Source organism: Burkholderia sp. BCC0506 (assembly GCF_902833145.1).
In the GTDB taxonomy this organism is placed as follows: domain Bacteria; phylum Pseudomonadota; class Gammaproteobacteria; order Burkholderiales; family Burkholderiaceae; genus Burkholderia.
In genome coordinates, this window is the sequence record NZ_CADFEN010000001.1 from 341,686 (window position 1) to 801,681 (window position 459,996).

At 67.8% G+C, this 459,996-nt stretch carries 410 protein-coding genes and 5 pseudogenes (2 of these 415 cut by a window edge); 208 read left to right on the plus strand and 207 right to left on the minus strand.

The window, feature by feature from the left end; all coding sequences use genetic code 11:
• On the minus strand, positions 1-990 hold the 5' portion of the coding sequence (locus HWX62_RS01425; protein ID WP_175930782.1) for an ATP-grasp domain-containing protein. Its footprint begins 279 nt before the window's first position; 990 of the gene's 1,269 nt are visible here — the first part of the coding sequence; the start codon lies at positions 988-990; its stop codon lies beyond the left edge, outside the window.
• 53 nt (positions 991-1,043) lie between these two features.
• Positions 1,044-2,486 carry an MFS transporter gene (locus HWX62_RS01430; RefSeq protein WP_175930781.1) on the minus strand — a complete coding sequence of 481 codons (1,443 nt, stop codon included), beginning with the start codon at positions 2,484-2,486 and terminating at the stop codon, positions 1,044-1,046.
• A gap of 407 nt (positions 2,487-2,893) precedes the next feature.
• Here HWX62_RS01430 and HWX62_RS01435 point away from each other — a divergent pair, with 407 nt between their 5' ends.
• Positions 2,894-4,015 carry a TauD/TfdA family dioxygenase gene (locus HWX62_RS01435; protein WP_175930780.1) on the plus strand — a complete coding sequence of 374 codons (1,122 nt, stop codon included), beginning with the start codon at positions 2,894-2,896 and terminating at the stop codon, positions 4,013-4,015.
• A 95-nt stretch (positions 4,016-4,110) separates the two neighbouring features.
• Entirely contained in the window at positions 4,111-5,052 is a 942-nt protein-coding gene (locus HWX62_RS01440; RefSeq protein WP_175930779.1) for an ABC transporter substrate-binding protein, read from the plus strand.
• Between the two features lie 81 nt (positions 5,053-5,133).
• Here HWX62_RS01440 and HWX62_RS01445 read toward each other — a convergent pair whose 3' ends face one another.
• Genes HWX62_RS01445 through HWX62_RS01460 form a run of 4 tightly spaced genes read right to left on the minus strand, consistent with a single transcriptional unit; the run spans position 5,134 to position 9,209 of the window.
• The gene (locus tag HWX62_RS01445; RefSeq protein WP_175930778.1) at positions 5,134-5,517 is read right to left on the minus strand and encodes a GtrA family protein; all 384 of its coding nucleotides are present in this window, start codon (positions 5,515-5,517) and stop codon (positions 5,134-5,136) included.
• A 12-nt stretch (positions 5,518-5,529) separates the two neighbouring features.
• On the minus strand, positions 5,530-6,573 hold the full coding sequence (locus HWX62_RS01450) for a glycosyltransferase family 2 protein (RefSeq protein ID WP_175930777.1): 1,044 nt from the start codon (positions 6,571-6,573) through the stop codon (positions 5,530-5,532).
• Between the two features lie 24 nt (positions 6,574-6,597).
• Positions 6,598-7,974, minus strand: a complete 1,377-nt coding sequence (locus HWX62_RS01455) for a glycosyltransferase family 87 protein (protein WP_175930776.1) — start codon at positions 7,972-7,974, stop codon at positions 6,598-6,600.
• Complete coding sequence (locus HWX62_RS01460; RefSeq protein WP_175930775.1) at positions 7,971-9,209, minus strand: glycosyltransferase family 87 protein; 1,239 nt, start codon at positions 9,207-9,209, stop codon at positions 7,971-7,973. The genes HWX62_RS01455 and HWX62_RS01460 overlap by 4 nt, the downstream gene beginning before the upstream one ends.
• A gap of 1,052 nt (positions 9,210-10,261) precedes the next feature.
• Between HWX62_RS01460 and HWX62_RS01470 the strand changes: the two genes are divergently transcribed.
• The 15 genes from HWX62_RS01470 to HWX62_RS01540 all read left to right on the plus strand — a co-directional run bounded on the left by HWX62_RS01470 (position 10,262) and on the right by HWX62_RS01540 (position 23,239).
• On the plus strand, positions 10,262-10,453 hold the full coding sequence (locus HWX62_RS01470; protein WP_175930773.1) for a Flp family type IVb pilin: 192 nt from the start codon (positions 10,262-10,264) through the stop codon (positions 10,451-10,453).
• A gap of 141 nt (positions 10,454-10,594) precedes the next feature.
• Entirely contained in the window at positions 10,595-10,786 is a 192-nt protein-coding gene (locus HWX62_RS01475; protein WP_175930772.1) for a Flp family type IVb pilin, read from the plus strand.
• 81 nt (positions 10,787-10,867) lie between these two features.
• A complete protein-coding gene (locus HWX62_RS01480; RefSeq protein ID WP_175930771.1) occupies positions 10,868-11,086 on the plus strand; it encodes a Flp family type IVb pilin in 219 nt (72 codons plus the stop codon).
• A gap of 28 nt (positions 11,087-11,114) precedes the next feature.
• Positions 11,115-11,654, plus strand: coding sequence for a prepilin peptidase (locus tag HWX62_RS01485; RefSeq protein ID WP_175930770.1), 540 nt, complete (start codon positions 11,115-11,117; stop codon positions 11,652-11,654).
• A 32-nt stretch (positions 11,655-11,686) separates the two neighbouring features.
• Positions 11,687-13,087: an ATP-binding protein gene (locus tag HWX62_RS01490; protein ID WP_175930769.1), complete on the plus strand. Its 1,401-nt coding sequence runs from the start codon at positions 11,687-11,689 to the stop codon at positions 13,085-13,087.
• A gap of 35 nt (positions 13,088-13,122) precedes the next feature.
• Positions 13,123-13,962: a Flp pilus assembly protein CpaB gene (gene cpaB / locus HWX62_RS01495; RefSeq protein WP_175930768.1), complete on the plus strand. Its 840-nt coding sequence runs from the start codon at positions 13,123-13,125 to the stop codon at positions 13,960-13,962.
• Positions 13,963-14,066: 104 nt separating this feature from the next.
• A complete protein-coding gene (locus HWX62_RS01500) occupies positions 14,067-16,001 on the plus strand; it encodes a type II and III secretion system protein family protein (protein ID WP_175930767.1) in 1,935 nt (644 codons plus the stop codon).
• Positions 16,002-16,021: 20 nt separating this feature from the next.
• Entirely contained in the window at positions 16,022-16,318 is a 297-nt protein-coding gene (locus HWX62_RS01505; RefSeq protein WP_175930766.1) for a hypothetical protein, read from the plus strand.
• A 25-nt stretch (positions 16,319-16,343) separates the two neighbouring features.
• The gene (locus HWX62_RS01510; RefSeq protein WP_175930765.1) at positions 16,344-17,615 is read left to right on the plus strand and encodes a TadE/TadG family type IV pilus assembly protein; all 1,272 of its coding nucleotides are present in this window, start codon (positions 16,344-16,346) and stop codon (positions 17,613-17,615) included.
• Between the two features lie 13 nt (positions 17,616-17,628).
• A complete protein-coding gene (locus HWX62_RS01515) occupies positions 17,629-18,162 on the plus strand; it encodes a TadE/TadG family type IV pilus assembly protein (protein ID WP_175930764.1) in 534 nt (177 codons plus the stop codon).
• Complete coding sequence (locus tag HWX62_RS01520; protein WP_175930763.1) at positions 18,159-18,602, plus strand: TadE family protein; 444 nt, start codon at positions 18,159-18,161, stop codon at positions 18,600-18,602. The genes HWX62_RS01515 and HWX62_RS01520 overlap by 4 nt, the downstream gene beginning before the upstream one ends.
• A gap of 22 nt (positions 18,603-18,624) precedes the next feature.
• The gene (locus HWX62_RS01525) at positions 18,625-19,833 is read left to right on the plus strand and encodes an AAA family ATPase (protein ID WP_175930762.1); all 1,209 of its coding nucleotides are present in this window, start codon (positions 18,625-18,627) and stop codon (positions 19,831-19,833) included.
• Between the two features lie 18 nt (positions 19,834-19,851).
• Complete coding sequence (locus tag HWX62_RS01530) at positions 19,852-21,219, plus strand: CpaF family protein (protein ID WP_175930761.1); 1,368 nt, start codon at positions 19,852-19,854, stop codon at positions 21,217-21,219.
• A 33-nt stretch (positions 21,220-21,252) separates the two neighbouring features.
• The gene (locus HWX62_RS01535; protein WP_175930760.1) at positions 21,253-22,230 is read left to right on the plus strand and encodes a type II secretion system F family protein; all 978 of its coding nucleotides are present in this window, start codon (positions 21,253-21,255) and stop codon (positions 22,228-22,230) included.
• Positions 22,231-22,264: 34 nt separating this feature from the next.
• Complete coding sequence (locus HWX62_RS01540; RefSeq protein WP_175930759.1) at positions 22,265-23,239, plus strand: type II secretion system F family protein; 975 nt, start codon at positions 22,265-22,267, stop codon at positions 23,237-23,239.
• A gap of 276 nt (positions 23,240-23,515) precedes the next feature.
• Here HWX62_RS01540 and HWX62_RS01545 read toward each other — a convergent pair whose 3' ends face one another.
• The gene (locus tag HWX62_RS01545) at positions 23,516-26,011 is read right to left on the minus strand and encodes a xanthine dehydrogenase family protein molybdopterin-binding subunit (RefSeq protein ID WP_175930758.1); all 2,496 of its coding nucleotides are present in this window, start codon (positions 26,009-26,011) and stop codon (positions 23,516-23,518) included.
• A gap of 21 nt (positions 26,012-26,032) precedes the next feature.
• A complete protein-coding gene (locus HWX62_RS01550; protein WP_175930757.1) occupies positions 26,033-26,491 on the minus strand; it encodes a (2Fe-2S)-binding protein in 459 nt (152 codons plus the stop codon).
• 739 nt (positions 26,492-27,230) lie between these two features.
• Between HWX62_RS01550 and HWX62_RS01555 the strand changes: the two genes are divergently transcribed.
• Both HWX62_RS01555 and HWX62_RS01560 read left to right on the plus strand, forming a co-directional pair.
• Positions 27,231-39,950 carry an autotransporter-associated beta strand repeat-containing protein gene (locus HWX62_RS01555; protein ID WP_175930756.1) on the plus strand — a complete coding sequence of 4,240 codons (12,720 nt, stop codon included), beginning with the start codon at positions 27,231-27,233 and terminating at the stop codon, positions 39,948-39,950.
• A gap of 296 nt (positions 39,951-40,246) precedes the next feature.
• A complete protein-coding gene (locus HWX62_RS01560; protein ID WP_175985067.1) occupies positions 40,247-46,702 on the plus strand; it encodes an S-layer family protein in 6,456 nt (2,151 codons plus the stop codon).
• Positions 46,703-47,040: 338 nt separating this feature from the next.
• On the opposite strand, the gene HWX62_RS01565 is transcribed toward HWX62_RS01560, so the two are convergent.
• Entirely contained in the window at positions 47,041-48,054 is a 1,014-nt protein-coding gene (locus tag HWX62_RS01565; protein WP_175930754.1) for a LacI family DNA-binding transcriptional regulator, read from the minus strand.
• 235 nt (positions 48,055-48,289) lie between these two features.
• On the opposite strand from HWX62_RS01565, the gene ugpC (HWX62_RS01570) reads away from it, so the two are divergent.
• From ugpC (HWX62_RS01570) to HWX62_RS01595, 6 genes are all read left to right on the plus strand, one after another.
• Positions 48,290-49,444 carry a sn-glycerol-3-phosphate ABC transporter ATP-binding protein UgpC gene (gene ugpC, locus HWX62_RS01570; protein WP_175930753.1) on the plus strand — a complete coding sequence of 385 codons (1,155 nt, stop codon included), beginning with the start codon at positions 48,290-48,292 and terminating at the stop codon, positions 49,442-49,444.
• A gap of 64 nt (positions 49,445-49,508) precedes the next feature.
• A complete protein-coding gene (locus tag HWX62_RS01575; RefSeq protein WP_175930752.1) occupies positions 49,509-50,747 on the plus strand; it encodes an extracellular solute-binding protein in 1,239 nt (412 codons plus the stop codon).
• 77 nt (positions 50,748-50,824) lie between these two features.
• Complete coding sequence (locus tag HWX62_RS01580) at positions 50,825-51,742, plus strand: sugar ABC transporter permease (protein WP_175930751.1); 918 nt, start codon at positions 50,825-50,827, stop codon at positions 51,740-51,742.
• 23 nt (positions 51,743-51,765) lie between these two features.
• Positions 51,766-52,617, plus strand: coding sequence for a carbohydrate ABC transporter permease (locus HWX62_RS01585; protein ID WP_175930750.1), 852 nt, complete (start codon positions 51,766-51,768; stop codon positions 52,615-52,617).
• Positions 52,618-52,653: 36 nt separating this feature from the next.
• The gene (locus HWX62_RS01590) at positions 52,654-54,624 is read left to right on the plus strand and encodes a beta-galactosidase (protein WP_175930749.1); all 1,971 of its coding nucleotides are present in this window, start codon (positions 52,654-52,656) and stop codon (positions 54,622-54,624) included.
• Positions 54,625-54,628: 4 nt separating this feature from the next.
• A complete protein-coding gene (locus HWX62_RS01595; RefSeq protein WP_175930748.1) occupies positions 54,629-55,918 on the plus strand; it encodes a sugar efflux transporter in 1,290 nt (429 codons plus the stop codon).
• A gap of 43 nt (positions 55,919-55,961) precedes the next feature.
• On the opposite strand, the gene HWX62_RS01600 is transcribed toward HWX62_RS01595, so the two are convergent.
• Complete coding sequence (locus HWX62_RS01600) at positions 55,962-57,125, minus strand: arabinogalactan endo-1,4-beta-galactosidase (RefSeq protein ID WP_175930747.1); 1,164 nt, start codon at positions 57,123-57,125, stop codon at positions 55,962-55,964.
• A 90-nt stretch (positions 57,126-57,215) separates the two neighbouring features.
• On the opposite strand from HWX62_RS01600, the gene HWX62_RS01605 reads away from it, so the two are divergent.
• Positions 57,216-57,431 (plus strand): hypothetical protein, encoded by a 216-nt coding sequence (locus HWX62_RS01605; protein WP_244135918.1) that lies wholly within the window; start codon positions 57,216-57,218, stop codon positions 57,429-57,431.
• On the opposite strand, the gene HWX62_RS01610 is transcribed toward HWX62_RS01605, so the two are convergent.
• Together HWX62_RS01610 and HWX62_RS01615 are read right to left on the minus strand one after the other, a co-directional pair.
• Positions 57,428-57,598, minus strand: coding sequence for a hypothetical protein (locus tag HWX62_RS01610; RefSeq protein WP_006397039.1), 171 nt, complete (start codon positions 57,596-57,598; stop codon positions 57,428-57,430). The genes HWX62_RS01605 and HWX62_RS01610 overlap by 4 nt on opposite strands.
• A 171-nt stretch (positions 57,599-57,769) precedes the next feature.
• Positions 57,770-58,681: a DUF72 domain-containing protein gene (locus tag HWX62_RS01615; RefSeq protein ID WP_175930746.1), complete on the minus strand. Its 912-nt coding sequence runs from the start codon at positions 58,679-58,681 to the stop codon at positions 57,770-57,772.
• A gap of 278 nt (positions 58,682-58,959) precedes the next feature.
• Here HWX62_RS01615 and HWX62_RS01620 point away from each other — a divergent pair, with 278 nt between their 5' ends.
• Positions 58,960-61,134, plus strand: a complete 2,175-nt coding sequence (locus HWX62_RS01620) for a TonB-dependent siderophore receptor (protein ID WP_175930745.1) — start codon at positions 58,960-58,962, stop codon at positions 61,132-61,134.
• 7 nt (positions 61,135-61,141) lie between these two features.
• On the opposite strand, the gene HWX62_RS01625 is transcribed toward HWX62_RS01620, so the two are convergent.
• The gene (locus HWX62_RS01625; RefSeq protein ID WP_175930744.1) at positions 61,142-61,957 is read right to left on the minus strand and encodes a response regulator; all 816 of its coding nucleotides are present in this window, start codon (positions 61,955-61,957) and stop codon (positions 61,142-61,144) included.
• A 1,138-nt stretch (positions 61,958-63,095) separates the two neighbouring features.
• On the opposite strand from HWX62_RS01625, the gene HWX62_RS01630 reads away from it, so the two are divergent.
• Entirely contained in the window at positions 63,096-66,689 is a 3,594-nt protein-coding gene (locus HWX62_RS01630) for a YadA-like family protein (protein ID WP_175930743.1), read from the plus strand.
• Positions 66,690-67,033: 344 nt separating this feature from the next.
• Entirely contained in the window at positions 67,034-67,441 is a 408-nt protein-coding gene (locus HWX62_RS01635) for a VOC family protein (protein ID WP_175930742.1), read from the plus strand.
• 27 nt (positions 67,442-67,468) lie between these two features.
• On the opposite strand, the gene HWX62_RS01640 is transcribed toward HWX62_RS01635, so the two are convergent.
• Together HWX62_RS01640 and HWX62_RS01645 are read right to left on the minus strand one after the other, a co-directional pair.
• Positions 67,469-68,008 carry a toxin gene (locus HWX62_RS01640; protein ID WP_175930741.1) on the minus strand — a complete coding sequence of 180 codons (540 nt, stop codon included), beginning with the start codon at positions 68,006-68,008 and terminating at the stop codon, positions 67,469-67,471.
• Between the two features lie 108 nt (positions 68,009-68,116).
• Positions 68,117-68,503: a MerR family transcriptional regulator gene (locus tag HWX62_RS01645; RefSeq protein ID WP_175930740.1), complete on the minus strand. Its 387-nt coding sequence runs from the start codon at positions 68,501-68,503 to the stop codon at positions 68,117-68,119.
• Positions 68,504-68,589: 86 nt separating this feature from the next.
• Here HWX62_RS01645 and HWX62_RS01650 point away from each other — a divergent pair, with 86 nt between their 5' ends.
• Positions 68,590-69,498, plus strand: a complete 909-nt coding sequence (locus HWX62_RS01650) for an alpha/beta hydrolase (RefSeq protein ID WP_175930739.1) — start codon at positions 68,590-68,592, stop codon at positions 69,496-69,498.
• 10 nt (positions 69,499-69,508) lie between these two features.
• On the opposite strand, the gene HWX62_RS01655 is transcribed toward HWX62_RS01650, so the two are convergent.
• From HWX62_RS01655 to HWX62_RS01665, 3 genes are read right to left on the minus strand one after another with little or no spacing between them, the layout of a single operon-like run.
• A complete protein-coding gene (locus HWX62_RS01655) occupies positions 69,509-70,321 on the minus strand; it encodes an ABC transporter ATP-binding protein (RefSeq protein WP_175930738.1) in 813 nt (270 codons plus the stop codon).
• A complete protein-coding gene (locus tag HWX62_RS01660) occupies positions 70,318-71,175 on the minus strand; it encodes an ABC transporter permease (protein ID WP_175930737.1) in 858 nt (285 codons plus the stop codon). Before HWX62_RS01660 ends, HWX62_RS01655 begins: the two co-directional genes overlap by 4 nt.
• Before the next feature lie 10 nt (positions 71,176-71,185).
• Positions 71,186-72,178: an aliphatic sulfonate ABC transporter substrate-binding protein gene (locus HWX62_RS01665; RefSeq protein WP_175985069.1), complete on the minus strand. Its 993-nt coding sequence runs from the start codon at positions 72,176-72,178 to the stop codon at positions 71,186-71,188.
• Positions 72,179-72,508: 330 nt separating this feature from the next.
• Between HWX62_RS01665 and HWX62_RS01670 the strand changes: the two genes are divergently transcribed.
• Positions 72,509-73,936 carry an MFS transporter gene (locus tag HWX62_RS01670; protein WP_175930735.1) on the plus strand — a complete coding sequence of 476 codons (1,428 nt, stop codon included), beginning with the start codon at positions 72,509-72,511 and terminating at the stop codon, positions 73,934-73,936.
• A gap of 123 nt (positions 73,937-74,059) precedes the next feature.
• Here the strand turns inward: HWX62_RS01670 and HWX62_RS01675 are convergent, their stop codons facing one another.
• On the minus strand, positions 74,060-75,460 hold the full coding sequence (locus tag HWX62_RS01675) for an LLM class flavin-dependent oxidoreductase (protein ID WP_175930734.1): 1,401 nt from the start codon (positions 75,458-75,460) through the stop codon (positions 74,060-74,062).
• On the minus strand, positions 75,457-76,728 hold the full coding sequence (locus HWX62_RS01680; RefSeq protein WP_175930733.1) for an acyl-CoA dehydrogenase family protein: 1,272 nt from the start codon (positions 76,726-76,728) through the stop codon (positions 75,457-75,459). Before HWX62_RS01680 ends, HWX62_RS01675 begins: the two co-directional genes overlap by 4 nt.
• 287 nt (positions 76,729-77,015) lie before the next feature.
• On the opposite strand from HWX62_RS01680, the gene HWX62_RS01685 reads away from it, so the two are divergent.
• Complete coding sequence (locus HWX62_RS01685) at positions 77,016-78,254, plus strand: SfnB family sulfur acquisition oxidoreductase (protein WP_175930732.1); 1,239 nt, start codon at positions 77,016-77,018, stop codon at positions 78,252-78,254.
• A gap of 70 nt (positions 78,255-78,324) precedes the next feature.
• Here HWX62_RS01685 and HWX62_RS01690 read toward each other — a convergent pair whose 3' ends face one another.
• The gene (locus HWX62_RS01690; RefSeq protein WP_175930731.1) at positions 78,325-79,413 is read right to left on the minus strand and encodes an aldose epimerase family protein; all 1,089 of its coding nucleotides are present in this window, start codon (positions 79,411-79,413) and stop codon (positions 78,325-78,327) included.
• A 27-nt stretch (positions 79,414-79,440) separates the two neighbouring features.
• Positions 79,441-80,634: a DNA-binding transcriptional regulator gene (locus HWX62_RS01695; protein WP_175930730.1), complete on the minus strand. Its 1,194-nt coding sequence runs from the start codon at positions 80,632-80,634 to the stop codon at positions 79,441-79,443.
• Positions 80,635-80,905: 271 nt separating this feature from the next.
• Here HWX62_RS01695 and xylA point away from each other — a divergent pair, with 271 nt between their 5' ends.
• The 6 genes from xylA (at position 80,906) to HWX62_RS01725 (ending at position 88,011) form a co-directional block, all read left to right on the plus strand.
• Positions 80,906-82,228, plus strand: coding sequence for a xylose isomerase (xylA, locus tag HWX62_RS01700; protein WP_175930729.1), 1,323 nt, complete (start codon positions 80,906-80,908; stop codon positions 82,226-82,228).
• 4 nt (positions 82,229-82,232) lie between these two features.
• On the plus strand, positions 82,233-83,711 hold the full coding sequence (xylB, locus tag HWX62_RS01705) for a xylulokinase (RefSeq protein WP_175930728.1): 1,479 nt from the start codon (positions 82,233-82,235) through the stop codon (positions 83,709-83,711).
• Positions 83,712-83,799: 88 nt separating this feature from the next.
• A complete protein-coding gene (gene xylF, locus HWX62_RS01710; protein WP_175930727.1) occupies positions 83,800-84,828 on the plus strand; it encodes a D-xylose ABC transporter substrate-binding protein in 1,029 nt (342 codons plus the stop codon).
• Between the two features lie 60 nt (positions 84,829-84,888).
• Positions 84,889-86,448 (plus strand): D-xylose ABC transporter ATP-binding protein, encoded by a 1,560-nt coding sequence (gene xylG / locus HWX62_RS01715; protein WP_175930726.1) that lies wholly within the window; start codon positions 84,889-84,891, stop codon positions 86,446-86,448.
• Entirely contained in the window at positions 86,445-87,656 is a 1,212-nt protein-coding gene (locus HWX62_RS01720; RefSeq protein ID WP_175930725.1) for a sugar ABC transporter permease, read from the plus strand. The genes xylG and HWX62_RS01720 overlap by 4 nt, the downstream gene beginning before the upstream one ends.
• 73 nt (positions 87,657-87,729) lie before the next feature.
• Positions 87,730-88,011 carry a hypothetical protein gene (locus HWX62_RS01725; RefSeq protein ID WP_244135919.1) on the plus strand — a complete coding sequence of 94 codons (282 nt, stop codon included), beginning with the start codon at positions 87,730-87,732 and terminating at the stop codon, positions 88,009-88,011.
• 21 nt (positions 88,012-88,032) lie between these two features.
• Here HWX62_RS01725 and HWX62_RS01730 read toward each other — a convergent pair whose 3' ends face one another.
• A complete protein-coding gene (locus HWX62_RS01730; RefSeq protein ID WP_175930723.1) occupies positions 88,033-88,989 on the minus strand; it encodes a mannuronate-specific alginate lyase in 957 nt (318 codons plus the stop codon).
• A gap of 421 nt (positions 88,990-89,410) precedes the next feature.
• On the opposite strand from HWX62_RS01730, the gene HWX62_RS01735 reads away from it, so the two are divergent.
• Both HWX62_RS01735 and HWX62_RS01740 read left to right on the plus strand, forming a co-directional pair.
• Positions 89,411-89,548, plus strand: a complete 138-nt coding sequence (locus HWX62_RS01735; RefSeq protein WP_175930722.1) for a hypothetical protein — start codon at positions 89,411-89,413, stop codon at positions 89,546-89,548.
• Positions 89,549-90,654: 1,106 nt separating this feature from the next.
• Complete coding sequence (locus HWX62_RS01740) at positions 90,655-91,908, plus strand: arsenic transporter (RefSeq protein ID WP_175930721.1); 1,254 nt, start codon at positions 90,655-90,657, stop codon at positions 91,906-91,908.
• A gap of 30 nt (positions 91,909-91,938) precedes the next feature.
• Here HWX62_RS01740 and HWX62_RS01745 read toward each other — a convergent pair whose 3' ends face one another.
• Entirely contained in the window at positions 91,939-94,044 is a 2,106-nt protein-coding gene (locus HWX62_RS01745; protein WP_175930720.1) for a TonB-dependent receptor, read from the minus strand.
• Between the two features lie 393 nt (positions 94,045-94,437).
• Between HWX62_RS01745 and HWX62_RS01750 the strand changes: the two genes are divergently transcribed.
• From HWX62_RS01750 to HWX62_RS01790, 9 genes are all read left to right on the plus strand, one after another.
• Positions 94,438-96,018 (plus strand): acetolactate synthase large subunit, encoded by a 1,581-nt coding sequence (locus HWX62_RS01750; protein ID WP_175930719.1) that lies wholly within the window; start codon positions 94,438-94,440, stop codon positions 96,016-96,018.
• A gap of 49 nt (positions 96,019-96,067) precedes the next feature.
• Entirely contained in the window at positions 96,068-96,880 is an 813-nt protein-coding gene (locus HWX62_RS01755; protein ID WP_175930718.1) for an SDR family oxidoreductase, read from the plus strand.
• Between the two features lie 15 nt (positions 96,881-96,895).
• Complete coding sequence (locus HWX62_RS01760) at positions 96,896-97,933, plus strand: sialidase family protein (RefSeq protein ID WP_175930717.1); 1,038 nt, start codon at positions 96,896-96,898, stop codon at positions 97,931-97,933.
• Between the two features lie 12 nt (positions 97,934-97,945).
• Positions 97,946-98,461, plus strand: coding sequence for a VOC family protein (locus HWX62_RS01765; RefSeq protein ID WP_175930716.1), 516 nt, complete (start codon positions 97,946-97,948; stop codon positions 98,459-98,461).
• A 48-nt stretch (positions 98,462-98,509) separates the two neighbouring features.
• Complete coding sequence (locus HWX62_RS01770) at positions 98,510-99,115, plus strand: amino acid synthesis family protein (RefSeq protein WP_175930715.1); 606 nt, start codon at positions 98,510-98,512, stop codon at positions 99,113-99,115.
• Between the two features lie 25 nt (positions 99,116-99,140).
• Complete coding sequence (locus HWX62_RS01775; protein WP_175930714.1) at positions 99,141-100,028, plus strand: alpha/beta hydrolase; 888 nt, start codon at positions 99,141-99,143, stop codon at positions 100,026-100,028.
• The gene (locus HWX62_RS01780; RefSeq protein WP_175930713.1) at positions 100,025-101,653 is read left to right on the plus strand and encodes a bifunctional 3-(3-hydroxy-phenyl)propionate/3-hydroxycinnamic acid hydroxylase; all 1,629 of its coding nucleotides are present in this window, start codon (positions 100,025-100,027) and stop codon (positions 101,651-101,653) included. The genes HWX62_RS01775 and HWX62_RS01780 overlap by 4 nt, the downstream gene beginning before the upstream one ends.
• Positions 101,643-101,975 carry an NIPSNAP family protein gene (locus HWX62_RS01785; RefSeq protein ID WP_027809144.1) on the plus strand — a complete coding sequence of 111 codons (333 nt, stop codon included), beginning with the start codon at positions 101,643-101,645 and terminating at the stop codon, positions 101,973-101,975. Before HWX62_RS01780 ends, HWX62_RS01785 begins: the two co-directional genes overlap by 11 nt.
• Positions 101,976-102,060: 85 nt before the next feature.
• A complete protein-coding gene (locus HWX62_RS01790; RefSeq protein WP_175930712.1) occupies positions 102,061-103,512 on the plus strand; it encodes an NAD-dependent succinate-semialdehyde dehydrogenase in 1,452 nt (483 codons plus the stop codon).
• Between the two features lie 42 nt (positions 103,513-103,554).
• On the opposite strand, the gene HWX62_RS01795 is transcribed toward HWX62_RS01790, so the two are convergent.
• The gene (locus tag HWX62_RS01795; RefSeq protein ID WP_175930711.1) at positions 103,555-104,283 is read right to left on the minus strand and encodes an IclR family transcriptional regulator; all 729 of its coding nucleotides are present in this window, start codon (positions 104,281-104,283) and stop codon (positions 103,555-103,557) included.
• Positions 104,284-104,596: 313 nt separating this feature from the next.
• Here HWX62_RS01795 and HWX62_RS01800 point away from each other — a divergent pair, with 313 nt between their 5' ends.
• Positions 104,597-105,652: a porin gene (locus HWX62_RS01800; RefSeq protein WP_175930710.1), complete on the plus strand. Its 1,056-nt coding sequence runs from the start codon at positions 104,597-104,599 to the stop codon at positions 105,650-105,652.
• A 63-nt stretch (positions 105,653-105,715) separates the two neighbouring features.
• Here HWX62_RS01800 and HWX62_RS01805 read toward each other — a convergent pair whose 3' ends face one another.
• The 6 genes from HWX62_RS01805 to HWX62_RS01830 all read right to left on the minus strand — a co-directional run bounded on the left by HWX62_RS01805 (position 105,716) and on the right by HWX62_RS01830 (position 113,581).
• A complete protein-coding gene (locus tag HWX62_RS01805) occupies positions 105,716-106,864 on the minus strand; it encodes a porin (RefSeq protein ID WP_175930709.1) in 1,149 nt (382 codons plus the stop codon).
• 199 nt (positions 106,865-107,063) lie between these two features.
• A complete protein-coding gene (locus tag HWX62_RS01810; RefSeq protein ID WP_175930708.1) occupies positions 107,064-107,627 on the minus strand; it encodes a cytochrome b in 564 nt (187 codons plus the stop codon).
• A gap of 151 nt (positions 107,628-107,778) precedes the next feature.
• Positions 107,779-109,143, minus strand: a complete 1,365-nt coding sequence (locus HWX62_RS01815) for an aspartate aminotransferase family protein (protein ID WP_175930707.1) — start codon at positions 109,141-109,143, stop codon at positions 107,779-107,781.
• Between the two features lie 63 nt (positions 109,144-109,206).
• Complete coding sequence (locus tag HWX62_RS01820; RefSeq protein WP_175930706.1) at positions 109,207-110,649, minus strand: aldehyde dehydrogenase family protein; 1,443 nt, start codon at positions 110,647-110,649, stop codon at positions 109,207-109,209.
• Positions 110,650-110,907: 258 nt separating this feature from the next.
• Positions 110,908-112,347 carry an APC family permease gene (locus HWX62_RS01825; RefSeq protein WP_175930705.1) on the minus strand — a complete coding sequence of 480 codons (1,440 nt, stop codon included), beginning with the start codon at positions 112,345-112,347 and terminating at the stop codon, positions 110,908-110,910.
• A 289-nt stretch (positions 112,348-112,636) separates the two neighbouring features.
• Positions 112,637-113,581 (minus strand): helix-turn-helix domain-containing protein, encoded by a 945-nt coding sequence (locus tag HWX62_RS01830; RefSeq protein WP_050016792.1) that lies wholly within the window; start codon positions 113,579-113,581, stop codon positions 112,637-112,639.
• Between the two features lie 582 nt (positions 113,582-114,163).
• Here HWX62_RS01830 and HWX62_RS01835 point away from each other — a divergent pair.
• Positions 114,164-115,492 (plus strand): MFS transporter, encoded by a 1,329-nt coding sequence (locus HWX62_RS01835; RefSeq protein WP_175930704.1) that lies wholly within the window; start codon positions 114,164-114,166, stop codon positions 115,490-115,492.
• Between the two features lie 33 nt (positions 115,493-115,525).
• Here HWX62_RS01835 and HWX62_RS01840 read toward each other — a convergent pair whose 3' ends face one another.
• Positions 115,526-116,584 carry a LacI family DNA-binding transcriptional regulator gene (locus HWX62_RS01840; RefSeq protein ID WP_175930703.1) on the minus strand — a complete coding sequence of 353 codons (1,059 nt, stop codon included), beginning with the start codon at positions 116,582-116,584 and terminating at the stop codon, positions 115,526-115,528.
• Positions 116,585-116,899: 315 nt separating this feature from the next.
• On the opposite strand from HWX62_RS01840, the gene HWX62_RS01845 reads away from it, so the two are divergent.
• The 6 genes and pseudogenes from HWX62_RS01845 to HWX62_RS32970 all read left to right on the plus strand — a co-directional run bounded on the left by HWX62_RS01845 (position 116,900) and on the right by HWX62_RS32970 (position 123,817).
• Complete coding sequence (locus HWX62_RS01845) at positions 116,900-118,198, plus strand: extracellular solute-binding protein (protein ID WP_175930702.1); 1,299 nt, start codon at positions 116,900-116,902, stop codon at positions 118,196-118,198.
• A 37-nt stretch (positions 118,199-118,235) separates the two neighbouring features.
• Complete coding sequence (locus tag HWX62_RS01850) at positions 118,236-119,153, plus strand: sugar ABC transporter permease (RefSeq protein WP_244135920.1); 918 nt, start codon at positions 118,236-118,238, stop codon at positions 119,151-119,153.
• A gap of 2 nt (positions 119,154-119,155) precedes the next feature.
• Positions 119,156-120,001 (plus strand): carbohydrate ABC transporter permease, encoded by an 846-nt coding sequence (locus HWX62_RS01855; RefSeq protein ID WP_175985070.1) that lies wholly within the window; start codon positions 119,156-119,158, stop codon positions 119,999-120,001.
• A gap of 72 nt (positions 120,002-120,073) precedes the next feature.
• The gene (gene ugpC / locus HWX62_RS01860; RefSeq protein WP_175930700.1) at positions 120,074-121,240 is read left to right on the plus strand and encodes a sn-glycerol-3-phosphate ABC transporter ATP-binding protein UgpC; all 1,167 of its coding nucleotides are present in this window, start codon (positions 120,074-120,076) and stop codon (positions 121,238-121,240) included.
• Positions 121,241-121,483: 243 nt separating this feature from the next.
• Positions 121,484-122,419: pseudogene (locus HWX62_RS32965) on the plus strand (glycoside hydrolase family 3 N-terminal domain-containing protein); the annotation flags it as partial.
• A 51-nt stretch (positions 122,420-122,470) separates the two neighbouring features.
• Positions 122,471-123,817: a glycoside hydrolase family 3 C-terminal domain-containing protein gene (locus tag HWX62_RS32970; RefSeq protein WP_244135952.1), complete on the plus strand. Its 1,347-nt coding sequence runs from the start codon at positions 122,471-122,473 to the stop codon at positions 123,815-123,817.
• A 147-nt stretch (positions 123,818-123,964) separates the two neighbouring features.
• Here the strand turns inward: HWX62_RS32970 and HWX62_RS01870 are convergent, their stop codons facing one another.
• Positions 123,965-124,666, minus strand: a complete 702-nt coding sequence (locus HWX62_RS01870; protein WP_175930858.1) for a FadR/GntR family transcriptional regulator — start codon at positions 124,664-124,666, stop codon at positions 123,965-123,967.
• 233 nt (positions 124,667-124,899) lie between these two features.
• Between HWX62_RS01870 and HWX62_RS01875 the strand changes: the two genes are divergently transcribed.
• Genes HWX62_RS01875 through HWX62_RS01910 form a run of 8 tightly spaced genes read left to right on the plus strand, consistent with a single transcriptional unit; the run spans position 124,900 to position 134,138 of the window.
• Positions 124,900-126,447 carry a sugar ABC transporter ATP-binding protein gene (locus tag HWX62_RS01875; RefSeq protein ID WP_175930698.1) on the plus strand — a complete coding sequence of 516 codons (1,548 nt, stop codon included), beginning with the start codon at positions 124,900-124,902 and terminating at the stop codon, positions 126,445-126,447.
• Complete coding sequence (locus HWX62_RS01880) at positions 126,440-127,471, plus strand: ABC transporter permease (RefSeq protein ID WP_175930697.1); 1,032 nt, start codon at positions 126,440-126,442, stop codon at positions 127,469-127,471. The genes HWX62_RS01875 and HWX62_RS01880 overlap by 8 nt, the downstream gene beginning before the upstream one ends.
• A 42-nt stretch (positions 127,472-127,513) precedes the next feature.
• Entirely contained in the window at positions 127,514-128,461 is a 948-nt protein-coding gene (locus HWX62_RS01885) for an ABC transporter substrate-binding protein (RefSeq protein ID WP_175930696.1), read from the plus strand.
• Between the two features lie 36 nt (positions 128,462-128,497).
• Positions 128,498-129,514 (plus strand): aldo/keto reductase, encoded by a 1,017-nt coding sequence (locus tag HWX62_RS01890; protein ID WP_175930695.1) that lies wholly within the window; start codon positions 128,498-128,500, stop codon positions 129,512-129,514.
• Positions 129,511-130,386, plus strand: coding sequence for an amidohydrolase family protein (locus HWX62_RS01895; RefSeq protein ID WP_175930694.1), 876 nt, complete (start codon positions 129,511-129,513; stop codon positions 130,384-130,386). Before HWX62_RS01890 ends, HWX62_RS01895 begins: the two co-directional genes overlap by 4 nt.
• 23 nt (positions 130,387-130,409) lie before the next feature.
• The gene (locus tag HWX62_RS01900) at positions 130,410-131,420 is read left to right on the plus strand and encodes a zinc-binding alcohol dehydrogenase family protein (protein ID WP_175930693.1); all 1,011 of its coding nucleotides are present in this window, start codon (positions 130,410-130,412) and stop codon (positions 131,418-131,420) included.
• A gap of 31 nt (positions 131,421-131,451) precedes the next feature.
• The gene (locus HWX62_RS01905) at positions 131,452-132,618 is read left to right on the plus strand and encodes a mannitol dehydrogenase family protein (RefSeq protein WP_175930692.1); all 1,167 of its coding nucleotides are present in this window, start codon (positions 131,452-131,454) and stop codon (positions 132,616-132,618) included.
• Positions 132,615-134,138, plus strand: coding sequence for an altronate dehydratase family protein (locus tag HWX62_RS01910; protein WP_175930691.1), 1,524 nt, complete (start codon positions 132,615-132,617; stop codon positions 134,136-134,138). Before HWX62_RS01905 ends, HWX62_RS01910 begins: the two co-directional genes overlap by 4 nt.
• Positions 134,139-134,232: 94 nt before the next feature.
• On the opposite strand, the gene HWX62_RS01915 is transcribed toward HWX62_RS01910, so the two are convergent.
• Both HWX62_RS01915 and HWX62_RS01920 read right to left on the minus strand, forming a co-directional pair.
• Positions 134,233-136,194 (minus strand): phosphatase PAP2 family protein, encoded by a 1,962-nt coding sequence (locus HWX62_RS01915; RefSeq protein WP_175930690.1) that lies wholly within the window; start codon positions 136,192-136,194, stop codon positions 134,233-134,235.
• A gap of 181 nt (positions 136,195-136,375) precedes the next feature.
• Positions 136,376-137,962, minus strand: a complete 1,587-nt coding sequence (locus HWX62_RS01920; protein ID WP_175930689.1) for a methyl-accepting chemotaxis protein — start codon at positions 137,960-137,962, stop codon at positions 136,376-136,378.
• A gap of 252 nt (positions 137,963-138,214) precedes the next feature.
• On the opposite strand from HWX62_RS01920, the gene HWX62_RS01925 reads away from it, so the two are divergent.
• The gene (locus HWX62_RS01925; protein WP_175930688.1) at positions 138,215-140,032 is read left to right on the plus strand and encodes a methyl-accepting chemotaxis protein; all 1,818 of its coding nucleotides are present in this window, start codon (positions 138,215-138,217) and stop codon (positions 140,030-140,032) included.
• 99 nt (positions 140,033-140,131) lie between these two features.
• Here HWX62_RS01925 and HWX62_RS01930 read toward each other — a convergent pair whose 3' ends face one another.
• The 7 genes from HWX62_RS01930 to HWX62_RS01960 form a co-directional block, all read right to left on the minus strand.
• Positions 140,132-141,448 carry an MFS transporter gene (locus HWX62_RS01930; RefSeq protein ID WP_175930687.1) on the minus strand — a complete coding sequence of 439 codons (1,317 nt, stop codon included), beginning with the start codon at positions 141,446-141,448 and terminating at the stop codon, positions 140,132-140,134.
• Positions 141,449-141,514: 66 nt separating this feature from the next.
• Positions 141,515-142,717, minus strand: coding sequence for a tricarballylate utilization 4Fe-4S protein TcuB (gene tcuB, locus HWX62_RS01935; protein WP_279610455.1), 1,203 nt, complete (start codon positions 142,715-142,717; stop codon positions 141,515-141,517).
• Complete coding sequence (gene tcuA / locus HWX62_RS01940) at positions 142,704-144,110, minus strand: FAD-dependent tricarballylate dehydrogenase TcuA (protein ID WP_175930686.1); 1,407 nt, start codon at positions 144,108-144,110, stop codon at positions 142,704-142,706. Before tcuA ends, tcuB begins: the two co-directional genes overlap by 14 nt.
• Positions 144,111-144,184: 74 nt before the next feature.
• A complete protein-coding gene (locus HWX62_RS01945) occupies positions 144,185-145,126 on the minus strand; it encodes a LysR substrate-binding domain-containing protein (RefSeq protein ID WP_175930685.1) in 942 nt (313 codons plus the stop codon).
• Between the two features lie 283 nt (positions 145,127-145,409).
• Positions 145,410-146,591 (minus strand): fumarylacetoacetate hydrolase family protein, encoded by a 1,182-nt coding sequence (locus HWX62_RS01950; protein WP_175930684.1) that lies wholly within the window; start codon positions 146,589-146,591, stop codon positions 145,410-145,412.
• Positions 146,592-146,623: 32 nt separating this feature from the next.
• A complete protein-coding gene (locus tag HWX62_RS01955; protein WP_175930683.1) occupies positions 146,624-148,405 on the minus strand; it encodes an IlvD/Edd family dehydratase in 1,782 nt (593 codons plus the stop codon).
• Positions 148,406-148,592: 187 nt separating this feature from the next.
• Positions 148,593-149,630 carry a LacI family DNA-binding transcriptional regulator gene (locus tag HWX62_RS01960; protein WP_175930682.1) on the minus strand — a complete coding sequence of 346 codons (1,038 nt, stop codon included), beginning with the start codon at positions 149,628-149,630 and terminating at the stop codon, positions 148,593-148,595.
• A 295-nt stretch (positions 149,631-149,925) separates the two neighbouring features.
• Between HWX62_RS01960 and HWX62_RS01965 the strand changes: the two genes are divergently transcribed.
• Positions 149,926-151,272 (plus strand): MFS transporter, encoded by a 1,347-nt coding sequence (locus HWX62_RS01965; RefSeq protein WP_175930681.1) that lies wholly within the window; start codon positions 149,926-149,928, stop codon positions 151,270-151,272.
• A gap of 149 nt (positions 151,273-151,421) precedes the next feature.
• On the opposite strand, the gene HWX62_RS01970 is transcribed toward HWX62_RS01965, so the two are convergent.
• Complete coding sequence (locus HWX62_RS01970) at positions 151,422-152,588, minus strand: pyridoxal phosphate-dependent aminotransferase (protein ID WP_175930680.1); 1,167 nt, start codon at positions 152,586-152,588, stop codon at positions 151,422-151,424.
• 53 nt (positions 152,589-152,641) lie between these two features.
• Between HWX62_RS01970 and HWX62_RS01975 the strand changes: the two genes are divergently transcribed.
• Complete coding sequence (locus HWX62_RS01975; protein ID WP_244135921.1) at positions 152,642-153,292, plus strand: GntR family transcriptional regulator; 651 nt, start codon at positions 152,642-152,644, stop codon at positions 153,290-153,292.
• 187 nt (positions 153,293-153,479) lie between these two features.
• Here HWX62_RS01975 and HWX62_RS01980 read toward each other — a convergent pair whose 3' ends face one another.
• Positions 153,480-154,055: a hypothetical protein gene (locus tag HWX62_RS01980; RefSeq protein WP_244135922.1), complete on the minus strand. Its 576-nt coding sequence runs from the start codon at positions 154,053-154,055 to the stop codon at positions 153,480-153,482.
• 307 nt (positions 154,056-154,362) lie between these two features.
• Here HWX62_RS01980 and HWX62_RS01985 point away from each other — a divergent pair, with 307 nt between their 5' ends.
• The gene (locus HWX62_RS01985) at positions 154,363-154,575 is read left to right on the plus strand and encodes a hypothetical protein (RefSeq protein WP_175930678.1); all 213 of its coding nucleotides are present in this window, start codon (positions 154,363-154,365) and stop codon (positions 154,573-154,575) included.
• Between the two features lie 203 nt (positions 154,576-154,778).
• Positions 154,779-155,663 (plus strand): hypothetical protein, encoded by an 885-nt coding sequence (locus HWX62_RS01990; RefSeq protein WP_175930677.1) that lies wholly within the window; start codon positions 154,779-154,781, stop codon positions 155,661-155,663.
• A gap of 265 nt (positions 155,664-155,928) precedes the next feature.
• Here the strand turns inward: HWX62_RS01990 and HWX62_RS01995 are convergent, their stop codons facing one another.
• Positions 155,929-156,834 (minus strand): hypothetical protein, encoded by a 906-nt coding sequence (locus HWX62_RS01995; protein WP_175985072.1) that lies wholly within the window; start codon positions 156,832-156,834, stop codon positions 155,929-155,931.
• Positions 156,835-157,499: 665 nt separating this feature from the next.
• On the opposite strand from HWX62_RS01995, the gene HWX62_RS02000 reads away from it, so the two are divergent.
• Positions 157,500-158,300 (plus strand): phosphodiesterase, encoded by an 801-nt coding sequence (locus HWX62_RS02000; RefSeq protein WP_175932596.1) that lies wholly within the window; start codon positions 157,500-157,502, stop codon positions 158,298-158,300.
• Between the two features lie 239 nt (positions 158,301-158,539).
• Positions 158,540-159,115: a GNAT family protein gene (locus tag HWX62_RS02005; RefSeq protein WP_175932680.1), complete on the plus strand. Its 576-nt coding sequence runs from the start codon at positions 158,540-158,542 to the stop codon at positions 159,113-159,115.
• 150 nt (positions 159,116-159,265) lie between these two features.
• Here HWX62_RS02005 and HWX62_RS02010 read toward each other — a convergent pair whose 3' ends face one another.
• Positions 159,266-159,859: a DUF308 domain-containing protein gene (locus HWX62_RS02010; RefSeq protein WP_175932597.1), complete on the minus strand. Its 594-nt coding sequence runs from the start codon at positions 159,857-159,859 to the stop codon at positions 159,266-159,268.
• A gap of 131 nt (positions 159,860-159,990) precedes the next feature.
• Positions 159,991-160,251 carry a hypothetical protein gene (locus HWX62_RS02015; RefSeq protein WP_175932595.1) on the minus strand — a complete coding sequence of 87 codons (261 nt, stop codon included), beginning with the start codon at positions 160,249-160,251 and terminating at the stop codon, positions 159,991-159,993.
• Here HWX62_RS02015 and HWX62_RS02020 point away from each other — a divergent pair.
• Complete coding sequence (locus tag HWX62_RS02020) at positions 160,150-161,625, plus strand: HD domain-containing phosphohydrolase (protein WP_175932598.1); 1,476 nt, start codon at positions 160,150-160,152, stop codon at positions 161,623-161,625. The two genes, HWX62_RS02015 and HWX62_RS02020, sit on opposite strands and share 102 nt — an antisense overlap.
• Before the next feature lie 62 nt (positions 161,626-161,687).
• Here HWX62_RS02020 and HWX62_RS02025 read toward each other — a convergent pair whose 3' ends face one another.
• From HWX62_RS02025 to HWX62_RS02045, 5 genes are all read right to left on the minus strand, one after another.
• The gene (locus HWX62_RS02025) at positions 161,688-163,160 is read right to left on the minus strand and encodes an NAD-dependent succinate-semialdehyde dehydrogenase (RefSeq protein ID WP_175932599.1); all 1,473 of its coding nucleotides are present in this window, start codon (positions 163,158-163,160) and stop codon (positions 161,688-161,690) included.
• Between the two features lie 109 nt (positions 163,161-163,269).
• Positions 163,270-163,761: a winged helix-turn-helix transcriptional regulator gene (locus HWX62_RS02030; RefSeq protein ID WP_006749694.1), complete on the minus strand. Its 492-nt coding sequence runs from the start codon at positions 163,759-163,761 to the stop codon at positions 163,270-163,272.
• Between the two features lie 85 nt (positions 163,762-163,846).
• The gene (locus tag HWX62_RS02035) at positions 163,847-165,247 is read right to left on the minus strand and encodes an aspartate aminotransferase family protein (protein ID WP_175932600.1); all 1,401 of its coding nucleotides are present in this window, start codon (positions 165,245-165,247) and stop codon (positions 163,847-163,849) included.
• A 160-nt stretch (positions 165,248-165,407) separates the two neighbouring features.
• Entirely contained in the window at positions 165,408-166,334 is a 927-nt protein-coding gene (locus HWX62_RS02040; RefSeq protein ID WP_175932601.1) for a glyoxylate/hydroxypyruvate reductase A, read from the minus strand.
• A 12-nt stretch (positions 166,335-166,346) separates the two neighbouring features.
• Positions 166,347-167,207, minus strand: a complete 861-nt coding sequence (locus HWX62_RS02045; protein ID WP_175932602.1) for a GNAT family N-acetyltransferase — start codon at positions 167,205-167,207, stop codon at positions 166,347-166,349.
• 310 nt (positions 167,208-167,517) lie between these two features.
• Between HWX62_RS02045 and HWX62_RS02050 the strand changes: the two genes are divergently transcribed.
• From HWX62_RS02050 to HWX62_RS02110, 13 genes and pseudogenes are all read left to right on the plus strand, one after another.
• A complete protein-coding gene (locus HWX62_RS02050) occupies positions 167,518-168,186 on the plus strand; it encodes a haloacid dehalogenase type II (RefSeq protein ID WP_175932603.1) in 669 nt (222 codons plus the stop codon).
• Between the two features lie 178 nt (positions 168,187-168,364).
• Positions 168,365-169,903 carry a methyl-accepting chemotaxis protein gene (locus tag HWX62_RS02055; RefSeq protein ID WP_175932604.1) on the plus strand — a complete coding sequence of 513 codons (1,539 nt, stop codon included), beginning with the start codon at positions 168,365-168,367 and terminating at the stop codon, positions 169,901-169,903.
• A gap of 696 nt (positions 169,904-170,599) precedes the next feature.
• A complete protein-coding gene (locus HWX62_RS02060; RefSeq protein ID WP_175932605.1) occupies positions 170,600-172,183 on the plus strand; it encodes an ABC transporter substrate-binding protein in 1,584 nt (527 codons plus the stop codon).
• Between the two features lie 79 nt (positions 172,184-172,262).
• Positions 172,263-173,216, plus strand: a complete 954-nt coding sequence (locus HWX62_RS02065; protein WP_175932606.1) for an ABC transporter permease — start codon at positions 172,263-172,265, stop codon at positions 173,214-173,216.
• Positions 173,217-173,246: 30 nt separating this feature from the next.
• Positions 173,247-174,203 carry an ABC transporter permease gene (locus tag HWX62_RS02070; RefSeq protein ID WP_175932607.1) on the plus strand — a complete coding sequence of 319 codons (957 nt, stop codon included), beginning with the start codon at positions 173,247-173,249 and terminating at the stop codon, positions 174,201-174,203.
• Complete coding sequence (locus HWX62_RS02075) at positions 174,203-176,071, plus strand: ABC transporter ATP-binding protein (protein ID WP_175932608.1); 1,869 nt, start codon at positions 174,203-174,205, stop codon at positions 176,069-176,071. Before HWX62_RS02070 ends, HWX62_RS02075 begins: the two co-directional genes overlap by 1 nt.
• Before the next feature lie 139 nt (positions 176,072-176,210).
• Positions 176,211-177,542: an FAD-binding oxidoreductase gene (locus HWX62_RS02080; RefSeq protein ID WP_175985073.1), complete on the plus strand. Its 1,332-nt coding sequence runs from the start codon at positions 176,211-176,213 to the stop codon at positions 177,540-177,542.
• 23 nt (positions 177,543-177,565) lie between these two features.
• Positions 177,566-177,997 (plus strand): AraC family transcriptional regulator, encoded by a 432-nt coding sequence (locus HWX62_RS02085; protein WP_175932610.1) that lies wholly within the window; start codon positions 177,566-177,568, stop codon positions 177,995-177,997.
• 118 nt (positions 177,998-178,115) lie between these two features.
• On the plus strand, positions 178,116-178,850 hold the full coding sequence (locus HWX62_RS02090) for a cupin domain-containing protein (protein WP_175932611.1): 735 nt from the start codon (positions 178,116-178,118) through the stop codon (positions 178,848-178,850).
• Between the two features lie 2 nt (positions 178,851-178,852).
• Positions 178,853-180,178 (plus strand): FAD-binding oxidoreductase, encoded by a 1,326-nt coding sequence (locus tag HWX62_RS02095; protein WP_175932612.1) that lies wholly within the window; start codon positions 178,853-178,855, stop codon positions 180,176-180,178.
• Between the two features lie 95 nt (positions 180,179-180,273).
• Positions 180,274-181,743 (plus strand): aldehyde dehydrogenase family protein, encoded by a 1,470-nt coding sequence (locus HWX62_RS02100; RefSeq protein ID WP_175932613.1) that lies wholly within the window; start codon positions 180,274-180,276, stop codon positions 181,741-181,743.
• A 67-nt stretch (positions 181,744-181,810) separates the two neighbouring features.
• Entirely contained in the window at positions 181,811-182,998 is a 1,188-nt protein-coding gene (locus tag HWX62_RS02105) for a M20 aminoacylase family protein (protein ID WP_175932614.1), read from the plus strand.
• Positions 182,992-183,288, plus strand: a pseudogene (locus HWX62_RS02110) (GNAT family N-acetyltransferase); the annotation flags it as partial. The gene HWX62_RS02105 and the pseudogene HWX62_RS02110, both read left to right, overlap by 7 nt.
• Positions 183,289-183,369: 81 nt before the next feature.
• Here HWX62_RS02110 and HWX62_RS02115 read toward each other — a convergent pair.
• On the minus strand, positions 183,370-184,233 hold the full coding sequence (locus tag HWX62_RS02115; protein WP_175932615.1) for an NmrA family NAD(P)-binding protein: 864 nt from the start codon (positions 184,231-184,233) through the stop codon (positions 183,370-183,372).
• 110 nt (positions 184,234-184,343) lie between these two features.
• Between HWX62_RS02115 and HWX62_RS02120 the strand changes: the two genes are divergently transcribed.
• Complete coding sequence (locus tag HWX62_RS02120) at positions 184,344-185,243, plus strand: LysR family transcriptional regulator (RefSeq protein WP_175932616.1); 900 nt, start codon at positions 184,344-184,346, stop codon at positions 185,241-185,243.
• Between the two features lie 109 nt (positions 185,244-185,352).
• Here HWX62_RS02120 and HWX62_RS02125 read toward each other — a convergent pair whose 3' ends face one another.
• Positions 185,353-186,873, minus strand: a complete 1,521-nt coding sequence (locus HWX62_RS02125; RefSeq protein ID WP_175932617.1) for a sensor domain-containing diguanylate cyclase — start codon at positions 186,871-186,873, stop codon at positions 185,353-185,355.
• A gap of 301 nt (positions 186,874-187,174) precedes the next feature.
• Here HWX62_RS02125 and HWX62_RS02130 point away from each other — a divergent pair, with 301 nt between their 5' ends.
• Together HWX62_RS02130 and HWX62_RS02135 are read left to right on the plus strand one after the other, a co-directional pair.
• Positions 187,175-188,470, plus strand: a complete 1,296-nt coding sequence (locus HWX62_RS02130) for an MFS transporter (protein WP_175932618.1) — start codon at positions 187,175-187,177, stop codon at positions 188,468-188,470.
• 58 nt (positions 188,471-188,528) lie between these two features.
• Positions 188,529-189,311: a substrate-binding domain-containing protein gene (locus HWX62_RS02135; protein WP_175932681.1), complete on the plus strand. Its 783-nt coding sequence runs from the start codon at positions 188,529-188,531 to the stop codon at positions 189,309-189,311.
• A gap of 24 nt (positions 189,312-189,335) precedes the next feature.
• Here the strand turns inward: HWX62_RS02135 and dctA are convergent, their stop codons facing one another.
• Complete coding sequence (gene dctA, locus HWX62_RS02140) at positions 189,336-190,670, minus strand: C4-dicarboxylate transporter DctA (protein WP_175932619.1); 1,335 nt, start codon at positions 190,668-190,670, stop codon at positions 189,336-189,338.
• 34 nt (positions 190,671-190,704) lie between these two features.
• Positions 190,705-191,625 carry a LysR family transcriptional regulator gene (locus tag HWX62_RS02145; protein ID WP_175932620.1) on the minus strand — a complete coding sequence of 307 codons (921 nt, stop codon included), beginning with the start codon at positions 191,623-191,625 and terminating at the stop codon, positions 190,705-190,707.
• Between the two features lie 261 nt (positions 191,626-191,886).
• On the opposite strand from HWX62_RS02145, the gene HWX62_RS02150 reads away from it, so the two are divergent.
• From HWX62_RS02150 to HWX62_RS02170, 5 genes are all read left to right on the plus strand, one after another.
• Positions 191,887-192,786, plus strand: a complete 900-nt coding sequence (locus tag HWX62_RS02150) for a LysR substrate-binding domain-containing protein (RefSeq protein ID WP_175932621.1) — start codon at positions 191,887-191,889, stop codon at positions 192,784-192,786.
• Positions 192,787-192,942: 156 nt separating this feature from the next.
• Positions 192,943-193,692 (plus strand): glucose 1-dehydrogenase, encoded by a 750-nt coding sequence (locus HWX62_RS02155; RefSeq protein WP_175932622.1) that lies wholly within the window; start codon positions 192,943-192,945, stop codon positions 193,690-193,692.
• Positions 193,693-193,766: 74 nt separating this feature from the next.
• Positions 193,767-195,092: an MFS transporter gene (locus HWX62_RS02160; protein ID WP_175932623.1), complete on the plus strand. Its 1,326-nt coding sequence runs from the start codon at positions 193,767-193,769 to the stop codon at positions 195,090-195,092.
• Positions 195,093-195,141: 49 nt separating this feature from the next.
• The gene (locus tag HWX62_RS02165) at positions 195,142-195,987 is read left to right on the plus strand and encodes a transketolase (RefSeq protein ID WP_175932624.1); all 846 of its coding nucleotides are present in this window, start codon (positions 195,142-195,144) and stop codon (positions 195,985-195,987) included.
• Positions 195,984-196,982, plus strand: coding sequence for a transketolase family protein (locus tag HWX62_RS02170; protein ID WP_175932625.1), 999 nt, complete (start codon positions 195,984-195,986; stop codon positions 196,980-196,982). Before HWX62_RS02165 ends, HWX62_RS02170 begins: the two co-directional genes overlap by 4 nt.
• Positions 196,983-197,089: 107 nt before the next feature.
• Here the strand turns inward: HWX62_RS02170 and HWX62_RS02175 are convergent, their stop codons facing one another.
• From HWX62_RS02175 to HWX62_RS02235, 13 genes are all read right to left on the minus strand, one after another.
• The gene (locus HWX62_RS02175; protein WP_175932626.1) at positions 197,090-197,380 is read right to left on the minus strand and encodes a hypothetical protein; all 291 of its coding nucleotides are present in this window, start codon (positions 197,378-197,380) and stop codon (positions 197,090-197,092) included.
• 142 nt (positions 197,381-197,522) lie between these two features.
• Entirely contained in the window at positions 197,523-197,948 is a 426-nt protein-coding gene (locus tag HWX62_RS02180) for an Hsp20/alpha crystallin family protein (protein ID WP_175932627.1), read from the minus strand.
• A gap of 36 nt (positions 197,949-197,984) precedes the next feature.
• Positions 197,985-198,428 carry an Hsp20/alpha crystallin family protein gene (locus HWX62_RS02185; RefSeq protein ID WP_175932628.1) on the minus strand — a complete coding sequence of 148 codons (444 nt, stop codon included), beginning with the start codon at positions 198,426-198,428 and terminating at the stop codon, positions 197,985-197,987.
• 251 nt (positions 198,429-198,679) lie between these two features.
• Positions 198,680-199,747, minus strand: coding sequence for a dTDP-glucose 4,6-dehydratase (gene rfbB, locus HWX62_RS02190; RefSeq protein ID WP_175932629.1), 1,068 nt, complete (start codon positions 199,745-199,747; stop codon positions 198,680-198,682).
• Entirely contained in the window at positions 199,744-200,628 is an 885-nt protein-coding gene (gene rfbD / locus HWX62_RS02195) for a dTDP-4-dehydrorhamnose reductase (RefSeq protein WP_175932630.1), read from the minus strand. Before rfbD ends, rfbB begins: the two co-directional genes overlap by 4 nt.
• On the minus strand, positions 200,625-201,206 hold the full coding sequence (rfbC, locus tag HWX62_RS02200; protein WP_175932631.1) for a dTDP-4-dehydrorhamnose 3,5-epimerase: 582 nt from the start codon (positions 201,204-201,206) through the stop codon (positions 200,625-200,627). Before rfbC ends, rfbD begins: the two co-directional genes overlap by 4 nt.
• Entirely contained in the window at positions 201,203-202,129 is a 927-nt protein-coding gene (rfbA, locus tag HWX62_RS02205) for a glucose-1-phosphate thymidylyltransferase RfbA (RefSeq protein ID WP_175985075.1), read from the minus strand. The genes rfbC and rfbA overlap by 4 nt, the downstream gene beginning before the upstream one ends.
• Positions 202,130-202,219: 90 nt before the next feature.
• On the minus strand, positions 202,220-203,617 hold the full coding sequence (locus tag HWX62_RS02210) for an MFS transporter (RefSeq protein ID WP_175932633.1): 1,398 nt from the start codon (positions 203,615-203,617) through the stop codon (positions 202,220-202,222).
• Positions 203,614-204,333, minus strand: coding sequence for an ABC transporter ATP-binding protein (locus HWX62_RS02215; protein WP_175932634.1), 720 nt, complete (start codon positions 204,331-204,333; stop codon positions 203,614-203,616). The genes HWX62_RS02210 and HWX62_RS02215 overlap by 4 nt, the downstream gene beginning before the upstream one ends.
• Positions 204,330-205,115 carry an ABC transporter ATP-binding protein gene (locus tag HWX62_RS02220; RefSeq protein ID WP_175932635.1) on the minus strand — a complete coding sequence of 262 codons (786 nt, stop codon included), beginning with the start codon at positions 205,113-205,115 and terminating at the stop codon, positions 204,330-204,332. The genes HWX62_RS02215 and HWX62_RS02220 overlap by 4 nt, the downstream gene beginning before the upstream one ends.
• On the minus strand, positions 205,112-205,999 hold the full coding sequence (locus HWX62_RS02225; protein ID WP_175932636.1) for a branched-chain amino acid ABC transporter permease: 888 nt from the start codon (positions 205,997-205,999) through the stop codon (positions 205,112-205,114). Before HWX62_RS02225 ends, HWX62_RS02220 begins: the two co-directional genes overlap by 4 nt.
• Complete coding sequence (locus HWX62_RS02230) at positions 205,992-206,885, minus strand: branched-chain amino acid ABC transporter permease (protein WP_175932637.1); 894 nt, start codon at positions 206,883-206,885, stop codon at positions 205,992-205,994. Before HWX62_RS02230 ends, HWX62_RS02225 begins: the two co-directional genes overlap by 8 nt.
• A gap of 36 nt (positions 206,886-206,921) precedes the next feature.
• On the minus strand, positions 206,922-208,022 hold the full coding sequence (locus tag HWX62_RS02235) for an ABC transporter substrate-binding protein (RefSeq protein WP_175932638.1): 1,101 nt from the start codon (positions 208,020-208,022) through the stop codon (positions 206,922-206,924).
• Between the two features lie 318 nt (positions 208,023-208,340).
• Here HWX62_RS02235 and HWX62_RS02240 point away from each other — a divergent pair, with 318 nt between their 5' ends.
• The 10 genes from HWX62_RS02240 (at position 208,341) to HWX62_RS02285 (ending at position 217,022) form a co-directional block, all read left to right on the plus strand.
• Positions 208,341-208,691 (plus strand): RidA family protein, encoded by a 351-nt coding sequence (locus HWX62_RS02240; protein WP_175932639.1) that lies wholly within the window; start codon positions 208,341-208,343, stop codon positions 208,689-208,691.
• Between the two features lie 17 nt (positions 208,692-208,708).
• A complete protein-coding gene (locus HWX62_RS02245) occupies positions 208,709-209,953 on the plus strand; it encodes a D-amino acid dehydrogenase (RefSeq protein WP_244135923.1) in 1,245 nt (414 codons plus the stop codon).
• Complete coding sequence (locus tag HWX62_RS02250; RefSeq protein ID WP_175985077.1) at positions 209,950-210,765, plus strand: aspartate/glutamate racemase family protein; 816 nt, start codon at positions 209,950-209,952, stop codon at positions 210,763-210,765. The genes HWX62_RS02245 and HWX62_RS02250 overlap by 4 nt, the downstream gene beginning before the upstream one ends.
• Before the next feature lie 91 nt (positions 210,766-210,856).
• Positions 210,857-211,558, plus strand: a complete 702-nt coding sequence (locus tag HWX62_RS02255) for a GntR family transcriptional regulator (RefSeq protein WP_175932642.1) — start codon at positions 210,857-210,859, stop codon at positions 211,556-211,558.
• A gap of 119 nt (positions 211,559-211,677) precedes the next feature.
• Entirely contained in the window at positions 211,678-212,562 is an 885-nt protein-coding gene (locus HWX62_RS02260) for a glycosyltransferase family 2 protein (RefSeq protein WP_175932643.1), read from the plus strand.
• Positions 212,563-212,642: 80 nt separating this feature from the next.
• Complete coding sequence (locus tag HWX62_RS02265) at positions 212,643-213,578, plus strand: dihydrodipicolinate synthase family protein (protein WP_175932644.1); 936 nt, start codon at positions 212,643-212,645, stop codon at positions 213,576-213,578.
• A 104-nt stretch (positions 213,579-213,682) separates the two neighbouring features.
• The gene (rhmD, locus tag HWX62_RS02270; RefSeq protein ID WP_175932645.1) at positions 213,683-214,861 is read left to right on the plus strand and encodes an L-rhamnonate dehydratase; all 1,179 of its coding nucleotides are present in this window, start codon (positions 213,683-213,685) and stop codon (positions 214,859-214,861) included.
• Between the two features lie 93 nt (positions 214,862-214,954).
• Complete coding sequence (locus tag HWX62_RS02275) at positions 214,955-215,743, plus strand: SDR family NAD(P)-dependent oxidoreductase (protein WP_175932646.1); 789 nt, start codon at positions 214,955-214,957, stop codon at positions 215,741-215,743.
• 17 nt (positions 215,744-215,760) lie between these two features.
• The gene (gene rhaM, locus HWX62_RS02280; protein WP_175932647.1) at positions 215,761-216,075 is read left to right on the plus strand and encodes an L-rhamnose mutarotase; all 315 of its coding nucleotides are present in this window, start codon (positions 215,761-215,763) and stop codon (positions 216,073-216,075) included.
• A 50-nt stretch (positions 216,076-216,125) separates the two neighbouring features.
• Entirely contained in the window at positions 216,126-217,022 is an 897-nt protein-coding gene (locus HWX62_RS02285; RefSeq protein WP_175932648.1) for an amidohydrolase family protein, read from the plus strand.
• A gap of 99 nt (positions 217,023-217,121) precedes the next feature.
• On the opposite strand, the gene HWX62_RS02290 is transcribed toward HWX62_RS02285, so the two are convergent.
• On the minus strand, positions 217,122-217,976 hold the full coding sequence (locus tag HWX62_RS02290) for an SDR family oxidoreductase (protein WP_175932682.1): 855 nt from the start codon (positions 217,974-217,976) through the stop codon (positions 217,122-217,124).
• A 104-nt stretch (positions 217,977-218,080) separates the two neighbouring features.
• Between HWX62_RS02290 and HWX62_RS02295 the strand changes: the two genes are divergently transcribed.
• Complete coding sequence (locus tag HWX62_RS02295; RefSeq protein WP_244135924.1) at positions 218,081-218,452, plus strand: helix-turn-helix domain-containing protein; 372 nt, start codon at positions 218,081-218,083, stop codon at positions 218,450-218,452.
• Here HWX62_RS02295 and HWX62_RS02300 read toward each other — a convergent pair.
• The 4 genes from HWX62_RS02300 to HWX62_RS02315 all read right to left on the minus strand — a co-directional run bounded on the left by HWX62_RS02300 (position 218,449) and on the right by HWX62_RS02315 (position 222,821).
• Entirely contained in the window at positions 218,449-218,628 is a 180-nt protein-coding gene (locus HWX62_RS02300) for a hypothetical protein (RefSeq protein ID WP_175932649.1), read from the minus strand. The two genes, HWX62_RS02295 and HWX62_RS02300, sit on opposite strands and share 4 nt — an antisense overlap.
• 27 nt (positions 218,629-218,655) lie before the next feature.
• Entirely contained in the window at positions 218,656-218,970 is a 315-nt protein-coding gene (locus tag HWX62_RS02305; RefSeq protein WP_060011064.1) for a hypothetical protein, read from the minus strand.
• 131 nt (positions 218,971-219,101) lie between these two features.
• Positions 219,102-221,147, minus strand: coding sequence for a transketolase (tkt, locus tag HWX62_RS02310; RefSeq protein WP_175932650.1), 2,046 nt, complete (start codon positions 221,145-221,147; stop codon positions 219,102-219,104).
• Positions 221,148-221,405: 258 nt separating this feature from the next.
• Positions 221,406-222,821: an ISNCY family transposase gene (locus HWX62_RS02315; RefSeq protein WP_175932651.1), complete on the minus strand. Its 1,416-nt coding sequence runs from the start codon at positions 222,819-222,821 to the stop codon at positions 221,406-221,408.
• 270 nt (positions 222,822-223,091) lie between these two features.
• On the opposite strand from HWX62_RS02315, the gene HWX62_RS02320 reads away from it, so the two are divergent.
• From HWX62_RS02320 to HWX62_RS02330, 3 genes are all read left to right on the plus strand, one after another.
• Complete coding sequence (locus HWX62_RS02320) at positions 223,092-223,751, plus strand: carbonic anhydrase (RefSeq protein WP_175932652.1); 660 nt, start codon at positions 223,092-223,094, stop codon at positions 223,749-223,751.
• A 573-nt stretch (positions 223,752-224,324) separates the two neighbouring features.
• Positions 224,325-226,022, plus strand: a complete 1,698-nt coding sequence (locus HWX62_RS02325) for a M4 family metallopeptidase (RefSeq protein WP_175932653.1) — start codon at positions 224,325-224,327, stop codon at positions 226,020-226,022.
• A 361-nt stretch (positions 226,023-226,383) separates the two neighbouring features.
• Positions 226,384-227,226 (plus strand): hypothetical protein, encoded by an 843-nt coding sequence (locus HWX62_RS02330; RefSeq protein WP_175932654.1) that lies wholly within the window; start codon positions 226,384-226,386, stop codon positions 227,224-227,226.
• A gap of 126 nt (positions 227,227-227,352) precedes the next feature.
• Here the strand turns inward: HWX62_RS02330 and HWX62_RS02335 are convergent, their stop codons facing one another.
• Positions 227,353-228,342 carry an ABC transporter substrate-binding protein gene (locus HWX62_RS02335; protein ID WP_175932655.1) on the minus strand — a complete coding sequence of 330 codons (990 nt, stop codon included), beginning with the start codon at positions 228,340-228,342 and terminating at the stop codon, positions 227,353-227,355.
• A gap of 51 nt (positions 228,343-228,393) precedes the next feature.
• Entirely contained in the window at positions 228,394-228,738 is a 345-nt protein-coding gene (locus HWX62_RS02340; RefSeq protein WP_175932656.1) for a DUF3088 domain-containing protein, read from the minus strand.
• Between the two features lie 479 nt (positions 228,739-229,217).
• Here HWX62_RS02340 and HWX62_RS02345 point away from each other — a divergent pair, with 479 nt between their 5' ends.
• The 4 genes from HWX62_RS02345 to HWX62_RS02360 all read left to right on the plus strand — a co-directional run bounded on the left by HWX62_RS02345 (position 229,218) and on the right by HWX62_RS02360 (position 233,541).
• The gene (locus HWX62_RS02345) at positions 229,218-230,402 is read left to right on the plus strand and encodes a porin (RefSeq protein ID WP_175932657.1); all 1,185 of its coding nucleotides are present in this window, start codon (positions 229,218-229,220) and stop codon (positions 230,400-230,402) included.
• A gap of 119 nt (positions 230,403-230,521) precedes the next feature.
• Complete coding sequence (gene soxC / locus HWX62_RS02350) at positions 230,522-231,778, plus strand: sulfite dehydrogenase (RefSeq protein ID WP_175932658.1); 1,257 nt, start codon at positions 230,522-230,524, stop codon at positions 231,776-231,778.
• On the plus strand, positions 231,771-232,295 hold the full coding sequence (locus tag HWX62_RS02355; protein WP_175932659.1) for a cytochrome c: 525 nt from the start codon (positions 231,771-231,773) through the stop codon (positions 232,293-232,295). Before soxC ends, HWX62_RS02355 begins: the two co-directional genes overlap by 8 nt.
• A 67-nt stretch (positions 232,296-232,362) precedes the next feature.
• Positions 232,363-233,541 carry an LLM class flavin-dependent oxidoreductase gene (locus HWX62_RS02360; RefSeq protein ID WP_175932660.1) on the plus strand — a complete coding sequence of 393 codons (1,179 nt, stop codon included), beginning with the start codon at positions 232,363-232,365 and terminating at the stop codon, positions 233,539-233,541.
• Between the two features lie 52 nt (positions 233,542-233,593).
• Here HWX62_RS02360 and HWX62_RS02365 read toward each other — a convergent pair whose 3' ends face one another.
• The 7 genes from HWX62_RS02365 to HWX62_RS02395 form a co-directional block, all read right to left on the minus strand.
• Positions 233,594-234,811, minus strand: coding sequence for an acyl-CoA dehydrogenase family protein (locus HWX62_RS02365; RefSeq protein ID WP_175932661.1), 1,218 nt, complete (start codon positions 234,809-234,811; stop codon positions 233,594-233,596).
• Positions 234,812-235,001: 190 nt separating this feature from the next.
• The gene (locus HWX62_RS02370; RefSeq protein ID WP_175932662.1) at positions 235,002-235,889 is read right to left on the minus strand and encodes an ABC transporter permease; all 888 of its coding nucleotides are present in this window, start codon (positions 235,887-235,889) and stop codon (positions 235,002-235,004) included.
• Positions 235,886-236,875: an ABC transporter ATP-binding protein gene (locus HWX62_RS02375; RefSeq protein WP_175932663.1), complete on the minus strand. Its 990-nt coding sequence runs from the start codon at positions 236,873-236,875 to the stop codon at positions 235,886-235,888. Before HWX62_RS02375 ends, HWX62_RS02370 begins: the two co-directional genes overlap by 4 nt.
• A gap of 67 nt (positions 236,876-236,942) precedes the next feature.
• Positions 236,943-237,974, minus strand: coding sequence for an ABC transporter substrate-binding protein (locus tag HWX62_RS02380; protein WP_175932664.1), 1,032 nt, complete (start codon positions 237,972-237,974; stop codon positions 236,943-236,945).
• Between the two features lie 49 nt (positions 237,975-238,023).
• Complete coding sequence (locus HWX62_RS02385) at positions 238,024-238,950, minus strand: TauD/TfdA family dioxygenase (RefSeq protein WP_175932665.1); 927 nt, start codon at positions 238,948-238,950, stop codon at positions 238,024-238,026.
• A 208-nt stretch (positions 238,951-239,158) separates the two neighbouring features.
• Entirely contained in the window at positions 239,159-240,163 is a 1,005-nt protein-coding gene (locus HWX62_RS02390; protein WP_175932666.1) for an SDR family oxidoreductase, read from the minus strand.
• 50 nt (positions 240,164-240,213) lie between these two features.
• Complete coding sequence (locus HWX62_RS02395; protein ID WP_175932667.1) at positions 240,214-240,495, minus strand: hypothetical protein; 282 nt, start codon at positions 240,493-240,495, stop codon at positions 240,214-240,216.
• Between the two features lie 286 nt (positions 240,496-240,781).
• On the opposite strand from HWX62_RS02395, the gene HWX62_RS02400 reads away from it, so the two are divergent.
• Positions 240,782-240,919, plus strand: coding sequence for a hypothetical protein (locus HWX62_RS02400; RefSeq protein ID WP_175932668.1), 138 nt, complete (start codon positions 240,782-240,784; stop codon positions 240,917-240,919).
• Between the two features lie 30 nt (positions 240,920-240,949).
• Here HWX62_RS02400 and HWX62_RS02405 read toward each other — a convergent pair whose 3' ends face one another.
• The 4 genes from HWX62_RS02405 to HWX62_RS02420 all read right to left on the minus strand — a co-directional run bounded on the left by HWX62_RS02405 (position 240,950) and on the right by HWX62_RS02420 (position 242,653).
• Positions 240,950-241,114, minus strand: coding sequence for an alpha helical protein (locus tag HWX62_RS02405; protein ID WP_175932669.1), 165 nt, complete (start codon positions 241,112-241,114; stop codon positions 240,950-240,952).
• Positions 241,115-241,148: 34 nt separating this feature from the next.
• Positions 241,149-241,418: a DUF2934 domain-containing protein gene (locus HWX62_RS02410; RefSeq protein WP_175932670.1), complete on the minus strand. Its 270-nt coding sequence runs from the start codon at positions 241,416-241,418 to the stop codon at positions 241,149-241,151.
• Between the two features lie 27 nt (positions 241,419-241,445).
• Entirely contained in the window at positions 241,446-241,871 is a 426-nt protein-coding gene (locus HWX62_RS02415; RefSeq protein WP_175932671.1) for a CBS domain-containing protein, read from the minus strand.
• Between the two features lie 71 nt (positions 241,872-241,942).
• On the minus strand, positions 241,943-242,653 hold the full coding sequence (locus tag HWX62_RS02420; RefSeq protein ID WP_175932672.1) for an MgtC/SapB family protein: 711 nt from the start codon (positions 242,651-242,653) through the stop codon (positions 241,943-241,945).
• A gap of 233 nt (positions 242,654-242,886) precedes the next feature.
• Between HWX62_RS02420 and hmpA the strand changes: the two genes are divergently transcribed.
• The 3 genes from hmpA to HWX62_RS02435 all read left to right on the plus strand — a co-directional run bounded on the left by hmpA (position 242,887) and on the right by HWX62_RS02435 (position 245,983).
• A complete protein-coding gene (hmpA, locus tag HWX62_RS02425; protein WP_175932673.1) occupies positions 242,887-244,098 on the plus strand; it encodes an NO-inducible flavohemoprotein in 1,212 nt (403 codons plus the stop codon).
• A gap of 306 nt (positions 244,099-244,404) precedes the next feature.
• A complete protein-coding gene (locus HWX62_RS02430; RefSeq protein WP_175932674.1) occupies positions 244,405-244,689 on the plus strand; it encodes a helix-turn-helix domain-containing protein in 285 nt (94 codons plus the stop codon).
• The gene (locus tag HWX62_RS02435) at positions 244,679-245,983 is read left to right on the plus strand and encodes a HipA domain-containing protein (protein WP_175932675.1); all 1,305 of its coding nucleotides are present in this window, start codon (positions 244,679-244,681) and stop codon (positions 245,981-245,983) included. The genes HWX62_RS02430 and HWX62_RS02435 overlap by 11 nt, the downstream gene beginning before the upstream one ends.
• 180 nt (positions 245,984-246,163) lie before the next feature.
• Here the strand turns inward: HWX62_RS02435 and HWX62_RS02440 are convergent, their stop codons facing one another.
• Positions 246,164-246,568 (minus strand): helix-turn-helix domain-containing protein, encoded by a 405-nt coding sequence (locus HWX62_RS02440; RefSeq protein ID WP_175932676.1) that lies wholly within the window; start codon positions 246,566-246,568, stop codon positions 246,164-246,166.
• 90 nt (positions 246,569-246,658) lie between these two features.
• On the opposite strand from HWX62_RS02440, the gene HWX62_RS02445 reads away from it, so the two are divergent.
• The gene (locus HWX62_RS02445) at positions 246,659-247,252 is read left to right on the plus strand and encodes an NAD(P)H-dependent oxidoreductase (RefSeq protein WP_175932677.1); all 594 of its coding nucleotides are present in this window, start codon (positions 246,659-246,661) and stop codon (positions 247,250-247,252) included.
• Between the two features lie 84 nt (positions 247,253-247,336).
• Here HWX62_RS02445 and HWX62_RS02450 read toward each other — a convergent pair whose 3' ends face one another.
• Entirely contained in the window at positions 247,337-247,717 is a 381-nt protein-coding gene (locus HWX62_RS02450) for a nucleoside 2-deoxyribosyltransferase (RefSeq protein WP_244135925.1), read from the minus strand.
• Positions 247,684-247,809: pseudogene (locus HWX62_RS33270) on the minus strand (hypothetical protein); the annotation flags it as partial. The pseudogene HWX62_RS33270 and the gene HWX62_RS02450, both read right to left, overlap by 34 nt.
• Before the next feature lie 108 nt (positions 247,810-247,917).
• On the opposite strand from HWX62_RS33270, the gene HWX62_RS02455 reads away from it, so the two are divergent.
• Together HWX62_RS02455 and HWX62_RS02460 are read left to right on the plus strand one after the other, a co-directional pair.
• A complete protein-coding gene (locus HWX62_RS02455) occupies positions 247,918-248,508 on the plus strand; it encodes a hypothetical protein (RefSeq protein ID WP_175932678.1) in 591 nt (196 codons plus the stop codon).
• Positions 248,509-248,556: 48 nt separating this feature from the next.
• Positions 248,557-250,656 carry a hypothetical protein gene (locus HWX62_RS02460; protein ID WP_175985079.1) on the plus strand — a complete coding sequence of 700 codons (2,100 nt, stop codon included), beginning with the start codon at positions 248,557-248,559 and terminating at the stop codon, positions 250,654-250,656.
• A gap of 539 nt (positions 250,657-251,195) precedes the next feature.
• Here HWX62_RS02460 and HWX62_RS32980 read toward each other — a convergent pair.
• The 4 genes from HWX62_RS32980 to HWX62_RS02475 all read right to left on the minus strand — a co-directional run bounded on the left by HWX62_RS32980 (position 251,196) and on the right by HWX62_RS02475 (position 254,479).
• A complete protein-coding gene (locus HWX62_RS32980; RefSeq protein ID WP_244135926.1) occupies positions 251,196-251,432 on the minus strand; it encodes a hypothetical protein in 237 nt (78 codons plus the stop codon).
• Between the two features lie 240 nt (positions 251,433-251,672).
• A complete protein-coding gene (locus HWX62_RS02465) occupies positions 251,673-252,614 on the minus strand; it encodes an SDR family NAD(P)-dependent oxidoreductase (protein ID WP_244135927.1) in 942 nt (313 codons plus the stop codon).
• 37 nt (positions 252,615-252,651) lie between these two features.
• Positions 252,652-253,521: an SDR family NAD(P)-dependent oxidoreductase gene (locus HWX62_RS02470; protein ID WP_175930005.1), complete on the minus strand. Its 870-nt coding sequence runs from the start codon at positions 253,519-253,521 to the stop codon at positions 252,652-252,654.
• Positions 253,508-254,479, minus strand: coding sequence for an alpha/beta fold hydrolase (locus HWX62_RS02475; RefSeq protein ID WP_244135928.1), 972 nt, complete (start codon positions 254,477-254,479; stop codon positions 253,508-253,510). The genes HWX62_RS02470 and HWX62_RS02475 overlap by 14 nt, the downstream gene beginning before the upstream one ends.
• A 43-nt stretch (positions 254,480-254,522) precedes the next feature.
• Between HWX62_RS02475 and HWX62_RS02480 the strand changes: the two genes are divergently transcribed.
• The 16 genes from HWX62_RS02480 to HWX62_RS02550 all read left to right on the plus strand — a co-directional run bounded on the left by HWX62_RS02480 (position 254,523) and on the right by HWX62_RS02550 (position 269,002).
• Positions 254,523-255,134, plus strand: coding sequence for a TetR/AcrR family transcriptional regulator (locus HWX62_RS02480; protein ID WP_175930004.1), 612 nt, complete (start codon positions 254,523-254,525; stop codon positions 255,132-255,134).
• 11 nt (positions 255,135-255,145) lie between these two features.
• Positions 255,146-255,574 (plus strand): LysR substrate-binding domain-containing protein, encoded by a 429-nt coding sequence (locus tag HWX62_RS02485; protein WP_244135929.1) that lies wholly within the window; start codon positions 255,146-255,148, stop codon positions 255,572-255,574.
• A gap of 185 nt (positions 255,575-255,759) precedes the next feature.
• On the plus strand, positions 255,760-255,951 hold the full coding sequence (locus tag HWX62_RS02490) for a hypothetical protein (protein WP_175930003.1): 192 nt from the start codon (positions 255,760-255,762) through the stop codon (positions 255,949-255,951).
• Between the two features lie 177 nt (positions 255,952-256,128).
• Positions 256,129-257,094 carry a tyrosine-type recombinase/integrase gene (locus tag HWX62_RS02495; RefSeq protein WP_175930002.1) on the plus strand — a complete coding sequence of 322 codons (966 nt, stop codon included), beginning with the start codon at positions 256,129-256,131 and terminating at the stop codon, positions 257,092-257,094.
• A complete protein-coding gene (locus tag HWX62_RS02500; RefSeq protein WP_175930001.1) occupies positions 257,091-258,026 on the plus strand; it encodes a tyrosine-type recombinase/integrase in 936 nt (311 codons plus the stop codon). The genes HWX62_RS02495 and HWX62_RS02500 overlap by 4 nt, the downstream gene beginning before the upstream one ends.
• 2 nt (positions 258,027-258,028) lie before the next feature.
• Positions 258,029-259,033 (plus strand): tyrosine-type recombinase/integrase, encoded by a 1,005-nt coding sequence (locus tag HWX62_RS02505; protein WP_175930000.1) that lies wholly within the window; start codon positions 258,029-258,031, stop codon positions 259,031-259,033.
• 591 nt (positions 259,034-259,624) lie between these two features.
• Entirely contained in the window at positions 259,625-260,518 is an 894-nt protein-coding gene (locus HWX62_RS02510; protein WP_175930169.1) for a transporter, read from the plus strand.
• A gap of 52 nt (positions 260,519-260,570) precedes the next feature.
• Positions 260,571-261,629, plus strand: a complete 1,059-nt coding sequence (locus HWX62_RS02515) for a phenylacetaldoxime dehydratase family protein (RefSeq protein ID WP_175930168.1) — start codon at positions 260,571-260,573, stop codon at positions 261,627-261,629.
• Positions 261,630-261,685: 56 nt separating this feature from the next.
• On the plus strand, positions 261,686-263,212 hold the full coding sequence (locus HWX62_RS02520) for an amidase (protein WP_175929999.1): 1,527 nt from the start codon (positions 261,686-261,688) through the stop codon (positions 263,210-263,212).
• 20 nt (positions 263,213-263,232) lie between these two features.
• A complete protein-coding gene (gene nthA, locus HWX62_RS02525) occupies positions 263,233-263,868 on the plus strand; it encodes a nitrile hydratase subunit alpha (protein WP_175929998.1) in 636 nt (211 codons plus the stop codon).
• Positions 263,868-264,188, plus strand: a complete 321-nt coding sequence (locus HWX62_RS33275; RefSeq protein WP_347879928.1) for a hypothetical protein — start codon at positions 263,868-263,870, stop codon at positions 264,186-264,188. The genes nthA and HWX62_RS33275 overlap by 1 nt, the downstream gene beginning before the upstream one ends.
• A complete protein-coding gene (locus HWX62_RS33280; protein ID WP_347879929.1) occupies positions 264,176-264,526 on the plus strand; it encodes an SH3-like domain-containing protein in 351 nt (116 codons plus the stop codon). The genes HWX62_RS33275 and HWX62_RS33280 overlap by 13 nt, the downstream gene beginning before the upstream one ends.
• Before the next feature lie 13 nt (positions 264,527-264,539).
• On the plus strand, positions 264,540-264,986 hold the full coding sequence (locus HWX62_RS02535) for a nitrile hydratase accessory protein (RefSeq protein ID WP_175929997.1): 447 nt from the start codon (positions 264,540-264,542) through the stop codon (positions 264,984-264,986).
• A 12-nt stretch (positions 264,987-264,998) separates the two neighbouring features.
• Entirely contained in the window at positions 264,999-266,051 is a 1,053-nt protein-coding gene (locus HWX62_RS02540; RefSeq protein ID WP_175985080.1) for a HoxN/HupN/NixA family nickel/cobalt transporter, read from the plus strand.
• A 51-nt stretch (positions 266,052-266,102) separates the two neighbouring features.
• A complete protein-coding gene (locus HWX62_RS02545; protein WP_175929995.1) occupies positions 266,103-267,146 on the plus strand; it encodes a helix-turn-helix domain-containing protein in 1,044 nt (347 codons plus the stop codon).
• Positions 267,147-267,340: 194 nt separating this feature from the next.
• Complete coding sequence (locus HWX62_RS02550; RefSeq protein ID WP_175929994.1) at positions 267,341-269,002, plus strand: phage integrase family protein; 1,662 nt, start codon at positions 267,341-267,343, stop codon at positions 269,000-269,002.
• A 204-nt stretch (positions 269,003-269,206) separates the two neighbouring features.
• On the opposite strand, the gene HWX62_RS33285 is transcribed toward HWX62_RS02550, so the two are convergent.
• Entirely contained in the window at positions 269,207-269,377 is a 171-nt protein-coding gene (locus HWX62_RS33285; RefSeq protein WP_347879930.1) for a DUF6726 family protein, read from the minus strand.
• 239 nt (positions 269,378-269,616) lie between these two features.
• Between HWX62_RS33285 and HWX62_RS02555 the strand changes: the two genes are divergently transcribed.
• Complete coding sequence (locus HWX62_RS02555) at positions 269,617-269,769, plus strand: hypothetical protein (RefSeq protein ID WP_175985082.1); 153 nt, start codon at positions 269,617-269,619, stop codon at positions 269,767-269,769.
• Between the two features lie 48 nt (positions 269,770-269,817).
• Positions 269,818-270,258: a DUF2059 domain-containing protein gene (locus HWX62_RS02560; protein WP_175929993.1), complete on the plus strand. Its 441-nt coding sequence runs from the start codon at positions 269,818-269,820 to the stop codon at positions 270,256-270,258.
• 193 nt (positions 270,259-270,451) lie between these two features.
• On the opposite strand, the gene HWX62_RS02565 is transcribed toward HWX62_RS02560, so the two are convergent.
• Positions 270,452-270,670, minus strand: a complete 219-nt coding sequence (locus HWX62_RS02565; protein ID WP_175929992.1) for a hypothetical protein — start codon at positions 270,668-270,670, stop codon at positions 270,452-270,454.
• An 89-nt stretch (positions 270,671-270,759) separates the two neighbouring features.
• Positions 270,760-271,422, minus strand: coding sequence for a DUF3313 domain-containing protein (locus HWX62_RS02570; RefSeq protein ID WP_175929991.1), 663 nt, complete (start codon positions 271,420-271,422; stop codon positions 270,760-270,762).
• A gap of 234 nt (positions 271,423-271,656) precedes the next feature.
• Here HWX62_RS02570 and HWX62_RS02575 point away from each other — a divergent pair, with 234 nt between their 5' ends.
• A complete protein-coding gene (locus tag HWX62_RS02575) occupies positions 271,657-272,238 on the plus strand; it encodes a TetR/AcrR family transcriptional regulator (RefSeq protein ID WP_077190052.1) in 582 nt (193 codons plus the stop codon).
• A gap of 215 nt (positions 272,239-272,453) precedes the next feature.
• Here HWX62_RS02575 and HWX62_RS02580 read toward each other — a convergent pair whose 3' ends face one another.
• The 8 genes from HWX62_RS02580 to HWX62_RS02615 all read right to left on the minus strand — a co-directional run bounded on the left by HWX62_RS02580 (position 272,454) and on the right by HWX62_RS02615 (position 281,643).
• Positions 272,454-273,668, minus strand: a complete 1,215-nt coding sequence (locus HWX62_RS02580; protein ID WP_175929990.1) for a porin — start codon at positions 273,666-273,668, stop codon at positions 272,454-272,456.
• A gap of 67 nt (positions 273,669-273,735) precedes the next feature.
• Positions 273,736-275,544, minus strand: coding sequence for a tannase/feruloyl esterase family alpha/beta hydrolase (locus tag HWX62_RS02585; RefSeq protein ID WP_175929989.1), 1,809 nt, complete (start codon positions 275,542-275,544; stop codon positions 273,736-273,738).
• Between the two features lie 198 nt (positions 275,545-275,742).
• Entirely contained in the window at positions 275,743-276,450 is a 708-nt protein-coding gene (locus tag HWX62_RS02590; RefSeq protein WP_175929988.1) for a substrate-binding domain-containing protein, read from the minus strand.
• 14 nt (positions 276,451-276,464) lie between these two features.
• Positions 276,465-277,148, minus strand: coding sequence for a 4-carboxy-4-hydroxy-2-oxoadipate aldolase/oxaloacetate decarboxylase (gene ligK, locus HWX62_RS02595; RefSeq protein ID WP_043205974.1), 684 nt, complete (start codon positions 277,146-277,148; stop codon positions 276,465-276,467).
• Between the two features lie 2 nt (positions 277,149-277,150).
• Positions 277,151-278,176 carry an amidohydrolase family protein gene (locus HWX62_RS02600; protein WP_175929987.1) on the minus strand — a complete coding sequence of 342 codons (1,026 nt, stop codon included), beginning with the start codon at positions 278,174-278,176 and terminating at the stop codon, positions 277,151-277,153.
• A 73-nt stretch (positions 278,177-278,249) separates the two neighbouring features.
• Positions 278,250-279,599, minus strand: coding sequence for an aromatic acid/H+ symport family MFS transporter (locus HWX62_RS02605; protein WP_175930167.1), 1,350 nt, complete (start codon positions 279,597-279,599; stop codon positions 278,250-278,252).
• 125 nt (positions 279,600-279,724) lie between these two features.
• Positions 279,725-281,029, minus strand: a complete 1,305-nt coding sequence (locus tag HWX62_RS02610) for a gallate dioxygenase (RefSeq protein WP_175929986.1) — start codon at positions 281,027-281,029, stop codon at positions 279,725-279,727.
• Between the two features lie 74 nt (positions 281,030-281,103).
• Positions 281,104-281,643 carry a hypothetical protein gene (locus HWX62_RS02615; RefSeq protein WP_175929985.1) on the minus strand — a complete coding sequence of 180 codons (540 nt, stop codon included), beginning with the start codon at positions 281,641-281,643 and terminating at the stop codon, positions 281,104-281,106.
• A 473-nt stretch (positions 281,644-282,116) separates the two neighbouring features.
• Between HWX62_RS02615 and HWX62_RS02620 the strand changes: the two genes are divergently transcribed.
• On the plus strand, positions 282,117-283,367 hold the full coding sequence (locus tag HWX62_RS02620; protein ID WP_175929984.1) for a LysR family transcriptional regulator: 1,251 nt from the start codon (positions 282,117-282,119) through the stop codon (positions 283,365-283,367).
• Positions 283,368-283,888: 521 nt separating this feature from the next.
• Here HWX62_RS02620 and HWX62_RS02625 read toward each other — a convergent pair.
• The 10 genes from HWX62_RS02625 to HWX62_RS02670 all read right to left on the minus strand — a co-directional run bounded on the left by HWX62_RS02625 (position 283,889) and on the right by HWX62_RS02670 (position 293,389).
• Positions 283,889-284,758 carry an LD-carboxypeptidase gene (locus HWX62_RS02625; RefSeq protein WP_175929983.1) on the minus strand — a complete coding sequence of 290 codons (870 nt, stop codon included), beginning with the start codon at positions 284,756-284,758 and terminating at the stop codon, positions 283,889-283,891.
• Between the two features lie 67 nt (positions 284,759-284,825).
• Entirely contained in the window at positions 284,826-285,896 is a 1,071-nt protein-coding gene (locus tag HWX62_RS02630; RefSeq protein WP_175929982.1) for a substrate-binding domain-containing protein, read from the minus strand.
• Positions 285,897-286,064: 168 nt separating this feature from the next.
• Positions 286,065-287,123, minus strand: coding sequence for an ABC transporter permease (locus HWX62_RS02635; RefSeq protein ID WP_175929981.1), 1,059 nt, complete (start codon positions 287,121-287,123; stop codon positions 286,065-286,067).
• Positions 287,120-288,700, minus strand: a complete 1,581-nt coding sequence (locus HWX62_RS02640) for a sugar ABC transporter ATP-binding protein (RefSeq protein ID WP_175929980.1) — start codon at positions 288,698-288,700, stop codon at positions 287,120-287,122. Before HWX62_RS02640 ends, HWX62_RS02635 begins: the two co-directional genes overlap by 4 nt.
• A 102-nt stretch (positions 288,701-288,802) precedes the next feature.
• Positions 288,803-290,185, minus strand: coding sequence for an LLM class flavin-dependent oxidoreductase (locus HWX62_RS02645; protein WP_175929979.1), 1,383 nt, complete (start codon positions 290,183-290,185; stop codon positions 288,803-288,805).
• Positions 290,186-290,211: 26 nt separating this feature from the next.
• Positions 290,212-290,979, minus strand: coding sequence for an ABC transporter permease subunit (locus tag HWX62_RS02650; protein WP_175929978.1), 768 nt, complete (start codon positions 290,977-290,979; stop codon positions 290,212-290,214).
• Positions 290,976-291,710 carry an ABC transporter permease subunit gene (locus HWX62_RS02655; RefSeq protein ID WP_175929977.1) on the minus strand — a complete coding sequence of 245 codons (735 nt, stop codon included), beginning with the start codon at positions 291,708-291,710 and terminating at the stop codon, positions 290,976-290,978. Before HWX62_RS02655 ends, HWX62_RS02650 begins: the two co-directional genes overlap by 4 nt.
• A gap of 4 nt (positions 291,711-291,714) precedes the next feature.
• Positions 291,715-292,518 carry a transporter substrate-binding domain-containing protein gene (locus HWX62_RS02660; protein ID WP_175929976.1) on the minus strand — a complete coding sequence of 268 codons (804 nt, stop codon included), beginning with the start codon at positions 292,516-292,518 and terminating at the stop codon, positions 291,715-291,717.
• Between the two features lie 311 nt (positions 292,519-292,829).
• Positions 292,830-293,042 (minus strand): twin transmembrane helix small protein, encoded by a 213-nt coding sequence (locus HWX62_RS02665; RefSeq protein ID WP_006489184.1) that lies wholly within the window; start codon positions 293,040-293,042, stop codon positions 292,830-292,832.
• Positions 293,039-293,389, minus strand: a complete 351-nt coding sequence (locus HWX62_RS02670; protein WP_175929975.1) for a hypothetical protein — start codon at positions 293,387-293,389, stop codon at positions 293,039-293,041. Before HWX62_RS02670 ends, HWX62_RS02665 begins: the two co-directional genes overlap by 4 nt.
• A 243-nt stretch (positions 293,390-293,632) precedes the next feature.
• On the opposite strand from HWX62_RS02670, the gene HWX62_RS02675 reads away from it, so the two are divergent.
• Both HWX62_RS02675 and HWX62_RS02680 read left to right on the plus strand, forming a co-directional pair.
• Positions 293,633-294,391 (plus strand): YoaK family protein, encoded by a 759-nt coding sequence (locus HWX62_RS02675; RefSeq protein WP_175929974.1) that lies wholly within the window; start codon positions 293,633-293,635, stop codon positions 294,389-294,391.
• A gap of 85 nt (positions 294,392-294,476) precedes the next feature.
• A complete protein-coding gene (locus tag HWX62_RS02680) occupies positions 294,477-294,662 on the plus strand; it encodes a ribbon-helix-helix protein, CopG family (protein WP_059575126.1) in 186 nt (61 codons plus the stop codon).
• A 57-nt stretch (positions 294,663-294,719) separates the two neighbouring features.
• On the opposite strand, the gene HWX62_RS02685 is transcribed toward HWX62_RS02680, so the two are convergent.
• Positions 294,720-295,556, minus strand: a complete 837-nt coding sequence (locus HWX62_RS02685) for a spermidine synthase (protein WP_175929973.1) — start codon at positions 295,554-295,556, stop codon at positions 294,720-294,722.
• A gap of 67 nt (positions 295,557-295,623) precedes the next feature.
• The gene (locus HWX62_RS02690) at positions 295,624-295,965 is read right to left on the minus strand and encodes a zinc ribbon domain-containing protein YjdM (protein ID WP_059835106.1); all 342 of its coding nucleotides are present in this window, start codon (positions 295,963-295,965) and stop codon (positions 295,624-295,626) included.
• Between the two features lie 316 nt (positions 295,966-296,281).
• Here HWX62_RS02690 and HWX62_RS02695 point away from each other — a divergent pair, with 316 nt between their 5' ends.
• The 3 genes from HWX62_RS02695 (at position 296,282) to HWX62_RS02705 (ending at position 297,526) form a co-directional block, all read left to right on the plus strand.
• On the plus strand, positions 296,282-296,545 hold the full coding sequence (locus HWX62_RS02695) for an HPr family phosphocarrier protein (protein ID WP_244135931.1): 264 nt from the start codon (positions 296,282-296,284) through the stop codon (positions 296,543-296,545).
• A gap of 68 nt (positions 296,546-296,613) precedes the next feature.
• Positions 296,614-296,835: a hypothetical protein gene (locus HWX62_RS02700; protein ID WP_175929971.1), complete on the plus strand. Its 222-nt coding sequence runs from the start codon at positions 296,614-296,616 to the stop codon at positions 296,833-296,835.
• Between the two features lie 124 nt (positions 296,836-296,959).
• Positions 296,960-297,526, plus strand: coding sequence for a GNAT family N-acetyltransferase (locus tag HWX62_RS02705; protein ID WP_175929970.1), 567 nt, complete (start codon positions 296,960-296,962; stop codon positions 297,524-297,526).
• A gap of 21 nt (positions 297,527-297,547) precedes the next feature.
• Here HWX62_RS02705 and HWX62_RS02710 read toward each other — a convergent pair whose 3' ends face one another.
• Together HWX62_RS02710 and HWX62_RS02715 are read right to left on the minus strand one after the other, a co-directional pair.
• Positions 297,548-297,769, minus strand: a complete 222-nt coding sequence (locus HWX62_RS02710) for a hypothetical protein (RefSeq protein ID WP_175929969.1) — start codon at positions 297,767-297,769, stop codon at positions 297,548-297,550.
• Between the two features lie 24 nt (positions 297,770-297,793).
• Positions 297,794-298,156 carry a hypothetical protein gene (locus HWX62_RS02715; RefSeq protein ID WP_244135932.1) on the minus strand — a complete coding sequence of 121 codons (363 nt, stop codon included), beginning with the start codon at positions 298,154-298,156 and terminating at the stop codon, positions 297,794-297,796.
• 518 nt (positions 298,157-298,674) lie between these two features.
• On the opposite strand from HWX62_RS02715, the gene HWX62_RS02720 reads away from it, so the two are divergent.
• A complete protein-coding gene (locus HWX62_RS02720; RefSeq protein ID WP_175929968.1) occupies positions 298,675-299,385 on the plus strand; it encodes a response regulator in 711 nt (236 codons plus the stop codon).
• Between the two features lie 64 nt (positions 299,386-299,449).
• Here HWX62_RS02720 and HWX62_RS02725 read toward each other — a convergent pair whose 3' ends face one another.
• The 3 genes from HWX62_RS02725 to HWX62_RS02735 form a co-directional block, all read right to left on the minus strand.
• Positions 299,450-301,027, minus strand: a complete 1,578-nt coding sequence (locus tag HWX62_RS02725) for an efflux transporter outer membrane subunit (protein WP_244135953.1) — start codon at positions 301,025-301,027, stop codon at positions 299,450-299,452.
• A 67-nt stretch (positions 301,028-301,094) separates the two neighbouring features.
• Complete coding sequence (locus tag HWX62_RS02730; protein WP_175929967.1) at positions 301,095-302,687, minus strand: DHA2 family efflux MFS transporter permease subunit; 1,593 nt, start codon at positions 302,685-302,687, stop codon at positions 301,095-301,097.
• 85 nt (positions 302,688-302,772) lie between these two features.
• Positions 302,773-304,164: an HlyD family secretion protein gene (locus HWX62_RS02735; protein ID WP_175929966.1), complete on the minus strand. Its 1,392-nt coding sequence runs from the start codon at positions 304,162-304,164 to the stop codon at positions 302,773-302,775.
• A gap of 154 nt (positions 304,165-304,318) precedes the next feature.
• Between HWX62_RS02735 and HWX62_RS02740 the strand changes: the two genes are divergently transcribed.
• Together HWX62_RS02740 and HWX62_RS02745 are read left to right on the plus strand one after the other, a co-directional pair.
• Positions 304,319-304,522: a hypothetical protein gene (locus tag HWX62_RS02740; protein WP_175929965.1), complete on the plus strand. Its 204-nt coding sequence runs from the start codon at positions 304,319-304,321 to the stop codon at positions 304,520-304,522.
• 194 nt (positions 304,523-304,716) lie between these two features.
• On the plus strand, positions 304,717-305,190 hold the full coding sequence (locus HWX62_RS02745) for an NUDIX hydrolase (RefSeq protein ID WP_175929964.1): 474 nt from the start codon (positions 304,717-304,719) through the stop codon (positions 305,188-305,190).
• Here the strand turns inward: HWX62_RS02745 and HWX62_RS02750 are convergent.
• The 9 genes from HWX62_RS02750 to HWX62_RS02790 form a co-directional block, all read right to left on the minus strand.
• Complete coding sequence (locus tag HWX62_RS02750) at positions 305,165-305,647, minus strand: DUF1641 domain-containing protein (RefSeq protein ID WP_175929963.1); 483 nt, start codon at positions 305,645-305,647, stop codon at positions 305,165-305,167. The genes HWX62_RS02745 and HWX62_RS02750 overlap by 26 nt on opposite strands.
• Positions 305,648-305,760: 113 nt before the next feature.
• Complete coding sequence (locus tag HWX62_RS02755; protein ID WP_175929962.1) at positions 305,761-306,240, minus strand: BON domain-containing protein; 480 nt, start codon at positions 306,238-306,240, stop codon at positions 305,761-305,763.
• 166 nt (positions 306,241-306,406) lie between these two features.
• Positions 306,407-306,913 carry a low affinity iron permease family protein gene (locus HWX62_RS02760; RefSeq protein ID WP_175930164.1) on the minus strand — a complete coding sequence of 169 codons (507 nt, stop codon included), beginning with the start codon at positions 306,911-306,913 and terminating at the stop codon, positions 306,407-306,409.
• A gap of 177 nt (positions 306,914-307,090) precedes the next feature.
• Positions 307,091-307,831 carry an FRG domain-containing protein gene (locus HWX62_RS02765; protein ID WP_175929961.1) on the minus strand — a complete coding sequence of 247 codons (741 nt, stop codon included), beginning with the start codon at positions 307,829-307,831 and terminating at the stop codon, positions 307,091-307,093.
• Positions 307,832-307,958: 127 nt separating this feature from the next.
• Positions 307,959-308,342 (minus strand): DUF305 domain-containing protein, encoded by a 384-nt coding sequence (locus tag HWX62_RS02770; RefSeq protein ID WP_175929960.1) that lies wholly within the window; start codon positions 308,340-308,342, stop codon positions 307,959-307,961.
• Between the two features lie 93 nt (positions 308,343-308,435).
• The gene (locus tag HWX62_RS02775) at positions 308,436-310,106 is read right to left on the minus strand and encodes a GMC family oxidoreductase (protein WP_175929959.1); all 1,671 of its coding nucleotides are present in this window, start codon (positions 310,104-310,106) and stop codon (positions 308,436-308,438) included.
• Entirely contained in the window at positions 310,093-310,758 is a 666-nt protein-coding gene (locus HWX62_RS02780) for a gluconate 2-dehydrogenase subunit 3 family protein (protein WP_175929958.1), read from the minus strand. The genes HWX62_RS02775 and HWX62_RS02780 overlap by 14 nt, the downstream gene beginning before the upstream one ends.
• Positions 310,755-311,606, minus strand: coding sequence for a hypothetical protein (locus HWX62_RS02785; RefSeq protein WP_175929957.1), 852 nt, complete (start codon positions 311,604-311,606; stop codon positions 310,755-310,757). Before HWX62_RS02785 ends, HWX62_RS02780 begins: the two co-directional genes overlap by 4 nt.
• A gap of 19 nt (positions 311,607-311,625) precedes the next feature.
• Positions 311,626-312,726: an enolase C-terminal domain-like protein gene (locus HWX62_RS02790; RefSeq protein ID WP_175929956.1), complete on the minus strand. Its 1,101-nt coding sequence runs from the start codon at positions 312,724-312,726 to the stop codon at positions 311,626-311,628.
• 131 nt (positions 312,727-312,857) lie between these two features.
• On the opposite strand from HWX62_RS02790, the gene HWX62_RS02795 reads away from it, so the two are divergent.
• Positions 312,858-314,693, plus strand: a complete 1,836-nt coding sequence (locus HWX62_RS02795) for a thiamine pyrophosphate-requiring protein (RefSeq protein ID WP_175929955.1) — start codon at positions 312,858-312,860, stop codon at positions 314,691-314,693.
• A gap of 30 nt (positions 314,694-314,723) precedes the next feature.
• On the opposite strand, the gene HWX62_RS02800 is transcribed toward HWX62_RS02795, so the two are convergent.
• Both HWX62_RS02800 and HWX62_RS02805 read right to left on the minus strand, forming a co-directional pair.
• Entirely contained in the window at positions 314,724-316,502 is a 1,779-nt protein-coding gene (locus tag HWX62_RS02800) for a glycoside hydrolase family 15 protein (protein WP_175930163.1), read from the minus strand.
• Positions 316,503-316,507: 5 nt separating this feature from the next.
• Positions 316,508-317,503, minus strand: a complete 996-nt coding sequence (locus HWX62_RS02805; RefSeq protein ID WP_175929954.1) for an SDR family oxidoreductase — start codon at positions 317,501-317,503, stop codon at positions 316,508-316,510.
• A gap of 290 nt (positions 317,504-317,793) precedes the next feature.
• On the opposite strand from HWX62_RS02805, the gene coxB reads away from it, so the two are divergent.
• Genes coxB through HWX62_RS02825 form a run of 4 tightly spaced genes read left to right on the plus strand, consistent with a single transcriptional unit; the run spans position 317,794 to position 323,480 of the window.
• Positions 317,794-318,855 carry a cytochrome c oxidase subunit II gene (coxB, locus tag HWX62_RS02810; RefSeq protein WP_175929953.1) on the plus strand — a complete coding sequence of 354 codons (1,062 nt, stop codon included), beginning with the start codon at positions 317,794-317,796 and terminating at the stop codon, positions 318,853-318,855.
• A gap of 13 nt (positions 318,856-318,868) precedes the next feature.
• On the plus strand, positions 318,869-321,508 hold the full coding sequence (gene ctaD / locus HWX62_RS02815; RefSeq protein WP_175929952.1) for a cytochrome c oxidase subunit I: 2,640 nt from the start codon (positions 318,869-318,871) through the stop codon (positions 321,506-321,508).
• Positions 321,505-321,906: a cytochrome C oxidase subunit I gene (locus HWX62_RS02820; RefSeq protein ID WP_175929951.1), complete on the plus strand. Its 402-nt coding sequence runs from the start codon at positions 321,505-321,507 to the stop codon at positions 321,904-321,906. Before ctaD ends, HWX62_RS02820 begins: the two co-directional genes overlap by 4 nt.
• On the plus strand, positions 321,897-323,480 hold the full coding sequence (locus HWX62_RS02825; protein WP_175929950.1) for a cytochrome c: 1,584 nt from the start codon (positions 321,897-321,899) through the stop codon (positions 323,478-323,480). The genes HWX62_RS02820 and HWX62_RS02825 overlap by 10 nt, the downstream gene beginning before the upstream one ends.
• A gap of 82 nt (positions 323,481-323,562) precedes the next feature.
• On the opposite strand, the gene HWX62_RS02830 is transcribed toward HWX62_RS02825, so the two are convergent.
• From HWX62_RS02830 to HWX62_RS02860, 7 genes are all read right to left on the minus strand, one after another.
• Positions 323,563-323,961: a RidA family protein gene (locus HWX62_RS02830; protein WP_175929949.1), complete on the minus strand. Its 399-nt coding sequence runs from the start codon at positions 323,959-323,961 to the stop codon at positions 323,563-323,565.
• An 85-nt stretch (positions 323,962-324,046) separates the two neighbouring features.
• A complete protein-coding gene (benD, locus tag HWX62_RS02835) occupies positions 324,047-324,823 on the minus strand; it encodes a benzoate diol dehydrogenase BenD (RefSeq protein ID WP_175929948.1) in 777 nt (258 codons plus the stop codon).
• Positions 324,820-325,842, minus strand: coding sequence for a benzoate 1,2-dioxygenase electron transfer component BenC (benC, locus tag HWX62_RS02840; protein ID WP_175929947.1), 1,023 nt, complete (start codon positions 325,840-325,842; stop codon positions 324,820-324,822). The genes benD and benC overlap by 4 nt, the downstream gene beginning before the upstream one ends.
• Before the next feature lie 39 nt (positions 325,843-325,881).
• Positions 325,882-326,370: a benzoate 1,2-dioxygenase small subunit gene (gene benB, locus HWX62_RS02845; protein WP_175929946.1), complete on the minus strand. Its 489-nt coding sequence runs from the start codon at positions 326,368-326,370 to the stop codon at positions 325,882-325,884.
• Positions 326,367-327,725, minus strand: a complete 1,359-nt coding sequence (locus tag HWX62_RS02850) for a Rieske 2Fe-2S domain-containing protein (RefSeq protein ID WP_175929945.1) — start codon at positions 327,723-327,725, stop codon at positions 326,367-326,369. The genes benB and HWX62_RS02850 overlap by 4 nt, the downstream gene beginning before the upstream one ends.
• A 115-nt stretch (positions 327,726-327,840) precedes the next feature.
• Positions 327,841-328,800: a catechol 1,2-dioxygenase gene (gene catA / locus HWX62_RS02855; protein ID WP_175929944.1), complete on the minus strand. Its 960-nt coding sequence runs from the start codon at positions 328,798-328,800 to the stop codon at positions 327,841-327,843.
• 51 nt (positions 328,801-328,851) lie between these two features.
• Positions 328,852-329,988 (minus strand): muconate/chloromuconate family cycloisomerase, encoded by a 1,137-nt coding sequence (locus tag HWX62_RS02860; RefSeq protein ID WP_175929943.1) that lies wholly within the window; start codon positions 329,986-329,988, stop codon positions 328,852-328,854.
• 423 nt (positions 329,989-330,411) lie between these two features.
• On the opposite strand from HWX62_RS02860, the gene HWX62_RS02865 reads away from it, so the two are divergent.
• The 7 genes from HWX62_RS02865 (at position 330,412) to HWX62_RS02895 (ending at position 338,247) form a co-directional block, all read left to right on the plus strand.
• A complete protein-coding gene (locus tag HWX62_RS02865) occupies positions 330,412-330,912 on the plus strand; it encodes a hypothetical protein (RefSeq protein WP_175929743.1) in 501 nt (166 codons plus the stop codon).
• 229 nt (positions 330,913-331,141) lie between these two features.
• The gene (locus HWX62_RS02870; protein ID WP_175929942.1) at positions 331,142-331,573 is read left to right on the plus strand and encodes an NUDIX domain-containing protein; all 432 of its coding nucleotides are present in this window, start codon (positions 331,142-331,144) and stop codon (positions 331,571-331,573) included.
• Between the two features lie 146 nt (positions 331,574-331,719).
• A complete protein-coding gene (gene murI / locus HWX62_RS02875) occupies positions 331,720-332,541 on the plus strand; it encodes a glutamate racemase (RefSeq protein WP_175929941.1) in 822 nt (273 codons plus the stop codon).
• Positions 332,542-332,616: 75 nt separating this feature from the next.
• Positions 332,617-334,041: a phosphatidylserine/phosphatidylglycerophosphate/cardiolipin synthase family protein gene (locus HWX62_RS02880; RefSeq protein WP_244135933.1), complete on the plus strand. Its 1,425-nt coding sequence runs from the start codon at positions 332,617-332,619 to the stop codon at positions 334,039-334,041.
• Between the two features lie 277 nt (positions 334,042-334,318).
• Positions 334,319-335,791 (plus strand): benzaldehyde dehydrogenase, encoded by a 1,473-nt coding sequence (locus HWX62_RS02885; protein ID WP_175929940.1) that lies wholly within the window; start codon positions 334,319-334,321, stop codon positions 335,789-335,791.
• Between the two features lie 14 nt (positions 335,792-335,805).
• Positions 335,806-336,933 (plus strand): NAD(P)-dependent alcohol dehydrogenase, encoded by a 1,128-nt coding sequence (locus tag HWX62_RS02890; protein ID WP_175929939.1) that lies wholly within the window; start codon positions 335,806-335,808, stop codon positions 336,931-336,933.
• 150 nt (positions 336,934-337,083) lie between these two features.
• Positions 337,084-338,247, plus strand: coding sequence for a helix-turn-helix domain-containing protein (locus tag HWX62_RS02895; RefSeq protein ID WP_244135954.1), 1,164 nt, complete (start codon positions 337,084-337,086; stop codon positions 338,245-338,247).
• Between the two features lie 225 nt (positions 338,248-338,472).
• On the opposite strand, the gene HWX62_RS02900 is transcribed toward HWX62_RS02895, so the two are convergent.
• On the minus strand, positions 338,473-339,375 hold the full coding sequence (locus HWX62_RS02900) for a LysR family transcriptional regulator (protein ID WP_175929937.1): 903 nt from the start codon (positions 339,373-339,375) through the stop codon (positions 338,473-338,475).
• 158 nt (positions 339,376-339,533) lie between these two features.
• Here HWX62_RS02900 and HWX62_RS02905 point away from each other — a divergent pair, with 158 nt between their 5' ends.
• Positions 339,534-340,310 carry a glucose 1-dehydrogenase gene (locus HWX62_RS02905; RefSeq protein ID WP_175930161.1) on the plus strand — a complete coding sequence of 259 codons (777 nt, stop codon included), beginning with the start codon at positions 339,534-339,536 and terminating at the stop codon, positions 340,308-340,310.
• A 28-nt stretch (positions 340,311-340,338) separates the two neighbouring features.
• Here HWX62_RS02905 and HWX62_RS02910 read toward each other — a convergent pair whose 3' ends face one another.
• Entirely contained in the window at positions 340,339-341,541 is a 1,203-nt protein-coding gene (locus HWX62_RS02910) for a sugar transporter (RefSeq protein ID WP_175929936.1), read from the minus strand.
• Between the two features lie 211 nt (positions 341,542-341,752).
• On the opposite strand from HWX62_RS02910, the gene HWX62_RS02915 reads away from it, so the two are divergent.
• Positions 341,753-342,427: an HAD family hydrolase gene (locus tag HWX62_RS02915; protein ID WP_006498299.1), complete on the plus strand. Its 675-nt coding sequence runs from the start codon at positions 341,753-341,755 to the stop codon at positions 342,425-342,427.
• Positions 342,428-342,430: 3 nt separating this feature from the next.
• Here HWX62_RS02915 and HWX62_RS02920 read toward each other — a convergent pair whose 3' ends face one another.
• The gene (locus HWX62_RS02920) at positions 342,431-343,138 is read right to left on the minus strand and encodes a succinate dehydrogenase/fumarate reductase iron-sulfur subunit (protein ID WP_059500499.1); all 708 of its coding nucleotides are present in this window, start codon (positions 343,136-343,138) and stop codon (positions 342,431-342,433) included.
• Positions 343,139-343,224: 86 nt separating this feature from the next.
• On the minus strand, positions 343,225-343,467 hold the full coding sequence (locus HWX62_RS02925) for a DUF6566 family protein (protein WP_175929935.1): 243 nt from the start codon (positions 343,465-343,467) through the stop codon (positions 343,225-343,227).
• A 176-nt stretch (positions 343,468-343,643) separates the two neighbouring features.
• Here HWX62_RS02925 and HWX62_RS02930 point away from each other — a divergent pair, with 176 nt between their 5' ends.
• The 12 genes from HWX62_RS02930 (at position 343,644) to treY (ending at position 366,338) form a co-directional block, all read left to right on the plus strand.
• On the plus strand, positions 343,644-344,339 hold the full coding sequence (locus HWX62_RS02930) for an MgtC/SapB family protein (protein ID WP_041492325.1): 696 nt from the start codon (positions 343,644-343,646) through the stop codon (positions 344,337-344,339).
• Positions 344,336-344,659 (plus strand): hypothetical protein, encoded by a 324-nt coding sequence (locus HWX62_RS02935; protein WP_175929934.1) that lies wholly within the window; start codon positions 344,336-344,338, stop codon positions 344,657-344,659. The genes HWX62_RS02930 and HWX62_RS02935 overlap by 4 nt, the downstream gene beginning before the upstream one ends.
• 38 nt (positions 344,660-344,697) lie before the next feature.
• Positions 344,698-346,854 carry a VTT domain-containing protein gene (locus tag HWX62_RS02940; protein WP_244135934.1) on the plus strand — a complete coding sequence of 719 codons (2,157 nt, stop codon included), beginning with the start codon at positions 344,698-344,700 and terminating at the stop codon, positions 346,852-346,854.
• Complete coding sequence (locus HWX62_RS02945) at positions 346,845-347,636, plus strand: endonuclease/exonuclease/phosphatase family protein (protein WP_175929932.1); 792 nt, start codon at positions 346,845-346,847, stop codon at positions 347,634-347,636. The genes HWX62_RS02940 and HWX62_RS02945 overlap by 10 nt, the downstream gene beginning before the upstream one ends.
• A gap of 31 nt (positions 347,637-347,667) precedes the next feature.
• Positions 347,668-348,156, plus strand: a complete 489-nt coding sequence (locus HWX62_RS02950) for a phage protein NinX family protein (protein WP_175929931.1) — start codon at positions 347,668-347,670, stop codon at positions 348,154-348,156.
• Positions 348,157-348,306: 150 nt separating this feature from the next.
• A complete protein-coding gene (locus tag HWX62_RS02955) occupies positions 348,307-351,699 on the plus strand; it encodes a maltotransferase domain-containing protein (RefSeq protein WP_175929930.1) in 3,393 nt (1,130 codons plus the stop codon).
• Entirely contained in the window at positions 351,699-355,109 is a 3,411-nt protein-coding gene (gene treS / locus HWX62_RS02960; protein ID WP_175930160.1) for a maltose alpha-D-glucosyltransferase, read from the plus strand. Before HWX62_RS02955 ends, treS begins: the two co-directional genes overlap by 1 nt.
• Positions 355,106-357,316, plus strand: a complete 2,211-nt coding sequence (gene glgB, locus HWX62_RS02965) for a 1,4-alpha-glucan branching protein GlgB (protein WP_175929929.1) — start codon at positions 355,106-355,108, stop codon at positions 357,314-357,316. The genes treS and glgB overlap by 4 nt, the downstream gene beginning before the upstream one ends.
• A gap of 37 nt (positions 357,317-357,353) precedes the next feature.
• Positions 357,354-359,483 (plus strand): glycogen debranching protein GlgX, encoded by a 2,130-nt coding sequence (gene glgX / locus HWX62_RS02970; RefSeq protein WP_175929928.1) that lies wholly within the window; start codon positions 357,354-357,356, stop codon positions 359,481-359,483.
• A complete protein-coding gene (treZ, locus tag HWX62_RS02975) occupies positions 359,480-361,351 on the plus strand; it encodes a malto-oligosyltrehalose trehalohydrolase (protein ID WP_175929927.1) in 1,872 nt (623 codons plus the stop codon). The genes glgX and treZ overlap by 4 nt, the downstream gene beginning before the upstream one ends.
• On the plus strand, positions 361,348-363,576 hold the full coding sequence (gene malQ / locus HWX62_RS02980; protein ID WP_175929926.1) for a 4-alpha-glucanotransferase: 2,229 nt from the start codon (positions 361,348-361,350) through the stop codon (positions 363,574-363,576). The genes treZ and malQ overlap by 4 nt, the downstream gene beginning before the upstream one ends.
• Positions 363,573-366,338 carry a malto-oligosyltrehalose synthase gene (gene treY, locus HWX62_RS02985; protein WP_175929925.1) on the plus strand — a complete coding sequence of 922 codons (2,766 nt, stop codon included), beginning with the start codon at positions 363,573-363,575 and terminating at the stop codon, positions 366,336-366,338. Before malQ ends, treY begins: the two co-directional genes overlap by 4 nt.
• A gap of 149 nt (positions 366,339-366,487) precedes the next feature.
• On the opposite strand, the gene HWX62_RS02990 is transcribed toward treY, so the two are convergent.
• A complete protein-coding gene (locus HWX62_RS02990; protein WP_175929924.1) occupies positions 366,488-366,751 on the minus strand; it encodes a hypothetical protein in 264 nt (87 codons plus the stop codon).
• A 121-nt stretch (positions 366,752-366,872) separates the two neighbouring features.
• On the opposite strand from HWX62_RS02990, the gene HWX62_RS02995 reads away from it, so the two are divergent.
• Positions 366,873-368,123 (plus strand): phosphatidylserine decarboxylase family protein, encoded by a 1,251-nt coding sequence (locus HWX62_RS02995; protein ID WP_175929923.1) that lies wholly within the window; start codon positions 366,873-366,875, stop codon positions 368,121-368,123.
• 21 nt (positions 368,124-368,144) lie between these two features.
• On the opposite strand, the gene HWX62_RS03000 is transcribed toward HWX62_RS02995, so the two are convergent.
• The 5 genes from HWX62_RS03000 to HWX62_RS03020 all read right to left on the minus strand — a co-directional run bounded on the left by HWX62_RS03000 (position 368,145) and on the right by HWX62_RS03020 (position 370,731).
• Complete coding sequence (locus tag HWX62_RS03000) at positions 368,145-368,399, minus strand: hypothetical protein (protein WP_175929922.1); 255 nt, start codon at positions 368,397-368,399, stop codon at positions 368,145-368,147.
• A 277-nt stretch (positions 368,400-368,676) separates the two neighbouring features.
• Positions 368,677-369,006, minus strand: a complete 330-nt coding sequence (locus HWX62_RS03005) for a DUF1488 domain-containing protein (RefSeq protein ID WP_175929921.1) — start codon at positions 369,004-369,006, stop codon at positions 368,677-368,679.
• A 4-nt stretch (positions 369,007-369,010) separates the two neighbouring features.
• Complete coding sequence (locus HWX62_RS03010) at positions 369,011-369,559, minus strand: type 1 glutamine amidotransferase domain-containing protein (RefSeq protein ID WP_175929920.1); 549 nt, start codon at positions 369,557-369,559, stop codon at positions 369,011-369,013.
• A 241-nt stretch (positions 369,560-369,800) separates the two neighbouring features.
• A complete protein-coding gene (locus HWX62_RS03015; protein WP_175929919.1) occupies positions 369,801-370,166 on the minus strand; it encodes a DUF3022 domain-containing protein in 366 nt (121 codons plus the stop codon).
• A gap of 85 nt (positions 370,167-370,251) precedes the next feature.
• On the minus strand, positions 370,252-370,731 hold the full coding sequence (locus HWX62_RS03020; protein WP_175929918.1) for a hypothetical protein: 480 nt from the start codon (positions 370,729-370,731) through the stop codon (positions 370,252-370,254).
• Positions 370,732-370,890: 159 nt separating this feature from the next.
• On the opposite strand from HWX62_RS03020, the gene HWX62_RS03025 reads away from it, so the two are divergent.
• Both HWX62_RS03025 and HWX62_RS03030 read left to right on the plus strand, forming a co-directional pair.
• Positions 370,891-371,247, plus strand: coding sequence for a DUF3175 domain-containing protein (locus HWX62_RS03025; protein WP_175929917.1), 357 nt, complete (start codon positions 370,891-370,893; stop codon positions 371,245-371,247).
• A gap of 42 nt (positions 371,248-371,289) precedes the next feature.
• Positions 371,290-372,612, plus strand: a complete 1,323-nt coding sequence (locus tag HWX62_RS03030) for a cation:proton antiporter (RefSeq protein WP_175929916.1) — start codon at positions 371,290-371,292, stop codon at positions 372,610-372,612.
• A gap of 4 nt (positions 372,613-372,616) precedes the next feature.
• Here HWX62_RS03030 and ligD read toward each other — a convergent pair whose 3' ends face one another.
• From ligD to HWX62_RS03090, 12 genes are all read right to left on the minus strand, one after another.
• Positions 372,617-375,397: a DNA ligase D gene (ligD, locus tag HWX62_RS03035; protein ID WP_175929915.1), complete on the minus strand. Its 2,781-nt coding sequence runs from the start codon at positions 375,395-375,397 to the stop codon at positions 372,617-372,619.
• 39 nt (positions 375,398-375,436) lie between these two features.
• Entirely contained in the window at positions 375,437-376,447 is a 1,011-nt protein-coding gene (locus tag HWX62_RS03040) for a Ku protein (protein ID WP_175929914.1), read from the minus strand.
• 69 nt (positions 376,448-376,516) lie between these two features.
• Positions 376,517-378,622, minus strand: coding sequence for a catalase HPII (gene katE, locus HWX62_RS03045; protein WP_175929913.1), 2,106 nt, complete (start codon positions 378,620-378,622; stop codon positions 376,517-376,519).
• Positions 378,623-378,737: 115 nt separating this feature from the next.
• Positions 378,738-379,124, minus strand: a complete 387-nt coding sequence (locus tag HWX62_RS03050; protein WP_175929912.1) for a DUF3022 domain-containing protein — start codon at positions 379,122-379,124, stop codon at positions 378,738-378,740.
• Complete coding sequence (locus tag HWX62_RS03055; RefSeq protein ID WP_006767422.1) at positions 379,121-379,282, minus strand: DUF1328 family protein; 162 nt, start codon at positions 379,280-379,282, stop codon at positions 379,121-379,123. The genes HWX62_RS03050 and HWX62_RS03055 overlap by 4 nt, the downstream gene beginning before the upstream one ends.
• 46 nt (positions 379,283-379,328) lie before the next feature.
• Positions 379,329-379,517, minus strand: a complete 189-nt coding sequence (locus tag HWX62_RS03060) for a DUF3008 family protein (protein ID WP_011545556.1) — start codon at positions 379,515-379,517, stop codon at positions 379,329-379,331.
• Between the two features lie 73 nt (positions 379,518-379,590).
• A complete protein-coding gene (locus HWX62_RS03065) occupies positions 379,591-381,024 on the minus strand; it encodes an RNA polymerase factor sigma-54 (protein WP_175929911.1) in 1,434 nt (477 codons plus the stop codon).
• A 228-nt stretch (positions 381,025-381,252) separates the two neighbouring features.
• Entirely contained in the window at positions 381,253-381,762 is a 510-nt protein-coding gene (locus tag HWX62_RS03070) for a DUF892 family protein (RefSeq protein ID WP_175929910.1), read from the minus strand.
• A 66-nt stretch (positions 381,763-381,828) separates the two neighbouring features.
• Positions 381,829-382,143, minus strand: a complete 315-nt coding sequence (locus HWX62_RS03075) for a hypothetical protein (protein WP_175929909.1) — start codon at positions 382,141-382,143, stop codon at positions 381,829-381,831.
• 48 nt (positions 382,144-382,191) lie between these two features.
• Positions 382,192-382,503, minus strand: a complete 312-nt coding sequence (locus tag HWX62_RS03080) for a hypothetical protein (RefSeq protein WP_175929908.1) — start codon at positions 382,501-382,503, stop codon at positions 382,192-382,194.
• The gene (locus HWX62_RS03085) at positions 382,500-382,772 is read right to left on the minus strand and encodes a hypothetical protein (protein WP_244135935.1); all 273 of its coding nucleotides are present in this window, start codon (positions 382,770-382,772) and stop codon (positions 382,500-382,502) included. The genes HWX62_RS03080 and HWX62_RS03085 overlap by 4 nt, the downstream gene beginning before the upstream one ends.
• A 192-nt stretch (positions 382,773-382,964) precedes the next feature.
• The gene (locus tag HWX62_RS03090) at positions 382,965-383,267 is read right to left on the minus strand and encodes a hypothetical protein (protein WP_175929907.1); all 303 of its coding nucleotides are present in this window, start codon (positions 383,265-383,267) and stop codon (positions 382,965-382,967) included.
• A 170-nt stretch (positions 383,268-383,437) separates the two neighbouring features.
• Between HWX62_RS03090 and HWX62_RS03095 the strand changes: the two genes are divergently transcribed.
• The 3 genes from HWX62_RS03095 to HWX62_RS03105 all read left to right on the plus strand — a co-directional run bounded on the left by HWX62_RS03095 (position 383,438) and on the right by HWX62_RS03105 (position 384,783).
• Positions 383,438-383,692 carry a hypothetical protein gene (locus HWX62_RS03095; protein WP_175929906.1) on the plus strand — a complete coding sequence of 85 codons (255 nt, stop codon included), beginning with the start codon at positions 383,438-383,440 and terminating at the stop codon, positions 383,690-383,692.
• A 91-nt stretch (positions 383,693-383,783) separates the two neighbouring features.
• Positions 383,784-384,215 (plus strand): CBS domain-containing protein, encoded by a 432-nt coding sequence (locus HWX62_RS03100; RefSeq protein WP_059575027.1) that lies wholly within the window; start codon positions 383,784-383,786, stop codon positions 384,213-384,215.
• A gap of 91 nt (positions 384,216-384,306) precedes the next feature.
• Positions 384,307-384,783, plus strand: a complete 477-nt coding sequence (locus HWX62_RS03105) for a PRC-barrel domain-containing protein (protein ID WP_175929905.1) — start codon at positions 384,307-384,309, stop codon at positions 384,781-384,783.
• Between the two features lie 121 nt (positions 384,784-384,904).
• On the opposite strand, the gene HWX62_RS03110 is transcribed toward HWX62_RS03105, so the two are convergent.
• The gene (locus HWX62_RS03110; RefSeq protein ID WP_175929904.1) at positions 384,905-385,384 is read right to left on the minus strand and encodes a response regulator; all 480 of its coding nucleotides are present in this window, start codon (positions 385,382-385,384) and stop codon (positions 384,905-384,907) included.
• 233 nt (positions 385,385-385,617) lie between these two features.
• Here HWX62_RS03110 and HWX62_RS03115 point away from each other — a divergent pair, with 233 nt between their 5' ends.
• Positions 385,618-386,289 (plus strand): UdgX family uracil-DNA binding protein, encoded by a 672-nt coding sequence (locus HWX62_RS03115; protein WP_175929903.1) that lies wholly within the window; start codon positions 385,618-385,620, stop codon positions 386,287-386,289.
• Positions 386,286-387,578 (plus strand): Nramp family divalent metal transporter, encoded by a 1,293-nt coding sequence (locus HWX62_RS03120; RefSeq protein ID WP_175929902.1) that lies wholly within the window; start codon positions 386,286-386,288, stop codon positions 387,576-387,578. Before HWX62_RS03115 ends, HWX62_RS03120 begins: the two co-directional genes overlap by 4 nt.
• Positions 387,579-387,674: 96 nt before the next feature.
• Here HWX62_RS03120 and HWX62_RS03125 read toward each other — a convergent pair whose 3' ends face one another.
• The 7 genes from HWX62_RS03125 to HWX62_RS03155 form a co-directional block, all read right to left on the minus strand.
• A complete protein-coding gene (locus tag HWX62_RS03125; RefSeq protein WP_175929901.1) occupies positions 387,675-388,286 on the minus strand; it encodes a DUF892 family protein in 612 nt (203 codons plus the stop codon).
• A 59-nt stretch (positions 388,287-388,345) separates the two neighbouring features.
• Complete coding sequence (locus HWX62_RS03130) at positions 388,346-388,960, minus strand: DUF4142 domain-containing protein (protein WP_175929900.1); 615 nt, start codon at positions 388,958-388,960, stop codon at positions 388,346-388,348.
• Between the two features lie 34 nt (positions 388,961-388,994).
• Positions 388,995-389,852, minus strand: a complete 858-nt coding sequence (locus HWX62_RS03135; RefSeq protein ID WP_175929899.1) for an SDR family oxidoreductase — start codon at positions 389,850-389,852, stop codon at positions 388,995-388,997.
• A 127-nt stretch (positions 389,853-389,979) separates the two neighbouring features.
• The gene (locus HWX62_RS03140) at positions 389,980-390,546 is read right to left on the minus strand and encodes a hypothetical protein (protein WP_175929898.1); all 567 of its coding nucleotides are present in this window, start codon (positions 390,544-390,546) and stop codon (positions 389,980-389,982) included.
• 61 nt (positions 390,547-390,607) lie between these two features.
• Positions 390,608-390,907, minus strand: a complete 300-nt coding sequence (locus HWX62_RS03145) for a DUF2795 domain-containing protein (protein ID WP_175929897.1) — start codon at positions 390,905-390,907, stop codon at positions 390,608-390,610.
• A 27-nt stretch (positions 390,908-390,934) separates the two neighbouring features.
• Entirely contained in the window at positions 390,935-391,963 is a 1,029-nt protein-coding gene (locus HWX62_RS03150) for an SDR family oxidoreductase (protein WP_175929896.1), read from the minus strand.
• A 30-nt stretch (positions 391,964-391,993) separates the two neighbouring features.
• Positions 391,994-392,389, minus strand: a complete 396-nt coding sequence (locus HWX62_RS03155; protein WP_175985084.1) for a BON domain-containing protein — start codon at positions 392,387-392,389, stop codon at positions 391,994-391,996.
• Positions 392,390-392,633: 244 nt separating this feature from the next.
• Here HWX62_RS03155 and HWX62_RS03160 point away from each other — a divergent pair, with 244 nt between their 5' ends.
• Together HWX62_RS03160 and HWX62_RS03165 are read left to right on the plus strand one after the other, a co-directional pair.
• Entirely contained in the window at positions 392,634-393,953 is a 1,320-nt protein-coding gene (locus HWX62_RS03160; RefSeq protein WP_175929894.1) for a glycosyltransferase family 1 protein, read from the plus strand.
• Positions 393,953-394,999: a UDP-glucuronic acid decarboxylase family protein gene (locus tag HWX62_RS03165; protein ID WP_175929893.1), complete on the plus strand. Its 1,047-nt coding sequence runs from the start codon at positions 393,953-393,955 to the stop codon at positions 394,997-394,999. Before HWX62_RS03160 ends, HWX62_RS03165 begins: the two co-directional genes overlap by 1 nt.
• A 27-nt stretch (positions 395,000-395,026) precedes the next feature.
• On the opposite strand, the gene HWX62_RS03170 is transcribed toward HWX62_RS03165, so the two are convergent.
• The gene (locus HWX62_RS03170; protein WP_175929892.1) at positions 395,027-397,333 is read right to left on the minus strand and encodes a PAS domain-containing protein; all 2,307 of its coding nucleotides are present in this window, start codon (positions 397,331-397,333) and stop codon (positions 395,027-395,029) included.
• 119 nt (positions 397,334-397,452) lie between these two features.
• Between HWX62_RS03170 and HWX62_RS03175 the strand changes: the two genes are divergently transcribed.
• The gene (locus HWX62_RS03175; RefSeq protein WP_175929891.1) at positions 397,453-398,148 is read left to right on the plus strand and encodes a PIG-L family deacetylase; all 696 of its coding nucleotides are present in this window, start codon (positions 397,453-397,455) and stop codon (positions 398,146-398,148) included.
• Positions 398,127-399,044: a glycosyltransferase family 2 protein gene (locus tag HWX62_RS03180; RefSeq protein WP_175929890.1), complete on the plus strand. Its 918-nt coding sequence runs from the start codon at positions 398,127-398,129 to the stop codon at positions 399,042-399,044. The genes HWX62_RS03175 and HWX62_RS03180 overlap by 22 nt, the downstream gene beginning before the upstream one ends.
• A 29-nt stretch (positions 399,045-399,073) precedes the next feature.
• Here HWX62_RS03180 and HWX62_RS03185 read toward each other — a convergent pair whose 3' ends face one another.
• Positions 399,074-400,441 (minus strand): sigma-54 dependent transcriptional regulator, encoded by a 1,368-nt coding sequence (locus tag HWX62_RS03185; RefSeq protein ID WP_175929889.1) that lies wholly within the window; start codon positions 400,439-400,441, stop codon positions 399,074-399,076.
• Positions 400,442-400,786: 345 nt separating this feature from the next.
• Here HWX62_RS03185 and HWX62_RS03190 point away from each other — a divergent pair, with 345 nt between their 5' ends.
• Positions 400,787-401,824 (plus strand): sigma-54 dependent transcriptional regulator, encoded by a 1,038-nt coding sequence (locus HWX62_RS03190; protein ID WP_175929888.1) that lies wholly within the window; start codon positions 400,787-400,789, stop codon positions 401,822-401,824.
• A 34-nt stretch (positions 401,825-401,858) separates the two neighbouring features.
• Here HWX62_RS03190 and HWX62_RS03195 read toward each other — a convergent pair whose 3' ends face one another.
• Both HWX62_RS03195 and HWX62_RS03200 read right to left on the minus strand, forming a co-directional pair.
• Positions 401,859-402,809, minus strand: a complete 951-nt coding sequence (locus HWX62_RS03195) for a glycosyltransferase family 4 protein (protein ID WP_175929887.1) — start codon at positions 402,807-402,809, stop codon at positions 401,859-401,861.
• Positions 402,799-403,887 (minus strand): glycosyltransferase family 9 protein, encoded by a 1,089-nt coding sequence (locus HWX62_RS03200; RefSeq protein ID WP_175930159.1) that lies wholly within the window; start codon positions 403,885-403,887, stop codon positions 402,799-402,801. The genes HWX62_RS03195 and HWX62_RS03200 overlap by 11 nt, the downstream gene beginning before the upstream one ends.
• A gap of 89 nt (positions 403,888-403,976) precedes the next feature.
• On the opposite strand from HWX62_RS03200, the gene HWX62_RS03205 reads away from it, so the two are divergent.
• The gene (locus HWX62_RS03205; protein WP_175929886.1) at positions 403,977-404,618 is read left to right on the plus strand and encodes an RNA-guided endonuclease TnpB family protein; all 642 of its coding nucleotides are present in this window, start codon (positions 403,977-403,979) and stop codon (positions 404,616-404,618) included.
• A 13-nt stretch (positions 404,619-404,631) separates the two neighbouring features.
• Here the strand turns inward: HWX62_RS03205 and HWX62_RS03210 are convergent, their stop codons facing one another.
• From HWX62_RS03210 to HWX62_RS03250, 9 genes are all read right to left on the minus strand, one after another.
• Complete coding sequence (locus tag HWX62_RS03210; RefSeq protein ID WP_175929885.1) at positions 404,632-405,633, minus strand: glycosyltransferase; 1,002 nt, start codon at positions 405,631-405,633, stop codon at positions 404,632-404,634.
• Positions 405,630-407,375, minus strand: a complete 1,746-nt coding sequence (locus tag HWX62_RS03215; RefSeq protein ID WP_175929884.1) for a carbamoyltransferase C-terminal domain-containing protein — start codon at positions 407,373-407,375, stop codon at positions 405,630-405,632. Before HWX62_RS03215 ends, HWX62_RS03210 begins: the two co-directional genes overlap by 4 nt.
• Positions 407,376-407,378: 3 nt before the next feature.
• The gene (locus tag HWX62_RS03220) at positions 407,379-408,581 is read right to left on the minus strand and encodes a glycosyltransferase family 9 protein (protein WP_175929883.1); all 1,203 of its coding nucleotides are present in this window, start codon (positions 408,579-408,581) and stop codon (positions 407,379-407,381) included.
• Positions 408,578-409,189 (minus strand): HAD-IIIA family hydrolase, encoded by a 612-nt coding sequence (locus HWX62_RS03225; protein ID WP_175929882.1) that lies wholly within the window; start codon positions 409,187-409,189, stop codon positions 408,578-408,580. Before HWX62_RS03225 ends, HWX62_RS03220 begins: the two co-directional genes overlap by 4 nt.
• Entirely contained in the window at positions 409,180-409,929 is a 750-nt protein-coding gene (locus HWX62_RS03230) for an SDR family oxidoreductase (RefSeq protein WP_080331564.1), read from the minus strand. The genes HWX62_RS03225 and HWX62_RS03230 overlap by 10 nt, the downstream gene beginning before the upstream one ends.
• Positions 409,930-410,113: 184 nt before the next feature.
• Positions 410,114-410,641, minus strand: a complete 528-nt coding sequence (locus HWX62_RS03235; RefSeq protein ID WP_034196537.1) for a hypothetical protein — start codon at positions 410,639-410,641, stop codon at positions 410,114-410,116.
• A complete protein-coding gene (locus HWX62_RS03240; RefSeq protein WP_244135936.1) occupies positions 410,583-413,384 on the minus strand; it encodes an ABC transporter transmembrane domain-containing protein in 2,802 nt (933 codons plus the stop codon). Before HWX62_RS03240 ends, HWX62_RS03235 begins: the two co-directional genes overlap by 59 nt.
• 47 nt (positions 413,385-413,431) lie before the next feature.
• Positions 413,432-414,295: a BON domain-containing protein gene (locus HWX62_RS03245; protein ID WP_175929881.1), complete on the minus strand. Its 864-nt coding sequence runs from the start codon at positions 414,293-414,295 to the stop codon at positions 413,432-413,434.
• A 184-nt stretch (positions 414,296-414,479) separates the two neighbouring features.
• Positions 414,480-414,842: a chemotaxis protein gene (locus HWX62_RS03250; protein WP_175929880.1), complete on the minus strand. Its 363-nt coding sequence runs from the start codon at positions 414,840-414,842 to the stop codon at positions 414,480-414,482.
• A gap of 268 nt (positions 414,843-415,110) precedes the next feature.
• Between HWX62_RS03250 and HWX62_RS03255 the strand changes: the two genes are divergently transcribed.
• Positions 415,111-416,703, plus strand: a complete 1,593-nt coding sequence (locus HWX62_RS03255) for an ATP-binding protein (RefSeq protein WP_175929879.1) — start codon at positions 415,111-415,113, stop codon at positions 416,701-416,703.
• Between the two features lie 10 nt (positions 416,704-416,713).
• On the opposite strand, the gene HWX62_RS03260 is transcribed toward HWX62_RS03255, so the two are convergent.
• From HWX62_RS03260 to HWX62_RS03270, 3 genes are all read right to left on the minus strand, one after another.
• Entirely contained in the window at positions 416,714-417,037 is a 324-nt protein-coding gene (locus HWX62_RS03260) for a four-helix bundle copper-binding protein (protein WP_006498383.1), read from the minus strand.
• 32 nt (positions 417,038-417,069) lie between these two features.
• Entirely contained in the window at positions 417,070-418,275 is a 1,206-nt protein-coding gene (locus HWX62_RS03265; protein WP_175929878.1) for a zinc-dependent alcohol dehydrogenase, read from the minus strand.
• A gap of 215 nt (positions 418,276-418,490) precedes the next feature.
• Positions 418,491-420,017, minus strand: a complete 1,527-nt coding sequence (locus HWX62_RS03270; RefSeq protein ID WP_175929877.1) for an FAD-dependent oxidoreductase — start codon at positions 420,015-420,017, stop codon at positions 418,491-418,493.
• A gap of 230 nt (positions 420,018-420,247) precedes the next feature.
• On the opposite strand from HWX62_RS03270, the pseudogene HWX62_RS03275 reads away from it, so the two are divergent.
• Positions 420,248-420,364: pseudogene (locus HWX62_RS03275) on the plus strand (NAD-dependent formate dehydrogenase); the annotation flags it as partial.
• Between the two features lie 74 nt (positions 420,365-420,438).
• Here the strand turns inward: HWX62_RS03275 and HWX62_RS03280 are convergent.
• From HWX62_RS03280 to HWX62_RS03295, 4 genes are all read right to left on the minus strand, one after another.
• Positions 420,439-420,687, minus strand: coding sequence for a hypothetical protein (locus tag HWX62_RS03280; protein WP_175929876.1), 249 nt, complete (start codon positions 420,685-420,687; stop codon positions 420,439-420,441).
• Between the two features lie 34 nt (positions 420,688-420,721).
• On the minus strand, positions 420,722-421,177 hold the full coding sequence (locus HWX62_RS03285) for a DUF1269 domain-containing protein (protein ID WP_175929875.1): 456 nt from the start codon (positions 421,175-421,177) through the stop codon (positions 420,722-420,724).
• 84 nt (positions 421,178-421,261) lie between these two features.
• Positions 421,262-421,714: a phosphate-starvation-inducible PsiE family protein gene (locus HWX62_RS03290; RefSeq protein ID WP_175929874.1), complete on the minus strand. Its 453-nt coding sequence runs from the start codon at positions 421,712-421,714 to the stop codon at positions 421,262-421,264.
• Positions 421,711-422,088 (minus strand): LysR family transcriptional regulator, encoded by a 378-nt coding sequence (locus HWX62_RS03295; RefSeq protein WP_175930157.1) that lies wholly within the window; start codon positions 422,086-422,088, stop codon positions 421,711-421,713. Before HWX62_RS03295 ends, HWX62_RS03290 begins: the two co-directional genes overlap by 4 nt.
• Positions 422,089-422,502: 414 nt before the next feature.
• Between HWX62_RS03295 and HWX62_RS03300 the strand changes: the two genes are divergently transcribed.
• From HWX62_RS03300 to HWX62_RS03325, 6 genes are all read left to right on the plus strand, one after another.
• Positions 422,503-423,582 (plus strand): Dyp-type peroxidase, encoded by a 1,080-nt coding sequence (locus tag HWX62_RS03300; protein WP_175929873.1) that lies wholly within the window; start codon positions 422,503-422,505, stop codon positions 423,580-423,582.
• Positions 423,575-424,390 (plus strand): family 1 encapsulin nanocompartment shell protein, encoded by an 816-nt coding sequence (locus HWX62_RS03305; protein WP_175929872.1) that lies wholly within the window; start codon positions 423,575-423,577, stop codon positions 424,388-424,390. Before HWX62_RS03300 ends, HWX62_RS03305 begins: the two co-directional genes overlap by 8 nt.
• Positions 424,391-424,494: 104 nt before the next feature.
• Positions 424,495-424,764, plus strand: coding sequence for a hypothetical protein (locus HWX62_RS03310; RefSeq protein WP_175929871.1), 270 nt, complete (start codon positions 424,495-424,497; stop codon positions 424,762-424,764).
• Positions 424,765-425,366: 602 nt separating this feature from the next.
• Positions 425,367-428,207: an AAA family ATPase gene (locus HWX62_RS03315; protein WP_175929870.1), complete on the plus strand. Its 2,841-nt coding sequence runs from the start codon at positions 425,367-425,369 to the stop codon at positions 428,205-428,207.
• 124 nt (positions 428,208-428,331) lie between these two features.
• Positions 428,332-430,611, plus strand: coding sequence for an FdhF/YdeP family oxidoreductase (locus HWX62_RS03320; RefSeq protein ID WP_175929869.1), 2,280 nt, complete (start codon positions 428,332-428,334; stop codon positions 430,609-430,611).
• A gap of 195 nt (positions 430,612-430,806) precedes the next feature.
• Complete coding sequence (locus tag HWX62_RS03325; protein WP_175929868.1) at positions 430,807-431,100, plus strand: hypothetical protein; 294 nt, start codon at positions 430,807-430,809, stop codon at positions 431,098-431,100.
• Positions 431,101-431,341: 241 nt separating this feature from the next.
• On the opposite strand, the gene HWX62_RS03330 is transcribed toward HWX62_RS03325, so the two are convergent.
• From HWX62_RS03330 to HWX62_RS03345, 4 genes are all read right to left on the minus strand, one after another.
• Positions 431,342-431,788, minus strand: a complete 447-nt coding sequence (locus HWX62_RS03330; RefSeq protein WP_175929867.1) for a hypothetical protein — start codon at positions 431,786-431,788, stop codon at positions 431,342-431,344.
• 212 nt (positions 431,789-432,000) lie between these two features.
• A complete protein-coding gene (locus HWX62_RS03335) occupies positions 432,001-432,606 on the minus strand; it encodes a hypothetical protein (RefSeq protein ID WP_244135938.1) in 606 nt (201 codons plus the stop codon).
• A 35-nt stretch (positions 432,607-432,641) separates the two neighbouring features.
• Positions 432,642-432,935: a RebB family R body protein gene (locus HWX62_RS03340; protein ID WP_175929865.1), complete on the minus strand. Its 294-nt coding sequence runs from the start codon at positions 432,933-432,935 to the stop codon at positions 432,642-432,644.
• A gap of 114 nt (positions 432,936-433,049) precedes the next feature.
• Entirely contained in the window at positions 433,050-433,607 is a 558-nt protein-coding gene (locus HWX62_RS03345) for a sigma-70 family RNA polymerase sigma factor (protein ID WP_175929864.1), read from the minus strand.
• 243 nt (positions 433,608-433,850) lie between these two features.
• Here HWX62_RS03345 and HWX62_RS03350 point away from each other — a divergent pair, with 243 nt between their 5' ends.
• A complete protein-coding gene (locus HWX62_RS03350; RefSeq protein ID WP_244135939.1) occupies positions 433,851-434,693 on the plus strand; it encodes a Crp/Fnr family transcriptional regulator in 843 nt (280 codons plus the stop codon).
• Between the two features lie 78 nt (positions 434,694-434,771).
• On the opposite strand, the gene HWX62_RS03355 is transcribed toward HWX62_RS03350, so the two are convergent.
• From HWX62_RS03355 to HWX62_RS03370, 4 genes are all read right to left on the minus strand, one after another.
• A complete protein-coding gene (locus tag HWX62_RS03355) occupies positions 434,772-435,095 on the minus strand; it encodes a RebB family R body protein (RefSeq protein WP_175929863.1) in 324 nt (107 codons plus the stop codon).
• A gap of 179 nt (positions 435,096-435,274) precedes the next feature.
• Positions 435,275-435,637 carry a RebB family R body protein gene (locus HWX62_RS03360; RefSeq protein WP_175929862.1) on the minus strand — a complete coding sequence of 121 codons (363 nt, stop codon included), beginning with the start codon at positions 435,635-435,637 and terminating at the stop codon, positions 435,275-435,277.
• Positions 435,638-435,829: 192 nt separating this feature from the next.
• Positions 435,830-436,162, minus strand: a complete 333-nt coding sequence (locus HWX62_RS03365) for a RebB family R body protein (RefSeq protein ID WP_174432906.1) — start codon at positions 436,160-436,162, stop codon at positions 435,830-435,832.
• Positions 436,163-436,253: 91 nt separating this feature from the next.
• Positions 436,254-436,907, minus strand: coding sequence for a hypothetical protein (locus tag HWX62_RS03370; protein ID WP_175929861.1), 654 nt, complete (start codon positions 436,905-436,907; stop codon positions 436,254-436,256).
• A 494-nt stretch (positions 436,908-437,401) separates the two neighbouring features.
• Between HWX62_RS03370 and HWX62_RS03375 the strand changes: the two genes are divergently transcribed.
• A complete protein-coding gene (locus HWX62_RS03375; protein WP_175929860.1) occupies positions 437,402-437,557 on the plus strand; it encodes a hypothetical protein in 156 nt (51 codons plus the stop codon).
• A 209-nt stretch (positions 437,558-437,766) separates the two neighbouring features.
• On the plus strand, positions 437,767-438,780 hold the full coding sequence (gene trpS / locus HWX62_RS03380; RefSeq protein WP_175788911.1) for a tryptophan--tRNA ligase: 1,014 nt from the start codon (positions 437,767-437,769) through the stop codon (positions 438,778-438,780).
• 337 nt (positions 438,781-439,117) lie between these two features.
• Here trpS and HWX62_RS03385 read toward each other — a convergent pair whose 3' ends face one another.
• The 3 genes from HWX62_RS03385 to HWX62_RS03395 are packed head-to-tail and all read right to left on the minus strand — an operon-like array spanning position 439,118 to position 442,278.
• Positions 439,118-440,650: a TolC family protein gene (locus tag HWX62_RS03385; RefSeq protein ID WP_244135940.1), complete on the minus strand. Its 1,533-nt coding sequence runs from the start codon at positions 440,648-440,650 to the stop codon at positions 439,118-439,120.
• Complete coding sequence (locus HWX62_RS03390; RefSeq protein ID WP_347879931.1) at positions 440,640-441,935, minus strand: HlyD family type I secretion periplasmic adaptor subunit; 1,296 nt, start codon at positions 441,933-441,935, stop codon at positions 440,640-440,642. The genes HWX62_RS03385 and HWX62_RS03390 overlap by 11 nt, the downstream gene beginning before the upstream one ends.
• Positions 441,936-441,978: 43 nt before the next feature.
• Positions 441,979-442,278, minus strand: a complete 300-nt coding sequence (locus HWX62_RS03395) for a hypothetical protein (protein ID WP_208458643.1) — start codon at positions 442,276-442,278, stop codon at positions 441,979-441,981.
• Between the two features lie 1,282 nt (positions 442,279-443,560).
• Here HWX62_RS03395 and HWX62_RS03400 point away from each other — a divergent pair.
• Together HWX62_RS03400 and HWX62_RS03405 are read left to right on the plus strand one after the other, a co-directional pair.
• Positions 443,561-443,860, plus strand: a pseudogene (locus tag HWX62_RS03400) (tryptophan--tRNA ligase); the annotation flags it as partial.
• A gap of 340 nt (positions 443,861-444,200) precedes the next feature.
• The gene (locus HWX62_RS03405) at positions 444,201-444,560 is read left to right on the plus strand and encodes a DUF1493 family protein (protein WP_175929858.1); all 360 of its coding nucleotides are present in this window, start codon (positions 444,201-444,203) and stop codon (positions 444,558-444,560) included.
• A 22-nt stretch (positions 444,561-444,582) separates the two neighbouring features.
• Here the strand turns inward: HWX62_RS03405 and HWX62_RS03410 are convergent, their stop codons facing one another.
• The 4 genes from HWX62_RS03410 to HWX62_RS03425 all read right to left on the minus strand — a co-directional run bounded on the left by HWX62_RS03410 (position 444,583) and on the right by HWX62_RS03425 (position 448,521).
• Positions 444,583-444,993 carry a VOC family protein gene (locus HWX62_RS03410; RefSeq protein WP_175929857.1) on the minus strand — a complete coding sequence of 137 codons (411 nt, stop codon included), beginning with the start codon at positions 444,991-444,993 and terminating at the stop codon, positions 444,583-444,585.
• Positions 444,994-445,085: 92 nt separating this feature from the next.
• Positions 445,086-446,006, minus strand: coding sequence for a bestrophin family ion channel (locus HWX62_RS03415; protein WP_175929856.1), 921 nt, complete (start codon positions 446,004-446,006; stop codon positions 445,086-445,088).
• 104 nt (positions 446,007-446,110) lie between these two features.
• A complete protein-coding gene (gene cydB / locus HWX62_RS03420; protein ID WP_175929855.1) occupies positions 446,111-447,118 on the minus strand; it encodes a cytochrome d ubiquinol oxidase subunit II in 1,008 nt (335 codons plus the stop codon).
• Between the two features lie 2 nt (positions 447,119-447,120).
• Positions 447,121-448,521 carry a cytochrome ubiquinol oxidase subunit I gene (locus HWX62_RS03425; protein WP_175929854.1) on the minus strand — a complete coding sequence of 467 codons (1,401 nt, stop codon included), beginning with the start codon at positions 448,519-448,521 and terminating at the stop codon, positions 447,121-447,123.
• 422 nt (positions 448,522-448,943) lie between these two features.
• Here HWX62_RS03425 and fdhD point away from each other — a divergent pair, with 422 nt between their 5' ends.
• The 6 genes from fdhD (at position 448,944) to HWX62_RS03455 (ending at position 454,081) form a co-directional block, all read left to right on the plus strand.
• On the plus strand, positions 448,944-449,801 hold the full coding sequence (gene fdhD, locus HWX62_RS03430; protein ID WP_175929853.1) for a formate dehydrogenase accessory sulfurtransferase FdhD: 858 nt from the start codon (positions 448,944-448,946) through the stop codon (positions 449,799-449,801).
• Positions 449,798-451,012, plus strand: coding sequence for a gephyrin-like molybdotransferase Glp (glp, locus tag HWX62_RS03435; RefSeq protein WP_175929852.1), 1,215 nt, complete (start codon positions 449,798-449,800; stop codon positions 451,010-451,012). Before fdhD ends, glp begins: the two co-directional genes overlap by 4 nt.
• A 229-nt stretch (positions 451,013-451,241) precedes the next feature.
• On the plus strand, positions 451,242-452,363 hold the full coding sequence (gene moaA / locus HWX62_RS03440) for a GTP 3',8-cyclase MoaA (RefSeq protein WP_175929851.1): 1,122 nt from the start codon (positions 451,242-451,244) through the stop codon (positions 452,361-452,363).
• Between the two features lie 47 nt (positions 452,364-452,410).
• Positions 452,411-452,983: a molybdenum cofactor biosynthesis protein MoaE gene (locus HWX62_RS03445; RefSeq protein ID WP_175929850.1), complete on the plus strand. Its 573-nt coding sequence runs from the start codon at positions 452,411-452,413 to the stop codon at positions 452,981-452,983.
• Between the two features lie 51 nt (positions 452,984-453,034).
• Positions 453,035-453,292 carry a molybdopterin converting factor subunit 1 gene (moaD, locus tag HWX62_RS03450; RefSeq protein WP_175929849.1) on the plus strand — a complete coding sequence of 86 codons (258 nt, stop codon included), beginning with the start codon at positions 453,035-453,037 and terminating at the stop codon, positions 453,290-453,292.
• A 222-nt stretch (positions 453,293-453,514) separates the two neighbouring features.
• Entirely contained in the window at positions 453,515-454,081 is a 567-nt protein-coding gene (locus HWX62_RS03455) for a nucleotidyltransferase family protein (RefSeq protein ID WP_080289195.1), read from the plus strand.
• A gap of 232 nt (positions 454,082-454,313) precedes the next feature.
• Here the strand turns inward: HWX62_RS03455 and HWX62_RS03460 are convergent, their stop codons facing one another.
• A complete protein-coding gene (locus HWX62_RS03460; RefSeq protein ID WP_175929848.1) occupies positions 454,314-455,225 on the minus strand; it encodes a LysR family transcriptional regulator in 912 nt (303 codons plus the stop codon).
• A 107-nt stretch (positions 455,226-455,332) separates the two neighbouring features.
• Between HWX62_RS03460 and HWX62_RS03465 the strand changes: the two genes are divergently transcribed.
• Positions 455,333-455,941 carry a short chain dehydrogenase gene (locus HWX62_RS03465; RefSeq protein ID WP_175929847.1) on the plus strand — a complete coding sequence of 203 codons (609 nt, stop codon included), beginning with the start codon at positions 455,333-455,335 and terminating at the stop codon, positions 455,939-455,941.
• A gap of 222 nt (positions 455,942-456,163) precedes the next feature.
• Here HWX62_RS03465 and HWX62_RS03470 read toward each other — a convergent pair whose 3' ends face one another.
• Positions 456,164-457,588, minus strand: coding sequence for a PLP-dependent aminotransferase family protein (locus HWX62_RS03470; protein ID WP_175929846.1), 1,425 nt, complete (start codon positions 457,586-457,588; stop codon positions 456,164-456,166).
• Between the two features lie 564 nt (positions 457,589-458,152).
• Here HWX62_RS03470 and HWX62_RS03475 point away from each other — a divergent pair.
• Positions 458,153-459,996, plus strand: partial view of a DUF4132 domain-containing protein gene (locus tag HWX62_RS03475; RefSeq protein ID WP_175929845.1) — the 5' portion only. It continues 331 nt past the right edge of the window; only the first 1,844 of its 2,175 coding nucleotides appear in the window; it begins with the start codon at positions 458,153-458,155; its stop codon lies beyond the right edge, outside the window.

The following is a 459,996-nucleotide window of genomic DNA, read 5'->3' on the forward strand; positions in this document are numbered from 1 at the left end:
GAAATCCGTCGGCGCGGTGACGTCGCCGAACAGGCGCTCCGGATGCAGCACCGCTTCGACCGTGGCCGACACGTGATTCTCGCCGCTGACCGCGCTCGTCAGCCGCGGATCGAGACTGCCGTGCAGCCGGGCGTTCAGCTCGACGATCGTCGGGCCGTCGGCCGTATCGAACAGCTCCAGATGGGTCGGCCCGAAACGCACGTCCAGCGCGTCGAGCACGTCGGCCGCGTAGTCGAGCAGCGGTGCGTAGCGCGGGTCGGCATGGTTCAGCACCAGCATCTTGTCGAGCCGCGGCGCGTGCGTGCGATCGCGATGCACTTCCCACAGGCTGACCACGCGATGGCGGCCCTCGAACGACACCGAATCGACGATGTATTCCTGCCCCTCGGAATAGTGCTGGATCACGATGTCGTCGTTCGGCTGGTTGTACAGCGACCGGGTGGCCAACACGTCGCGCGCGGCGGCCTCGACCTGCGCGAGCGTCCGGCAGATCTTCACGCCGGCCACACCCGCGCTGCGCGCCGGCTTCACGACGAGCGGCAGCGTGCCCTGCGCGCGCGCCCAATCGAGCGTTTCATCGACCGACGTGCTGTGGAAGTGCGCCGGCGCGCGCAGCCCGGCCTGGCGAATGCGTTCGTTCATCGCGAACTTGTCGCGGCGCGCGGCGGAGGTCGCGAGCGGATTGCGAAACGGCACGTCGAGCCGTTCGGCCAGCGTGTCGGCCAGCTCGAGCGCCGCGTCGAGGCCGTGCAGCACCGCGCCGATCCGCAGGTCGCTCAGCTGCGCGAGCGTCGCGTCGATGTCGCCGCGATGCTGGACCTGGCGGATGTAGTCGGACGGCACGAACTGGTTCCGGTAGATGTCCGGCAGATCGGGATCGCTGATCACATGCGCGCAACGGATGCCGTATGCGCGAAACGCGGGGGCCAGGTAGGCGGCGGTCGACGCGCCGTCGACGATCAGGACGGTATCGATGAAGCGATGCGGCATGGATTCCTCGCTCGGATGGGGGATCGGTTGAAGGATGTCAGGGGGCAGCGTGCTCAGGCCCGCGTGCCGGTAGCAGGTGTGTCGCGAGGCCAGCGCGCGGCCAGCGCGATACAGATCGCGACGAGCGCGGCCGCGACGGCGAACGCGCGCGCCGCGCCGGCCACGATTGCCGCGCCCTCGCCGGCGACCAGCGCGCCGAGTGCCGCGACGCCGATCGCGGCACCGACCTGGCGCGCGGTATTGAGGATCGCGGACGCGGTGGCCGAGCGGCCGGCCTCGACGCTGCCGAGCATCGTCGACGTCAGCGCGGGAATCGCGATCCCGCCGCCGATCGCCATCGCCGCGAGCCCGGGCGCGAGCAGCACGTACGGCGTGTGCGCGGCGAGCGTCTGCCACAGCCACGCGTAGCCGGCGAGCGACACGGCAAGGCCGACGATGACGGTCGCGCGGAATCCGTAGCGAACCGCGAGCCGTGCGCTCGCGATGTTGGCGAGCATGATGATCGTGAGCGGCGCGAGCGCGAGCCCCGATTCGGTCGCCGTGAAGCCGCGCGCATTCTGGAAATAGACGCTGAGCGAGAAGATCAGCCCGTAGAACGCCGCATTCGTGACCGCGCCGATCGCGAGCACCCCCGGCACGCGCGCGATCCGGAAGAACGCGAGCTGCAGCATCGGCGCGGGCACGCGCCGCTCGATCGCGACGAACGACGCGCCGAGTAAGACCGACGCGATCAGCGCGCCGGCCGCATACGGGTCATCCAGTCCGTGCGCGCCGGCCCGGATGATCGCGCCCGTCAGCAGACCGAGCACGAGCACCGCGACGATCTGGCCGGCCGGATCGAACAGCCGCGTGCGCGCGGCGGCCGAATCCCGCACGTGGCGCAGCGTGAGCCAGAGCCCGAGCGCACAGATCGGCAGGTTGATGAAGAAGATCGCGCGCCAGCCGAGCGAATCGATCAGCAGGCCGCCGAGCGTCGGCCCGGCCGCGCTGATCGCGCCGCCCGTCGCGCTCCACCACGCGACGGCCTTCACGCGCGCGGCGGTATCGTCGGCGCAGGCATGCGTGATGAGCGCGAGCGACGTGGGCAGGATCATCGCGGCGCCGACGCCTTGCGCGACCCGCGCGACGATCAGTGCCGCCAGCGACGGTGCGAGCGCGCAGCCGAGCGACGCGAACAGGAACAGCGCAAGACCGTATGCAAACAGCCGGCGGCTGCCGAAGCGGTCGGCCAGCGTGCCCGACGTCAGCAGCAGCGCGGCGAACGACAGCGTGTACGCATCGACGATCCATTGCAGCCCGTGGACGCTCGATCCGAACGCGTGACCGAGGCTCGGGATCGCGACGTTGACGACGGTCACGTCGAGCTGGACGATCGCGAAGCCGAGGCTCGCGGCCGCGACGGTTGGGAAGAGGGCGCGCAGCGACGTGCGGGGCGATTCCGCGGTGGCGGTCGGTGCACGGTCGACGCGGTCGAGGGCCGGGGCGCGATCGCTCATCGCGGCTTCCGGTGCGTGCGGGACGTGCAGGACGTGCGGTGCGGCAGGCGGTATCGATGCATTCTGGCGGGTTCCCGTATGGCGGATGAAGGAAGCCGGCTGCCCGTCGGGCAGCCGGCCGCATCGTCGAATCCGACAGAAAACTAGCATCGACCCGTTGGCGAATACAAATAATAAGCAGCGATTTTTTAACAAGTATTCGTGTTAAAGGGCGGTGCAAGGGACGTGAACCGGTTCCTTCCGCATTGCTGAACATATATCGATAATTTTCGTTTGCAATCGAATTAATATCATTTCGCAATGCAATGACGGTCTCCTAGTCTTGTCGAGCGCTTCGCCCCGAGGACGGCGGCGCGCGGCGGCGATGCCACGCCGCTCTTCGAACCGGATTTTTATACGAGAGACCTATGACCTATCTCGCAGATGCACGCATCGCTTTGACGGCAGCGGAATCCGCTCATATCCGCAAGACGCTCGGCGCGCTGGATTACGACCCGGCCGGCGGCGCAGGCTACATCAGCGCAGTCCGCAAGCTGGCCTACAACGCGTTTCCCGACCGGATCGTCGACGCATTCGACCGGGCGAAGGCGCCGACCGCGGACGCGCACGGCTCGATCGAGATCGACAACCTGCCGATCGACGGCGACGTGAACGGCAGCCCGCGGTTCGAGGAAACCGGCCGCTCGTTCAAGGCCGGCGTGCTGAGCGAGAACGTGCTGGTTGCGCTGAGCACGCTGGCCGGCGAACCGTACTCGATCGCGCACGAGGGCCGCGAGCTGGTGAACAACCTGACGCCGCACAAGGCGACCGCGCGCGACTATACGGGCCTCGGCTCCGAGGTCGAGCTCGACTTCCATATCGAGAACGCCGCGCAGGCGCACATGCCGGAAGGCGACACGTCGCCGTTCGCGCTGCTGCTGCTCGGCGTGCGCAGCGAGGCCGGCGGCGGCCCGTACACACGGCTCGCCGATGCGCGCCGCGCGCTGCAACTGCTGTCGCCAGAGGACATTGCGCAACTCTACGGCGAGCACTACATCATTCGCGTGCCGTACCGGTGGCGCGGCGCGGCGCCGACGCCGCGCGACAACACCGACCTGAGCGCCGTGCTGTCGGGCCCGCTCGACGCGCCGCGCGTGACGGTCGCGTTCTATCCGGACATGGTGCTGGCGGTCAACACGCGCGCGCAGGAAGCCTTGGCTAACCTGTATCGCGCGGTGCGCGAGGTGTCGTTCGGCGTGCAGGTGTCGCCGGGCAAGCTGGTGCTGATCAACAACCACTTCACGCTGCATTCGCGCGACCGCTTCGATCCGCAGTACGACGAAAACGACCGCGCGTTCCGCTGGGTACAGCGCGTGTTCGTCGCGCGCAGCCTGTGGAATTTCCGTGCGTTCACGCCGCTGCAGGCGCGCGTGTTCGATCCGAAGGCGCTGTATGCGGGCGAGTCGGCGCAGGCGAGGCATCCGTCGCATGCCGTGCAACCGGCGCCGCAGCGTGCGGCGGCGGTCGATCTCGAAGCGACGCCTGCGTGATCGCCCCGGCGGGGCGGCGGCCGGCGCCGAACGCTGCCGGCCGCCGCCCGTGCCCGCTTCAAGCATCCTCGAACAAAGACAGGATTCCACAAGACATGAGAAGAACCGCCTTTCCCGCCGCCCGCATGGCCAGCTTGCTGGCCGCCTGGCTGATCGCCGGGAGCGCCGTCGCCGCGCACGCCGCATCGTTCGACCTGAGCCCCGAGCAGCCGGCCCGGCAGCGCGGCACCGTGAACCCGGCGGTCGAGCAGGCGTTGCCGGCCGGCTTCCGGTTTGCCGAAGCGAACACGCTGACGATCGGCATCGCGCCGAACCTGCCGCCGCTCAGCACCTATGCGACCGACGCGCGCACGGTGGTCGGCTTCGATCCCGATCTCGCGCAACTGATCGCGGACAGCATCGGCCGCAAGCTGAAGATCGTGCCGCTCGCATGGGCCGACTGGCCGCTCGCGCTGCAGTCGGGCAAGGTCGATGCGGTGATCTCGAACGTGACGGTGACCGAGCAGCGCAAGGAGAAGTTCGACTTCTCGACCTACCGGAAGGACCAGCTCGGCTTTTACGTGAAGACCAACAGCAAGCTCGCCGCGATCCGCGAGCCGAAGGATGTCGCCGGGCTGCGCGTCGTGACCGATTCGGGCACGAACCAGGAAAAGATCCTGCTCGAATGGAACCGGCAGAACGTCGCGCGCGGCCTCGCGCCGGTCGAGATCCAGTATTACGCGGATGCGGCCGAGCGCTGGGTTGCGCTGCAGTCGGGCCGCGTCGACACGATCTTCAGCGTGAATTCGATGCTCGCGTACCAGGCGTCGCTGCGCGGCGATGCGAAGCTGATCGGCACCGTCAGCGGCGGCTGGCCGCGCACCGCGGATATCGCGATCACGACGCGCAAGGGCAGCGGCCTCGCCGAGCCGCTGACGCTCGCGATCAATGCGCTGATCGCGAACGGCAGCTACCGGAAGGCGCTCGATCACTGGCGGCTGGAGGCCGAGGCGATCGACCGGTCGCAGACCAATCCGCCGGGGCTGCCGCGCACGTGAGTACGGCACGCGAGATCGATCGCGTCGATGCGTTGCATGAACACGGCGGCATCGATCTTCGGCGGGGACGGAAAGGGACGCTTACCGATACGTCCAGAGCCGGTGCAGCACGAACGTCGTCGGCGGGATCAGCAGCGCGATCGCGACGACGCCCATCGCGCGCGACGCACCGAGCGCCTCGGCGGCGCGCGCAAGCAGCATCGTTTCGACGAAGCCGACGAGCGTGACCGCGAGAAAGCGCATCGCGTTGCGGGTGCGTACCGTCGACGAGAAGCTCCACAGCGTATTCGCCAGATACGAGAACGCGGTGGCGCAGAGGAATGCGACGGCATTCGCGGTTACCGGCGTCGCATCGACCAGCGCGAACAGCGCCGCCGCGACCAGCGTGTGGATCGCGGTCGAGCCGAGCCCGGACACGCCGAAGCGCACGAGCCGCGTACGCTCGGCCTGGAGCAGCGCGATCATTTCGACCGGACGTCAGCGTGCGCCGATGCGCGCGCGGACCGGCTGCGCGCGGCGGCGGGCGGGCTGGCGGCGCGCATCGCGCGCGACCGGCAGTTCGATCACCTTGCCGTGCGCCTGGTAGCGGCGACGGATCAGGTAGACGGGCCGTTGCTTCGATTCGTCGTAGATTCGCCCTACGTATTCGCCGACGACGCCGATCCCGATCAGCTCGATGCCGCCGATGAACAGCGTGACCGAGATCAGCGACGCGTAGCCGAGCACCGGATTGCCGAACAGCAGCGTGCGCAGGACGATGAACGCGCCGTACAGGAACGCGAGCGCCGCGATGCCGAGGCCGATGTAGGTCCAGCTGCGCAGCGGCACGGTGCTGAAGCTGGTGATGCCTTCCAGCGCGAAATTCCACAGCTTCCAGCCGGAGAATTTCGAGTGCCCGGCGCTGCGCGGATCGCGCTGGTACTCGACGATCACGGTCTTGTAGCCGACCCACGCGAACAGCCCCTTCATGAAGCGATGCCGCTCGGGCAGATTGCGCAGCGCATTCACGACCTTGCGGTCCATCAGCCGGAAATCGCCGACGTTCTCCGGCAGCTTCACGTCCGACAGCAGGTTGTGCACGCGATAGTAGATCGCGGCGGCCGTGCGCTTCGCGAACGAATCGCATGCGCGGTTGCTGCGTTTCGCCGCGACCACTTCCGCACCGTCGCGCCAGTGTTCGATCAGCACCGGAATCAGGCTCGGCGGGTCCTGCAGGTCGGCGTCGAGCGGGATCACCGCATCGCCGGCCGCTTCGTCGAGGCCGGCCGTCAGCGCGGCCTCCTTGCCGAAGTTGCGGGTGAGATCGATGACGCGCACGCGCGGTTCGGCAGCGCCGATCCGGACCAGGCGTTCCAGCGTGTCGTCGCGGCTGCCGTCGTTCACGCAGACGATCTCGAAGCGGATCGCGTCGATCGAGGTCAGCAACGGAATCACGACGTCGAAGAAGTGTTCGACGGCTTCGCCTTCGTTGTAGAACGGCACGACCAGCGAGACGAGCGGCGTGTAGATGGATTCCCGCATGATGATTCCCCTTGTGTTGTCGCTTTACCGGCCGGCGCCGAGCGTCGGGCGGCCGGTGCGGCGCATGCCGTGCGCCGGGCGGTGGTGCGTTCGGACCGGGTGCGCGAACCCGGTCTCGGTCGACGCGTCGCGCGCGTCGGGCATCGACGGCACGTCGCGTCGTTCCCGGGCGATCCGGCTGACGAGCAGCGCAAGCGACGCGAGCGTCACGAGCGGCATGAACTGGAACGACAGGTGCGGCACGACCGCGAGGCCCGCGAGCGGCGTGAGCCACATCAGCAACAGCCATTCGCGATCGAAGCGGCGCCAGCCGCGCGTCCACGCATAGCGTGCGTACCACGCGATCACGATGCCGTACCACGTCAGGTCGTAGTCGTACAGATAGGGGCTGACGAGCAGGCATGCGCAGGCGAGGGTCGCGGCGCGCAACGCGTACGAACACGCGCCGCGCCAGGCGTAGACGACGGCGATCGCGGCGCTCGCCGCCGACAGCAGCTGAAGGCCGCGCGCGACGAGTGCGGGCCAGCCGGCCATCGTCGCGAGCGCGAACGCGGTCGGCATGCGCGCGAGCTGTGCACGGCCGGCGCCCATGGTCGCATAGACGTCGGCGATCACGTGCGTGAACGCGATCCACGGGCCGACGCCGAACGCGAGCGTCGCGAGCACGGCGCTCACGGCGATCGTCGCGGCCCAGGCGGTCAGTGCGCGCCATTGACCGGCACATAGCAACGCGAGCGGGAACAGCACCGCGATCTGCGGCTTCGTCGTCAGCAGCCCGAAACAGATTCCCGCGCAGACGGGGCGGCGGTTCAGCGTGAGCAGGCCGGCGGCGGCGAGCGTCGCAGTGAAGAGACTCGTCTGCCCGACGATCAGCGTGAGGAATGCACCGGGGAACGCGAGCGCGCACAGCGACGCGGCGTCGCGCTGCACGGTCGCGCGCATCGCCGCCGCGAACAGTGCGATCGCGATGCCGAGCCACAGCACGAGCGCCAGCGTGTACGGCAGCCAGCCGAGCGGCAGCACGAACAGCAGCATCGTCGGCGGATAGAGCCACGGTTGCGTACCGCCCGCGAGCGTCATCGTCGGTGTCGCCGACTTCTGCGCCGCGACCAGCGCGGCGTAATGCCACGCGTCGGCACCGTGCCCGTGCGCGGCGAGCCACGCGGCGCTCCAGATCGGCGAGAAATCCGGTGACAGCGGTTCCGGTGCGTGGTTCGACACGATCATGCGGACCAGGTAGATGCCGATGAACAGCAGCTCCGTCAGCAGCGCGGCGGCCGCATACAGGCGCACGCGGTCGCGATTGAGCCAGTGCGGACGGCGGCGCGGGCCCGCGATCGGCAGTTCCGGATGCACGTCGATGGCGGAATGCGCAGGGCGGGCGAACGAGGGCGCTTTCATTGCTTGCCTCGTGTCGCCAGTGCCGTGCGACGCAGCACGATCAACAGCACCGCGAGCAACACGACCGGCCCGATTTGCGGCAGCTTCATCAACCGGTTGAACATCTCGAAGACCGGCAGCAGCCACGCGATCACGAGGATGCCCTGGTCGCCGGGCAGCCAGCCTTCGTCGAGACCGTGCGCGATCAGACAGAAGAGCGCGATGCCGAGCCAGGTGAGTTCGTAATGCCACAGATAAGGCGTCGTCAGTAGCGTGGCGACAGCCAGCACCGCGCCGCGCAGGCGCATGTCGTGCGTGCGGCGCCACACGCTGACGGCCGCGGCGATCGCGAGCAGCGCGACCGCCGCCTGCGCGGCCAGCGCGGCCGCGACCGATGCGCCCGCGAGCCGCAGTGCGGCGAACGGCGTCGGCGACGCGAGCCAGTACGACGCGAGCATGAAATGCTGCGCGCGTACCGTCGACATCGCATGGCTCAACCCGTGCAGCGCGGCGGGGCCGGCCAGCACGACGCCGGCCGCCGCGAACAGCGTCGCGCTGATCGCCGCCGCCGCGAAGGCGCGCCACGCACGCGTCGCGATCAGCACGAACGGGAACACGACGGCGAGTTGCGGCTTGATCGCGAGCAGTCCGATCAGCACGCCCGCCACGACCGGGCGCTTGCCGAGCAGATGCAGCGCGAGCGCGGCGAGGCCGGCGGTCAGGATGCTGTTCTGGCCGAACAGCGCGGACACGCACGCCGCCGAATACGCGGCGACGACGAGCGCCGCCGCCCGCGGCACGGGAAGATGCGCGCGCAGTCCCGACAAGCGCAAGACGGCGAACGCGTAGCATAAAAGACTGCCCGCGAAAAAGAGGAAGTAAGCGGGCAGGAAAGGCACGAGGGCAACCGGCGCGACGAACAGCAGCATCGTCGGCGGATAGAGCCAGGGAAGCGGCCGGCTTTGCAGCGACGCACCGAAGTGCGCGAACTCGGCCTGCGCGAATGACGAAGGGTCGTAGGCCGATGCGGCATGGCCTTGCAACACGAGATGCGATGCGGTCCAGAAGACCGAGAAGTCGGTGCCGGGGCGGACGGTGGCGTTCGACGTGAAGCCGTCGGTCACGACGCCCCAGACGATCACCAGCGCAACGAAGAGCATCAGCATGATGCAGCTGTACGGAATGATCCGGTCGGCCGTCAGCCATTGAGCACAGCGTATTGCGCGATCGCGCGTTCCACGATTGGCTGTGTACATGATGCCCCGTCTGTCGTGTGACCGCGTGGTCTGTCGCGGCCGTTTGATGTTGTCGTGCCCCTGCGGATCGATCGCTCTGAAATGGCGTTGTCCGGTGAATTCATTGTTGAAGAAAAAATCGCGGGATGCAAACCGCGCACGGCCGACCGACATTGAATGTGTTCAGCGATCCGGATGAAAACCGCCTTTTCTGGTATGAGAAAACGCTGCCGCCGGAATGCGTGTTTCCGGCTTGAAACATTCCGCGATTTTTACCGGCCGTGCATGCCGCCGGACCCGAGCCGCACGAGCGGCTCGCCGCGTTCGGGAAAATCCCGAGAAAATTTTTTACGCCCTTTGTGCAGCGCGACGACGGGGGTTCATGCCGACTGCGCACGCCGAAACCGCATATATCAAAGTTGAAACATTTCGGCCGGCGGGCGTTTGGCGGGCGGCCGGCCGGGGTGCCCAAACCCTTGGTGCGCCTCGATTCCGCCCGGGATGGTCCGCTCTTTGCGTAAGCGTTGGCACGGCAGTCGACGATGTGACGACCGGACGGTTCAGGCGGAAAGCAGCGGAACCGGCTCGCGAATCACCTGCGGAAAAGACAGGCCGGAGCGCGTCGGGGAACACGCCGCTCCAGTTCGGTCACCTGCGGGAACCGTCGTCGAGCGACCCGAGAGACCCGGTTGCTTCAGGGCAATAAGAAATCGGCATGGCAGTACATGGGGAATAAAAATGAAAGACCACAGCGCATCGCGGTTCGCAAGCCGCGTTAAAGACACATTGCAGCTTTGCCGGGAGTTCATCTCTCGTTCAATCGAATTCCATGCATCGAACGGCCGTCGTGCCGTTCCGCTCGCTCGACCTGCGCGGTTCATCCGGCCGGTCGAACCGTACACGCGTCTCTCGTGCTCCGTCTCGCCGATACCCGTTCGCACGGACAGGGGCGGTCCGCCCCGTTTCCGCGACTGATCGTCGGCTTCCGATTTCCAGAGTAGTGCCGGTGGTGCCAGCCCCCGACGTCCTGACCGACGAAGGGTATTTCATAGAAGTCCGAAAGGAGAGTGCTCATGTCGAGAATCATCGAAAAGATCGCCTGGTTCGCCGACGATCAGGACGGTGTGACGGCCATTGAATACGGCCTGATCGCCGCACTGATCGCGATCGGCATCGTCGCCGCGCTGACGACGGTCGGTACGGATCTGAAAACCGTCTTCAACACGGTTGCCGACGATCTGGATTCGATCGTGGCAGCCATTTGACGATCGGTACGGCGAACGGCTCTTCCGAATTGTTCGCCGGCACCACACGGCATCAACAACATGCCTCGACGTATCGATGCCGGATCATTCGATCCTGCCGGCACGCGAGGGCCTTGAAAGTGACTACGCAAGGAGATCATCATGTCCAAGCTCATTCAACACGTCAGCCGTTTCGTCCGCGACGAAGACGGCGTGACGGCCATCGAATACGGCTTGATCGCCGCCCTGATCGCCATCGGCATCATCGGCGCGCTGACGACGGTCGGCAAGGACCTCAAGACCGTGTTCGCCACGATCGCCGACGACCTCGATTCGGCCGTCGCAGCCATCTGATGGAGCGTGCCGCGGACGGCTCGGCTGGTGCAGCGTTCGAGCCGTCCCCGGCGATCCGATCAACCGGAAACGGAGGCCGTCATGCAAGCCATCACGCGTGTCGCACGGCGCTGGATCGCCGACGAACGAGGTGTGACGTCGATCGAATATGCATTGCTCGCGTCGATGTTCGCGATCGCGGTACTGGGCAGCGTCGTCACGCTGAAGGACTCGCTCGGCGACACGTACGAGATGATCGCCGCGGCCGTGACGACCGCCGTGACCACCGCCGTGATCACGGCGTTGTCCATGGCTTCCTGATCCACCGATTCGATCCGCGAGGTTCGCCATGCTTCCCGTTGCGCCGCCTTACCCGGTTCCGTTGTGCGTGACGCTGCTCGCGGTCGCCGCGGCCAGCACCGACATCGCGACCCGTCGCATTCCGAACCGTCTCGTCCTGCTCGGCCTGGCCGGCGCGCTGGTTGCCCAGTGCCTGTTGCACGGCGTGCCGGCGGGCGTGCTCGGGTGGCTCGGCGGGGCCGCGACCGGCTTCGGCCTGCTGCTGCCGTTCTACCTGTTGCGCGGGATGGCGGCGGGCGACGTGAAGCTGATGCTCGCGATCGGCGCATGGGTCGGTGCGGAAATGACGTTTTACATCGTGCTGGCCACTTTTCTGGCCGGCGGAGTCGGCGCCATCGCCTACGCGCTGCTGCGCGGGCGGATGCGCCAGATGTGGGCGAACGTGCGCACGCTGATCGTGCGGCGCTCGCAAGCGGCGCGCGCCGAGGCCGACGACGGCCCTGTCGAGATCGCATCGGTCGGCACGCTGCCGTACGGCGTCGCGATCGCGGCCGGCACGCTGGGCATGCTGTTCGCGTCGTGCGCATAGCGCGGCGGGTCCGCAACGAGGACGCAACGATCATGAACACGAACCACACCGAACCGAGACGCGACGCGCAGGTGGCACGCCTGCCCGATCCGCCGCCGTCGCGGGAGGTCCATACGAAGCTGGGCGCGCAACTGCCGTCGGCGCCGCGCTCGCTCGCCGAAACGGGGCTCGGCATGGCGTTCGTCGCCGGCCTCGTGCTGAAGTCGACGCTGGTGCTCGGCCGCCCGTCATACGGCGACCTGGTCGAGCGGCACTGCCTGCCGCTCGCGGTGCTCGACGAGGTCTTCGCGTTCCTGGTGCGCGAGCATCTCGTCGAGCTGACCCATCGCGGCGCGACCGATCTCGACGTGACGTTCCGCCTGACCGACGCGGGCCGCGTGCTCGCGCTCGAGGAGCGGGAACGCAGCAGCTACAGCGGGCCCGCGCCGGTGACGCTCGATGCGTATCTCGCGAGCGTGGCCGCGCATTCGGTGCGCAAGCTGCACATTGGCCAGAGCGACGTGTGGGCGGCGTTCGAAGGCGTCGTGATCGACACGGCGGTGCTCGATGCCGCGGCCGCCGCGCTGAACGCGGGCCGGCCGCTGCTGATCTACGGCCCGGCCGGCAGCGGCAAGACCTTTCTCGCCGAGCGGCTCGGCGCGCTGATGCACGGCCGCGTGCCGGTGCCGTACGCGATCTGCGCGGCCGGCGAAGTGATCCAGGTCTACGACCCGCTCGTGCATGTCGACGCGGAAGTCGCGGGCGGCGGCCAGTCGGTCGATCGCCGCTGGCGCCTGTGCCAGCGGCCGGTCGTGATGTCGGGCGGCGAGCTGACGCTCGACGAGCTCGACCTGCGTCGAGACGAAGCGGCCGGCTTCTACCAGGCGCCGCCGCACATGAAGGCGAACATGGGCATGTACGTCGTCGACGATCTTGGCCGGCAGCGCGTCGAGCCGCGCGACCTGCTCAACCGCTGGCTGCGTCCGCTCGATCGCGGCGTCGATTTCATGACGCTCGAATCCGGCAACCGCTTCGTGCTGCCGTTCGACGTATGGCCGGTGTTCTCGAGCAACCTGGCGCCGGAGCAGTTCTGCGACGACGCATTCATGCGCCGCCTCGGCTCGAAGCTGCACGTCGGCGCGATGTCGATCGACGACTACCGCGCGGTGTACGACGCGGCCTGCGCGTCGCTCGGGCTCGTCTCGGCGAGCGATGCCTTCGACTTCCTGCTGCATCGGCTGCATCTGCCGACCGGCAAGGCGTTTCTCGCGTGCTTTCCGGCGGACCTGTTGCGCCTCGTGGCCGCCGGCGCGCGTTACCGCGGCGATCCGCCCGAGGTGACGCACGACGCGCTGTACGACGCGTGGGCGAGTTACTTCGGCGCGGCGCCCGAACGGGACGGCAGCCATCCGCCGCCCGTCGAGCGCGGAGGCCGCACGTTCATCACCGGTTGAGCCGTTTCTTTCACGATTCGTCGAGGAGCATTGCCATGAAAAACAGTCGCGCGCTCATGATGCTGGTCGTCGCGATGATCGCGGGTCTCGCCGCGGTCGTGTTCGCGTCCCGCTGGCTGGTACAGACGTCCACGAGCTCGGTCACGCCGGTCGCGGTGGCTTCCACCGACCTGAACCTGGGCGAACCGCTCGGGCCGAACCAGATCCACATGGTCAGCTGGCCGGCCGGCAGCGTGCCGACCGGCGCATTCACCGATACGAAGGCGCTCGAGGGGCGCGTCGTGCGCACCAGCCTCGCGCGCGGCGAGCCGGTGATCGAGTCGAAGCTCGCGCCGGTCGGCACGAAGGGCGGGTTGTCCGCGGTAATCGCCGACGGCAGCCGCGCGATCACGGTCCGCGTGAACGACGTGGTCGGCGTCGCGGGCTTCGCGCTGCCGGGCAACTACGTCGACGTGATCGTCAACACGCAGGAACAACAGGGCAAGACCGACGGGCAGAGCATCTCGAAGATCGTGCTCGAGCACATCCTCGTGCTCGCGGTCGCGCAGCAGGTCAGCCGCGACGACACGGCGCCGAAGGTGGTCAACGCGGTGACGCTGGAAGTCACGCCCGAGCAGGCCGAACGGCTCGACCTCGCGCGCAGCGTCGGCACGCTGTCGCTCGTGCTGCGCAACCAGGTCGACCAGAAGACGCTGAACACCGGCGGCGCGACCAAGCTGACGCTGCTCGGCAAGGAGCCTGCACCCGAAGCGCCGTCGGCGCCCGTCCGCGCGCGGCCGGTCCGAGTGCACGTCGCGTCGCATGCGGCGCCGGAAGCCCGGCGCGATTGCGTCGGCGTGCTGACGGGCGTGAAGGGCAGCGTCGAATGTTTCTGAAGCAGAGCGAATCAGCCACACCAACAAGCCGGCCGCCGGCAACGCGCGGCGGCCCTGGAAGTCGATAACCGGCACGGCGCCGGTCTCTCGGGGGATCAGACGAAATGAAGATCAAACCGCAACGCACAGGTACCGGCCCGCTACGCACACGCGTCGCACGGGGCACGATGATGGCCGCGATCCTCTGTTCGGGATGGCTGACCGTGTATGGCGCACTCGCGCAGGAAGGCATCGAGTCGGCGGTGCTGACGAAGGGCGGCGCCGGCGCGCCGGCCGCGGTCGGCAAGGGGCCGATGCAGATGACGATCAGCATGGCGCCGGTGCCGGCCGCCGCGCCCGCCGCCTCGGCGGGGCCGCTGCGCGGGCCGAACTGCGTCGGCGCCGTGCGCGAATCGACCAGCGTCGCCGTGCCGCTCGGCAAGTCGCTGCTGGTGCCGATGCCGGAGCCGGTGCGCAACCGGACGATCGGCAATCCGGCCGTCGCGCAGGCGACGATGGTGTCGCCGCAGACGCTCTACATCCTCGGGCTCGCGGTCGGTACGACCAACATGATCGTGCAGGGCAGGAGCGGCGCGTGCCGCGTGATCGACGTCGCGGTCGGCGCGGACGCCGGCGGCCTGCAGGCGTCGCTGCTGCAGCTGATGCCGAACGAGCGCGACATTCATGTGTCGACCGCGGCCGGCACGATCGTGCTCGCCGGCACGGTGTCGAGCTCGCAGGCCGCGCAGCAGGCCGTGCAGATCGCCCACGCGTACGGCGACAGCGCGGGCGACGCGGCGGCCGGCGGCAAGCAGGGCGGCGGCGTGCTCAACATGCTGAACGTCACGTCGCCGCAGCAGGTGATGCTCGAGGTGAAGGTGGCCGAGGTGTCGAAGACGCTGATCAACCAGATGGGCAGCGCGTTCAACATCCAGGGCGGGTTCGGTTCGTGGAGCGGCGCGCTGGTCAGCAACCTGCTCGCGGGCGTCGCGAGCGGCGCGGTGTTCAACAAGGCGAACAACAAGCCGTTCAGCATCGCGGCCGACGCGCAGAACACCGACAACCTCGTCAAGATCCTCGCGGAGCCGAATCTCGTGACGATCAGCGGCCAGGAGGCGACGTTCCTCGCGGGCGGCAAGATCTTCATCCCGATCCCGCAGAGCGGCAGCAACGGCGTCTCGTCGATCACGCTGCAGGAAGAGGAGTTCGGCGTCGCGCTGAAGTTCACGCCGACGGTGCTGGCCAACGGCCGGATCAGCCTGAAGGTCGCGCCGGAAGTGTCGGAACTGTCGCAGACGGGCGTCACGCTGAGCGCGTCCAACATCGGCGGCACGTCGATCCTGCCGCTGATCACGACCCGGCGCGCGTCGACGACGGTGCAGATGAGCGACGGCGAATCGTTCGCGATCGGCGGGTTGATCAAGGACAACGCGAGCGGTGCGCTGAAGGCGATTCCGGGCGTCGGCGAAGTGCCGGTGCTCGGCGCGCTGTTCCGCAGCACGTCGTTCCAGCAGGATCGTACCGAGCTGATCTTCCTGATCACGCCGCACCTGGTGAAGCCGCTGCAGACCGCGGACGTCGCGTTGCCGACCGACAGCTTCTCGAAGCCGAACGAAGCCGACGTCTTCGCGACCGGCAACATGGAAGGTCGCGGCGGCGTGCGCAAGGCAGGCGCCCAGCCCATGCACCCCGCAAACGGCGCGGCCGCCGCCCCGCAGACGCCGGCCCAGGCGCCCGCGCCCGCGCCGGCACCGCAATCGGAAGCACCGGTCGCACCGGCCGCGCTGCCCGCACCGCGCGCGCCGCAAGACGCCGACGTGCAGCCGCCGGTACCGGCCGAGCCGCCGAAGGCGCCGGCGCCGGTCGCGGCCGCCGCGCCGCAGTCGGACCCGGCCACCGCGGCGCGTGTCGCGCGCATCGAAGCCGCCGCCGCGCGCCTCGCGGCGGCGGGCCCCGAACCGTCGGCCCAGCCGGCGGCGCGACCGAAGCACCGGATCGCGGCGGCGCCGAAGGCGCAGATCGCGCGCGCCGCCGCGGAACCCCAGTCCACCGATCGTTGAAGCCATCCAAGGGGAAGCTCATGAAATCCGCCTACCTCGTATGCGTGCGCCGTGCGGCGCTCGCCATCCCGCTCGCGTTCGCGCTTGCCGGCTGCATGTCGTCGACCCCGGTGTGGGACAGCCGCTTCGGCGACTCGGTCCGCACCGTGATGCAGGCCCAGATCATCGATCCGCATGCCGGCGAACATCCGGCGTCGGCGCCGGGGGTCGACGGCCGCGCCGCCGCGGCCGCGCTCGACAACTACGACAAGTCGTTCAAGCAGACCCAGCCGCCCGCCAATGCGTTCGTGATCGGCATCGGCAAGTCCACCCAGTAACGACGGCACGCTCAGGGAGAACGCCATGAACAGCGCAGCCCGCTATCCGAAAGTCACGCGTCGCAGCCTGCACCGCCAGCGCGGTGCCGTCGCGATCATCGTCGGCCTTTCGCTGGCGGTGATGATCGGATTCGTCGGGCTCGCGCTGGATCTCGGCAAGCTGTACGTCACGCGCAGCGAACTGCAGAACAGCGCCGATGCATGCGCGCTGTCCGCCGCGCGCGACCTGACTTCGGCGATCAGCCTGTCGGTGGCCGAAGCCGACGGCATCGCGGCCGGCCACCTGAATTTCGTGTTTTTCCAGAAGAAGTCGGTGCAGATGTCGACGAACGCGAACGTCACGTTCAGCGATTCGCTGAGCAACCCGTTCCTGGCGAAGAACGCGGTCACGACGCCGGCGAACATCAAGTATGTACAGTGCACCGCGACGCTCAGCAACATCGCGCACTGGTTCATCGAAGTGCTGAACGTGCTGCCCGGCACGAAGCTCGCGAATGCGGCGGAAGTGTCGGCGAGCGCGATCGCGACCGTCGGCGGCGGGCAGACGACCTGCGCGATTCCCGTGTTCGTGTGCCGTGGTCCGTCCGATCCGGCCTACAAGGTCGGCGACTGGATCTCGTCGCCGTCCGGGTCGTCGTCGAGCTACGGGCCCGGCAATTTCGGCTGGGCGGCGCTCGACGGGTCGACGAACGAGACGACGCTCGCGAGCGAGCTGTCGGGCAATACCTGCAACATCACGAGCCCGCCGGACCTGAGCACCACGGGCCTGAAGTCGGCGTCGCAGCGTGCGTGGAACACGCGCTTCGGCATCTATACGAACGGCGCGAACGGCTCGAGCGGCCAGCCGGATTTCACCGGCTACGCGTATGTCGGGCCGAACTACGGGCCGCCGGGAACGCCAGGCATCAAGGGTGACGCGTACACGCAGTTCGTGGCCGACCGCGCGAGCTTCAAGTCTTACCAGGGCGACGGTGCACCGCCGTCCGGCAGCGGCATCGCCACCAACGGCACGGCGACCGCGAGCAACTACACGACGTACGGCAGCGACCGGCGCCTCGCGCTCGCGCCGGAAGGCGACTGTTCGACGCTGAAGGGCAGCAGCGGCAAGGTCCACGTCACGCAATGGGATTGCGTGCTGATGCTCGATCCGCTCCCGTTCAGCGCCGGCAGCGGCCCGGTCGTCGCGCACCTCGAATACCTCGGCTCGTCGGTCTCCGGCAACAACCCGTGCGCGACGCACGGCTTGCCGGGCAGCGGCAGCGCGTCGGGCACCCAGGTGCCGATGCTCGTTCAATAGCGGAGAGACGATCATGAAGAAGCCGCCGATTCGTCGTTCGCGCACCCGTGGCGCCGTCGCCGTCGAGTTCGCGCTCGTGCTGATGCCGATGATCATGCTGGCGACCGGCGTGGCCGAGTTCGGCCGGGCGATCTACCAGTACGAGACGCTGACCAAGGCGACCCGCGACGCGGCGCGCTACCTGTCGGTCTGGTTGCCGACCGACAGCGCGTATCCGGTGTCGCAGGCGCAGTGTCTGGTCGTGTACGGCAGCACGACGTGCGGCACGTCGGGCACCGAGCTGGTGCCGGGGCTCACGACGTCGATGGTCACGATCTGCGACGCGCAGCGCACGACCGGCTGCAGCGATGCGTCCGACCCGTCGCAGTTCTCGAACCTGCCGACCTACGACTCGGACAACAACGCGGCAAGCGGGACGGCCACCGGCGCGATCAATGTCGTCGAAGTGAAGATCAGCGGCTACAAGTACCAGCCGATTCCCGCGTACCCGGCGCTGCCGTCGATCACCTTCGGCAACATCGTCACCGTGATGAGGCAAGTGTCATGAACGCGCGTCACTTTCCGCGGTCGAGCCGGCGCGCGCAGCGCGGCGCGGCGATCGTCGAATTCGCCCTCATCGCGATGGTGCTGATCATGCTGCTGATCGGCATCTTCGAATTCGGCCGCGTGCTGTTCTACTGGAACACCGCGAGCGAAGCCGTGCGGCTCGGTGCCCGCACGGCGGTGGTCTGCGACGTGAACGCCGCGGGTGTCGTGAAGCGCGTGCGATCGCTGCTGCCGCTGCTGTCGAACGCGAACGTGTCGGTCAGCTACACGCCTTCGAGCTGCGACATCAACACGTGCTCGTTCGTGACGGTGAGCGTCACGAACGTCACCGTCAAGACCATGATCCCGTTCGTGAACGTCACGGTCACGATGCCGCCGTTCACGACGACGCTCCCGCGCGAAAGCCTGAGTTCCGCGACCGGCGGCTCCGCCTGCAACTGATCGAACACACGAGGCACACGACATGATCAACATCCTCGTAGCTTCCGACGATACCGCGCGGCTCACGCAGATCGCGCGTCTCGTGGCCGACTGCGGACGCTATCGCACGACGCGCGCCACCGGCCGTGCGTCGCAGATCGAGCATCGCACCGACGGGCTCGACGCGTTCGACATCCTGCTGGTCGACGGCACGTCGCTCGATCCGTCCGAGCTGTCGGCGATCGAGCGCATCTGCCGCGCGCACGCGAGCCTGACCTGCATCCTCGTGACGCCCGATGCGTCGCCGCACGTGCTGCTCGACGCGATGCGCGCGGGCGCGCGCGACGTGCTGCAGTGGCCGCTCGATCCGCAGGCGCTCGGCCGCGCGCTCGAACGGGCGGCCGCGCAAAGCACGCGGCGCGATAGCGACGACACGCGGATCGTGTCGTTCATGTCCTGCAAGGGCGGGGCCGGCACGAGCTTCGCGGCCGGCAACGTCGCGTTCGAGATCGCCGAGGGCTTCAAGCGCCGCGTGCTGCTGATCGACGTGAACCAGCAGTTCGCCGACGCGGCATTCCTCGTCAGCGACGAAGCCCCGCCGTCGACGCTGCCGCAGCTGTGCGCGCAGATCGAGCGGCTCGACGGCGCGTTCCTCGATGCGAGCGTCGCGCACGTGACGGAAAACTTCCACGTGCTGGCAGGCGCCGGCGACCCGGTCAAGGCCGCCGAGATGCGCGAGGACGCGCTCGAATGGATTCTCGGCGTCGCCGTGCCGCGCTACGACTTCGTGATCTTCGACGTGGGCGTCGGCATCAACCCGCTGTCGATGGTCGCGCTCGATCGCAGCGACCAGATCCAGATCGTGCTGCAGCCCGCGATGCCGCACGTGCGCGCCGGCCGCCGGCTGCTGGAAATCCTCGTGTCGCTCGGCTACTCGACCGACCAGTTGCGGCTGATCGTGAACCGCGCGACGCGCGCGAGCGAGCGGACCCGCACCGCGCTCGAGGAAGTGCTCGGCCTGCACGCGGCCTGCACGATTCCCGACGACGCCGACACCGTGCTCGAAGCGATCAACCAGGGCCACCCGGTGTCGCGGCTCGCGCGCGGCTCGGCGGTCGCGCGTGCGTTGCAGGGGTGCGCGAAGCAACTCGTCGACGGCGAAGTGCGCGCGGGACGCAGCGCGCCGCACAGCGAACCGTTGATGTCCCGGCTGTTCGGTCGCAAGGCCACGCCGAAGCTCAAGTCGATGTAATTCTCTCGGGGAACCATCATGTCATTGCGCGAACAGATGTCCTTGCACCGGGCCCAGCCGCTGGCGGCGGGCAACGAACCGGCCGGCCCGGCGCATTCGTCGGTGCGCGACGCATACCAGAAGCTGCGCCGCGACATTCACCTGGCCGTGCTCGAGCGCGTGGAGCTCGAGCGCCTGTCGCGGCTGCATCAGGATCAGATCCGCATGGAAATCGGCGCGCTGATCGCGCGCATCCTCGACGAGGAGCGGCTGCCGGCGAACGACATCGAGCGGCGCCAGCTCGCGATCGACGTGTACGACGAGATGTTCGGCTTCGGCCCGCTCGAAGCGCTGCTGCGCGACCCCGGCATTTCCGACATCCTCGTGAACACGTACCGGCAGGTCTACGTCGAGCGCTGCGGCCAGCTCGAGCTGACCGACGTGACGTTCTACGACGACGCGCACCTGATGAAGGTGATCGAGAAGATCGTGTCGCGCGTCGGGCGCCGCATCGACGAATCGAGCCCGATGGTCGACGCGCGGCTGCCGGACGGCTCGCGCGTGAACGCGATCATCCCGCCGTCGGCGATCGACGGGCCGCTGATGTCGATCCGGCGCTTCGCGGTCAACCCGCTGAAAATGGACGACCTGGTGCGCTTCCACAGCCTGACGCCGCCGATGGCCGAGCTGCTCGACGCGCTGTCGCGCGCGAAGGTGAACGTGCTGGTGTCGGGCGGCACGGGCAGCGGCAAGACGACGCTGCTCAACATCCTGTCCGGCTTCATTCCGCGCAACGAGCGGATCGTGACGATCGAGGACGCCGCCGAGCTGCAACTGCAGCAGCCGCACGTGCTGCGGCTCGAAACGCGCCCGCCGAACATCGAAGGCAAGGGCGAGATCACGCAGCGTACGCTGGTGCGCAACGCGCTGCGGATGCGCCCCGACCGCATCATCCTCGGCGAAGTGCGCGGCGCCGAAGCGCTCGACATGCTCAACGCGATGAACACCGGCCACGAAGGCTCGCTCGCGACGATCCACGCGAACACGCCGCGCGACGCGCTGACGCGCCTCGAGAACATGGTCAGCGTCGCCGGCCTGACGCTGCCGCCGAAGACGATGCGCCAGCAGATCGCGTCGGCGATCTCGGTGGTCGTGCAGGCGGCGCGCCTCACGGACGGCAAGCGCAAGATCGTCAGCATCCAGGAGCTCACCGGGATGGAGGGCGACATCATCAACATGCAGGAGATCTTCACGTTCAAGCGCACGGGCGTGGATCGCGACGGCGCGGTGCGCGGCCACTTCTGCGCGACCGGCGTGCGGCCGAAGTTCGTCGAGCGGCTGCAGGCGTTCGGCATCAACCTGCCGGATTCGCTGTACGACCCGTCGCTGCGTTACGAGACGGACTGACGCCAGGGCGCCGTGTGCTGCCGGGGAGGCCTCATGAATGCGATCTTTTACGGTTTCGTGATTCTCACCTTCGTCGCGGTCGTGCTGTCGATCGAAGGTATCTACCAATGGTGGAACGCGCGGCACGGCGCCGCCGCGCGCCGGATCGAATCGCGCATTCGCGCGATGTCGGCCGGCGGCAACGTGCAGCAGGAGCGATTGTCGATCCTGAAGAAGCGCATGCTCGACGAGTCGAAACCGTTCGACCGGCTGCTGCTGCGCGTGCCGCGCGTGCATGCGCTCGACCTCGTGATCCAGCAGTCGGGCCTCGACTGGACGCTGCCGAAGCTGATCACGCTCGGCGCGACGTTCGCGGCGCTCACGTGGTGCGCGGCAAGTTTCGCCAGCTTGCCGCAACTCGCCGCGGTGCCGCTCGCGTTGTTCGCCGGCTGGATGCCGATGCTGTACGTGCTGCGCTGCCGCGCGCGGCGCATGCGCAAGCTGGAGCGGCAATTGCCGGACATCTGCGACATGATCGCGCGCGCGCTGCGCTCCGGGCATTCGTTCACGAGCACGCTCGGGATGGTCGGCGACGAGTTTTCCGAGCCGATGGGCGGCGAATTCCGCGTGACGTTCGACGAGGTCAACTACGGCGTGTCGCTGCACGACGCGCTGATGAACCTCGCGACGCGCGTGCCGGTGCAGGATCTGCGCTACTTCGTGATCGCGGTGCTGATCCAGCGCGAGACGGGCGGCAACCTGGCCGAACTGCTCGAGAGCATCGCGGGGCTGATCCGCGAGCGCTTCAAGCTGTTCGACAAGGTGCGCGTGCTGTCGGCGGAAGGGCGGATGTCGGCGTGGATCCTCGGGCTGTTGCCGTTCGGCACTGCCGCGGTGATGGCGCTGCTGAACCGCGAATTCCTGTCGGTGCTCTGGGAGGATCCGGCCGGGATCCGGATGGTCGGCACGATGCTGGTGTCGATGCTGTTCGGTCTTCTCTGGATCCGCCGTATCGTCCGCATCCGCGTCTGACGCGAGCCGAATAACGAACCGTTGCGAGGCTGTCATGCAAAACCTGAGCGTGGTCCAGGCCGTGATGCTGGGCGGCTTGTTCATCTTCGTGGCCGGCGGCGTGCTCGTCGCGATGCTGCTGTTCGCGCCGCGCAGCATCCAGCGCCGGATCCAGCAGGCCGGCGGGGCCGGGGCGGGCACCGTCGCCGGCCCGGGCGACGGCGGCGACACGGCGTCGCGCTGGGTCGCGAAGCTGGTCGAGCTGTCCACCCCGATCTCGAAGCTGTCGGTGCCGAAGGAGGGCTGGGAGAATTCGCCGCTGCGCATCCGGCTGATGAATGCCGGCTGGCGCAACCAGAGCGCGGCCGCGCTGTATTTCACCGCGAAGACGATGCTCGCGCTCGGCCTGCCGTGCGCGGCGCTGCTGTCGCTGATCACCACGTCGCTCGGCGACGAGCGCGCGGTGCTGTCGCTGATCCTCGTGGCGCTCGCCGGCATCGGCTACTACATCCCGAACGTCGTGATGTCGCAGCGGATCAAGGTGCGCCAGCGCAAGATCTTCGAGGATTTCCCGGATGCGCTCGACCTGCTGACGGTATGCGTCGAAGCGGGGCTCGGGCTCGATGCGGCGTTGATGAAGGTGAGCGAGGAGCTGCGGTTTCGCAGCGAGGTGGTCGCGAGCGAACTCGACCTGCTGCTGCTCGAGATGCGCTCCGGCTTCACGAAGGAGGCGGCGCTGCGCAACCTCGCGCTGCGCACCGGCGTGGAGGACATCGAATCGTTCTGCGCGATGCTGATCCAGGCCGACCGGTTCGGGACGAGCATCGGCGAATCGCTGCGCGTGCTGTCGGACATGTTGCGCACGCGGCGCCGGATGCGCGCGGAGGAACGCGCGGCGAAGATCGCGCTGAAGCTGCTGTTTCCGCTGATCTTCTGCATCTTTCCCGCGCTGATGATGGTGCTGCTCGGCCCGGCGATGATTCACGTCTATCGCGTGCTGTTGCCGACCTTCGTCGGCATCGCGCAGTGAGCGGTGCGCGGGTGCGGCTTCGGGCGCATCGATCAACGCTATACGTGCCGGTTTCAACGCGATTCGGCGGCCGGCACGGCAACAGGCTTCATGGAGGCTCCCTCCCCAGGCGGCGCCGCGAGACAGGTCGACCATAGCGGCGTCAACGCATCCTGGACCCATGGTCGGCCATGGAACAAGCCGTAGTCCACCGCCTTCACGGCTGCCCCCTACTGCTAACGACTTGAAGCGGCGGCGCCCGGCACGGTGTACCGGGCGCGGACGCTTGCCGGGCGTCTAGGTCACCGTTCCCTTCTTCAGCTCCTCGATACACGGAATTCCGGCGCGCCGTTTCGGCCGCAGGAATTTCGGCACCGACGGCGCCTGGCCGACGCCCGCATGGCTTTGATCGGCCTTCGGCTTCACCGCGGCCCGCTTGACCTTGTGCGGAATCCGGCAGCCGCCGGCCGGCAGGTCGCCGTACGGTTCCTCGTCGGCGGCCGCCGCGGGGGCCGCCGGCACCGCGGGGGCGGTCGATGCGACCAGCATCGGCGCGAACGGCAACGCACGCATCCGCTCGCCGGTCAGCACGAACGCACCGTTGGCCACGGCCGGCGCGATCGGCGGCACGCCGGCGTCGCTCAACCCGGTCGGCTGGGCGTCCGACGGAACGAAGAACACATCCACCGGCGGCGCTTCCTGCATGCGGATGGGCGAATAGTCGGCGAAACCGGCGTTGCGGACCGCGCCATGGTCGACGTCGATCGCGAAGCCCGGCTTCGTCATCCCGAGGCCGAACAGCGCACCGCCCTGGATCTGCGCTTCCGCGCCGGTCGGGTTGACGATGCGGCCCGCATACACGCCGGCCGTCACGCGGTGCACACGCGGCTGCTGCGCTTCGATCGACACGTCCGTCACGTACGCGACGACCGAGCCGGCCGTTTCGTGCATCGCGACGCCCCATGCATGACCGGCCGGCAGCGTGCGCGTGCCGTAGCCGGACTTGTCGACGGCCAGCGCGAGCGCCTGCCGATGGGGCGCGTGCTCGGGGCCGGTCAGCCGCGCCATCCGATAGGCGACCGGGTCCTGGCGCGCCGCGTGCGCGAGCTCGTCGACCAGCGTTTCCATCACGAACGCCGTATGCGTGTTGCCGCCCGAGCGCCACGTCTGGACCGGCACGTCGACGTCGGTCTGATGAACCGATACCTGCATCGGGAAGCCGTACGGGCTGTTCGCGACGCCGTCGGTCAGGCTGGGATCGGTGCCGCGTCTGAGCATCGCCGTGCGCTCGAGCGGCGAGCCCTTCAGCACCGACTGGCCGACGACGACGTGCTGCCAGTCCCGCACGGCGCCGCTGCCGTCGACACCGATGTCGACGCGATGCAGCACCATCGGGCGGTAATAGCCACCGCGCAGATCGTCCTCGCGCGTCCAGATCGTCTTGACCGGGCCGAGATGGCCGGCCGCGAGGTACGCGGCGGACACGCGGGCGGCTTCGACCACGTAGTCCGACGTGGGCGTCGAGCGCCGGCCGTAGTCGCCGCCCGTCATCATCGTGAAGATCTGGACTTTCTCCGGCGCGACGCCGAGCGCCTTCGCGACGGCCGCGCGGTCGGTGGTCTGCAGCGACGAGCCGCCCCAGATCTTGATCCCGCACGCGCAGCTCGCCGGCCCGACGTCGACCGTGCAGCTGAGCGGTTCCATCGCCGCGTGCGCGAGATACGGAAATTCGTAATCCTTCTGGATTCGCGTCGCCGCCGGCGGCGCGCTGCCGGCGTCGGCCGTGCGCACCACGGTCCCCGGCGTGCCGGCGAGCTGCTTGTACGCCTGCATCTGTTCGGCGGACGTGACGGTCGAGCCGGCGTCCTTCCACGTGACCTTCAGCGCATCGCGGCCGAGCTTGGCCGGCCAGTAGCCGTTCGCGATCACGGCGACGCCGGTGCCGCCGCGATCGGTCGGGATCTCGACGACCTCGACCACGCCCTTGACGGCCCGGGCCGCCGCCGCGTCGTAGCTCGCGACCTTGCCGCCGAAACGCGGCGGACGCGCGACCACGGCCACCATCGTGTCCGGCAGACGCCAGTCCATCCCGTACTTGAGCGTGCCGTCGAGTACCGCGCGCGAATCGACGCGCGGGGTCGGCTTGCCGATCAGGCGGAACTGGTCGGGCGACTTCAGCGGCACGTGTTGCGGCACCGGCATCGCCATCGCGTCCGGTGCGAGCTCGCCGTAGGTCGCGCGGTAGTTGCCGGACGTCACGACGCCATTCGCCGTGCGGCAGGTGGCCGGATCGACGTTCCAGCGCCGCGCGGCGGCGGCGACCAGCATCGCGCGGGCGGAGGCGCCGAGTTCGCGGTATTGCATGAACGAGTGATTGATCGACGTCGAGCCGGCCGTCATCTGGATGCCCGTCACCGGATCCTTGTACGGCTCGCCGGCCGGCGCGAGCACGGTGCGCACGTTGCGCCAGTCAGCATCGAGTTCGTCGGCCAGCGCCATCGGCAGCGCGGTGCTGACGCCCTGGCCGGACTCGGTGCGGTTGACGGCCACGGTCACGGTGTTGTCCGGCGCGATGATAAGGAATGCTTGCGGCGGCGAAGCCGGCGAGGTCTTGCCCGCCTGCGCCGCGGCGCGCGTCGGCGCGATGCCGAGCGCGAGGCAGCCGCCTGCCGCGATCGTGAGCTTCAGGAAGCCGCGCCGGCCGAGCGTCGGAGAACCTGTTCCGGCGAACGGAGAAGCGTCGGAGTGAGGGGCGTCGGCGCTTGCCGGGCGCCCGAAAGTGCGGATACGCATGGTCACAGTCTCCCGGCAGGCTCAGGCCAGCGTGCTGGCCGCATCGTGAATCGCGGCGCGGATGCGCTGGTAGGTCGCGCAACGGCACAGGTTGCCGGCCATCGCGCGGTCGATGTCGGCGTCGGTCGGCGCCTTGTTGCCGCGCAGCAATCCGGCCGCGCTCATCATCTGGCCGCTCTGGCAGTAGCCGCATTGCGCGACGTCGTGCCGGACCCACGCGTCGAGGACGGCCTTGCCGACCGCATCGTCCGCGAGATGTTCGGACGTCGTGATGCGCGCGCTTCCGACCGCCGACAGCGCCAGCGTGCAGCTTCGGGCCGGCCGGCCGTCGACATGCACGGTGCAGGCGCCGCAGTCGCCGGTGCCGCACCCGAACTTGGTGCCGGTCAGCCCGAGGTTGTCGCGCAGCACCCAGAGCACCGGCGTCGACGGATCGGCATCGACCTCCGCCGCCCGGTTGTTGATGTTCAACGTCACCATCGTGAAGTTCTCCCTTGGACACCTCGTTATCGTCCGCGAACCGGAAAGGCAATGCGGCGGATCTGAACCAATTAAAGCAGATCCGCTAAAAAGTCGGCATCTCGGAATTTGATTTTTTTGCCTTTATTAACAGTTGGCGAGATTTATTTAAAGAGAATCGTTTTCATCTCGGCTGATGAATAAGTTAATGCGAATGAAAGAGTATTGAGTTTTGCCAAAAAAATATCCCGCCGATGGGAAACGTTTGCGAGTTGGACCTATATTTGACTCGCGTTCGCACCTGGAAACATGCGGATTGGACGGCAGGCACTGATGAATCGATAAGCGGGGCAAGGGAGGCCGGGGTATCCGGCGAGACTGGACCGGCGTTTGATTGTCGGGCGGAAGGCCCCGTAAATACAGGGTTTCTACGTAGAGGTGCTGTTGGTCTGGACCGGCAAACGTGCGATGAATCGCGGTCGCCGGAGCAGCGCTTCCGGTTTTGCGAAAACAACCATTTATAAAGAGTGGAAAATTTACCGGGTGAAGAAGGGGGTATAAAAGTAAAATATGCCGATTCAATAATTCTCGTCGATTGATTCCTGTTTGTTTTTAATCCGGCCATCCGCTTCGGACTGGTGGCGGGGCGGTGTTTTTTTCAAAAGAACATCGAATTACGTATTCCGGTATTTGCCTCCGGCATTTTGAATGCGTCGAGGAATGCCCGGTGTCGTCGATTCTCTTATGGGAAGGTGTGATTATGCGTATGCGCATGGGTTCCAACAAAAAGCGCGCGGAAGCACGTCCGAAATTCCTCGTTCCGACCGGCATGCTGGTCGCGCTGGTCGGCGCGGGGGTCATTCCCGCCGACGCACTGGCCGCCTGCACCGGGACGCCCACCGTCACCTGTACCGGCGCCACCAACAACTATTCGAACGGCACGAACGGTCTCGACGTCACGGTCGCGCCGGGCGCGACGGTTTCCGTGGCGCCGCTGTTCGGCGGTACCTCGATGTCGCTGACGGGCAGCGGCGTCACGTTGACCAACTACGGGACGATCGATCCCGCGCTGGGCGCACTGAGCGCGTATGCGAGCGGCGCGGTCGTCGGCAACGTCGCATCCGCGAGCACCGTCAACGTCACGAACGCGAGCACCGGCGTGATGAAGGGTGCGACGAGCCTGCTGCTGGGCAACGGGCCCGCACTGACCGTATACAACGGCACGGGCGGCACGACCAACATCACGAATGCCGGCACGATCGGCTCGACCGGCGTGCTCGGCTCCAGCGCCGGCCCGACCACGCAGGTGGTCACGACGGCGGGCGGCGCCCAGGTCAATTTCGACAACGCGAGCGGCGGCACGATCAACGGCTCCGTGACGCTCGCGCCGAGCGGGCTGGTGGGGACCGGCAACACGTTTACCAACGCCGGCACCGTCACGGGCAGCGTGTCGCTCGGCGCGGCGCTTGGCACGGCGAACACGTTCAACGCGATGACGGGGTCGTCGGTCGGGCTCGGCGTCGATGCGGGCCTCGGTGGCAACAACACGCTCAACCTGCAACTGAACACGGCCGCCGGCGGCGCGACGAACGGCGCCATCGCGATCGATACGTTCGGCAATTTCAACAATCTCGCCGTGCAGGGCGGCACGTGGGACATCACCGGCGCATCAACCGCGACGAACGCGTCGCTGACCGGCGGCACCGCGATCGTCCACGGCGCCGGTGCGCTCGGCACCGGCACGATCGTCGCCGGCGGCGGCACGCTCGAGGCCGGCGCGGCCGGCGTGAACCTGCTCAACAACGTGACGCTGAACGGCGGCCTCACGGTGGACGGCGCGAACGGGCTCGGGTTGTCGGGTGCGATCGGCGGCACCGGTGCGCTCAACGTGAGCGGTACCGGCACGCTGGCGCTGAACGGCGCCAATTCATTCACGGGTGGAACGAATCTGACGGGCGGCGGCGGGCTCCTCGTCGGCACCGCGACGGCGCTCGGCGGCGGCGCGCTGAACGTGACGGGCACGGGCGGCACGCTCGGCACGAGCGTCGGCGGCACGGTGCTCGGCAACGCGGTGAATATCGACACGGGCGTCACGCTGGGCCTGAACGGTTCGGCCAATCTCGGGCTGGGCGGCGTGATCGCCGGCAACGGCGGGCTGGCGCAAACCGGCTCGGGCACCACCACGCTGCTCGGCCTGAACACGTTTACGGGCGGCACGACGCTGAGCGGCGGCGGGCTCGTCGCCGGCACTGGCACGGCGCTCGGAACCGGCGCGCTGCACGTGAGCGGCACGGGCGGCACACTCGCGACGAGCGTCGACGGCACGCTGCTCGGCAATGCGGTGAATCTCGATGCGGGGGCCACGCTCGGCCTGAACGGTGCGGCGGGCCTGAGCCTCGGCGGCACGATCGCGGGTAGCGGTGGCCTCGCGCAAAGCGGCACGGGCACGACGACGCTGCTCGGCGCGAATACGTTCTCGGGCGGCACGGCACTGAGCGGCGGCGGGCTGATCGCCGGCAATGGCGCGGCGCTCGGCACGGGGGCGCTGAACGTGTCCGGCGCGGGCGGTACGCTCGCGACGAACGTCGGCGGCACGGTGCTCGGCAATGCCGTCAACCTGGGCGCGGGCGCCACGCTCGGCCTGAACGGCGCGGCCGACCTGAGCCTCGGCGGGACGATCGGCGGGAGCGGCAGCCTCGCGCAATCCGGTGCCGGCACGACGACGCTGCTCGGCACGAACACGTTCACGGGCGGCACGACGCTCGGCGGCGGCGGGCTCATCGCCGGCAACGGCGCGGCATTGGGCACGGGGGCGCTGAACGTGGTCGGCGCGGGCGGCTCGCTCGCGACGAACGCGAGCGGCACGGTACTCGGCAATGCGGTGAATCTCGGCGCGGGCGCGACCCTCGGGCTGAACGGCGCGGCCGATCTCGGCCTGAGCGGCACGATTGCCGGCGCGGGCGGCCTGGCGCTCGGCGGCACCGGCGCCACGACGCTGACCGGCGCGAACACGTTCACCGGCGGCGCGAGCCTGACGGGCGGCGGCAGCCTGATCGTCGACGGCAGCACGGCGCTCGGCGTGGGCGGCGCGTTGAACGTGAGCGGCCTCGGCGGCTCGCTGAGCGCGGATCTGGCGGCCGGCGCGGCGCTCGCGAACGGCATCAACCTGAACGGCGCATCGTTGACGCTGAACGGCGCGAACGACCTCGGCCTGAGCGGCGCGATCGGCGGCACCGGCGGTCTCGTGCTGAGCGGCACGGGCACGACGACGCTGTCGGGCGCGAACACCTTCGGCGGCGGCACGACGCTGAGCGCCGGCACGCTGCTCGCCGGCAGCAATACGGCGCTGGGCACCGGCGCGCTGAACGTCGCGGGCGCGGGCGGCGCGCTCGGCGCGAGCGTGAGCGGCACGACATTGGGCAACGCGGTCAACCTCGGCACGGGCGCGACGCTCGCGTTGACCGGCGCGAACGATCTCGGCCTGAGCGGCACGATCGCCGGTAACGGCGGTCTCGCGCAAATCGGCTCGGGCATCACGACGCTCACCGGCGCGAACACGTTCTCGGGCGGCACGACGCTGAGCGGCGGCGGCCTCCTCGCCGGCAACGGCAGCGCACTCGGCACCGGCGCGCTGAACGTGACGGGCGCGGGCGGCTCGCTCGGTACGACCGTCGGCGGCACGGTGCTCGGCAACGCGATCCAGCTCGGCGCGGGTGCGGCACTGACGGTTGGCGGTGCCAACGATCTCGGGCTGAGCGGGATCATTTCCGGTAGCGGTGGCCTGTCCGTGAACGGGCCGGGCACGACGACGCTCACCGCGGCCGAGACGTTTACCGGCGGCACCACGATCGGCGGCGGCACGCTGGCGATCGGTGCGGGCGGCAGCCTCGCCGCGTCGAGCCCCGTCAACCTGACGGGCGCGGGCGCGCAATTCAGCATCGCCGGCGCGACCACGCCGCAGTCGATCGGCACGCTGTCGGGCGTCGCGGGTTCGGCGATCGACCTCGGCGCGAACAACCTGACGCTGGCCGGCAGCGGCAGCGGCGTGTTCGCCGGCAACATCGGCGGGGCGGGCGGGCTGACGCTGTCCGGCACCGGCTCGCAGGCGCTGACCGGCAACAACACGTATGCGGGCGGCACGGCGCTGACGGGCGGCAGCCTGCTCGTCGGCAGCGGCGCGGCGCTCGGCGTCGGCGCGCTCGACGTCAACGGCTCGGCTTCGCTCGGCGCGAGCGTGCCGGGCGTGACGATCGGCAACGCGGTCAATCTCGGTACCGGCGTCACGCTGGGGCTGAACGGTGCGAACGATCTCGGCCTGAGCGGCACGATCGCCGGCACCGGCAGCCTCGCGCAAACCGGTACCGGCACGACGACGCTCAGCGGCACGAACACGTACACGGGCGGCACGACGTTGAGCGCAGGCGGGCTCATTGCCGACAACGGCAGCGCGCTCGGCACCGGTGCGCTGAACGTGAGCGGCGCGGGCGGCACGCTCGCGACGAACGTCGCCGGCACCGTGCTCGGCAATGCGGTGAACCTCGGCGCCGGCGCGACGCTGGGGCTGAACGGCGCGGCCGACCTGAGCCTCGGCGGCGTGCTGTCGGGCGCGGGCGGTCTTGCGCAAACCGGCACCGGCACGACGACGCTGCTCGGTGCGAACACGTTCACGGGCGGCACGACGCTGAGCGGCGGCGGCCTCATCGCGGGCAACGGCAGCGCACTCGGCACCGGCGCGCTGAACGTGACGGGCACCGGCGGCTCGCTCGGCACGAGCGTCGGCGGCACCGTGCTCGGCAATGCGGTGAACCTGGGCACGGGCGCGACGCTGACGGTTGGCGGTGCGAACGATCTCGGCTTGGGCGGCGCGATATCGGGCGGCGGCAATTTGTCGGTGAGCGGCCCGTCGACGACGACGCTGACCGGCGCGAGCTCGTACACGGGCGGCACGACGATCGGCACCGGCAGCACGCTCGCGGTCGGCGCGGGCGGCAGCCTGTCGGGCGGCAGTTTGTTCGACCTGGCCGGCGCGGGCGCGACGCTCGACCTGAGCGCGGCCACGTCGCCGCAGACGACCGGCGGGCTCGTCGGCGCGGCCGGCTCGGCGGTGAATCTCGGCGGCACCAACCTGACGCTCGGCGGTTCCGCTAACGGCACCTTCGGCGGCACGATCGGCGGGGCGGGCGGGCTGACGCTGTCCGGCACCGGGATCGAGACGCTGACCGGCGCGAACACGTACACGGGCGGCACGACGATCAACAGCGGCACGCTGGCGATCGGCGCGGGCGGCAGCCTGTCGGCGGGCGGCGCCGTGAATCTGGGTGGGGCCGGCGCAACGTTCGACCTGAGCGGTGCCACGACGCCGCAGACGGCCGGCGCGCTGTCGGGCGTGGCCGGTTCGACGGTGAACCTGGGCGGCAACAACCTGACGTTGGGCGGCACGGGCAGCGGCACGTATGACGGCACGATCGGCGGCGCGGGCGGCAGCCTGACGCTGGGCGGCACGGGCACCGAAACGCTGAACGGCACGAACACGTACACGGGCGGCACGAACCTGACCGGCGGCGGCACGCTGATCGCGGGCAACGGCTCGGCGCTCGGCACCGGCGCACTGAACATCGGCGGCGCGGGCGGCACGCTGGCCGCGAGCGTCGCCGGGACGACGCTCACCAACGCGGTGAACCTCGGCACGGGTTCGGCGCTGACGCTCGGCGGCACGAACGACCTCGGCCTGGCCGGGATCGTGTCGGGCGGCGGCGCGCTCGCGCAAACCGGCAGCGGCACGACGACGCTGTCCGGCGCGAACACGTACACGGGCGGCACCACGCTGAGCGCCGGCGGACTGTCCGTCGGCAACAACACCGCGCTCGGCACGGGCACGCTGAGCGTCACCGGCAACGGCGGCGCGCTCAATGCGAGCACGGCCAACCTCCTGCTTGCGAACGCGGTCGATCTGGGCGCCGGCTCGTCACTGAATCTCGGCGGTCTGTACGACTTCGGCCTGAACGGCATCATTTCCGGTGCGGGCGGCGTGGTGCAGTCCGGCACGGGCACGACGACGCTCGGCGGCGCGAACACCTACAGCGGCGGGACGACGTTGAGCAGCGGCGGATTGAGCGTCGGCAGCAACACGGCGCTCGGTTCCGGCGCATTGAACGTGACCGGCAACGGCACGCTGAACGCGAGCGTGAGCGGCACGACGCTCGGCAATGCGGTGACGCTCGGCGCGGGCGCGACGCTCGGGCTGAACGGCGCGAACGACCTCGGCCTGAGCGGCACGATTTCCGGTAGCGGCGGCTTGGCGCAGACCGGCGCGGGTACCACGACGCTCACCGGCACGAACACGTACACGGGCGGCACGACGTTGAGCGGCGGCGGGCTCATCGCCGGCAACGGCAGCGCGCTCGGCACGGGCGCGCTGAACGTCACCGGCGCGGGCGGCTCGCTCGGCACGAACACGGCCGGCACGACGCTCGGCAATGCGGTGAATCTCGGCGCGGGGTCGACGCTGACCGTTGGCGGTGCGAACGATCTCGGGCTGGGCGGCGGGATCTCGGGCAGCGGCGGCCTGTCGGTCAGCGGCCCGTCGACGACCACGCTCACGGGCGTGAACACCTATACCGGCAACACGACGATCGGCGGCGGCAGCACGCTGGCGGTCGGTGCGGGCGGCAGCCTGTCGTCGGGCAGCGCGCTCGATCTCGCCGGCACGGGCGCGACGCTCGACATCAGCGGGGCGACCACGCCGCAGACGAGCGGCATGCTGTCCGGCGTAGCGGGCACGAACGTGAACCTCGGCGGCAACACGCTCACGCTGGCCGGTACCGGCAACGGCAGCTATGCGGGGACGATCGGCGGTACCGGCGGGCTGACGATGTCGGGCACCGGCACCGAAACGCTGACGGGCACCAATACATATACCGGCGCGACGACGATCAACAGCGGCACGCTGGCGATCGGCGCGGGCGGCAGCCTGTCGGCGAGCAGCCCGGTGAACCTGGCCGGCGCGGGCGCGACCTTCGACGTCAGCGGCGCGACCACGCCGCTGACGACGGGCACGTTGTCGGGCGTGTCGGGCTCGACGGTGAACCTGGGCGGCAACAACCTGACGTTGGGCGGTTCGGGCAGCGGCACGTACGGCGGCACGATCGCCGGCGCGGGCGGCAGCCTCACGTTGTCGGGCACCGGTACCGAAACGCTGACCGGCAACAACACGTACACGGGCGGCACGAATCTGACCGGTGGCGGCACGCTGATCGCGGGCAGCGGCTCGGCGCTCGGCACGGGCGCGCTGAACACGAGCGGGGCGGGCGGCACGCTCGGCACGAGCGTCGCGGGCACGACGCTGACCAATGCGATCAATCTCGGTTCGGGTTCGACGCTGACGGTGGGTGGCGCGAACAACCTCGGGCTCGGCGGTGCGATCTCGGGCAGCGGCAACCTCGCGGTGACCGGCCCGTCGACGACGACGCTCACCGGCGCCGGCACGTACACCGGCAACACGACGATCGGCGGCGGCAGCACGCTGGCGGTCGGCGCGGGCGGCAGCCTGTCGTCGGGCAGTGCGATCGATCTGGCCGGCGCGGGCTCGACCCTGGACGTGAGCGCGGCCACGTCGCCGCAGACGACCGGTACGCTGTCCGGCGCAGCGGGTTCGGCGGTGAACCTCGGCGGCAATACGCTGACCCTCGGCGGGTCGGGCAGCGGCACGTTCGGCGGGACGGTCGGCGGCACGGGCGGGCTGACGCTGTCGGGCACCGGCACCGAAACGCTGACGGGCACCAACACATACACCGGCGCGACGACGATCAACAGCGGCACGCTGGCGATCGGCGCCGGCGGCAGCCTGTCGGCGAGCAGCCCGGTGAACCTCGCCGGCGCGGGTGCCACCTTCGACGTCAGCGGCGCGACCACGCCGCAGACGACGGGCACGTTGTCGGGCGTGTCGGGTTCGACGGTGAACCTGGGCGGCAACAACCTGACGCTCGGCGGCACGGGCAACGGCACGTACGGCGGCACGATCGCCGGCACGGGCGGCAGCCTCACGCTGTCGGGCACGGGTACCGAAACGCTGACCGGCAACAACACGTACACGGGCGGCACGAACCTGACCGGCGGCGGCACGCTGATCGCGGGCAGCGGCTCGGCGCTCGGCACGGGTGCGCTGAACACCAGCGGCGCAGGCGGTACGCTGGCCGCGAGCACGCCGGGCACGACGCTGACCAATGCGGTGAACCTCGGCAGCGGCTCGACGCTGACGGTGGGCGGCGCGAACGACCTCGGGCTCGGCGGTGCGATCGGCGGCAGCGGCAATCTCGCGGTGACCGGTCCGTCCACGACGACGCTGTCGGGCGCGAACACCTACACGGGCAGCACGACGATCGGCGGCGGCAGCACGCTGGCGGTCGGCGCGGGCGGCAGCCTGTCGTCGGGCAGCGCGATCGACCTGTCCGGCACCGGCGCCACGCTCGACCTGAGCGCGGCCACGTCGCCGCAGACGAGCGGCGCGCTGTCCGGCGGCACGGGCACGAACGTCAACCTGGGCGGCAATACGCTGACGCTCGGCGGGTCGGGCAGCGGCACCTATGCGGGCGTGATCGGCGGCACGGGCGGGCTGACGCTGTCGGGCACCGGCACCGAAACGCTGACGGGCACCAACACGTACACCGGCGCGACGACGATCAACAGCGGCACGCTCGCGATCGGCGGCAACGGCAGCCTGTCGTCGAGCAGCCCGGTCAGCCTGACGGCGGCCGGCGCGACGCTCGACCTGAGCGGCGCGTCGTCGCCGCAATCGACGGGCGCGATCTCGGGCGTGGCGGGTTCGACCGTGAACCTGGGCAACAACAACCTGACGCTCGGCGGGTCGGCCAGCGGCACGTACGCGGGCAACATCGCCGGCACGGGCGGCGTGACGATGTCGGGCACCGGCACGGAAACGCTGACGGGCAGCAATACGTACACCGGCGCGACGACGATCAACAGCGGCACGCTGGCGATCGGCGCGGGCGGCAGCCTGTCGGGAACGACGCCGGTGAACCTGGCGGGCGCGGGCGCCACCTTCGACCTGAGCGGCGCGACCACGCCGCAGACGACGGGCACGCTGTCGGGCGTGGCCGGCTCGACGGTGAATCTCGGCGGCAACAACCTGACGCTCGGCGGCACGGGCAGCGGCACGTATGACGGCACGATTGCCGGTGCAGGCGGCAGCCTGACGCTGGGCGGCACGGGCACCGAAACGTTGAACGGCACCAACACGTACACGGGCGGCACGAGCCTGACCGGCGGCGGTACGTTGATCGCCGGCAACGGCTCGGCGCTCGGCACGGGCGCGCTGAACACGAGCGGCGCGGGCGGCACGCTCGGCACCAGCACGGCCGGCACGACGCTGACCAACGCGGTGAATCTGGGTTCGGGCTCGACGCTGACGGTCGGCGGCGCGAACAACCTGGGCCTCGGTGGCGCGATCAGCGGCAGCGGCAATCTCGCGGTGACCGGTCCGTCGACGACGACGCTGACCGGCGCGAGCTCGTACACCGGCAACACGACGATCGGCAACGGCAGCACGCTGGCGGTCGGCGCGGGCGGCAGCCTGTCGTCGGGCAGCGCGGTCGATCTGGCAGGCGCGGGCTCGACGCTGGATCTGAGCGGCGCGACCTCGCCGCAGTCGACGGGCGCGTTGTCGGGCGTGTCGGGTTCGACGGTGAACCTCGGCGGCAATGCACTGACGCTGGGCGGTTCGGGCAGCGGCACGTACGACGGCACGATCGCCGGCACGGGCGGCAGCCTGACGCTGGCGGGCACGGGCACCGAAACGCTGAACGGGACCAACACGTACACGGGCGGCACGAACCTGACCGGCGGCGGCACGCTGCTTGCCGGCAATGGCTCGGCGCTCGGCACCGGTGCGTTGAACACGAGCGGCGCGGGCGGTACGCTCGGCACGAGCACGGCCGGCACGACGCTGACCAACGCGATCAATCTCGGTTCGGGCTCGACGCTGACGGTCGGCGGCGCGAACAACCTGGGCCTCGGCGGTCCGATCTCGGGCAGCGGCAACCTGGCGGTGAGCGGCCCGTCGACGACGACGCTCAGCGGCATCGGCACGTACACCGGCAACACGACGATCGGCGGCGGCAGCACGCTGGCGGTCGGCGCGGGCGGCAGCCTGTCGTCGGGCAGCGCGGTCGATCTGGCGGGCAGCGGCGCGACGCTCGACCTGAGTGCCGCCACGACACCGCAGACGACGGGCGTGCTGTCGGGCGTTTCGGGTTCGGCGGTGAACCTCGGCGGCAACACGCTGACGCTCGGCGGGTCGGGCAACGGCACGTTCGGCGGGACGGTCGGCGGCACGGGCGGGCTGACGCTGTCGGGCACCGGCACGGAAACGCTGACCGGCGCGAACACATACACCGGCGCGACGACGATCAACAGCGGTACGCTGGCGATCGGCGCGGGCGGCAGCCTGTCGTCGAGCAGCCCGGTGAACCTGGCGGGTGCGGGCGCCACCTTCGACGTCAGCGGCGCGACCACGCCGCAAACGACGAGCTCGCTGTCGGGCGTGTCGGGTTCGACGGTGAACCTGGGCGGCAACAACCTGACGCTGGGCGGCACGGGCAGCGGCACGTACGGCGGCACGATCGCCGGCACGGGCGGCAGCCTCACGCTGGCCGGCCCGGGCACCGAAACGCTGACCGGCAACAACACGTACACGGGCGGCACGAACCTGACCGGCGGCGGCACGCTGGTCGCGGGCAGCAACACGGCGCTCGGCACCGGCGCGCTGAACACCGGCGGCGCAGGCGGCACGCTGGCCGCGAGCACGCCGGGCACGACGCTCGGCAACGCGGTGAACCTCGGCAGCGGTTCGACGCTGACGGTCGGCGGGTCGAACGATCTCGGCCTGAGCGGCCCGATCTCGGGCAGCGGCACGCTTGCACTCAACGGTCCGGCGACGACGACGCTGTCGGGTGCCAACACCTACACCGGCGGCACGAGCGTTACCGGCGGCGGCACGCTGGTGGCCGGCACGCCGACCGCACTCGGCAGCGGCACGCTGAGCGTCGGCGGCAGCGGCGGCACGCTCGGCACCAGCGTGCCCGGCACGACGCTCGGCAACGCGGTGAATCTCGGCACGGGTTCGACGCTGACGGTCGGCGGCGCCAACAACCTCGGCCTGAGCGGCCCGATCTCGGGCGGCGGCAACCTGGCGGTGAGCGGCCCGTCGACGACGACGCTCAGCGGCGCGAACTCGTACACGGGCGGCACGACGATCGGTAGCGGCAGCACGCTGGCGGTCGGCGGCAACGGCGGCCTGTCGGCGGGCAGCGCACTGACGCTGGCCGGCAGCGGCGCGACGCTCGACGTCAGCGGCACGACCACGCCGCAGACGGCCAGCGCGCTGTCGGGCGCGGCGGGTTCGACCGTGAACCTCGGCGGCAACACGCTGACCGTGGCCGGTCCGACGGGCGGCACCTTCGGCGGCACGATCGCGGGCACCGGCGGCTTCGCGGTGCAGGGCGGCGGCACGCAGACGCTGACCGGCGCGAACACGTACACCGGCGGCACGACGATCGGCAGCGGCAGCATGCTCGCGCTTGCCGGCGCAGGCAGCCTTGCGCCGACGAGCCCGGTGATGCTCGCGGGCAGCGGCGCGACGCTGGACCTCACGGGTTCGGCCGCACCGCAGTCGATCGGCACGCTGTCGGGCACGACGGGTTCGAACGTGAACCTCGGCGCGACGCCGCTGACCGTCAATACCGCCGGCACCAGCTCGTTCGCGGGCACGCTGTCGGGTACCGGCCCGCTGACGCTGGCCGGCACGGGTGCACAGGTGCTGAGCGGCACGAACACGCTGTCCGGGCCGACCACCGTGACGGGCGGCACGCTCGCGGTCACCGGTTCGCTGGCCAACTCGCCGGTGACCGTCGGCAACGGCGCGACCGTCACCGGGACGGGCACGATCGGCGGCCTGGTCGTGTCGGGCGGCGGCACCGCATCGGTCCTCCAGCTCGGGCAGCCGCTGAAGGTCGCGGGCAACGCGACCTTCCAGCCGGGCTCGACGCTACAGGTCGGTGCGACGCCGCAACAGAGCGGCGGCCTCGACGTGACCGGCTCCGCCACGCTCAACGGCGGGTCGGTACAGGTCGTCGCGGCGACCGGGCAATACCAGCCGGGCAAGCTCTACACCATCGTGAATGCCGGCGCGGGCGTGCAAGGGCAGTTCAGCGCGGTGAACTCGACGTATGCGTTCCTCACGCCGACGCTCACGTACAACCCGGCGCAGGTGCTGATGTCGCTGACGCCGAACGGCACGCCGTTCTCGTCGGTTGCGACGACGCCCGACGGGCAGGCGGTGGCGGGCGCGGTCGGCACGCTCGGTGCCGGCAACCCGCTGTTCGACACGGTGCTGACGTCGGATTCGAAGACCGCGAACCGCGCATTCACGCAGCTCGCCGGCGATCTGTATCCGAGTACGCGAAGCGTGCTGCTGTCGGATAGCCGCTACGTGCGCGACGCGGTGCTCGATCGTGCGCGGCTCGGGTCGCAGCCTGGCGGGGCGCTGTGCGGATGCGAGGCACCGGTGTCGGCGGACGATCACTCGGCGGCGCTCGATCGGCGCATGGCCGCGGAGAACGGCTGCACGCCGGCCAAGTCGTTCAAGCCGGCGGTGTGGGGCCGGCTGTACGGCTCGCATAGCCGGTTCGACGGCGATGGCGTCGCGTCGATCGATCGCAACCTGTATGGCTTCGTCGTCGGCACGGATGCGGAAGTCAGCAGCCACTGGCGCGTCGGTATCGCGGGCGGTGCGTCGCGCAGCCAGCTCAATACCGACCAGAACGAGTCGGCGAAGGTCAACGGCGAGACGATCGCGCTGTACGCGAGCGGCCGGTACAACGCGTGGAACGTGCGCGGTGGCGTGTCGCAGTCGTGGTACCGCGTGCATAGCGAGCGCAATCCGTCGTTCGGCAGCTTCTCCGATCACGATACCGCCAGCTACGACGCGAACGCGACGCAGGTGTTCACCGAACTCGGCTACTCGACGGCGTTCCGCAATGTCGCGCTCGAACCGTTCGTCGGCCTCGCGTACGCCAGCCTGCACACCGACGGCTTCAAGGAGAACGGCGGCGCGGCGGCGCTGCAGGGCGATTCCGATACGACGGGCCTCGGCTTCTCGACACTCGGCGTGCGGGCCTCGACCGACGTCGCGGTCACGACGAAGGGCAAGGTCACGGCGTTCGGCACCGTCGGCTGGCGGCACGCGTTCGGCAATACGCAGCCGGCGTCGAGGCTGTCGTTCGCGAGCGGCGGCTCGCCGTTCAGCGTGACCGGCGTGCCGGTCGCGCGTGATGCCGCGGTGCTCGAGGTTGGTGTCGATGCGGCCATCACGAAGAACCTGTCGCTCGGGTTGTCCTACAGCGGCCAGATCGGCGGCAGCATCAGCGACCACGCGCTGTACGGCAATCTGTTGTGGAAGTTCTGAGGGGAGGGGCGGCGGCCGCTTGCGATGGAATCGTCGTGAGCGGCCGATCGTTTGACGATCGTTCGATGATCGTCAGATTGTTGATTCGTCTTGCAGAAGTTTCGTGATGCAGATCGATTTTCATGAAGTGCGTCACGCGGTGTCTGGTATCCCGTTGTATCGGCGTGTTTAGACCTGTTTCAACGCTTTGCCATATCGGGCAATCCGCGAACGATTCGCGCCCCCTTCGCGGCGGCAGGGTCCACGCGTCATCGCTCGAGCTGTTCCGCGGCTGTCCAACCGAAATGAGGTTATTCATGAAAACGAAAGCGAAAGCGAACGTGAAATTGACAGGCATCGCCTTGTCGGTCGCGGCTTTGTTCAGCCTGGCCGCCTCGGCGTCCCAGGCGGGGGTACTGGCTTCCCCGCTGGGAAGTGTCAGCAAATCCGACGGCCTGATCGTCGCAGGCGGATCTCCCGCGCCCGGGGAACTCGTCGGCACCGTGGCGGGATGGGGGAACGGGGTGGTGACGGTCGGCAGCCCGAATGCAGGCGGTATCTCGATCGGGCTGGCAGGGACGGGGACGGGAAGCGCGACCATCGATATCGGTAGCGGATTGCTCGAGCCGGTCGCAGGCGTGGCCGGTACGGTGACGGGTGCGTTGGGTGGGGTCGGCGGTATCGGCGGTGGTGGTGGCGGGACCGGTGGTCTCGGTGGTGTGGTTGGCACGGTGACGGGTGCGCTGGGCGGCCTTGGCGGAAGTGGTGGCGGGACGGGTGGCCTTGGCGATGTCGTCGGAACGGTGGGCAACGCGGCAAGCGGTGCAGTCGGTACGGTGACGGGCGCCTTGGGTGGTGTCGGCGGTGGGGCCGGTGGTCTCGGTGGTGTGGTTGGCACGGTGACCGGTGCACTCGGTGGCATCGGTGGTGGTAACCCGACAGGTGGCCTTGGTGGCGTCGTCGGGACGGTTGGCAACGTGGCAAGCGGTGCAGTCGGTACGGTGACGGGTGCTCTGGGTGGTGTCGGGGATCCGACCGGCGGTCTCGGTGGCGTGGTTGGCACGGTAACCGGTGCACTGGGTGGCATCGGTGGCGGTAACCCGACGGGCGGCCTTGGTGGCGTTGTCGGAACGGTGGGCAACGTGGCAAGCGGTGCAGTCGGAACGGTGACGGGCGCTTTGGGTGGTGTCGGGGATCCGACCGGCGGTCTTGGTGGCGTGGTTGGCACGGTAACCGGTGCACTGGGTGGCATCGGTGGTGGTAACCCGACGGGTGGCCTTGGTGGCGTCGTCGGAACGGTGGGCAACGTGGCAAGCGGTGCAGTCGGTACGGTGACGGGTGCCCTGGGTGGCGTCGGTGATCCGACCGGTGGCCTTGGTGGCGTTGTCGGAACGGTGGGCAACGTGGCAAGCGGTGCAGTCGGTACGGTGACGGGTGCCCTGGGTGGCGTCGGTGATCCGACCGGTGGCCTTGGTGGCGTTGTCGGAACGGTGGGCAACGCCGCAAGCGGCGCAGTCGGTACGGTGACGGGTGCTCTGGGTGGCGTCGGTGATCCGACCGGCGGTCTCGGTGGTGTGGTCGGTACGGTAACCGGTGCACTGGGTGGCATCGGTGGCGGCAACCCGACGGGTGGCCTTGGTGGCGTTGTCGGCACGGTCGCGAATACGGCGACGGGCGCAGTCGGAGCACTGACTGGCGCACTGGGCGGTGTCGGCGGCGGGGCCGGTGGTCTCGGCGGCGTTGTCGGGACAGTGGGTAACGCGGCAAGCGGTGCAGTGGGTACGGTGACGGGTGCCTTGGGTGGCGTCGGGGATCCGACCGGTGGTCTTGGTGGTGTGGTCGGTACGGTAACCGGTGCACTGGGTGGCATCGGTGGCGGTAACCCGACGGGCGGCCTTGGTGGCGTTGTCGGCACGGTAGCGAACACGGCAACGGGTGCAGTCGGAACACTGACTGGCGCACTGGGCGGTGTCGGCGGCGGGACCGGTGGTCTCGGCGGCGTTGTCGGGACAGTGGGTAACGCGGCAAGCGGTGCAGTGGGTACGGTGACGGGTGCCTTGGGTGGCGTCGGCGATCCGACCGGTGGTCTTGGTGGTGTGGTCGGTACGGTAACTGGTGCACTGGGCGGTGTCGGCGGCGGGACCGGTGGTCTCGATGGTGTCGTCGGCACGGTGGCGAACACGGCAACCGGTGCAGTCGGAACACTGACTGGCGCACTGGGTGGTGTCGGCGGCGGGACCGGCGGTCTCGGCGGCGTCGTCGGGACGGTGGGCAACGCGGCAAGCGGCGCAGTGGGTACGGTGACGGGTGCTTTGGGTGGCGTCGGTGATCCGACCGGCGGTCTTGGTGGCGTGGTTGGCACGGTAACCGGTGCACTGGGTGGCATCGGTGGCGGTAACCCGACGGGCGGCCTTGGTGGCGTTGTCGGCACGGTAGCGAACACGGCAACGGGTGCAGTCGGAACACTGACTGGCGCACTGGGCGGTGTCGGCGGCGGGACCGGTGGTCTCGGCGGCGTTGTCGGGACAGTGGGTAACGCCGCAAGCGGCGCAGTCGGTACGGTGACGGGTGCACTGGGTGGTATCGGCGGCGGGACTGGCGGTCTCGGCGGTGTTGTCGGCACGGTAGCGAACACGGCGACGGGTGCAGTCGGAACGCTGACTGGCGCACTGGGTGGTGTTGGCGGCGGGACCGGCGGTCTCGGCGGCGTCGTCGGGACGGTGGGCAACGCGGCAAGCGGCGCAGTGGGTACGGTGACGGGTGCCTTGGGTGGCGTCGGGGATCCGACCGGTGGTCTTGGTGGTGTGGTCGGTACGGTAACCGGTGCACTGGGTGGCATCGGTGGCGGTAACCCGACGGGCGGCCTTGGTGGCGTTGTCGGCACGGTAGCGAATACGGTCACCGGTGCAGTCGGAACGGTGACTGGCGCACTGGGTGGTGTCGGCGGCGGGACCGGCGGTCTCGGCGGTGTTGTCGGGACGGTGGGCAACGCGGCAAGCGGTGCAGTGGGTACGGTGACGGGTGCCTTGGGTGGCGTCGGCGATCCGACCGGCGGTCTCGGTGGCGTGGTTGGCACGGTAACCGGTGCTCTGGGTGGTATCGGCGGCGGGACTGGCGGTCTCGGCGGTGTTGTCGGCACGGTAGCGAACACGGCGACGGGAGCAGTTGGAACGCTGACTGGGGCGCTGGGCAGTGTTGGCGGCGGGACCGGCGGTCTCGGCGGCGTCGTCGGGACGGTGGGCAACGCGGCAAGCGGCGCAGTGGGTACGGTGACGGGTGCCTTGGGTGGCGTCGGGGATCCGACCGGTGGTCTTGGTGGTGTGGTCGGTACGGTAACCGGTGCACTGGGTGGCATCGGTGGCGGTAACCCGACGGGCGGCCTTGGTGGCGTTGTCGGCACGGTAGCGAACACGGCAACGGGCGCAGTCGGAACGCTGACTGGCGCACTGGGCGGTGTCGGCGGCGGGACCGGTGGTCTCGGCGGTGTTGTCGGAACGGTGGGCAACGCCGCAAGCGGCGCAGTCGGTACGGTGACGGGCGCTCTGGGTGGCGTCGGCGATCCGACCGGTGGTCTCGGCGGTGTTGTCGGAACGGTGGCGAACACGGCAACGGGCGCAGTCGGAGCACTGACTGGCGCACTGGGCGGTGTCGGCGGTGGGACCGGCGGCCTCGGCGGTGTTGTCGGCACGGTAGCGAACACGGCGACGGGTGCAGTCGGAACGCTGACTGGCGCGCTGGGCAGTGTTGGTGGCGGGACCGGTGGTCTCGGCGGCGTTGTCGGGACAGTGGGCAACGCGGCAAGCGGTGCAGTCGGGACGGTGACGGGGGCCTTGGGCGGCGTCGGCGATCCGACTGGTGGGCTTGGTGGTGTGGTCGGTACGGTAACCGGCGCACTGGGTGGTCTCGGTGGCGGGACGGGTGGCCTCGGTGGTGTCGTCGGCACGGTAGCGAACACGGCAACCGGTGCGGTTGGAACACTGACTGGCGCACTGGGTGGTGTCGGCGGCGGGACCGGTGGTCTCGGCGGTGTTGTCGGCACGGTAGCGAACACAGCGACGGGAGCAGTTGGAACGCTGACTGGGGCGCTGGGCGGTGTCGGCGGTGGCGGGACCGGTGGTCTCGGCGGCGTTGTCGGAACGGTGGCGAACACGGCAACGGGTGCAGTCGGAACATTGACCGGTGCACTGGGTGGCGTTGGCGGCGGGACCGGCGGTCTCGGCGGTGTTGTCGGCACGGTAGCGAACACGGCGACGGGAGCAGTTGGAACGCTGACTGGGGCGCTGGGCGGTGTCGGCGGTGGCGGGACCGGTGGTCTCGGTGGTGTCGTCGGCACGGTGGCGAACACGGCAACCGGTGCAGTCGGAACACTGACTGGCGCGCTGGGTGGTGTTGGCGGCGGGACCGGCGGTCTCGGCGGTGTTGTCGGCACGGTAGCGAACACGGCGACGGGTGCAGTCGGAACATTGACCGGTGCACTGGGTGGCGTTGGCGGCGGGACCGGTGGTCTGGGTGGCGTCGTCGGAACGGTGGGCAACGCGGCAAGCGGCGCAGTCGGTACGGTGACGGGTGCTCTGGGCGGGGTTGGCGATCCGACTGGTGGGCTTGGTGGTGTGGTCGGTACGGTAACAGGTGCACTGGGTGGTATCGGCGGCGGGACCGGCGGTCTCGGCGGCGTTGTCGGAACGGTGGCGAACACGGCAACGGGAGCAGTCGGAACACTGACTGGCGCGCTGGGTGGTGTTGGCGGCGGGACCGGCGGCCTCGGCGGCGTTGTCGGAACGGTGGCGAACACGGCAACGGGAGCAGTCGGAACACTGACTGGTGCGCTGGGTGGTGTTGGCGGCGGGACCGGTGGTCTCGGCGGTGTTGTCGGAACGGTGGCGAACACGGCAACGGGTGCAGTCGGCACGCTGACTGGTGCACTGGGTGGCGTCGGCGGCGGGACCGGTGGTCTCGGCGGTGTTGTCGGGACAGTGGGCAACGCGGCAAGCGGCGCAGTCGGTACGGTAACGGGTGCCCTGGGCGGCGCCGGCGGTGCGACTGGCGGCCTCGGTGGCATCGTTGGCACGGTAGCTAACTCGGCAACGGGTGCAGTCGGAACATTGGCCGGCGCAGCGGGCGGTCTCGGCGGCGTCGTTGGCGCGGTCGGCAACTCGGCAACCGGCGCAGTCGGGACGTTGGCCGGTGCAGTGAGCGGTGTCGGCGGCGGCGCGACCGGTGGCCTTGGCGGTCTCGGTGGCGTCGTTGGCGCGGTCGGCAACACGGCAACTGGCGCAGCGGGAACGCTGGTCGGCGCGCTGGGCGGTGCTGGCGGCGTGACCGGCGGTCTCGGCGGCGTCGTTGGCGCGGTCGGCAACTCGGCAACCGGCGCAGTCGGGACGTTGGCTGGCGCAGTTGGCGGTGTTGGCGGAGGCGCGACTGGTGGCCTCGGCAGTCTCGGTGGCGTCGTTGGCACGGTGGGTAACACGGCAACCGGTGCACTCGGGACGTTGGCTGGTGCAGTAGGCGGTGCCGGCGGCGCGACGGGCGGCCTCGGTGGCATCGTTGGCACGGTAGCCAACTCGGCAACTGGCGCAGCCGGGACGTTGGCCGGTGCGGCGAGTGGTCTCGGCGGCGTCGTTGGCGCGGTCGGCAACACGGCAACCGGAGCAGTCGGGACGTTGGTTGGCGCAGCGGGCGGTGCCGGCGGCGCGACTGGCGGCCTCGGTGGCATCGTTGGCACGGTAGCCAACTCGGCAACCGGCGCAGTCGGAACGCTGGCCGGCGCCGTGGGCGGTGCAGGCGGCGCGGCGGGCGGCCTCGGTGGCATCGTGGGCACGGTCGCCAACTCGGCAACCGGCGCAGTCGGAACGCTGGCCGGCGCCGTGGGTGGTGCAGGCGGCGCGGCGGGCGGCCTCGGTGGCATCGTCGGCACGGTAGCCAACTCGGCAACCGGCGCAGTCGGAACGCTGGCCGGTGCAGCGGGTGGTGTCGGCGGCGCGACCGGCGGTCTCGGCGGCATCGTCGGCACGGTAGCCAACTCGGCAACGGGTGCAGTCGGAACGCTGGCCGGTGCAGCGGGTGGTGTCGGCGGCGCGACCGGCGGTCTCGGCGGCATCGTCGGCACGGTAGCCAACGCCGGCCCGGGCGTCATCAACGCCGTCACCGGTGTCGCGGGCAATAGCGGCGCGCTGATCACGCCGATCACGAGCATCGTCGGCAATCTCGGCGGCGCGTTGCCGGTCGGTGCAGCCACCGGTGCGATCGGTGCAGCGTCCGGTGCGATAACCGGTCTCGCCGGCAGCGGCACCGCGGCGATCGCACCGATCGCATCGACCGTCACGTCGGTGATCGGATCCGCCGCGAGCGGCGCCGGCAACGTCGTCGGCTCGGGATCCGGCGCGCTCTCCGGCGCAACCGGTGCGGCGGGCTCGCTCGCGACGGTCGCCACTGGCCTGACGGGCTCGCTCGCGCACACCGTGACCGGCACCGCCGGCGCGGTCGCCGGAACCCTTCCGGCACTGAGCGTCGCGCTCAACGGCGGCACGGCAGCCGGTGCGGTCGGCGGGGTGACGAACGCCGCGGGGGCGCTCATCTCCGGCGGCGCGACGATCGCCAACGCGGCGGTGCAATCGGTCGGTTCGGCCGTCGGGTCGGTGGCCGGCGTCGTTCCCGCGCTGGCGGTCTCGCTGAACGGCAATTCCGCGCAAGGGGGCGGTAGCGCGTCGGGCGGTCTGTTGGCACCCGTGACGTCGCTCGTCACTTCGCTCACCGTTCCGGTGATCAAGAAGTAGGCGACGTCGATACCGCGGCCGCCGCATGCTCCGGGCGGCCGCGAATCTTCACGCGTCAGGCGCGTCACCCGTGACGCCCGCGGAACGACGAACCATGTCGAATCGCGCGGCGTTGCCTCGGTGAACGCGCCATTTTGCATTTGGGGAGTCGCGGCATCGGATGCCGCCGTCCCGGACTTCCCGATCGCTTCCCGCCTGCATCGATTCGCCGTGCCTCGAAGGTGGCGATGTGCCGCTTTGCGTCGTGGTTCAACGAGAAAACCGAAACCTCGCGACCGACGCCATGCGATCCATTCCGACGCATACGCCGCACCCGCAAACGTGAGCACACCGAAGCGTCAGTCCGGCGCCGTCCCGGTCGATTCGCGCACGACCAGCTCCGGTGCGCCGATCGTATGCACGGCCGTGCTCGGCTCGATCCCGTCGATCATGTCGAGCGTCAGCGCGATCGCCCGCGCGGCGATCTGCGACGTCGGGAACCGCACGGTCGTCAGCGCGGGGCGGAACTGGTGCGCGAGCTGGATATCGGTCATGCCGACCACCGACAGATCGGCCGGCACGCGCAGCCCGAGATCGGCGGCGGCCTGCATCGCGCCGATCGCCATCAGGTCGTTGGTCGCGAACAGCGCGGTGAGGCCGGGCTTCTCGCGCAACAGCGCGGCGGCGGCTTCGTAGCCGCCTTCGATCGAGTCGTGCGTCGACGCGGTCGTCAGCGCGCCGGCGGGATGGCCGCGCGCCGCGAGTTCGTCGGCGAACCCGCGCAGCCGCACCGACTGCGGGCCACCCGAGCCCTTGCCGACGAGCGCGCCGAACGCGCGATGGCGCAGCCCGGACAGATGCGCGGCCGCCAGCGCCCCCGTCGCCGCGAAATCGACGGTCACGCACGGCAGCGTGCGCGACGCATGCACGTGTTCCCACATGCACAGCACGATCGATGCGCCGTGACGCGCGATGTCGGCGAGTTCGGCCTCGGCGAGATCGGTGTTCATCACGATCGCACCGGCCGCGAGCGTGCCCGCGATCCGCTCGAGGTAGTTGCGCGTGATCGCCGGATCGTCGTCGGTATTGGACACGAGCAGGTAATGGCCGCGCTTGCGCGCCTCGCGTTCGGCGGCCAGCACGAACTCCGGATAGAACGGGTTCGTGATGTTCGACAGCATCAGCGCGAGCGTCGACGTGCGGCCCTCGGCGAGCGCCCGCGCGGTCAGGTTCGGCCGATAGCCGAGTTCGCGGATCGCCGCCATCACGCGTTCGACGGTCGCCGGCTTCACCTTCTGCGGATTGCGCAGCACGTTCGAGACGGTCGCCGCCGTGACGTTCGCGCGCTGCGCGACTTGCGCGAGCGTCACCATGCGCGGCCTCCGATCGGCCGGTTGGCGGGGTGTACCTGACGTGAAGCGGGGTAGTGTCTGCTCATATTCTGGGAGTGCGTCCCACAAGTTGCACAGGGACGGCCGATACGCTAATTTCTCGACACATCAGAGGAAGGAGACGACATGGTACGGCGAACCGGGCGAATCGCGCCACCAAAATTTAAGCGTTTAAATTTTCCGGTCCGATGCGTGTGACCGGCGAGAGGAGAGCGCGATGACCGCCATTTCAATGAAGGATGTCTCGAAGCGCTACGGCGACCATGCGCCGGTGCTGCGCGACGTGAACCTCGAGATCGCATCGCATGAATTCTGCGTGTTTCTCGGTCCGTCGGGCTGCGGAAAATCCACGCTGTTGCGGATGATCGCCGGGCTCGAGGACGTGACCGAGGGCGAGCTGCGGATCGGCGGCGCACGGATGAACGACACGCCGCCCGCGGAGCGCGGCGTCGCGATGGTGTTCCAGAGCTATGCGCTGTTTCCGCACATGACCGTGTTCGACAACATCGGTTTCGGACTGCGAATCGCCGGCACGCCGAAGGACGAAATCCGCCGCCGCGTGACCGAGGCCGCGCGCGTGCTGCAGCTCGAAGCGCTGCTCGATCGCAAGCCGAAGGCGTTGTCCGGCGGGCAGCGCCAGCGCGTCGCGATCGGCCGCGCGATCGTGCGCGAGCCGCGCGTGTTCCTGTTCGACGAGCCGCTGTCGAACCTCGACGCGACGCTGCGCGGCCAGACGCGCGTCGAAATCGCGCGGCTGCACGCGCGCTTCACGCAATCGAGTTCGGTCTACGTCACGCACGACCAGATCGAGGCGATGACGCTCGCCGACCGGATCGTGCTGCTGCATGCGGGCGACGACGTCGCGCGCTTCGGCAGCATCGCGCAGGCCGGTGCGCCGCTCGAGCTGTATCACCGGCCGGCGAACCGCTTCGTCGCGGGCTTCATCGGCTCGCCGCGGATGAACTTCCTGCCGGCCGTCGTCGACGCGGGCGATGCGCACGGCTGCCGGCTGACGCTGGAAGGCACCGGCGAGACGCTGACGCTGCGCGATCGCGCGTTGCCGCGCCACGTCGGCCGCGGCGCGCGCGTGACGCTCGGCATTCGCCCCGAGCACCTGACGATCGGGGTGCCCGGCGACACCGACCTGCCGGCGCTCGTGCGCGACGTCGCGCTCGTCGAGCAGCTCGGCGAAGCCGCATACGTCCACCTCGACCAGCCCGGCGGCGTGCCGCTGCTCGCGAAACTGCCGGGGCAGGCGGCGTTGCGGCGCGGCGAGCGGCATGCGTTCCACGTGCCGCCTTCGCGCTGCCATCTGTTCGACGAAGCCGGCATCGCGGTGCCGGCGCTTCACGCCGAAGCGGCGTTCGCCTAGCGGGCGCGGCGCAGACCGGCCGCGCGCGACGCGGCACCCATCACACCAATACCAGGAGACAACGATGAGACTTCGTGCGAGCCGACTGCTGCTTGCCCTGACGACCGCCGCGGCGTGCGCCGCGGGTATGGCCGACGCGGGCACGCTGAAAGTGAACGTCGCGGCGCGCGGCAACCAGCGCGCGACGTGGCAGGCCGTGTTCGACCAGTTCCACAAGGCGAATCCCGACGTGGACCTGAAGGTCAGCTACGTCGGCGAGGAGGCGTACAAGGTGCAGATGTCCGGCTGGCTCGCGACCGATCCGCCCGACGTGCTGAGCTGGAACAACGGCGAGCGGCTCGCGTATTTCGCGAAGCGCGGGCTGATCGAGGACCTGGGCGCGGACTGGCAGAAGAACGGCTGGAACGACACGTATGCGTCCGTGAAGCAGTCGTCGACGTATGGCGGCAAGGTTTACAGCCTGCCGCTCGGCTACGACGCGTACGGCCTGTTCTACCGCAAGGACCTGTTCGAGAAGGCCGGCATCCACGGCGAGCCGGCCGACTGGCCGCAGTTTCTCGACGCGTGCCGCAAGCTGAAGGCGGCCGGCATCGCGCCGATCGCGGTGGCCGCGCGGGATGCGTGGACGCTCGCCGCGTGGTTCGACTATCTCGACCTGCGGATCAACGGCTACGCGTTCCACCAGAAGCTGATGGCCGGCGACGTCGCGTACACCGATCCGCGCGTGCGGGCCGTGTATACGGCCTGGAAGAAGCTGATCGACGACAAGTATTTCATCGACAACGCGCTGTCCTACGACGTCGATTCGCTGAGCCCGCTGATCGTGAACGGCCAGGCCGCGATGACGCTGATGGGCACCTGGTATTCGGCAGGACTGCTGAGCGCGGCGCGCAACCCGATCGGCTTCTTCCGCTTCCCGGTGATCGACGCATCGGTGCCGCTCGCCGAGGACGGCCCGGTCAACGTGCTGATCGTTCCGGCGAAAGCGCACAACAAGGCCGATGCGCGGCGCTTCCTCGCGTTCATGGGGCAGCCGGTGGTCAACGGCGAGTTCGCGAAGGGGATGGGGCAACTGCCGTCGAACAACAAGGCGCCCGAGCCGCAGGACCCGATCTCGAAGATCGGCTTCCGCACGCTCGCGACGACGCCCGGCGGCATCGCGCAGTTCTACGACCGCGACATGACGAAGGAAATGGCCGACGAGGGGATGAAGGCGATGCAGCAGTTCCTGTCCGACCCGACGCAGCTCGACGCGATCCTGCAGCGCCTCGAACAGACCCGCAAGCGCATCTACCGCAAGTAGCGCGCGGCCGGGCCGGCGTGGGTGCCGGCCCGGTGCGTCGTCGTCATCGTCACGTTCGTTTCATCGAAGGCCATCTCATGTCGACCAGCCTGTCCGAAAGCGCCGCGCGCCGCGATGCCGGCCCGCGGCGGCCTGCGCGCGCGTCGCTCGCGCGGCGGCGCAACCGCGCGGCCCTGTGGTTCGTGCTGCCGGGTTTCGCGCTCTTCACCGTGTTCGTGCTGTATCCGATCGTCAGCAGCATCTGGCTGAGCTTCCATCACTGGGACGGGATGACGCCGATGACGTTCGCCGGGCTCGACAACTATCGCGAGCTGCTGCAGTCGGACACGTTCACCGTCGCGCTGAAGAACAACGTGCTGTGGCTCGTGCTGTTCCTCGCCGCGCCGCCGCTCGGCCTCGCGCTCGCGCTGTACCTGAACCAGAACGTGTTCGGCATCCGGCTCGTGAAGTCGCTGTTCTTCGCGCCGTTCGTGCTGCCGGGTGTGGTGGTCGGCCTCGTGTTCTCGTGGTTCTACGACCCGACGTTCGGGCTGCTGAAGCTGATCGTCGGGCACGGAATCCCGGTGCTCGGCGATCCGCGCTATGCGACCTACGGCGTGATCGCCGCCGCGCTGTGGCCGCAGATTCCGTTCTGCATGATTCTGTACCTGACCGGGCTGACCGGCATCAACGGCGAGATCGTCGAGGCGGCGCGAATGGAAGGCGCGCGCGGCTTCACGCTGCTGTGGCACGTGATCCTGCCGCAACTGCGGCCCGCGACCTTCATGGCCGTCGTGCTGACCGTGATCGGCGCGCTGCGCAGCTTCGACCTGATCTCGTTGATGACGGGCGGCGGCCCGTTCGACAGCTCGACCGTGCTCGCGTATTTCATGGTCGACCAGGCGATCAAGTACTACCGCGAAGGCTATTCGGCCGCGATCGCCGTCGTGCTGTTCGCGATCATGCTCGTCTATATCGTGTGGCAGCTGCGCAAGCTGGTGCGCGTCGAGTCGTAAGGACCACAGCAAGGACCACCAACATGTACCCGATGCCCGTGTCCCGCTGGGGACGTCCCGCCCGCCTGCTGTACCGGTTGTCGTTGCCGTGCGCGCTCGCGCTGTGGCTCGTGCCGCTGCTCGCGGTGCTCGTCACGTCGATCCGCTCGACCGACGAGATCGTGGCCGGCGATTACTGGCGCTGGCCGAAGCAGTTCGCGCTCGTCGACAACTACGGCGCCGCGCTCACGCAAACGCCGATGCTCCATTACTTCGCAAACAGCCTCCTGATCACGGTGCCGTCGGTCGCCGCGTCGATCCTGCTCGCGTCGCTCGCCGGGCATGCGCTCGCGAACTACCGGTTCCGCGGCAATCTCGTGCTGCTCGGCCTGTTCGTCGCCGGCAATTTCGTGCCGATCCAGATCCTGATGATTCCGGTGCGGCAGATCATGCTCGGCGTCGGCCTGTACAACACCGTGTGGGCGCTCGTGCTGTTCCACACCGCGTTCCAGACCGGCTTCTGCACGCTGTTCCTGCGCAACTTCATCCGCGAGCTGCCGTTCGAGCTGATCGAGGCCGCGCGCGTCGAAGGCGCGTCCGAGTGGGCGATCTACTGGCGCGTCGTGCTGCCGCTCGTGCGGCCCGCGCTCGCGGCGCTCGCGATCCTCGTGTTCACGTTCGTGTGGAACGACTACTTCTGGGCACTGTGCCTCACGCAAGGCGACGACGCGGCACCGATCACCGTCGGCGTCGCCGCGCTCAAAGGGCAGTGGACGACCGCCTGGAACATCGTGTCGGCCGGCTCCGTGCTCGCGGCGCTGCCGTCGGTCGCGATGTTCTTCGCGATGCAGAAGCACTTCGTCGCGGGGCTCACGTTCGGCGCGACGAAGGGCTGATCCGTCCCATCCTCTTTCTTCAGCAAGGAATCCACGATGCATCTCGGCGTTTGCTATTACCCCGAACACTGGCCGCGCGAGCAATGGGCGCGCGATGCGCGGCGGATGGCCGAACTCGGCCTGACGCGCGTGCGGATCGCCGAATTCGCGTGGAGCCGGATGGAGCCGGAGCCCGGCCGCTACGACTGGGCGTGGCTCGACGAAGCGATCGACACGCTCGCCGGCCGGCACCTGAAGATCGTGCTCGGCACGCCGACCGCCGCACCGCCGAAATGGCTCGTCGATCGCCATCCGGAGATCCTGCCGGTGGGCGCGGACGGCGCGGTGCGGCAGTTCGGTTCGCGTCGCCATTACGACATCGCGAGCCCGGTGTATCGCGCGCATTGCGTGCGCATCGTCGATGCGATGGCGCGGCGCTACGGCGCGCATCCGGCCGTGATCGCGTGGCAGACGGACAACGAAATCGGCTGTCACAACACGCTGCCGAGCTATACGCGTGCGGCGCTCCACGGCTTTCGTGCGTGGCTCGCCGCGCGTTACGGCGATATCGGCGCGCTGAACCGCGCGTGGGGCAACGTGTTCTGGAGCATGGAGTATCGCGGCTTCGACGAGATCGAGCTGCCGCGCCATACGCCGACCGACGCGAATCCCGCGCACCTGCTCGACTTCCGGCGCTATCAGTCGGACGAGGTCGCGCGGTTCCATGCGGTGCAGGTCGACGCGATCCGTCCGCACGCACCAGGCCGCGACGTGCTGCACAACTTCATGGGGTTTTTCACCGAGTTCGATCATTACGCATTCGCGCGAAGCGGGCTCGACGTCGCCGCATGGGACAGTTATCCGGTGCCGCGTACCGAAGTGCTGCCGCTCGACGAAGCGGACAAGCAACGCTGGGCCCGCACCGGGCATCCGGACGTCTCCGCGTTCTCGCACGACCTGTATCGCGGCGTCGGCAACGGCCGGATGTGGGTGATGGAGCAACAGGCGGGGCCGGTCAACTGGGGGCCGTACAACCCGGTGCCGCAAGCCGGCGCGGTGCGGCTTTGGACGTGGGAAGCGTTCGCGCATGGCGCGGAGCTCGTGTCGTATTTTCGCTGGCGGCAGTATCCGCACGCGCAGGAGCAACTGCACTCGGGGCTCAACGCGCCGGACGACCGGCTGGCGCCGGGCGGCCACGAAGTGGCGCGCGTCGCACGCGAAATCGCCGCGCTGGATTCCGCGCTCGTCGCCGGCGAGTGTGATGCGGCCCGTGTCGCGCTGCTGTTCGACTACGAGGCCGACTGGATGATCCGGATCCAGCCGCACGGCGCCGATTTCGACTATCAGCAGCATGCGTTCGACTGGTATCGCGCGCTGCGCGAGCTGGGCCTCGACGTCGACATCGTCGCGGCCGGCGCCGACGTGTCGCGTTACGCGCTCGTCGTCGCGCCGACGCTGCCGGTCGTCACGGACCGCATCGTCGAGCAGGTCGCGAGCGGGCACGCACACTGGCTGTTCGGGCCGCGCACGGGTTCGCGCACCGCTGAATTCGCGATCGCGCCGGGTCTCGCACCGGGCAAGCTGCGCGATGTGCTGCCGGTGCGGATCGGCCAGGTCGAGTCGCTGCGGCCGTCGCTCGCGCCGCGTGTGTCGTTCGACGGCGTCGACGGCCATGCGCTGAAATGGCGCGATCACGTCGAGATGGAGGCGGCGCGCGGCGCAGACGTGCTGGCCGCCTGCGACGACGGCGTGCCCGCACTCGTGCGGCGCGGTCGCGTGACGATGGCGACGGCCTGTTTCGACCGCACGCTGTTGCGCGCGACCGTTGCCCGCTGTGCGAGCGATGCCGGCCTGTCGGTGCGCGCGATGCCGGACGGTGTGCGGTTGCGCCGACGCGGGCGCGTGACGTTCGCGTTCAACTACGGCGACACGCCGTGCATGCTGCCCGCGCCGGGCGGCGCCACGTTCGTGCTCGGCAATCGCGACCTCGGCGCGGTGGACGTCGCCGCCTGGGTCGAGCCGGACTGACGCGATGCAGTCGTTGCGGCCGCTGCTGTCGCATTTCGCGCGCCTGGCGGGAATCGCGCACTTCGTGCCGCTGTCCGCGGCGGCGTTGATGCTCGGCGTCGCGATGTCGTTCACGGCGCCGTACCTGTCGCTGTTCGGCGTCGAGGCGGCGGGCATGTCGCCGTTTCTGGCCGGCATCTTCATGACGTCGATCGCGGCGAGCGGCGTCGTCGCGAGCACGTGGGCCGGGCGCTGGTCGGATCGACGCGAGCGGCACCGGCCGCTGCTCGTGGTGTCGCTCGGGGCGGCCGCGCTCGGCTTCGCGCTGCTGTGCGTGCTGCGCGCGCATGGGCCGGTGATCGCCGCCGGCACGATCCTGCTCGGCGCGGGCGCCGTGTCGCTGTCGCAGATCTTCTCGTTCGCGCGTGCGGTGCTGCCCGTCGCCGACGATGCGCAGCGCGAACTCGCGTCGGCCGCGCTGCGCACGATGCTGTCGATCGCGTGGGTGTTCGGCCCCGCGCTCGGTGCGCTGATTCTCGCGCAGACGGGTTTTACCGGACTCTTTCTGGCGGCTGCCGCGGGCTTCGTCGCGTGCGCGGCGATCGTCGCGCGGATTCCGGAGCCGGCGCGGCGGCCCGTGGCGGCTCACGTGCAAGCCGCGGACCGCGTTGCACTGCCGCCTGACGCTGCGCGTGCAGCGGTTGTCGTCGTCGCAACGCGTGCAAGCGTGCTGCGCACGCTCGTCGCGCTGACGCTGATCGGGCTCGCGGCGAACGCGACGATGATCGTGCTGCCGCTCTACATCGTGCGCGCGCTCGGCGGCACGCCGGCGAACGTGTCGGCCGCGCTCGGGCTCGCCGCGTTGCTCGAGATTCCGATGATGCTGTGGCTCGGCATCCGTTCGACGCGCCTCGACAAGGCGCGCTGGCTGACCGCGTGCGCACTCGTGCATGCGGCGTATTTCGTCGGCCTCGCGGCGGTGGCGCGCGTGAACCTGATCCTGCCGCTGCAACTGCTGAGCGCATGCGTGGTCGCGATCACGTCGTGTCTCGGGATGACGCGCGTGTGCGACCTGATGCCCACGCGCCCCGGCACCGCGACCGCGATGTTCTTCAGCACCGCGCGGGTCGGCTCGATCGCATCCGGTGTGCTGTCGGGCGCGTGCGTCGATCTGTTCGGCTATCGCGCGACGTTCGCCGGATGCGGCGGGCTCGCGCTCGTGGCGTGCGTGCTGCTCGCCGTGGATGCGTACGGCGAGCGGGGCAGCGCACGCCGCACGAGCGGGGCGCGCCGCGGCTTCGATTCACCGCACTGACGCGGCATGCGCCGGTGCGGTGAAGCCGCGACGCGGTGACGCGTCAGCGCTGCCGGAACGCGTCGAGCGACGGCAGCGCGCGACCGTGGAAATCGAACAGCGTGTTGTTGTCCCACTGGTCGCCCGCGCCGAGCTTCCAGCCGACACCGGGCGTCGGGATCCATTCCGGTTCCCACCAGAACACGCCCTTGCCGCGATTGCCGGGCACGCCCTTCACGATATCGACGACCGCCGCGAGAAATTGCGCCTGGCCGGCCGGCGACGGCGGGAAGGTCGTCGAGCCGGTGTTCGTCATCGCGTTCGGCTCCGAATCGCCGTCGCTCGTGGTCCACGGGTAGGCGGTCTCGACGACGATCAATTCCTTGTCATAGCGCACCGCGAGATCGTTCGCGTTGTTGCGCAGATCGTCGAGCGCGCCTTGCCATTGCGGGTAGTACGACAGGCCGATCACGTCGAACGCGACGCCGCGCTGCGTCGCGCTGTCGAACCACCAGCGGCTCTTGCCGTTGTCGCCGCCGCTGTCGATATGCAGCATCACCTTGATGCGCGGATCGACCGCCTTCACCGCGTCGTGACCGGTTTTCAGCAACTGCGCGAGGTTGTCCCACTGATCGTAGCGGCCGAGCGGCCACAGCATGCCGCCCGTGATCTCGTTGCCGATCTGCACCCACTCGGGCCGTACGCCGGCGCGCTGCAACTGGCGCAGCACGTCGGTCGTATAGGCCGACAGCAGCGCGCACGTCTCGGCGAGATTCTTGCCGGCCCACGCATGCGGCGGGTATTGCTTGCCGGGGTCGGCCCACCAGTCGCTGTAGTGGAAATCGATCAGGATGCGCATCCCGAGCGCGGCCGCGCGCTGCGCGAGTGCCACGACATGCGCGGCATTGTTGTAGCCTGCCGCCGCGCTCTGGTTCGCGGGGAAGAAATCCGGATTGCCGGGATCGTTCCACACCTTGATCCGGATCGAATCGACGCCGTGCGCGCGAAGAATCTTCAAGCAGTCGCGCGGCGCGCCGCCGCCGTCGAAGAAGGCCGCGCCATGCGCTTCGAGTTCGGGCAGCGTCGAGATGTCGGCCCCCATCGCGAAGCCGCCGGCCGTCGCACTGCGCGGCGCGGGTCGTGCGAAGGCAGGCAGCGGGCCGGCCAGGTCGAGGCACGCAAGCGCCGCGCTCGAGATGCTCCAGCGCAGCATCGATCGTCTGTTCATCGTCATCCTCCATGTCATGGACCCCGTCGGGCGTGGGGTCGGCTTCGGTATGTTTAAGCGCTTAAATTTCGGCCTGCGAGACGAGGCCGAATGGAGCGTAGCGCACCTGTCGCCAACGATGCAAAGAACCTGCGCGTTGCCTACTATCTGGCGAGCGCCGTCACGCGTTGCGCGTCGTCGCAGTGCGGCTCGACGGACGGCACGATTGGCGCGGACGGCGCTCGCGTGGCCGTCGGCGGACTCCGGCGCTGTGTCGCGGTCGGCACGCTCGCGGCGTACGCGCTCGCAGCATGCGCGCCGCGCTAGGACCGGTCGCGATTGCGAGCGCGCGTCGCTCCGGTGATGACCGCGATGCCGAACAGGATGACGGCCACGATCTCGATGATGTGCTGGGAGACGTGCAGCGTCATCAAACCCCAGGCGACGCCACCGATGAAAATGATCCATCCGACCAGGTAGATGAGCAGGGTCATCGTTCTTCTCCTTGCAGTGTTGGCCCGTGACGCCGATTGCCGGTCGTGCAAAATTTACCGCTCGCGCGGCGAGGCGCGATGAAAGGCGCGATCCGCGTGTGCGCGAGCATATTGCGAGCCTGGCTTGGCCACGCCGGCGGCATTTCTCGGCTACGCAGCTTGCCGAGTGTTTCACTCCGCCGCCGCATCCTGCGCATGCAGCCCCAGCCGCGCCATCAGCCGCCCGGCATCGAACGGCGCCTGCGTTTTCGTGTCGTTGTCGAAATAGCAGTACACGTCGCGCGTCCGCGCACGCGGCGGTTGCAGCGCGGGTGCGGCGAGGCGCGCATCGTCCGGCTGCGTGCCGCGGCTCCACGCGTCGATTCGGCGCGCCCATCGTTCGAGCGCCGAATCGGCGTATTCACCCGAATACTTCGTTTCGGTGCCGTGCAGCCGGATGTAGACGAACCGCGCGCTCAGATCCTCGAGCTGCGGCCACGCCTCGGTCGAATCCGACACGACGAGCGCGACCTTGTGGCGGCGCAGCAGATTCACGAACGCCGGATCCACGAAGCTGTCGTGCCGCACTTCCACCGCATGACGCAACGCGCGCTTGCGGTCGATCTGCAGATACGGTTCGCGCACGCGCGCATCGTGCCGGCGGGCGAGCGCGAGCGCGGCTTCCGTATCGTGCGGCAGCAGGCTCAGGAAGCGCTCCATGTGCGCCGGATCGAAACGCAGCGACGGCGGAAATTGCCACAGCAGCGGCCCGAGCTTGTCCTTCAGCGCGAACAGCCCCTGCGCGAAAAAATTCGCGCACGCGATCGTGGCCGTTTCGTCGCGAAAGCGCAGCATGTGCGTCAGGTAACGCGAGCCTTTCACGCTGAACACGAACCCGGGCGGCGTGTCGGCGTACCAGCGCCGCCAGCTGTCGGGTGCTTGCAGGCTGTAGTGCGTGCCGTTGATTTCGATCGTGTGCATGCGCCCCGATGCATACCGCAGTTCGCCGGCCTGCTTCAGGTCGGCCGGGTAGAAGGTCCCCCGCCAGCCTGCGTAGCGCCAGCCCGAAATGCCGATGTGGATCCTGCCGGATGTGCGTGTCACGTCGATGCCCGGCCGCGCCGGGTTCCTGATGCGGTTCCGGCGACGAGCAATCTGCGTGCCGCGAGCGTCGCCGATTTGTTTTTTTAAAGACCGCGCCACGTTCGGCCGGTATGATCGCTGCGCTCGCGAACGACGCAATCGGCCGGTGCGTACCGATCCACGCGTCACAGCCTTCGCCGGCACGGCAAACACGACACCACCGGACGGGCCGTGGCGACACGCCACGGTCCGCCGATCCGGCCGAACGGGCCAACGCAGCACGACGGAGTATCGAAACGATGTGGACGGAGACAGGGGCGCGGCGGTGCGCGTGGGCGATCGCGGCCGGCGGGGCAATGTGCGTGGCCGCCGCGGGCGGGGCGTATGCGCAGGCAACGGCGCCGGGCGCGGCGGCAGTCGCGCTGCCGCCGATCGACGTGCGAGGGCCGGCCGACGCTTCGTCCGTCGGGCTCGTCGGGCGGCGCACCGCTACCGGCACCAAGACCGACACGCCGATCGACGAGATTCCGCAAACGGTCGACATCGTGACCGCGCAACGGATCGAGATGACCGGCGCGGCCGACCTGAACCAGGCGTTGCGCTACGTGCCGGGCTTCGCGACGTTCGGCGCCGACAGCCGCACCGACTGGTATGCGGCGCTGCGCGGCTTCACGCCGACGCTGTACGTCGACGGCCTGCCGGCGCCGAATACGGCCGTGATCGCGAACTGGCGCGTCGATCCGTACACGATCGACTCGATCGCGGTGCTGCGCGGGCCGACGTCGGTGCTGTACGGCGCGGGCGAGCCCGGCGCGATCGTCGACGCGCACACGAAGCTGGCCGATGGCGAGCGCGTGCGCGAAGCCGGCGTGCAGATCGGCAACGATGCGCGCAAGCAGGCGATGCTCGATGTCGGCGACCGGCTCGATCCGGATGGCAAGTACGCGTACCGGTTCGTCGGCGTCGCGCGCGACGGCAACGCGGTGACCGGCCCGAACGGCGACCGGCGCGTCGCATTCGCGCCTTCGTTCCGGTGGCGGCCGACCGCCGACACGTCGCTGACGCTTTCCGCGACGTTCCTGCAGGACAGCGGCGACATCTCGTCGAACTTCCTGCCCGCGTCGGGCACGGTGTTGCCGAACCCGAACGGCCGCCTGTCGCAGGACCGCTACATGGGCGATCCGTCGTTCAACGACTACCGCAAGAAGCAATGGTCGCTCGGCTATGCACTGGAACACCGCGTGAATGCGATCTGGACGCTGCATCAGGACGTGCGCTGGTCGCACCTGTCGCTCGACGATGCGACGGTGTTCGGCAATGGCCTCGTACCCCGCAGCACGACGAACATGATGCGCTTCGCGGGGCTGTTCCAGCTCAACTACAGCCGGCTCGACATCGACAACCACGCGCAGGCGCGCGTCGGCACGGGGCCGCTCGAACACACGCTGCTGTTCGGCCTGCAGTTCGACCGGCAGACGACGACCGACAGCGTATGGCTCGCGCTCGCGCCGTCGCTCGACCTGTACCATCCCGTCTATCGGCCCGTGACGGCGGCGATCTTCTCCGGCCCGATGTCGCTGGGCCACGTCGATCAGTACACCGCGATGAACACGTTCGGCGTGTACGCGCAGGACCAGATTCGCTGGCAGCGCTGGACACTCACGCTCGGCGGCCGCGAGGATGTCGTGAATGCGCGGTTCGACGACCGGGCCGCCGGCACGCACGCGCAGCAGGACGTCAGTGCGTTCTCCGGCCGCGTCGGGCTCACCTATCGCGGCGACGCTGGGTTCTCGCCATACGTCAGCTATTCGACGTCGTTCGACCCGGTCATCGGCGTGCGGATGTTCGGCGGCGGCTTGCCGAAACCGACGCGCGGCGCGCAGACGGAGGCCGGGCTGCGCTGGGAGCCGCCCGGCCGGAACCTGATGTTCAACGCGGCCGTGTATCAGATCGACCAGACCAACGTCGTGACGCCGACGCCGGTCGCTCTCGACCCGACCGGCACGACGTCGGTGCAGACCGGCAAGGTGCGCTCGCGCGGCATCGAGCTGAGTGCGCTCGGCAAGCTGACGCGCGAGCTGTCGATCGTCGCGTCGTACGCATATCAGGACGTCAAGAACGTGCAGGCGAACGACGCGTCGCTGAACCACTGGCCGGTGTCCGTGCCGCTGCCGCGGCAGATGGCGTCGCTATGGGCCGACTGGACCTGGCGCACGGGTGCGCTGGCGGGCCTCGGGATCGGCGGCGGCGTGCGCTACCAGAGCGCGCTGGCCGGCGCGCCCGACAATTCGCTGACGGTGCCGAGCGCGACGCTTTACGACCTCGCGCTCCATTACGACCTGCCGCGCTGGCGTTTCGCGTTGAACATCGCGAACCTGTTCGACCGGCGCTATGTCAGCGGCTGCCAGTCGTACGCCGTGTGCGTGTTCGGCAACGAGCGGACCGTGCTGGCCAGCGCGAAATACGACTGGTAAGCGCGGCCTACGTGCGACGTTGCGGCTCGCGGGCGGCGGCGCGCGCGCCCGCATGGCCCTGGCGCCGCCATTCGGTCGGCGTGATGCCGAAACGCTCGCGAAAGGCGGTCGCGAAATTGGCCGGCGTGGAAAAGCCGATTTCCTTCGCGATGCTGGCGATGCTGAGCGAGGTGGAATCCAGCAGATCCTGCGCGATCCGCAGCCGCTCGTCGCGCAGATACTCGAACACCGTCTGACCGAGATTGTCGCGAAACGCGCGCGATAGGCGCTTTTCGTGCGTGCCGACCGCGCGCGCCAGTTCCTCCACCGTCGGCGGATCGTTCAGCGTGCGCGACAGGTGGCGGATGGCCGCGCGCACGATGATGTCGTCGTCCTTGCCGCTCGCCAGCGGGCTTTCCGGCGATTCCGTCCCGGCCGGCCGTTCGCGTGTCGTCCGCGACAGCTGCACGCGAATCCGCGCGATCACCTCCGCCGGTTCGAACGGCTTCACCACGTAGTCGACGCCGCCGATCTCGAGCCCCTCGAGCCGTTCGTGCAACGCGTCGGCCACGGTCAGGAAGATGACCGGGATCGCGCTCGTCAGCGGATCGGCGGCGAGCAGGCGGCATGCGGTGAAGCCATCCATGCGCGGCATGCGCACGTCCATCAGGATCAGGTCGGGCATCAGCGCCTGCGCGCGCTGGCACGCTTGCGTGCCGTCGAATGCGATGCTGATCCGGCATCCCGTGCCGCGCAGGATGTCGATCAGCAAGCGCAGCTGGTCGGGTTGATCGTCGACGATCAGGATATGTGCGTCGCTCAATGCGGAGATCGATGAAGGCATCGTGCACCTGTGGTGAAAAGGCGGTTGGCTGCGTTTCCGCGGGTGGCCTGCCCGGTGCGGTGGGAAACGTCGGAAGCCGCTCTGTGGCGATGCATCCATTGCATCGCACGCTCGCATCGATCCGCGGCAACGCGGAACTGCGCGGCAGGCAAACCGTTCGGCGAGCATGGCTCGGCGTTCGTTGTTTGCCTCATCGAGCCGGTCAAGACGCGAGGGATTGCCGCGCTCGCGGGGTGAACGATCGCGACTGCCGGAATCGATGCGAGCGGAATTGTAGGAGCATATTTCGAATCCGGCCAGACATGACGGCGCCATTCTCGTCATTCCATCTTCTCGATTATTGAAAATGGCGGTTTGCGACAGGAACGTGAAGCGCCGGTATGCGTCGATACTTGTGGTTTACGCGTATATCCGGAGCAAAGTCGCGGAGTCGGCCGGTTTCTCGATTGTCTTTTTCGGAAAAAATATTAATCGAATCCGCTTTGGCAAAGTATTTATCCGCTCGGTAAAAGATTTTGAATAACGGTGCTGGCGCGAAATCGTTTGCGCATTGGGCTTGTTTTGCGTAAGTTATTGAATATTTTAGATTTTACAATCTATAAAGAATGCCGGCTTTAATAATTCAAGCTCGTGTCTCATAATTCGTCCGAACTTTGAATGACGGGTGGAGCAGGGCAGCGGAAGCACCGCAAGCGGTGCCGCACGTTGCCAGGCCCGGGGTCGGCGCATCGATCGATGACTGTCCGGGCACGTGCTCGCTGCACGGAAAGAAAACTCCGGGTGCCGGAGATGAAATAAAAGAAGCGGGGTTGGTCGCGGTCAGCGCGGCGACAAATCGGGAATGACCATGACGACGGGTTGAATCTCGCGATTCAGTCGGGGAAAGACACGTCCATGGTAATCAATACGTATTCCTAATGTCATTGCCGGATGAGCGGAACGGGACGTCGAGCCGACGACATGCCCCGGGCTTTCGAACGCCCTGTCGAAACGGGTGCGCGGTGCCGCGTCGTCTCGCCACGGCTGGCCCAGGCAGTGGAATCCGCATCCGAACCGAAGTCGTAATCGAAGTCGAAGCTGTCAATAAAAGTAAGCAGCCCGTATTCAAACCAGACGCTACACAACGGAGCAGAAGACCATGAAGAGAAAGCAGATTTCGGCGCTCGCCGCCGCGATGTTCACGGGCGCGGGCGTGCTGATCGCCGGCGCCGCCCACGCGGACAATTTCGTCGACCGCGGCAACCCGGACAACGCACTGAACGGCCAGTGCATCGACGGCACCAACCCGCTGTGCGTGGCAACGAAGAACGGCAGCTACGTCGTAGTCAGCAGCACCAACGTGACGCAGGGCACCAATGCGAAGGCCGGCGCCAGCGGGATCGCGATCGGTGATCAGTCGAATGCGAGCAGCAAGGGCGGCAGCGGCAGCGGCGGTGCGATCGCGATCGGGGTCGGCTCGCAGGCACTGGCGAACTCGGCCACCGCGATCGGCACGGTGGCGGTGGCACAAGGCAATACGTCGCTGGCGGTCGGTCGCCAGTCGGCGGCGGTCGGCGATTTCTCGATGGCGCTCGGCAACGTCGCGGACGCGCACGGCACGAGCTCGATCGCGCTCGGCCACTCGGCGCTCGCCAGCGGCGACCGCTCGGTCGCGATCGGCGGCGCGAACCCGACGTCGAGCGACGGCGTATCGGCCGGCGCATCGTACGACGCGGCCACGCAGACGCGTGCCGCCGGCACGCAGTCGGTGGCGATCGGCGCGGGCGCGCAGACGAACGACAACAACCAGGTGGCGATCGGCTCGGGCAGCGTCGGCGCGAACAACGGCGGCACACCGGTGTTCGGCGGCACGGCCGCGCCGGTCGGCGGCGCGGTATCGTTCGGCGCACCCGGCAGCGAACGCCAGCTCAAGAACGTCGCGGCGGGCGCGGCCGATACGGACGCCGTCAACGTCCAGCAACTGAAGAACGTGAACAGTACGCTGAGCACCGGCATCGGCAATGTCGACGCACGCGTGACGTCGGTCGGCAATTCGCTGTCGACCACGATCTCGAACGTCGACCAGCGCGTGACCAGCGTCGGCAACAGCCTCAGCACGAGCATCGTCACGGCGACGCAGAACGTCGTCAAATACACCGACGACTCGCATGCGGCGATCGCGCTCGACGGCGCGAACGGCACGACGATCGGCGGCGTGGCCGCCGGCGTCGCCGATACCGATGCGGTGAACGTCGGCCAGTTGAAGGGCAGCATCGCCCCGCTGCAGACCTCCATTTCGACGGCGGCGTCGAACATCACGAACCTGCAGAACAGCGTGACCGGCATCAGCGGCTCGCTGAGCACCGCGGCGTCGAACATCGTCAACCTGCAGGCGGCCGATACGCGCAACGTCAAATACGACGGCGCGAGCGGGTTCGACTCGGTGACGTTCGCCGGCCCCAACGGCACGACGCTGCACAACGTCGCGGACGGCAAGGACGCGCACGACGCCGTCAACGTCGGCCAGTTGACCGGCGGCCTCGCATCGCTGAGCACGAGCGTGACGAACAACCTCGGCACGACGCTCGGCAGCCTGAGCACGTCGATCGCCAGCCAGATCGGCAACGCGACGAAGAACGCGGTGCAGTACGACGACGATGCACACGGCGGCGTGACGCTCGGCGGCACGGGCGCATCGACACCGGTCGGCCTGCACAACGTCGCGGACGGCGTGGCCGCGAACGACGCGGTGAACGTGGGCCAGCTCGGCAAGGCGACCGACTCGCTCAACCAGTCGATCACGACGGTCGGCAACCAGGTGACGGCCAATACCGGCAACATCGCGGCGCTTCAGCAGGACGCGCTGCAGTGGAACCCGGGCCTCGGCGCGTACGACGCGAGCCACGGCGGCCACGGCCCGCAACTGATCAGCAACGTCGCGGCCGGCAAGAGCGGCACGGATGCCGTCAACGTCGATCAGCTGACCGCGGCGATTCACGACGGGACGAGCCAGCTCGATGCGCTCGCCGTGAAGTACGACGATGCGAGCAAGCGGCAGGTGTCGCTCGGCGCAGGCAACGGCGGCAGCCCGGTGCGCGTGACCAACGTCGCCGAAGGCAACGTGGCGGCCGGCAGCACCGATGCGGTGAACGGCGCACAACTGCGTCGCGCGACCGACGGCGCCGCGGCCGCGCTCGGCGGCGGCGCGACCGCGAACCCGGACGGCTCGCTCGGCGCACCGAACTACAAGATCGGCGGCAGCGCATTCAACAACGTCGGCGATGCGCTGACGAACCTCGATGGCCGCGTCGGCAGCAACACGACGACGCTCGAGAATCACGAAACGCGCCTCGGCAACGCCGAAACGAATATCGCGGGCAACACGGCGGCGATCGCGGGGCTGCAGCAGGACGCGCTGCAATTCGACCCGACGCTCGGCGCGTTCAACGCCGCGCGCGGCGGCGCGCCGACGAAGCTGACCAACGTGGCCGACGGCAACGTCGCCGCGGGCAGCACGGATGCAGTCAACGGCGGCCAGTTGTCGGGCGTGAAGACCGCGCTCGAACAGCAGATCACGAACGTGTCGAACCAGGCCGGCGAAGCGGTGAAGAACGTCGTCAAGTACGACGTCGACGCGAGCGGCAACCGGCTGAATTCGGTGTCGCTCGTCGGCGGCGACGCCGCGTCGGCGGTCGTGCTGAAGAACGTCGCGGCGGGCACCCGCGATACCGACGCGGTGAACGTGAAGCAGCTGAAGGACGTGCAGTCGAACCTGAATCAGCTCGGCGCGCTCGCGGTGCAGTACGACGACGGCTCGAAGAGCACGATCACGCTCGGCGGTGCGGGCGGCACGCGCATCACCAACGTGCAGGCCGGCACGTTGAGCGCGACCAGCACCGACGCGGTGAACGGCTCGCAGCTCTACGCGACCAACCAGCAGGTGGCGAAGAACACCACCGACATCTCGAACCTGCAAGGCAGCGTCACCAACATCGCGAACGGCAAGGCCGGCCTCGTGCAGCAGCAGGATCCGAACGGCGCGATCACGGTCGGCAAGGATTCGGGCGGCAGCAGCGTGAACTTCTCCGGCACCGCGGGCGACCGCGTGCTGACGGGCGTCGCGGCGGGCGTGAACGCCAACGACGCGGTCAACATGGGCCAGTTCAACGCGGCGCTGCAGAACGTGGCGGCGAACGACAAGATCCGTGCGGCCGCGACCGACGCGAACACCACGTGGATCGCGCGTGCCGATGCGGGTGCGATCGGCTCGACGGCGACGGCGACCGGCAAGAACGCGGTGGCGGTCGGCCAGGGCTCGGTTGCCGATCGCGACAACTCGTTCTCGGTCGGCGCGAAGGGCAGCGAGCGCCAGATCACGAACGTCGCGGCCGGCACGGCGCCGACCGACGCGGTGAACGTGCAGCAGCTGAACGACAACCTCGCGGCGGCGTCGACGCAGGCGAACGGCTACACCGACCAGCGCATCGGGCAGGTGTACAACTCGTTCAACGACCTGAAGAAGGACATGTACGGCGGCGTCGCGTCGGCGATGGCGGTGGCCGGCCTGCCGCAGCCGACCGGCGCGGGGCGCTCGATGGTGTCGGCGGCGACGTCGAACTATCACGGCCAGCAGGGCTTCGCGGCAGGCTACTCGTACGTGACGGAGAGCAACCGCTGGGTCGTCAAGGCATCGGTGACGGGCAACACGCGGTCGGACTTCGGCGCGGTGGTCGGCGCGGGTTATCAGTTCTGATGCAGGTTGCGTCGTAGCGAGCGACGCATGGTGCCGGGCGAGGCAGGCGCAGCCCGGTACCCGCGGTCGACCGGTGGCCCGGGGTTCGTGTGAGAATCCCGGGCCATCGTCGTTTCGCGCGGCCGGCCGATCGTCCATCGCGTATCGACGATGCCGTCGCGAATGCGAGTGGCGCCGTCCGCCGCGATCGTCCTCATCCGTCGGCCGGCGGCCCCGCAAGGGTTTCGCGCATGTCCGGCGGAGCGTCCAATGCGAGTTGTGGAATGCGAGCATCCGCTCGTATTCTGAAGTCCTCGGGCGGCACGGCATGGGGCCTGCGCCCATCACCGCATCGGAGTGCGACCATGATCGAAACGACTCCCACGATGAGGCTCAACCACCTGAGCTTCCCCTCCGCCGACACGCTGGCGACGGCCCGATTCTTCGAGCGATACCTCGGCTTCACGATCGCGGGAAGCTGGGAGAAATCCTGGATCCTCAAGCGTCCGGGCTTCGACGTCGTGATCGATCACGTCGGCGACGGCGTGCCCGCGTGGCCCGTCAATTTCCATGTGGGCTTCGAACTGCCGAGCCTCGATGCCGTGCATGCGCTGTTCGCGCGCTTCAAGGAAGAAGGCGTCGCGATGGAAACGGACGTCTTCAACAACGGGCGCGGCTCGCGCTTCTTTTGCCGCGCGCCGGGCGGCCTGATGTTCGAACTGAACACGCGCGCGGACGCCGCGCCGGAATATCAGGGCACCTTCGACGATTGACGCGAGATGGTCCGTGCCGTGCCCAGCTCAGTCGCAACGGCCGGCGCGGGCGAGCGTCTCGATGACCTCGCGGGTACGCGATGGCGCGGTGATCTCCGTCCAGTGCAGATGCGCGTATTTCGGGTCGTCGCGCAAGCCGGCGAACTTCACGCGGTTTTTCTCGAAGGTCGTGTACGACCACAGCAGCACCGAGTCTCGCGAGCAGAACGCCATCCGCAGCGATTCCCGGTTACCGTGGAAGAGCTCGGTGCGTATCAGGCCGCGGCCGAGCGTGCGCCGCAGCACGCGGGAAAACACCGTCCAGCGCCCGAAGTTGAGCCAGACGACGTGCGTGGCGCTCGACCACAGCACGTCCCGCACCGCGCTGTAATTGCCGTCGGCGACCCACCGGTCGCCGGCCGTCGCCGCCAGCACGTCGTGCTCGAACTGCTTGGGCGGCACGGCGGTCCAGCCCGGGCCCCAGTAGAGCCGATCGAGTTCGACGTGTGCGCAGCCCGCGGCGGCTGCCAGTGCGCGGGAGAAGGTGGATTTCCCCGCTCCGCTTGTTCCGACGACGATGACGCGCATGTGTGGGACCACGGGCAAAAAGGTGAGGGCGCGTATTGTGCCCGATGCGGCCGGGCGGAGGGAGATACGTAGCGCGAATCGGAGGCCGCGGCCGAATGCCGCTCGCGTTCAATCGAGCGGCGGCACCGCGCCATCGCGCAACATCCTGACGAGCCGCGCGCGCCGCTTCTCGAGATCGGCGATCTGACGGTCGATCGCTTCGAGGCGTGCGCGCTGGACGTCGGTGATCCGATCGCACGAACGCGCGCCCTCGATCAGCAGCATGCAGTCCGGAAAGCCGCGAATGTCGTCGAGGGTGAACCCGGTCGCGATCATGCGCTGAATCTGTTTGACCTGCGTCACCGCATTGTCGGCGAACAGGCGATAGCCGTTGGCCGCACGTACCGACGCGAGCAGGCCGTGTTCGTCGTAGTGCCGGATCGAACGCACGCTCGCGCCGGTGAGCTGCGCGAGCTTGCCGATGGTCAGCAGCGGCTGCGGAGGTGGTTTTTTCATGGACGGGAGGTTAGCACGATCCGCTTGACTCTCACATCAGTGTGAGGGTTGAGACTGGGCGTCCATTCATGCCTGGAGGAAAAATCGTGACTACCCGAGTGCTGATCCGCTGGCTGATCGCCATGATCTGGTGGGCGACGCCGTTCGCATTGGCGAACCACGTGGCGGCGGCGCCGCTGAGCTACACCGTGACGTCGTCGGACGGCGTGAAGCTGGCCGTTCAGGAAAGCGGCGACCCGGACGGCGTACCGGTCATCCTGATTCACGGCCTGCTCGGCAGCCGCCTGAACTGGGACGCGCAGGTCCGGAGCCCCGAACTGCGCGGATTCCGGATCATCACGTACGACTTGCGCGGCCACGGGCTGTCGGACAAGCCGTCCGGCGCGCGGCCGTATCGCGATGGAACCCGCTGGGGCGACGATCTCGCGGCGGTCATCGAAGGCGCGCATGCGCGCAAACCCGTCGTGGTCGGCTGGTCGCTCGGCGGCGTGGTGATCTCGAACTACCTCGCCAAATACGGCGACCGCGCGATCGCGGGCGCGGTGTACGTCGACGGCGTGGTCGAGCTTGCTGCGGGCCAGATCGTCGATCATCCGGACGTGTACCGCGACATGAATGCGCCGGACCTCAAAACGCATCTCGACGGCGAGCGGACTTTCGTCGGTCTGTGCTTCAACCGCCGGCCGGATGCCGCCACGTTCGAGCGCTTGCTCGCCAACGCCGCGATGGCGTCGTGGGACATGCAAAAGGCCACCCCGACGATGTCGGTTTTCGCCGCCGAGGGGCTCGGCCACGCGCGCGTGCCGTTGCTGTTCATCTACGGCGGCCGCGACGCGCTGGTCGATACGCCGGCGACGCTGGCTCGTGCGGCCGAACTGAACGCGCGTGTGGTCAGCCAGGTGTACTCGGAGTCGGGGCACGCGCCGTTCATCGAGGAAGCCGAGCGGTTCAATCGCGATCTGGCCGCGTTCGTCCGGTCGGCGTCCGCTCGATGAAGCAGCGATGTCAGGCCGGCGTGACCGGGATGCCGGCCGTGTCGGCCGCCGCGCGATCGTGAAAGCGCTGGAACGCATCGAGCAGCCGCGCGCGTTGTACGGCCAGCGCCGGATCGCGCCGATCGCGTGGCCGTGCGACGTCGACCCGGATTTCTTCATCGACGCGCCCCGGGTTCGGCGCGAGCACCAGCACGCGATCGCCGAGATACAGCGCTTCGTCGAGATCGTGCGTGACGACGATCGCGGCCATCCGGTGTCGATGGACGACATCGAGCAGCAGCGTCTGCAAGCGCATCCGGGTGATCGCGTCGACCGCGCTGAACGGCTCGTCGAGCAGCAGCAGATCCGGCTCGCCGAACAGCCCGCGCGCGATCGCGGCGCGTTGCGCCATCCCGCCCGACAGCGTCGCCGGCAGTTGCCGCGCGACGCCCGCCAGGCCGACTTCGTCGAGCAATCGCGCGACGCTCGGATCGCGTCCGCCCCGCGGGCCGGACGCGAAGCCGACGTTGTCGGCGATCGACAGCCACGGCAGCAGCCGCGGCTCCTGAAAGATCACGCCCATGCGCGCGGACGGTCCGGCCAGCGCGCTGCCGTCGAGCGTCACGCTGCCGCGGAAGTCCGGGTCGAGGCCCGCGACGATCCGCAGCAGCGTGCTCTTGCCGCAACCGCTTGGGCCGACCACGCAAACGATCTCGCCGCGCGCGACCTGCAACGCGATGTCGGCGAGGATCGTGCGATCGCCGTACAGCTTGCGGGCGATCCGCAGGTCGAGCAGCGACGGGGCGACGCCGGCGGTCGGGCGCACGGAAGGGTAGGCGCTCATTTCCCGCCCTCGCGCGACGCGCCGTCGAACGCATCGCGCCAGCCGAGCCAGCGTGCCTCGATGCGCCGCATCGCGCCGTCGGTCAGCTTGCCGAGCAGCGCGAGCAGGAGGATCGCGCCGAACACGAGATCGGGGCGCCCGGTCTCGCGGCCGTCGCTCAGCAGGAAGCCGAGGCCGCGCGTGGCCGCGATCAGCTCCGCGGCGACCATGAACATCCACGCGAGACTGAGGCCGGTGCGCAGGCCGGTGACGATCTGCGGCAGCGCGGCCGGCAGCAGGATCCGGCGGAACAGCGCGAGCGGGCCGAGCCGGTATACGGCGCCGAGCTCGACGAGCTTGCGGTCGACGTCGCGAATGCCGGCGACCACCGCGAGATGAACCGGAAAGAACGCGCCGATCGCGATCAGCGTGACCTTCGGCGCTTCGTCGATGCCGAGCCACAGCAACAGCACCGGCACCCACGCGAGCGACGGAATCGCGCGCAGCGCCTGAAACGTCGGCTCGAACAGCGCATCGATCCGGCGGCTCAGGCCCATCGCCGCGCCCACGACGAGCGCGAGCCCGGCGCCCGCTGCGAACCCGGCCGCGACGCGCAGCGTGCTCGCGCCAACGTGACGTGCGACTCGCGTGACGCCCATGCGCGCCAGCGTATCGAGAATCTCGCTCGGCGCCGGCACGAGGTGATCCGGCAGCCAGCCGCGCCGCACCACGACCTCCAGCAGCACGAGCGCGGCGAACGGCAGCGCAAGGCCCGCGATACGCCACGCGCGCAGCGGGTCGCGCCGGGCCGCATGCGGCGGCGAAGCAGGCGGGTGCGATGCGAGCGCGTCGCCGCGTGCGGTGGTATCCGTCATCGGCGGCAGCTCAGTGCGATGCGGCGACGATCGGGCGCGCGAACGACGGATCGATCAGCGTATCGACGATCTTCGCGGGATCGACGCCCGGCCTGGTCAGTTGCTCGGCCGTCAGCACCGGCGCCGCGGCTTTCAGCGCCGCGCGCTGCGTGTCGCCCGGCACCGGGTCGCTGAAATCGTTGCGCTGAAGCTGCAGCTTCGCGACCGGCAGCGACACCTTCGATTCGTCGGCGACGATCTGCGCGGTCTCGGCCGGATGCGCGACGATCCACTGACGCGCACGGTCGTAGACTTTCAGCACGCGCGCCACCGCCTGCGGATACTGGCTGGCGAACGCATCGCGCACGTTCAGGAACCCATAGGTATTGAAGGCGACGTTGCGGTACAGCAGGCGCGCGCCGTCGTCGAGCTGGGCGGCGGCCATGTGCGGATCGAGCCCGGCCCACGCATCGACCTGGCCGTTCGCGAGCGCGGTGAGGCCGTCCGGATGCTGCAGGTTGACGATTTCGACGTCGTCGCGCGTCAGGTCGGCCGTGTGCAGCGCGCGCAGCGTGAACAGGAACGGATCGGTGCCGCGCGTCGCGGCGATCTTCTTGCCCTTCAGGTCGGCGAGCGTGCGGATCGGCGAATCCTTGCGCACCACGAGCGCCGTCCATTCGGGGCGCGAGAACACGTAGACGGTATGGATCGGGTTGCCGTTCGCGCGGGCGAGCACCGACGCGAGCCCCGCGGCCGAGCCGAAATCGACCGCGCCGCTGTTCAGGTATTCGAGCGCGCGATTGCTGCCGAGGCTCAGCACCCAGCGAATCGCCGTCCCGTCGGGCTTGAATTCGTCGTCGAGCCACCCGAAGTGACGGATCACGAGACTCTCGGGCGAGTAGTACGCATAGTCGACGCGGATTTCGGCGGGCGTCGCCGCCTGCGCGTGCATCGATGCGAGGCCGGCAAGCGCGGCAACGGCGAGGGCCGCGGATTGCCACACGCGGGACCAGAACGGCTTCATCGGGATTCTCCGGAAGAGCGGCAACGCGCCGCGAACAGGCAGGGCAGCGGGCTAATGTAACGAAGCGCAGGCGATCCGTTAACGAAGAAATCCGCGATTGAACATACGCGCTGCTGCTAAGCGCGGCGCGCGCAACTTTATGACGCACGCCGATTAATTTATCGCTTTATATCGCTTGGGATTGCAGGACCGGAGGAACAGAATTTCCGCTGCCGGAACCCGGCGACCGCGGGGCTGCATTTGCCCGCCGCCGCGATGGTCGCGCGTACCGACCGGTTTCCGGCTTCACGACGACCTTGCCGTGCATTCGGCATCAAATTAAGGAATCCGATGAGTTCGATCGACCTGAGCCCCGTCACGCCGGTTTCTTCCCCCATTCGCTCGGCCAGCGACGTCGCGCGCCTGATCAACACGGTGGACAGTTCGGTCAGCCATGCGCGGATGATCGTGCTGCTCGCGCTCGGCGGCGTGTTTCTCGACGCGTACGACCTGACGACGCTGTCCTACGGCATCGACGACGTGACGCGCGAGTTCGGGCTGACGCCCGCGCTGACCGGCTTGGTCGGATCGGCGATCATGATCGGCACGATCTTCGGCAGCCTGATCGGCGGCTGGCTGACCGACCGGATCGGTCGCTACCAGGTGTTCATGGCCGACATGCTGTTCTTCGTGGTCGCGGCGATCGCGGCCGGGCTCGCGCCGAACGTGTGGGTGCTGATCGGCGCCCGCTTCGTGATGGGGCTCGGCGTCGGCATCGACCTGCCCGTCGCGATGGCGTTTCTCGCGGAATTCTCGAAGTTCAACGGCCGCGGCAACAAGGCGTCGCGGCTCGCCGCATGGTGCCCGATGTGGTACGTCGCGTCGTCGGTGTGCTTCCTGCTGATCTTCGGCCTGTATTTCCTGCTGCCGGCCGAGCATGCGGGCTGGCTGTGGCGCGCCTCGCTGATCTTCGGCGCGGCGCCGGCGCTCGTCATCATCCTGTTCCGCAACCGCTTCATGAACGAATCGCCGCTGTGGGCCGCGAATCAGGGCGACCTGGCCAACGCCGCGCGCATCCTGCGCAAGTCGTACGGCATTCACGCGCACGAAGCGGAGGACGCGCGACGCGAGCCGAGCCCCCCGCCCGTGCGGATTCGCGTGCTGTTCCAGCGTCCGTATCTCGGGCGCACCATCGTCGCCAGCGTGATGAATCTGTGCATCCCGTTCGAATACACGGCGATCGCGTTCTTCCTGCCGTCGATCCTGTCGCAATTTCTCGGCGCGGGCGTGTTCGAGACGATCGCGGCATCGCTCGCGTTGAACGTGCTGTTCGCGTTTACCGGCGGCTTGCTGGGCATGCGTCTCGCGTATCGCTATCCGTCGCGTCATGTCGCGATCGCGGGGTTCGCGCTGCAAACGGTCGCGCTCGTCGCGCTGGCGCTCGCGGGGCATCCGCACGGCGCACTGGCGGTGGGCGTCGTGCTGCTGATGCTCGGCACGTGGCTGTTCGCCGAAGGCTTCGGGCCGGGCGCGCAGATGATGATCTATCCGACGCTGTCGTATCCGGCCACGATCCGCGGCACCGGCGTCGGCTTCGGGCGGTCGCTGTGCGGCATCGGACAGGCGCTGGCGCTGTTCGTGCTGCCGATCCTGCAGGCCCGCCTCGGCACCGACATGTTCTGGGTGGTCGCGATCAGCGCGGTCACGCCGATCGTATTCCTGCTGATCGTGCGCTACGAACCGACCGCGCGCGACATCGACGACGAAAGCGCGGCGTGAACCCTGACCGGGGCGCTCGCGGTTCCCCGGAAAAACGAACGGCTTCGTCGGACTGCACGAAGCCGTTCGTACCGAAGCCGGTCGCCGCGTGAGTAACGGACGGACCGGCTTCGACGTCGCGCGTCACGCGCCGACCGCTTCCCGCTCGGCCGCGCGCTTGACTTGCTCGATATCGCGAAACCGTGCGGCCGGATGCTCGTCGGGCAACCGCGCCGAGCCGCCGAACAGTTTTTCGCGCAGCGTGCCGGGCGCATATGCGCTCGGGTAGACACCGCGGCGTTGCAGTTCCGGCACGAGATGGCGCACGACGTCCTCGAAGGTTTCGTGCGCGACCGCATACGCGAGGTTGAAGCCGTCCACGTCGGTCGCGGCCACCCATTCCTGCAGGATGTCCGCGACGGTCGATGCGGACCCGACGAACACCGGGCCCATCCCGCCGATACCGCCCCAGGCTGCCAGCGCCTCGATCGTCCACGCGGTGTCGCCGCCCGACAGGTGCTCGACCGCCGACACGATCGCGTTCGTTTCCACGCGCCGGACGGGATCGGTCGGCGCGTACTGGCCGAAGTCGATGCCGGTCCAGCCCGACATGAACACCAGCGAGCCGTCGTACGACACGTAGCGCCGGTATTCGTCGAACTTCGCCTGCGCCTGCTCGTCGGTCTCGTCGACGATCACCGTGACGAGGTTGTAGATCAGCACCTTCGCCGGATCGCGCCCGGCGGCCGCGGCCTGCGCGCGCACGTCGGTCACGTAGCGCGCGAGCTGGTCGCGCGTCGGCGCGGCGACGAACACGCATTCGGCGTGCTGCGCGGCGAACGCCTTGCCGGGGCCCGACGCGCCGGCCTGAAACAGCACCGGCGTGCGCTGCGGCGACGGCTCGCACAGGTGATAGCCGGGCACGTCGAAGAAGCGGCCCTTGTGGCCGATCTCGTGCACTTTCTCGGGATGCGTGAACACGCGGCCGGCGCGATCGCGCACCACCGCGCCATCCTCCCAGCTCCCCTCGAACAGCTTGTACAGCACCTCGACGTATTCGGCCGCGACCGCATAGCGGTCGTCGTGCGTGCGCAGCCCGTGATCGCCGACGTTCTTCGCGCCGCTCTCGAGGTACGACGTGACGATGTTCCATGCGAGCCGGCCCTTCGTGTGATGGTCGGCGGTCGACAGCCGGCGCGCGAACGTGTACGGGTGCTCGAACGTCGTCGACGCGGTGATGCCGATGCCGAGATGCTCGGTCGCCATCGCGATCGGCGCGGCCAGCTGCAGCGGATCGTTGACCGGGATCTGCGCGGCCTGGTGCAGCGCGTGATAGTTGCTGCCCTTGTACACGTCGTAGTAGCCGATCACGTCCGCGATGAAGATCGCATCGAAGATCCCGCGCTCGAGCACGCGCGCGAGGTCGGTCCAGTAGTCGAGATCCTTGTACTGCCACGAGCGGTCGCGCGGATGCGCCCACAGGCCGGGCGACTGGTGGCCCACGCAGTTCATTTCGAACGCGTTGAAGCGGATCGTCTTGCTCATTGCGCGGCTCCGGTTGCCGCGCTGACGGCCGTATCGGCGCCCGCCCCGTTGCCTACGCGCCAGACGAACGGCGGCGTGCGGCCGTTGATGATCCAGTCGCCGACGATGCGCGCCTTGTAGACGAGCGGATTGTGCGACGACACCGTGCGCGCGTTGCGCCAGTGGCGATCGAGCGCGGTCGTGCTGCGGGTTGCGGACGCGCCGAGCGCGTCGAACAGGCGCGTCGCCGCGCGCAGCACGAGTTCGGACACGACGAGCTGGCTTTGCGCGGATTCGATTTCGGCCGCGACGTTCGCGGCCTGCTCGGCCGCTTCGTCGCCGCCGAAGCGCGCTTCGTACGCGTGCTGAAGCGGCTGCGCGGCGCGCAGCGCGATAGCATCGGCCGCGTAGGCCCATGACGCGATTTCGCCGATCACCTGCTGCAACTGCGCATCGTCGCCGGCACGCGGCGCATTGCCGTGGCTGTACACGCGCGTGCGGTTGCGCACGAGCTCGCCCGCGTCGCGCACGATTGCGTGCCCGATGCCGGCCAGCGTCGCGACGTGGAAGAGCTGGTAGAACGCGGTCTGGTACTTGAAGCGGCGTGCGAAATCGATCACGTTGTCCGCGTCGACCGCCGCATTCTCGAAGCGCGTCGTGCCGCTGCCGGTGGTGGTCTGGCCGAAGCCGTCCCAGTCGTCCTCGCGGATCACGCCCGGCTGCGCGGTCGCGACCGCGACGATCACGTCGCTGCCGTCGTGCGCGCGCTGCGCGAACACGTCGATCCAGTCGGCGAACAGGCTGCCGGTACTGTAGAACTTCCGGCCGTTCAGCACGAGCCGGCCGTTTTGCTCCGACACCTTCGTGACGGTCTGGCCGAGCGGCACGTCACCGGCTTCCGACCACGCATTGCCGACGAGCTGGCCGCTCGCGAAGCGGTCGAACCAGGTCGTGCGTTGCGGCCCGGCCGGTGCGTTCAACCAATCCTCGACGAACGCGAAATGCCCGCGCAATGCCTGCGGCAGATTGGAATCGGCGGCGGCCAGTTCGGTCAGCAGCCGGAACAACTGCGGCAGCGATGCGCCGGCGCCGCCGGCGCTCGCCGGCAGACGGATCGCGCCGAAGCCCGCCGCTTTCAGCCAGCCGATCGCCTCGTGCGGCAGTTCGCGGCGGCGTTCGCGCTCGGCGGTGCCGGCGGCGATGCGCGCGAAGATCGGCCGGAACCGGCTCGCGAGCGCATCGTAATCGGTACCGGTGGAAAGGTCGGGAGCTGCGTGCGACGAAGTCATGCGGGTTTCCTCGAAGGGCGTGCGCCGGGAGCCCAGTATAGGAAGCGCGGCGCGCCCGTTCCAATAACGGATTCTCGGATCGTTATCGTCGCTGCGTATTACCGGCCGCGGCTACGCGGCGCGGATCGACGTTCCTGCATCGGTTGCGACGTCAAAGCACGGGGCGATCTCCGTCGATTCGCACACCGTTTGTTCTCCCAAGGAATATCGTTTCGAGAATCGCTCGGTTTTACGGCCGGCGCGGCGCTGCTAGATTGAATGCTTTCGCCATTCGACAGGAGAGCCCGATGTCAGACACGAGCGCGACGATTCAGGAGCGGCCGGCCGATGCCCACCCGCAGGTGGCCCGCGTGATCGCCGACGATGCGCAAGCGATCGAGGTCGCGCATGCGCTGGCGCAACGCCTCGCGCAAGGGGCGGCCGAACGCGATCGCGACCGCCGCCTGCCGCGCGAGGAAATCGAATGGTTTTCTCAGTCGGGGCTGTGGGCGATCACGGTGCCGAAGGCCTACGGCGGCGCAGGCGTATCGCACGTGACGCTCACCGAGGTGATCAAGATCGTCGCCGCGGCCGATGCGTCGCTCGGGCAGCTTCCGCAGAATCACTTCGGGCTGGTCGACGTGATCGCGCTCGTCGGCACCGACGCGCAAAAGCGTCATTTCTTCGCCGAAGTGCTGCGCGGCAAGCGGTTCGGCAACGGCTTCTCGGAGAAGGGCACGAAGCACGTGCTCGACCTGAAGACGCGCGTGCGCCGCGACGGCGACGACTATGTCGTCGACGGCACGAAGTTCTACTCGACCGGTGCGCTGTTCGCGCACTACGTGCCGGTGCTCGGGCTCGACGACGCGCGGCAAGCCTGGCTCGCGTACGTGCCGCAGCCGGCGCCCGGGCTGACCGTGATCGACGACTGGTCGGGCTTCGGCCAGCGCACGACCGCGAGCGGCACGGTCGTGCTCGACGCGGTGCGGATTCCCGCGTCGCACGTGCTGCCCGCGCAGCGCGTGTCGGACGTGCCGACGCTCAACGGTCCGCTGTCGCAGATCATCCAGGCGGCGATCGACGCGGGCATCGCGAAGGCAGCCATCGACGATACGCTCGCGTTCGTGCGGAACCGCGCGCGGCCGTGGGTCGACAGCGGCGTCGAGCGGGCCGCGGACGATCCGCTCACGATTCGCGAAATCGGCCGGCTGCACATCCAGTTGCATGCGGCCGACGCGTTGCTCGAACGTGCGGCGCGTACGCTCGACGAGATTGCGGCGAAGGGCGACGTGACGGAGGACGACGTCGCGCGAGCGTCGGTGGCGGTCGGCGAAGCGAAGGTGCTGACGACCGAGATCGCGCTGCTCGCGGGCGAGAAGCTGTTCGAGCTGGCCGGCACGCAGTCGACGCTCGCCGAGCACAACCTCGACCGCCATTGGCGCAACGCGCGCACGCATACGCTGCACGATCCGGTGCGCTGGAAATATCACCTCGTCGGCAACTACTATTTGAACGGTGCGCGCCCGGCGCGCCATGCGTGGAATTGAGCCGCGAGCGGCAAGCGGCTCGTCCGGCCGCGGCGCATTGGGCGAGCGTGCCGGCGATCCGGCCCGCCCGCTATGCGTGAACGCCGACCCGATACCGCGTGGTCTGCCGATAGACGTCGCCCGGACGAACGATCACGTCGTCGCGCAGGCCGTCCATGTTGACCTGATCCGGAAAGCCGCCGGCCTCGACGCACAGCGCCGCATGTTGCACGCACCGCGTGCCGCCGCTCACGCGCACACCGTCGAGATAGTTGCCCGTATAGAGCTGCAGCCCGCGCTGATCGGTCGACACGATCAACTCGCGGCCGCTTTCCGGATCGTAGACCCGTGCAACGGGCCGGACCTCGCGCGCGCCGTTGCCGACCACGAAGCAATGATCGAAGCCGCGCGCCCGCGCCAGTTGCGCATGCGGCCAGTCGAGGCGCGCGCCGAGCGGCGCGCTGTGCCGGAAATCGAACGCCGTGCCCGTCACGTCGGCCGTGCCGGTCGGGATCAGCGCGTCGTCCACTTCGAGGAACGCGTCCGCGTCGATGTGCAGCAGATGGCCGCGCACGTCGCTGCCCGCGCGCCCGTTCAGGTTGAAGTAGCTGTGATTCGTCAGGTTGAGCGGCGTCGGCGCGTCGGTCCACCCCGTGTAGTCGATCGTCAGCGTGCCGTCGTCGTCGAGCGTGTAGCGCACCTGCACGCGCACGTTGCCGGGGAATCCCGCGTCGCCTTCGGGTGAATCGAGCCGCAGCGTCAGCCCGCCCCCATCGTCGATCACGTCCCACCGCGCGCGATGAAAACCGTTCGCGCCGCCGTGCAGCAGGTTGCCGTTCTCGTTGCGGTCCAGCAGGTAGTCGACGCCGTCGAGCGTGAAGCGCGCGCCGGCGATCCGGTTCGCCCACCGGCCGACCGTCGCGCCGAGATAGACGCCGGAGTCGAGGTATTCGGCCGGCGTGTCGTGCGCGAGCACGATATCGGCGAAGCGCCCTGTGCGGTCGGGCGCGAGCCACGACACGACGGTCGCGCCGAGGTCGCTGACGACGACACGCATCCCGTGCGCGTTGCGCAGCGTGTAGCGCCGCACGGGTTCGCCGTCGGGCAGCGTGCCCCACGGCTCGGCATGCACGCGTGCGGCGCCGGGCGTCAGGTATGAGGAATCGGTTTCGATATGCATGAGTGGAGGTCGGGTGGGCGGCGGGCGTCAGGTCGTGGCGGCCGCGCGTTCCTGATATTCGCGCGGCGTGCAGCCGAGCTCGCGCCTGAACACCGCGTACATGTACTGAAGCGACGTGAACCCGCAACGGATCGCGACTTCGGCGCTCGACGCCTGTCGGCTGGCGAGCAGCGCCTGCGCGGCTTCGAGCTTGTGACGCAGGATTTCCTGATGCACCGTGCGTTGCAGTTCGCGCCGGAAGTGCTCCTCGAGCAGCGAGCGCGACACGCCGACGTAGTCGGCGACCTGTTCGGTCTTGATCCCCTGGCACGCGTACTGGCGGATGAAATGCCGGGCACGCATCACGTGCGGGCTCGCCAGCGGCTGGTGGCGCGTCGATTCGAGCACGTTGATGCCGACCGGCGGCACGAGGATGCGCTGCCCCGGAAAGCGCGCGCCGCGCAGCATCCGGTGCAGCAGGTGCGCGGCGGTGCGGCCCATTTCCTCGGTGCCCTGGATCACCGACGACAGCGGAATGCGCGTCAGCGTGCGCGTGAGCGGATCGTTGTCGATGCCGATGATCGCGACCTGCTCCGGCACCGCGATGCCGGCGATCAGGCACGCCTGCAGCAGGTGCCGCGCACGCGCGTCGGTCACCGCGATCACGCCGACGGGCTTCGGCAGCGCATGCAGCCAGCCGATCAGTTGCTCGATCGCGTGATTCCAGCCCGACGCGCTGGTCGACAGCCCGCGGTAGATCGGCGCGTCGAGCCCGTCTGCACGCGCGAGCCGGTCGAACGCCAGCTCGCGCTGCTGCGCCCAGCGGTTCTCCTGCGCGACCGGCAGGCTGTACATCGCGAAATGCGCGAGCCCGGCACCGATCAGGTGCGTGTACGCGAGCGACACGAGTTTCGCGTTGTCCGTCGCAATATATGGGACGCCGTCCGGGTACTGCGCCGGATCCTCGTACGACGATCCGATCGCGACGATCGGCAGCGGCGAGCCCGCAAGCGCGTCGGCCACGGCCGGGTCGTCGAAATCCGCGATGATGCCGTCGCCGTCGAAACGCTCGATCCCGGTGAGCCGGCAGCGGAAGTCGTCTTCGAGGAACAGGTCCCACACGACGCGCGTCGTGTGCAGGTATTGGCCGATGCCGCTGATGATCTCGCGGTCGTAGACCTTGTTCGCGTTGAACAGCAGCGCGATGCGGTGCGGTGTCTGGGCGGAAGGGGCGCGTGTCATCTCGGTGTCGGGTGAGCGCGTCGGGGCGCCGTGCCGTTGTCTCCGGAGCGCGCCCGGGACGGCGGCGCGCGGTTGTCGGGTTGTCTGGTGTACGGCGATTGTAGGACGGAACGCGCGCCCCACGTAGCGGCTGGCAAGAAACATCAAGCGCGCTGCGCAATTTCGCAATTGCCGGCGGGGATGCGTGCGGGCACGATCCAGCCAACGAATTCGGCCGCGTGCGTCGTCGAGATGCACGTTGCGCTGCAACAAGAACCTGCACGGAGACGCCATGTCGTATTTCGAACACATTCCCGCGATTCGCTACGAAGGTCCGCAGTCGGACAACCCGCTCGCCTATCACCATTACGACCCCGAGAAGCGCGTGCTGGGCAAGACGCTCGCCGAGCACCTGCGGATCGCGGTCTGCTACTGGCACACGTTCGTGTGGCCGGGCCACGACATCTTCGGGCAGGGCGCGTTCCGGCGGCCGTGGCAGCAGCCGGGCGACGCGCTCGAGCGGGCACGGCAGAAGGCCGATGCGGCGTTCGAATTCTTCACGAAGCTCGGCACGCCGTTCTACACGTTCCACGACACCGACGTCGCGCCGGAAGGCGACAGCCTGCGCGAATACGCGGCCAATTTCGCGCGGATGGTCGATTATCTCGGCGAGCGTCAGCAGGCCAGCGGCGTGCGGCTCCTGTGGGGCACCGCGAACCTGTTCTCGCACCCGCGCTTCGCGGCCGGCGCCGCGACGAACCCGAACCCCGACGTGTTCGCATGGGCCGCGACCCAGGTGTGCCATGCACTCGACGCGACCCACCGGCTCGGCGGCGAAAACTACGTGCTGTGGGGCGGACGGGAAGGCTACGAGACGCTGCTCAATACCGACCTGAAGCGCGAGCGCGATCAGTTCGCGCGCTTCCTGTCGATGGTCGTCGAGCACAAGCACCGGATCGGCTTCAAGGGCGCGCTGCTGATCGAGCCGAAGCCGCAGGAGCCGACCAAGCACCAGTACGACTACGACGTCGCGACCGTGCACGGCTTTCTCGTGCAGTACGGGCTGCAGAACGAGATCCGCGTGAACATCGAGGCGAACCACGCGACGCTCGCCGGCCATTCGTTCCATCACGAGATCGCGAACGCCTTCGCGCTCGGCGTGTTCGGCAGCGTCGACGCGAACCGCGGCGATCCGCAGAACGGCTGGGACACCGACCAGTTCCCGAACAGCGTCGAGGAACTGACGCTCGCGTTCTACGAGATCCTGCGCCACGGCGGCTTCACGACCGGCGGGATGAACTTCGACGCGAAGGTGCGGCGCCAGAGCATCGACCCGGAAGACCTGTTCTACGGCCATGTCGGCGCGATCGACGTGCTCGCGCTCGCGCTCGAACGCGCGGCCGTGCTGGTGGAGAACGACCGGCTCGACGCACTGCGCCGGCAGCGCTACGCGCGGTGGGACGACGCGTTCGGCCGCAAGATCCTGTCGGGCGGCTATACGCTGGAATCGCTCGCGGCCGACGCGCTCGCGCGGGGTGTCGACCCGCAGCACGCGAGCGGTGCGCAGGAACGGCTCGAGAACATCGTGAACCAGGCGATCTACGGGCTGCGCTGACGCCATGTACATCGGACTCGATCTCGGTACGTCGGGCGTGAAGGCGGTGCTGCTCGACCGCGAAGGCGCGGTGCGCGCGAGCGCGAGCCGCCCGCTGACGGTGAGCCGGCCGCAGCCGCGCTGGTCCGAGCAGGCGCCGCGCGACTGGTGGGATGCCGCATGCGGCGCGCTTGGCGCACTCGTCGCGGATGCGCGCGCGGCCGGCATCGATCCGCGCGACATCGACGCACTCGGGTTGACCGGGCAGATGCACGGCGCGACGCTGCTCGATGCGCATGGCGACGTGCTGCGCCCGGCGATCTTGTGGAACGACGGCCGGTCCGACGCGGAGTGCGCGGAACTCGAACGCGTCGCGCCCACCTTGCGCACGGTGGCCGGCAACATCGCGATGCCGGGCTTCACCGCGCCCAAACTGTTGTGGGTGCGTAAGCACGAACCCGACGTGTTCGCGCGCATCGCGTACGTGCTGCTGCCGAAGGATTATCTGCGCTACCGGCTGACCGGCGCGTTCGCGACCGATCCGTCGGATGCCGCCGGCACGCTGTGGCTCGACGTCGCGAAGCGCGATTACGACGACACGCTGCTTGCCGCGTGCGGGCTGTCGCGCACGCAGATGCCGACCGTCTTCGAAGGCAACCGCATCACCGGCACGCTGCTGCCGGCCGTCGCGCGCGCGCTCGGCCTGCGCGAGATTCCAGTGGTGGCCGGCGGCGGCGACAACGCGGCCGGCGCGGTGGGCGTCGGAATCGTGCGACCCGGCGACGCGCTGCTGTCGCTCGGCACGTCGGGTGTGTACTTCGCGGTATCGGACGGGTTTCGCGCGAATCCCGAATCGGCGGTGCACAGCTTCTGTCATGCGCTGCCGGATACGTGGCACCTGATGTCCGTGATGCTGAACGCGGCCGGCTGCGTCGACTTCACCGCGCAACTGGCCGGTTACGACGGCGTCGCGGCGCTGCTCGACGATGCCGAGACCCACGCCCGCGCGAACCGCCCGTGGTTCCTGCCGTACCTGAGCGGCGAGCGCACGCCGCACAACGACGTGAACGCGAAGGGTGTCTTTTACGGGCTCACGCCCGACACGCGGCGCGCGGATCTCGCGAATGCGACGCTGGAAGGCGTCGGCTTCGCGCTGCTCGACGGCATCGACGCGCTGCATGCGGCCGGGCTCGCCCCCGACAGCATCACGGTGATCGGCGGCGGCTCGCGCAGCGCGTACTGGACGCAGATGCTCGCCGACCTGAGCGGCCGTGCGCTGACGCTGCGCGAGGGCGGCGAAGTGGGGCCGGCGCTCGGCGCCGCGCGCCTCGCGCATCTCGCGCTCGAACCCGATGCGCGGCTCGGCGACGTGTGCCCGCAGCCGCCCGTCGTCGCGGTGCGCGAGCCCGATCCGGCGCGGCACGCGTGGTATCGCGACATGCGGCGGCCGACGTTTCGCGCGCTGTACCGCGCGCTCGAACCGGTGTTTGCAACGGGCGCGTGACGCGCGTTGCCGTGACTCGATGCGGGCGGCCCATTCCCGCGGCCGCCCGGCGTTCGTGAGGTGGTTCCATAACAAGGAGTTTGGAGACATGAAAACCGTGACGCGTCGTACCGTATTGAGTTCGCTTGCCGGCGCCGCCGCGCTGGCGATGTTCGCGCTGGGCGCCCCGCTTGCGCATGCGAGCAAGGACAAGCCCGAGATCGGCTTCTGCATCGACGATCTGCGCGTCGAGCGCTGGTCGCGCGATCGCGACTATTTCGTTGCAGCCGCAACCAAGCTCGGCGCGAAGGTGTCGGTGCAGTCGGCCGATGCGAGCGAGGAGCGGCAGATTTCCCAGATCGAGAACCTGATTTCGCGCGGCGTCGACGTGATCGTGATCGTGCCGTTCAACTCGAAGACGCTCGGCAACGTCGTCGCCGAAGCGCGCAAGGCCGGCATCAAGGTCGTGTCGTACGACCGCCTGATCCTCGACGCCGATGTCGATGCCTACATCTCCTTCGACAACGAGAAGGTCGGCGAACTGCAGGCGAAGGGCGTCTACGACGCGAAGCCGAAGGGCAACTACTTCCTGCTGGGCGGCGCGCCGACCGACAACAACGCGAAGATGCTGCGCGAAGGGCAACTGAAGGTGCTCAAGCCGGCGATCGACCGCGGCGACATCAAGGTCGTCGGCCAGCAATGGGTGCCCGAATGGAGCGCGTCGACCGCGCTGCGGATCGTCGAGGATGCGCTGACCGCGAACAACAACAAGATCGATGCGATCGTCGCGTCGAACGACGGCACGGCCGGCGGCGCGATCCAGGCGCTTGCCGCGCAGCATCTGGCCGGCAAGGTGCCGGTGTCGGGGCAGGATGCCGATCTGGCGGCCGTGAAGCGCGTGATCGCCGGCACGCAGACGATGACCGTCTACAAGCCGCTGAAGCTGATCGCGAGCGAAGCCGCGAAGCTCGCGGTCGATCTCGCGAAGGGCACGAAGCCCGCGTTCAACGCGCAATACGACAACGGCAAGAAGAAGGTCGACACGGTGCTGCTGCAGCCGACGCTGCTGACCAAGCGCAACGTCGACGTCGTCGTGAAGGACGGCTTCTATACCCAGGCCCAGCTGGCGAGCCAGTAACGGCACGACGCGCGGGCCGCGCACCGGCGCGCCCGCGCGCATCCTGCGAGGCATGAACGAATGACGGAACCCTTGTTGACGATGCGCGGCATCGTCAAGGCATTCGACGGCGTGAAGGCGCTCGACGGCATCGACCTGACCGTGCGGCCCGGCGAATGCGTCGGGCTGTGCGGCGAGAACGGCGCGGGCAAGTCGACGCTGATGAAGGTGCTGTCGGGCGTGTACCCGCACGGCACGTGGGACGGCGAAATCCGCTGGGAAGGCGCGCCGCTCACGGCCTCCGGCGTGCGCGACACCGAGCGCGCGGGCATCGCGATCATCCATCAGGAACTGATGCTCGTGCCCGAACTGTCGGTGGCCGAGAACATCTTCCTCGGCAACGAGATCACGCTGCCGGGCGGACGCATGCACTTCGCGGCGATGGTCCGGCGCGCGGAGGAATTGCTGCGCGAATTGCGGATCGACACGATCAACGTCGCGCAGCCGGTGATGAACTACGGCGGCGGCCACCAGCAGCTGATCGAGATCGCGAAGGCGCTGAACAAGCATGCGAAGCTGCTGATCCTCGATGAGCCGTCGTCGTCGCTGAGCGCGTCGGAGACGCGCATCCTGCTCGACATCGTGCGCGACCTGAAGCGTCGTGGCGTCGCGTGCGTGTACATCTCGCACAAGCTCGACGAGGTGGCGGCCGTGTGCGACACGGTCACCGTGATCCGCGACGGCCGCCATGTCGCGACCGAGCCGATGGCCGCGCTGACCACCGACCGGATCATCGCGATGATGGTCGGCCGCGAGATCCGCGACCTGTATCCGCGCGAGCCGCACGAGATCGGCGACGTCGTGCTCGACGTGCGCCACGTGACCTGCCGCGATGTGACGAATGCACGCCGCAAGCGTGTCGACGACGTGTCGTTCAGCGTGCGGCACGGCGAGATTCTCGGCGTCGCCGGGCTCGTCGGCGCGGGGCGCACCGAATTGATGCAGGCGATCTTCGGCGCGTATCCGGGCGCCTGCACGGCGAGCGTGACGATGAACGGCAGGCCGCTGTCGATCCGCTCGCCGGCCGACGCGATCCGCGCCGGCATCGCGATGGTGCCGGAGGACCGCAAGCGCCATGGCATCGTGCCGCAGCTCGGCGTGGGCCACAACATCACGCTGGCGGTGCTGCGGCGTTTCGCGGCGCGCGGGCGGATCGACGCGGCCGCCGAGCTCGACGCGATCCGCACCGAGATGCAGCGGCTGTCGGTGCGCGCCGCGCATCCGTTCCTGTCGATCGCGAGCCTGTCGGGCGGCAACCAGCAGAAGGCGGTGCTCGCGAAGATGCTGCTGACCGAGCCGCAGGTGCTGATCCTCGACGAGCCGACGCGTGGCGTCGACGTGGGTGCGAAGGCCGAGATCTACCGGCTGATCTTCGCGCTGGCCAAGCGCGGCGTCGCGCTGATCGTCGTGTCGTCGGAACTGCCGGAGGTGCTCGGCCTGGCCGATCGCGTGCTGGTGATCGGCGAGGGCGAGCTGCGCGGCGATTTCGTCAACCAGGGTCTCACGCAGGAACAGATTCTCGGCGCCGCGCTGCAGCCCGCGCGGCTGGCCGCCGAACCCACCGCAACGAGTGCGATATGAATTCCGAACTTTCTTCCTCGACCCCGGCGACGCCGGATGCCGATGCGCGTCGCCCGGACGGCCGCGCGTCGCGGTTGCCATTGCGTCATGTCTTCACGCGCTACAAGGTGCTGGCGCTGCTGTTCGCGGTCGTCGCGATCTGGGCGTTCTTCTCGGTGCTGACGGACGGCGCGTTCGTCACGCCGCGCAACGTGTCGAACCTGCTGCGGCAGATGTCGATCACCGGCATGCTCGCGTGCGGCATGGTGTTCGTGATCATCGCGGGCGAGATCGACCTGTCGGTCGGCTCGCTGCTCGGCCTGCTCGGCGGCGTCGCCGCGATTCTCGACGTCAACCGCCACTGGCCGGTCGCGGCGACGGTCCCGGCCGTGCTCGCGCTCGGCGTGCTGATCGGCCTCTTCAACGGCTGGTGGTCGACCTATCGGCGCGTGCCGTCGTTCATCGTCGGGCTCGGCGGGATGCTCGCGTTTCGCGGCATCCTGCTCGGCGTGACGGGCGGCTCGACGATCGCGCCCGTGTCGGACGGCTTCGTGTTCATCGGGCAGGGCTATCTGCCGCGCGTGGCCGGCGACGGCCTCGCGGTCCTGTTGTTCGTGGTCGCGACGCTGCTGGTGGTGCGGCAGCGCGGCACGCGGCGGCGCTACCGGCTCGCGGTCGCCCCGCTGTGGCAGGACGTCGCGAAGATCGTCGGCGCCGGCGCGGTGCTGTTCGCGTTCGTCGCGACGCTCGACCGCTACGGCGGCATTCCGGTGCCCGTGCTGCTGCTGCTCGTGTTGCTCGGCGTGTTCTCGTGGATCGCGACGCAGACGGTATTCGGCCGGCGCATCTATGCGGTGGGGTCGAACCTGGAGGCGACGCGGCTGTCGGGCGTGGACACCGACCGCGTGAAGCTCGCGATCTTCGCGCTGATGGGGCTGATGTGCGCGTTTGCCGGCCTCGTCAACACGGCGCGCCTGGCGGCCGGGTCGCCGTCCGCCGGCACGATGGGCGAGCTCGATGCGATCGCCGCGTGCTTCATCGGCGGCACGTCGATGCGCGGCGGGTCGGGCACGGTCTACGGCGCGCTGATCGGCGCGCTCGTGATGGCGAGCCTCGACAACGGGATGTCGATGCTCGACGTCGACGCGTACTGGCAGATGATCGTCAAGGGCGCGGTGCTGGTGCTCGCGGTGTGGATCGACGTGGTGTCGCGGTCGAACCGGCGGTGACGCGCCGCTCGGGCGCGAGCCGAAACAGGGGAAGACCATGGAACGAAACACGATGCGCGTGCCCGACGCTTCCGTGCTGGCGGCCGAGCCGTTCGCGATGCCGGATGCCGGGCCCGTGCTCGGCCTGGGTGATCCGCGCGACCGGCAGGTGATCGCGGATGCGCTGCGCGCGCTGCTGCGAGAGCGTTCCGACGCGCTCGCGTTCGCGATGCGCATTGCCGACCAGTGCGGCCGGCCCCGGCCCGATGCGGCCGATTTCGCGCTGACCGACATCATTCGGCTGGCGCGCATCGTCGAGCGGATCGAACGGGACGGCGCGGCGAAGCATGCTGCCGTCCCCGAGGGTGCGCGCTGAAAGGCGGGGCGGCGCCGCGCGTCAGGGCAGCGCCGCGCCCCACGCCGCTGTCACGTCGCCGCCGAGCCGCCATTCGCTGAACGGGCGGCGCGGCGCGACGATCGCCGGCAGGCGGCGATCGTGAAAGCGCGCGTAATACGGCTCGATCCAGCTCAGTTCGTCGCGAAACGTCCACGGAAACAGGTCCTGCTCGATCGGCGTGATCTTCCTGAAACTCGCGGGATCCTCCACTGCGTCGATCACGAGGTTCGCGAGACGGCCGATCGCACCGTCGTTTTCGCGGTAGAGATCGATGGTGCGCCGCTGAACGAGTTCGGCCGCGAACACGAGCGGCAGCAAGGCAAAGGTGTGATAGTGGAGTGCGCGGTTGCCGCGCTTGACCTCGCGTGCGAGCGAACCGTCCGGCCCGATGTCGCGAATGCCTTCGCGTACCCGCAGCAGACCGGAATCGATCAGGCTCGCATTGTCGGTGACGGTGCCGATCGCGATCAGGTCGAGGCCGGCCCAGTACACGAGATTGTTGTGCAGATGGTTGATCGCTTCCGCATTGCGGGTCGCGATCGCAATGCGTTCGAGCCACGGGTCGATCGCGTTGAATGACGCGCGATTCGCTTCGCGCAACCCGCGCGGCATGCGCAGGATCACCATCGCGAAATCGGTGCCGGCCCACGAGCGCTCGTAGTAGCCCTGATAACCGGAGATCGGGCCCATCAGCGCATCCGATTGCGCCCAGCTGTCGAGCAGCGTCAATGCGCACGACCAGTCGCCGCGATCCGCCGCCGTGTTCAGCTTCGCGACGAAGTCGCGCATCGGCTTCACGTCGCGCGCATAACCGGTGGGGTCGTCGTAGTAGCCGGGCGGATCGATCGTCCGCACGGGGGCAGGCACCTCGCACGCGCGGCTGGCGGAGGCCGTGCCGACGAGTGTGCCGACCGCAAGCAAGACGGCGAACAAGGCTCGAACGGAAAGGGTGCGCATGGGGGCTCGACGAGGACGTTTCGGGCTGGCCGCTGGAACGGGGGCAGTCTAGCGCCCGAGGCTTTCGTCCGGCTTTCCCGGGCGAGCCGTTGCTGCTCCGATCCGGCGGGAGGGCGCTGCGTTGCGCGTGCCGGCTTCATATGACAGGCAATACGTTGTTCTGTCGTCCTCGACCGCTTTCTCGATCCGGTGAAGCGTCCACCGGGACCTGGCCCGAAAAGCGTTGCGAGTGCACGGCGTGAACGCTCACGGCACAGCCGTTCTGAAAAGGCGACTGAGATGCGATCCGGTAAGCGAATTTTTTGCCAATCGGCTGTCTTGTCTTATTGGAAGCGTGTGGTGTCGCGCACAATTTGGCGCGAACAGCTACAAGAATTTTGGCACGGTTCGGTTAATAGTCCCGCAATTTGTTGAGTCTTGCGTGAAATATGACAAGAATAATGCAGCCGACGCTCGGGAAATTTGCGAAGTGGTCGCAATACCTGACATGCGTTTCGGTGCGATCAGTAACATCGAGCAACTGGCGGTGTTGGCGCTGCATCGGGCCGACAAGGGGTGATTCAATCACGTACTGTGCAAGCCAATCGGCTCCGCTGGTTGCTTGTCGAGTTCGGATCTATTGTCCACGCTTGCAACGCAAGAACGTTGGAGGCGCATCAAACCATCGATTGCTCTGGCGATCAGACGGTGATGACGAGACAGGCGGGACCGTGGTCAACGCAATCTGTGTAGGCCAACGTGCCGTTGAACACGCGACTTTGCTGAGATATTGACCAGCATATCCGGCAGGAACAGCCGCTTGTGCGGGAATCAAAGTCCGGATGCATGGCGGCAATCCTGACCTTCAAACCGCGGCGAATGAAAGCATGGCAAACCGGGGCGTCCAAGCTTGACCCCAATCCCTTGGACGTCCCATTCAGTCTAGAAAAACACTTTACGGAAGCGTTATAGTTCTTCCTTCCGTGACAACGGCAGACCCCGATGCCCCTGAACTATTCTGCCAAACAATAAAAAGGCACTTGTCGTGACCAGGCGATGGGTCGCCCCAATATTTGTTGTCTGCGGGAAACTCTCTCTTACCGTCCGCATACATTTTCGTTACCTGGCTTGTCACGTCGTATGTGTCAGTATTTACGCCATAACCTGCAAAAGATATCTTAATCATTATTTCACTCCATTAGGTAGTAAGGCGAGTCTTTAATATGATGTAAATATTCATAAATTGTCAATATAAATCTGATGTTTGCCGGTATGAAAAGGCGGTCCGGCAGTCGAAACGACAGGGGAAGTGGTAACCCGCGATCACGTAAGCACCGTTTCTGTCAGGTGCGTTGCTTCAATGACCAAGGAGTCTTTGTAAGATTAAATTTCGGGTCGGATAACTTTTATGACTTGGTTTAACTCCCGGTCTTGTTTTGCCTGGCGGCAAGCGATGCCTAACGTACCGATCGACGACGGCTACTCATCGACCGCTTCTGCCCGAGCGAGCATCGTGCAATCGCCGGAACGTGGGCGCAAACCGACGCCAGACCGGGCAGTGCTGACTGGCATCGTATTCGTGCCGGGCTCGTCCCGGTACGCACCTTGCTGCGTTCGCGCGCGCTCGTCTGTCGGCGACATCATCGTGAAAGCGATATCGATTCCCGTACCTCTATCGGCTTGCCCATGAATCCTGGCTCGCTTGCCTGGCTGATTTCCGCGCTCGCCACCGCGGGCGTCATCGTGCGCCCGTTCGGCTGGCCCGAGGCCATCTGGGCCGTGAGCGGCGCGCTGCTGCTCGTCGTGCTGAACCTGTTGCCCGTCGCGCAGGCGCTGGACGCCGTCGCGAAAGGCGGCGACGTGTACCTCTTTCTGACGGGCATGATGCTGTTGTCCGAGGCGGCCCGTCGCGAGGGGCTGTTCGACTGGGTCGCGACGCACGTCGTCGATCTCGCGCAGGGTTCGCGGCGGCGGCTGTTCGCGCTGATCTACGTGGTCGGTGTCGTCACCACGGTGTTTCTGTCGAACGATGCAACCGCGGTCGTGCTGACGCCCGCGGTCCTTGCCGCCGCGCGCCGCGCGAAGGCCGACCCGATGCCGCTGCTGTACAGCTGCGCGCTCGTCGCGAATGCCGCGAGTTTCGTGCTGCCGATTTCGAATCCGGCGAACCTGGTGCTGTACGGCGCGCACATGCCGTCGCTTGGCCCATGGGTCGCGCACTTCGCGGTGCCGTCCGTCGCGTCGATCGCGTGCACGTTCGTCGTGCTGCGGATCGTGCAGCGACGTGCGCTGGCCGGCCATTGCGAATCCGGGCTCCCGGTGCAGCCGCTGACGCGCGGCGGACGCATCGCGCTGGCGGGCATCGCGGCGACGGCCGTCGCGCTGATGACGGTGTCGGTCCTGGATCGCCCGCTCGGCTTGCCGACCGCGCTGGCGGGTGTCGCCACGGTCGCGTGCGTGGTGATGCGGGATCGCGCGGCGGGCGTGCCGATCGTTCGCGCGATTTCATGGAGCGTGCTGCCGCTCGTCGCGGGGTTGTTCGTCGTCGTCGAGGCGCTCGACCGGACTGGCGCGGTGCGCGTACTGGCGAGAGTGATACACGCACTGACGCAACGCGGCGAGCACGTCGCCGCGGCCGCGGCGGGCGTCGCGGTCGCGCTGGTGTCGAACGGAGTCAACAATTTGCCCGCGGGGCTGATCGCGAGCTCGACGATCCAGGCCGCGCACAGCCCGCAAACGGTGATCGATGCGATTCTGATCGGCGTGGATCTCGGCCCGAACCTGTCGGTCACCGGCTCGCTCGCGACGATTCTCTGGTTGGCGGCGATCCGGCGCGAAGGGCTGCAGGTCGGCTTCCGCGCGTTCCTCGCGGTCGGGGCGTGCGTGATGCCGCCGGCACTGCTGCTCGCGCTGGGCGCGCGGTTCGCGGGCGGCGGCTGACGCGCGATGCGGTCGGCCGCCCGGGCCGCCCTAGAACGAGTAGGCGAGCGACGCGAACAGGCTGCGCGGCGCGCCCGGCGTGACCCACAGGCTGTTGTACGAGCTGACGTAGGTAGTGCGATTGAACAGGTTGTTCAGCACGACCGAGGCACGCAGGTGCTTGTTGACCTGCAGATAGCCGTTGAGCTGCACGGTCGCGTAGGCCGGCAGCTCGAAGCCGTCCTGCGTGTTGGCCGTGTTGCCGGCCCGGCGGCCGACGTAGATCACGCCGGCGCCGGCGCCGGCCTTGTCCGCGAACGGCAGGGTGGTCTCGTACATGAGCAGCGCGCTGCCGCTCAGCCGCGGCACGTCGACGAGGCGCGAGCCGGGCGCCAGCACCGTATCGCGCGTGACTTCGGCGTCGACGTACGCGAAGTTGGCGATGCCGCGCAGGCCGTAGCCGATGTCGCCGCTCCATTCGAATTCGACGCCGCGGCTGCGTACTTCGCCGGCCGCGCGCGAGAAGCCGGCATTCGCGGGATCGGCGGTGAGCACGTTGCGCTTGGTGACGTAGAACGCCGAGACGGTCGTGAGCGAGCGCGCGCCCGCCCATTTCGCGCCGGCTTCGTAGCCGTGGCCTTTCTCGGGATCGAACGCGTTGCCGTTGATGTCGGCGCCGTTGTTCGGCCGGAACGAATACGCGGTGTTCGCATAGAACGACAACGCGGGGCTCATTTCATACACGACGCCGATGCGCGGGCTCACCGCGGTCTGCAACTGGCTTGTCGTCACGCCCTTCAGGCGGTTGTCGATCGACTGGTGGAAGCGATCCCAGCGCAGCCCGGCCAGGATCTTCCAGTGCGGCCCGAACGCGAGCGTGTCCTGCGCGTAGACGCCTTGTCCGTTATCGCGTTCGAGCAGGTTGGTCGCGGTGCGCGGCGTCGGCGCGGGCTGGCCGTAGACCGGATCGAAGATGTCGATCGCATACGGCGCCGCGGCGCTCGGCGTCGAGCGAGCGACGAACTGGTCGTAGTTGAAGCGGTACGCATCGACGCCCATCACGAGCGTATGGCCGATGCCGCCCGTGCGGAACGAGCCGGTGGTTTCGAGGCGACCTTGCAGGTCGTTCGAGTGAAACGCGACTTGCCGGTAGCGGCGCCACAGCGTGCGGCCGTCCGGCTGCAACGCGAAGGCTTCGGACGAGCGTCCCGACAGGTCGGTATTGCGTTGCGCGACGCCCGCGTTGATCGACCAGGCCGAATCGATGCGATGCTCGAGCGTGAACTGGTGGCCCGTGTTGCGCACGTCGTAGTCGCCGTCGCGCGGCTCGCCGAGAAAGCGCGACGCGGGGATCACGCCGAGCTGCCCGTTGACCGCCAGCACGCCGCGATCGAGAGGTGCACGCTGACGCGCGCTCTCGAACTCGTAGTGCAGCGTCGTGTCCGCGCCGATGTCCCACGTGAACGACGGCGAGAACAGGTAGCGTTTGCTCGATACCGTGTCGCGAAAGCTGCCGTTGTTCTCGTTCATCGCGACGAACCGGTACGCCAGCGATTTCGTGACGGGGCCGGTCGAATCGAGTGTCTGGCGCAATGCGCCGTAGCTGCCGGCCGACACGCCGATGGTGTTCGCGCGTGCGAACTGCGGCTGCTTCGTCGTATAGCTGATGATCCCGCCCGGATCGCCGCGACCATACAGCGCGGACGCGGGCCCCTTGAGCACTTCCATGCGCTCGACGTTGACGGTGTCGCGCGGCACGCTCATGCCGCGATTCCACGAAAAGCCGTTGACCAGGTAGTCGGTGCCGGACGTGTTGCCGTCGCCGGCGAAGCCGCGTACCGCGTAGTTGTCCCACAGGCCGCCGAAGTTGTTCTGGCGCGAGACGCCCGCGACCCAGTCGTACAGATCGTCGCCGCGCGTCGCGGCCACGGTCTGGATCAGCTTCGTATCGACGCTGCTGACCGCGAACGGAATCTCCATCACGTCCGCCTCGGTGCGCGTCGCGCTCGTCGATTCGCGCGTGCGAAACGGTGCCGTCGCGCGTTGCGCGGAGATCTCGATGGTGGGCAGCGCCGCTTCCTGCGCGTCGGCCGCGCCCATGCCGGCCGTGCCGACGACGATGGCCATCGGTGCGGCCGCCCAGTTCCTCCTGCTCATACCCGTCCTCTTTTGGTGTGGTTCGCGTTCGGGCACGGCAAGCGGCATCACGCCGGCAACGGTGTTCCAAACAGTACATTTGCGCGGCAATTTAATGCAAATGAGAGGCATTTGCAATCGTAATTTTCACCATCGTTACGGGAAGCGAAACGGTGCGCCGCACGACCACGGTCGAGGGGAGGTGTGGATTTATCGAAATACCGAATGGCGGGAAAGTGATCGTATCGTGACGGTGGTCGAGTAGAACTTCCGTCTCGATCGGGGGAGGATACTCGCTGAATATCGGGTAAACGTGGAAATGCACGGGTCGAGAAAATGAAGTGTGTTGTTTGACAAATCCCGTAATTCGGGATTACAGTGAAAACACTTCAATCAAACCCATCGATCGGCCGCATGAACATCCCACAGCTGGACACCGATACCGGAACACGAAGCGGGGCGAGCGTCGTACTCGCGACGGCGCGAGCTGCCGGCGTCGACGTCTGTTTTGCCAATCCCGGCACGACCGAGATGCCGTTCGTCGGCGCGCTCGACACCGTGGCGGGCATGCGCTCGATCCTCGGGTTGTTCGAGGGCGTGTGCACGGGCGCCGCGGACGGCTATGGCCGCATGGCCGGCAAGCCCGCGATGACACTGCTGCATCTCGGGCCCGGACACGCGAACGGCATTGCGAACCTGCACAATGCGCGCCGCGCCCGTACGCCGATCCTGAACATCGTCGGCGATCACACGCGCGACCATCTGAAGTACGACGCACCGCTGACGTCCGACATCGAATCGCTCGCGCGCCCAGTGTCGGTGTGGTACCGCAGCGTGGCGCGCGACATGGATCTCGCGACCGATACGGCCGACGCGATTTCGGCCGCGATGGGCGCACAACGCGGCGTCGCGACGCTGGTGCTGCCGGTCGATCTCCAGTCGGCCAGGATGCGTGGCGCGGCGTCGCCCGCCGTCGTTCGCCCGGCCGCGGTGTCGTTCGATCCCGCAGGGGTCGAGCGGGTGGCCGATCTGCTGCTCGGCGGCCATCGCGCCGTCCTGCTGATGGGCGGTCGCGCGCTGTCGGCGCGCGGCCAGCGTGCGGCGGCGCGCATCGCGGCGGCCACCGGCGCGACCTGCTTCAGCGAAACCTTTCCCGCGCGTGCCGAACGTGGTGGCGGCCTGCCGGATATCGACCGCCTCCCTTATTTTCCCGAGCCGGCGCTGGCCGCGCTGGCCGGCCGGCGCGTGGTGCTGGCGGGCGCGCTCGCGCCCGTCACCTATTTCGGCTACGAAGGCATTCCGGGCGAACTCGCGCGGCCCGAGGACATCGTAACGCTCGCTACACCGGGCGACGCGGCGGACGACGCGCTGGAGGCGCTCGCCGATCGCATCGGCGCGGCGGGGCATGACGATGGCGTGCGCGTCGAGCGCTGGCACGTGGAGGGCGGGCCGCTCACGCCGCAGGCCGTCGGCCGTGTGCTCGCGAATGCGCTGCCCGACGACGCGATCGTGTCGATCGAAGGCGGCACGTGCGGCTACCCGTTCGTGACCGCATCGGCGCGCGCGCGTCGTCACACCATTTTGACGAACACCGGCGGCGCGATCGGCCAGGGCCTGCCGGTGGCGCTCGGCGCCGCCGTCGCGTGCCCGGACCGCCGCGTGTTCGCGCTGCAGTCCGACGGCAGCGCGCAGTACACGATCCAGTCGCTGTGGACGATGGCGCGCGAGCGTTTGCCGATCGTGATGCTGATCGCATCGAACCGGCGCTACGGGATCCTGCAGACCGAGCTCGCGCGCAGCGGCCTGCCGACCGACACGCCGCACGCGAGCCGCTTGACGCAACTCGACGACCCACCGATCGACTGGCTCGCGCTGTCGCGCGGCTACGGCGTGCCGGCTCGACGCGCGAGCGACACGCATGCGCTGGTGCAAGCGCTCGACGACGCGCTTGCGCATACCGACGGGCCGACGCTCGTCGAAATGCAGTTGTCCTGATCGTGCAACCGGCTCTTTTCTTCAATCCCGACTCTCACCTTTCATCGCTATGGATCTGCAACTCCACGGAAAAGCCGCGTTCATCACCGGCGGCAGCATGGGCATTGGCAAGGCGGTCGCGCTCGAGCTGGCGCGCGAAGGCGTCAATGTGTCGATCGCCGCGCGCCGCATCGAACACCTCGAAATCGCGGCCGCCGAGATCCGCGCGGCGCTCGCGCCGCTCGGCAGCGCGGCCGGCGCAATCCTGCCCGTCACGATGGACACGACCGACATGGCGTCGGTCGAAGCGGCGATGGCCGCGAGCGTCGAGCGCTTCGGCCGGCTCGACATCCTGCTGAACGGCGCCGCGCATCCGGGCGGCCTCGTGCGGACCGAGCTCGAACACGCGGACCCGCAGGGGCTGCTCCAGGACATCGACATCAAGGTGGTCGGCTATCTGCGTTGCGCGAAGGCGGCCGCGCCGTACATGCGGCGCAACGGCTTCGGCCGGATCGTCAATATCGGCGGCCTGACGGGCCGCGGCAGCAAGCAGCTGTCCGGCATGCGCAACGTGGCGATCGTGCATCTGACCAAGACGCTGTCCGACCAGCTCGGCCCGTTCGGCATCACGGTTAACACGATCCACCCCGGCGTCGTCGAGACGCCGCACATCCACGAGCTCTACGAGAAGGAAGCGCAGAAGCAGGGGCTCACGGCCGCCGAGGTCGAGGCCAACTACGTGAAGGTCACGCCGATCCGGCGCGTGCTGCAGCCCGAGGAAATGGGGTGGATCGTCGCGTTTGTCGCGTCGCCGAAATCCGGCTCGATCACAGGCGAATCGATCGGCTGCGATGGCGGGCTCACGCGCGGCATTTTTCTCTGACACAAGGAGCATTTCATGACCGCAACCGTACTGGTCGCCACCGCCGGGCAAGGCATCCTGCGCTCGAACGACGACGGCAAGACATGGCATCGCCTGGGGCTCGCCGAGCCGATCGAATTCGACGGCATCGTGCGTGCGCTCGCGGTGTGCCCCGCGACGCCGTCGCGCATCTACGCCGGCGCCGATTCGGGGCTATGCATCAGCGACGATGGCGGCGCGCACTGGTTTCGGCCCGAGAACCTGCTGAACGGGCAGACGGTCTGGTCGATCGCGACCGATCCTGCGAACCCGGCGGTGCTCTATGCGGGCACCGGCGCGCCGTCGCGCGCGGCGCTTTACAAGTCCAGCGACGCGGGCGCGACCTGGGAGAGAACGGCACCGGAGTTCCCGGAGTTTTGCGCGGGCGTCAATCGTCCGCGGCTGCTGACGATCTGCGTGGACCCGGACGACAGCCGCAACGTCTGGTACGGCGTGGAGGAAGGCGGCGCATGGCGCAGCCGCGATGCCGGCGCGAGCTGGACGCGCGTGGACGGCGCCGGCACCGCGATCCGCAACAGCGACATTCACGCGATCGCCGTCCTCCCGGCCACGCAGGACCGGCCGAAGACCACGGTGCTGCTGACGGTCAACGCGGTGCACGTGAGCGAGGATGACGGTGCGACATGGGATGCCAGGCTGTCGCGCGAGCGTTTCGACGGGCTGTACTACACGCGCACGGTCGTGCAACTGCCGGAGCCGGAAGGCACCCTGCTGATGGCGATCGGCGACGGTACGCCGGGCACCCGCAGCCGCATCTACCGCTCGACCGATCGCGGCCATGCGTGGCACGAGACGGACCTCCACACGCCGCCGAACTCCACGTTCTGGGCGTTCGGCGTACATGCGGCGCGGCCGACGCTCGTCTATGCGGGCACCAAGTACGGGCACCTGTTCCGTTCGCATGACGGCGGCCGGAACTGGACCAAGGAATGGCGCGATTTCAGCGAGATCACGGCGGTTGCGTGGACACCGTTCGACGCGCCGCTCGTCGCCCATGCGCAATCGGCCTACTGAGCGGAGCGAACGATGACACCGTCCGATATCCGCCAACATGCCGAGCGTGCGAACGCGAGCGGCTTGCCGCTGCCGACGCCGCGCGTGCAGCGCACCCATCTGTCGCTGTTCGTGCGCGATCCCGTCCGTTCGAGCACGTGGTATGCCGAGGTGCTCGGCATGACGGAAACCGCGCGCGGTGAGCAGTGGGTGTTCATGTCGTTCGGCCAGAAGCACCACGACATCGCGCTGATTCGCGCGGCGTCCGATGCGGAGCTCGGCACGATCGGCCTGCAGCACTACGGCCTCGAAATCGCCGGCGGCCTGACCGAATTGCGCCGCCTGTACGGGATGCTGATTCGCCGCGACGTGCCGATCGTCAAGATTACCGACCACAAGGTCGGGATCGGCGTGTATTTCACGGACCCGGACGGCAACCGGCTCGAATTCTTCTGCGAAACGGTCATGGACGACGAAGAGGGCAAACGCGTACTGCACCGGTACAACGCGCCGAGCGATCCGTTCCAGCTCGAACCGCTGTTCGACTGAGGCGCCGCCTTTCAATCCGAGGCATCGTCATTTTATAAAGGACTGCAAATGAGCAAGACCGCCAATTTCGAAGGGTTTCATATCCGCAAGTGGTACACGCAAATCGAGGATTCGCTCGCGAACGAATCCGGCCAGCTCGCGGACGGCGAGCCGCTGCGCAAGATCGTGATCGCCGCGGCCGTGCACAACCCGTACGCGGGGCGATTCAGCGAAAACCTCGACGATCTGGTGCGCCCGTCGCCGGCGCTCGGCAAGGAGTTCGCGCGACGCATCGAGGCGCTCTCCGCCGGCCGTGCGATCGAGAGCTACGGCAAGGCGTGCCTGGTCGGCTCGGCCGGCGAATACGAACACGGCAATGCGTTCCTCACGTCGATCTTCGCGGAGCCGATCCGCGCGGCGCTGGGCGGCGGAAAATCGTGGGTGCCGTCGAGCGGCAAGCGCGGCCCGATCAACACGGTGATCGACGTGCCGCTCGCGCACAAGGATGCGCTCTACGTGCGCTCGCACTATGACACGGTAACGTGCCTGTTTCCCGATGCACCGAACGCCGACGAAGTGCTGGTGATCTTCGCGTTCGCGACGCGCGGCCGGCTGCATGCGCGGCTCGGCGGGCTGAAGGCGAGCGAGATCGTCGGCCGCGATGGTCTGGTCTGAGCGCATGCGGGCCGGGGAGCAGATGATGAACAGGGCATCCGTCAAGGATGGATGGATCGACAACGATGGATTGCGGCTGCACTACGTGAGCTGGGGGCGCGACGATGCGCCGACCGTGGTGATGCTGCATGGCTTGCGCAGCTACGCGCATACCTGGGCGCCCGTCGCAGCTGCGCTGGTCGACCGCTACCGGGTCGTCGCGCTCGATCAGCGCGGGCGCGGGTTGAGCGATTGGGACCCGCGGCGCGACTACTACGCGGCCGCCTACGTGCGCGATCTCGACGCATTGGTGCGTGCGCTGGACCTGCGACGATTCGTGCTGGTCGGACACTCGATGGGCGGCGCCAACGCGTTCGTCTACGCGGCGGCGCAGCCGCAACGGCTCGTGGGCCTTGCGATCGAGGACATGGGCCCCGGCGCGTCGGCCGGCTCCGCGGGTTCCGAGCGCATCAAGCGCGAGCTGAAGGAAACGCCGGATGCGTTCGCGTCGTGGGACGACGCCCGCGCGTTCTGGCGGCGCCAGCGGCCGAACATCGCGGAATCCGCGCTCGATTCGCGCATCGCGCATTCGCTGAAAGAAGACGAGCCCGGCCGGATCGTCTGGCGGCACGACGCGCAAGGAATTGCGGCCGCGCGGCTGGCGGCGACGCCAGAGCAACTCGTCCATCTGTGGCCGTTGATCCTCAACCTGCACGTGCCGACGTTGCTGTTGCGCGGCGGCGACTCGGATTTCCTGTCCGCGGACGTGGCGGCTGAAATGGCGGCCGCCAATGCGGAAATCGAGCGGATCGACATTCCCGGCGCGACGCATTACGTGCACGACGATCAACCCGATGCGTTCAATCGCGCATTGCGCGCGTGGCTCGATCGTCTCGAGGATCCTGCATGGCGCAGCGGAGGCGTGGGCGAATGAAAGCGAACAACCGGAACCGAACCTCGATTGCCATCGTCGGCGCGGGGCCGAACGGTGTGGCCATGGCGAACCTGCTCGGCCTGTACGGCGTCGATACGATCGTCGTCGAACGGGCGCCGCAGATCGTCGAGTTCCCGCGGGCGGTTGGCATCGACGACGAGGCGCTGCGGCTGTTTCAAACGGCCGGCCTGGCCGACGAGCTGAGCCGCGACATCATCCAGAACGTGCCGTTGCGCATGTTCAAGGCGAACGGCGAATGTTTCGCCGACATCCGTCCGTCGATACGCGAGTTCGGCTGGTGGCGCCGCAACATCTTCATGCAGCACCTGGCCGAACGCACGCTGCGCGACGCACTGGCACGCTATCCGCACGTGTCGCTGCGTACGGGCGAAGAGGTCGTCGGTCTGGAGCAAGACGACGAATGCGTGACGCTTCAGGTACGCGCCGCCGACGGGCAGCAATACGAACTCGACGCAGACTACGTGGTGGCGGCCGACGGCGGACGCAGCCCCGTCCGCGAGATGCTCGGCATCAAGCTGGCCGGCACGACGCATCCGATGAAGTGGGTCGTGGTCGACGTGAAGAACGCGCGGCTCGACCAGCCGTGTACCGCGCTGAACTGCGATCCGCGCCGCCCGAACGTCTGTATTTATCTACCGTTCAACTACCGACGCTGGGAATTTCTCGTGTTTCGGCACGAGGACGAGGAAGCGATCGCGCAACCGGAGTCGATCCGCGCGCTGATCGCACCGTACGTCGACGACGTCGATCGCATCGAGATCGTGCGTGCGCGGACCTACACGCATCACTCTCGTGTGGCCGAACGTTTCGTCGCCGGCCGGGTGGCGTTCATCGGCGATGCCGCGCACCTGAGCCCGCCGTGGATCGGCCAGGGGCTGAACGCGGGGCTGCGCGACGTGGGCAATCTGGCCTGGAAGCTGGCGGGGGTCGTGAACGGCACGTTGCACCGGAGCGTGATCTCGACGTACGAATCGGAGCGCCGCGACCATGCGAAGGCGATGATCGATCTCGCCGACACGTTCGGCGCCATGCTGATGCCGACCAGCCGTCTGGTCGCGTTCCTGCGCGACCGGTTCCTCGGGCTCGCGCGGTATGCGCCGGGTCTGAAGGACTACGTGCTGCAGATGCGCTTCAAGCCGATGCCCAGCTATACGCACGGGGTCGTGGTCACGGGCACGTCGGACGCCGTCGGGCGCATGATCGCCCAACCCGACGTCGAAACGGCCGACGGCGCCCGTCGCAAGCTCGACGACGTGCTCGGCCCGTGGTTTGCGATCATCGGCTGGCGATGCGATCCACAGGCGTGCCTGAGCGACGACGATCGCGCGTTCTGGACCGCGCTGGGCGCGAAATTCGTGCAGATCGTACGGTCGCGCAGCGGAACGTGCCGTGAGCAGCGCATCGCGAGCGCGCACGACAGCGTGTGCGTCGAGGACGTCGACAACGCGATGGCCGAATGGTTCGACCGGCACGCGGCGCCGCTCGTCGTCGTCCGTCCGGACCGCTATGTGGCGGCGCAGACGGACGCCGCCGGCATGGCCGGCGTGACCGCGGCGTTCCAGGCGTTTGCAGCGCGACAACGGGAGACCGCGGATGTTTGTTGAGCAACGCACCTACACGCTGGTGCCGGGCGGCGTCGCCGAGTATCTGCGGCTGTATGCGGAATGCGGTCGCGCGCCGCAGGAGCACGCACTCGGCACGATGGTCGGCTGTTTTGCAACGGAGATCGGGCCGCTGAACCAGCTCGTCTATCTGTGGGCGTTCGAGTCGCTGGACGATCGCGCCCGGCGTCGCGCGGTGCTGATGGCCGATCCCGAATTCAGGACGTTTCGCGGCAAGGTCCGGCATCTGCTCGTCCGGCAGGACAACCAGATCCTCCGACAGGAAATCGGCGGCCTGTTGCGTGCACCGCCATCGGCCGCGTGATGCGACCGTCACCCTGTCCATCACGCATCGCGCCGTCTCTACCGAGGTATCCGTCTTGATCCCGTTTACGCCCCTGACTTCCCGCATGACGCCCGACGCGCAACGCGATTACGCGTCGCTCCATCTGTATATCGACGGCCGGTTCCTTCGGGCCGATGGCCGGCGCACGCAGCCCGTTGTCGATCCGGGAACCGGCAGCGTGCTCGGCGACTTGCCGCATGCGACGCCGGACGATATCGACGCCGCGGTGCGCGCCGCGCATCGCGCGTTCGCGACATGGCGCAGCGAGTCGCCGCTCGCGCGCTCGAACATCCTGCGCCGCGCGGCTGCGCTGGTGCGCGAGCGTGCGCCGGCGATCGGCCGTCATATCACGATGGACCAGGGCAAGCCGCTTCGCGAGGCGATCGCCGAGGTCGTGTCGTCCGCCGAGCAGCTCGAATGGCATGCGGAGGAGGGGCGCCGCACGTACGGCCGCGTCGTGCCGTCGCGCTCGCCGGATGTCGCGCAGACGGTGTTGCGCGAGCCGATCGGCGTGTGCGCGGCGTTCTCGCCGTGGAATTTTCCGTTCAGCCAAGCGATGCACAAGATCGCGGCCGCGCTTGCGTCGGGCTGCACGCTGGTGCTGAAAGGGCCGGAGGAATCGCCGAGCGCGATCGTCGCGCTCGCGCGGATCTTTCACGACGCCGGCTTGCCCGCGGGCTGCCTGAACATCGTCTGGGGCGTGCCGGCCGACGTGTCGAGGCAACTGATCGAGTCGCCGCTCGTGCGCAAGATCTCGTTCACGGGTTCGGTGCCGGTCGGCAAGCAACTGGCGGCGCTCGCCGCGTCGCACATGAAGCGCATGACCATGGAGCTGGGCGGGCATGCGCCGGTGCTGGTCTGTGCGGATGCGGAGATCGAGCGCGCCGCGACGTTGCTGGCCGCGTACAAGTTTCGCAACGCCGGGCAGGTGTGCGTGTCGCCGACGCGCTTTTTCGTGCAACGCCCGGTGTTCGACCGGTTCGTCGCCGCGTATCTCGACGCGGTCGGCGAGATCCGCGTCGGCTACGGGCTGGACGACGGCGTGACGATGGGCCCGCTCGCGCATGCGCGGCGGGTGGCCGAGATCGAAGCGTTCGTCGCCGACGCCCGCGCGCAAGGTGCGGATATCGCCACCGGCGGGACGCGCGTGACCGGACCAGGGCACTACTTCGCGCCGACGGTCGTGCTGGGCCCGGCGCGCGACACGCGGCTGATGAATGAAGAGCCGTTCGGCCCGATCGTCGGGATCGTGCCGTTCGATGTGCTCGACGATGCGCTCGCCGAGGCCAACCGCTTGCCGTTCGGCCTCGCGTCGTACGCGTTCACGACGTCGGCGCGCGATGCGCACCGGATCGGCCGCGCGCTCGAAGCCGGCATGGTCAACATCAATCACTTCGGGATGGGGCCGGCGGAGATCCCGTTCGGCGGCGTGAAGGACAGCGGCTTCGGCAGCGAGGGCGGAACGGAGACGTTCGACGGTTATCTGGTCACCAAATTCATCACGCAGATGAACTGACCGGATGTCGGTCGACCGTCGCGCGCGACGACGGTCGAATGCTTAGGTCGCGTCGCCGATCTGGGCGGCGGCGTCGATCAGCAGCTTGCCGAGCACGTGCTCGTCGAACAGCGCGAAGTGCTCGGCGCGAAAGACCAGCGACAGGCTGCTGTTGACCTCGCCGCTGCTGGCCGTGCGAATCGGCGCGGCGATGCCGACGAACCCTTCATCGAGTTCGCCGCGCGAGATCCAGTAGCCCGCGTCGACGATCTGCTGGCACGCGCGCCAGAACTGCGTCCAGTCGCTCGCGAACTCGCCGAGCTCGGCGTTGTGCCGTTCGTGCAGGCGCTTCAGCCGCGCACGCGACATCGCGGCGACGATCACTTTCGACGACGCACCCTGGAACAGCGGCATGATGCGGCCGCGGCCGAAACCGAGTTGCAGGTTCTCGGCGCCGGTTTCGTGCATCACGTTGATGATCTGTTCGTCGAACAGCGTCGACACGAGCGCGTCGCCGCCAGTGACCTGAACCAGCTTCTGGATCACGGGCTTCGCGGCGGTGAGCGTCGGGTCCGACTGCCGCATGTTGTAGTCGAGATGGATGATGCGCGGGCCCAGCGTATAGCGGCCGTTGGTGCCGACCAGCAGCCCGACGGATGCCAGTTCCTTCACGTACCGATAGCACGTGGTGCGCGAAAAGCCCATGTGTTCGGCGATTTCCTCGGCCGTCATCGACGTCGCCGACGAAGAGAAGACGTCGAGGATGGACAACATTTTGGTGAGGCTCGACATGACGTGATCCGGGATTCAGACAGCTTGCGGCAATGGAACGGGAAGGCCGAATTCGGTTTCGGGTTGCCGCGCTGCGGCACGGAATGCGGCGCCGCGGGCGACAGGCCGTAGTCTAACTGAAGTCGTGCGGGCGGCAACCGGAACCGCGTCGACGGATGTGCGGGAAGCGCGCCGGCGCGTCGAAGTGGATCGCTTCGACGTCGATTGATATGGATTCCTATTGTGTCGATTGAAATCGCGCTGGATCGATGTCGCTGCCGTGCCGGCCGGTTCGCGCGCGCATCGGTCGGGAAAATTCAATGAGGAGAAGAGGATGAAACGGTGGTTCCGAATGGTGGCATGGTGCGGCTGCGGTGCCGTTGCACCGGCGTTCGCGCAATCGAGCGTGACGCTCTACGGTTCGCTGGACACGGGCGTGACCTATACGAGCGACGTCGCGTCCGCTCCGCGTGGCGGCCGCCAGCTCGCGTTGCAGGCCGGCGTGTCGCGCAACGACGTGTGGGGCCTGACGGGCAGGGAGGATCTCGGCGGCGCCAACTTCGCGGTGTTTCGGCTCGAAAGCCAGTTCCAGACCTCCGACGGCGCGCTGACCGTGCCGGGCTCCGCGTTCAGTTCGCAGGCGTACGTCGGGCTCGGCGGCGACTGGGGGACCGTGACGCTCGGCCGCCAGTTCGATTTCGTCGGCGATCTGCTGCCGGCTTTCGCGATCGGCGCGAACACGCCGGCCGGCCTGCTCGCATGGGGCTTGCCGGCGAACGCGTCGGCGGGCGGCGCGCTCGACAACCGCGTGTGGGGCGTTCAGGTGAACAATGCGGTGAAGTACGTGAGCCCGACGTTCGGCGGCGTCGCGTTCGGCGGCATGTGGGGGTTCGGCAATGTCCCCGGTACGGTCGCGCGCAGCAGCGTGCAAAGCGCGATGCTGTCCTACACGCAGGGCGCATTCAGCGCCGCGCTCGCCTATTTCGGCCAGCACGACGTGACGGCCGGCGGCAATCTGCGCAATGTCTCGGGCGGGGCCGGCTACAACGTCGGGCCGGTTCGCGTCTTCGGCATGGTGTCGGACGTGCGGATCAGCGCCGCCGCCGCGTTGCGTGCCACCACCTATGACGCAGGATTGACCTTTGCAGTCACGCCGGCGTTGCAACTGGGCGGCGGTTTCCAGTACCAGCAGCGCGGCGGCGATATCGGCTCGGCCAACCAGCTCACGTTGAGCGCCGACTATTCGCTGTCGAAACGTACCGGCCTTTACGCGGTAGTCGCACGCGGGCACGACAGTGCGTATGGCGCGCAGGTCGAAGCGGCGCTCGGCGGGGCGGCGTCCGGCTCGACGCAGACCGCGGTTCGGCTCGGGCTGCGGCATCAGTTCTGACGACGCGCGAGGAACACGGGCTGCCGCGTACGTCGCGCGAGAGCCCGTGTTTTCCCACCCGGTTCAGAACCGATGCATCATCCCGACGCGCAACGCCAGCTGGTTGCGGCCCGACGACTGTCCGGCGGTGCCGAGCACGTGCGCGTAGTCGAAATCGCTGCCGGTGTTGCCGGTTGCATGCTGATACGCGCCTTGAATGTACGTCGAGGTGCGCTTGCTGAGATCGTAGTCGAGCATCATCGATAGCTGGTGCCAGCTCGGCGACGCATCTTCCGCCGCCGTCGCGACATGCGCATGCGTGTACGTATAGGCGGCGCCGAGCCAGACGTCCGGCCGGAAGAAGTACTGGCCGTTGACCTCGAAGTTGTCGAATTTCCATGCGTTCTGCGAGCCCGCCGCCGGCTGGTTCGCGAAGTAGAGATTCGACTCGGGGTTGGTCACGTCGACGTGCGAATACGCGGCGGACAGCGTCAGCTTGTCACCGAACTTGTATGATGCGCCGGCATCGATGTTCTGCTGCGAGCGGCCGCTGAAGACCGTATCGTCGCTCGACAACGCACCGCCCGCGGATGCGCCGCCGTTGTTGGCCTTCAGGTACGCGACGGCGGCGGAGAACGCGCCCGCCTGGTACTGCACGGCGGCGCTATAGACGCGATTGCGGGCGAAGCCGCCCGCCTGATTCGCGAGCCCGTAGAGCACTTCGCCCTTGAAGCCGGCGTAGGAGGGCGACACGTACTTGACGCTGTTCTGGATGCGGTAGTCCCAGTCGGCGTTGTCGTTGTCGTACGGGTGGGCGCCGAAGTCGCCGAGCCAGTTGCCGGTGGCCGTGAACGGGCTCCACATGTCGAGCGTCGGGTCGTACTGGCGGCCGAACGTGAGCGTGCCGAACCGGTCGGAGTCGAGGCCGACGTAGGCTTGCCTGCCGAACATGCGCGACGTCACGCCGAGCGCACCGGTGCTCGCGTTGAAGCCGTTCTCGAGCTGGAACAGCGCTCTCAGGCCACCGCCGAGGTCTTCGGTGCCCTTCAGCCCCCAGTTGCTGCCGACGGTATCGCCGCTCACCATCTGGTAAGCCTTGCTGCCCCCTGCGTTGCTCGTGAAATTGACGCCTTCGTCGATCAGGCCGTACAGCGTCACGGTGTTTTGCGCTTGGGCCGTCAGGCCGAATCCCATGGCGCTCGCGGCCGATACGGCCGCCATCATCTTCTTCATCGTCGATCTCCAGGTGGGGGTGGCCAGCGCGGCGAGGCGCGGTGCGGTTTCCGACGGCGTGCGGCGGCACCGGACGCCTGCAGCGGGTCCGCTTGTCGTTAGTAAAACGAAATATGAAAGGCGAAGAAAATCGGCCCGCGCGATCAGGCGGACCGAATGACGAACCTTGCCGGACGCGAGGTCCCGCGCGGCGGCGACGTTACAGCATCCGCCGCAGCACGTCGTTTTCCGGGTTGCGGTCGAAGAACCGGTGTTTCAGCGCGCCGAGCACATGCAGCACGATGAGCGCGAGCAACGTATAGGCGAGCGTTTTGTGCAGCCACTGAAACGCCTCGAACCAATGGTCGTTCTTCGGCAGCAGCTCGGGTACGCGGAAAAAGAAGAACGGCACGCCGTCGCTCTGCGTAAACGTGCTGGACATCGAGTAACCCATCAGCGGCACGATAATCGCGAGCACGTACAGCAGGTAGTGGCCGATCCTGGCGAGCTTGCGGTCGAGCGTCGGCAGCGTGGAAGGCAGCGGCGGCAACGGCTTCATCGAGCGAATCGCCAGTTGCGTGACGACCACCAGCAGCGTGAGCACGCCGAACTCCTTGTGGGTCGGGTAGTACCAGTCGAACTTGGCCGGCAGATTGTCGTCGAGCCGGACCATCGTCCAGCCGGTCCAGAGCTGCGCGCCGATCAGGATTGCCCTGACCCAGTGCAGCAGCCGAAGCGCGAGCGGGTATTTCTCCGCGGGGAATGCAATGGCCTGGTTGTCCATTTGAATTGTCTTCCTTTGAAACGAAACTGCGACAGGCGGAATGCCGATCGTCGACTTCGACGTTCCGCGGCGATTTTCGTCGAACCGAGGCCGAATGGAGATGCGCACGAACCTTCGACGAAAAGTCCGTGCGCCAGGCTGTTTCGGGCGGTCAGGCGATCGCGCGCGAATCCGCGCAGCACTCCTGCAATGCCTCGCGCAGCGTCACGGCCATGAAGTCGGCTTCGCCTGGCTGCAGCGTCAGCGGCGGCGACATCACCACCTTGTTCGCGATCGCCCGCACCAGCACGCCGCGCCGGCGCGCGGCATCGGCCACGCGGGCGGTGAACCCCTTGCCCGGATCGAGCGGCGTGCGGCTGGCCTTGTCGGTCACCAGATCGAGCGCCAGCATCAGCCCCTTGCCGCGGACGTCGCCGACGGTCTCGAAGTCGGCCTTCAGCGGCAGCAATTGCTCGAGCAGGCGCTGGCCGACCCGCGCCGCATTGCCCGGCAGATCCTCGGCCTCGACGATGTCGAGCACCGCGAGCGACGCGGCGCACGCGAGCGGATGCCCGCTGTACGTATAGCCGTGCATGACCACGTGCGAGAAGCCCGGGCCATGTTCGATCGCGTCGGCGATGCGCCCGTTGTACAGCGTCGCGCCGAGCGGCACGTAGCCGGCGGAAATGCCCTTGGCGACGCACAGGATGTCGGCGGCGACGCCCCAGCCGCGGCTGCCGAGCAGGCTGCCGGTGCGGCCGAAGCCGGTGACCACCTCGTCCGCGATCAGCAAGATGCCGTTACGGTCGCACACGGCCCGCACGCGCCCCCAGTAATCGGCCGGCGGGACGATCAGGCCGCCGGCGCCCTGCACCGGTTCGGCGACGAACGCGGCGATAGTCTGCGGGCCGTGGAACGCGATCGTTTCCTCGAGCTGCCGGATGCAGTGCTCGACGAGTTGTTGCGGATCGTCGCAATTCCACGGATTGCGATAGAGCCAGGGCGTGTCGAGCAGCACGCAGCCGGGCAGCAGCGGGCCATGATTGTAATGGTAGACGCCGTTGCCGCCGATCGACGTGCCGCCCATGTGCACGCCGTGATAGCCGTTGCGCAGCGACAGGAATTTCGTGCGCGACGGCTCGCCCGCGGCGACCCAGTACTGGCGCGCCATCTTGAGCGCGGTCTCGATCGCGTCGGAGCCGCCGCTGCCGAACATCACCCGCTGCATGTCTTCCTGCGCGAACATCGCGCACAGGCGGTCGGCCAGATCGTAGACGCGCGGATGGGCGACGCCGTCGAAGGTTTGGTAGTACGAGAGTTCATCCATCTGCCGCGCGATCGCGCTTTTCACTTCCGGCCGGTTGTGGCCGACGTTGACGTTCCACAGTCCGCCGACGCCGTCGAGCATGCGGTGGCCGTCGACGTCGTATACATAGTTGCCGTCGCCGCGCGCGATGATCACGGTGGGGGTCGTATGTCCGGCGGCCGCCGAACTCATCGGATGCCAGAATCGTTTTTGACGCTTTTGATAATCCATGGTGTCTCTCGTCTCTCTTGCGAAGTACTTGAACAGGGTGGCGGCGCGGTGTGCTCCGCCGGATCACAGGGCTGCGGTGACGATCTTTTCCTCGAGGTACGAATCGAGCGCGGCCTTCGACAGGTCGCGCCCGATCCCGCTCTGCTTGGTGCCGCCCCACGGCAGGCGCGCGTCGATCGGGCTCCACGCATTGATCGCGACCGCGCCGACGTCGAGCCGCTCGGCGACGCGGTGCGCGGTGCCGACGTCCTGCGTCCACACCGAAGCGGAGAGACCGAACGGCGTGTCGTTGGCGATGCGAACGGCGTCGTCCTCGGTCTCGAACGGCATCACCATGCCGACCGGGCCGAACACTTCGTCGCGGGCGACCCGCATGCCCGGATGGACACCGCCCAGAATCGTCGGGCGCATGAAGCAGCCGCGCGGCGGCACCTGTTCGTCGCCGGCGAGCATGACCGCTCCTTCGGCGAGCGCACCGTCGACGAGCGCACGCACGCGCGCGAGGTGACGCGGGTTGATCAGCGCACCCATCTGCACGTCGGGCTCCGATGGCGGACCGATGCGCATCGCCCGGGCCGCGTCGGCAAGCCGTTCCTCGAGTGCCTGCGCGATCGAGCGGTGCGCGAGCACGCGCGAGCCGGCCGCGCACGTCTGTCCCTGGTTCGCGAACATGCCGGCCATCAGCGACGGAATCGCACGGTCGAGGTCGGCATCCGCGAAGACGATCTGCGCGGCCTTGCCGCCCAGTTCGAGCGTGACGCGCTTGAAGGTCTTGGCAGCCACGCCCGCGATCGCGCGGCCGACTTCGGTGCTGCCGGTGAAGCTGATCTTGTTCACGAGCGGGTGCGCGACCAGCGCGGCGCCGACTTCCGCGCCCACGCCGTGGACGATGTTGACGACCCCGGCGGGAAGGTCGGCTTCGCAGACGAGCTCACCGAGCCGGGCGATCGCCAGCGGCGTGTCTTCCGACGGCTTGATGACCACCGGGCAGCCGGCCGCCAGCGCCGGCGCGAGCTTCCACACGGCGATCATCAATGGCGCGTTCCACGGGATGATCTGGCCGGCGACGCCCACCGGCGCACGTCGTGTGTAGCTGAGCGTCGGGCGGCCCATGAAGCCGTCGGTCGGAATCGTGCGGCCCTCGAGCTTGTCGGCCCAGCCGGCGAAATAGCGCAGCGTGTCGATGCACATCGGGAGGTCCATCATCCGCATCTCGGCAAGCGGGCGCCCTTGTTCGACGGCCAGGCATTCCGCCAGTGCGTCACGGTCGCGCTCGACCATGTCCGCCAGCCGAAGCAGCCAGCGCGCGCGGGCCGAGCCGCCCGCGCGGGCCCACGCGTCGCCGTGCAGCGCGGCGTGCGCGGCACGCACCGCGCGATCGACGTCTTCGGCGGTCGATGCGGGCACGGCGGCAACATAGTCGCCGGTCGCCGGCGCCAACTTTTCGAAGGTACGGCCGGCCGCTGCGTCGCAATGCCTGCCGTCGATCAGATTCTGAATTTTCATCGTCGTGTTCCGTGTTTCCCAGGGGCGAATCGTCGGGCCGAACGGGTGAGGGCGATATCCGCGGTTCGGCTTCGACGTCCCATTCACTGTATGTCGATGAAAACGCGCGCCTCGTCCGCTATCGGCAATCGTTGCGGCGCGATCGGGATAGGGAATACCCGTGCCGGCGCGACGCGTCGCGCGTCACGTTGGCAGCGTGGAATGCTCGGGGAGTGAACAACGAGACGACGGTGCGGCGCGGCACCGTCCGGTCGGCGGCTACTGGGCGGCGCGCCCGAGTTCGCGATACAGGTCCGGGTCGCTGCGCTTCAACCGCAGCGCGGCGCGGATGCCGAGCGCACCGACGGCGACGAGGAAATACGGAAACATCGCGACGAAGGTCGAATCCGATCCGCTCAGCACGGACAGGTTGCGCACGACGAGCACGAGGCACGCGCCGAGTGCGATCACGCTGACGAGCGGCGCGATCAGGCGGTGCACGACACCGGCGTCGCGGTGATCGCGCGCGAAGAACGCGATCACCGACGCCGCCACCAGGATCTGCACCGCGATGATGCCGATCGTCGCGAGCGCGCTCATCCACGAGAACACGACCGCGAACGGATCGAGGCGGAACGCGGCCGATCCGGCGAGGGCCGCGAGCGCGATCAGCGTCTGCACCTTGCCGGCGACGTCCGGGCAACGATGCACGGGGCACGTATGGCCGAGCTTGCGCCACAGCACGCGTTCGCGGCCCATCGCGTAGAAATAGCGCGTGATCGTGTTGTGGAACGACAGGATGGCCGCGAACAGGCTCGTGACGAGCAGCACGTTCATCGCGTCCGTCGCGATGCTGCCGAGCAGCCGGCCGCTGACGGCAAACCACAGATTGGCCGGATCGCGCGCGGCCTGCGCGGCGATCGCGCGCTCGCCCCACGCCTCGACGATCGCCCACGACGACAGCGCGTAGAACGCCATGATGAGGATCACGGCGAGGTAGGTGGCGCGCGGAATCGTGCGCTTCGGGTCGCGCGCCTCCTCGGAGAAGATCGCGGTCGCCTCGAAGCCCATGTACGAGCCGAGCACGAACACCAGCGCGGTGCCGAGCCCCGGCGCGAACACCATCGCGGGGCTGAACGGTTTCGCGCTGAAGCCGCCGGTGCCCGCGCCGTGCACGACGATCGCGAGATCGAGCAGCATCACGATCGCGATCTCGCCGATCATCAGCATGCCGAGCAGCCGGCCGCTGAACTCGATATGCCGCGCGCCGCAGAAGTGCACCACGGCGACGCAGGCGAGCGCGAACGCCCACCACGGCACGTCGACGCCGTAGTGCCGCTGGATGCTGTCGTTCAGGAAGAAGCCGAACATGCAGTAGATCGCGATCTGCACCGCGTTGTACGCGACGATCGCGACAAACGCGCCGCCCACGCCGGCGGGGCGTCCGAGCCCGTTCGCGATGTATGCATAGAACGCGCCCGCATTGGAGATGTGCCGGCTCATCGCCGCATAGCCGATGCTGAAGATCAGGTACATGACGCCCGCCAGCACGAAAACGCCCGGCACGCCGGGGCCGTTGCCGAGCGAGAATGCCGCGGGTGTCGCGCCGACCATCGCGGTGAGCGGCGCGGCCGCGGCGACGACGAAGAAGACGATGTGTGAGAGTCCGACGGCGTTCCTGCTGAGCCCCGCTTCGGACCGGGATGACGATTCGTTCATGAGTAGTCCCGCTGACCGGCGCGTCCGTCAGGAATCGACACCGGCATGCCTGATCAATATCCCTGCGTCGCGGGCCGGTTCCGACTAACCGGTAACGGATGCCGACGTGCGCCGACGACACAGGTGTGCGCTTGAACGGCCCGTGGATGCGGTGTGGCGCGCATGCGAAGAGGCCGACCACAAAAATTTACGGTGCGGAAAAACCGGGCGTTGTCCGTTATCGGCAATCCGAATGCATCGGGCGGCCGGGGGATTACCCGGATGCGCCGTCACGGCGCGCGGGCGCGGCTCAGCTCAGGCGCGGCGTGTGCGACGGCAGTTCGTGGAAATGCTGCTGGTAGTACGCGGAGAAGCGTCCGAAGTGGCAAAAGCCGAATTGCGCCGCCGCGTCGCCGATCCGCATCGTGTCGGGTGTCGTCATCAGGAAGCGGCGCACGGCGTTCAGCCGGATCGAGCGGAGATAGGCGGTCGGCGTGGTGCCGACCACGTTCTGAAAGCTGTATTGCAGCGTGCGGCGGCTGATCCGCAGGTGATGACAGAGATCGATGACCGTCGGTACGTCGTCGGATTCCAGCGCGATTTCCTGGCTGCGCCGCACGATGTAGCTTTGCGTCGAGGCCGACGGCAGCGCACCGGCATCCGGGTCGTCGGGCTGCACGAGGTCGAGCAGGATGCCGACCAGACTGTGCGCGAGCACGCGTTCGTCGAATGCATCGCGCGCGGTGAGCGAACCGCTGTCGAGCGCCTGGCCGAGCACGCGTTCGAGGCCGTCCAGCGCGTTGCGGTAGCGCGCGGGCGAGATCGGCAGCACCGGCTGCTTCAGGAAACGTGCGGGCAGGTTCGCGAGTTCGTCCACCTCGCGATCGGCCGCGAGCGTGCGGTCGATCGTGAACGCGAGCACCTCGGTGTCGCACGGCAGGTGGGCGACGAATTCCTCGCCGCCGCGCAGCGTCAGCAGGCTCGGCCGCTCGACGGTGCGCCCCTGGACCACGGGCGCGACCGCACTGGCGATCGGCAGCGCGAAGCAGAGCCGGTCGCGCGGCGCGAGGCCGTGCTGCATCACGCGCTGGTTGATGCGTTCGCGAAAGACGTGAAAACGCTGGCCGGCGACCTGGCGCAGCGTGGTCGTCGCGGTGCCCGGACTGATCTGGTCGTAGTGCTGCGACCAGTTCACGATCGCCTGGGAATGGAGGAACACATCCGAGAAGCACAGTGTTTCAGCGCGCAGGTTCATGGCGTGGCGAATGCATCCCGTTTCAAATTCGATGCCGGCCGAAGCCGGCTCATGCTGCCGGCGCGGGCAGCGCGATCGCGCCATACGCGCGCCGCCCGGATGGCTTTCCGAACGCGCGGTGCGACGCGGTCAGTCCTGCGGACGATCATATCCAGAAAAAAACACCGCGTGACGCGATCGAAAAGTCCGGTGGCGCTTGTCGAGCGAGCAGCCCGCGGAAGGTGACCGCGCATAGCCAAACCGAAAGAAATTAGGGGGTGCCGGGCGATATCGACAGACGAATGTCGTTGACAACCCTATTTTTTCAAAATCTCATTATAGGGGATTGAATTTGTTTTTGCGGTGGGGTTTACACATGGCGTCACGCGCTGCCGAGTAACGGGGGCTTCATGGTCAACACGATCGCGTAAAATCGGCCGTTTCTTACAAACGGCCGGGTGTCGATTCACGTCATGGCCCGGGGCTGTGCGCGACGCCTTCTCTCGTGTTAACTACCAATAAATCCCGAAATACGGGATTTGTATAATTACCCCGCAACGCCTCGCCTGTTCGTGACGCCTGTCCACATACCGGGAGCGGTCCATGTCCGAGTCACCCCCTGCCTTGTTGTATCGCCGGATCGCGCTGCGCGTGATTCCGTTTCTATTCGTCTGCTACGTGATCAACTTCGTCGATCGCGTCAACATCGGGTTCGCCAAGCTGCAGTTCCTGCAGGACCTCGGCTTGAGCGAAGCCGTATTCGGCTCCGCGACGGCCATCTTCTTCATCAGTTACGCCGCGTTCGAGGTGCCGAGCAACCTGCTGCTGGCGCGCATCGGCGCGAGCCGCACGCTGATGCGGATCATGGCGCTGTGGGGCCTGTGCACGGTCGCGCAGATGTTCGTGACCGGCAGCGTGTCGCTGTACGTGGTGCGGTTTCTGCTCGGTGCCGCCGAGGCCGGCTTCTTTCCGGGCCTGATCCTGTACCTGTCGTACTGGTTTCCGGATAGGGTGCGCGCCCGCGTCAACAGCGTGCTGCTGCTCGCCGTTCCGGTCGCGGGGATGATCGGCGGACCGCTGTCCGGCTGGATCATGGCGCACCTGCAGGGCACGATGGGGTTGCGCGGATGGCAGTGGCTGTTCCTGATCGAGGGATTGCCGGCCATCGCGCTCGGGCTGGCTGCGCCGCTGATGCTGAGCGACCGGCCGGAACGGGCGGCATGGCTGTCGCCTGCGGACCGGCAGGTGCTCTTGCGCGATCTGGATGCGGAGCGGGCGTCGGCCGTGGTCGGCCATGACCGAACGGGCGTGCTCGACATCGTTCGCCACGCGCGCGTGCTGGGGCTGGCGGCGATCTATTTCTGCGTCTACGTCGGGATGGGGACGGTGACGTTCTGGTCGCCCACGGTGCTGAAGGCGGCCGGGGTCGCGAGCGTCACCGGAATAGGTTGGTTGTCCGGATTGATTTCCGTCTTCACGATGATCGGCAACGTGGCGATCGCGTGGAGTTCCGACCGATACGGCGAGCGCCGCTGGCATACCGTGGCTTGCATGCTCGTCACCGCGTGCAGTCTGCTGCTCCTGCGCTTCTCGGTCGGCCATGTAGGAATCACCGTCGCGTTGCTGGCGATCGCGCAGCTGTGCGCGTTCACCGTGCCGATCGTGTTCTGGACGATTCCGGCTGCCCAACTGACCGGCCGGGCGGCGGCAGCCGGCATCGCGGTGATCAGCATGCTGGGTTCGCTCGGCGGTGCGTTCAGTTCGTGGCTGGTCGGCATCCTGTTCGCACGTACCGGCGCGCCGTATGCCGGGTTCGCGGTGGTCGCGGGGCTGCTGGTGGTCGGCTCGGTGCTGGTGACGAGCCTGGTGCCGCGCACGTTGCCGTCGCGCCGCACGGCGAGCGAACGGGCCGCGTTGCGGGGCGCCGAGTAGCGCGCGGCCCGGGGCGGGTATCGCGTCCGTCGATCAAGTGGCCGAGCGATTGCGCGACGGCGAGGTTTTCGCCGCGACCGCACGGGGCGCGGGGCCGGTGGATTGTCGAATGACGAGTTCGGCGGGCAGCACGATGCGAGGGGCCACCGATTCGGTGCTGCCGATTTGTGCCATCAGCGTGTTGACCGCGGCGCGTCCCATCGGCGCGAACGGTTGGCGTATCGTCGTGAGCGGCGGATGGACCTGGGCAGCCATCGGAATGTCGTCGAAGCCGATCACGGAGACGTCGTGAGGGACTTTCAGGCCCGCTTCCCTTGCCGCCGCGATGACGCCAAACGCGCTCAGGTCGTTCGCCGCGAAGATCGCGGTCGGACGTTGCGGAAGCGCAAGCAATTGCGATGCCGCGTCGAACGCCTTCATCTGTGACAGGTCGCCTTGCGCGATCAGGCCGGGATCGTCGGCCAGACGGAATCGCGCGATCGCATCGAGATAGCCGCGCCGCCGGTCGCGCACGCCTTCGATGGACTCGTCGCCGCTGATGAACGCGACGCGCGTATGCCCGAGTTCCGCCAGATGTTCGACCGCGCGCAATGCGCCGCCATAGTTGTCGACGGAGATGGACGGAAATCCCGCGAGCGCGCCGCGCTGGTCGATGACGACGACCGGGACGTTCGCGGCGGCGAGCGCGTCGAAGTAGATCGAATCGCGCGGCAGGATGGCGACGACGCCGTCGGTGAACTGCTTCATCAACCCCAGCACGGACTGATGCGAGTGACGGTCTTCGTCGAATACCGTGTACACGAAGGTCTCGTACCCGGCTACCCGCGCAGCGCGCCCCACGCCGATGATCAGTTCGCCGACGAATTCGTTGTCGAGCGTGGGCGTCACGATCCCGATGATGCCGTTGCGTCCGCCGGACAGCTTCTGCGCGCTGCGGTTGACGACATACCCGATGTTCGCCGCGACTCTCAATATTTCCTCGCGCGTTTCCTGCGAAACGCCCGGACGGTCGTTGAGCGCCCGCGAGGCGGTCATCTGTGACACGCCCGCGATACGCGCGACATGGGCGAGAGTGGGATTCTGTTTGCTCATTGGCGAGGTCGTGCGGTCGACGGCGGCCATTCGAGCCCCACGTGTTCCGCAATGGATGATAGCGATAACGTCCGGTTTTTCCTGTTCATTCTAACAGGTCGCATGCGGATACGGCATTGAACTGACGCGGCCGATGCCGCTAGAGCCGCTCCACACCTGGCGATCTGGCCATTGTCGTTCGGTTTGACCGGAGCGCCCGGGTGACAAATTCGACGATGGGTATACCCGGATAGCGATGGCGATGAATCAAACCTAACATCGCATAACGTTAACGCTAACTCTCGGTTGGCGATACCAACAACGATGGAGACGTGGATGCTTTCGATCAAGGTTCGAAGGATCTCGCGCGCCGCGACGGCGCTGTTGGCCGCCTCGGCGCTGTGGGCCGGCGTCGGTCATGCGCAGTCGACGAAGAAAGTCATCGTCGAATGGGATCACCAGACGGAGGGCAATGGGCCCAAAACCGTACGCGCAGCCGCCGACCGGTTCGAGAAACAGAACCCCGATTACAAGGTCGAGGATTCCCACGTTCTCAACGATTCATACAAGGCGAAGCTGAAAGTGGCGTTCGGCGCCGGACAGCCGCCCTGCGTGTTCGACACGTGGGGCGGCGGGCCGCTGAGAGAGTATGTGAAGGCAGGCCAGGTCGTGGACCTCACGCCCTATCTGCGGAAGGATCCGGCCTATCGCGATCGCTTCCTGCCGGCGTCATGGAAGGCCGTCACCTACGACGGCAAGATTTATGGTGTTCCGGCGGAAAACACGGCGGCTGCCGTGATCTTTTACAACAAGGATCTGTTCCGGCAATACAACCTCGCGCCGCCCGCGACCTGGGACGACCTGATGAACGTCGTGAAGGTGCTGACGTCGCACGGGGTCGCGCCGTTCGCGCTGGCCAACAAGAACAAGTGGCCCGGGTCGATGTACTACATGTATCTGGTCGACCGGCTCGGTGGCCCGGATGTTTTTCGGCGCGCCGTCGAGCGCGAGAAGGGCGGCGGTTTTGCGGATCCGGTGTTCGTCGGCGCCGGCAAATATCTTCAGCAACTCGTCAAGGCGGGCGCATTCGCGCCCGGCTACAACGGGCTCGACTACGACATCGGCGCGTCCCGTCGCCTGCTGTACGCCGGCCGGGCCGCGATGGAGCTGATGGGAAGCTGGGAAGCGTCGACCATCCAGAAGGAAAATCCCGCGTTCTTCAAGAAGCTCGACTTCTTCCCGTTTCCGGGCATGCCCGGCGGCAAGGGCGATGTTCGCGATCTCGTGGGGACGCTCGGCGACAGTTACCTGAGCGTATCGACGCAGTGTTCGGACCACGACGCGGCGTTTCGTCTGATCAGGACGATGACGGATGACGAATCGATCCGCGCGAAACTGGCCGATGCCCGACTCCCGCCGGTGAAGAATCTGACCATCGCGGATCCGTTGCTGAAGCGCGTGCAGGAACTGGTCGCGCAGGCGCCGAACGTCCAGCTCTGGTACGACCAGGAACTGTCGCCGCGTCTCGGCGAGCGGCACAAGGAGATTTCGCAGGCGCTGCTGGGGCTGTCGGTGACGCCCGAGGCGGCTGCGCAACAGATGGAAGACGCGGCAAAGGCGGAAGCGGGCCGCTAGGCCGGCTGGAATGGAACCGATCGTCAAGGAGGTCAGGGTGGATACAGCGATGATCGCGATGCGCGCGAAAGCGCACCACGTGTCGCCGCACCGGTGGGCCGCGGTGTTGTTGCTGGCGCCGTCGGTCCTGCTGTTGGCCGTTTTCCTGCTCTATCCGCTGGTCGACAGCTTCCGGTTGTCGCTGGTCGACTGGAACGGGCTCGGTAGCGACGCGCGTTACGTCGGCGTCGCGAACTGGCTGCATCTGGCCCGGGACGACGTGTTCTGGAAGGCGCTCGGCAACAATTTGCTGCTCGCCGCGTTCTCCGTGGTGATCCAGCTGCCTGTCGCGCTGGTGCTCGCGGTGCTGCTCGACAAGGCCGGCAAAGGCTCGCGTCTGCTGAAGATCCTGTATTTCCTGCCGCTGCTGATGTCCAGCGTCGCGATCGGCGTGCTGTTCAAGAACGTCTACGATCCGAACTTCGGTCCGCTGAACGCCGGATTGCATGCGCTCGGCCTGCATGCGCTGGCACAGGACTGGCTCGGCGATCCGCGCTTCGCGCTCGCTTCGACGATCGCGGTGATCTGCTGGCAGAACATCCCGTTCTACATGATCCTGTTTCTCGCCGGGCTGTCGTCTTTTCCGGCGGAACTGGGCGAGGCCGCGCGGCTCGACGGCGCGTCGGAATCGACGATCTTCTGGCGCATCAAGCTGCCGCATCTGCAAGGCACGGTACGGACCGCCGCACTGCTCGCGGTACTGGGGTCGCTGCGCTACTTCGACCTGATATTCGTGATGACGGGCGGCGGGCCGGAGAATGCGTCCGAGCTGATGGCCACCTACATGTACCGTCGGGTGTTCAGTTCGTTCCAGCTCGGCTACGGCAGCACGATCGCTTCGGCGATGTTCATCATCGTGGCGCTGGTGGCTGCTGCTGCGTTGCGCGTCACGCAGCGCTACTCACAAAAGGCCTGACCATGTTCGCTCGTTCTGTCCGGCAGGCGGCCAGCCGACGGCATCCCGTGATCTTCCTGCTGGCGCTCATCTGGCTCGCGGTGACCACGCTGCCGTTCCTGTTCGTGGTCGTCACCAGTCTCAAGTCGCAGGAAGAGACCTATTCGGCTTCGGTGTGGGCGCTGCCGTCCCGGCTCGACCTGTCGAACTATCTGGACGTGCTGCATGGCGCGTTCTTCATGTACCTGCGCAACAGCCTCTTCGTGGTCGGCCTGTCGGTGATCGTGATCGTGCTGCTCAGCGCGATGGCCGCCTACGCGTTCGCGCGCCTGCAGTTCCGCTTCAACAAGACGTTGTTCGGGCTTGTCGTTGCATCGATGATCGTGCCGCTTCACGCGACGCGGGTGCCGATCTACCTGATGATTCGCAACATCGGCCTGTACGACACGTCGCTGGCGCTCGTCGGCCCGTACGTCGCGTTCAGCCTGCCGATCTCGATTTTCATTCTCACCGAGTTCATGAAGCAGATCCCGCACGAACTCGAGGAAGCCGCCTGTCTCGACGGATGCGGGCCGCTCGAGATCTTCTGGCGGATCTACTTTCCGCTGTCGATGCCGGGCCTGGCGACGGTGGCCATCTACAACGCGATCGCCCTCTGGAACGAGTTCATCTTCGCGTACGTGCTGACTTCCACGCCGGAACACCGCACGCTGCCGCTCGCGCTGTGGGATTTCCAGGGGCAGTACGCATCGAACATTCCCGCGATGCTGTCGGTCGTCACGCTCACGTCGCTTCCGCTGATCGTCGCCTACGCGTTCGGGCAGGAACGGATCATCAAGGGAATGATGGCGGGATCGTTGAAGGGGTAGCGACCGCCCGGCCGCAGCCCGGCGCACGTCGCGGGACGGCGGGATCCACTTACTTGTTCAGTCGAGCGAATCATGGCAAGCATCAGTCTCAAGAACGTCCAGAAGGCGTACGACGGCAATCCGCCGGTCATTCGGGATGTCGATCTCGAGATCGGCGCCAACGAGTTTTGCGTGTTCCTCGGTCCGTCCGGATGCGGAAAATCGACGCTGCTGCGGATGATCGCCGGACTGGAAACCATCACGGCCGGCGAACTGAGCATCGATGGTACGCGCGTCAATGACGTGCATCCGTCGAAGCGGCGCGTGGCGATGGTGTTCCAGAACTATGCGCTGTATCCGCACATGACCGTCTACGAAAACATGGCTTTCGCGTTGCGGCAGGCGAAGATGGACGCCGCGACGATCGACGGCAAGGTCAGGCAGGCCGCGGCGTCGCTGCAGCTGGAGACGTTGCTCGAGCGGCGGCCGGCGGCGCTGTCGGGCGGGCAGCGCCAGCGTGTCGCGATCGGACGGGCAATCGTGCGCGAGCCCGGCGTATTCCTGTTCGACGAGCCGCTGTCGAATCTCGACGCCGCGCTGCGGGTGCAGACGCGAACGGAGATTGCGCGTCTGCACCGTGAGTTCAACCGGGCGAGCGCGATTTACGTCACGCACGACCAGACCGAAGCGATGGCGCTCGCGGACAAGATCGTGCTGCTGCACGCCGGCGCCGATATGGAACGCCATGGCAGCGTGGCCCAGGTCGGTGCGCCGCTGGATCTTTACCACCACCCGCGAAGCCGGTTCGTTGCGGGCTTCATCGGCTCGCCGCGGATGAATTTCCTGCCGGGTCGCATCGTCGCGGTCGATTCAGGCGGGCTCTCGCTCAGCTTGCGTGGCGGCGCGCTGATTCAGGCCGCGGTCGACGCACGCGGCGTGCAGGTAGGCGCCGACGTCACGCTGGGGGTGCGGCCCGAGCACTTCGTCATTGCCGCAGGCGACGCGCGAAGTCAGGCCGTCAACGCGACGACCGGGCTGATCGAGCGTTTCGGCGAGTGTACCTATCTGCACGCGACCGTTGGCGAAGGTCGTGACGTCGGCGTGATCGCGAAGCTTTCCGGCGATGTCGACATCGGGCGCGGCCGGGCCGTCGCGCTTCATGTGTCGCCCGATGCCTGCCATGTCTTCGATGCCGACGGCATGGCGTTGCCGCGTCTCGCTGCGAAACGGCAACAGGATTACGCGTTGCAATCGGCGTGATCGCACGGCATACCGGGTCGGCTTCGCCGATGTGCGTCGATCGCCCCGGGCATGGATTCGACCAGACGGGCGCGGTGCACGCTGTCGCTTGCGTCGCGCACTGAAACGGGTAGCTGGCCCATTCGTCCATCCATTCAATACTTACTTTGGACTCCTATGTCACTCGATCTTGAAGAACAACCGGCGCTGTACCGCAATCCGGACGCGCCCATTCCCGCGCGCGTGGCCGATTTGCTCGGCCGCATGAACCTGGACGAAAAAATCGCGCAGTTGCATGCCGGCTGGCTGAAATTGTCGTCGGACGGCAACCATGCGTGGCGGCTGGCCGATTTCGCGCAGCGGCAGACGGGGATCACCGTCGATGAGCTGCTGACGCATGGCCTCGGACAGATCACGCGCCCGCTTGGTACGCACTCGGTCGAGGCACGCGAAGGCGTTCGTGCATTGAACGCGCTGCAGCGCAGGATGGTCGAGAACACGCGCCTGGGTATTCCCGTGATGTCGCACGAGGAGTGTCTCGTCGGCCTGATGATCGAAGGCGCGACATTGTTTCCGGCACCGCTCAACTACGCCGCGACGTGGAACCCGGAGCTGGTCGAAGCCGTCGGGCGTGAAATCGGCCGGCAGGCGCGCTCGATCGGCTGCCACCAGGGGCTCGCACCGGTGCTCGACGTATCGCGCGATCCGCGCTGGGGACGCACCGAAGAGACGCTCGGCGAGGATCCGTATCTGGTCGGCGTGCTGGCCTGTCGTTACGTCGACGGCCTGCAGGGCGAGCGCCGCGACTTGCTGGCGACGCTCAAGCATTTCGCCGGGCACTCGGCGAGCGAAGGCGGACGCAACCACGCGCCCGTCCACGTCGGCCCGCGCGAATTCAACGATGTCTTCCTGCTGCCCTTCGAAATGGCGGTCAAGCTGGCCAACGCGGGCGCCGTGATGCCGGCATATCACGACATCGACGGTATCCCGTGTCATGCGGATCCGACGCTGATCGAGGAAACGCTGCGCGCAAAATGGGGATTCGACGGGCTGGTCGTGGCCGACTATGCCGGCGTCAACCTGCTGTTTACGCACCATGGCGTCGCCCATGACGAAGCGCAGGCCGCGGCGCTGACATTCAATGCGGGTCTCGACGTCGAACTGCCGGGGCACGAATGCGCACTGCACCTGAAGACGGCGATCGAGCGCGGCGACATCGAGATGCCGGCAATCGATGCGGCGGTGTCGCGCGTGCTGACCGAGAAATTCCGTCTCGGGCTGTTCGAGCACCCGTACGCGGATCCGGACGGTGTCGATCTGAACGGCGCCGATGCGGCGGTCGTGGCGGATCAGGTCGCACTCGAATCGATCGTCCTGTTGAAGAACGCCGCGGTACTGCCGGTCGAGGCGGACGGCGCGTCGCGTGTGGCGATCATCGGACCCACGGCCGACGATCCGCTCGCGCTTCTCTCCGGATACAGCTTCCCGGTACACCTGATCACGACCGGCGAAGATGCGCGTTCGCCGGTGAAGACGCCGTTGCAGGCGTTCAGGGAGCGCTTCGGCAGCGATCGGGTGCTTTACGCGAAGGGCTGCGAGATTCTGCGCGAGCGCCGCGCGGGAACGCCGGTATTCCCGGGGGATGTCGACATGGCGCGCGCGATCGACGCGGACCGGCAGGCACCCGTCAGCCGCGAAACCGACCAGATCGCCGAGGCCGTGCGGGTGGCGAAATCCGCGGATGTTGCGATCGTCTTCGTCGGCGATCTGGCCGGGCTGTTTCAGTCCGGAACCGTCGGCGAGGGATCGGATACGGACAGCCTCGACTTGCCCGGCGTCCAGCAGGCGCTGCTGGATGCCGTCGTCGCGAGCGGCACGCGGACGGTCGTCGTGCAGACCGGCGGGCGTCCGTACAATCTCGGCGGCCTGGAAGAGGTCGTGGCCGCGCATATCGTCGCGTTCGCGCCGGGCCAGGGCGGCGCCGACGCGCTCGTGAAGCTGATTGCCGGCGCGGCCGACTTCAGCGGCAGATTGCCGTTGTCGATTCCGAAAAGCGCCGGCGCGGTGCCCTACGTGTACAACCACAAGCTGAAAAGCGCCGGCACGCCGATTGCCTACCATTTCGGCTCGCGTTACCCGTTCGGCTTCGGTCTGAGCTACACCGAATTCCGTTATGGCGCGCTCGACTGGATCGACCAAAGGGCGAGCATCGCCGACGGTGTCCTTGAATTCTCGTTCGAGGTCGAGAACGTCGGGGCACGCGACGGGACGGAAGTCGTCCAGATCTACGTGCGGGATCGCGTGGCGTCGGTCGTGCGACCGGTGCGGGAACTCAAGGGCTTCCAGCGCGTTTTCGTGCCGGCCGGTGCGCGCAGAACGGTGAACGTCCGGCTGCCCGTCGATATGCTCAATTTCACCGATGAGCGAGGCGAGCGCATCGTGGAGCCAGGCGAGTTCGACATCATGGTCGGCAGCTCCAGCCGGGACATTCATCTGGCCGGTTGCGCGACCGTGGTCGGTGAAACCGCGCGGACGCTCGATCGCCACTGGCGCATGATCTGCGAGGTCACGGCAGGCAGTCCGGTCGCGGCGGGCTGAGTCTCGGTGACGAAGCGAAGGCCGGTCATTCCGGAGTCGGAATGACCGGCCTTGGGCCAGTGACGGGATCGACAGGCAAGCGGCCAGTTCGAACAGATCCCGGGGAGCGGTGCATTGCGACGCTGACGCATGCCGGCGCTCGCACGGTCAATCCGGATCGGCTTTCAGCCCACCCTCGATCCAGCGCGCTTCGGACGCGCGAAGATGCGCGCGCATGGCCGTCTGCGCCGCGATCGGGTCGCCGGCCTGCAGCGCGAGCAGCACGTCCTCGTGCTCGCGCACGGCGGCGGTCCAGGTCTGCGGATTCTCCGCGTGGCCGCGCATGGCGGTCGCGATCGGGTCGTGGCGGCTGTCGAACAGCTCGCCGACGAAGCGGGTGAGCACCGAATTGCCGGCGGCTTCCGCGATCAGCATGTGGAACTGCCGGTCGGCCTCCACCGGCGATTTGCCGGCCTCCGCGAGCCGCTTCATCCGCTGAACCGTGCGGCGCAGGCGCTCGAGCATCGCGGCCGTCATCCGCGCGGCGGCCAGCGCGGCCACGCTGCCCTCGACGGCCGCGCGGGCCTGCATCAATTCCGACGGACTGTCGCCGAGCGTGGCCATCGGGCCGACGGCGTCGGCCGCCGTATCGCGCACATACACGCCGGAGCCCATCCGGATCTCGATCTGGCCGCCGATTTCCAGCGCGATCAGCGCCTCGCGAAGGGACGGACGCGATACGCCGAGCGTCAGCGCGAGCTCGCGCTCCGGCGGCAGCCGCTCGCCGATCGCGAATTCGCCCTGACGAATCAGCGCGACGATCTGGGCCGCGACCGATTGGTAAAGCCGCTTGGGTTCTGTCGATTTCATCCGATGGAGTGGGGTCAATGCGCTTTCGGCGCAAGCGCGTGTCGCGGAGTCTATCACGCCCGCCGGATCGCCCCGTGGGGCGGCCCGTTCATCCGATGTCCGGGTTTTCACCATTGGTAAGATCGGATGATGATAGTTAAATTGGCTTGACCAAAATTGGTTTGATTGCTGTAATTCATCCAAATTGGACTGACCAGATGGCGCCGAGGCCGGTCCGCCCCAAAGGAGACGCAATGGCAATGCCTCGCACGCTGCCCGGTGGCGAGACCGCACAGGACGAAGCGGACCGGGAGATCCTGCGCCTGGACGGGATTCGCAAGCGCTTCCCGGGCGTCGTGGCGCTCGACGGCATTCGCCTCGACCTGCGCCGCGGCGAGGTGCATGCGGTGTGCGGCGAAAACGGCGCGGGCAAATCCACGCTGATGAAGATCATCAGCGGCCAGTACCTGCCCGACGAGGGCGTCGTCCACTATCGCGGCGCGCCGGTGCAGTTTCGTTCGGTATCCGAAGCGCAGGCGGCCGGCATCGCGATCATTCACCAGGAGCTCAATCTCGTCCCGCACCTGAGCGTGGCGGAGAACCTGTTCCTCGCGCGCGAGCCGCGGCGCGGGCCGTTCGTCGATACGAAACGCATGAATGCGGATGCGGCGCGCTGCATCGCGCGAATCGGCCTGAACGTCGCGCCGACCACGAAGGTCGGCGTGCTGTCCATCGCGCAGCAGCAGATGGTCGAGATCGCGAAGGCGCTGTCGCTCGATGCGCGCGTGCTGATCATGGACGAGCCCACGTCGTCGCTGACCGAAGCGGAGACGGTGCAGCTCTTTCGCATCATCCAGGAACTGCGTGCCGACGGCGTGGCGATCCTGTATATCTCGCACCGGCTCGACGAAATGGCGCAGATCGTCGATCGCGTGACCGTGCTGCGCGATGGGCGTCACATCTCGACGGACGATTTCGCCGACGTGAGCATCGACGACATCGTCGCGCGCATGGTCGGACGCACGCTCGACGACGCCTATCCGTCGCGGCAATCGGTGCCGACGGACGACGTGCTGCTCGACGTGCGGGAACTGCGCCGGGACGGCGTGTTCGGGCCGGTGTCGTTCGCGCTGCGCCGCGGCGAGATTCTCGGTTTTGCTGGATTGATGGGCGCCGGGCGCACCGAGATCGCACGCGCGATCTTCGGCGCGGATCGCGTGGACGGCGGCACGATCGAACTGCACGGCCGGCCCGTGACGATCCGCTCGCCGCGCGAGGCGATCCGGCACGGCATCGCGTATCTGTCGGAGGACCGCAAGAAGGAGGGCCTCGCGCTGCCGATGCCCGTCGCGGCGAACCTCACGCTCGCGAACGTGCGCGGCATCGCGTCGCGCTTCGGGTTCCTGCGCTTCGACGACGAGCTCGACGTGGCGCGCCGCTACGTGCAGGCGCTCGCGATTCGCACGCCGTCCGTGCACCAGCGCGTGCGCAACCTGTCCGGCGGCAATCAGCAGAAGGTCGTCATCGGCAAATGGCTGTACCGCGGCTCGAAGATCCTGTTCTTCGACGAGCCGACGCGCGGGATCGACGTCGGCGCGAAATTCGCGATCTACGGGCTGATGGACCGGCTCGCCGCCGACGGTGTCGGCGTGGTGCTGATCAGTTCGGAACTGCCCGAGCTGCTCGGCATGACCGATCGGATCGCCGTTTTTCACGAAGGTCGAATGACCGCATTGCTCGACACGAAACACACCAGTCAGGAGGAGATCATGCACTACGCGTCGGGGCGTTCCCATGCTTGAAATGACATCCGATCGAAGCCAGGCCGACGAACGGGCGGCGCGACAGCGGCGGCGCGACCTGATCCAGAAGTTCGCGGCGCTGGGCAGCCTGGTCGTGCTCGTGCTCGCGTTCTCGATCTCGAGCGCGGCGTTCTTTTCGGTCGACAACCTGATGACCGTCGGCCTGCAGGTGACCTCGATCGCCTATCTGGGCGTGGCCGCGACCTGCGTGATCATCACGGGCGGCATCGACCTGTCGGTCGGCTCGGTGCTCGCGCTGGCCGGCGTGTGCGCGGCGCTGCTGGTCAAGGCCGGCGTGCCGGTGCCCGCGGCGATGGCGGCCGGCATCCTGGTCGGCGCGCTGTGCGGGCTCGTCAACGGCATTTGCGTGACGCGCATGGGCCTGCCGCCGTTCATCGCGACGCTCGGCATGATGCTCGTCGCACGCGGCATCGCGCTCCAGATCACGGGCGCGCGGCCGGTATCGGATCTCGGCGACGCGTTCGGCGCACTCGGCAACGGCGCGCTGCTGCGGATCTCGCACATCGGGGCGGACGGTTTCCCCGATACGACGTTTCCCGGCATTCCATACCCGGTCGTGATCATGGTCGTGCTGTTCGTCGTGGTGTCCGTGCTGCTGTCGAGAACGTCGCTCGGCCGTCATATCTACGCGGTCGGGTCGAACGCGGAAGCCGCGCGGCTGTCGGGCGTGAACGTGCAGGGCGTGAAGCTGTTCACCTACGTGCTGTCCGGCGCGCTCGCGGGCGTGACCGGCTGCGTGCTGATGTCGCGGCTCGTCACCGGGCAGCCGAACGAAGGCGTGATGTACGAGCTCGACGCGATCGCCAGCTCGGTCATCGGCGGCACGTCGCTGATGGGCGGCGTCGGCACGATTTCCGGCACGGCGATCGGCGCGTTCGTGATCGGCGTGCTGCGCAACGGCCTGAACATGAACGGCGTGTCGAGCTTCATCCAGCAGATCATCATCGGCGTCGTGATCCTGGGCACGGTCTGGATCGACCAGTTGCGCAATCGCCGGCCCTGACCGGCAGCAAGCAGTCCCTACCAACGAGAAGCGGAGCGAGACATGAACAAATCCATCCTGCTGGCGGCATCGGCATGCGTGTTCGCGGTGTGCAACGGCGGCGCGTATGCGGCGGGCGGCGAGATCGCCGTGATCGTCAAGACCGTCAATTCGAACTACTGGCAGAACGTGCAGAAAGGCGCGAAGGCCGCGATCGACGGCGTCAAGGGCTACACGATGACGTTCCAGGGGCCGGCGGCCGAGTCCGACATCAGCGGGCAGGTCAACATGGTCGACAACGCGGTCACGCGCCACGTGGCGGGCATCGTGCTCGCGCCGTCCGATCCCGATGCGCTCGTGCCCGCGATCAAGAAGGCGTGGGAAGCGCACATTCCCGTCGTGCTGATCGATTCGGCCATCTCGGATGCCGGCAAGCCGTACTACCAGGCGTTCCTGTCGACCGACAACGAGAAGGCGGGGGCGTTGTGCGCGAAGGCGCTGATCGACCGCGTCGGGCAGTCGGGCAAGATCGCGATCATGTCGTACGTGCCGGGCGCGGGGTCCGAGATCAGCCGCGTCGGCGGGTTCCGCAAGTACATCGAGAGCCATTCGAAGCTGCAGATCGTCGGCCCGTACTACTCGCAGTCGCAAATGGCGACCGCGCTGAACCAGACGACCGACGTGCTGTCGTCCAACCCCGACCTGAAGGGCATCTTCGGTGCGAACGAGCCGACCGCGGTCGGCATGGGCCGGGCGCTGAAGCAGTCGGGCAAGGCGGGCAAGGTGGTGGCGATCGGCTTCGACGGCAACGAGGATTTGCAGGGCTTCGTGCGCGACGGCACCGTGCAGGCGATCGCCGTGCAGGGCTCGTGGCAGATGGGGAACCAGGGCGTGCGCACGGCGCTCGACGTCGTCGAGCGCAAGCCCGCGCCGAAGCTGATCGATACCGGCGTCGTGATGGTCGACAAGCAGAACCTCGATTCGCAGGCGGCGAAGAACGTCCTGTACTGACCGACCATGCCGCTTCCCCGCATCCAGTCACGCGCCATGAACGCAAACGATACGCGCACGTTGCCGCGCAGCGGGTTGACGGTGTCCGTGCTCGGCCTCGGCTGCTCGCAGCTCGGCGGCCTCTATCGTCCGATGTCGGCCGCCGATGCCGCCGCGCTCGTCGACGCCGCGTGGGCGGCCGGCCTGCGCTACTTCGACACCGCGCCGTATTACGGCTACACGCTGTCGGAGCGGCGCGTGGGGGCAAGCCTCGCCCCGTGCGAGCGCGGCGCCTTCACGCTCAGCACGAAGGTCGGGCGGCTGATGCGCGCCGACGCGAGCGTGCGGCCGGGCGACGACGGCTGGGCCGAGCCGCTGCCGTTCCGGCCGGTCTACGACTACAGCTACGACGGCATCATGCGCTCCTACGAGGACAGCCGGCAACGGCTCGGGCTCGCGCGCGTCGACATGCTGTACGTACACGACATCGGCGCGATGACGCACGGCGATCGTCATGCGCACTACTGGGAACAGTTGACCCGCGGCGGCGGGTTTCGCGCGCTGGAAGCGCTGCGCTCGGGCGGCGAGATCGCCGCGTTCGGTCTCGGCGTGAATGAATGGGAAGTCGCGGTCGACGCGCTGAACGAAGCCGCGCTCGACGCCGTGCTGCTGGCGGGCCGCTATACGCTGCTCGAACAGACGGCGCTCGAACCGCTGCTCGACGCATGCGCCCGGGAAGGGACGGCGATCGTGATCGGCGGCGTATTCAATTCCGGCCTGCTCGCCGGCAACGGCAAGTTCAACTATGCGGACGCGAGCGCCGACGTGATCGACAAGGCGGCGCGGCTCGGCGTGCTGTGCAGCCGCTTCGACGTACCGCTTCCGGCCGCCGCACTGCAGTTTCCGTTCGGCCATCCGGCCGTCGTGTCGTGCGTGATCGGCGCGCGCAGCGTGGCCCAGTTGCAGCAGAACATCGAATGGTTCGAGCGCCCCGTGCCGGCCGAACTGTGGGATGCGCTGCGCGACGAAGGGCTGATCGATGCGCACGCGCCGGTTCCGGGAGCACGCGCATGACCGCGCGCATCGACGCCCATCAGCACTACTGGCGAATCGGCGCGCGGGCCGGCTGCTGGCCGCCGGCCGAGCTCGACGCGATTCACCGGGATTTCGGCCCCGCCGATCTGGCGCCGCTGCTCGACGCCGCGCGCATCGAGACGACCGTCCTCGTGCAATCGCTGCCGAGCGAGGCCGACACGCGGTTTCTGCTCGACGTCGCGGCCGACACCGCGACGGTCGGCGCCGTGGTCGGCTGGGTCGACATGAAGGCCGACGACGCACCGGCGCGGATCGCGGCGTTCGCGGCCGCGCCGAAGGCGCGCGGCTTGCGACCGATGCTGCAGGACTTGCCCGACGACGCATGGATCGACGATCCGCGGCTGGACCGGGTGGTCGCGGCGATGCTCGAGCATGCGCTGGCTTTCGATGCACTGGTGATGCCGCGCCATCTCGATGCGCTGCTTGCGTTCGCGCGACGCCATCCGGATCTGCCGATCGTGATCGACCACGGTGCGAAGCCGTTCATCGCGCAGGGCGAACTGCAGCCGTGGCTGTCGGCGATGCGCCGGCTCGCGAGCCTGCCGAACGTTCATTGCAAGCTCTCCGGGCTCTGGACCGAGGCCGGGCCGTCGGCCGGCCCGGACCTCGTGCGCGCGCGCACGCGGCCGTACGTCCAAGCGCTGGCCGAACTGTTCGGGCCGACGCGCCTGATGTGGGGCAGCGACTGGCCGGTGCTGCGGCTGGCGTCGGGGTGCGGCGGCTACGGCGACTGGCTGGCCGCGTGCGAGGACGATTGCGCACGCTGGCTCGGCTCCGCGGCGCTGGCCGACCTCTTCGGCGGCAACGCGCGCCGCTTCTACCGGATCGACACCGCACGCGACGACGAATGAACCCGAACGAAAGGAAACCCGACATGCTCAGCGTGATTTGCGAATCCCCCGGCGTGCTGCGCGTGCAGCAGCGCGAACTGCCCGTGCGCGGCAGCGGCGAAGTGCTGTTGCGCGTGCAGCGCGTCGGCATCTGCGGCACCGACCTGCACATCTTCACCGGCAACCAGCCGTACCTCGACTATCCGCGCGTGATGGGCCACGAACTTTCCGCGGTCGTCGTCGAGGCGGAACCGGCGTCGGGGCTTGCCGCCGGCGACGCGGTGTACGTGATGCCGTATCTGTCGTGCGGGCACTGCGTCGCCTGCCGTCACGGCAACACGAACTGCTGCGTGAACATCAAGGTGCTCGGCGTGCATCGCGACGGCGCGCTGGCCGAATACCTGAGCGTGCCCGCGCAGTTCGTCCACAAGGCCGACGGCATTTCGCTCGACCAGGCGGCGATGCTCGAATTCCTCGCGATCGGCGCGCATGCGGTGCGGCGCGCGGACATTCGCGCCGGGCAGCGTGCGCTCGTCGTCGGAGCCGGGCCGATCGGCATGGCCGCGATGATCTTCGCGAAGCTGCGCGGCGCCGACGTCACGTGTCTCGACACGCGTGCCGATCGCCTGGCGTTTTGCCGGCAGCATCTCACGGTCGATGCGACGGTGGAAGTGGGCGCGGACGACGCGGCGCGTCTCGCGGAATTGACGAACGGCGAGTATTTCGATGCGGTGTTCGACGCGACGGGCAACCTCGATGCGATGAATCGCGGCTTCGAGTTCGTCGCGCATGGCGGCAAATACACGTTGATTTCGATCGTGCGCGGGCACGTCGCGTTTTCGGATCCGGAATTCCACAAGCGGGAAACCACGCTGCTCGCGAGCCGCAACGCGACGGCCGAGGATTTCGCGACGGTGCTCGACGCGATGCGCGCGGGGCGCATTCCGGACCGCGCGCTGAACACGCACCGGATGCGGCTCGACGAGGTGCCGGACGCGCTGCCGCGGCTGCTGGACGCGGGGCAGACCGTCGTGAAGGCGCTCGTCGAATGCTGAGCGATCGGATCCGGCACGCGGAGCGCGCGCGATGACGCCGCCGATCCTGCAGTTCGGCACGAGCCGCTTCCTGCTGGCGCACGTCGACCTGTTCGTCTCGCAGGCGCTGGACGACGGCCACGCGATCGGCGGCATCGGCATCGTGCAGACGACCGGCAATCCGGCCAGCCGCGCGCGAATCGATGCGCTGCGCGCGGCCGGTCGGTATCCGGTGCGCATTCGCGGGCGCGAGCACGGCATCGTCGTCGACGAACTCGTCGAGTGCCGCGCCGTGCAGCGCGCGTGGGACGCCGAGCGCGACTGGGCGGAGATCCGTCGTGCCGCGATCGAGACGGTGCGCGTGATCGTGTCGAACACCGGCGACGCCGGCTATCGTGCCGATCCGCGCGACGCCGCGGAGTTGCCGGCGCGGCCTGCGCAGGTACCGCATGGCTTTCCGGCGAAGCTGCTCGTGCTGCTGCATGCGCGCTGGCAGGCACGGCCCGACGATGGCGTTTCCATCCTGCCTTGCGAACTGGTGACGAACAACGGCGACACGCTGCGCGACATCGTGCTGGGTCTCGCGCGCGAGTGGCGGCTGCCCGACGCGTTCGCCGACTATCTGTGCAACCGGTGCGTGTGGGTCAATTCGCTTGTCGACCGCATCGTGTCCGAGCCGCTTCACCCGGTCGGCGCGGTGGCGGAGCCCTATGCGCTGTGGGCGGTCGAACGGCGGGCGGGCATGACGCTGCCATGCCGGCACGCGCAGATCGTCGTCACCGACGATTTGCGCCGCCACGAGCGCCTGAAGCTGTTCTTCCTCAATCTCGGCCACAGCTGGCTCGCGGAGCAGTGGCGCGCGGCGGGGCGCGACGCAGCGGAAACGGTGCTGGACGCGATGAACGACGCGCGGCTGCGCGACGGTCTCGAGGCGGTGTGGCGCGATGAGGTGACGCCGGTGTTCGTCGCGCTGGGCTTGCGCGAACCGGCGGAGCGCTACGTCGACCGCGTGCGCGAGCGCTTTCTCAATCCGTTTCTCGCGCATCGCATCGCCGATATCGCGGTCAACCATCGCGAGAAGGTCGCGCGGCGGATCGAGCCGCTGCTCGCGCTCGCGGATTCGCTGGCGCTGCCGGCCGGACAGCCGCGGTTGCGGCAACTCGTCGCCCGCTATGAACCGGCGGCCGGCATCGCAACGACAGGGAGAGAACCATCGTGAAGCAACCGGCAATCGTGATCCTTCACGGCCACGACAACGTCGCCGTCGCACTCGACGCGCTGGCGCCGGACGTGCCGGTCGACGTGCGCGGCGAGCCGCTGCGGCCGGCGGCCGCGGTGCCGGCCGGCCACAAGATCGCCACCGCGCCGATCGCGCGCGGCGACGCGGTCGTCAAATGCGGGCAGCCGATCGGCATCGCGCTGCGCGACATCGCCGCGGGCGAGCACGTGCACGTGCACAACGTCGGGATGCCCGAGCGGCATGCGCACGACGACGGGCGTGCGGGCGGTGCGAGCGACGTTCCGGCGGATCGCGGCGACACCTTCGACGGCTTCGTGCGGCCCGACGGCAGCGTGGGAACCCGCAACTACGTCGGCGTGATCGCGAGCGTCAACTGTTCGGCGAGCGTCTGCCATGCGATCGCCGATGCATACCGGCATGGCGCGCTCGACGCATTCGGTCACGTCGACGGCGTCGTCGCGATCACGCATCAGAGCGGCTGCGGCATGTCGGCGACCGGGGACGGCATCGAACTGCTGCGGCGCACGCTCGTCGGCTATGCGCGCAACCCGAATTTCGCCGGCGTGCTGCTCGTCGGCCTCGGCTGCGAGGTCAACCAGGTCGGGGCGCTCGCGCAACGGCTCGACGCGGCAGCGCCGGGCACCGTGCGCACGCTGGTCATCCAGGACGAGGGCGGGGTGCGCGAAACCGTCGCGCACGGCGTGTCGATCGTGCGCGAGTTGCTGGAGACGGCCGACCGCGCGCGTCGCAGCGCCGTGCCGGCATCGCGGCTGACGGTCGGCCTGCAATGCGGCGGCTCCGACGGCTACTCGGGCATCACGGCGAACCCGGCGCTCGGCGCGGCCGTCGATCTGCTGGTGCGCAACGGCGGCACCGCGATCCTGTCCGAGACGCCCGAGATCTACGGCGCGGAGCATCTGCTGATCGCACGGGCGGCCTCGCACGACGTGGCCGAGCGTTTGCTCGGCAGATTGCAGTGGTGGGAGCGCTACGTCGCCGACAACGGCGGCGAAATGAACAACAACCCGTCGCCCGGCAACCTCGCCGGCGGCATCACGACGATTCTCGAGAAGTCGCTCGGCGCGGTGTCGAAGGGCGGCCGCTCGCCGCTGCGTGCGGTCTACGATTATGCGGAGCCGGTGCGGCAAGCCGGGCTCGTGTTCATGGATACGCCCGGCTACGACCCGGTGTCGGCCACCGGGCAGATCGCTGGCGGCGCGAATCTGGTGTGCTTCACGACAGGCCGCGGTTCGGTGTTCGGCTCGAAGCCGGTGCCGACGATCAAGATCGCGACGACGACCGGCCTGTTCGAGCGGATGCGATCGGACATGGATTTCGACAGCGGCGGGATCGTCGCCGGGTCGCTCACGGTCGACGAAGCGGGGGAGCGGCTGTTCCGGCTGATGCTCGACGTCGCGTCCGGGCGACGATCCCGCAGCGAGGACAACGGCATCGGCGAACGCGAGTTCGTGCCGTGGCTGCGCGGCGCGGTCATGTGACGTGCCTCGCGGCGTCGGGCCCTGCGCGCGATCGGCCGCGAAGCAGAACCCGCGCCGGAAACCGGCATGAGCCGGCCGCCAGCGCCGCTGCCGACTATGCGGCCGACAGCGTGATCGACACGCCCGTCGCGGTGTAGACCGGCGTGGCCTTGAATCCGTCGACCGTCACCGTCGCGAACTTCGCGGCAGCCGCGGCGCCGTCGATCAGCGCGATGGTGTCGCCGGCCTTCGGCGCGTAGCCGTTCACGAATTTCACGTGCAGCGTGCCGCCCGCGACGGTGAGCGGCCCGCCCACGCGCAGGCGTCCGCCGCCGTTGCCGTCGATGTCGAGTTCGAGCGTCGTGTTGTCGAGCTGCGTGTAGCGGGTGGCGATCGTCACCGGCGCGGCGGCCGCGATCCGCACGCTGCCGCCCGGGCCGACGTATACGTCCCCCTTGCCGAACGCCGTCGTCGACGCGGCCGCCAGCGTGCCGCCGTTCACCTGCGTGCCGCCCGTGTAGCCGTTGTTGCCCGCCAGCGTCAGCGTGCCGCTGCCCTCCAGCGTCAGCTTGCCGGCGCCCGCGATGTCGTTGCGCCACGCGTCGGCGGCATTGAGCCCGCCCTGCGACGCATCCATCGACACGATCACGTTGCCGTTGAACGCGCCGTAGCCGTCGGCCGCCGCGAACAGGTTCAGGCGGCCCCAGCCTTCCGCGTCGTCCATGACCGGATAGCCGGACGGCAGCTCGGTCGTCTTCAGCACGACGCGCCGCTGGTCGGCGCTCAGGTACGGGAAGCGCGTCTGCAGCAGGATCTCCGCGCCCTTCGGCACGACCGGCGGTGCGTTCGTCGATTCGATCGCACCGAAGCCGAACGTCATGCGGCGAAGGAACGCGGCCTTGTTCGCCGCGTAGTCGGCGAACCGGTCGGTGGCCGTCGTGCCCGAGTGCGCGAAGGCGGCGAACGTCGTGGCGCTCGTTCCCGTCAGTTGCCGCAGCGTCTGATGGGCTTGCGTGTAGGCCGCCTGCGCATCGCCGGCGTACGCGGTCAGGTTCGCCGCGCTGACGGCCAGCGCGAGCATCCGGCCGCCGATCACGTCGAGCGGCGAATGCATCCCGGCGAGAATCCGGTTCTCGCCGAGTTCGAGGCCGCGGCTGATCATCTCCTGGAAGCGTTCCGGCACGAGCCACGCCATCGTCGTCGCATCGCGCACCGCCTCGGCCGTGTGGCCGCTGATGAAGCCGCCGTCGGTCGCGGGCGTGGCGCTTTCGGCCGGCACGAGCGTCGGCGCGACGACCACGCTCGTGCTCCAGCGGTACGGGCGCGCATATTTGAAGAAGCGCTTGGACGGTTCGGTCGACGCGTTGTTGCCCATTTCATTGAGCAGGTCGACGACCTTCCCGAAACTGGCGTTGCCGCTGCTGCTGCCGACGCCGACGTTGTTGCCCGAGTCGTTGTACAGCACGGTCGTCGCATCGGCCGGCACGCTGGCGATGCTGGTCGTCTGCTGGGCCGCGGTGCGCCATGCGGCGGTAAGCGGGCCCATGCCGTCGGTCACGCTGTATCCCTTGCCGCGCCGGTCGTCGTAGTACGCGGCGTCGGCCTGCTGCGGCGTACGCGCGGTCGTCGCGTTGACCACATACTGCACGTTGGCCGACAGCACCGCGTCGTTCAGGATCGTGCCGCACGGCACGCCGCTGTTCGGCAGACCGGAGCAGGTCGACGGCGAGATGGCCGGGAACGCGCCGCTGGCCGGCGCGCTCACGCCCGCGTCGACCAGCATCGTCGCCGGTTGCCAGAGATCGAGGAAACGGCTCAGCACGCGCACCGCGGCGTTGGTCGACAGCGTCGCATAGCGCGCGTCGCCGCGCTGGTTGGTCGCGACGTTGTCGACGAACGCCGGCGCGCTCGGGATCGGGGCGCTGTCGACGAAGCCGGGGTCGGCGGGCGGCGCCGGAACGGCCGCGGCGATGGTGCCGGTCGACGTGACGTCGTCGCCGCCGCCGCAGGCAGCCAGTACGAGCGCACTCGACAATGCCGCGACGTGCAGCGGGAAACGGCTTCGTGACGCAAACATGCAAGACTCCATCCTGATGGTCGAAGATGGAGGATTGTGGTGAGCGATCGTTACGCGGCCGTTACGGAATTGTTTCGCGTGCTGGTCGTTGCGCGCGAATTCCCACTATCTGGTTAATTTCCGGTGCTGAACATGACGGGCGTCGGAATCGATGCGTCCGTCACCGAAACAGCGCGCCGGCCTACGCGATGGCCGTGCGCGCGTCGAGCCGGAACAGCGATACGGCCTCGGCCAGCCGGCTTCCCTGTTCCTCCAGCGACTTCGATGCGGCCGCGGCCTGCTCGACGAGTGCCGCATTCTGCTGTGTGACTTCGTCCATTTGCGTGATGGCCAGATTGACCTGCTCGATGCCGCGGCTCTGCTCGCTCGACGCCGCGGCGATCTCGCCCATGATGTCGGTCACGCGCGAGATCGCGTGCGTGACCTCGCTCATCGTATCGCCCGCGTCGTTCGCGATCTGCGAGCCGTCCTGGATCTTGCGGACCGATTGCGAGATCAGCTCGCGAATTTCCTTCGCGGCGCTCGACGAACGCTGCGCAAGACTTCTGACTTCGCTGGCCACCACCGCGAAACCGCGGCCCTGTTCGCCGGCGCGGGCGGCTTCCACGGCCGCATTGAGCGCGAGAATGTTGGTCTGGAACGCGATCCCCTCGATGATCGCGGTGATCTCGGCGATCTTGGCGGAACTCGCGCTGATGTCCGACATCGTGTCGACCATCAGGCCGACGGCCGCGCTGCCGCGCCGGGCGACCTCCGATGCGTTGTTCGCCAGGCCGCTTGCCTGCTGCGCATTGTCGGCGTTCAGGCGCACGGTGGACGTCAGTTGCTCCATGCTCGACGCGGTTTCCTGCAACGAGGCGGCCTGCTGTTCGGTGCGGGACGACAGGTCCTGGTTGCCGGACGCGATTTCGCCTGCGCCCGTCGCGACGTTGCCCGATGCGGTACGCACTTCCGAGATCAGGCGGCTCAGGTTCGCCTGCATGTCGCGCATCGAAGCCAGCACGCTGCCGGCCGGCGCGGCGCCGGTCGTGGCTTCGGCGCCGAGATTGCCGGCGGCGATATGGCGAGCGATATCGCTGAGTGCGGCAGGCTCCGTGCCCAGCGCGCGCAGCAGGCCGCGCGTGATGAGAAGGCCCGAGATGGCGGCCGCCGCGGCGGCGGCGATGCAGATCGCGATCAGCATCAGTCGTCGCGACGTATAACGGTCGTTCGATTCCGTCACCAGTTGGTCGGCCCGCGAGCGCGTGTACGTCGCATACGCGTCGGTGGCCGCGACCAGCTGGGCCAGCAGCGGGCGACACTGTTCGTTGATCATCGTGATCGCCTGATCGCGCCGGTTGTTCGCCGCCGCTTCGACGATGGCGCGCGCCACGGGGCCGTACTGCGCCTCGACCGCCCCGATTTGCCGAACCAGTTCGCGCGATTTGTCGGACGCGCCGCTTCCCTCGCGCACCGCATTCGTCAGTTCGCCCAGCAGCGCGCCGACTTCGCGGTCGGCCTGCAGTGCCGCTTCCTTCTCGATGTCCGCATCGCGCGGCCCGGTTGCCAGCACCAGGTTGCGGGCGGCGATCGCGCGCCGGTCGACCGCGACGCGAACCTTGCCTGCCAGCATTGCGCGGGCGTTGGTGCCGTTGACGTATTTGTCGAATGCCGCGTTCGCGTTGCCGAGCGACACGATGCCGACGAGGGAGACGAGCACGACCGTGCACGTAAGCAGCCCGAAAGCCATGGTCAGCTTCGCGCGAACCGTTATCCGTCGATCATTCATGGGAAAAGTCCAGTCGTTGATATCAAATAGCTTTCCTGATTATCGGAATGGTGAATGAACAATTTAGGCGCGCCGCCCGCGGGCAATCGTTTGCGCGCAATTTTCCGCCGAAAAAAATTCAGGTCGCTGCGTGGTACGGCGTCTCGTCCGCATGCTCGGCTCAATTTCCCGCCGCCGGTGCCGTTAAACGAACAAGGGTCGGCTTGTCGATCGATCCGGTTCAATCACGCGGTAACGGAGACCGAAGTCATCATGCTGTCATCAATTCGCGCACGGATCCTTGCGACGTGTGTCGCCATCGTCGTGACGGCGCTGGCCGTCACCGGGGGGCTCGTCTATTACGTCGTCAAGCACCACAACGACGAGGCCATCGACCAGAATCACCAGTCGATCCTGGCCGGCCATGCGCTGGCGATCGACGAATGGGTGGCCAGCCGGGCGCGCGAAACCCAGGCGCTCGCGGACACGATCGCGATCGGCGACGGCGACCCGGTACCGGCGTTGAAGCTGCTCGGCAAGTCGGGCGGCTTCGAGGTGCTGACGCTCGGCCTGCCGGACAAGACGGCGTTTTCGAACGTGCCGCTCGCGCCCGGCTACGATCCGACCGCGCGGCCCTGGTACAAGCAAGCCGTCGGCGCGGGCCATCTGGTCGTGACGGCGCTCTACCGCGATGCGACGAGCGGCAAGCCGGCCGTCGCGTTCGCGGTGCCCGTCGTGCGCGACGGCGCGGTGAAGGGCGTGCTGGCAGCCAGCCTGTTCATGGAGAACGTGAGTTCGATCGTGACCTCCGTCCACCCGACACCGGCCAGCTTCGCCTTCCTGGTGGACAAGGGCGGTCGCGTGATCGCGTCGGCCAAGACCGACCTGATCATGAAGCCGGCCACCGGTCTCTCGCCGGAACTCGATGCCGATCGCCTCGGCGCGCTCCAGACGGCGTCCGCGCCCGTCGCGCTCGACATCGACGGCGCCGCCAAGCTGATGCGGGCCCGGCCGATCGCCGGCACCGACTGGTCGCTGGTGCTCGCGCTCGACAAGGGCGACGTGACGGCCGGCATGCGGGCCGTCGCGACGACGACGCTGCTGGCGATCGTGATCGTCGCCGTCATCGCGGCGGCGCTCGTCGGCGCGATGACGAACGCTGCCTTCAAGCGCATCCTGATGGTGCGCGACGCGCTCACGGACGTCTCGAGCGGCAGCGGCGACCTGACGAAGCGCCTGCCCGCCGACGGCGCGGACGAAGCCGCGCAGATCGCGCAGGCGTTCAACGCGTTCGCCGAGAAGATCAGTGCGATCCTGCTGCAGATCCGCACGTTCAGCGCGTCCGTCAGCCTCGCGAGCGCCGAGATCGCGCAGGGCAACCAGGATCTGTCGGCCCGCACCGAGCATGCGGCGTCGAGCCTGCAGGAAACGGCCGCCGCGCTCGAGGAGATCGCCGGCACGGCCCGCAATTCGGCCGATGCCGCGAGCCAGGTCAACCGTCTGGCGGAATCGGCATCGGATGTCGCGCTGCGGGGCGGCACGGTCGTGCGCGAAGTCGTCTCGACGATGCACGACATCACGCAGGCGTCGGGAGAGATCGCCAACATCGTCGGCGTGATCGACGGCATCGCGTTCCAGACCAACATTCTCGCGTTGAACGCCGCCGTCGAGGCCGCGCGCGCGAACGAGCACGGTCGCGGCTTCGCGGTCGTCGCCGGGGAGGTGCGGGCGCTCGCGCAGCGCAGCGCGCAGGCCGCGCGGGAAATCAAGCAGTTGATCCACTCGTCGGTCGAGAAGATCGAAGGCGGCTCCGGTCTCGTCCAGACGGCCGGCGCGACGATGGACGAGATCGTCGACGGCGTGCGCAACATCACGAGCGTGATCGCCGAGATCAGCGTCGCCGCGAAGGAGCAGAGCACCGGGCTCGAGCAGGTGAATCAGGCGGTGTCGCAGCTCGACGATACGACGCAGCAGAACGCGGCGCTCGTCGAGCAATCGGCGGCGGCCGCGACGTCGCTGCGCGAGCAGGCGGCCCGGCTCGCGCAGACGGTGGGCGAATTCAAGCTGGCGGAGCGACCGGTGCCGGCTTGACGGTCGGCCTGGCGGGGCCGTTGCGCCGCGGCTTCATGCGTCGCACCGCCCGAACATGGCGGCGCCGCGAAGCCGGTCCGTTCAGGCGGGCACCGCGTCTCACACGGGCGACGCCGAACGTCGCACCGTCCCGCCTTTGCGATACAGCGACAGGGTCGCGATGAGCCCGCAGCATGCGGCGAAGCTGAGCCAGTATCCGGGCGCGGCCTTGTCGCCCGTGATCTCGATCAGATAGGTCGACACCGCGGGCGTGAAGCCGCCGAAGACCGCGGTCGCGAGGCTGAATGCCAGCGAGAAGCCGGCCACGCGAACGCTGGCGGGCATGATTTCGGTCAGCGCCGCGACCATCGCGCCGTTGTACATGCCGAAGAAGAACGAGAGCCACAACAGCACGGCGAGCATGCGGCCGAAGCTGGGCGCGGATGAAAGCCACGCGAGCGCGGGATACGACGTCAGGATGGCCGCGACGGCGATGGCCACGAGGATCGGCTTGCGGCCGACGCGGTCCGACAGTGCACCGCCCACGGGCAGCCAGAAGAAATTCGACACGCCCACGCACAGCGTGACGATCAGGCTGTCCGCCGTGGACAGTTTCAGGACGGCCCGGCCGAACGTCGGCGTATAGACCGTGATGAGGTAGAACGTCGTCGTGGTCATGGCGACGAGCAGCATGCCGGCAAGCACGGTGCGCCAGTTCCGCAGCATCGTCGCGAACACCTCGCGTGCACGCGGGTGATGGCTGCGCGCCCTGAATTCATCCGTTTCCTGCAGCGTTCGGCGAAGCACGAAAATGACCGGCACGATCGCGCAACCGATGAAGAACGGGATGCGCCAGCCCCATGCACCGATTTCCTGGCTCGTCAGCAGATGATTCAGCAGATAGCCCAGGGCCGCCGCGATGACGATCGCGACCTGCTGGCTTGCCGACTGCCAGCTCGTATAGAAGCCCCGGTGCCCGGGCGTGGCCATTTCGGCGAGATAGACCGACACGCCGCCCAGCTCCGCGCCGGCGGAGAAGCCCTGCAGCAGGCGCCCGAGCAACACCAGCGCCGGCGCGGCGAGCCCGATCGTCGCGTACCCCGGCACGCACGCGATCAGGATCGTGCCGCTCGCCATGATCGAGAGCGTCACGATCAGGCCTTTGCGTCTGCCCACTTCGTCGATGTAGGCGCCGAGCACGATCGCGCCGAGCGGGCGCATCAGGAAACCGGCGCCGAAGACGGCAAACGTCAGCAGCAGCGATGCGAACTCGCTTGCCGCCGGGAAGAAAACCCGCGAGATGCTCGTCGCATAGAAGCCGAACAGGAAAAAATCGAACTGCTCGAGAAAGTTGCCGCTGGTCACGCGCAGGACCGCGCCGAGCTTCGACGTGCCTGTGGCCGTGGCGTCCGGCGCGGTTGACGGTGAGGGTTGCATGGGGTGTCTCCGTTGAATGTATTGTGCGAAGCGGCCCGGAAGCCGGACCGCTTCGGTTGGCCCGGTTCAGTCCGAGCCGAGCTGCACGCGGTTGGCCTGGCGCTTTTCGATCGACGACTTGAGCAGTGCCGCGCAGCGAAAGATGCCGTGGGCGAATTTTCCGTACGGCAACGTCGCGAAGAGGGCCATCACGATGCCGAGATGAACGGCGAGCAGCATCGCCATCGCGCGGGTGTCGCGCCACGCGAGCAGCGCCAGCCCCGACACGCTCACGAGCATCAGCAGCACGATGAAGCCGCGATCCATCGGGCGTTGTGCCGGATCGGTCCGCGCGGGGTCGCGCCGCAGGTTGAGCCACAGGAGGCCGGCCGGTCCGATCAGCAGACCGATTCCGCCGGCGGTGCCGAGCAGTACGGGCAGGCTCAGGAACGCGTACGGCGCGTGCAGGTCCAGCGCATAGTGATAGAAGGTCGCCACGAGCGTGGCCGCAAAGCACAGCATGAAGCCGTAGAACGTGAAGTGGTGAAACCGGCGCCGCGCGAGCGTGAACGCATCGTCCGACTCGTTGCAGCCGTCACCGTGGCCGCCGTCGAGATAGGTCAGCGCGAGCGCGTGTTTCGCCGCCTCGGCAACCGCGGGCAGGCTCGCCGTACCCGACGACACGTCGCGCCAGAAGCGCGTCACGCCGACCCCGAGCGCCAGAACGGCGAGGCCGAACACCGAGCCGAACATCGCGGCGAGCAGGTTGTGCGGAAAGATCGCATAGAAACGGCCGCCCGACGGGCCATTCAGCAGCGAGCCGTGCATCGCGACGCCGAGCATCAGGAAAAGCGCCAGTCCGATCGCCAGGGCGAGCGCGACGGTCAGGCCGTTGCGCCTGTAGAGCTGGCCCAGCGCGGCGGGCCACGCATACTCGACATACGTATCGACGCGCACCTGCGCCATCGCCTTCGGCACGTTCACCGCGAATTCGTGCGGCGGCGCATATTGGCACGCGTGATAGCACGCGCCGCAGTTGTGGCACAGGTTGGCCAGATAGTTGACGTCCGCCTTCGCGAACTCGAGCCGGCGCGTCATCGCCGGAAAGACCGCGCAAAATCCTTCGCAGTAGCGGCACGCATTGCAGATCTGCATCTGGCGCGCGACTTCCGCTTCGTTGTCGGTGACGGGCACGACGCGAATCACGGCGGCGCCGCTCGCGCGTTTCGACGGCTGGCCGACGGGCGCGAGCGCATGGGCGTCGCGAAGCTGTTCTTCAATATCGTGCACGTTGAACTCCGGTCGTGTGCGCGGACTTCGCCGCCTCGGTGCCCGCGATACGGCCGAACGCGGTGCCGATCGACATCCCGACGCCCGCCGTATAACCCTTGCCCAGCACGTTGCCGGCCATCATCTCGCCGGCAACGAACAGGTTGCCGCTCGGCCGTCCGCCGAAGTGGACCTGCGCGCGCGCGTTGACCTTGAGCCCGAGATACGTAAACGTGATGCCGGGACGCAGCGCGTAGCCGAAGAAGGGTGGTGTATCGATCGGGCGGGCCCAGTGGGTTTTCGCGGGATGGACGCCTTCGGTGCGACAGTCGTCGAGCACGGTGTGATCGAACGTGCCGGCCCGGCATGCGGCGTTGTACGCGCGCAGCGTCTCGACGAACGCATGCTCGGGCAGGTTCAGCCGGCGCGCGAGTTCCGGCAGCGAATCGGCGCGGACCCCCGGAAATACCGGCGGCATGAAGCGTCCGACGGCCTTGGCGTCGATGATCGAGTAGGCGGTCTGCCCCGGCTGCTGCGCGACGAGGCGGCCCCAGATCGCATAACGCTTCGGCCAGAAATCCTCGCCTTCGTCGTAGAAGCGCTGCGCATCGCGGTTGACGACGATGCCGAGCGAGACGCAATCGATTCGCGTGCAGATGCCGCCGTCGTAGAGCGGCGCGCGCGCGTCGATCGCGACGCAATGCGACTGCGACGGGTCGCCGATCGCGTCGGCGCCGGCGTCGAGCATCGCCTTGAGCAGGACGCCCTGGTTGAACCGCGTGCCGCGGATGAGGAAATTGTCGGCGGGCCACTCGCCGCGCTCGTTTTGTCCCCACGCTTCACGCAGCCATTCGCGGTTCGATTCGAAGCCGCCTGCCGCGAGCACGCAACTGCGCGCCTCGAAGCGCTGGCTCCCGCTACGCGCGGCGACGAAGCGTTCGCCGTCGAGTTCGATCGCGTCGACCGGCGTGTCGTAGCGAATCCGTACGCCAAGCGCTTCGGCGCTGCGGTAATACGCGTTCACCAGTGCTTTGCCGCCGCCCATGAAGAATGCATTGGTGCGCGCCACGTGCAGTGCGCCGGACAACGGCGGCTGAAACCGCACGCCGTGAGCGCGCATCCACGGGCGGCAGCTCGCCGACGCGCGGATCGCGAGCCGGGCCAGCGCCTCGTTCGTGATGCCGCCCGTGACCTTCAGCAGGTCTTGCCAGTATTCTTCTTCCGGATAGGCGCCGACCAGCACATCCTGCGGGCCGTCGTGCATGCAGCGCAGGTTGCGGGTGTGCCGGGAGTTTCCGCCGCGCCATTCGCGCGGCGCCGCTTCGAGCAGCAGTACCGAGGCGCCGGCTTCGCGCGCCATCAAGGCGGCGCACAGCGCCGCGTTGCCGCCGCCGATTACGAGGACATCGACCATCTGAGTTGTCTCCTTTGAGACGCACTCTACGGATCGGCCTCGCGTGCCGCCATCAGGGAAGCGGCAACACGTCTTCAGTGTTTGTGAAGAGGCGACGCGCGCAACGTGGCGCCGGGCCACCCGCCCGCCGCGACGATCTCGCGCGCCACGTCGGCGAGGACGACCCGCGCGGCGAGCCCGGCGGGCGACAACTCGTCGTCGGAGACGCTCGCGATCAGGTTGGGCCGCGTCGCCTGGGCGTCCGCGACCGGGACGCTCGCGAGCGCCGCGTTCTCGAACCGCGCGAGTGCCGCGCCCGGCTGGATGGTCGCGCCGAGCCCGCCGCGCACCGCATCCATCAACATCGCGAGGCCGTCGACTTCGGCGGCAATGTGCGGGGTGAAGCCGGTGCGGGCGAATGCGACATCCAGCAGTGCGCGCAGGCCGTGCGGGCCGCTCGGCAGGATCAGCGGCACGGCGCCGAGATTCGCCAGGTGCACGTGCGGCCCGTCGGGCATGCCCGGCAGGCCGGGGGCGCCGATCACGAACAGATGCTCGTCGAGCAACGGCATCACGCTCCAGCGCTGCGCGGGTTCCTCACGAAACAGGATCGCCAGGTCGATTTGCCGCGCACTCAGCATCGCGCCGAGATAGCCCGACAGGCTCTCGACCATGCGCAGCCGGACATCCGGGTAGCGCCGTCGCATCGCCTGCATGAACGCGAGACCGAGTACGCCGGTCGTACTGGGCGCCAGCCCGACGCTGACGTGCCCCGACAGGCGCGCCTGACGCGCGGCCAGCGCCGCATCGTCGACGTGGCGCAACGCGAGCTGCGCCTGTCTCCAGAATGCAAGACCGGCGTCCGTCGGAACGACGCCCGTGGAGGTGCGTTGCAGCAGGCGCGTGGACAGCTCGCTCTCGAGCCGGCTGATCTGCTGGCTCAGTGCGGACGTCACCACGCCCAGTTCCAGCGCGGCCTTGCCCATGCTGCCGTGTTCCACGACGCAGACGAAATAGCGCAGTTGCCTCAGTTCCATCGACACCTCGAATTGACTCAGCCGCGGTATTGTCGCAGCCGGCGAGGCGCCGGTGGGGCCAATTGCGTCCGCCGACCCCGACGAGCGTTGCCGGACAGCCCGTCGGGGTTGCGGGAGCAGCCGGCGGCGGGCTCTGCGCGGCCGTTCCGGCTCGGCGCGTGTTCAGGTCGGGAGGTGACGGCCGGCTACGTGCGTGCCGGCGCGAACGCCCGTTTCATCCCGCTTCGCCCGCTGTTCGTCGCCGTCGTTCGCGAACGGCTTCATGGCGTCGCGTCTTCCGCTTTCATTCGGCAAGCAGCCCGCGCGCGGCCAGATTCGCATACAGCGCGCGCACGCCGAAGGTCCACGGCGCGATCTCCGTGCACAGCCGCACGGTGTTGACGAGTGCGCCGAGCGCGGGCGTGGAGATCGTGACGCGATCGCCGAGGTGATGCGTGAATCCGCCGCCGGGCGCATCGCGATCCTGGATCGGCGAGAACATCGTGCCGAGGAACAGCATGAAGCCGTCCGGATACTGGTGATGCGCGCCGCAGGTCTGCGCGACGAGGTCGGCCGGGTCGCGGCTGATCTCGCGCATGTGGCTGATGCCGTCGAGGACGAAGCCGTCGTCCGCACCCTCGACGCGCAGCGACACGCTGGCCTGTCGGACGCTGTCCAACGTGAAGCCGTCGTCGAACAGCCGCACGAACGGGCCGATCGCGCACGAGCCGTTGTTGTCCTTGCATTTGCCGAGCAGCAGCGCCGAGCGGCCTTCGATGTCGCGCAGATTCACGTCGTTGCCGAGCGTCGCGCCGACCGGCCGGCCGTCGCTGGCGACCGCCAGCACGATCTCGGGTTCCGGGTTGTTCCACACCGACACGGGCAGCAGCCCGACATCCGCGCCGAAGCCGACCGCGGACATCGGCTGCGCCTTCGAGAACACTTCGGCATCCGGACCGATGCCGACTTCCATGTATTGCGACCACGCGCCGCGGCGCTCGAGTTCCGCCTTCAGGCGCATGGCGGCTTCCGAGCCCGGCACGATCTTCGACAGATCGGTGCCGATGGTCGTGGCGATGGTGTCGCGCGCCTCCCGCGCTTTGGCCGGATCGCCGCCGGCCTGTTCCTCGATCACGCGCTCGATCAGGCTGACCGCGAAGGTGACGCCGCACGCCTTGACGGCCTGCACGTCGCACGGCGCGAGCAGGCGCGCGGCGCCGGGCGTGCCGTCGAGCGCCGCCTGCAACAACGGCTCGACGCGGCCGAGCGATTCGCCGGCAGCGGTGCGTGCGACGGCGACTGCATCGGGACGGTCGAACAGGTCCGCGGTGGTCGGCACGGCGCGCGTGATGTCGAACACTTCGCCGCCGCGCACGGCGACGACGCTCGGGCCCGCGTGGGCGCCGTCGTGCCGCCAGACGCGGCCGATCAGCAGCGCGTGGGCGAGGTCGTGCGGCAGGCAATCGGAAACGGAAGGAGTACGCATGATCAGCTCGGCAAGAGTCGTGGACGGTGGAGTCAGTGCGAATGGCGCGGGTTGCCGCGCTGCTCGATCACCTTCAGGTACAGCGTGGCCGGTTCGAGGCAGCCGCCGGTGGACAGCTGGCCGACGAAGCGGCGATAGAGTTCCTGCCACGGCGTTTGCGCCTGCGGCACGGTGAAGCTTGCAGTCTCGCGGCGGCGCGCGAGTTCGTCCTCGTCGACGAGCACGTCGACGCTGCGGCGATTCAGGTCCACGCGCACGCGATCGTTCGTGCGCAGCAGCGCGAGGCCGCCGCCGACCGCCGCCTCCGGCGACACGTTCAGGATCGACGGGCTGGCCGACGTACCGCTCTGGCGGCCGTCGCCCAGGCACGGCAGCGACGTCACGCCGCGCTTCACCAGGTCGGCCGGCGGTGCCATGTTCACGACTTCCGAGCTGCCCGGGTAGCCGACCGTGCCGCAGCCGCGGATCACGAGGATGCAGCGCTCGTCGATGTTCAGCGCCGGATCGTTGATGCGCGCGTGGTAGTCCTCGGGGCCGTCGAACACGATCGCGCGCGCCTCGAACGTATTCTCTGCGCCCGGCTCGGAAAGATAGGTCCGGCGGAACGCGTCGCCCACCACCGACATCTTCATGATCGCGCTGTCGAAGAAGTTGCCCGACAGCACCATGAAGCCGGCGCCGTGCTTGAGCGGCGCGTCGGGCGTACGGATCACGTCGCGGTCGGCGTCCTGCGCGGTGTCGGCGATCTCGCCGATCGCGCGACCGGATACGGTCAGGCAGTCGCGCCGCAGCAGGCCGGCCGCATCGAGCTGACGCAGCACGGCGGGCACGCCGCCCGCGCGGTGGAAGCTTTCGCCGAGGTACTCGCCGGCGGGCATGCAGTTCACGAGCAGCGGCACGGCTTCGCCGAAGCGCTGCCAGTCGTCCAGGCTCAGTTCGACGCCCATGTGGCGCGCAATCGCGATCAGGTGGGGCGGGCAGTTGGTCGATGCGCCCAACGCCGATGCGACGACGATCGCGTTCTCGAACGCCGCGCGCGTCATGATCCTCGACGGGCGCAGGTCTTCGCGAACGAGTTCGACCGCGCGCTTGCCGGTCGCGTAGGCCATCTGGCCGCGCTCGCGATAGGCGGCGGGAATGCTCGCGCACCCCGGCAGCGACATGCCCAGCGCCTCGGCGAGGCTGTTCATCGACAGCGCGGTGCCCATGGTGTTGCAATGGCCGATCGACGGCGACGACGCCGTGGTCAGCTGCATGAAGCCTTCGTAGTCGATCTCGCCGGCCGCGAGCAGGTTGCGCGCATGCCAGATCACCGTGCCCGAGCCGACGCGCTTGCCCTCGTGCCAGCCGTCGAGCATCGGCCCGCCCGACAGCACGATCGCGGGCAGGTCGACGGTGGCGGCCGCCATCAGGCAGGCCGGCGTGGTCTTGTCGCAGCCGGTCGTCAGCACCACACCGTCCAGCGGAAAGCCGTGCAGCACTTCCACCAGCCCGAGGTAGGCGAGGTTGCGGTCGAGCGCGGCGGTCGGCCGGCGGCTCTGCTCGGCCAGCGGATGCACGGGGAATTCCATCGGGATGCCGCCCGCGTCGCGGATGCCGGCCTTGGTGCGTTCGGCCAGTTCGATGTGGTGGCGGTTGCACGGCGCGAGATCGCTGCCCGTCTGCGCGATGCCGATGACAGGGCGGCCCGACTGCAGCTCCTCGCGCGTCAACCCGTAGTTCATGAAACGCTCGACGTAGAGCGCGGTCATGTCCGCGTGCGCGGGGTCGTCGAACCATTCCTGGCTGCGCAGACGGCGAGGGGTATGTGACATGGCAGGCTGTCTCCTAAGGGGCCTTTTTCATTTTGCGTGCCGGATGGTACCGGTAACATAGATTGAATGTTAGCACGGGTTTTTTGCGTGGCGGAAGGGATTTCGTGTGCGTGTGGCGCAGGCGAGGGCAGGGGCCGGTACGAAGCCGCGCGCGTCGCGTCTTGCGATGCGCCCGGCCTTTGGCCCGTCAGGCGCTTTCCCGCGGGATGATCGTGTAGTCGATACGGATGCTTTTCGACTCGGCGCGCTCGCCGCCGTCACGGGCCTGCAGCGCCGCCAGCAACGCTTCGCCGGTGCGCAGCCCGATGCCGTATGCGTCGACCGATACGGTCGTGATGGTCGGGTGGCAGCATGTCGCCACCTCGAAGTTGCCGAAGCCGGCCACGGCGATGTCGGCCGGCACGGCGAGCCCGCGCCGGTGACATTCCATGATCGCGCCGAATGCCGACATGTCGCTCACGCACATCACCGCATCGGTGTCCGGCCATTTCTCCAGCAGCGCCGCCATCGCGGGCCCGCCGTGGCTCATCGTGATCGGCGATTCACCCAGCCGCACGACGCGCGGTTCGCCCAGCTTCAGCGCCTTGATTTCCGCCTGGTAGCCCTTGAGCCGGTCCAGGCCGCGGCGATCCAGTTCGCTCGCGCCGACCAGAAAGCCGATGCGCCGGTAACCGCGCTCGGCCAGGTGGCGCACCATCGCACGGGCGGCGCGCACGTTCGAGAAGCCGACGGCGGTGTCGATCGGGCGCGTGGGCAGGTCCCACATCTCGACCACGGGAATCGCCGAGCGCTCCAGCACCTTGCGCGTCGCATCGGTGTGCTGCGACCCCGTCAGCGCGATGCAGCGCGGCTGGTGTCGCAGCATCGAGCGCACCAGCCGTTCTTCACGTTCGAGGTCGTAGTCGGTGTCGCCGAGCAGCAACTGGAGGCCGTGCGGCTCGAGCGCATCGGTCAGGCCGCGCACGGTGTCCGAGAAGTTGGAACTCGACAGCGACGGCACCAGCACCGCGACGAATTCCGATCGCCCCGACGACAGCGCGCCGGCGGCCGCATCGGCCACGTAGCCGAGCTGCTCGATGGCCTCGCAGACCCGCGCGCGCGTCTCCGCGGCCACGCTGTGGCCGGCGAGCACGCGCGACACCGTCATCTTCGATACGCCGGCGAGGCGCGCTACGTCGGACATGCGGGGCGGCCCGGCGGGCCGGACGGCGGTGGGACTGGGCATCGGAATCGCGATCGGGAGAAAGCCGGAAAGGCTACATCATACCGGTGCGGCGTATCGTTCAGGCCGGCTGACGCGCGCCCGTCGCGGCAGCGTCCGCACTAGGGAAACCACTCGTTCGGCGGGACTTGTACGCGCGTATCGCCGCGTGCTACCTTCGATGTGTTACCGGTATCAGTGTGCCGATCGCTCCCGTCGCCTCGCCGGCTTTTTTTTGCTGCGGAATGTTATCGGTAACATCGATGCATCAACGGACTCGCCGGTACGAAGAAGACCTACACAATCAGGAGACAGACCGATGCCATCCCTTACGCAGGCCGCCGCCGCACCGGCCGCGGCCGACTCGTCCGAGGACGCCCTTTACCGCAAGGTCATGCGGCGCATCCTGCCGTTGCTGCTGCTCTGCTACGTCGTGGCCTACCTCGACCGCGTCAACGTCGGCTTCGCGAAGCTGCAGATGCTCGACGACCTGAGCCTGAGCGACGGCGTCTATGCGCTCGGCGCCAGCATTTTCTTCTGGGGCTATTTCCTGTTCGAGATGCCCAGCAACCTGCTGCTGCATCGTTACGGCGCGCGCTTCTGGATCGCGCGGATCATGATCACGTGGGGCATCGTGTCGTCGTCGATGGCGTTCATCGTGCCGCTCGCGCAGTTCTTCCACGTGCAGACGACCACGATGTTCTACACGCTGCGCTTCCTGCTGGGGCTGTGCGAAGCCGGTTTTTTCCCGGGCGTCATCCTGTACATGAACTACTGGTTTCCGGCGCGGCGCCAGAGCGTGGCGATGTCGGGCTTCCTCGTGGCGATCCCGCTGAGCCTGACGCTGGGCAGCGTGGTGTCCGGCTGGCTGATGGAGCAGACGCACGGCCTGTCGGGCATGAGCGGCTGGCAATGGATGCTGCTGCTCGAAGGGCTGCCGTCGGTCGTGGTGGCGTTCATCGTGCTGGCGTGCCTCGGCGACGGTCCGCAATCGGCGAAGTGGCTGTCCGCCGACGAAAAGGCCGTGCTGTCGCGCAACCTCGAATCCGAGGCCGCGCACAAGTCGCACAGCATCGGCGCCGCGCTGCGCAGCCCGCGTGTCTGGTTGCTCACCTTCATCCTGCTGACCTTCAATACCGGCTTCTACGGGCTGGCGTTCTGGCTGCCGTCGATCATCCGCGCATCGGGTGTGCACAGTCCGCTGCATATCGGTGTGCTGACGGCCATTCCGTACCTGACGGCCATCTTCACGATGGTGTGGAACGCATCGCACTCGCGCAAGACCGGCGAGCGACGCCTGCATGCGGCGATTCCCGCGCTGATCGGCGGCGTCTTCCTGATCCTGAGCGCGGCGTTCGCGCAGAACGTGACGCTGTCGATCGTATTCCTGACCATCGCCACGTGCGGCATTCTCGCATTGATGCCGATCTACTGGACCTTTCCGGGGCAGATCCTGTCCGGCACGGCGGCTGCCGCCGGCATCGCGCTGATCAACTCCGTGGGCAACCTGTCCGGGTTCACGGGCTCGATGATCACCGGCGTCGCCAAGCAAATGACCGGCAACATCAACAACGGGACCTATGCGCTGGGCGCTTGCCTGCTGGTCAGCTGCGTGCTGATCGCGTCGATTCCGCGCGACATCCTGCAGCCGCCGGCGGGGCGGTAGGGCGTTCGCCCGGCGCGACGTCGGGCAGGGGCGGCGACCTCGCGCCGTCCCGGTGCCGGACACATCACGCCACGTGAATCGTCACGAGCGGTACTTTCGCAAAAAAACAGGACGCTCGGCGCGCGACTCGGCTTTCCCGTGAGCAGCCGTCATGCATCCTCCAGTGCGAAGCGGACCTTGTCCCCGAGCGTGCGCAACCGCTCGACAGGTTCGTTCGAGAACACGAACCGGACGTACTGCTCGCCGTGGACGACGCCCCATCCGGTCATCGCCGTCGCACATACGCCGTGGCTCAGTAACCGCTCCGACATCTGCGATCCGGTCAGGCCGAAGTCGGACACGCGCAGCAGCATCGACCAGCCGCCCGCCGGCATGCCGAACGGAAGCCCCGACAGTTCGGCGGCGACCGTGTCCCGCCGCCTCTCGAGTTCGCTCACGTAGCCAGGCAGGTCGGATGCGGAATGTTCGAGCGCCACCGCCGCTGCCTCCTGGGCAATGCCGACCGGCACCACGACATTGGCGAGCGACACGGCCACCAGATCGGGAATCAGCCATGCCGGCGCGACGATCCAGCCGACCCGCCAGCCGATCATGCGGAGTTCCTTCGACGCGGCGCCGACCGTGACCGTGCGCTCGGCCATGCCGGGCAGGCCGGCGGGATGGATGACCGTGCGTCCATCGAACAGCAGCCGCTCCATCGCGCTGTCGAGGATCAGCAGCAGATCGTTCTGCACACACAGGCTCGCGATCAGGTGCCAGTCGGACGCATCGAAGCAACCGCCCGACGGCATCGACGGAGACATCAGCAGCATGACGCGCGTTTGCGGACCGATCGCAGCTCGCAGCGCGGCCTGGTCGAGCTTCCATTCGCCGCCCGGCGTGAAGATGAACGGGACTTGCCGCGGCACGCCTCCCGCCAGGCGGACGCGGTTCAGCAGCCCCGCATACGTCGGATCGGTGACGATGACTTCGTCGCCGGTCTCGACGGTCGCGAGCAGCGTGTTCAGAATGCCGGAGAGCCCGCCCGCCGACACCACCACCTGGTCGGCCGTGAAGTGCTGCCCCGACAGTGCCGACACGTGGGCGGCAGCGCTCGCGCGTAGCCGATCCTGACCGACGAATGGCAAATAGGAGTTGGCCGAGTCTCGCTGGATGGCCGCTCGGGTGAAGGCGAGCGCCTCTGCAGTGGGCGGGATGTCGGTGTCGAGATTTTCGAGTCGCAACAGGTCGACGTCGGCGTGATCGGCGATCGAACCCATGCGATCGACGCCGATGCCGGCAATGTGCTGCAGACGGACAGGGCGGTGGCGGCGCATCGGGGCTCCGTTTCTGTTACAATTTAATAGATAATATATGCATGGTGGTCGGAATGAATTTCGAAGTCAAGGCGGATCGCTCGCTGGCCGATCGGATCGCCGTCGCATTGGCGGACCGCATCATCTCGGGCGCCATCGCGCCGGGAGAGTGGCTGCGTCAGGATCACATCGCCGCGGAATTCGGCGCGAGTCATGTGCCGGTGCGCGAGGCGTTCAGACGGCTGGAAGCGCAGGGGTTGGCCGTGGTGGAGCCGCGCCGAGGCGTGCGTGCAGCGCCGCTCGAGCCGGCGGACGTACTTGAAATGGCAAAGATGCGCGCGGCTTTCGAGGCGCTCGCGCTGCGCGAGGCGATTCCCGCTCTCGACGCACCTGCGCTGGAGGAACTCGATGCGATCCTCGGCCAGGAGTCGGCGGCGCACGGCATAGCCGTGCTCGGCACGCTGAACCTGAGGTTTCATCGCGCATTGACAGCGCGATGCGGGATGCCGCGGCTCATCGACGCGATCGGCGACATGCATCGGGCCAGCTCACGGCATCTGTATGCGACGTGGCAGCAGCTCGACTGGCAGCACCGCTCGAACGACGAGCATCGAAACATCGTGCGGGCGATACGGGACGACGATGTGGACGCAGCGTGTGCGGCGCTGTCCGCGCATATTCTGGCTGCGGGTGATGCACTGGCTCAGGCGTTGCGTAGCCGGTAGGGACGCGGGTCGGGCCGGGGGCATCAAGCGGTCCACAAAGGCCGGTTTTGGGAATGGCTGGCGTTTTCTCCGGGGCGGCTATAGGCACACGCGTCGGGCGGCATCCGGCCATGAACGGTCAGTCGACTTGAGCATCCGAATTGTTCACAATCGCTCGTGTTGACCAAGGTCGACGCACCAATGGCCGTCAGGAGGAGCTACACCATTCGTGGAACCGTTCGAATACCCGAAAACCAACGTAATCGAGTTTTCGCTTGTACAGCCAACGGTAGTAGCAATCCCAATAACTGATCATTCGATCATGCGTGCGTTTCATGAAAACTGGGTTTTCCCTGAAAAAGGCCCCGTAAACGCATTGATCCATGGATGGCAAGTTCGCTTCAATCTCGGCGAGGATTTCAATTACATACTCGCCGCAAAGGTGCACGATGAAAGGCACAATCCAAGGCTCGGGTGAAGTGGCCAGCCGCCCGATTTGGCGCTGGCGCACATGTCCGTCAAGGTGCCTCGTCAGCACGCAAGCATAGATGGCCGCTTGAGCCGAGTTCAGCTGAGGGAATAGCGTGTCATCGCATTCGTGGTGAATTCGATACGGGATGTTGAGTGATTCGCCTCGAACAACGACAGCCGCCCCGGGATGAGTTGCGGTGCTGGGTCGAATCAAATCCGTGACGACGGTCACTTCGGAGCGAAGCACTTCGGGAAAGGCAGTCAGCAAAGAACCGCTTTGAACTCCGTTATTCGCTGCCCGGGTGCTTGCCATAGGGTTTCGCCGTCAACGTAAATCATGCAATTGTGTCATACGTAGACCGACGGTCGGTGGTGCCTGCGAATGTCCGCATTGGGTTTCTGGGAGTGTCCCTTCCGGGTCGATCTGCGTCGGTCGCACGTCGCAGGGCGGTTGCCGGCCGAGTTCGGCTGCCAGGAACGGTCGTTCGACACGATGATTCAAATCGTCCACAATTGCCCTAGCGAGCATCTCAAAGACGCATACCCACAAAGTGGTTCGCTGTCGCTCGATAGCCGTCTATCGACGATACATTGGATGTGGCAGATCGGCCGAGGGATACATGGCTATTCAGAGTGCAATTGTCCGGGTGGCAGCATTGGCTGCTGTGCTTTACGCCATGAATCGCCTTAAAGAGCGGCGCAATGCTGGCGATATCATGCCCGCATCGACGAATGTCACGACCCGGCGCATTGCAGGGATTGTGACAGGGCTAGTCATCTTTGCCTTGATTGCATGCTCTGAGCGACACCTGATAGCGGCGACTTTCGGTTAACTGCGAAGCTCGGGCTTTGACCGAGTGGAATGATCCGTGACACTTTGTACATTCTTTCGAACTGTTCGAAGGTCGGCTCAAGGGTAGCATTTGCTGACTGTGTCGGGTGGTAATCGGCCAGAAGCGGTCGCTCGACGTCAGGGGCTGAATTGTTGGCAATCGATGCGTAATCTAAACAATAAACTCACGACCAAATCTTCAATATGATCAAGCTCACCAAACGGGCGATCCTCGACGGGCCACTGTCTCATCACGAACGGCAATTAATTGCTTCAAAGATTGTGCAACTGGGCGATGCAAAAATGACCATCACCTCACACGGATACCGGCTTGGAGAAGACGAGACGATCCTAGCTGCTGCTACACGAGGTGCCAAAGGCTATACGAAGAAGAGTCGTAACAGTCCGGCTATCGCCATGATGGACGTAATTCTTGCCGCTAATCGTGACTACAATAAAGCCGTCAAGCCTTATGTTGACGATATGCGAAAGCGTTATGGGCGATTGACGATGAAGCAACTGGGAGGAATGGCTGCCGCCGCAGCTAGTGCAAGTGAATTCAAAGTCGTGTGGGGGCACAATGATGCACGGAAGTTCGAAATCCTCAAGGCGTTATTGAAGACTTTCACTCCTCGATTGGGGCAACTCGATACTCCCGATAACGACTTTACGGTCATCTCTGCGTGGGCGAAGACCGCGCATTTGTCAACCAAGGCTACGGATCCCGTAGGGCGGATCAAAGATATCGGCATCGCAACGTTTCAGCATCTGCGAATGACATTTGGGGCAGATACGATCAAGCCCGATCTTCGTGTTAAAAATGTGCTTGAGCGGGAATTTCATCTGCATCTGTCAGATCGGGATGCTATCCTGGCTGTCGAGCAAATGGCAAAAGTCGTCGGGCACACTCCACTTTTGATCGACCAAATATTTGTGAAATATGGTTCGGGGTACTACTATCGGATGGACTCGGATGCTGTCCGAAAGGCGGTCACGCATATCGTCCGCAACCTGAAAACTATGGATTTTCCGATTGAGAAGATCGCCGAAGCTACCGGATGGTCAACCCGCGACGTAGAAGGCGCGTAGCACGATCGGACCGGTCGCATCGAGCTTGCCGACCTACGCGGGCGAACACATGCACGAGGGCTAGATCAGACTACGCTCGAATTCACTTCGAGTTGTCCGTCCCCAACAAATATCGCGAAAGCGAAGGACCGCTATTGGGGAATGCAAACGTCGCGTTCGGATCGATCTGCGCCGGTCGCGAGTCGCAGGGCGGTTGCCGGCCGAGTTCGGCCAGCAACGGCCGGCCGGACCATCTAAGTCTCCGCCCTCCAATAGTTGGGCACGATCATTGCGTCTCGCGGTCGACCGGGCCATTGTCAAACGTGTACTGACCAGACGACGGAAACACAAATACGCTATAGGAAGCTAGAGGCTCTGCGAAAGCGCCCATGTTCTTCGCGCTAACTCGAAGCGATAGGCGGCCAGATTGATTTACTTCAACATCACCGGGCAGGCCAACACCAAGAACTGGAGATTTAACCCACGCAATTTTTCGTTTTGGGAGTGCCCCGCCTTTCAGGTCAAGTTCCAGTTCAGAACGTATCTCAGAATACCCAGCCCTAATAGAAGTCCGATACTGATCTAGCTTCTCATTTGAAAGAGGGCTCTTGAGTGCGTCAAGAGGAAGAGTGTCATTCACAATGTAGCTATAGATTCCAACCCACGCTTTTGAATGCTCTTTCGGCGGAGGCTGGCTTGATTCAACGCGAGCTGATACTACGGTGCTAATCCCGTTATTCTCGTCCGATACATATAGCAAGACAAATGGTTTAACCGTCACCGAGTCAGAAATAACGGATGCATCGTCGGCCGTCAACTTGACCATCGGCCACGCCGCACGGGCCTCCGTCAACGCATCAATCGTGTACAGACTAGAGAGGGTGGCGGACTTCCCCATTAAATCTGTAATGCGATCGGTATTGGCAGCGTTCGCCAAAACCCCGAGCGGACCCAATAGCAATCCAGCCGCCATACTACCCCCGGTGGTCTGTTGAAAAAACATCGACCGACCAGGAACTTCGTATGCGCGTGGTGCAACATTGGCCCTTGATGGACGCTCAGCGCTTAGTTTGATAGTTGAGCCCGACAATTGTGCTGGAATTTGTGCAGGCTTGACAGCTTGCAGGTTTCCGCAAGCACCCACGATGCACGATCCAAAGATCACAGCAATAGATTTAAGTATTTTTTTCATGTTTGTTGGAAAGTAATTTCGTGCAATGCCGCCGGGTGAATAGATGGCAGCAATAATTGCTGCTCCTGCATATGCCCGTCAAGCCATTTCTGCGCTCACTTCCAACAAAAATCTACGCACTTCAATTTCATTTCCGTTGTAGTCGGAATGAATCGAGGCCGGCGCTGATGGCGACCAGCGTCTCGTCGCAATTCGCATGCTACGATCCGCCGTCGTCATAGAGTATATCGGTTGGATTCGCGGCTAATGTGTCCAACTGTGTCAACAATGGAATGCTAGGAACTGTTGAGATGGGCGTTCTGTGCTGTTAACGTGCGTTGCCTAGTGCAGGCTTCGAACGCGCGTGCGTGCTGATGCCCGTGACTGCAATGCAGCGCGCAAATGTCTCCTCTCGGTGAGACAGCAGAATAGCGCCCATGCTGACTGAGTGACTCATATGGCTCGGGTGCGGCCGTGCACGTCGGGCAGCGGTCGGCCAGAAGCGGCCTTTCGTGCTTCGCCACCCAGCGTCTGCTTGTCATCCCGAATCAGCCACTCGGACGCACAATTGGGAGCGCGTGGAGCAAGATCGTTGTCACAGAAGGGTTCTTCCGGTGGGCGAATTTTGTCCGGCCTAGAATCTCTTTGATCCATGTACGGGCAGGACAAAGCCAACGAAGCGCCAAGTGACGGTCATTGCACAACTTTCGGATATTCATGTCCGGCCTCACGGCGCCCTGTATCAAGACGCAGTGGATTCAAATGTAATGTTTTCGGCAGCCGTCGATTCGCTGAACCGCATTCGACCCGAACCAGACCTGGTTGTCATTTCCGGCGACCTGACGGACGAGGGCACCGAAGACGAGTATCGAAAGCTTCGCGAGTTGCTTGTCGCGTTGAGGCGACCGTTCGTGGTTCTGCCGGGTAATCACGACGACCGTGGCAATCTGCGAGCCGCGTTCCCGGATCACACGTGGCTTCCGAACGAGGGGGCACTCTCGTTCGCGCTAGACGTGGGCGAACTACGCCTCGTGGCGTTGGACACCTCCGTTCCTGGACTACATCACGGTGAACTGGACGCCGAAACCTTGGCATGGCTCGACACTGAACTTGCCGAGCATCGCAGTCGGACCGTGGTTATCGTCATGCATCATCCACCGTTCATGACCGGCGTTCCTTATCTGGACATCTACGGGTTGCGAAATGCGAATGCATTTGCCATGGTTCTTGCGCGGCATAGCAACGTCGATCGCATTCTCGCTGGGCACGTCCACCGGTCGATGCAGACGCGTCTTGGGAGCGTTCCGGTATTCACCTGCCCGAGCACGACCACTCAGATTGCGCTGCAAGTGGAAGCGGACGCGCAGCCCGCTTCTTTTCTCGAACCACCTGCATACATGCTGCATCGCTGGACAGATCGAGGTCAGTCAGCGGTCTCCCACTTGTGTTACGTGGGGCATTTCGAAGGCCCGTTCCCCTTCGCGTAAACGCTCCCGTCAAGTACACAGCGGCCGATGACGTACGAGGCATTGGCACTCTATAGACACGTGACCGCTTGTTACCTCAAGGCAGACATCTCAACTTTCGACGTCAAGATCCGCAGCGGGTCGGCTACAACCCACCGCATCGGGTTGAATCCGCAGCCAACACCGGACATTGGATCGGCGGGACTGAATCGGCGACAATTTGTTGAAACCAAGTGAAACATCGACACAGGGGGGCGCTGGTGGCCATCAATGGAAGCGAAACGGAAGGCGCGTTTCCCACGCTGACAACTTCCCGGCTGTCACTGCGGGAGCTTTTGCCCAGCGACGCACCGTCGCTGTTCGCGGTGCATGGCGACGCTGAGGGTATGCGCTGGTTCGGTACCGATCCGATGACCGATATAGCAGAGGCCGACAAGTTGATTCAGGTATTTGCCAACTGGCGGCGCAGTGGCTCTGGCGTCCGTTGGGCCATCGAGAGACTTTCGGACGGCCTGTTACTTGGTACGTGCGGCCTCTTCCGATGGAATCGAAACTGGCGAAGCTGCGCCGTTGGCTATGAGCTGGCGACGTTTGCGCGTGGCAACGGATACATGAACGAAGCGCTTTCTGCCGCGATCGATTACGGTTTCGACATGATGCAGATAAACCGCATCGAAGCCCAGGTTCACCCTCGGAACGCATCGTCTATACAAGTGCTGGAGACGCTGGGCTTCGTTCGTGAAGGCTATCAGCGTCAAGCCGGGTACTGGCGTGGTACCTATCACGATCTCCTGCAGTTTTCGTTGTTACGTTCCGATTGTGGACGTCGCGGCTAACGGGCGGGTCAACGCCCTTGGCTGCGAAATAATCCCTGTTTTCACCACTACGATCGCCTGCGCGAGCTCATGCTTTGTACAACGCATGACCGTGACCGTCAGCACGGCGACGGCGACTTGTAGTGTGACACCTTCGTTTCGATCGACGGCTCACGACACGCTGCGCCGCATCCGCCGCACCTGCAGCCAAATGGCGGATATCAGGAAATAAAGCGCGCCTACTCCCGCGTAGCCCGCGATCTTGACGATCGCGGGCGGCATCGGCGCGTGGCTCTGGATAATGAAGAACAACCCGGCCAGCGCCGATTGCGCGCCGCTCAGGATCATCACCCACTGCGCGCCGGCATGCTTCCAGCGACGCACGGCGGTGCCGAGCTGCATCGCGCCGGAGAGAATCGCCCAGACGGAGAGAATCGCCCAGACGCCGAACACCGTGAGCACCGCGTGCATGCCCGCATTCAACGCCGGTAATACCGCCAGTGTCATGATGGCACTGATCGCGACGTTGACTGCCTGCGTGCGGTTTGCCGCCATCCCGCCGCTGCGCGAAAGGTCGACGAAATTGGCGAGCGCATCCCAGGCCGGATAAACGACCAGCAGGACCGCCGCGCCGGCCGCGCTGTGCCGGCCGACGGAAAACGCCAGCGCGACCCAGATCAACGAGAATATCGCCCGGGAAAAATAGTACCGTTTCAGCCATTGTTCGTCGGCAGCAGCGCGGAAATCGGGGTAGCGGTCAACCATTTGCACTCCTTTCTACATTGAATCGTCGTTCCGGTCGGCGCGCGCGGTGTCCGCCGTGCGGATACTGATGCGGTGCCAGCCGGATCTCCAGTGCGCCGAGTATCGCAATCGCGCGCGCCTGCCGCTATCGGTCAGATGTCCGATGGCGACGTCCGCCGGCTGCGTGCACCGATGCGGACGAACATCGCGCCCGGCCGGCCGCGGCGAGCCCCGATGCGCAGGCTCATGCACGGCGCGACGCGGTCGCGTATGATCGTTTTCCCATCTTCGCGAATGCCTTCCCCCGCCCGATGTCCGACGCCGAAGCCCGTCACGTCCCGCTGCGCATAGTCGACGCCGTACGTGCGCTGGCCTTCATCGGCGACCTCAGCATGGGCCAGCCGACCGATCACTCGCCGCGCACCGGCTGGCTGGCGTCGCGGCTCGCGCACGCGGCACGCTTCGACGCATCGGTATGCGACACGGCTCGCGAGGTGGCGCTACTGCGCTGGTCGGGCTGCACGGCGAACGCGGCGGGTTTCGCGCAGGTATTCGGCGACGATGTCGCGATCCGCGCCGCGATGCTCGAGAACCGGCCCGGCATGGCCGAAGCGATCGGCGGCGCGGGCGTCGCGATGATCCCGCTCGCGCAAATCCATTGCGAAGTCTCGGGCGAGGTGGCGCGAATACTGGGTCTCTCCAACGCGACGGAAACCGCGCTGCGGCATATTTTCGAAAGCTGGGACGGCAACGGGCTGCCCGCACGGCTCGCGCGGGAACAGGTGCCGGCCGCCGTGTCGATCGTCGCGCTTGCGGGCGACCTCGACGTGTTCAGCCGCACGTACGGCATCGAGCGCGCCCTCGAACTGATCCGGCAACGCGCGGGGGCACGTTACCCGACCGTGCTCGTCGAGACGGCTACGCGTGACGCACCGCGCTGGCTGGCGGCGCTCGAACAGATGGCGCCCACCGACCTCGACGCCGCATTGGCCACGCCGGACATGCAGGGCGCGACGTCCGCCGAATTGATCGCGGACGTCATCGACCTGAAACTGCCGTGGATGACGGGTTTTTCGCGTTCGGTCGCCGCGACGGCGGCCGCCTGTTACGGCCGTCTCTCGCCGGACGAGGCCGCGCGCGAACGCGTGTACCGCGCCGGGCTGATTCATGGTATCGGCAGGGCCGCGGTGCCGAACGACGTGTGGAATCTCCCGACGCGGCTGCCTGCGAGCGCCTGGGAAAAGGTGCGGCTCGTGCCGTACTGGACCGAGCGCGCCGGCAGGCAGACCGGCGCGCTCGGCGAAGCCGCGGTGCTGGCGTCGTATGCGTACGAACGGCAGGACGGTTCGGGCTATTTTCGCGGCGTGCGCGACGCGGCGCTGACGCTGGAAGCGCGTGTGCTGGCGGCGTCGCTGGCGTGGGTCGCGTTGCGCTCGGTGCGTCCGTGGCGCGCGGCGCTGAGCGAGGCGGCGGCCGCCGGCCAGTTGCAGGAAGAAGCGGCGTGCGGCCGGCTCTGCGGCGAAGTGGTGGCCGCGCTCGTGACGGGCGGGGCGCCCGCGCTGCGGCGCACCGCCACGCGAGCGTCGCCCGCCGGCCCGCGCCTGTCCGCACGGGAAATCGACGTGCTGCGGGCGATCTCCCGCGGCGCGAGCAACAAGCAGGTCGCGCAAGCGCTCGCGATGAGTCCGAGCACGGTGCGCACCCATGTCGAGAAGGCGTTCCGCAAGCTCGAATGCTCGACACGCGCCGCGGCGACGCTCAAGGCGTCGGCGCTCGGGTTGCTCTGACGCGATCCGCGACGCGGAGTCGTTTTCGTGTGTGCGCGGACGGGCGGCCCGGCGTCACCCGATCAATCGAGCCCGCCCTGGCACAGATACTTGATCGACAGGTAATCGTCGAGCCCGTAGCGCGAGCCTTCGCGCCCATAGCCCGATTCCTTGACCCCGCCGAACGGCGCGGCCTCGCTCGCGAGCGCGCCTTCGTTGATGCCGACGATGCCCGTTTCGAGCCGCGCCGACACGCGTGCGATGCGCCGCACGTCCTGCGTGTAGAAATACGCGGCGAGCCCGAACGGCGTGTCGTTCGCGGCATTGACCGCTTCGTCCTCGGACTCGAAGCGAAACAGCGCGGCGACCGGGCCGAAGGTTTCCTCGCAGGTCAGTTGCATGTCGGCGGAGGCGTCGGCGAGCACCGTCGGCGCGTAATAGTTCGCGCCGAGCTCGGTCAGGCGCTTGCCGCCCGTCAGCACGCGCGCGCCGCGCTCCACCGCATCGCCGACGTGGCGCGCGATCTTGTCGACCGCGCGCGCGTTGATCATCGGGCCGATCTGCGCGGCCGGGTCGGTGGCCGGCGCGACCTTCAGCGCGGCGACGCGCGCGGCGAGCTTCTGCGCGAACGCATCGTAAACACCGGCCTGCACGTATACGCGGTTCGGCGATACGCACGTCTGCCCGCCGTTGCGGAACTTGGCGGCCATCAGCCCATCGACCGCGGCATCGAGTTCCGCATCGTCGAACACGATGAACGGCGCATTGCCGCCCAACTCCAGCGACAGCTTCTTCAGGGTCGCCGCCGATTCGCGCGCGAGCAGCTTGCCGACGGCCGTCGAGCCGGTGAACGTGATCTTGCGCACGCGGGCGTCGGCGAGCCAGTCGGCCGCGGCGTCGATGCCACGCTCGCGCGACGCCGTGATCAGGTTCAGCACGCCGGCCGGCACGCCGGCTTCTTGCGCGAGAAACGCGAGCGCGAGCGCGGTCAGCGGCGTGTCCTCGGCCGGCTTCGCGACCACCGTGCAGCCGGCCGCGAGCGCGGGCGCGATCTTGCGCGCGATCATCGCGAGCGGGAAATTCCACGGCGTGATCGCGGCGACGACGCCGATCGGCTCCTTCACCGCGCTCAGCCGCTTGCCGCGCTGCTGCTGCGGGATCAGGTCGCCGTACGTGCGCGTCGCTTCCTCCGCGAACCACAGCACGTACGACGCGCCGTAGGCGACTTCGCCGCGCGCTTCGGCGAGCGGCTTGCCCTGTTCGCGCGACATCAGTTTCGCGAGATCGTCGGTGTGCGCGACGATCGCCGTATGCCAGGCACGCAGGATCGCGGCGCGGTCGCGCGCGGGCGTCGCGCGCCATGCGGGCAGCGCGCGGGCTGCCGCGTCGGTCGCCGCGCGTGCATCGGCGGCGCCGCTGTCGGGTGCGTGGGCAACGGTCTCGAGCGTGGCGGGATCGGTGACGGCGAAGCGGCGGCCGTCGAGCGCGTCGCGCCAGGCGCCGTCGATCAGGTTGGCGGTGCGAACGAGTTCGGTTCGGGACAGCGTAAGCGGCATGACAGTTCCTTGAATGAAGCGGTTCGGCGATGAACGCGGCACGGCGCGGGCGCGACGCACCCCGCGCGGACAGCGGGCTGCCGCGTTCCGGGGTGACGCACGCCGCGTGTCAGTGACGTTCGCCGAACAGCGATTCGAGCGGGTAGTGCCGTTTGACGAACGGCGACTTGATGATCACGTAACTGAAATACTTCTCGATGCCGATGTTCTGCTCGAGCAGCCCTTCGACGATCGTCTGGTAATGGCTCACGCTGCGCGTGATGAACTTCAGCAGATAGTCGTAGCCGCCGCTCGCGAGATGGCATTCGACGATCTCGTCGACGTTGCGGATCGCCGCGACGAAGCGGTCGAAATCCTCGCGGCGGTGGTCGGCCAGCGTGACCTCGGTAAACACGACCTGCACGTCGCCGAGTTTCTCGAGCTGGATGTGCGCGCCGTAGCCGCCGATGTAGCCGGCCTTCTCCAGCCGCTTCACGCGGATCAGGCACGGGCTGGGCGACAGCCCGACCGCATCGGCCAGCTCGACGTTGGTCATGCGGCCGCGTTTCTGCAACTGGGAGAGGATGCGCAGGTCGATGCGATCCAGCTTGCTGTCCGTCATGTTCACGTGAGAGGGCAAAAATGGAATGTCCGGTTACTTTAGAGTCGAACGATGGCCGCCACAAGCCCGGCTTTCCCTTGGCCGGTCAGGCCGGCAGCGCGTGCGCGGCATCGAGCGCGCGCCGCACGCCCGCATCGGCCAGCACGTCGTCGAGCGTCTTGCGCACGCGTTCGAACATCAGGTCGAACTCGCCCGCGGTGAAGCTCAGCGCCGGCGCGAAACCGAGCACGCCGTCGCCGAACGCGCGGAACACCACGCCGTTCGCGTACGCGGCGGCGGCGATCTTGTCCGGTACGTTCAGCGCCGCGTCGAAGCGCGTCTTGCGCGCCTTGTCGGCCACCAGTTCGAGCGCGCCGAGCAGGCCGACCGAGCGTGCGTCGCCGACGAGCGGATGCGCGCGCAGCGCGTCGAGCCCGGCGGCGAAGCGCGGCGCCATCGCCTGACCGTTCGCGAGCAGCCCGCCTTCGTGATAGAGCTTCAGCACCTCGAGGCCGATCGCCGCGCTCACCGGATGCGCGGAATACGTATAGCCGTGCCCGACCACGGGCGAATCGGCACGATCGCCCGCGATCCCTTCGTAGATTTCGTCGGACATCAGCACCGCGCCCATCGGCGCGTAGCCGGCCGTCAGCCCCTTCGCGACGGTCATCAGGTCCGGATCGACCCGTTCGGCCTCGCACGCGAACAGCGGGCCCGTGCGGCCGAAACCGGTGATCACCTCGTCGGCGACGAACAGGATGCCGAGGCGCCGGCACGCGTCGCGCATCGCCTTCAGCCAGCCGGCCGGCGGCACGATCACGCCGCCGGAACCCTGCACGGGCTCGCAGAAGAATGCGGCGACGTTGTCCGCGCCCAGTTCGGCGACCTTCGCTTCGAGCGCGGCGACCGACGCGGCGATCAGCGCCTGCGGATCGTCGCCGAGCGGATGGCGGTACGGGTAGGGCGACGGGATATGGTGCTGGTCCGCGCGCGGCACATCGAAATGACGGTGGAACGCCGGCAGCGCGGTGAGCCCGGCGCCGAACGACGACGAGCCGTGATAACCGCGCTCCAGCGCGATCATCTGCTTTTTCGCCGGGCGGCCGGTCGCGTTGAAATAGTGCGTGATGAAACGCACCGCGGAATCGACCGCGTCCGAGCCGCCGAGCGTGAAGTACACGCGGTTCAGCGACGGTGGCGCGAGCGCCGCGAGCCGTTCGGCCAGCTCGATCGCGGGCTGCGAGCCGAAATGGAAATAGCCGGTCGCATACGGCAGCTTCGCCATCTGGTCGGCGGCGGCTTTCACGATGCTGTCGCGGCCGTAGCCGACATTCACGCACCACAGGCCCGAGAACGCGTCGAGCAGCGTGTGGCCCGCGGCGTCGCGCAGGAACACGCCGTCCGCGGATTCGAGCACGGTGACGCCGCGCGCCTCGTGCGCACGGTAATTGACGACGGGGTGGATCAGGTGTTGACGATCGGCTTCGATCAGCGCGGCTTGGTTCATGGGAAGGCAGGACTCTCGTCAGGTGTCAGCGGTGAGTTCATGCTAACGGGCGAGAAATCCGCATGCGTCTTCAATTTGCGGCCCGAAACGTATGCGCGCGGCGTTTGCACGGGGCGCTTCGGCATTTTCTGCTGCGCGCCCGGCGGGCCGGGCGCGCACGTCAGTAGCCGCGCGCGCGATCGACGACGCCGATCATCGGCTGGCCCGCGCGATGGCGCGCGAGGTTCGCGAGCACCGCATCGACCGCGGTGTCCGGCCGCGTCGCGCTCGCGATGTGCGGCGTGATGCGAATGCGCGGGTGCGTCCAGAACGGATGGCCGGCCGGCAGCGGTTCCGGGTCCGTCACGTCGAGGATCGCGCTGTCGAGGCGGCCGCTCGCGAGCGCCGCGAGCAGCGCCGCCGAATCCAGTTGCGGGCCGCGCCCGACCTGCACGAGCGACGCGCCGGTCGGCAGCGCATCGAACACGCGCGTGCCGAGCAGGCCGCGCGTGCTGTCGGTGAGCGGCAGCAGGCAGATCAGGATGTCGGTGCGGGCGAGAAATGCGTCGAGCGCCGCGTCGCCCGCGTAGCAGTCGACCCCGTCGAGCGTGCGCGGCGTGCGGCTCCAGCCGGCGCACGGGAAACCGAAGCGCCGCAGCGTGTCGAGCACGGCCTGGCCGAGCGTGCCGAGCCCGAGCACGCCGACGCGCCGCGACGCGGCCGCGCGCACGGGATGCTCGCGCCACACCTGGTCGCGCTGCTGCGCCGCATAGTCGAACAGGTCGCGATGGATCGTCAGCACGGCCTGCGTCACGTATTCGACCATTCCTTCGACGATGCCCGGCTCGATCATCCGCACGACGGGAATGTGCGCTGGCACGCGCGACAGGTCGAACTGGTCGATGCCGGCGCCGACCGAGAACACGACTTCGAGATTCGGCAGCAACGCGACCGGATCGTCGGGCGGCTGCCATGCGGCGAGATAGCGGACGGCCTCGGCGTCGCCGAGGTCCGGCCAGATCCGGAACGGCAGATCGGGCGCCTGTTGCGCGAAGCGCGCCGCCCATTGCGCGCCGCGCACCGGGTCGGCCTTGTAGAGAAAGCTCATCGTGCGCCCCGATCAACCGAGCGCCTGGTTCACGATCGCGAACGCGCGCAGCGCCGGGTCGCGTTCGGGTGCCGTGCCGCGGGCCATCGCGACGACGGTGTCGACGCGCGGCAGCCCGAGCCCTTGCAGCCAGTCGGACAGCCCGCTGTCGCCCGGCATGTCGAGCCGCACGAACATGCCCTCGTGCAGCGCGAGCCAGTGGCTGATCAGCGCCTGCGCGCGCAGCGCATCCGGCGCGACCACCGGGCCGATCACGTGGCCGCGGCCGAAGCGGCGGAACAGCGCGAAGCCGAGCAGTTCGCCGTCGCGATCGAGCGCGATCCCGTTCGCGACGTCGAGCAGCGCATCGATCACCGCGCCGCGTTCGTAGCCGGCCGCGCGCGACGCGAGCGCGGCGAGGCGCGGCCCGTCGTTGTTGCCGAGCGGGCGCAGGCGCTCGCCGGGCGGCAGCGAGATCAGCGGCGGCTGGAACGCGGCGCCCTGGTGCTGGTCGATCGTACCGATCGCGTCGAATCCGAACTTCGCGTACAGCGGCTGGCCGGCCGGCGTCGCATGCAGAAAAATGGTCCGCGCGCCGAGGCTGTCGACCACGCGGGTCATCAGCTCGCGCCCGATGCCGCAGCCCTGGCGTTCGGGAGACACGATGACCATGCCGAGCGAGGCGTGCGATTCGCCGAAGCGCCAGCCGAACGCGGTACCGACGACGCCGGTTTCGTCCTCGGCGACGAAGCCGCTGCCGAGCTGGAACACGAAACGCCAGTCGTCGAGCCGGTGCGGCCACTTGACGGCCTCCGACAGGCGATGGGCGGCGATCAGGTCGGTTTCGGCGAACGGACGATAGGTGAGCGTGCGGGAAGGATTGAGGTCGGACACGCCGGACTCCGGATGGGTGGAAATGACCCGTTCACTCTGCCAGCGCGGTGGCGGCGCGGATAGGACGATTCGCCTGTTTTCCGGCGCCGGCGGGCGAGCCCGCTGCGGGTGGCGCGGCGCCGACCGGCCGGCCCGGCTGCGCGACACGCGATCGCGCCGCAGATCGTGCTGCATGCGCCGCGCAACACGCGGCGATTGTGCGTTTTGAGTGGCGCCGAACGACGCGCACAGGATTTTTTGCCCTGATTCAATTTCGTACAACCCAGCCCGCCCCGGCGCTCCCGGGGCTTCACACCGACAGGACCTCACCATGATCCAGTTTGAACCGAAGTACATCACCTTCGACTGCTACGGCACGCTGACCCATTTCCGGATGGCCGAGACGGCGCGCGAAATCTATGCGGACCGGCTGACGCCGGCGGCGATGGAGGCATTCGTGCGCGCGTTCGCCGCCTATCGGCTCGACGAGGTGCTCGGCGCATGGAAGCCGTACCGCGACGTGGTCGTCAACGCCGTCCGCCGCACCTGCGCGCGGATCGGCGTGAAGTTCGACGAAGCCGAGGCCGAACGCTTCTATCTGGCGGTGCCGACGTGGGGCCCGCACCCGGACGTGCCGGCCGGGCTGTCGCGGCTGGCGTCGAAGTACAAGCTCGTGATCCTGTCGAACGCGATGGACGAGCAGATCATGAGCAACGTCGACAAGCTCGGCGCACCGTTCCATGCGGTGTTCACCGCGCAGCAGGCGCAGTCGTACAAGCCGCGCATGCAGGGCTTCGAATACATGTTCGACAAGCTCGGCTGCAAGCCGGAGGACGTGCTGCACGTGTCGTCGAGCCTGCGCTACGACCTGATGACGGCCGACGATCTCGGGATCAAGCACAAGGCGTTCGTGAACCGCGGCCACGAGCCGGGCACGCCGTTCTACAACTATTACGAAGTGTCGGACATCGGCCAGCTCGCGACGCAGCTCGGGCTGTAAGCCCGCTGCGCCGGCCGATTCATCGATCGTCGCGACGGGGGCGGCCGCGATGCCGCCGGGGCCCGTCGCGCGTTCGATCAGCGCACGAAACGAGGGTAATTACCGATATTGAATCGTTCAAGGCCCGGCCGCCCGGGCCGATATCTGTACCGAACGGTTAATATTGCGAGGCCCCCGCATGAAGTTGTCCACGAAACTGCTGATGCTCGTCGTCGCGGCGCTGCTCGGTATCGTATTGCTCGCCGCGTTGTCGCTGCACACGCTGCGCGACGCGCTGATCGACAGCCGCCGCGAAGAGATCGTGATTCTGCTGACCAAGGCCGAGCATCTGGTCGATTCGTATCGCGCGATGCAGACGAACGGCACGCTCACGCAGGAGCAGGCGCAGCAGCAGGCCAAGGCCGCGCTGGCGGCGCTCAACGCGAATTCGAAGAGCTACTTCTGGGTCACGACGTCCGACGGCGTCAACCTCGTGCACCCGAACGCGAAGTTCATCGGCACGCGCGCGAAAGGCAACCGCACGACCGGCGGCCTGACCGACAGCGAGGCGTATCGCGCGGGGATGGCGCAGGCGCATTTCGCGCTCGTCGACGTGCTGATCAAGCGCAGCCCCGACGCTGACCTGGAGCCGAAGCTCCAGGGCGTGGTCGCGATTCCGGACTGGGACTGGTGGATCGGCACGGGATTCTTCTACGACGACATCAATGCGGCGTTTACCCGGCTCGCGATGGTGCTGGGCGCCGTCACGCTCGTCATCGCCGCGGCGCTCGCGGCGATTGCGTGGGGAGTGCTGCGCAGCGTCAGGCGCACGCTCGGCGGGGAGCCGGCGCATGCGACGCAGATCGCCGCCCGCATCGCCGCCGGCGAACTGGACGTGCAGTTCGATACCGCGCACGCCGCGCCGGGCAGCCTGCTCGTCGCGCTGGGCGACATGAAGGCGCGGCTGACCGAAACCATCGCCGAGATCCAGGCCACGACCCACTCGATCGCCACCGGCACCGGCGAGATCGCGCAAGGCAACCTGGACCTGTCGCAGCGCACGGAGCAGCAGGCCGCGTCGCTGCAGGAAACGGCCGCCAGCATGGAGCAGATCACGTCCACGGTCAAACAGAACGCCGACAACGCGCGCCAGGCGAATGCGCTCGTGAACCAGGCGAAGGATGCGACCGAACTCGGCGGCGCCGCCGTGCAGGCGGTCGTCGAGACGATGCGGCAGATTTCGGACGGATCGGTGCGGATCGCCGACATCACCGTCGTCATCGAAAGCATCGCATTCCAGACCAACATTCTCGCGCTCAACGCCGCGGTGGAAGCCGCGCGGGCCGGCGAGGAGGGGCGCGGGTTCGCCGTCGTCGCGTCGGAGGTGCGCTCGCTCGCGCAACGCAGCGCCGCGGCCGCGAAGGACATCAAGGGGTTGATCGACGCGTCGGTCGAGCGGGCCGGCAGCGGCAGCCGGCTCGTCGAGACGGCCGGTGAGCGCATGACGGAGATCGTCCGGTCGATCGACCGGGTGGCCGACATCATGGGCGAGATTTCGGCGGCATCGGCCGAGCAAAGCACCGGCATCGAACAGATCGGGCTGGCGGTCGCGCAGATGGACGAAGTCACCCAGCAGAACGCCGCGCTCGTCGAGCAGGCAGCCGCCGCCGCATCGTCGCTGGACGAACAGGCGGCGCGCCTGCGGGCCGCCGTATCGGTGTTCCGGCTCGCAGCGTGACGGCTTCGTGCCGTCCGCAGGCAGCCGGCGCATCGTCGCGCCGCCTTCGCGCCGCGTCGGCGCACGCCCGGCGTGCGCGTCGGCATGCCGGTGACGCACGGCGCCCCCATTCCTGACAACTCAACTGCACGACTTGCGTGCGCCCGCTTTCCGGGCAGTTCCGTCATCTTCCTGTTTGTCTCGCCAAGCCGCTCCGATCGAGCGGCATTCCTCTGAGCTTTCATCCGCGACGTGCGGTCGCGACCGCCACCGCTGACACTTGCGCGTGCGGCAATCTGCCGCAACGTGCCGCTCGCTTCAGCCCTCGCCGGCATGCGCACCCGCATTCGACACAAACGTGCGGTTTGCACGAGCCAAACGCGCGCCGGATGCCGAACGGGCAATTTTGTCGGCGCAATCTGCGGCGGCTGCGGCTTTACGATTTCCTGCATCGACACGGGTTCGGCAGCCGCCGCGACACGCCGCCGCGCGAACGGCGATGCGTGCGCGCCCGCAGCAATTCATGCTGCGCGGGCGGCCCAAAACGGTCGATTCGTATCGTGCGGGCGCCTCGAATCGGGACAACCGGCATTTTGGCGATGCTTAAATGAATTGCATGCGTACGACGTCGCGCCCGCCACCAGCAAGCGGGCGCGGCGCGATTGAACAACCACGCTGGACCCTTGGACCCACTTCCCACAGTCAGGAGCAGTTCGGATGAGCGACGATATCGACAAAGACGGCAAGGGCGGCTTCACGCGCCGCGACATGATGAAGGTCATGGCGGCGGGCGGCATGATGGCCGCCGGTGCCGGCGGACTGCTGATGACCCCCGACTCGGCGTTCGCCGCACCCGCGCCGAAGCGCGGCGGCAAGATCCGGGTCGCGAACGAATCCGGCTCGACCGCCGATACGCTCGACCCGGCCAAGGGCTCGACGGGCGCGGACTACACGCGCTTCTTCATGTTCTACAGCGGCCTCACGCAGCTCGATGCGAGCCTCACGCCGCAGATGAACCTCGCCGAGTCGCTGCAGACGACCGATGCGAAGACCTGGATCATCAAGCTGCGCAAGGGCGTCACGTTCCACGACGGCAAGCCGGTCGGCCCGGCCGACGTGGTGTATTCGCTGATGCGCCACAAGAACCCGGCCACCGCGTCGAAGGTCAAGCCGCTTGCCGAACAGTTCGCGGATGCGAAGGCGACCGGCCCCGACGAAGTCACGTTGACGCTCGCGAGCGCGAACGCGGATCTGCCCGTCATCCTCGCGACGCCGCAGCTCGTGATCGTCAAGGACGGCACGACCGACTTCAGCACCGGTATCGGCTGCGGCCCGTACAAGCTGAAGTCGTTCAAGCCGGGCGTGTCGACCGTCGGCGTGCGCAACGACAGCTACTTCAAGCCGGGCCGGCCGTATCTCGACGAGATCGAGCTGATCGGCATCAGCGACAGCGCCGCGCGCCTGAACGCGCTGCTGTCGGGCGACGTGCACCTGATCAACGCGATCGACCCGCGCTCGACGCAGCGGGTTTCGTCGACGCCGGGCTACGCGCTGAAGGAAACCAAGTCGGGCCTCTATACCGACCTGATCATGCGCAGCGACAACCCGATCGTCGCGAATCCCGATTTCGTCGAAGGGATGAAGTACCTGTTCGATCGCGAGCAGATCCGCTCGGCGGTGTTCCGCGGCTACTCGGTGATCGGCAGCGACCAGCCGATTCCGCCGGGGCATCGCTACTTCAACGCGTCGCTGCCGCAGCGGCCGCACGATCCGGACAAGGCGAAATTCCTGCTCCAGAAGGCGGGCGCGCTCGGCGCCACGCTGCCGCCGATCTACGCGACGTCCGACGCGAACGGGTCGATCGAAATGGCCGTGCTGCTGCAGCAGGCCGGCCAGAAGATCGGGCTGAACCTGCAGGTCAACCGCGCGTCGCCCGACGGCTACTGGTCGAACCACTGGATGAAGCACCCGCTCACGTTCGGCAACATCAACCCGCGCTCAAGCGCCGACGTGCTGTTCACGCAGTTCTTCAAGTCGGATGCGCCGTGGAACGAATCGGGCTGGAAGAACGCGAAGTTCGACCAGCTGCTGCTCGCCGCGCGCTCGGAAACCGACGACGCGAAGCGCAAGCAGATGTACGGCGACATGCAGGTGATCGTGTCGCAGCAGGGCCGGCTCGGCATTCCGGCGTTCATCAGCTTCCTCGACGGGTACGACAAGCGGCTCGCGGGCCTCGGTTCGATCCCGACCGGCGGGATGATGGGCTTCATGTTCGCCGAGAACGTGTGGTGGAACGCATGACGTCGTGGCTGGCCGCCGTCGCGCGGCCGGTGCGGGCCACCGCGCCGGCCACGCGCGGCCTTTTCGGGAGTGCCGCTCCATGAACCGGATTCTCATCGGGCTGATCGGCCGGCGCATCGCGGTCACCGCGCTGACGCTGCTGATCGTGTCCGCGATCATCTTCACGATCACGAACCTGCTGCCGGGCGACGCCGCGCAGGCCGCGCTCGGCCAGTCGGCGACACCGGAGACGGTCGCCGCGCTGCGCCAGCAGTTCGGTCTCGACATGCCGGCGCACGTACGGTACGTGCACTGGCTCGGCGGTCTGTTGCACGGCGATTTCGGCCGGTCGCTGTCCGGCGACATGCCGGTGTCGGAGCTGATCGGCGGGCGCCTGCCGAAGTCGCTCGCGCTGGCGGCGATCACGACCGCCGTGTCGGTGCCGATCGCGCTGCTGCTCGGGATCGTCGCGGCGGTCAAGCGCGAGTCGGTGATCGACCGCGCGATCAGCCTCGGCACGCTGTCGCTCGTCGCGACGCCGGAATTCCTGATCGCGACGGTCGCCGTGCTCGTGTTCGCGGTGAAGCTGCGCTGGCTGTCCGCGCTGTCGTACGGCGGCCCGATCGACAGCCTGCACGACTTCCTGCGTGCATATGCGATGCCGGTGCTGACGCTCTGCGCGGTCGTGATCGCGCAGATGGCGCGCATGACGCGCGCCGCGGTGATCGAGCAGTTGAGCGCGTCGTACGTCGAGATGGCCACGTTGAAGGGCGCGAGCCCCGCGCGCGTCGTGCTGCGCCATGCGCTGCCGAACGCGATCGGCCCGATCGCCAATGCGATCGCGTTGAGTCTGTCGTATCTGCTCGGCGGCGTGATCGTCGTCGAGACGATCTTCAACTATCCGGGCCTCGCGAGCCTGATGGTCGACGCCGTCAGCAACCGCGACTTCCCGCTGGTCCAGGCGTGCACGCTGATCTTCTGCGTCGCTTACCTGACGCTCGTGCTGTTCGCCGACCTGTGCTCGATCGTGTCGAACCCGCGACTGCGCACCTGAGTGTTTCGTCTTCCTTCCGAGATGCCGCCCATGCAACCGATCGAACCCGTACAACGCAGCAGCGCGCTGCCGCCCTCCGGCGATCCGCCCCTGGGGCGGGGCAGCGTGCCGCCTGCCGCGCCTGCCCCCGACCGGCCGCGCCAGCGTCGCGCCGCGCGCCTCGCCTTGACGGCCGGCGGCCGCGTCGGCCTGTCGATGGTCGGCCTGATGCTGTTCGTCGCCGTGTTCGCGCCGCTGATCGCGCCGCATGACGTCGGCGCGATCGTCACGCCCGACGTGTTCGCGCCGTTCAGCGCGAAGCTGCCGTTCGGCTCCGACTTCCTCGGCCGCGACATGCTGAGCCGGATCCTGTACGGCACGCGGCTCACCGTGCTGCTCGCGCTGGCCGCGGTGCTGCTCGCCGCGCTGACCGGCACGACGCTCGGGCTGCTCGCGACCGTGTCGGGCCGCGCGGTCGACGAGACGATGAGCCGGTTTCTCGACGCGCTCACGTCGATTCCGTCGAAGATGTTCGCGCTGATGTTCGTCGCCGCGTTCGGCTCGTCGTTGCCGCTGCTGGTCCTCACCGCCGCGGTCAGCTACATGCCGGGCTCGTACCGGATCGCGCGCGCGCTCGCCGTCAACATCAGCACGCTCGAATTCGTGCAGGTGGCCCGCGCGCGCGGCGAGAGCGCGCTGTACATCGCGTGCGTCGAGATGTTGCCGAACATGATCCATCCGATGCTGGCCGACACCGGGCTGCGCTTCACGTTCGTCGTGCTGCTGCTGAGCGGCCTGAGCTTTCTCGGGCTCGGCGTGCAGCCGCCGTATGCGGACCTCGGCTCGCTCGTGCGCGAGAACATCGCGAGCCTCGGCGACGGGTCGGCCGTCGCGATCATGCCCGCGGTCGCGATCGCGATCCTGACGGTGGGCGTCAACCTGTTGATCGACGGTCTGCCGCATCGCGGCCGCCGCAAGGGTGCGGCCGGCGCCGCAGGAGGCCACTGATGCGACACGAATCGAACCCGCTCGTCGAGGTGCGCGGGCTGCGCGTGGTCGGCGGCCGGCCGGGCGGCGACGAAACGACGATCGTCCACGGCGTCGACTTCGACATCGGACGCGGCGAGGTGCTCGCGCTGATCGGCGAATCGGGCTCCGGCAAGACGACGATCGCGCTGTCGCTGATGGGCCATGCGCGCGCCGGATGCCGGATCGCCGGCGGCTCGGTGAAGCTCGACGGCACCGACGTGTGCACGCTTTCCGCCGCGGCACTGACCGCGCTGCGCGGCCGCAAGGTCGCGTATATCGCGCAGAGCGCCGCCGCCGCGTTCAACCCGTCGCGCACGATTCTCGACCAGGTCATCGAGAGCGCGCTGATCCACAAGACGATGACCAAGCGCGACGCGCAGGCGAAGGCGATCGAGCTGTTTCGCGCGCTCGCGCTGCCGGAGCCGGAGACGATCGGCAAGCGCTATCCGCACCAGGTCTCGGGCGGGCAGTTGCAGCGGCTGATGGCCGCGATGGCACTGATTACCGATCCGGAGCTGGTGATCCTCGACGAGCCGACCACCGCGCTCGACGTGACCACGCAGATCGACGTGCTGCAGGCGTTCAAGAGCGTGATCCGACGGTACGGAATGAGTGCGGTGTACGTGTCGCACGACCTGGCCGTGGTCGCGCAGATGGCCGACCGGATCGTCGTGCTGAGCGACGGCGTGATCCGCGAGGCGGGCGCGACCGAACAGATCCTGCATGCGCCGGCGCACCCGTACACGCAGAGCCTGATCGCGGCGGTCACGCCGAACGATGCCGAACGCGACGCGCACGCGCAACGACCGGCCGCGCCCGCGCCGCTGCTCGACGTGCGCGGCGCGATCGCGGGCTATGGCGGCCGCGCCGCGAACGGCTGGCCGGCAAAGGTGATCCTGCATGAAGTCGACCTGCGTATCGGGCGCGGGCAGACGGTCGGCGTGATCGGCGAATCGGGCTCCGGCAAGACGACGCTCGCGAAGGTGATCGCGGGCCTCGTGCCGGCAACCGGCGGCCAGATCCTGCTCGACGGCGAGCCGCTCGCGCGCGATATCGGCAAGCGCACGAAGGAGCAGCATCGCCGCGTGCAGATCGTGTTCCAGAACGCGGATACCGCGCTCAATCCGGTGCATACCGTCGAGCGCACGCTCGCGCGACCGCTCGCGTTCTATCACGGAATCAAGGGCGCGCGTGCGCGCCAGCGCGTCGCCGAGCTGCTCGAACTCGTGCGGCTGCCGCCGGCGGTGGCCTCGCGGCGTACCGGCGAGCTGTCGGGCGGGCAGAAGCAGCGCGTGAACCTCGCGCGTGCGCTCGCGGCCGAGCCCGACCTGATCCTGTGCGACGAGGTGACCTCGGCGCTCGACACCGTCGTCGGCGCCGCGATCATCGAACTGCTGCGCGACTTGCAGGCGAAGCTCGGTGTGTCGTACGTGTTCATCACGCACGACATCGCGAAGGTGCGCGCGATCAGCGACGACATCGTCGTGCTGTATGCGGGGCGCCGCGTGGAGACGGGTAGCCGCGACGCGCTGTGCGCGCCGCCTTATCACCCGTATTCGCATCTGCTCGTGTCGTCCGCGCCGGAGCTGCGTGCGGGCTGGCTCGACGATGCGGCCGAGCGTTGCCACCGGCCGCTGGTGCCGATCGGCGCGCGCGAGAACGAGGCCGAGCTGTGTCCGTTCCTGTCGCGCTGCGCGATGCGCGTGGACGGCGTGTGCAACCGGACGGCCCCGTCGCTGCGCACGCTCGGCAACGGTGCGCAGGTACTGTGCCATCGCAGCGAGGAGGATCTCGCGCGCTTCCAGGCGGAGCCCGTGTCGGCCGGCGTCGCGCCGGTGCAGTTGTAATGCGAGGCGCGCGAGCCGTTCATCGCGTGGCGCGGTGGACGGCCCGCCGCATAGTGTGCTGCGGCGGTCGCGCAAAACGGCGATTTGCACGCGTGCCGTGCGCGAATACGCGGCAACTGCGGTTTTTGACGGTGATTAAATGATTCCCATTGAACGGTCGACGATCGTTGCCGGCATGCAAGAGAAGGACTCGATGAAACTGGAATCGTACTGGCTGGATACCCGCCCCGCGTTTCGCGCCGGTCATGAAGGCCCTGTCGAAGGGCGCGCCGACGTGGTCGTGATCGGCGGCGGTTTCACCGGCTTGTCGGCGGCGCTCGCGCTCGCGCGGCGCGGCGTCTCGGTGGTCGTGCTCGAAGCCGCGCAGGTCGCGGGCGAAGCGTCGGGCCGCAACGGCGGCCAGTGCAATACCGGTGTCGCGCAGGACTTCGCGTCGCTGGCCGCACGCATCGGCGCCACGCAGGCGAAACATTTCTATCGTACGTACGAAAGCGCGGTGAAAAGCGTCGAGGCGATCGTGACCGAACACGCGATCGATTGCGACTTCCGGCGCGCGGGCAAGCTGAAGCTCGCCGCGAAACCGCAGCACTTCGCGGGGCTCGCGAAGACGTTCGACGCGTTGCGGCGCGATGTCGATCCGGACATCGAACTGATCGAGCCGTCGCGGATCCGCGACGAAATCGCGTCCGACGGTTTTTACGGCGGGCTCCTGCAGCGCAACGGCGCGCAGATGCACATGGGCAAGTTCGGCGTCGGCCTCGCGCAGGCGGCCGTGCGTGCGGGCGCACGCGTGTACGAGCACGCGGCCGTCACGCAGCTCGAGCGGCTCGACGGCGAGCGCCACACGGTCACGTGCACACGCGGCACCATCGTCGCCGACCGCGTGCTGGTGGCGACCGGCGCATCGCAGCACGGGCCGTTCGCGTGGTTCCGGCGGCGCATCGCGCCGGTCGGCAGCTTCATCGTCGTGACCGAGCCGCTGCCGGACGCGCAGTTGAACCGGCGGTTTCCGCATCGCCGCGCGTACGTGACGTCGCGCCAGATCGGCAACTACTTCCGCGTGACGCCCGACAACCGGCTGCTGTTCGGCGGCCGCGCGCGTTTCGCGATGTCGAGCCCGCGCTCCGATGCGAAGAGCGGCGACATCCTGCGCGCCGGCATGGCCGGCTATTTTCCCGAGCTGGCCGGCGTGCGGCTCGACTACTGCTGGGGCGGGCTGGTGGACATCACCGCCGACCGGCTGCCGCGCGCGGGCCAGCACGACGGGCTCTATTACTCGATGGGCTACAGCGGCCACGGCGTGCAGATGTCGGTGCACATGGGCCGCGTGATGGCCGACGTGCTGTACGGGGCGGCCGCGTCGAACCCGTGGCGCGAGCTCGACTGGCCCGCGATACCCGGCCATTTCGGGCATGCGTGGTTCCTGCCGTTCGTCGGCGCGTATTACCGGGTGCAGGATTTCCTGCATTGAAGCGAGCGCCGGGAGACTTCGACATGACAGTGCAATTCGTGGGCTCGCCGCGTGTCGCGCGGCCCGTCTCGGCGGCGATCGGCGACGTGCTGCGCACGATCGACGCGTCGTTCGCGCAGCCGCTGAACCTCGACACGCTCGCGGCGGTGGCCGGGTTGAGCGTGTCGCGTTTCACCGCGCGCTTTCGCAGCGAAACCGGACTGTCGCCGCACCGGTATCTGTGCCTCGTGCGGGTGCGGCGGGCGCAGGACCTGTTGCGCGCCGGTCTCGCGCCGTCGATCGTCGCGACCGACGTCGGCTTTTTCGACCAGAGCCATCTGTGCCGGCATTTCCGGCGCGTGCTCGGGATCACGCCGCGCGACTACGTGGTCGCCCGAACCGGCGGTGCGCCGGTGCGGACGTCATCGACGCGCGTGCGCGCCGAATGTCGCGATGCATCGTGTCACGCGGCGTGAGCGCTGCACGGACGGCATGCCGGACGGGAATTTTTTCGCAGGAGCGCCGGCGCACGGCGATTTCCGATTTCGCGCGGCGGCTCTCGAGCAGACCGCCACGCAGTGCACAGGAGCAGAAATGACCGCAGTTTTCGTGTTGCACCGGGCCGACGGCGCACCGTCTTCCACCGCATTCCGCCAGCAGGCGTTCGGCGCGAGCGATCCCTTCGCGGCGCATCGCGAGATCGCGTGGGCGGGCCCCGATGCAATGGCCGCCGGCCGTATCGGCTTCGCGGGCGAGCTGGACGTGGCGAGCTTTCCGCACATCGAAACCCTCGTTGTCGTCGAAGGCGAGCTGACGCTCGAAGCAGCCGGCGCCGCACCGCTGGTGCTCGGCCCGCGACAAGGCGCCGTCATCGGCCGCGGCACCGCGCTGCGCATCGCCGCGCAAGCGCCGGTGCTGCTGACGTTCTGCGCGGCGGCGTGCGAGACACCGACGAAGCAAGGCCTCTTCGCGCTGCGCGCCGACGCGGACTTCAAACCGTCCGCCACGCTGCCGGCCGACGTACTGCTCGGCCCCGCGCCGCAATGCCGCAGCGACAACGTGTTCGCCGACGACGCGGCCGGGTACTGCGCGGGCACGTGGGATTCGACACCGTATCACCGGATCGTCCGGCCGCATCGCGCCAACGAGTTCATGTTCCTGCTGGACGGCGGCGTACGGTTCGCGGCGCCCGACGGCAGCGTGCTGTCGCTCGGCGCCGGCGATGCGCTGTTCGTGCCGCGCGGCGCATCGATCGGGTGGGAAAGCAGCGAACGCGTCGCGAAGTTCTACGTGATGCAGAACGTCAAACCTACCACCGAACGAGACTGAGCATGTCCCCTCCGCTGCGTCATATCGAAACCTTGCCCACGCCGCCGGCCGCGGCCGACGTCGTCGTGATCGGCGGCGGCATCATCGGCGCCTTCACCGCGTACTACCTGGCGCGGCGCGGGATGTCGGTCGCGCTCGTCGAGAAGGGGCGCATCGGCGCCGAACAGTCGAGCCGCAACTGGGGCTGGTGCCGGCAGCAGAACCGCGATGCGCGCGAGTTGCCGATGGCGACCAAGAGCATCGATCTGTGGGAACGATTCGCCGCCGAATCGGGAGAAGACACGGGCTTTCATCGCTGCGGGCTGCTGTACCTGAGCAATGACGACGCCGAACTGTCCCGCTGGGCGAGCTGGGGCGAATTCGCGAAGACCGCGGGCGTGACCACGTACATGCTCGACAGCAAGCAGGCCGCCGAGCGCGGACGGGCGACCGGGCGGCAGTGGAAGGGCGGCGTGTTCTCGCCGACCGACGGCACGGCCGATCCAGGAAAGGCCGCGCCGGCCGTGGCCGCCGCGCTGATCAAGCTGGGCGGCAGCGTCCACCAGCACTGCGCGGCGCGCGGCATCGAGCTCGAGGGCGGCCGGGTCGCCGGCGTCGTCACCGAGGCCGGCGTCATCAAGACGAGGACGGTCGTGATGGCCGGCGGCGCATGGGCGTCGTCGTTCTGCCGGCAGCTCGGCATCCGGTTTCCGCAGGCGTCGATCCGGCAGTCGATCCTGAGCGTATCGCCGGTCGAGCATCCGCTGCCGGATGCGATGTACATGTCCGGCGTGTCCGTGACGCGCCGCAGCGACGGACGCTACGCGTTGGCGATCAGCGGCCGCGCACGCGTGGACCTGACGCCGCAGTTCCTGCGCTTCGCGCCGCAATTCGTGCCGATGTTCGCGAAGCGCTGGCGCAACCTGCTGCCGGGCGGCCTCGAAGGCGTGCGCGGCGGTCATGAAACGTTGAAGCGCTGGCGCCTCGATGCGCCGACGCCGATGGAAGCCGTGCGCATTCTCGATCCGAAGCCCGACATGCCGACGGTCGCCGAGACGTACCGCCGCGTGGCCGAACTGTTGCCCGAGCTTCGCGAAGCGAAGATCACGCACGCATGGGCCGGCTTCGTCGACAGCACGCCGGACGGCGTGCCGGGCATCGGCGAAGTGCCGGGCGTGCCGGGGCTGATCCTCGCGGCGGGCTTTTCGGGGCACGGCTTCGGGATCGGGCCGGGCGCCGGGCACCTGATCGCCGATCTCGCGTCCGGTGCGCAACCGTTCGTGGACCCGACGCCGTACCGGCCCGGCCGGTTCAGCGAGTCCGCATGGGGCAAGGTCGCGGATTTCTAGCGGGCGGCTGCGTCGCCGCGCTCCGCCGCGGCTTCGGCCCATCGTGGCTTTCGCCGTGCGTCGGCGCACGGTATCGACTCAAGGAAATTCCTGCCATGCATTCCCCCGTCAATTCGCCGGTTGGTCGTCTGATGCAAGCCGGCCGGCTGGATCGCTTCTTCATCGACGGCGACTGGGTGTTGCCCGACGACGGCGAGCGGTTCGCCGTCGTCAGCCCGTCCACCGAAGCCACGCTGTGCGAGATTCCGCTCGGCAGCGCACGCGACGCGGACCGCGCGGTGCAGGCCGCGCGCAACGCATTCGAGCGCTGGTCCGCGACGTCACCGCAGGAACGCGCCGCGCTGCTCGACCGCATCCATGCGTTGATGCGGGAACGCGCCGAGTTGTTCGCCACGGCACTCGCGCTGGAGATGGGTGCGCCGCTCGGCTATGCACGCGACGCGCACGTGCCGCTCGCGGCCGAACATATCCGCGTCGCGCGCGACAACCTCGCGAGCTACCCGTTCGTCGAGCGGCGCGGGACGACCGCGGTTGCCCGCGAGCCGATCGGCGTGTGCGCGCTGATCACGCCGTGGAACTGGCCGATCTACCAGATCACCGCGAAGGTCGGGCCGGCGCTTGCCGCAGGCTGTACGGTCGTGCTGAAGCCGAGCGAGCTGTCGCCGCTCAGCGCGCTGCTGTTCGCGGAGGTGGTTGCCGACGCGGGCGTCCCTGCCGGCGTATTCAACCTCGTGAGCGGCAGCGGCGAAACGGTGGGCGCGGCGCTTTCGTCGCATCCGGCGGTCGACATGGTGTCGATCACCGGGTCGACGCGCGCCGGCGTGCTGGTCGCGCAGGCGGCGGCGCCGACCGTCAAGCGCGTCGCGCAGGAGCTGGGCGGCAAGTCGCCGAATATCGTGTTGCCGGATGCGGACCTGGCGCGCGCGATTCCGCCCGGTGTAGCCGCCGCGTTCCGCAACATGGGGCAATCGTGCAGCGCGCCGACCCGCATGATCGTGCCGCGCGCCATGCTCGGCGCGGTCGAGGAACTGGCCGTCGCGGCGGTGCAAACGCTCGTGGTCGGCGATCCGTTCGACGACGCAACCACGCACGGGCCGCTCGCCAATCGTGCGCAGTTCGGGCGGGTCGCGCAGATGATCGACGTGGGCATCGACGAACGCGCGAAGCTGATCGCCGGCGGCCCCGGCCGGCCCGCGGGGCTCGACAAGGGCTTCTACGCGCGGCCGACGATCTTCTCCGAGGTGCATACCGACATGGCGATCGCGCAGCAGGAGATCTTCGGCCCGGTGCTCGCGATCCTGCCGTACGACACCGTGGAAGAAGCCGTCGCCATCGCGAACGACACGGTCTACGGGCTCGGCGCGCACGTGCAGGGCACCGACATGGCGCGCGTGCGCGCGGTGGCCGCCCGCATCCGCTCGGGCCAGGTACACCTGAACTACCCGGCGTGGGATCCCCAGGCACCGTTCGGCGGATACAAGCAGTCGGGCAACGGCCGCGAGTACGGGATCGAAGGGATGGAGGAGTATATGGAGGTCAAGTCCATCCTGGGCTTTTATGATTGATGGGGCTGCCGCGCGACGCGCGCCGGCAGTACAGTTGGACGCCCGCTACATTCCGAAGGTACCGAGATTGGAAAACGCCATCATCCCCGACCAGGCGCTGAATGCGCATCACGCGCACTGGGCGAAGCTGCGCCGCGACCTGCATGCGCATCCCGAGTTGCGATTCGAGGAACACCGGACGGCCGACGTCGTCGCCCGCGAGCTGGAGGCGCTCGGCTACGCGGTGTCGCGCGGGCTCGGCGGCACGGGCGTGGTGGCGAGCCTGCCCGGCGCGGACCCGGGCCGCGGCATCGTGCTGCGCGCCGATCTGGACGCATTGCCGATCCACGAAGCCAACGACTTCGCGCATGCATCGTGCACGCACGGGATCATGCACGCATGCGGCCATGACGGCCATACCGTGATGTTGCTCGGCGCCGCGCGCGTGCTGAAGGAGATGCCGCAATTGCCCGGTACCGTGCATTTCGTGTTCCAGCCGGGCGAGGAGGGCGGCGCGGGCGCGCGCCGGATGATCGACGACGGGCTGTTCGAGCAATATCCGACGGAAGCGGTATTCGGCATGCACAACTGGCCCGGGTTGCCGGCCGGGCATTTCGGGTTGCGCACGGGCCCGATCATGGCCGCGGGCTCGCGCTTCAGGATCACGGTCACGGGCAAGGGCGCGCACGCGGCGCAGCCGCATCTGGGCATCGACCCGGTGCCGCTCGCGTGCTCGATGGTGCTGCAGTGTCAGACCATCGCCGCGCGGCACAAGGACCCGGTGGATCCGGCGGTCATCTCCGTGTGCATGTTCCATGCGGGCACGACGGACAACGTGATTCCCGACACGGCCGAGTTGCGCGGCACGATCCGCACGCTGTCGTCGGCGTTGCAGCAGAAGCTGCAGCGCGACGTGCGGCTCGCGTGCGAAGGGCTCGCGGCGGCCTACGGCGCGCAGGTCGACGTGGAGTTTTTCCAGTACTACCCGGCGACGGTCAACACGCCGGCCGAGACGGCGCTGTGCGAGGCGGTGATTCGCGACACGTTCGGCGACGCCCGCATCGACCGCGACGTGCCGCCGAACATGACGTCGGAAGACTTCGGCTTCATGCTCGAGGAGCGGCCGGGCGCGTACGTGCTGATCGGCAATGCGCAGGACGGCGCGAGCGCCCCGGCGCTGCATCATCCGAAATACGACTTCAACGACGACATCATTCCGGCCGGCGTCCGGTACTGGGTCGCGCTGGCCCAGCGTTACTTCACGCGATCGCCGTGATGCGGCGCTTCGGCCGCGGTGACGTGATCGGCCCGGTGGTCGCGCCGCGTTCGAGCGACGATGCGCGGGCGAAGGCGTTGATCGGCTATTGGCTGACCCGACGCGACGGGGAATTCGTGCGTATCGACGTGCCTTCCGGGTCCAGTCTGCCGGCGTGGCTGGGCGAGCAGGGGTTGAAACAGGTGGACACCTGCTCGAAGATGGTTCGCAACGCGCCGGCCGCGGCACACGAGGGCGCGGCCGACCCGCTAGTCGGACTGTACGGGCTGGTCAGTCAGGCCATGTTGTAGACCGCGGCGGCCGCCGATTCGACCGCCCGGCGGCCGCCTGAACCGCCGCGCCGCGCAGCCCATGAACGCGGCGCATCGCGCTCAACGCACGAGCGCGGCCGCGAAGTCGCGATACGTCCGCAGCGGGCGGCCGAGGATCGCGGTCAGCCGCTCGACGTCGCCGGCCTCCGGCACCATGCCGTCGCTCACGTAGCGTTCGGCCATCAGCCGCATTTCGTAGGCCATCCACTTCGGCATGAACTGCGCCAGATTGCGTTCGAACGGCGCCGGATCGTCGCCGCCGTAGGCAACCGGGCGGCCGAGCGTCTCCGACCAGATCGACGCCAGTTGCGGGCCGGTCAGCGTGTCGGGCCCGACCAGGTTGATCGTTTCGAGCGGCAGCTTGCCGGGTGCGTCGTGGCGGCGAATCAGCTCGATCGCCGCGACTTCCGCGATATCGCGCACGTCGACCATCGCGACGCCCTTGCCGCCGATCGGCATCGGGTAGACGCCGTGCCCGACGATCGCGTCCTTGACCATCGCTTCGTTGTCCATGAAATACGCGGGCCGCAGGATCGTCGCGCTGAAGCCCATCCGTTCGATCATCCGCTCGGCGCCGGATTTCACCGCGAAGTGCGGCACGTTCACGAAGCGGTCGGCGTGCAGGACGGACAGGTAGACGACGCGCTCGATCCCCGTTTCGCGGGCGACGTTCAGCGCGATCAGCGCCTGCGTGAATTCGTCGCCCGCCACGCCGTTGAGCAGAAACAGCGTGCGCACGCCGGAGCAGGCTGCCCGCAGTGCGTCGACGTCGAGCATGTCGCCCTGCACGACGGTCACGGCCGGCGGGAAATCGACCTTGGCCGGATCGCGCGCCAGCACGCGCACGTCGGCGCCGCGATCGACGAGTTGACGGACGACCTGGCGGCCTACGCGGCCGGTGGCGCCGGTAACGAGAAGGGTCATGATGTTCACTCCTGAGGTAACGATGGGGTTGACTGCCCACGTAAGTTAGGTGATCCACACATGGTCCGGAAGATGTGATAAATAGACGTACCGTCTCGCTGGTGGAACACATGGACTTGCTCGCGCTTGCCGATTTCAATCTTGTCGCCCGCCATGGCAGCTTCGGGGAGGCCGCGCGGGTCGCGGATCGCCCGAAGGCGACGCTGTCGCGCCGCGTCGCGGAACTGGAGAACAGCCTGTCGCTGCGTCTGTTCGAGCGCGGCTCGCGCGGGGTGAAACTCACGCAGGAAGGGCGCGCGCTCTACGAGCGCACGGGCGCGCTGCTCGCGGAGCTGGCCGACAGCGCGTCGGCGATTGCAGCGGGGAGCGAGCGGCCGCGCGGCCGGCTGCGCATCAGCGCGCCGATGCTGTTTTCCCAGTTCGCGATGGGGAAGCTGGTGGCGACGTTCGCGCTGCGATACCCGGACGTCCGGCTGGAGGTGACGACGGAAGACCGGCCCGTCGACATGATCGAGGAAGGGTACGACCTCGTGATCCGCGTGAACCCGGACCGTGACGAGAGCCTGATCGGGCGCGTGATCCTGCACGACCGGCTGGTCGTCGTCGCGCCGCCCGGGCTCGCGCGGCCGAGCGGCGATGCACCCGCGCCGGCCGTGGTGCGCGGCGCGAACGACACGCGCACGGCATGGGAGGTCACGGGCCCGGCCGGAACGGCACGCATGCCGGTCGAGCCCGTGGCACGGCTGTCGTCGCTCGTCATGGTGCGCGACACGGTTCGCCTCGACCTGGGCGCCGCGTGCCTGCCCGTATCGCTCGTGAGCCGCGACCTGGCCGCCGGCACGCTCGTCAGTTGGGGCGACGTGCCGGGCTCCGATATCGCCCTGTGGGCGCTGTATCCGTCCAGGCGATTATTGAGCGCGCGCGTTTCCGCGTTTCTCGATCACCTGAAGGATGCGTTCCCGTCCGGAAAGCCGGAAGAACTGGCCGCGTATATCGAACCGGGGCCGTGAACCGGCCGCGGTGCGGCAGCGCACGCGATCACCGCGAGAACCGGAACGGAATGCGGTGGCGAGCGGCCGGCGCGCATGCCGTTGCCCACACCGATTCGAACCGAGGTTTTCACGCCGGCTGCGCGGCCGGCTCCGTCTGCGCGCGGCACACGCGGTTCCGGCCTTCGCGCTTCGCGCGGTAGAGCGCCATGTCCGCCTGATGCGTCAGCGCATGCACCGAAGCATGCCGCGCGCGCCGGCCGGTCGCGCAGCCGATGCTGACGGTGAACGGCGGCACGGTTTCCGCAAACCCGTCGAGCCGGTTGCGTTCGACTTCGCGACGAATCGCGTCGGCGACCCGAGCGGCCCCGTTTTCATCGGTATCCGGCAACACCGCGACGAATTCCTCGCCGCCGTAGCGCGCGGCGAGGTCGCCGCGCCGCCGCGTATGCGCGCGGATGCATTCGGCGAGAAAGCGCAGCGCGGTGTCGCCCCGCGCGTGCCCGTGCCGGTCGTTGTACGCCTTGAAGTGATCGGCATCGATGAAGAGCACCGACAGGCTGCCGCCGCTGCCGCGCTGCAGCCGCTCCCATTCGTCGGCCAGCGCGGTATCGAGCGCGCGACGATTGCGCAGTCCGGTCAACGGATCGGTACGCGTGAGATCGGTCAGCAGCGTCTGCTTGCGGAAGTTGTCGCGCAACGCAAAGGCCAGCAGCCACACCACCGCGCAGAACAATGCGCAGATCACGGATGCCGACACGCCGACCGCCCACGACAGGCGCCGGATGCCGGCCAGCACGTCGCTTTCGGCCGGCGCGACGACCGCGATCAGCGGGGTGCCCGGAATCCGCTGGTACGTATACAGCCGCACGATGCCGTCGATGCTCGAACGCGCGGGATAGAAGCCCGAGTCGCTGTTCACCATCCGCGAGAAGGATTTCGAGCGACGCAGCAGGTTCATCTGGCCGTCGTTCAGCGACGGGTTTCTCGCGAGGATCGTGCCGTCCGCGCGCATGATCGCGCTGACCCCGTTCGGCCCGACGTCGAGGCGGGACAGGAGCTGCTCGAAGTAAGCGAGATCGATGGCGACCACCGCGATCCCGTCGAACGTATGATCCGGACGCTCGATGCGCCGCGACAGCGCGATGGATTCCTTGCCGCTGCGCGAGCGTGCGCGATAGGGCTGGGACACGTAGAGCCCGACGTTGTCCGCATCGCGGTGGACCGTGAAGTAGTCGCGATCGCTGAAGTCCCAGCGATGGGTCGCGCTGCAGCATCCGTCGATCAGCCGGCCGTGCCGGTCGGTCACGCCCATGCCGGTCACGTACTGCGCCGCGGTGCGCTCGAACAGCAGGTCGTGCCGCAACCCGGCATCCATGCGCTGCACGGCCGGCTTGCCGAGATCGATGGCCAGCGCGACCAGCGCGTTGTTCGACGTTTCGACCGTCCTCGCGATCTGGTTCGCCAGCACGGCCGCGACGTTGCGCGACGTTTCATGCGCGTGCTCGACGACTTCGCTGCGCGCGGCCGACAGCGTCACCGCGCTGATCGCGAGCGCCGCGAGCGACATCAGCGTGCCCAACGCGCCGACGACGAACGGATTGCGTCCGGCCCAGTCGGCGATTTTCTCGATCGAAGTGAATGCGGGCATGCGCGCGCTCGTTCTGCGGTGCCGGATGCAATTGCGCCGGCGCGAGTCCAAAACCGGGTTAACGGCACGGTTAACGAAAAATCGAGGCCGGCATGGCGCGGCGACGCAAACGTGTGCGGCCGGCGACGCGATACGCCCGATTGCCGTCCGGACCCGCGCCGATCGCGTGGATTGATAACCTTATTGCATCAATCGTTCCGAAAATCGCACTTATCGTTTGCTCGATACCGCGCCAACATGCCGGAAAACGACAATCGACCATCCCCTCCCGCGTATTCTAGGATTTTCAGGAGACACCCCGATGCACCCCTCGTCCAGCCTTCCGGCCGAACGTTCGAAGGCCGCCGCGATCTTTCGCGTCACGGCCGGCAATTTTCTCGAGCAGTTCGACTTCTTCCTGTTCGGCTTCTACGCCACGCAGATCGCCAACGTCTTCTTCCCCGCGCAAAGCGAATTCGCATCGCTGATGATGACCTTCGCCGTGTTCGGCGCCGGCTTCCTGATGCGCCCGCTGGGCGCCATCGTGCTGGGCGCGTACATCGACGAGGTCGGCCGCCGCAAGGGCCTGATCGTCACGCTGTCCATCATGGCGAGCGGCACCATCCTGATCGCGTTCGTACCGGGCTATGCGACGATCGGGCTGCTGGCGCCCGTGCTCGTGCTGATCGGCCGGCTGCTGCAGGGCTTCTCCGCGGGCGCCGAACTCGGCGGCGTGTCGGTCTATCTCGCCGAGCTGGCGACGCCCGGCCGCAAGGGCTTCTTCACGAGCTGGCAATCGGCGAGCCAGCAGGTGGCGATCGTCATCGCGGCGGCCCTGGGCTTCGCGCTCAACCAGTGGCTGAGCGCGTCGCAGATCGCCGTGTGGGGATGGCGCGTGCCGTTCTTCGTCGGCTGCATGATCGTGCCGTTCATCTTCCTGCTGCGCCGCAACCTGGAGGAAACGCAGGAATTCAAGGCGCGCAAGCATCGCCCGGGCATGAAGGAAGTGTTCGGTACGCTGGCCCAGAACTGGGGTGTCGTGATCGCCGGCATGATGCTGGTCGCGATGACCACCACGAGCTTCTACCTGATCACCGTCTACGCGCCGACCTTCGGCAAGACCGTGCTGCACCTGAGCACCGCCGACAGCCTGCTCGTGACGCTCTGCGTCGGCGTGTCGAACTTCGTGTGGCTGCCGATCGGCGGGGCGTTGTCCGACCGGATCGGCCGCCGGCCGCTGCTGGTCGGCATGACGATGCTCACCGTCGTGACCGCCTACCCGGCGCTGTCGTTCCTCGCTCACGCGCCGTCGTTCGTCAACATGCTGCTCGTCCTGCTGTGGCTCTCGTTCATGTACGGCATCTATAACGGCGCGATGGTCGTCGCGCTCACGGAAGTGATGCCGGTGCAGGTGCGCGTCGCGGGCTTCTCGCTCGCCTACAGCCTCGCGACGGCCGTGTTCGGCGGCTTCACGCCGGCCATCTCGACCGGGCTCATTCACATGACGCACGACAAGGCCGCGCCGGGCTACTGGATGAGCTTCGCCGCGGTGTGCGCGCTGCTTGCGACGTTCGCGCTCTATCGTCGCCGCGCGGCGACGTTGACGCCCGCGCATTGACGTCCGGCTCCTCCGGAACGTTCACCCACCTCCACGAATTCGCATGACCACGACCATGATGAGAAATCTGTTCCTGAAATGCTGCGCGACCGCGCTCGTCGCCACCGCGGCGGTGGCGGCCAACGTGCAGGCCGCCGAACTGCACGTGATGAGCTCGGGCGGTTTCACCGCCGCCTACAAGGTGCTCGGCCCCCGGTTCGCGTCGACCACGGGCAATACGCTCGCGACCGCGCTCGGCCCGTCGATGGGCAAGTCGCCCGAAGCGATTCCGAACCGGCTCGCGCGCGGCGAGCCCGCCGACGCCGTGATCATGGTCGGTTACGCACTCGACGATCTGATCAAGCAAGGCAAGGTGATCCCCGGGTCCCGCGTCGAACTGGCCGACTCGCGCATCGGCATGGTCGTGCGCGACGGCGCGGCAAAGCCCGACATCAGCACTGCCGAAGGCCTCAAGCAGGTGCTGCTGCATGCGAAGTCGATCGCCTATTCGGACAGCGCGAGCGGCGTGTACATCGAACGCGAGCTGTTCAAGAAGCTCGGCATCGAGGAGCAGGTGAAGCCGAAGGCGAAGATGGTCCCGCGGATTCCGGTGGCATCGGTCGTCGCGAACGGCGACTACGAAATCGGCTTCCAGCAGGTGAGCGAGTTGCTGCCCGTCAAGGGGGCGACCTTCGTCGGCAAGATTCCCGAATCGCTGCAGTCCGTCACGCGCTTCGCCGCCGGCATCCCGGTCGGCGCGCAGCATCCGCAGGAGGCGAAGGCGCTGCTCGACTATCTTGCGTCGCCCGACGTGCAGGCCGACGTGAAATCGACCGGCCTGGATTCCGTTTCCGCTCATTGAGCGCGATCGACGGGAAGGCTCGTATCAGGCCGCCTTCCCGTCACCGTTACCGCCGCCGTCTGCCGCGGCACCGTCTTCATCGGCCCCGTTCGGGGCGGCCGGCCCGGCCACCGCGAGCCGCTGCGCAAGACGCGTACGATCGCACGCGCCCTCCCACGACGACACGAAGATCACCGCGCACGCATTGCTGATCACGCTGGTCAGCGCGCGCGCCTCCGACATGAAGCGATCGATGCCGACCAGCAGCGCGACCCCGGCGACGGGCAGGTCGGGCATCACGGCGAGCGTCGCCACCAGCGCGACGAGCCCGCTGCCGGACACGCCGGCCGCCCCCTTCGACGTGAGCAGCATGATCGCGAGCATCGTCGCGATTTGCGGCGCGGACAGCGGCACGTCGCACGCCTGCGCGATGAACAGGGCCGCGAGCGTCAGGTAGATCGCGGTACCGTCCAGATTGAACGAATAGCCGGCCGGCAGCACGAGCCCCACGACGCCCTTGTCGCAGCCGAGCGCTTCCAGCTTGACGATCAGGCGCGGCAGGACCGGCTCCGTGGACGACGTCGCGAGGACGATGAGCAACTCTTCGCGCAGGTAGCGCAACAGTCGCCACAGCGCGAAGCCGTGCAGGCGCGCGAGCGGAGCGAGCACCAGCGCGACGAACAGCACGCAGGCCACGTAGAAGGACACCATCAGCTTCGCCAGCGAGCCGACCGAGCCGATGCCGAAGCGGCCCACCGTGAACGCCATCGCGCCGAACGCGCCGAGCGGCGCGAGCCGCATGATCATCGCGAGCACGCGAAAGACGACCTGGGCGATGCCGTCGATCAACGCAAGCACGGGGCGGCCCGCGCGCGGATGCGCATTCAGCGAGAAGCCGAACAACAGCGACAGCAGCAACACCGGCAGCACCTCGCCTCTCGCGAATGCGCCGAGCATCGTGTCCGGAATCACGCCGAGCGCGAACGCCACGAGGCTGCGTGGCTCCGCATGCTGCGCATACGGCGCCAGGATGCGTGCATCCAGGTGACGGACGTCGATGTGCATGCCGGCGCCCGGTTGCAGCGCGTAGGCGGCGACGAGCCCGAACGCGAGCGCGGCGGCCGTCAACAGATAGAAGAGGGCGAGCGCGCGCACGATCGTGCGGCCGATGGCCCGCCCGTCCGACAACGACGTGATGCCCGACACGATCGTGCAAAAGACGATCGGCGCGATGGTCATCTTCACGAGCCCGACGAACGCGTCGCTGAGCGGCTTGAGCATCGCGCCCGCCGCCGGCCACACGTGACCGATGCCGATGCCGAGCATCATCGCGAGCAGGACCTGCACGTACAGCGATTTGAGCAGCCGGGTCCCCCTCACGATGCGGTCTTCCTTCGTTTCCGTTGCGTCGTCGTCATGCCGATGCGCCGCCGTCGGCGCTGCCGCGCTTCGCGTCGACGATCATCCGGTGAAACGCCTCGGCGGCCGGCGTCAGCGAGCGCCCGCGCCGCTTGACGATGCCCACGCGCCGTTTCACGGCCGGTTCGACGAGCGGCACGCTCGTGAGGACAGGGTGGTCATGGCCCGGCATCGCCATCGACGGCACCGCGGCGACGCCGAGCCCCGCCTCGATCAGCCCGAGCAGGGTCGTGACGTGGCGCGCCTCGCAGACGCTCGGCGTACGCGGCGCGACGGCGGCCAGGGCCTGGTCGAGCAGCAGGCGGTTGCCGGAAGTCTTGTCCACCGATACGTAATCGTGCTCGTAGAGTTCGTTCCAGGTCACGCGCTTCTTGCGTGCGAGCGGGTGGTCGCGGCGACAGGCGGCGACGAACCGTTCCTGCAGCAGCACCTTGAACTCGATCTCCGCCTCCTGGCTGCCGATGAAGCTCACGCCGAAATCCGCCTCGCCGCTGATGACGGCGCCCAGCACCTCGTTGGCGCCGGCATCGAGCAGTTTCACGCGGATGCGCGGAAAGCGCTGATGATAGCGGGCGATGATCGGCGGCAGGAAGTAGTAGGCGACCGACGGCACGCAGGCGATCGTCACATGGCCCAGGCGGCTCGACGACACGTCGCGGATGCCGAGCAGCGCGGCGTCGAGATCGTCGAGCAGTTGTTCGGCGCTCTGCGCGAACACGCGGCCGACGGTGGTGAGCGCGACGCGGCGCGTGGTGCGCTCGAAGAGCCGCACGCCGAGCGCGTCCTCGAGCTTGTCGATCCGGCGGCTCAACGCAGGCTGGGACAGGCTGACCGCATCGGCGGCCTTCCGGAAACTGCCCGTTTCCACGACCGCGCGAAACGCCTGCAAGTCCGTCAAATCGAAATTGATGCCCACCGGTCCGTCTCCGCCATTCAGGATGCGCAGCATTTTGCATGATTCCGGCCGCGTCAGGCGTGTTGCGTCGTCCATGCGGCAGGGATGGCGTAGCGCGGTGTGCGGCCCGACTGGCCAGAATCCCGCCGGTCGCGCACCGCGAATCGATCGTTCCGACGCCGCTTCCTGATGTACCGTATCGCTTTTGGGCGAGCAATGTTCCGGCGCCGGCGCGTGGCGTCGGCCAGCCGGGCGAGCCCGCTCTCTCCAACGGATTCCAGCATGCGCATTCCGCCGCTCAAGGCCATCATCGCGTTCGAAAGCGTCGCCCGGACCAAAAGCGTGAACCGCGCGGCGGAAGAGCTCGGCCTGACCGCGTCCGCCGTCAGTCATCAGCTCAGCAACCTCGAATCGCAGATCGGCCAGCCGCTGTTTCAGCGCTCGGGGCGCGGCCTCGTGCTCACGCCGACCGGCGAACGCTACCTGGCCGACGTCACCGGCTCGCTGGCCGACCTGAGCCGCGCGACCGAGCGCGCGTCGAGCCGCACCGAAGTCGATATCCTGCGCGTGCATTCGAGCCCGAGCTTCGGGCTGATGTGGCTGCTGCCGCGGCTGTCGTCGTTTCAGGAAGCGAACGGCGATATCCAGTTGAATCTCGCATGCTCTTACGAAAACGTGTCGTTCTCGAACGGCTTCTACGATATCGACGTCCGGCACGGCTACGGCAACTGGGACAACCTCGAGGTCCGGACCGTGCGCGGCGAGTTCATCGCGCCGCTCGCGTCGCCGCGCTATCTCGAACGGCATCCGGTGAACGCGCCGGAAGACCTGCTCGCGCACCGGCTGATCTATTCCGAAACGCCGCTGGTCCAGTGGAAGCAGTGGTTCGGCCGCACCGGCGTGCCGCTCGCGGCCCAGAAGACCTTCGATTTTTCGTTCGACCGTTCGTACATGTCGCTCGAAACCGCGGCGCTGGGCCTCGGCATCGCGCTCGAAAGCCTGATGCTCGCGTCGGTGAAGATCCGCGAAGGGCTGCTGGTGCCGGTGTTCGGTGACGCCCATGCGGTCGAAGTCGGCGCGCATCATCTCGTTTACCCGCGGCGGAACGCGGAGCTGCCGCGCGTGAAGCGCTTCCTGGCGTGGATCGAGCGGGAGGTCGCAGCGCACGCGCGAGCGGCTTGAACGCGCGGTCCGGCGACGCGCCCGCGATATTGCGCTGCAGCACCGGCCGCGCGCCGTCATCTGAAATTTTCTCAACTATGGCTGAGCGTTTCCGCGTTGATGCGGGTGTCCGGTAAGCCGACACTCCGGACAACACATCAACACAGGAGACAAGCGATGTTGCTCGACAACAGGACCATCATCGTGACCGGCGCCGCGTCGCCGCGCGGCATCGGCAAGGCCACGGCCCGCGCGCTGGCCGCGCAGGGCGCACGCGTGGCGATCCTCGACCTTCGCCGCGAAGACGCGGAGGCCGCCGCTGCCGAGCTCGGCGGCGGCCATCTCGGCCTCGCGTGCGACGTGACCGACCGCGACGCGTGCGCGGCGGCCGCCCGCGCGACGCTGGAGCACTTCGGCCGCATCGACGGCCTCGTCAACAACGCCGGCATCACGCAGCCCGTGCGCACGCTGGATATCTCGGCGCGCGACTTCGATGCGATCGTCGACGTGAACCTGCGCGGCACGCTGTACATGTCGCAAGCGGTGCTGCCCGCGATGAAAGAGCAGCGCGGCGGCAGCATCGTCTGCATGTCGTCGGTGTCCGCTCAACGCGGCGGCGGCATTTTCGGCGGGCCGCACTACAGCGCCGCCAAGGCCGGCGTGCTCGGCCTCGCGAAGGCGATGGCGCGCGAATTCGGCGCCGACCGCATCCGCGTCAATTCGATTACGCCCGGCCTGATCCAGACCGACATCACCGGCGACAAGCTGACGCCCGACATGCGCGAGGACATCATCAAGGGCATTCCGCTCGGCCGGCTCGGCGAAGCCGCTGATGTCGCCCATGCGTGCCTGTTCCTGCTGAGCGACCTGTCGAGCTACCTGACGGGTATCACGCTCGACGTCAATGGCGGGATGCTGATTCACTGAGAACGGCGCCGCCCGATACGCGGCGCAGACCATCATGCACCCGGGACAACCCGGGGCCATGGCAGGAGACAAAGATGAGAGCAAAGTACCCCGCACCGCCCGTCGAGGGCGAGATGCTGCAACGGGACGACGCGCAGACGTTCGAAGCGGCCACCTACGCGAAGGTCGCGCGGCGGCTGATCCCGTTCCTGATGTTGTGCTACCTCGGCGCGTATCTCGACCGCGTCAACGTCGGCTTCGCGAAACTGCAGATGCTCAACGACCTGCGTTTCAGCGAGACGGTCTACGGGATGGGCGCGGGCATCTTCTTCCTCGGCTATTTCCTGTTCGAGGTGCCGAGCAACCTGATCCTGCATCGCGTCGGCGCGCGCCGCTGGCTCGCACGCATCATGCTGACGTGGGCGGTGATCTCGGCGAGCTTCGTGTTCGTCAAGTCGCCCACCGCGTTCTACGTGCTGCGGTTTGCGCTCGGCGTCGCCGAAGCCGGCTTCGCGCCGGGCGTGATCCTGTACCTCACGTACTGGTTCCCGTCGGCGCGGCGCGCGAAGGCGCTGTCGCTGTTCTTCATGGCGATTCCGCTCGCCGGGATCATCGGCGGCCCGCTGTCGGGCGCGATCATGCATTCGCTGCACGGCGCGATGTCGATGGCCGGCTGGAAGTGGCTGTTCCTGCTCGAGGCGCTGCCTTCGTTCGTGCTGGGCTTCGCCATCCTGCTGTATCTGGACGACGGCATCGCCGGCGCGAAGTGGCTGACCGACGCCGAAAAAGCCTTGCTCGCGCGCAACGTGTCGGCCGATGCCGCACACACCACCGCCCACCTGTCGATTCGGACGTTCGTCGCGGATCGCCGGCTGTGGCTGATGGCGGCGATCTACTTCTGCGTGGTGCTCGGGCAGTACGGCCTCACGTTCTGGCTGCCGACGATCATCCGCAAGGCCGGCGTGGCCGATCCGCTGTGGGTCGGCCTGTTCACCGCGATTCCGTATGCGTGTGCGATCGTCGCGCTGCCGCTGATCGGCATCAGCGCCGATCGTCGCCGCGAGCGCCGCTTCCATCTCGCGGTGCCGATGCTGGTCGCGGCGGCAGGCTTCGCCACGTTGCCGATGCTCGGCAGCGTCGCCGCGTCGATCGTGTGCCTGAGCATCGCGTCCGCCGGCATCCTCGCGTCGTCGTCGCAGTTCTGGTCGCTGCCGACCGCGTTGCTGGGCGGGATGTCGGCGGCGGCGGGCATCGCCGCGGTCAACTGCTTCGCGAACCTGGCGGGCTTCTTCTCGCCGGCGATCGTCGGCTGGCTGAACGACCTGACCGGAAAATCGACAGCCGGCCTCGTGTTCATCTCCGTCGCGATCACGGCCGGTGCGCTGCTGGTGTTCCTCGTGCCCCGATCCGTGAACCGCTGACAACCGCCGATTCATTTGCATTCCTTCCGACCCGATACTGGAGTGATCGATGGCTACCGAAACCATCCATGAAGCGGTCACGCTCGCCGAGCGCGCGTACCGCATCCGAAGAAACGCCGTGCTGATGGGCGAAGTGCAGGGGCAGGGCTATGTCGGCCAGGCGCTCGACATCGCCGACGTGCTGGCCGTCGCGTATTTCGGCGCGATGCGCTATCGCGCCGACGACCCCGACTGGGAAGGGCGCGACCGCTTCCTGCTGTCGAACGGGCACTACGCGATCGCGCTGTACGCGGCGCTGTTCGAAGCCGGCATCCTGCCGGCCGCGGAACTCGACACCTATGGCAGCGACGACAGCCGCTTGCCGATGTCCGGCATGGCGAGCTACACGCCCGGCATGGAAATGTCCGGCGGCTCGCTCGGGCAGGGGCTGACGATCGCGGTCGGCCGGTGTCTCGGCCTGAAGCGCAAGGGCTCGGATGCGTTCGTCTATACGCTGTTCTCGGACGGCGAGCTCGACGAAGGCGCGATCTGGGAAGGGCTGATGTCGGCTGCGCACTGGAAGCTCGACAACCTGATCGCGATCGTCGACGTGAACAACCAGCAGGCCGACGGCCCGTCGACGCAGGTCATGGCGTTCGAGCCGCTGGTCGACAAGCTCGCGGCGTTCGGCTGGTACGTGCAACGTGTGGACGGCAACGACATCGACGCGGTAAAGCGTGCGTTCGACCATGCGCGCCGGCATGACGCCCCGCAGCCGCGGATCATCGTCTGCGACACGAAGATGGGGTGCGGCGTGCCGTTCCTCGAAGCACGCGAGAAAAGCCATTTCATCCGGGTCGATGCGCACGAGTGGCAACTCGCGCTCGACGCACTCGAAGCAGGGAGACACGCATGAGCACCGTCGACAACAAGCCCCGCCTGAAGACCTCGGCGATGATCGCGTCCATCGCGGCGGAAGGGCAGGCGACCCGCGCCGCGCCGTTCGGCCATGCGTTGACCGAACTCGCGCGCACGAACGGCAACGTGATCGGGATGACGGCCGATCTCGGCAAGTACACTGACCTGCACATCTTCGCGAAGGCATTTCCCGAGCGTTACTACCAGATGGGCATGGCCGAGCAACTACTGATGGGGGCCGCCGCCGGATTCGCGCACGAAGGCGCGCAGCCGTTCGTCACGACCTATGCGGTATTTGCCACGCGCCGGGCGTACGACTTCATTCATCAGGCGATCGCCGAGGACAATCTCGACGTGAAGCTGATTTGCGCGTTGCCGGGGCTCACGACCGGCTACGGGCCGAGCCATCAGGCGGCCGAGGATCTCGCGCTGATGCGCGCGATGCCGAACATGACCGTGATCGATCCGTGCGACGCGCTGGACATCGAACAGATGGTGCCGGCCATCGCCGCCCACAAGGGGCCGGTGTATGCACGTCTGCTGCGTGGCAACGTGCCGGCCGTGCTCGACGAATACGATTACCGTTTCGAGCTCGGCAAGGCCAAGCTGCTGCGCGACGGCAACGACGTGCTGCTGATCTCGTCCGGGATCATGACGATGCGTGCGCTCGAGGTGGCGAAGGCGCTCGAAGCCGATCGCGTCGATGTCGCCGTGCTGCACGTGCCGACGATCAAGCCGCTCGATACGGCGACGATCGTCCGCGAGGCCGCGCGGAAGGGGCGCATGGTCATCGTCGCGGAGAACCACACCGTGATCGGCGGACTCGGCGAAGCGGTCGCGACTGCGTTGCTCGGCGCCGGCGTGACGGTGCCGTTCCGGCAGATTGCGCTGCCGGATGCGTATCTCGCCGCGGGCGCGCTACCGACGCTGCACGAGCGGTACGGGATCTCGGCTGGCGCGATGCGAGCCAATATCAGGTCGTGGCTCGGATGATCGGCTGGCCGTCCGATACCCGCGTGTCGACCTGCGAGGAAGCCATGTCGGTCCGCGGTGCGAGGCGGCCGGGCCGTCGCCGGCATCACGCTCGACGGACGGCGCAATCAGCGACGTGCGCGCCGTTCGCGATCCGGATCGCCGCTCGCCCCCGCTCGATATCGTCTGACATACCGGTCCGACACGACGGACCGTCGCTGAATCCATGCGAGCGCGAGTTCGAGCGCCTGGTCGCCTGCTTCGCGGGTATCGGCGAAGTCGCCGTCGACGCCGAGCGTCCGGGTTTCACCGTCGCGATCCGTGAGGATCGCCGTCGCCGAATAGCGGCCCGTCTCCGTGTCGGTCACCACGGCCCGAACCGCATATCCGCCATGTTCGATCGTCCTGTTGGTCTGCATCGGATGCCTCCTGGAGGGAAATGCGACGGGTGCGACGGGTGAGACGACGTGCCGGCGCCGCCGCGCAAGCGGGGCGCCAGCACGTCCTGCCGCGACTGTCGCGGATTGCGCCGGTTCGATGAAACGCGACCGGCGCCTGCACTTATCCGGCCGTCACCTGGATCCGCCGCGGCTTCGCTTCTTCGCGTCGCGGGATGCTCAGCTTCAACACGCCGTCGCGCAGTTGCGCGTCGATCCGCGACACGTCGAAATCCGGGCTGAGCGTGAAGGCGCGCGAGAAGTGCGGATGCTGCACTTCGCCGTGCTGCAGACGCAGCCCCGACGGCGTCGGAATGACGGCTTCCGCTTCGATGGCAAGGCTGCCGTCGTGCACGCGGACGTCGAGCTTTTCGCGCGGCACGCCCGGCAGGTCCGCGTACAACGTGATGCCGTGCGCATCCTCGACGATGTCGACGGCCGGCGCGATCCGCGTGCGCGGCGTGTCGCGCTGAGCCGCCTCACGGTTCGTCACGGCCGTCTGCGTATCGGCCGGATGGGTCGTCAGTTCAGTCGTGTTCGTGTCGTTCATGATGTCCTCCGTCATGCGTTCGTGACGTTGTGCTGTTTACTGGACGGTGATCGCCCGCGGCTTCGATGCTTCCGACTTGCCGACGCTGATCGTCAGGCAGCCGTTCGCATATCGGGCGTCGATCTTGTCCGGGTCCGCATGCTGCGGGAGTTCGACCACGCGGCGGAACGCGCCCATGAACCGCTCGTTCGCGTAGATCCGCCGCTCGTCGTCGGTCGTGCCGTCGTCCGGGGGCGTGCGCTCGCCGCTGATCGTCAGCAGCCGGCGATCGACCGAGATATCGATCTTCGCGGGGTCGAGACCCGGCGCGAACGCGACGATCTCGATCGTGTCGTCGGTACTGCCGATATTGACCGGGGGAAACGCACCGGGCCGCGGCGCGCGCAGACTGGCCGGGAAGCCCGTGAACATGCTGGCCATCTGCCGTTGCAGGCGGTCGAATTCCGCCAGCAGATCGGAGGGGAAGAAGATATCGCTCATGACTCGCTCCTCTTGTACCCCCTGCGAGGAACGAACCGGACCACGCGCTCCAGTTCGTCCGTCCGCGAGAGGGTCGCTGACTAACAAATCGAAACACGCAGCGCGTCAACCGCGACTGCCTTGAGCGATACCTAAAATAGGATACGTCGACTGAATTTCAAGAGGGGGCGCCGTCCCGGCAGCACCGCGGTCGACCTCCGCGGCGATCGCAATCAGCGCTCGAACGAGCGTCGCCGGGTCGCACCCCAAACCTACACATCGAAAGGTTGACGGAGCACCGCCGACTCGACGGGAGCGGCCGCCTGGACATACCAGTCCAGCGTCTTCACGATCCCCGTTTCGAAGCGCTCCGCCGGCCGCCATTGCAGTTCGCGGGCGAGCTTCCCCGCATCGATCGCATACCGCCGGTCGTGACCGGCGCGATCGGTGACGAACCGCACGAGGCGCGCATGCGGTGCGTGTTCGGGCCGTCGCTCGTCGAGCAGCGTGCAGATCAGCGTGACGATGTCGACATTGCGCCATTCGTTGCAACCGCCGACGGTGTACGTCTCGCCGACCGTCCCGCGCCGGATGACCGCGTCGATCGCGCGGCAATGGTCGTCGACGTACAGCCAGTCGCGCACGTTCGCGCCGTCGCCGTAGACGGGAATGTCGGTGCCGTCGATGCAATGACGGATCACGGTCGGAATGAACTTCTCGGCGTGCTGGCGCGGCCCGTAATTGTTCGAGCAGTTCGTCGTGGTGACGGGCAATCCATACGTATGGAAATACGCCCGCACGAGATGGTCCGAGCTCGCCTTGGTGGCCGAGTACGGAGAATTCGGCGCATAAGGCGTCGTTTCGGAAAACGGGGGATCGTCGGGGCCCAGCGAACCGTACACCTCGTCGGTGCCGATATGGTGAAAGCGGCGGCGCGCGTGGGCGTCGGCCCGGCCGAGCTTTTGATCGTCGAACCAAAGCTGGCGGCACGCATCGAGCAGCGTCCAGGTGCCGAGCACGTTCGTGCGGACGAATTCGCCGGGGCCGTCGATCGAGCGGTCGACGTGGCTTTCGGCCGCGAAGTGGACGACGGTGTCGATCGCGTGGTCGCGCAGCAGCGACTCGACGAGCGGTCGGTCGCAGATGTCGCCGAGGACGAACCGATGACGATCGGCGCCCGGCAGGTCGTCGCCGAGATTGTCGAGGCTGCCCGCATAGGTCAGCAGATCCAGCGTGACGACGCTGACCTGCGGATCGCTGGCGAGCAGATGACGCACGAAATTGGCGCCGATGAAGCCGGCGCCGCCCGTGACCAGCACGTGTTTCGGTCGATAGTTCATGAGGTTCGCTTCCAGGTGGCAAACACGTCGGTGAGGCCCGCGAGCCACGATGGCGATTCGATGCCGAAGTGTTCTCGCAGGAGGCTGCAGTCGAGCGCGGAATTCGCCGGCCTCGGTGCAGGCAGCGGATACGCGTCGGTCCGGATCGGCCGCACGAACGGCACACGGTCGATGAGGCCCGTGCGCCGCGCCTCGGCGAAGATCGTCTCCGCGAAGCCGTGCCAGGTGGTCACCGGCGTGCCGCACAGGTGATAGGTGCCCCAGCGCAGCGCTTCACCGGCCCGGTATCGCGCCGCGATCGTCAGCAGGGCATCGGCGATCGCACCGGCATGCGTCGGGCCGCCGTACTGATCGGCGACGACGCCGACCACCTCGCGCTCGCGGCCGACGCGCAGCATGGTGCGCACGAAATTGCCGCCGTGCGCGCCGAACACCCAGGCGACACGCAGCATCAGATGACGGCCGGGCAGGCGCTCGCGCACCGCTTCCTCGCCCGCGAGCTTGCTGCGGCCGTACGCGCCGAGCGGCGCGACGGCGGCGGTTTCCACATACGGGCCGGGCATGCGGCCGTCGAACACATAGTCGGTCGACAGGTGAATCAACGGAATGCCGAGCGCGGCGCAGGCGTCGGCCAGCACGGCCGGCCCGTCGCGGTTCGCCCGCCACGCGGCGTCGGGCTCGGTTTCCGCACGGTCGACGGCGGTCCATCCCGCGGCATTGATCACGAGCGCGGCCCGGTGCGCGTCCAGCGCGCGGCGCACCGCGTCCGCATCGGCGATGTCGAGCGCGGCGCGCGACAGCCCGACGAGCGGCTGCCCGCTCACGCGCAGCACCAGCTCGCGGCCGACCTGGCCGAGTGCGCCGGTCACGACGATCGTCATCGCGCACGCCCGTACGCCGGCAGCGTCGCCGGCGCGCCGGCGGCCAGTTCGGCGAGCGGCGGCTGTCGCCGGTCCTTGTCCGACAACTGGTACGGCGCGCCGGCTTCCGGCCAGTCGATGCCGATCGCCGGATCGTCCCAGCGCACGCCCGCGTCCGAATCGGGATCGTAGTACTGCGTGCACTTGTACGCGAAGTCGGCCTCGTCGGACAACACGCAAAAGCCATGGGCGAAACCGGGCGGTATCCACAGCATCCGGTGCGACACGTCGTCGAGCAGCGCGCCGAACCAGCGGCCGAAGGACGGCGAGCCGCGCCGGATGTCGACGGCCACGTCGTAGACCGTGCCGCGCGCCGCGTGGACGAGCTTGCCCTGCGGGTTCACCCGCTGGTAGTGCAGCCCGCGCAGCACGCCGCGCCGCGAGCGCGACTGGTTGTCCTGGACGAAGGTGGCGTCGACGCCCGCGTCGCGCAGCCAGCTTTCCCGAAAGCTTTCGACGAAAAAGCCGCGCGCATCGCCGAACACGCCGGGCTCGATCACCAGCACGCCCGGCAGCGGCGTTTCGATCACCCGTGTCATGCCGCGACCTCCTTGCTCAGCAGGTCGAGCAGATAGCGGCCGTAACCGCTTTTCGCGAGCTTGTGGGCGAGCGTTTCGAGCTGCTCCGCATCGATCCAGCCGAGCCGGTACGCGATTTCCTCGGGACACGCGATCTGCAGGCCCTGGCGCGCCTGCATCACCTGGATGAAATTGGCCGCGTCGAGCAGCGATTCGTGCGTGCCGGTGTCGAGCCAGGCGTAGCCGCGCCCGAGTATCTCGACGTTCAGCGCGCCGCGCCCGAGTATCTCGACGTTCAGCGCGCCGCGCGCGAGATACGCGAGGTTCAGGTCGGTAATTTCCAGTTCGCCGCGCGCGGACGGCCGCACGGCCTTCGCCAGTTCGACGACGTCGTTGTCGTAGAAATAGAGGCCGGTGACCGCATAGTTCGACTTCGGCTCGCGCGGCTTCTCCTCGAGATCGATCGCGCGGCCATCCGCGTCGAACGACACGACGCCGTAGCGCTCCGGATCGCGCACGTAGTAGCCGAACACGGTCGCGCCGGCGGTCCGTGCGGCGGCCTGTTGCAGCAGCGACGACAGCGCGGGCCCGTGATAGATGTTGTCGCCGAGCACGAGCGCCGCCGCGTCGCGACCGATGAACGGCGCGCCGATCACGAACGCCTGGGCCAGGCCGTCGGGGCTCGGCTGCGCCGCATACGAAAAGTTCATGCCCCACTGGCTGCCGTCGCCGAGCAGTTGCCGGAACGCGTCGAGATCGCGCGGCGTCGAGATGATCAGCACGTCGCGGATGCCCGACAGCATGATCGTGCTGAGCGGGTAATAGATCATCGGTTTGTCGTACACCGGCATCAACTGCTTCGATACCGAATGCGTGAGCGGATGAAGCCGGGTGCCCGAGCCGCCCGCCAGAATCAGTCCTTTACGGCCAATCGCTGTTTGCATGAGGTCCCTCGCTGCCAGAGGAAAAAATGCGTGCGTGATACGCGAAATAGATCGAGTGCTTCGATTGCCGGCGATACCCGCGCGGCCCCACTACGGCTGCTCGGCGCCGCCGGCGTGAATCGCACGAAATACGATCGCGAAACCGAGCGCGTACAGCGCGGCGATCACCGCGAAGCCCGCGGCCGTCGCGCGGTCCGGATCGTCGATTACGTGCAGGATCACCGAGGCGATCGCGATGCCGACGAGCGAACCGATCTGCCGGCTCGCGTTCAGCGACGCGGCGGCGAGGTTCGCGTCGGCCGCATCGGCCGACTGCATCACGACGAGGTTCATCGCCGGAATGGCCTGGCCGGCGCCGAAGTTCGCGAGGCCGACCGCGACGGCCAGCACCGGATACGGCATCGCCGCGACGCCGACGAGCGCCACGCTGCCGAGCGCGGCAAGCGCGAGCCCGGTGAGCAGCGTGCGGCGCGCGCCGAGCCGGGCGCTGACTTTCGCGGACGCGAGATTGCCGATGCCGAACATCGCCATCAGCGGAAACAGTTCGAATCCGGCGACGAGGGCGCTCGCGCCGCGGACGTTCTGCAGATAGAGGCTCAATAAAAAGATCTCGGCGAGAATGCCGAAGTTGATCGCGAGGCCCAGCGTGCTGCCCGCGACGAAGCGCCGGTTCGCGAGCAGCGCCGGCGACAGGATGCGCGAGTTCGCGTAGCGCTCGCGCAGTACGAATGCCGCGGTGGCGGCCAACGTCGCCGCCACGCCGGCGACGATCGACGGCGAGCGCCAGCCGGCGCCGGGCCCTTCGATCAGCGTGAAGCTCAGCGCGGCGAGCGCGAGCGCGCCGAACAGATGGCCGAGCGCATTCAACGGGCCGGGATGACGCGGCGCCCGCGCGATATGCCGGTACGTGAGCCACAGGCCCGCCGCACCGACCGGCAGATTCACCCAGAAGATGCCGCGCCAGCCGATCGCGTCGACCAGCACACCGCCGACGCACGGCCCGAGCGCCATCGCGGCCGACACCAGCGCGCCCCAGATGCCGATCATCCGCGTGCGCATCGGGCCCGGTGGAAACGCGAGCGTGAGCAGGCTCAGCGAACTCGGCATGAAGAGCGCCGCGCCGACACCCTGCGCGAGGCGCGCGGCGACCAGTGCGCCGCTGGACTGCGCGGCCGCGCACAGCACCGACGCGCCGACGAACAGCGCGAGCCCGGCGACGTAGACGGCTTTCGACCCGTAGCGGTTCGCGAGCGCGCCGCCGAGCAGCAGCAGTGCGGCGAAGCTGAGCGTGTACGCATCGACGACCCACACCAGCGCGGTCAGCGACATCGACAGGCTGGTTTCCATGGCCTTCAGCGCGACGTTGACGATCGTCACGTCGAGCATGGCCATCACGAAGCCGCACGCGAGCGCGACCATCACGAGCACGGGGCGCGCCGCGGCGGATGCGTACGCGCCGGCGGCCGGCGTGGCGCTCCCGCCGCTCATGCGGCCCGCCCGCCGAGGTACAGGCGCCGCATCTCGTCGCTGTCGAGCAACTCGGCCGCGGGCCCGTCGAGCGCGACGCGCCCCATCGTCAGCACGATGCCGCGATCGGCGATGCGCAGCGCCTCGATCGCGTTCTGCTCGACCATCAGCACGCCGATGTGCTCGGTGTCGCGCATCCGGACGATCGCGTCGAACACCTCGTCGACCATCTTCGGCGACAGGCCCGCCGACGGCTCGTCGAGCAGCAGCAGCACCGGGCGCGGCATCAGCGCGCGGGCGAGCGACACGATTTGCCGCTCGCCGCCGGACAACGCGCCCGCAAGCGACCGGTAGCGGCGCCGGAGGACCGGATACTGCTCGCACAGCTCCTCGATGCGCGCCTCGCGCGGAAACGCCGACATCGACTGGCCGCCGAGCATCAGGTTGTCCCGCACGGTCAGCGACGCGAACACGTTGTCGGTCTGCGGCACGAAGCCGATGCCGTACTCGCGGATCTTGCGGTGGACCGGCACGCGCGCGACGTCGGTGCCCTGGATCGTCACGCTGCCGGCGCGCGGCAGCACGAAGCCCGCGATCGCCTTCAGCAGCGTCGATTTTCCGCAGCCGTTCGGACCGAGGATCGTCACGATGTCGATGGCGCCGACCGCGAGCGACACGCCATGCAGGATGTCGACTTCCGGCGTGTAGCCGGCGACGAGTTCGCGCACGTCGATCATGACGCCTCCAGCGGGCGAGGGGCGGCATGGGCTCGCCCGAGATATGCGTCCAGTACGCGACGGTTACGCTCCAGCTCGGCCGGGCGGCAGTTCGCGATCGTCACGCCGCGATCCAGTACGACGCAGCGGTCGCATAGCTCGCGGATGAAATGCATGTCGTGCTCGATGACGACCAGCGTGACGCCCTGTTTGCGAATCCGTCGCAGCGCGTCGATCAGCTCGCCGCGCAGGTTCGGGTGCACGCCGGCCGTCGGTTCGTCGAGCAACAGCAGTTTGGGCTCGGTCATCATCGCGCAGGCGATGCCCAGCAGCTTTTTCTGGCCGCCGGAGATCGACGCGGCGGCCAGGTGCGCGACGCCGGACAGTTTCAGCTCGTCCAGCAGCGCGGCGGCGCGCGCACGGGTATCGGCATCGAGCGCGCGCGTCGCACGGCCGCGCCAGAGTGCGGCGGCGATTCCGTGCCGGGCGGACGACGCCGCCATCGCGAGTTCGAGCACCGACATGCGCGCGGGCATCGACGGCAACTGGAACGTGCGGCGCACCCCGAGCCGTGCGATCCGGTGCGCGGAGAGCGCGTCGATCCGCCGACCGTCGAAGCGGATGGCGCCCGCCGCGAGCGGCGCGAAGCCGGTGATCGCGTTGAGCGCGGTGCTCTTGCCGGAGCCGTTCGGGCCGAGCAGCCCGACGATCTCGCCGCCGTCGACCGACAGCGTGACGCCGGACAGGACGACGTTCTCGCCGTAGCGGATCGTCACGCCGTCGAGATCGAGCAGCGCGCTCATGGCCGCACCTCCAGGCGCTCCGGCACGAGCCCGTGCGGGCGCCAGATCACGCACGCGAGCAGCATCAGGCCGACGAGACCCAGCCGCACCGCGCCGGTCAGGTCGCTGCCGACGTCGAGCCAGTCCTTGAGAAACGGCGCCAGCGCGTAGACGGCCTGCACGATCAGCGTGCCGACCAGCACGCCCATGTGGCTGCCGAGGCCGCCGACCATCACGACGGTCCAGAGCGCGAAAGTCTCCGACGCGATCATCGCGTCCGGCCCGACGTAACCGATGTACCACGCGGCAAGCGCCCCGGCGAGCGCGGCCGGAAGCGCCCCCGCGATACAGGCACGCGTCTTCAGCGCGAGCGGATCGTAGCCGAAGCAGACCGCGAGCGCGGGTTCCTCGCGCATCACCTTCAGCGCGCGGCCGAAGCGGCTTGCGGTCAGGCGCCGGTACGTCGCGTAAGTGAGCGCGAGGCAGCCGGCCGTGACCGCGAGGAACGCGAGATCGGCCCACGGCGCCCGCAGCCCCGGGAACAGCGGCGCGATGCCGCCGATGCCTTGCGCGCCGCCGGTGAGCCAGCTTTCGTTGAGCGCGATCGTGCGCAGGATCTCGGCGATCGCGAGCGTCGCGATCCCCCAGTAGTCGGCGGCGAGCTGCCGACCGAGCCGCGCGACGACGAGCGCCAGCGCACCCGCCGCGGCCAAGGCGAGCGCCAGCGCCGACAACAACGGCCAGCCCAGCTGCGACGCGATGCCGGCCGCGTACGCGCCGAGCCCGCTGAACGCAATGAAGCCGAAATTGACGAGCCCCGCATAGCCGGCCTGCAGGTTCAGGCCGAGCGCCATCGTCGCGTACAGGCAGCCGATGGTCAGCAGATGGATGACGAAGCTAGACACGCCGCACCTCCCGATCGAAGATGCCGTAGGGCCGGAAGATCAGCGCGACGAGCAGGATTGCGAACGACACCGCGCCGACGTACTCGACCGGAAAGAACTGCATCGGCCGATCGACGAGCCCGCCGAAATCGACGTTCAACGCGACGGTCTCGGCGAGGGCGATCAGCAGCGCGCCGGCCGCCGCGCCGAGCGGATTGCCGAGGCCGCCCAGGATCGCCGCGGAAAACACCGGAATCAGCAGCCCGTAGCCGAGATTCACGTGCACGCTCTCGGTGGCGCCGAGCATCGTGCCGCCGAGCGCCGCCAGCACGCCGCTCGCGAACGTGATCACGTTGGTCACGCGCGTCGCGTCGATGCCGGTCGCGAGCGCCAGCGCGCGATTCGACGCGAGCGCACGCATCGCCCGCCCGAGGCCGGTGCGGTACAGCAGCGCCGCGAACAGGGCGAGCGCGCCGGCGCCGCAGGCGATCGAACCCAGCTGCGGCACGGACAGCGCGACGCCGGCGATCGCCATCGGCGGATGCACGTCCTGCGCATACTGCAGCGGCCGCGAACCGGCGACGCCGAGCACCAGCGCGACCGCGAGCATCGAGATCGCGAGCGAGCCGATCATCGCCACCGCGCTGCCGGAGCGCAGCAGCCGCGCGAAAACGAACAGGTTCAGCAGCGTCGCGACGGTGCCGATCAGCACGCACGACACGGCCGTCGCGAGCGCGAACGGCAGCCCCGCGCGCTCCAGCCAGAGCGTCGCGAACGCGCCGAGCATCGCGTACTGGACATGCGCGATGTTGGGAAAGCGGATCAGCGAATAGAGCGTCGACAGGCCGACCGACACGAGCAGCAGATCGGCGGTGCGGATCAATACGTCGACAAGGAATGACAGCATGGCGATCTCCTCGGATTCATCCAGGCGGGCGGTCGTTCACTGCTGCGCGACGACCGATTGGCGGTAGATCACCTTCTCGTAGGGCTGGACTTCCCGCTGGCCGTCGGCATCGAACGCGATCGCGCCGGTCACGCCGGTATACGACTTGCCCAATGCCGCGAGCGCCGTGCGGATCTTGGCGGGATCGGTGGACTGTGCACGGCCGATCGCCGCGGCGGACAACAGCGTCGCGTCGTATGCATAGCTGCCGAACGCCGATCGCGGGGCCTCGTTGTACGCGGCCTGATAGGCGCTCGCATACGCTTTCGCGCCCGCGCCGAGCGCGGCGACCTCGAGGCCGATCTGGCCTTGCGCGATCTGCGCAGGCGTGTCGCTCGTGCACATCGTCAGATAGATGCCGTACCACGGATGCTGGTTGAGCTGCATCTCGAATGCCTGCCGGTTCAGCGTCGCGGCCTCCTGGCCATAGGCGCTGTACACATACGCATCGGGCTGCGCGCGCGACGCCTGCTCCAGTTCGCGGCGATAGGTCGACTGCCCTTCGGTATAGAGCACCGTCGACACCACCGTGCCGCCGAGCGCCTCGAAACGCTTCTTGAACTCGCCCGCGATGCCCTGGCCATAGCCGTTGTTCGGCGCGATCAGCGCGATGCGGCGCAGCTTGCGGGCATACACGTCCTGAGCGGCGAAGCGCGCGGACAGGTCGTCCAGCCCGATCACGCTGAACGAGCCCGCGCCGATCTTGCGTACCTGCTGACTCGACGAGCCGATGTTGATGTGCACGTCGCCCTGACGGACCAGGAACTGTCCGACCGGGATCGTCACCGACGACGAGAACTCGCCGAGCACGACCGGCACGTGCTCGACGGTCGCGAGCTTGCGCGCGGCGTCGAGCGCGGTATTGGCCGAGCCGCCCGAATCCTCGATGCGCACGGCGAGTTTCTGGCCCAGCACGCCGCCTTTCGCATTGATCTGCGCGACGGCGAGCTCGATGCCGCGACGCTGGTCTTCGCCGATGGACGCACTCGCGCCGGTCAGCGGCAGCACCGCGCCCACGCTGACGTCGGCCTGCACAGTGCCCGAAGCAAGCGTACCGAGCACGATCCAGATACCGAGACTCCACTGCCTTGCCTTCATCTTCGTTCTCCCGTCGCATGGTCGGCCGTCGTGACGACGGCTTGGTTTGATATACAGAAGTGTCGACAGAATCACAGATCAAAAATCGTTTGCAAATAAATTTTCGAGTCGCTGTGAAGAATCGCGAAGGCGCCGTGGATTTCACAAAAATTGCCCTTTTTTCATGCATTTATGCACGCCGACAAAGAGCGTGGATAGCCGTGGTGCAAGCACGCGCCAATGTGGCGCAACGGAGAATATTTCTGAAAAAAGTGTATACAGATGTGAATTGCAGTGCTTAAATTCGCCCAACTCGACACGACATCGGAGGGCAGTCAGATGGTGGAGATCAAGCGATACGGCGTGGGTGAACGGATGAGCCAACTGGTGGTCGCGGGCGGGCTGGCATTCGTCGCCGGGCAGGTGGCGGACGACACGTCGCTCGACGTGGCCGGGCAGACCCGTCAGATCCTCGACAAGATCGACCAACTGCTCGAACGCGCGGGGCTCGACAAACGCCGGATCGTATCCGCGAGCATCTGGCTGGCCGACTATCGCAGCTTCGCGGAGATGAACCGCGTATGGGATGCGTGGGTGCCGCAGGGCGACCCGCCGGCACGCGCATGCGTCGAATCGAAGCTCGCGTTTCCGCAGTACACGGTCGAGATCGCGGCGATTGCCGCAAGCTAGGGCAGGAGAACCGGACGATGAAGACGATCGTGCTCGGCGGCGGCATCGTCGGCGTGACCACTGCGTATTTCCTCGCGAAGGCGGGCGACGAGGTGACGGTGATCGAACGTCGCGACGGCGTCGCGCTCGAAACGAGCTTCGCGAACGCCGGGCTGATCGCCCCAGGCCATTCGTATACCTGGGCGTCGCCGCGCGCGCCGAAGATTCTCTTCAAGTCGCTGTTTGCCGACGGCCAGGCGCTGCGGCTCAAATGGACGCCCGACTGGCGGATGTGGGCCTGGTGCGCGCTGTTCCTGCAGAACTGCACGGCCGAGCGCTCGCGGCGCAATACGTCGATCAAGGTGCGGCTGTGCCGTTATGCGCAGCAGCGGCTTCAGCAGGCAACGCGCGACGAACTGCTCGAGTACGACCGTACGAGCGGAGGGCTGCTGTACCTGTATCGCGATCCGGCATCGTTCGAGCGCGGCGTCGCGAACATGCGGATCCTGACCGACAACGGCCTGCCGCTCGACATCCTGGATGCGCGGGCCACCGTCGAACGCGAGCCCGCGCTGCGCCACGCGGCGGATGCGATCGCGGGCGCGATCCATTGCCCGAGCGACGAGAGCGGCGACGCGCATCTCTTCACGCGCGCGCTCGCCGAGCGCTGTCGTGCGCTCGGCGTCGAATTCCGCTTCGGCACGTCGATCGACGGCGTGCGCGCAAGCGCCGATGCGATCGACTACGTCGAGACGTCGCAGGGCCGCGTCACCGGCGATCGATACGTGCTCGCGCTCGGCGCGTATTCGCCGTTCGTCGCGCGCGCGCTCGGCTACCGGCTGCCGATCTATCCGGTCAAGGGGTACTCGGTCACGCTGCCGATCGGCGACACGCACGAGCCGCCCGCGCTCGGCGGCGTCGAAGAGAACCAGCTCGTCGCATGGGCGCGCTTCGGCGACCGGCTGCGGCTCACCGCGACCGCCGAATTCAGCGGCTACGACACCACGCATTCGCCGGGCGATTTCGCGCACATGCTGGCGACCGCGCGCGCATTGTTTCCGAACGGCGCCGACTACGCGACGCCGTCGTACTGGGCCGGCCTGCGGCCGATGACGCCGGAAGGCACGCCGATCATCGGTGCATCCCGGCACCGCAACCTGTTTTTCAACACCGGCCACGGCCATATGGGCTGGACCATGTCGTGCGGCACCGCGAAGATCGTGGCGGACCTGATCCACGGCAAGCGGCCCGAGATCGACATCACCGGAATGACACTGCAATGAGCGAACTTCTCTCTTCCTCCCAGGCGCTCGAACCCGGCGTCGGCGCCGGCGCGGTGCACGACGCGTACGCCCGCTTCGATTTCTCGCTCGATGCGGGCATCGCGCGGCGGGCGGCGATCGGCCTCGTCGTGCTCGCGACCGATCACACGATCGAATACGAGTGGCGGCGTCTGCTCACCCTCGACGGCGTCGCGTTCTACGAAAGCCGGATCGCGAATTCGGCCGAGATCACCGCCGAGACGCTCGCGCGGATGGACGGCGGGATCCGCGCCGCGGTCGAACTGATCCGGCCGGGCGAGCGCCTCGACGTCGTCGCGTTCGGCTGCACGTCGGCCTCGATGGTGCTCGGCGAGGAGCGCGTATTCGAGCGCATCCGCGAGGCGCGGCCCGGCGTCGCGTGCACCACACCGATTACCGCCGCGCGGATCGCGCTGACGACGCTCGGCGCGCGCGGCGTCGCGCTGCTGACGCCGTACGAACGCGCGATCAACGATGCGATGGCCGCGTACCTGCGCGCCCGCGGCGTCGATATCGTGCGAGTGGGCTCGTTCGAGCACCGCGACGACAACGAGGTCGCCCGGATCGAGCGCGCGTCGATCGAGCACGCGGTATTGACGCTCGCCGCCGATCCGGCCGTCGATGCGGTATTCGTGTCGTGCACGAGCCTTCGCATCGTCGATGCGCTGGCCGACATCGAAGCGCGGGCGGGCAAACCCGTGCTGTCGAGCAACCATGCGCTCGCGTGGCACGCGTTGCGGCTCGCGGGTATCGACGATCCCGTGCCGGGCTTCGGCAGCCTGCTGATGCGGTGATGCGTGGCGTGTTCATGTAAAAAAGCCGCGCGCAGGCGAATGGCCGATGGATAATGACGCGCGGTGACAACAGGTGGAACCAGGAGACGAGATGTCGACTTCCGTTATGGCTGGCCGGGAGACCGCGGCGCCGACGCGCACGGGCCTCACGGTCAACGAGATTTACGAGCAGCTGAAGCAGATGGCCGTGCTGTACAAGATTCGTCCGGGCGAGCGGTTCAACGAGCTGGAGCTCGCCGAGCGCTTCAACGTGAGTCGCACGCCGATTCGCGAGGCGCTGAACCGGCTCGTTGCCGAAAACCTGCTGGTGTTCGTGCCGAACCGCGGTTTCTTCATTCGGGAACTGGAGGGGAAGGATGTGTTCGATCTGTTCGAATTGCGCCGCTCGATCGAGACGACCGCGGTGACGCTCGCGTGCGAGCGCGCGTCGGACAACGACATCAAGGCGCTGCGCCGCTTCTGGAAGCAGGTGATGAAGAATGCCGCGCGGATGTCGTCGGCCGAGCTGGTCGTCAAGGACGAGCAGTTTCACCTGGAGCTCGCCGCGCTGTCGGGCAATGCCGAGATCGGACGGGTGCTGCAAGGGATCAACGCGCGAATTCATTACGTGCGGTGGGTCGATGTCGATCAGCGGCGCAACGAGGCGTTTACCGAGCATCTCGAGATTCTCGACGCGCTCGCCGAACGCGATGCCGCGCGTTGCGCGACGCTGACCGACACGCATATCCGCTGGCGGATGGAGGAGATCACGCGCGTCGTGCAGGCGAGCGTCGTCAAGCTGTACGCAAAATAACGAAAGGCCGGCGGGCAGGGCAGCGCCGGTCGACGAGACAAGCAGTCGTGCAAAGGAGGACGAGCCGCCCGGATCGACCGGCGCGGCGCATCGCTACTTGATCGTCACGAGGTGCCGTCATGACACACGGTACGTTGGTCACGCTGTACAAGCCTTCCGCGGCGCAGATCGAGCATGTGCTGACCTTGCCCGCGAAAAGCCCCGTCGTCGTCGCGGTCGACAATTCGCCCGTCGCCGATCGCGTGCTGTATGCGCGGCTCGCGGCAGGCGGCGTCGACGTGATCGCGAATCACAATCGAGGCGGCATCGCCGGGGCGTTCAACGCCGGCGTCGAATTCCTGATCGGCCGAGGCTGCGACGTCTTCTTCATCTTCGATCAGGATTCGCACGTTCCGGACGACTATTTCGATCGCATGCTGGCCGGCTGCGCGCGGGTGGGCGACAGCCGCTTCCTGGTCGGCCCGCGGATCTTCAACCGCAATTTTCAGCGCGACCTGCCGTTGTTCACGGTGCGCCGCTGGTCCGCGCAGATCACGCCGATCCACGGCGGCGCGCACGGCCTGCTGTCGTGCTCGATCATCATCTCGTCGGGCACCGCGATTTCGCTCGACGCGTATCGCGCGCTCGGCCGCTTTCGCGAGGACTTCTTCATCGACCACGTCGACGCGGAATACTGCATGCGCGCGCAGGCGCATGGCGTGCCGGTGCGCGTCAACGCCGACGTGTCGCTGCCGCACGAACTCGGCAGCCCGTCCGCGCAGCAGCACTGGCCGCGCGTCGAGATATTCGATCAGAGCGCGCTGCGCCACTACTATGCGGCGCGCAACTGCATCCTCGTCGCGCGCGACTACTGGCGGCGCTATCCGGCCATGCTGCTGATCAATCTCATCACGCTCAAGCACGTCGCGTTCGTGCTGCTGCATGCGCGCAACAAGCGCCTGAAGCTGAAGGCCATCTATTGCGGCGTGACGGACGGGCTGCGGGGCCGGTACGGCCGCGTGTGACGCGCGCGGTATGGCGCCATATCGAGGCACGAGGATTGCACCACATAATTTGGAGTTCTTATCATGAAGAGGAATTCGCGATGACCCAGACCACGCCGATTCACCGCCGCTATACGGGCGCGTTCTCCGTCGCGCCGACGATCTTCACCGAAACGGGCGAGATCGACATGCCGGGCCAGAAGCGCTGTGTCGACTTCATCATCGACGCGGGAGCGGACGGCCTTTGCATCCTGGCCAACTACTCGGAGCAGTTCTCGCTGACCGACGACGAGCGCGAACGGCTCATCGCGGCGATCCTCGAGCACGTGGCGGGGCGCGTACCGGTGATCGTGACGACCACGCACTTCAATCCGACTATCTGCGCGGCGCGCAGCCGCGCCGCGCAGGCGGCCGGTGCGGCGATGGTGATGGTGATGCCGCCGTACCACGGCGCGACGATCCGCTGCGGCGAGGCCGCGATCGAACAGTTCTACGCGACGCTCTCCGACGCGATCGCTATTCCGATCATGTACCAGGACGCGCCGATGAGCGGCACGCAGGTATCGGCCGCGTTTCTGGCGCGCCTCGCGCACACGATTCCGAACCTGCGCTATTTCAAGATCGAGGTACCGCAATCGGCGTCGAAGCTGCGCGAGCTGATCTCGCTGGGCGGCGACGCGATCGAAGGGCCGTTCGACGGCGAGGAAGCGATCACGCTGCTCGCCGATCTCGATGCGGGCGCGACCGGCAGCATCCTCGGCGGCGGCTATCCGGACGGGCTGCGGCCGATTCTCGCCGCGTATCTCGCCGGGCAGCGTGACGAGGCGGTCGCACGCTACGAGCGATGGCTGCCGCTGATCAATTACGAGAACCGTCAGGCCGGCCTGCTCGCGGCGAAGGCGCTGATGAAGGAGGGCGGCGTGATTGCATCGGACGCGCCGCGCCGGCCGCTCGCGCCGCTGCATCCGGCGACGCGCGCGGGCCTGATCGAAATCGCGCGACGGCTCGACGCGCTGGTGCTGCGCTGGGCACGCTGACGCGACGGCCTCGCGGTACGACGTTGAGATATCCGCCGCCACCCGCGCGCACGACGCGTACGAGCGGCCTCCGCACTCGATGACCCAACCAAGGAACCCGAAGAATGAGCATGCCGACGATACGCGCGGTTCGCGCGCTGACGGTGCGCGGTGGCGGCGCCGACTACCACGATCAGGATGCCGGCCACTGGATCGACGACCACATTGCGACGCCGATGTCGCGCTACCCCGAATACCGGCAGAGCCGCCAGTCGTTCGGCATCAACGTGCTCGGCACGCTCGTGATCGAAGTCGAGGCCAGCGACGGTACGGTCGGCTTTGCGGTGACGACCGGCGGTGAGATCGGCGCGTTCATCGTCGAGCGGCATCTCGCGCGCTTCATCGAAGGGCAGCGCGTGACCGACATCGAGAAGATGTGGGATCAGATGTTCCACGCGACGCTGTACTACGGGCGCAAGGGTGTCGTGCTCAATGCGATCTCCGGCGTCGATCTCGCGCTGTGGGATCTGCTCGCGAAGGTCCGGCAGGAGCCCGTGCACCAGTTGCTCGGTGGCAAGGTGCGCGACGAGCTCGAGTTCTACGCGACCGGCGCGCGGCCCGATCTCGCGAAGGAGATGGGCTTCATCGGCGGCAAGCTGCCGTTGCATCACGGTCCGGCCGAGGGCGAGGCCGGCCTGCGCCGCAATCTCGACGCGCTCGCCGACATGCGTTCGCGTGTCGGCGCCGATTTCTGGCTGATGCTCGACTGCTGGATGAGCCTCGACGTGCCGTATGCGACGCGGCTCGCGCACGACGCGCACGCGCTCGGCCTGAAATGGATCGAGGAATGCCTGCCGCCCGACGACTACTGGGGCTATGCGAAGCTGCGCCGCGACGTGCCGCGCGGCATGCTCGTCACGACCGGCGAGCACGAGGCGACCCGCTGGGGCTTCCGGATGCTGCTGGAGATGGAGTGCTGCGACATCATCCAGCCGGACGTGGGCTGGTGCGGCGGGCTCACCGAGCTGATCCGGATCTCGGCGCTCGCCGACGCGCGCGGGGTGCTGGTGATTCCGCACGGGTCGTCGGTCTACAGCTATCACTTCGTCGCGACGCGGCACAACAGCCCGTTCGCCGAATTCCTGATGATGGCGCCGCAGGCCGATCGTGTCGTGCCGATGTTCGATCCGCTGCTGCTCGACGAGCCGGTGCCGGTCGGCGGGCGGATGAAGGTGCCCGACACCCCCGGCTTCGGCGTGCGCCTGAATCCGGACGTGCGCATGCAGCGCCCGTATGAACACTGAGCGCGGATACGTACACCCGCATCGCGATGCGGGCCGGCCGGAACGGCGGCGGCCGCGGCCGACGGTGCGGCGGGAGAAGGAGAGGAGGGCACAATGACGCAGTTGCTCGAAGACAGGATCGTCGTCGTGACGGGCGGGTCGCGCGGAATCGGCCGCGCGATCGCGCTGGCGTGTGCGCGGCACGGCGCCGACATCGTCGTCAACTACTGGACGAACCCGCTGCTGCCTGCGCAGGCCGATCACGAGATCGACGCGCTCGTCGACGCGATCCGCGCGACGGGCCGCGACGCGCTCGCCGTGCCGGGCGACATCGCGCGGCCCGACACGGCAAGCGCGCTGGTCGCGGCGGCGGTCGAGCGATTCGGCCGGATCGACGTGCTCGCGAGCAACGCCGGAATCTGCCCGTTCCACGGCTTCCTGGACTTGCCGCCCGACCTGCTGCAACGAACGATGGAAGTGAACCTGCACGGCGCGTTCTACGTGACCCAGGCCGCCGCCCGACAAATGGCCGCGCAAGGGCACGGCGGCGCGATCGTCGCGACCAGCTCGATCAGCGCGCTCGTCGGCGGCGGCATGCAGACGCACTACACGCCGACCAAGGCCGGCGTCCATGCGCTGATGCAGTCGTGCGCGGTCGCGCTCGCGCCGCATCGGATTCGCTGCAATTCGGTGCTGCCCGGCACGATCCGGACCGAGATCAACGACGACGATCTCGCCGCGCCCGGCAAGACCGAGTACTTCGAGCGCCGGATCCCGCTCGGCCGCCTCGGCGAGCCGGACGACGTCGCCGACTGCGTCGTGTTTCTCGCGTCCGACATGGCGCGCTACGTGAACGGCGCCGCGCTGCTCGTCGACGGCGGCCTGTACGTGAACCTGCAGTGAAACGACGAGGCATGGCCATGGAAACGATCGCTTTCAGGATGCGCCTGCACCCTGGCAAGCAGGACGAATACCGGCGCCGGCACGACGCGATCTGGCCGGAGCTGGCCGACGCGCTTCGCGCGGCGGGCATCTCGGACTACTGGATCTTTCTCGACGACGACACCCATCACCTGTTCGCCGTGCTCAAGCGGCCGGCCGATCACCGGATGGCGCAACTCGCCGAAACGGACGTGATGCGGCGCTGGTGGGCGTACATGGCCGACCTGATGGCGACCGGGCCCGACGGACGTCCGGTCGAGAAATCGCTGGAGCCGATGTTTCATCTGGAATGAGAACGGTCCCTTCGACGGATCGTCGCGTCGTATCGACTCACGGAGCCCCCATGCAGGTTGTCGATCCACATGTTCATTTCTGGGACGCCGACGCGCTGAGCTACGGCTGGCTCGATCGCGCCCGGCCGGCGTTCTCGGGCGCGGTCGCGGACTTGCCTCGCCGGTACCGGCCCGCGGACTTGCGCGCGGACGCCGGCGCCGATATCGACGTGCTGAAGGTCGTGCATGTCGAGGCGATCCACGATGCGTGGACGACACCGAGCGAAGTCGACTGGCTGCAGGCGCTTGCCGATGCGCCGGCGAGCGGCGGGATGCCGGACGGCATCGTCGCGGGCGTCGACCTGTTCGCGCCGGACGCACGCATCCGGCTCGCCGCCGCAGCAGCGCATCCCAACGTGCGCGGCATCCGGCAGGTGCTGAACCGGCATCCGGATCCCTGGTACAACTATGTCGACGTCGACTATCTGGCCGAACCGCGCTGGCGGGAAAACTTCGGGATGCTGAGCGAGTTCGGCTTGTCGTTCGACCTGCAGTTGTACCCTTCGCAGGTCGGTGCCGCGCTCGCCGTCATCGACGCGCACCCCGACACGCCGGTGATCGTCAATCACACCGGCATGTTCGTCGACCGGACCAGCGTGCACGGCTGGCGCGAATGGCGCGACGGACTGCGCGGGCTCGCACGGCGGGCGAACGTGACGATGAAGCTGTCCGGGCTCGCGATGTTCGACCATCGCTGGACGGTCGAAAGCTTCCGCCCGTATGTGCTGGAGGCGATCGACGCGTTCGGCGCGGCGCGCTGCATGTTCGCGTCGAATTTCCCGGTCGATCGGCTCCATGCCGGCTATCCGGCGCTCTGGCACGCTTATGCGGCGATCGTCGCGGGCGCCGGCGACGATGAACGCGATGCGCTTTTCGTTCGCAATGCGCTGCGAACTTACCGATTGTGAGCCGGGCGGCGGGTGTCGTCGCCGCAGCGCCCCGACGGCATCAGCCGTACGCGCACACAGCAGCGGTGCTGGATGATGCCGCCTCGGGGCCTGTTCGCGTCAATCGCGCAATGCGGTTGCGACGAGGTTCGCCAACGGTGTCGTGGGTCGACCGATCAGTCGCGCGAGGGCGCCGCCATCGTCGAACAGCGCACCGCGCGAGGCGGCCACGTCGGCATCGGCCAGCAGGCTGGCAAGCTCGGGCGGCAGCCCCGCGCTCGTCAGCGCATCGGCATACGCGTCCGGCGCAAGATCGTTGTAAACGATGGTTTTTCCGGACTGCCGCGAAACCGCTTCGGCGAGTTGCGCGAGCGTGAACGCATCGTCTGCCGCCAGTTCATACGTTTTGCCGGCGTGGCCCTCCGTCGCCAGTACCACGGCGGCGGCCGCCGCATAGTCCTTGCGCGCGGCGGAAGAGAAGCGCCCGTCCTTCGCGGCCCCGATGAACGCGCCGTGCTCGAGCGCCGCGGGCAGCGCCATCAGATGATTCTCGGTATACCAGCCATTGCGAAGGATGACGGCGGGGAGGCCCGACGCTGCGATGGCTTCTTCCGTCTGCCGGTGCTCGATCGCGAGTCGGGCGGGCGATGTGTCGGCGTGCAGCATGCTCGTATAGGCGAGCAACGAGACGCCGGCCTCCCGTGCTGCGTCGATCACCGCGCGATGCAGTGGCAGACGGCCGGTGACTTCCGTCGACGAGATCAGCAGAAGTTTGTCGACACCGACGAACGCGGTGGCGAGCGTTTCAGGCCGCGTGTAGTCGGCCTCGCGCACCACCACGCCGCGCTCGGCAAGGTCGCGCGCCCTGGCGGGATGCCTGACCGCCGCGACGATCCGCTCGGCCGGAACGGTTTCAAGCAATGCGTCGATCACAAGGCGCCCGAGTTGCCCGGATGCTCCCGTTATTGCATACATGTCCATGCTCTCCCAGAGTCGGTAGGTGAGGCTCCAAGTGTAGAGTCGATGGTTTCCGTTGGAAACCATCTATCTATCGGTTACCATCATTTTCAAGTAACCAAATGGAAACCACCCGTGGGGCGACGATGGGTTTGAGAATGCGAAAGAAGGTGGAGCCGCTTCCCGGCTGTCCGATGTCGAAATGCATGGCGCTGATCGGCGGCCTGTGGACGCCCGAGCTGATCTGGTGCCTGAGCAACGGCCCGCGCCGGTTTTCGGAGCTGCGGCGCGACAACCCGACCATCACCGCGAAGGTGCTGACCGGCCGGTTGCGCGATCTCGAGGAGCGGGGTGTGATCCGGCGGAGTGTGCTGCCGACGTCGCCGCCGTCCGTGGAATACGAGCTGACGTCGCTGGGTCAGGAACTGCTGCCGGCGATTACGTCGATCGTGGAGGTCGGGTCGCGGCTGCTGCTGCGTGACCGGCCGCGCTAGCCATCCGCAACCAGGCCGAGAACCAGCGCTTCACCGAGATTGGTCGAGGCGATGACGGGCGCTGGGGAAACGATTTCACGCGACACGTTGCCCGCCGGGCGAAGCGCACAGCCCACGATCATGGCAAGCGGGTCGCGGCTCGACGGTCCGGCCAGCAGCCCGCTCGCCGCAATCAAGCCGCCCGATCATGCCGGCGCAACGCTTTACGCGTCTTTCAGCCAGGGCATTTCCACCGGCGACACGACCAGTTGCCGGAATTCGCGTTTCAGATCGAAGATGAATCCGACCAGGATCATCGAGTCGGCGTAAGGAATCGGAAAGACCTGCGGATTTTCCGGGGTACGCAGCGGGCGCTCCGGCGTGTCCGCGGTCGCCGCGGCGTTTTCGCGAACGCTTTCCAGGTCGTCTGCCATGGCCGGGCCACCGGCTTTCAGCACGCGGCTACGCAGATCGCTGAAGGGTTCGATGCGCGCGGCGTCTTCGTGGTACTCGGGCACTTCATAAACGAACCAGGACATTGTCGTCTCCCATGAGAAGGGGCGCTATTCTAACGCCCCGCGAGGGTCCACCGAAAATCGAGGCCGTTCGCTTCTCCAGCACATCCACGGACCCGGCGAGGTCACCGTATCTCGAGCGGATCGCAGCGATGTCACACTTCGGACAGCACCTGATGCGCCGCGCGAACGACCGCATCGACCGTAATGTCGAACTTGTCGTAGACGTCCTTGATTTTTCCGGACTCGCCGAAGCCGTGCATTCCGACGAACCGGCCTGCCGGTCCGATGTAGCGCTCCCATCCCAGTTCGACCGCTGCCTCGACCGCGACTCTCGCCGGCGAGGTGCCCAGCACGGCCCGTTGGTAATCGCGCGGCTGCTGCTCGAAGAGCAGGCGGCACGGCATCGATACCACGGTCGTCGGCACGCCTTCCTGCTGCAGGATGTCGCGCGCCTGGACGGCGAGGTCGACCTCCGAACCTGTCGCGATCAGCGTGAGTTGGCGCGGTCCGCCATCCGCCTCCCGCAAGATATAGGCGCCCCGCGCCGACTTGTTTTCGTTTCCCGGCTCGTTGCGCAGCAGCGGCACCGGCTGGCGCGACAATGCGAGGAGTGCGGCCCTGCGGGGCTGTTCGAGAATCAGCTCCCAGCACTCTGCCGTTTCGACCGGATCGGCCGGCCGATAGACGGCGAGTTGGGGAATGGCCCGAAGGGCGGCCAGGTGTTCGACGGGTTGATGGGTCGGGCCGTCTTCGCCGAGACCGATGGAATCGTGCGTCATCACGAAGATGGATCGCACCCGCATCATCGCGCTCAGCCGGATCGCCGGTCGGCAGTAGTCCGAAAAACAAAGGAAGGTGCCACCGTACGGAATGAGGCCTCCATGAAGGGCGATGCCGTTCATGGCCGCGGCCATGCCGTGTTCGCGAACGCCGTAGTGGAGGTATGAACCTTTGAACCGGCCGGGCTCGATCGCGATCTGGTTCTTCGTCCTCGTATTGTTGGACTGCGTCAGATCCGCCGAGCCGCCCAGCAATTCCGGAATCGCGTCGACGAGATGATCGAGCACCGCACCGCTGGCCTTGCGGGTGGCCATTGCACTGCCACTGGCAATGAACGCCTGCCGTGCCGCCGCGATTGCTGCCCTCCAGTTATCCGGAAGCTTTCCGGCATTGCGCCGGTCGAATTCGGTGCGCAGCGCCTGCGGCGCCCGGCGGACACGCTCGTCCCACGCGAGTCTCGTCTTGCGGCCGCGCGCGCCGATCTCCCGCCATGCTTTCAGCAAGTCATCCGGGATTTCGAACGGCGGCGAATGCCAATCGAGGGCCTGGCGTGCGCCCGCGATTTCATCCTCGCCCGGGGCATCGCTATGGGCTTTCTCGGTTCCGGCCTTCGTCGGAAAGCCGAACCCGATGATCGTCCTGCAAGCGATCAAGGTTGGCCGGTCATGCGTTGCCCGGGCCGTCTCGATAGCGTTCCGGATCGCGTCCGTGTCGTGCCCGTCGATTTCCAGGACGTGCCATCCGGCCGAGTGAAAGCGCTCGATCTCGTTGTCCGAGACCGCGAGCCGGGTGGCGCCGTCGATCGAAATCGAATTGTTGTCCCAGAACGCGATCAGTCTGCCCAGCCGGAGGTGACCGGCCAGCGAAATGGCCTCGTGGCTGATGCCTTCCATCAGGCAACCGTCACCGAGAAACACGTATGTGTAGTGATCGACGAGATCGTCGCCGAAGTGAGCATTCATGACGCGCTCGGCCAACGCCATACCGACGGATTCCGCGATGCCTTGTCCGAGGGGGCCGGTAGTCAGTTCGATGCCGTCGGCGTGCGAGTATTCCGGATGCCCCGGCGTCTTGCTGCCGACTTGCCGGAACCGCTTGAGCTCGTCGAGGGTCATGTCGGCATAGCCGGTGAGATAGAGAAGACTGTAGAGGAGCATCGACGCGTGTCCGTTGGAAAGGATCAACCGGTCGCGATCGATCCAGTGGGGCGCCGATGCGTCGAATTGCATGAAGTCCTTGAACAGGACCGTCGCGACGTCAGCCAGCCCCATGGGCGCACCGGGATGACCGCTGTTGGCTTTCTGTACTGCATCCATCGTGAGGAAGCGGATACAGTTCGCCAGCGCGCGAAGATGGGGGTCTCGTGGGGACGGTACCGCCTTTGCAGCCGTCCGGGAATGTGCGGTGGAATCGCTCATCGGTTCTCCTTTCTCCTGTTTGGGTCGGGAAAGATGAGGCTCCGGTGCAATATGCATACCTTCTCGACGGTGGCGAGCCGACGGACGAGTCGAGGTCGGTCCGGTGAACTTGTTGTGGTGTGATCCGGGGATTCGACCCTTTGTCATACCCGGATTCAGATGTCGTAGCGCCAGCTAAATACAGATGTCGCATGTTTCATCGGCCTTTCCGTCCTTTAACGTTGAAGCGCCGAGCCTGAAGCAGCAGGGCGCTGACGCTCACCCGCGGGCCTTGGCAGACCGCCGCTCAGTTTCTGCTTTTGACGCAACTTCCAGAATCGCCGTTTCCATGTCAGCCACCGTGAACCGGCGAGGCTTCTTCGTGCCGGGTTGCGCTTCATTTGCCCGCACCGGCAGCCCGCGATGCGTTCGCGACGGCGCGGTGCCGATCCGCCGGCTGTCCCGCTGCGCCTGAAACGCTTGTGCCAGCTGCAACGCATGGCTCAAGCGCTTGTGATCCACGATCGCGCCTTGATCCACCTCGGCCAGCCGATCATAGGATCGGGCCGACAGAACCTGACCCGCCGCCCTAAGCTCAATGCGTCCGTCCGGGTACTCCCACACCTCGATGTCACGATGTATCCACGCCCGATTCTCCGGCGTATCGTCCAGCAGATACAGCACCCGGTCGTATTGCACCGTCAGCGCCTTCGTGACCCGCCGTGTTTCGCGCCACGTCAGCAAGACATCCAGATCCTCGTCGGACCGCACCGGCCTATGTGCATCGAAGCCGCTGCGCGGCGGCTTCGCGAAGCGCGCGTTATACATGGCGATGAAGGAGGGCGCATAAGCGTTGGCGTCAGCTACCGTGTTGATGCCGCGCAGTCGCATCTCCTTGACCAGCCGATCCTGCAGCGTCAGGTGGGCCCGCTCGACGCGCCCCTTGGCCGAGCTGCTGTTCGCACAGAACGTGTCGATGTTCAGTTCGTACATCGCCCGGCCGAAGTGCGTCACGCTCTGGCCGGTCTTGCTGGCGCTCGTATTGCGGAACACGCTGTACTTGTCGCTGTAGAACGCCACCGGCTTGCCGTAGCGCTCCAGATACATTCGCGTGGCCTCGAAGTAGCTGAAGGTCGATTCGGTCTGCGTGAAGTGCAGCATCATCAGCCGGCTCGTCGCGTCGTCCACGTACACCAGCAGCGTGCAGGCCGGCGCTCGTTCCTCGAACCACCGATGATCGCAACCATCGATCTGGATCAGTTCACCCAGACACGCCCGGCGCGCTCGCGGCTGGTAGACCTTCGGCGGACGCTGCCGGCGCGGAATCCACAAACCTGCGTCTGTCATCAGCTTCCTGAGCGTCTCCTTGGCCAGCCGAATGCCGTGACACTCCCAGAGTTTCTCGCAGGCCAGCGTCGGCCCAAAATCGGCGTAGCGCTCTCGAATAATGGTCAAGGCGCGTAACGCGAGTCCGTCGTCGAGCTTGCGGTTGCCTGGCCGGCCACGACGGCCCGAAGCAACGCCGCCGGGCCCGCGCTCGCGATACCGGATAACCAGCCGTTCCACCTGGCGCACACTCAGGCCCAGTCGTTCAGCTGCACGTCCAGGCTTCAAACCCATATCCACCACAGCCTGGATCACCTTGAGTCGATCAAGCTCTTGCATCGTCAGTGTCACCAATCCGGCTGGCTGCATGGTCGGCTCCCGCGCTTGCTCAACGAGCCGTCCAGCATGCCAGCAGTCAAAAACACGACATCTGTAAATAGCCAGAACACGACATTAGGATATGGCTGCCACACCCTTTCTGAGCGATAAACAGCATTATGTAAAGTTATATAACCCCGAATCTGCACAACTCCACGCACCGTTCCCTCGCTTGCCCGAACTCGGCATAATAGCGCCCGCCGCGCAGCCGTATCCGCCTTCGCTGCGCCGGTGAATCGAATCCGAAGCCCTGGAGCAAGCATGCGAGACATCATCGACGGTTTTCTACGTTTTCAGCGCGACGTCTACCCGCAACGGGTCGAACTGTTCAAGCAACTCGCCACGTCGCAGAACCCCAAGGCACTGTTCGTCACGTGCTCCGACAGCCGCGTCGTACCGGAACTGCTCACGCAGCGCGAACCGGGCGAACTGTTCGTGATCCGCAACGCAGGCAATATCGTGCCGTCGTACGGACCTGAACCCGGCGGCGTGTCGGCCACGGTCGAGTACGCGGTTGCCGTCCTCGGTGTTCGCGACATCGTGATCTGCGGCCATTCGGATTGCGGCGCGATGGGCGCGATTTCCCGTTGCACCTGCCTCGATCATTTGCCCGCCGTCGCGAACTGGTTGCGTCATGCCGACGCCGCGAAAGTCATCAACGCCGCGCATGACTACGATACGCCGCGCGCGAAGCTCGATGGCCTCGTGCGTGAAAACGTGATCGCCCAGCTGGCCAACCTGCGCACCCATCCTTCCGTCGCACTCGCGCTCGAGCAAGGACGCATGAACCTGCACGGCTGGGTGTACGACATCGAGACGGGCGGCATCGACGCGCTGGATGGCGCCACCCGACGCTTCGTCCCGCTGGCCGAATCGCCCACGGTCGTCGCCGTGGACGCGCGCCATCGCGGCCAGGTCTGATTCCGTCCCGCGTACGCGCGCCGCGTCTCGCGCATGCCGGTGGCCGGCGCCACCGGCTCAATTTCAGGCGATCGCGTCTTTCAGATTGCACCCATCGAAGCCGCGGTCGAATTGCCCTGACAAGCCGCTGCCGGACGAATCATTTAATGCCATTGCATAAAAAATAGAAAATACCGGCGACATTGCGAATCCGAATGCAGTCAATCTAATTGGCAACAATCAAGATCAATATTCAATAGAAATACCACTCTGATTTCGATCCGGCTTCACATCGTCTCCTTCACGCATCTGCTCGACTCACGCCCTACTCCTCTCGGCCCGTACGTCCTCGAGCGCCCTCTCCCGACGCAACATCGTCGACACCGTCATCGCAACTGACGCGATCGTTTCATGTTCCTCACCAAATCCCGACTTGATTAACGACGAACACTTAAAAAATTAATCAACAAGAAAATATCTTGTAATTGTAAAAACGACCCTCTAGCATCCCTCTGCTGTTCGCAACACGTCTTATATAAAAGTCATTACTTGATGCATTCCTCGAACAAACCCATTCATAACCTGGGGAATTACATGAAGAAACTGTCTCGACTGCTGCCCATCGCCGCGATTACCGTCGCGAGTCTCAGCGCCTTTGCCCAGGCCGGCGACCAGCCGGCCGCGGTCGACAACGCGCTGCAACTGATCCAGCAGAATCCGTCCGTCTTCAGTCTCGCCAACGGCGGCACGGCACGCACGTTGAAGTTCGCCGGGCCACAAGCAGGCGCACCGACCGACGGCGATCAGTTCCAGGTACGCGACGTGATCGTCGATCCCGACGGCATCGAGCACGTGCGCTTCGACCGCTTTTATGCGGGCCTGCCCGTGATCGGCGGCGACGTGGTCGTCCATTCGAGCAAGGGGCAACTGAAGCAGGCCAGCGTGACGCAGCTCGCGCCGATCAATCTCGCCGGCACGATCGGCAAGGTCGGCAACCGCGCCGTGATCCGCAACGCACCGGACATAGGCGCGACGCGCGCCAGGCACATCGCGGCCGCGCGCTTCAACTCGGACGTGCGGCGCGTCGATGACGCGGAGCTGGTCGTGTTCGCACGCGACGTCACGCCGACGCTGGCCTACGCGGTGCGCGTCCACGGCAAGGCGACCGACACGCACGGCGCGGCCGTGCTGTACTACGTCGACGCACGCACCGGTACCGTGCTCGACGCGCAGGACCTGATCAAGACCGCCGCGGCGACCGGCACCGGCCGCTCGCTGTACTACGGCAACCTGACGCTCACGACGGACCAGACCGGCACGAACGCGTACCGGATGCTCGATCCGAGCCGCGGCGGCGGTTCGGTCTACGACGGCCGCGGCCTGAGTTCGGACGAAGTCGAGCAGGCGAGCGACCTGCCGATCTTCACGAGCAGCACGAACGTATGGGGCAACAATTCGACGACCGACCGGCAGACCGTCGCGGCGGACATCGACTACGGGCTCGCGTTGACCTGGGATTACTACAAGACCACGCACAACCGCAACGGCATCTTCAACGACGGCCGCGGCGTGAAGAGCTACGCTCACGTGGTGTTCGACACCGGTAGCGGCACGACGGGCGCGAACGCCGCATGGCTGTCGTCGCGTGTGATGGCATATGGCGACGGCGAGCCGGGCACCCGCCTGCCGAAACCCGTGGTGTCGGTCGACGTCGCCGGACACGAAATGAGCCACGGCGTGACCGAGGCCACCGCCAACCTGAACTATTCGGGCGACGCGGGCGGCCTGAACGAATCGACATCCGACATTTTCGGCACGCTCGTGAAGTTCTACGCGAACAACCCGAACGATCCCGGCAACTACGTGATCGGTGCGCGCATGGTGAGCGGCGGCCTGCGCAAGATGTACAAGCAGGATCTCGACGGCCGGTCGTTCAGCTGCTACCCGTCCGGCGGCTTCTCGTGGTCGAATCCGCGTCACGATCCGCACTTCACGTCGGGCGTCGGCAATCGCTTCTTCTACCTGCTGTCGGAAGGCCCGGCGGTGCCGTCGACCGACACCGGCCTGTCGAGGACGCAACTGGTCTGCAACGGCGACACGACCTTCAGCGGGCTGGGTCGCGACAAGGCCGGCAAGATCTGGTACCGGACGCTCACCGTGTACCTGAACGCCGGCTCGAGCTACCCGAACGCGCGGCGCGCATCGATCCAGGCGGCGAACGACCTGTACGGCGCGAACTCGGCCGAAAGCGCGACGGTCGCGCGTGCATGGAGCGCGGTCGGGGTGAATTGACGGCGTTCGCATGAACACGTCGAACACCGGCCATTGCGCGGCGTGACTTCGCTTCGGACGCAAGCGATTCGGTTGTGGTCACGCGGCGCCCGGGTGAACGACGGGAACGCGCCGGCCGCCTGCGCATGCGGGCGGCCGGTCGCTGGATGGTGCGTTCTTGCGGTCCAACGGATGAAGAGTCCCTCGATAGGTACGCACGTCATGTACTGCTACGTGTGCCGAGCCGGCTCGGCCTCCGAAGCCGGCTTCCCGAGCGAGCCGACAACGCGTGATATTCTGCGTCCCAGGCAAGATGACGCGGAAGCCTCCCCGCCATCGCGGCCCTTCCCGACGCGCTTCCTCACCCGAGAGAACGAGAACAATGGACCACGCGCAATATTTCAGCCAAAGCTGGATCCAGGCCGCGAATCTGCGCCTGCATTACCTGTCGCAGTTGCTGCGCGAGCAGACGGGCTCGATCGTCCAGTACGGCATCCTGCGCGGGTTTCCGATCGGCTTCAGTCACTGGGCCGAAGTCGCGGTCGGCGGCTATCTGCTGGGCACCTACGAGATCGCCGTGTGCGCGATCCTCGAAGCGCTCGGATCGCCCGACAAGGTGCTGGTCGACCTCGGGGCCGCCGACGGAATTTTCGGCATCGGCCTGGTCAGGAACAACGTCTTTGCCCGCAGCCTGTGTTTCGAGATGGACGAGCAGCGCCGCCACGCGATCCAGCACCGCGCCGCGGAAATGGGGCTGGCGGAGCGCGTCGCGGTCTACGGCAAGGCCGATCGCGACTTGCCCGCGATTCTGTCGGAGCACGGCGGGGAACCGGCCAAACGGGTCATCCTGTGCGATATCGAGGGTGCGGAGTTCGACCTGTTCGACGATGCGCTGCTGGAGCAGCTCTCCGGCAGCCACGTCATCATCGAAATCCACGATTTTCTGCTTTCCGACCCGGAACAAGCCGCGCGCGCATTCGACGAATTGAGTCAGCGCGCGGGCAAGTACTTCAACGTGTACGAGATCCGCGACGGGCTGCGCGACATTCGCCACATCCCGTTGCTGCGACACTGGTCGGACTGGGACGCCTGGCTGATGTGCGTCGAGGCGCGCTACCGGATGATGCGGTGGCTCTGGCTCGAGCCGAAAAGCCAGCCGCGACGCTCCGATCAGGACATCGATCGCCTGATCCTCGACTATCAGCGGCGGATCTTCGCCGTTTGACGGACGGGAACCGGCGCGTATCGAGTCGTTGCAGGCCGACCACGGCGTCACGCGTGACTGACGACGATATCCCGCGCGGTACGGCACGCCGGCCCCGGCACGGCCTGTCCTTTCCGCTTCATCGCATCACCCCGCCACAACCACCGAATTGAACGACGTGTCCCACAACGGCGCGACATGGGCCGGGCCATCCAGCACGCCGATTCGGGTAAATACGTCCGCGACCTGCTGGTGCTGCGCGACCACGTCGGGCGTCACCGGCAGCAGCGCGTAGTCTTCGCTGCGCTGGTCGAACATCGTGACGAGATCGGCGACCGGCACGCGGGTCTCGCGATTCTGCGCGAGCGCATAGTCGCGGAAATGCCCGTTCGCCCACGCATACGCATGGCGAAACCGCAGCAGCAGATCGCCCGTCGCCGCGCGGCGGCGCGCATCGTCTAGCGTGCGCGGATTCGCGTACACCGGAAAATTGCCCGACAGATAGCCCTTCCCCGTCTTCAGCACGCGGGCGCCGTAGCGATTGCGCGCGAGCTGGCCGTTGTAGCCGTAGATCGCCCACGCGTCGATGTCGCCGCGATCGTACGCGGACAGCCCGTCGGTCGGCGACAGGTTGATCGGCTGGATGTCGTCGAAGCTCAGGCCGGCTTCCGTCAGCTGCCGATACAGGAAATAGTGCGACGTCGTCGCGCGCACGTAGCCGACGCGCTTGCCCTTCAGGTCGGCGATGGTGCGAATCGGCGTGTCCTTGCGCGCGAGCGTGACCTGGTTGTTCAGGTCCTCGCGCACGCGCGAGATGAATCTGACGCTCGCCTTCTGGCGTGCGGCGAACACGGCCGGAATTTCGCTGCCCGAACCGATATCGAGCGCATCCGCGTTGAGCGCCTCGATATGCAGCACGCCGTTGTTCAGCTCGCGCCAGTCGATCCGGTACGGCGTGTCGCCGAGCCCGGCCGCCTGCAGCAGCGCGCGCCAGCCGCCCTTGTAGGTCGCGACGCGCAACGTCGTGCCGGCCAGATCGGCGTCGGCGGCCGGCGCGGCGAACGCAGCCAAGGGGTGCGCCGCGAAGGCGGCGCCGGCAAGCAGCAGGCGGCGACGTGCCGCCGATATTGACGACATCGGATGCTCCTGTCGAACGAATGGAATCGGATGGAAGGCAAAACCGCCGCGTCAATGCAGCGCCGGAAAGCCGTGGCGCTCGGCCAGCAGTTCGAGGATGCGTCGCGCGTCGGTGACGAAGCGCACGTCACCGAGCGTCTGCGCGTCGTCCGGCGCGGGCCGGTCGCGGCCCAGCACGAGCACCGGCAGGCCCTGGTGGGCATCGTCGAGCGCGTCGATCACCGCGGGCCGCGGCCGCTCGAAGCCGACGCGCTTCACGTCGAGACGCGCGGCGAGATCGGGCGCGCTCGCCAGCAGCCCTTCGATCGGCAGTCCATGCGGGCAGACGAAGCGCCGGCCCGGATGCTTGGGATCGGCAAAGCCCGGTTCCAGCAGAAACAGTACATCGCGACTCATGTCGAACGGCTCCTTTCTCGTTGATCGCCCCGATCGGAAAACGTACGCACCTGTGCGCCCCGCTGTTCCAGAGACCGGCCGGATGCCAGACTCTACCGTCGCTCGTCTCGCGTCCCTACCAACGTTTTGCGGAATCGATATGCGAGCGCGCATAGCGCATCGTCCGGTCGCCGGCTAGCAGGGCGTTGCGTAAACGCATCGTGGTGCGAACGACACGTATGCGGACATCGAACGATTTCATCGATCGATATGACCGCGCAGGTGCGTTTCCGGCGGGCGACGTCCGCGGTCCGCGCGATGTGTTCGCCGCAGCAGGCGTGCCGGACGCGATCGCGGCGCCCATGCCGGGCCGGCGGCAACGGACATTACAAATCGGCCGCGCAGCGATTTACAAACCACGGATCGGCCGTTCATCGCCGCGTCCGTCGTCAATAGCATCGTGATCCTCGCAAACGTACGGATAACAACAGAGGATGGTCATGATCAAAAAAACGGTGGTACTGGGTTTGGTTTCGATCGGTTCGGTCGGCGCGCACGCGCAAAGTTCGGTGACGTTGTACGGCGTGGTCGACGCCGGTATCGCGTATACGAACAACCAGGGCGGCGCGAGCAACATCCAGCAGACGAGCGGCAAGCTGAGCGGCAGCCGCTGGGGCCTGAAAGGCGCGGAGGACCTCGGCGGCGGCCTGCAGGCGGTCTTCACGCTGGAAGGCGGATTCCGCCCGAGCGACGGCGGGCTCGGCCAGGGCGGCCGCCTGTTCGGCCGGTCCGCCTACGTGGGCCTCGGCAAGAAGGGCCTCGGCACGCTGACGTTCGGCCGTCAATACGAGCCGATCACCGACCTCGTCGCGCAGTATTCGGGTTCCGGTTTCTGGTCGCCGGCCACGCACGTGGGCGACAACGACAACCTGAACCAGAGCTTCCGGTTGAACAACGCGGTGAAGTTCCGCAGCGACACGATTGCCGGCTTCACGGCCGACCTGCTCTATGCATTCAGCAACCAGGCCAATGGCGGTGCGGGTACCGGATTCTCGAACAACAACGCGTGGGGCGCATCGGCGAACTACGTGAACGGCCCGCTGTCGTTCGGCGGCGGCTACGTGCGGCTCAATCACCCGAATGCGACGTCGAACACGAGCGGCGCGGTGGGCGGCGCGACCTCGACCACCGGCAACGACTACAGCGGCGCGTTCTTCTACGGGCTGAACGGCGGCGTACGGAAGCAGCAGATCGGCGCGGTGGGCGCGAACTATTCGCTCGGCCCCGCGACGCTCGGCTTCGCATGGAGCCACACGCAGCTCGACTATCTCGACGGCTCGTCGCGCAAGTTCAACAACTACGATGTGAACGCGCGCTACCAGATCACGCCGGCGGCCACGCTGATCGGGGTCTACACGTTTACCGACGGGCGCGCGAGCGGGCTGCCGGGCACGAGCGGCCAGACGCTGAAGCCGCGCTGGCATCAGTTCACGCTCGGGTTCGACTATGCGCTGTCGAAGCGCACCGATATCTACGTGTCGGGCATCTACCAGCTCGCGGCCGGCGATGCGAGCACCTCGACCGCCGGCGGCTATCGCAAGATCGCGGCGATCTCGAACATCGGCAGCGCGTCGTCGACGAACCGCCAGCTCGCGTTCGTCAGCGGGCTGCGCGTGAAGTTCTGAAGGCACGCGCATCGGGCACGGCGAGATCGGCGCGATAAGCAAAGCGGGAATCGTTGTTTGCCGCGCCGCGCCCGGTTGCCGACAATGATCGTTTCCCCGCACGCACCCCGCGTTCGACCATGACCGATTCCCGTTTTCCTCGCCGCGCTTCGCGCCCCGGCCGGCGCGCGGCGCTGCGCCAGCTCGCCGGCGGCTGGGCGGCCGCGATGCTGCCTGCCGGCGGTGCGCTCGCGAGCCCGCCGCTCGACGTGCCGCCGTGGACACGCACGCCCGGTGCGCCGCTGCTGTCGCCACCGTACGGCATGCCGGGGCAGCACGAGCGCGACGTGATCCGCCGCAGCGCCCGCACGCCTGCGCTGCCCGGCTCCGGCTCGTCGATGACGCCGCTTGCCGACCTGTTCGGCGACATCACGCCGAACGGGCTCGTCTACGAGCGTCATCACGCGGGCGTGCCGGACATCGATGCGCAACGCCATCGGGTCGTCGTGCACGGTCTCGTGCGCGAGCCGCGCATCTTCACGCTCGACGACCTGCTGCGCTTCCCGTCCGAATCGCGCATCCATTTCCTCGAGTGCTCGGGCAACACCGGCAGCGAATGGAACGGCCCGAGCGGGCTGCCGGTTCAGTTCACGCACGGGTTGCTGTCGTGCTGCGAATGGACCGGTGTCCGACTGTCGACGCTGCTCGACGAAACCGGCATCGACGCGGATGCATGCTGGCTGCTCGCCGAAGGCGCCGACGGCGCTGCGATGACGCGCAGCCTGCCGCTCGATCGGATCCTCGAGCGCGCGCTGGTCGTCTATGCACAGAACGGCGAACGGCTGCGCCCGGAGAACGGCTACCCGGTGCGGCTGATCGTGCCGGGGTTCGAAGGCAACACGAACATCAAGTGGCTGCGACGGCTGAAGCTGGTGCGTGCGCCGGAAATGACGCGCGAGGAAACGTCGAAATACACGAATCTGCTGCCCGACGGCTGCGCGCGCCAGTTCGTGTTCGAAATGGACGCGAAATCGGTGATCACGCGGCCGTCGGCCGGCCATCGGCTCGCCGCGCACGGCTATTACCCGATCGGCGGCTACGCGTGGTCGGGCCGCGGCCGGATTCGCACCGTCGACGTGTCGACCGACGGCGGCCGCACGTGGCGACCCGCCCGGCTCGCCGGCGACGTCCGCGACCGCGCGTTGACGCGCTTCGAAGCCGACTGGGTGTGGCGCGGCGAGCCGGCCGACCTGCAAAGCCGCGCGACCGACGAGACCGGCTACGTGCAGCCGACCCGCGACGCGCTCGTCGCCGCGCGCGGCCTGAACACGCAGTACCACTACAACGGCATCCAGAACTGGCGCGTCGGCACGGATGGCGAGGTGCGCAATGCGTAAGCCGCTCGCGTGCCTGCTGGCTGCCTGCGCGATGACGTCGGGCGCGTTCGGCGCCGGCTTCGGCCTCGGGCAGCCGGTCGAGCGCGCTGCGCTCGCCGCGTGGGACATCGACGTCGCGCCGGACGGCAGCGGCCTGCCGCCCGGTGCGGGTACGGTCGCACGCGGCGGCCACGTGTTCGCCGACAAGTGCGCGATGTGCCACGGCGCCGGCGGCGAAGGCGGTGTCGGCGATCCGCTCGTCGGCGGCATCGGCTCGCTCGCGAGCGCGAAGCCCAAGAAGACGGTCGGCAGCTACTGGCCCTACGCGACGACGCTGTTCGACTACATTCGCCGGGCGATGCCGTACAACGCGCCGCAATCGTTGAGCGCGGACGACGTCTATGCGGTCACCGCGTACGTCCTCCACCTGAACGGCATCGTGCCCGGCGATGCCCGGCTCGACGCGCGCACGCTGCCGCGCGTGAAGATGCCGAACCGCGACGGCTTCGTGCCCGACCCGAGGCCTGGCAAGTTATGACGCGCCCCGCCGCATCGGGCAGCGCACCGGCGGAAGTCGCGTCGCCCTCTTCAGCAAGGACTCCGCGATGAGCGATCCCTCCCTCGCCGCCCCGACGCCGTTCGTCGACGTTCGTTCGCCGGCGGAATTTCCCGACAGCCCCGTCTCGCGCACCCTCGCGCAGCCGCTGATGCTCGGGCTGTTCCTGCCGATCCAGGCCGGCGGATGGAGCGCGTCGACGCTGCCGCGCTCGACCGACTGGACGTTCGACTACAACGCCGATCTCGTGGCCCGCGCCGAAGCGCTCGGCTTCGATCTCGTTTTCGCGCTGTCGCAGTGGCTGCCGAAAGGCGGCTACGGCGGCGTATTCGACGGCCAGGCGCTCGACTCGTTCATGACGCTCGCCGCGCTGACCGCGCGCACCGAGCGGATCATCCTCGTCGCGACGAGCCACGTGCTCTACGGGCCGTGGCATCCGCTGCATTTCGCGAAGTTCACCGCGACGCTCGACCACATCTCGCGCGGGCGCTGGGGCATCAACGTGGTGACCGGCCACCGCGCGATCGAGCACGAGATGTTCGGCTGGAACCGGATCGAACACGACCGGCGCTACGAGATGGCCGCGGAATTCCTCGACGCGGTCCAGCAGTTGTGGGCGCAACCGGACAATTTCAGCTACACGCCCAAACTATCGAGCTGGCGGCTGGGCGGCGCATTCGTCACGCCGAAGCCGCGTTACGGCCGCCCGCTGCTGATCAACGCGACGGGCTCCGACGCCGGCATCGCGTTCGCCGCGCGCTATTCGGACATCGTGTTCGTCACGAGCCCGGCCGGCCCCGACGCCGAACGCGCGATCGACGTGCTGCCCGCCCATACCGCCCGCGTAAAGGCAGCCGCCGCCGCGCACGGCCGCACGATCCGCACGCTGCTCAATCCGCTCGTGATCTGCCGCGAGACGGCGGCCGAAGCGCGCGCGTACCGCGACGCGATCGTCGCGCATGCGGACGAAGGCAGCTTCCACCGCTTCGACAGCGACGCACACGCGTGGCGCGGCGGGTTCGAGCAACGTGCGCAGGCCGCCGCGCGCGCGATCGGCGGCAACATCTCGATCACCGGCTCGCCGGAGGAAGTCGCCGACACCATCGTGCGGCTGCACCGCGCGGGCATCGACGGTATCCAGTTGAGTTTCTACGACTTCAAGCCCGATCTCGACTTCTTCGGCGAGCGCGTGCTGCCGCTGCTGCGTGAAGCCGGCTTGCGGCGTTGACGCCCGGGCCGAGACCCGGCGCGACGGCGCCGCAGCCGTCGGCGCCCCGTCGTCAGAACACGCGCCCTTCGGTCAGATGCGTCGTCACGCCGTTCAATTCGTAATCGCCGATCACGCGCGCCTTGTGCAGCAGCGGGTTGTGGCTGAAGATCGTGCGCAGGTTGCGCCAGTGGCGATCGAAGTTGTGTTCGCGCGCCGTCGCCGACGCGCCGCCCACTTCGAACAGCCGCTCGGCCGCGTGCAGCGCGAGCTTGCTGACGACCAGTTGCGTGCGCGCGGTCGCGAGTGCGCTGTCGAGCACGAGCGCATCCGCGTCGGCAGCGCCCGATTCGATCGCGTCGGCGGAGCGGTCGAGCGCGCGTGCGTTTTCTCGTACGAGCGCATCGATTGCATGGCTATGCGCGGACAGCTCGCCGACGATCTGCTGGACGAAATGATCGTCGCGCGCGGTCGGCGCCGGGCTGTGCAGCGCGGGGCGTCCATGTTCGCGCACGTAGCGGCGCGCGTCGGCCACCACGTTGCGCACGATGCCCGCGCCCGTCGCGACGAGATGAAGCTGCCGTAGCGCGCCGCAATGGCGGCCGACGAGCGTCGATCCGTCGCGCGGGGCCACTTCGTCCGCGAACACCTGCACGTCGTCCAGCAACAGGCTGCCGCTCGCGGTCATGCGCTGGCCCATGCCGTCCCAGTCGTCGAGCACCTGCAGGCCGTCGCGCGCGACCGGAATGATCACGGCGAGCGCATCGCCCTGCTCGTTCTCCACGTTGATGCGCGCGAAGTCGGCGAACGCGGTGCCCGTCGAATAGTATTTGCGGCCCGTCACGCGATGGTGCGCGCCGTCGCGGCGCAGCACGGTCGTGTTCTCGCCCGGGCGCGACGTGCCGCGTTCGGTCGACGCGCCGCCAAAGATCGCGCCGGCCAGCACGCGCTCGAGCTGCACGTCGTTGAACGCCGAGCGCGGCGACAGCCGCAGCGTCTCGGTCTGGTCGTAGTGGATGCGCAGTGCATGCGCGAGATTCGAATCGGCGGCCGCCAGCGTCGCGATCGTCTCGAACAGGTCGACCAGCGTGCCGCCCAGGCCGCCGCGCGCGACCGGAATCCGCAGCGCGCCCAGCGCCGAGCGCCGGAAGATCGCGAAGCCCTCGAACGGCAGTTCGCGACGCGCCTCGCGTGGTGCGGCGTCCTGCCCGATCGCCGTCGCGAGATCGGGCAGCGCGGCGAGCGCGTCGCGCAATGCGTCGCGCGGATCGACGGCATCACGGGCAGTCATTCGGCAGGTCCTTGTTCGGGGAGATCGGGAGCGCGACGCCAGTGCGTTACACGTCGTCCGTTACACGTCGTCCGTTACACGTCGTCCGTTACACGTCGTCCACGAAGTATAGGGACGCATGTGGCGCACGTAAAAAACCGATTTCAGCTTACGTTATGCGGACACGGGGATTGATCGCAGACGGGCGACGTCAGTGCTGAATGCCCCAGCGCCGCACGGTCGCGCGTTCGAGCGTATCGAACACGAGGTTCTCGACCAGCAGCCCGATCACGATGACGGCCGCAAGGCCCGCGAACACGCGATCCGTATACAGCTCGTTGCGGTTCTGGAAGATGTACCAGCCGAGCCCGCCCTGCCCCGCGCTCGCGCCGAACACGAGCTCGGCCGCGATCAGCGTGCGCCACGCGAATGCCCAGCCCACGCGCAGCCCCGACAGGATCGACGGCAGCGCGGCCGGCACGAGGATCAGCGCGATCTGGCGCAGGCCCGTGAGCCCGTAGTTGCGCCCGGCCATTTTGAGCGTGGCCGGCACGCCGGCGAAGCCGGTGTACATGCTGAGCGCGAGCGGCCACAGCACCGCATGCACGAGCACGAACAGCAGGCTGCCGGTGCCGAGCCCGAACCACAGCAGCGCGATCGGCAGCAACGCGATCGACGGCAGCGGATTGAACATCGACGTGAGCATCGTCAGCAGATCGCGGCCGATGCGCGTCGAGACCGCGAGCGACGTCAGCGCGAACGCCAGCAGCACGCCCAGCGCATAGCCGCGCAGCAGCACCGACATCGAGATGCCGGTCTTGACCAGCAGTTCGCCCGACTCGATGCCCTGCACGAACGCGGCCAGCGTCGCGCCGAAGGTCGGCACGAGCAGATCGTTCGCGACGATGCGCGCGACGATCTCCCAGGCGGCGATCAGCACGAGCGCGATGACGCCGCGGCGAAACCACGCGGCACCGGCGATGCGCCGCAGCAGCGGCGCGGGCGCCGCGCGCTCGGCGTCGGGCAGCGTGTCGAGCGTGCGCGTGTATTCGGCGCGCACCGGCGGCAGCGGCGGCAGGAGCGGATCGATCGTACTCATGATGCGGCACCCTCCGTCGTCGGCACATGCGGCGCGTCGGTGTCGAACAGCAGGCGGTGGATCCGTGCGACGTTGTCGCGGAAGTCGCCGGTGTCGACGCTCTCGAGCGAATGCTCGTGACTGTTGAGTTCCGCGCGCACGCGGCCCGGATGCGGCGACAGCAGCAGAATCCGGTTGCCGACCACGAGCGCCTCCTCGATCGAGTGCGTGACGAACAACAGCGTGAAGCGGAATTCGTCCCACAGCCGCAGCAGCTCCTCCTGCATCTTGCGGCGCGTGAGCGCGTCGAGCGCGGCGAACGGTTCGTCCATCAGCAGCACGCGCGGCTGCATCGCCAGCGCCCGCGCAATCGCGACGCGCTGCTTCATGCCGCCCGACAGCGTATGCGGATACGCATCGGCAAACGCACCCAGGCCAACCTTGTCGAGATAATGCAGCGCCCGCTCGCGTGCTTCGGCGCGCGACAGCTTCGCGGCGGCGCGCAACGGAAACGCGACGTTCTCGACCACCGTCTTCCACGGCGGCAACTGGTCGAATTCCTGGAACACGACGACGCGGTCGGGCCCCGGCCCGCGCACAGGCCGCCCGTCGAGCGCGATCGAACCGGAAACGGGCTCGATGAACCCGGCGATCGCCTTCAGCAGCGTCGATTTCCCGCACCCCGACGGGCCGAGCAGCACGAAGCGGTCGCTGCCGTACACGTCGAAGCTCACCTGATGCGTCGCGCGCACGATCCGCGCGCCGCTGCGGTATTCGAGGCTGACCTGGTCGATGGCCAGCAGGCGTTCGCTGTGGGTGCCCGCCTGCGCGGCGTGCGCCGCCGGCTGAGCGGCGGCACGTGTATCGGGCGCGGCGGACGCGGCCGGCGACGCGCCGCCACGTGCCGCATACGGCGGCAGCCAGGTTCGGGGAGAAGTGGCGTTCACGATCGAATCTCTTGCGGGAAAAGCATCAACATACGGCCGGGCGTCGTGCGGACCAACCATCGATTGCGCATATCGAAACCGCGCCGACGCATAAGCGTCGATCGCGGCGTCGTAGCATCGACTCCGCTCAACTGCCGCCGGCCGTCGCGGGATCGTCGAAGAAGTAGTCGCGCCACGACTTCGGCTCGTTGCGGATCGCGCCGGTGCGATGCATGAACTGCGCGAGCGGCAGCGTGTTCTGCGGCGCCGTCTTGAACTGCACCTGCGGATTGCGCAGGATCTTCAGCAGCAGCGCGCGATCGATCTTCGACCCGTTCACGCGAATATAGGTATCGGCCGCGCGCTCCTGATCGGCCGAGATCTGCCGAGCGGCGTCGGCCAGCGCGGCGACGAACGCACGGTAGGTCTTCGGGTTGTCGTCGCGGAATTTCTCGGTCGCGTACAGCACCGTCGCCGAGCTCGGGCCGCCGAGCACGTCATACGAATTCAGCACGATGTGCGCGTTCGGGTTGCCGGCGAGCTCCTGCTCCTGGAACGGCGGATTGCCGAAGTGGCCGGTGATCACGTTGCTGTTCGCGAGAATCGCGGCCGTCGCGTCGGGATGCGGAATCGCCTGCGTGAGCGCGTCGAGCTTGTCGAACTGCTTGTCGCCCCACTGCTTCGCGGCCGCGTACTGCAGCACGCGCGACTGCACCGACACGCCGACCGCGGGCACCGCGATGCGGTCCTTCGCACTCAGGTCCGCGATCGTCTTCACGTTCGGGTTGCTGCTCACGAGGTAGTACGGAAAATTGCCGAGCGACGCGACGCCCTTCACGTTCTGCCGGCCGCGCGTGCGGTCCCACACGGTCAGGAGCGGCCCGACGCCCGCGCCCGCGACGTCCACCGCGCCGGACAGCAGCGCGTCGTTCACGGCCGCGCCGCCCGACAGCCGCACCCAGTCGACCTTGATGTCGAGGCCGGCCTTGCGCCCTTCCTTCTCGATCAGTTGCTGGTCGCGCGCGACGTTCAGCATCAGGTAGACGACGCCGAACTGCTCGGCGATGCGGATGCGGCCCTCCGCGTGCGCGGCTTGCGGGACGACCGCGCCCGCGAAGGCGAGCGCGGCGGTGAGCGTGGCCGCCAGCGCGCGACGCGCCGGCAAGAACGAAAACGGCATCGGAACTCCGGTCAGGATGGGGCGGAAATGAATGGGCGCGGCGCGCGGCTCAGAACGGCGCGTCGCCTTCGATCGTCGTGCGGTACAGCTTGCGGCGCAGGTGGTCGGGCGTGCCGGCGGCCAGATGCATCAGCGAACGGTTGTCCCAGAACACCAGATCGTGGTCGCGCCATGCGTGCCGATACAGATGCTCGGCGCGCACGCTGTGCGCGAACAGTTCGTCGAGCAGCGCGCGGCTTTCGTCGTCGGGTAGCCCGACGATGCGCGTCGTGAAATGCTCGCTGACGAAGAGCGCCTTGCGGCCGGTTTCCGGATGCGTGCGCACGACCGGATGCACGACCGCCGCGACCTGCGCGATCTGCTCGGGCGACAGGTTCGGCCGCCAAGGGCTGCGCGCCTGCAGTTCCGCATAGCGCGCGAGATACGTATGCTCGGCGCGCCGCCCTTCGACCGCGCGGCGCAGGTGCGCGGGCAGCGTGTCCCACGCCAGATGCATGTTCGCGAACAGCGTGTCGCCGCCCTCCGCCGGCAGCTCCTGCGCGTGCAGCAGCGAGCCGAGGCTCGGCTTTTCCTTGTACGACAGGTCGGAATGCCAGAAATGGCCGGCATCGCCGAGCCCGATCGGTTTGCCGTTTTCGACGATGTTCGACACGATCAGCACTTCGGGGTGGCCGGCCAGCGCGAACTGGTGCAGCACGTGAATCTGCAGCGGGCCGAAGCGGCGGCTGAACGCGATGTGCTCGTCCGGCGTGATGCGCTGGTCGCGAAACACCAGCACGTGATGATCGAGATGCGCACGATGGATGCGCGCGAAATCGTCCGCGTCGAGCGGTCGCGACAGGTCGAGGCCGACGACTTCCGCGCCGAGCGGCGCGTCGAACGGCACGATGTCGAAATGCTGCGCCGCGCTGTCCGGCCGCAAGGCGGGATGCCCGGCGGAAAGCGTTGCGGCGTCGCGGATGGCGGTAATCGTCACGGCACGGCCCCTGATTCGGTCAAAACGCGAATCTACGAGTGCGCGCCGACATGCGTCAACGAAGCGATTCGGATACGTTTATCTGCTACGGTGATAAAGATCGCTGCTCGCGCATACGGCGCCGATTCGAGGGCGGAATCGCCGCGCCGGCGCCGGTAGCGGAAGATGCGGATCGCATTCAGCCGCGCCGGCCAGCACCGTGAGCCGACTAAGGCTGCCCGGCACCGCCCGACGCGCCATAGATCTGCCCGGTCACATAGCTCGCGCGCGACGAGAGCAGCTCGACGTAGATCGACGCGATCTCGGCCGGCTGCCCCGGCCGCCCCATCGGCACCTGCTCGCCGAACGTCTCGACGTTGTGCGTCGTCTGCCCGCCGCTGACCTGCAGCGGCGTCCAGAACGGCCCCGGCGCGACGCCGTTGACACGGATCCCGCGCTTGATCATCTGCTTCGCGAGCCCCTTCGTGAAATTCGCGATCGCCGCTTTCGTCATCGCGTAGTCCAGCAGGTTCGCCGACGGGTCGTACGCATTGACCGACGTCGTGTTGACGATGGCCGAACCGGGCGGCATGTGCGGAATGGCGGCCCGCGTGATCCAGAACATCGCGTAAAGGTTGGTGCGCAGCGTCCAGTCGAACTGCTCGGTGCTGATGTCGAGGATCGATTCGTGACTCTGCTGGCGGCCCGCGTTGTTCACGAGCATGTCGAGCCCGCCGAGCGCGGCGACTGCCCGCTCGACGAGGCCGTTGCACGCGCTTTCGCTGCGGATGTCGACCGGTAGCGGCACCGCCTTGCGCCCCGCGCTGCGGATGAGTTCCACGACTTCGCGCGCATCGGGCTCTTCGTCGGGCAGATAGACGATCGCGACGTCCGCGCCTTCTCGTGCACAGGCGATCGCGACCGCGCGGCCGATACCCGAGTCGCCGCCGGTGATCAGCGCCTTGCGGCCGTCGAGCCTGCCGCTGCCGCGATAACTGCGCTCGCCGTGATCGGGGCGCGGCGTCATGCGGCCCGCGAGGCCCGGCCACGGCTGCTGCTGTTGCGGAAACGGCGCATGCGGATAGAGCGTGCGCGGATCGCGCGGCGCGGTATCGCCGGGGTCGGGCGCGCCGCCCGTCTGCGCGAGCGTCGGCAGCGCGACGCTCGCGACCAGTCCGGCCGTCGTGCCTTGCACCCATTTGCGGCGCGATTCGGAAACTTCGTCTGATGACATGATGGACTCCGGTGCGGGGATGGCGGAATGGAACGGGACGCGACGCCGCGCTACAGCGGCCGCGGCCGGTTGCCCGAATCGTCGGGCGCGTCGTGCTCGTCCGGCCACGGCTGGCCGGCCGGATCGCGCGCCTCGGTCTCGCGCGGGTCGTCCGGCACGACCTTGCGCGCCTGATCGTCCGGAATCGAATCGAGCTCGCCGCCGCCGGGCGCATGGCCGCGGCGCGCGGTCGATTCGCTGCCGGGCGTCGGGCTGCGCCGGTCCGGCGCGTTGCCCGTCTCGCGTGCCGCGTCGGGCGACGCGGGGTCCTGCCGTTGACTGTCCTGGGTCATGAATTTCTCCCTGTCTGGATGCGGACTGCGTGGCGCCGCCTCGCGTCGCGGCGCGCGGGGCGGCAGCCCGCGACGCTTCCAGCAAGCGACATGCCGTCATCGGGCGGCTTCGTCGTACCGCCTGCGAATGAATCCGCTAAAGAAATTACAAGCGACGCGTCATCGGGCGCGGTATCGGCAGGGGCGCACAGCCGGGCCGGTACGGCAACCGGCGGGGAACGCGCGATGCTCGGAAGCGGCATGCCGGCCGCGCGCCGGCGCCCTTTCGACGCCGAGGAGGACAACCATGAACGGGACGAACGCGACACCGAACGACGACGATATGACCGACACGCCGGACATCCCGCCGCCGGACCGCGACGACGAGCGCCACGACGATCTGCCCGACTTGCCCGACCCGACCGAAGTGGGCGAGGACGGCTAGCCGGTTGCCCGGCGCGCTGGCCACGTGTCCCTAATGCTTGGTGCCCGGTTCGCGCGTACGCTCGCCGTACGTGCCGTTGCCGCAGTGCGGGCACGTCGGGATCGGATGTCCCGCCTGCACATGCGTCGACCGGTGGCATTTCTCGCACCGAAAGTCGCCGGTCTTTTCCGCCTTTTCGCCTGCATGCGCCGTCATCTTCGTCCTCCTTCCGGCTCGCCCCTACCCGTGTTCACCGCGTGCGCCGCCTTTCGTGCGCGACCTCGCCGGTCGGCATCGCATCGGTATCCTCCAGCGGCTCGCCCGGAACGCGGCGCTTCGCGGACTGATCGGCCGGCAAATCCGCCGCCTGCCCGGCGCGCCCGTCCGCGCTGCTGCCCTGCGCATCGAGCTGCTGCTCGGCCCGCTGCCAGTATTCGTCGGCGCGGCCGTCCGGCGCGCCGTCCGCCTGCCACAGCTGGTACGCGCGTTCGCGGATCTGCGTTTCCCTGTCTTCGTTCATGTCGTTCTCCGTGTCTGTCATGGCGATTCACCGGTCCGGGCGCGACGGCGCCGACACCGCGCCGAGCGTCGACGACATCGCGCCGTCCGCGGCGGTTGCCAGATCGCCCAGCGCGACGATGCCGACCAGCCGCTTCTGCCGGTCGACCACCGGCACGCGGCGAATCTGCGCGTCTTCCATCTTCTTTTGCACCGCCGAAACGTCGTCGTCCTCGTAACACCAGTTCGCGGGTCCGCTGACGACGCCCTCGATCGATTCGTCCGGCGGCACGCCCATCGACACCGCGCGCACGACGATGTCCCGGTCCGTCAGCATGCCGATCAGCCGCGTGCCGTCGCATACGGGCAGCGCGCCGACGTTCAGGTCGCTCATCAGCCGGGCCGCGTCGCGCAGGCTCTGCGTCGGGCCGACGGTCGCGGCGTCGCGTGTCATCACTTCCGATACACGTGTCATGTTTCGCTCCTCGGTAAGCCGCCCAGGGCGGCCTGCTGCACGAGCATCGCGCGTTCCGGCCGCCGCGTGCGTCAGTTCTCCGTCGAGCAGCGGACCGACGTCAGCCCGGCCGATTCGACGATCCGCATCAGTTGCTTCAGCATCACGTCGGCGCCGGCCGCTTCGCGCCACTGCACGAACAGTTCCTCCTCGCGCACCGCGCGCGCGGCCGCCTCGCCAAAGCTTTTCGTCCGGCACGTGAAGCCCGCGTCGCGCAGCTTCGCGGCGAGTTGTTCGCGCGCAGCCGAGCCCAGCGGGTATTCGACCGTGACGAGCGCGGTCCTGACACCGCGCAAGCGCCGCTCGACGAGCCGCAGCGGCCAGACGACCAGCAGCGCGAGCACCAGCCCCAGCACGCCGAGCGACAACTGGCCGCCGCCGATGCACAGCCCGATGACCGTCACGAACCACAGCGTCGCGGCCGTCGTGACGCCGGACACCAGGCCGTCGCGATGCAGGATCGCGCCGCCGCCGATGAAGCCCATGCCGGTCAGGATGCCGAGCGGCAGCCGCATCAGGTCGAGCACCGAGAACGCCCCCTGCGGCTTGCCCGCCTGCAGCAGCAGCGCATTGACCTGCAGCATCGACAGGCACGCGGCGAGACAGACGAGGATCGTCGTCCGCAGTCCGGCCGTCTTGCCGGATTCGCTGCGATCGAGGCCGATCACCCCGCCCGCGACGAGCGCCAGCACGATCCTGACGAGAACGTCGTGCCACTGCAGTACGACCGGCATCGGTTCCATGTGCGCCTCCCGTGCAAATCGTCATGTGCCGGGGCGCGAGCGCCGCCGGCGGCGCGTGAAGGGCGCAAGGATCGGGCCTGCTTGCCGGGCACGGCGGCATGTGTAGCGTGGCGGATGAAATTGTAGAAAGGGACGTGCCGCGCACAGCGTGCCGCCGCGCCGCGGGGCGCCGCCATCCCGGCGCGCGGATTGCGCCGGCCGGACGAAATACGCCCTTGCGAAGGAGTTCAACCATGCTCACGCAGAAAACGAAAGACATCGTCAAGGCCACGGCCCCCGTCGTCGCGCAACACGGTTACGACATCATCCAATGCTTCTATGTGCGCCTGTTCGACGCGCATCCGGAACTGAGGAACGTGTTCAACATGGCGCACCAGGAACAGGGGCAACAGCAGCAGGCGCTGGCGCGCGCCGTCCATGCGTATGCGGAAAACATCGAGGATCCGGGCAGCCTCGCCGCCGTGCTGAAGAACATCGCGAACAAGCACGCGAGCCTCGGCGTGCGGCCCGAGCACTACCCGATCGTCGGCGAGCACCTGCTCGCGGCGATCAAGGAAACGCTCGGCGACGCGGCCACCGACGACATCATTTCCGCGTGGGCGCAGGCATACGGCAACCTCGCCGACGTGCTGATGGGCATGGAAAGCGGCCTGTACGAACGGTCGGCCGGGCGGCTCGGCGGCTGGACCGGCTGGCGCACCTTCGTCGTGCGCGAGAAGCGGCCCGAGAGCACGGTGATCACGTCGTTCGTGCTGGAGCCTGCCGACGGCGGGCCGGTCGCGAATTTCGAGCCGGGCCAGTACATCAGCGTCGCGGTGGACGTGCCCGAACTCGGCCTGCAGCAGATCCGCCAGTACAGCCTGTCCGACATGCCGAACGGGCAGACGTACCGGATCTCGGTGAAGCGCGAAAGCGGCGGCGCCTACCCGCCCGGCTATGTGTCGTGCCTGCTGCACGACTACGTGAGCGTCGGCGACGAGATCAAGGTGGCGGCGCCGTACGGCAGCTTCCACATCGACGTCGACGCGAAAACGCCGATCGTGCTGATCAGCGGCGGCGTCGGGCTGACACCGATGATCAGCATGCTCAAGCGCGCGATCCAGGATCCGCAGCGGCAGGTCGTGTTCGTGCACGGCGCACGCAACAGCGGCGTGCATGCGATGCGCGACCGGCTGCGCGAGACGGCCAACACGTATGCGAACTTCAATCTCGTCGTGTTCTACGACGATCCGCTGCCGCAGGATATCGAGGGGACGGATTACGACCTGAAGGGCCTGGTCGACGTGAACGCGATCAAGGGCGCGATTCTGTTGCCCGATGCCGATTACTACATCTGCGGCCCGGTGCCGTTCATGCGGATGCAGCACGATGCGCTGAAGCGACTCGGAATTCACGAGGCGCGGATTCACTACGAGGTGTTCGGGCCGGATCTGTTCGCGGAATGATCGTCGGTCGCTGCTCGTTGCGCGGGACGTCGCGCGGACTGACATCGCCCGCGTAGATCCCGCTGCACCCCTTCATCGACGTGCCCGGCCGGATACGCGCAAGGTCACCCGCCCCATCTCCGTACCCATCCGGATACGAATATTTCCGATATTCCCCGTTGTATCTGATTTGGTTCCCGTTCGGATACGAACTGACGCCCCAAGGATCGCGCTCGCCGGTTCGTTCCCGCACGAATACGAATCGATGCCCGACCCGGCGAATTGTGCAATACTGTTCCCGATCAGATACGAAGCACGGAGAACGTCATGCCGGAGTCCCGGTCCGTCGATACGATCGGCGCGCTCGCCCACCTCATTCGCGCGACGCGAATCCAGCAGGGATTCACGCGGGACGAACTCGCGCACGCGACCGGCCTGTCGCCGAAATTCATCAGCCAGGTGGAAGCCGGGAAGCCGACCGCGCAAATCGGCAAGGTCATGCTGCTGCTGGGCGAGCTCGGCGTACGCCTGTACGCCGAACCGTCGATCGAGATTTCCGAAGCCACCGCGCTGAAGGCCGCGCAACGCCGCAGGAGCACCCATGGCGGCTAGAACGCTGATCGCGTCCGCGAACGGCGTGCGCATGGGCACGCTGACCGACGACAAGGGGATCTGGTCGTTCGCGTACGACCCGCAATGGCTCGCGTCCCCGGCCGCGTATCCGCTGTCGCCGGCATTCCCGCTCCGCGCGGGCGTGTTCACCGACACGTCGACCGATCGCCCGGCCCAGTGGTTCTTCGACAACCTGCTGCCCGAGGAAGGCATGCGCACATCGCTCGCGCGCGAGGCGAAGGTCGATGCGGCCGACGCGTGGGGCCTGCTCGCATACTTCGGCCGCGAATCGGCCGGCGCGCTCACGCTGCTGGCCGATGGCGAGCAGGAAGCGCCCGGCGGCCTGCGGCCGTTGCCGCTCGACGAGCTCGAGCGCCGGATCCAGGCGATGCCCGAACGCGCGCTGACGGCCACCGCGCCCAAGCGCATGTCGGCGGCCGGCGCGCAGCAGAAGCTGCTGCTGGTGCTGCGCGGCGCGGCGCCCGACTACGCGCTGTTCGAGCCGGTCGGCAGCGAACCGTCGATGCACCTGCTCAAACCCGACATGCGCGCGGCCGGCTATCCGCATTCGGCGATCAACGAATTCTTCTGCATGCGGCTCGCGAGGAAGATGGGGCTCGACGTGCCCGACGTGCATTTCCTGCGCGCCCCGTCCGCCTGCTACGTGATCGACCGGTTCGACCGCGACATCGCGTCCGAACCGGCCGCGCGCGTGCATACGATCGACGCGATGCAACTGCTCAACTACGACCGCGGATTCAAGTACCAGCGGGCCAATGCGCAGGCGCTCGCCCGCGCGATCGACCGCACCAGCACGCGCGCACTGACGCGCCTGTCGGTGTTCCGCTGGACCGTCTTCAACGTGGTGGTCGGCAATGCCGACGCGCACCTGAAGAACCTGTCGTTCTTCGTCGACGCGCGTGGCTACCGGCTCGCGCCGTTCTACGACATCGTGAGCACGGTCGTGTATCACACGCCGACGCACCGGCCCGACCATCGCGGCGATCACTGGCCGCACTGCGAGCTGACGATGCCGCTCGGGAATGCGACGCGGTTCGCCGATATCGACGTGGAGGCGCTGGTCGCGTTCGGTCAGGCGCTCGGGCTCAGGGACAAGGCGGCCGCCAGCGAACTGCAGCGCTTTCTCGAACCGCTCGATCGTCACGTCGAGCAGACGCTCGATGAAGTGCGGCACATCGCGCAGCCGGACGCCGGGGAAATGCGGCTGCTGAATTCGATCGTCGCGATGCCGATCGCGGAGATGGGGCGCGCGCTGCGGCAGGCGCGCGACTAGGTTACCGCGCGCGGGGATCGTGCCGCCGCCGATATCCGCGCGCGCCACTCCCTTCATCCAGCATCCAGTGTCTGTCGACGGGAATATTCGGGTCCGGTCCAGCGCGCCGGGCTTTACCGGCACGCTCGCGAACCCGAAGTCATGCCGACAACCGATGCGAGCGCCTCTTCCTGCCGAACGTCAGGCCTGCTCCGAGCCGCCTCGTTTGATACGAGCATGTTTGTCATGATCATAGCGTGCCCGGTTGTTCTCGATCTCTTCGAGATGCTCTCCCGCCCACGCACCCAGCGCGCGAACCGGCACCGCCAGGGCTTGTCCGAGCGGCGTCAGCGCATATTCGACTTGCGGAGGCACCGTCGGGTAAACCGTGCGGCTGACCATGCCGTCACGCTCGAGTGACTTCAGGGTACGCGTGAGCATCTGCTGTGAGATACCGCCGACCGTCCGTTTGATCTCGTTGAAGCGGCGCGGCCGCTCGACCAGCACCCTGACGATCATCACCGTCCATTTGTCGCCGACGATTGCGAGCACCTTGCCGACTTCCTGGCATCGGGTGCTGACCCCGGGTTGGGCAGGCATATCCATCTGACCTAGTCCTAAAAATATGCGTTCTTGGCGGATCGCCACCAGTTACATAGCATAGTGCCGGTCGCAAATCCACACCGGAGGCATCCAGTGAACCTGCTTCATCTCGATTCCAGCATCATGGGCGCAAAGTCCGCCAGTCGCGTGCTCTCTGCCGCCATCGTCGAGCGGATCGTCGAATCAAACGACGCGGTGAACGTCACCTATCGCGATCTTGCCAGCGAAACGCTCCCGCATCTCTCCTTCGACGCGTTCATGGCGCTCGACGCCGGCAAGGACGTGCAGCAGTTTCTCGAAACCGACGTCGTGGTGATCGGGGCGGGCCTCTACAATTTTTCGGTTCCCACCCAGCTCAAGGCCTGGATCGACCATATCGTCGTGCGCGGCAAGACCTTCGCGCGCGGTGAGAACGGGCCGATCGGTCTCGCCCAGGGCAAGCGCGTGTTCGTCGCGCTGGCGCGCGGCAATGTTTACAGCGAGGGTTCCCCGTATCAGGCGTTCGAGCATGCAGAGACCCTGCTTCGCTCGGTGTTCACGTTCATAGGTGTGCCGGATATCGAGTTCATCGTCGCTGAAGGGCTCGGTCGCAGCGAGGAGGTGCGCCGCGCGTCGATCGCGAGTGCACTTGAAAAAGTGCGCCAGCTCTCTCCGAAAGCTGCGGCTTCGGATGCGCCCGGCGCTTGATGGCACGGGCGCGAATACACGACGTATCCGGTTTTCGCGCCCAAGACGAGTGGGATAGCCGCGCGCAATGCCGCGCCCCTGGTTTCAGCTGCGCTTCGGCATGGGGTATGAACATGATAAGCGCTTATGCGCTGCAGAGCATAAACGCTTACCTTGTTCATTCCCCCATTCTGCGCGACCACGCGCGTTCGGCTGCTGCGGCACGCGCTCGATCAGCGGCGCGACGTCGCTCGTATACGCGAAAACCGGTTTGCCCAGGGCCGTCGCGAAACCGATCTCGAACGCGGTGCCGGAATCCGGCTCGCCGGCGCCGCGGAAATCGGCCAGGTTGGCCATCACGACGTCGCAGGCCTGGATCGACGCGAGGTTGCTCTCGTAGATGCGGCGCGCCTGATGGCGGGCGCCAGATCCGCCTCGAACTCGGCGTCCAGCGGGAAGATACCCGTGAACCCGAGCTCGTCGCACAGCACCTTCAGGCTCGCCCCATAGGCGGCCGCATCCGGACGAAACACGTCGAAGCCAGCAAGGTAGACGACAGGGCGCGGATGTCCGACCACCTTAAACCGGTAGTTCTCGTCAGCCGGTTAAAGAAATCGGAATCGCTGTCCGATAATACAATCTAGTGGATTAAGAACCCATAGAAAACCGTCAGGCAAAGAGACCAAATGAGTGCAAAAAAATACCAAGAATCGGTCAGAATCCAGCAACTGCGGAGCGAAGACCATCACTTGCTCGCGCATGCTGCATATTCCGCAGCAGAGCGGCACCTCGGAGTGATCGGGCAATTTTCTGCAGTGCACAGCACCGATAGCGGCCCCGAGTTACATGCGCGAATCCGCTCGTTCTTTTGGGAAATGATGAGCGCCTACGACTTGTTTCATGTCTGGGCGAATACGCACTACAACCTGGGCCTGACCGGCAGAAAATTGACTCCAGAGAATGTACAAAAAGCGATGAAGAATGACTTGCGATGCGCGGACGCATATGACGCGTTCCGGGAGGCCGAGGAGTCGCCATGGCTTTTCGAAGTCCGCACCTATCGCAACTATGCACATCGCTCATATCTCGGTGCAGAAACCATAATTTTGCAACGTGACAATAGCTCAATGACCTTCCTTGTACCTGCACGGCACGGTCAACAGGAGTCGGGAATGCAGCCGGTATTCGACCAACTAAACACGTACCTAGAGGCCATGAACGCCTTAGGAGTTCTTCTCGATGGAATCAAGAAGCAAGCGGGACCGAAAGCGGCGTAAATCATGTAGCAGGCAGCTTTTTCTAACGGAATTTCTTGGGGGAAAGACATGACAAAGTTGTCGAATTCAGAAGCAGAAGTCTCCGGTGATTTGCAGATTCTAGGCGCCGCATACGGGCTGCTAGATGTCACGAATCTCGTTATGAATAGAGTTAATCGCAACACAGTTCCGCAGTCACTTCCCGAAACCGCGGCAAGCAACTCGCTCTTCCCGGACGGATGGCGCGGGGAAGACAAAACACTAACTGTGTTCTACCGGTATGGCTCGAATGGACGAATCGGTGTCGCAACAGCAGTCGAATACGGCAAGGGGCTCAGCATCAAGGGGCCGCCGAGCCCCGCGCCCGTCGAGCTCGGTGAAGAAGCGGCTGAGCCGCCGACGTTGCGCGTGTTAGGAGCAACGTATGGTCCAGCCGATGTGACCGGTAAAGTTGCCATGCTCGTGGATCCGAAAACGCAAAGCCTAAAGTTCACGCCCGACAATGCAACGTTCGGTGATCCGTGGAAGAGAAGAAAGGCTTTCGTCGCACTCCTGAGATATGGAGGCGAGACGCCGTTTCTACAGGTCGTCCGCGAAGGTGATGTCTTCGAGTGCAAATACTCACCGCAAGTAAAAATACTCGCAGCTTACTGGGGCCTCATGGACGTCTCTGCCACAGTATTGAAGCAGGTGGTGCGAGGCTCAGCCACCATCGTCGCTGATAGAGCATTGTTCGGCGATGGTTGGCCGGGCAAGGATAAGACACTCGCGATCGTATATCAGCACGAGCAGCAAGAACCCCAGTTGGCGGTTGTGAAGGAAGGAAAGACACTCAATATCGCGTACGACCCGCAACGTCCGCGTTTTAGTGTCCCAGTTGACTCTCGAAAGCTCAATATCATCCGTGCGGCGTACGGCCCTTCTGATGTCACGGCGAAGGTCAAACAGCTCGTAAAAGCGAATGGCCTTGATATCACCGCCAACAACGCAACTTTCACGGACACGTGGCGAGGAACCGATAAGTCATTCGTTCTGACCTACTCCTGGGGCCCCTCTGTTGCGGAAAGCGTCGTTGTCAGCGAGGGGACTCGGGTGACTATCTCCGATCAACAGATGACTTGGGATCCGTCTTTTTCGGTCCCCCTCGTGAACCTGTTTGGCGATGGCGACCAGATTATGATCCAGGCGACGAACAGTTCGTTCTGGAAGGTTGATGCCCGCAAACAGATCCGGGCAAGTGCTGAGGGCCTTGACGGCGGGGACTGGTTCGTCATGAAAATTGACTCCCAACAACCCCTAGTAATTTCGCTCCAGAGCCCTGCCGACGAATTCGTCGCGGCCGGTGAGGACGGCACTCTGTACGCGAACGCTGAGCGCGCGGGTGCAGCGAAATTCACGCCGTCCCTATGTCGCGATGGTTCGGTCATTTTTGGGTTGATTGGGCGCGATGCACTACCCTTCATTGCCCTTAACCAATTGGAGGCCATCACTGCTGGGGGAAGTCCCGCGACGTCGCCAGGAGCCTCCTTTTACGTCTCGCTCAAATCCACTGAGTTAGGCAATAGGAATCATCTGGCCGCTTTGGGCCTGCTTGAAGGGGACCAGATCAACGACGACCCGGACCTTCTTTTGGCTGAATTTGTCTACGACTTGACTGTTGGCCTCTTCGTCGCATTGGCTTTGGGTCCATTGATAGGACGATCCATAAATAAGCTACAATTACTTCGCCTTGTATGGCGCAATAAACGTACCCAACAACTATTAATAAAGCTTTTGCGGGCAATCAAGTCTGATCCATCCAAAGAGTTTGTCTCGTCTCTTCTCCCATTCCTACGAGCTTGTTGGGAGGAGGGTATTTTGTGGGCGATTGCGAGAATCGTATTTGTCGGCACGGCTTTCTGGGTGTTGGGCTTCGCGCTGGTTAAGATCCTTCAGTTCGTGCTGCTACCAGAACTCGCGGCCGCCGAGTTAGTTGTGTCGTTCGGCTTTTGGGCGTACAGCGTCGTCAACAGTGGGCTTGCCTGGGCAAATTCCCGCAAGGGCAGCGAGATTCTCACGCAGTCCAGCGAAGATGGAAATGAACTGCGACTAGCCGCTGCAAACGCTGCCCCAAAGGAGACGCATCGCGCCGACGAATGGTCGGCCGACGACCCCAACGGGGAACGCTAAGCCGATGCGACACAAGCGCGAGGCCGGCTTGGCGGTCGGTCTCGCGACATCATTGCACGTCACGCTGCAATTGTAGGCGTTCATTACTAGCGCTAGCCGTGTTCAGAAACGTTGCTAGCGGAAATTCTCAAAGAAGCCTCGGCGAACAGGGACTTTTTGAAGTTTTCTGGCGGCTGCTTAGCCGTTGCGTTTCTGCAACAGAAACTTGGTCAATGTTCACTAACGTTGCTAGCACGTTGCACGTGTTCTTTAATACTGCTAGCGCACGTGTCGCGTGGATTGATAGGGATCCATATGGCTTCGATCGAAGAGCGGGCTGCTCGAGCAGCGAAGATTGCGTCCGTGCTTCGACCGCTTGGCAACGGCGTGCTTTCCCGACAGCAGGCTGAACGAGCAGCACAGCTATTAGGCGTTCACTGCACCACCGTATATCGCCTGCGTCGACGTTTCCTCGCAGATCCGGTCGCCAGCACATTGAGGGTCGGCCGGGATTCGCAAATACCCGAAGCTTCAGGTATCCACGAATCCCGGTCGGCCCTCTAATAGGCTCGCATCGCTAATCGTTCGGTCTCAGGCGGAAAAACGCGCCACGAACCATCACCGTGTCGGAAGAAAAACATTCCAACCGGGCCTGTCAGTCGCAGTACCTCGACACGCACATAGCGAGTCAGATTCGAGGGCGCACGACTGAATTCGGTCACCCGAACCTGCGTCGAAGAAGTTGGCGCAAGCCATTTTTCCACCAGCGAACGTAAGGACCTTTCTGCAGCGTTCATCCTGTTCTCCCTCAGAACGGTTCCTATTTTTCGGCCTCGCGTGCACCAAACACTAAAGAGCGCCAACCATAAGGAACCGCAATTTCGTGCAGATACGTACTGGAAGAGATCCGCCGGAACGACCAGGACCAATGTAGGTATTTCAGACCTCTGATCGCGAGCTCTAACGGTGAGTCGACCACAATCGAACTTGCTAATCATTGACTCGGGTGCCTTTCCTACGACGGCGCCGTCGACACGCTAGCTTTGTCGGTCTCGACAGCGCTCGAGCTCGCGCATCAACTGATGCATTTCATGTTGTCGCCCGAGATGCCAGTCGGTCACGATGTTGAACAACCCTCGCGTCCACGAAAACGGTGCCCACCGGAACGGGACGACGATGCGCGGTTGGCGGGCTCGCAGCCCTTTTATGACGGCCTTAGCGACGTCATCCGGTTGTATCGGTCGTCGCAACGGTGCAGGAAACCCTTTTTCAATCAATTTCGTCGCTAGCGCATTTCCGCCAAAGCCGACCTTGGCAATGGCTGTCGCCACCCATCCCGGATAGAGCACGCTCGCCGTGGACCCGGTGCCGCCCAGTTCGGCGCGCAGTGAACGCCCGAGCATCTCGACTGCGGCTTTGGACGCTGCGTAAGGCGCATTCACCATGCCGTTCACGAATGCGTAGGCCGATGAGGTGACCAGGACCTGGCCTCGATTGCGCAGGATCTCCGGCAATGCGGCCTTGACCGTGCGCCAAACCCCGAGCAGATCGACCTCGACGATTCGCTCGAACTCCTGTTCATCGCAGCTGTACATGGTGGCGGGTAGATCGTGCCACGAGATGCCAGCATTGGCGAACGCAATGTCGAGGCGACCGAATCTATCGACGGCGCGTTGCACGACCGCCTTGGTGGCGGCAGCATCGGTGACATCGAGCGCCAAGGCGAGCGTGCGCTCGGAGTCAAACTCCGCGGCGAGGCGGTCCACTGAAGCCTGCGTCACATCGGTTAGAACGAGTCGTGTTCCACATGCATGCAACGCACGCGCGGTCGCAGCGCCAATGCCGCCTGCAGCACCCGTGATAAGCACGACTTTTTCCTGAAGATCGTAAGCCACTTTGTACTGCTCCTCTGCTATTGGTTTTCCATTGCTGCGCAAACAAGGGGCGATGGATGCCGGGTCATCGGCTCCGCTGATCATGCGAAGCCGATCGGTTCCCGCGGCCACCGATTGCCATTCATTTCGCCGGAGCGTTCGCGGCCGAATCGTTCCAGCCAGTTGCCGATGCCAGACTGATGGCGCGTTCAATGTCCCCGCCGCGAAAGCCGGCGCGTTCGACGAAGCGCCTGAAGAAGCCGGGCGCCTTGGCCACGATCGTGTTGATCTTGGGTACGACGATCATGTCCGCGCGGCGCTCGATGCCTGCCACGATGTCCCGCACGACCTGCTCGCGCGGGATCATCTTCCAGAAGCCTCGATCGTTGCCTCCCCACAATGCCCGGCCGGCCGGATCGGCGACGACATCGTCCATCAGCGGCGTCGGGAAGAACGTCGGATGCGCGCTGCCGACCCCGATACCCAGATGACGAAGCTCCAGACGGATGCTGTCGCACATCGCCCACACGCCCGCCTTGCTGGCCGTATAGGACGCCTGTAGCGGCGAATGTACAAACGCGGCCATTGACGAAATCGCCAGCATGTACCCGCGCTGTTGCTGGACGAATGGCAAGCCGGCACGGAACGTGCGCCACACGCCGTTGAGATTGATGTCGATGACACGATCAAACGCGGCCGGGTCGATGGTGGCCATCGGGGCCATGGTGTCAATGCCCGCGTTTGCGATGACCACATCGATCTGACCGAAGTGATACGCCGCCTTGGCCATTGCGGCTTCCAGGCTTTCGAAATCGCGGACGTCGGCGGTCCAGCCAAGAACGTCGGAAGGGTGGCCGAAGCTGCGAGTTTGCGCAGTGAGCGTGTCTGCCTCCAGATCGAAAAGCGCGAGGCGCGCACCCCGTGCGTGCAGCGCTTCGGCCAAGGCCGATCCCAGGCCTCCGGTGGAACCGGTAATGGCCACCACCTTGTTCGCCAGCTTATAAGTCGACATGCGCGCCTCCTTGCTTCGTTGGAACGTGACGGCGGAGAAACGCCAGTTGGTCGGCGATCACCTGTTCGAAGTCCTTGCCCACATAGATGTCGAAGTGGCCTGCCCGATACGCGCGCACTTCGCCTTTGGGTGCGCGGCTGGCATACCGTTTCGTCGGCTCCGCCGGAGCGACGGAGTCGGCTTCGCAAATGCAAAACAGAATCGGGCAGGAAATGTCGGCTGCCTTGCGACCGGGGCGGTACCGAACGATGTTCAGGCCGAAGCGTGCTGCGACCTGATTGCGAAATGCAGTACCGTCAGGTACGAGCGCGAGATAGCCATCCAGGGCATCCGGTGCGGTCATCAACGCGCCGGAACCGGGCGGACCCGCCGTCGGCACCATCACCGGCGCCCTGCCGACGAGGGATAGCAGCACATCGAATAGCGCGAGCGCGGTAACCTTGAGCGCGCTACGCCAGTTCAACGCGAACAACGACGCGACCCCGTCCGTGAACGGGCATTGCGCGATGGCAGCGGCAATAGTTCGGTCGCGTGCTGCGGAGAGAATCACATGACCGCCGCCGAAGGAGGTCCCCCACAGGACTACCTGATCCGGCCGGAGATTGCGGTTCCCGCGTGCAAAAGCGATCGCACCCGACCAGTCCTCCAGTTGCCGATCGATATCGAGCAATTGACGAGGGGAGCCGTCGCTCGCACCGAAATGTCGATAGTCGAACACGAGGCACGCGTAGCCCTCCGCGCAAAAGCGTTGCGCATAGGCATCGAGCCGCATTTCCTTGATTCCACCCAGCCCGTGCGCCATCACGATGACAGGAAACGGGCCCGTCCCGCGAGGCTCGTACAGCCAGCCACGGCAATGTTCTCCGCGGCCGCCTGCTACGAACTCGACATTTTTTCGCCCGGCCATGTGTCCCCCAAGGTGTGCGAGAATAGATTTCGATCCAATGTTGTAAAGCATTCTAACTTTGTAATGCGATCCATCTAGTGAGGTAAACCCCCGTATGGAATCGAGAACTCAGCGTCGGGCTGCCGCGACCCGCCTGGCGATCCTGCAAGCCGCCGAGACTTTGCTGACGGAGGGCGGACTAGCCGCGGTCACGCCTGAATCGGTTGCGACCCGGGCGGATGTCGCAGTGCAGACGCTCTATAACCGTGTCGGTGGCCGTTCCGCGCTGCTCATTGCCGTGGCAGAGCGCGCGTTGGAAGAAAACCGCGAGTACATGGACGCGGCCTATGCATCTGATGGCGATGTGGAGACGAAACTACGTTGTGTGGCAGCTGCGTACGCGCGGTTCGCCAAGGAGCGCCCGCACCAGTTCCGTATCCTTGTCGAACCACCGAATGAGCCGGAAGCGCTCGCGCGCATTGCTGCCCTGATCAGGCAGCAAAACGCCAAACTGGCCGCATTGATCCGCCGAGGTGTCGACGAAGGGTGGGTGCATGCAGACGTCGAGCCGGAACACGCGTCGACGGCGTTGTGGGCAATGATGAATGGCGTTATCAGCCTGATGTGGCGCCCCGATAGCCTTCGACTGGATGTCGATCACATTGACGATCTACTGCATACCGCGATCTCATTGTTGACCGGCGGTATCAAGAGGCGGGGAGATTGACGCGTTGATACGTGGACGCGGTCGTAGGAAACCTGCAGTTTGTCGGAGGCGAGGCGAAAAAAGCGACTCTGTTCAGGGATAGCTACTCTTGTCTGCTGAGCGCATCGCATCCGAGCATCGGCGATACGCTGACCCTGGAGCAGTTTGTGACGGCAAATCACGTTGTGGTGACACCTTTTACGGGCCATCATCTGGTCGAGGATGCGCTGAGTGAGATGGGACTGAAACGAAGGACTGTCCTCCGGGTTCCCCATTTCACCAGCCTTTTTTCTTCGATTGCAACGACAGACCTGGTGCTTGCGCTGCCAACGCGAGTCGCAAGAGCATTCGCGAGTGAAGGGCGCATGAAGGTCCTGCCGCTTCCGTTCGAAATACAGCCAGGTGAATTTGTACTGGTACCCGCATGCCGAGGACTCGGGCGCACAGCAGTGGTTCTGTGACTCGATCACGCGGACATTGAGTGACGTGTGAACGTCCGCTTGCGCCTTGGGCTTCGTTGGCGCACAGCGTCTGTCAGGAAGGCCCTCGCCTCCGGCCAACGATTTGATGGCGAGATGTCTGACACCGTCGTCACTGGCGCCGTTGATACCCGCACATACTGATGCGTTCGCGGACGGGATGTCGAGTGACCTTACTTGATGCCAATCCGCCACCGGCTCGGCTTGGTCAAGTCATGCGATTCCTAACTGTAAAGGCCGGTCCCGAATGCGGTGCGGACATCAACCGGCTCGGCTCCTATCTGCTCGACCTCCAGCGGAAAGTGCCGCCGCTCGATCCGACGATCGACTTTGATTTCTCTTTAAAATCAGCCGCTTAATGCCATTTTGGCGAAAATTTTGCGATTATCCACACCGCTGAATTAGGCGAAGCTCAGTGACGGCGATCGCGCCCTGCATTGCTGAGGCGGAGTTGTGCAAGATCGACTGGGTGGCAAAGGTTCGCATAATGTCCTGAACTTTTCCTACCGGCCATGAGGACCGGCAAGGAGAAGACCATGACGCATCCGGAACCGTTGCGCGGCAAGGAATGCCCAGAAGCGCAATTGCAATCAATTACGTCCGCAGTTCAGTTTCTGAGCGAGTTTGACTCATACCTTGGCGCCGTCAGGGGGCTGGCACAGGAGACCCGAAGGAAGTATGGCCGGTTCGTCCGACGCTTCCTGGATGGGTGGTGTGGCGACAGTCCGCCGAATTGGCAAGACCTTTCAATCGAACATCTTCGCACATACCTGCGTCAAGAATTCTCAAGCAGGAAGCGGCGACCATCGAGTTCACCGATCGTTGCGCTGCGGGCGATGTTGCGCTTTCTCGCCGTCATCGGAATGACGCGACCCGGCTTGGACGAAGCGCTTCCACGAATTCGGCGTTGGCGCCATGCGACGCTTCCACCGCGTTTGTCGTGCGCTGAAGTCGATCGGCTGATCAAATGCGTGGGCAATGCTGCGACGTTTCAACCGTTGCGGAATACGGCGATAGTGCTGCTGCTCGCAAGAACCGGGATGCGTGCTGCTGAAGTCGCTCGCCTCAGTCTGGATGACGTTGACTGGGTTTGCGGCGTCATTCATATCCGTGAAACCAAGACCCGCCACGACCGTGATCTACCGCTATCCCGAGACGTGGGGCGCGCCTTGCTGGCATACCTCAAACGGGAGCGTCCTCCATCATCGTACAGGACGATATTCCTGCAAGCGATTCCGCCGTCGCAGCCATTCACCGACTCCAGCGCGATTTCCAAGATTGTACGGCGAGCCCTAGTTCGATCGGATATCGCTCCCGCGCGCGGCGCAGCACATCTGATACGTCATGCCGTGGCAACAACCATGCTGACGCGCGGATCGAGCTTCAAAAACATCGCCGATGTGCTGGGTCATCAATCCCTACAGTCCACCGCCATTTATGCGAAGCTGGACCTATTGTCGCTATCGCGGATCGCCATGCCGTGGCCGGGAGACAGGTCATGAACGGCGAGGAACTTCAGGAACTGCTGAACCGCTACGTCGAACACCGCAAGTTGCTGGGTTACCGGCAAACCCATAGCGGAATGCTCGCGCGCTTCGTTCACGACATTGTCCGCGATCGCCCTGGTGAATCGATAAAGACCGCTGATGTCCTCGAATGGATCACTCGGGTTCGTCGTGCACCGCAAAGCCAGTGCGCAATCCTCAGTGCCCTGCGTGGATTTCTGCGCTTCGTAAAGGCTGTCGATCCAGCGACCTCGGTACCCGGCAACCATCTGCTGGCAACTCCACGTCGCAATTCGCCGTACGTCCTGAGCGTCGAACAACTGCAATCGATCCTGAATCTTGCGACGACTGCGCGACCGAGAGGTGGTCTGCGATCTGCTGCCTACGTCTCAATATTGGGGCTGCTCGCCAGTTCTGGGTTACGCATCGGCGAAGCTCTACACCTCAGGGCGGTCGACGTGCACCTTGGAGAAGAGCCGCCACATGTCGTTGTTCGTGAAACTAAATTCAAGAAGTCGCGCATCGTAGCCTTGCACCCGACAACCGCAGATCATCTGAGGCAATACGCGGTCCGACGGGGACACAAGTGCCATGCGAGGCGGGCACCGATGTTTTTCGTCACGGATTGGGGGCAACCGCTTGATCATGATTCCCTTGGACGGTGGTTTGCACGTGCAACGGCGAAACTCGGATTGCATCTACCGGATGGACGACGCCCGACCTTGCACTCCCTGCGCCACTCGTTCGCCGTTCGTCGGCTCACACAATGGTACGAAGATGGGGCCTCGGCAGCAGAGCTCGCTCCGACGCTGTCCGTCTACCTCGGCCACGTCAGCCCCAGAGAAAGCTACTGGTACGTCTCTGCAACACCTGAACTACTGGGCAGCGCATCGGACCGCTTCCGCGTGTTCGCCGCCTTGGGAGATTGATCATGAAGTACGCCGATGCACTCGTTGGGCCACTGCTCCAAGAATACTTCATCAAGCATTTGCTGACGCATCGAAACGTCAGCCCACAAACCCTCTCGAGTTACAGCAATGCCTTTCGCCTCCTGCTCCGGTTCATCGCCACCAAGATGAACATCCAGCCGGTTGCGCTTAAGCTCGATCAGCTAAATCCGGCAGTTATTCTGGCCTTCCTCGACAGTCTTGAGGTTGAACGCAACAACACGGTGCGATCTCGCAACGCCAGACTGGCAGCCATCCATTCCTTCTTTCGTTGGGTCGCTATATCCAGACCCGACTATGCCGGACTATCCACGTCAGTGCTGGCTATCCCCAACAAGCGCACTGATCGCCGTTTGATCTGCGCGTTGTCACGCACCGAAATTCAGGCGATTCTTGGTGCCCCCGACCTCTCTACTTCGAGCGGACGACGTGATCACACGATGCTTCTCACGATGTACAACACCGGTGCACGGGTCTCAGAGATTACATCAATGGCGTGCAGCCAGGTCGAACTGGGCATTCGTAGCAGCTTCGTGCATCTCTACGGGAAAGGTCGCAAAGAGCGGTGCATCCCACTCTGGGCTAGGACCGCCGATGCAATCCGGAAGTGGATGCGTGAGCAGGATGCCACGCCCGCGGCGCGTCTGTTCACCAATTATCGCGGCGAGCAACTGACCCGTAACGGCGTCGACTGCATCCTGCAGAAGGCGATTGCGAGCGCGGTGCCCGCCTGTCCAAGCCTGCGCCAAAAACATATCTCGCCTCACGTCATTCGACACGCGACGGCGACCCATCTATTAGAGTCGGGCGTCGACATCAGTGTTATTGCACTGTGGTTAGGCCATGAAAGCATCGACACGACGCACATTTACATGGAGTCCAACCTTGCCCACAAGGAAGAAGCGTTAGGCCACCTGCGGCCTGCCGGACAGCGTACACCACGATTTCACGCGACTGACAAGGTCATGGCGTTCCTCGAAACGCTCTGATTATGCGCATCGCAATGGCCGAGGTTGCCTGCTGGAGGAGGCTCCCCGGTCATCGCTTCGCCTATTTCCCCCGTGTGGATAATCACTCAAAATCCGCCACATCTCAGCCTAAACTGCTGATTTGAATGCAAAATCGATAGCCGGATCGAGTGGTGGAACGGGGCGTTGCAGAACCAGCAGATAGTCCCCGAGCTGGTTGATGTGCCCTGGCGAGTTTCCAGTACAAACTGCCTCAGCTCACAGCACGCAGCGCACATTGTCGTCAGCGCTTCTTCTTCGACCTTGTGGTGATGCAGCACCGTCGGGAGGCTCCGCTCAGGCTGTCACTTGCGACGATAGTAAGCAGCTCACCTGGCACAGAGGAGGTCTGCCGCGGCACATTTTTTGTTCCGCCCGAAAACAGAACCTTCTTTTTTGCCTTCCTATTCTCCCACTCAAGCGATGGCCAGCCAGGTCTTCGCGGTTCGGCGTCGCTCAAATGCGTTGCCAGAAAACAGTCAACTGTCAAGCCACGTAAGCGACAGCCTGCACGCACGCTCGGTGCGCATGCGCAGATTGCAGCCGGGTTTGCACACTACGGTGAGGGGAAGGATGGAAAGCAGAAAGGAAGCGAAGTTGAAACGGATCGCGAGCGTGATCTGCGCGTCGATCCTGCTGGTGGCTTCGCACTATGCGGGCGCCTCCGAAGTCGATCCGGGCGATTATGAGCAATATCCGGCGGGCGCAACGATCGGCGTTCTCTACTACAACTACTCGACGACCAACGCGTTCTACTCGAACGGCAACAAGACGTCGGATTTCGATCTGCAGTCGAACGTCGGCATCGCACGTCTGCTTCACGTGTTCAAGTTGACAGACAGATTGACCATCGATCCTCAGTTCCTCCTGCCGTTCGGCCACGTCAGCGGCTTCGGGGCTGCCAGCGCACTCGGCAGTACGACAGGCGTAGGTGACCTGGTCCTGACCGCGCCGCTGAAGCTGCGTCTGAACGAAGCGAACGACGTCGCGGCCGCTACCGTGTACGTGAATGTGCCGACCGGCACCTACGACCAGAATCGCGGGCTGAATCTTGGTGCGAATCGCTGGTCGCTGGACTTCCAAGCGGCGTATATCAAGCACTTCTCGCCGCATTGGGCGCTCGACCTCGTCGGCGACGCGATCTGGTACGGCGACAACACGTCATACGGCGCGTCCGGAGTTACCCAGCATCAGCGTATGAGCTACAGCGCGCAGGCGATGGTGCGCTACATGCCGGATTCCGGCACGTCGATCGGGCTCGGGCTCACGCAGTTGTGGGGCGGGCAGACCAGCGTCGACGGCGTTGGCAACAACGACGCGCTGCGCACGACGCGCATGCGCCTGACCGCGTCAAAGTTCGTCACCCGCTCCGACCAAGTGCAGCTTCAGGTCGGCACGGATCTGAGCGTCAAGAACGGACCGAAAGACAGTGTGCTCGTCGGCCTGCGGTACGCGCACATCTTCTGAACCGAATCGCAGACATCTCACTTCTTCTCACAGCCTCACAGCGAGATCACTCATGGAATCCGCAATCGACAAACATCTGAAGTGCCCGAGGACGCTGTCCCGGCGCGTCGCCGATGACTATCAACCGCCGTTCCCGATGTACGTTGCCCGCGCCTCGGAAGACCTCAATCAGGTCGTCATGGGCTACTTCGGAATTCAGTTTTCCGGAGACGACAAGAAGGAAAAGGCGCTCGCGGCGCTGAGGCACATCGTCGGCGACTTCGGCGCGGCCGATGGTCCGGTTCACTACGACCTGACCCGCCACACCGACAACCAGGGCCATGAAAACCTGATTGCCCTCGGCTATTGGCGCGATCCGTCCGCGTACCAGCGCTGGATCGCCTCGCCGGCCGTCGACGGTTGGTGGACCTCGGACGACCGGCTCTCCGACGGCATCGGCTATTTCCGCGAAATCGTCGCGCCGCGCGCGGAGCAGTTCGAGACGCTGTATGCGTTCACGAACGATTTCCCGGGTGTCGGCGCCATCATGGACGGCGTCAGCGGCGAGATCGAGGAGCACGGCTACTGGGGGTCGATGCGAGACCGCTTCCCGATATCGCAGACCGATTGGATGCGGGCCAACGGCGAACTGCAGATCCTCCACGGCGACCCGGCGCGGCGCGGCCGCGTCATCGTGCGCGCGCACGACAACATCGCATTGATCCGTTCGGGCCAGGACTGGCGAGCGGCCGAAGGCGACGAGCGCAAGCTCTACCTCGAGGAGATCGAACCGACGCTGCGTGCCGGCATGGACTTCCTGCGCGACAACGGCAAGGACGTCGGCTGCTACAGCAACCGCTATGTGCAGTCGATCGACCTCGACGGCAATCTGCTCGACGAGAGCTACAACATCGGGCACTGGCGCTCGCTCGACCGGCTCGAGCGCTGGGCCGAATCGCACCCGACGCATCTGCGCATCTTCGTCACGTTCTTCCGCGTCGTCGCCGGGCTGTCGAAGCTGCGGCTGTATCACGAAGTGTCGGTCTTCGACGCGCCGCACCAGGTCTACGAATACATCAACTGCCATCCGCAGACCGGCATGATGCGCGACGCCGCGGCAGCGGGCCGTTGAGTTCATCGGGCGCCGCCCGGCGAGGGCGGCGTCTTCTCACCATCAGGAGATTTCCCATGGCAATCAAGCGGCCGACGCTTGCTCAGATTTCGGAGATCGCGGCAGGTTTCGGTTTCCATCTTGATGCGCAGGAACTCGCGAACTATGGCGAGGCGTTGCAAGGCAACTTCGACGCCTATGACGCGGTCGACGCGTTACCCGACTATCTGCCGGCCGTCCGATATCCGCGCACACCCGGCTATCGTCCCGAGGGTGACGAGAACCGCTTCGGCGCGTGGCAGCGCAAGAGCGTCATCGAGGGTGCGCCGGACGGCAAGCTGCGCGGCAAGACCGTCGCCATCAAGGACAACATCTGCGTCGCGGGCGTGCCGATGATGAACGGCGCAAGCACGTTCGAAGGATACGTGCCGGACGTCGACGCGACCGTCGTGACGCGCGTGCTCGACGCCGGCGCGACGATCCTCGGCAAGTCCGTCTGCGAGTACTTCTGCTTTTCGGGCGGCTCGCACACGAGCGCGACGGGACCGGTGCAGAACCCGCGCAAGCCCGGCCACTCGACGGGCGGTTCGTCGTCCGGCAATGGCGCGCTCGTCGCGAGCGGCGAAGTGGACATGGCGATCGGCAGCGACCAGGGCGGGTCGGTGCGGATTCCGTCCGCGTATTGCGGCATCTACGGGATGAAGCCGACCCACGGCCTCGTGCCCTACACCGGCGCCATGCCGATCGAAGCGACGGTCGACCACCTCGGGCCGATGACCGGCAACGTGCTCGACAACGCGTTGCTGCTCGACGTGATCGCCGGCAGCGACGGACTCGATCCGCGCCAGCTGCAGCTGCCGGCGAACACCGACTACTCGGGCGGTATTCGCGGCGGGGTCGCGGGACTGCGGATCGGCATCCTGCGCGAAGGGTTCGGGCTGGCGAACGCCGAGCCGGTGGTCGACGAGGCGGTGCGCGCGGCCGCGCAGGTGCTGCGCAAGCTCGGCGCGAGCGTCGACGAAGTGTCGGTGCCGCTGCATGCGGCCGGCCCCGCGATCTGGACGCCGATCGCGGCCGAGGGCGCGACCCAGCAGATGATGAAGGGCAACAGCCACGGTTTCAATTGGCGCGGCATGTACGTGACGAGCATGGTCGACCACCATGCCGGCTGGCGTGCCCGGGCGGACGAACTGCCCGACACGGTCAAGCTGACCATGGTGCTCGGCGAATACTTCGCGAGCCGCTACAACGGCCGCTACTACGGCAAGAGCCAGAACCTCGCGCGGCGCCTGCGCGCGGACTACGACGCCGTGCTGCAGTCGTACGACCTGCTGCTGCTGCCGACGCTGCCGCTGCGCGCGTCGAAGTTGCCGCCCGCCCGCTGCCCGATGTCCGAGTCGCTGACCCGCGCGTTCGAGATGCTGGCGAACACGGCGCCGTTCGATGTCACCGGCCACCCGGCGATGTCGCTGCCGTGCGGCGTGGCCGAAGACCTGCCGATCGGAATGCAACTGGTCGGACGACGCTTCGACGAAGCCACGATCTATCGCTGCGCGTACGCGTACGAGCAGGCGCTCGACTGGCGGCAGACGACATTCGGCTGACGATCCATACGGAGAACTTTATGCACGCTCACCACCATAGCCATACCGAACCACCATCCGAATCCGAACTGCGGGTGAAGGCGATCGAGTCGCTGCTGATCGACAAGCAATTGGTCGACCCAACCGCACTCGACGAACTGATCGACATCTACGAACACAAAATCGGTCCGCGCAACGGCGCAGCCGTCGTCGCGCGGGCTTGGACCGACGCCGCCTACAAGGAGCGGCTGCTGTCCGACGCGACGACCGCGATCGCCGAGCTGGGTTTTTCCGGCGTACAGGGCGAGGACATGGTCGTCGTCGAGAACACGCCGGACGTGCACAACGTGATCGTCTGCACGCTGTGCTCCTGCTATCCGTGGCCGACGCTCGGCTTGCCCCCGACCTGGTACAAGGCTGCGCCGTACCGCTCGCGCATCGTGATCGAGCCGCGCGCCGTGCTGGCGGAGTTCGGGCTGGACATCGCCGCGCACCGCGAGGTGCGGGTGTGGGACAGCAACGCCGAACTGCGCTACATGGTGCTGCCCGAGCGTCCGGCGGGCACCGAAGGGTGGTCCGAGGCGGACCTCGCCGCCCTGGTGACGCGCGATTCGATGATCGGCACGGGCTTGCCGGCCGATCCGGCCCTGGCGGCAAAACTGAACGGAGGCGCGTGATGAACGGCATTCACGACATGGGCGGCATGCACGGCTTGGGCGCGATCGTCCGCGATCCCGCCGAACCGCTGTTTTCCGCCGACTGGGAGCGGCGCATCTTCGGGCTGTTCTTCGCCGTCTTTGCGGGCGGCTACATGAACGTGGACGAGTTCCGGCACGCCATCGAGCGGATGGACCCCGTCGACTACCTGGAAGGCAGTTACTACGAACACTGGATTCATTCGATCGAAACGATGCTGGTCGAGAAGCGCGTGCTTTCGCACGACGAGATCGAGCGTCGTATCGCACAACTTCGGGAGAACCAAGCATGCCAGTCCTGACGAAAGACATGGTCGACGCGCTCGTGCGCACCGGTGCGTCCGCCCGCTCGCACGGGCCGGTCGCGCCGAGCTTCGGCGTTGGCCAGCAAGTGCGCGCGAAGAACCTCAACCCGGCGACGCATACGCGGCTCGCGCGCTACGTGCGCGGCAAGGTTGGAACGATCGGCCTCGATCATGGGGTTTTCGTGCTGCCCGACACGATGGCGCACGGCGGCGGCGAATGCCCGCAGCACGTCTATAGCGTGACGTTCCGCGCGCAGGAGCTGTGGGGACCCCACGCGTCAGCCGTGGATACGGTCTGCATCGACATGTGGGACGACTATCTTGAACCGGCCTGAGGAGAACCGCGCCATGTCCGGAGCCTTCGAACCATCGACGGAAAAGGAAAAGCTGCCGGCCGACGGCCCGCCTTTCAGCGAGCCGTGGCAGGCGCGCGCGTTCGCGCTGGTCGTCCATCTGTGCCGGTCGGGCCGGTTCGCGTGGGGCGAATGGGTGGCAACGTTCAGCCGGCAGATCACCGCGCATCCGGCCCGCGCGGGCGAGTGCACGAACGACACCTACTACCGCCAATGGCTCGCGGCACTGGAGGAACTCATGGCGGCCAAGGGGCTCGTCGATCCCGCGGCGGCACGTGCGCGGCAGGGTGAGTGGCGCGGCGCTTACCTGAACACGCCGCACGGCCAGCCGGTGAGTCTCGGCAATGCAGCGTGTCCGCCGGAACACGCGCACGAGCATCTGGCGCCGTGCAGGTTGCCGGTGACGGTCAGCGCCGCATCGAACCGTCGCGCATCGATCTGAGGAGAGCACATCATGACCGAGCCAATTCGAGCCGCCCGCGGCCGCCGCAACGTGTTCGTTTCGTCTGGCAGCATCCTGCTGGCAGTCGGCGCGCTGCTGGCCTCCAACGCCGGCGTCTGGTGCTGGGCGGCCGCCAGCCTGCACGGGCGGCCCGTGCTGTTCGGCACGGCGCTGCTCGCGTACGTGCTCGGGCTGCGCCATGCAGTCGACGCCGACCACATCGCGGCGATCGACAACGCGACGCGCAAGCTCATGCAGGCGGGCCAACGCCCACTGTCCGTCGGCTTCTTCTTTTCGGCGGGACACTCCGCGCTCATCGTCGTCTTCTCGGCGGTGGTCGCGTTCGCGACGTCCCATTTTTCGCAGCATTTCGAGGCGTTCCGCGCGGTCGGCGCGCTGATCGGCACCGCGGCGTCGGCGACGGTGCTCCTGCTGCTCGCGGCGGTGAACGTCACGATTCTCATCTCCCTGTACCGGACCTTCCGGCGCGTCAAGGGCGGCGAGCCGCTGAACGAGGCCGACGTGAACGACCTCCTGAACGGCCGCGGGCTGGTCGCGCGCCTGCTCAGGCCGATGTTCCGCATCGTGACGAAGAGCTGGCACATGTTCGTGATCGGCGCGCTGTTCGGGCTCGGCTTCGATACCGCCTCGGAAATCGCGCTCTTCGCGATCGCTGCCGGCCAGACGTCGCACGGCGTGTCGTTCGGGACCGTCATGCTGTTCCCCGCGCTGTTCGCCGTCGGCATGTGTACGGTCGACACCGCCGACGGCATGCTGATGGTCGGCGCGTACGGCTGGGCGCTGGACAACCCCGTTCGCAAGCTCTACTACAACATGGCGATGACCTGCCTGTCGGTCGTTGTCGCCTTGCTGATCGGCGGTGTGGAATTGCTGTCGATTATCGGAGACCGGTTCGATTCGTTCGCTTTTCTGCGGGGCTTCACTGGCGCCGTCGGGGATTATTTTGGTGTCCTCGGGTATGCGATCGTCGCCGTGTTCCTCGCGTGCTGGGCGCTCAGCGTGTTCGCATATCGGAAGCGGGAAGCTTGGACAGGGGATTTTTGAACGGGCACGCTTGAGGGTCATCCGATTGCCCGTCCACGTCGGGGTTCGATCATGTCGAAGAGTCCGGTCGATATCGCCTCAAACTGCGATCACATCGGCGTTGCCTCGGACGGCTCGCCGTTCGAACGGAGCAATATGTCCATCGAGGTCTCGGCCGAAGGATCCATCAGCCAGCGCATCGACTTCTGGCGCGAAATGATCCTTCGGCTGTTTGCGGACGTCCAGATTTCCGCGGTGCAGAAGGCGGATTTCTTCGGCAAGGTCCGGCAGCGCAAGTCCGACAAATTGCGCATCTCGGAGATCCATGCCGCCGAGCAGGCGGTCGACCGGCACTATCGTCAGGCCCGCAGCGAATACGAAGACAAGTATTTCGCGGTGTTGATGCTGGACGGCAACCAGTCCGTCGAACAGGACGGCAAAATCGTGACGTTGCGTCCCGGCGACTTCGCGATTTACGACGCGACACGCCCTCATCATCTTCGCTTTGATCAGTCGTGGCGGGAAATCGTCGTCAGTATTCCGCGCATGACGCTCAACCATCTCGTCGTCGGGATGGAAAATTGCACGGCCCGCCCGATGAACACCTCCGAGGGCGTCGGGAACGTGATGCGGACTTTCCTGGAAGGGATGTCGTCGCAGATCAGTCACGTATCCGAGGACGAGATGCTCAAACTCTCGGATACGGTGATCACGTTGATCGCGATGACGCTAGGGAATCTGCAGCGAAACGATGTCGCCCAATCGCGGCTGAAGGCCATGACGCTGATGCGCGCGAAGAGTTTCGTCCTGGAGCATCTCCAGAATCCCGAACTGAATCCGCTCATGGTCGAACAGGCCATGGGGATTTCGTCCCGGTACCTCAACAAATTGTTCGAAGTGGAAAACACTTCGCTGATGCGCTACGTTTGGCGTATGCGCCTGGAGCGGTGTGCAGAAGAACTCGCAACCCCTCATTTCTCGTTTTTGCGAGTTTCCGACGTAGCGTTAAGGTGGGGGTTTAACGACATGTCGCATTTTAGTCGCGCCTTCAAGGAGCGCTTTAACACATCTCCTCGTGAATGGCGCAACAACGCTTTACAGAAGTCAATTCCTTAGATGTGCCGGACGGGGTGCCGGGCGTGGCAGACCAATTTATGTGATGCAATTGATAAGCGACAACTGAACACGTCTTCCCCGATCTCTGATACGTGGTTAGGGTTAACGGTTGGTACGACGTTGATCCGGAGTGGTTTCCCTATCGCTAACCTATATTATCTGTCCATAGTTGTTTTTAGTCTAAACTGGCAAGTATGAAAACGCGTCAGACCGAACCCATCACCTTCCCTGACGACGCCGAACTGGCCGCACTACGTGCGTGGTATGCCGGGCTCGACGCTCGGGCAGCCGTCGCACGCTATCTGGGCGAGCGCAAAGCGCCCGGGGCCTCCGCACGCGGCGTACTGGGCCGCATCCGGCGCACCTTGGCCGCGTTCGCGACGAGCCGCCACCGGGTCGATCTGGCCGAAATATTCGGCGAGCGGTCCGTCGCGTCGGCCGACACTGTCGCGCGCGCGATTGAGGCGCTGCGCAGTCTGCCGGCATCGGCGCCGAACATCGCCGACACCATCGATCAATGGTTGCCCGCGCGCGTGGTGGCCGCGCTGCAGGCGCACGGCATCCGGACGTTGGCCGACCTGACCGTGCGCATTCCGCGCCGGCGCCGTTGGTGGACGGCGATCGACGGGCTCGGCGTCGCCGGCGCACGCCGCGTGGAGGCATTCTTCGCCGCCCACCCGGCCTTGACCGAACGGGCACGGGCCTTGATTGTCGCGTCGCCCGCTGGCGACGTCGTGCCGTGGGAACAGTTGCGCGTGCCGCACGAAGTCGACGGTTCGCACGGACAGTTTCGGGCGCCGCGGACTGCCTGCTTGCTGAACGCGTCGAACGACTACGAAGCGATCCAGTCCTGGCTGTCACTGCATGAATCGGCGGCCACGCAACGCGCGTACCGCAAGGAAGCAGAACGCCTCATCCTGTGGGCAATCATCGAGCGCGGCCGTGCGCTGTCGTCACTCACCACCGACGACGCGATCGCGTACCGCGCATTCCTGCGTCGCCCCACGCCGCGCGAGCGCTGGATCGGGCCGTCGCGGCCGCGGCATAGTGCCGAATGGCGGCCGTTTACCGGCGCGCTGTCCGCCCGATCAGCGGCCTACACGCTGAACGTCCTGTCGGCGCTGTTCCGCTGGCTGATCGAGCAGCGCTACGTACTCGCGAATCCGTTCGCCGGCGTGAAGGTCAAGAGCCAGGCGCCGCGCACCGGCTTGGACGTGTCGCGCGGTTTTTCTGAGGGCGAGTGGTTGCTGATCCGAACCCTGGCCGACGGCCTCGAGTGGTCCTACGGTTGGAGCGTGCCGGCCGCTCAGCGCCTGCGCTTTCTGCTGGACTTTGGGTACGCAACCGGCCTGCGCGCGAGCGAGCTGGTCGGCGCGACGCTCGCCGACGTCCGCCGCGACGAACACGGCGATCACTGGCTGCACGTGCTCGGCAAGGGCGGGAAGGTGACTTTGCCGGCGCTGGCCCGGACGGCGCTCGACCAATATCTCGTGCAGCGCGGCCTGCCGGTTACGGCCGTACGCTGGAATCCGGCGACGCCGCTCGTTGCGAGTCTCGACGAGGATAGCGCACGCATCGAAAGCACACGGCTCTGGCGTGTGCTGCGGCGATTCTTCGTGCTGGCGGCCGACGCGATTCAGGACGAGCGGCCCGCCACGGCGGAGAAGTTGCGCGGCGCGAGTCCGCATTGGATGCGTCACACGCATGCATCGCATGCGCTGGCTCGGGGCGCCGAGTTGATTATGGTGCGCGACAACCTGCGCCATGCGTCGATCTCGACGACGTCAACCTATCTGCACAGCGATGACGTGCAGCGCGCTCGGCAGTTCGATCAGGCGTTTGCCGCACGAAAGTGAACGGAAGATCGTTTATATCGCTCTACAGATAAGCACCAGATTTTCCATAACTTTGAGGCTTATGATAGGAAATCGCGCTTATCATGTTCGCCCCCCATTCCGGTTACGTCGATGCGCCGCGGTACTGGATACGCCGGTGCACCGCCGCAAGCCCACGCACGCGCGCTACTTCGTGTCGCCGAAATTTGCAGGCCGACTCGATATTCAGGGATCGATCACGGCCGCACACGCGTCCGTCGGCGCCGCAGCCATGTGCCCCACGACCGGCACGATCTTGATCCCAGCGGATGCAATACGACACGGTGCTGCAGCGAGGCCGCAACCGCCAAGGGCGATACAACTAGCAACGCAAACGGCTCGAACGAACCACTTCATAGAAACCTCCAGGTAGCGATCCCACACATCTTCCGAACAGGCCTGACTTGTAGACCTATGCCGGGAACATCATGCTAACATACAAACCGTCTAGACGGTTTGTATGTTAGCATGATGTTCATGTTGCTCTCCGTACTGGCGACGACATGCACTGCCCGATCGATCGCTCAACGCGTAACCAACCCGTGTCGAACGCGCAGCAGCCCGTACTCCCTTCTGTCACTTATCGAACAACGACCATGCGCCACTCCACCACATCCACCGCGAGCCCCAGATTTTCAATCAGCCCGCTGCTCGTGATTGCAGCCCCGCTTGTTGCATCGCTCGTGAGCGTCTTCATCATCGTGACGGTATTTTCAACCGACGTTCCTTACCTGACGAACGGTTTCTAGCATGGGCCCAAAATGAGGATTTCATACGTCGCTCTGATCGTGTCCTGCATGGCAACGACCGGTTGTGTTTCGACGGCACATGCTCAGTTTCGCGGTCTCGACGACTTGAATCGATTTGGCGAGAAGCGCACCCTCTGCCGTCAGGCGCTCTCGTCATCAGGCATGGAAGACGATATGGACCAGCGCATCCGCGACCTCGTCAGAAAACCGTACGAGTCCGCCGGTCGCAAGGGCTGGCCAAAAGGATCGTCGGACGCCAGCACCTATCGCGAGATGGTTGAAGACACCGTCAACGATCTCCGGGACCCGGTACTCAAGCAGTTGACGGATAGCTGCGCAAGGAATTTCTCGATAGACGAACTCCGTAGCGTCAACGATTTCTATACGAGTCCGGCTGGACAGGCATGGCTTAGCAAAGGTCGAACCACAATCATGCCGGAGATGGCCAGAGCCGTTTCCCGAATTCAACTCCGGATAGATGAAAACTGAGGAAGCGTGGCTACATGACGCGCATGTTACGGGCGAAGTCCATGCCCGCCGGACGGCACGCCGAAACGGCCCCGCAGGTCGCCGTGCCGGTGTCCAGTCCGGGTGAGGGCACGTGTCTTCGCCGACGCTCTTTTCCGCGTGGCAACGGGGCGATCAATGTGACGCGGGCGGGTGAACTCCATCGCAGGCGCGATCATTCAAAGAGGCTCTGGATGTCGGTCTGGAAGCCCAGCACGAGCGTCAGATAGAAGAGCGACGCGAAGACACCGGCCATCGTACCGAAAATGTCCCGCGCAAGCGCGCCACGGATCATGTGAGCAGGAATCCCGATCGCCATATAGGCAGCCAGGAACACGATCGAAACCATGAGCGGTGGTGGCGTCGTAAGAATGAGATAGGCGATTTCGCGCATACTCCCGGCTCCTTGTCGAATTCGGTCAGCTCATCCGGGATGTCACGACATCGACCCGCGGCGTTGCGGCGAGCGTGACATCCTCGCCATCACCGGAGCTGGGCAACGAGTGCATCCGCGCCCTTGTCGATACCGGTCCGGGCCGCACTCAGCGAACCGAACGCAGCCGGCAGGTTCATGGCGTTCGGATACTGTCTTGTCACATAAGCCATCAGCAGTTGACCGCTCGTGCTGTCGTAGACTTCGACGGCGTATGAAACTGAGCCGCTGAACGCGCCCTTGCCGCCCCGAATTGCCTGCACGCCGTTATACAGATTGCCGGCGATATCGAAATGCATGGCTTGTCCGACAACCGCCGTGGTCTTCTCCGCGCCCGTGAGCGTGAGCCGCACGCGCAGCGTCGCAGGGGACGGCTTGGCAGCGGCCTGGAAGCGCTTCAAGAGTTTGTCGGCAAACACCTTCCCCATGTAATCGGCAAGCGCCGCCTTGTCCTCGGCCTTCAAGTCGCCGAACTGATTGTCCTGACCGGCATACACGACGACTGGATCCACCATCACCTGCCGGTACTGCGACCAGTCGACGCGTGGCGCATATCGGTACGGCACCTTTGCGGCGTCGTCGCCGCGGTTCGGTGTCAGCTGGGGTGAGGATGCAATGCCCGAATAGGCAGCGGGCTGCACACCGGCGCATGCGGCCAACGTCAACACCGTGACGCCTGAAAAAATAAATGAGCTGAGTTTGGTGGTGAGCATGTCGGATTCCGTGGAAGGTGCCGCGGCCGGCACCAGAGGTGAAATTGCGAAAAGAGTTGACGCGACGGCAGCGTAGCATCGCCTCCGTCACATGTAAACCGTCTATCCGGTTTGTTTTATAGAAGAGGATCGGGAAGGTACAATGTCACGCTTGGCAGCGGGAGAGCTCCCTCGAGCTCATCTCGCGCTACCGCCCCTCACTGCGCATCAGCGCGACGCCATCGTGACAACTCAATGGACAACCAGACCCGCTCGGAAATTTCCCGCAAGAAGGCAATCGATGCAGCACTCAGCATCCTCACCCGCGATGGCGTCGGCGGCTTGACGTTCGACGCGCTCGCGCGTGAAAGCGGCATCAGCAAGGGCGGGTTGCTGCACCAGTTCCGTACCAAGCAGGGTGTACTCTCGGCGTTGCTCGAATTCCAGCAGCAGCAATTCGAACAGTTTGGGCGCGATTACCTGGTGAACGAGGGTGCATCGAAGGCCGAGCCGACCCTCGCTGCCCAGATCGCGATATTCCGGGAAGCCATCAATCAACCGAACTCGGTCGCGCGCGCCGTGCTGGCGGCAATCATCGAAAGCCCGGAACTGCTCGAGGGCCGGGAGAGCGGTGATGCCGACAAGTTGAAAACCATGGACAAGGAGTCGGGCGATTTCGAACTCTCGCTGCTGCGTTACTTCGCGGCGAGCGGCATCGCATTCAACGTGCTGCTTGGCCTGACGCCCCTGACCGGCGCCATGCGAAACCGGCTTTTCGCCCGCCTGCTGGATGAGGAAAGCTGGCAAGCCAAGGCGGTCAAGCCGAAACGGAAGTGATCGGTCGATCTCTCGACTTTGCGGTCTGAGTCAGTATGTGAAGCTCGAAGTCGCATGCGACCCGTCGGTGTACCGGCCGACGGCGCATTGAGCAGGATGCCCCTGCTCGAGCCGATGCCGCCCGCGATTCGCCGGCTGCAGAACCCGATGTGGGCGCACTCTACCTTATGAGCGACATCCGGACGCCGCCGGATGCGCGCGCAATCAGGCTCGGGTCAGAACCGATGAATGATCCCCGCACCGAACGCGAACTGGGTCCCGGTCGACGACGGCGCGGAGTTGAACCCGTCACCCAGCGTTGCGGTCGCGTCGACGATGCTGCCCGCGCCGCTCGTGCCGAGCGTCTTGCCCTTCGCGTGCTGATACGCTTCGAGCAGGTACAGCCCCGTGCGCTTCGACAGTGAGTAATACTGCGACAGGTTGAACTGATGATACTGCGCGCTGTCGGTGATGCCGTTCGCCTCGGTCGCGCGCGTGTACGCATAGCCTGCACCGAAATCCCACACCGCCGACGGCTTCCAGTGCAGCACCGCGCCGGCCGTGTTGAAGATCGCGGTGTTGACGAACTTCGACGCCGCGCCCGGGATGTATTCGGTGTTGGTGTACGTGGCCGTCGCATCCCACGCGTCGCTGAACCGGTAGCTCAGGCCCACCGCGAACCGCTGCTGCGCCTTCGCGGTCTGGTAGCCGTTCGTGAGCGCCGACACGCCCACTTGCGCGCCCCCGTTCGACGTCGTCGAATTCGCACCCCACATGCCGCCGGCCGTATTCGAATTGTTCACGCGCTCGAACGCGAGGCCGACGCCGAGCGGGCCGGCCGCGTACTGGATGCCGGTTGCCCATGTCGAGCCGGCATCGGTGCTGCCGGCCACGCCGCCGAACGAATACGAGCCGCTCAGCGTCAGGCCATACCATTTCGGCGACGTGTATTCGAGCGTGTTGTTCGCGCGATAGATCGTGTCGAGCCCGTCGACGTCGCCCGGGTGCGCGCCGTAGTAGCCGGTGACCCACGTCGTCGGGCTGAATGCCGACATCGTCTGGTAGTACGACGCGTACTGCCGCCCCGCGCTCAGCGTGCCGTAGGTCGCATTGGTCAGGCCGACCCAAGCCTGCCGCCCGAACATCGCATCGGTGTACTGCGTGGCGCCCGTGCCCGAGTTGAAGCCCGATTCGAGCGTGAAGATCGCCTTCGTGCCGCCGCCGAGATCCTCGGCACCCTTCAAGCCGAAGCGGCTGCCGGCCCACACGCCCTGGTTCATCCTGATCACCGACTTGCCGCCGCTCGTCGAGCCGAGCGTCGTCGCGTTGCTCTGGTAGCCGATCCCGTTGTCGACGATCCCGTACAGCGTGACGCTGCTCTGCGCGAACGCCGGTGCGGCCGCCGCCATCGCGATGGCGGTCAGCGCGACCCGTGATGCCTGCTTCTTCATCGATCCGTCTCCTTCCTTGCCTTGTTGAATGCGTGAGTTGTTGTGATCAGTGCGTGCCGCCGTGGGGTCATGGACGATACGCATGCCAGCCGTTGCCGTCCTTGCAGACGAGTTGAGAACCCTGGACTTGGCATTGCGCTTCGTAACCCGGCGAGTACAGCCATTCGCCGGCCCAGTGAAGGTCGACCACCGGGTCGCCCTTCGGCGTATCGGCGGCGAAGTTCGCCGCGTCGTCGGTGCTGCCGGTGCCTGTGTAGCGCGCGGTGGCCGGATACGGGAACACCGGGCGCGTGCGCGTCGTGTTGCCGTTCGCGTCGACGATCGACGCGACGATCCGGCCCGGCGTCGCGCCCGTTTCGGTCCACGCCATCAGGGGCGACAGGATGTCGAATACGTCCGGCCCCTGCCCGCCGCCGCAGTGCGCGACGCCCGGGAACAGGTAGAAGCGCGCGAAGCGGTCGACTCTTGCGTCGCCCATGTAGTGCCTCATCGCTTCGTAGTACGTGATGCTCGAACGCGGCGAGATGTGCTGGTCTTCCAGGCCGTGCCACAGCAGCAGCTTGCCGCCGCGCCCGGCGAACCGGGTCAGGTCAGGATCGGTCGCGGCCAGGTAGTTCGACACCGGCACCGTCTTCGCGAACCCGTCGAGCGTGAATTTCAGGTCGCCGATCGCCGCGGACGGATACGACGCGTTGTAGTAGTCGAGATAGCGCAGGAACGGCAGCACGAAGCCGATCGTGCCGCTCTGTGCGGTCGCGGTCGCCGGGACGAACAGCGTCCAGTTCAGCTCGGAGCCCCATTCGCGCGAGACGAGCGGCTCGAGACGCGTGCCGTCCGCGGTCGTCGCGCCGTCGTGGATCCGACGGACGACGTCGGCTTCCTGCGGCGTCAGGCAGGTCGCGGTGGACTGGCCTTGCGCGCAGACGATCGTCGCGGGATCGAAGCGACACGCGCGCGGGTTGTCGATCACGCCGTCGACCACGCCGTCCAGCCCGTCGCACGCCTTGAGCACGGCCGCGTGCAGCATCGGCAGCTTGCCGGCGAGCAGAATCGCGTTGCCCGTCTTCGGGTCGGTGTTCACCGCGTTCGGCCATGCATGGTGGAACGTGTTCTGCACGATCAGGTCGTTCGCCGGCGCACCGGCGGCGATGCCGTCGAAGTCGTCGGGAAAGCGCTGCGCCTCCATCAGCGCTTCGCGGCCGCCGTCCGAGCAGCCGTCGAAGTACGCGTAGCGCGCGGGCCGTGCATAGAACTTGCCGATGATCGCCTTCGCGACCTGAGCCGTTGCGTGTTCGGCGCGGTATGCGAAGTCGAGCTTCGCCTTCGGATCGAGCGCCCACGAACCGTCGTTGCCGCCTTCGTGGCCCATGTCGGTCGCAGCCATCGCGATCGTGCCGTTCGTCACCGGCACGCACGTCGATGCCATCGGCGCGTTGACGGACAGGTTGCCGCACAGGCCGCCGCAGCCCGTCTGCAGATAACGCTGCGTCCAGCCCTGCGTCGGCAGCTGCAGTTCGAACAGCGACGCGCCCGGGCCGATCGTCCCCTTCACGTCACACACCGGCGCCGGCAACGTGTTGTTACCGACGACCGTGCCGGCCGGCAGCAGCACCGCCGACGTGATCGTGACGGCGCCATCGGTCACGCCGCTCAGGTCGAGCGCCGCGACCGACGGGCACGACATCGCGGGCATCACCGCGGGAAGATTCGCGAGTCCGGCGGTGCTCGCCGCATTCGCGGCATTCGGCCAGCCCGTCAGCGCCGCACTCAGCCACACGACGCCGATCGCCAGCGCCCTGGTCAGTGCATCGCACCTTACGCGTGTCGCGCGATGCCAAGCGCACATCATCCACCCTGCCCTGCAGTTCGTCTGCATGCCTGTCTCCTGTCTTTCTGCTGGATATGCCGCTCGTCCGGGCCGGACGACGCGGCGACGTTGTATTGATTCTTCGATAGATCGTATGAGCTGGATCACCACTCACTGCTTCATCAGCATAACTAATATCGATGCGCGAGCCCGTTGCGAAGAAAGGCGAATCCCATCCGATTCGTTTATCGACCGGCCGCGTCAGCCTTATGCAGGCTCCATCCCGTGTTCGCGCTTGATGTGTGCGACTTGCGGCGACGCCAGGTACACGAGGAACCGCGCCGCGGCCACGCGATCGTGCGCGACGGCGCAGACCGCGGCGGCGAACACCGTCACCGCCTGCACGGCGTCAGGCAGCGCACCGACGATTGCGACGCCCGGCACGTGCATCAGCTCGCTCGTCTGCTGAAAGCCGAGCTCGACGTCGCCGGCTGCGATCAGCGCGCCGACCGGCACGCCCGGTGGGGCCTGCACGATGCGCGGTGCGATCGCGTCGGCGATGCCCCAGCGGGCGAACAGACGCGTCAGGTGCGTGCCGCTCGGCCCGGTCGAATAGCCGATCCGGCCTGCGCCCAGGATCGCATCGCGCAACGCGGCTTCCGTACCGATGTCCGGCCGCCGCGCACCGCTCGCGACCGCGACCGCGATACCCGAGCGCGCAACGTGCACGCGACTGCCCGGCTCGACATGACCGTCCGCCGCAAGCCGCTCGATCGCATCGGACGCGAGCACGACGACATCGAACGGCTCGCCGTCACGCACGCGCCGCGCAGCGTCGACGCCGCCTACCGACGTGATCGCGACGCGCGCGCCGGTGTCGCGCTCGTAATCGGCGGCAAGCCGCGCGAGCACCGGCCGCGTCGCCATCGACGAGATGCCCGTGACGGCCAGCGCCGCTTCCGATGTCTGCATCATCGCGTCCCCCTGAATCAGTCGATGTAGCGCAAGCCGGCCTGACGCAGCGGCTCGCGCATGTCGTACATGTCGAGGCCGAGCACGCCGGACGCGAGTTTCGCGCGCTTCGCCGCTTCGTTCGCTTCGCGGGCCGCCGCCTTCTCGAGCACCTGAGCCGCGCGCGCGGCCGGCACCACGGCCACGCCGTCGTCGTCCGCGACGATCACGTCGCCGGGGTGGACGAGCGTGCCCGCACATACGACGGGCACGTTCACCGAACCGAGCGTCGCCTTGATCGTACCTTTCGCCGAAATCGCCTTGCTCCAGACCGGGAACTGCATCGCCTCGAGCACCGCGACGTCGCGCACGCCGGCATCGATGATCAGCGCGTGCGCGCCGCGTGCCTTGAAGCTCGTCGCGAGCAGGTCGCCGAAATAGCCGTCCGTGCAATCTGCGGTGATTGCCGCGACGACCACGTCGCCCGGCCGGATCTGTTCGGCTGCGACGTGCATCATCCAGTTGTCGCCCGGGTGCAGCAGCACCGTGACAGCCGTGCCGGACGCCTGCGCACGCGGATAGATCGGCCGCATGTAGGGCTTCAGCAGCCCCGTGCGGCCCATCGCCTCGTGCACCGTCGCCGAGCCGAGCGCGCCGAGCCGCGCCGCCACATCCTGGTCCGCACGCTGGATCGTGCGGTACACCACACCGAGTTCAGTCATGATCAAAGCCCCTTCGCCTTCAGTTGCGCATCGAGGCGCGGATACACGCGCCGCGCATTGCCTTCGTAGATCTTGTGACGCGCTTGCTCATCGAGCGACGATGCGTCGATGTAGCGCTTCGTGTCGTCGTAGTAGTGACCGGTCTCCGGATCGATGCCGCGCACCGCGCCGATCATCTCGCTCGCGAACAGGAGGTTGTCGACCGGAATCACGCCGGTCAGCAGGTCGATGCCGGGCTGGTGATACACGCACGTATCGAAGAACACGTTGTTCAGCAGATGGTCCTTCAGCAGCGGCTTCTTCAGCTCCTGCGCGAGCCCGCGGAACCGTCCCCAGTGATACGGCACCGCACCGCCGCCGTGCGGGATCACGAAGCGCAGCGTCGGGAAATCGCGGAACAGGTCGGAGGTCAGGCACTGCATGAACGCCGTGGTGTCGGCGTTCAGGTAGTGCGCGCCCGTCGTATGGAAGCATGCGTTGCAGCTCGTGCTCACGTGGATCATCGCGGGAATGTCGTACTCGACCATCTTCTCGTAGATCCGGTACCAGTAGCGGTCCGACAGCGGCGGGCTCGTCCAGTGGCCGCCAGACGGATCCGGATTCAGGTTGATCGCGACGTTGCCGTATTCCTCGACGCAGCGCACGAGCTCCGGAATGCAGGTCGCGACATCGACGCCCGGGCTTTGCGGCAGCATCGCGGCCGGGACGAAGTGATCGGGAAACAGTCGATGGACGCGATGGCACAGCTCGTTGCACACGGCCGCCCACGTGCTCGACACCGCGAAGTCGCCGATGTGATGCGCCATGAAGCTCGCGCGCGGGCTGAAGATCGTCAGGTCGAGGCCGCGCTCGCGCATCAGCCGCAACTGGTTGTGTTCGATCGATTCGCGAAGTTCGTCGTCGCTGATGTTCAGCTCGGCCACCTTCGGTTGCTCCGACGGACTGCCAAGCGCCGCGATCTGGCGATTGCGCCACGCTTCCAGCGCCTTCGGCGCGGTGGTGTAGTGACCGTGGATATCGATGATCATTGATGCTCCTGCATTGGATAAAGTGTCCGGCACCCTGCCGACCGCCGCGCCGGATGGCGGTGTGCGACGTGCGTCAGTGCGCCGGGTTTTCGAGTTCCTGCGGTTCGGGCACGGCTGCATGCTGCGTCGTCATGATCGCGATGGCCGCCAGCGTGGCCGGCACCGCGAGCATCGACAGGATCGCGTCGAACTTCCAGCCGAAGCCGAGCAGCGCACCACCGATGGCCGAGCCGAAGATGCTGCCGAAGCGGCCCATCCCGAGCATCCAGCTCACGCCTGTTGCGCGTGCCACGGTCGGATAGCGGCCCGGCGCATACGCATTCAGCCCGGTCTGCGCGCCGCTCATGCAGAAGCCGGCCGCGAACACCAGCAGCGCGAGCGACGACGACAACGCACCGGCCCAGGCGAGCACGGCAACGCACAGCCCGCCGCCGAGATACGCGGCGCCGATCACCGGCGCCGGCCGCACGCGATCCATCAACCAGCCCACGCCGATCGCACCGATCGTGCCGCCGATCTGGAACATCGCGGTCACGTTCGCGGCCGTGCTGACGGACAACCCGGCATCCTTGATTAGCGTTGGCAGCCAGCCGGTCAACAGGTAGATCACGAGCAGCCCCATGAAGTACGTAATCCACAGCGACAGCGTCACGCGGCCATAGCCTTGCGAGAACAGCACGCCGATCGGTTTGCGCGTCGGCAGCGCGGGCTCGCTCGACACGAACGTCTCGTCGCCGGTGAACCGGGCACCGCACACGCGGTTCAGCAGCGCACCGATGCGTTGCGGCGGCGCACCGCGCACGGCCAGGAGCCGCGCCGACTCGGGCAACAGCCACAGCTGCAGCGGAATCAGCAGCAGCGGCAGCGCGCCGCCGAACAGCAGCACCGCGCGCCAGCCGTGCAGCGGAACCAGCCAGCCGGCGACGAAGCCGATCAGCGCCGAGCCGAGGTTGAAGCCTGTAAACATCACGGTGATCATCAGCGCCCGCATCCGCTGCGGCGCGTATTCGGACAGCAGCGTCGTCGTGTTGGGCATCGCCGCGCCCAGCCCGATGCCCGTCAGCAGCCGCAGCACCGCCATCTCGAATGGCGAATGCGCGTGCGCGGTCACGATCGTGAACACGCCGAACAGGAACACCGACGCGATCAGCACGCGCTTGCGCCCGAACCGGTCGGCGCTCGGACCGGCCAGCAGCGCGCCGATCACGAGCCCGATCGGCGCCGCGCTCATCACCAGCCCGAACTCGGGACGCGAGATCGCCCAGTCGCGAATCACCGACGGTGCGACGAATCCCATGATCGCGACGTCCATTCCGTCGGCGATCACGACGAGGCAGCACAGCACGACCAGCAGCCACTGGTAGCGCGACACGGGCCGCTCGTCGATGAACGACTTGATGTCGATTGTCTTTCCACCTGCCATCATGACTCTCCTGTCTCCTTGGCGACGATCGATCAGTCGATTCGTCATCCTATTTATATGGCCCGTTGCGCTTCCGGCAGTCCGGTCGCGCAGGCGCGGCGATCTCGCGCGCGCCCTCGTCTTCGCTATGTGTTGACCGACTGGTCCGCGCCGTCCCAGCCGAGCGGCCCCGCGCTCTTGCCGGCCACCGAGTACAGCGCGCCTGGCGCGTTGCGGGTGCGCTGGAAGTCCTCCATCGATTCGCCTCGCATCGCCGCATAGATATGCAGATTCGATACGCCCGTCACCGCGCCGAGCTTCTCCAGCAGGAAGAAGATCACGCCGTAGCGCAGCAGGCCGAGCCAGTCGCGCCGGCGGATCAGGTCGCGCTCCTCCGTGCTGAGGTCCGCGGCCGCGAAGCTCGCTTCGGGGTCGCTCAGAAACTGCGCGCGATGCGCGGGCTCGATCATCCGGTGCAGATAGTCGTTGATCCGGTACGCGCGCACGGCCCGCTCGATCGTGAACGGATAGGTGCCCGGCAGTTGCTCGACGCCGGCGAGTTCGGCCGCGATCCGTTGCCGGTGGCGCTCTGCCGCCGCCTCGTCGACTTCCGTGTCCGCCAGCTCGTACACGGCCGTCGCGATCCCCGTCATCGACGGCAGGTAGTAGCTGCGGTGGCGGCACACGACGCCCGCCGGCAAAGCGCCGCGCATCGTGAGCCACATCACGATCTCGGCGCCTTCGAAGCCGCCGAGCGTCGCGTATTCGCCGAGCGGCATGCCGGCCAGGCGCTCGGGATCGCGCTCGAGCAGATCGAGAAAACGCGCATCCCATTCGGGATTGTTGAAGCCCGAGCGCTCGCCGTGCACCTGATGCGACAACCCGCCGGTCGCGACGATCGCGACGCGCAGGTCCTCCGGATAGCTTTCGATCGCGCGGCGCAGCGCCTGGCCGAGCCGGTAGAAGCGGCGCGCGGACGGCACCGGCAGTTGCAGCACGCCCATCTGCAGCGGCACCAGTTGCACCGGCCAGTCGGGCCGGTGCGGACACAGCACCGACAGCGGCGAGAAGCAGCCATGGTCGAGCGGCTTGCTCTGGAAGAACGACATGTCGAACTCGTCGGCCATCAGCGACCGGCCGATATGCGCGGCCAGCGCCGGGTGGCCGGCGATCGGCGGCAGGTCGCGCGCGCCGCCGCCTTCGTCCGCCGGATGCCACTGCGGTCCGACGCCGAGCGAGAACGCCGAATAGTGATCAAAGAAGAACGACGTCACGTGGTCGTTGTAGATGAACAGCAGCACGTCGGGACGCTTGTCGGCGAGCCACCCGGCCAACGGCGCGAAGTTTTCGAAGATCGGCGCCCAGACGGGATCGTCGCGCTTGTTCTTGTCGAACGCGAACCCGATCGTGGGCGTGTGGGAGGCCGCGATGCCTCCGATAATCCGTGCCATGCCAATGCTCCTTCGTGATGCTCTGATGCGGTCCGGCCACGCCGGCCATTGCGGATTGAATGCGTGCGCGTTCGCTACGCGCGCCCGTGCGGCTGCGGCGCAAGGCTGCGCTTGACGACCAGCGCGAGCGGAACGGCGAACACGAAATGCGACATGAACCCGCCGATGATCACGTTCGGGTCGAAATAGTTCGGATGATTGCTCGACGCGATCATGATCAGCGCGTGCATCACGATCCATGCGACGATCGCGAAGAACAGCGCGACGAACGTCGCCTCGAAGCCGCGCCGGCAGAACCACGGCCAGATCGCCGCGAACACGATGCCCCACGACAGCGCGAACGCGAAATGGATCGCGGTGCCGATGAAGTATGCGCCGATGCCGAGCGCGTCCTGTGCGGCCCTGCCGAACACGAGTCCCGTCGCGTTGCGCGGGATGCCGGCGAGCGGCATCAGATGCTGGGTGCCAACCCACACGAGCGCCTCGTAGACCCAGATCAGCACCGCGCCCGCGAACCCGCCGCGAATACCGGCGCGTACCGTGTAGGAAAGCGGCGTGCTGCCCGCCGATGCGTCCGCCAGTTCGCGTGCTCCGATGATGTGCTGCCGTCCCATTACGCTGCCTCGCTCGTAGTTGGAGGTGCCGCGCCACGCGCCAGCCCCTTTTCGTGATCGGACGAACAATGAATCAGATGGCGGCCCGATGCGCCGGCAACCGCGTGCTTGCGGCTCCCGGGATTGAAATTACTCAGTCGCGGCCGGGGCAATATATTTAGGGTAAACCCTTATAACCCGACGTAACCGCATATCCGGCAAGCGCTCAACCGGCACGCGCACCGCGTCGCCGATGGCCCGGAAGCCCGCCGGATATGGCGCTCGCGCGGCCGCGTCCGGCGGCGAGCGAGCCGCAGCCGGTCGCTCGGCGATTCACATCCGATAAATAAAACAGATGGGCCGATAAGCACGACGCAAGCTCCGCGACCGCCGTTCCGGTAAAGTCGTTCAACCCGCTGCGCCGCCGGCGCAGGCCGCACGGATGCACGTATGCCGTATGCTCGGCCGCCGCGACGCACACCGCCCGAACACCCATGGACAACACCGACCTTCCGAATCTCGCCTGCCTGTACGCGGTGCAGCGCGTTGCCGAAACGGGCAGCGTGAGCCGCGCCGCCGCGACGCTGTTTCGCGCGCAGTCGGCCGTCACGCGCGCGGTGCAGGAACTCGAAGCGGCCGTCGGCGAAGCGCTGTTCGACCGCAAGCCGACCGGCATGCTGGCGACGCCGGTCGGCCGTGCGGTGCTCAAGCGCGCAGAGCGTGTGATCGCCGAACTCGGCGCGCTCGCGAACTGGTGTGCGCTGCGCCAGTCGCGCCGCCGCGCATCGACCGACGGCGGCCTGCCGGCTTACCTGCTCAACACGCGGCGGCTCCTGCTGTTCTCGACGCTCGCGCGGCACCGTCACATGCCGAGCGCCGCGCGTGCGCTCGGCGTCACGCAGCCGGCCGTCAGCAGCGCGATCCGGATTCTCGAGAGCGGCGCGGGTTTCGCGCTGTTCCATCGGCATCCGCGCGGCCTGCTGCTGACGGCCGACGGCGAGACGTTCCTGCTGCACGTGCGGCGCGCGCTGAACGAACTGCGGCACGTCGCCGACGACGTCGCGGCGCTGCACGGCAGCATCCAGGGTGTCGTGACCGTCGGTGCGCTGCCGCTCGGCCGCACGCTGATGCTGCCCGAAGCGGTCGCGCGCGTCGTCACGCGGTTTCCGAAGGTGCACGTGATCACCGACGAAAGCGCGTACGAGGCGCTCGTCGCCGGCGTGCGCGCGGGTGACATCGACTTCATCCTCGGCGCGCTGCGCGCGAGCGATCCGGCGAACGACCTCGAGAACGAACGATTGATGTCCGAGAACCTCGTCGTGCTCGCGCGCCACAATCACCCGCTCGCCGGCGTGCGCAACCTCACGCTCGCGAGCCTCGCCGGTGCGCAATGGATCCTGCCGCGCAGCCACTCGCCTGCGCTCGGGCTGTTCGAGTCGCTGTTCCGGCGCATGAAACTCAAGCCGCCGATGCCGACGGTCGAGAGCGCCGACCTTGCGATAATACGCGGCCTGCTGCTGCACACAGACATGCTCGCGGTGCTGTCCGCGCAGCAGTTGCACTACGAATGCGAAGCGGGGCTGCTGGTCGTGCTCGATGTGCCGCTGCGCGAAACGACTCGGGACATCGGGCTGATGACGCGCGCCGGCAGCCCGCCGTCGCCGGCCGCGCGCGCGTTGATCGACGCGATTCGCGTGGTGGCGACCGAGGTCGCACGCACGCCGCACGCTAAACGTGGACGGTGAACGTGTCTCCGCGCTCGCCGTAAAGTACGCCGGCATCGCACATGAACGGTTTCAGGAACGGGAGATCGCAGGCAAATTGTTGGACGGGGGAGATATCTCTACTGCGGTGATTCGCTTCGCCGACGTAGGCCAAAATAAAGTTGTCACCGTTTGCGAAGTAAAGATGTCACTTCGCCATTTCGCAGTCACCCAAGAGCTGCGAACCCTTGTGAATTCAAGGATTTGCGCGCCGCGAATTAAAGTTGTCACCGAGCGCGGCGTTGCGAAGAGCGATGTCAACTCCCTCGCGACGTCGTTGCAGCGCCGTCGGTCGCGGTAACACGTTGTTCAAAACCTGAGTTTGAGCACGCTATCGTGCCGTCGTGATAAGTATTCTTATCACAATACTCCGATTTCCATTCAAAACTCGTTCGTGCATTACTGCGCCACGGGGGTATGCCGCAACGCCCTTACTTTAACGAACCTTGATCGCTCGGGACAGCCGCCTTTGAATACGTGTGCCTGCCCTTCCAGATTCGACGCTACGCGACGAACCGGATCGCGCTGTTCTCGATGGCAGCCTCGTTGCCGTATTGCCAGGTGATGTTGCGCTGTTCATGTCCGATCGGCAGACCCGAGTAGATCGGCAGGCCGAAGCCGCCCAGCACGTCGACAAGCATCTGCTCGAGCGTGAAATCCGCGCCGTCCGGGATCGGGCAGCGCGTGAATTGCCCGAGCACGAACGCGCGGGCCCCGTCGAACGCGCCGCTCAGACGCAGTTGCGTCAGGCTGCGGTCGAGCCGGTAACCGAATTCCGTCACGTCCTCCAGCAGTACGATCGCATCGCGTGAGCGAAGCGACCAGCGTGTACCCGCGACGCTCGCGAGCACCGTCACGTTGCCGCCGCACAAACGCCCCCGCACCGCACCAGGGGCGCCGGACAAATGCCGCAGGCTCAGCGGGGCGCGTTCGCCACCGGTCAGCACGGTGCGCATGTCGGCGCGCGTCGTGTCGTCGACCTTGGTCGCCAGGCTGTGGAATGTCGGACCATGCAACAAGCGCACGCCGGGCCGGTCTGCGAGCGCGCAGAATAGCGACGTCGCGTCGGAAAAACCGATGATCGTCTTCGGCGTCGCGATCTCGTCGGGCAGGTGCTCGAGCAGATGCGCGCAACCGAATCCCCCTCGCGCGAGCCAGACGATATCGATTGACGGATCCATCAAGGCGCGCCGCAGATCGTCCGCGCGCTCCTCGGCGGTACCGGCGAAATAGCGGTACCGGCTGCCGAGATGTGCGCTCGTCGTGACCTTGAAGCCCCAGCTTTCGACGAGCACGATGCCGCGCTCGATGCCTTGCGGATCGGGCACACCTGCGGGCGCGACGACGCCCACTGTCTTGCGTCTTGATTCCATCGAACGGATACCGTGAGGATAAGAACCCGCCGAATATACCTGATGCCACCCGCGAGCCGCTCACACATCAGTCGATCGCCGGAATCCACGCGGCCGTCGCCGCGTCGCTCGCGCGGAACGCCGGAAATTTCGCGCCGAGTTCGGCCACGGTATGGATGTCGTTCTTCACGAGATCGTCGCGCGTGATCAGCGTCGGCTTGACCGCGATGCGTGCGCCCGGGTTTTGCCCGGCGACCAGCAGCGCCGCGGCCCGCACCGACACGGCGCCGACGACCGCCGGATTGGTCGCGGCCGTCGCGACCCACGCACTGTTCGGTGCACGGATGGCCTCGATGTCGGCCGTCGACACGTCCGCGCTGTAGATGCGCAGCTTCGACGACAGCCGCGCCTCGTCGGCCGCGAGCTTCGCGCCGCGCGCGAATTCGTCGTACGGCGCGAATACGACACGAATGTCCGGATTCGCGCGATACGCGGCGGCCGCCTGGTTCGCGACCGACTGCGCGATCGGATTGTCGACGGTGCCCCAGCGCGCCTTTTCCTGCACCTTCGGATGCGCGCGCTTGAAATCGCGCCACGCGGCATCGCGCCGGTCGAGCGGCGCGAATCCGGCCACGTACACGTACCCTGCCGCGAACGCGTCGCCGTTGTCCTTCAGGGCCTGATCCAGCAGCAGGTTCGCCAGGTCGCGGTCGTTCTGCTCGATCTGCGGCACCTTCGGATTGGCGAGATCGACATCGAACGCGACGACCTTGATGCCTTTGTCCAGCGCACGCTGAACGACGTCCTTCAGCGATTCCGGCAGGCCGTGATTGACGATGATCGCGGACACGCCGATGCTGATCGCCTGCTGGATCTGCTCGCGCTGCTCGGCCGCGTCCTGCCGGCCTTCGTAGATGCGCAGATCGACGCCGAGCGCACGCGCCTGCTTCTGCGCGCCGGCTTCGTAGGCCTGGAAGAAATCGCCGGTCGACAGGTAGTTGACGAGCGCGATCTTCACGCCGCCCTTGTCGAACGGCGCCGGCGCGCCCTTGAGCGGGCCGGCCTGTGCCGCAGGCATACCGAGCACGAGCGCGGCGCCCAGCACGAGTGCACCGAGTTTCGGTTCGAGGCGCGATTTTCGGCGAAGCAACGAGCGCATGGCGTGTCTGTCTCCGTATAAGGACGATATCGGCTCAATCTATCAGCGCCCCGCGCGAATTCAAACCGACCGATTCGGCAATCGATATTACTTTGGATGACAAACGATCCAGGCTGATGATTCCCGGACCCTGTGCGTGCCTGTGCCAACGCCCGGCGACCTCACCCATCACGCCCGGGCGTCCGCGCGGCGACCGATGCCGAACGTAAACGCCAACGCCAGCACGAGCAGCACGCCCTTGATGAAATCCTGCATATAGTACGGTGCGTTGAGCATCGTGAGCCCGTTGAGCAGCACGCCGACGAACACCGCGCCGACGACCGTGCCGAACACGTTGGGCCGCTTCGCGCCCCACACCGCGTAACCGATCAGCGCGGCGGCCACCGCGTCGAGCAGCAGCGAGTGGCCCGCGCTCACGTCGCCGCGGCCGACCCGCGCGGCGATCAGCACGCCGCCGAGCGACGCGATCGCCCCCGACACGACATACGCGGCGACACGGTAGCGCGCGGCCGGCGCACCGGCCAGCCGCGCGGCCGTTTCGTTGCCGCCGATCGCATAAATCACGCGGCCCCAGCGCGTCGCTTCCATCGTCACGCACGCCACCACCGTCACGGCCGCGAGCAGCAGCACCGGCAACGGTACGACATCGAACACGCGCAGCCGGCCGAGCGCGAGAAACGCGTCGGGAAACACCCCCGTCGCATCCGTGCCGTCGGGCAGCACGGAACCGGTCGCGAGCGAACGGCCGCCGGTCGGGATCAGCTGCAGGCCGGCCAGCAGGAACAGCGTGCCGAGCGTCGCGAGCTGGTCGGGCACGCGCAGCCGCGTGATCAGCAAGCCGTTGAACGCCCCGGCGGCCACGCCGAGCACGACGCACGCGATCACGGCCGCCCACGCGCTGCCGTGCCAGACGACCAGCACGTAGCTCGCGGCCATCTGCGCGGTCGCGGCCACGCTGCCGACCGACAGGTCGAAGCCACCAGCCGCGAGCGTGACCGTCACGCCGATGCCGAGCAACGCGACGATCGACACCGCCTGCAGGATGCTGAACAGATTGTCGAGGTTCAGGAACGCGGGCTCCCTGAGCGCGAACACGACCACGAGGGCGGCCAGCACGAGCAGGATGCCTGTCCGTTCGAGCAGGTCGCGCACACGCGCCAACCCGGGGCGCGACGATCGTTCGACGGGAGCAGCATGACGCACTGCGGAGGAAGTGACGGGCTTCATGAGCAGGCATCCTCGATGGAAGAAGTCGGAGGCAGGAAATCGAGCGTCGCGCGATCGAACCGCACGATCCGGTCGGCGATCTCGGCGGCTTCCTCGAGATCGCTGACGAACACGATCGTCGCGCGTTCGTGCGCATGACGCCGCAGCGTATCGACGATATCGGCGCGCGCACCCGCATCGATGCCCTGGAACGGCTCGTCGAGCAGCAACAGGCGCGCCGGCTCGGCATGCCAGCGCGCGAGCACGACCTTCTGCTGGTTGCCGCCGGACAGGTGCGCGACGCGATCGTCCGGCCCGTCGCAGCGAATGCCGAATCGCGCGATCGCCGCCGCGGCCGCCGTGCGCTCGCGCGTTCGCCGCACCGCCCCGCTCGCGAACCAGCGCGACAGGAACGGGAAGCCGATCGTGCCGGCGATCGACGCGAACGGGACGCTGTCGGGAAACAACGACGTGCGCCAGCGATCCTCGCCGGCCAGGAATACGCCGGCGCGAATCGCGTCGGCGGGCGTTCGCGGCCGCCACGGCCGGCCGTCGAGCGTCATCTCGCCGGCCGCCGCCCGCACCGCGCCGAAGATCGTCCGCGCGAGGCGCGACTTGCCGCCGCCGACCGGGCCCGCGATCGCGACGATCTCGCCGCGCCGGACCTCGAGGTCGAACGGCGTACTGGTCGGTGTCAGCCGGATCTGCCGTGCGCTGAAGCCGAAGCCGAAGCCGGAACCGGAACCGGAGTCGGCCAGCCGGGCACGTTCCAGCGCCGGGGCCGGCGCACGCGTACGCGGCAACGGCCGGCCGATCATCGTTTCCACCGCGGCGTCGAAATCGATCGGCGCGGCCAGGTCGGCGACGATCCGGCCATCGCGGACGATCGCCGCGCGATCGGCGATGCGGCGCAAATCGCCGAGCCGATGCGACACCAGCAGGATGGCGACGCCGTCGCGGCGCAACGCGTCCACCAGCACGAACAGCCGCTCGGCCTCCGCTGCCGACAGGCTGGCAGTCGGTTCATCGAGGATCAGCAACGACGGCTGCCCGGCCAGCGCACGGGCCAAGGTCACGCGCTGCTGGTCGGCCAGCGACAGCGATGCGAGCGGCGCCGCCAAGTCGACGTCGAGCCCGACCCGCGCGGCGAGCGTGCGCGCCGCGGCACGCCGGGCGGCCGGCGGCACGTGCCACGGCGAGGCCGGGTCGCACAGCCGGTCGAGCAGCAGGTTGTCGGCGATCGACAGCGTCGGCACGACGGCGTCGGCCACCGACTGGTGCACGGTCGCGACGCCGAGCCGCTTGGCCGCGTGCGGCGACGCCGGCCGATAGGGTTCGCCGCGTAGCGTCAGCGTGCCGCTGTCCGCTTGCAGCGCGCCGCTCAGGATCTTGACGAAGGTCGACTTGCCCGCGCCGTTCGCGCCCATCAGCGCGACGACTTCGCCGGCGCCGATCGACAGGTCGAGCGCCGACAGCGCGACGGTCGCGTCGAAACGCTTCGCGATGCCCGTGGCGCTCAGGACCGGCGGCGACGCCGATCGAGGGGCTCGATCTTCGCGCCGCATCGCGCCCATGGTTTCGTTCGTCGCGCTATTCATGCCGGAAGATGCCGGTCGGCACGATGCGGTTGCGGCAGGAACAGTACGTCATCGATCATGTCACGCCACTCCGATGAAAGTCGTCCGGGATCGATCGGCTGGTCAGCCCGCTTCACGCACGGGAAACCGGAACGACGCGCCATACGCGGTGTCCGGCAGGCGGTCGCGGCCGCCCAGCCGTGAACGGAACGTGCCGCTCGGCGGCGTCGTCCGGTACAGGCCACGTTTTTTCAGTTCCGGCACGATCAGTTCGGCGAAATCGTCGAGCGTGCCCGGGCTGACCAGCGGATTGAGCATGTAGCCGCTCGTCGTCGACTGCCGCGCATGCTCGGCGAGCTGGTCCGCGACTTCGTCGGGCGAGCCGACGAGGATCAGGTCGGTGCCGCGCGTGACGCTCGCGAACTTGCGCCGCACGTCGCCGGCGGTGAGCGGCTTGCCGCTGCCATCGGGCCGCACCACGTAGGACGTGAGCCCTTCCGTCTGCGTCGTCAGCGGTTCGTCGTCCGCATAGCGGTCGATGTCGATGCCGGTGTCGCCCGCATAGCTGACGAGCTGCGCGTGCTGGTGATAATGCTGCTGCAGCGTGTGGTATTTCTCCTTCGCGTCGCTCGACGCGCGCGCGGTCACGATCCGCAGCACCGTCAGCGACTTCACGTCGTCCGCTGCCCGGCCGCGTTCGGCCGCGAGCCGGCGAATCTCGTCAAGGCCCGCGCGAATCTCGTGCGGATTCGACTTCGCGACGAATACCACCTCCGCATGCTTCGCCGCGAACTCGCGCCCGCGCCCCGACCAGCCGGCCTGGATCAGCACGGGCGAGCGCTGCGGCGACGGCGCGCACACGTGCGGCCCCTGCACGCGATAATGCGTGCCTTCGTGCGCGATCGGCCGCACGCGGTCGCCACGCGCATAGCGCGGCGCGTGCTTGTCGGCGACGACCGCGTCGTCCGCCCAGCTCCCTTCCCACAGTTTGTATACGACGTCGAGAAATTCCTCCGCGCGCGCGTAGCGCTCGTCGTGACCGATCATCCGGTCGAGCCCGAAGTTGCGAGCCGCACTCGTCAGGTAGGACGTCACGATGTTCCAGCCGATCCGGCCGTTGCTCAGATGATCGAGCGTGCTGAAGCGACGCGCGAGCGCGAACGGATGCTCGTACGTCGTGCTCGCCGTCACGCCGAACGCAAGCCGCTCGGTCTGCGCGACGAGCGCCGGAATCAGCATCATCGGATCGTTCGCGGGCGCCTCGACCGCCCACTGCAGCGAGGCATCGGCCGACCCGCCATAGACGTCGTACAGGCCGAGCACATCCGCGAAGAACAGCATGTCGAGATCGGCCTGCTCGGCCGTGCGCGCGAGGTTCGACCAGAACGCGAGCGTATTCGCGCGCAGCCGCTCGTCGGCGGGATGGGTCCACAGGCTCGGCGCGCCGCCGCAGCCGACGCTGGCTTGTTCGTACAGGGAAAACAACAACGGGCGAGGATCGGACATCGTGGAATGCGTTACCAGGGCAGGAATCAGTTGGGCGCCGCCCATGCGCCCGACGATGCGCGGCGGTGCCGGGCACGGGGGCGAGCGTCGGGCACGCGCGTCAGGTAGCGATTGACGCGCTGCTCGAGACGGGCGGCGGGAATGGTCAGCAGCGCAACCAGCACGACATAGACGATTGCCGCACCGGCCAGCGGTTCGTACACGCGCAACGTCTCGAAGCGCAGCGTATTGGCCGTGCCCATCACGTCGAACACGGTCACGGTCGATGCGAGGACGGTCGATTTCAGCAGCAGGATCGCCTCGCCGGTGAGCGCGGGCAGCGCGAGCCGCCATGCACGCGGGCCGACGATGCGGCGCAGCACCTGCACGCGCGTCATCCCGTATGCATGGCCGGCCTCGATCTCGCCGGCCGGCACGCCGGCGATCGCGCCGCGCAGGATCGTCGCGACATATGCGCTCTCGTTCACGCTCAAAGCGACGATCGCGTACCAGAACGCGTCGCGCAGCAGCGGCGACGCCCAGCTGTCGCGCATCCATTCGCGCGGAACGATCTGCCCGAATCCGTAGTACAGCAAATAGAGCTGAACGAGCAGCGGCGTGCCTCGGATCAGCATGAGCCAGCCGCGCGCGGACCAGCGCAGCGGCGTATGGCGCGCACCGGCGGCGAGCGCGAGCGGCACGCCCAGCAGCACGCTGGCCGCGCCCGACACAAGCGTCAGCGCGAGCGTCGTCGGCACCGCGGCGAGCAGCTTCGGCATCACCGTGTCGAGCAGGAAAGGCAGCGAGAAGATCATGTCGTCGCGCGCCTCGTGCCGCGATTCGCATGCCGTTCGAGCGCCGCGAAGAGGCCCGCCGACGTGACGCTCAGCAGCAGGAACAGCGCGGCCGTGACCAGATAGAAGAATACGTGGTGCCGCGTCGCGCCGGCCGCGAGCTGGCTCGCCTTCAGCAGATCCGTGAACGAACCGAGCACGCTGATGAACGACGCGTCCTTGGTCGCGTTCAGCCACACGTTGCCGACGCCCGGCAGCGCGAGCCGCGCGGCGGCCGGGAGCCGGATGCGCGTCAATGTCTGCCATGGCGTCATTCCGTATGCGTACGCGGCTTCGATCTGGCCGGCCGGGACGTTGACGAGCGCCGCGCGGAAGATGTCGGTCAGATACGCGCCCTGGATGAAACCGAGCGAAAGAGCGGCCACGACGAACGGATCGAACGAGAAGTCGCCGGACACGATGCCGCTGCCGCGCAGCGCGTGTTCGACGGCGGGCGCAACCGCATAGAACGCCAGCAGCAGGCACAACAGCTCGGGCAGCGCGCGCACGAGCATCGTATAGAGCCGTGCGAGCCATGCAAGCGCCGCGTATCGCGACAGCTTGCCGAGCGCGCCGGCGAGGCCGAGCAGCACGCCGGTGCAGAACGACGCTGCCGCGACGCCGAACGTCAGCGCGAACGCGCTCGCGAACACGCGGCCATACCCGCCGTCGCCGAATGCGAGCAACGCGAGCAGCGAATCGTCCGCAGCCATCGCGTCAGCGGCCCTTCTCGATCGTGCCCTTCAGGTTCGGATAGCGGGCGGTGATCGCATCCCACGTGCCGTCCTGCTGCAGTTGCGCGATCGCGGTCGACAGCTTGCCGCGCAGCCCATCGCCGTGCCGCACGCCCGCGCCGACGCCGAGCCCCAGCACCGGATCGTCCGCGCACGTGGCCTTGACCTCGAAGTCCTTGCCGTCGCGCGACGACAGAAACGCCGTGAACAGCCCCTTGCCTTCCTGCACGTAGTCGACGCGACCGGACACCAGGTCCGCGAGCGCATTGTCGAACTTGTCGAACGACTTGATCTGCGCGTCCTGCTTGAAGCGCGCATCGAGGAACGCCGAGAAGTTGGTGCCGGCCTCGACGCCGATCACGCGGCCCTTGAAGGTCGCGGGCACCGCGCAGTCGACGCGGCGCCGGTCGCTTTTCGCACCGACGAACACCGTCGGCGATTCGTAATACGCGCGGCTGAAATCGATCGCTTTCTGCCGCTCCCCGGTGATCGTCATCGACGACCAGATCACGTCGATCTTGCGGTTCTGCAACGCCGGAATCAGGCCGTCCCATGCAATGTCGGTGAGTTCGCACCGCACGTTCAGCTTGCCGCACGCGGCATCGAGCACGTCGACTTCCCAGCCCTTCCACTTGCCCGAGGCGTCCTTCGAAAAGAACGGCGGATACGATTCGGCGTCGATGCCGACGCGCAACGTCGGCTGGGCCGCATGGGAAACCGGCGCGAGGCCGAGCACGAACAGCGCGGCCGCGGCACGGCGGACCCTGGAACGCATCAAACGATTCATGTGGCACATGTCTGGAATAACGTCGGAACGACCGGCGTCGCAGCCGGCAGGAGGCGAGACTGTAATGCGCGCCGACGCATGTACCAAATGGTTATTTTTGCGATGGATATCTGATCGCGCGATATGCGCGAAACCGCGCACCGTCCCGCGCCCGGACGCGGTGCACGGGTCATCCGCTCATGCCGGCGCGGCGTCGCGCCGCCACGCCGGCAGTCCGGATGCGTGCGGAAATCGCCGCCTGCACAGGCGGTGTCGCAGTTCGCGCCGACGCGCCCGATCGAACCGAGCGGCGCCCGCGCAAAAACGCGGCCTTACCGCCCGATCGGCAACCCGGTCGGCTCGATCCAGCCGAGCTTGTACGCGATCAGCAGCGACAGGAACAGCGTGACCGACAGCCCGACGCGCGCGGCGAGCGACCACGCCATCCGCTTGGACTTGCCGCGATCGTGATTCATGAAGTACAGCGCGAAGATCAGGCTCGCGATGATCATCGCGAATGCCACAGAAACCAGCAGGGTTTTCATTGCCGTTGCCTTTGAAGATCCGAATCGGCCTGAATCAGTTCGGCCAGCTTTTGCCGCTCGTCGGCGACGCCGCCGACGCCCGACGCCGGCCAGTCCAGCGCGACGCCGTTGCCCAGCGAATCGCGCACGAGCGTCTGGTAGCGCCGGTCGTTGATCGTGCCGCGCGCCATCGTGTCCGCGATCTCGCGCCGGAACGGCAGCGGGAAGCTCGCGTATGCACGCGACAGCGCCGCATATTGTCTCGCATCGATCTCTTTCGACGACGGGATGACGGTCCAGATCACCACGGCGACGATGGCCGTGAACGGGATCGCCGTGTAGCGAAGGATGAACTTGATCGGGGTCATGAAGCGGTGGGCAGAAGGGAATCGCACGCGCGCGCCGGGCAGCAGCGAAACAGCCAGCCGGCGGCGCCTTTCATCATTGTACTGAAAGCACCATCCGGCCAACAGGGTATGATAATGACATTATCATGTTCATCACATGATTCGACAGCCCCGGTGTCCGGTGCAAACGGCGTGCCCGTCACGCCGCTTGCACCGCTTGTCCGGCCCGTGCCCGCGAATCCGCGACGATCGAGCGAAGCCCTCATGCCAGCGCAGTACTTTCGAAACCTGACGGGAAAACACCGCAGCGCGGCGGCGAACCGCCAGCTCGGGTTTTCGCTCGCGTTCGTCGCCGGCGCGGCCAATGCCGGCGGCTTTCTCGCGGTCAGGCAATACACGTCGCACATGAGCGGCATCGTGTCGGCGATCGCCGACCAGACGGCGCTCGGCGACGTGCGGCTCGCGCTCGCCGGCATCAGCTCGCTGGGGTCGTTCCTGATCGGCGCCGGCTGCTCGGCGATCCTCGTCAACTGGGGGCGCCGCCGCGGCCTGCACAGCCAGTTCATGCTGCCGCTGCTGGTCGAAGCCGCGCTGCTGTTGCTGTTCGGGCTGCTCGGCAGCCACCTCGCGCTGTGGGAAACGTTCTTCGTGCCGGTGACCGTGACGCTGCTGTGTTTCATCATGGGGCTGCAGAACGCGACGATCACGAAGCTGTCGGGCGCGGAGATCCGCACGACGCACATGACGGGCATCGTGACCGATCTCGGCATCGAGCTCGGGAAACTGTTCTACTGGAACCGCTCGGCCATCGACGTCGACGCGCACGCGGTGATCGCCAACCGGTCGAAACTGAGGATTCACGCGACGATGCTCGCGTCGTTCTTCGTCGGCGGCCTCGCCGGCGCGATCGGCTTCAAGCGCGTGGGCTATGTGTCGACCGTGCCGCTCGCCGCGGTGCTCGTCACGCTCGCCATCGTGCCGGTGATCGACGACCTGCTCGCGCTGCTGCGCAGCAAACGCTGACCGTGCGCCACGGGGCGCTTGCGGCGATCGAGCCGAAAGCGGATCGATTATAATTTGATTAACATATCGACCACCCTCGCCCGTCATGGAAACGAAAACCGCCCGCCTGACCGTCCTGATCGATCCCGCGAAGAAGGAAGCCTTCGAGATGCTCTGCGCGGAGCAGGATCTTACGCCGTCGCAAGTCGTGCGGCAGTTGATCCGCGACTATCTCGACCGGCACGGCGTCACGTACAAGACCCGGAGCGCGATCGGCAAGCGCGTGAAGTAAGCACGGCGGCAAAAGCCGCGCGATACGCAGGCCCGGCCCCCGGCACCCGCACTACCGTTACGCGCCGATCTCCCAACGTTCGTGCGACTGCGCACGCCAGACCAGCCGCCGCGGATCGATTGCCTCGCCGTGCTTCATGCGCCTCGCGGTGGCGGCGAGCTTCAGTTCACCGGCCTGCGGGCAGGCGAGCGCCCGCTCCAGCAGGATGCGCAACGACGGCAGCCGGCTGCCGTCCTTCCATGCGAATGCAACGAAATTGTTGTCGTCGCCGCACGGCACCAGCGCATACGACGAACCGAATACCGACCGCAATTGCTCGAGGTGCTGCGGCAATGCCGGATCGTCGTCCATGAAGTTGATCGCGAGCACGCCGGATTCGCTCAGGCGCGCGCGGCACGCATCGAGGAACGCCGCGCCCGTGCAGCGGCCGCGCATGCCGTCGGCGACGAACGCATCGTGCAGGATCACGTCGGTCCGGACATCCGCCCGCGCCAGATGATCCGCGCCGTCGGCGCATACCACGCGAAAGCGTGCGTCGTCAGCAGGAATCCTGAACACGTCGCGCAGCGCGATCACGTCCGGATCGATCTCGACCGCGTCGATCGTCGTGCCGGGCAGGTGGCGGTAGCAGTACTTCGCGAGCGAACCGCCGCCGAGGCCGAGCATGCAGATATGCGCCGGCTCGGCCCGCAGCAGCAGGAAGCCCATCATCACGCGCGTATAACCCAGTTCCAGACGCAACGGATCGCGCAGCGACATGAAGCTCTGCGTGCCGAAATGATCGAAGTGCAGCGACAGCGCGTGCTGCGTCTCCAGCACGAACGGCCGGCCGTCGTTCAGCGGCGTCGCCAGGAACCTGACGAATGCGTCGTAGGAAGTGCGATCCTCGGCCATGTACGGGTAGTGAGCTGAAAACGCAAGCGAATGAACCGCGGATGCAACGGTCGCCCGGACCGTGCGCTCAGACCTTCTTCAGATAGCACGCCTTCAGCATGAAGCCGCCCATGTCGGTCTTGCAGTCGACTTCGTGATCGCCGCCGACGAGCCGGATGCTCTTGACCTTGGTGCCCATCTTCAGCGTGATCGACGAACCCTTCACGCGCAGGTCCTTGATCAGCACGACCGAATCGCCGTCCGACAGCACGTTGCCGTTCGCGTCCTTGACGACGTCGCCCGCCGGTTCGTCACCGGCCTCGGCGCCGGCGTCGGCCGACCATTCGTGGCCGCAGTCCGCGCACACGGTCAGCGCGCCGTCCGGGTAAGTGTTTTCCATCGCGCATTGCGGGCAGGCGGGGACGTTCATTGCAGCTTCCATTCGGAGAGGAGTTCGGGTCGATCGACGATGCCGGGCGAGCAGGTTACGCGCCCGAACGCGCCGCGACGCCCGGCGGCAGTGCCGCGGGCCGGCATCGGCGCACACGGCATTATAATGCAATTCACATGAACTGGCCGATGCATTATAATCACCCACTTCGCGATGATGTGCGAACTTGAATGCACCTTCGCCACGGAAGTCGGCATGTTGGCGCCGAATGGCGCGCACGATCCGCCCGGCCGGCGCCCCGCGACCGTGTATGTCGTATCCGCTCCGTCAACCTGTCCGGAGGCTTTCCAGCATCGTGGCAACCGTTGTGTACGTTGAAATCGGCCCCGCCTGGAACCGCAATCGCGGCCGCGCCGCGCGCGATGCGACGGTCGATGCGGCGCGCCGTTTCGACAGCGACATCCAGCTGATCGCGAACGGGCAAAGCAGCAACGCAAAAGACGGCGGCGCGATCGCGTCGCTGCAGGTTCACGGCGGCACGTCGGCCCAGGTGCTCGCCACCGGCCCCGACGAGGAAGCGGCGCTGCAGGCGCTGTTGCCGTTGCTGCAAGCACGCTGACGCATGCGCCACCGTCCCGGGCGCAGCCGTGCGCCACCCATCCCGCAACGCCATTTCCCGAGGAAGCGATGAACGACTCTCTTACGTCCAACACCCCCAACCTGTCGGCCTCCGCGATCTGGGCGCTCGAACGCCTCGCCGATGTCCGCTACGGCCGCGATGCGCCGGCGCTCGGCTGGTCGATCGAGCAGGAACTCGTCGGCGCGGGCTTCGTCAGCCATGCGGCGAACGGCCGCTCCGGTGCGTCGATCACCGCGCGCGGCCGCAATTTCCTGAAGAGCCGCAAGTAACGACCGGCCGGCCGCGCGATGCGCTCGCCTGCCCCGATGCCGGCGGGCAATTGCGCTCACGTCGCCATTTACGCGGTATCGTACGGGACCCGAGCGCGGCGCCCTGCGTCGTCGCCTCGTCCTCATGGAACGCCCGATGACATCCAGCCCACTGCCGCCCGTCTCGTCCCCGCCCGTTCTCGACACGCCACGCCTGATTCTCGAAGGCCATCCGCTCGGCGACTTCGACGCACTCGCCGCGATGTGGGCGGAACCGGGCGTCGTCGCGCACATCTTCAACGGCACGCCGTCCACGCCGCGCGACGCGTGGATGCGCATGCTCGCGTATCGCGGGCTGTGGCCGCTGCTCGGCTATGGGTACTGGGCGATTCGCGAAAAAGCGTCGGGCCGCTATGTCGGCGATCTCGGCTTCGCGGATTTCCACCGCAACATCGAGCCGCCGATTCGCGGCGTGCCGGAAGCCGGCTGGGCGCTTGCGACGTGGGCGCAAGGCAAAGGCTATGCGACCGAGGCGCTCGCGGCCGCGCTCGCGTGGCTCGACGCGCAGCAACGGTTCGAGCGCAGCGTGTGCCTGATCGCGCCGACCAATGTCGCATCGATCCGGGTCGCGGAGAAAGCCGGTTACGGCGAGCCGCGGCGCATCCGCTTCAACGACGCCGACTCGTTGATGTTTTCGCGCAAGCGCCGGTAGCGCGGCAAACCGGCGGTCGAATCAGTCGAATACCGGTTCGTAGCAATGCATGAAGAGGCCGTCCTCCATCGGCCAACAGTTGCCGGTTTCGTCGCGCACGATCCAGTCGCCCGGCTTCACCGAGCGCCAGCCTTCCGGCGTCGCGACCGCCCACGTCCCGTGACGGCGCTCGACCCGTTCATGGTCGCCGTCGGCGAACCATCGTGTCGCATCGACCTGACTGGTGCGTTTTCTGAATTTCATGCCAACCATCGAAGGAAACGAATCTCAGTGCCGCGGGGCCGCGGCGCCGGGGTCGAACGACCGCTGCTGCGCCCTGCGTGCGTTCGTTGCCGCGCGGGTCGCATCCAGCGCCGCCCAGTCCCGCGCGACGAGCGCCTCCAGCGCGTCGCGCGCGGCGGTGGAGATCCTGACGTCGATCTCCTGCACTTTCATCAGCGCCGACACGACCTCGTCCGGCTGATCGGGTGCAAGCGCAACGATGAACGCCGAACGCATCTCGGCGGCCCGGACGGCTTCGCTCCAGTGGCCGCCTGCGACCGCGGCTTCGATCGCATGCGTGAGTGCGTCGAGACGCTGGACGACTTGCAAGGGTGTCATTTCGCCTCCGCGTGAATCCCCGTCAGTCATTCGTGCTGTCCGCTCGCCAGCCCGTCGAGCACCGGCGCGACGCGTCGTCGAAGCAGGCAGTCGATACGGCCGGAAAACAGGCGCCCTCGCAGTATGCGATGCGCGCAAGTCAGGTTCGGGAATTGTAGGGAGCAGGACCCGGCAGCGTCGGTAATATTTTGTAATGATATGTCGACTATCCTTGCCTGGCCTGGGTTCGGGCGGGGGCGAGCGGGACGCGCGACGCCGGATTGACGCAAACGTTTCAGTCTGACGAATGCCCGATCGCGCATCGTCGCGCAAGCCGCGCCGGATCTCGCATCGAACCGTTTCGACCCACGCGCGCCGGGTGCCGCCGACCCACCGCACCGTCTGCCCGGCCGCAGCGATTGGCCCGTAGATAAGCTCACCGAACGATCCAGATTTCGTCACATTCCACCGGAATGTTGCGCAGTATCATCCACGTCGCTTCGGCCACGACGCGCTCGGACCGGGCCCGACCGCTCGCCACCTTCCCGTTTTGCCCCCTTCGTTTACCGATGCCCATCCGAATCCTGCTCGTCGAAGACGATGTGCCGCTGTCCGCGCTGATCGCCGACTATCTGCGCAAGCATCATTACCGGGTGGACACGTTGTTCGACGGCGCCGGCGCGGTGCCGGCGATCGTCGCGAACCGCCCCGACCTGGTGCTGCTCGACATCGACCTGCCCGGCAAGGACGGTTTCGAGATCTGCCGCGAGGCGCGCATGCACTACGACGGCATCGTGATCATGGTGACGGGCCGCGACGAACCGTTCGACGAATTGCTCGGCCTGGAACTCGGTGCGGACGACTTCCTGCGCAAGCCGGTCGAGCCGCGCCTGCTGCTCGCGCGGATCAAGGCGCAGTTGCGGCGCACGCGCGTGCCGGCGGGCGACGCCGTGCCGGATTCGCCGCAGCGATACGTGTTCGGCAAGTTCTCGATCGACCGGGCCGATCGCCGCGTGCATCTTCCCGACGGCAGCATGCCGCGCCTGACGTCGACCGAATTCGACCTGCTGTGGGCGCTCGTGTGCCGCGCGGGCGAGGTGGTCAGCCGGGAAGACCTGACGCTGCTGCTGCGCGGCATCGCGTTCGACGGCCTCGATCGGTCGATCGACGGCCGCATCTCGAAGCTGCGCCGCAAGCTGCGCGACGATGCGAACGAACCGAAACGGATCAAGACGATCCGCTCCAAGGGCTATCAGTTCAGCAAGCACGCGTGGGATTGAGGCCGCGCACGGTCAAACGCGCTGCGTTGCCCGCGCGCGGCCCGCGAAGTGCGGCTGCTCGCGGCTATTGCACGCGTGCCGTACCGGTGTCCGGATTCGTATCCGGGCCGGCCTGCCATCCGCCGCCGAGCGCCTTGTACAGCGCGACGAGATCGGTCGTCGTCTGCAACGCGCCCTGCTCGGCCTGCTGCCGCCCCTCCGACCATTGCCGCTCGGCATCCAGCACGTCGAGGAACGGCGACAAGCCTTTCCGGTAGCGATCGCGCGCGAGGTCCAGCGCACCCTGTTCGGCCTTCACCGCATCGTCGAGCGCGGCCGCGCGCGCCTGGTCGGTGCGATACACGGCCAGCGCATTGTCGACGTCGCGCAGCGCGACGAGCACGGCTTGCCGGTAGGCGAGCGCGGCTTCAGCCTGGCGCGCCTGCGACAACCGCAGGTTCGACACGAGCTGCCCGCCGGAGAAGATCGGCAGCGAGACGGCCGGCCCGAACGCATAGAACAGATGCGACCAGTGCGCGAGCTCACGCACATGAGATGCACGCAGCCCGACCTGCCCGGTCAGCGAGATGTCCGGATAGAACTGCGCGACCGCGACGCCGACGTCGGCGGTGGCCGCATGCAGCTCGGCCTCCGCGCGGCGGATGTCGGGGCGCCGGCGCGCGAGCGTCGACGGCAGGCCGACGGGCACGGCCGGCGGCACGTCGGGCAACGCGCGCGGGGCAGCCAGCCAGTCGTCGAGCGCGCCCGGCGCGCCGCCGACCAGATACGCGAGACCGTTGCGCAGCAGCACGATCTGCTGGTCGAACTGCGGCAGTTGCGCGCGGATCTGCGCGAGCCGGGCCTCGGCGCTGCGCACGTCGAGATCGCTCGCGAGACCGTGCGCGGACTGCTCGCGTGTCAGGTCGAGCAGGTCGCGCTGCGCGCGTTGCAGGTCGTCGGCCAGCGCGCGCTGCGCTTGCGCGCCGCGCAGTTGCAGATAGGTCTGCGCGACTTCCGCCTCGAGCGACAGCAGCGCATCGTCGCGGCTCGCGATCGCCGCGCGCGTCTGCGCGCCGGCCGCTTCGACCGAGCGGCGCACGCGCCCGAACAGGTCCAGCTCCCACGATGCGTCGAACCCGGCCTGCCACAGGTTGACCGGCGCTTCCAGCGCGTCGAGCGCGCCACGCGCCCCTTGCCGGACGCTCGCGCCGGTGCCCGGCCCGAACCGGTCGAGCGGCGAGCCCGGCGCGCCGAGACGATCGACGCGCTGGTCGATGCCCTGCTCCTCGACGATCCCTTTCAGGCCGAGCTGTTCGCGCTGGTAGCTCGCGCTCGCGCGCACGTCCGGCAAACCCTGTGCGGCAGCGGCCCGAACCTGTGCGCGTGCCTGCGCGATGCGCAGCACGGCCGCCTGCACGTCGAGGTTGTCGTGCGCGGCGCGCTCGACGAGCCGGTCGAGCAGCGGATCGCCGAACGCGCGCCACCAGCGTGGATCGGGATCGGCGTCGATCGTCGGCGACGACCGGGCGGCCACGCCGGATGCGGGAGCCGCCGCCTGCGCGTTCGCCTGCATCGCATGCCAGGTGTCCGGGACGTCCGCTTGCGGCGGCTTGTAGTCGGGACCGACCGTGCAGCCTGCGACGAGCGCGCCTGCGGTGAACATCGTCACCGCGCGGCACACGAGGCGGCGGATCCGGCGGCGGTTCCGGTTGTGCGGTTGCATGCGCATGTCAGTGCCCTCCGGCGCCGCCCGCGGCCTTCGCCGGCGAGAACAGGAACGTCAGCGGAATGCTGAACGCGCAGAACACCGCGAGGATCGCGAACACGTCGATATACGCGAGGATCGTCGCCTGCGAGACGAACGTTTCGTAGAGCCGGCCCGTCGCGGTCTGCAGCGCGGCCGGCGGCGGCCCGCCCGTCAACGCGCCGATCGCGCGCGCGTTCTCCTGCAACGCCTCCTGGAAGTTCTGCGACAGCGTCGACATGTGCGTGGACAGATGCGCCATGCGCGCCTGCGTGCGCTCGCGGATCAGCGCGGTCGATACCGAGATGCCGATCGAGCCCGCGACGTTGCGGAACATCGTGAACAGCGCGGATGCGTCGTCGTTGAGCCGCTGCGGCACGGTGAGGTACGCGAGCGTCGTGATCGGCACGAACATGAAGCCGATCGCGAGCGACTGCGCGCAGCGGATCATCGTCAGGTGCGTGTAGTCGATGTCCGGCACCAGCGTGCGCGAATAGATCAGCGAAACGCACAGCAGCACGAAGCCGAACCCGACCAGATAGCGCGTCTGCACGTGCGGCATCAGCCGGCTCACGAGCGGAATTTCCATCGTGATCAGCAGCGCGCCGGGCGACAGCACGAGCCCCGCGAGCGTCGCCGTGTAGCCGAGATGCTGCTGCGCGAGTTGCGGCACGATCACCGCGCTGCCGTACAGCACGGACGCGAACGTCGCGATCGTCACGCAGCCGAGCGCGAAATTGCGGTCGCGCAGGCACGACAGGTCGACCACCGGTTTCTTCGTGCGCAGCAGCCACAGCGTCGCGCCGATCAGCCCGAGCGCGGACAGCACGGCGAAGACGCGGATGAAGTTCGAGCCGAACCAGTCCTCGTCCTCGCCGCGATCGAGCATCACCTGCAGGCAGCCGAGCCCGATCGCGATCAGCCCGATGCCGATGTAGTCGATCGAGATCCCGCGTTCGGCGCCGCGCCGCCACGGCGGATCCTCGACGAGCTGCATCACCGCGAGCACGGTCAGCGCGCCGATCGGCACGTTGAGCAGGAACACCCAGCGCCACGAGAAATGGTCGGTGATCCAGCCGCCGAGCGTCGGCCCGAGCACCGGCGCGACGACGATCGCGATCGCCGAGATCGAGAACGCGCGGTTGCGCTGCTCGGGCGGGAACGTATCGAGGATGATCGACTGCTGGTTCGGCTGCAGCCCGCCGCCGAACAGCCCCTGCAGCACGCGGAACACGATCAGTTCGCCGAGATTGGTCGCGACGCCGCACAGGAACGAGCACACGGTAAACGCGGCGATGCACAGCAGGAAGTAACGCTTGCGGCCGAGCAGGCGCCCGAGGAACCCCGAGATCGGCAGCACGATGCCGTTCGCGACGAGATACGACGTGAGCGTCCAGGTCGCCTCGTCGTAGCTCGCCGACATCGTGCCGGCGATGTGCGGCAGCGCGACGTTGACGATTGTCGTGTCGAGCACCTCCATGAACGCCGCGAGCGTGACGACGATCGCGATGAGCCACGGGTTCGCGGCGGGGCGCCACGCGCCGCCGGACGCGCCGTTGCGTTCGGGCGGCCGGTTCATCGGCGGGCCTCGCGAAGCGGGAACGGCATGCGGGTATCGGGCATCGGATCGCTCCGGTCGAAACCGGCCGCGGTGCGGCGGCCGGTCATTTCAGGTGGACGGTCGGCTCGACCGACAGGCCGAGACCGAGCGGCGGACGGCTCGGCAGCGGGCCGTCGAGCACGATCTTCACCGGCACGCGCTGCACGATCTTCACGAAGTTGCCGGTCGCGTTCTCGGCCGGAAACGCGGAGAAGCGCGAGCCGCTGCCGAGCTGGATGCTGTCGACGTGGCCGTGCAGGTCGAGATCGGGATACGCGTCGACCGACACGTCGACGCGATCGCCGATACGCATCCGTTCGAGCTGCGACTCCTTGAAATTCGCGGTGATCCACACGCGCGGCGTGACGATCGAGAAGATCGACGTGCCCGGTTGCAGGAACGAGCCCAGTTGCACGTTGCGCCGCGTGACCCAGCCGTCGGACGGCGCGCGCATCTCGCAGTACGACAGGTTCAGGTTGGCCGTCTCGAGCTGCGCACGCGCCTGCAGCACCTGCTGGCGGCGTTCCTCGACGGTCGTCTCGGCCTGCCGGATCTGCTGCGGCACGAGGCTCGCGGTGCGCGCCTGCGCCTGGGCCATCGCGACGTTCGCATCGGCGCTCGCGCGCTGCGCGTCGGCCGCGTCGATCGCCTGCTGGGACGTTGCGCGCGCATCGACCGCCCGCTGGCGCGACTGCGCGGCAAGCGCCTGCCGGTACGCGGCTTCCGCCGATTCGATCTGCGCGCGCGCCTGCCGGTACTGGGCCGGATACTGCACGCGGGCGATATCGAGCTGCACGCGCGCCGCGTCGAGCTGCGCCTGCGCGAGACCGAGCTGGGCCTGCGCCGCGTCGACCTGCGCGCGGTAGTCGCGCGGATCGATCTCGACGAGCACGTCGCCGCGCCGCACGAAGGTGTTGTCGTCGACCGCCAGCCGCGTCACGTAGCCGGACACGTGCGGCGCAACCGCGATCGCGTTGCCGTCGGTATACGCATCGTCGGTGCTTTCCTGGTTGCGCGTCATGAGCCACCACACGAGCCCCGCGATCACCAGCACGAACACGACCGCGCCGATGACGATCAACGGCTTCTTGCCCGGCCGCTTGCGCTCGCCTGCGCCGTTGCCGCCGTCTCCGTCTCCGTCGCCGCCGGTGCGGCCGCCGCGATCGTCGTGCGGACGATCGTCGCCGCCACCGCCGCCCGGCGCGTCGGTCGGATGCTCGCCGTTGCGGCCCGGTGCGGCCCCCGAGCCGCTGCTGCCGCCGGATTGGCCGTCGCCGGCACGCGCAACCGCGGTCGGCCAGCGGGCATGCAGCGGCGTCGACAGGGCGGCACCGGTCACGGCCGGCGCGAACGCGTCCGGCACACCGGCGCCGCGCCGTCCGGGCATCGACGCGCGCCACACCGCGACGCAAAATCGCTCACGAACGGACAACGGGCACAGGATCGCATCGGGCATGAAACGGGGCTCCAGGCGGCGGCCGCGGGCGTCATTGCACGCGTCGGCCTCAAGCGCGCGATCAAGCAAGCAACGGGCCCGGCAACGAACCCGGTCCGCGGCACGCCCGATGCGCGACGCGTGCGCTCCGATCGCCCGACAGGACCCGCGAACCATGACACGCTCGACCTCACTCGACACCGGCACGCGCGACGAAGATCGCGGCGACAGCACGCCCGGCCCCGAAGGCAAACGCCGCGGCACGGCCACGCCGCCGCCGCGCAGCGCCCGCGATCCCGCCGAGGGCAAGCCGGCCGGAGCGGAAAACGGGACGCCGCAGGACCGCGCACCCGCCAGCCCACGCGACGCTCCCCGATAACCGCATCGCGCCGTACCGCTCGCGGGCCGGCGGCACCAGACGGCGGCAGAAATGACAAGCCGTTGAAAAATCGCGGACGGGCCGCTCGCGGCCACGCGTGAAACGTTCAAGGGGCGGCCGGCGCGGCTGCGAAGCAGGCACGCGCGTTGCGCCACAGGGAGATGGACCCGACAATCGCCCGCCGCCTGCCTTGCATGACGCTACCCGACCCATCCGATTTCCCCGTTCGCGCGGTGCCGCTCGCGCCGCTGGCGAAGGAGCGCGCGACGATCATCTGCCATCGCAACCGGCGCGTGCTGCTGGTCGCGCGCGGGCGGTCGTCGCGCTGGACGCTGCCGGGCGGCGTGATTCGGCGCGGCGAATCGGCGCTCGACGCCGCGCATCGCGAGCTTCGGGAGGAAACGGGGCTCGTCGATCTCGAACTCGCGTATTTCTTCTACGTGGACGGCAGCGTGAAACGCCACCACGTATTCGTCGCGAGCCTGCCACGCGGCGCGCATGCGTGCCCCGGCCGGGAAATCGCGCTGTGCCGCTGGGTCGGCATCGACGCGGTGCCGCACTGGCCGGCGAGCGCGCCGACGCAGCGCATCATCCGTCAGTTCGCGGGCCTGTGCGCCGCGTCCGGCCTGCAGCCGGACGCGCTCACGCGTCTTTCGTCGTCTCGCTGAGCCCGGCGACCGGCGGCTGCGGACCGCGTGCGAGCCCTTGCGCGAAGACCTTCAGTCCTTCGAGCAGCGGCGTCAACGCATCCCACAGCGCCTCGTCGTGCAGCAGCCGATAGACGCCGCGCACGCCGGGCGCGACATGCGGGTGCTGCGCCGGCTGCCACGCGCCCACGTGATGCAGCGCGTCGGCCGCCGCGAATGCGGCGCGGCCGAATTGTTCAGGCGGAATGCGCGACAGCGCCGTCACGAGCATCGCGAGATTCTGCATGCCGCTCTGCATGCCCGGCTTGTCGAGCGCATCGACGAACGTGTCGGCCAGCCGTGCATTCGCGCTGACGACCTCGTTCGCGAAACGCAGGAAACCGTGCCGATGCAGGCTGCCGAGCAGGTGTTCGAGCGCGTCGTGCGCGCCGGGCTCCGGATGCGGAGGCGTCGTGTCGGGGGGCTGGCGGTCGGTCATGGGCTTGCTCCGGTTGGGGCGCCAGGCTGCCGCCGTTGCGGCAGCCGTGCGTGCGCCGAATGCGTGTCGTACGCGTTCGCCGGCCCCCGCCGGGGCGGGCAGCCGCGGCCGCGTCAGTGCGAATGGCCGCCGGGCGGCGCCTTGTATTCACTACGCGCGCCCATCGCGTCCTCGACGCGATGCACGCCATGCAGCGCGGCGACGCCGTCGATCAGCGCCTGCCGTTCGGCCTCCTCGACCTGTCCGGTCAGGCACACGTTGCCGCGCTCGACGCTCACGTCGATGTCGCGCGGGCGGGCGACGAGCCGGCCGAGCGCCGCACGCACGCGCTCGGCGACCTGCGCGTCGTTCGCGTCGCCCGCGAGCCAGTCGGCCCGCAGGCCGGCGATCGCGCCGCGCGCGTGATCGGCCGCCCGCTTCACCTGCGTGTTCGCATAATCGGCCACGTCGTGCCGGCCCGCAACCGCCTTGTCGCGCAGATACGCGCGTCGCCGCCGGCCGGACGACGGGTCGAGGAAGTACATCGCGGCCGCCCCGCAGGCAACGGCCACCGCAAGATTCAACAGCGGATTCGAAGGCGTTCTGGAGTTCATGGAAGCACCGTAGGCAATACCCGGAACGACCGGGCTTCGTTTCGACGTGCAGCACGTGCCGTTCCCCGGTGCGCGCGTCGCATGCAAGCCGTCGCGCCGGGATGGGCCGACAGAAACGACAAGCGTTTGAAAAATCATCGGGCCGCGCACCGCCCGATCAGGGCGCTCAGGATTCGGGCGGCGTGTCGGCCGTTTCCGCGCGCTTGCCGCCCGGCTCGTCGTCGCCGCGCTCGGCCGCGCGCTGCGCCATCTCGACGTAGGTCTGCGCCAGCGCGCGCAACTCTTCCTCCGACGCATCCTCGATCCCGATCAACCGGTCGCTCGCCGCGCGCGTGACGGCGAGCAGCTCGTCGAGCTTCAGGTGCAACGCCACGCTGTCGCGATTCTGGTTGCGCTGCAGCAGGAACACCATCAGGAACGTGACGATCGTGGTGCCGGTATTGATGACGAGTTGCCACGCGTCGGAGTAATGAAACACCGGGCCGCTGACGAGCCACAGCACGGTGATGGCGACCGCGCTGCCGAACGCCACCGGCGAGCCGGCCCAGGTCGTCACGCCCGACGCGAATCGTTCGAACGCGCGGGTGACGGCATGCCCGGCCGGCCGCGGACCGGCGCCGGGCGCGCGCGCCGCGTCAGGACAGTCGCTCGATGGTTCGTCGGGTTCGCGCAGGTCGGGTTCGCGCATGGAAGCCTCCGGAATCGGTGATGGTCTGAATGCGCGCATGAACCGTGTCGCCGCCCGCCGCGAACCGGACGCAAGCGAGGCCGCTCGGGGTTCGGTCCCGCGTGCGCGCCGTCGAGACGAGCACCGCGCGTGCCCGGCCGGCACACTCGTGCGGCTGCGGCTTTACCGTGGCGCGTGCGTGTCCTCGTCGTCCGGGAAATAGCGCGTGTCGGTCAACTGCGCGATGCCGTCGAGATCCGGAAAGATCGTCGCGACGCTCACGCCGACGCCGGCGAGCTCCTGCCGGATCGTCGCGAACCGGTCGCCCGGCACGACGATGCGCACGAGGCGCCCGGCGAGATCCGCGTCCTCGTCGAGCGGCACGAAGCGCTCGGCGCCGGCGTCGTAGCGGTGAATCGTGAACCAGCCGTCCTGCGCGGTGATCCTCGGCATCACGTGGCGCGGCCGGAACACCTTGGTGCGCGTCACCTGCAGCGGCGCGCGCCGCTCGGCGGCGGTCGCGATGTCGTCGGCATCGTGCGACAGGCACCACACCACGCCGTCTCCGCCCGCTTCGCCCGCGCGCCTGACCGCGAACCACAGCGCGGCCAGCGCGTTGCCGGACCAGTCGAGCAGCCGCGTGCGCATCCCGTGCTGCTGCGCGAGCGCGAGCCAGTCGCACGCGTCGAGGTTCTGCCCGGGTTCGAGATGCGGCAACGCGCGCCGCGTGAATTCGTCGAGCATCCGCGCTTCGACGTCGGGCGACGCGTGCTGCCGTGCGATACCCGGCACGAGCGGCCAGCCGGCATTGCACTGACCGCGAAAGAGGCGCAGTGCCATCGTCTGCCGCTGCGCGCCGATCATGGCCATGTAGTCGGCCACGCTGTCGATCGACCGGTCTTGCGCCGCGCGTTCACCGTTCATGCATCGCGTCTCCTGTCGCGCCCGCCCGCACTCGCGGCACGGGTATCGTTGCGTGTCCGCCGTTGCCGCGTGCCGGATGCGGAACCGCCGGCGCGGCCGGCTGCGTGTTGCCGTCTCGCATCGCGGGTCACGGCGTCTTGCCGTGCTCCTTCTGCCAGCGCTCCATCAGCGCGATCTCGTCGCGCTGCGCGGCGACGATCCGGCTCGCGAGCTGACGCAGCGTCGGGTCCTTGCCGTATTTCAGCTCGACCTGCGCCATGTCGATCGCGCCCTGGTGATGCGGCGCCATGTGCGCGACGAAATCGCGATCGGCGTCGCCCGTGTACGGCGCGCTTTCCATCGCTTCCATCATTTTTCGGTCGGCACGCTTGAACGCCTGCGTGGACGTGTCGGGCACGCTGGCCGGATTGGGCGGGCGCAACTGTGCCGCCGCGGGCAGTGCCGATGCGCACGCCGCCAGCAGTGCGCCGGCTGCATGGCGGCGCAGGGATGAACGATTGAATGCAGACATGAGACGATTCCTCGACAAGAGATTGAACGGTTCGCGTACGGCAGTGCCCTCTCGATCGCACGCGTTGAAACGGCGGAGGCGGCGCGAGATGCTTTATCGCCATCGCGCCCGCGCATGCGCGTCGCCGCGTGCGACGAGCGCGCGGATGCGGTCGGCGGTACGGCATGCGATCGCCTGGATCGTCAGCGACGGATTCACGCCGCCCACCGTCGGAAACACCGAGCCGTCGCACACCCACAGGTTCGGGATGTCCCAGCAGCGGCAATCGGCATCGACGACGCTCGTCGCCGGGTCGTCGCCCATCCGCGCGGTGCCGGCGAGATGGCACGTGTCGTCCTCCTCGTGCCAGATGTCGCGCGCGCCGGCCGCTTCCAGCGAACGACCCATCTGCGCGAGCGCGTGGCGGATCATCCGGCGGTCGTTGTCGTCGTACGAATAGGTGACGCGCGCGACCGGCAGCCCGAACGCGTCGCGTTCGTCGGCGAGCGTCACGCGGTTCTCCGCGCGCGGCAGCGTCTCGCCGACGATCTTCAGGCCGGCCTGGAAGTTGTAGCGCGCCATCTCGCGCTTGAGCGCATCGCCCCACAGCCCGCGCGCGGCGACCTTGCGCGCCCATTCGATCGGCAGCGGCCCCTGGCTCATCCAGCAGTAGCCGCCGAAGAAATCCTTGCCCTCGTCCGCGTAGTTCCAGTGCTCGGTGATCGACAGCGACGGCGGCCCCTTGTACCAGCGCACTTCGTCGTCCATCGTCCCCCACGACGCCTGGTTGAGCTGCGCCATCAGGTAGCGGCCGACGAGGCCGGCGCTGTTCGCGAGCCCCTGCGGATGCCGCCCGTTCGCGGACAGCAGCAACAGGCGCGGCGTCTCGATCGCATACCCGGCGACGACGACGTTGCGCGCGCGCTGGAACCGGGTGCGGCCGTCGCGCACGTAGTGCACGCCGGTCACGCGGTCGCCCTCGGCCTCGATGCGCAGCGCCATCGCGAGATCGCGCACTTCGGCACCGGCCGCGACCGCCCGCGGAATCCACGTGACGAGCGCGCTCTGTTTCGCGTTGGTCGCGCAGCCGGCGATGCAGAAGCCGCGATACACGCACGGATGCGCGCGGCCGCGCGGCGCCGACAGTGTCGCGAGCGGCGTCGGCGTCCAGTCGATGCCCATCGCGTCGGCGCCGCGCGCGAGCACGAGCGCGGCCGCGTTCAGTTCGTGCGCGCGATACGGATAGCGCGGACGCGGCGGGCCCCACGGGTAGTTCACCGGCCCGCTGATCTTCAGCGCCTGTTCGACCTCGCGGTAGTAGCGCCACATCTCGCGCCAGTCGAGCGGCCAGTCGACGCCGTAGCCGAGCGCGCTGCGCGAGCGGAACCACTCGGGCCGGAACCGCAGCGACACCATCGCGAAGTGAACCGTGCTGCCGCCGATCGCGCGGCCGCTGTTGTTGGTGCCGAGCGTGAGCGGATCGGCGCCGTCGCAGATCCGCTCGTCGGTCCAGAACAGCTTGTGCTGATGCGTCTCGTCCGACGCGAATTCCTCGAGCGGCCGCCACCATGCGCCCGCGTCGAGCGCGACGACGGAGAAACCGTATTCGGCGAGCTTGCACGCGAGCGTGCCGCCGCCCGCGCCGGTGCCGACGATCACGAAATCGACCGCGTCGTCGTCGCGGAACATCCGCATCGGCGACCAGCCGCCAACCCGCAACGGATCGGGCGCACGGCCGTCGCGGCCGCGCGGCGTCATGGCGGACAGCGGTTCAGCGGCGGTCATCGCGATCGCCCTCCTCCATGCGGACGTCCGCTTCCCACGGGTCGCGCCGATTGAAGTCCATCCGCACGTAGCCGCGCGGGCTCGCGGGGCCGCCGAAGCCGATCTCGTTCCACGCGAACGGATGGCCGTAGTAGGCGCCGCAGATATCCATCAGCACGCGCTTCGTGAAGAACGTGTGCGGGTCCATGCCGGCCCAGGCCGGCGCTATCTGCGGATCGACGCGGCCTTTCCGAACCGCGTGCAGCAACGCGTCGGCGTCGGTCTCGCCGAGCGCCGCGAACGGGCAGCCATGCGCATGCCGCGCCATCGCGTCGAGCGCGGCGAGACCCGTCTGCCACGCGATGCGCAGCGGCGGCAGGCGCGCATCGCGATAGCCGTCGCCGTCGTCGGCCGCGAGGCGCGCGTCGACCAATGCAGCGGTCGGAATCGCGCCCGCGCCGCCCGGCTGTTGCGGCACGATGCGCGCGCACAGCGCACCGAGCGTCGCGAATCGCTCGGGATCCAGATGACGCGGCGCATTGGCCGCCACGCGCAGGCGCGCGTCGATCGCACGCCGCGTCGCGTCGTTCCACGACGGCGTATCGCGCTTGGCGAGCACGTCGTAACCCGGATAGCGCGGCAGCACGGCGGGCTTGCGGTTCGCGTCGCTCATGGCGCCTCCCGTTCGGCGAGCGCGGTCGCGGCGAGCCCCGCGATCGCGAGCGCGGTAAAGCTCGGCGGCGCCGGCAGCGGCGGGCCCGACAGCAGGTTCTGCGACCAGTTGCGCCAGCCTCCCATCTGCCGCGCGATGCCGCGCGCATGGAACGCGACGCCGACGAACCCGAGCACGGCCGTCGCGCGCAGCCACCCGCGGCAGAAGCGCCGGTCGGCGCGCGGGCGCGACAGCGCGAGTTGCGCGGTCGCCAAGGCGGCCACCGGCGGCACGACGACCGGCGCGTACATCGCGCGGTGCTGGAACGCGCCGCGAAAATGCAGCAGACCGACTTCGCCGAGCGTGCCGACGAGCCCTGCCGTCACCAGCCCGGCCAGCGCGCGACCGGCCGGCATTCCGGCGAGCCGCGGCGCGTCGGCCGGGCTCTCGCGCAGCCGCTCGCCGGCCGCGCCCAGCGCGCCCGACAGCAACAGCGCGAACGGCGCGCCGAGCGGCGCGCCATAGAACAGGTTGTGCCAGCTGAACCCGCCCGGCCGCTTCGTCACGTTGTACAGGTGGAACACGGAGCCGGCGACGCCGACCGCGGCGGATGCGACGTGCACCGCGTCGCGCAACCGGTGGCGCGCGGGCGTGTCGTCCGCATGGCCGTGCACGCTCGCGATCACCGACAGCGTCGACATCGCGAGCGGCGCGAGCATCGCGCGATTGTGAAACGTGCCGCGATAGTGCTCGACGCCGCTGTCGGCGAGCACCGAGCCGGCCAGCAGCAGCGCGCTGCGGTTCAGCAGCCGCGCGGCGTCGGCCAGCAACCGGTCGCGCTCGGCGGCGCGATGTCGGGGGTGTCGCATCGTTCCTCCTCGTCGGGATTCAAGGCGCGAGATCCAGCAGATCGGCGGCGCGCAATTCGAGGCCGAGCCCGGCGCGCGTCGCGTCGATCTCGAGCGCGCCGTCGACGAGCCGCGGCGCGCCGTCGAACAGCATCCGCTCGATGCGCACGTGATCGTGAAACCATTCGACGTGGCGCAGGCGCGGCGCCGCGCAACCGACGTGCCGGTGCAGCGCGGGCGCGCAATGCGCGGACAGGTCGACGTGGTGCGCGTCGGCCAGCGCCGCGGCCGCGAGAAAACCGCTGACGCCGCCGCAGCGCGTCGCGTCGGCCTGCAGCACGTCGACCGCGCGGCTTTCGAGCAAGCGGCGGAAATCGTCGGGCGTATACGCGTACTCGCCGGCCGCGACGTCGACGCGCGCGCCGACATGCTCGCGCACGAACCGCAAGCCCGTGACGTCGTCGCTGCTGACGGGCTCCTCGAACCAGCGGATGTCGTAATCGGCGGCGGCCTGCGCGAACGCGAGCGCGGTGCGCGGCGCATACGCACCGTTCGCATCGACGAACAGGTCCACGCCGGGCCCGAGCGCGTCGCGCGCCGCGCGCACGCGCGACGGATCGCGCGCATCCTCCACGCCGATCTTGATCTTGCACGCGCGCACGTTTTCGGCCCGCCAGCCGTCGAGCTGCGCGGCGAGCGTCGGCGCATCGTAAGTCGTGAAGCCGCCGCTGCCGTACACCGGCACGTGCTCGCGCAGGCGGCCCAGCAGCAACGCGAGCGGCACGTCGGCGAGCTTCGCCTTCGCGTCCCACAACGCGACGTCGAGCGCCGAAATCGCGGTCGCGGCGATCCCGCCTCGGCCGACGTTGCGCACCGCGCGCCACAGCGCGTCGACGGCGGCCGGGATGTCCACCACCGGCCGGTTGCGCAGCACGCCGGCCAGCAGCGACGCCACGAGCGGCACGGCGCTCGCGTCGGTGTACGTATAGCCGAGCCCCGTCACGGGCCCCGCGTCGATCTCGACGACGACGACCGTCGTTGCCGTCCATGCGTAGGTGCCGTCGGCTTCGGCCCGGTCGGTCGGCACGCGGTACGCGCGAGCGCGCACGTCGTCGATCGCCGGTGCGGCGGAAAGTGCCATCGTTGCGCTCCGGTCAGTTGGCATGTTGCCTGCCCCTGCCGCGTGCAACCGCTGTGCCCGGCGCATGCGGCGCGGCACGTGCCTTGCGCGGCTGCGTCGCATCGGCTCATTCCGAACCAAGGAGAAACGGCATGGCGACAGTGGCGGATTTCATCGTCGAGCGGCTGTACGACTGGGGCGTGCGCCGCATCTACGGCTACCCGGGCGACGGCATCAACGGCTTTTTCGGCGCGCTGAACCGCGCGGACGGCAAGATCGAATTCATCCAGGCGCGCCACGAGGAGATGGCGGCCTTCATGGCGTCCGCGCATGCAAAATTTACAGGCGAGCTGGGCGTCTGCGTCGCGACGTCGGGCCCCGGCGCCGCGCATCTCGTGACGGGCCTGTACGACGCGCGGCTCGACCACATGCCGGTGCTCGCGATCGTCGGCCAGCAGGCGCGCGCGGCGCTCGGCGGCCACTACCAGCAGGAAGTGGATCTGCCGGCGCTTTACAAGGACGTTGCGGGCGCATTCGTTCAGCTTGCGACGGTGCCCGGCCAGGTGCGCCACCTGGTCGACCGCGCGGTGCGCACCGCGCTCGGTGCGCGCACGGTCACCGCGCTCGTGCTGCCGAACGACCTGCAGGAGCTCGACTACGCGCCGCCGAAGCGCGCGCACGGCACCGTGCATTCGGGGGTCGGCTACACGGCGCCGAAAGTCGTGCCGTATGCGGACGACCTGCGGCGCGCGGCCGACGTGCTGAACGCGGGGTCGAAAGTCGCCATGCTGGTCGGCGCCGGCGCGCTGAAGGCGACCGACGAGGTGATCGCGGTGGCCGACCGGCTCGGCGCGGGCGCCGCGAAAGCGTTGCTGGGCAAGGCCGCGCTGCCGGACGACCTGCCGTGGGTCACCGGCTCGATCGGGCTGCTCGGCACCAAGCCGAGCTACGAGCTGATGACCGAATGCGACACGCTGCTGGTCGTCGGCTCCGGTTTTCCGTATTCGGAATTCCTGCCGAAGGAAGGCCAGGCGCGCGGCGTGCAGATCGACCTGAAGGCCGACATGCTGAGCCTGCGCTACCCGATGGAAGTGAACCTCGTCGGCGACAGCGCCGAGACGCTGCGCGCGCTGCTGCCGCTGCTGAACGAACGTCGCGATACCGCGTGGCGCGACCGGATCGCGACATGGAACCGTGACTGGCACGAGACGCTCGCGGCCCGCGCGGCCGCGAAGGCCAGCGCCGGGCGCGGCGTGAATCCGCAGCGCGCGTTTACCGAGCTGTCGCCGCGCCTGCCCGACGACGTGATCCTGACGAGCGATTCGGGCTCCTGCGCGAACTGGTACGCACGCGACCTGATGATGCGGCGCGGGATGATGGGGTCGCTGTCCGGCGGGCTCGCGTCGATGGGCGCCGCGGTGCCTTACGCGATCGCCGCGAAATTCGCGCATCCGGTGCGCCCGGTGATCGCGATGGTCGGCGACGGCGCGATGCAGATGAACAACATGGCCGAGCTGATCACGGTCGCCAAATACTGGCGCCAGTGGCCCGACCCGCGCTGGATCTGCATGGTGCTGAACAACGAGGACCTGAACCAGGTCACGTGGGAGCAGCGCGTGATGGAAGGCGACCCGAAGTTCGACGCGTCGCAGCAGATCCCGAACGTGCCGTACTACCGCTTCGCGACGCTGCTCGGCCTCAAGGGCATCTACGTCGACGATCCGGAACAGCTCGGCGCCGCGTGGGACGAAGCGCTCGCGTCCGACCGGCCGGTCGTGCTCGAAGTGAAGAGCGACCCCGAGGTGCCGCCGCTGCCGCCGCACGTGACGCTGCAGCAGGCGAAGCATTTCGCCGAAACGCTGGTGAAAGGCGACGCGCGCGAAGCCAACGTGATCGTCGAGACCGCGCGGCAGGTGCTGTCGGCCGTGCTGCCGGGCAGCGGCGAACACGGCGACAAGCGCGGCAACGGAGGGAAAAACGAATCGTGAGGCAAGCGTCGTGCGGGACACGCTCGACACCTAGCCGATGTCGACATCGTCCCGCCCGTCGCCCTGCAGCGCGAGCGCCGCATTCACGAGCCCGACCTGCGCGAGCGTGAACGGGAAATTCCCGCACAGGCGCCGCGCCTTCACGTCGTATTCCTCGGACAGCAGCCCGACGTCGTTACGCAAGCCGAGCAACCGGTCGAACAGCGCGTGGGCGTCGGCGTCGCGCCCCTGCATCCGGTACACCTGCACGAGCCAGAAGCCGGCTGCCAGAAACGCGCCTTCGTCGCCTTCGCAGCCGTCGGCGAAGCGCGGCGGGCGATAGCGGAACGGCAAGCCGTCGTCCATCAGCTCGCGCTCGATCGCGGCGACCGTCGCGACGACGCGCGGGTCGGACGCATCGAGCATCCCCGTCAGCGGAATCAGCAACAGGCTGATGTCGATGCCGTCGCCGTCGAAGCGGTCGACGAAGCGGCCGAGCCGCGCATGGTAGCCGCGCTCCAGCACCTCCGCGCGCACCGCGTCGGCCCAGCGCCGCCACACGTCGAGCGGCGCATGGTGGCCGAATGCGCGCGCGGAACGGTACGCGCTTTCGACCGCAGCCCATACCATCACCTTCGACGACGTGAACGGATGCCGGCCGCTGCGCACCTCCCAGATGCCTTCGTCCGGTGCCTGCCAGATCGTCGCGAGATGTTCGAGCAGGCGCCGCTCGAGCATCCACGCGTCGTCGTCGGGCGGCAGCCCGTGCCGGCGCGCCTGGTACAGCGCGCCGAGCACCTCGCCGTACACGTCGAGCTGCAACTGGTCGGCGGCCGCGTTGCCGAAGCGCACCGGCCGCGCGCCTTCATAGCCGGCCAGATGCGCGGCCTGCCACTCGGCCGCGCGCCGGCCGCCGTCGGCCGCATACAGCACCTGCAGTTGCGACGGATGATCGGCGATCGCACGCACGAGCCAGTCGCGCCAGCGCGCGGCTTCGTCGCGATAGCCGCAGCGCACCAGCGCGCGCAGCGTAAAGCTCGCATCGCGCAACCAGCAGAACCGGTAGTCCCAGTTGCGCTTGCCGCCGAAGCGCTCGGGCAGCGAACTGGTCGGCGCCGCGACGATCCCGCCGGTGCGCAGGCTCGACAGCAGCTTCACCGTGATCAGCGCGCGTTCGATCGCATCGCGATGCGGGCCCTGCGCGGCGTTGCACTTCGACCAGACGCGCCAGAACGCGTGCGTGTCGTGCAGCGACGCGTACGCATCGGGCACGGCCGGCGCCGGGTCGAACGAGCGCGCGTAGCTGATGCAGAATTCCACCCGCTCGCCCGCCGCGATCCGCCGCGTGCCGACCAGCCGGTCGCTCTGCACGTCGAGCCGCGCATCCGTGTCGAGCCACATCGCGTCGCCGCCCGTCATCATCCGCCAGCGCCGGCCGAAACGCCGGCACCACGGCAGCGCGCTGCCGTAGTCGAAGCGCACGCCGAGATCGACGTCGATGTCGACCGTCCCGCGTTCGCCCTTCACGCTGCGGATCAGGCACGGATCGGGCGCGTTCCAGCTCATCCAGTCGGTGATCGAGACGCCACCCGACGAGGTTTCGAACGTCGTTTCGAGGATCGCGGTGCCCGGCAGGTAGCGGCGCGTGACGCGGGTATCGCGCTCGCGCGGCGCGATCCGGAACCGGCCGTTGTCCGGCGTGCCGACGAGCGCGGCGAAGCACGGCGGCGAATCGAAGTCCGGCCAGCACAGCCAGTCGATGCTGCCGTCGCGCGCGACGAGCGCCGCGCCGCGGCCGTCGCCGACGAGCGCGTAGTCCTCGATCCGCATCGCGCTCACCGGTTCCATTTGCGCGCGGCGGCAAACACGGCGGCACACGTGGCCGCGAGCACCGCGACGGCCGCGCCGAACGCGAGCGCGCGCGACGCGCCGAGCCCGGCCGCCACGCCGGTGCGACGCGCTTCGTCGCTGAATGCGCCGCGGGTCGCATGCCGGCCCGGCACGGTCGCCCACAGGTTCGACGGGCGCGGGCCGGCCGGCGCCGCGCGCTGCTGGCCGCGCACGGCGGTACGCGCGAGATACCGGTCGAAGCAGCCCGGCGCGATGCCGTTCGCGACGATCGCCGCGAGCGACGACCAGCCGACCCACCGCTCGCGGCACGGATGCCGGGCGGCGTGCACGATCGCGTCGGCCGCCACCTCCGGCGCATAGACCGGCGCGACCGGACGCGGCGCATGCGGCAGCGTCGATTCGGCCCAGTCGAACTGCGGCGTGTCGATCGCGGGCAGTTGGACCATCGTCACGCGCACGCGGCTGCGTGCATGCAGCAGCTCGCAGCGCAGCGCGTCGGTGAAACCGCGGATCGCGTGCTTCGCGCCGCAGTACGGCGTCTGCAGCGGAATCGACCGGTACGCGAGCGCCGAGCCGACCTGCACGATCGTGCCGCGGTCGCGCGCGGCCATCCGCGCGAGCGCGGCCCGCGTGCCGTAGACGCAGCCGAGATAGGTGACGTTCGTCACGCGCGCGTAGTCTTCGGGCGCAATCGCGCCGAACGGCGCGAACACTGTGACCATCGCATTGTTGACCCATACGTCGAGCGGCCCGAGTTCGTGTTCGATCCGCTCGGCTGCCGCGTCGAGCGCGGCCGCATCGCTGACGTCGACGGCGATCGGCAACGCGCGGACGCCGTACGCGCGCACCTCGCGCGCCGTGTCGTGCAGCGCACGCGGATCGCGCGCGAGCAGCGCGACGTCCGCGCCGCGCCGCGCGAACGCGTGGGCGGTCGCGCGGCCGACGCCGGCACTCGCGCCCGTGATCGCGACGGTCTTCACGGTCGGTTCCTCCCGTTTCGATGAGAGCCGGCGCGCCGCCGACGCTTTCGCGCCGCATCGGGCCGGAACGCGATCGGCTCAGCAAACGGCATGCCGCCGGCCACGCGGTCCGGCGTGCTCCGGCGTGTGCCGCGAACGGTCGCCCAATTTACAAGCCCGCTGTAACGCACCGGCCATCGAAGCGCGCCATTGCGCCGCGTCGCGGCCGCCCCGCGCAAATCGCGCGCGCACGAAGATTGCTCTGCCGCGAACGGTTGTCGTCATGCCGGCGAAGCCGGCAAGGAGCCGCATTGCTCGTCCCGCCGTCCAGGAAATCGCGTCGTATCGCACGCCTCGCGCCGTTCGCGTGGGCGATCGTGCCGATCGCACCGTGCGCGGCCAGCGAGCTTGCGGCGCCCGGCAATCCGGCCGCGCCGCTGCCGCTCGCCTACGTGGCGCAAGCGGCCGGCCCCGCCGCGCAGCCGGTTTTCGTGCTCGGCTGGGCGCTGCTCGCGCTGTGCACGTTCGTCTGCGTCGCGATCGCCGTGCTGCTGCTGATCGCGCTGTTTCGTCGTCGTTCACAGGCGGGCGGCGGCCACGGCAGCGGCCTGACGATCGTGACGATGGGCACCGCGATCTCGATCCTGCTGCTGTTCGGCGCGCTCGTGTACATGCTGCGCGTGCTGGGCGCGGTCGCGGCACCGCCGCGACCGCCCGCGCTGACGATCGTGGTGACCGCGCAAGACTGGTGGTGGGCCGTTCGTTATCCGGACGATGCGGACGGCCCGGGCTTCGTCACGGCGAACGAGATCCACATTCCGGTGGGCGAGCCCGTCGCGATCGAACTGAAGAGCGCCGACGTGATCCACGCGTTCTGGGTGCCGCAACTCGCCGGCAAGACGCAGACGATACCCGGCCAGACGAACCGGCAATGGCTGCAGGCCGACCGGCCGGGCGTCTATCGCGGGCAGTGTTCGCAATACTGCGGCGCGCAGCATGCGCACATGGCGTTCGAGGTGGTGGCCGAACCGCCGGCCGCGTTTCGTGCGTGGCGCGCCGCGCAGCGGCAGCCGGCCCGCGCACCCGCGGCGGCCGCCGGCTCCGAGCGTCGCGGCCAGCGCGTGTTCGCCGCGCGCTGCGCGGGCTGCCACGCGGTGCGCGGCACCGACGCGGCGGGCGACGCCGGCCCCGATCTCACGCACGTCGGCACGCGCCGGCTGCTCGCGGCCGGCACGCTCGACAACACGCCCGACAACCTGCGCCGCTGGATCGCGCATGCGCAGCAGATCAAGCCGCAGTCGCTGATGCCGTCGATCGCGCTCGCGCCGCGCGACGCCGACGATCTCGCCGCGTATCTCGCGACGCTGCACTGAACCGAGGATGCCGATGGCCATTGCCCGCGACACGCCCACCCCGCTCAGCCGCGTACCCGATCTCGGCGAAGCGCCGCCCGGTTCCGCGCACGAGCACGCGCTGGCCGAGCTGTGGGAATCGGAACCCGGCTGGCGCGGCTGGCTCGGCACCGTCGATCACAAGCGCATCGGGCTGCGCTACATCGTCACCGCGTTCGCGTTCCTGCTGCTCGGCGGCGTCGAGGCGCTCGTGATGCGCATCCAGCTCGCGCGCCCGAACGCAACGGTGCTCACGCCCGCGCAATACGACTCGCTGTTCACGATGCACGGCGTCACGATGATCTTCCTGTACGCGCTGCCGGTGCTGTCCGGCTTCGCGAACTACCTGTGGCCGCTGATGCTCGGCTCGCGCGACATGGCGTTTCCGCGCCTGAACGCGTTCTCGTACTGGGCGTTCCTGTTCGCCGGGCTGTTCCTGTACGCGAGCTTTCCGCTCGGCGCGGTGCCGGACGGCGGCTGGTTCAACTACGTGCCGCTCACGTCGCTCGACTACAGCGCCGGCGCGAACATCGACATCTATGCGCTCGGGATGATCCTGCTCGGCATCTCGACGACGGGCGGCGCCGCGAACTTCGTCGTCACGCTGCTGCGCATGCGCGCGCACGGCATGTCGATCGACCGGCTGCCGATCATCGTGTGGGGCACGCTCACCGCGTCGGTCGCGAACCTCGTCGCGGTGCCGTCGGTGAGCCTCGCGTTCCTGCTGCTGTGGCTCGACCGCAATGCCGGCACGCACTTCTTCGACGTCGCGCACGGCGGCCGGCCGCTGTTGTGGCAGCACCTGTTCTGGATGTTCGCGCATCCGTGGGTGTACGTGGTCGTGCTGCCGGCGATGGGGATCGTGTCCGACGCGCTGCCGACCTTCTGCCGGCGGCCGCTCGTCGCGTACGAGGCCGTCGCGGTGTCGACGGTCGCGACGATGCTGATCGGCTTCGAGGTGTGGGTCCACCACATGTTCGCGACGGGCATCGCGCCGCTCGCGCTCGCGTTCTTCGGCGCCGCGAGCATGCTGATCTCGATTCCGAGCGCGGTGGCGGTGTTCGCGTGGATCGCGACGATCTGGACCGGCCGCCCGGTATTCCGCACGCCGTTCCTGTATTTCGCGGGCTTCGTGCTGATGTTCGTGATCGGCGGCGTGTCAGGCGTGATGACTGCCGCCGTGCCGCTCGACTGGCAGTTGACCGATACGTACTTCGTCGTCGCGCACCTGCATTACGTGCTGCTCGGCATCAACGTATTTCCGGTGCTCGGCGGCGTCGCGTACTGGTTCCCGAAGTTCACCGGGCGGATGATGAACGAGCGGTTCGGCCGCTGGACCTTCTGGGTCGTGCTGGTCGGCTTCAACCTCGGCTTCTTCCCGATGCACGTCTCCGGGCTGCTCGGGATGCCGCGCCGCATCTATACCTATCCGTCGGGGATGGGCTGGGATACGTCGAACCTGCTGACGACGATCGGCTCGTTCGTGTTCGGGATCGGCATCGCGATGTTCGTCGTCAACGCACTGGTGAGCGCGCGGCGCGGCGTGCGCGCCGGCGAGAACCCGTGGGGTGCGGCCGGCCTCGAATGGTCGGTCGCGTCGCCCACGCCCGTGTACAACTTCGCGGTGCTGCCGCTCGTCGCGTCGCGGCATCCGCTATGGGAAACCCGCGACGATCCGCAACGCACCAGCCTGCGGGTCGGCTACCGGCTCGCGCACGGGCGCGAGGCGCTCGCGGTCACGCCGCTCGCCGCCGCGCCCAGCGCGATCCTGAAGATGCCCGAGGACAGCTGCGTGCCGTTCGTGCTCGCGCTGCTCGCGACCGCCGTGTTCGCGGCGATGCTCGCGCGCTCGCCTGCGCTCGTCTGCGTGGCCGCAGCCGGTTGCGCGATCGCCACCGCGGCGTGGCTGTGGCCGCGCCGCGAACTCGGCCAACGCGCGCGCCTGCCGGCCCGCGTCGACACGCCGGCGCCCGCCGCGGCCGCCGGGCTTCATCCGGACGAACCGCCGTCGGCGGCGGTGCCGGCCGGCGCGCCGGCTGCGTGCATCGAGCCGCTGCCGGTCGGCAGTTGCGGCGAGCGCGCGGGCGGCTGGTGGGGCGTGCTCACGCTGATCGTGACCGAGGCCGGGCTGTTCGGCTACCTGCTGTTCTGCTATTTCTACCTGCAGTCGCAGTGGTCCGCGCCGTGGCCGCCCGAAGGGCTGCCGAAGATCGGGCTCGCGGCCGCCAACACCGCCGTGCTGCTGTCGAGCAGCGTGTTCGTGTGGCTTGCGGAGCGCGCGGTGCGGGCCGACCGGCACGCGCGCGCGGTCGCGATGCTCGTCGTCGCGCTGGTGCTCGGCACCGCGTTCGCGCTGGTCCAGTTGCACGAATGGCGCGACCATCCGTACGGCCCGACCGCGCATCTGTACGGCAGCCTCTACTTCACGATCACCGGGTTCCACCTCGCGCACGTCGTCGCCGGTCTCGCGATCCTCGCGCTGCTCGCCGGGTGGACGGCCGCCGGCTTCTTCGGCCGCGACCGGCGCGTCGCGCTGACGGTCGGCGGGCTCTACTGGCACTTCGTCGACATCGTGTGGCTGTTCATCTTCACCGCGCTGTACGTCTCGCCGTTCTGGCTGAGGAGCACGGGATGAACGACGCCCGACGCGCATGGACACCGCTGCTCGCGATCGCCGCCGGCCTCGTCGGCGCGCCCGCGCTGTGGTTCGCGCAGATGCTCGTGTCCGAAACGCTCGCGTCCACCGCATGCTATCCGCTCGGTGTCGCGCAGGCCGTGCCGCGCTGGGCCCACGTCGGCGTGTGGCTCGCGCTGATCGCCGCGGGCGCGTTCGCGCTGGCCGCGGCCTGTGCGACATGGCTCGCGCGCGCGTGGCGGCGCCGGCACGATGCCGATGCGCCGGTCGTGACCCGCGACGACAGTACGCGCTTTCTCGCGCGCTGCGGGATGCTCGCCGCGCTCGGCTTCGTGATCGGTCTGGTGTTTACGGGGATCGTCACCGCTTTCGTGGGGCCTTGCAGTCCATGGCGCTGATCTCGCTCGCTTCGTTGCCGTTCCAGGTTCCGGGCCGCCGCGCGCGCGTCGCGTTCGCCGTGTGCGTCGCGCTCTGCGGATGCGACATGCAGCGCGACGACAACGCGGCCGCACCCGGCGATGCGGCAGACGCCGCGTCGGCGGCGGAAGCGCCCGAGCCCGCGTCGGGCTGGCGGTTCGTGCGGATCCGTGCGTCGGCGGCCGATGCAGCGGCGTCGATGTCCGCGCGCGCGAAGGACGACCGGCGGCTGTCACGCGACCGGGACGCGTCGGTGGCCGATGCGCCAACGTCCGCGGCGTCCACCCCGCCGCCGGATGCGGCTTCCGCCTCGACCGCCCGCCGCCCGGTCATCGCCGCGGCGGCCGCGAGCGCCGACGCCGCGACGCTCGCGCGCGGCCGCTATCTCGCGCTCGCCGGCGATTGCGCCGCGTGCCACGACGCGGCCGACCATACGCCGTACGCGGGCGGCCAGCCGGTGAATTCGCCGTTCGGGCCGATCTATGCGCCGAACATCACGCCGGACCCGACGCACGGGATCGGCCACTACACACTGCGTCAGTTCGACGATGCGTTGCGGCGCGGCGTGCGCGCCGACGGCAGCCGGCTGTATCCGGCGATGCCGTACCCGTCGCTCGCGCACCTGACCGACGACGACGTGCGCGCACTGTATGCGTACTTCATGCGCGGCGTCGCGCCCTCCGCGAACGCGGCCAAACTCACGCAACTGCCGTTTCCGTTCAATCAGCGTTGGGCACTCGGGCTCTGGAGCCTCGCGTTCGCGAACCGCGACCGGTTCGTGCCGCAGCCGTCGCGATCGGCACAATGGAATCGCGGTGCGTATCTCGTGCAGGGGCTCGGCCATTGCGGCGCCTGCCATACGCCGCGCGGGCCGGCCTACAACGAACGCGGCTACGACGAGCGCAGCCCCGCGTTCCTGACCGGCGGCATCAACGATCACTGGTTCGCGCCGAACCTGACCGGCGCGGACCCGGACGGCCTCGGCCGCTGGTCGGCCGACGACATCGCCGCGTTCCTGCGCAGCGGCCATGCGGCGCACGGCGCGGTGTTCGGCGCGATGGCGCCGGTCGTCGGCGAAAGCACCGCGTTGCTGACGGATGCCGACCGCCAGGCGATCGCCGTGTACCTGAAGTCGTTGCCCGCGCAACCGACTGCGGCGACGAATCCGCTGGGCGTGGGCGTGCCGCGGCTCACGGCCGCCGGCCCGCGGCCGGAAAGCGGCCAGCAGGCGCCGGGGGCCGGCGTGTATGCGGGGTTCTGTGCGCGTTGCCATGGCGCCGAAGGTCAAGGCGTCCGCGATCGCGGGCCGGCGCTCGCCGGCAGCTCGATCGTGCTGGCGGCCGATCCGACCAGCACGATCCGGATCGTGGTCGAAGGCGCGCGGCCCACACCCGGCAAGCCGGGGCCGGTGCAGCGGATGCCCGCGATGCGCGGTGCGCTGACGAGCAACGAAATCGCCGCGGTGGTCAGCTACGTGCGCGGCGCGTGGGGGAATCGCGCCGCGCCGGTGTCGGAGCGGGAGGTGCGGCGGTTGCGGGGGGCGATACACAGGTAGCGCGTCGAAACCGTTCGGCGATTGCCGATGATTCGATATCGGTTGTCCCGCTACGCGAGCTTGACTTCATCGACGAACCGGATCAGCGCGCCAGCACCGCCACCGCCTTGATCTCGACGATATAGCCCGGCGCGCCGCCGAGCATGTGCGCGCCGACGGCCGTCCACGCCGGCAGCGGATGTGCGTGGAAATAGCGGTCGCGCACCTGCATGAACAGCGGCAGGTCGCGCATGTCGGTGTGAAACGTCGTGAGGTCGACCACGTCGTCGAACGATGCGCCGGCCGCGGCCAGCACGAGCCTCAGGTTCTCGAACGCCTGCACGATCTGCGCTTCGCGATCCGCGACCAGTTGCATCGCCGCGTCGCGGCCGATCTGGCCGGATACGTATAGCGTATCGCCGACCTTCAGCCCCGGCGCATAGCCGATCTTTTCGTACACCGCTTCCATTCCCGCCGGAACGATGGCTTTGCGTTCACGCATGGATGTCTCCGTGGCCGGCGGCGTCGCGCCGGCCGTCTGGTTGTCGATCAACGCTGTCGATGAATAGCGGCAAGCAGTACGCCGTTCAACCCGTATCGCCACCCGCCACCGGCAGCACCGTGCCGGTGATGTAGCTCGCCTCGTCCGACGCGAGGAACAGGATCGGCGCGATCTGCTCGTCGAGGCTCCCGTAGCGCTTGAAGTACGTCGATTCGGTCACCTGCCGCACGGCCTCGCCCATCCATGCCTGTTCCTGCTCGGTGTCGCCGGCCGCATTGCGCGGCACGCGGCGCGGCGGCGCGCTGGTGCCGCCCGGGGCGGCGGCGACGACACGGATGTTGCGTTCCGCATATTCCATCGCGAGCGCCGACGTCAACGCATTCACGCCGCCTTTCGCCGCCGAATACGGCACGCGGCGAATGCCGCGCGTCGCGTTCGACGAGATGTTGACGATCGTGCCGCCGCCGCGCGCGATCAGGTGCGGCAGTACCGCATGGCACGCGTAGAGCGTCGGCATCAGCGAGCGGCGGATTTCCGCGTCGATCTGCGCCGGTTCGAACTCGGCGAACGGCCGCATGCGAATCGCGCCGCCGACGCCGTTGATCAGGACATCGATGCCGCCGAACGTCTGCACCGCGTGCGCCATCGCCGCATGCGCGCCTTCGTACGTTTCGAGATCGGCGACGAAGCCGGCCGCGTCGCCACCCCTCGCTTCGGCCGCCACCTCGGCGACGAAATCCGCACGATCGACGAACAGCACCCTGCCGCCCTCGGCCGCCGCGCGCAGCGCGACGCCGCGACCGATGCCCTGCGCCGCGCCGGTGACGACGACCACCTTGTCGGAGAATCGTTGCATGGTCATGCCGCCTTTGCCGTGACGTTCGGGGTGAACTTCTCGTAGTGGAAGCTGTTCGGCTTCACGCCTGCGTCGTCGAAATACTGGCGCACCGCGTCGACCATCGGCGGTGGCCCGCACAGATACACGTCGACGTCGCCGTCGTTCAGCGCGTCGGCCGGGATGTGCTGCGTGACCCAGCCCTTGCGCGCGTGGTTCGACGCCGCGTCGGCAACGACCGTCGCGAAGCTGAAGTTCGGCAGCTTCGCGGCCAGCGCCTCGATCGCGTCGACCAGCACGAGATCGAGATCGCGCGTCACGCCGTAGACCAGGTGCACCTTCTGCTGCGACCCGTTGCGCGCAAGCACCTCGAGCATCGACAGGAACGGCGCGAGGCCCGTGCCGCCGGCGAGGAACAGCAGCGGCCGCTGCACGTCGCGCAGGTAGAAGCTGCCGAGCGGACCGTGCAGTTCGAGCGTGTCGCCGGGCTCGGCCGATTCGAGCCACGTGCTCATCACGCCGCCTGGAATCTTCTTGATCAGGAAGCCGACCTTCGTGTCGCCCGGCGCGGACGAGAACGAATACGAGCGATGCTGGCCGCTGCCCGGCACGCCGATGTTCACGTACTGGCCCGGCAAGAACGCCGGTGCACTCGCCCCGACGTCGAGTTCGAGCACGACGGCCGCATCGTTGTGCTGCTCGACCTTCGTGACCGTCGCGGCGAAAGCGCTCTGCCCGGTCTTGCACGCGACCGACGACGTCGGCACCGCGATCACGCAATCGCCGTGCGGCACCATCTGGCACGTCAGCACGAGGCCGCCGTCCTTCTCGTCCTCGGTGAGCGCATCGTCGATGTAGTCGTCGCCGAGGTCGTAGCGGCCGCTTTCGGCGCGGCACTTGCAGGTGCCGCACACGCCGTCGGAGCAATCCATCGGCAGGTTGATCTTCGCGCGAAAGGCCGCGTCGAGCACCTTCTCGCCGGCCTTGCAGTCGATGAAGCGGGTTACCCCGTCCTCGAAATTCAATGCAATCTTGTAGCTGGACATCGCGTCACCTCCACTTCCTTTCATGACAAACCAACGGTGTCAGACGTGATAGACGTCGAGCACCTGCCGGATGTAGTCGTTCTTCAGCACGATTTTCTTGCGTGAGATCAGCAGCGCGTCGCCCGCGCGGCGCAGCGTGACGAACATCGTGCCGAAGAAGTGGTCGGTCACGCGGTAGCGGTGGTTCAGCGTGTGGAAGTTGTAGCGCACGTCGACCGCGTCGTCGCGTTCGGCCAGCACCTCGACGTTCGTCACGTTGTGGCTGGTGCGCGGCTCGGGCGTCGATGCGCCGCTGCGCTCGGTCTTGATCCGGAACACGCGATCCTCGAGGCCGCCGCGATCCGCGTAGTACATCAGCGAGATCTGGCTGTGCGGATCGTCGGTCGGCCGGTCGTCGTCGTCCCACGCGGGCATCCAGTACGTGACGTCCTCCGTGTAGCAGGTCAGCCATTCGTCCCACTCGCGATCGTCGAGCAGGCGTGCCTCGCGATACAGCGCCGCGCAAATCGTCCGGTAATCGAAGCTCATGCCGCCACCTCCGCGCGTTCCTTCTTCAGCGCATCGCGCATCACGTTCACCCAGTGTTCGTGCTGGCACACGAACAGCCCTTCGTCCTCGCTGCGCTCGCCCGATATCCTCGGGTTCAGCCCCATCTTCTTCGCGTTCTCGTCCGGACCGTGAATCCACAGCGGCGCGCCGCGCGACAGGTCGTTCCACATCGCCGTGATACCCGCGTAGCCGGCCTGGCACGCACGAAACTCCTCGAGATCGTCGGCCGTGCCCATGCCGGTCACGTTGAAGAAATCCTCGTACTGGCGAATCCGCGTCGTGCGGTCGGCGTCGCTCTCGCCCTTCGGCGCGAAGCAGAAGATGCTGACTTCGGTCCTGTCGACCGCGAGCGGCCGCACCACGCGAATCTGCGTGCTGAACTGGTCCATCAGGAACACGTTCGGGTACACGCACAGGTTGCGCGTCTGGTTCACGATGAAGTCGGCCTGCACGTCGCCCACGCGCGCCTCGATCTCGTCACGATGCCGGTACACGGGCCGCACTTCCGGGTTCATCGTCTTGGTCCACAGCAGGATGTGCCCGTGTTCGAAGCCGTACACGCCCGCGACCGACTTGCTCCAGCTGTTCGCGTCGACGGCCTTCGTGCCGTCTTCCTTGCGGCGGCCCATCGTCGCCGCATAGTTCCAGTGCACGGTGCTCACGTGATAGCCGTCGCAGCCGTTCTCCATCTGCATCTTCCAGTTGCCTTCGTAGATGTAGGACGAATTGCCGCGCAGCACCTCGAGCCCGTTCGGCGCCTGGTCGACGATCTGGTCGATGATCACGCGCGCCTCGCCAAGATAATCCTCGAGCGGCAGCACGTCCGCATTGAGGCTGCCGAACAGGAAGCCGCGATAGTTCGCGAAGCGCGCGACCTTCTTCAGGTCGTGCGAGCCGTGCGTGTTGAACTGCACCGGGTACTCGGTCGTCTTCTCGTCCTTCACCTTCAGCAGCTTGCCCGTGTTCGAGAACGTCCAGCCGTGGAACGGGCACGTGAAGCTGCCCTTGTTGCCGTGCTTGCGGCGGCACAGCATCGCGCCCTTGTGTGCGCATGCATTGATGACCGCATGCAGCTCGCCCGTCTTGTCGCGCGTGATGACGATCGGCTGGCGGCCGATCCAGGTCGTGTAGTAGTCGTTGTTCTCCGGGATCTGGCTTTCGTGCGCCAGGTACACCCAGTTGCCCTCGAAGATGTGCTTCATCTCGAGCTCGTACAGTCGCGCATTCGTGAAGATGTCGCGGCGGCAGCGGAAGATGCCGGCCTCCTTGTCATCCTGCACGGCGGTGTCCAGCAGGTGATCCAGTTCGTTCGCAGGGTCGATGGTGACGGACATGATGGCTCCTTCCATGCGCGTGCCGCGTCCTGCAAGCACGCTCGCATCGTTATCGGTTGAATCTCGGGGACCGGCCGGCAGCGGTGACGCACACGCGCCGCCGTGCCGCCGGCGGTTATGCGGTGGCGGACGCGCGCAGGCGTTCGACGATCTGGTTGTCCTTGCCGTGCACGAGCGGCGTCAGCACGAAGTCGAACTCGATGTCCTGGTACGCGTCGGCCTTCATGCCGAGCGCCGTGCCGCCGGTCTTTTCGGTCACGGGCGGGATCAACGCCTCGCGCGTCGCATATGCGAAGTCGTCCCAGATCAGCGGATCGCCGTCGATGTTGAACTGCGTCGTCAGCTTGCGGTGATCGTCGCTCGTCACGAAGAAGTGCACGTGCGCCGGACGATTGCCGTGGCGGCCGAGGCGGTTCAGCAATTGCTGCGTCGCGCCCTGCGGCGGGCAGCCGTAGCCGACCGGCATCAACGTGCGGAATTCGTACTGGCCGTCGGCGCCCGTTTTCACCGCGCCGCGCAGGTTGAAGTCGCTCTGCTTGCCGGTCGGGTCGAAGTGCGAATAGAAGCCGTGCGAATTCGCGTGCCAGCATTCGACCCGCGCGCCGGCCACCGGCTTGCCGTCGAGATCCTTCACCGTGCCGTGGATCACGAGCGGGCCCGCGCCGTCGTCCGCGTCGAGATCGATCTTCGCGACGCCGTCGCGCACCGGCGCACCCGCCACGTACAGCGGCCCTTCGATCGTGCGCGGCGTGCCGCCATCGAGGCCGAGCGCCTCATCCTCGGCGTCCATCCGGATGTCGAGATACTTCTCGAGACCGAGGCCGGCCGCGAGCAGCGCCGCTTCGCCATCCTGACCAAGCTTGTTCAGGTAGTTCACGCCGGCCCACACTTCGTCGGGCGTGATGTCGAGATCGTCGATCGCCTTGAACAGGTCGCCGAGCAGGCGCAGCACGATCTGCTGCGTCCGTGCGTCGCCCTGCGTGCCCTGTCCGCCACGCCCGCCACTGCCGCCCGCGTTCGAGGCGGCCTGCAGCAGATCCTGCACTTCCTTCGTGTCGAAAACTTTGACGCTCATGATGGTGTCTCCGTGTGTATTTGGGGGGATGACGGTGTTTGCCCGACTCGATTACCGCACGACTTTCGTCAACCCGTCGCGGGTGAAGCGCCTGACCTTCTCCTCGTCGAGCGCGATGCCGAGACCGGGGCCGTCCGGCACGGTCAGCTCGAAGTCGCTGTAGTCCAGCGGCTGCGTCAGGATGTCCTCGGTGATCAGCAGCGGCCCGAACAGCTCGGTGCCCCACTGCAGGTTCGCGACACTCGCGAACAGGTGCGCGGACGCCACCGTGCCGAACGCGCCTTCGAGCATCGTGCCGCCGTACAGCTCGATGCCGGCCGCATCCGCGATCGCGGCCACGCGCTGCGCGGCGAAGAGGCCGCCGCTCTGTTCGATCTTGATCGCGAACACGTCGGCGCCGTGCTGCTTCGCAATCTCGAACGCGCTGTCGGGGCCTTGCAGGATTTCATCGGCCATCAGCGCGACCGGAAAGCGGCGCATCAGGCGCGCGAGCGCAGCGGCGGACGCGACCGGCTGTTCGACCAGCTCGCAGCCCGCCTCGGCGAGCGCCGGAATCGCGCGCGCGGCCTGCGTTTCGCTCCACGCCATGTTCACGTCGACGCGCACCGATGCGCGATCGCCGAGCGCCTGCTTGATCTCGGCCACGTGGCGGATGTCGGTTTCCGGTGCTTTCGCGCCGATCTTCAGCTTGAATACGTTGTGGCGGCGTGCGTCCAGCATGCGCTCGGCTTCGGCGATGTCGGCGGCCGTGTCGCCCGACGCGAGCGTCCACGCGACCGGCAGGCGATCGCGACGGCGGCCGCCGAGCAGTTCGCTGACCGGCACGCCGAGCCGCTTGCCGTGCGCGTCGAGCAGCGCGGTTTCGAGCGCGCTCTTCGCGAAGTGATTGACCTTCGCGAGCTTGCCGACGAACGCCATCAGCGCCTGGATGCGCGTCGCGTCCTTGCCGACGATCGCCGGCGCGAGGTATGCGTCGATCGCGAGCTTCATCGCTTCCGGGCTTTCGGCACCGTAGGCCATCCCGGCGATCGTCGTGCCTTCGCCGATACCGGTCACGCCGTCGCTGCAGAACACCTTCACCAGCATCAGCGTCTGGCCGTGCATCGTGGCCACCGACAGCTTGTGCGGGCGGATCGTCGGCAGGTCAACGAGACGGGTTTCGATGCGTTCGATGGTGGCGGAGGACATGGGGTGCGCTGCGTGGGGGCGGTTCATGGAACGGATTTATACGCGGCGGGGAAAGGGGGCGTCCAATACTTTTGGGCGGGATTTTTGATACCTAATGGGTATTGAAATACGGTTTTTACGCCGGATACTGCGCCGCACCATACCTGATTTGGCTGAATAGGCGGACCGAAAGGCTTGCTGGAGCGCGGTCGCGCAGGTGCGGCATATCGCTTGGGTGGGCGTGCGGCGCAGCTGGTTTCGGCAGGAGGAAAAACAGGCTTCAATCGACGGACGGTCGAGTCGCTCAGGGTTTTCCTGACGGAAAAAAGCGATGAATTGGCCATCCTGCCCCAAGCTTCCGGGTCGATTCTGTGAACGACCGTAACCAAGCCAGTATGCGGGTATCGACGTTCGTCGCCGATGCATCGCGTCCATCAGAAACTGATGGCTATCGCCATATTGAGACGTTCGACAGTGCGGCTTGAATCGCTGACAATTGACGCGTTGACGCCTGAAGGCGCGATGCCCGGACGTGATATGCCAAACAATCTGAACCAGGCGGCCTATTGGGTGACGTTTATCGTCGAGCACTGTCCATTCCCAAATCGAGACGCGCTTGCCGCGCAGTTCTCGAATGCAGAGATAGTCAGACTCTGTGAATGTGGATGTAACACTTTTGGCCTGTCGCTGGCCGCGCCCGCTCAAGTTCCTCCCATAGCCATCGCTTCGAACGGACAGCCTCGTCGCATGGTGTTCGAGGCGGACTTCCGGGATCGGAGGGAGCCGGAAGGTTGGGGGTCGATTGAGATTCTGCTCTTTGCCGACGAGTCAGGTCATCTAGCCGATGTCGAAATCAACTATTGCGGAAACGGCCTGCCCATCCCCGAAAGCCTGGATCTGGAACTCACGCCTTATAACGTCTTCGTCAGCGAATCGCTCATTTAGAATGGGTCGGAAATAGGACATACCAGTCTGAACGGCGAACGACCGCTATTGAGCAGATCGAGCGGCTGCAACCCGTCGATCCGCGCCGGTCGCACGTCACAGGGCGGCGGGCGGCCGCGTTCGGCCATTTTGAGACATTCGACAAAGTTGCTGGGATCCCAGACAATCGGACCGGCCCAATCTCGTTGTGGGGGGGAAGGTGTCACTGCAGATCGATAACGAAAGCTACATGAGTCGGCTGAGAAAGAAGGTTGGAAGCGATCTGATTTTGAGTCCGTCCGTTGCAGCTGTGATTCACGACCATGAAGGCAAATTGCTGCTTCAGGAGAAGTCGTCTGGAGAGGCGTGGAGTCTTCCCGCTGGTGGAGTTGAACTGGGCGAAAGCCCGCAAGAGGCCATCTTCCGTGAGGTCATGGAGGAAACCGGATATGCAATCCGCATTCACGGCATTCTCGGCGTGTTTGGCGGACGACTGTTTCGATACACGTATCCAAGTGGCGACCGCGTCGAATACGTAGTGACTCTGTTCCAATGCAAAATCATTGATGGCTCAGGGATACCAAGCGATCCTGAGACCAAGTCAACTCGATATTTTGGAAGGCATGACATGCCGGAACTGGCGCTCCCGTATCCGAAGGACGACTTGTTTCTCCCTTTCTAAGATCACAGCGGATGCCGTTGCGGTTTCACATGCGGCCAGATTCGGCCAGAAACGGTCAATCGACACGCCTACCTAAATCGTCAACAATCTCGCCTGCCCTCCCACCCTCCAGACCCGGTTACGGCTCAACGCCACTACACGAACTCATGCTCAACGCAATCGCGCCAATCGGGATTTTCGACTCAGGTCTGGGGGGTGTATCGGTCGTCGAGGCGATTCGCCATCGACTACCGTCGGAAGCGATCGTCTATATCGCGGATTCCCGTTACGCGCCATACGGCGAGAAGCCCGACGCATTCATCCGAGCGCGGAGCCTGGCGCTCGCGCAATGGCTGGTACAACGAGGCGCGAAGCTGCTCGTGATCGCGTGCAACACGGCGACGACTCACGCGATCTCGTCTCTCCGCGGTCAACTCGCGATTCCCGTCATCGGCGTTGAACCCGGGATCAAACCGGCCGTACAGGTTTCGGTCTCGAAGGTAGTTGGCGTGCTCGCGACAGCCGCGACCCTACGCAGCCCGAGACTGCAAACGCTCTTGTCGGAACACCGCCATGCGTGTCGCTTCATATGTCAGGCCGGACACGGTCTGGTGGAACGCATCGAACAAGGCGACGCGGCGGGACCGTCGATCGAGGCGCTACTCGATCAGTATCTGACGCCGTTGATCGCGGCCGGCGCCGATACGCTCGTGCTCGGCTCGACGCATTACGCGCTGCTCATCCCCACCATCAAGCGAATTTTCGGCGACCGGTTGAACCTGATCGAAACGGCGGCCGCCATCGCCCGACGCGTCGACGATCAACTCACGGATCACGAGCTACACAACGAAGTGAATCCCGCCGACGCAGTCCTTCAATTGTGCTCGACAGCGATATCGGAGGAGAAACGGGCGCCTCTGGCGACGCTTGCACGGATGCTTGCGCTGGACGCGCATCGCGTGAGCGCCATCGATGTCGAAACGTGCTGATGGCAGGCGCAGCCCGCGGATCACCCGGACTTTCAAGGACGTAGGCCCGACACGCATCGAACCGTTCGCCACATCATGACCACGACGAGAAGCCTGGCGCTCATTCTGGCATGCATGCTTGCCTGGTCTCAGCCCGGCCACGCGCAATGTGTCGACCTGGTCGTCAGTCTCGACGACAGCCAGTTGATGGCGTCGCGGCTTGCGCTGATCGACCGCGCCACGCCTGCCGAGCCGATCCGCATCCTCGCCTACATCTTCGAAATCGATCAGACCGGCGGCCTGCTGTTGCGTCATCTGGTCGAGGCTGCGCGCCGAGGGGTGCCGGTCAAGCTGCTGATCGACGGCATCGGCCCCGAGCCACGCTACCCGTTCGAGGACGAGTTCATCGTCGCCCTGCACGAGGTGGCGCCCGGCATCGAACTCCGAATCTTCCATCCACGATCCGATCTCGCCGAGTTGTCGCATCGCATGCACGACAAGCTGTTCCTGGTCGGCGACACGGCCGTGATCGGCAGTACCTCGATCTGGGATGCGAGTTTCCGCAATTGGCTCAGCGAGCGCGATCTGATGGTGTCGGGCGATGCCGGTCAGGCGGCATCCGCCTTGCACGCCATGTACCGGCATTTCGCGTTGTTCTGGCATAGTCCGGAAGCGGTTCGCCCCGAGCCGGAAAAATTCCTCCCGGTCGCCAGTCCTTATCGCGTCTCCCAGGGTTATGCGACGCTGGACCCGGCGCGCATCCATTATTGGCGCGAATGGCTGCTGGCTCCGCCCGACGCTGCAGCCCGGGCGACAGACCCGGCCGCTGCCGATACACCAGCCGCCGCCGATACGCCTGATGATCCCGCCGCGCCGCCCGCTCCCGCGGCGTATGTCGATCCCGCCTGGATGCCGATCGCCTGCGAGCGCCTGCGCTATGTCCACGACCGCCCCGACAAGCGCCCGCCGGGCACGTTGCAGGACATGCTGCACACGCTCGATACGGCACGGCACGAGATCCTGATCATCAACCCCTACCTGATCCTGGTGCCGGAACTGCGCGAAACGCTCGAGCGCAAGCAGCGCGAAGGCGTCCACGTGATGCTGGTGAGCGCGTCGCTGGCGAGCATCACGCAGGAATTCCCCGCAGTCGGGCGCGCCTATGCCGACGATCTGCCCGGCCTGGTGAATGCCGGGATCGAGGTGCGCGAATATTCCGACCGCGAGAACCGCATGATGCACGCCAAGCTCGTTCGCATCGACGGCCATCGATATTATCTCGGCAGTTTCAATTTTGATTCGCTGTCGGCCCGGTGGAATACCGAAAACGGTCTGTGGATGGATATCCGCGACGACGGACTCGATCCCTTGCGAGACAGCGTGGCCTACTTCCTGCGCAACTCTAGTCCGGTGAGCGACGCCCATGGCCGCCTTCTGGCGGACCCCGATGCGCGCTGCCGGGCCGCCGGATGCGGCGGCGCCTGGCGGTGGGTGACGATGCTGATCAGGAACCTTCTCTGAGCGCGGCGTGCCCTGTGGTTGAACTACGTGGCCGGTTCAGGGTGCTATCCGCATCGGCAACGCCCGCAGCGCCACAGCCCAGCGGGGCAAAATCCGCCCGGCAACTGTTCAATTTCCGCACACTGACTCGCGGACGCCCCCCTGTCCACGCGGCCTCCGCGCGTGGGAACAAACCCGGATACCCCCATTCCGCCGCCCCCGCCTACCCTCGCGCCCATGCCGGTCGACTCCCAAGCACCGCCGATCCGGCCCGATCCGAATTTCCCCTGGAGCGCACATGGATAGCAGCAGCAAGCCCGCACTGTTCGACACCGACATCTGGCGCGGCAAGACCTTCACCGGACGCTGGCACGCCAGCCCGCACGCCGCCGACGTGATCGAACCCGCAACCGGCAACACGCTCGGCCGCATCGGCCTCGCCGACAGCGCGGCCATCGCCGAAGCATCGGCCGCCGCCCACCGCGCACAGCCCGCCTGGTTCGCCCTGCCCTACGACGAGCGCGCGGCAGTCCTGCGCCGCGCGGCGGCCGTCGCCGAAACGCACTTCGACGCGATCGTCGACTGGCTCGTGCGCGAAAGCGGCTCCACGCGTGCGAAGGCGTCGTTCGAAACGTCCGTCACGATCAAGGCGCTGCACGAAGCGGCGGGGCTCCCCTCGCGCGCGGCCGGCGAAGTGCTCCCGTCCGCAGCCGGCCGGCTGTCGCTCGCGCGCCGCCGCCCGCGCGGCGTGGTCGGCGTGATCTCGCCGTTCAATTTCCCGCTGTACCTCGCGATACGCGCGGTCGCGCCGGCGCTCGCGCTCGGCAACGCGGTCGTGCTGAAGCCCGACCCGCGCACCGCCGTGTGCGGCGGCGTCGCGATCGCCCGCGTGTTCGAGCTCGCCGGCTTGCCCGAAGGCGTGCTGCACATGCTGCCGGGCGACGGCGCGGCCGGCGCGGCGCTGGCCGCCGATCCGCATGTCGCGATGATCCAGTTCACCGGCTCCACCGCGGCCGGGCGCAAGGTCGGCGAAGCGGCGGGCCGCCATCTGAAAAAGGTATCGCTCGAACTCGGCGGCAAGAATTCGCTGATCGTGCTCGACGATGCGGACCTCGACCGCGCGGTCGCCAACACCGCGTGGGGCGCGTACCTGCATCAAGGCCAGATCTGCATGGCGACCGGCCGCGTGCTCGTGCAGCGCGCGATTCACGACCGCTTCGTCGCGAAGCTCGTCGAAAAGGCGCGCAGCCTGCGCGTCGGCGACCCGGCCACCGGCGACGTCGGCCTCGGCCCGCTGATCAACGCCGCGCAACGCGACCATGCGGCGAACGTGGTCGACGCGGCCCGCCGCGCGGGTGCCCGCGTCGAGACGGGCGGCAGCCATCGCGATTTGTTCTTCGAGCCGACCGTGCTGAGCGGCGTCGCGCCGGGCAATCCGGCGTTCGACGAGGAAATCTTCGGGCCGGTCGCGATCGTCGTGCCGTTCGAGACCGACGAGGACGCGATCGCGCTCGCGAACCGGACCGAATACGGGTTGTCGATGGCGATCCTGTCCGCCGACGTCGGCCGCGCGCTGAGGATCGGCGAGCGGCTGAACACAGGGCTGCTGCACATCAACGACCAGACGGTCAACGACGAAGTGATCAACCCGTTCGGCGGTGTCGGCGCATCGGGCAATGGCTCGAGCATCGGCGGTGCGGCAAACTGGGAGGAATTCACGCAGTGGCAGTGGCTGACGATCAAGGGCGAAGCGCCGCCATATCCGATTTGACGAGGAGACCGATCATGTACACCGAACACGATACCCGCGCCGTCACCGCGGCCGTCGCGCGCGCGGCCGGCGCACCCTTCTCGATCGAGGCGGCCCGCATCCGCGCGCCGCGCGGCGACGAGGTGCGGGTGCGCGTCGTCGCGACCGGCTTGTGCCATACCGACCTGATCGTGCGCGACCAGTACTATCCGGTGCCGCTGCCGGCCGTGCTCGGTCACGAAGGCGCCGGCGTGGTCGACGCGGTCGGCCCGAACGTGAAGACGCTCGCCGCCGGCGATCACGTCGTGCTCACCTACGGCGCGTGCGGCCACTGCGCGTCGTGCGTCGGCGGTCACGGCGCGTATTGCCGGCAGTTCTTCGCGCTGAATTTCGGCGGCGCCGACGCCGACGGGCAAACGGCCATCCGCGACGAAGCCGGACAACCGCTGCACGATCATTTCTTCGCGCAATCGTCGTTCGCGAGCTACGCACTCGCCCGCGAGAACAACGCGATCAAGGTGCCCAAGGAAGCGCCGCTCGAACTGCTCGGCCCGCTCGGCTGCGGAATCCAGACCGGCGCGGGCGCGGTGATCAACTCGCTCGCGGTGCGCCCGGGCAGCAGCTTCGCGAGCTTCGGCGCGGGCGCGGTCGGCATGAGCGCGGTGATGGCCGCGCGCATCGCGGGCGCCACCACCATCATCGCCGTCGACATCGTGCCGTCGCGGCTCGCGCTGGCGCTCGAGCTCGGCGCGACGCATGCGATCGACAGCCGGGAAGTCGACGTGGTCGATGCGATCCGCGAGATCACCGGCGGCGGTGTCGACTACGCGCTCGAATCGACCGGGCTGCCGGCGGTGCTGTCGCAAGGGATCGACGCGCTCGGCTCGCGCGGCACGATGGGCGTGGTCGGCGCGCCGAAGCTCGGCACCAAGGCCGAATTCGACGTGAACAGCCTGCTGCTCGGCGGCCATACGATCCGCGGCATCGTCGAAGGCGACAGCGTGCCGCAGACGTTCATTCCGCAGCTCGTGCAACTGTATCTGCAAGGGCGATTCCCGTTCGACCGGCTGGTGAAGTTCTATCCGCTCGACCAGATCAACCAGGCGGCGGAAGACAGCGGCAAGGGGATCACGCTCAAGCCGATCCTGCGACTGCCGCATTGAGCGCAACAGGCGCCGCCGGCAGCACGCGGCGGCGCCTCTTCTCGGGACAATACCCGGCTTCAGGCACCGGGCTATATTACGCATTCGCGCAACACGCCAGGCCGCCACAGCTGGCCCGGATATCGACCTTGAATGGAGCGCAGCGTGAACATGGCCCCTGAATCCCCTGCACGGCCGGTCGACCTCGACCGGCTCCGCGCCCGCTTCGCCGCGGGCGAGCCGCTGCCGGAAACGGCGTTGCCGGCCAGCGTCGCGCGCTCGTGGCTGCGCTCGCGCGACGCCGGGCTGCGGCCCTGGCAAACCGCCCGCTATGAAATGCAGCGCGAGCCCGACGAATCGCGCGCGGACCGGCGCCTCACCCGCTGCGTCGCGCAGGAGATCGAGCCGCTGTGGGCCGCATTCGGCGGCAGCGAATGGACGATCATGTGCGTCAATCGGCACGGCACGATCGTCCATGCGCGGCGCAGCCTGCAATGCGACGACGCGCTGCTCACGCCGATCGTCGCCGGGCGCCGGATCGTCGAGCCGAACATCGGCACGACCGCGCCGAGTTGCGTGATTCACGATGGCACCGAGGCCGTCGTCGCGGGTGCGCAGCACTATCTCGACGAGTTGTCGCGGGTGTTCTGTCTCGCGGTGCCGCTGGTGGGCTTCGACGGCGAAGTGATCGGCGCGCTCGACATCACGGGGATCGGCCGGCGCAATGTCGTGCAGCTGCGCGAGCCGTTCCGGCACGCGTCGCTGTCCGCCGAGCAGCGGCTCTATGCGATGCTGCGCGACTGCCATCTGCTGCAGGTGCAGTTCGATCCGCGCTGGCTCGGCACGCCGCTCGCCGGCGTCATCGCGCTAGACGAAGCGGGCCGCGTGCGCGCGGTGAGCCGCCTGGCCCGCCAGATGCTCGACCTCGCGGCTAGCGGGCCGGTGGCGCCGGTCGATCTCCGGCAACTGTTTCCCCGCGCGACGCCCGCGCAGCAGCGCCGTTTGCTGACACCGGCACGCACGCCGCAGCGGATCGCGCGCGACGATGGTAGCCACGTATGGGTGCGCACCGTGCGGGCGCCGCTCGACCGGGCGACGAGGGCGCGCCACGCCGATGTGCTCGAAGACGCCGCCGACGTGTGCCGCGCGGCGCCGGCCGCCCCCCCTCAGGCGAGCCTGCACGAACAGTCGCTCGACGCGGTCCGCCGGGCGCTCGACGAGCACGACGGCAATGTGTCGGCAGCCGCGCGGCAACTCGGCATTTCACGCACGACGCTGTATGCGAAACTTCGGCAGCTCGATGCGGCGGGGATCAGGCACGGCGGGCCGCATTGACGATTCCGGGCGAATCGCGCCGGGCGACGATGGCGCTAGGCCCCTGCCCGCCGCCGACACAGCCGCAACGCAAGCCGCGCGATCGCGGCCGAGAAGATCGCGACCGCGCCTCCGAAGGTATCGCCTCCACGGCGAGCCGAAGTCGCCCGCGCTCACCGAATGCGCGTGCGTCGGCACGATGACGATGCGGCAATGTGTCGGCGGACCGCACCGCGGCGGCGATACCTAGTCGCGCCACGTCGCCTCCGCGAGCTTCTCCACCAGTTCGTCGTACACCACGCGGATACGCCGCGGCATCGGCCCGCGTCGCGGCCGATAGACGTGCAGCTTCCACGGCTCGGGTTCGAGTTTCGGCAGCAAGCGCACGAGGCGCCCCTTCCGGACGGACGGCCGGACCAGATATTCCGAACACTGACCTACCCCCACCCCCGCGCACACGGCCTCGATCTCCACTTCGGTGTCGTCCGTCAGGTAAGCCGGCGACGACGGCACGAACTGCTGCTCGCCGCGAAACGACCACGGCCACGGCCGCCCGCTGGCGCGATCGATCAGGCACGTCGCCGGCATCGCTTCGAGCGCCTTGCGGTTTTTCGGCTCGCCCAGCCGCCTGATCAGCGACGGCGCGGCCACCACCCACATCGGCAACGGCCCGACCATCCGCGCGACGAAGCGGTTGTCGCCGATCGCGCCGACGCGCACGCCGATGTCGATCTGCTCGTCGACCACCGGCGACGGCACGTCGGACAGCCGCAGATCGGGCACGAGCCCCGGATACCGCTGCATGAGGCCGGTGAGAATCGGCTGCACGTAATGCCGCCCCATGCCTGACGGCGCGGTGATCCGGACGACACCGACCGGCTCGTCGCGCTGGCCGGTGGCGGCCCCGAACAGCCCGTCGACGGCGGCCAGCGCGCCCTGCGCGTCGCGCGCGAACGACTGGCCGAACGCGGTGATCCGGAGGCTGCGGGTCGTCCGGTGAAACAGCGTTTCGCCGAGCATCTCCTCCAGCTCGCGCACCGCGCGCGTGACGACCTGCGGCGACACGCCGAGCCGCGCGGCGGCCTCGCGAAACGTCGGCGCCGCGGCGGCCGCGGAAAAGATCTTCAGGAGGTCGAGACGGTTGAGCATGGGAAGCCTCGATGACGCGCATGAAAAAGCGATTTTAATTCCTCAGTGAGGAATTCTGAATGCGCCATTGTTCCATTTTCTTGTCGCCGCCGAGCGACCACAATGGGCATCAGACGTCGCTTCGACGCAACGGATCAACCCTCACGGAGAAACGCATCATGAACGCAAGCACGCATTCTGCCCCGCTCGAAGGCCGCATCGCGGTCGTCACGGGCGCCAGTTCCGGCATCGGTCGCGCATCGGCGATCGAACTCGCGCGCCGCGGCGCGAAGGTCGTCGTTTCCGCCCGACGCAAGGCCGAACTCGACCGGCTGGTCGACGAGATCGCGACCGTCGGCGGCGACGCAAAAGCCTTTGCCGCGGATGTCGCGAACGAAGCCGATCTGCGCAAGCTATTCGATTTCACGTTGTCGACCCACGGACGCCTCGACATCGCGTTCAACAATGCGGGCACGGAAGGCGTGTTCGCGCCGCTGCTCGAGCAGGACGCGGCAAGCTTCGACCGCGTGTTCGAGCCGAACGTGCGCGGCGTATTCAATTCGATGAAGTTCGCGGCCGACATCATGCTGCGCCAGGGCAAGGGCAGCATCATCAACAATGCGTCGATGGGCGGCGTGATCGGCTTCGAGAATGCGTCGGTGTATATCGCGAGCAAGCACGCGGTGATCGGGATGACGAAGACGGCTTCGATCGAATGGTTCAAACGCGGCGTGCGCGTCAACGCGCTGTGCCCGGGGCTGATCGATACGCCGTTCCATCAGCGCGGCATCTGGCCGTCGGAGGACGCACGGCTGGCCTTTGCCGCGTCGACGCCGGCCGGCCGCTGGGCGTCGGCCGACGAAATGGCGACGATCGTCGCGTTCCTCGCGTCGGACGATTCCAGCTATGTGTCGGGGCACGCGCTGGTAGCCGACGGCGGCTATTCGGTCGCGTGATCCACGGAGCGCGAGCCGGGCAGCGGCTTCAACGCGCGGGCGCCGCGACCGCCGCTTCCCGTTTCGCGTGCAGCCGCAACGCGAGCCACGCGATCCCGACCGCGAACGCGCCGACCACGCCGCCGAAGGTGCCGATCCACGGCAGCCCGAAGTCGCCCGCGATATGGTTGCCGAGCAGCGCGCCGGCGCCGATGCCGACGTTGTACAGCCCGGAGTAGATCGACACGGCCAGGTCGGTCGCCTCGGGCGCCAGCTTCAGCACCCATGCCTGCATCGCCAGACCGAAACAGACGATCGCGCCGCCCCACACCAGCGTGTGCACCGACAGCGTGACGATGTTCAGCGCGCACGGGAACAGGATCAGCAGGCAGCCCGACAGCGCGACGATCGACGCCAGCAGAAACCTGTCGGGCTCGCGCGGGTACACGCGGTTGAAGCAGACCGCGGCCGGCAGGCCGGCGATACCGAACAGGATCAGCACGTACGTGATCCGGTTGTTGCTCGCGTGGTTGATGCGCTGCACGAACGGCTCGATGTACGTGTACGACGTGAAGTGCGCGGACACGACGAGTACCGTGATCGCGTATAGCGCGACCAGCGCCGGCTTGCGCAGGAACACGCCGATGCTGCTCAGCGACCCGGCGCCCTGGCTCGGCAGCAATGGCAACGTGGCGCGCAGCAACAGCAGCGCGGCGCCCGCCGTGCCCGCGATGATCAGGAACGTGACGCGCCAGCCGAACGCCTCGCCGATCACGCGCCCGAGCGGAATGCCGGCGACCATCGCGATCGCCGAGCCCATCGCGATCAGGCTGAGCGCGCGGCTTTTGCGGTCGCTCGGCGCGAGCCGCACTGCGAGCGGGATCGAAATCGACCAGAACACCGCATGCGCGCACGCGATGCCGAGCCGGCCGATCATCAGCACCGTGAAATTCCACGCGATGCCGGTCACGACATGACTGCCGACGAACACCAGCAGTGCCACGCTCAATAGCTTGCGGCGCTCGACGTGGCGCGTGACGAACGTGAGCGGCAGCGACACGACGGCAACCGCCCACGCATAGATCGTCAGCATCAGGCCGACGGCAGTCGGCTGCATCTGCAGGCTGTCGCCGATCGCGCTCAGCAGCGCGACGGGCACGAATTCGGTGGTATTGAAGATGAAGGCGGTAAGTGCCAGGGCCAGAACGCCCCACCACGATTGCTCGGAACTGACGGCGTCGGGGGTTGCCATACGGGAATTCGACGAAGGTTGGGCGCACGCGGGCGGCCCGCCTGGCGCATCGGCGCGATTGTACCAGCGGTATTCGACACGCCGCCGCGTCGGGGGCCGGGGCGCCGCGCGTGCGGCGCGGGACATGGCGGTGACACGGCCGCACGCCGATAATGTGGAATATCCGGGTTTTGCCGACGATTTGCCCGCCCCATCGGGCCAGGAGAGTTACATGCGCATTGAAACGTCATTTCTGTTCGATCTCGACGGCACGCTCGTCGACAGCGTCTATCAGCACGTGCTCGCGTGGAAGGAAGCGCTCGATGCCGAAGGCATCGAACTGTCGGTGTGGCGCATCCACCGCAAGATCGGGATGAGCGGCGGCCTGTTCCTGAACCAGTTGCTGCGCGAGACGGCCGGCGACATCGACGCCGAGCGCGTCGAGCGGCTCGCACGGCTGCATGCGGCCGCGTACCAGCGGCTGCGCGCGCAGGTCCGGCCGCTGCCCGGCGCGCGCGAGCTGCTGGCCGCGCTGTCGAATGCCGGCATTCGCTGGGCGATCGCGACCAGCGGGCGGATGGAAACGGCGGCGATCAATCTGGAAGCGCTCGGCGTCGATCCGGCGAAGAACGTGGTCGTCACGCGCGATCAGGTGAAGTACGCAAAGCCGGACCCGGACCTGTTCCTGACCGCCGCCGCGAAGCTGAACGTGCCGATCGAGCATACGGTGGTGGTCGGCGACAGCATCTGGGACATGCTCGCCGCGAGCCGCTGCCGCGCGCTGGGCGTCGGACTGCTGGCGGGCGGGTACGGCAGCGACGAGCTGGAACGGGCGGGGGCGCTGCGCGTGTACGACGATCCGGCGGATCTGCTGTGGCATCTGGACGAGGTGGCTGCGCGGCCGTGAGCGCTACACCGTCCGCCTGACCAGCATCGTCCGGATCTCCGAAATCGCCTTCGTCGGATTCAGCCCCTTCGGGCACACGTCCGTGCAGTTCATGATCGTCCGGCAGCGGAACAGCCGGTACGGATCCTCCAGATCGTCGAGCCGCTCGGCCGTCGCGAGATCGCGCGAATCGGCGATGAAGCGGTACGCCTGCAGCAGCCCGGCCGGGCCGACGAATTTGTCCGGGTTCCACCAGTAGCTCGGGCACGACGTCGAACAGCACGCACACAGGATGCATTCGTACAGCCCGTCGAGCTGGTCGCGCTCTTCCGGCGATTGCAGCCGCTCGCGCGCGGGCGGCGTCGTGTCGTTGATCAGGTATGGCCGGATCGAGTGGTACTGGTTGAAGAAGTCGGTCATGTCGACGATCAGGTCGCGCACCACCGGCAGCCCCGGCAACGGCCGCAGCACGATCTCGCGCGGCAGCGTCTGCATGTTGGTCAGGCACGCGAGGCCGTTCTTGCCGTTGATGTTCATCGCATCGGAACCGCAGATGCCTTCGCGGCACGAACGCCGGTACGCGAGCGTCTCGTCGTCGCGCTTCACGCGGCCGAGCACGTCGAGCAGCATGCGGTCGGCCGGGTCCACGTCGATCTCGTAACGTTGCAAGTATGGCTGCGCGTCGCGATCGGGGTCGTAGCGGTAGATATGCAGGGTGCGCGGGTCGCTCATCGGTTCCTCCCGGCGTGGGCCGGCATCGGTTGACGGGGTACTGCGGGGCGCTGTCGCGGCACACGGCGCCGCAAGCGCCATGCCGGTCAGTCGTCGTCCACGCGCTTGTCGATCAGGTAGCGGCCGCGTTCGAGCCCTGCCCGCAACGCCTCGACCTCGGTCAGCCATTCGGGGCCGGCGGCCTCCGGAACAAACAATTCGATGCGCGCGCCGTTCACGTACACCTGCACCTCGTCGCGCCATGCGCCGCGCTCGTTGGGCCGCGCCCACACGAGAATCTCGTGGCCGCGATACGGGTCCCGAACCTGTGCGTCCTGTTGATGTGCCACGGTGGCCTCCTGTCTTATCTGCGATGGCGATGCAAAAAATGCGCGCCGCATGAGCGCCGCGCGCGCCGTCGGCCTCGCGCGCACGCGCCGTGCCCGGCCGGCACGCTGCTTGCGTCCCTTTTCCGCATCGAAGCACTAGCGGGCCCGCATCGCACCGGCCCGAAAGGATGCACATCATGATCGGCCACCTCGAACTACTCGGACGCCTGCTGCTGGCCGCGCTGCTCGGCAGCGTGATCGGGCTCGAACGCGAACGCCTGAACTGGGCCGCCGGGCTGCGCACGCACATGCTCGTGTGCGTGGGCTCCGCGCTGGTGATGCTGGTATCGACGTTCGGCTTCGAGGACGTGCGCGGGCAAAACGGCGTCGTGCTCGATCCGTCGCGGGTCGCCGCGCAGGTGGTGTCCGGCATCGGCTTTCTCGGCGCCGGCTCGATCCTGCTGCGCGGCGAAGTGGTGCGCGGGCTGACGACGGCCGCGAGCCTGTGGGCGGTGGCCGGCGTCGGGCTCGCGGCGGGCGGCGGCATGGTGGTTGCGTCGGTCGGCGCGACGGCGATCGTGCTCGCGATCCTCGCGGGCGTGAAGCCGCTCGAGCGCCGCTTCATCGCGCAGCGCCAGCAGCGCACGCTGCTGCTCGTGGCCGAGCGCGGCGGCCTGACGCTCGGCACGCTGCACGAGGCGCTCGGCCCCGGCCGCGTGCGCGTGAAACGGTTCATCGTTCAGCAGTCGGACGACGATCCGGACACCGACGACATCTCCGTCTCGTTCTCGCGCACGAGCGGGCCGGAATTCGCGGCGATCTGCGAGACGCTGCAAAACATCGCGTGCGTACGGACCTGTCAACCCGACACCTCGTCAAGGAGTTTCGTGTGACCCAGACCGACCTGCTCTCCTATCTCGTGACGAGCCAGCTCGCCGCGCGCATGCGCACCGGCGCCTGGCTCACGACCAGCCAGCTGGTCGGTGCGCTGCGCGCGTGGCTCGCGTGCCGGCGCGCCGAATGCGACTGGCTCGACCGGATCAGGATCGCATACGCGTCGGCGACGATCGCGCAGGAAATCTACGACGTCGCGGTCGCGCACGGCGAGCATGCGCGGCTCGACGCGCATTCGCCGGAGTGGCAGGCGCTGCGCGCACGCTGCGATGCGCTGCTGCAGCGGATCGACGGCGACCGGGACGTCGGCGCCCGATGATCGCACCGGATCGCGTGACCGGCGCCGAGGATCGGCGCATGGATGCCGCGCCGGCGGACGGCCCGCCGCGGCACGGCCTGCTCGACCGCGGACGCAACTGCGACGCGATCCGCCGCGCGGACCGCTTCGCGATGCTGGTCGACGGCGACGCGTATTTCTCGACGCTGCGCGCCGCGCTGCTGCGCGCGCGCCATACGGTGTTCATCGTCGGCTGGGACGTGGACAGCCGGATGCGGCTCGCACCGGGCGGCGCCAACGACACGCTGCCCGACACGCTCGCGGCCTTCCTCCACGCGCTGGCGTCCGCCCGCCACAACCTGCGCATCTACGTGCTGGCGTGGGATTTCGCGATGATCTACGCGCTGGAGCGCGACTGGCCGCCCGTGTATCGGGCCGGCTGGCGCGCGCATCGCGGCATCCGCTTTCGCCTCGACGACGCGCACCCGCGCGGCGCCTCGCATCACCAGAAGCTCGTCGTGATCGACGACCGGCTCGCGTTCGTCGGCGGCCTCGACCTGACGCGCGCCCGCTGGGACACGCCCGCGCATGCGGCCGACGATCCGCGCCGCCGCGACGAGCACGGCATGCCGTACGGGCCGTTCCACGACGTGCACGCGATGTTCGACGGCGAGGCGGCCGCCGCGATCGGCGAACAGGCACGCGCGCGCTGGCTGCAGGCCTGCGGGCGTCCGATCGCGATCCGCGCGCGGCGGCATCTCGACCGGCCGGACGACGAGGATCCGTGGCCGCCCGGTGCGCGCGTCGACGTGCGCGACGTGCGGCTCGGCATCGCATATACGGCGCCGCGTCACGGCGGCCGCGAGCCGGTCACGCAGGTGCGCGCGCTCGTCGAGGACACGATCCGCGCCGCGCAGCGGCACCTGTATATCGAAAACCAGTATTTCACCGCGGCGGTGGTGCGCGAAGCGTTGTCCGCGCGCCTCGCCGATACGGAAGGGCCGGACGTGACGGTGGTCGCGCCGCGCGTGCAGAGCGGCTGGCTGCAGGAGGCGACGATGGGCGTGCTGCGCGCGCGGCTGCATGCGACGCTCGCGTCGGCCGACCGCTTCGATCGCTACCGGCTGCTGTATCCGCACGTCGACGGGCTCGGCGACGGGTGCGTGAACGTGCACAGCAAGGTCGCGATCGTCGACGACGAATGCATCGTGATCGGCAGCGCGAACCTGAACAACCGCTCGATGCTGCTCGACACCGAATGCTGCATCGCGCTCGTCGCGGCCGGCGATCCGCGCATTCGGGCGGCGATCGCCGGCATGCGCGAACGGCTGCTGGCCGAGCATCTCGACATGCCTCCCGCGGCGGTGGCCGACGCGTTCGCGTGTCGGGAACGGCCGAACGCGGTGCTCGACCGCCTGCGCGCGAAGCCGGGCCGCACGCTGCGCACGCTCGATCCGGCCGTGTCGCCGCAATTGGAGGCGCTCGTGCCGGTCAGCGCGCGGCTCGACCCCGAGCAGCCGATCGAACCCGACCGGTTCGTCCGCGAATTCGTGCCGCACGAGCAGCATCGCTCGCTCACCGCGCGCTTTTTCGTGCTGGGCGCGATCGTGCTCGCGATCGCCGCGCTGGCGCTCGCGTGGCGCTTCACGCCGCTGGGCGCGCACCTGAACGTCGCGTCGCTGTCGCGCGCGGTGGCCGGCATCGCGCGGCTGCCCGCTGCACCGGCGCTGCTGCTCGCCGCCTACGTGGTCGCGGCGACCTTCGCGGTGCCGATCACGCTGCTGATCGCCGCGACGGGGCTCGTGTTCGGCGCGTGGCCGGGTTTTGCCTATGCGGGCGTGGGGTCGATGGCGGCCGCCGCCGCGACCTACGCGCTCGGCCGCTGGCTCGGGCGCGACGCGGTGCGCCGGCTGGCCGGCGCGCGCGCGAACCGGCTCAGCGAGCACATCGGCCGGCGCGGCGTGGTCGCGATGGCCGTGCTGCGGCTGCTGCCGATCGCGCCGTTCACGGTCGTGAACCTCGTCGCCGGCGCGTCGCACATCGGGCTGCGCGACTATTTGATCGGCACCGCGCTCGGGATGCTGCCGGGCATCGTGCTGACCGTCACGTTCGCGCACCAGTTGACCGCGGCGCTCAGCCATCCGGGCCCCGGCGCGTTCGCGTGGCTCGCCGCGATCGGCCTGGCGCTGGTCGGCGTGTCGATCCTGCTCGTGAGGGTGCTGCGACGATGGCGCTGAGCAAGCACCCGGCCCCGCCGCCGCACGTCGTCACGGCCGACGCGGCGCCCGCCGCCGCGCCGGGCGGGCGCGACCTGCGGATCGCGACCTACAACATCCGCGGCGGCTACGGCGCGTGGCCGGCGCGCGCGGCCGACCGGATCGCGGCCGTGATCGACGAACTCGACGCGGACGTAATCGCGCTGCAGGAAGTGCCGCTGGGCGGCACGCGTGCGCCCGACGTGCTCGCGCACCTGCGCGACGCAACCGGCATGCATGCGGTGGCCGGCCCGACGATCGACACGCCCGAGCGCCGCTACGGCAATGCGGTGCTGTCGCGCTGCCCGATCCGCGCGGCGCGTACGCTCGACCTGTCGTTCCACCCGCGCGAGCCGCGCGGCGCGCTCGACGCCGACATCGACTGCAGCGCGGGCCCGATCCGCGTGGTCGCGACGCATCTCGGGCTGTCGGCCAGCGAGCGCAGCGCGCAGGTGCAGCGGCTGCTCGCGGCATTCGACACCGGCACGATGCCGGTGATCCTGCTCGGCGACATCAACGAGTGGTTCGTGCGCGGCCGCGCGTTGCAGGCGCTCGTCACGCGATTCCGGCGCGCGCCGGCGCCGCGCACGTTCCCGACCGTGTGCCCGGTGTTCTCGCTGGACCGGATCTGGATCCATCCGGGCGAGCTGCTGGTCGACGTGGTCGTGCACCGCAGCGCGCGGGCGCGGCACGCGTCGGACCACTATCCGCTCGTGGCCCGGATGCGCTCCACGCCCGCGACGGGCACGGCGCTTGCGCGGTGAGCCATTTCTTTCGATCCGAAGGAGGCCGCCCATGCGAACCGACGCACTCGACGGAAAGGATCTCGACTACTGGTGCGCACGCGCGTTGTGCGCCGACGACGAAGACACGCTGCGCTTCACGGCCGTCGCGCCGACCGTCGTCGTGACGGCCGCCTGCGACGCGTTCCGGCACCTCGATGCGCCGTTCGCGCCTTCGGCGTCGTGGGCCGATGCGGGCGCGGTGCTCGATTGCGTGGAGGACCTGCGGATCGCCCGCCGCGGCGACGATGTCGAATGCGACGCGACCTTCGTCGACGGCCCGTCGACCTGCGCCGCCCACGGCCGCGATGCGCGCGTGGCGCTGCTGCGCGCGTTCGTGCGTGCGCGCTTCAGCGACGAGGTGGACGCGCCGCCGCCGTTCCCGCACCGGATCGAACATGGCGCGGTGGTGCGCTACGACCCGGGCGCGCCGATTCCGACCACGGACGACGATCCCGCGACGGGCGACAGCTCGGATATCCGTTCCATTCCGCGCATGTAGTACATGCGTGGGCCCGGCGCTCATGTAAAAACGACAGGCCCCTTCACACCCGCCTCCCGCACGCGCGCTGCTCCGCGCGCAATCGCGCGGCAGGCACGCCGGTTGCGACGCACCGGCGTTACCGTTCGCCGCCCCCATCCGCGCCACGCCATGGATTCCACACCGCCGTTCGCTCCGCACGTCTACTTCTGCGACGCCCGCCTCGTCGGGCCGCTCGACGCATGGCCGCAGACCTTCGCGCACATCGCCGGGATGGGCTTCGACCACGTGCTCGTCGGCGCGTTCTGGGCCGCGAGCGTCGCCGGCTTCCCGCGCCACGTGGCGGATTTCCGGCGGCCGGCCCAGTCGTTTGAGACGCGCGCGAGCGCGCTCGAAACCTTCTCGCGGCTCGCGCAACTGGCGAAGGGCCACGGGCTGCGCCTGCTGCTCGAAGTCGTGCCCGATCGCATCGCGCGCGAGAATCCGCTGCGCACCGAGCATCCGGACTGGTACGTCGAGCATCCGCACGACGACGCGCTGATCGACCCGCGCGGCACCGCGCACGCGCTGGATATCGCGCACGCGAACACCGGCGACGAAGCGGTGCGCGACGCGCTGTCGGCATGGTGGTGCGCGCATCTCGCGACGTTCGCCGACGCGGGCGCGGCCGGCTTCCTGATCGACGCGCCGCATCATCTGCCGGCCGACTGGTGGCCCGGCTGGCGCGCGGCGCTGCGCCGTGCGCGCCCGGACGTCGCGGCGCTCGCCGGCGTGCCCGGCCATGCGCGCGATGCACTCGCGCAATTGGAGGCCGCCGGGTTCGACGCGGTGTTTTCGTCGGTGCGCTGGTGGGACCTGCGCGCGCCGTGGTTCGCGGACGAGCACCGGCTGCTGCGGCGCATCGGCGCGCCGATCGCGTTTCCCGACGCGCCGGACGGCCCGCGCCTCGCCGACGACTGGCCCGACGCATCGGACGACGCCGTCGCCCGCGCGTATCGCCGCGCACTGTGGACGGCCGCGGCCGTCGGCACCGGCTGGCTCGTGCCGATGGGCTTCGAGCGCGGCGTGACGGTGCCGCTGATGGCGCGCGACGCGGATGCCGCGCGCTACCGCGCCGCATTCGAGCAGGCCCGTTTCGACCTGTCGGGCGCGCTCGCCGATGCGAACGCGTGGCGACGCGCCACGCCGGTCGCGGCGGCGCGCGGCGAAATCGTGCAACTGAGCGCGCCGGGCGCGAGCGCGACCGCGTTGCTGCGCGGCACCGGGCTCTTGCTCGAACACGACGACGCCGCGTTGCTGATCGCATTGAATCCCGATCTCGACGCGCCGGCCACGCTCGACCCCGCGACGATCCTGCCCGGCGTGCCGGGCGGCTTCACGCGCGTGGTCACGCAGGACGGCGCGCACACGCATCCGCCGGCCGCGCTCGAGCCGTTCACGCTCGCGCCCGGTGCCTATGCGCTGCTGCATGCGTGGCGGGCGCCGCCCGTCACGTCGCGTCCCGACGCCGCGCGCGAGCGCACCGTGCTGTCGACGGCGCTCGCGGCCGACCGGATCGCGATCGAGCGCGTCGAGCCGTCGGTCGACGGCGGCCGCTTCGCGATCAAGCGCGTGATCGGCGAGCCGCTCGTCGTGAGTGCGTCGATCTTCACGGATGGCCACGCGCATCTGGCGGCCGTGCTCCAGTGGCGCGCCGCCGACGAAGACGCCTGGCGCGAAATCCCGTTCGACGCCGAGCCGAACGACCGCTGGCATGCGCGCGTCACGCTCGACCGGCTCGGCCGTCACGAATTCCGCGTGGTCGCGTGGCGCGACGACTGGGCGTCGCTCGTCACCGACATCGCGAAGAAGCGCGCGGCCGGCCAGGATGTGGCGCTGGAGGTGCGCGAAGCGCAACTGCTGCTCGCGACCGCGCTGAAGCTCGCCGATCCGGCCGATCCGCGCGCGCTCGCGCGGATGGAACGGCTCGCCGCCGAGCTCAGGGACGCGTCGCCCGACGATCGCCTCGCGCTGATCGGCGCGCCCGCGCTCGCCGACGCGTACGCGGCGCTGCGCTACCGCCCGTTCGTCACGCACGACGCGACGACCTACCCGGTCGACGTCGAACGCCGCAAGGCGCGCTTCTCGAGCTGGTACGAGATGTTTCCGCGCTCGGCGAGCGACGATCCGCACCGGCACGGCACGTTCGACGACGTGATCGCGCATTTGCCGCGCATCCGCGACATGGGTTTCGACGTGCTGTATTTCCCGCCGATCCACCCGATCGGCATGTCCGCGCGCAAGGGCCGCAACAACAGCCTGACCGCGGGCCCCGACGACGTCGGCAGCCCGTATGCGATCGGCTCGCCCGACGGCGGGCACACGGCCGTGCATCCGCAGCTCGGCACGCTCGAATCGTTTCGCGCGCTGGTCGAGGCCGCGCGCGGGCACGGGCTCGAGATCGCGCTCGATTTCGCGATCCAGTGCTCGCCCGACCACCCGTGGCTCGCCGCGCATCCGGGCTGGTTCGCGTGGCGGCCCGACGGCTCGCTGCGTTTCGCGGAGAATCCGCCGAAGCGCTACCAGGACATCGTGAACCCCGATTTCTATGCGCCGGACGCGCTGCCCGGCCTGTGGCTCGCGCTGCGCGACGCGGTGCTGTTCTGGGTCGACGCGGGCGTGCGGATCTTCCGCGTCGACAACCCGCACACGAAGCCGCTGCCGTTCTGGGCATGGATGATCGACGACGTGCGCGGCCGGCATCCGGACGTCGTGTTCCTGTCCGAGGCATTCACGCGCCCGGGGATGATGTACCGCCTCGCGAAAGTCGGCTTCTCGCAGTCGTACACGTACTTCACGTGGCGCGAGTCGAAGCGCGAGTTCATCGACTACCTGACCGAGCTGACGGCCGGCCCGCCGCGCGAATTCTTCCGGCCGAACTTCTTCGTCAACACGCCCGACATCAATCCGCGCCACCTGCAGAACGCGCCGCGTTCGCAGTTCGTGATCCGCGCGGCGCTCGCGGCGACGCTGGCCGGCTCGTGGGGCCTGTACTCGGGCTTCGAGCTCGGCGAATCGGCGCCGCTGCCGGACAGCGAGGAATACGCGGATGCCGAGAAATACGAGCTGCGCGCGCGCGACTGGAGCAAGGCCGCGCACATCGGCACGGAGATCGCGCGGCTGAACCGCGCGCGGCGCGATCACCCGGCGCTGCAGACGCATCTCGGGCTCACGTTCGTCGAGGCCGACAACGATTCGGTGCTCGTGTTCATGAAGGCGACGCCCGCGTTCGACAGCGTGGTGGTGGTCGCGATCAGCCTCGATCCGTGGCATCCGCAGGCCGCGAACTTCACGCTCGATGCGGCGCTGTGGCGCGGCCTCGGGCTGGCCGACGGCGAACCGCTCGATGCGCTCGAACACGATGCCGCGCACGCGCAAGCCTGGCGCGGCCATCGCCAGTACGTGTCGCTCGATCCGCACGTGCGGCCGTACGCCATCTGGCGGCTCACGCCGTCTCCGGGCGCCGCGCGGGCGGCAGCGCCCGCACCGGACGACGCCCGACCTGTCTCGGGAGCCCACGGATGATGAAACGCGAAGATTCCCTCGACGACGTGCGCCGCGCGCAGTTCCCGTCGCTCGCGCCGGCCGGCACGCCGCGCCGGCGCCGCGCGCGCCGCCGCGAACCCGCGCTCTGTGCGGACGATCCGCTGTGGTACAAGGACGCGATCATCTACCAGGTGCACGTGAAATCGTTCTTCGACTCGAACAACGACGGCATCGGCGATTTCCCCGGCCTGATCGCGAAGCTCGACTACATCGCCGAACTCGGCGTCGACACGATCTGGCTGCTGCCGTTCTATCCGTCGCCGCGCCGCGACGACGGCTACGACATCGCCGACTACCGCGACGTGCATCCCGACTACGGCACGCTGGCCGACGTGCGGCGCTTCATCCGCGAGGCGCATGCGCGCGGCATCCGCGTGATCGCCGAGCTCGTGATCAACCACACGTCGGACCAGCATCCGTGGTTCCAGCGCGCGCGCCGCGCGAAGCCGGGCTCCACGTACCGCGACTACTACGTGTGGTCCGACACCGACACGAAATACGCGGGCACGCGGATCATCTTTCTGGATACCGAAACGTCGAACTGGACGCACGATCCGGTCGCCGGCCAGTACTACTGGCACCGCTTCTACTCGCACCAGCCGGACCTGAACTTCGACAACCCGGCCGTCGTGCGCGAAGTGATCCAGGTGATGCGCTTCTGGCTCGACCTCGGGATCGACGGGCTGCGGCTCGACGCGGTGCCGTACCTGGTCGAGCGCGAAGGCACCAACAACGAGAACCTGCCGGAAACGCATGCGATCCTGAAGCGGATCCGCGCGACGATCGACGCCGAGTACCCGAACCGGATGCTGCTCGCGGAAGCGAACCAGTGGCCGGAAGACGTGCAGGAATACTTCGGCGACGAGGACGAATGCCACATGGCGTTCCACTTCCCGCTGATGCCGCGCATCTACATGTCGATCGCGAGCGAGGACCGCTTCCCGATCGTCGACATCATGCGGCAGACGCCGGCGCTCGCGCCGAGCAACCAGTGGGCCGTGTTCCTGCGCAACCACGACGAGCTGACGCTCGAGATGGTCACCGATTCGGAGCGCGACCTGCTGTGGCAGACCTACGCGAGCGACCGGCGCGCGCGGCTCAATCTCGGCATCCGGCGCCGGCTCGCGCCGCTGATGGAGCGCGACCGGCGCCGCATCGAGCTGATCAATTCGCTGCTGCTGTCGATGCCCGGCACGCCGGTGATCTACTACGGCGACGAGCTCGGCATGGGCGACAACATCCACCTGGGCGACCGCGACGGCGTGCGCACGCCGATGCAATGGTCGTCGGACCGCAACGGCGGCTTCTCGCGCGCCGACCCGGAAATGCTCGTGCTGCCGCCGGTGATGGGCTCGCTGTACGGCTACGACGCGATCAACGTCGAGGCGCAGACGCGCGATCCGCATTCGCTGCTGAACTGGATGCGCCGCATCCTCGCGACGCGGCGCGCGTCGCAGGCGTTCGGGCGCGGCACGATCCGCTTCCTGCGCCCGGACAACCGCAAGGTGCTTGCGTACCTGCGCGAGCTGGACGGCCACGAGCCGGTGCTGTGCGTCGCGAACCTGTCGCGCGCGTCGCAGGCGGTCGAACTCGACCTGTCCGAATTCGCGGGCCGCGTGCCGATCGAGATGACGTCCGATTCGCCGTTTCCGCCGATCGGCCAGCTCCCGTATCTCCTCACCTTCCCGCCGTACGGGTTCCTGTGGTTCGTGCTCGCCGAGCACGGCCGCGAGCCGTCGTGGCGGCAACCGCACGCGGAGCCGCTGCCCGAATACGTGACGCTCGTGATGCGGCGCGGCGACACGCGGCCGGACGTGTCGCAACTGCACGCGCTCGCGCACGACGCGCTCGCGTCGTGGCTCGCGCGGCGGCGTTGGTTCGCATCGAAGGATCGCAAGATCGGCGACGCGCGGCTGAGCGTCGTCACGCCGATCCCGGACGAGCCGTTCCAGTACGCGGAGGCGTGGGTGTCCGCGAGCGACGGCGGCGTCGAACGCTACGTGGTGCCGCTCGCGGCCGCGTGGGGCGGCGAGACGTCGCATCCGCTGTTCGCGCAGCTCGCGCTGGCGCGCGTGCGGCGCGGCCATACGGTCGGCTATCTGACCGACGCGTTCGCGCTGCCGGTGTTCGCGCGCGGGATGCTGCGCAAGCTGCGCGACGGCGCGACGGTGCCCACGTCCGACGGCGGCCGGCTCGCGTTTCTGCCGGAAGACGCGCTCGCCGGGCTCGATCCGGGCGACGACGCGGAAGTGCGCTGGCTCGCGGCCGAGCAGAGCAACAGCTCGCTCGTGATCGGCGACGCGATCGTGCTGAAGCTGGTGCGCAAGGTCGCGCACGGCATTCATCCGGAAGCGGAAATGAGCCGGCACCTGACGCGCATCGGCTATGCGAACACCGCGACGCTGGCCGGCGAAGTCGTGCACGTCGATGCGGACGGCACGCCGCACACGGTCGCGATCCTGCAGCGCTACGTCGACAACCAGGGCGACGCGTGGACGCGCTCGTTCGACTTCCTGCGGCGCGCGATCGACGAACTGGCGCTGCCGGCCGCGGACGAAGGCGAGACGGCCGAAACGGGCGAAGAGCCCTATGCGCTGCTCGGTTACGCGGCGTTCGCGGGCCTCATCGGCACGCGGCTCGGCCAGTTGCACGTCGCGCTCGCGCAGCCGTCCGACGATCCCGCGTTCGCGCCGGAGCGCGCGACGCCCGAGCACGTCGACGGCTGGTGCGTGGACGCGATCGCGTCGTTCGAGCATGCGCTCGACGTGCTGCGCACGCGGCTCGACGCGCTCGACGCGGCCACCCGCGCGTCGGCCGACGCGCTGCTCGCATCGCGCGACGCGGCCGTGCAGGCGCTCGGCGAACTCGTGCCGCGCACGCTGGATGCGCAATGCACGCGGATTCACGGCGATTTCCATCTGGGCCAGGTGCTCGACGTGCAGGGCGACGCGCTGCTGATCGACTTCGAAGGCGAGCCGGCGCGCCCGCTCGAGCGGCGGCGCGCGAAATCGCATCCGCTGCGCGACGTGGCCGGCCTGCTGCGCTCGCTGTCGTACGTGAGCGCGACCGCGCAGTTCGCGATCGAAAAAGCGCCGCCGCAAGCGGCCGGCCGCAAGCGTGCGCTGTTCGACCGTTTCGGGCAGGCCGCCGCCGACCGCTTCGTCGAATGCTATCGCGCGGCCGCCGAGCTCGCGCCCGCGCGCTTCGTCGATCCGCACTACGCGGACCGCCTGCTCGCGCTGTTCCTGATCGACAAGGCGTCGTACGAGCTGTGCTACGAAGCCGCGAACCGGCCCGACTGGCTGAGCGTGCCGGTCGGCGGGCTCGCGGCGCTGGTCGACCGGCTGCTCGGCGACGGCGTGCTGCCCGACGACGGAGGACACCCATGACCGACACGCTGTTCGAACGCGCCGATATCGATGCGCTGCTCGCCGGCCGCCATCCCGACCCGTTCGCGTGCCTCGGCCCGCACGAGCAGGCCGACTGGGTCGTCGTGCGGGCGCTGCTGCCCGGCGCCGAACGCGTACGCGCGCTGTCGCCGGACGGCGCCGAACTCGGCACGCTCGCCTGCGTCGACCGCGCCGGCTGCTTCGCCGGGACGATCGCGCACGACGGCGGCGCGCCGCACTATCTGCTCGCGATCGACTGGCCGAACGCGCATCAGGTGACCGACGACGCATACGCATTCGGCACGCTGCTCGACGAAGCGGCGCTCGCGCGCTTCTCGGCCGGCGATCCCGAAGCCGTGCTCGACTGCCTCGGCGCGACACCGGTGCGCGTCGACGATACCGACGGCGTGCGTTTCGCGGTGTGGGCGCCGAACGCGCAGCGCGTGTCGGTGGTCGGCGATTTCAACGCATGGGACGGCCGCCGCCATCCGATGCGGCTGCGGCGGCCGTCGGGCGTGTGGGAGCTGTTCGTGCCGGGCATCGGCCCGGGCGAGCGCTACAAGTACGAGCTGCGCGCGGCCGACGGGCACGTGCTGCCGCACAAGGCCGACCCGTGCGCGCGGGCGACCGAGGCGCCGCCGCACACGGCGTCGGTGGTCGCCGACGTCGCGGCGCTGCACGCGTTCGCGTGGCACGACGACGGCTGGATGCATGCGCGGCCGCGCCACGACGACCGCTACCGCGTGCCATGGTCGATCTACGAGGTCCATCCGGAATCGTGGCAACGCATCCCCGAGCAGATGGAGCGCAGCGCGACGTGGGACGAACTGGCCGAGCGGCTGATTCCTTACGTGAAGGGAATGGGTTTCACGCACGTCGAGTTCATGCCGATCGCCGAATACCCATTCGGCGGCTCGTGGGGCTACCAGCCGCTCGCCCAGTTCGCGCCGTCCGCGCGCTTCGGGCCGGTCGAAGGTTTCGCGCGGTTCGTCGATCGCGCGCATGCGGCCGGCATCGGCGTGATCGTCGACTGGGTGCCCGCGCATTTTCCGAACGACGCGCACGGGCTCGCGCAATTCGACGGCAGCGCGCTGTACGAGCATGCCGATCCGCGCGAGGGGATGCATCCCGACTGGAACACCTGCGTGTTCAACGTCGGGCGCACCGAGGTCGGCGCGTTCCTCGTCGCGTCGGCGCTCGCGTGGGCGCGCCGCTATCACGTCGACGGCATCCGCGTCGACGCGGTCGCGTCGATGCTGTACCGCGACTATTCGCGCAAGGAAGGCGAATGGGTGCCGAACGTGCACGGCGGCCGCGAGAACCTCGAATCGGTCGCGTTCCTGCGCCGGCTCAACGATACGCTGCACGGTGCGACCGCGCCGGCCGGCGTCGTCACCGTCGCGGAGGAATCGACCGCGTGGCCGGGCGTCACCGCGCCGACCGCCGACGGCGGGCTCGGCTTCGACTTCAAGTGGAACATGGGCTGGATGCACGACACGCTCGCGTACCTGCACGAGGACCCGATCCACCGCCGCTATCACCACGACCGGATGACGTTCGGGCTCGTGTACGCGTTCTCCGAGCGCTTCGTGCTGCCGCTGTCGCACGACGAGGTCGTGCACGGCAAGGGCTCGCTCGTCGCGAAGATGCCCGGCGACGCGTGGCAGCGGCTCGCGACGCTGCGCGCGTATTTCGGCTTCATGTGGGCGCATCCCGGCAAGAAGCTGCTGTTCATGGGCAGCGAATTCGCGCAGTGGAGCGAGTTCGCGCACGATGCGACGCCGCACTGGGACTTGCTCGACGCGCCCGCCCATCGCGGCGTGCAGCGGCTGGTTCGCGACCTGAACCGCGCGTATGCGGCCGAACCGGCGCTGCATGCGCTCGACTGCCACGCGGCCGGGTTCTCCTGGCTGATCGGCGACGACCGCGACAACAGCGTGTTCGCGTTCGCGCGCCGCGACGATACGGGGCGCCTCGTCGTCGCCGTCTGCAACTTCACGCCCGTGCCGCGCGCCGGTTACCGGCTCGGCCTGCCCGCGCCCGGCCACTGGCGCGAACTGATGAACACCGATGCCGCGCCGTACGGCGGCACCAACGCCGGCAACGACGGCGCCGTGTGGGCCGAAGCCGTGCCCGCGCACGGCGAGGCGTGGTCGGCGACCTTGCGGCTGCCGCCGCTCGCGACGCTGTGGCTGACCCCCGCCTGATTGCCCACGCCCTGCCCTCGACACGGAGACCCGCCCCATGCCGACCGCCCTGCCCGACCGTCTCGAACCCGGCCGCAGCTATCCGCTCGGCGCGACCTGGGACGGCCTCGGGACCAACTTCGCGGTATTTTCCGCGCACGCGCAGCGCATCCAGCTGTGCGTGTTCGATCCGACCGGCCGCAAGGAACTCGCGCGCCTCGACCTGCCCGAATGCACCGACGAGGTGTGGCACGGCTACCTGCCGAACGCGCATCCGGGCACCGTGTACGGGTTTCGCGCGGACGGCCCGTACCAGCCGCAGCACGGCCATCGCTTCAATCCGACCAAGCTGCTGCTCGACCCGTACGCGCGCAAGCTGGTCGGCCAGTTCCGCTGGTCCGACGCGCTGTTCGGCTATCGCGTGCATTCGAACCGGGCCGACCTGTCGATGGACCGCCGCGATTCGGCGCCCGCGATGCCGAAAGCCGTGGTCGTCGACGAAGCGTTCGACTGGAGCAACGACCGCCGCCCGAACGTGCCGTGGCGCAGCACCGTGATCTACGAAACCCACGTGCGCGGCGCGTCGATGCGCCGCGCCGGGCTGCGCCCACCGGAGCGCGGCACGTTCGCGTCGCTCGCGCATCCGGCGTTCGTCGATCACCTGCTGTCGATCGGCGTGACGACGGTCGAGCTGCTGCCGATCCATGCGTTCCTGCAGCAGCGCGAACTCGTGAAACGCGGGCTGCGCAACTACTGGGGCTACGACACGGCCGCGTTCTTCGCGCCGGAACCGTCGTATCTGACGACGCGGCGGCTCGACGAAATGCGCATCGCGGTGCGCCAGCTGCATGCGGCCGGCATCGAGGTCGTGCTCGACGTGGTCTACAACCACACGTGCGAAGGCAACCAGCTCGGGCCCACGCTGTCGTGGCGCGGCCTCGACAACGCGAGCTACTACCGGCTGCTGCCCGACGACCCGCGTTACCACGTCGACGAAACCGGCTGCGGCAACACGCTGAACATGTCGCATCCGCGCGTCGTGCAGATGGTGATGGATTCGCTGCGCTACTGGGCCACCGCGTTCAACATCGACGGCTTCCGCTTCGATCTCGGCGTGACGCTCGGCCGCGAGGATCACGGCTTCGAGCCCGGTGCGGGGTTCTTCGACGCGTTGCGGCAGGACCCGGTGCTCGCGCAGCGCAAGCTGATCACCGAGCCGTGGGATCTCGGCCCCGGCGGCTATCAGCTCGGCCGCCATCCGCCCGGCTTCGCCGAATGGAACGACCGGTTTCGCGACACCGTGCGGCGCTTCTGGCGCGGCGACGCGGGCCAGCGGCCGGAGCTGGCCGCGCGCCTGTCGGGCTCGGCCGACCTGTTCAACCACGGCCGGCGCCGCACGTGGGCATCGGTCAATTTCGTCACCGCGCACGACGGCTTCACGCTGGCCGACCTCGTGTCGTATGCGGGCAAGCACAACGACGCGAACGGCGAGGACAACCGCGACGGCCGCGACGACAACTGCAGCGCGAACTGGGGCGTCGAAGGCGCGACCGACGACGCGGCGATTCGCGACGTGCGCGCGCGCGTCGCCCGCTCGATGCTCGCGACGCTGTTCACCGCGCTCGGCACGCCGATGCTCGTGGCCGGCGACGAATTCTGCCGCACGCAGCAGGGCAACAACAACGCGTATTGCCAGGATAACGAACTATCGTGGCTCGACTGGGATCTGGCCGGCAGCGAGGAAGGCGTGCAGATGACCCGTTTCGTGTCGCGGCTCGCCGCGCTGCGGCGCATGTATCCGGTGATGTCGGCGCCGCGCTACCCGTCGGGCGACCGCGACGGCGCGCCGGGCATGCGCGAGATCGAGTGGTTCGACGAACGCGGCGACGCGCTCAGCGTGCCCGCGTGGGAAGACGGCGAACGCCGCGCGCTGACGATGCGGCGCGTCGGCACCGGCCGCACCGGCCGCACCGAGGCGTTGCTCGTGATGCTGAACGCGTCGGCCGGCACGATCAGGTTCAAGCCGCCCGCGCCCGTGCTCGATTACCGGATCCTGCTCGACACCGCGACACCCGACGCCGGCCCGCGCTCGTGGCCGGAAGCCGGTCTCGACGTCGCCGCGCATGCGGCCGCGATCGCGGTCGCGGCCGTGCCGCCGCCCGATCAGTCTTCCGGAGGACCGCCATGACTTCCCGTTCCGCCCGCCCCACCGGCACGCATGCATTCGAATCGTCGTTCGGCGCGACCTGCGTCGATGCCGACCACACGCGCTTCCGGCTGTGGGCGCCCGCGTGCCGCACCGCCGCCGTCGAGCTGCAGGACGAAGGCGGTCGCGCGACGCCGATGACGCCGGCCGGCGACGGCTGGTTCGAGACGGTCGCGCCGTGCGGCGCCGGCACGCTGTACCGCTACGTGCTCGACGGCACGCTTGCGGTGCCCGATCCCGCGTCGCGCTTCCAGCCGTACGACGTGCACGGCCCGAGCCAGGTCGTCGATCCCGGCGCGTACCGCTGGCGCCACGACACGTGGCGCGGCCGCCCGTGGCACGAGACGGTGCTGTACGAACTGCACGTCGGCGCCTGCGGCGGCTACGCGGCCGTCGAGCGGCGGCTGCCGGCGATCGCCGAACTCGGCGTGACCGCCGTCGAGCTGATGCCCGTCAACGCATTCCCCGGCGCGCGCAACTGGGGCTACGACGGCGTGCTGCCGTTCGCGCCCGATGCGTCGTACGGGCGGCCCGAGGAACTGAAATCGCTGGTCGACACCGCGCACGGGCTCGGGCTGCAGGTGTTCCTCGACGTCGTGTACAACCACTTCGGCCCCGACGGCAACCTGCTGCCGCGCTACGCGCCCGGATTCTTCCGCGCGGACCGGCAGACCGCGTGGGGGCCGGCGATCGACTTCTCCCGCCCGCAGACGAGCGCGTTCTTCCTCGACAACGCGCTGTACTGGCTCGACGAATACCGTTTCGACGGGCTGCGCATCGACGCCGCGCACGCGATCGACGACGACGCGTGGCTGCGCGCGCTCGCACGCCGCGTGCGGGCATACGCGGGCGACGCGCGCCACGTGCATCTCGTGCTGGAAAACGAGCGCAATACCGCGAGCCTGCTCGGCCCCGGCGGCTTCGACGCGCAATGGAACGACGACTTCCACAACAGCGCGCACGTGCTGCTGACCGGCGAGCGCGACGGCTACTACCGCGCGTACGCCGATGCGCCGCTGCGCCATTTCGCGCGCACGCTCGGCGAAGGCTTCGCGTACCAGGGCGAACCGTCGCCGCTGCACGACGGCGCGCCACGCGGCGAGCCGAGCGCGCACCTGCCGCCGAGCGCGTTCGTCGTGTTCCTGCAGAACCACGACCAGATCGGCAACCGCGCGTTCGGCGAGCGGCTGCGCGCGCTCGCGAACGACGACGCGGTGCGCGCGGCCACCGCGCTGATGCTGCTCGCGCCGTCGATCCCGCTGCTGTTCATGGGCGAGGAAGACGGCAGCACGCAGCCGTTCCAGTTCTTCACCGACTATCGCGGCGCGCTCGCCGACGCGGTGCGCGAAGGCCGGCGCCGCGAGTTCGCCGCGTTTCCCGCGTTCGCCGACGCCACGCATCGCGACGCGATTCCCGACCCGAACGAGATCGCGACCTTCGTGCGCTCGTCGTCGCACCATCCGCCCGACGAGTCGTGGCCCGACGCGGCCGCCTGGCGGCGCTTCTACCGCAGCGCGCTGGCCGTGCGCGCGGCGCTCGTGACGCCACACCTGGCCGGCGCACGCGCGCTCGGCGTCGACCTGCTCGCGGGCGACGGCGATCCGCCGGCACTGGTCGCGCGCTGGCGCCTCGGCGACGGCAGCACGCTGACGATCGCGCTGAATCTCGGCTCGCACGACGCGACGCTGCCCGCGCTGCCGGCCGGCAAGATCGTGTTCGAGACGCCGCCGCGAGCGCGCGACCGGCTGCCCGGCGGGCACGTGCCGCCGCGTGCGTGCATCGCGTGGCGCGACGGCGCGGTCAACCAGGATGCGCGGCATCACCGCGCGAACGGACGGAGCAACGGATGACAACCGACGTCCCGATCGCGGTGCTCGCCCGTGCGGCCGGCCTGGAACCCGAATGGACCGACGCGGGCGGCGGCGCGCGGCGCGTGGACGACGACGCGCTCGTCGCGCTCGTCGACGCGCTCGGCTGGCCGTGCGGCACGGCGATCCAGCGGGTCGACAGCGCGGCGGCGCTCGCCGATGCGAACGCGTCGCCGCCGCGTACCGTGACCGGCGACGCCGGCCTGCCGCTGACGCTGCCCGCGAGCGTCGCGTCGCCGGGCGCGCGCTTCCGGATCTCGCTCGAAAGCGGCGGGCACGTCGATGGTCGCGTGGGCGGCGCGGGCGAACACGGCACGCTGCCGCCGCTCGCGATGCCCGGCTATCACGCGCTCGACGTCGGCGAGCAGCGCATCGGGCTCGCGATCGCGCCGCCGCGGGCGCAGCCGTTCGACGCGCTCGCCCGCACCCGCGACGCGAGCCGCCGCTGGGGCATCGCGGCGCAGCTCTACAGCCTGCGCCGCAGCGGCGACGACGGCGCGGGCGATTACACGGCGCTCGCGCGGCTCGCCGCGCACGCGGCGCGACACGGCGCGCAGGCGGTGGCGATCAGCCCGACGCACGCCGGCTATCCGGCGCTTCCCGCGCACGACAGCCCGTATTCGCCGTCGTCGCGCCGCTGGCACAACGTCGCGTATCTCGACTGCGATGCGGTGCCGGGCGCCGGCGCCGCGTCTCGCGCATCCGCCGCCGCGGACGACGCCGCGCTGATCGACTGGCCCCGCGTGCTGCCGATGAAGCTGCGCCGCCTGCGCGCATGCTTCGACGCATGGCGCGCCAGCGACGATCCGTCGCGCGACACGTTCCAGCGGTTTCGCGCGGCGGGCGGTGCCGCGCTCGACGCGCATGCGCGCTTCGATGCGCTGCAGGCGTTCTGCATCGAGCACGGGATCGGCGCGGACTGGCGGCAGTGGCCCGCGCCGTGGCGCATGCCGGGATCGGCGGAAGTCGACGCGTTCGCGCACGCGCATGCCGACACGATCGCGTTCCACACCTTCCTGCAATGGTGCGCGTCGCGCGCGCTAGGCGATACGCAGCACGCGGCGCGCGGCGCCGGCATGGCGACCGGCCTGATCGCCGATCTCGCGGTCGGCTCGGATCGCGCCGGCAGCGACGCGTGGGCGCACGGCACGACGCTGCTGCGCGGCGTGTCGCTCGGCGCGCCGCCCGACCTGTTCAATGCCGCCGGCCAGGCGTGGGGCGTGACGACCTGGACGCCCGCCGCGCTGCGCGCCGACGGCTTCGTGCCGTTCATCGAGCTGCTGCGCGCGGCGTTCGCGCACGCGGGCGGCATCCGCATCGATCACGTGCTCGGCTTCGCGCGGATGTGGATCGTGCCGGACGGCGGCTCGCCGCGCAGCGGCGCGTACCTGCGCTATCCGCTCGACGATCTGGTGCGGCTCGTCGCGCTCGAAGCCGCCCGCCATCGCGCGATCGCGATCGGCGAGGATCTCGGCACCGTGCCGCCCGGGTTGCGCGAGCGGCTCGGCGCGCAGGGCATCGCGGGCATGCGCGTGCTGTGGTTCGAGCGCGATGCGGATGGCGCGTTCCGGCCGCCGTCCGCGTGGGATCGCGACGCGATCGCGACGACCTCGACGCACGATTTGCCGACCGTGGCCGGCTGGTGGCGCGGCGTCGATCTCGCGTGGCGGCGCGTCGCGGCCGAGGCCGAAGCCGCGAAGCGGCGCGACGACACGCCGCCGCGCGACGTGGCCGCACCGGCGCCGGACGACGCGAGCGCGCACGATTCGGACGAGATCGTGCAAAGCATGGCGTACGGCCACGACACCGTGCAGGGCCCCGAACCGAATCGCTCGACGCCTCCGCCGGCGTCGCCGCCCGAGTTGCTCGCCGCTCACGCGGAACGCGCCACCGAGCGCGCGGCGCTGTGGCGCGCGCTGCAGCAGGCCGGGTGCGTGCCGGCCGGCGCCGCGGTGCCGCCGGCCGACATGCCGCCGGTGAACGCCGTCCTGGAATACGTCGCGGGCAGCCCGTCGCCGCTCGCGCTGCTGCCGCTCGAGGATCTGCTCGCGCTCGACGCGCAGCCGAACCTGCCTGGGCCGCCGTGCGGCCACCCGAACTGGCGGCAGCGACTGCCGCGCGCGATCGACGCGCTGTTCGACGCCGACGTACGCACGCGCATCGCCGCCGTCGTGCAGGCGCGCCGCTCGCGGGAGCGCCGCCCATGACCCCGCGCGCGACGCTGCGTCTGCAGCTGCATGCGGGCTTCACGTTCGACGACGCGGCCGCGCACGCCGACTACTTCGCGCGGCTCGGCGTGAGCCACCTGTACCTGTCGCCGGTCACGACGGCCGAGCCCGGCTCGCTGCACGGCTACGACACCGTCGACTACGGCACGCTCGGCGCGGAACTCGGCGGCGAAGCCGGCTTCATGCGGCTCGTCGACGCGCTGCGCGCGCGCGGCCTCGGCATCATCGTCGACGTCGTGCCGAACCACATGGGCGTCGGCGGGTCGTCGAACGCCTGGTGGAACGACGTGCTCGAATGGGGGCCGGCGAGCCCGTACGCGCGCAGCTTCGACATCGACTGGCATCCGCCCGATCCCGCGCTCGACGGCAAGGTGCTGCTGCCGTGCCTCGGCGCGCCGTACGGCGATGCGCTCGCGGCCGGCGACATCACGCTGCGCGCCGATCCGGCCACGGGCCGCTTCACGATCGCGTGCCCCGGGCGGCAACTGCCGGTCGCCGCCGCCACCTACGCGGAGATCCTGCGCATCGCGAACCGCGCGGACCTGAACGCGCTCGCCGAGCGCTTCGACGCCGCGCCCGCACGCGGCAGCGCGCGGCTCGCCGCCGCCCACGCGGCGCTGCGCGATCATGCGGCCGCGCACGGCCCGCACGCGCTCGACGCGGTATTGCGCGGCGCCGATCCGCGCCGCGCCCGCTCGCGCGCGTGCCTGCACCGGCTGCTCGAACGCCAGCACTACCGGCTCGCGTGGTGGCGCACGGCCGCCGACGAGCTGAACTGGCGGCGCTTCTTCGACATCGCGACGCTCGCGGCCGTGCGCGTCGAAGACGACGCGGTGTTCGACGCCGTGCATGCGCTGCCGCTGCGCCTCCATGCGGCCGGGCTCGTCGACGGCGTGCGCGTCGATCACGTCGACGGGCTCGCCGATCCGCGCGCGTACTGCCGGCGGCTGCATGCGCGGCTCGCCGCGCAACGCGACGCGCGGCCGTTCATCGTCGTCGAGAAGATCCTCGCACCCGGCGAGGCGCTGCGCGCCGACTGGGGCGTCGACGGCACGACCGGCTACGACTTCATGAACGACGTCGGCGCGCTGCTGCACGACCCGGCCGGCGCCGAACCGCTCGCCGCGCACTGGGCGGCCGTATCGGGCTCGTCGCGCACGTTCGCGCAGGAAGCGCTCGACGGCAAGCGGCGCGTGCTGATGCGCCAGCTCGCCGTCGAGCATGCGCGGGTCGCACGGTTGCTGCACGGAATTGCACGGGCATCGCCCGCGACGCGCGACGTGAGCCTGGTCGCGATCCGGCGCGTGCTCGGCGAACTCGCGGTGCGGCTGCCCGTGTACCGGATGTATCCGGCGCGGGGCGAGGAGCCGGCCGACGCCGATCGCCGCGTGCTCGCGCATGCCTACGACGGCGCGTACGCGGCGGTCGATCCGGCCGACCGGTTCGCGCTCGAACGCGTCGCCGCATGGCTCGGCTTGCCGGTCGTGCGCGTGCCGCGCGCGAACGCCGATGCGCTCGTCGCGGCGCGCATCGCGTTCGCGCAGCTCACCGCGCCGCTCGCCGCGAAGGGCGTCGAGGATACGGCCAACTACCGCTACGGCCGGGTGCTGTCGCGCAACGAGGTCGGCGCCGACGCCGGCGACTTCAGCCTGTCGCGCGGCGCGTTCCATGCGCGCAACCGGCGCCGCGCGCGCACCGTGCCGCACGGGCTCGTTGCCACGGCCACGCACGATCACAAGCGCGGCGAGGACGCGCGAGCGCGACTCGCGGTATTGAGCGAAGTGCCCGATGCATGGCGCGCGGTGTCGCTCGACTGGTCGGCGCTGAACGGGCCGCATCGCGGCGGCGCGCACCGCGACCTCGCGTGGACGCCCGGGCCGGCCGCCGAGGCGATGCTGGTCCAGACGCTCGTCGGCTGCTGGCCGCCGACGCTCGCGCCCGACGACGCGGCCGGGCTCGACGCGCTCGCGACGCGCGTCGTGCAGTGGCAGACGAAGGCGCTGCGCGAAGCGAAGCAGTACACCGACTGGCTCGCGCCCGAACCGGATTACGAGCGCGGCTGCGAAGCGTTCGTCCGCGCGATCCTGACGCCGCGCGGCGCGGGCGATTTTCCGCATCGGTTGCATGCGTTCGTCGCGCGGATCGCGCCGGCCGGCGTCGTCAACAGCCTCACGCAGACGACGCTGCGGATCGCGTCGCCCGGCGTGCCCGATCTGTATCAAGGTACCGAGTCGTGGGATCACTCGCTCGTCGATCCGGACAACCGGCGCGACGTGCCGTTCGCGACGCTGGCGGCCGAACCGGTCGACGGGCCCGTTGCGTCGTATCTGCCGACGTGGCCCGATGCGCGCGTGAAGCGCGCGCTGATCGAGCGGATGCTGGCGCTGCGGGCGCGGTGGCCGGCGACGTTTGCGGACGGCGCGTACGTTCCGCTGCGGGTGCGCGGCAAGCTGGCGCGGCACGCGGTGGCGTTCGCGCGGTGCGACGACGCGGCGACCGTGGTGGTGGTCGCGACGCGCCTCGCGTGCCGGTTGCTGGGCGACGCGCCCGGGCTGCCGCGCGTCGAGCCGGCGCAATGGGGCGATACGGCGGTGGTGCTGCCGCGCGGGGTTGAAGGGCCGTGGGACGACTGGCTGAATGCGAGCGACGCGATCGACGCGCCGGACGGTGCGCTGCCGCTCGATCGCTGTCTGGCCGAATTACCTGTGGCGGTGCTCGTCGCGGCGCGGCGCGGGAATTGACGCCGACGTCCGGCGGCCACACGCCCCGCGTCACCGAAATCGATTGTGTGCAAAACGTAAATGATCGATCTTGCCCACGCGTAATCGAATTTTCACGAAAACGGCCGATCGAAAACGATCCTGCGCAGTCGACGAAAGGCGTCGACACCTCACGACCACTCCTCCGGCGGCATCTCGCCGCGGTCGTCTTCCCACAGCGGTTTTCCTGCCTCTTCCCCGCGGCTCGGCGTCACCGGGCCGTTTCCGCTCGAGCCGCCGTCGCCCCGCCCGGCCCGCCGCGCGCCGTCGCGCGGCACCGCCGCATGCGCACGGGCCCGCGTGCGCGTCGGCGTCACGGTCCGCTGCCCGCTGCTGCTGCGCTCGTCCATCGCTTCCGCGTCGTTCGTCTGTCGTCCGTTCGAAGCTGTCGCCATTCTGTTCTCCTGAGTCATCTCATCGAAACAAACCGGTCGCCCGAAGGCAGCAATTTCGATACCGTGCGGCGGGCAAGCGTCTTGCTACCCCGACTGGACCGAAACCGCTCCGGAGGTGACGATGCCGACGAACCGCAACACGCCGCCCGCCACACGCCGCCGTCTCGGCGGCTGGATGGCCAGCGAGGAATCGCACATGGCCGCGTTCCGCGAAAAAATCGCGAACGAAGCGCGCGCGCAGGCCGGCGACCGGCTGCGCACGCCGGCCGTGCAGGACCTCGCGCGGCTGTTCGACGACAACGCGGTGCTGCGCATGAACCTGACCCGCGCGATCGACGAAGCGCGCGAAGCGGGATACCGGCTCGGCTACGCGTCGATCGGCGAATTGATGACCGTGCTCGACCATCTGATGACGTACACGCCGCCGTTCAGCGAGGAAAGCCTGATCGTGTGCCCGCTGAACGCGTTCTTCGACTGGCCGATGTGCATGCCGTCGGGCCACGCGGTGTTTCGCGACGCGGCCGTCAACGCGCAATTGAAGCGCGTGCTGAACGTGTGGTGCGACTTCCTCGGCGGCCCGCATTCGCGCGCGCATCTCGACACGGCCGCGCCCGACGGCTGGTTCTGCGACGCAGCGCGCCAGCGCCTCGGGCTGTCGCAGTTCCAGTATCGCGAGGACCAGCCGCACTGGGGCTTCGATTCGTGGAACGACTTCTTCACGCGGCGCTTTCGCGACGGCGCGCGGCCCGTCGCGGCGCCCGACGATCCGCACGTGATCGTCAGCGCGTGCGAAGCCGCGCCCTATCACACCGAATCCAACGTGAAGCTGCGCGACACGTTCTGGATCAAGTCGCAGCCGTACTCGCTGCGCGACCTGTTCACGCCCGCATCGCTGTCGCTCGCCGAGCGCTTCGTCGGCGGCGACGTCTACCAGGCCTACCTCAGCGCGTACAACTACCACCGCTGGCACGCGCCGGTGCGCGGCGTCGTCACGCATGCGTACCGGGTGGACGGCACCTACTACTCGGTCGCCGAAGCGGAAGGCCCCGACCCGGCCGGGCTCAACGACTCGCAGGGCTACATGACGTCGGTCGCCGCGCGCGCGGTGGTCGCGATCTCGAGCGACGATCCGGGCCTCGGCACCGTGGCGGCCGTGTTCGTCGGGATGGGCGACGTGTCGTCGTGCGTGATCGAGGTCGTGCCGGGCCAGCGCGTCGACAAGGGCGACGAGATCGGCTACTTCCAGTTCGGCGGCTCGACCTACTGCCTGCTGTTCGAGCCGGGCGTGATCGACCGCTTCCTGTACGCGCCGCCGTTCGAAGGCCGGCCGCCCGTCGTGCAGGTCAATGCATCGGTCGCGATCGCGCGGTGAGCACCGCGTGCGCCGCGTGCGTCATGCGTCCGTCACGTCGGCGGCGTCGTTCAGGTCGATCGCTCGCGGCGCGGCAGCGTCATGGCGCTGCACGCACCGCAGCATCGACAGTCCGTCGGCCGTCAGGGCGGGCCGGTGCGCGCCCGACGCGGCGTCGCGCTCCATCACGATCAGGTGTTGTTCGACGAGCGCGACGACATCGTCGCGGTCGATCTGGATCTGTTCCGGTGCGTGATGCGCGAGGAACAGTGCGGCAAATTCGTGGGCGGTCAGCATGCTCGTTTCCCCGTTGACGGCTACGCACGACGCGACAGCGGCGTCGCATCGGCCCGCGGCGCGAATCGTGCGCCGGTGACGTAACGAGCATGCAGGGATCGTGCCAATCGATCCCGTCCAACCGGTGTCCGCCCGGTGCGCGCGCCGCGCGATGTGGCACCGTGCGGGGCGGGTCGGCCGCTGCAAAGTTTTCAACGGCATGTAAGGGCTGGCAGGCGGACGCGACCGCGACAGATGCACGGGACCGCACCGAAAATTCGCCCCCGCTCGCGCCCGCTCACGGCCGCCGCGCGCGAAACGATCCGGCCCGCCTTCGCCCGGCCGGCGCACGGAAATACCCGCTGTGGAGCACCACTTCGTCGTTGCCGCTCGCCAGCACGTCCGCGCACGCGGCTTCGATACGTTCGCGGCCATGCTCGAACGCGTCGCGCAGGTCGGCTTCCAGCGCGGAGCGCGCGCCGAAATGATCTTCGAGCGCCTCCACGGTGATCGCGCAAGCCAGCGGCGCACCGTCGACGTCGACGACGAAGCGCAACTGCAGCGCCGCGCCGTCGAACGTCGGCGGTTCGTCGGTGAGCGTCACGGGGCGCGGGGCATCGGCCGTCATCGGCTCATGCTCCCCGCGCAGCGAGACGCTCGACCAGCGCGCCGTTGAACGCGGGCAGGTCGGCCGGCTTGCGGCTCGTGATCAGGTTGCCGTCGCGCACGACTTCCTCGTCCACCCACTTGCCGCCCGCGTGACGGATATCGTCCTGCAGGCTCGGCCAGCTCGTCATCGTCTTGCCGTCGACGAGCCCGGACGACACGAGCAGCCAGCCGCCGTGGCAGATCGCCGCGATCGGCTTGCCGGCGCCGGCGGCCGCCGTCACGAATTCGCGTGCGGCCGGCACCATGCGGATCGCATCGCCGTTGATGACGCCGCCGGGCAGCACGACCGCGTCGTAGTCGCCTTCGCGCGCATCGTCGAACGTGCGGTCCACCTTCACGCGCTCGCCCTTGTCGACGTGCCGGAAGCCCTGGATTTCGCCGCGCTTTTCCGAAATCACGTCCACCTGCGCGCCTTCGGCCGCGAGCGCGCGCTGCGGTTCGACGAGTTCGGCTTCCTCGAAACCGTCGACCGCGAGAATCGCTACCTTGCAATGATCCAGCCTGCCGCTCATGAATGCCTCCGTGGATAGGGTTGGGACGGCACGCGTCGTACCGTGCCGGTCGCCGAGCAAGCGCCGTTCCGGCCGCGCCCGCCGCTGCGCGCCGGCGCGCGCCGGCTCATGCACGGACGAGCCGTCGGGGAACGACCCGCGATCGCGCCCGGTCGGCGCGTGCGCGCAGCGGCCCGGCCCGCGCCCGGCTGCAAAGATTTCAACGGGATGTAACGCGACGCCGTGCGCCGCCGCGACGCGATTACTGCAGGTGACGCACGGAATCGAGCATCGCGTCGGTCAGTTCGATCGTCAGCGTCAGGTTCTCGTCGGTATCGGGCAACTGCTCCAGCGTCTGCTGCACGGCTTCGTGCAGCATCGCATGCACGCGCATGCGCGCGCCGTCGTCGAGATCCGCGTAGCGTTCCATCGTCGAGCATTCGAGCGCGAGCACGACCGAATGCCGGGCCGCCTCCGGCGGCGCATCGACGGCATTCGCCCACGCCGCATGGAACATGACCCTGCCCGTTTCGACGTCCACGTGGACCGTCGTGTCGAGATCGTCCGTGTCGCTGGCATCGCCGTCGATCTCGTCGTGCTCCAGGAAAATCCGGGAATTCGATTGCATGATGTCCTCCTGCGTGGTGGCGGCGCGCCCGTGCCGGGCAACGGCGCCGCCATCGCGCCGTGCCGGCCGCGCCGGCACGACACCGTCAATAACCGCTCGAACCGCCGCCCGTCCCGCCGGCCCCGCCGCCGCCCGTGCCGGTCGAACCCGGCGAGCCGCCGTTGCCGGCGCCCGTACCGCCGGCGCCGCCCGAGCCCCCCATGCCGCCGGCCCCGCCCGCGCCGCCGGAGCCGCCGCCGACGCCGCCGCCGGTGGTGCCGCTACCGCCCTCGCCCGCGCCGTTCGGGCCGCCGCCCGGCTTCACGTGGCCGGCCGACCCGCTGTGCGAACGCATGCCGTGGTGCTTCGTGCCGTGCCGCTGCGTCCCCGCCGGCGGAGGCGGCGCGGCCGTATTGCCGTTGGCGCCCGGCGTCGACATGTCCATCGACGGGTTCGGTGCGCCGGTGCCCTCGTCCGAACGCTGCGAGTTCTGCGCCCACGCGGCCGGCGCGGCCGCGACGATCGCGACGGCCGCGCAGGCGAGCACGTGCCGCGCGACACACTTCGATTCGAATGCTGATTTCATGGCGTTTTCTCCCTATGGATGATCGCGTGATGGAATGTCCTGCTCCGACCTTTCAGCAAGGCCCATGCCGTCGTCGGCGACGGGCGCGACGCGGCACGCGATTTGCGTCCCCCTTTTGCGCACGACTGTCCTGCGACCCCATACGGAGCCCTCTGCCTCATGCCTTCCGCTTCCGCTTCCCACGCACACGGCAAGCGCCATACGCGCCGCCCCGGCCGCGCGCGCAGCGCCCATCCGGACCACCGCAAGCGCTGGTCCGGCGAAGTCACGCAAAAAAGCGATGCGCTCGACATCGAACGCGACATCTTCAAATCCGACGATCCGGCGGCGATCGCCGCGTCGCTGAAGCGCTCGGCCGAACACAGCCGCCGCCGCAAGGCGTCGCCGTTCCAGTCGGCGATGTCGATGCTGAACTTCTACGTGAACCGCGCGGGCCGCAACCTGCCGAAAACGCGCCGCGCGACACTCGAGCGCGCGAAGCGCAAGCTGCGCGAGGCGTTCGGCCGCAAGCCCTGACGGGCGGCGCGCCGCCTTCATCCCCCTGCTGCGATCGCACGCATGCACGAAACGCTCTGGTATCTCATCATCGGCGCGGTGCTGCTGGGCATGGGTGTCGCGACGTCCGCGCTGCGCCACCTGCCATGCAGCACCGCGATGATCTATCTGGTGCTCGGCGTCGCGCTCGGCCCGACGGGCGCCGGCCTGCTGCATCTCGACCTCGAACGCGACGGCCCGCTGCTGCGCGAGATCGTCGAAGTCGCGCTGCTCGTGTCGCTGTTCGCGATCGGGCTGCGGCTGCGCGTGCCGCTGTCCGACAAGCTGTGGCTGGTGCCGTGCCGGCTCGGGCTGCTCGCGATGGTCGTCACCGTGCCGCTGCTCGCCGCGTGCGCGGTGCTCGCGCTGGGCCTCGACTGGGGGCCGGCGCTGCTGCTCGCGGCGATCCTCGCGCCGACCGACCCGGTGCTCGCGCACGACGTCCAGGTGCACGATCCGGGCGATCGCGACCTGGTGCGCTTCGCGTTGTCCGGCGAGGGCGGGATGAACGACGGGATCGCGCTGCCGTTCGCGCTCGCGGGGCTCGCGCTGTGCGGCGCACCGGGCGCGACGCACGGCATCCCGCCGCTGTCCGGCACGTTCGCGCTGGTCGCGCTGTGGGGCATCGCGGGCGCGGCCGCGATCGGCGGCGGCCTCGGCTGGATCACGACGAAGACGATCGGCTGGCTGCGCACGCGCCACGCGCAGGCGCTCGGCCTCGAAGGCTTCTTCGCGCTGGCGCTGATCGTGCTGTCGTTCGGCGCCGCGCAGCTCGCGCACACGTTCGGCTTCATCGCGACGTTCGCGGCCGGCGTCGCGATGCGGCGCGTCGAGCATCGCGCGAGCGGCGACCGCCCGCCGCGCGAAGTGATCGGCCAGATCGATTCGGAAGACGTCGTCGCGACCGAGAAGCATCCGGAAAAGGCGCATGCGTTCATGGCCGAATCGGTGCTGGGCTTCACGATCGAGCTCGAACGGATCGCCGAGGCGATCGTGATGACGATGGTCGGCAGCGTGCTCGCGACGCTGCCCGGCCCGCTGCTCACGTGGGGCGCCGCCGCGCTGGCCGCCGTGCTGTTCGTCGCCGTGCGCCCGCTCGCGGTGCTGGTCACGCTCATCGGCTCGCGCGCGACGCATGCGCAGCGGCGGCTGATGGCGTGGTTCGGCATCCGCGGGATCGGCTCGTTCTACTACCTGCTGTTCGCGCTCGAGCACGGGCCGTCCGACGCCGTGCGCCCGCTCGCGGCGCCGGTGCTGGCCGTCGTGTCCGCCTCGGTGGTCGCGCACGGGATTTCCGCGACGCCGCTGATGAACTGGTATTACCGGCTGCAGCAGCATCGACGCTGACGGTTCATGCGTCGGCGTCGAGCCGCGCGCGCATCGCCGCGGTGATGCGCTGGCGCGCCTTCGCATAACCTTCCCACGGGTCGCGCTTCAGCCCGTCCAGCCGTTCGTGCAGCGTGTCGATCGTCCATTGCGCGCCGCCCGTCGTCTCGGGCACCTCGTCCCACTCGAGCGGTACCGATACGCCCATGCCGGGCCGCGCGCGCACCGAATACGCGGCGATCGTGCTTGCGCCGCGCCCGTTGCGCAGATAGTCGACGAAGATCTTGCCGCGCCGGTGGCGCGGCCCCATCGTCGCGGTGAAACGCTCGGGCAGCGTGCCGGCCACGTGCTGCGCGACCGCGCGCGAAAAGTCCTTCACGTCGTCCCAGCCCGCATGCCGCGTGAGCGGCACGACGACGTGCAGCCCCTTGCCGCCGCTCGTCTTGCAGAACGACACGAGCCCGAGTTCGTCGAGCAGCCCGCGCACGAGCTGCGCGGCGTCGATCATCGTGCGCCACGGCAGCGCCGGATCGGGATCGAGGTCGAACACGATGCGGTCGGGCCGCTCGATGTTCGACGCGTGCGCATTCCACGTGTGCAGCTCGACCGTGCCCATCTGCGCGGCGCCGAGCAGCGCGTCGACGCTGTCGATCGACAGCAGCGGCCCGTGGCCGGGGTCGAGCCCTTCGTGCTGCGTGACGAACGGAATCTCGCGGCGCTCCGCGTGCTTCTGGAAGAACAGTTCGCCGGCGATGTCGTCCGGCGCGCGCACCAGCGAGACGGGGCGGCCTTTCAGGTCGGGCAACAACCACGGCGCGACCCACTGCCAGTAACGCGCGAGATCGATCTTGCGCGTGCCGCTTTGCGGGTCGAGCACGCGCTCGGGATGCGTGACGCGTACGCGCCCGATCCGGTCGGGGCCGGACGCGTCGCCTTTGGTGCGGGCGGCTGCACGGGCAGGCGCGGCGCGCTTGCGATCGGCGGTTTCGCCCGCGGCGTGCGACGCGCGCCGGCGTTTGTCGTCGTGGGTGGTCGGGCGTTGATCCATCGTCACCTCCGTTTCCGTGTGTTTCGGCATCTCGCGGACGATCTGCTCCGCCGGCTTGTCCTCGCGCAGCGCGATGAACGCGGCCTGCCGCACGATCCCGTCGCCGGTCCATTCGGCGAATTCGCATTCGGCGACGAGCGTCGGCTCGACCCAGTGCACGCGCGTGCGCGTGCGCTCGCGCGGCGGCGCATCGAACGGCATCGTGTCGCGTTCGTGCTTGCGCAGGATCGCGGCGAGCCGGTCGAGCATCCGCGCGTCGAAGCCGGTGCCGACGCGGCCGACGTAGCGCAGCGGCCCGGGCCCGCGCCGCCGTTTGCCGGCCGGAGGCGGTTCATGCACGCCGAGCAGCAGCGCGCCGAAGCCGTGCCGGCTGCCCGACGGCTCGGTAAAGCCGCCGATCACGAACTCCTGCCGGCGCCGGCATTTGAGCTTGATCCACGCGGGCGACCGGCCGGCGCGGTAGCGCGATTCCGCGCGCTTGCCGATCAGCCCTTCGAGGCCGGTATCGCACGCGCTCGCGATCAGCGACGCGACGTCCTCGCCGAGATCGGGCGAAAACCGCACGCGCGCCGGATCGCTGTTCGCGAGCAGCGGTTCGAGCAGCGCGCGGCGATCGGTGAGCGACGCGTCGCGCAGGTCGTATCCGTCGAGATAAGGCAGATCGAACACGAAGAAGGTGATCGCGTCCGAGCGGTCCGTGCCGAACGCGTTCTGCAGTGCCTGGAAATCGGGCAGGCCGTTTTCGCCGAGCACGACGGCTTCGCCGTCGAGCCACGCGTCGTCGACGTCGAGCGCCGCGAGCGCGTCGCGCTGCGCGCGCAGCTTCGCGGTCCAGTCGCGGCCTTCGCGCGTCATCAGCGTGACGCGCCGGCGCGTGCCCTTGCCGGCAATGCGCGCGAGGATCCGGTAACCGTCGAACTTCAGTTCGTAGCACCAGCCGCCCTGCGTCGGCGGGGCGTCGACCAGCGTCGCGAGTTGCGGCGCGACGCGCTCGGGCAGCGGCGCGCGCACCGCCCCTTCGACTTGCGACGGGGCGGCCGGGCGGCGGCTTTCGTCGCCTTCGTGTCGCGCGTGATGCGCATCGCCGTTCGCGCCCGTCGAGCCGCCGCGTCGCGTCGCACGCTTGCGCGCCGCGCCGTTGGACGCACCGTCGTGCACGCTGCCCGGCCGCTCGCCGACCACGTCGAATTCGTCGGCGCTGCGCGCGTCGTCGTCGCGTTCCTTGATCAGCAGCCACTGCTCCTGGCGCCCTTCCTGCCGCCCGCTGCGCACGAGCGCCCAGCCGCCGTGCAGCTTCTCGCCGTCGAGGCGGAACGTCAGCTTGCCCGCCCGATAGCCTTCGCGGGCCTGCGCGAGGCCGCCGTCGGGCGTCCACGTGCCTTCGTCCCAGACGACGACCGACCCCGCGCCGTAATGCCCGGCCGGAATCTCGCCTTCGAACGCCGCATATTCGAGCGGATGGTCCTCGACATGCACCGCGAGCCGCTTCACCTGCGGATCGAAGCTCGGCCCCTTCGGCACGGCCCACGATTTCAGCGTGCCGTCGAGTTCGAGCCGGAAGTCGTAGTGCAGCCGGCGCGCGTGGTGCTCCTGGATCACGAAGCGCAGCGGGCGCCGTTCGCGTGCGGCGGGCTTCGCCTTCGGCTTGCTTTGCGCTTTCGTATCGGCCTTCGCGCGACGCTTGCCGTGCGCCCCTTCGGGCTCGGGCGTCGCGCCGAAATGGCGTTTGCGGCGATACGGATCGAGCTTGCCGGCCATCGCGTCACCTCGTCGGAATCGGAATCGACGCCATCGACGTCACGCCGCATGCTTGCGGCGCGCGGCGGTTTTCTTCGCCGCGGCGTCGCCGGCCGCGCCGCGTTTCGCGGCCGTCCGCTTCGCCGCGGTTTTCGTCGCCGCACCTTTCGATGCGGATTTCGATGGCGGCTTGCGGCGCGCGCCGCTTCGCGACGACGACGCCTCGTCCGCCTCTTCGCCGCGCTCCTCGCGCAAATCGGCCGCGCGCGCACCGGCGCCGCCCTTCAGGCTGCGCTTGAGCAGCTCGGTGAGATCGACCACGTTGGTCGCCGCGCGGCCGGTCTGCGCGGGCCGGTCCTCGATCTCCTCGATCTTGCCCGCGCGCACCTTGCGCTCGACCAGTTCGAGGATGTCGTCGCGGAACGTGTCGTGATATTCGTCGGGCGTCCATGTGCCGGACATGTCGTCGATCAGCTTCTTCGCCATCCCGAGTTCGCGCGCGGTGACGCCCGCGCGCTTCGCGTCGTCGGCCGGCACCGACAGCTCGTCGAGCGGGCGCAGTTCCTCCTGCCAGCGCAGCGTATCGAGCGCGAGCATCGGCCCGACCGGAATCAGCGCGCCCAGATGCTGGCGGTCGCGCATCACCACGAGCGCGATGCCGATCTTGCCGCTGTCCTTCAGCGCGTCGCGCAGCAGCGCATAGACCTTCTCGCCCTTGCGGTCCGGCACCAGGTAGTACGGCGTGTCGAGATAGAGAAACGACACGGCGTCCTCGTCGACGAAGGTCAGGATGTCGACGGTCTGCGTCGATTCCGGATTCGCCGCGCGAATCTCTTCGTCGGTCAGCACGACGTAACGCTCCTTCTCGTACTCGTAGCCGCGCACGATGTCCTCGCGCGTGACTTCCTTGCCGGTGCGCTTGTTGATCTGCCGATAGCCGATCGGGTCCATCGAACGCTTGTCGAGCATCCGGAACGACGGCTTCACGGTGCGCGTCGCCGGAAACAGCTGCACCGGCACGTGCACGAGCCCGAAGCTGATCGCGCCTTTCCATATCATCCGCGGTGCCATGCTGTTCCTCCTTGCCGGGTGCGCGCCCGCCCGCCGGCAGGCGCGCCGTACCGCGAGCCGCTGTCGGCCCTATGCCGGCAGCTCCGCCGCCTGCTGTTCGCGCGCCCACACGCGATGCTGACCGAGGTAATCCGACAGCGTGTTCAGCACCGCGTCGAGATCGACGGCCTGCCCGACGCACACCCCTTCGGCCGGATCCGGCAGGTGCGCGGCGCTGAGCAGTTGCCGCCCCGAGCCGACGGCCGCGATCGGCTTCAGGTGCTTGAACGCCTCGCGCACGAAATGGCGGGCGTCGGCGCTGTGCGCGAGATCGCGGCCGTCGCCGTCGCCGCCGCACACGAACACCGCGTCGAACATCACCGACGGCATGCCGACGAGCGTTGCTTCCGGCACGAGGCCGCCGATCGGCGCGAGCGTCGGCGCGACGAGCGTCGGCACCGCGTGCGCGGCCTGCAACGCATCGCGCACCTGCTCGACCAGCACCGGGTTCACGCCGGGCGTCGCGATCAGCGCGATCTTGCGCGAGCGGATACCGGGCTTCGCGCGGCCGATCAGGCTCAGCGCGGGCGAGGGTTGCGGGACGGCCGGCGTCGCGGCCGCCTGCGGCGCGGGCAGCCCGAGCCGTTCGGCGACCTGCGCGGCGAGCCCCGCGTCGAAGCGCGCGATGATCTCGTTGACCACCCGCTCGCGAATATGCGGCTGCGTCACCTTGCCGAGTTCGAAGCAGTACGCGTCGCGGATATGCCGCTGCTCGACGTCGGTCATGCTCTGGTAGAACAGCGCGGCCTGCGAGAAATGGTCGGCGAACGATTCGCTGCGCACGCGCACCTTGTGGCCCTCGAGCGGCTCGGGCACGGTCTCGAACCCGCCGCCGGACGGCGCGGGCGGCGTCTCGCGCGGCCAGCCGCCGCTCGTCGAATTCGGCTCGTACGACGCCTGTCCGACGTTGATCGTCTGACGGTGCAGCGCGTCGCGCTGGTTGTTCGCGAACGGGCACACCGGCCGGTTGATCGGAATCTCGTGGAAATTCGGGCCGCCGAGCCGGCTCAACTGCGTATCGGTGTACGAGAACAGCCGCCCCTGCAACAGCGGATCGTTCGTGAAATCGATGCCCGGCACCACGTGGCCCGGGTGAAACGCGACCTGCTCGGTCTCCGCGAAGAAGTTGTCGGGGTTGCGGTTCAGCGTCATCCGGCCGATCGGCCGCACCGGCACGCGTTCTTCCGGCACGAGCTTGGTCGGATCCAGCAGGTCGAAGTCGAATGTGTCCGCGTCGGCCGGGTCGATCATCTGCACGCCCAGCTCGAACTCCGGATAGTCGCCGCGCTCGATCGCCATCCACAGGTCGCGCCGGTTGAAATCCGGGTCGTGGCCGGCGATGCGCTGCGCTTCGTCCCACAGCAGCGAATACGCGCCGCTCACCGGGCGCCAGTGGAATTTCACGAAGCGCTCGACGCCGGCCGCGTTCACGAAGCGGAACGTGTGCACGCCGAAGCCGTCCATCGCGCGATAGCTCGCCGGCAGCGCGCGGTCCGACATCAGCCACAGCACCATGTGCGCGGTTTCCGGCACCAGCGACACGAAATCCCAGAACGTGTCGTGCGCGGACGCGCCGGTCGGCATCTCGTTCGGCGCCTCGGGCTTCACCGCATGCACGAAGTCGGGAAACTTGATCGCGTCCTGGATGAAGAACACCGGCATGTTGTTGCCGACGAGATCGTAGTTGCCCTCCTCGGTATAGAACTTCACCGCGAAGCCGCGCACGTCGCGCACGGTGTCGGACGACCCGCGCGGCCCCTGCACGGTCGAGAAGCGCACGTATACGGGCGTTTCGGCCGCCGGGTCCTGCAGGAACGCGGCCTTCGTATAGTCGGCCATCGGCTCGTACACGCGGAACACGCCGTGCGCGCCCGAGCCGCGCGCGTGCACCACCCGCTCCGGAATGCGCTCGTGATCGAAATGCGTGATCTTCTCGCGCATGATGAAGTCTTCGAGCAGCGACGGGCCGCGCGCGCCGCCGCGCAACGTGTTCTGGTTGTCGGCGATCCGCACGCCCTGGTTGGTGCGCAGCGCCTCGCCGTCGGGCCGCGCACGGTTCGCTTCGAGCTGACGCGATTTCGCGCTGTCCTGCGGCTGCGTCGGTGGCGTGTAGCCGGCGGATGGGGGAGTCGTCATCGTCAGGTGTCCTCGTGGCATTCGGTAGGGAACCGCCGCCGCGCGGCGCCGGCGCGCGTGCGGACGGCAGGGAGAGCCGGCCCGCCGCGCGACGCGTGCGCGGGCCGGTGCGGCATCAGGGCGCGCGCAGCGCCGCGTCGAATTCGGCGGCCGTCACGTCGAGCGCCACGTTGCATTCGATCGCGGCGTCCTCGACGCGCGGCTTGTGCTCGTCCACCGCGCGCCGCGCGCGGTCGCACAGCTGCGTGCGCACGCGCAGCCGGTCGGCCGTGTCCAGCATCGCGTAGCGTTCGATCACGTCCGCGTCGAACCGCATGTCGACCGAGCAGCGCCATTGGCGCGCGTCCTCGTCGGACGGCACGCGCACCCACGTCACGTTGATCGTCAGCCGCCCGGACGCGTCGTCCGCATGCACGACGACGGTCGACTGCGACGGAAAACCGATCGCGAGCGCGTGCTCGAGTTCCGCGACGCGCTGCGCCCGGTCGGGCGTGGCCGTCATCGGCGCACGACCCCCAGCAACAGCGTGACCAGGAAGATCACGACGAAGATGTAGAACAGGATCTTCGCGATCTCGGCCGCGCCGGCGGCGATGCCGCCGAACCCGAACACGGCCGCGATGATCGCGATGATGAAGAAGATGATGGCGTATCGAAGCATGGAACCCTCCTGGATGACAGCGGTCGTCACTAAACGTCGGCGGCGCTCACGCATCGTGCTTGTGTTTCGGTTTGCCGCGCGTGGGCGTGGAAGCCATTTTCTCGAGCTCTTTCTCGCTCATCGACTTGGCCATCGATTTCGACGGCGGTTTGAGATCCTTCATTTTCGTGTCGCCGCGCTTGGCCGATAGCGCGGCCCCGGCGGCGCGCTGCTGGGCCTGGGATTTGGCTGGCATGATTGCGCTCCTCTCGTTGGCGCGCGAGCCGACCCGGACGCGCCGGCTCGCGCGTGGTTGGAACAGTGGGCCGTCACGCGGCGTCGCGGCGCCGCAGGTCGGCCGGCGGAATCTTCATCGCCTGGCGATACTTCGTCACCGTGCGACGCGCAAGAAGGATGCCGCGGCCCGCGAGGTTTTCCGCGAGCGCGACGTCGGACAGCGGATCGGTATGGCGCTCGGCCGCGATCATGTCGCGGATCAGCACCTTCGCGGCCGAGGCCGAACACACGCCCTTGCCGGCCGCCTCGAGCTTGCGCGGGAAGAAATGCTTGAATTCGAACGTGCCGTGCGGCGTGGCCATGTACTTGTTGCCGGTCGCGCGCGATACCGTCGATTCGTGCAGGTCGAGCTCTTCCGCGATGTCGCGCAGCACCAGCGGCTTCATCGCGATCTCGCCGTAGCGGAAGAAATCGCGCTGCCGCGCGACGATGCATTCGCCCACGCGCTGAATCGTGTCGAAACGCTTCTGCACGTTGCGGATCAGCCAGCGCGCTTCCTGCAGTTGCTGGCCGAGCGGCGAGTCGCGCTCGCCGCTCGACTGCGCGAACAGGGTCGCATAGCGCTCATGCAGCCGCGCGCGCGGCAGCACGGCCGGATTGATCGTCACGATCCATTCGTCGCGCACCTGGCGCACGATCACGTCGGGCACCACGTAGTCGCCGCGCGTGCTGCCGTAGTGATTGCCGGGGCGCGGGTCCAGCCCGCGCACGAGGGCGCAGGCGGCCTGCAGCGTCTGCTGGTTGCAGCCGAGGCGCCGCTGGATCTCGGCCGTCTCGCGGCGCGCGAGCCGCTCCAGATGCTCGCGCGCGATCGCCTTCGCTTCCGCGAGCGCCGGCGTGCCGGCCGGAATCGCATCGAGCTGCAATACGAGACATTCGGACAACGAACGGGCGGCGATGCCCGGCCGGTCGAGCATCTGCACGAGCCGCAGCGCGACCGCGAGATCCTGCTCCGACAGCAGCCATGCCGGATCGGCGGCGACCAGCAATTCGGGAAGCGCCTGACGCAGGTAGCCGTCGTCGTCCAGCGCGTCGATCACGAGACGCGCGGCTTCGCGATCGCGCTTGTTGAGCGGATAGAGCCGCAGCGCATCGTGCAGTTGCTGATGCAGCGACGGCTCGGCGGCGATCCATTCGCCGGGCGACAGACCATCGGTGTCGTCGCCCTGGCGGCTCGTGCCGCGCGGCGCGGGGGCCGCGGTAAATGGCACCTCGCCATCCGGCGGACGGATGTCGTCGTGCTCGGACGCCGCTTCCGGCGCGGCCGCTTCGGTCGGCTGCTCGGGCGTGGCGGCGACGGATTCCTCGTCGCCCTGGCCGTCTTCGAGAAACGGGTTCATGTCGAGCGCCTGACGCAATTCCTGTTGAAACTCGAGCGAGGACAACTGCAGCAGCCGCAGCGACTGCTGAAGCCTCGGCGTAAGTGCGAGATGCTGTCGCATCTGCAGCGCAAGCGAGACGGGCATCGAAAGCCTCCTGACGGTTCGGTTCGCGGGTTCGCGGTAGGTCTTCTACCGGACGTCACGCAGCTTCCGTGCCAGTCCTGCAAAGCGTGCTGCGGCGCGGCTCTCCGGGGTTCGTACCCCGTCTCGCCACGCGCGAAAACCGCTTTTTTACAAGGCCGGGGCAAGTTAGGGGGCACGTATTTCGCTCGCGGGAAGCGGCGCGGCCGGACGTCGCCGGACGCGGCGCCGTCACCGCTTCGCGTCGATGCGGTCCACCGCCGAACGATCGAGAAACGCCGTCGTCAGCTCGGGCAGGTGGCGCAGCAGCCACGCGGCCATGTCCTGCTCCTGCTGAAGGATCCGCTCGCAACAGGCGCGAATCTCCTCCTCGCCGGCCGCATGCGCGGCCGCGACGAGCGCCGTGTACGCCGCGATCTCCAACTGCTCGAACGCATAACCGGCGAGCGCCGTCTTCACCACCTCGTCGTCGGCCAGCATCCCGCTCGCGATCTGCCCGTATGCGGCGATGCGCGCCGCCAGGTCCTTCGTCGCCGACGGCGACGTGCCGAGCCGCATCAGGCACGCTTCGACGAGCGCCTGCTGGCCGAGCGTCTCGTCCAGATGCAGTCGAAGCCGGTCCTGCAGCTGCGGATGGTGGCCGACCCGCTTTATCTGCGCGTCGATCATCGTCTCGGCCTGGCGCTCCATCGCGTACGCATCGCGCAGCCATTCCTCCAGGTGCTCGTGCTGGTTCGCCATCGCGTTCCTCCGGTCGTATCGCCGTGCGGCATGCCGCGACGCATCGCCGCGACGCGTCGTCTCAGCTCAGTACTGCATCGGCGGCGGCGTGCCCGGCAGCGGCGGGTCGCCCTGCGCGCCGTTCGGGCCCGGCGGCGGCACGTCGGCCGGTTCGCCGACGGTCGCGCCCGGCGGCATCGCGTTGCCCGGCGACGGACGCGTGTCGTAGCGCGTATTCGCGTCCGGCATCGTCGTGGTCGACTGCGCGCCGCGGCCGTCGGGCGGCGCGGGCGGGGCCCCGCGCGCGCCGTACGGGCCGTTGGTGGGTTGCGTGCATGCGCCCAGCGCGCACGCGGCGGCGAACGCACAGGCGCCCACGCGTATCGTCTGGATCGTGTTCATCGAGTCCTCCGTGAATCGGCGGCGCCGGGCCGGCCAGTGCGGCGCGGCTCAGAGCCGGTTGAAGTGAAAATCGCCCGCATACGCGGTCGGTGCGCGGCGCGCCATCATCGTGTCGAACTCGGCCGCGACGCGCGTGAGCGTGCCGCGCTGCCGCTCGACGTCGGCCCGTTCGAGCGCGGCGAACGCGTCGGCGTCGAACGTCACGGTCAGCGACGCCGGATGGCCGTCGACACGAAAGCCGATATGCAGCGCGCCGGCCGGGTGCTCCTCGACATGGAACGGCATCGCGCGCGCCTCGAAATGGCGGCCGAGCGTCTCGGCGATGTCGCGCAGCATGCCGGGTTTCACGCGAATGCTCATCGCAGGCCCTCCGTTCGCGGTCGCGGCGCCACGTTCACCGGCACCACGCTCACCGGCACCACGCTCACCGGCGGCGCGCGAACGGGCGGCTCGCGCGACGGCGGATCGCGCTCGGGCGGCGCATGCCCGGGCGGGTCGCCTTCCGGTTGCCGGTACGGCTCGGGCATGTCCGGCGGCACGTCGTCGGGATCGGGCGGCTCGGGGTCCGGCTCGACGTCGGGAAGCGGCGGTTCGGGCCGTTGCAGCCATTGCACGGGTTCGTGTTTCATCGGCGTTCCATCGTGGCGGGGTTCGGGTCGGATCGGCGCGATCGCCGTGTACCGGCGGTTCGCAAACCGCGTGCCGTCCGTTCACGTCGCCGCATGCGGGGTTCACGCGGGGATCGATACGCAGGCGCGCGGTCCGACGCGAAGCGCCATGCCTTCGCTACACCGCACGCTGCAAATCTTGCAAGCGCGCCGCTACGCGTCGTACGCAGCCATCACGAGCCACAGCTCGCGGCCGTCGTCCCGCACCCGCGCGGCGAGCGCATACGGGTCGGACGGCTCGCACGCGCGCTGCAGCGCGAAGCGCGCGGGCTCGGTCGCGCCGAACGTCTCGTCGCCGAGCGGCCGCACGTCGGCCTTGCCTTCGAACATCCGGCGCTCGGGCCGGTAGATCAGCGGTTCGCGCTTCCACGTATCGAAATGGCTCTTCACCGAATCGAATCCGCCGCCGCATACGTTGACCTCGTAGCGCACCCCTGGTCGTCGTTTCGGAATCATCGTCGTGCCTCCCGCTTGATGCGGCCGCGGCAGTCATCCGCTGTCGCGGCCGCGTCGTCATCGTCGTCGTGGTCGTCGCCGTTGCAGCGGCAAGTCGCGTGCCGTGCGGGCGAACCGGGCACGCCGGTTGCGACACAGGCCGATCATCGTCACCGATACGGAGCACCGCCATGAAGGATTCGACCCGGCACGGCCACGACGCACCGGCGCACGAGCGGCAGCCCGATCCGCAACCGCCGCTGAAGGACCAGGACCGCACGCACACGCGCCATTCGGAACGTCACATCGACAAGCAGCTGGAGGACACGTTTCCGGCCAGCGACCCGCCCGCCACCGGCGGCGTCACGCGCATCGAGCCCGACACGCCGCCCGGCACGCACGACGACGGGCCGTGGCAGGACAAGCGCAAGCGCGACGACGCGTGACGGGGCGCGCCGCGCACCCCGGCATGCGCTTTGCTGGATCGCGAAAGCGCCGCAACGGCCCATTGCTTCACCCACCCGCAAGGAGAACTTCATGCATCGCGTCAACGAAATCATGTCGCAGGACGTCGTGCGGATCTCGCCGACCGACTCGATCCGTCACGCCGCCCAACTGATGGAGCGCTACGACATCGGCGCGCTGCCCGTGTGCGACAACAACCGGCTGGTCGGGATGGTGACGGACCGCGATCTCGCGGTGCGCGCGATCTCGGCCGGCAAGCCGCCGGAGACGCGGATCCACGAGGTCGCGTCCGGCCCGATCGAATGGTGCTTCGACGACGATTCGCTGGACGAGATCCAGCACTACATGGCCGACGCGCAACTGCGCCGGCTGCCCGTCGTCGATCACGACAAGCGACTCGTCGGCATGCTGTCGCTCGCCGACATCGCGACGCGCACGGCCAGCCCCGAGCGCGACGACGTGGCGAACACGCTCGAAGGCGTGTCGCAACCGAAGCAGACGTGACGGAGCGGCTTGCGCTTCGCCCCGCCCACCCCGCGCGACCCGCAGGGCCCATCCCGGGCACGGTCGCGCCCCACGCAGCCAGGAGGAAACCATGCAGACTCCCGATCAAGGTCAGACCCGCATCATCGGCAAGGGCGCCGCGACGGCGGCCGGCCCCGGCCCCGACGTGATGGCGGCCGATACGCTGGAAGGCGACAAGGTCTATACGACCGACGGCGACGATGTCGGCAAGATCAAGGACATCATGCTCGACGTGCGCTCCGGCCGCATCGCGTACGCGGTGCTGTCGAGCGGCGGCATCCTCGGCATCGGCGACAAGCTGCACGCGATTCCGTGGAGCGCGCTGACGCTCGACACCGAGCGCAAGTGCTTCCTGCTGTCGGTATCGTCGGAGCGCATTCGCAACGCGCCGGGGTTCGACAAGGACCACTGGCCGGCCATGGCCGATCCGCAATGGGCCGAGCCGCTGCACGAGTTCTACGGCAGCACGCCGTACTGGAGCGCCGGCGACGAACTCGGGCTGACCGACCCGACCGAAGACCTGAACGACCCGCGCGGTCGCCACTGAGCACCACGACGCGGCGCCGGTGCGCCGGCGCGTGCGTGCGACACGCCCCGCCCCGCGCGGGGTGTTTTTTTGTCTGCCGTCCGGCGGCGCGGGCGCCGCGCCCGGCACGCCGTCCGCCTTTTTACAAGGGTCGTGTAACCTCCCCGTCCGGCTTCACGGCGCCGCCGCTGGCCGATTCGAGGTAGCCCAGCAGCCGGTGCGGTGTCAGCGGTTTCACGCAATGCGCGTCGAAGCCGGCCTCCTTCGCCCGCTCGCAATCCCGCCGCGACACGAGCCCGCTGCATGCGATCAGCAGCATGTCCGACGTTTTCGGATCGCCGCGCAGCCGCGCGGCGAGCTGCAACCCGTCGAGGCCCGGCATCGCGATGTCGAGCACCACCGCGAACGGCTGCCAGTCGCGCGCGACGTCGCACACCGCGAACGGATCGTCGGCGACCCGGCACTCGAAGCCGCGCGCCTCGAGCAGCAGGCGCAGCGCATCGGCCGCATCGCGATAGTCGTCGACGACCAGCACGCGGCGCGGGCGGCGCGGCACGCTGTCGGGTGCGCGCCACAACAGCACGTCGTCGGCGGCCGGATCGTCGCCGGAGTCGGGTTGCATCGTGCTTCTCCTGTCGTTGGACGGATGGGCCACGCAAGGCGCGCGCCCATACCGACTGCATGCGGCATGCCGGTTGCTGCACCGTTCGCATCGTCGACCCAGGAGTCTTTCATGCGCCCGATGCGGCTTCGATCGTCCGGTTTGCTTCCCTTCGCGCGTGCGACCGCGCGTGCGCCGGCATGTTCCGCGCGATCGCGGCTCGGCACGCGTTCGGCCGGCACCGGAGGCGCCGCATGACCCGCAACACGCCCGACCGCCCGGCACCCGCGTCGCCGCCGCCCGACGACGACGCTCCGGCCACGCTCGATGCGTGCCGCCGCTGCGCGCTGTGGGAACACGCGACGCAGCCGGTGCCGGGGGCCGGGCCGGACGACGCACCGATCATGCTGGTCGGCGAGCAGCCGGGCGACCAGGAGGACCGCGCGGGCCTGCCGTTCGTCGGCGCGGCCGGTCGCATGCTCGATCGCGCCCTCGACGAAGCCGGCATCGACCGCACGCACGTGTACCTGACGAACGCGGTCAAGCACTTCAAATGGGAACCGCGCGGCAAGCGGCGGCTGCACAAGACGCCCGCGCAGCGCGAGGTGGCCGCATGCCGCTACTGGCTCGAACGCGAGCTGGACACCGTGCAGCCGCGCGTGGTGGTCGCGCTCGGCGCGACGGCGCTGCGCGCGGTGCTGCAGGACAACGACGCGACGCTCGAGCGCACGCGCGCACCGGTGCGCACCGACGACGGCCGGCTCGTCGTCGCGACCTATCATCCGTCGTACGTGCTGCGCACGCGCGGCGCCGATTCCCGCGAACGCGCCTACCGCACGCTGGTCGACGCGTTGCGCACCGCGTCGCGCCTCGCGCGCGAGCGGCGCCACGGCAGCGGGCGGCCGTCGCACGGGGACGCCGGATGAGCGGACTGAACGAAGACGCGCGGCCGGCGGCCGACGCGCCGCGGCCTGCCGCGAAACCGTGGTATCGGCGGCTGGGCCCGGGCCTGCTCGCGGGGGCGTCGGATGCCGATCCGAGCAACGTCGCCGTCTACGCGCAGGCGGGCAGCCAGTTCGGTTTCAACATGCTGTGGATGATCGTCGTCACGCTGCCGATGATGGTCGCCGTGCAGCTCGCGTCGGCGTTCATCGGGCGCCGCAATCGCGAAGGGCTCGTGGCCGGCATCCGCGCGCATTTTTCCGATCGCCTCGCGAAGACGCTGATCGCGATGGTCGTGATCGTCAACGTCGTGAACGTCGGCGCCGATCTCGCGGCGATGGGCGACGCGACGGCGCTCGTCGCCGGCGGCCGCAGCTACTGGTATGCGCCGCTCTACGGGATCGCATCGCTCGCGTTGCAGGTGACGCTGTCGTACGAACGCTATGCGCGCTGGTTGAAATGGATGACGCTCGGCCTGATCGCGTACGTGCTCGAGCTCGGCTTCGTGCACATCGACTGGGGCAACCTGCTGCATGCGCTCGTGCTGCCGCGGATCGCGTTCACGCACGACTATGCGACCACCGCGGTCGCCGTGCTCGGCACGACGCTGAGCCCGTACCTGTTCGTGTGGCAGGCCGCGCTCGAAGTCGAGGAAACCACGGCCGAGCGACAGGACGGCGAGCGCAACACGCGCCGCGAGACCGAACGGCGCATTGCCTTCGACACGTGGACCGGCATGATCGTCACCAACGCGGTGTCGTTCTGCATCATGGTGATCGGCGCGGCGGTTTTCTTCACGCACGGCAGGCACGACATCGGCAGCACCGCGCAGGCAGCCGAGGCATTGCGGCCGCTCGCCGGCGAAGCCGCGTTCGTGGTGTTCGCGTTCGGCATCGTCGGCTGCGGGCTGCTTGCGATCCCCGCATTCGCGGGCAGCGCCGCGTACGGTTGCGCGGAAGCGTGGCGGTTTCGCGAAGGGCTGAACGAGCCCGTGCGACGCGCGCCCGCGTTCTACACGGTGCTGGCGCTGTGCGTGATCGTCGGCATCGCGATCTGCTTCAGCCCGATCGACCCGATCCGCGCGTTGTACTGGAGCGCCGTGCTCAACGGCGTCGCGGCGGTGCCGATGCTCGTGCTCGTGATGCTGCTGTCGCACAAGCGCGATGCGGCCGGCCAGCCCGGCAGCGGGCCGGTATCGAAAGTGTTCGGCTGGCTGGCGGTCGCGCTGATGGCGGCGTCGGTGGTGACGATGATCGTCGACGTGCTGACGTGACCGACGAAGGGAGATGAACGAGGTTGCGTGCGCAACCTCATCGGGCAACCGCTCGGGCCGGCGAGCGGGCGGTCGCGCCGCCCGCCGGCCCGGCCGTTACATCATCTTGCCGCGCGAGCGCTCGGCACGTGCCGCATCGGCGGCGGACTCCACCTTCTTCACTTCCTCCGGCGGCGGCAGCACCGCCTTGAAGCCCATCGACTCGATCCACATTTCACGCGCCCAGCCACGCGTGTGATACAGGTGATGATCCTCGTCGGCCTCGACTTCGTCGTGCGCCGCCTTCAGCGCCTTCGCGGCGTCGCTGTCGGGCAACTGGTCGGCCGCGTAGCCGATCAGCTCCCAGTTCAGGTGGTCCTTCGTCTCGGCCAGCACCACGCACTCGGCCGCGACGACCTGCGCGACGGCCGGGTCGGCCTGCTGCTTCGCCTGCTCGATCACCTGCACCAGCGACTGGCCGGTCGCGGCCACCGCGGCGCGACCCGGCGATTGCGCATCGGGATCGAGGCCGAGCGTCTCGAATACCTTGCGCAGCACCTCCTGGTGATGCAGCGTCTCGCGATGGTACTTCTCCCATTCCTTGTGCAGGTCCTCGTCGGTCGCGCACTGGAGCGCGGCCTCGTACACCTTCGCGCCGCCAAGCTCGGTCTCGTAAGCCTGGCAGAGCAGTTCGAGGATACCTTCGTGCTTCGATTGCCGTTGGGCCATGACTGCTTCTCCGAAAAAGCGGGCCGCGCGTGCGGCCCGGGGGTTGAACCGGGCGCGCGTTATTGCGCGCCCGCCTTGCGTGCGACCGTCTCCGCCATGCTCAGGTGATGCTTGAGCGTCGGCAGCGTGGACTTCGCGAACGCGCGCAGTTGCGCGTCCTTGCCGTCGCGCGCTTCGTCCTCGAACAACGCGACCGCCTTCTTGTGCGCATCGGGGCCGGCCGCCGCGAGATACGCGCTGTCGAAGTCGCGCCCGCTCTTGCCGCGCAGCGCCTCGACGTCGGGGTCCGAGAGCGGGTCGACCTGCGGCTTCATGCCCTTGCGCGCGGCGATTTCGCTGAGCTTCGCGTTCGCCTTGCCGTGATCCGCGACCATCCGTTTCGCGAACGCCCGTACGTCCGGCGACTGCGCCTGCTTCAGCGCGAGCTGGCTGGCCTGCACTTCGGCCTTGCCGGCCATCGCGGCCTTGTCGACGAACTCCGCGTCGGCGCCCTTCGGCGCTTTCGCGATGCCGGGGTCGCCCGCGGCGCCCGCGCCCGACGACGGATTGATCACGCCGCCCGGCACGTGCGAATTCGACGCGGGCGGCTCGCTCGGCATCTGCGCGCGGGCGAGCCCCGATGCGGCGAGCACGCCGGCGGCGAGCGCCGCGATCGTCCAGTTGGGTTGTCTCATCTGCTTTCTCCTGGTGCTTGCGTGGAAACAGCCATCAGCCGCCGACGATCGAGCCGCCGTTCGGATGCAGTGTCTGCCCGGTCATGTAGCTCGCGCCTGCCGAGGCGAGCAGCACGTAGCAGTCGATCAGTTCGTCCGGCTGGCCCGGCCGCTTGAGCGGCACGTTCGAGCCGAACTTCGCGACCTGTTCGGGCGTGAACGTCGACGGAATCAGCGGCGTCCAGATCGGCCCCGGCGCGACCGCGTTCACGCGGATGTCGCGCTCGGCCAGCTCGATCGACAGCGAGCGCGTGAACGCGACGATCGCGCCCTTCGTCGCCGAGTAGTCGGGCAGTTTCGGGCTGCCGTGATAGGCGGTGACCGACGCGGTATTGACGATGCGGCCGCCCGCCTTCATGTGCGCCAGCGCGGCCTGCGTGCAGAAGAACATCCCGTACAGGTTCGTGCGGAACGTGCGTTCGAGCTGTTCCTCGCTCACCTCCTCGATACCCGGCTGCGGATGCTGCTCGCCCGCGTTGTTCACGAGCACGTCGAGACGGCCGAGCCGCTCGACCGTGCGCGCCACGGCGTCGCGCGCCTGCCGGCGATCGCCGACGTCGCATGCGATCGCCTCGCAGCGCCGGCCGGCCTGCTCGATCAGCTTCTTCGTATGCGCGGCATCGTCGGACTCCTTCAGATAGACGATCGCGACATCCGCGCCTTCCTTCGCGAAGCCGATCGCCACGGCGCGGCCGATCCCGCTGTCGCCGCCCGTCACGAGCGCGACCTTGCCGGCGAGCTTGCCGCTGCCGACGTAGTCGGCCGCCTCGTCGCGCGGCTTCGGATGCATGTCGCGCTCGGTGCCCGGCTGCTGCGTCTGTTTCTGCGGCGGTGGAGTCTGTGCGGTGGTCATGGGTTCCTCCTTGAACGGGTGCCGCCGATGCTGCGCAAGCGGCATGCCGCGCGCGGCGCACGCCGGCCCGCACGCGGCGGCAGGGTTTTCAGGGGTGACGTTGCAAGCGTCCGGAAAAACGGCGTCGTCAGCGCGGGCCGCCGGACGGCGCTTCGTCGGGGCGGCGCACCGGATCGAAATCGCGCCATTCGCCGTCCTGCCAGTCGCCTTCGACGCGCTCGATCGACTTCGCGCCGGTCGCGCGCAGCACGTCTTCGGCGGCCGTCGCGGTATCGGGCGTCACGCGCGCGGCGAGGATCACGCCCGTCTCGCTCCGCGCGAGCGTGCCCTTGCCTTCGGCCTGCTCGCCGCGCATCCGGCCGAGCGCGCCGCCGAACGCGCCGAGATACGCGCCGGCCAGCGCGGCGGCGGCCGGCACGAACCAGTAGCGCAGGCCGAGCGCATAGACGATCAACCCGACGACGACGCCGATCAGCAGCCCGCGCATCGCGCCGACCATCGCGCCGCGCCCGCCCGGTTTCGCCGCCGTATCGGCATACACGTCGCCGCCGATCGGGAAGCGTGCGTGCTGGCCGCCGGGGTTCAGGAAGAAGATCGACACGTCGTCGGGCCCGAACGCGCGCTCGTAAAGGTGACGCGCCCCACCTTCCGCTTCATCGAACGTCGTGAAACGGCCTGCGACGATCATCGCCATGGTCGTGCTCCTCGTGATGGACGCACCGCGCGCACAGGCACGCGGCGCAACGGGGCGACGCTCACATCAATCGCCCGAGCTCCTTCGATACCGATGCCGGCGTGTCGTACTCGCGCTCCGGAATCTGGCGCAGCATGTCGAGCACCTCGGGGTCCGCGTGCGAGCGTTCCGCGCACTGCACGACGTCCGCCTTGCTCGCCGGGTAGTCCATCCCCTTCAGCGCCTTCTGCACGTCGACCGGGCTCGGCGGCTTGCCGTGGCCCGCCTGATGGCCGCCCTTGTCGTGGTCCTGCTGCGTGCGCTCGCCTTCGTGCGCGCGCGAGTGGCTGTATTCGTGGCCCGTATGTTGTCGGGATGTCATGAAAGCCTCCTTGGAAAATGAACGAAATCACGCGGTCTGCCGGCGCGAGCGCGCGAACGCGGCGAACACCAGCGCCGCCGCCCCCAGCGCGACCGCGCCGGCGACCTTCGGCCGCTGCACCACCGTGTTGTACGCACAGCTGCGCAGCACCGGCCCTTCCATGCCTTCGCGCTCGTGCAGCGCGTGGCGCGAGTCGTACAGCGCGTTGTCGTCGCGCGGCCGCGCGGGCCGCACCGTGCGCTGGCCGCGCGAGAACAGCGTGGCCGCGACGCGATCGAACAGGCGCGGCGCGTGGTACGCGCTCGCCGACGTGAACTTCGCGGCGCCGCCGACGAACAGCGTGCGGCGCGGATGCGCGGCCGCGAACAGGATCGCGTCGGCCACGAGGTCGGGGTCGTAGATCGGCGGCGGCAGCTTCGCCTCGACGTTCATGTAGTTCTTCGCGTGCATCACGAACATCGTGTCGATCGCGGCCGGCTTGATCAGCGTGACCGACACCGGCAGGTGATCGGCCTCCATCTCGAGCCGCAGCGAATCGGTGAAGCCCTTCACCGCGTGCTTCGACGCGACGTACGCGCTTTGCAGCGGCACCGGCGCGTCGGACGCCTCGCTGCCCATGTTGATGATCGCGCCGCCGTGGAAATCGCTCTTGCGCCGGAAATGATCGGCCGCGACGAGCGAGCCGTGCACGACGCCCCAGTAGTTGGTGTCGAACAGCCGGCGCTGATCCTCGAGCGGCACCTGGGCCGCCGTGCCGAAGATCGATACGCCCGCGTTGTTGACCCAGGTATCGAAGCCGCCGTACGTGTCGGCCGCCGCCGCAGCCGCGCGCTGCAGATCCTCGACGTTGCCGACGTCGCCGGCGACCGGCACCGCGAGGCCGCCGTGCTGGCGGATTTCCTCGCACAGCGTGTTCAGCGCGTCCTCGTTGCGCGCGAACAGCACGAGCTTCGCGCCGCGCCGGGCCGCCTTGCGCGCGGTGACGAGACCGATGCCGCTCGTCGCGCCGGTAATCACGATCGTCTGTTCGCCGACCGGTTTGAGCATGCAGTTCATCGCTGGACTCCTGTGACGGTCGTGCCGCGGTTATTTGGGCCGGATGGTCAACTGGTCGCGCACGTCCTGCACGCCGTCGACCTGCTTCACGACGCTCACGGCCTGCGTGCGCTGCTGCTCGTCGGGCACGCTGCCCGTGAGCGTCACGGTGCCGTGCCGGGTCTTCACGTGGATGTCGCCGGTCGACAGGCCGCTCGTGCCGACCAGTTCGGCCTTCGCCTTGGTCGTGATCGTCGCGTCGCGGATCTTCGTGCCGGTGCTCGAATGCGACGACGACGATGCGGCGCCGTCGTCGCCGGCGGCGAGCGCGTTCGGCGCGACGACCATGCACGCGGTGGCCGCGGCGATCGCGACCGCCATGCCGGTGCGCAACGCGCGCGGGCGACGGATGCGCGGCGAGCGGGCTTGCAGCGGGAATTCCTTCATCGTGACCTCCTTTTCATCGGGCCGGCCGAGCCGGCGGGTGAACCGAGATCGCGCAAATCGCGTGCCGCGCCGCGTGCGCCGCATGCCTGCGCGCCATCGCGATCAGACGCCCTTTCATCCAACGCGTTGTAATTTTTTCGGCACACCGGGAAGCGGTTCTCCCCGTCAAGCAGCGGGCATGCCGATTGCCGGGTCGTCGGTGACGGTGGCCCATGTGCGCGGCCCCGATACCGGGAGCAAGACCATGCAAAGAATCGCGTTGATCAGTGAACATGCATCGCCGCTGGGGGTGATCGGCGGCGTCGATGCCGGCGGTCAGAACATCTATGTCGCGAACGTCGCGAAGCAGCTCGCGGAGCGCGGCCTCGACGTCGACGTCTACACGCGCTGCGACAATCCGCATTTGCCGGAAGTCGTGTCGATCGGCCCGCGCATGCGCGTGATCCACGTGCCGGCCGGGCCGCCGACCGACGTGCCCAAGGAGCGGCTGTTGCCGTACATGGGCGCGTTCGCGCACTACATGATCGCGCGCATGCGGCGCGAACCCGACCCGGTCGACGTGATGCACGCGAACTTCTTCATGTCGGGCGACGCCGCGCTGCGCGTGAAAAAGGCGCTCGGCATCCCGCTCGTCACGACGTTCCATGCGCTCGGCCGCGTGCGGCGGCTGCACCAGGGCACGGCCGACGGCTTCCCCGATGCGCGCTTCGCGATCGAGGACACGCTCGCGCGCCGCTCGGACCGCCTGATCGCCGAATGCCCGCAGGACGCGCTCGACCTGACGACGCACTATCGCGCCGACACCTCGCGCATCGAGATCGTCCCGTGCGGCTTCGACGCGCGGGAATTCCGGCCGGTGCCGCGCATCGATGCGCGCGCGCGGCTGGGCTGGCCGCAGGATGCGTTCGTCGTGCTGCAACTGGGCCGCCTCGTGCCGCGCAAGGGCATCGATACCGTGATCGACGCGCTCGCGCGCATGCCGCGCGATCCGCAACGGCCGACGCACCTGTACGTCGTCGGCGGCAGCCACGCGACGCCCGACCCCGCGCGCGACCCGGAACTCGCGCGGCTCGCCGCATTCGCGCACGAACTCGGGATCGCGAACCGCGTGACCTTCGTCGGCCGGCGCGACCGCGATGCGCTGCACCTGTACTACAGCGCGGCCGACGTGTTCGTGACGACGCCGTGGTACGAGCCGTTCGGCATCACGCCGGTCGAGGCGATGGCGTGCGCGACGCCGGTGATCGGCAGCAACGTCGGCGGCATCCGCACGACCGTCGACGACGGCACGACCGGCTATCTCGTGCCGCCGCGCGACCCGGCCGCGCTCGCCGCGCGCCTCGTGCAGCTGCGCGCGCAACCGGCGCTGTGCGCGGCGCTCGGCCGCGCCGGCTACCTGCGCGCGCATCGCTTCTACACGTGGCAGGGCGTGGCCGACCGGCTCGTCGCCATTTACCGCGACGTCGCCCACGCGCAGCGCGCCGGCACGTCGGCCGGCACCGGCCGGCGCACACCCGTCGGGACCGCGCAACGCGTGCTCGCACACCGCAAGGAGAATACGTAATGAAGGGCTACGATCGAAAACGCGTCCTCGTCACCGGCGGCGCCGGCTTCCTCGGTTCGCATCTGTGCGAACGGCTCGTGACGGCCGGCCACGACGTGCTGTGCGTCGACAATTTCTACACGGGCACGAAGGACAACATCGCGCACCTGCTCGATGCGCCGAACTTCGAGCTGATGCGGCACGACGTGACGTTTCCGCTCTACGTCGAAGTCGACGAGATCTACAACCTCGCGTGCCCGGCATCGCCTGTTCACTACCAGCGCGACCCCGTGCAGACGACGAAGACGAGCGTGCACGGCGCGATCAACCTGCTCGGCCTCGCGAAACGCGTGAAGGCGCGCATCCTGCAGGCATCGACGAGCGAGGTGTACGGCGACCCCGACGTCCATCCGCAGGACGAGCACTATTGCGGCCGCGTCAATCCGACCGGCATCCGCGCATGCTACGACGAAGGCAAGCGCTGCGCGGAAACGCTGTTCGCGGACTATCACCGCCAGTACGGCGTCGACGTGCGGATCGCGCGGATCTTCAATACGTACGGCCCGCGCATGCATCCGGCCGACGGGCGCGTCGTGTCGAACTTCGTCACGCAGGCGCTCGCGGAACAGCCGTTGACCGTCTACGGCGACGGCAAGCAGACGCGCTCGTTCTGCTACGTGGACGACATGGTCGATGCGTTGATCCGGCTGATGGACGAACCGGGCGACGCGAGCGAGCCGGTCAATCTCGGCAGCGACGTCGAGATCGCGATGATCGACGTCGCGCGCGAGGTCGTGCGGATCGTCGGCGCGACCGTGCCGATCGAATTCCGGCCGCTGCCGGCCGACGATCCGCGCCAGCGGCGGCCGAATCTCGCCGCCGCGCAGAAGCGGCTCGGCTGGCGCGCGACGACGACCTTCGCGAACGGCCTCGCGCATACCGCGCGGTACTTCATTCAACGCCAGGTCACGCACCACGCGCCCGGCGACCTCGTGCGCAGCACGCGAATCGCGTCGCATCTGCTCGCGCAGGTCCATACGCAGAACCGGCCGGCGCCGACCACCTGACGCGGCCGCTACGCGGCGCGCGGCGCATCAGCCGTCGCGCTTCGTCACGTGCGCGATCTTGTGCGCCAGTTCGCGCACGTCGACCGGCTTGCACAGGTAGCCGTCGAAGCCGGCTTCCAGCGCGCGGCGTTCGTCGGCGAGGCCCGCGTGCGCGGTGACGGCCAGCACGCGTATGTCGAGCGGGCCGCCGTCGCCGTTCGGCGCGCCGCGCCGCAACGCGGCCAGCAGCCAGAAACCGTCGCCATCGGGCATCGCGAGATCGGACAGCACGACCGTCGGCCGCATGTCGGCCACCATCGCGAGCGCCTCGCGGCCCGACGACGCGATCGCGACGGCCGCGCCGAACGTGGTGAGCGCGGCCGTGAGGCTCGCGCGCGTGGTCGCGTCGTCGTCGACGATCAGGATGCGCTGCGTATCGAGCACGAGCGGCTCGCGGCGGCCGCTCGCGTGCAGGAGGCTCCACGCCATCGCGCCGCCCGGCTGCCACCCGGCCGGCAGCGTCACCGTGAATGTCGTCCCGCGATCGCGGCCCGCGCTCGCGACGCTCACGCGGCCGCCGTGCAGCTCCGCGATGTGCCGCACGATCGACAGGCCCAGACCGAGGCCGCGCCGCGGCGACGCGGGCGAATCGTCGGCACGGCGGAACATGTCGAACACGTACGGCGCGAACTCCGTCGCGATGCCCTGCCCCGTATCGGACACGCTCAGCACCGCGTGCGTGTCGTCGCGCGCGAGGCCGACCGTCACGCTGCCGCCGCCCGGCGTGAATTTCAGCGCATTCGAGATGAGGTTCGACAGCATCTGCCGCAACCGCTCGGCATCGCCCGACACGATGCACGCGGACACGTCGCAGTCGAATTCGAGCATGATGCCGGCGGACGACGCGGCCGTCTGGAACGTGCCGACCACGTCGGAGAACAGCCGCACGACGTCGACCGGCGTCGCGTCGAGCCGCAGCTTGCCGGTCGCGAGCGACGACGCATCGAGGATGTCGCCCACCATCCGCGTGAGCGAGCGCGCGCTGCGGTCGATCGCGTCGATCGCCTGATGCTGCAACGCCTGCTCGCCCGAGTTGCGCAGCACCTCGATCCACCCGTAGATCACGTTCAGCGGCGTGCGCAATTCGTGCGACACCGTGGCCAGCAGTTCGTCCTTCATCCGGTTCGACGTATCGGCCTGGTCGAGCGCGTTGCGCGCGCCTTGCAGCGAGCGCTGCGCACGCAGGTCGCGGCGGCGCTGCGCACCGGTTTCGCGCAGCGTCAGCGACAGCGCGACGCTGGCGCGCGCGTCGCCCTGCACCGGGCACGCGGACACCGTCGCCCGAAAACGCCGGCCGTCGCGCCGCACGCACAGCAGTTCGAGCGGCCCGACCGGCTCGCCCATCGCGTCGACTGCGTCGGCGAGCGGGTTGAGCCGAAGCCAGCGGCGCGCGATCAGCGTGTCGAACCGGCGGCCGCACGCGTCGGCCTCGTCGTAGCCGAAGATCCGCTGCGCAGCCGGATTCCAGCTCGCGATCCGGCCATCGCCATCGATCCCGACGATGGCGTCCGGCGACGCCTCGACGACCGCCTGCTGGCGCCGCGACGCATCGACGCGCGCGCGGTCCGCGCCGGCATCGCGCAGCAGCAGCACCGCGCCGTCGAGGTTGCCGTCGGCATCGCCGATCGGCGACGCGACCGCGACGATCGGCACCCGATCGCCGTCGCCGGCCTGCAGCCAGTGCCGGTCGGACGTCGCCTCGGCGCCGCCCAGCGCATGATCGAGCGGCGTGGTCGGCACGCGGCGGCCTTCGCGATCGACGATCCGCACGACGTCGCGCACCGGCCGCCCGATTGCCTCGTCCGGCCGGCAGCCGACGAGTGCGGCCGCGGCCGCGTTGAGATAGGTGAGCCGACCGTTCGGGTCGGTCGCGATCACGCCGTGCGGCAGCGCGCGCAGCACGGCTTCGAGCTGCCGGCGCGCGGCCGTCTCGCGTCGGCGCGCGCGATCGTTCGCGACGCGCGTGCGATGCAGCATCGACGCGACCGCGCACACCAGCGCGCCGATCAGCATGAACGTGCCGAGCTGCACGAGCCGTTCGGGCAACGGCGCCGGATAGGCCGCCGGATCGGACAGGAACAGCGTCCAGACGAGCAGCCCGCTGACCACCGTCGACACGATGCCGAACAGGAACGACGTCGCCCACGCGGCGCCGGCGAGCAGCGGGTAATACAGCACGAACGGCAGATTCACGCCGCCGAAGCGGATCGCGAGCGTCTGCAGCACGGTCGCGATCGCGACCAGCATCACGGCCGTTGCGTAATTTCCGGCCTGCGGCCGTGCAATTTCGGTCATGGGAGAAGCTCCTGCGGGGACAGTCGATGCCGGCCTGCGTGGCTGCCGCCGGCGGGCACGGTGCATGCTGGCCGATCGGGACCGGCGGCCCGGCCGCTCACGATGGAGATCTTCACGCCATGCCCGACCCGACACGCTGGCTCGTCGTCTCGCCGCATCTCGACGATGCCGTCTTCAGTTGCGGGCAACTGCTCGCGCAGGCGCCCGGCTCGATCGTCGTGACCGTGTTCGCGGGGATACCGCCGCGCGGCACCCCCGCGCCGCCGTGGGATCGCCGCGCGGGCTTTCGCCACGCCGACGAAGCGATGCGCGCGCGCCGCGACGAAGACCGCCGCGCGCTCGCGCTGCTCGACGCGCGCCCCGTGTGGCTCGACTTCCTCGACGATCAGTACGGCATACCGGCCACGTCGAACGCGATCGCGGCGCGCGTGGCCGCGGCGATCGACGCACACCCGGGCTTCGGCGTGCTCGCGCCGGCCGGCCTGTTCCATCGCGATCACCTGCAGGTGCAGGAGGCCATGCTGTGGCTGCTGCGCGACGACGATGCGTCGCATGTCTGGCGCTTCTACGAGGACGTGCCTTATCGCCGCATCGACGGGCTGATGGCCAGGCGCGTGATCGGCTGGCGCGAGCGCGGCTGGATCGCGCATCCGGTCGCGGCGCCGGCCGGCGGCGATACGCGAGGCGCGAGCGCGAAAGCGGCCGCCGTCGACGCGTATGCCAGCCAGGTCACGCTGCTCGAGCCTCATATGCGTGCCGCGCTCCGCGAACCCGAAACGCTCTGGCGGCTCGAATGCGACGTCACGTCCGCGTAACGCCCGCACGCGTCGCGCTGCCGCCGGGCGAGCCGCGCGTGACCGCCGTCGTGCTCACCTGCCGGCGCCCGGCCGAACTCGCGCGCACGCTCGACCGTCTTTCGGCGCTGCCCGACCGGCCGGCGATCGTCGTCGTCGACAACGCGGCAGAGGCCGACACGGCCGCGCTGATCCGCGACCGCTTCCCGCACGTCGCGCTGGTGCAGGCGCCGGGCAACCTCGGCGCGGCCGGCCGCAACCTCGGTGTCACCGTCGCCCGCACGCGCCACGTCGCGTTCTGCGACGACGACACGTGGTGGGCGCCCGGCTCGATCGCCGAAGCCGCGAACCTGCTCGACGCGTATCCGCACGTCGCGGCCGTCACCGCGCGCGTGCTGGTCGGCCCCGACGAACGCGAGGACCCGACGTGCCGACTGATGGCCGACAGCCCGCTCGACGCGAGCGTCGCGCTGCCGGGCCGGCCGATCCTCGGGCTGCTGGCCGGCGCGACCGCGTTCCGGCGCGACGCGTTCGTGCGCGCGGGCGGCTACCACCCGCGCTACTTCCTCGGCGGCGAGGAAGCGCTGCTCGCGCTCGACCTGACTCGCGCCGGCCACTGGCTCGTGTACGCGCCCGGCCTCACGGTCCATCACTACCCGTCGACGCAGCGCGACCGGCCCACGCGCGCGCGCACCGCCGCCCGCAACGCGGTGTGGACCGCGTGGCTCAGATGGCCGGCCGCCGCCGCGTGGCTGCATACGGTGCGAATGCTGCCGCGGCTGCGCCGCGAACGCACGATCGTGCGCACGTTCGCCGGCCTGCCGTGGATCCTGCGCGAACGACGCGCGATCCCGCCGCACGTCGAGCGCATGCGCCGCCGGCTCGCGCGCGACACGCAGGCCGGAACGGGCACATGAGCGGGAACACGAACGCGATCGTAGCGGCATCAGGAATCGGGCTTTTCCGCTTCGTCTTCCAGTTGCGCGAGCCGGTTGTAGATCGTCTTCAGGCTGACGTCGAGCACCTCGGCCGCCTGCGCCTTCACGCCGCCGCATTGGGCGATCGTGCCGAGGATCAGCTTGCGATCGACTTCCTCCAACGGCGTGCCGAACGGCACCGTCACGCGATCTTCATGCGAATCGACCATGCTGGACAGTTCGTCCATGATCGGCGGCGGCAGCGTGTCGATCACGTCGGCATCGGTGAAGATGCTCGCGCGCTGCACGAAATTGCGCAGCTCGCGCACGTTGCCCGGCCATTCGTAGGTCTTCAGCGCTTCGCGTGCGGCCGGCGAGAAACGCAGGTTGCGGCCGCTCTCCTCGTTGTAGCGCTGCAGGAACGCATCGGCGAGCATCGGGATGTCGTCGCCGCGTTCGCGCAGCGACGGCAGCGGAATCGGGAACACGTTGATCCGGTGGAACAGGTCGGGCCGCAGCTTGCCGTCCGCCATCGCGGCTTCCGGGTCGCGGTTCGTCGCGGCGACGATGCGCACGTCGACGTCGATCTCGCGCGTCGAGCCGAGCCGCGTGACGCGCCCGGTTTCGAGCACGCGCAGCAGCTTGACCTGCGATTCGAGCGGCATCTCGGTGATCTCGTCGAGAAACAGCGTGCCGCCGTCCGCGCGTTCGAAGAAACCCTTGTGCTGGCGCTCCGCGCCGGTGAAGCTGCCGCGGTCGTGGCCGAACATCTCGCTCTCGACGAGGTTCGCGGCGATCGCGCCGCAGTTCACCGCGAGGAACGGGCCGCGCCGGCGCAGGCTGAGGTCGTGCACCGTCTGCGCGGCGAGCTCCTTGCCGGTGCCCGATTCGCCGGTGAGCAGCACCGATGCTTCGGTGCGCGCGACGCGGCCGATCGCGTCGTAGACGGCCTGCATCGCGGGCGAGCTGCCGAGCATGCGGCCGAAGCGGCCGAGGCGCTGCAGCTCCGAGCGCAGTTCCGCGATTTCCTCGTGCAGCGCGGTCGTGCGCGGCACGCGCGCGAAGATGCTGTTCAGCCGCTGCATGTTGAGCGGCTTCACCAGGTAATCGGTCGCGCCGCGCCGCAATGCGTCGATCGCGGTTTCGAGGCTCGCGTGGCCGGTGGTCAACACCATTTCGCAATGCCCGCGCTTGGGCAATGCGTCGAACAGATCCATCCCGTTGCCGTCGGGCAGCACGAGGTCGCACAGCACGAGATCGGGGGTATGCGTCGAGACGAGCGTGCGCGCTTCTTCAAGCGTCGCGGCCGTATCGCACGAAAGCTGCTGCGTGCGTGCGAGCGTGGCCAGCATCGTTCGCGTATCGGCGTCGTCTTCGACGATCAGGACGTAAGGCATCGAGGCTCCTGGTAATGCGGCCCGGCCCTGCGTCGGCCGGCACCGCGACACGTGCGGCGCAATGCACGTCACTGAGCCCGTGACGGCATCTTCAACGCTGCACACGAATGGGCAGACAAGCTGCCCTGCTCGGAAAACGCGTGCTTAGCAGTATAGAAGAATGGTGTCGCGCATTCGTCGTTCATCGAATAAATCTATCCGCCGATGTCGATCGCATTGCCAGATTCAATGTCGTCGCGCCTGCATAAAAGGTATCCTGAATACGTAAAAACCGGCGCATGCCACGTCGTTTTTTACCTGCTCACGACACATTCGGTCAAAACTTCCCAATCCGGTTATTACTCCATGTCGAAATCCGACGATGACGGCACGCGACTGTTCGGGCGTTCGCGAACAATTCAGGATCTGCTGCTGAAAGTCTCGCGTGTCGCCGCCACCCGCGTGAGTGTGCTGGTGGTCGGCGAAAGCGGTGCGGGCAAGGACATCGTCGCCCGGCTCATTCACGACATGAGCCCGCGCCGGCGCGGCCCGTTCGTGCCCGTCAACTGCGGCGCGATTCCGAAGGATCTCGCGGAGTCGCACCTGTTCGGTCACGAAAAAGGCAGCTTCACGGGCGCCGTCGCGCAACATGTGGGCATGTTCGAAGCCGCGCGCGGCGGCACGCTGTTTCTCGACGAGATCGCCGAGATGCCGCTCGAATTGCAGGTCAAGCTGCTGCGCACGCTCGAAACCAACACGATCGTGCGCGTGGGCGGCCACGACGCGATTCCGCTCGACGTGCGGATCGTCGCGGCCACGCATCACGATCCGGTCGAGGCGTTGCGCAGCGGCCGGCTGCGCGAAGACCTGTTCTACCGGATCGCGCCGATCGCGCTGCACGTGCCCGCGCTCAGGCAGCGCGAGGACGACGTCGGCGACATCGCGCTGCAGATCGTCGAACGGCTGAATGCGCGGCACCGCACGAGGAAGCGGCTGTCGACGCAGGCGATGAAGGCGCTGCGCGCGTATACGTGGCCCGGCAACGTGCGCGAACTGCGCAATGCGCTGGAGCGCGCGTTCATCCTCGCCGACGAGCAGATCGAGCTGCAATTGCCGCGCCGCGCGCCGCCGCGCGAGGAAGTGCGCCACAACGCGATGACGCTGCACATCGGCACGACGCTCGCGCATACGCAGCAGCGCTTCATCGTCGCGTCGCTGCGGCATTTCAACGGCGACAAGCCGCGCACCGCGAAGGCGCTCGGCATCAGCCTGAAAACGCTGTACAACCGGCTCGCGCTGCTGCCCGAGAGCGAGCGCAACGCAGTGAGCGGCAACGCGCCGCCGGCGCCGAATGCCGCGAATGGCGGCAGCGCATCCGGTTCACCGCCCGCGACGACGCCGTAAGTGCGGCGGCACGCGCGCCGCCGCACTTACGGCCTCACGCCGTCATGTCGCGCAGCGCCGCGTCCCACTCGCGCGCGAAGCGTTCGATGCCGAATCGCTCGCACGCGTCGCGCCTGGCCGCCGCGCCCCACTCGCGCGCCAGTTCCGGATCGCGGATCAGCATCCGCATCGCGTCGATCAGCACGGCCGGCCGCGTGTCGGCCACGCCGTTGCTGCCGGTCTTCACGAGTTGCGCCATCTCGGTCGTCGCGAGCGCGACGATCGGCAGCCCGATCATCATCGCCTCGATCACCGCGAGCCCGAGGCTCGTGTAGCGGATCGGATTGAAGAAGAACCGGTAGTGCGACAGGAACTGCGGCAGCGCCGGATTCGGCACTTCGCCGATTCCGCCGAGTTCGCACGAGCCCATCCCGACCAGGTCGATCGGCACGCTGTGCCGCACGACCTCGAACAGATCCGCGCCGAGGCGCCGGCCGCGGCGCGCGAGGTTGTTCACGACGGCCACGCCCTTCGGCAGCGTGCCGTGGTACTCGACCCCTTCCGGCACCAGCACGCCGTGCTCGATCACGCGCGTCGGCGTCACGCCGTTGTCCCACATCAGCGCGTTGAACGGCGTCACGTGCACCAGCAACACGTTCGGGTCCTGCACCGGATGCAGCGTGTCGGTCGGATGCTCGCGCGGCGGATCGTGCTCGACGAACAGCGTCGGCAGCGCGCGCTGCGCTTCGCTCAGCAGCCGCAGGCGGTCGTGCTGGTAATGCTTCACGTGCTGGTACAGCACGCAGTCGAAGGCGGTGTCGCGCACGCACTCGGCCGGCACCTCGTGCACGTTGTCGCCCCACGGCAGGTGCCCGACGCGGCCCGCATAGCCGGGCGGATGCTGCGGCTTCGTCACGATGTAGAAATCGTGCGGCGCCTGCGACAGGTAATACAGGTAGTTGCCATGCACGTGCCAGGTGAGCACGCGCAACCGCTTACGTGACATGACGTCTCTCCTCCGCGAGCAGCTCGCCCGCCCGGTCGATCACGTCGCCGACGCCGATCGCCGTCGCGCACTCGTGCCCGTACGGACACGACTCGAACATGCACGGGCGGCACGCCGGGTAGTTCGCGAGCACGCGATGGCGTTCGGCGTCGAGCGGCGCCCAGCGGGCCGTATCGCTGCCGCACGCGACGACGATGCTCGGCGTGCCGAGCGCCGCCGCGACATGCGACACGCCCGTGTCGTTGCACAACAGCAGCCGCGCGCGGGCGATCAGCGCGGCCAGCGCGCCGAGCGGCGTGCGCCCGCACAGGTTCACGCACGGCCGCGCGAGGTGCTCGGCGAACGCGCCGGCCAGCGCCAGTTCCGCGCGCGTGCCGGTCAGCACGATCTGCCAGCCGTCGTCGGCGAGCTGCCGCGCGGCGAGCGCGAAGCGTTCGACCGGCCAGCGCCGCGACGCCATCCGCGCGCCGGGATGGACGATCACGTAGCGGCCGGGATCGAGCGCATGTTCGTCGCAGAGCACGTGCCACAGCGCGTAGTCGAGGCCGCCGAGCGGAAATTCGAGGTAGTCGCCCCAGTCCGCGTAGCCGAGCCGGCGCGTGAGCGCCAGATAGCGCGTCACTTCCGGCTCGTCGTCGCGCCACACGAGCGCGCAGTCGAGCGCGGTCGTGCCGCCGTCGGCCGGCACGAAGCCGGCCGTGCGCGTCGCGCCGAGCGACGCGACGATCGCGTTCGTGTGCGCGCCGCTGCCGTGCAGCTGGATCGCGAGGTCGAAGTCGCGCGCGCGGCATTCGGCGACGAACGCCTCGCGCGTGGCCGCGTCGGGTTCCGGCTGTTCGCCGAGACCGGGCGCGCCGGGGAAGGCGATGAAATTGTCGATGTAGTCGGAAAAGCGCGACGCGAATTCGCGCGCCCACGGCAGGCCGATCAGCGTGATGCGCGCGTCGGGTTCGCCGCGCCGCAGCGCACGCAGCGCGGGCACCGCGCACAGCATGTCGCCGAGCTGCAACGCGCGGAACACCGCGATCCGCTTCGGGCCGCGCGGGCCGTCGGAATCGACGCTGGGATCGAGCTTCATCAGTTGCTCCGAGAAACCCCGTCCTTCAGGACGGAGAGGAAAGGCGTGCTGTTGACAGGCAGCTTCTTCCACGGGTCAGGATCGCCTGCATGATCCTTGTCTATCGCTACCGGGTGAAATCGCTCAACGGACTGCTCAACAAGCAGAGCCGTGCGGTGAACTACGTCTGGAACTTCTGCAACGACACGCAGAAGCACGCGCTCAAGTGGAGCAAGACCGGCGAGAAGCTGCCCAATGACCCGTTCGGCCGACGCGCGGCGGAAAAGCTGGCGAAAGCGCAGCGAGCACGAAAGCACAGGCGGCATATCGCGAAGCTGCACGCCAAGGTCGCGAACGCCCGTGCCGACTTCCAACACAAGCTCGCGCTCGATCTGGTGCGGCGTTTCGATTACATCGCGATCGGCAACGTGTCGGCCGCGGAGCTCGCCAGAACCAGGATGGCAAAGAGCGTCTACGACGCGTCCTGGTCGTCCTTCCGAAACAAGCTCCGCTACAAGGCGATCGCGCACGGGGCCACGTTCGAGGAAGTCGACGAAAGCGGTTCGACCCAGTCCTGTTCGTCGTGCGGGTCGAAAGACAGCACGACGCGGCCGAAAGGTATCGCGGGACTGCGAACAAGAGAGTGGGCTTGTAGTGACTGTGGTGTCGTGCATGATCGTGATACCAACGCTGCGTTGAACATTCTCCGATGCGGACGTGCATCGCCAGGTGTGGGAATCCTCTCCCTTTAGGGAGATGAGGGCGTCAAAGGAAGAGCACCCTGAAATGAAGCGCACCGCGCATGCGCCAGTACAGCGACACGGGCGGAATCGCGATGGACGTGACGATCATCTCCGCCACATGCGACACCGTGAGCTGCGTGCCGCGCAGCCGTTTCGCGCAAAACCCCGCGGTAATCGCGGCCCACACCGCCGCGCACACGATGCCCGGCGCCGGCCAGCCGGCGGCGAAACAGCCGATCGCGCCGAGCGCGGCGAGCACGGCCGCGTAGTAATGCCACGGCGGCGTCGGCCGGATATGGCGCCGGTAGGTCGCGCGATGCTTCTTGTACAGCAGCGCATCGAAATACACCTTCGACTGCGCGCCGATGCTCGACCCCCAGCGCGCGGGGCGCACCGGATGCACGATGCGCGCGGCGTCGGCGCCGACGATCGGCCCCGCATGCTCGCGCAGCGCGAACATCAGGTCGGCGTCCTCGCGCCACGCGCGCGTGAAGCGTTCGTCGAAGCCGCCGACGCGCTCGAGCGCCGCGCGCCGCACGAAGCAGTTCGCGGTCGCGAATTCCGCGTGCGCCAGCCCCGCCGCATCGCGTTCGTAGTCGGTCGGGCACGGCCGCAACGGCACGTCGATCCGGCCGGCCGCGGCCGCCGCCGACGGCGCGGCTTGCAGCGCGGCCGCACCGTGGCGCAGCCAGTCCGGATCGGGGATCGTGTCGTCGTCGGTGAACGCGATCAGCGCACCGCCCGCGCTGCGCCAGCCGACGTTGCGCGCGCCGGCCGGGCCTTGCGTGTCGGGCGCGGTCATGTAGCGGATCGCCGGCACGCCGGTCACGCGCGCGCGGCACGCATCGACGACGGCGCGCGCGCTGCCGGCCGGATCGTCGTCCACCACGACGATCTCGTAGGCGGTCGGATCGAACGCCTGCGCGCACAGCGCATCGAGGCAGCGTTCGAGCAGGTCGGGCCGCCGGTAGGTCGGCACGACGACCGACACCACCGGCGGCAGATGCGTGGCGCGCATGTTCATCTGGGCTTCTCCAGCAGGAACGGGCCGATCACGAGCGCGTCGAGCGGCGACGTCCAGAAGCATTCGATCGCGTCGCGCGGCGAGCACACGATCGGTTCGCCGCGCGTGTTGAACGACGTGTTGACGAGCACCGGCACGCCGGTGAGCGCGTCGAACTCGGTCAGCAGCGCATGCAGCAGCGGATGCTGCGCTTCGTCGACGGTCTGCACGCGCGCGGTGCCGTCGATATGGCGCACGGCCGGAATCTTCTCGGCGCGCTCGGGCACCACGTCGTACACGAACAGCATGAACGGCGCGCGCAGCGGCGTGCGCCGGCCGCCGCTGAACCAGTGGTGCGCGCGATCCTCGAGCACGACCGGCGCGACCGGCCGGAAATCCTCGCGATCCTTGATCCGGTTCAGCTTGTGCTGCATGTCCGGGTCGATCGGCGACGCGAGGATCGACCGGGCGCCGAGCGCGCGCGGGCCGAACTCCATGCGCCCCTGGAACCAGCCGATCACGCGGTTCGCCGCGAGCAGCGCGGCCGTTTGCGCGGCGACGTCGGCGAGCCGCCGGTATGGCAACTGCGCTTCCTTCAGGAACGCCTCGATCGCCTCGTCGCCGTACGCCGGCCCGAGATACGCGTGGTCCATCCGCCAGTCGCCGCGCGCGCCGCGCATCCGGAAGTCGGTCCACAGCGCGGCGCCGAGCGCCGTGCCCGCGTCGCCGGCGGCCGGCTGCACCCACACGTCGTCGAACGGGCCGCGATCGCGGATCTTCGCGTTCATCACGCAGTTCAGCGCGACGCCGCCCGCCATCGCGAGCTGCCGCTCGCCGGTCTCGGCGGCCAGCCAGTCGACCGCCTGCAGCGTCGTCTCTTCCAGCACCAGTTGCAACGCATGCGCGATGTCGCAGTGATGCGGCTCGATCGGGCCGCCGCGCTCGCGCGGCGCGCCGAACCGCGCGGCCAGATCCGCGTCGACCACCTCATAGCGCCCTTCGCCGCGATACCGCACCAGCTTGCGCATCTCGTCGGCGAACACCGGCTTGCCGTACGACGCGAGCGCCATCACCTTGTATTCGTCGGACGAGTGCAGGAAGCCGAGATAGCGCGTCACGCGCTCGTACAGCAGCCCGAGCGAATGCGGCAGGTTGACCTGCCCGAGCCGCCGGTACGCGCGGCCGTCGAATACGCCGTAGCTCGTCGTCGCGCGCTCGCCGCGCCCGTCCATCGTCATCACCGCGCAGCGCTCGAACGGCGCCGCGAGAAACGCGCTCGCCTCGTGCGCGAGATGGTGCTCGATGAAATGCCAGCGGAACGGCCCGTCGTGCGTGACGCCGCGAAAGCGCCGCTGCAGGTGATGCGGCACGCCGCCCGCGAGCTGGCGCGGCGCGTTGACGATCGACGACAGGAACAGCGGATGCCACGGCGACGCGCCGTCCTCGCGCGGCGCATGCGCGGACGGCGACAGCGGCAAGGTCAGCGCGGGCGGCGTGCCTTCGCGGTCGAGCTCGAACCACGGGTCGTACGAATACGCGACGTGGTCGACCTCCGCGAGCGCGATGCCGGCTTCCGCGAGGCAATAGTCGATCGCATGGAAAGGCAGCTCCCAGGTGGAAAACGGCACCGGGCGCTTCGCGTGCTTCACGTGCGTGAAGCGTTCGTCCTCGGCCGCGGCGATCACGACGCCGTCGCGCACGATGCACGCGGCGCTGTCGTGGAAGGCGGCGTTGATGCCGAGCGTATGGATCGGGTCTGGCATGCGTCAGTTCCTCGTGATGACGTGCGCGAACGGAATCACGTTCGATGCGCGCGCCGCGACCGGCTCGTCGCCGTGCGCGGCGGCCCGCGCGGCCGCGCGTTGCGCATGGCGCGCGCTGCCGCGCAGCAGCGCGTGCACGGCGGCGACCACGTCGTCGACGCCCACGCCGCGCAGGCACGGATGGCCGGGCTGGTTGCACACGCTGCGATAGCAGTTGCGGCACGGCACGTCGGCGTTCAGCACACGGTGCGGCACACGCCACGGCGTGTGCTGCGGATTGGTCAACGCATACAGGTCGACCACCGGCGTGCCGAGCGCGGCCGCGAGATGCACGGGACCGCTGTTGTTCGACAGCAGCAGGTCGGCCGTCTCGATCAGCGCGCCGAGTTCGCCGAGCGGCAACACGCCGGCCAGCGGCACGGCGCGCGGCCCCGCCCGTTCGCACACCGCGTCGACCAGCGCGCGTTCGCCCGCGCTGCCCGTCACCGCGATGCCGTCGAACAGCGGCGCGACGGCGGCGGCCGCTTCGCCGAACCGCTCGGCCGGCCAGCGCCGCGACGCCGCGCTCGCGCCCGGATGGACGACCAGCCAGCGTGCGCGCGTCGGGTCAGGCCCACGCGCGCCGCCGACGCGCTGCAACGCGGCCTGCAGGCGCGCGCGCACCGCGCGCCGCGCCGCGTCGCCCGGCTCGAACGCCATCCGCCAGTCCGACGTCTTCGCGCCGACCGCGCGCACCAGCGCGAGCTGGCGCGCCACCTCGTGGCGCACGTGCGCTTCCGGCTCGGTTTCCGGCACGCGGTCGGTCAGCAGCTCGTACGGGTTCTCGCGGCAATGCGCGAGCCGCAACGGAATGCCGGCGAGCCAGCACATCATCGCGGCGGGCAACGGATTCTGGCTGTACACGGTAAAGATCACGGCCGCGTCGAAGCGGCCCGCCAGCAGCCGGTCGATCATGTCGAGATCGGCCACCGGATCGCCGCGCCCGTCCGGATGCTTGACCCACGGCGCGTCGTAGCTCCACACGTCGTCGACCATCGGCAGATGCTTCGCGAGCGCCGCGCCGGTGCGCGAGGTCAGCAGCGTCAGCTGGCGATCGGTGCCGCTCTCCTTCAGCGCGCGCAGCGCGGGCGTGGTCATCAGCACGTCGCCGATGCTGTCGAGCCGCACGCACAGGATGCGGCGGGCGCGGCTCCAGGCCGTGCTCATCGCCGCACCCACGAGCCGTGCCGGCGCACGGCCTCGCGCACGACGATGTCGGCGGCCAGATCGACGCGGTCGACGACGTGGTGCGGCGTGCGCGCGGCGTTGACGTGCCATTCGGTCTCGTGGCCGCAGTCGACCAGGATCGTGCCGCAGCGCGCGGTGCGGCCGGCTTCGACGTCGTCGAGGATGTCGCCGATCATCCAGCTCCATTCGGGTACCGCGCCGAGCACGGCCAGCGCGCGGCGCAGCATGCCGGGGCGCGGCTTGCGGCAGATGCAGTCGCAGCTGTAGCGCGGCACGCTGCCCCGCGGGTGATGCGGGCAGTAAAAAAAATCCGCCAGCGTCGCGCCATTTGCTTCGAACAGTTCGGCGAGACGCTGGCGGACCGCGCCAAGCTCGTTTTCGGTAAAGCGGCCGAGCGCGACGCCCGGCTGGTTCGACACGACCGCCAGCGGCATGCCGGTCGCGCCGAGCGTGCGCAGCGCCCGCGCCGCGCCCGGCGCGAGGCGCATGCGCGCGGGATCGACGTTGTACGGCACGTCCTCGAGCAGCGTGCCGTCCTTGTCGAGCAGCACCGCGCCGGGCAGCCGGCGTTCGCGCTTCAGGGCCATGACGTCTCCTTCATCGGCAGCACCATCAGCTCCGGCACCACGGTGCCCGGCGGCTGCGTCAGCACGAAGCGCACGGCGGCCGCCACGTGCTCGGGCGGCTGCAGCGTGTCCTCGTCGATGTCGGGGAAACGGTCGAGCAGGAACGGCGTGCGCATCCCGCCCGCGACGATCGCCGACACGCGCACGCCGCTCGGGCGCAGCTCGGCATGCAGCGCGTGCGACAGGCCGAGCAGCCCCCACTTCGTCGCGTGGTACGCGGACGCGTTCGGCCACGCGCGCTTGGACGCGGTCGACGCGATGTTGACGATATGCCCGTTGCCGCGCGCCTTCATCATCGGCACGGCCGCGTGGCACATCAGATACGGGCCGAACAGGTTCGTCATCAGCACCTGCTGCCACGCGTCGACGCTCACGTCGTCGATCGGCGCGGTCACGTCGATCGCCGCGTTGTTGACGATCACGTCGAGCTCGCCGAGCGATTCGCGCGCATCGTGCACGACCTGCAGCACCGACGCCTCGTCGCGCACGTCGAGCGGCCGGCCCACCGCCTGCCCGCCGTGCCGCTCGAGCCGCTGCGCGACGGCCGCCGCGCGGTCGCCGTCGAGATCGGCGACGACCACGTGCGCGCCGTGCTGCGCCAGTTCTTCGCAAATGGCTTCGCCGAGACCGCGGCCGCCCCCGGTCACGAGTGCGGTCCGGCCGGCGAGCGGCGGTCTGGCTGGATCGTGAGTCGCGTTCACCTGCACCTCCTGTCGATGTCGGAAAGCAATCTGACTGACGGCGACGCTTGTCGCGACAACCGTCGATGCATGAGGTACAGCGAAAACCGTGCCGGCCTGCCCGCGCCCGCGCCGCATCGGGCCGTGCCGCCCGCCCGCTGGCTTTTTTATAACCGGCTGTAAAAACGGGTCCGGGCGGCCCCGCTCAGATCGCGAGCCCGTCCGGCGTCGCCTGCGCGCGGTGCTTCGCGAGCGCGCGCAGGCAGTGCGCGATGCAGCCCGCGAACGCCTCGTCGAACCACGGCTGCGCGCCCGACACGCCGACCACGATGCCGCCGAGCGCGACGCCGCCCCACAGGTTCGTGTCGCCCGCGCGCAGCCGGTACGGCTCGAGCGCCTGCACGACGTGACCGTCGCGCCCCGTTTCCCACGACAGCCGCGCCTTGGCCCGCGCATACGCGCGATAGTCGGCGTCCCAGTCCTTCGGGTCCGGCAGCGAAAACTCGTACAGGATCGCGTCCTCGAACGCCGCGTCGTGCGGCCCGAGCGCCGGGTCCATGATCACGATGTGCAGGCAGCCGCTGTCGCCGACGAAGTCGCTCTGCAGCGCGGCAGACAGGGTCGGCAGCAGCAGCTCGACGGCCGCCACCGCGGCCTGGCGGTCGGCGAACGCACTACCGCCGCGACGCGCGTTCAGGGCTTCGGGTGTCGTCGGGTTCAGAAGATTCGGCATGGATTTCTCCGGAGGAAAACGCGAGCGCACGCAACGCCGCGATCAGGTCGGCCGCTACCGCGGGCTTGGTCAGGTATGCATGGAAACCGGCTTCGACCGCGCGCGTGCGATCGCGATCGCGTGCATGGCCGGACAATGCCAGCGCTTCGAGCGGCGCACGGCCGTCGCGATCGCGCGCGGCGTCGAGCTGACGCACGCGCGACATCACCGTGTAGCCGTCCTCCTCGTCGTCGCCGAGGTCGATGTCGCACACGAGCAGCGCCGGCCAGTCGGCGCGGCGCGCGCGCCACAGATCGTCCAGCAACGCCTGGCCCGACGCATACGCATGCACGTCGGCGCCGGCGACCTTCAGCAGCGCGGTGAGCGCCTCGCGCGCCTCGTCGTGGTCGTCCACGCACGCAATGCGCAGGCCGTCGAGCGGCTTCGCCGCGGCCGCCGTGCCGGCGTCCGGATTCGGCACCGCGCCGTCCGGTTGCACCGACGCCGGCGCAACCGCGCAGATCGGCAGCGACAGGTGCAGCATCACGCCGGTATCGTCGCGTTCGCGCACGACGTAGCCGCCGGCCTCCTCGATCGTGTCCTGCAAGCGTTCGAGATCGATCAGCGACAGTTCGGTTGCGTCGACGCTCGTGCACGCGATCGTGATCCGCGCTTCCGGGTCGTGGCGTGCGGTGCGCACCTCGAGCTGCCCGCCGCTGCTCGCGTCGACCGCGCCGCGGCACAGTTCCCACACGAAGCGCCGCAGCGCGGCCGGATCGGCCTTGACGACCAGATCCTCGTCCGACAAATGGCGGAACACCGGTACGCCGCGCTGCGCCGCCGCCTCCGCCAGCGAATCGAGCACCTGCGACACGAGCGGGTTGATCCGCACCGGCTGCCGCGCGAACTTCGCCTCCGTGCGTTCCAGTTCGCGCTGCTTCGCCTGCAGCGACCACATCTGCGCATACACGCCGCCGCTTTCGAGCAGCTCGTCGTGGGTGCCGTGCTCGACGAGCCGGCCGTGCTCCATCACGAGGATGCGGTCGGCATCGACGATCGTCGACAGCCGGTGCGCGATGATGAGGCTCGTGCGATGCTTCGCGACGCGCATCAGCTCCTGCTGGATCGCGCGCTCCGAGCGCGTGTCGAGCGCCGACGTCGCCTCGTCGAACACGACGATCGGCGGCGCCTTCAGCAACGCGCGCGCGATCGCGACGCGCTGCCGCTCGCCGCCCGACAGCCGCACGCCGCGCTCGCCGACGCGCGTGTCGTACGCGTCGGGCAGCCGCTCGATGAACGCGTCGAGCTGCGCGCCGCGCGCGGCCGCGATCACTTCGCGGCGGGTCGCGTCGCGCTTGCCGTACGCGATGTTGTACGCGAGCGTGTCGTTGAACAGGATGGTGTCCTGCGGGACGATGCCGAGCGCGTCGCGCAGGCTGCGCTCGGTGACGAGCCGCAAATCCTGGCCGTCGATCCGGATCGTGCCCGCATCGGGCTGGTACAGCCGGAACAGCAGCCGCGCGAGCGTCGACTTGCCCGAGCCGCTGCCGCCGACCACGGCGACCGTCTGCCCGGGCTCGATACGAAACGACACGTCGAACAGGATCTGCCGGCTCGGCTCGTAGCCGAAATCGACATGCTCGAACGCGATCGCGCCGCCGCGCACGACGAGCGGCTGCGCACCGGGCGCATCGCCGTCCTCGCCCGGCTTGCCGCGCGCGTCGAGCAGCCCGAACAGCCGCTCGATGTTCGTCATCGCGTCGTTCGCCTCGCGGAACACGAAGCCGAGCGCATTCAGCGGCAGGCTGATCTGGATGATGTACGCGTTGATCAGCACGAGGTCGCCGATCGTCATCGCGCCGCGCGCGACCTGCTGCCCGGCGAGCAGCATCACGGCCGCGATCCCCGCGCCGATGCACGCGCTCTGCCCGATATGCAGCGCCGACAGCGCGTACTGGTTGTCCACGCCGGCCTCGCGCCATGCGTCGAGCACGCGGTCGAGCCGGTCGCGCTCCACGTCCTCGCGCGCGAAGTACTTCACCGTGTCGACGTTCAGCAGGCTGTCGACCACGCGCGAATTCGACTCGGCCTCGAGCGCGTTCACGCGTCGCTGGTAACGCATGCGGCGACGCGTGAACACGACCGTATACGCCGCGTAGACAGCGAACGTGACGAAGATGATCGCGGTGAAGCCGCCGCCGTACTTGCCGATCACGATCACGAGCACCGAGCCGATCTCGATGGCCGTCGGCACGATCGTGAACACCGCGACGCCGAGCAGGTAGCCGATACCGGCCGTGCCTTTCTCGAGGTCGCGCACCACGGCGCCTGTCTCGCGCTGCGCATGAAAGCGCGCGCCGAGGCGATGCAGATGGCCGAACGTGCGCACGGTAAATGACGCGACCGTATGCTGCGTGACCTGCACGAAGGTCATGTCGCGCACTTCGTTCAGCGCGTTCGATGCGAAACGCACGACCGCGTACGCGAACAGCAGCAGCACCGGCCACGCCATCGGCTGGCCGGCCGTGCGGCCGAAACCGTCGACGATGTCCTTGAGCAGCAGCGGCACCGAGACGGCCGCCGCTTTCGCGAGCACCAGCAGCACGATGGCCGCCAGCACGCGCGCGCGGTAGTGCCAGATCGCGCGCCAGAGTTCGACGGCGATCCGCACCCGCAGGCCGCGCGCGTCGCGGCGGCCGCGGCGGTCGCGGCCGGCAGCCGCCTCACTGTCCTGGATGGGCGTGTCGTCGATTCCGGTCGTCATGCACGCATTGCTCGCGGTCGGGGTCGCGTCGTGTCACGCACGGGCGTTCAGTGGCGCGGCTCACGTTCGCGGCCGCGCACCACGGTGCCGGGCTCCGGGTCGCGCGCGGCGGGCTGCGTGGGCGTGACGGTCCGCTGGTCCGGATGCAGCACCATGCCCGTATCGTGTTCGCCTTCGCGGCGCACGCGCACGCGGTTCTCGACGTCGCGCACGCCCAGGCAGCCATCGGCCAGATCCTCGATGTCGTGCTTCATCCAGCGCGCCGGCACCGTGCCGTCCAGCTCGACGCGACCTTCTTTCACCTGCACGCTGACGTCGCTCACGTCGATCTCGAGCGCATGCGCGAGCCGCTCGCATACGTCTTCGCGAATCCGCTCGTCCGAGCGCGTATAGCCTTTCGGCCCGCGGCGGTGGCGCAGCGCATCCCGTTCGGTGTCCCTACCGAAGCGCGACAGATCGGGGGCGCTGCCGCCGTAGCGCGGGTCGCCGCGCGGGTCGCCCATGTCGCGCTCACCGCCGTACCACCCCATCCGGTGATGGCCGCGGTATTCGGCGCGCTCGTCGCCGTACCGGCCTTCGCGGCCCTGCGCACCGCGGCCCGGGTCGCCGTAGCCGCGCTCGGCTTCCCGCGCCGGCTGGCGCGTGCCGCGCGGCCAGTCCGGTTCCGCGGTACCGCGCCGCTGGTCGGCCGGCCGCGCCGCGCGCTCGCTCCATTCGCTGCCCCAGTCTTCCGGGCCCGTATCCTCGCTCGCGAAGCGGCGGTAAGCCGACTCGTAGCCTTCTTCCGGCCAGCGTGCCGGATCGTCGGGGATGCCGCGCTCGCCGGCGCCCCGGTACGCGCGTTCGTCGCGCTCGTGCCAGTCGGGCGGGCCGCCGCGCTCGCCGGACCGTCCGGGATATCGTCGTTGCATCGTGTCTCTCCTTGACCGCCTGCGCCGCGCGCGGCCCCATGCCGCACCGCGGCGCGCGTCGGTCGGGTGAATGCAAATCGCGTGCCGGCGCCGTTGCCGCGCCGCGACAGTGGCGCGTCGCCGCACCGGGACACCGCCCGGCGCCCCAATCTGCAACGCGATTGCAGTTTTTGCGTGCCGGGCGTCACGGCGTGCCGCCGGACTCGTCCGGCTCGCCCGATTCGTCCGTGCGGCCGGGTTCGCTCAGCCGCTCCGTGCGGTCCGGCTCGATGTCGGCGCCTTCTTCCAGCGTCGAATCGCCGTCCGCCGACGCGCGCTCGCCGGTGCCGGCGCGATCCGTGTCGCTGTCGAGCGACGCGTCGCCGCGTTCGAGCGCGTGGTCGTCCAGCGGCGAATCGACGTCGAACGAATGGCGTCGCGCGCCCGCCGTATCGCTGCCGCTGTCGGACGAGTCGCTCGGGCCGAGCGCGCGGCCGTCGCGGCCGCGGCTGGCGTTGTCGTCGTCCGGGCCGGCCGGTTCGTTGTCGGGATTCAGCGTGCTGTTCATGTCGGCCTCCTTGCGTGGCTTGCCGCCGTGCGAGCGGCCGGATGGCCGCCCGCACGGCCGGCGGACTGCGCTGTCGTGCAATCGGCATGCCGCGCCGGGCGCCGACGGCGGCCACGGCGGACGGCACGGCCGATGCGCACCCATTGATCAGCCGATTCGAGTTCCTTTATGCTTTCGGACGTGCCAATCGATCCGTATGGCCGCCGCCGGCGCGCCCGGCGGCGGGCCGGCGACCTGGGGCCGCCCGTATTTCCAACCTGCCGCTCCGATGAAGAAAGACGACGCCGATCTCCAACCGCATCCGCCGCCGCCCGGCTCGTCCGACCCGCGCGACCTGCAGCACCGCTTCGCCGAATTCCGGTTCCAGACCGTGGTGGAGTCGATCACCGACTATGCGGTGTTCATGCTCGACCCTTACGGCAACGTCGCGACGTGGAACGCCGGCGCCGAGCGCATCAAGGGTTACGCCGCCGGCGAAATCGTCGGCCACCATTTTTCGCTGTTCTATCCGACCGACGCGATCGCCGCCGGCCGGCCGTCGCAAGGGCTCGCGCTGGCCGCCGCGCATGGCCACTTCCAGGGTGAAGGCTGGCGCGTGCGCAAGGACGGCACGCAGTTCTGGGCGAGCGTGACGATCACGCCGGTGTACGACGCGACGCACGAGCTGTGCGGCTTCATCAAGATCACGCGCGACATGACCGAGCGCAAGCGGCTCGAGGAACTCGAGGCGTCGACGCAGCGGCTCAGCGTGTTCATCGCGACGCTCGCGCACGAGCTGCGCAATCATCTCGCGCCGCTGCGCAATTCGGTCGGCGTGCTGCAGAGCCTGCCCGAGCTGCCGCCCGCGCTCGCGCAGTGCCGCGACGCCGTGAACCGCCAGGTCGGCCAACTGACGCGGCTCGTCGACGATCTGCTCGACGTCGGGCGTATCACGGCCGGCAAGGTCGAACTCGACGATCGCCCCGTCACGGTGCGCGACATCGTGTGCCGCGGCGTCGAGAGCATCCAGCCGAAACTGGCCGCGCGCGGGCAGTGGATTCGCGTCGACCTGCCTGACGATTCCGTGGTGCTGCACGGCGACGACGCACGGCTCGTGCAGGTGCTGCACAACCTGCTCGACAACGCATCGAAATTCTCGCCGCAAGGCGGCCGCATCGACGTCAGCGCGCGGATCGACGGGCAGTTGGTCGCGGTCGACGTCGTCGATCACGGCGTGGGCATCGCCCCCGGCGCGCTCGAAAAGATTTTCGACCTGTTCGAACAGGATGGCGCGTCGGGCCACTCGCCGTCCGGCGGTTTCGGGCTCGGTCTCGCGATCTGCCGGTCGTTCGTCGAACTGCACGGCGGGCGGATCGTCGCGCGAAGCGACGGGCCCGGCCACGGCGCGACGTTCACGGTATGGCTGCCGATCGCGCACGTGGCACGCAACGAACCCGCCGCGCCGCCTGCGCCGGTCGCGCCCGCGCAGCCGGCGGTCGAGCCGCTGCGCATCGTCGTCGTCGACGACAACCGCGACTCGGCCGATACGCTCGCGGTGCTGCTGCAGTTGAAAGGACACGCGCCGCGCGTTGCCTACCACGCGGCCGACGCACTCGCGCTCGCCCGCGACTACGCGCCGCAGTTGATGATCCTCGACCTGACGATGCCGGACGTCGACGGCTTCACGCTGCTGCGGGAACTTCGCGCGATCGATGCGCTGCGCGACACGACGTGTGTCGCGCTGTCCGGCCATGCCCGCGCGTCCGACCTCGAACGCACCGAACGCGCGGGCTTCGACGACCATCTTGTGAAGCCCGTCGAGATGGCCGTCCTCGACGCGCTGCTGGAGCGCGTCGCGCGCCGGGTTCAGGGCACGCCGTAAACGCCCGCGCTCAGGCCATTGCCCGGCACATCGCCGCGCACGCCTCGCACGCGAGCGCGCAGCGGCGGCAATGCTCGTGCGCATGGCGCGAACACTCGGCCGCACACAGGTCGCACGCATGCGCGCACAGCGCGCAAATGCGTGGTGCCAGCCCGCTGCGGCGCGCCATCGCGCCCGACGCGAAGCGGCACAGCTGCGCGCACTCGATGTCGAGCGCGATGCACGCGGCCAGCGCATGCACGTCGCGCTCCGCGAGACAGGATGCCGCACAGGTGTCGCACGCGTGCGCGCAGGCGTCGCACGCGGCCATGCAGTTGTCGTATCGATCGTTCATCGCAGTGCTCCCGGTTTCGGTTCGTGTCGTCGTCATGGCGCAAGCTTCACCTTCATCCAGCCCGGCTCGCGTACGTCGAACGCGCGATACGCATCGATCGCGTTCGTCAGCGGCTCGCTGCGCGTGAGCACCGACAGCGGGTCGAACGCGCCGCTGCGCACCAGCTCGACGAGCGGCGGCGTCACCGTCCGGTGATTGCAGTTGCCCATCTTGATCGTGAGGTTGCGGTTCATCGCGTCGCCGATCGGAAACACGCGCGCCGCCGGCGGATACACGCCGATCACCGAGATCGTGCCGGCCTTCGCGACCGCGCGCACCGCCCACTGCAGCACCTGCGACGGCCCGTCGCCCGGCACCCAGTTGCGGCCGTCCGGCTTGCGGTGCGGCGCAATGGCGTCGACTTCCGCATCGAACGCGCGCGCGGCGTCGCGATCGGCCGCGGCCGGCCCGTGCGTCGCGCGCATCGCGTCGACGCCCACCGCGTCGATCACGCGGTCGACGCCGATCCCGCCCGTCAGCCGCAATATCGTGTCGACCGGATCGTCCTCGGAAAAATCGACGATCTCCGCGCCCTGCGCGCACGCCATCTCGAGACGCGACGCAACGCGGTCGACCGCGATCACGCGCCCGGCGCCCATCAGCTTCGCGCTCGCGATCGCGAACTGGCCGACCGGCCCCCCGCCGAACACGGCGACCGTGTCGCCCGGCTTCACTTCCGCGAGTTGCGCGCCGAAATAGCCGGTCGGGAAGATGTCCGACATCAGGATCGCGCGATCGTCGTCGATCGCATCGGGCAGCCGGATCAGGCTCGCGTGCGCAAGCGGCGTGCGCGCATATTCGGCCTGCAGCCCGTCGAACGGGCCCGTATCGGCCGGCCCGCCGAAGAACGCGGTGCCCGCGCGCGGCCCGCCCGGGTTCGCGACGTCGCATTGCGCGGTGTAGCCCGCGCGGCAGTAGGCGCAGCTGCCGCACGCGATCGTCGACGGAATCAGCACGCGATCGCCGCGCCGCAGGTTGCGCACGTCGCGCCCGACCGCCTCGACGATGCCGACGCCCTCGTGCCCGAGGATCGTGCCCGGCTTCATGCCGCCGAGCGTGCCGCGCACCATGTGCAGATCGGTGCCGCAGATCGCGCTGGCGGTCAGGCGCACGACCGCGTCGGTCGCCGCGGAGACTTCCGGATCGGGTACCGTGTCGATGCGAATGTCGCCGATGCCGTGAAATACGACTGCTTTCATGTCAGGCCCTCCTTGTCGAAAGCGGAAACGGTGAATGTGACCGTCGAGCCGATCGAGCAAGTGGTGCGCCTGTGCGGGCGCGCGCGGCGCGCCGCGATGCGCGGACAGCGAAGCGCTTCGATTCCGGGGAAAAACCGTGCCGGCGCGTCAGTCCGTCGGATAGGACAACACGATCAGCGAGTTCATCAGCAACGCCAGGTGTCGTCGAGCCGACGTCACGCGGGCGCCATCTGCCGCTCGAACGCCGCTTCGGCCTTCAGGCTGTCGAGATCGCGGGCGATCGTCACGACCGCGAGCCGCGTGTTGCCGCGCCAGTACGCGATCGAGCAGTCGTGCGCGCCGAGGTGGCCGTCGATCTCGACGCGATCCCATTGCTCCGCATGCCCGACATAGCGGATCGTCAGGTCGTAATGCTGGCTCCAGAAAAACGGCACCGCGTCGAACGGCCGCCGCTGACCGAGCATGTTGCGCGCCGCGACGATGCCCTGCCGTTCGGCGACGACCCAGTGCTCGACGCGAATCCGCTCGCCCGTCAGCGGATCGGGCCAGCGCGCGATATCGCCGGCCGCGTAGATACCGGGCGCGCTCGTCTGCAGGAAGCGGTCGACCGTCACGCCGCGTTCGACGGCGAGCCCCGCATCCTGCGCGAGCCCGACGTTCGGATGCACGCCGATGCCGACCAGCACGACGTCCGCCGGCAGCACGTCGCCGCTCGACAGCGTCACGCTGTCCGGCGCGATCCCCGCAGGCGTCGCGCCGAGATGGAACACGACGCCGTGCGCTTCGTGCAGCGCCTTGACCGTGTCGCCGAGCGCATCGCCGAGCACGCGGCCCATCGGATGCGGATCGGGCGCGACGACGTGCACGTCGAGCCCGCGCGTGCGCAACGCGGCCGCCGCTTCGAGCCCGATGAAGCTCGCGCCGACCACCACGCAGCGACGCGCGGTTTTCAGCTTCGCGATCAACGCATCGCAATCGGCGCGCGAGCGCAACGTACACACGTGCGGCAGATCGGCGCCGGGCACGTTCAGCCGATTCGGCTCGGCGCCGGTCGCGAGCAGCAGCGCGCCGTATTCGATACGGCTGCCGTCGGCCAGCTCGACCGCCCGTTGCGCGGGATCGATGCGCGCGACCCGCGTGTTGCAGCGCACGTCGATCCGCTGCTCGGCATAGAACGACGGCGCGCGCAGCGGCAGCCAGTCGGCCTCGGCCGTGCCCGCGAGGTAATCCTTCGACAGGTTCGGCCGGTCGTACGGCGGATCGGCATCGGCGCTCAGCAGCGTGACCGGATGCGGATAGCCTTCCTGCCGCAGTGTCACGGCCGCCGCGATCGCAGCGGCCCCGCCGCCGACGATCACGACCGACGCGGGCAGCCCGGCCGCCTTCAGCGCGGGCGGCACGGCGGCCGGCCGCGCATCGAGGACGACGGCGCGGCCGTCGCGCCGCTCGACGCGCCAGCACGGCAGCCCGTCGAGCGCCGGCGCGCGCGCCATCTCGCCGGTGCGCAGGCAGAACGCCGCGTGATGCCACGGGCAGCGAATCGTGTCGCCGACCAGCAGGCCCTCGGCCAGCGGGCCGCCGTAGTGCGGGCATTGCGCGCCCACCGCGAACAATTCGTCGCCGCGGCGCACGAGCAGCACCGCCGTATCGCCGACATGGCCTTCGATCATCGCGCCGTCGGCGAGATCGTCGAGCGCGATCCCTTGCGTGAGATCGGGTGAGGACGCATCGCTTCCAGTCATGACGTGGCTCCCGAAAAGTCAGGTAACGATCCCATTATCGCCATCCCTCCTGAAAAGAACAGGTACAGACGCCCCGCAGCGCACGCAAACGCGGACTGTAGCTTGTACGCGATCCATGACCGACGTAGAACGTGATCGACGTTGCGGCGCAACACGCCGGCCGCGCAGCGAGGGGCCGCGCGACCCGCGCAATCCGCGTGCCCCTTCCCCCGTCATAGGAGCGCTACCCGATGGCCACCGTGCTGTGCGTGCTCTACCCCGATCCCGTCGACGGCTATCCGCCGCGCTACGTGCGCGACGCGATTCCGGTCATCACGCGCTATGCGGACGGTCAAACCGCGCCGACGCACGTCACGATGAATGCGGATCGCAGCACGCCGGCGGTAACGCGAAGCCCGCCCATGCGCTGGCGCGCTCGCCCTCACGCGTCGTCGACGTTGTCCGCGTAGTGGTCGATCGCGACCTTGCACTCGTCGAACACCGCCGTCAGCAGCGCGATGTCGTTCGACTCGAGCCACTTGCGGATCTGCAGGAACTGGCCGGTGCCGAGATCGGCGAGGCGATCCGGATCGTCGGTCGTCACATCGACGACCGCGATCGCGCGATTGCCGGGCAGCGGCGACAGCGTCGCCGCGATGTCGAAGCGCCGGTAGGATTGATCGATGCGCATGTAACGCTCCCGAATCGGTTCGAAAGGCGCGCGCTCAGTCGAGCGCCTGGCGAAAGACCTTGCCGCCGAATCCCGTCACGACGTTGTCGACCGAGAACGGCGTGTCCTCCTTCGCTTCGAGAATGACCGCGACGGTGCCGGACACGAGCCGCGCCGCGACCGTCTCGACGAACGTGCCGTCGAGCAGCGCATTGCCGGCCGCTTGCGCGAGGATGCCGGCACCCGCGCCGGCCGCCATGCCGGTCACCACGCCGAGCGGCCCCGCGAGCAGGCCGAGCAAGCCGCCCGCGAACGCGCCGATCACGCCGCCCTTGAACGGCCGCGATTCGGCATCGAGCACCGCGAGCTTGCCGTTCGCATCCCTCTCGACGACGACGCCATTCTCGATATCGAATCCTTCGTTCTTCTCCGACAACGCGTCGAAATCGTTCGCGGCCTGACGGGCCGTCTCGACGCTGCCGAATACGGCGACGATCAATTGCCTGGTCATGCGGCACCTCGTGTGTTGGGATGAGAGGGGGGCCGCCGCACGTCGCACGGCGCGCCGGGGTTCGCTTCGAACGCTGCCCGCGCGTTACTTGCGGGCATGCACATCGTCCTCGACATCGTCGACGTCCGCCGGAAAGCGATGCTGGCCGAAACTCAGGATCAGCACGCCGAGCGCGAGCAGCACGATCCCGAAGGTCGTCATCAGCATCCGCTCGGGGCTGTCGGTCGCGCCGCGCAGGATCAGGTCGCGCGCGAGCGACGTCATCGCGATGAACAGCGGAAACCGCACCGGCAGCCTGCCGAGCCGCAGGTAGCGCAAGTCCATCGCGAGCACTTCCAGATACAGGAACATCAGCAGCAGGTCGGTCAGCGACACTTCGCCCGCGAGCACGACCTTCCACGCTTCCTGCGTCATCGCGAACGCGGTTGCCAGCCCGATCACGACCAGCCCGGCCAGCTCGGCCGCGTGAAGGAAATGGCCGAAGCGGCGACGGATGCGCTCGGCGGCCGTATCGGGGGAGGCGGTGGATGTATTCAACGCGTTATCCGGTGCAGTGTCGTGGGTGCCGCGATCGACGTTCCGTCGCGGCAGCGGGTGGTTTCGGGAAGCGGTAAGCCTGCGACGGGCTGGCGGGAAACCGTTGCGTACGCATCGGCTCCGCTCGCGCCGGTCGCCTGCGCGACCGCGGACAGCGTGCGCCGGCAACACGCGTAAAACGCGACGCCGGCCTCGGTGCACACGACCGCGTCGCCCGCGCGGCGCAGCAACAACCGGCAGCCGAGATAGCGTTCGAGGCCATCGAGCCGCGCGCTCACCCGTGCGACGTCGAGCTTCAGATCGGACGCCGCGCCGGACAGCCCGCCATGCTCGACGATTGCACCGAAAATACGCATCGCTTCCAAAAGGTTCATCATGACGGGCGTCGTCGGGCAGAGCGGAACCTAATCTACTGCACGCGACACGCACGCTCAAGAGCACAGCGCCGCGCGCGCCAGGAGTACAGCTGAGCGGGCGCCGCACAAAATCCGGCCTTGTTTGACCCATTCGAATGACAGATCGTCGATACGTGTTCCAAAGACCCGCCGAAGCTGCTAGATTGCATGCTCGACGACGTTACGCGGTGCGGGCAGCTCACGCGCCGGGCGAACGCGCGGCCACCCCGTCCGCCTCCTCTTCGCGCCGGAGGCCGGCCGCCGCCGCTGCGGCCCGTTGCGCGATGCCCGCGCAACGTCCTTCATCCGCATGTCACAAAGAGAACAGTCGCATGACACAGTTCAACCGTTCGCCTTCGCGCGCCGCGGCTGCCGCGGCCCGTCCGTCCCGACATGACTGACCGGCAAGCCGCGATGCAGACCACGCCTCCCCCGCTCTCCCAGGCCGTTCACAGCACGATCACGCGCAGCGCGATCTTTCTCGTGGCGACGATCAATCCCGGCGCCGATCACGCCGACACGATCCGTTCGTGGTGCGGCGACATCGCCGCGCTCGTGCGCTCGGTCGGCAAGCGCGTGCCGGGCGGCAACCTCACGTGCGTGTGCGGCTTCGGCTCCGACGCATGGGATGCGCTGTTCGGCGAACCGCGCCCCGCGTCGCTGCATCCGTTCCGCGAATTCGGCGCCGGCCAGCGCGTCGCGGTCGCGACGCCCGGCGACATCCTGCTGCACATCCGCGCCGAAGCGATGGACCTGTGCTTCGAACTCGCGACGCAATTGCTCAATGCGCTCGGCGACGCGGTCACGGTCGTCGACGAGGTGCACGGCTTCCGCAATTTCGACCAGCGCGCGATGATCGGCTTCGTCGACGGCACCGAGAACCCGGAAGGCCGCGAAGCGGTCGACTTCACGGTGATCGGCGACGAAGACGCCGAATTCGCGGGCGGCAGCTACGTGCTCGTGCAGAAGTACCTGCACGACATGGCCGGCTGGAACGCGCTCGCGGTCGAGACGCAGGAGCGCATCATCGGCCGCACCAAGCTGTCCGACATCGAGCTCGCGCCGGACGTGAAGCCATCGTGCTCGCACAGCTCGCTGACCACGCTCGACGAGGGCGGCCAGGAAGTGAAGATCCTGCGCGACAACATGCCGTTCGGGCGCCCGGGCGCCGGCGAATTCGGCACCTATTTCATCGGCTATGCGCGCTCGCCGGCGCCGATCGAGCAGATGCTCGAGAACATGTTCGTCGGCCGCCCGCCGGGCAACTACGACCGCCTGCTCGACTACAGCCGCGCGGTCACCGGCTCGCTGTTCTTCGTGCCGTCGGCCGACCTGCTCGAAGCGCTCGCCGACCGCCCGGCGCCGGCCGCCGGCGCCGCCCAACCGGAATCCACGCCGTCCGCGCCTTCCGCACCGCAGCGCGACGGCTCGCTGAACATCGGCTCGCTGAAAGGAACCCCGACCTATGAATAACCTGCATCGCGAACTCGCCCCGATCTCGTCGTCCGCGTGGGAGCAAATCGAAGAGGAGGTCGCGCGCACCTTCAAACGATCGGTGGCCGGCCGCCGCGTGGTCGACGTCGACGGCCCCGCAGGCCCCGAGCTGTCGGCCGTCGGCACCGGGCACCTGCTCGACGTCGCCGCGCCGCGCGAGCACGTGAACGCGCGGCTGCGCGAAGTGCGCACGATCGTCGAGCTGACGGTGCCGTTCGAGCTGAGCCGCGACGCGATCGACAGCGTCGAGCGCGGCGCGCGCGACGCCGACTGGCAGCCGGCGAAGGAAGCCGCGCAGCGGCTCGCGTTCGCCGAAGACGGCGCGATCTTCGACGGCTACCCGGCGGCCGGCATCGTCGGCATCCGCGAAGGCACGTCGAACCGCCGGCTCACGCTGCCGGCCGACGTCGGCGCGTACCCGGACGCGATCAGCGACGCGCTGGAAGCGCTGCGCCTCGCCGGCGTGGACGGCCCGTACTCGGTCGTGCTCGGGTCGGATGCCTACACCGCACTCAGCGAAGCGCGCGACCAGGGCTATCCGGTCCTCGGCCATATCAAGCGCATCGTCAGCGGCGAGATCATCTGGGCGCCGGCGATCAGCGGCGGCTGCGTGCTGTCCACGCGCGGCGGCGATTACGAGCTGCACCTCGGGGAAGACGTGTCGATCGGCTACACGAGCCATACCGACAAGAGCGTCCGCCTGTACCTGCGCGAAACGTTCACGTTCCTGATGCTGACGAGCGAAGCATCGGTGGCCGTGGCGCCGCAGGGCAACACGGCCGCCTGAATGCGGTGGCCGGCGCGCGATGCCCGCCCGGGCGTCGCGCGCGGCGGCCGCGCCGCTGGCCGCAGGTTCGTCGCCGATCCAACCCATCTTGCATGGAGGATTTCATGAGCGAATCGAATGACGCATTACAGGCGCTGCAGGCGTCTGTCGCTACCCTGAAGCAGACGGTCGATGCGAACGCGGGCAGCCAGGCGAGCGATACCGCCGTACTGTTTACCGTCGTGTCGCTGATGCTGGCCGAGCTGCCGCCCGACACGCGCAACCTGATCGAGGATTCGTTTTCCGTCTGGGCCAATGGTCTGCAGAATGCGGCGCTGTCGGCCGACGTCAAGCAGATCGCACGGCAACGGCTCGCGATGACACTGTCCGACTGATCGCGGTTCACCACGGTTGCGCGATGTCCGGCGCGTACCGTGCAACCGCTCCCGGCCTTCGCCAGCCTCCCGGCAAGCATCGGCCGCGCTGCGTGCGTGGCCGGGCGTACCCGCGTCGCGCCCGCGCCGCGCGTCGTATCCCGTCTTGCCCGCCGTTTTCCGGCTGCCGGCGCCCTGCGCGCCCATGTCGCACCGCGCGCCGTTCGCGCGCGGCCTCTCCCCGCCCCCGTCCACCGCGAGCCGTACGCGCCGCCCACGCCCGCGCCGCCGCGCGCTGGCCCGTCTGTACTCCTTGCCGGCCGAAGGCGCGCGCATGTGAGGGTGCAATTCACGGCCGGCCCGGCATGGAACTGTGTCTTGGATGGCCCGTGCCGATTCGCTATTTTGAACGCAGTCGAAGCGATGCCGTGGGCGCCTCGCAGCACGCGCGCTTCCCGCCCCGACCGCGACCGTACGCGCCGCCGGCGCGCGCTGCGCGAGCGGCCGGATGCGGCACGCGCGCCGCCGCGGTGCGCGCCGTGCGTGCGGTCGGGACGCGCGAGCGCCGCACCGCATCGGGACTTCACCTTCGACCCGCCTTCACCGACAGGAGCCAGACCACCATGCCCGCACTTTGCGACATCTGTCACGCCCGGCCGGCCGTCGCGCGCGCAACCGTGATGCAGGACGGCGAGCGCAAGACGATCTCGATCTGCGACTACCATTTCCGTCAGTTGATGCGGCATCAGAGCATGCTGAATCCGTTCGATTCGCTGCTGGGCGGTGGCGGCCCGTCGTCGCTGTTCGGCGGGCTCGGCGACGCATCGCCGCTCGCCGCCGAGATTCCGCGCGAATCGGTCGACCCGACCGACGCGTTCAGCGAACAGACGCTCGAACTGCTGCAGCGCGCCGCCGAGAAGGCGCACGAACTGCGCCGCGGCGAGCTCGATTCCGAGCACCTGCTGTACGCGCTCGCGGACACCGACGTGTGCGCCGCGCTGCTGAAGGAACTGAAGCTGTCGCCGCAGGACATTCAGTCGTACATCGACGCGCACGCGCACACCGGCACGGCCGACCCCGATGCGCCGCTCGACAAGCTGTCGATCTCGCCGCGCGTGAAGAAGGCCGTGCAGTACGCGTTCCAGGCGTCGCGCGATCTCGGCCACTCGTACATCGGCCCCGAGCACCTGCTGATCGGCCTCGCGTCGGTGCCGGACAGCGTCGCCGGCACGCTGCTGAAGAAATACGGCGTGACGCCCGAGGCGCTGCGCCAGAAGGTCGTGAAGGTCGTCGGCAAGGGCGCCGAGGACGGCCGCGTCAATACGCCGACCGGCACGCCGAACCTCGACAAGTTCGGCCGCGACCTGACCGCGATCGCGTGCCAGGGCAAGCTCGATCCGGTGCTCGGCCGCGCGCAGGAAATCGAGAGCACGATCGAGGTGCTCGCGCGCCGCAAGAAGAACAACCCGGTGCTGATCGGCGAGCCGGGCGTCGGCAAGACGGCGATCGTCGAGGGCCTCGCGCAGCGGATCGTCAACGGCGACGTGCCCGAAGTGCTGCGCGACAAGCGCCTCGTCGAAGTCAACATCAACTCGATGGTGGCCGGCGCGAAGTATCGCGGCGAATTCGAGGAACGCGCGAAGCAACTGATCGACGAAGTGACGGCGAAGCAGGACGAGCTGATCCTGTTCATCGACGAGCTGCACACGATCGTCGGCGCGGGCCAGGGCGGCGGCGAAGGCGGCCTCGACATCGCGAACGTGCTGAAGCCCGCGCTCGCGCGCGGCGAGCTGAGCCTGATCGGCGCGACGACGCTCAACGAATACCAGAAGACCATCGAGAAGGACGCCGCGCTCGAACGCCGCTTCCAGCCCGTGTTCGTGCCGGAGCCGAGCGTCGAGCAGACGATCGTCATCCTGCGCGGGCTGCGCGACAGCCTCGAGGCGCACCACCAGGTGACGTTCGCCGACGACGCATTCGTCGCGGCCGCCGAGTTCGCCGACCGCTACATCACGTCGCGCTTCCTGCCCGACAAGGCGATCGACCTGATCGACCAGGCCGCCGCGCGCGTGCGGATCGGCGCGACGTCGCGCCCGGTCGACATTCAGGAGGGCGAAGCGCAGATCGCGCAACTGAAGCGCGAGCAGGACTATGCGACCTCGCGCAAGCGCTTCGACGAAGCGAAGCAGTTCGAGGAGCAGATCAACGCGAAGCAGAAGGCCGTCGACGAGATGATGGAAGCGTGGCAGCGCAAGACCGGCTCGGAGACGCTCGAAGTGACCGTCGAATCGGTGGCCGAGGTCGTGTCGCGGCTGACCGGCATCCCGGTATCCGAACTCACGCAGGAAGAACGTCAGAAGCTGCTGAAGATGGAAGAGCAGTTGCGCGAGCGCGTGGTCGGCCAGAACGACGCGGTGGTCGCCGTCAGCGATGCCGTGCGGCTGTCGCGCGCGGGGCTCGGCCAGACGCACCGGCCGATCGCGACGTTCCTGTTCCTCGGGCCGACCGGCGTCGGCAAGACCGAGCTCGCGAAGGCGCTGGCCGAGACCGTGTTCGGCGACGAGCAGGCGATCATCCGCATCGACATGTCCGAATACATGGAGCGCCACGCGGTCGCGCGGCTGATCGGCGCGCCGCCCGGCTACGTCGGCTACGACGAGGGCGGCCAGCTCACCGAGCGCGTGCGGCGGCGCCCGTACAGCGTGATCCTGCTCGACGAGATCGAGAAGGCGCATCCGGACGTCTACAACGTGCTGCTGCAGGTGTTCGACGACGGGCGTCTCACCGACGGCAAGGGCCGCGTGGTCGACTTCAGCAACACGATCATCATCGCGACCAGCAACCTCGGCGCGGCGATCATCATGGACAACCTCACGCAGCCGGAAGCCGCGCGCAAGACCGACAAGGCGATCCGCGACGAACTGATGCAGGTGCTCAAGGGGCATTTCCGGCCCGAGTTCCTGAACCGGATCGACGAGGTGATCGTCTTCCATGCGCTGTCGAAGGACAACATCCGCGCGATCGTGCAGATCCAGCTCGACCGCGTGGTGCGCACGGCCGCCGCGCAGGACATCGCGCTCGTGATGGGCGACTCGCTCGTCGAGCACCTGACCGAAGTCGGTTACCAGCCGGAATTCGGCGCGCGCGAGCTGAATCGCCAGATCCGCCAGACGATCGAGACGCGGCTCGCGAAGGAGATCCTCGCCGACCGGCTGAAGTCGGGCGACAAGTGCGAGCTCGACTACGACAAGGCCAGCGACGAAGTGAAGTTCAACAAGCTCGCCGCGCCTGAAGCGAAGGATACGACGGAAGCGAAGCCCGACGCCGACGGCAAGGCCAAATCGAACGGCAAGGCCGCCAAGGCAACCGGCGACGCGAAGCCTGACGTCGCGCCCGCCGACGCCCCGCCGCCCGCGGCGAAGCCCGGCAAGAAGTCGTCCGGCGCGAAGAAGGACGCTCACTAAAAAAACGCATGCCCTGCAACCCGGGGCACGCATGACCGGCTCCGTCCGCCGGACGGAGCCGCCCCACGCCGCGACACGGCGCAACCGAGCCACCCGCATCGGGCCCGGCTATTGGAGATTCACCATGACAAATCGACGCGAAGTGCCAGGGATCAGGAAATACGATGGGCCCGCCGGCGGTTGGGGCGCGCTTCGCGCGACAGCCGAGGCGGTACGTACGCAGATGGAAACCATCGAGGCGCCGATCGTGCTGATGCGGACCAACCAGCCCGACGGCTTCGACTGCCCCGGCTGCGCGTGGCCCGACAAGGAACACAAGTCGACGTTCCAGTTCTGCGAGAACGGCGCGAAGGCCGTCACGTGGGAAGCGACGACCAAGCGCGTGACGCCCGAGTTCCTCGCGGCAAACACCGTGTCGTCGCTGCTGCGCATGTCGGACTACGAACTGGAGAACATGGGCCGGCTCACGCATCCGCTCGTCTACGACCGCGCGACCGACACGTTCCGCGCGATCGAGTGGGACGACGCGTTCGCGCGCATCGGCGAAGTGCTGCGCGCGCTGCCGCCCGAGCAGGTCGAGTTCTACACGTCGGGCCGCGCGTCGAACGAAGCCGCGTACCTGTACCAGTTGTTCGCGCGCGAGCTCGGCACCAACAACTTCCCCGACTGCTCGAACATGTGCCACGAGCCGACCAGCGTCGGCCTGCCGCAATCGATCGGCATCGGCAAGGGCACGGTGTCGCTGGAAGACTTCGACCACTGCGAGCTGATCATCTCGATCGGCCACAACCCCGGCACGAACCATCCGCGGATGATGGGCACGCTGCACGAATGCTCGCGCCGCAACGTGCCGATCATCGTGTTCAACCCGCTGCGCGAGCGCGCGCTCGAACGCTTCGCCGATCCGCAGGACATGATCGAGATGGCGTCGTTCGGTTCCACGCGGATCGCGTCGACGTACTACCAGGTCGATGCGGGCGGCGACGCGGCCGCGCTGAAAGGCATCATGAAGGCATTGCTGAAGCTCGAGGCCGAACAAGGCGGCGTGCTCGATCGCGACTTCATCGCGCAGCACACTCAAGGCTTCGACGACTTCTCGGCCGACCTCGAAGCCACGTCGTGGGACGACATCGAGCGCGCGAGCGGCCTGAGCCAGGCGCAGCTCGAACAGGTCGCGCTCGCGTACGCGAAGTCGAACGCGACGATCGTCACGTACGGAATGGGCGTCACGCAGCACAACAAGGGCACGGCCACCGTGCGCCTGATCGCCGACCTGCTGCTGATGCGCGGCAACTTCGGCAAGCCCGGCGCGGGCATCTGCCCGCTGCGCGGCCACTCGAACGTGCAGGGCAACCGCACGGTCGGCATCACCGAGAAGCCGTCGGCCGAGTTCCTGAAGAAGATCGAGGACGTGTGCGGCTTCACGCCGCCCGCGCGGCACGGACACGACGCGGTTCAGGCCATGCAGGCGATGATCGACGGCACCGCGAAGGCGCTGCTGTGCCTGGGCGGCAACTTCGCGGTCGCGCTGCCCGATCCCGAGGTGTCGTTCCCGGCGATGGCGAAGCTCGACCTGAGCGTGCATCTCGGCACGAAGCTGAACCGTTCGCACCTGCTGGTCGGCAAGGAAACCTTCATCCTGCCGGTGCTCGGCCGCACCGAGCTCGACATGCAGGCCACCGGCCGGCAGTCGATCACCGTCGAGGATTCGATGTCGATGGTTCATGCGTCGGCCGGCAAGCTCAAGCCCGCGTCGGACCGGTTGCGCTCGGAGCCCGCGATCGTCGCCGGCATCGCGCATGCGACGCTGCCGAACAGCAAGGTCGCGTGGCTCGACCTGATCGCCGACTACGACCGCATCCGCGACCTGATCGACAAGACGGTGCCCGGCTTCGAGGCGTTCAACGAGCGGATCCGCACGCCGGGCGGCTTCCGCCTGCCGCTGCCGCCCACCGAGCGCGTGTGGCCGACGCCGACCGGCAAGGCGATGTTCTCGGTCTACAAGGGCGTGAAGGAGGACGCGGACGTGCTCGGCGCCGAGCACGTGCTGCGGCTGATCACGCTGCGCAGCCACGACCAGTACAACACGACGATCTACGGGCTCGACGACCGCTATCGCGGCGTGTTCGGCCGGCGCGACGTGCTGTTCATGAACGCGGCCGATCTCGAGAAGTACGGGCTCGAGCACGGCGACCTCGTCGACATCGAGACGGTCACCGCGTCGGGCCGCACGCTGCGCCTCGAGAAGATCACCGCGATCGAGTACGACATCGCGCCGGGCTCGGTCGGCGCGTACTACCCGGAAGCGAACGTACTCGTGCCGCTCGACTACATCGACAAGGAAAGCGGCACGCCGTCGTACAAGTCGGTGCCGGTGCGCGTCGCGCGCTCGGCGGTGGTGTGATGCCGCGGGAGAGCTGGGTCGCGGCATACGCCGCGCCTTTCAGCCCGCCTGCCGCCCCGCTCTTCGGTCTCGCGGCCGCGCATCGCCATCGATGCGGCGGCAGGGTCGAGATAGGCGAGCGAAGCATCTGCCGCGCCACACGGGAACGAATCATGCGCGTTAGGTGTTGTCCGGTATCGAATGGAGGACGGCTCGATGAAACCCCTGACAATTGCAACGCGTCGAATTCTGGCGACCCTCGTGACAGGCGGCGCACTCGCCGCGACCGGCGCGGCCTTCGCGCAAGGCTACGGTGCACCGCAACCGAGGTACGAAGAGCGAGCGCCCGCCCCGGGGGCCGGTGTATCGGTCGAGATCGGCATGCACGGCGACCGCTACTGGGACGGCCATCGCTACTGGGAACGCGACGAGTGGAGGCATCATCATCCGCGCGATCGCGATCCGTGGCGCGAGCATGAGCACGAACGCGAGCACGAGCATCGTGAATAGCGACGACTCACCGCGTGGAGTGTGACGCGGGTTGAAACCCAGACTCCGATGGTAAAGCGCTCCGGTAAATAAGCGCGAACTGCATCATCATACTTTTCCAGATCAACTTGAATGCGGCCTCATCCGACAGGAGATGGCCGCACTCTTTTATGATCTTGCACGGTGGCATGATTGCCTGAGCAACTGCATCGCTGCGACCTTCGACGACGGGCATCCGACGGGAACCGCCGGCGTCGGCCGGCTACACGTTGGCCCAGGCGTCGGTGCCCTTCTGGTACTGCATCACGCCGCCATGGAGCCGCACCCGCAGGTTGCCGTCCGGCACCTGCACCCAGTCGGTGATGTCGAGACTCCGCATCAACGCGACGAAGAAATCCCGCACCTCTTGCGACGCGTTGGCCTGCCAGACGTCGATGCGCCCGAGGCACGCACGCAGGTCGCCGCTTTGCTGCATGATCGTCTCGACCTGTCCGGCGACGTCCGCCGCCGTGTCGTACACGTTCGTGCCGTCGGAACCGACGATCGACAGATGGATGCCGCGCACCAACGTCGGCTGGCCGGGCGTCTGCTCGACGAGCGCGATGCAGCTCGTCATCACACCGAAATCGATTTCCGCCGCATCTCCCCATTTGCGCTCGCCGACTCCGAGCGGCGCGGGACCTTGTACGTTCTCGATGATGTAGGGCATGGTTTCCTCACATGACTGAACAGGACTGCCGATAGCGGGCCGCAACGTGTTCAGCCAAGAACGTGCGTCGCTCCCGCCGCTCACTTTCCGCATCGGGCCCGACGGCCCGGCGGGTCGTGTCGATGGATACTGTGCCGCCGCATGCGCGGCAGGCGATCGCCCCGCGGTTCACGCGGCATGACGCGCGCGGCGTTCGTCATCCGCGCCGCGCCTTACGTGCCCTTCTTGTCCAGCAGCGCCTGATACTTCTGCAGGCTCTCGTCGATCCGGTCGAGCGCGACGCTCGCGGCCTCGCCTTCGATCGCCTCCGCGGCGCCCGCGACGACCGCCGCGGTCGCGACGAACAGGTCGGTCAACAGCAGGCCCACCGCATCCATCGCCATGCCTTTCACGTCCTCGTCGATGGTCTTCTGCGCGAGGTCCTTCATCAGCACGCTCTTGCCCGCGATCGCCAGCGACGTCGACGCCTCGAAGTAGTTGGCCGCCGCCTGCGCGACCATGCCGCCGGCCTGCGTGATCATCATGTTCGGGCCGACGGAGATCTGCGTCGTCGCGTAGGACGCCGTCTCCGCGTTGATCGCCTGCACGGTCTGCAGCGCCGACGGGGCGGAGCCGGCCGCACCCGCGATTTGGTCCGGCGCCTTCAGTGCATCGGTGAACCGGCGCAGCCGGTTGACCGGCCACGCACGCTTGCCGGCTGTCGCCGGTGCGTCCTGCGGCGCGCCCCCGGCCTGCGCCGTCGCTTCGGCTGCGGCGTCCGCGACATCGTCCGGTGCTTGCGTCGGGCCGTCTCCGCGTCCGCCCAAAAGACCTTTCATGTTCATGGTTCAGGTATCCCGATAGTCATCGCGTCCTAGTGCGTGGAGCCCGTCGTCGACCCACCCGCCGCAGGCAGCGACGCGCCGCCCGATGGCGGCTTCGGCGACGCTTCGACGGACAGGATCATGGCCACGGCCTTCGACACGACGGCGTTCGAAATCTGGTTCAGCGCCGCCTGCTGCTGCGTCATGTTCTGCGCCGAGATGCCGACGGCCTGGCTGAACATCTGGTAAAGCGTGCCCAGCGCCTGGGCCGGCGATCCCGCGACGACGTTCACGTTGGTCTGCGTCAGCGCGTCGGTAATCTGCTCATTGACTTTGTCTGCCACGAGGCCTCCTCGGATCTCGGCTTCGGCATGCGATTGAAGGAACGGGCGGGCCGGCAGGCCATCGACGCCGCGCATGCCGTTAGGAACGCTGCATGCCGGCGTTCGTGAACGCGCTCATGCGAGTTCCTCGCGCAACTTCTTGCGCAGCAGCTCGACGCGCTTTCTGGCAAGCGGCTCGTTGATTCCGAGCGTCGCGGCGATGTGGAGATAGGGCCGGTCCTCCTCGAACTTCAGCGTGAACAGCATCTGCTGCTGCGGGGACAGCATGGACAACGCCTGCTCGAGACGCTGCAGCTGCTGTCTCAGCAGCAGTTGCTGCTCGACCGACGGCGCGTGGCCGGCCAGCTCGACGGCGTGATCGTCGTCCCAGCCCGGGTCGAATTCGAGCATGCCGCTTTCGCGCAGGCGGCGGCGCGCGCCATCGAGGAACGCGTGATTCAGCGCCAGAAACAGAAAGCCCGTCAGGTTCCGTACGCGCTCGGGCGAGCGCTGCAGGTAAATGTGGACCTTGAGCGCGGTATCGGAAAGCAGCTCGTCGGCGCGATGAATATCGCCCTTGCACAACAGGCGCGCGCGACGCCGCAATTTCCCCTGCATTTCCCGCCACGCGCGATCGAGCTGCTGCGCCGGAGATTCGGGCGGCGGGGCAGCGTGCTGGTTCGAGGTCGTCATCCCGTGTCTTCCTTTTTTATGGAAAACACAGAATCGATTCGATGCCGGGAATGGCGCTGTTACCCGTGTAACACCGATATAACGATAATCGGTTTCGGTAAATATTCTTGATTATTATGAACGGAAATTTTAATTCGCCGGCATAGCCCGATCCGTCGTTTCAGGTGCGACGCCGGACCGGACTGAATAACGGCATTGCGATGAAAAAGAACGACTACCGCCGCGATGCGTCCGTGCAGCGGCATGCCGCTTCCCGTGTCGGCCGGTCGAGCGCGGTGGCCGCCAACGTGCCGCCCCGTCCGCACCGTTTGCCGATTATTTCAATACTTTCATTATTCATTTTTCACGCAATGCCGAAGGCAGCGTTTTTCGCTAGGTGGCTGCATCGTCAAACAACCTCGCGCGGAAAACATGCCTGCCCTTGCTAACGCTCAAACGCTGCGCAATATACCGATACTCACCGGTCTTCCGGAAAGCCTGCTCGCCCACATCGAGCGGCATGTCACGCCCTGGCCCGAACACGGCAATCGCCTGCTGTTCTTCAAGGGCGAGCCGGGGGATTTCGTCGCGTTCGTGCACCATGGCCGTGTCTACAAGACGCTGCACGAACCCGGCGGACGCGAAATCATTCTCGGCCATGCGATGCCGGGCGACTTCATCGGCGAAAACGCGCTGACTCGCGCGCATCGGCGCAGCTTCACCGCCCAGTTGAGCGCCGACTGCCGCATTTCGCTGCTGTATCGCCAGCACTTCGCACCGCTGCAGGCCGACGCGGAATTCATGGGGCGCATCCACGAGCAGCTGTGCCGGCACATTCAGCAGTTGAGCGACTTCGTCGAGTCGGCATGCCTGTACCGGCTCGAAGCCCGGCTCGCGCGCCATCTGCTGAACCGCATGCAAGGGAATGATCTCGAGGTGCCGCTGCCGGAGAACCAGAGCATCCTCGCCGCGATGCTCAACGTCAGCCGGCCGCGGCTGAACGGCAGCCTGCGGAAGATGCAGCGCGACGGCCTGATCCGGCTACACGAACACGGTGTGACGATTCAGAAACCGGAGCAGCTCCGGACCATCGCCGACACCAATTGACGCCCGGCAGGCGCGCGCGTCATGCGGCGCCGCCGTGCAGGCAGGTTGCGCGCCGGGTTGCGCGGCGCGCAATGAAGATCAGCCGCGCCCGTGGCCGAGGGCGTTCATCAACTGCGCGACGGCGGCCAGTTGCGAGACGAAGCTGTCGTTCGACGAGCGCGCCGCGCTGGCCAGCCCCGCCGGCGAGCCCGCGTAGAGCTGCATGATGCCGACGGTCGTGGCGGCGAGGTTCGACGCCGCCTGGTTCGCCTGCATCTGCACTGCGTTGTGAAGCAGGATCGCGGAGGCATGGCTGTTCGACTGCATGAGCGTACCCAAGGCCACGGCGGGCGCTTCGCCCACTACCTTGACGTTGGCTTGCGTGACTGCATCGGTCATCGCGGGGGAAACCTGTTCCGGCATGTCGTTGCTCCTGGTTTGCGCGCCGCTGCGGCGCGGTCATGGCGAAAGCATGAGGGGGCGGTCGGCGCCGTCGATACGCGGCAGGGTGTCCGGCGGCACGGGCGTCGACCCGGCGTCGGGCGCGCGGCGCCGGGCGACAGCCACCGCGATCGGGGCCGCCGCCCGGCGCCGACGCCGGGTTACGCGGTCAGCGCCTTGCCGAGCGCCAGCACGTCAGCCAGCACGGACAGCACGCCGTTCGAGCCGATTTCCGTCGCGGCGGCACCGGCGCTCGCCGGCCCGAGCGTGTACAGCTGCATCGTGCCGACGTTCGTCGAGGTCGGCAGCTGCACCGCGGACTGCGACTGCTGCTGCACGGCGTTCTCGAACAGCACGCTGAGCGAATGGCTCTGGGCCTGGTACAGCGAGCCCGTGGCCATCGCGGGCGCTTCGCCGACCACCTTGACGTTGGTCTGCGTGACCGCGTCGGTGATCGCGGCGTTGACCGCACAGGTCTTGCAGGGGTCCTTCGTGTCAAGCGGATCGTTGACGTCGTTTGCCATCGTATTTCTCCTGGTTCGCGAACGGGCGCCGCATCGAATCGGCTCTGCCCGCTCTGTCGTTTGCTCCGGAACACCGCGCGGCACCATGGGTCAGGCGCCGGCGGTCATGCTGCGATCCGCGGCACGGCGGCGGTATCGGCGGCGCGTGCCGCTTGCGCCGCCGCTCGACCACGGTGCTGCGACGACGCCTTACTACTTGGCCACGGCCTTCCCGATCGCGATCACGTCGGCCAGAATGGAAATGATCCCGTTCGCGCCGATTTCCGTGGCGGCCGCGCCCGCGCTTTCCGGCCCGATCGTGTAGAGCTGCATCGTCCCCACGTTCGTCGACGTTTGCGACTGGATCGCGGCCTGCGACTGCTGCTGCACCGCGTTCTCGAACAGGATGCTGAGCGAATGGCTCTGGGCCTGGTACAGCGAGCCCATCGCCATTGCCGGCGCTTCCGCGACCACCTTGACGTTGACCTGTGTGACCGCATCGGTAATTGCGGGATTGACCTGGCACACTTGACACGTATCAGCCATTTGTTGCTCCTTGGTTCACGTAGTTGAGAGGTCCGCACATCGGGGCCGGCCGGTTTCGCGTTGTTTCGCGTTCCGCCGCATGACCCGCGTGCTACTCCATGGACGCTGGGCCGCGCGTATCGTGAACGGCGGCGATGGGTTCGGACGCTACGGCTGCGCCGGCGCCGATGTTCCGCAACCGGTCCTCCATCGCGTCGAGCCTGACGGCAAGCCGTTCGGCGAGCCATTCGGCAAGCCGTTCCGCGAGCGCATCGCCGTATTGCCGGAAGCATGCTTCGATTTCCTGCCGGATCAGGCCCGTCAGCTGTTCCCCGATCATCGTCAGCGCTTCGCGGGTGCTGTCCTGGATTCCGGCTGCACCGGATGCCGGCGCGTCGCCCGCCGGCTCGTGCGCGTCGAGCACGCCCGCTACTTTCCGCTGTTCCGACGCCAGCATGCCGAGGGTCGTCTCGTTCTGCGTATCGATCGTCTGCAGGATGCCGCGCATCTTCTCGTACGCCTTTTGCTGGTTGAGCTGCAGAAAATGCTTGATCTGTTCGCGTGCCTCCTGCCGGGTCTTGAACTGCGGCAAGGGCGCGTTCGCGGCGCTCGCCGGTGCGGCCGGGCCGGCGGCGGCCGGCGGCGGGCTCCCGTGCCGGCCCGACAGCCGCTCCAGCAGCACCCGTTCTTCGCCGGGTTCGAGCGGCCGTCCGAGTCGTTTCTCCGCGAGCTGGCGCAGCAAGGGGTCGAGTGCGTCGTCGCTCATGGCGCGCACCTCCGCGTGGCTCGCCCGCGGCACGGGTACGTGCGGTTCGGGTCGGATTTCGGGTCGGTGGGACGCCGCGCCACGGCGCCGCGGCCGGCGTGCTGCAATGGATCTCGCATGGGGTTCTCCTGGAAAGGGATGTGCGGCGGCCTTGCCGGAAATTTCGGCAGGACCGCTGCAAGGACGAACCGTGCGAGGGGTATGTGAAACCGGTCGGCACCGCGCGCGGGCGGCGCCCGTTCCCGACAATTCTTGACTGTGTCCGGACCGCCGAACTGTTAGGATGCCGGTCGCCTCTACGCGGGCAGCGGGCAGCGGGCACGCCCACTGAACCGTCCCCTTTTCCAAGGCCAAGCGGCTGGTAAACTTTGCGCTCATGCCCGGGCGACCGGGCACCGCACGGCCCACCGCCCGTAAAACCCGTCATACCCCGGCCTCGCCCCGCGCGATCCGTTGCAGTAACCGTTGGAGTGGCGCGCCCCGCGCCTGCAAGCATGAAGAAACCGAAGCAGCCTTCCCGCCCCTCGCACCACAAAGACCGCACGCCGCTCGTACGCGCCGGCGCACTGCTGCTGATGGCCGGCCTGCTGTACCTGCTGTGGCCGTCCGCCGAAACCGCCTACCTCGCGATGGAGTCGGTGATCCGCTGAAGCACGCTGCCAACCACGCACTACGCTATACTTGCGCGATGGAAACCCGACCTGCCTCGCCGAACGTGCATCGCTGGTGGCGCGCCTGACCCAGGCGGCCCGTTTCCTTTTGCATGTCCCAAACGTGATGCCGCCAGCCATGGCGGCATTTGCGTTTCTGCGCTGACGTCATGGCTGGCAGCTTCGACAACCCGGAGCCAACGACGACCATGACGCAACCCACCCGCCCGACCATCCTCACCGGCGACCGCACGACCGGCCCGCTGCACCTCGGCCACTACATCGGCTCGCTGCGCGCACGCGTGCAGATGCAGCACGAGGCGACGCAATTCCTGCTGCTCGCCGATACGCAGGCGCTCACCGACAACATGGGGCGCCGCCAGCGCGTCACCGAGAACGTGATCGAAGTCGCGCTCGACTATCTGGCCGTCGGCATCGACCCGGCTATCTCGACGATCGTCGTGCAGTCGCAGGTGCCCGAGCTTGCCGAGCTGTCGCAATACCTGCTCAACCTCGTCACGGTCGCGCGCCTCGAACGCAATCCGACCATCAAGGAAGAGATCCGCCTGCGCGGCTTCGAACGCGACATCCCGGCCGGCTTCCTGACCTACCCGGTGAGCCAGGCCGCCGACATCACCGCGTTCAAGGCGACCCACGTGCCGGTCGGCGACGATCAGCTGCCGATGATCGAGCAGACCAACGAACTCGTGCGCCGTTTCAACGCGACCGTCGAGCAGCCGGTGCTGGTCGAATGCGAGGCCGTGCTGTCGGCGGTCACGCGGCTGCCCGGCATCGACGGCAAGGCGAAGATGAGCAAGTCGCTCGGCAATGCGATCACGCTCGGTTCGACGCCGGACGAGATCGCGCAGGCCGTGAAGGACATGTATACGGACCCGAACCACCTGCGCGTGAGCGACCCGGGCCAGGTCGAGGGCAACGTCGTGTTCACGTTCCTCGATGCGTTCGAGCCCGACGTGGCGAAGGTCGACGAGTTGAAGGCCCACTATCGCCGCGGCGGCCTCGGCGACAGCGTCGTCAAGCGCGTGCTGAACGAGCGGCTGCAGGCGCTGATCGAGCCGATCCGCGCGCGCCGTCGCGAGTTCGAGGCGGACAAGGCCGAGGTAATGGCGATCCTGAAGCGCGGCACGCTGCATGCGCGGGAAGTGGCGGGGGCAACGCTCGCGGAGGTGAAGGGAGCGATGGGGCTCACGTATTTCGATTGAGCGGCGCCGTCACGCCCGCTCGCGCTACGCTGCCGCATGACACACGGCCTCGATCCGCTTGCCGGCCGGATCGATCAGAAAAGCCGCCGACTCGCTGCCGGCGACTGCCCCGAACACTCGCTACACGCTCGCGACGCAACGCTGCTGGGTCCGAGAATCAGGCATTCGACGGCAACCGCCAGCGGCGGCCTGCTATCAGGACTGACGCACGCCTCATCCACGGCTCAGACGGCAAGCCCCGCCCGCCGGCAAGGCATGCATGCGATGTGGCAAATTGCAGGCAAACAGTTGCCCTGCGCATGCCGGCCGACGCCGTTGCGCTGTGAATCTTGCCCTGCTATCTACGGCTCACCGAAGCGTCGTCGGCAAGGCTCCACATTCCCAGCTTTCCGAGCTTCGCCGCCAGTTGCAACCGGGCTGAACGCCAGTCGGTCAACGCTTGAATGCGCTGCCGCTTGGCGGCCGCCATCGATGACTGAGCATTGAGCAGTTCGAGGATATTCCCCACCCCGCCCTGATACCGATGTTGCGCCGCCGTGTAGGAGCGGCGAGCGACATCGAGCAGTGTCGCACTGTTGCCAATGTTATGAGTCGCCGTTTGCAACGCCTGGTAACTCGTCCATACATCCAGACCAACCTGCTGCTGCACTTCGTCGAGCGTATCTCGCTGGAATTCGACCTGCGCTTCATCCTGCCGGATCTGGTACGTCCGCCCGAACCCGTCGAAGATCGGTATCGTCAACTGAAACCCCAAATACCATTCGTGCCCAGTGGTTGGAAACTGAGGTACGCCTATTTGGAGCGTCGTCGGTTCGTTATTTTCGCTATATTTGGCCACAAGGCTCAAACTCGGCAGCCCAGCGGCGCGTGTTTGAGAAACCTTGGCGACTGCAGCCGCTACTTGCTCCTGGGCAGCCACTACACTGGGATGCGATCGCTTCGCTTCCTGGATGAGATCCGCAACGGCTTCATTGAATTCCCCATCGGGTGCCACACCGTCACCGACGTCCGGCAGCGTGATCTGTATGTCAGGATCAAGGTTCAAATCCGACGCGAGTGAACCCAGTGCGGTCTGCCATGCGCCCAGTGCCTTGGTGCGCTCGACGACGGTTTCGGCCCATGATGTCTGAGCCTGTAACTCGTCACTGATCGGCGAGATGCCTTTGTCCACGCGAACCGTTGCCGCCTTGAAGCTACCGTTGGCCGTTTGCTCGATCTCATCAGCCGCGGCGAACGCACCTTGCGCGGCCTGTGCCGCATAGTAGTCTTTTGCCACGTTTGCGAAAGCGGTTTCGAGCGCCGCCTGCTGGTTCGCCTGCGCCACCGCCAACAAGGCCGTGGCATTCCTCAGCGCCGCGGAGCGACCACCGAAATCATAGAGCACCCAACTCAACGAAACATTGTCCGTTCTGAGTGCGCTATTCCGGTAAACAGAACTGTACTGCGGCAGGCCGGTGATGTTTGTCACGGTTTCATCGCGTACACCTTGCCACGTCGCGGATACCGTAGGCAAATAAGCGGCGCGACCGATACCGACACCCGCAGTCTGTATCTTGACCTGGGCCCACGCTTCGCGCGTTTTCGGATTGTTGCAGAGACTGCGTTCGACGGCATTCTGCAAAGGTAGAGGACGAGGGAGCGGGCCGAATATACAGACATTCGCGGCCCCGTTGTCGAGCATCGCACCAGAGGCTGTCGCCGACACGGCCCCGCTGGTACGCAGTGGATCGAACGCCCAAACGGGATCCGATACGCCGGCGATGGAAAACAGCGCGAGCAAGCCCGTGAAGAGCGTCCGCGTTAGCCTCTTCGCCTGCACCTTCATTCGGCGCGTAGGTTCGCTAGCATCTCGATTGCGTTCAACGTTCACGCAGACTCTCCTGACTCGTCTGCATCACCGGATCAAGGAAATAGTGCGCGACGCTGCGCTTTCCGGTCTTGATCTCGGTCGTCACCTCCATGCCGGGTGTCAGATTGATCCATTGATCGTTGGCGAGAATCCGGTTCGTCGGCAGTCGAACATGTGCGACAAACGTCAGGCCGAGCTTTTTGTCCGGTACCGCGTCGTTGGAAACCGAGACAACCTTGCCGGTCAGGTAGCCATAGCGCGTATAGGGAAACGCTTCTATCTTCACAGTCGCCGTCTGACCGACCTTCACAAACCCGATGTCCTTGTTTTCGATATTCGCCTCAACCTCGACAGAATCGTCGGGCACGATTTCCATCACGGACTGAGCTGCAGTGGCGACGCCTCCGAGCGTATGAATGGCCAGTTGCTGGACCGTACCGTCGACAGGAGAGGTCAAGCTCATCAGCTTTTGTCGTGTATCCGCCTTCGTCTCGTCATTCCGACTTTGCACGAGCTGCTGAGTCGCCTTGTCGAACGTATCGAGCTGAGCGCTTCGAAATTGCGATGTCGTCGAAGCAATGTCCGCCCGCTGCTCCGCAATCCCTTCGATCAGCTCGTGTGCATGACTTTTCTGAGCAGCAAGCTCATGCTCTTTTTCGAGTGCGGCCTGCTCCTTGTCCAGGTAATCGGTCCGCGCCACGTACTTGTCTTCTGCCAGGGACTGGTACTGGTCGGCCTGCTGGCGGGCGAGCGGCGCCGTCGCGGCCAGTCGGGCGATTTCCTGATGGGTTTCGTCGAGCTCGGCTTCCTTCTTGAGCAATTCGGCCTGCGCACTGCTCAACTTGTCGCGATACTCACGATAGAGTCCGTCCGCATAATGTTGCGCGTCCTGCAGCTCGCTTTCCAATGCACCATCGACGCGTACGACCTTGGGCGGCTGCCCCGAACTCAGGGCGTCCAGCAATGAGCGCGCGCGTCCTGCGGCGAGCGCCGCTTCAATTCGGGATGAGCGTGCCTTGTCGGAATCCGCCGCGGCCTGGGTCGAATCAAGTTGCATCAGCAACTGTCCCGCGTGCACTCGCTGCCCGTCATGAACAAAAATCTGCCGTACGACGCCGGTTATGGCGGGCTGGATGACCTTCACCCGCACGCCAGGCAGCAGTTTCCCTTTCGCGACGGCTACGATGTCGAGCTGGCCGAACAACGCAATCAGCGTGACGAAACCCGCCAGCGCGACGATAATCCGCATCGCCCACTGCGGCGCCGGATGCACCGGTGTTTCCACCAACTCGAGGTTCGCGGGCAAAAAGGCCCGCTCGTGTGAAAGACGCGACCGCCCGTTTTTTACCTCATCTGAAGCACACCTCAGTCACATATCCTTTCAACCCCACGACCAAGAGTGCAATTAGGATAAAAAAAGAAATCATGAATACCAGCTTCATCCTTGGAGGGATTTTACTGGACGCAAGTGAAGTAACAAATGCAAAAATTGTCGCAATCGGCCCTATTGTCACAAGCAAAGCAAACGCCATTGCAGGAATGCCTCGCATATTTCTAATATAATCATTGCACAGCCCACCCATTCCACCAACAATAAAGGCTACAGGCAAAATAAAATAAATTAATAATTTTAAATTACCCCTATCCACACCCCCTCCCGCCATCGCCATTCTTTCACCCCAAAATCAATCGAAACACTTCCCCGCCCGCGCATCACAATTAAATCCAATAACAGCGTGACACACAAACCAATAACATCTCTCTATTTTTCACTCAAAAGTATAGGTCAACACGAACTTCATTCCGATATCAATAAATAATCACCGATACACTTCCGGATCCCCGTCACACAGATAATCAGCCTCTCAACAGGAAGCCAAAGAACAAGCTGCGCGCATTATTTCCCAACAGCCCATGAAAAGGAGCTTGGAAAGCGAAATACATCGACACCCGGCGCAGTAGGTTCTGTTTCTACTCTCAAACGTCGTCGGCTACTGCCAACCATGTCGACCAAGCAGAATTCAAGCCATTTAGGTTTGGATATTTAAAATTGATACGCCCATCACCCAGAAAATATAATTTCTTATGTTCATCCGGATTAAAGGAAAGAAAATAGAAATTCGCTTGATGCATGAACGACCCCGGTTTAATTATTTTCCTACAATTTTTCCAATATCGACATCAAATGACACTGCATACATCCGATGATACTCCATACCCATCCATTTGCAAACGGCAACATTACAATTCACCATTACCCTTACGGGAGCCAGTCATATTTCATAATATTTCTTTCTTTTTGAAATAAGTTATCGATTCTGCCTCTACTTTCGCGCACACGAAAATCCACCGCATCTCCCGACAAGTGCCGAGTTTTCATAATTACAAATCGCGTTTCTTAAACAGATCTTCCGGTACGGCACGTCAAGATCACCAGCATTCGATAAAACCCGGGTGCCAATGTAAGACAAAGCCGCAAGAATTACCGTTGCACTGCTGCAATCCGCCCACGCCGATAAGTGCAGCGCTGCGGTCGGATGAGAATATCCGGGGCCTCAGCGATACAGTCATTCGGCATTTCGCCTCCGACGCGGTCCGCTGCGCACTACGCTATACTGCCGCGATGGAAACGAAACCCGCCTCGCCGATCGTGCATTGCTGGTGGCGCGCCTGACCCAGGCGGCCCGTTTTTTTTTGCATGTCCCAAACGTGATGCCGCCAGCGATGGCGGCATTTGCGTTTCTGCGCTGACGTCATCGCTGGCGGCTTCGATAACCCGGAGCCCCACGCTTCGCAATTTGCAAATGATGGAATTACAATTCATCGTTTACCTTACCAAAGTCGGTCTTCTTTCATAATATTTCTTCCTTTATGAAAGAACGTTTCTGTGTAAGGAACGACTGTCACAGTCCGAACAATCCGTGCGCCAGCCAGGTCGAGGGCAACGTCGTGTTCGCGTTCCTCGATACGTTCGAGCCCGACGCGGCGAAGGTCGACGAACTGAAGGCCCACTATCGCCGCAGCGGCCTCGGCGATAGCGTCGTCAAGCGCGTGCTGAACGAGCGGCTGCAGGAATTGATCGAGCCGATCCGCGCGCGCTGTCGAGAGTTCGAGGCCGACAAGGCCGAGGTGATGGCGATCCTGAAACGCGACACGCTGCGCGCACGAGAAGTGGCGGAGGCGACGCTCGCGGAGGTTAAGGGGGCGATGGGGCTGACGTATTTCGATTGAGCGATCCAATGGCGACGTGCATTGCGCTCACTACGCAATGCACGCTCGACATGGAACGCAACCGGCAACAATTCGAAAACCTTCCGTCCCTGGCATCACATCGAAGAAAAAGGCCGGCTGCGCGAGCGTTCCGTCGGTGCTTCCGCCACCACGCGGCCAGAGACGGCCGTCGTGTGGCTTTCGCGTGAGTCGCTCGTCAACGTGCCACCGCAGCAGCTGGCCTACCCTCGACATTGCTCCGCAAAGACGACTTCGCTAACGTAGCCCGCCAATAACAACGACGGCGAACGGGGACGTACAACGTGTGCGGCCTGCCTCGCCTGCATCCCGAGGGCTCCGCGTGAATACCTATTGCGACCGACACAACTGGGAAGCGCTGGAAGCGTTCGTTCGCAAGGAAGCCGCTGTCTCGGACAAGCGCCGTATTACAGAGCAAACCTCCATCTCGGACGACCTGGGGCAGACCGGCGACGACGCCGACATCTTCATGGAACGCTTTTTCGACCGCTTCGACGTCGATCGCGGGGACTACGATTTTGGGCGTTACTTCCTGATGGAGGGCGAGGGGCTGCTCTATCACGTGTTGCGAAAATACCTGCTCGGAAAGCCCCATACGTTCCAGCGACATGCATTGACCGTCGGCATGCTGAGTAAAGCGATATCGCTGGGGACGTGGGACTCCAAAGCGGTCGAAAACTGACGACCGCGGAACATCTCCACCGTCATGGCCGCTCGCGCTCTGGCGCCGCATTACACACGGCCTCGATCCGGTTGCCGGCCGGATCGATCAGAAAAGCCGCGTAGTAGTTGCTGTGATAATGCGGCCGCAATCCAGGGGCACCGTCGGACCGGCCGCCCGTCGCGAGGCCGGCCTCGAAAAACGCATGCACCTGCTCGCGGGAAGCGGCCTTGAAACACCAGTGCCGCTTGCTCGTCCCGACTTCGGCGGGATCCAGATACACCGCCAGAAAAGTCGATGCCGGGTCGTCCGCGTTGCACCGTTCGCCATAGCCGAGCGCATTGGGCCGGTCATAAACCTTGGTCGCGCCCAGCGCAGCCATGACGGCATCGTAGAAGGGGCGTGCCAGATCGATATCCGGCACAGCGATCGACACGTGATCGAGAAGTTGCATGGTGTTGGCTCCATTGAACGAACCGAGTCTACACACTCGTCACCGATCCGACCGATCAACCTCACCGACGACTACACTACCGACCACGCCCTCTACGTGATCTGATACGTCGACGCCGGCACGAACTCCTCGGGTATCGGCCGATCCCCGAGTTCCAGCACCGACCGCTCGATCGTGCGCGTGATCGCATCGAGCGCGAGCGCATTCGGCGCGAGACCGAACGGCTCGGCCACTTCGTTCGCGATCGCTTCCAGCGCGATCAGCGTGTACGAAATGAACACGCAGATCAGCGGCGTGAAGAATTCAGTCGAATCGACGAGCCCGAACGGCAGCAGCACGCAATACGCATACACGGTGCGATGCAGCAGCACGCTGTACGAAAACGGAATCGGCGTCGACAGGATGCGCTCGCAACCGCCCACCGACTTGCCGAGTTCGTCGAGCTGCGCTTCGAACATCCAGCAGGTCGCGTCGCCGCCGGGGACGCGGCCCAGCGCACGGACGATACCGCCGCGCAATTCGTCGAGGATCGCGACCGGCTTGTAGCATTTGCCGCCGAGCGCGGCCGTGCGCTCCGCGCCGAGAATGCGCAGCAGGTCTTCGGTCGGATCGGTATGGCGCAGCTGGTGCTTCAGCGCATACGCGAGCGCGATCAGCAGATCGGCGAGCCGGTTGCGCTCGGCATCGCTCACGCTGTCGGGCAGGTAGCGATGCAGTTGCGACGTCACGGTGCGCGCGGCGATCAGCAGGTTGCCCCACAGGTGCCGCGCTTCCTTGAAGCGCTCGAAGCTCGCGTTGTTGCGAAACCCGAGGAAGATCGCGAGCGCGAGCCCGAACAGCGTGAACGGCGCCGTGTTGAGCGGAATCTTCTCGCCGAAGATGCGCCCGTTCGTGAAGACCGCCAGCGTGCTGACGATCGCCATGAACACGAGCTGGGGAATGATCGATTGCAGCACGGAGCCGTTCCATACGAACAGCATCCTGAGCCAGTTCTGTCGTGGTCTGACGATCATGATGTTTTCTCGACTGCCAAAGGAATACGCAACCCGTTGCGCCCGCACCCGATACGCAACGGCCCGCGCATGGCGGGCCGCTTTCGCATCGGGTGCCGTACCGCTCAGTGATAACCGATGTCGCCCTCGCGCACCTTGCCGCGGAACACGCGGTACTGCATCGCGCTATACACGAGGATGATCGGCAGCACGATCACGGTGCCGACGAGCGCGAACAACTGGCTCGCATGGCTCGACGACGCGTCCCAGATCGTCAGCGACGGCGGCACGATGTTCGGCCAGATGCTGATCACGAGCCCCGTGTAGCCGAGGAACACGAGCGCGAGCGTCAGCAGGAACGGCGTGGCCTCGTGCGCACGCTTCACCGTGTGGAAGATGCCCCACACGCATGCGACGACGAGGATCGGCACCGGCAGGAACCAGCCGAGGTTGCCGCTGCCGAACCAGCGATGCGCGACGGCCGGCAGCCCGATCACGGTCCACAGGCTGACCACGCCGATCACCGCGAGCAGCACGCCCGCGAGCGGCTTCATCAGCAGCCGCATCTTGCGCTGCAGTTCCCCGTCGACCTTCAGGATCAGCCAGCCGCAGCCGAGCGTCGCGTAGGTGACGAGCACGCCGATCCCGCACAGCATGCTGAACGGCGACAGCCAGTCGAACGGCCCGCCCGCGAACTGGTTGTTCTCGATCTTGATGCCCTGCAGCAGCGAGCCGAGCACGATCCCCTGGCAGAACGCGGCGAGCGCCGAGCCGCCGATGAACGCGAGATCCCACATATGCTGCGTACGCGTGGCTTTCGCGCGCAGCTCGAACGCCGCGCCGCGGAAGATCAGCCCGACCAGCATCAGCACCAGCGGCAGGTAGTTGGCCGGCAGCAGCGTCGAGTACACGACCGGGAACGCGCCGTAGAGGCCCGCGCCGCCGAGCACGAGGAATGTCTCGTTGCCGTCCCACACCGGCGCGACGGTGTCGAGCATCACCTGGCGCTCGGCCTTCGCATCGAAGAACGGAAACAACAGCCCGATGCCGAGATCGAAGCCGTCCAGCATCACGTAGATGAATACGCCGAGGCCGATGATCGCGGCCCACACGACAGGAAGATCGATGTGCATGGTTACTCCGCTTCGGTGACGTTCAGCGGCGTGGACAGCGCGCTCTTGCGCAGCCCCGGATGCCGGTGCAGCTCGATGTAGCCGGCCTGGGCCGCCGGCCCGCGCTTCATCAGTTTCATCATGTAGTAGATACCCGTTCCGAATACCAGGAAATACACGACCACGAACACCAGCAGCGACACGCCGACCTGCTGAGCGGTGAGCGGGGAGACCGAGTCGACGGTACGCAGCACGCCGTACACGGTCCACGGCTGCCGCCCGACCTCGGTCGTGATCCAGCCGGCCAGCAACGCGACGATGCCCGATGGCCCCATGCATACGACGAACCGCTGGAACCAGCGCGTTTCATACAGGCGCCCACCCTTTCTCAGCAGCAGCCCGAGCAGCGCGGTGAGCAGCATCAGCATCCCGAGGCCGGCCATGATCCGGAACGTCCAGAAGACGATCGGCGAATACGGGCGGTCCTGCGGCGGGAATTCCTTCAGCCCGCGGATCTCGCCGTCCCAGCTGTGCGTGAGGATCAGGCTGCCGAGGTGCGGCACCTGGATCGCATAGCGCGTGGTTTCGGCCTGCATGTCGGGCAGCCCGACGAGGTTCAGCGCGGTGCCGCCCTTCTCGGTTTCCCACAGCCCCTCGATCGCCGCGATCTTCGCCGGCTGGTATTGGCGCGTGTTCAGCCCGTGCGCATCGCCGACGACGATCTGGATCGGCGCGAGCACCAGCAGCATCCACAGCGCCATCGAGAAACTACGCTTCACCGGTTCGTCGCGGCGCCCCTTCAGCAGGTGCCACGCGCCGCACGCGGCGACGATGAAGCCCGCGACGATGAACGCCGCGATCGTCATGTGCACGAGACGGTACGGAAACGACGGGTTGAAGACGACCTTGAACCAGTCGACCGGCACGACGAGCCCGTTCTCGATCTTGTAGCCTTGCGGCGTCTGCATGAAGCTGTTCGACGCGAGAATCCAGAACGTCGAGATCAGCGTGCCGACCGCGACCATCAGCGTCGCGAAGAAGTGCGCGCGCGGGCTCACGCGCTGCCAGCCGAACAGCATCACGCCGAGGAAGCCGGCCTCGAGGAAGAACGCCGTCAGGACTTCGTACGTGAGCAGCGGCCCCGTGATGTTGCCCGCGACACGCGAGAAGCCGGCCCAGTTGGTGCCGAACTCGTACGCCATCACGACGCCGGAGACGACGCCCATCCCGAAGCCGATCGCGAAGATCTTCGACCAGAACTGGAACATGGATTTGTAGGCGGCGTCGCCGGTGACGAGATAGCGCCATTCCAGCACTGCCAGGAAGCTCGCCATGCCGATGCTGATCGCGGGGAACACGATGTGGAACGACACCGTGAATGCGAATTGCAATCGGGCGAGATGGAACGCATCGAAGATTTCCATGACCGTAATTTGCTCGTGGTTGTGAGGACGTACGCTCGAAGCAGGAAATCGCGCGACGGCTTCGCGACAACCCATGCGAACACGGACGATCGCTCGCACGGCATCGAAGCGTGAATGACGATATCGCGTTTGCAACGATACTCGCAATCACTCGAACGTGCGCTGAAACTGTGCTGCTTGCGCCGCCGAAGATGTGTGCACGGAAAATAGTTTCCGTGCCGGCGGGACGCTCAGCTGTACTGCTTTCCGCGTGGCGGCGCTGTGTCTCGGGCGCACTGTTCACTCCAATTAACATGGGATCCAACGCCTGCCCGCCGCGGTCGTGCGCCCGTCGGCGCCCGCCCGGCGGCATCGATTCCCGTCGTTCGGCGCCCGCGCCGAGCCCGGCCGGCCCGCCGGCCGCCCCGCCTGGAGAAAACCGCATGGAGCCCCCCCGCCGCGACGATCCGACCGGCAGCATCGCGTGTCAGGTGACCCGCCATCGTGCCGGCGACGCGTGCGACACCGTCGATCGCGTCGTCGACGAAACGCCGGTTGCACTCGTGTTCAACGGCATCGCGCACACGGTGATGATGGCCACACCGATCGACCTCGACGCGTTCGGCCTCGGCTTCGCGCTGAGCGAAGGCATCGTCGAGCGCGCGTCGGACGTCTTCGACATCGAAAGCGAATGCCGGCCCGGCAGCGCCGAAGTGCGGCTGACCGTGTCGCAGCAGGCGTTCATGGCGCTGAAGGCGCACCGCCGCGCACTGGCCGGCCGCACCGGCTGCGGCGTGTGCGGCATCGAAAGCATCGCGCAGCTCGACCTGCACCCGCCGCGTATCGCGGCCGCCGGCGCGGCCGCGGGCATCGGCGCCGACGCGATCGCGCGCGCCGCGCGAGCGTTGCCGGCCCGCCAGACGCTGATGCGCGAGACGGGCGGGATCCACGCGGCCGCGTGGTGCGATCGCGACGGCACGGTGCTCTACGTGTTCGAGGACGTCGGCCGCCACAACGCGCTCGACAAGCTGATCGGGCAGCTCGCGCGCCGCCGCGCCGACCTGCGCGCGGGCTTCGTGTTCCTGTCGAGCCGCGCGAGCTACGAACTGGTGCGCAAGGCCGCGCGGGTCGGCATCCCGATGATCGCGACGATCTCGGCGCCGACGTCGCTCGCGATCGACGTGGCCCGCGAAGCCGGCGTGCGGCTGCTCGGCTTCTGCCGCAACGACGGCTTCGTCGAATACGTCTCGCCCGCCGCCGCTCACCTCGACCCATTGCCTGCACCGGCCCACTCGTCATGAAACACCTGTTCGATTTCGATACCGCGCAGCAGCAATTCGCCGGCGCGTTCGCGCCGCTCGAGGCCGCCGCGCCCGTGCCGGTCGCGCAAGCGCGCGGCCACGTGCTGGCCGCGCCGCTGACCGCGGTGCTCGACCAGCCACCGGCCGACCAGAGCGCGATGGACGGCTATGCCGTGCGGCACGCCGACCTCGCGCACGGCGAACCGCTGCGCGTCGCGCAGCGCTGCTATGCCGGCGACACGCCCGCGCCGCTCGCGCCGCGCACGGCCGCCCGCATCTTCACCGGCAGCCTGATTCCGCCCGGCGCCGACACCGTCGTGATGCAGGAGCAGGCGCACGAACAAGACGGCAGCGTCACGTTCGACTTCCCGCAGCGCCGCGGGTCGCACATCCGCCGCCGCGGCGAGGAAGTCCGCGCGGGCGACCTGCTCGTGCCGGCCGGCGTGCGCATGGGCGCGATGCACGTCGGCGTGGCCGCCGCGCAAGGATTCGCGCGGATCGACGTGCGCGCGGCACTGCGCGTCGGGATCCTGACGACCGGCGACGAACTGGTCGCATGCGGCGACGCGCGTGCGCCGCAGCAGATCTACAACAGCAACGCACCGATGCTCGCCGCGCTGGTCGCGGGAACCGGCGCCGACGTCGCGATGTGCCGGCACGCGGCCGATACCGCGGCCGCCGTCGATCGGGCGCTGCGCGACCTGCACGCGCGGTGCGACCTCGTGATCTGCGTCGGCGGCGCGTCGGTCGGCGACAAGGACCTGCTGCGCCCTGCACTCACCGCGCTCGGTGCGTCGTTCCTCGTCGCCGGCGTGCGCATGAAGCCTGGCAAACCGGTCGCGCTCGCGCGGCTCGATGCGCGGCCCGTCGTGCTGCTGCCCGGCAATCCGGGCGCCGCGACGACCGCGTTCGCGCTGTTCGTCGCGCCGCTGATCCGCCGCCTGCAGGGGCGCGACGCGTGCCTGCTCGTCGTGCCGTCGCTGCCGATCGACACCGGCTTCGAGCCGGATGCGCAGCGGGAGCGCTTCGTGCGCGTGCGCTGCACGGTGGGCACCGACGGCGCCCCGGTACTCGATACGCTGCGCCAGCAAGGCGCCGGCACGCTGCAGTCGCTCGTGCAGGCAACCGGCCTCGCCCGGCTGCCGGCCGGACGCACCATCGCGCGCGGCGACGCGGTTCCGTACTACGAATTCGCACGCTGGCTCGCATGAGCGCGACGCCGGATAGCTGCGCGATGCAGCGCCTTCGCCCCTTTCGCCGGCACTTTCGCCGCACCTGTCGCACGTCGCGCGCGGCGAACTGTATTCCTGCAATTCGGGCGCGATTGTGTCTCTGCCGGCCCAACCCGGCGGACTATGCTCACGATGAGGCGCGTCACGACCCGGACGCCGACACGTCGGCACCCGCGCGGCCGAACGGCGACGCCTCTTCGCTTACTTCATGCAGGCCGACGACCCGATCGTGAATGCCATCGTTTCCGCCGCGCCGGCCGCCGCCTCATCCGGCGGCGTATCGCCCGGCGCTGTCCCCCGCCCGTCCGACACGCTCGGCCGCCCGCTGCACGACCTGCGCCTGTCCGTCATCGACCAGTGCAATTTCCGCTGCGGCTACTGCATGCCGCGCGAGAGCTTCGGCGCCGACTACGCGTTCATGCCGTCGTCCGAGCGCTTGTCGTTCGCGCAACTGGAAACGATCGCGCGCGCCTTCACGTCGCTCGGCGTCGAGAAGATCCGCATCACGGGCGGCGAGCCGCTGCTGCGCCGAAACCTCGAAGCGCTGATCGAACGACTGGCCGTACTGACGACCGTCGACGGCAAGCCCGTCGAAATCGCGTTGACGACCAACGGCTCGCTGCTCGCCGCAAAGGCACGCACGTTGCGCGATGCGGGGTTGTCGCGCGTGACCGTGAGCCTCGACGCGCTCGACGACGCAGTATTCCGCCGGATGAGCGACGCCGACGTGCCCGTGTCGCGCGTGCTGGCCGGCATCGAGGCCGCGCATGCGGCCGGGCTCGCGCCGGTCAAGGTCAACGCGGTGATCGAGCGCGGCGTGAACGACGACCAGATCCTGCCGCTCGTGCGGCACTTCCGGCACACGGGCGTGGCCGTGCGTTTCATCGAATACATGGACGTCGGCGGCGCCAGCTTCTGGTCCGGCGACAAGGTCGTGCCGGCCGCGCGGATGCGCGAGCTGATCGACGAACACTACCCGCTCGTGCTCGTCGGCGAGCCGGGGCACGACGCCACCGCGATCCGTTGCGCGCACATCGATGGCGCGGGCGAAGTCGGCTTCATCGCAAGCGTGTCGCATCCGTTCTGCGGCACCTGCTCGCGCGCCCGCGTGTCGGCCGACGGCCAGCTGTATACGTGCCTGTTCGCGACGCAAGGCACCGACCTGCGGCCGTGGCTCGACGATGCGGCGTCGACCGCCGACCTCGCCGCCGCCGTGCGCGCACGCTGGACGCAGCGCGACGACCGCTATTCCGAGCGCCGGGCCGCACGGCCGGCCCGCGCGCCGGGCAAGACCTATCCGACCGTGCGCATGTCGCTCGTCGGCGGCTGACACGCCGCCGCGCGATACAGGATGCGCCGCCCACTGGAGAACCTGTCATGACGACCTTCACCGAATCCCGCGCCGGGCTGCCGGACGATCCGCCGCGTGCCGGCAGCGCCGCGCCGCCCGTCGACGCGACCGATTCGCACCCCGAATCGGCGCCCGCCATTGCCGCCGGCTTCGAAGTGCGCGTGCAGCATGCGCCGATCGACGCGGGCGCGGAGCTTGCGCCGATCGTTCGCAACCCAAATGTCGGCGCGGTCGTGAATTTTCTCGGGGTCGTGCGCAAGGAAGGCGACGTCGACGACGTCGTCGCGCTGGAAGTCGAGCACTATCCGACGATGACCGAGCAGGCGCTGTGGAGCATCGTCGAGGAGGCCACCGCACGCTGGCGGCTCGAAGCGGTCAGGATCGTGCACCGCGTCGGCCGCATTCCGCTCGGCCAGCCGGTCGTGCTGGTCGTGGTGGCCGCCGCGCATCGCGCGTCCGCGTTCGACGCGTGCGAATTCCTGATGGATTTCCTGAAGACCCATGCGCCGTTCTGGAAGAAGGAGATCCGGCACGACGGCGAATCCGGCTGGGTCGAGGCGAAGGCGCACGACGACCTGGCGATGCGGCGCTGGGGCTGACGCCTCCGCGTCGTGCTTTCCGATTCCGCCGTTCCTGCTCGAGACATCGCAATGAAGCTGACGATCAAATATTTCGCGAGCATTCGCGAACAACTGGCGCTCGACGAGGAAACCGTCGAGATCGATGCGCGCGAACTCACCGTCGACGCGCTGCGCGGCACGCTGGCCGCACGCGACGCGCGTAGCGCGGAGGCGCTGCGGATGGACCGCCCCGTGCGGGCAGCCGTGAACCTCGAAATGGTGACCGGGGAATTCGTCGTGCGCGAGGATAGCGAGGTCGCGTTCTTTCCGCCGGTGACGGGGGGATGAGGCGACGCGGGGGCTGCGCGCTTCGATGCAGTCGTTTCGATCGGCGTATCGACCGTGAACGCGGTCATCGGCGCCAGTCTGGAAAAACAACGGTTCTTCGCGAGTTCCTCGGCGACAGCCAGGGAGGAACGCCGGCGGTCGGCCAGGTCCGTCACTCGACGGTGCGGCCGGATTTGGTGACAATCTCAGTCGTTCTGCCCGTTTAGGTCACATAGATCCGCGATGAATCTCAACGAAAGATTAATCGAAATTGCCCGACAGTCGTCCTGGTGTATGTCTGCGCTGTCGGCGGCAGGTGCGCTTGGCCTGAAATCCTGGTGCATTGGCGCAGGAGCCATTCGCAATTTGGTCTGGGACTCACTTCACGGATATGTGACTCCGACACGCCTGGCCGATGTCGATTTGGCCTACTTCGACGCGTCCGATTTGTCGTCGATTCGCGATGCCGAAATCCAACGCAGCCTCACGGCGGCATGTCCCGAAATTCCATGGGAGGTCACAAATCAGGCCGCTGTTCATCTCTGGTTTGAGAGCACCTTTGGGCATCCTGTGTCCCCCTTCAGTTCACTGGCCCAAGCCGTTGCGTCGTGGCCGGAGTACGCGACGACGGTAGGACTGACTTTGCATAGTGACGGGACAATAGAGGTCTGCGCACCATACGGACTCGACGATCTTTTTTCCATGGTGGTACGACGCAATCCAGCGCGTGTCAGCATTGATACTTATCTTCGGCGAGTCCAGCAGAAAAGATACAAGGACCGCTGGCCCCGTGTGACCATAATCGTTTAGAAATGTCGCCGGCAGTGAAGTGGCGTGTTACCGACCGAAGTCGGCCATGAGGCGACCTTCGTCTGGGACGTCGGTCGGACGTTCACATGACCGATCCCCGTCGGCAAGCCATCATTCGCTCGTTGGGACACCTTGTACCCTATCCTGTTTGTGCAATCGCCTGTTGCCTCTTTGAAGGCCGGGGTCGTGTTCGAAGGCGCTTCCAAGCGGAGCCACCATAATCGCCCGTGCATCAAGTGGAAAAGGCTTGCGAGGACGATTCCCGCTCCGGCACGTGCTCGAGCAGATGCGCAACAAATTGGGTGAGCTTCGGCAGGGGGCGCCGGTCGTGTCGGTACACGATGTGGACGGGGCGGGGATTGGGCGAGTAGGCTTGCAGTACTTGTACCAACGTTCCATTTGCCAGATCCTGAGCTACCAAGACTTCCGGTTGCAGCAACAATCCCGCGCCAGCGATTGCAGCCATGCGCAAGGCGTTGCCGTCATTGCACGCGAACACTGATTCTGTCGCCAAGCGCAGGCCGTCCCCATCCTTGAGCTTCCAGCCGCTACGGCCATTCCACACCGTATGAGACAGGCAGTGATGGACGCTAAGATCCTGCGGCGTCTCCGGACGCCCGTATTGAGCGAGATAGCCCGGCGATGCACAGATCACCATGCGATACATGGTCAACGGCTTTGCAATCAGGTCGGCATCGCCCAATTCACCAATGCGGATGGCCAGATCAAAACCCTCGTCAATCAGGTTGACGTTGCGATTGCTCAATTCCAGTTCTACACGCACGAGCGGATGCATATGCCGGAAAGTCGCGGCCAGTGGGGCGATGACACAGGCACCGAAGGTGATCGGCGCACTGATACGCAATGTGCCGGACGGTGACGCGCGTAGTCGCTCGACCGACGTTTCGGCGATACGCATGTGTTCGAGCGCGCGCTTTGCGTCTTCGTAAAAAACGCGGCCGGCATCAGTCAGACTCTGGCGCCGTGTAGTGCGCTCCAGTAAGCGCGCACCGAGACGCTCTTCGAGCTCGCGCACATATTTGCCGACCATTACCGCCGATATGTCCAGGTGCTTCGCTGCTTCGGTGAAGTTGCCTCTCTCCACGACTGCAACGAAGGTTTCCATGGAACGCAATTTGTCCATATTACGAACTGTGGCTTAGTAGTATCGGAAATTTAAACACATTTATGTGTTTTTCGGTTCGAGGAAGAATAGCGACATTCCAATTTGAATTCGGAAAGGAGTGTTTTATGAAGATCGTCGTAATCGGTGCCAGTGGGGACGTTGGTCGTTCCGTTGTGGATGAGCTTGCGCGTGACGGCAAACACGAAGTCATTCGTGTCGGTCGTACCCGGGGTGATCATCAAGTTGACATTGCTCGCGATGACAGCGTGAGCGCGCTGTTCAAGCAAATCGGCTCCGTCGATGCCATCGTTGTTGCCGCAGGCAATGTCATTCTGGCTCCAATCGAGAAAATGACAGCAGCCGACTTCCATCGAGGCTTGCAAGACAAGCTGCTCGGTCAGGTGCGTGTCGCGTTGATTGGTCAGCATTACCTGAGCGACGGCGGCTCGATTACGCTGACCTCCGGCATCGCTGTCGATGATCCGATTGCTCAAGGTTCCCATGCCGCAGCGTCGAATGCCGGGATTGAAGGATTCGTGCGTGCCGCCGCATGCGATTTTCGCCGGGGCATCCGAATCAATGCCGTTAGTCCAACCATGCTGATTGAATCCATGGACCGGTTTGGCCCGTTCTTTCCCGGCTACGAAGGCGTGCCGGCGACGCGTGTGGCGATGGCCTATCGACGCAGCGTGGAAGGCGTGCATACCGGCCGCGTATATCGGGTTGGTCATTGAAGTAAAAAACCTCGCGGCACTTTCGCCCCATCTGCTGCTGTTACAGCCGATATCCAGCCCGTGAATGGCCGCCGTACTTGCGAAACGCGCCACACGGGTCACGCAGCGGCGACCGGCAGCAATGGGTCGGCCAGCGACACCCACGCAAATCCACGAAGCACCCAAACAAAGCCGGCACGAGGCCGGCTTTGTCATCGAAACACAACGTACCGCAAACACCGTTCACCGCATGCACGCCCCTGCCAGCTTCCCGACCGTGATCACCGCCTGCTCGATCTCCGGCGACCACGGGCTGCTGTAGTTCAACCGGATGAAGTTCCGGTAGTTGTCCGTGATCGAGAACATGTAGCCGGGGCCGATCGTGATCCCCTGCTCCAGCGCAAGCTGGTACAGCCGCATCGCATCGACCTGCGCCGGCAGCTCGACCCACAGCACGTACCCACCCGCCGGGGTCGAAATGCGCGTGCCCTCCGGGAAAAACCGCGACACCATCGCCCGCATCAGGTTCGCCTGCTGCGCATACGCCTTGCGAATCCGCCGCAGATGATGTTCGTAGCCGTCGCGTTCGAGAAACTCCGCGATCGCGAGCTGCGGCAACGACGGCGTCGCGAGCGTATTCAGGAACTTCAGCTTCTCGACCTGATCACGATAGCGGCCGGGCAGCGCCCAGCCGATCCGGTACGCGGCCGTCAGGCTCTTCGAGAACGACGAACAATGCAGCACGATCCCGGTCCGGTCGTAGGATTTCAGCGAACTCGGATGCGTGTCGCCGAAATACAGTTCGTTGTACACGCCGTTCTCGATGATCGGCATGCCGGCCTTCGTTGCGAACTCGACCAGTTCGCGCTTGCGCTCGTCCGGCATCTGGAACCCCAGCGGGTTCTGGAAATTCGGCATCACCATGCACGCGGCGATCGGCTGCGACTTCGCGATCGCGGCCAGCGCCGCGATGTCGATCCCGTATTCCGGGTGCGTCGCCACCTCGATCGCCTTCATCCCCATCCGCTCGATCGCGTGCAGCATCGCGTAGAACGTCGGCGATTCCACCGCGATCGTGTCCCCCGGCTTCGCCACCGCCTGCAGGCACAGGTTGATCGCCTCCGTCGCGCCCACCGTCACGATGATCTCGTTCGGGTCCACCGACATCCCGTTTTCCAGGTACCGGCGCGCGATCTGCCGGATCAGCCGCGGATGACCCGGCGGCAGTCCGTCCGTCACGCCCCACAGCGACTTGTCGCGGCCGGCGGCGTACGCGTAGCGGTTCAGCTTTTCGAACGGAAACAGGCTCGGGTCCGGATACGGCGAGCCGAGCGGCACCGCGTCGTCGGTCCCGATCGAACGCAACGTCGACAGCACGAGCCGGCTCACGTCCACCGACGACGAGATCGCGATCGGCTTCGACGGCCGCAGCTCGCGCACCGGCGCGTGGCCGTCGTCGCGCCGCAGGTTCACGAAATAGCCCGACTGCGGCCGGCTCTCCAGCAGCCCGCGGCTTTCCAGCAGCAGATACGCGTGCAGCACGGTCGTGATGCTGATCCGGTGCTGCTGGCTCGCCTGCCGCACCGACGGAATCCGGTCGCCGTGCCGGTACACGCCCTGGCGGATCAGGCGCTCGATGTCGTCCGCGAGTTTTTCATAGAGTTTCATCGTGCGTCTCCCGCTGGCGCACGCGGCCGCACCGCGCCGCCGTGTGCGTCCAATACGCACGTGTTGCGCGCGTTTCGCCCGTGGACCGGGCCGTCGTGATTCCTGATCTTTCCCTCCGGTTTTGCCTTTTCCATCGCGCTGGCTCTCTCTTGAAGATGCGCCGGCAGGGTTCCGGAATAGCGGGATCTGCGGCACTGTGCACTTGATGATTGGATCTTAAGAGAAGAACAGTTGGCGACGAGCACACACATCGAACGCGCGAACAAGAGTACAGTTCGGCGCGAATCGCGCATCTCAGGAAAACTGTACGTCTTATGAAATGGCTGGACAGCCGGATGCGGGCCGAGCGGGCCCGACCGGCCTGGAACGCCCGCCGCACGGGCCTGCGCGCGGCTGCGGCAATCGGGGTGCAATACTGTGCGTCCGCCAGTTTTTTCACGGTGAGCGCCCGACCATGCAGCACACGCTCGAACACCCCGCCGGCCCGGGAAGCGCGCCCCGGCGCCGGGCGACCAGTACAGAAGAAATCGCGCCGGAACAATCCAGCCGCCCCAGGAGCACACGATGATCGACCACGCCCTCGTCGCACTGCTGATCGCGCGGCTGACCGACCCGGCCGCCCACGCGGGCTCCGTCGACGAGGCGATCGACCTGTCGGCGCTCGACGCGCCCGCGCTCGGCGCCGTGTGGCCGGCGCTGCGGCGCGTCGAGCACGAGATCCTCGTACGCGACCAGGCGTTCGGCGACCCACGCGCCGAATTCGCGCGCTGGCTGCACCGGCAGATCGACGCGCTCGGCCTCGAGCCGCTCATCGGCGCCGATGCTGCACTCGAGCTGTTCCGCGCCATGCCGGCCGGCGAATGGAAACGCGCGCTGGAGGATCTGCCCTGCCTCGATGCGCTGCCGTCGCCGGCGCTGCAGGCCGAACTCGCGCGGATCGCCGGCGAACCGGAAGCAGGCGGATTGCGCGCGGCATCCGCCTATGCCGCGTATGCGCTCGACTGGTTCGCGGGCCGTCGCGACTTCTCGGCGCGGCACGCCGCGTATGCGCAGTTGCTCGCGGATTCGCCGTTTCGCGTGCGCGAACTCGACGTGCTCCCGGCGCTCGGCCCGGCCGCGCTGCTCGCGCTGGCCGCGACCGACGGCGGCTATTTCGCGCCGAAGCGGCTGTGGATCGACTCCAGCGATCCGGCCGTGACGCTCGCGGAAGAAGCCGCGTACGTCGCCTTCGCGCGCGACGCGTTGACCGAAGCCGCGCGGCAGGTCGCGGCGCTGCATGCCGGGACCGTGCCCTACGAAGCCGATCGCGCGTTCACGACCGACGACGCGCAGGTGCTCTCACGCGCCGCGCGGGTTGCCGCCTATCGCGACGAGGCATGGCTGCGCCCGCTGATCGGGCCGCTGCTGACGGGCGTGTGCGTCGCGCCGACGGCCGCGAAAACCGCGCCGTCGCAGTCGCTCGCGATCGCGCTCGGCCATGCGATCGAGACGATCCCGACACCCGAGAGCGTGCGCGCGCTGCGCGACGCGCTGGCCGTCGTCCGTCATGCGGGCGTGCAAAAGAAACTCGCGCGCAACCTGAAGCCGGCCGAACGCGCGCTCGGCGAGCGGCCGCACACCGCGCTGCGGATGACGCTCGACGCGAAACCCGACAAGAAACAATCGGCGATGCTCGCCGCGTGCATGGAAGCGGGCTTCTGGCAGCCGATGACGCTCGGCCACGCCGAATGGCGCGAGCGGCTCGTCGATGCGCCGGCCGGCGCCGCGTTCTCGGCGCGGATGATCTGGCAAGCGCGTCGCAGCGATGGCGCGACGCAGTCGTTCATGCCCGACATCGCCAAAGACAAGGTCGTGCTGCGCGATGCGGCCGGCCACGCATGCGAGATCGCCAGCGACTGCACCATCCGGCTATGGCACCCGCTGCTGGCCGACGCGGACGAACGGCTCGCGTGGCAGCGCGCGATCGTCGGCCGGTCGCTGCGGCAACCGGTCAGGCAGGCGTTCCGCGAGTACTACGTGCCGAGCGACGACGACGCGTCGGCCAGCGATACCGCGATGTTCGAAGGTCACGTGCTGTCGAGCCGGCCGCTGCTCGGCGTCGCGCGCCGCGAAGGCTGGTCGATCCGCGCGTACGACGACGCGCTCGTCCGCGAATTCGGCGACGTGCGCGCGACCTTCGTCGTCGATGCGCGGCTCTATCCGGGTTCGGAAAGCCACGGGACGTCGCGCCGGCTGGTCGTCGAACGCCGGCACGGCGCGCGCTGGGCGCCAGTGCCGATCGGCGAGATCGATCCGGTCGTGTTCTCCGAAGTCGCGCGTGCGGTCGACCTGCTCGTCAGCGTGTCCGCGTTCGCGCTCGACGACGATGCCACGCGGGCGGCGGCCGCTGCCGAGGCGACGGACCCGGC

Coding starts and splice junctions, on each gene's coding strand:
- HWX62_RS03030 (WP_175929916.1), top strand. CDS start 371,290: ATGCACGAAACGCTCTGGTATCTCATCATCGGCGCGGTGCTGCTGGGC.
- HWX62_RS03245 (WP_175929881.1), bottom strand. CDS start 414,295: ATGCAACGACGATATCCCGGACGGTCCGGCGAGCGCGGCGGCCCGCCC.
- HWX62_RS02500 (WP_175930001.1), top strand. CDS start 257,091: ATGAACGGCGAGGAACTTCAGGAACTGCTGAACCGCTACGTCGAACAC.
- HWX62_RS03185 (WP_175929889.1), bottom strand. CDS start 400,441: ATGCCTTACGTCCTGATCGTCGAAGACGACGCCGATACGCGAACGATG.
- HWX62_RS03320 (WP_175929869.1), top strand. CDS start 428,332: ATGACAAATCGACGCGAAGTGCCAGGGATCAGGAAATACGATGGGCCC.
- HWX62_RS02210 (WP_175932633.1), bottom strand. CDS start 203,617: ATGAGCGGCGGGAGCGCCACGCCGGCCGCCGGCGCGTACGCATCCGCC.
- xylG (WP_175930726.1), top strand. CDS start 84,889: ATGACGGAACCCTTGTTGACGATGCGCGGCATCGTCAAGGCATTCGAC.
- HWX62_RS03260 (WP_006498383.1), bottom strand. CDS start 417,037: ATGAACGATCGATACGACAACTGCATGGCCGCGTGCGACGCCTGCGCG.
- HWX62_RS03200 (WP_175930159.1), bottom strand. CDS start 403,887: ATGAAGCTCGATCCCAGCGTCGATTCCGACGGCCCGCGCGGCCCGAAG.
- HWX62_RS01730 (WP_175930723.1), bottom strand. CDS start 88,989: ATGCGCACCCTTTCCGTTCGAGCCTTGTTCGCCGTCTTGCTTGCGGTC.
- HWX62_RS02745 (WP_175929964.1), top strand. CDS start 304,717: ATGACGCTACCCGACCCATCCGATTTCCCCGTTCGCGCGGTGCCGCTC.
- HWX62_RS02245 (WP_244135923.1), top strand. CDS start 208,709: ATGAAGACGATCGTGCTCGGCGGCGGCATCGTCGGCGTGACCACTGCG.
- HWX62_RS03040 (WP_175929914.1), bottom strand. CDS start 376,447: ATGGCACCGCGGATGATATGGAAAGGCGCGATCAGCTTCGGGCTCGTG.
- HWX62_RS02065 (WP_175932606.1), top strand. CDS start 172,263: ATGAACCGGATTCTCATCGGGCTGATCGGCCGGCGCATCGCGGTCACC.
- murI (WP_175929941.1), top strand. CDS start 331,720: ATGCTCAACGCAATCGCGCCAATCGGGATTTTCGACTCAGGTCTGGGG.
- HWX62_RS03305 (WP_175929872.1), top strand. CDS start 423,575: ATGAATAACCTGCATCGCGAACTCGCCCCGATCTCGTCGTCCGCGTGG.
- ctaD (WP_175929952.1), top strand. CDS start 318,869: ATGGCCATTGCCCGCGACACGCCCACCCCGCTCAGCCGCGTACCCGAT.
- HWX62_RS33280 (WP_347879929.1), top strand. CDS start 264,176: ATGCCAGTCCTGACGAAAGACATGGTCGACGCGCTCGTGCGCACCGGT.
- HWX62_RS03015 (WP_175929919.1), bottom strand. CDS start 370,166: ATGCAATCGAATTCCCGGATTTTCCTGGAGCACGACGAGATCGACGGC.
- moaA (WP_175929851.1), top strand. CDS start 451,242: ATGCAGGCCGACGACCCGATCGTGAATGCCATCGTTTCCGCCGCGCCG.
- HWX62_RS02790 (WP_175929956.1), bottom strand. CDS start 312,726: ATGGCACTTTCCGCCGCACCGGCGATCGACGACGTGCGCGCTCGCGCG.
- treS (WP_175930160.1), top strand. CDS start 351,699: ATGAAACGCGAAGATTCCCTCGACGACGTGCGCCGCGCGCAGTTCCCG.
- HWX62_RS02550 (WP_175929994.1), top strand. CDS start 267,341: ATGAAAACGCGTCAGACCGAACCCATCACCTTCCCTGACGACGCCGAA.
- HWX62_RS03110 (WP_175929904.1), bottom strand. CDS start 385,384: ATGCAACCCGACTCCGGCGACGATCCGGCCGCCGACGACGTGCTGTTG.
- HWX62_RS01880 (WP_175930697.1), top strand. CDS start 126,440: ATGCTTGAAATGACATCCGATCGAAGCCAGGCCGACGAACGGGCGGCG.
- rfbB (WP_175932629.1), bottom strand. CDS start 199,747: ATGAACTATCGACCGAAACACGTGCTGGTCACGGGCGGCGCCGGCTTC.
- HWX62_RS01830 (WP_050016792.1), bottom strand. CDS start 113,581: ATGAACCTGCGCGCTGAAACACTGTGCTTCTCGGATGTGTTCCTCCAT.
- HWX62_RS02255 (WP_175932642.1), top strand. CDS start 210,857: ATGTCGACTTCCGTTATGGCTGGCCGGGAGACCGCGGCGCCGACGCGC.
- HWX62_RS02940 (WP_244135934.1), top strand. CDS start 344,698: ATGGATGCCGCGCCGGCGGACGGCCCGCCGCGGCACGGCCTGCTCGAC.
- HWX62_RS03190 (WP_175929888.1), top strand. CDS start 400,787: ATGTCGAAATCCGACGATGACGGCACGCGACTGTTCGGGCGTTCGCGA.
- HWX62_RS03010 (WP_175929920.1), bottom strand. CDS start 369,559: ATGAGCGGCAGGCTGGATCATTGCAAGGTAGCGATTCTCGCGGTCGAC.
- HWX62_RS03140 (WP_175929898.1), bottom strand. CDS start 390,546: ATGGCGATGATCGTCGCAGGCCGTTTCACGACGTTCGATGAAGCGGAA.
- HWX62_RS02430 (WP_175932674.1), top strand. CDS start 244,405: ATGCCGGAGTCCCGGTCCGTCGATACGATCGGCGCGCTCGCCCACCTC.
- HWX62_RS02515 (WP_175930168.1), top strand. CDS start 260,571: ATGGAATCCGCAATCGACAAACATCTGAAGTGCCCGAGGACGCTGTCC.
- HWX62_RS01560 (WP_175985067.1), top strand. CDS start 40,247: ATGAAAACGAAAGCGAAAGCGAACGTGAAATTGACAGGCATCGCCTTG.
- HWX62_RS02765 (WP_175929961.1), bottom strand. CDS start 307,831: ATGAACGGTGAACGCGCGGCGCAAGACCGGTCGATCGACAGCGTGGCC.
- HWX62_RS03445 (WP_175929850.1), top strand. CDS start 452,411: ATGACGACCTTCACCGAATCCCGCGCCGGGCTGCCGGACGATCCGCCG.
- HWX62_RS02860 (WP_175929943.1), bottom strand. CDS start 329,988: ATGTCCTCCGCCACCATCGAACGCATCGAAACCCGTCTCGTTGACCTG.
- HWX62_RS02560 (WP_175929993.1), top strand. CDS start 269,818: ATGGCAACGACCGGTTGTGTTTCGACGGCACATGCTCAGTTTCGCGGT.
- HWX62_RS03155 (WP_175985084.1), bottom strand. CDS start 392,389: ATGAAGGAATTCCCGCTGCAAGCCCGCTCGCCGCGCATCCGTCGCCCG.
- HWX62_RS03080 (WP_175929908.1), bottom strand. CDS start 382,503: ATGAGCATTCGCGTGAAACCCGGCATGCTGCGCGACATCGCCGAGACG.
- HWX62_RS02340 (WP_175932656.1), bottom strand. CDS start 228,738: ATGAGTCGCGATGTACTGTTTCTGCTGGAACCGGGCTTTGCCGATCCC.
- HWX62_RS02325 (WP_175932653.1), top strand. CDS start 224,325: ATGAAGAAACTGTCTCGACTGCTGCCCATCGCCGCGATTACCGTCGCG.
- HWX62_RS02895 (WP_244135954.1), top strand. CDS start 337,084: ATGGCCCCTGAATCCCCTGCACGGCCGGTCGACCTCGACCGGCTCCGC.
- HWX62_RS02160 (WP_175932623.1), top strand. CDS start 193,767: ATGAGAGCAAAGTACCCCGCACCGCCCGTCGAGGGCGAGATGCTGCAA.
- HWX62_RS02650 (WP_175929978.1), bottom strand. CDS start 290,979: ATGATCTTCTCGCTGCCTTTCCTGCTCGACACGGTGATGCCGAAGCTG.
- HWX62_RS03315 (WP_175929870.1), top strand. CDS start 425,367: ATGCCCGCACTTTGCGACATCTGTCACGCCCGGCCGGCCGTCGCGCGC.
- HWX62_RS03075 (WP_175929909.1), bottom strand. CDS start 382,143: ATGAACACGATCCAGACGATACGCGTGGGCGCCTGTGCGTTCGCCGCC.
- HWX62_RS03120 (WP_175929902.1), top strand. CDS start 386,286: ATGAGCGGACTGAACGAAGACGCGCGGCCGGCGGCCGACGCGCCGCGG.
- HWX62_RS02655 (WP_175929977.1), bottom strand. CDS start 291,710: ATGGCTGCGGACGATTCGCTGCTCGCGTTGCTCGCATTCGGCGACGGC.
- HWX62_RS03325 (WP_175929868.1), top strand. CDS start 430,807: ATGAAACCCCTGACAATTGCAACGCGTCGAATTCTGGCGACCCTCGTG.
- HWX62_RS32980 (WP_244135926.1), bottom strand. CDS start 251,432: ATGAACGCTGCAGAAAGGTCCTTACGTTCGCTGGTGGAAAAATGGCTT.
- HWX62_RS01945 (WP_175930685.1), bottom strand. CDS start 145,126: ATGGAACTGAGGCAACTGCGCTATTTCGTCTGCGTCGTGGAACACGGC.
- HWX62_RS03160 (WP_175929894.1), top strand. CDS start 392,634: ATGCAAAGAATCGCGTTGATCAGTGAACATGCATCGCCGCTGGGGGTG.
- HWX62_RS02475 (WP_244135928.1), bottom strand. CDS start 254,479: ATGCTTTACAACATTGGATCGAAATCTATTCTCGCACACCTTGGGGGA.
- HWX62_RS02465 (WP_244135927.1), bottom strand. CDS start 252,614: ATGATCAGCGGAGCCGATGACCCGGCATCCATCGCCCCTTGTTTGCGC.
- HWX62_RS02470 (WP_175930005.1), bottom strand. CDS start 253,521: ATGTCGACTTATAAGCTGGCGAACAAGGTGGTGGCCATTACCGGTTCC.
- HWX62_RS02285 (WP_175932648.1), top strand. CDS start 216,126: ATGCAGGTTGTCGATCCACATGTTCATTTCTGGGACGCCGACGCGCTG.
- HWX62_RS02290 (WP_175932682.1), bottom strand. CDS start 217,976: ATGTATGCAATAACGGGAGCATCCGGGCAACTCGGGCGCCTTGTGATC.
- HWX62_RS02155 (WP_175932622.1), top strand. CDS start 192,943: ATGTTGCTCGACAACAGGACCATCATCGTGACCGGCGCCGCGTCGCCG.
- HWX62_RS03220 (WP_175929883.1), bottom strand. CDS start 408,581: ATGAGCACGGCCTGGAGCCGCGCCCGCCGCATCCTGTGCGTGCGGCTC.
- HWX62_RS02675 (WP_175929974.1), top strand. CDS start 293,633: ATGCCAGCGCAGTACTTTCGAAACCTGACGGGAAAACACCGCAGCGCG.
- HWX62_RS03335 (WP_244135938.1), bottom strand. CDS start 432,606: ATGAAAGGTCTTTTGGGCGGACGCGGAGACGGCCCGACGCAAGCACCG.
- HWX62_RS02795 (WP_175929955.1), top strand. CDS start 312,858: ATGGCGACAGTGGCGGATTTCATCGTCGAGCGGCTGTACGACTGGGGC.
- HWX62_RS02185 (WP_175932628.1), bottom strand. CDS start 198,428: ATGAGCGATATCTTCTTCCCCTCCGATCTGCTGGCGGAATTCGACCGC.
- HWX62_RS02700 (WP_175929971.1), top strand. CDS start 296,614: ATGAACGACTCTCTTACGTCCAACACCCCCAACCTGTCGGCCTCCGCG.
- HWX62_RS02440 (WP_175932676.1), bottom strand. CDS start 246,568: ATGGATATGCCTGCCCAACCCGGGGTCAGCACCCGATGCCAGGAAGTC.
- xylB (WP_175930728.1), top strand. CDS start 82,233: ATGTACATCGGACTCGATCTCGGTACGTCGGGCGTGAAGGCGGTGCTG.
- HWX62_RS03470 (WP_175929846.1), bottom strand. CDS start 457,588: ATGAAACTCTATGAAAAACTCGCGGACGACATCGAGCGCCTGATCCGC.
- HWX62_RS01775 (WP_175930714.1), top strand. CDS start 99,141: ATGAACAGGGCATCCGTCAAGGATGGATGGATCGACAACGATGGATTG.
- tcuA (WP_175930686.1), bottom strand. CDS start 144,110: ATGGTCGATGTCCTCGTAATCGGCGGCGGCAACGCGGCGCTGTGCGCC.
- HWX62_RS03095 (WP_175929906.1), top strand. CDS start 383,438: ATGAAGGATTCGACCCGGCACGGCCACGACGCACCGGCGCACGAGCGG.
- HWX62_RS01925 (WP_175930688.1), top strand. CDS start 138,215: ATGCTGTCATCAATTCGCGCACGGATCCTTGCGACGTGTGTCGCCATC.
- HWX62_RS01950 (WP_175930684.1), bottom strand. CDS start 146,591: ATGCGTACTCCTTCCGTTTCCGATTGCCTGCCGCACGACCTCGCCCAC.
- HWX62_RS01780 (WP_175930713.1), top strand. CDS start 100,025: ATGAAAGCGAACAACCGGAACCGAACCTCGATTGCCATCGTCGGCGCG.
- HWX62_RS01670 (WP_175930735.1), top strand. CDS start 72,509: ATGAGTTCGATCGACCTGAGCCCCGTCACGCCGGTTTCTTCCCCCATT.
- HWX62_RS01675 (WP_175930734.1), bottom strand. CDS start 75,460: ATGAGCAAGACGATCCGCTTCAACGCGTTCGAAATGAACTGCGTGGGC.
- HWX62_RS02730 (WP_175929967.1), bottom strand. CDS start 302,687: ATGAACCGGCCGCCCGAACGCAACGGCGCGTCCGGCGGCGCGTGGCGC.
- HWX62_RS03060 (WP_011545556.1), bottom strand. CDS start 379,517: ATGCCAGCCAAATCCCAGGCCCAGCAGCGCGCCGCCGGGGCCGCGCTA.
- HWX62_RS01510 (WP_175930765.1), top strand. CDS start 16,344: ATGAACAGCGCAGCCCGCTATCCGAAAGTCACGCGTCGCAGCCTGCAC.
- HWX62_RS02395 (WP_175932667.1), bottom strand. CDS start 240,495: ATGACCCAGGACAGTCAACGGCAGGACCCCGCGTCGCCCGACGCGGCA.
- HWX62_RS01620 (WP_175930745.1), top strand. CDS start 58,960: ATGTGGACGGAGACAGGGGCGCGGCGGTGCGCGTGGGCGATCGCGGCC.
- HWX62_RS01605 (WP_244135918.1), top strand. CDS start 57,216: ATGGAGCGTAGCGCACCTGTCGCCAACGATGCAAAGAACCTGCGCGTT.
- HWX62_RS01760 (WP_175930717.1), top strand. CDS start 96,896: ATGACCGCAACCGTACTGGTCGCCACCGCCGGGCAAGGCATCCTGCGC.
- HWX62_RS01515 (WP_175930764.1), top strand. CDS start 17,629: ATGAAGAAGCCGCCGATTCGTCGTTCGCGCACCCGTGGCGCCGTCGCC.
- HWX62_RS02265 (WP_175932644.1), top strand. CDS start 212,643: ATGACCCAGACCACGCCGATTCACCGCCGCTATACGGGCGCGTTCTCC.
- glgX (WP_175929928.1), top strand. CDS start 357,354: ATGCCGACCGCCCTGCCCGACCGTCTCGAACCCGGCCGCAGCTATCCG.
- HWX62_RS01885 (WP_175930696.1), top strand. CDS start 127,514: ATGAACAAATCCATCCTGCTGGCGGCATCGGCATGCGTGTTCGCGGTG.
- malQ (WP_175929926.1), top strand. CDS start 361,348: ATGACAACCGACGTCCCGATCGCGGTGCTCGCCCGTGCGGCCGGCCTG.
- HWX62_RS03065 (WP_175929911.1), bottom strand. CDS start 381,024: ATGCCCGTCTCGCTTGCGCTGCAGATGCGACAGCATCTCGCACTTACG.
- HWX62_RS01535 (WP_175930760.1), top strand. CDS start 21,253: ATGAATGCGATCTTTTACGGTTTCGTGATTCTCACCTTCGTCGCGGTC.
- HWX62_RS03300 (WP_175929873.1), top strand. CDS start 422,503: ATGACTGACCGGCAAGCCGCGATGCAGACCACGCCTCCCCCGCTCTCC.
- HWX62_RS03285 (WP_175929875.1), bottom strand. CDS start 421,177: ATGACCAGGCAATTGATCGTCGCCGTATTCGGCAGCGTCGAGACGGCC.
- HWX62_RS01690 (WP_175930731.1), bottom strand. CDS start 79,413: ATGCATATCGAAACCGATTCCTCATACCTGACGCCCGGCGCCGCACGC.
- HWX62_RS02665 (WP_006489184.1), bottom strand. CDS start 293,042: ATGAAAACCCTGCTGGTTTCTGTGGCATTCGCGATGATCATCGCGAGC.
- HWX62_RS03415 (WP_175929856.1), bottom strand. CDS start 446,006: ATGATCGTCAGACCACGACAGAACTGGCTCAGGATGCTGTTCGTATGG.
- HWX62_RS01655 (WP_175930738.1), bottom strand. CDS start 70,321: ATGAGCGCCTACCCTTCCGTGCGCCCGACCGCCGGCGTCGCCCCGTCG.
- ligD (WP_175929915.1), bottom strand. CDS start 375,397: ATGGCCGGCAAGCTCGATCCGTATCGCCGCAAACGCCATTTCGGCGCG.
- HWX62_RS02250 (WP_175985077.1), top strand. CDS start 209,950: ATGAGCGAACTTCTCTCTTCCTCCCAGGCGCTCGAACCCGGCGTCGGC.
- HWX62_RS01610 (WP_006397039.1), bottom strand. CDS start 57,598: ATGACCCTGCTCATCTACCTGGTCGGATGGATCATTTTCATCGGTGGC.
- tkt (WP_175932650.1), bottom strand. CDS start 221,147: ATGAGCGATTCCACCGCACATTCCCGGACGGCTGCAAAGGCGGTACCG.
- HWX62_RS02705 (WP_175929970.1), top strand. CDS start 296,960: ATGGAACGCCCGATGACATCCAGCCCACTGCCGCCCGTCTCGTCCCCG.
- soxC (WP_175932658.1), top strand. CDS start 230,522: ATGACCGATTCCCGTTTTCCTCGCCGCGCTTCGCGCCCCGGCCGGCGC.
- HWX62_RS02905 (WP_175930161.1), top strand. CDS start 339,534: ATGAACGCAAGCACGCATTCTGCCCCGCTCGAAGGCCGCATCGCGGTC.
- HWX62_RS33275 (WP_347879928.1), top strand. CDS start 263,868: ATGAACGGCATTCACGACATGGGCGGCATGCACGGCTTGGGCGCGATC.
- catA (WP_175929944.1), bottom strand. CDS start 328,800: ATGAGCGTCAAAGTTTTCGACACGAAGGAAGTGCAGGATCTGCTGCAG.
- HWX62_RS02865 (WP_175929743.1), top strand. CDS start 330,412: ATGGCTATCGCCATATTGAGACGTTCGACAGTGCGGCTTGAATCGCTG.
- HWX62_RS02645 (WP_175929979.1), bottom strand. CDS start 290,185: ATGTCCGATCCTCGCCCGTTGTTGTTTTCCCTGTACGAACAAGCCAGC.
- HWX62_RS02600 (WP_175929987.1), bottom strand. CDS start 278,176: ATGATCATCGATATCCACGGTCACTACACCACCGCGCCGAAGGCGCTG.
- HWX62_RS03240 (WP_244135936.1), bottom strand. CDS start 413,384: ATGACGACCGGAATCGACGACACGCCCATCCAGGACAGTGAGGCGGCT.
- HWX62_RS01625 (WP_175930744.1), bottom strand. CDS start 61,957: ATGCCTTCATCGATCTCCGCATTGAGCGACGCACATATCCTGATCGTC.
- HWX62_RS03150 (WP_175929896.1), bottom strand. CDS start 391,963: ATGAACTGCATGCTCAAACCGGTCGGCGAACAGACGATCGTGATTACC.
- HWX62_RS01960 (WP_175930682.1), bottom strand. CDS start 149,630: ATGCCCAGTCCCACCGCCGTCCGGCCCGCCGGGCCGCCCCGCATGTCC.
- HWX62_RS01825 (WP_175930705.1), bottom strand. CDS start 112,347: ATGAACGAATCGTCATCCCGGTCCGAAGCGGGGCTCAGCAGGAACGCC.
- HWX62_RS02305 (WP_060011064.1), bottom strand. CDS start 218,970: ATGTCCTGGTTCGTTTATGAAGTGCCCGAGTACCACGAAGACGCCGCG.
- HWX62_RS02415 (WP_175932671.1), bottom strand. CDS start 241,871: ATGACACGTGTATCGGAAGTGATGACACGCGACGCCGCGACCGTCGGC.
- HWX62_RS02555 (WP_175985082.1), top strand. CDS start 269,617: ATGCGCCACTCCACCACATCCACCGCGAGCCCCAGATTTTCAATCAGC.
- HWX62_RS01430 (WP_175930781.1), bottom strand. CDS start 2,486: ATGAGCGATCGCGCCCCGGCCCTCGACCGCGTCGACCGTGCACCGACC.
- HWX62_RS02990 (WP_175929924.1), bottom strand. CDS start 366,751: ATGGCGACAGCTTCGAACGGACGACAGACGAACGACGCGGAAGCGATG.
- HWX62_RS03135 (WP_175929899.1), bottom strand. CDS start 389,852: ATGACCACCGCACAGACTCCACCGCCGCAGAAACAGACGCAGCAGCCG.
- HWX62_RS01790 (WP_175930712.1), top strand. CDS start 102,061: ATGACGCCCGACGCGCAACGCGATTACGCGTCGCTCCATCTGTATATC.
- glgB (WP_175929929.1), top strand. CDS start 355,106: ATGACCGACACGCTGTTCGAACGCGCCGATATCGATGCGCTGCTCGCC.
- HWX62_RS01635 (WP_175930742.1), top strand. CDS start 67,034: ATGATCGAAACGACTCCCACGATGAGGCTCAACCACCTGAGCTTCCCC.
- HWX62_RS01555 (WP_175930756.1), top strand. CDS start 27,231: ATGCGTATGCGCATGGGTTCCAACAAAAAGCGCGCGGAAGCACGTCCG.
- HWX62_RS03005 (WP_175929921.1), bottom strand. CDS start 369,006: ATGACGGCCGATGCCCCGCGCCCCGTGACGCTCACCGACGAACCGCCG.
- cydB (WP_175929855.1), bottom strand. CDS start 447,118: ATGCACATCGATCTTCCTGTCGTGTGGGCCGCGATCATCGGCCTCGGC.
- HWX62_RS03295 (WP_175930157.1), bottom strand. CDS start 422,088: ATGAACCTTTTGGAAGCGATGCGTATTTTCGGTGCAATCGTCGAGCAT.
- HWX62_RS02070 (WP_175932607.1), top strand. CDS start 173,247: ATGCAACCGATCGAACCCGTACAACGCAGCAGCGCGCTGCCGCCCTCC.
- HWX62_RS03330 (WP_175929867.1), bottom strand. CDS start 431,788: ATGCCCTACATCATCGAGAACGTACAAGGTCCCGCGCCGCTCGGAGTC.
- HWX62_RS02955 (WP_175929930.1), top strand. CDS start 348,307: ATGGATTCCACACCGCCGTTCGCTCCGCACGTCTACTTCTGCGACGCC.
- HWX62_RS02080 (WP_175985073.1), top strand. CDS start 176,211: ATGATTCCCATTGAACGGTCGACGATCGTTGCCGGCATGCAAGAGAAG.
- HWX62_RS01750 (WP_175930719.1), top strand. CDS start 94,438: ATGAACATCCCACAGCTGGACACCGATACCGGAACACGAAGCGGGGCG.
- HWX62_RS01520 (WP_175930763.1), top strand. CDS start 18,159: ATGAACGCGCGTCACTTTCCGCGGTCGAGCCGGCGCGCGCAGCGCGGC.
- HWX62_RS02830 (WP_175929949.1), bottom strand. CDS start 323,961: ATGCGTGAACGCAAAGCCATCGTTCCGGCGGGAATGGAAGCGGTGTAC.
- HWX62_RS02345 (WP_175932657.1), top strand. CDS start 229,218: ATGATCAAAAAAACGGTGGTACTGGGTTTGGTTTCGATCGGTTCGGTC.
- HWX62_RS03115 (WP_175929903.1), top strand. CDS start 385,618: ATGACCCGCAACACGCCCGACCGCCCGGCACCCGCGTCGCCGCCGCCC.
- HWX62_RS01855 (WP_175985070.1), top strand. CDS start 119,156: ATGTTCGCTCGTTCTGTCCGGCAGGCGGCCAGCCGACGGCATCCCGTG.
- HWX62_RS03205 (WP_175929886.1), top strand. CDS start 403,977: ATGATCCTTGTCTATCGCTACCGGGTGAAATCGCTCAACGGACTGCTC.
- HWX62_RS03345 (WP_175929864.1), bottom strand. CDS start 433,607: ATGACGACCTCGAACCAGCACGCTGCCCCGCCGCCCGAATCTCCGGCG.
- HWX62_RS01870 (WP_175930858.1), bottom strand. CDS start 124,666: ATGAAATCGACAGAACCCAAGCGGCTTTACCAATCGGTCGCGGCCCAG.
- HWX62_RS03365 (WP_174432906.1), bottom strand. CDS start 436,162: ATGGCTGATACGTGTCAAGTGTGCCAGGTCAATCCCGCAATTACCGAT.
- HWX62_RS02505 (WP_175930000.1), top strand. CDS start 258,029: ATGAAGTACGCCGATGCACTCGTTGGGCCACTGCTCCAAGAATACTTC.
- HWX62_RS02375 (WP_175932663.1), bottom strand. CDS start 236,875: ATGGTTGGTCCGCACGACGCCCGGCCGTATGTTGATGCTTTTCCCGCA.
- HWX62_RS03455 (WP_080289195.1), top strand. CDS start 453,515: ATGAATCTCAACGAAAGATTAATCGAAATTGCCCGACAGTCGTCCTGG.
- HWX62_RS03025 (WP_175929917.1), top strand. CDS start 370,891: ATGCCTTCCGCTTCCGCTTCCCACGCACACGGCAAGCGCCATACGCGC.
- HWX62_RS02435 (WP_175932675.1), top strand. CDS start 244,679: ATGGCGGCTAGAACGCTGATCGCGTCCGCGAACGGCGTGCGCATGGGC.
- HWX62_RS02060 (WP_175932605.1), top strand. CDS start 170,600: ATGAGCGACGATATCGACAAAGACGGCAAGGGCGGCTTCACGCGCCGC.
- HWX62_RS03000 (WP_175929922.1), bottom strand. CDS start 368,399: ATGCTGACCGCCCACGAATTTGCCGCACTGTTCCTCGCGCATCACGCA.
- HWX62_RS02880 (WP_244135933.1), top strand. CDS start 332,617: ATGACCACGACGAGAAGCCTGGCGCTCATTCTGGCATGCATGCTTGCC.
- HWX62_RS03090 (WP_175929907.1), bottom strand. CDS start 383,267: ATGATTCCGAAACGACGACCAGGGGTGCGCTACGAGGTCAACGTATGC.
- HWX62_RS01600 (WP_175930747.1), bottom strand. CDS start 57,125: ATGAACAGACGATCGATGCTGCGCTGGAGCATCTCGAGCGCGGCGCTT.
- HWX62_RS02150 (WP_175932621.1), top strand. CDS start 191,887: ATGCGCATTCCGCCGCTCAAGGCCATCATCGCGTTCGAAAGCGTCGCC.
- HWX62_RS02915 (WP_006498299.1), top strand. CDS start 341,753: ATGCGCATTGAAACGTCATTTCTGTTCGATCTCGACGGCACGCTCGTC.
- HWX62_RS01595 (WP_175930748.1), top strand. CDS start 54,629: ATGCAGTCGTTGCGGCCGCTGCTGTCGCATTTCGCGCGCCTGGCGGGA.
- HWX62_RS02780 (WP_175929958.1), bottom strand. CDS start 310,758: ATGAGCGACGCGAACCGCAAGCCCGCCGTGCTGCCGCGCTATCCGGGT.
- HWX62_RS03145 (WP_175929897.1), bottom strand. CDS start 390,907: ATGACATCCCGACAACATACGGGCCACGAATACAGCCACTCGCGCGCG.
- HWX62_RS02610 (WP_175929986.1), bottom strand. CDS start 281,029: ATGGCACGGATTATCGGAGGCATCGCGGCCTCCCACACGCCCACGATC.
- HWX62_RS02180 (WP_175932627.1), bottom strand. CDS start 197,948: ATGAACGACACGAACACGACTGAACTGACGACCCATCCGGCCGATACG.
- HWX62_RS03100 (WP_059575027.1), top strand. CDS start 383,784: ATGCATCGCGTCAACGAAATCATGTCGCAGGACGTCGTGCGGATCTCG.
- HWX62_RS01720 (WP_175930725.1), top strand. CDS start 86,445: ATGAATTCCGAACTTTCTTCCTCGACCCCGGCGACGCCGGATGCCGAT.
- HWX62_RS02605 (WP_175930167.1), bottom strand. CDS start 279,599: ATGGCAGGTGGAAAGACAATCGACATCAAGTCGTTCATCGACGAGCGG.
- HWX62_RS02215 (WP_175932634.1), bottom strand. CDS start 204,333: ATGATCGACGTGCGCGAACTCGTCGCCGGCTACACGCCGGAAGTCGAC.
- rhmD (WP_175932645.1), top strand. CDS start 213,683: ATGAGCATGCCGACGATACGCGCGGTTCGCGCGCTGACGGTGCGCGGT.
- HWX62_RS01795 (WP_175930711.1), bottom strand. CDS start 104,283: ATGTCGAGCCTCACCAAAATGTTGTCCATCCTCGACGTCTTCTCTTCG.
- HWX62_RS03210 (WP_175929885.1), bottom strand. CDS start 405,633: ATGAACATGCGCGCCACGCATCTGCCGCCGGTGGTGTCGGTCGTCGTG.
- HWX62_RS02100 (WP_175932613.1), top strand. CDS start 180,274: ATGCATTCCCCCGTCAATTCGCCGGTTGGTCGTCTGATGCAAGCCGGC.
- HWX62_RS02615 (WP_175929985.1), bottom strand. CDS start 281,643: ATGGGACGGCAGCACATCATCGGAGCACGCGAACTGGCGGACGCATCG.
- rhaM (WP_175932647.1), top strand. CDS start 215,761: ATGGAAACGATCGCTTTCAGGATGCGCCTGCACCCTGGCAAGCAGGAC.
- HWX62_RS01740 (WP_175930721.1), top strand. CDS start 90,655: ATGAATCCTGGCTCGCTTGCCTGGCTGATTTCCGCGCTCGCCACCGCG.
- HWX62_RS01530 (WP_175930761.1), top strand. CDS start 19,852: ATGTCATTGCGCGAACAGATGTCCTTGCACCGGGCCCAGCCGCTGGCG.
- HWX62_RS01980 (WP_244135922.1), bottom strand. CDS start 154,055: ATGGCAAGCACCCGGGCAGCGAATAACGGAGTTCAAAGCGGTTCTTTG.
- HWX62_RS02240 (WP_175932639.1), top strand. CDS start 208,341: ATGGTGGAGATCAAGCGATACGGCGTGGGTGAACGGATGAGCCAACTG.
- HWX62_RS03020 (WP_175929918.1), bottom strand. CDS start 370,731: ATGAAATCAGCATTCGAATCGAAGTGTGTCGCGCGGCACGTGCTCGCC.
- HWX62_RS01970 (WP_175930680.1), bottom strand. CDS start 152,588: ATGCGCCGCCACCGCCCTGTCCGTCTGCAGCACATTGCCGGCATCGGC.
- HWX62_RS01460 (WP_175930775.1), bottom strand. CDS start 9,209: ATGTACACAGCCAATCGTGGAACGCGCGATCGCGCAATACGCTGTGCT.
- HWX62_RS01890 (WP_175930695.1), top strand. CDS start 128,498: ATGAACGCAAACGATACGCGCACGTTGCCGCGCAGCGGGTTGACGGTG.
- HWX62_RS02640 (WP_175929980.1), bottom strand. CDS start 288,700: ATGAATAGCGCGACGAACGAAACCATGGGCGCGATGCGGCGCGAAGAT.
- HWX62_RS03180 (WP_175929890.1), top strand. CDS start 398,127: ATGCGACGTCACGTCCGCGTAACGCCCGCACGCGTCGCGCTGCCGCCG.
- HWX62_RS02495 (WP_175930002.1), top strand. CDS start 256,129: ATGACGCATCCGGAACCGTTGCGCGGCAAGGAATGCCCAGAAGCGCAA.
- HWX62_RS02710 (WP_175929969.1), bottom strand. CDS start 297,769: ATGAAATTCAGAAAACGCACCAGTCAGGTCGATGCGACACGATGGTTC.
- HWX62_RS01550 (WP_175930757.1), bottom strand. CDS start 26,491: ATGGTGACGTTGAACATCAACAACCGGGCGGCGGAGGTCGATGCCGAT.
- HWX62_RS01900 (WP_175930693.1), top strand. CDS start 130,410: ATGCTCAGCGTGATTTGCGAATCCCCCGGCGTGCTGCGCGTGCAGCAG.
- HWX62_RS02220 (WP_175932635.1), bottom strand. CDS start 205,115: ATGAGCGCGCTGCTCGATCTCGACGGCGTGACGATCCGCTACGGCGAG.
- HWX62_RS01630 (WP_175930743.1), top strand. CDS start 63,096: ATGAAGAGAAAGCAGATTTCGGCGCTCGCCGCCGCGATGTTCACGGGC.
- HWX62_RS02370 (WP_175932662.1), bottom strand. CDS start 235,889: ATGAGTACGATCGATCCGCTCCTGCCGCCGCTGCCGCCGGTGCGCGCC.
- HWX62_RS03250 (WP_175929880.1), bottom strand. CDS start 414,842: ATGAACAGCACGCTGAATCCCGACAACGAACCGGCCGGCCCGGACGAC.
- HWX62_RS02725 (WP_244135953.1), bottom strand. CDS start 301,027: ATGTTCACCGCAGGCGCGCTCGTCGCAGGCTGCACGGTCGGTCCCGAC.
- benC (WP_175929947.1), bottom strand. CDS start 325,842: ATGTCCAGCTACAAGATTGCATTGAATTTCGAGGACGGGGTAACCCGC.
- HWX62_RS02085 (WP_175932610.1), top strand. CDS start 177,566: ATGACAGTGCAATTCGTGGGCTCGCCGCGTGTCGCGCGGCCCGTCTCG.
- HWX62_RS02295 (WP_244135924.1), top strand. CDS start 218,081: ATGGAAACCACCCGTGGGGCGACGATGGGTTTGAGAATGCGAAAGAAG.
- HWX62_RS02390 (WP_175932666.1), bottom strand. CDS start 240,163: ATGTCATCAGACGAAGTTTCCGAATCGCGCCGCAAATGGGTGCAAGGC.
- HWX62_RS03425 (WP_175929854.1), bottom strand. CDS start 448,521: ATGGAAATCTTCGATGCGTTCCATCTCGCCCGATTGCAATTCGCATTC.
- HWX62_RS02095 (WP_175932612.1), top strand. CDS start 178,853: ATGTCCCCTCCGCTGCGTCATATCGAAACCTTGCCCACGCCGCCGGCC.
- HWX62_RS01905 (WP_175930692.1), top strand. CDS start 131,452: ATGACGCCGCCGATCCTGCAGTTCGGCACGAGCCGCTTCCTGCTGGCG.
- HWX62_RS01455 (WP_175930776.1), bottom strand. CDS start 7,974: ATGAAAGCGCCCTCGTTCGCCCGCCCTGCGCATTCCGCCATCGACGTG.
- HWX62_RS02170 (WP_175932625.1), top strand. CDS start 195,984: ATGAGCACCGTCGACAACAAGCCCCGCCTGAAGACCTCGGCGATGATC.
- HWX62_RS03465 (WP_175929847.1), top strand. CDS start 455,333: ATGAAGATCGTCGTAATCGGTGCCAGTGGGGACGTTGGTCGTTCCGTT.
- HWX62_RS02260 (WP_175932643.1), top strand. CDS start 211,678: ATGACACACGGTACGTTGGTCACGCTGTACAAGCCTTCCGCGGCGCAG.
- HWX62_RS01955 (WP_175930683.1), bottom strand. CDS start 148,405: ATGTCACATACCCCTCGCCGTCTGCGCAGCCAGGAATGGTTCGACGAC.
- HWX62_RS03460 (WP_175929848.1), bottom strand. CDS start 455,225: ATGGACAAATTGCGTTCCATGGAAACCTTCGTTGCAGTCGTGGAGAGA.
- HWX62_RS02545 (WP_175929995.1), top strand. CDS start 266,103: ATGTCGAAGAGTCCGGTCGATATCGCCTCAAACTGCGATCACATCGGC.
- HWX62_RS01440 (WP_175930779.1), top strand. CDS start 4,111: ATGAGAAGAACCGCCTTTCCCGCCGCCCGCATGGCCAGCTTGCTGGCC.
- HWX62_RS03175 (WP_175929891.1), top strand. CDS start 397,453: ATGCCCGACCCGACACGCTGGCTCGTCGTCTCGCCGCATCTCGACGAT.
- hmpA (WP_175932673.1), top strand. CDS start 242,887: ATGCTCACGCAGAAAACGAAAGACATCGTCAAGGCCACGGCCCCCGTC.
- HWX62_RS02565 (WP_175929992.1), bottom strand. CDS start 270,670: ATGCGCGAAATCGCCTATCTCATTCTTACGACGCCACCACCGCTCATG.
- HWX62_RS02355 (WP_175932659.1), top strand. CDS start 231,771: ATGCGTAAGCCGCTCGCGTGCCTGCTGGCTGCCTGCGCGATGACGTCG.
- HWX62_RS02735 (WP_175929966.1), bottom strand. CDS start 304,164: ATGCCCGATGCGATCCTGTGCCCGTTGTCCGTTCGTGAGCGATTTTGC.
- ugpC (WP_175930753.1), top strand. CDS start 48,290: ATGACCGCCATTTCAATGAAGGATGTCTCGAAGCGCTACGGCGACCAT.
- HWX62_RS01435 (WP_175930780.1), top strand. CDS start 2,894: ATGACCTATCTCGCAGATGCACGCATCGCTTTGACGGCAGCGGAATCC.
- HWX62_RS02775 (WP_175929959.1), bottom strand. CDS start 310,106: ATGACCGCCGCTGAACCGCTGTCCGCCATGACGCCGCGCGGCCGCGAC.
- xylF (WP_175930727.1), top strand. CDS start 83,800: ATGAAAACCGTGACGCGTCGTACCGTATTGAGTTCGCTTGCCGGCGCC.
- HWX62_RS02130 (WP_175932618.1), top strand. CDS start 187,175: ATGCACCCCTCGTCCAGCCTTCCGGCCGAACGTTCGAAGGCCGCCGCG.
- HWX62_RS02125 (WP_175932617.1), bottom strand. CDS start 186,873: ATGCCCGCATTCACTTCGATCGAGAAAATCGCCGACTGGGCCGGACGC.
- HWX62_RS02055 (WP_175932604.1), top strand. CDS start 168,365: ATGAAGTTGTCCACGAAACTGCTGATGCTCGTCGTCGCGGCGCTGCTC.
- HWX62_RS01565 (WP_175930754.1), bottom strand. CDS start 48,054: ATGGTGACGCTCGCGCAAGTCGCGCAGCGCGCGAACGTCACGGCGGCG.
- HWX62_RS01770 (WP_175930715.1), top strand. CDS start 98,510: ATGAGCAAGACCGCCAATTTCGAAGGGTTTCATATCCGCAAGTGGTAC.
- HWX62_RS01450 (WP_175930777.1), bottom strand. CDS start 6,573: ATGCGGGAATCCATCTACACGCCGCTCGTCTCGCTGGTCGTGCCGTTC.
- HWX62_RS02315 (WP_175932651.1), bottom strand. CDS start 222,821: ATGCAGCCAGCCGGATTGGTGACACTGACGATGCAAGAGCTTGATCGA.
- HWX62_RS02670 (WP_175929975.1), bottom strand. CDS start 293,389: ATGACCCCGATCAAGTTCATCCTTCGCTACACGGCGATCCCGTTCACG.
- HWX62_RS01875 (WP_175930698.1), top strand. CDS start 124,900: ATGGCAATGCCTCGCACGCTGCCCGGTGGCGAGACCGCACAGGACGAA.
- HWX62_RS01490 (WP_175930769.1), top strand. CDS start 11,687: ATGAACACGAACCACACCGAACCGAGACGCGACGCGCAGGTGGCACGC.
- HWX62_RS01840 (WP_175930703.1), bottom strand. CDS start 116,584: ATGAGCAAACAGAATCCCACTCTCGCCCATGTCGCGCGTATCGCGGGC.
- HWX62_RS02400 (WP_175932668.1), top strand. CDS start 240,782: ATGAACGGGACGAACGCGACACCGAACGACGACGATATGACCGACACG.
- HWX62_RS01475 (WP_175930772.1), top strand. CDS start 10,595: ATGTCCAAGCTCATTCAACACGTCAGCCGTTTCGTCCGCGACGAAGAC.
- HWX62_RS01685 (WP_175930732.1), top strand. CDS start 77,016: ATGTCAGACACGAGCGCGACGATTCAGGAGCGGCCGGCCGATGCCCAC.
- HWX62_RS03170 (WP_175929892.1), bottom strand. CDS start 397,333: ATGACCGAAATTGCACGGCCGCAGGCCGGAAATTACGCAACGGCCGTG.
- HWX62_RS02580 (WP_175929990.1), bottom strand. CDS start 273,668: ATGAAGAAGCAGGCATCACGGGTCGCGCTGACCGCCATCGCGATGGCG.
- HWX62_RS02620 (WP_175929984.1), top strand. CDS start 282,117: ATGGACAACACCGACCTTCCGAATCTCGCCTGCCTGTACGCGGTGCAG.
- HWX62_RS03165 (WP_175929893.1), top strand. CDS start 393,953: ATGAAGGGCTACGATCGAAAACGCGTCCTCGTCACCGGCGGCGCCGGC.
- HWX62_RS01470 (WP_175930773.1), top strand. CDS start 10,262: ATGTCGAGAATCATCGAAAAGATCGCCTGGTTCGCCGACGATCAGGAC.
- HWX62_RS02870 (WP_175929942.1), top strand. CDS start 331,142: ATGAGTCGGCTGAGAAAGAAGGTTGGAAGCGATCTGATTTTGAGTCCG.
- HWX62_RS02930 (WP_041492325.1), top strand. CDS start 343,644: ATGATCGGCCACCTCGAACTACTCGGACGCCTGCTGCTGGCCGCGCTG.
- HWX62_RS02720 (WP_175929968.1), top strand. CDS start 298,675: ATGCCCATCCGAATCCTGCTCGTCGAAGACGATGTGCCGCTGTCCGCG.
- HWX62_RS03105 (WP_175929905.1), top strand. CDS start 384,307: ATGCAGACTCCCGATCAAGGTCAGACCCGCATCATCGGCAAGGGCGCC.
- HWX62_RS01985 (WP_175930678.1), top strand. CDS start 154,363: ATGGCTATTCAGAGTGCAATTGTCCGGGTGGCAGCATTGGCTGCTGTG.
- HWX62_RS02685 (WP_175929973.1), bottom strand. CDS start 295,556: ATGGCCGAGGATCGCACTTCCTACGACGCATTCGTCAGGTTCCTGGCG.
- HWX62_RS02075 (WP_175932608.1), top strand. CDS start 174,203: ATGCGACACGAATCGAACCCGCTCGTCGAGGTGCGCGGGCTGCGCGTG.
- HWX62_RS02405 (WP_175932669.1), bottom strand. CDS start 241,114: ATGACGGCGCATGCAGGCGAAAAGGCGGAAAAGACCGGCGACTTTCGG.
- treY (WP_175929925.1), top strand. CDS start 363,573: ATGACCCCGCGCGCGACGCTGCGTCTGCAGCTGCATGCGGGCTTCACG.
- HWX62_RS02010 (WP_175932597.1), bottom strand. CDS start 159,859: ATGGTTGACCGCTACCCCGATTTCCGCGCTGCTGCCGACGAACAATGG.
- HWX62_RS01660 (WP_175930737.1), bottom strand. CDS start 71,175: ATGACGGATACCACCGCACGCGGCGACGCGCTCGCATCGCACCCGCCT.
- HWX62_RS02885 (WP_175929940.1), top strand. CDS start 334,319: ATGGATAGCAGCAGCAAGCCCGCACTGTTCGACACCGACATCTGGCGC.
- HWX62_RS03225 (WP_175929882.1), bottom strand. CDS start 409,189: ATGGCCCTGAAGCGCGAACGCCGGCTGCCCGGCGCGGTGCTGCTCGAC.
- HWX62_RS02165 (WP_175932624.1), top strand. CDS start 195,142: ATGGCTACCGAAACCATCCATGAAGCGGTCACGCTCGCCGAGCGCGCG.
- HWX62_RS01800 (WP_175930710.1), top strand. CDS start 104,597: ATGAAACGGTGGTTCCGAATGGTGGCATGGTGCGGCTGCGGTGCCGTT.
- HWX62_RS01805 (WP_175930709.1), bottom strand. CDS start 106,864: ATGAAGAAGATGATGGCGGCCGTATCGGCCGCGAGCGCCATGGGATTC.
- ugpC (WP_175930700.1), top strand. CDS start 120,074: ATGGCAAGCATCAGTCTCAAGAACGTCCAGAAGGCGTACGACGGCAAT.
- katE (WP_175929913.1), bottom strand. CDS start 378,622: ATGACGACTCCCCCATCCGCCGGCTACACGCCACCGACGCAGCCGCAG.
- HWX62_RS02135 (WP_175932681.1), top strand. CDS start 188,529: ATGAGAAATCTGTTCCTGAAATGCTGCGCGACCGCGCTCGTCGCCACC.
- HWX62_RS02335 (WP_175932655.1), bottom strand. CDS start 228,342: ATGTCGTCAATATCGGCGGCACGTCGCCGCCTGCTGCTTGCCGGCGCC.
- HWX62_RS03070 (WP_175929910.1), bottom strand. CDS start 381,762: ATGGCGAACCAGCACGAGCACCTGGAGGAATGGCTGCGCGATGCGTAC.
- HWX62_RS02570 (WP_175929991.1), bottom strand. CDS start 271,422: ATGCTCACCACCAAACTCAGCTCATTTATTTTTTCAGGCGTCACGGTG.
- HWX62_RS01965 (WP_175930681.1), top strand. CDS start 149,926: ATGCCATCCCTTACGCAGGCCGCCGCCGCACCGGCCGCGGCCGACTCG.
- HWX62_RS02540 (WP_175985080.1), top strand. CDS start 264,999: ATGACCGAGCCAATTCGAGCCGCCCGCGGCCGCCGCAACGTGTTCGTT.
- HWX62_RS02740 (WP_175929965.1), top strand. CDS start 304,319: ATGACACGCTCGACCTCACTCGACACCGGCACGCGCGACGAAGATCGC.
- HWX62_RS01810 (WP_175930708.1), bottom strand. CDS start 107,627: ATGGACAACCAGGCCATTGCATTCCCCGCGGAGAAATACCCGCTCGCG.
- HWX62_RS02510 (WP_175930169.1), top strand. CDS start 259,625: ATGGAAAGCAGAAAGGAAGCGAAGTTGAAACGGATCGCGAGCGTGATC.
- HWX62_RS01920 (WP_175930689.1), bottom strand. CDS start 137,962: ATGAATGATCGACGGATAACGGTTCGCGCGAAGCTGACCATGGCTTTC.
- HWX62_RS02690 (WP_059835106.1), bottom strand. CDS start 295,965: ATGAACGTCCCCGCCTGCCCGCAATGCGCGATGGAAAACACTTACCCG.
- HWX62_RS02040 (WP_175932601.1), bottom strand. CDS start 166,334: ATGAGCTTTCTCTACAAGGCCGACCCGGTGCGCGGCGCGCAATGGGCG.
- HWX62_RS02635 (WP_175929981.1), bottom strand. CDS start 287,123: ATGAAGCCCGTCACTTCCTCCGCAGTGCGTCATGCTGCTCCCGTCGAA.
- HWX62_RS01540 (WP_175930759.1), top strand. CDS start 22,265: ATGCAAAACCTGAGCGTGGTCCAGGCCGTGATGCTGGGCGGCTTGTTC.
- HWX62_RS02660 (WP_175929976.1), bottom strand. CDS start 292,518: ATGAATCGTTTGATGCGTTCCAGGGTCCGCCGTGCCGCGGCCGCGCTG.
- HWX62_RS01645 (WP_175930740.1), bottom strand. CDS start 68,503: ATGAAAAAACCACCTCCGCAGCCGCTGCTGACCATCGGCAAGCTCGCG.
- xylA (WP_175930729.1), top strand. CDS start 80,906: ATGTCGTATTTCGAACACATTCCCGCGATTCGCTACGAAGGTCCGCAG.
- HWX62_RS02380 (WP_175932664.1), bottom strand. CDS start 237,974: ATGCCGTTTTCGTTCTTGCCGGCGCGTCGCGCGCTGGCGGCCACGCTC.
- HWX62_RS01585 (WP_175930750.1), top strand. CDS start 51,766: ATGTACCCGATGCCCGTGTCCCGCTGGGGACGTCCCGCCCGCCTGCTG.
- HWX62_RS03265 (WP_175929878.1), bottom strand. CDS start 418,275: ATGAAAGCAGTCGTATTTCACGGCATCGGCGACATTCGCATCGACACG.
- HWX62_RS02175 (WP_175932626.1), bottom strand. CDS start 197,380: ATGCAGACCAACAGGACGATCGAACATGGCGGATATGCGGTTCGGGCC.
- HWX62_RS03125 (WP_175929901.1), bottom strand. CDS start 388,286: ATGGCCCAACGGCAATCGAAGCACGAAGGTATCCTCGAACTGCTCTGC.
- HWX62_RS03255 (WP_175929879.1), top strand. CDS start 415,111: ATGAAGAAAGACGACGCCGATCTCCAACCGCATCCGCCGCCGCCCGGC.
- HWX62_RS01820 (WP_175930706.1), bottom strand. CDS start 110,649: ATGAAAATTCAGAATCTGATCGACGGCAGGCATTGCGACGCAGCGGCC.
- HWX62_RS02995 (WP_175929923.1), top strand. CDS start 366,873: ATGCCGACGAACCGCAACACGCCGCCCGCCACACGCCGCCGTCTCGGC.
- HWX62_RS01505 (WP_175930766.1), top strand. CDS start 16,022: ATGAAATCCGCCTACCTCGTATGCGTGCGCCGTGCGGCGCTCGCCATC.
- HWX62_RS02850 (WP_175929945.1), bottom strand. CDS start 327,725: ATGTCCGTCACCATCGACCCTGCGAACGAACTGGATCACCTGCTGGAC.
- moaD (WP_175929849.1), top strand. CDS start 453,035: ATGAAGCTGACGATCAAATATTTCGCGAGCATTCGCGAACAACTGGCG.
- HWX62_RS03195 (WP_175929887.1), bottom strand. CDS start 402,809: ATGTCACGTAAGCGGTTGCGCGTGCTCACCTGGCACGTGCATGGCAAC.
- HWX62_RS01525 (WP_175930762.1), top strand. CDS start 18,625: ATGATCAACATCCTCGTAGCTTCCGACGATACCGCGCGGCTCACGCAG.
- HWX62_RS02420 (WP_175932672.1), bottom strand. CDS start 242,653: ATGGAACCGATGCCGGTCGTACTGCAGTGGCACGACGTTCTCGTCAGG.
- HWX62_RS01990 (WP_175930677.1), top strand. CDS start 154,779: ATGATCAAGCTCACCAAACGGGCGATCCTCGACGGGCCACTGTCTCAT.
- HWX62_RS02020 (WP_175932598.1), top strand. CDS start 160,150: ATGTCCGACGCCGAAGCCCGTCACGTCCCGCTGCGCATAGTCGACGCC.
- HWX62_RS01695 (WP_175930730.1), bottom strand. CDS start 80,634: ATGACACGCGCCCCTTCCGCCCAGACACCGCACCGCATCGCGCTGCTG.
- HWX62_RS01480 (WP_175930771.1), top strand. CDS start 10,868: ATGCAAGCCATCACGCGTGTCGCACGGCGCTGGATCGCCGACGAACGA.
- HWX62_RS02320 (WP_175932652.1), top strand. CDS start 223,092: ATGCGAGACATCATCGACGGTTTTCTACGTTTTCAGCGCGACGTCTAC.
- rfbC (WP_175932631.1), bottom strand. CDS start 201,206: ATGACACGGGTGATCGAAACGCCGCTGCCGGGCGTGCTGGTGATCGAG.
- HWX62_RS02235 (WP_175932638.1), bottom strand. CDS start 208,022: ATGAAGGCAAGGCAGTGGAGTCTCGGTATCTGGATCGTGCTCGGTACG.
- benD (WP_175929948.1), bottom strand. CDS start 324,823: ATGACCATGCAACGATTCTCCGACAAGGTGGTCGTCGTCACCGGCGCG.
- nthA (WP_175929998.1), top strand. CDS start 263,233: ATGCACGCTCACCACCATAGCCATACCGAACCACCATCCGAATCCGAA.
- HWX62_RS01835 (WP_175930704.1), top strand. CDS start 114,164: ATGTCCGAGTCACCCCCTGCCTTGTTGTATCGCCGGATCGCGCTGCGC.
- HWX62_RS02025 (WP_175932599.1), bottom strand. CDS start 163,160: ATGCCGCTTACGCTGTCCCGAACCGAACTCGTTCGCACCGCCAACCTG.
- HWX62_RS01485 (WP_175930770.1), top strand. CDS start 11,115: ATGCTTCCCGTTGCGCCGCCTTACCCGGTTCCGTTGTGCGTGACGCTG.
- fdhD (WP_175929853.1), top strand. CDS start 448,944: ATGGAGCCCCCCCGCCGCGACGATCCGACCGGCAGCATCGCGTGTCAG.
- HWX62_RS01995 (WP_175985072.1), bottom strand. CDS start 156,834: ATGAAAAAAATACTTAAATCTATTGCTGTGATCTTTGGATCGTGCATC.
- HWX62_RS02230 (WP_175932637.1), bottom strand. CDS start 206,885: ATGCTGTCATTCCTTGTCGACGTATTGATCCGCACCGCCGATCTGCTG.
- HWX62_RS01590 (WP_175930749.1), top strand. CDS start 52,654: ATGCATCTCGGCGTTTGCTATTACCCCGAACACTGGCCGCGCGAGCAA.
- trpS (WP_175788911.1), top strand. CDS start 437,767: ATGACGCAACCCACCCGCCCGACCATCCTCACCGGCGACCGCACGACC.
- HWX62_RS02030 (WP_006749694.1), bottom strand. CDS start 163,761: ATGACGGACAGCAAGCTGGATCGCATCGACCTGCGCATCCTCTCCCAG.
- HWX62_RS01580 (WP_175930751.1), top strand. CDS start 50,825: ATGTCGACCAGCCTGTCCGAAAGCGCCGCGCGCCGCGATGCCGGCCCG.
- HWX62_RS01895 (WP_175930694.1), top strand. CDS start 129,511: ATGACCGCGCGCATCGACGCCCATCAGCACTACTGGCGAATCGGCGCG.
- HWX62_RS33285 (WP_347879930.1), bottom strand. CDS start 269,377: ATGAAGTGGTTCGTTCGAGCCGTTTGCGTTGCTAGTTGTATCGCCCTT.
- HWX62_RS02625 (WP_175929983.1), bottom strand. CDS start 284,758: ATGGAATCAAGACGCAAGACAGTGGGCGTCGTCGCGCCCGCAGGTGTG.
- HWX62_RS01915 (WP_175930690.1), bottom strand. CDS start 136,194: ATGTTTGCGTCACGAAGCCGTTTCCCGCTGCACGTCGCGGCATTGTCG.
- HWX62_RS01500 (WP_175930767.1), top strand. CDS start 14,067: ATGAAGATCAAACCGCAACGCACAGGTACCGGCCCGCTACGCACACGC.
- HWX62_RS02910 (WP_175929936.1), bottom strand. CDS start 341,541: ATGGCAACCCCCGACGCCGTCAGTTCCGAGCAATCGTGGTGGGGCGTT.
- HWX62_RS02520 (WP_175929999.1), top strand. CDS start 261,686: ATGGCAATCAAGCGGCCGACGCTTGCTCAGATTTCGGAGATCGCGGCA.
- HWX62_RS02455 (WP_175932678.1), top strand. CDS start 247,918: ATGAGTGCAAAAAAATACCAAGAATCGGTCAGAATCCAGCAACTGCGG.
- HWX62_RS02410 (WP_175932670.1), bottom strand. CDS start 241,418: ATGAACGAAGACAGGGAAACGCAGATCCGCGAACGCGCGTACCAGCTG.
- HWX62_RS01545 (WP_175930758.1), bottom strand. CDS start 26,011: ATGCGTATCCGCACTTTCGGGCGCCCGGCAAGCGCCGACGCCCCTCAC.
- HWX62_RS02945 (WP_175929932.1), top strand. CDS start 346,845: ATGGCGCTGAGCAAGCACCCGGCCCCGCCGCCGCACGTCGTCACGGCC.
- HWX62_RS01640 (WP_175930741.1), bottom strand. CDS start 68,008: ATGCGCGTCATCGTCGTCGGAACAAGCGGAGCGGGGAAATCCACCTTC.
- HWX62_RS02275 (WP_175932646.1), top strand. CDS start 214,955: ATGACGCAGTTGCTCGAAGACAGGATCGTCGTCGTGACGGGCGGGTCG.
- HWX62_RS01755 (WP_175930718.1), top strand. CDS start 96,068: ATGGATCTGCAACTCCACGGAAAAGCCGCGTTCATCACCGGCGGCAGC.
- HWX62_RS01680 (WP_175930733.1), bottom strand. CDS start 76,728: ATGACTTCGTCGCACGCAGCTCCCGACCTTTCCACCGGTACCGATTAC.
- HWX62_RS02755 (WP_175929962.1), bottom strand. CDS start 306,240: ATGAACTCCAGAACGCCTTCGAATCCGCTGTTGAATCTTGCGGTGGCC.
- HWX62_RS02330 (WP_175932654.1), top strand. CDS start 226,384: ATGGACCACGCGCAATATTTCAGCCAAAGCTGGATCCAGGCCGCGAAT.
- HWX62_RS02820 (WP_175929951.1), top strand. CDS start 321,505: ATGAACGACGCCCGACGCGCATGGACACCGCTGCTCGCGATCGCCGCC.
- HWX62_RS02800 (WP_175930163.1), bottom strand. CDS start 316,502: ATGCGGATCGAGGACTACGCGCTCGTCGGCGACGGCCGCGGCGCGGCG.
- HWX62_RS03350 (WP_244135939.1), top strand. CDS start 433,851: ATGCCGCTTCCCGTGTCGGCCGGTCGAGCGCGGTGGCCGCCAACGTGC.
- benB (WP_175929946.1), bottom strand. CDS start 326,370: ATGAGCTTCGATTACCGGACGATTTGCGCGGCGCTGTATCGCGAGGCA.
- HWX62_RS02090 (WP_175932611.1), top strand. CDS start 178,116: ATGACCGCAGTTTTCGTGTTGCACCGGGCCGACGGCGCACCGTCTTCC.
- HWX62_RS03310 (WP_175929871.1), top strand. CDS start 424,495: ATGAGCGAATCGAATGACGCATTACAGGCGCTGCAGGCGTCTGTCGCT.
- HWX62_RS02770 (WP_175929960.1), bottom strand. CDS start 308,342: ATGTCTGCATTCAATCGTTCATCCCTGCGCCGCCATGCAGCCGGCGCA.
- HWX62_RS03410 (WP_175929857.1), bottom strand. CDS start 444,993: ATGCAACTTCTCGATCACGTGTCGATCGCTGTGCCGGATATCGATCTG.
- HWX62_RS03375 (WP_175929860.1), top strand. CDS start 437,402: ATGAAGAAACCGAAGCAGCCTTCCCGCCCCTCGCACCACAAAGACCGC.
- HWX62_RS03270 (WP_175929877.1), bottom strand. CDS start 420,017: ATGACTGGAAGCGATGCGTCCTCACCCGATCTCACGCAAGGGATCGCG.
- HWX62_RS02460 (WP_175985079.1), top strand. CDS start 248,557: ATGACAAAGTTGTCGAATTCAGAAGCAGAAGTCTCCGGTGATTTGCAG.
- HWX62_RS03355 (WP_175929863.1), bottom strand. CDS start 435,095: ATGCCGGAACAGGTTTCCCCCGCGATGACCGATGCAGTCACGCAAGCC.
- HWX62_RS02035 (WP_175932600.1), bottom strand. CDS start 165,247: ATGAACCAAGCCGCGCTGATCGAAGCCGATCGTCAACACCTGATCCAC.
- HWX62_RS02920 (WP_059500499.1), bottom strand. CDS start 343,138: ATGAGCGACCCGCGCACCCTGCATATCTACCGCTACGACCCCGATCGC.
- HWX62_RS02900 (WP_175929937.1), bottom strand. CDS start 339,375: ATGCTCAACCGTCTCGACCTCCTGAAGATCTTTTCCGCGGCCGCCGCG.
- HWX62_RS03215 (WP_175929884.1), bottom strand. CDS start 407,375: ATGCCAGACCCGATCCATACGCTCGGCATCAACGCCGCCTTCCACGAC.
- HWX62_RS02590 (WP_175929988.1), bottom strand. CDS start 276,450: ATGATGCAGACATCGGAAGCGGCGCTGGCCGTCACGGGCATCTCGTCG.
- cpaB (WP_175930768.1), top strand. CDS start 13,123: ATGAAAAACAGTCGCGCGCTCATGATGCTGGTCGTCGCGATGATCGCG.
- HWX62_RS02120 (WP_175932616.1), top strand. CDS start 184,344: ATGGACTTGCTCGCGCTTGCCGATTTCAATCTTGTCGCCCGCCATGGC.
- HWX62_RS02115 (WP_175932615.1), bottom strand. CDS start 184,233: ATGACCCTTCTCGTTACCGGCGCCACCGGCCGCGTAGGCCGCCAGGTC.
- HWX62_RS02480 (WP_175930004.1), top strand. CDS start 254,523: ATGGAATCGAGAACTCAGCGTCGGGCTGCCGCGACCCGCCTGGCGATC.
- treZ (WP_175929927.1), top strand. CDS start 359,480: ATGACTTCCCGTTCCGCCCGCCCCACCGGCACGCATGCATTCGAATCG.
- HWX62_RS02890 (WP_175929939.1), top strand. CDS start 335,806: ATGTACACCGAACACGATACCCGCGCCGTCACCGCGGCCGTCGCGCGC.
- HWX62_RS03050 (WP_175929912.1), bottom strand. CDS start 379,124: ATGACGGCCACGCCCGACCGGGCGCAGCGCGTCGCGGAACTCGAGCAC.
- HWX62_RS03370 (WP_175929861.1), bottom strand. CDS start 436,907: ATGAGCGACGACGCACTCGACCCCTTGCTGCGCCAGCTCGCGGAGAAA.
- HWX62_RS02825 (WP_175929950.1), top strand. CDS start 321,897: ATGGCGCTGATCTCGCTCGCTTCGTTGCCGTTCCAGGTTCCGGGCCGC.
- HWX62_RS02575 (WP_077190052.1), top strand. CDS start 271,657: ATGGACAACCAGACCCGCTCGGAAATTTCCCGCAAGAAGGCAATCGAT.
- HWX62_RS01845 (WP_175930702.1), top strand. CDS start 116,900: ATGCTTTCGATCAAGGTTCGAAGGATCTCGCGCGCCGCGACGGCGCTG.
- HWX62_RS01765 (WP_175930716.1), top strand. CDS start 97,946: ATGACACCGTCCGATATCCGCCAACATGCCGAGCGTGCGAACGCGAGC.
- HWX62_RS01745 (WP_175930720.1), bottom strand. CDS start 94,044: ATGAGCAGGAGGAACTGGGCGGCCGCACCGATGGCCATCGTCGTCGGC.
- glp (WP_175929852.1), top strand. CDS start 449,798: ATGAAACACCTGTTCGATTTCGATACCGCGCAGCAGCAATTCGCCGGC.
- HWX62_RS03085 (WP_244135935.1), bottom strand. CDS start 382,772: ATGAAACACGAACCCGTGCAATGGCTGCAACGGCCCGAACCGCCGCTT.
- HWX62_RS02715 (WP_244135932.1), bottom strand. CDS start 298,156: ATGACTGACGGGGATTCACGCGGAGGCGAAATGACACCCTTGCAAGTC.
- HWX62_RS03360 (WP_175929862.1), bottom strand. CDS start 435,637: ATGGCAAACGACGTCAACGATCCGCTTGACACGAAGGACCCCTGCAAG.
- HWX62_RS02950 (WP_175929931.1), top strand. CDS start 347,668: ATGCGAACCGACGCACTCGACGGAAAGGATCTCGACTACTGGTGCGCA.
- HWX62_RS01815 (WP_175930707.1), bottom strand. CDS start 109,143: ATGGATTATCAAAAGCGTCAAAAACGATTCTGGCATCCGATGAGTTCG.
- HWX62_RS02750 (WP_175929963.1), bottom strand. CDS start 305,647: ATGACCGACCGCCAGCCCCCCGACACGACGCCTCCGCATCCGGAGCCC.
- HWX62_RS01665 (WP_175985069.1), bottom strand. CDS start 72,178: ATGAAGCCGTTCTGGTCCCGCGTGTGGCAATCCGCGGCCCTCGCCGTT.
- HWX62_RS02535 (WP_175929997.1), top strand. CDS start 264,540: ATGTCCGGAGCCTTCGAACCATCGACGGAAAAGGAAAAGCTGCCGGCC.
- HWX62_RS02785 (WP_175929957.1), bottom strand. CDS start 311,606: ATGCGACACCCCCGACATCGCGCCGCCGAGCGCGACCGGTTGCTGGCC.
- HWX62_RS03235 (WP_034196537.1), bottom strand. CDS start 410,641: ATGCCGAATCTTCTGAACCCGACGACACCCGAAGCCCTGAACGCGCGT.
- HWX62_RS02365 (WP_175932661.1), bottom strand. CDS start 234,811: ATGACTGCCCGTGATGCCGTCGATCCGCGCGACGCATTGCGCGACGCG.
- HWX62_RS03130 (WP_175929900.1), bottom strand. CDS start 388,960: ATGAGACAACCCAACTGGACGATCGCGGCGCTCGCCGCCGGCGTGCTC.
- HWX62_RS02630 (WP_175929982.1), bottom strand. CDS start 285,896: ATGCGCTCGTTGCTTCGCCGAAAATCGCGCCTCGAACCGAAACTCGGT.
- HWX62_RS01975 (WP_244135921.1), top strand. CDS start 152,642: ATGAATTTCGAAGTCAAGGCGGATCGCTCGCTGGCCGATCGGATCGCC.
- HWX62_RS02585 (WP_175929989.1), bottom strand. CDS start 275,544: ATGCAGACGAACTGCAGGGCAGGGTGGATGATGTGCGCTTGGCATCGC.
- HWX62_RS01575 (WP_175930752.1), top strand. CDS start 49,509: ATGAGACTTCGTGCGAGCCGACTGCTGCTTGCCCTGACGACCGCCGCG.
- HWX62_RS01445 (WP_175930778.1), bottom strand. CDS start 5,517: ATGATCGCGCTGCTCCAGGCCGAGCGTACGCGGCTCGTGCGCTTCGGC.
- HWX62_RS02050 (WP_175932603.1), top strand. CDS start 167,518: ATGATCCAGTTTGAACCGAAGTACATCACCTTCGACTGCTACGGCACG.
- HWX62_RS03280 (WP_175929876.1), bottom strand. CDS start 420,687: ATGCGCATCGATCAATCCTACCGGCGCTTCGACATCGCGGCGACGCTG.
- HWX62_RS02360 (WP_175932660.1), top strand. CDS start 232,363: ATGAGCGATCCCTCCCTCGCCGCCCCGACGCCGTTCGTCGACGTTCGT.
- rfbD (WP_175932630.1), bottom strand. CDS start 200,628: ATGACGATCGTCGTGACCGGCGCACTCGGCCAGGTCGGCCGCGAGCTG.
- ligK (WP_043205974.1), bottom strand. CDS start 277,148: ATGACTGAACTCGGTGTGGTGTACCGCACGATCCAGCGTGCGGACCAG.
- HWX62_RS03055 (WP_006767422.1), bottom strand. CDS start 379,282: ATGCTTCGATACGCCATCATCTTCTTCATCATCGCGATCATCGCGGCC.
- HWX62_RS02680 (WP_059575126.1), top strand. CDS start 294,477: ATGGAAACGAAAACCGCCCGCCTGACCGTCCTGATCGATCCCGCGAAG.
- HWX62_RS01930 (WP_175930687.1), bottom strand. CDS start 141,448: ATGCAACCCTCACCGTCAACCGCGCCGGACGCCACGGCCACAGGCACG.
- HWX62_RS01785 (WP_027809144.1), top strand. CDS start 101,643: ATGTTTGTTGAGCAACGCACCTACACGCTGGTGCCGGGCGGCGTCGCC.
- rfbA (WP_175985075.1), bottom strand. CDS start 202,129: ATGCAAACAGCGATTGGCCGTAAAGGACTGATTCTGGCGGGCGGCTCG.